Annotated in this window: 431 protein-coding genes, 7 tRNA genes, 1 rRNA gene, 3 other RNA genes and 3 pseudogenes (1 of these 445 only partly in view); 276 read left to right on the top strand and 169 right to left on the bottom strand. The window is 54.2% G+C overall.

Annotation, left to right across the window (positions count from 1 at the left end; all coding sequences use genetic code 11):
• The first annotated feature begins 164 nt into the window (after window positions 1–164).
• Window positions 165–280 (top strand): 5S ribosomal RNA (gene rrf, locus EL29_RS13480).
• Window positions 281–863: 583 nt separating this feature from the next.
• Here the strand turns inward: rrf and EL29_RS13475 are convergent.
• Window positions 864–1,325: an Lrp/AsnC family transcriptional regulator gene (locus EL29_RS13475; protein WP_235193320.1), complete on the bottom strand. Its 462-nt coding sequence runs from the start codon at window positions 1,323–1,325 to the stop codon at window positions 864–866.
• 106 nt (window positions 1,326–1,431) lie between these two features.
• On the opposite strand from EL29_RS13475, the gene EL29_RS13470 reads away from it, so the two are divergent.
• Both EL29_RS13470 and EL29_RS13465 read left to right on the top strand, forming a co-directional pair.
• Complete coding sequence (locus tag EL29_RS13470; protein ID WP_200870532.1) at window positions 1,432–2,499, top strand: zinc-dependent alcohol dehydrogenase family protein; 1,068 nt, start codon at window positions 1,432–1,434, stop codon at window positions 2,497–2,499.
• A 236-nt stretch (window positions 2,500–2,735) separates the two neighbouring features.
• The gene (locus tag EL29_RS13465) at window positions 2,736–4,031 is read left to right on the top strand and encodes an MFS family transporter (protein WP_015699646.1); all 1,296 of its coding nucleotides are present in this window, start codon (window positions 2,736–2,738) and stop codon (window positions 4,029–4,031) included.
• A gap of 44 nt (window positions 4,032–4,075) precedes the next feature.
• On the opposite strand, the gene pssA is transcribed toward EL29_RS13465, so the two are convergent.
• The 4 genes from pssA to trxC form a co-directional block, all read right to left on the bottom strand.
• Window positions 4,076–5,431: a CDP-diacylglycerol--serine O-phosphatidyltransferase gene (gene pssA / locus EL29_RS13460; protein ID WP_028715561.1), complete on the bottom strand. Its 1,356-nt coding sequence runs from the start codon at window positions 5,429–5,431 to the stop codon at window positions 4,076–4,078.
• Window positions 5,432–5,530: 99 nt separating this feature from the next.
• Entirely contained in the window at window positions 5,531–8,206 is a 2,676-nt protein-coding gene (locus tag EL29_RS13455) for a bifunctional acetate--CoA ligase family protein/GNAT family N-acetyltransferase (RefSeq protein ID WP_028715560.1), read from the bottom strand.
• Window positions 8,207–8,314: 108 nt separating this feature from the next.
• Window positions 8,315–8,995, bottom strand: a complete 681-nt coding sequence (locus EL29_RS13450; RefSeq protein ID WP_028715559.1) for a tRNA-uridine aminocarboxypropyltransferase — start codon at window positions 8,993–8,995, stop codon at window positions 8,315–8,317.
• An 82-nt stretch (window positions 8,996–9,077) separates the two neighbouring features.
• Window positions 9,078–9,497: a thioredoxin TrxC gene (gene trxC / locus EL29_RS13445; protein ID WP_013026875.1), complete on the bottom strand. Its 420-nt coding sequence runs from the start codon at window positions 9,495–9,497 to the stop codon at window positions 9,078–9,080.
• Window positions 9,498–9,656: 159 nt separating this feature from the next.
• Here trxC and EL29_RS13440 point away from each other — a divergent pair, with 159 nt between their 5' ends.
• Window positions 9,657–10,775 (top strand): tRNA/rRNA methyltransferase, encoded by a 1,119-nt coding sequence (locus EL29_RS13440; RefSeq protein WP_014605191.1) that lies wholly within the window; start codon window positions 9,657–9,659, stop codon window positions 10,773–10,775.
• Between the two features lie 83 nt (window positions 10,776–10,858).
• Here EL29_RS13440 and EL29_RS13435 read toward each other — a convergent pair whose 3' ends face one another.
• Window positions 10,859–11,266, bottom strand: coding sequence for a winged helix-turn-helix transcriptional regulator (locus EL29_RS13435; protein ID WP_014605192.1), 408 nt, complete (start codon window positions 11,264–11,266; stop codon window positions 10,859–10,861).
• Window positions 11,267–11,378: 112 nt separating this feature from the next.
• On the opposite strand from EL29_RS13435, the gene EL29_RS13430 reads away from it, so the two are divergent.
• Entirely contained in the window at window positions 11,379–12,431 is a 1,053-nt protein-coding gene (locus tag EL29_RS13430; RefSeq protein ID WP_015699651.1) for an NAD(P)-dependent alcohol dehydrogenase, read from the top strand.
• A 51-nt stretch (window positions 12,432–12,482) separates the two neighbouring features.
• On the opposite strand, the gene emrB is transcribed toward EL29_RS13430, so the two are convergent.
• The 12 genes from emrB to EL29_RS13370 all read right to left on the bottom strand — a co-directional run bounded on the left by emrB (window position 12,483) and on the right by EL29_RS13370 (window position 25,620).
• On the bottom strand, window positions 12,483–14,018 hold the full coding sequence (emrB, locus tag EL29_RS13425) for a multidrug efflux MFS transporter permease subunit EmrB (protein ID WP_013026871.1): 1,536 nt from the start codon (window positions 14,016–14,018) through the stop codon (window positions 12,483–12,485).
• A gap of 16 nt (window positions 14,019–14,034) precedes the next feature.
• A complete protein-coding gene (gene emrA, locus EL29_RS13420; protein ID WP_013026870.1) occupies window positions 14,035–15,207 on the bottom strand; it encodes a multidrug efflux MFS transporter periplasmic adaptor subunit EmrA in 1,173 nt (390 codons plus the stop codon).
• A gap of 148 nt (window positions 15,208–15,355) precedes the next feature.
• Window positions 15,356–15,886: a transcriptional repressor MprA gene (mprA, locus tag EL29_RS13415; protein ID WP_014594402.1), complete on the bottom strand. Its 531-nt coding sequence runs from the start codon at window positions 15,884–15,886 to the stop codon at window positions 15,356–15,358.
• A gap of 270 nt (window positions 15,887–16,156) precedes the next feature.
• Window positions 16,157–17,356, bottom strand: a complete 1,200-nt coding sequence (locus EL29_RS13410; RefSeq protein ID WP_028715558.1) for an MFS transporter — start codon at window positions 17,354–17,356, stop codon at window positions 16,157–16,159.
• A gap of 146 nt (window positions 17,357–17,502) precedes the next feature.
• Window positions 17,503–18,501, bottom strand: a complete 999-nt coding sequence (gene proX, locus EL29_RS13405) for a glycine betaine/L-proline ABC transporter substrate-binding protein ProX (protein ID WP_019106306.1) — start codon at window positions 18,499–18,501, stop codon at window positions 17,503–17,505.
• Between the two features lie 59 nt (window positions 18,502–18,560).
• Window positions 18,561–19,712 carry a glycine betaine/L-proline ABC transporter permease ProW gene (proW, locus tag EL29_RS13400; RefSeq protein WP_019106307.1) on the bottom strand — a complete coding sequence of 384 codons (1,152 nt, stop codon included), beginning with the start codon at window positions 19,710–19,712 and terminating at the stop codon, window positions 18,561–18,563.
• Window positions 19,705–20,904 (bottom strand): glycine betaine/L-proline ABC transporter ATP-binding protein ProV, encoded by a 1,200-nt coding sequence (gene proV / locus EL29_RS13395; protein WP_019106308.1) that lies wholly within the window; start codon window positions 20,902–20,904, stop codon window positions 19,705–19,707. The genes proW and proV overlap by 8 nt, the downstream gene beginning before the upstream one ends.
• Before the next feature lie 368 nt (window positions 20,905–21,272).
• On the bottom strand, window positions 21,273–22,232 hold the full coding sequence (nrdF, locus tag EL29_RS13390) for a class 1b ribonucleoside-diphosphate reductase subunit beta (protein ID WP_013026864.1): 960 nt from the start codon (window positions 22,230–22,232) through the stop codon (window positions 21,273–21,275).
• Between the two features lie 9 nt (window positions 22,233–22,241).
• Entirely contained in the window at window positions 22,242–24,380 is a 2,139-nt protein-coding gene (nrdE, locus tag EL29_RS13385; RefSeq protein WP_028715557.1) for a class 1b ribonucleoside-diphosphate reductase subunit alpha, read from the bottom strand.
• Entirely contained in the window at window positions 24,350–24,763 is a 414-nt protein-coding gene (gene nrdI, locus EL29_RS13380; protein ID WP_013026862.1) for a class Ib ribonucleoside-diphosphate reductase assembly flavoprotein NrdI, read from the bottom strand. The genes nrdE and nrdI overlap by 31 nt, the downstream gene beginning before the upstream one ends.
• 4 nt (window positions 24,764–24,767) lie before the next feature.
• Window positions 24,768–25,010 (bottom strand): redoxin NrdH, encoded by a 243-nt coding sequence (locus EL29_RS13375; protein WP_014605200.1) that lies wholly within the window; start codon window positions 25,008–25,010, stop codon window positions 24,768–24,770.
• 292 nt (window positions 25,011–25,302) lie between these two features.
• Entirely contained in the window at window positions 25,303–25,620 is a 318-nt protein-coding gene (locus tag EL29_RS13370; RefSeq protein ID WP_014605201.1) for a DUF883 family protein, read from the bottom strand.
• Between the two features lie 151 nt (window positions 25,621–25,771).
• On the opposite strand from EL29_RS13370, the gene EL29_RS13365 reads away from it, so the two are divergent.
• The 4 genes from EL29_RS13365 to EL29_RS13350 all read left to right on the top strand — a co-directional run bounded on the left by EL29_RS13365 (window position 25,772) and on the right by EL29_RS13350 (window position 29,091).
• The gene (locus tag EL29_RS13365) at window positions 25,772–26,107 is read left to right on the top strand and encodes a DUF2002 family protein (protein WP_014605202.1); all 336 of its coding nucleotides are present in this window, start codon (window positions 25,772–25,774) and stop codon (window positions 26,105–26,107) included.
• A 136-nt stretch (window positions 26,108–26,243) separates the two neighbouring features.
• Window positions 26,244–27,650, top strand: a complete 1,407-nt coding sequence (mmuP, locus tag EL29_RS13360) for an S-methylmethionine permease (protein WP_028715556.1) — start codon at window positions 26,244–26,246, stop codon at window positions 27,648–27,650.
• Complete coding sequence (mmuM, locus tag EL29_RS13355; protein WP_015699657.1) at window positions 27,640–28,575, top strand: homocysteine S-methyltransferase; 936 nt, start codon at window positions 27,640–27,642, stop codon at window positions 28,573–28,575. The genes mmuP and mmuM overlap by 11 nt, the downstream gene beginning before the upstream one ends.
• Before the next feature lie 96 nt (window positions 28,576–28,671).
• Window positions 28,672–29,091: a hypothetical protein gene (locus EL29_RS13350; protein ID WP_019106310.1), complete on the top strand. Its 420-nt coding sequence runs from the start codon at window positions 28,672–28,674 to the stop codon at window positions 29,089–29,091.
• Here EL29_RS13350 and speG read toward each other — a convergent pair whose 3' ends face one another.
• Genes speG through EL29_RS13320 form a run of 6 tightly spaced genes read right to left on the bottom strand, consistent with a single transcriptional unit; the run spans window position 29,092 to window position 34,627 of the window.
• Window positions 29,092–29,637, bottom strand: a complete 546-nt coding sequence (gene speG / locus EL29_RS13345; RefSeq protein ID WP_013026855.1) for a spermidine N1-acetyltransferase — start codon at window positions 29,635–29,637, stop codon at window positions 29,092–29,094.
• A gap of 13 nt (window positions 29,638–29,650) precedes the next feature.
• Window positions 29,651–30,334, bottom strand: a complete 684-nt coding sequence (locus EL29_RS13340; RefSeq protein WP_015699659.1) for an ABC transporter ATP-binding protein — start codon at window positions 30,332–30,334, stop codon at window positions 29,651–29,653.
• Complete coding sequence (locus EL29_RS13335; protein ID WP_022623562.1) at window positions 30,327–31,157, bottom strand: ABC transporter ATP-binding protein; 831 nt, start codon at window positions 31,155–31,157, stop codon at window positions 30,327–30,329. The genes EL29_RS13340 and EL29_RS13335 overlap by 8 nt, the downstream gene beginning before the upstream one ends.
• Window positions 31,147–32,004, bottom strand: coding sequence for an ABC transporter permease (locus EL29_RS13330; protein ID WP_013026852.1), 858 nt, complete (start codon window positions 32,002–32,004; stop codon window positions 31,147–31,149). Before EL29_RS13330 ends, EL29_RS13335 begins: the two co-directional genes overlap by 11 nt.
• Entirely contained in the window at window positions 32,001–33,053 is a 1,053-nt protein-coding gene (locus tag EL29_RS13325) for an ABC transporter permease (RefSeq protein WP_013026851.1), read from the bottom strand. The genes EL29_RS13330 and EL29_RS13325 overlap by 4 nt, the downstream gene beginning before the upstream one ends.
• Window positions 33,053–34,627 (bottom strand): ABC transporter substrate-binding protein, encoded by a 1,575-nt coding sequence (locus EL29_RS13320; protein WP_028715555.1) that lies wholly within the window; start codon window positions 34,625–34,627, stop codon window positions 33,053–33,055. Before EL29_RS13320 ends, EL29_RS13325 begins: the two co-directional genes overlap by 1 nt.
• A 648-nt stretch (window positions 34,628–35,275) precedes the next feature.
• Here EL29_RS13320 and mgtA point away from each other — a divergent pair.
• The 4 genes from mgtA (at window position 35,276) to EL29_RS13300 (ending at window position 40,242) form a co-directional block, all read left to right on the top strand.
• Entirely contained in the window at window positions 35,276–37,978 is a 2,703-nt protein-coding gene (gene mgtA, locus EL29_RS13315; RefSeq protein WP_014605209.1) for a magnesium-translocating P-type ATPase, read from the top strand.
• 471 nt (window positions 37,979–38,449) lie between these two features.
• Window positions 38,450–39,235, top strand: coding sequence for a winged helix-turn-helix domain-containing protein (locus tag EL29_RS13310; RefSeq protein ID WP_028715554.1), 786 nt, complete (start codon window positions 38,450–38,452; stop codon window positions 39,233–39,235).
• Window positions 39,222–39,695, top strand: coding sequence for a FidL-like protein (locus tag EL29_RS13305; RefSeq protein ID WP_028715553.1), 474 nt, complete (start codon window positions 39,222–39,224; stop codon window positions 39,693–39,695). The genes EL29_RS13310 and EL29_RS13305 overlap by 14 nt, the downstream gene beginning before the upstream one ends.
• 292 nt (window positions 39,696–39,987) lie before the next feature.
• Window positions 39,988–40,242 (top strand): FaeA/PapI family transcriptional regulator, encoded by a 255-nt coding sequence (locus EL29_RS13300; protein WP_019106315.1) that lies wholly within the window; start codon window positions 39,988–39,990, stop codon window positions 40,240–40,242.
• A gap of 406 nt (window positions 40,243–40,648) precedes the next feature.
• Here the strand turns inward: EL29_RS13300 and eitC are convergent, their stop codons facing one another.
• Genes eitC through eitA form a run of 3 tightly spaced genes read right to left on the bottom strand, consistent with a single transcriptional unit; the run spans window position 40,649 to window position 43,445 of the window.
• On the bottom strand, window positions 40,649–41,410 hold the full coding sequence (eitC, locus tag EL29_RS13295; protein WP_014605212.1) for a siderophore ABC transporter ATP-binding protein EitC: 762 nt from the start codon (window positions 41,408–41,410) through the stop codon (window positions 40,649–40,651).
• Window positions 41,410–42,447, bottom strand: a complete 1,038-nt coding sequence (locus tag EL29_RS13290) for a FecCD family ABC transporter permease (RefSeq protein ID WP_013026844.1) — start codon at window positions 42,445–42,447, stop codon at window positions 41,410–41,412. Before EL29_RS13290 ends, eitC begins: the two co-directional genes overlap by 1 nt.
• A complete protein-coding gene (eitA, locus tag EL29_RS13285) occupies window positions 42,447–43,445 on the bottom strand; it encodes a siderophore ABC transporter substrate-binding protein EitA (RefSeq protein ID WP_013026843.1) in 999 nt (332 codons plus the stop codon). The genes EL29_RS13290 and eitA overlap by 1 nt, the downstream gene beginning before the upstream one ends.
• Window positions 43,446–43,950: 505 nt before the next feature.
• Between eitA and EL29_RS13280 the strand changes: the two genes are divergently transcribed.
• Window positions 43,951–44,895, top strand: coding sequence for an ATP-grasp fold amidoligase family protein (locus tag EL29_RS13280; RefSeq protein WP_028715552.1), 945 nt, complete (start codon window positions 43,951–43,953; stop codon window positions 44,893–44,895).
• Here EL29_RS13280 and EL29_RS13275 read toward each other — a convergent pair.
• From EL29_RS13275 to EL29_RS13265, 3 genes are all read right to left on the bottom strand, one after another.
• Window positions 44,892–45,959 carry an ATP-binding protein gene (locus EL29_RS13275; protein WP_028715551.1) on the bottom strand — a complete coding sequence of 356 codons (1,068 nt, stop codon included), beginning with the start codon at window positions 45,957–45,959 and terminating at the stop codon, window positions 44,892–44,894. The genes EL29_RS13280 and EL29_RS13275 overlap by 4 nt on opposite strands.
• Window positions 45,956–46,654 (bottom strand): response regulator, encoded by a 699-nt coding sequence (locus EL29_RS13270; RefSeq protein WP_014594389.1) that lies wholly within the window; start codon window positions 46,652–46,654, stop codon window positions 45,956–45,958. The genes EL29_RS13275 and EL29_RS13270 overlap by 4 nt, the downstream gene beginning before the upstream one ends.
• A 200-nt stretch (window positions 46,655–46,854) precedes the next feature.
• A complete protein-coding gene (locus tag EL29_RS13265; RefSeq protein ID WP_028715550.1) occupies window positions 46,855–47,394 on the bottom strand; it encodes a GNAT family N-acetyltransferase in 540 nt (179 codons plus the stop codon).
• A gap of 248 nt (window positions 47,395–47,642) precedes the next feature.
• On the opposite strand from EL29_RS13265, the gene EL29_RS13260 reads away from it, so the two are divergent.
• Both EL29_RS13260 and EL29_RS13255 read left to right on the top strand, forming a co-directional pair.
• Window positions 47,643–47,930 (top strand): hypothetical protein, encoded by a 288-nt coding sequence (locus tag EL29_RS13260; RefSeq protein ID WP_019106128.1) that lies wholly within the window; start codon window positions 47,643–47,645, stop codon window positions 47,928–47,930.
• Window positions 47,931–48,077: 147 nt separating this feature from the next.
• Complete coding sequence (locus EL29_RS13255) at window positions 48,078–51,179, top strand: multidrug efflux RND transporter permease subunit (protein ID WP_028715549.1); 3,102 nt, start codon at window positions 48,078–48,080, stop codon at window positions 51,177–51,179.
• A 162-nt stretch (window positions 51,180–51,341) separates the two neighbouring features.
• On the opposite strand, the gene EL29_RS13250 is transcribed toward EL29_RS13255, so the two are convergent.
• The gene (locus EL29_RS13250; RefSeq protein WP_026021031.1) at window positions 51,342–51,770 is read right to left on the bottom strand and encodes a GFA family protein; all 429 of its coding nucleotides are present in this window, start codon (window positions 51,768–51,770) and stop codon (window positions 51,342–51,344) included.
• An 85-nt stretch (window positions 51,771–51,855) separates the two neighbouring features.
• Entirely contained in the window at window positions 51,856–52,959 is a 1,104-nt protein-coding gene (locus tag EL29_RS13245) for a porin OmpC (RefSeq protein WP_013026835.1), read from the bottom strand.
• Window positions 52,960–53,626: 667 nt separating this feature from the next.
• Between EL29_RS13245 and EL29_RS13240 the strand changes: the two genes are divergently transcribed.
• Window positions 53,627–53,749, top strand: coding sequence for a helix-turn-helix domain-containing protein (locus tag EL29_RS13240; RefSeq protein ID WP_228225577.1), 123 nt, complete (start codon window positions 53,627–53,629; stop codon window positions 53,747–53,749).
• Here the strand turns inward: EL29_RS13240 and EL29_RS13235 are convergent.
• Window positions 53,739–54,644 (bottom strand): LysR family transcriptional regulator, encoded by a 906-nt coding sequence (locus tag EL29_RS13235; protein WP_014594379.1) that lies wholly within the window; start codon window positions 54,642–54,644, stop codon window positions 53,739–53,741. The two genes, EL29_RS13240 and EL29_RS13235, sit on opposite strands and share 11 nt — an antisense overlap.
• Window positions 54,645–54,741: 97 nt before the next feature.
• Here EL29_RS13235 and EL29_RS13230 point away from each other — a divergent pair, with 97 nt between their 5' ends.
• Window positions 54,742–55,341: an NAD(P)H oxidoreductase gene (locus EL29_RS13230; protein WP_028715548.1), complete on the top strand. Its 600-nt coding sequence runs from the start codon at window positions 54,742–54,744 to the stop codon at window positions 55,339–55,341.
• Window positions 55,342–55,424: 83 nt separating this feature from the next.
• On the top strand, window positions 55,425–56,531 hold the full coding sequence (locus tag EL29_RS13225) for a right-handed parallel beta-helix repeat-containing protein (protein ID WP_235193319.1): 1,107 nt from the start codon (window positions 55,425–55,427) through the stop codon (window positions 56,529–56,531).
• 187 nt (window positions 56,532–56,718) lie between these two features.
• Here EL29_RS13225 and EL29_RS13220 read toward each other — a convergent pair whose 3' ends face one another.
• Window positions 56,719–57,117: a winged helix-turn-helix transcriptional regulator gene (locus tag EL29_RS13220; RefSeq protein ID WP_028715546.1), complete on the bottom strand. Its 399-nt coding sequence runs from the start codon at window positions 57,115–57,117 to the stop codon at window positions 56,719–56,721.
• Window positions 57,118–57,219: 102 nt separating this feature from the next.
• Here EL29_RS13220 and EL29_RS13215 point away from each other — a divergent pair, with 102 nt between their 5' ends.
• On the top strand, window positions 57,220–58,233 hold the full coding sequence (locus EL29_RS13215) for a zinc-dependent alcohol dehydrogenase family protein (RefSeq protein ID WP_028715545.1): 1,014 nt from the start codon (window positions 57,220–57,222) through the stop codon (window positions 58,231–58,233).
• A 192-nt stretch (window positions 58,234–58,425) separates the two neighbouring features.
• On the opposite strand, the gene EL29_RS13210 is transcribed toward EL29_RS13215, so the two are convergent.
• On the bottom strand, window positions 58,426–59,094 hold the full coding sequence (locus tag EL29_RS13210) for an ATP-dependent Clp protease proteolytic subunit (RefSeq protein ID WP_028715544.1): 669 nt from the start codon (window positions 59,092–59,094) through the stop codon (window positions 58,426–58,428).
• Between the two features lie 627 nt (window positions 59,095–59,721).
• Here EL29_RS13210 and licT point away from each other — a divergent pair.
• The 3 genes and pseudogenes from licT to EL29_RS13195 all read left to right on the top strand — a co-directional run bounded on the left by licT (window position 59,722) and on the right by EL29_RS13195 (window position 62,618).
• On the top strand, window positions 59,722–60,555 hold the full coding sequence (licT, locus tag EL29_RS13205) for a BglG family transcription antiterminator LicT (protein WP_028715543.1): 834 nt from the start codon (window positions 59,722–59,724) through the stop codon (window positions 60,553–60,555).
• 132 nt (window positions 60,556–60,687) lie between these two features.
• Window positions 60,688–60,786: pseudogene (locus tag EL29_RS13200) on the top strand (PTS transporter subunit EIIB); the annotation flags it as partial.
• A 491-nt stretch (window positions 60,787–61,277) separates the two neighbouring features.
• Window positions 61,278–62,618 (top strand): MFS transporter, encoded by a 1,341-nt coding sequence (locus EL29_RS13195; RefSeq protein WP_013026827.1) that lies wholly within the window; start codon window positions 61,278–61,280, stop codon window positions 62,616–62,618.
• Window positions 62,619–62,740: 122 nt separating this feature from the next.
• On the opposite strand, the gene EL29_RS13190 is transcribed toward EL29_RS13195, so the two are convergent.
• The 4 genes from EL29_RS13190 to EL29_RS13175 are packed head-to-tail and all read right to left on the bottom strand — an operon-like array spanning window position 62,741 to window position 66,691.
• Entirely contained in the window at window positions 62,741–64,093 is a 1,353-nt protein-coding gene (locus EL29_RS13190) for an MFS transporter (protein WP_022623545.1), read from the bottom strand.
• A 38-nt stretch (window positions 64,094–64,131) separates the two neighbouring features.
• Entirely contained in the window at window positions 64,132–65,064 is a 933-nt protein-coding gene (locus EL29_RS13185) for an SMP-30/gluconolactonase/LRE family protein (RefSeq protein ID WP_028715542.1), read from the bottom strand.
• Complete coding sequence (locus EL29_RS13180) at window positions 65,061–65,999, bottom strand: hydroxyacid dehydrogenase (RefSeq protein WP_015699684.1); 939 nt, start codon at window positions 65,997–65,999, stop codon at window positions 65,061–65,063. The genes EL29_RS13185 and EL29_RS13180 overlap by 4 nt, the downstream gene beginning before the upstream one ends.
• The gene (locus tag EL29_RS13175) at window positions 65,999–66,691 is read right to left on the bottom strand and encodes an RraA family protein (RefSeq protein WP_014605231.1); all 693 of its coding nucleotides are present in this window, start codon (window positions 66,689–66,691) and stop codon (window positions 65,999–66,001) included. Before EL29_RS13175 ends, EL29_RS13180 begins: the two co-directional genes overlap by 1 nt.
• Window positions 66,692–66,866: 175 nt before the next feature.
• Between EL29_RS13175 and EL29_RS13170 the strand changes: the two genes are divergently transcribed.
• The gene (locus tag EL29_RS13170; protein WP_014605232.1) at window positions 66,867–67,583 is read left to right on the top strand and encodes an IclR family transcriptional regulator; all 717 of its coding nucleotides are present in this window, start codon (window positions 66,867–66,869) and stop codon (window positions 67,581–67,583) included.
• 120 nt (window positions 67,584–67,703) lie between these two features.
• Here EL29_RS13170 and EL29_RS13165 read toward each other — a convergent pair whose 3' ends face one another.
• The 7 genes from EL29_RS13165 to EL29_RS13135 all read right to left on the bottom strand — a co-directional run bounded on the left by EL29_RS13165 (window position 67,704) and on the right by EL29_RS13135 (window position 76,131).
• Entirely contained in the window at window positions 67,704–68,462 is a 759-nt protein-coding gene (locus EL29_RS13165) for an iron ABC transporter ATP-binding protein (protein WP_014605233.1), read from the bottom strand.
• Complete coding sequence (locus EL29_RS13160) at window positions 68,459–69,451, bottom strand: iron chelate uptake ABC transporter family permease subunit (RefSeq protein WP_033766103.1); 993 nt, start codon at window positions 69,449–69,451, stop codon at window positions 68,459–68,461. The genes EL29_RS13165 and EL29_RS13160 overlap by 4 nt, the downstream gene beginning before the upstream one ends.
• Complete coding sequence (locus tag EL29_RS13155; protein ID WP_028715540.1) at window positions 69,441–70,400, bottom strand: ABC transporter permease; 960 nt, start codon at window positions 70,398–70,400, stop codon at window positions 69,441–69,443. The genes EL29_RS13160 and EL29_RS13155 overlap by 11 nt, the downstream gene beginning before the upstream one ends.
• The gene (locus EL29_RS13150; RefSeq protein WP_014594364.1) at window positions 70,397–71,341 is read right to left on the bottom strand and encodes a siderophore ABC transporter substrate-binding protein; all 945 of its coding nucleotides are present in this window, start codon (window positions 71,339–71,341) and stop codon (window positions 70,397–70,399) included. The genes EL29_RS13155 and EL29_RS13150 overlap by 4 nt, the downstream gene beginning before the upstream one ends.
• Before the next feature lie 230 nt (window positions 71,342–71,571).
• The gene (locus tag EL29_RS13145) at window positions 71,572–73,719 is read right to left on the bottom strand and encodes a TonB-dependent receptor domain-containing protein (RefSeq protein WP_242640088.1); all 2,148 of its coding nucleotides are present in this window, start codon (window positions 73,717–73,719) and stop codon (window positions 71,572–71,574) included.
• Between the two features lie 733 nt (window positions 73,720–74,452).
• The gene (locus tag EL29_RS13140) at window positions 74,453–75,349 is read right to left on the bottom strand and encodes an alpha/beta fold hydrolase (RefSeq protein WP_028715538.1); all 897 of its coding nucleotides are present in this window, start codon (window positions 75,347–75,349) and stop codon (window positions 74,453–74,455) included.
• 164 nt (window positions 75,350–75,513) lie between these two features.
• Window positions 75,514–76,131, bottom strand: coding sequence for a TetR/AcrR family transcriptional regulator (locus tag EL29_RS13135; protein WP_028715537.1), 618 nt, complete (start codon window positions 76,129–76,131; stop codon window positions 75,514–75,516).
• Between the two features lie 500 nt (window positions 76,132–76,631).
• Here EL29_RS13135 and EL29_RS13130 point away from each other — a divergent pair, with 500 nt between their 5' ends.
• The 7 genes and pseudogenes from EL29_RS13130 (at window position 76,632) to EL29_RS13100 (ending at window position 84,829) form a co-directional block, all read left to right on the top strand.
• Window positions 76,632–77,201 (top strand): HD domain-containing protein, encoded by a 570-nt coding sequence (locus EL29_RS13130; RefSeq protein ID WP_028715536.1) that lies wholly within the window; start codon window positions 76,632–76,634, stop codon window positions 77,199–77,201.
• A gap of 34 nt (window positions 77,202–77,235) precedes the next feature.
• On the top strand, window positions 77,236–77,934 hold the full coding sequence (locus EL29_RS13125) for an RraA family protein (RefSeq protein WP_028715535.1): 699 nt from the start codon (window positions 77,236–77,238) through the stop codon (window positions 77,932–77,934).
• 26 nt (window positions 77,935–77,960) lie between these two features.
• On the top strand, window positions 77,961–79,379 hold the full coding sequence (locus tag EL29_RS13120; RefSeq protein ID WP_019106110.1) for a DASS family sodium-coupled anion symporter: 1,419 nt from the start codon (window positions 77,961–77,963) through the stop codon (window positions 79,377–79,379).
• Between the two features lie 24 nt (window positions 79,380–79,403).
• Window positions 79,404–80,435, top strand: coding sequence for a hydroxyacid dehydrogenase (locus EL29_RS13115; RefSeq protein WP_028715534.1), 1,032 nt, complete (start codon window positions 79,404–79,406; stop codon window positions 80,433–80,435).
• 327 nt (window positions 80,436–80,762) lie between these two features.
• Entirely contained in the window at window positions 80,763–81,710 is a 948-nt protein-coding gene (locus EL29_RS13110; RefSeq protein WP_028715533.1) for a LysR family transcriptional regulator, read from the top strand.
• Between the two features lie 142 nt (window positions 81,711–81,852).
• A pseudogene (locus EL29_RS13105) lies at window positions 81,853–82,992 on the top strand (IS3 family transposase).
• A 94-nt stretch (window positions 82,993–83,086) separates the two neighbouring features.
• A complete protein-coding gene (locus EL29_RS13100) occupies window positions 83,087–84,829 on the top strand; it encodes an AIPR family protein (RefSeq protein ID WP_028715531.1) in 1,743 nt (580 codons plus the stop codon).
• Between the two features lie 79 nt (window positions 84,830–84,908).
• Here the strand turns inward: EL29_RS13100 and EL29_RS13095 are convergent.
• The 18 genes and pseudogenes from EL29_RS13095 to EL29_RS13015 all read right to left on the bottom strand — a co-directional run bounded on the left by EL29_RS13095 (window position 84,909) and on the right by EL29_RS13015 (window position 98,543).
• Window positions 84,909–86,085: pseudogene (locus tag EL29_RS13095) on the bottom strand (tyrosine-type recombinase/integrase).
• Between the two features lie 337 nt (window positions 86,086–86,422).
• Entirely contained in the window at window positions 86,423–87,625 is a 1,203-nt protein-coding gene (locus tag EL29_RS13090) for an Arm DNA-binding domain-containing protein (protein WP_033766100.1), read from the bottom strand.
• The gene (locus EL29_RS23115) at window positions 87,583–87,789 is read right to left on the bottom strand and encodes a hypothetical protein (protein ID WP_024471313.1); all 207 of its coding nucleotides are present in this window, start codon (window positions 87,787–87,789) and stop codon (window positions 87,583–87,585) included. The genes EL29_RS13090 and EL29_RS23115 overlap by 43 nt, the downstream gene beginning before the upstream one ends.
• The gene (locus EL29_RS13085; protein WP_028715530.1) at window positions 87,786–89,642 is read right to left on the bottom strand and encodes a DNA cytosine methyltransferase; all 1,857 of its coding nucleotides are present in this window, start codon (window positions 89,640–89,642) and stop codon (window positions 87,786–87,788) included. The genes EL29_RS23115 and EL29_RS13085 overlap by 4 nt, the downstream gene beginning before the upstream one ends.
• Window positions 89,639–90,496, bottom strand: a complete 858-nt coding sequence (locus tag EL29_RS13080; RefSeq protein WP_028715529.1) for a phage N-6-adenine-methyltransferase — start codon at window positions 90,494–90,496, stop codon at window positions 89,639–89,641. The genes EL29_RS13085 and EL29_RS13080 overlap by 4 nt, the downstream gene beginning before the upstream one ends.
• A 1,342-nt stretch (window positions 90,497–91,838) precedes the next feature.
• Entirely contained in the window at window positions 91,839–92,120 is a 282-nt protein-coding gene (locus tag EL29_RS13070; protein ID WP_028715528.1) for a hypothetical protein, read from the bottom strand.
• A 220-nt stretch (window positions 92,121–92,340) separates the two neighbouring features.
• On the bottom strand, window positions 92,341–92,760 hold the full coding sequence (locus EL29_RS13065) for a hypothetical protein (protein ID WP_050442538.1): 420 nt from the start codon (window positions 92,758–92,760) through the stop codon (window positions 92,341–92,343).
• Window positions 92,757–92,972: a hypothetical protein gene (locus EL29_RS13060; protein WP_028715527.1), complete on the bottom strand. Its 216-nt coding sequence runs from the start codon at window positions 92,970–92,972 to the stop codon at window positions 92,757–92,759. The genes EL29_RS13065 and EL29_RS13060 overlap by 4 nt, the downstream gene beginning before the upstream one ends.
• Window position 92,973: 1 nt before the next feature.
• On the bottom strand, window positions 92,974–93,492 hold the full coding sequence (locus EL29_RS13055; protein ID WP_033766094.1) for a YfdS family phage-associated protein: 519 nt from the start codon (window positions 93,490–93,492) through the stop codon (window positions 92,974–92,976).
• A complete protein-coding gene (locus tag EL29_RS13050; RefSeq protein ID WP_029571457.1) occupies window positions 93,492–93,782 on the bottom strand; it encodes a hypothetical protein in 291 nt (96 codons plus the stop codon). The genes EL29_RS13055 and EL29_RS13050 overlap by 1 nt, the downstream gene beginning before the upstream one ends.
• Window positions 93,775–94,308, bottom strand: coding sequence for a hypothetical protein (locus tag EL29_RS13045; protein ID WP_028715525.1), 534 nt, complete (start codon window positions 94,306–94,308; stop codon window positions 93,775–93,777). Before EL29_RS13045 ends, EL29_RS13050 begins: the two co-directional genes overlap by 8 nt.
• A gap of 84 nt (window positions 94,309–94,392) precedes the next feature.
• Complete coding sequence (locus tag EL29_RS13040; protein ID WP_028715524.1) at window positions 94,393–95,082, bottom strand: hypothetical protein; 690 nt, start codon at window positions 95,080–95,082, stop codon at window positions 94,393–94,395.
• Window positions 95,082–95,747 (bottom strand): ATP-binding protein, encoded by a 666-nt coding sequence (locus EL29_RS13035; RefSeq protein WP_015700102.1) that lies wholly within the window; start codon window positions 95,745–95,747, stop codon window positions 95,082–95,084. The genes EL29_RS13040 and EL29_RS13035 overlap by 1 nt, the downstream gene beginning before the upstream one ends.
• A gap of 1 nt (window position 95,748) precedes the next feature.
• Window positions 95,749–96,417 (bottom strand): exodeoxyribonuclease X, encoded by a 669-nt coding sequence (gene exoX / locus EL29_RS13030; protein ID WP_029571456.1) that lies wholly within the window; start codon window positions 96,415–96,417, stop codon window positions 95,749–95,751.
• Window positions 96,386–96,595 carry a hypothetical protein gene (locus EL29_RS13025; protein ID WP_028715522.1) on the bottom strand — a complete coding sequence of 70 codons (210 nt, stop codon included), beginning with the start codon at window positions 96,593–96,595 and terminating at the stop codon, window positions 96,386–96,388. Before EL29_RS13025 ends, exoX begins: the two co-directional genes overlap by 32 nt.
• Window positions 96,592–96,720 (bottom strand): hypothetical protein, encoded by a 129-nt coding sequence (locus EL29_RS23330; RefSeq protein WP_268748755.1) that lies wholly within the window; start codon window positions 96,718–96,720, stop codon window positions 96,592–96,594. Before EL29_RS23330 ends, EL29_RS13025 begins: the two co-directional genes overlap by 4 nt.
• Window positions 96,717–97,151: a hypothetical protein gene (locus tag EL29_RS13020; RefSeq protein ID WP_235193318.1), complete on the bottom strand. Its 435-nt coding sequence runs from the start codon at window positions 97,149–97,151 to the stop codon at window positions 96,717–96,719. The genes EL29_RS23330 and EL29_RS13020 overlap by 4 nt, the downstream gene beginning before the upstream one ends.
• Before the next feature lie 705 nt (window positions 97,152–97,856).
• Window positions 97,857–98,543: a LexA family protein gene (locus tag EL29_RS13015; protein WP_028715520.1), complete on the bottom strand. Its 687-nt coding sequence runs from the start codon at window positions 98,541–98,543 to the stop codon at window positions 97,857–97,859.
• A gap of 97 nt (window positions 98,544–98,640) precedes the next feature.
• Between EL29_RS13015 and EL29_RS13010 the strand changes: the two genes are divergently transcribed.
• From EL29_RS13010 to EL29_RS12775, 48 genes are all read left to right on the top strand, one after another.
• A complete protein-coding gene (locus tag EL29_RS13010; RefSeq protein ID WP_028715519.1) occupies window positions 98,641–98,871 on the top strand; it encodes a transcriptional regulator in 231 nt (76 codons plus the stop codon).
• 28 nt (window positions 98,872–98,899) lie between these two features.
• Window positions 98,900–99,223, top strand: a complete 324-nt coding sequence (locus tag EL29_RS13005; RefSeq protein ID WP_028715518.1) for a hypothetical protein — start codon at window positions 98,900–98,902, stop codon at window positions 99,221–99,223.
• Window positions 99,216–99,401 (top strand): DUF4222 domain-containing protein, encoded by a 186-nt coding sequence (locus tag EL29_RS13000; RefSeq protein WP_015700107.1) that lies wholly within the window; start codon window positions 99,216–99,218, stop codon window positions 99,399–99,401. Before EL29_RS13005 ends, EL29_RS13000 begins: the two co-directional genes overlap by 8 nt.
• 55 nt (window positions 99,402–99,456) lie before the next feature.
• Window positions 99,457–99,609, top strand: coding sequence for a hypothetical protein (locus tag EL29_RS12995; RefSeq protein ID WP_155270046.1), 153 nt, complete (start codon window positions 99,457–99,459; stop codon window positions 99,607–99,609).
• The gene (locus EL29_RS12990) at window positions 99,602–100,666 is read left to right on the top strand and encodes a replication protein (protein WP_033766090.1); all 1,065 of its coding nucleotides are present in this window, start codon (window positions 99,602–99,604) and stop codon (window positions 100,664–100,666) included. Before EL29_RS12995 ends, EL29_RS12990 begins: the two co-directional genes overlap by 8 nt.
• On the top strand, window positions 100,659–102,071 hold the full coding sequence (locus tag EL29_RS12985) for a replicative DNA helicase (protein ID WP_028715517.1): 1,413 nt from the start codon (window positions 100,659–100,661) through the stop codon (window positions 102,069–102,071). Before EL29_RS12990 ends, EL29_RS12985 begins: the two co-directional genes overlap by 8 nt.
• On the top strand, window positions 102,071–102,427 hold the full coding sequence (locus EL29_RS12980; RefSeq protein WP_028715516.1) for a RusA family crossover junction endodeoxyribonuclease: 357 nt from the start codon (window positions 102,071–102,073) through the stop codon (window positions 102,425–102,427). The genes EL29_RS12985 and EL29_RS12980 overlap by 1 nt, the downstream gene beginning before the upstream one ends.
• A gap of 38 nt (window positions 102,428–102,465) precedes the next feature.
• A complete protein-coding gene (locus EL29_RS12975) occupies window positions 102,466–103,317 on the top strand; it encodes an antitermination protein Q (protein ID WP_028715515.1) in 852 nt (283 codons plus the stop codon).
• Window positions 103,318–103,496: 179 nt separating this feature from the next.
• A complete protein-coding gene (locus EL29_RS12970; RefSeq protein WP_028715514.1) occupies window positions 103,497–104,057 on the top strand; it encodes a motility associated factor glycosyltransferase family protein in 561 nt (186 codons plus the stop codon).
• A complete protein-coding gene (locus EL29_RS12965) occupies window positions 104,038–104,904 on the top strand; it encodes a hypothetical protein (RefSeq protein ID WP_152548271.1) in 867 nt (288 codons plus the stop codon). Before EL29_RS12970 ends, EL29_RS12965 begins: the two co-directional genes overlap by 20 nt.
• Entirely contained in the window at window positions 104,879–105,496 is a 618-nt protein-coding gene (locus tag EL29_RS12960) for a methyltransferase domain-containing protein (RefSeq protein ID WP_028715512.1), read from the top strand. The genes EL29_RS12965 and EL29_RS12960 overlap by 26 nt, the downstream gene beginning before the upstream one ends.
• Before the next feature lie 141 nt (window positions 105,497–105,637).
• Window positions 105,638–105,991: a class II holin family protein gene (locus EL29_RS23445; RefSeq protein ID WP_014605618.1), complete on the top strand. Its 354-nt coding sequence runs from the start codon at window positions 105,638–105,640 to the stop codon at window positions 105,989–105,991.
• Window positions 105,991–106,479, top strand: coding sequence for a lysozyme (locus tag EL29_RS12950; RefSeq protein ID WP_028715511.1), 489 nt, complete (start codon window positions 105,991–105,993; stop codon window positions 106,477–106,479). The genes EL29_RS23445 and EL29_RS12950 overlap by 1 nt, the downstream gene beginning before the upstream one ends.
• A complete protein-coding gene (locus EL29_RS12945; RefSeq protein WP_028715510.1) occupies window positions 106,476–106,976 on the top strand; it encodes a lysis protein in 501 nt (166 codons plus the stop codon). The genes EL29_RS12950 and EL29_RS12945 overlap by 4 nt, the downstream gene beginning before the upstream one ends.
• Window positions 106,977–106,980: 4 nt before the next feature.
• The gene (locus EL29_RS12940) at window positions 106,981–107,238 is read left to right on the top strand and encodes a hypothetical protein (protein WP_028715509.1); all 258 of its coding nucleotides are present in this window, start codon (window positions 106,981–106,983) and stop codon (window positions 107,236–107,238) included.
• Window positions 107,239–107,273: 35 nt separating this feature from the next.
• Window positions 107,274–107,471, top strand: coding sequence for a hypothetical protein (locus tag EL29_RS12935; protein WP_235193316.1), 198 nt, complete (start codon window positions 107,274–107,276; stop codon window positions 107,469–107,471).
• Between the two features lie 122 nt (window positions 107,472–107,593).
• Window positions 107,594–107,782, top strand: coding sequence for a hypothetical protein (locus EL29_RS12930; protein ID WP_028715507.1), 189 nt, complete (start codon window positions 107,594–107,596; stop codon window positions 107,780–107,782).
• Between the two features lie 50 nt (window positions 107,783–107,832).
• Window positions 107,833–108,450, top strand: coding sequence for a putative metallopeptidase (locus EL29_RS12925; protein ID WP_028715506.1), 618 nt, complete (start codon window positions 107,833–107,835; stop codon window positions 108,448–108,450).
• Window positions 108,451–108,480: 30 nt separating this feature from the next.
• Window positions 108,481–108,954 (top strand): DUF2280 domain-containing protein, encoded by a 474-nt coding sequence (locus EL29_RS12920; RefSeq protein WP_028715505.1) that lies wholly within the window; start codon window positions 108,481–108,483, stop codon window positions 108,952–108,954.
• Window positions 108,955–109,158: 204 nt separating this feature from the next.
• Window positions 109,159–110,769 (top strand): bacteriophage TerL protein, encoded by a 1,611-nt coding sequence (locus tag EL29_RS12915; protein ID WP_028715504.1) that lies wholly within the window; start codon window positions 109,159–109,161, stop codon window positions 110,767–110,769.
• A gap of 10 nt (window positions 110,770–110,779) precedes the next feature.
• Window positions 110,780–112,249: a phage portal protein gene (locus EL29_RS12910; protein ID WP_028715503.1), complete on the top strand. Its 1,470-nt coding sequence runs from the start codon at window positions 110,780–110,782 to the stop codon at window positions 112,247–112,249.
• On the top strand, window positions 112,209–112,982 hold the full coding sequence (locus EL29_RS12905; protein ID WP_052656104.1) for a phage head morphogenesis protein: 774 nt from the start codon (window positions 112,209–112,211) through the stop codon (window positions 112,980–112,982). The genes EL29_RS12910 and EL29_RS12905 overlap by 41 nt, the downstream gene beginning before the upstream one ends.
• Before the next feature lie 29 nt (window positions 112,983–113,011).
• On the top strand, window positions 113,012–114,241 hold the full coding sequence (locus tag EL29_RS12900) for a DUF2213 domain-containing protein (protein ID WP_028715502.1): 1,230 nt from the start codon (window positions 113,012–113,014) through the stop codon (window positions 114,239–114,241).
• A gap of 9 nt (window positions 114,242–114,250) precedes the next feature.
• Window positions 114,251–114,748 carry a structural cement protein Gp24 gene (locus tag EL29_RS12895; protein ID WP_028715501.1) on the top strand — a complete coding sequence of 166 codons (498 nt, stop codon included), beginning with the start codon at window positions 114,251–114,253 and terminating at the stop codon, window positions 114,746–114,748.
• A 9-nt stretch (window positions 114,749–114,757) separates the two neighbouring features.
• Entirely contained in the window at window positions 114,758–115,705 is a 948-nt protein-coding gene (locus tag EL29_RS12890; protein ID WP_028715500.1) for a DUF2184 domain-containing protein, read from the top strand.
• 44 nt (window positions 115,706–115,749) lie between these two features.
• Window positions 115,750–116,076, top strand: coding sequence for an STY1053 family phage-associated protein (locus EL29_RS12885; protein ID WP_028715499.1), 327 nt, complete (start codon window positions 115,750–115,752; stop codon window positions 116,074–116,076).
• Between the two features lies 1 nt (window position 116,077).
• Window positions 116,078–116,485 carry a DUF4054 domain-containing protein gene (locus tag EL29_RS12880; protein ID WP_028715498.1) on the top strand — a complete coding sequence of 136 codons (408 nt, stop codon included), beginning with the start codon at window positions 116,078–116,080 and terminating at the stop codon, window positions 116,483–116,485.
• Window positions 116,482–117,030: a hypothetical protein gene (locus EL29_RS12875; RefSeq protein ID WP_028715497.1), complete on the top strand. Its 549-nt coding sequence runs from the start codon at window positions 116,482–116,484 to the stop codon at window positions 117,028–117,030. Before EL29_RS12880 ends, EL29_RS12875 begins: the two co-directional genes overlap by 4 nt.
• Entirely contained in the window at window positions 117,017–117,403 is a 387-nt protein-coding gene (locus EL29_RS12870; RefSeq protein WP_028715496.1) for a hypothetical protein, read from the top strand. The genes EL29_RS12875 and EL29_RS12870 overlap by 14 nt, the downstream gene beginning before the upstream one ends.
• Window positions 117,393–117,938, top strand: a complete 546-nt coding sequence (locus EL29_RS12865; protein WP_029571451.1) for a phage neck terminator protein — start codon at window positions 117,393–117,395, stop codon at window positions 117,936–117,938. The genes EL29_RS12870 and EL29_RS12865 overlap by 11 nt, the downstream gene beginning before the upstream one ends.
• 3 nt (window positions 117,939–117,941) lie before the next feature.
• On the top strand, window positions 117,942–119,087 hold the full coding sequence (locus EL29_RS12860) for a DUF3383 family protein (RefSeq protein WP_029571450.1): 1,146 nt from the start codon (window positions 117,942–117,944) through the stop codon (window positions 119,085–119,087).
• 10 nt (window positions 119,088–119,097) lie between these two features.
• Window positions 119,098–119,538 (top strand): DUF3277 family protein, encoded by a 441-nt coding sequence (locus EL29_RS12855; protein ID WP_028715493.1) that lies wholly within the window; start codon window positions 119,098–119,100, stop codon window positions 119,536–119,538.
• 3 nt (window positions 119,539–119,541) lie between these two features.
• Window positions 119,542–119,994, top strand: coding sequence for a phage tail assembly chaperone (locus EL29_RS12850; protein WP_028715492.1), 453 nt, complete (start codon window positions 119,542–119,544; stop codon window positions 119,992–119,994).
• 35 nt (window positions 119,995–120,029) lie between these two features.
• Window positions 120,030–120,179, top strand: a complete 150-nt coding sequence (locus EL29_RS12845; protein WP_028715491.1) for a DUF6889 family protein — start codon at window positions 120,030–120,032, stop codon at window positions 120,177–120,179.
• Window positions 120,176–122,197, top strand: coding sequence for a lytic transglycosylase domain-containing protein (locus EL29_RS12840; RefSeq protein ID WP_028715490.1), 2,022 nt, complete (start codon window positions 120,176–120,178; stop codon window positions 122,195–122,197). The genes EL29_RS12845 and EL29_RS12840 overlap by 4 nt, the downstream gene beginning before the upstream one ends.
• On the top strand, window positions 122,197–122,763 hold the full coding sequence (locus EL29_RS12835; RefSeq protein WP_028715489.1) for a phage baseplate protein: 567 nt from the start codon (window positions 122,197–122,199) through the stop codon (window positions 122,761–122,763). The genes EL29_RS12840 and EL29_RS12835 overlap by 1 nt, the downstream gene beginning before the upstream one ends.
• Before the next feature lie 8 nt (window positions 122,764–122,771).
• Window positions 122,772–123,077 (top strand): phage baseplate plug family protein, encoded by a 306-nt coding sequence (locus EL29_RS12830; RefSeq protein WP_028715488.1) that lies wholly within the window; start codon window positions 122,772–122,774, stop codon window positions 123,075–123,077.
• 2 nt (window positions 123,078–123,079) lie between these two features.
• The gene (locus EL29_RS12825) at window positions 123,080–124,147 is read left to right on the top strand and encodes a hypothetical protein (protein ID WP_028715487.1); all 1,068 of its coding nucleotides are present in this window, start codon (window positions 123,080–123,082) and stop codon (window positions 124,145–124,147) included.
• A complete protein-coding gene (locus EL29_RS12820) occupies window positions 124,144–124,506 on the top strand; it encodes an STY1065/STY2022 family phage-derived protein (RefSeq protein WP_028715486.1) in 363 nt (120 codons plus the stop codon). Before EL29_RS12825 ends, EL29_RS12820 begins: the two co-directional genes overlap by 4 nt.
• A 75-nt stretch (window positions 124,507–124,581) precedes the next feature.
• Entirely contained in the window at window positions 124,582–125,451 is an 870-nt protein-coding gene (locus EL29_RS12815) for an LAPAL motif-containing putative phage structural protein (protein ID WP_029571448.1), read from the top strand.
• Window positions 125,452–125,475: 24 nt separating this feature from the next.
• Window positions 125,476–125,718, top strand: a complete 243-nt coding sequence (locus EL29_RS12810) for a hypothetical protein (RefSeq protein WP_028715484.1) — start codon at window positions 125,476–125,478, stop codon at window positions 125,716–125,718.
• Window positions 125,715–126,230 carry a hypothetical protein gene (locus EL29_RS12805; RefSeq protein ID WP_028715483.1) on the top strand — a complete coding sequence of 172 codons (516 nt, stop codon included), beginning with the start codon at window positions 125,715–125,717 and terminating at the stop codon, window positions 126,228–126,230. The genes EL29_RS12810 and EL29_RS12805 overlap by 4 nt, the downstream gene beginning before the upstream one ends.
• 65 nt (window positions 126,231–126,295) lie before the next feature.
• Window positions 126,296–126,952: a Gp138 family membrane-puncturing spike protein gene (locus EL29_RS12800; protein ID WP_028715482.1), complete on the top strand. Its 657-nt coding sequence runs from the start codon at window positions 126,296–126,298 to the stop codon at window positions 126,950–126,952.
• On the top strand, window positions 126,949–127,302 hold the full coding sequence (locus EL29_RS12795; RefSeq protein WP_028715481.1) for a contractile injection system sheath initiator: 354 nt from the start codon (window positions 126,949–126,951) through the stop codon (window positions 127,300–127,302). The genes EL29_RS12800 and EL29_RS12795 overlap by 4 nt, the downstream gene beginning before the upstream one ends.
• Complete coding sequence (locus EL29_RS12790) at window positions 127,302–128,501, top strand: baseplate J/gp47 family protein (protein ID WP_028715480.1); 1,200 nt, start codon at window positions 127,302–127,304, stop codon at window positions 128,499–128,501. Before EL29_RS12795 ends, EL29_RS12790 begins: the two co-directional genes overlap by 1 nt.
• Entirely contained in the window at window positions 128,498–129,178 is a 681-nt protein-coding gene (locus EL29_RS12785; RefSeq protein ID WP_028715479.1) for a DUF2612 domain-containing protein, read from the top strand. The genes EL29_RS12790 and EL29_RS12785 overlap by 4 nt, the downstream gene beginning before the upstream one ends.
• Window positions 129,178–130,197 (top strand): hypothetical protein, encoded by a 1,020-nt coding sequence (locus EL29_RS12780; protein ID WP_024471267.1) that lies wholly within the window; start codon window positions 129,178–129,180, stop codon window positions 130,195–130,197. Before EL29_RS12785 ends, EL29_RS12780 begins: the two co-directional genes overlap by 1 nt.
• Window positions 130,194–130,367 carry a hypothetical protein gene (locus EL29_RS12775; protein ID WP_155270045.1) on the top strand — a complete coding sequence of 58 codons (174 nt, stop codon included), beginning with the start codon at window positions 130,194–130,196 and terminating at the stop codon, window positions 130,365–130,367. Before EL29_RS12780 ends, EL29_RS12775 begins: the two co-directional genes overlap by 4 nt.
• Window positions 130,368–130,606: 239 nt before the next feature.
• On the opposite strand, the gene ssrA is transcribed toward EL29_RS12775, so the two are convergent.
• Both ssrA and smpB read right to left on the bottom strand, forming a co-directional pair.
• Window positions 130,607–130,969, bottom strand: a transfer-messenger RNA (tmRNA) gene (ssrA, locus tag EL29_RS12770).
• A gap of 43 nt (window positions 130,970–131,012) precedes the next feature.
• Window positions 131,013–131,495, bottom strand: a complete 483-nt coding sequence (gene smpB, locus EL29_RS12765; protein ID WP_013026784.1) for an SsrA-binding protein SmpB — start codon at window positions 131,493–131,495, stop codon at window positions 131,013–131,015.
• 158 nt (window positions 131,496–131,653) lie between these two features.
• Between smpB and EL29_RS12760 the strand changes: the two genes are divergently transcribed.
• On the top strand, window positions 131,654–132,088 hold the full coding sequence (locus EL29_RS12760) for a type II toxin-antitoxin system RatA family toxin (RefSeq protein ID WP_013026783.1): 435 nt from the start codon (window positions 131,654–131,656) through the stop codon (window positions 132,086–132,088).
• A complete protein-coding gene (locus EL29_RS12755) occupies window positions 132,081–132,374 on the top strand; it encodes an RnfH family protein (protein ID WP_013026782.1) in 294 nt (97 codons plus the stop codon). Before EL29_RS12760 ends, EL29_RS12755 begins: the two co-directional genes overlap by 8 nt.
• Before the next feature lie 131 nt (window positions 132,375–132,505).
• On the opposite strand, the gene bamE is transcribed toward EL29_RS12755, so the two are convergent.
• The 3 genes from bamE to nadK all read right to left on the bottom strand — a co-directional run bounded on the left by bamE (window position 132,506) and on the right by nadK (window position 135,667).
• The gene (gene bamE / locus EL29_RS12750; RefSeq protein WP_014605250.1) at window positions 132,506–132,856 is read right to left on the bottom strand and encodes an outer membrane protein assembly factor BamE; all 351 of its coding nucleotides are present in this window, start codon (window positions 132,854–132,856) and stop codon (window positions 132,506–132,508) included.
• Between the two features lie 186 nt (window positions 132,857–133,042).
• Window positions 133,043–134,704 carry a DNA repair protein RecN gene (gene recN / locus EL29_RS12745; RefSeq protein WP_014605251.1) on the bottom strand — a complete coding sequence of 554 codons (1,662 nt, stop codon included), beginning with the start codon at window positions 134,702–134,704 and terminating at the stop codon, window positions 133,043–133,045.
• Window positions 134,705–134,788: 84 nt separating this feature from the next.
• A complete protein-coding gene (nadK, locus tag EL29_RS12740; protein WP_028715478.1) occupies window positions 134,789–135,667 on the bottom strand; it encodes an NAD(+) kinase in 879 nt (292 codons plus the stop codon).
• A gap of 122 nt (window positions 135,668–135,789) precedes the next feature.
• Here nadK and grpE point away from each other — a divergent pair, with 122 nt between their 5' ends.
• On the top strand, window positions 135,790–136,371 hold the full coding sequence (grpE, locus tag EL29_RS12735; protein WP_015699722.1) for a nucleotide exchange factor GrpE: 582 nt from the start codon (window positions 135,790–135,792) through the stop codon (window positions 136,369–136,371).
• A gap of 58 nt (window positions 136,372–136,429) precedes the next feature.
• Here the strand turns inward: grpE and ung are convergent, their stop codons facing one another.
• Window positions 136,430–137,110 (bottom strand): uracil-DNA glycosylase, encoded by a 681-nt coding sequence (gene ung / locus EL29_RS12730; protein ID WP_014594344.1) that lies wholly within the window; start codon window positions 137,108–137,110, stop codon window positions 136,430–136,432.
• Between the two features lie 256 nt (window positions 137,111–137,366).
• Here ung and grcA point away from each other — a divergent pair, with 256 nt between their 5' ends.
• On the top strand, window positions 137,367–137,750 hold the full coding sequence (gene grcA / locus EL29_RS12725) for an autonomous glycyl radical cofactor GrcA (RefSeq protein WP_014605253.1): 384 nt from the start codon (window positions 137,367–137,369) through the stop codon (window positions 137,748–137,750).
• A 208-nt stretch (window positions 137,751–137,958) separates the two neighbouring features.
• Here grcA and srmB read toward each other — a convergent pair whose 3' ends face one another.
• On the bottom strand, window positions 137,959–139,287 hold the full coding sequence (gene srmB, locus EL29_RS12720; RefSeq protein WP_014594342.1) for an ATP-dependent RNA helicase SrmB: 1,329 nt from the start codon (window positions 139,285–139,287) through the stop codon (window positions 137,959–137,961).
• Between the two features lie 167 nt (window positions 139,288–139,454).
• Here srmB and trmN point away from each other — a divergent pair, with 167 nt between their 5' ends.
• Window positions 139,455–140,207: a tRNA(1)(Val) (adenine(37)-N(6))-methyltransferase TrmN gene (gene trmN, locus EL29_RS12715; RefSeq protein WP_014605254.1), complete on the top strand. Its 753-nt coding sequence runs from the start codon at window positions 139,455–139,457 to the stop codon at window positions 140,205–140,207.
• On the opposite strand, the gene nadB is transcribed toward trmN, so the two are convergent.
• Window positions 140,189–141,850: an L-aspartate oxidase gene (gene nadB / locus EL29_RS12710; protein ID WP_033766121.1), complete on the bottom strand. Its 1,662-nt coding sequence runs from the start codon at window positions 141,848–141,850 to the stop codon at window positions 140,189–140,191. The two genes, trmN and nadB, sit on opposite strands and share 19 nt — an antisense overlap.
• A 371-nt stretch (window positions 141,851–142,221) precedes the next feature.
• On the opposite strand from nadB, the gene rpoE reads away from it, so the two are divergent.
• The 11 genes from rpoE to acpS all read left to right on the top strand — a co-directional run bounded on the left by rpoE (window position 142,222) and on the right by acpS (window position 151,569).
• Entirely contained in the window at window positions 142,222–142,800 is a 579-nt protein-coding gene (gene rpoE / locus EL29_RS12705) for an RNA polymerase sigma factor RpoE (protein ID WP_006120509.1), read from the top strand.
• Window positions 142,801–142,826: 26 nt separating this feature from the next.
• Window positions 142,827–143,480 (top strand): anti-sigma-E factor RseA, encoded by a 654-nt coding sequence (rseA, locus tag EL29_RS12700; RefSeq protein ID WP_014594339.1) that lies wholly within the window; start codon window positions 142,827–142,829, stop codon window positions 143,478–143,480.
• Window positions 143,480–144,436: a sigma-E factor regulatory protein RseB gene (gene rseB, locus EL29_RS12695; protein WP_028715476.1), complete on the top strand. Its 957-nt coding sequence runs from the start codon at window positions 143,480–143,482 to the stop codon at window positions 144,434–144,436. Before rseA ends, rseB begins: the two co-directional genes overlap by 1 nt.
• Window positions 144,433–144,897 (top strand): SoxR-reducing system protein RseC, encoded by a 465-nt coding sequence (gene rseC, locus EL29_RS12690; RefSeq protein ID WP_013026770.1) that lies wholly within the window; start codon window positions 144,433–144,435, stop codon window positions 144,895–144,897. The genes rseB and rseC overlap by 4 nt, the downstream gene beginning before the upstream one ends.
• A 219-nt stretch (window positions 144,898–145,116) precedes the next feature.
• Entirely contained in the window at window positions 145,117–146,916 is a 1,800-nt protein-coding gene (lepA, locus tag EL29_RS12685; protein WP_013026769.1) for a translation elongation factor 4, read from the top strand.
• 9 nt (window positions 146,917–146,925) lie between these two features.
• Window positions 146,926–147,900 carry a signal peptidase I gene (gene lepB, locus EL29_RS12680; RefSeq protein WP_014594337.1) on the top strand — a complete coding sequence of 325 codons (975 nt, stop codon included), beginning with the start codon at window positions 146,926–146,928 and terminating at the stop codon, window positions 147,898–147,900.
• A gap of 130 nt (window positions 147,901–148,030) precedes the next feature.
• Window positions 148,031–148,711, top strand: a complete 681-nt coding sequence (rnc, locus tag EL29_RS12675; RefSeq protein ID WP_014594336.1) for a ribonuclease III — start codon at window positions 148,031–148,033, stop codon at window positions 148,709–148,711.
• Between the two features lie 32 nt (window positions 148,712–148,743).
• Complete coding sequence (gene era, locus EL29_RS12670) at window positions 148,744–149,649, top strand: GTPase Era (protein WP_013026766.1); 906 nt, start codon at window positions 148,744–148,746, stop codon at window positions 149,647–149,649.
• 4 nt (window positions 149,650–149,653) lie between these two features.
• Window positions 149,654–150,391, top strand: coding sequence for a DNA repair protein RecO (gene recO / locus EL29_RS12665; protein WP_013026765.1), 738 nt, complete (start codon window positions 149,654–149,656; stop codon window positions 150,389–150,391).
• A gap of 66 nt (window positions 150,392–150,457) precedes the next feature.
• Window positions 150,458–151,189 carry a pyridoxine 5'-phosphate synthase gene (gene pdxJ / locus EL29_RS12660; RefSeq protein ID WP_014605257.1) on the top strand — a complete coding sequence of 244 codons (732 nt, stop codon included), beginning with the start codon at window positions 150,458–150,460 and terminating at the stop codon, window positions 151,187–151,189.
• Window positions 151,189–151,569, top strand: coding sequence for a holo-ACP synthase (gene acpS, locus EL29_RS12655; RefSeq protein ID WP_006120525.1), 381 nt, complete (start codon window positions 151,189–151,191; stop codon window positions 151,567–151,569). Before pdxJ ends, acpS begins: the two co-directional genes overlap by 1 nt.
• On the opposite strand, the gene EL29_RS12650 is transcribed toward acpS, so the two are convergent.
• Together EL29_RS12650 and EL29_RS12645 are read right to left on the bottom strand one after the other, a co-directional pair.
• Entirely contained in the window at window positions 151,566–151,814 is a 249-nt protein-coding gene (locus tag EL29_RS12650; protein WP_013026763.1) for a YfhL family 4Fe-4S dicluster ferredoxin, read from the bottom strand. The two genes, acpS and EL29_RS12650, sit on opposite strands and share 4 nt — an antisense overlap.
• A 330-nt stretch (window positions 151,815–152,144) precedes the next feature.
• Window positions 152,145–152,984 (bottom strand): MurR/RpiR family transcriptional regulator, encoded by an 840-nt coding sequence (locus EL29_RS12645; RefSeq protein WP_014594334.1) that lies wholly within the window; start codon window positions 152,982–152,984, stop codon window positions 152,145–152,147.
• Window positions 152,985–153,139: 155 nt separating this feature from the next.
• Here EL29_RS12645 and yfhb point away from each other — a divergent pair, with 155 nt between their 5' ends.
• Both yfhb and tadA read left to right on the top strand, forming a co-directional pair.
• Window positions 153,140–153,778, top strand: coding sequence for a phosphatidylglycerophosphatase C (gene yfhb, locus EL29_RS12640; protein ID WP_013026761.1), 639 nt, complete (start codon window positions 153,140–153,142; stop codon window positions 153,776–153,778).
• Between the two features lie 73 nt (window positions 153,779–153,851).
• Window positions 153,852–154,346, top strand: coding sequence for a tRNA adenosine(34) deaminase TadA (gene tadA, locus EL29_RS12635; RefSeq protein WP_014605260.1), 495 nt, complete (start codon window positions 153,852–153,854; stop codon window positions 154,344–154,346).
• Here the strand turns inward: tadA and mltF are convergent.
• Window positions 154,343–155,800, bottom strand: coding sequence for a membrane-bound lytic murein transglycosylase MltF (gene mltF / locus EL29_RS12630; protein WP_014605261.1), 1,458 nt, complete (start codon window positions 155,798–155,800; stop codon window positions 154,343–154,345). The genes tadA and mltF overlap by 4 nt on opposite strands.
• Window positions 155,801–156,067: 267 nt before the next feature.
• On the opposite strand from mltF, the gene purL reads away from it, so the two are divergent.
• From purL to glnB, 5 genes are all read left to right on the top strand, one after another.
• Window positions 156,068–159,958: a phosphoribosylformylglycinamidine synthase gene (gene purL / locus EL29_RS12625; protein WP_028715475.1), complete on the top strand. Its 3,891-nt coding sequence runs from the start codon at window positions 156,068–156,070 to the stop codon at window positions 159,956–159,958.
• Between the two features lie 566 nt (window positions 159,959–160,524).
• Complete coding sequence (locus EL29_RS12620) at window positions 160,525–161,952, top strand: sensor histidine kinase (RefSeq protein WP_014605263.1); 1,428 nt, start codon at window positions 160,525–160,527, stop codon at window positions 161,950–161,952.
• 3 nt (window positions 161,953–161,955) lie between these two features.
• Window positions 161,956–162,627, top strand: coding sequence for a two-component system QseEF-associated lipoprotein QseG (gene qseG, locus EL29_RS12615; RefSeq protein ID WP_014605264.1), 672 nt, complete (start codon window positions 161,956–161,958; stop codon window positions 162,625–162,627).
• On the top strand, window positions 162,627–163,961 hold the full coding sequence (glrR, locus tag EL29_RS12610; protein ID WP_028715474.1) for a two-component system response regulator GlrR: 1,335 nt from the start codon (window positions 162,627–162,629) through the stop codon (window positions 163,959–163,961). Before qseG ends, glrR begins: the two co-directional genes overlap by 1 nt.
• A gap of 89 nt (window positions 163,962–164,050) precedes the next feature.
• Complete coding sequence (gene glnB / locus EL29_RS12605; protein WP_003848647.1) at window positions 164,051–164,389, top strand: nitrogen regulatory protein P-II; 339 nt, start codon at window positions 164,051–164,053, stop codon at window positions 164,387–164,389.
• A 206-nt stretch (window positions 164,390–164,595) separates the two neighbouring features.
• On the opposite strand, the gene hmpA is transcribed toward glnB, so the two are convergent.
• Complete coding sequence (gene hmpA / locus EL29_RS12600; RefSeq protein WP_028715473.1) at window positions 164,596–165,780, bottom strand: NO-inducible flavohemoprotein; 1,185 nt, start codon at window positions 165,778–165,780, stop codon at window positions 164,596–164,598.
• A gap of 324 nt (window positions 165,781–166,104) precedes the next feature.
• Between hmpA and glyA the strand changes: the two genes are divergently transcribed.
• Entirely contained in the window at window positions 166,105–167,358 is a 1,254-nt protein-coding gene (glyA, locus tag EL29_RS12595) for a serine hydroxymethyltransferase (RefSeq protein WP_015699732.1), read from the top strand.
• Window positions 167,359–167,488: 130 nt separating this feature from the next.
• Window positions 167,489–168,637, top strand: a complete 1,149-nt coding sequence (locus EL29_RS12590; protein WP_019106084.1) for a 3-phenylpropionate MFS transporter — start codon at window positions 167,489–167,491, stop codon at window positions 168,635–168,637.
• Here the strand turns inward: EL29_RS12590 and csiE are convergent.
• Window positions 168,619–169,887: a stationary phase inducible protein CsiE gene (gene csiE, locus EL29_RS12585; protein ID WP_028715472.1), complete on the bottom strand. Its 1,269-nt coding sequence runs from the start codon at window positions 169,885–169,887 to the stop codon at window positions 168,619–168,621. The two genes, EL29_RS12590 and csiE, sit on opposite strands and share 19 nt — an antisense overlap.
• Window positions 169,888–170,042: 155 nt before the next feature.
• Between csiE and EL29_RS12580 the strand changes: the two genes are divergently transcribed.
• The 3 genes from EL29_RS12580 to EL29_RS12570 all read left to right on the top strand — a co-directional run bounded on the left by EL29_RS12580 (window position 170,043) and on the right by EL29_RS12570 (window position 172,849).
• The gene (locus EL29_RS12580; protein WP_013026749.1) at window positions 170,043–170,669 is read left to right on the top strand and encodes a DUF1007 family protein; all 627 of its coding nucleotides are present in this window, start codon (window positions 170,043–170,045) and stop codon (window positions 170,667–170,669) included.
• Window positions 170,660–171,640: a nickel/cobalt transporter gene (locus tag EL29_RS12575; RefSeq protein WP_013026748.1), complete on the top strand. Its 981-nt coding sequence runs from the start codon at window positions 170,660–170,662 to the stop codon at window positions 171,638–171,640. Before EL29_RS12580 ends, EL29_RS12575 begins: the two co-directional genes overlap by 10 nt.
• A 195-nt stretch (window positions 171,641–171,835) precedes the next feature.
• Window positions 171,836–172,849, top strand: coding sequence for a YrzE family protein (locus EL29_RS12570; protein WP_014605268.1), 1,014 nt, complete (start codon window positions 171,836–171,838; stop codon window positions 172,847–172,849).
• Between the two features lie 47 nt (window positions 172,850–172,896).
• Here the strand turns inward: EL29_RS12570 and suhB are convergent, their stop codons facing one another.
• Window positions 172,897–173,700, bottom strand: coding sequence for an inositol-1-monophosphatase (gene suhB / locus EL29_RS12565; RefSeq protein ID WP_013026746.1), 804 nt, complete (start codon window positions 173,698–173,700; stop codon window positions 172,897–172,899).
• A gap of 122 nt (window positions 173,701–173,822) precedes the next feature.
• On the opposite strand from suhB, the gene trmJ reads away from it, so the two are divergent.
• The 5 genes from trmJ to sseB all read left to right on the top strand — a co-directional run bounded on the left by trmJ (window position 173,823) and on the right by sseB (window position 178,683).
• Window positions 173,823–174,569, top strand: a complete 747-nt coding sequence (trmJ, locus tag EL29_RS12560; protein WP_013026745.1) for a tRNA (cytosine(32)/uridine(32)-2'-O)-methyltransferase TrmJ — start codon at window positions 173,823–173,825, stop codon at window positions 174,567–174,569.
• A 136-nt stretch (window positions 174,570–174,705) separates the two neighbouring features.
• Complete coding sequence (gene iscR, locus EL29_RS12555; protein WP_014594322.1) at window positions 174,706–175,203, top strand: Fe-S cluster assembly transcriptional regulator IscR; 498 nt, start codon at window positions 174,706–174,708, stop codon at window positions 175,201–175,203.
• Window positions 175,204–175,292: 89 nt separating this feature from the next.
• A complete protein-coding gene (locus tag EL29_RS12550) occupies window positions 175,293–176,453 on the top strand; it encodes an IscS subfamily cysteine desulfurase (RefSeq protein WP_015699735.1) in 1,161 nt (386 codons plus the stop codon).
• Window positions 176,454–176,580: 127 nt separating this feature from the next.
• Window positions 176,581–177,867 carry an aminopeptidase PepB gene (gene pepB / locus EL29_RS12545; protein WP_013026742.1) on the top strand — a complete coding sequence of 429 codons (1,287 nt, stop codon included), beginning with the start codon at window positions 176,581–176,583 and terminating at the stop codon, window positions 177,865–177,867.
• A gap of 51 nt (window positions 177,868–177,918) precedes the next feature.
• Window positions 177,919–178,683 carry an enhanced serine sensitivity protein SseB gene (sseB, locus tag EL29_RS12540; protein ID WP_013026741.1) on the top strand — a complete coding sequence of 255 codons (765 nt, stop codon included), beginning with the start codon at window positions 177,919–177,921 and terminating at the stop codon, window positions 178,681–178,683.
• Window positions 178,684–178,716: 33 nt separating this feature from the next.
• Here sseB and sseA read toward each other — a convergent pair whose 3' ends face one another.
• On the bottom strand, window positions 178,717–179,559 hold the full coding sequence (gene sseA, locus EL29_RS12535; RefSeq protein ID WP_028715471.1) for a 3-mercaptopyruvate sulfurtransferase: 843 nt from the start codon (window positions 179,557–179,559) through the stop codon (window positions 178,717–178,719).
• 143 nt (window positions 179,560–179,702) lie between these two features.
• Here sseA and EL29_RS12530 point away from each other — a divergent pair, with 143 nt between their 5' ends.
• The 13 genes from EL29_RS12530 (at window position 179,703) to EL29_RS12470 (ending at window position 199,822) form a co-directional block, all read left to right on the top strand.
• Window positions 179,703–184,601 carry an alpha-2-macroglobulin family protein gene (locus EL29_RS12530; protein ID WP_028715470.1) on the top strand — a complete coding sequence of 1,633 codons (4,899 nt, stop codon included), beginning with the start codon at window positions 179,703–179,705 and terminating at the stop codon, window positions 184,599–184,601.
• A gap of 12 nt (window positions 184,602–184,613) precedes the next feature.
• Window positions 184,614–186,941 (top strand): peptidoglycan glycosyltransferase PbpC, encoded by a 2,328-nt coding sequence (gene pbpC, locus EL29_RS12525; RefSeq protein ID WP_028715469.1) that lies wholly within the window; start codon window positions 184,614–184,616, stop codon window positions 186,939–186,941.
• Between the two features lie 176 nt (window positions 186,942–187,117).
• Entirely contained in the window at window positions 187,118–187,549 is a 432-nt protein-coding gene (gene ndk / locus EL29_RS12520; RefSeq protein ID WP_003848684.1) for a nucleoside-diphosphate kinase, read from the top strand.
• 183 nt (window positions 187,550–187,732) lie between these two features.
• Window positions 187,733–188,902, top strand: a complete 1,170-nt coding sequence (gene rlmN, locus EL29_RS12515) for a dual-specificity RNA methyltransferase RlmN (protein WP_013026737.1) — start codon at window positions 187,733–187,735, stop codon at window positions 188,900–188,902.
• An 81-nt stretch (window positions 188,903–188,983) separates the two neighbouring features.
• Window positions 188,984–189,715, top strand: a complete 732-nt coding sequence (gene pilW / locus EL29_RS12510) for a type IV pilus biogenesis/stability protein PilW (RefSeq protein ID WP_028715468.1) — start codon at window positions 188,984–188,986, stop codon at window positions 189,713–189,715.
• Window positions 189,705–190,706, top strand: coding sequence for a cytoskeleton protein RodZ (gene rodZ, locus EL29_RS12505; RefSeq protein ID WP_029571446.1), 1,002 nt, complete (start codon window positions 189,705–189,707; stop codon window positions 190,704–190,706). Before pilW ends, rodZ begins: the two co-directional genes overlap by 11 nt.
• Window positions 190,707–190,745: 39 nt before the next feature.
• A complete protein-coding gene (gene ispG / locus EL29_RS12500) occupies window positions 190,746–191,867 on the top strand; it encodes a flavodoxin-dependent (E)-4-hydroxy-3-methylbut-2-enyl-diphosphate synthase (RefSeq protein WP_014594315.1) in 1,122 nt (373 codons plus the stop codon).
• Window positions 191,868–191,972: 105 nt separating this feature from the next.
• Window positions 191,973–193,247, top strand: coding sequence for a histidine--tRNA ligase (hisS, locus tag EL29_RS12495; RefSeq protein WP_013026733.1), 1,275 nt, complete (start codon window positions 191,973–191,975; stop codon window positions 193,245–193,247).
• Window positions 193,248–193,285: 38 nt separating this feature from the next.
• A complete protein-coding gene (locus EL29_RS12490; protein ID WP_028715466.1) occupies window positions 193,286–193,903 on the top strand; it encodes a YfgM family protein in 618 nt (205 codons plus the stop codon).
• A 19-nt stretch (window positions 193,904–193,922) separates the two neighbouring features.
• Window positions 193,923–195,104 (top strand): outer membrane protein assembly factor BamB, encoded by a 1,182-nt coding sequence (gene bamB, locus EL29_RS12485; protein ID WP_028715465.1) that lies wholly within the window; start codon window positions 193,923–193,925, stop codon window positions 195,102–195,104.
• A 173-nt stretch (window positions 195,105–195,277) separates the two neighbouring features.
• Window positions 195,278–196,762: a ribosome biogenesis GTPase Der gene (gene der / locus EL29_RS12480; RefSeq protein ID WP_013026730.1), complete on the top strand. Its 1,485-nt coding sequence runs from the start codon at window positions 195,278–195,280 to the stop codon at window positions 196,760–196,762.
• 71 nt (window positions 196,763–196,833) lie between these two features.
• Window positions 196,834–197,055 (top strand): zinc ribbon domain-containing protein, encoded by a 222-nt coding sequence (locus EL29_RS12475; RefSeq protein ID WP_071999626.1) that lies wholly within the window; start codon window positions 196,834–196,836, stop codon window positions 197,053–197,055.
• Between the two features lie 325 nt (window positions 197,056–197,380).
• Window positions 197,381–199,822 carry a glucose/quinate/shikimate family membrane-bound PQQ-dependent dehydrogenase gene (locus tag EL29_RS12470; protein WP_028715463.1) on the top strand — a complete coding sequence of 814 codons (2,442 nt, stop codon included), beginning with the start codon at window positions 197,381–197,383 and terminating at the stop codon, window positions 199,820–199,822.
• A gap of 50 nt (window positions 199,823–199,872) precedes the next feature.
• Here the strand turns inward: EL29_RS12470 and EL29_RS12465 are convergent, their stop codons facing one another.
• Genes EL29_RS12465 through xseA form a run of 3 tightly spaced genes read right to left on the bottom strand, consistent with a single transcriptional unit; the run spans window position 199,873 to window position 202,629 of the window.
• Complete coding sequence (locus EL29_RS12465; protein WP_015699744.1) at window positions 199,873–200,205, bottom strand: protealysin inhibitor emfourin; 333 nt, start codon at window positions 200,203–200,205, stop codon at window positions 199,873–199,875.
• A complete protein-coding gene (locus EL29_RS12460; RefSeq protein ID WP_013026727.1) occupies window positions 200,202–201,215 on the bottom strand; it encodes a M4 family metallopeptidase in 1,014 nt (337 codons plus the stop codon). Before EL29_RS12460 ends, EL29_RS12465 begins: the two co-directional genes overlap by 4 nt.
• Before the next feature lie 40 nt (window positions 201,216–201,255).
• On the bottom strand, window positions 201,256–202,629 hold the full coding sequence (gene xseA, locus EL29_RS12455) for an exodeoxyribonuclease VII large subunit (protein ID WP_028715462.1): 1,374 nt from the start codon (window positions 202,627–202,629) through the stop codon (window positions 201,256–201,258).
• A 168-nt stretch (window positions 202,630–202,797) separates the two neighbouring features.
• Here xseA and guaB point away from each other — a divergent pair, with 168 nt between their 5' ends.
• Window positions 202,798–204,264 carry an IMP dehydrogenase gene (gene guaB / locus EL29_RS12450; RefSeq protein WP_013026725.1) on the top strand — a complete coding sequence of 489 codons (1,467 nt, stop codon included), beginning with the start codon at window positions 202,798–202,800 and terminating at the stop codon, window positions 204,262–204,264.
• Window positions 204,265–204,333: 69 nt separating this feature from the next.
• Window positions 204,334–205,914: a glutamine-hydrolyzing GMP synthase gene (gene guaA / locus EL29_RS12445; RefSeq protein ID WP_013026724.1), complete on the top strand. Its 1,581-nt coding sequence runs from the start codon at window positions 204,334–204,336 to the stop codon at window positions 205,912–205,914.
• Window positions 205,915–206,097: 183 nt separating this feature from the next.
• Here guaA and EL29_RS12440 read toward each other — a convergent pair whose 3' ends face one another.
• The gene (locus EL29_RS12440) at window positions 206,098–206,976 is read right to left on the bottom strand and encodes a DMT family transporter (RefSeq protein ID WP_014594304.1); all 879 of its coding nucleotides are present in this window, start codon (window positions 206,974–206,976) and stop codon (window positions 206,098–206,100) included.
• Window positions 206,977–207,472: 496 nt separating this feature from the next.
• The gene (locus EL29_RS12435; protein WP_015699747.1) at window positions 207,473–208,492 is read right to left on the bottom strand and encodes an alpha/beta hydrolase; all 1,020 of its coding nucleotides are present in this window, start codon (window positions 208,490–208,492) and stop codon (window positions 207,473–207,475) included.
• Between the two features lie 358 nt (window positions 208,493–208,850).
• Here EL29_RS12435 and EL29_RS12430 point away from each other — a divergent pair, with 358 nt between their 5' ends.
• Both EL29_RS12430 and EL29_RS12425 read left to right on the top strand, forming a co-directional pair.
• Window positions 208,851–210,821, top strand: a complete 1,971-nt coding sequence (locus tag EL29_RS12430) for a tetratricopeptide repeat protein (protein WP_028715461.1) — start codon at window positions 208,851–208,853, stop codon at window positions 210,819–210,821.
• 452 nt (window positions 210,822–211,273) lie between these two features.
• On the top strand, window positions 211,274–212,047 hold the full coding sequence (locus EL29_RS12425; RefSeq protein WP_028715460.1) for a DUF3750 domain-containing protein: 774 nt from the start codon (window positions 211,274–211,276) through the stop codon (window positions 212,045–212,047).
• 117 nt (window positions 212,048–212,164) lie between these two features.
• Here the strand turns inward: EL29_RS12425 and EL29_RS12420 are convergent, their stop codons facing one another.
• On the bottom strand, window positions 212,165–212,344 hold the full coding sequence (locus EL29_RS12420) for a GDFGVC terminal motif YodC-like protein (protein ID WP_013026715.1): 180 nt from the start codon (window positions 212,342–212,344) through the stop codon (window positions 212,165–212,167).
• A 189-nt stretch (window positions 212,345–212,533) separates the two neighbouring features.
• Here EL29_RS12420 and EL29_RS12415 point away from each other — a divergent pair, with 189 nt between their 5' ends.
• Both EL29_RS12415 and EL29_RS12410 read left to right on the top strand, forming a co-directional pair.
• Window positions 212,534–212,803: a hypothetical protein gene (locus tag EL29_RS12415; protein ID WP_028715459.1), complete on the top strand. Its 270-nt coding sequence runs from the start codon at window positions 212,534–212,536 to the stop codon at window positions 212,801–212,803.
• Window positions 212,800–213,303 carry a helix-turn-helix transcriptional regulator gene (locus EL29_RS12410; RefSeq protein WP_028715458.1) on the top strand — a complete coding sequence of 168 codons (504 nt, stop codon included), beginning with the start codon at window positions 212,800–212,802 and terminating at the stop codon, window positions 213,301–213,303. Before EL29_RS12415 ends, EL29_RS12410 begins: the two co-directional genes overlap by 4 nt.
• Here EL29_RS12410 and mgtE read toward each other — a convergent pair whose 3' ends face one another.
• The 5 genes from mgtE to ppk1 form a co-directional block, all read right to left on the bottom strand.
• Window positions 213,304–214,737: a magnesium transporter gene (mgtE, locus tag EL29_RS12405; protein ID WP_028715457.1), complete on the bottom strand. Its 1,434-nt coding sequence runs from the start codon at window positions 214,735–214,737 to the stop codon at window positions 213,304–213,306.
• Between the two features lie 124 nt (window positions 214,738–214,861).
• A complete protein-coding gene (locus EL29_RS12400) occupies window positions 214,862–215,047 on the bottom strand; it encodes a YfgG family protein (protein WP_028715456.1) in 186 nt (61 codons plus the stop codon).
• Window positions 215,048–215,145: 98 nt separating this feature from the next.
• A complete protein-coding gene (tehB, locus tag EL29_RS12395; protein WP_013026710.1) occupies window positions 215,146–215,784 on the bottom strand; it encodes a tellurite resistance methyltransferase TehB in 639 nt (212 codons plus the stop codon).
• A gap of 2 nt (window positions 215,785–215,786) precedes the next feature.
• Window positions 215,787–217,310, bottom strand: a complete 1,524-nt coding sequence (ppx, locus tag EL29_RS12390; protein WP_014594297.1) for an exopolyphosphatase — start codon at window positions 217,308–217,310, stop codon at window positions 215,787–215,789.
• A gap of 5 nt (window positions 217,311–217,315) precedes the next feature.
• Window positions 217,316–219,376: a polyphosphate kinase 1 gene (ppk1, locus tag EL29_RS12385; protein WP_014605285.1), complete on the bottom strand. Its 2,061-nt coding sequence runs from the start codon at window positions 219,374–219,376 to the stop codon at window positions 217,316–217,318.
• 154 nt (window positions 219,377–219,530) lie between these two features.
• Here ppk1 and EL29_RS12380 point away from each other — a divergent pair, with 154 nt between their 5' ends.
• Genes EL29_RS12380 through pstB form a run of 3 tightly spaced genes read left to right on the top strand, consistent with a single transcriptional unit; the run spans window position 219,531 to window position 224,038 of the window.
• On the top strand, window positions 219,531–221,627 hold the full coding sequence (locus tag EL29_RS12380) for an ABC transporter permease subunit (RefSeq protein ID WP_028715455.1): 2,097 nt from the start codon (window positions 219,531–219,533) through the stop codon (window positions 221,625–221,627).
• A complete protein-coding gene (pstA, locus tag EL29_RS12375) occupies window positions 221,624–223,258 on the top strand; it encodes a phosphate ABC transporter permease PstA (RefSeq protein ID WP_028715454.1) in 1,635 nt (544 codons plus the stop codon). The genes EL29_RS12380 and pstA overlap by 4 nt, the downstream gene beginning before the upstream one ends.
• A 6-nt stretch (window positions 223,259–223,264) precedes the next feature.
• On the top strand, window positions 223,265–224,038 hold the full coding sequence (gene pstB / locus EL29_RS12370) for a phosphate ABC transporter ATP-binding protein PstB (RefSeq protein WP_028715453.1): 774 nt from the start codon (window positions 223,265–223,267) through the stop codon (window positions 224,036–224,038).
• A 29-nt stretch (window positions 224,039–224,067) separates the two neighbouring features.
• Here the strand turns inward: pstB and purN are convergent, their stop codons facing one another.
• The gene (purN, locus tag EL29_RS12365) at window positions 224,068–224,706 is read right to left on the bottom strand and encodes a phosphoribosylglycinamide formyltransferase (RefSeq protein ID WP_013026704.1); all 639 of its coding nucleotides are present in this window, start codon (window positions 224,704–224,706) and stop codon (window positions 224,068–224,070) included.
• Window positions 224,703–225,743: a phosphoribosylformylglycinamidine cyclo-ligase gene (purM, locus tag EL29_RS12360; RefSeq protein WP_013026703.1), complete on the bottom strand. Its 1,041-nt coding sequence runs from the start codon at window positions 225,741–225,743 to the stop codon at window positions 224,703–224,705. Before purM ends, purN begins: the two co-directional genes overlap by 4 nt.
• A 230-nt stretch (window positions 225,744–225,973) precedes the next feature.
• Between purM and upp the strand changes: the two genes are divergently transcribed.
• Genes upp through hda form a run of 4 tightly spaced genes read left to right on the top strand, consistent with a single transcriptional unit; the run spans window position 225,974 to window position 228,852 of the window.
• Window positions 225,974–226,600: a uracil phosphoribosyltransferase gene (gene upp, locus EL29_RS12355; protein WP_013026702.1), complete on the top strand. Its 627-nt coding sequence runs from the start codon at window positions 225,974–225,976 to the stop codon at window positions 226,598–226,600.
• Entirely contained in the window at window positions 226,600–226,785 is a 186-nt protein-coding gene (locus EL29_RS12350; protein ID WP_019106067.1) for a hypothetical protein, read from the top strand. Before upp ends, EL29_RS12350 begins: the two co-directional genes overlap by 1 nt.
• Window positions 226,760–228,043, top strand: a complete 1,284-nt coding sequence (uraA, locus tag EL29_RS12345; RefSeq protein WP_013026701.1) for a uracil permease — start codon at window positions 226,760–226,762, stop codon at window positions 228,041–228,043. Before EL29_RS12350 ends, uraA begins: the two co-directional genes overlap by 26 nt.
• Window positions 228,044–228,075: 32 nt before the next feature.
• Window positions 228,076–228,852, top strand: coding sequence for a DnaA inactivator Hda (gene hda, locus EL29_RS12340; RefSeq protein WP_014594292.1), 777 nt, complete (start codon window positions 228,076–228,078; stop codon window positions 228,850–228,852).
• Here the strand turns inward: hda and arsC are convergent.
• On the bottom strand, window positions 228,849–229,196 hold the full coding sequence (arsC, locus tag EL29_RS12335; RefSeq protein WP_028715452.1) for an arsenate reductase (glutaredoxin): 348 nt from the start codon (window positions 229,194–229,196) through the stop codon (window positions 228,849–228,851). The two genes, hda and arsC, sit on opposite strands and share 4 nt — an antisense overlap.
• Window positions 229,197–229,201: 5 nt before the next feature.
• Complete coding sequence (bepA, locus tag EL29_RS12330) at window positions 229,202–230,665, bottom strand: beta-barrel assembly-enhancing protease (RefSeq protein ID WP_014594290.1); 1,464 nt, start codon at window positions 230,663–230,665, stop codon at window positions 229,202–229,204.
• Between the two features lie 109 nt (window positions 230,666–230,774).
• Here bepA and EL29_RS12325 point away from each other — a divergent pair, with 109 nt between their 5' ends.
• The 8 genes from EL29_RS12325 (at window position 230,775) to EL29_RS12290 (ending at window position 238,303) form a co-directional block, all read left to right on the top strand.
• Window positions 230,775–230,912: a hypothetical protein gene (locus tag EL29_RS12325; protein ID WP_155270044.1), complete on the top strand. Its 138-nt coding sequence runs from the start codon at window positions 230,775–230,777 to the stop codon at window positions 230,910–230,912.
• A 105-nt stretch (window positions 230,913–231,017) separates the two neighbouring features.
• A complete protein-coding gene (locus EL29_RS12320; RefSeq protein WP_028715451.1) occupies window positions 231,018–232,043 on the top strand; it encodes a substrate-binding domain-containing protein in 1,026 nt (341 codons plus the stop codon).
• Window positions 232,027–233,049, top strand: a complete 1,023-nt coding sequence (locus tag EL29_RS12315) for an ABC transporter substrate-binding protein (protein ID WP_014605289.1) — start codon at window positions 232,027–232,029, stop codon at window positions 233,047–233,049. The genes EL29_RS12320 and EL29_RS12315 overlap by 17 nt, the downstream gene beginning before the upstream one ends.
• Window positions 233,049–233,930: an ABC transporter permease gene (locus EL29_RS12310; protein ID WP_013026695.1), complete on the top strand. Its 882-nt coding sequence runs from the start codon at window positions 233,049–233,051 to the stop codon at window positions 233,928–233,930. The genes EL29_RS12315 and EL29_RS12310 overlap by 1 nt, the downstream gene beginning before the upstream one ends.
• Entirely contained in the window at window positions 233,927–234,742 is an 816-nt protein-coding gene (locus EL29_RS12305) for an ABC transporter permease (RefSeq protein ID WP_028715450.1), read from the top strand. Before EL29_RS12310 ends, EL29_RS12305 begins: the two co-directional genes overlap by 4 nt.
• A complete protein-coding gene (locus EL29_RS12300) occupies window positions 234,739–235,725 on the top strand; it encodes an ABC transporter ATP-binding protein (protein WP_019106065.1) in 987 nt (328 codons plus the stop codon). The genes EL29_RS12305 and EL29_RS12300 overlap by 4 nt, the downstream gene beginning before the upstream one ends.
• 11 nt (window positions 235,726–235,736) lie before the next feature.
• Entirely contained in the window at window positions 235,737–236,567 is an 831-nt protein-coding gene (locus EL29_RS12295; RefSeq protein ID WP_028715449.1) for a phosphodiesterase, read from the top strand.
• Between the two features lie 155 nt (window positions 236,568–236,722).
• Window positions 236,723–238,303, top strand: coding sequence for a sensor domain-containing diguanylate cyclase (locus tag EL29_RS12290; protein WP_014594286.1), 1,581 nt, complete (start codon window positions 236,723–236,725; stop codon window positions 238,301–238,303).
• Window positions 238,304–238,355: 52 nt separating this feature from the next.
• Here the strand turns inward: EL29_RS12290 and EL29_RS12285 are convergent, their stop codons facing one another.
• Window positions 238,356–239,174, bottom strand: coding sequence for a helix-turn-helix domain-containing protein (locus EL29_RS12285; protein ID WP_013026690.1), 819 nt, complete (start codon window positions 239,172–239,174; stop codon window positions 238,356–238,358).
• A gap of 248 nt (window positions 239,175–239,422) precedes the next feature.
• On the opposite strand from EL29_RS12285, the gene EL29_RS12280 reads away from it, so the two are divergent.
• The 3 genes from EL29_RS12280 (at window position 239,423) to EL29_RS12270 (ending at window position 244,102) form a co-directional block, all read left to right on the top strand.
• On the top strand, window positions 239,423–240,823 hold the full coding sequence (locus EL29_RS12280) for an MFS transporter (protein WP_028715448.1): 1,401 nt from the start codon (window positions 239,423–239,425) through the stop codon (window positions 240,821–240,823).
• A gap of 10 nt (window positions 240,824–240,833) precedes the next feature.
• A complete protein-coding gene (locus EL29_RS12275; protein WP_028715447.1) occupies window positions 240,834–242,789 on the top strand; it encodes a glycoside hydrolase family 127 protein in 1,956 nt (651 codons plus the stop codon).
• Between the two features lie 242 nt (window positions 242,790–243,031).
• Window positions 243,032–244,102 (top strand): AI-2E family transporter, encoded by a 1,071-nt coding sequence (locus EL29_RS12270; protein WP_013026686.1) that lies wholly within the window; start codon window positions 243,032–243,034, stop codon window positions 244,100–244,102.
• 37 nt (window positions 244,103–244,139) lie between these two features.
• On the opposite strand, the gene bcp is transcribed toward EL29_RS12270, so the two are convergent.
• Together bcp and EL29_RS12260 are read right to left on the bottom strand one after the other, a co-directional pair.
• A complete protein-coding gene (bcp, locus tag EL29_RS12265) occupies window positions 244,140–244,607 on the bottom strand; it encodes a thioredoxin-dependent thiol peroxidase (protein WP_014605294.1) in 468 nt (155 codons plus the stop codon).
• 142 nt (window positions 244,608–244,749) lie between these two features.
• Entirely contained in the window at window positions 244,750–245,331 is a 582-nt protein-coding gene (locus tag EL29_RS12260) for a glycine cleavage system transcriptional repressor (protein ID WP_089517136.1), read from the bottom strand.
• Window positions 245,332–245,474: 143 nt separating this feature from the next.
• Here EL29_RS12260 and dapA point away from each other — a divergent pair, with 143 nt between their 5' ends.
• The 6 genes from dapA to ypfH all read left to right on the top strand — a co-directional run bounded on the left by dapA (window position 245,475) and on the right by ypfH (window position 251,975).
• Window positions 245,475–246,353 (top strand): 4-hydroxy-tetrahydrodipicolinate synthase, encoded by an 879-nt coding sequence (gene dapA, locus EL29_RS12255; RefSeq protein WP_014594282.1) that lies wholly within the window; start codon window positions 245,475–245,477, stop codon window positions 246,351–246,353.
• A gap of 14 nt (window positions 246,354–246,367) precedes the next feature.
• Window positions 246,368–247,399: an outer membrane protein assembly factor BamC gene (gene bamC, locus EL29_RS12250; RefSeq protein ID WP_015699760.1), complete on the top strand. Its 1,032-nt coding sequence runs from the start codon at window positions 246,368–246,370 to the stop codon at window positions 247,397–247,399.
• Window positions 247,400–247,545: 146 nt separating this feature from the next.
• Window positions 247,546–248,259, top strand: coding sequence for a phosphoribosylaminoimidazolesuccinocarboxamide synthase (gene purC / locus EL29_RS12245; protein WP_014605296.1), 714 nt, complete (start codon window positions 247,546–247,548; stop codon window positions 248,257–248,259).
• Between the two features lie 131 nt (window positions 248,260–248,390).
• Window positions 248,391–249,257 (top strand): KPN_02809 family neutral zinc metallopeptidase, encoded by an 867-nt coding sequence (gene ypfJ / locus EL29_RS12240; RefSeq protein ID WP_013026680.1) that lies wholly within the window; start codon window positions 248,391–248,393, stop codon window positions 249,255–249,257.
• Entirely contained in the window at window positions 249,254–251,221 is a 1,968-nt protein-coding gene (locus tag EL29_RS12235; RefSeq protein WP_029571445.1) for a tRNA(Met) cytidine acetyltransferase TmcA, read from the top strand. The genes ypfJ and EL29_RS12235 overlap by 4 nt, the downstream gene beginning before the upstream one ends.
• A 73-nt stretch (window positions 251,222–251,294) precedes the next feature.
• The gene (ypfH, locus tag EL29_RS12230) at window positions 251,295–251,975 is read left to right on the top strand and encodes an esterase (RefSeq protein ID WP_014605298.1); all 681 of its coding nucleotides are present in this window, start codon (window positions 251,295–251,297) and stop codon (window positions 251,973–251,975) included.
• 35 nt (window positions 251,976–252,010) lie between these two features.
• Here ypfH and EL29_RS12225 read toward each other — a convergent pair whose 3' ends face one another.
• From EL29_RS12225 to EL29_RS12215, 3 genes are read right to left on the bottom strand one after another with little or no spacing between them, the layout of a single operon-like run.
• Window positions 252,011–252,199 (bottom strand): YpfN family protein, encoded by a 189-nt coding sequence (locus EL29_RS12225; RefSeq protein ID WP_013026677.1) that lies wholly within the window; start codon window positions 252,197–252,199, stop codon window positions 252,011–252,013.
• Between the two features lie 22 nt (window positions 252,200–252,221).
• Window positions 252,222–253,349, bottom strand: coding sequence for a succinyl-diaminopimelate desuccinylase (gene dapE / locus EL29_RS12220; RefSeq protein WP_013026676.1), 1,128 nt, complete (start codon window positions 253,347–253,349; stop codon window positions 252,222–252,224).
• Between the two features lies 1 nt (window position 253,350).
• Window positions 253,351–253,719, bottom strand: coding sequence for an ArsC family reductase (locus tag EL29_RS12215; protein ID WP_014594275.1), 369 nt, complete (start codon window positions 253,717–253,719; stop codon window positions 253,351–253,353).
• A gap of 312 nt (window positions 253,720–254,031) precedes the next feature.
• On the opposite strand from EL29_RS12215, the gene ypfM reads away from it, so the two are divergent.
• Window positions 254,032–254,166 carry a protein YpfM gene (gene ypfM / locus EL29_RS23440; RefSeq protein WP_022623485.1) on the top strand — a complete coding sequence of 45 codons (135 nt, stop codon included), beginning with the start codon at window positions 254,032–254,034 and terminating at the stop codon, window positions 254,164–254,166.
• 129 nt (window positions 254,167–254,295) lie between these two features.
• Here ypfM and acrD read toward each other — a convergent pair whose 3' ends face one another.
• From acrD to narQ, 3 genes are all read right to left on the bottom strand, one after another.
• Entirely contained in the window at window positions 254,296–257,412 is a 3,117-nt protein-coding gene (gene acrD, locus EL29_RS12205; RefSeq protein WP_014594274.1) for a multidrug efflux RND transporter permease AcrD, read from the bottom strand.
• Between the two features lie 165 nt (window positions 257,413–257,577).
• Entirely contained in the window at window positions 257,578–258,210 is a 633-nt protein-coding gene (locus tag EL29_RS12200; RefSeq protein ID WP_013026673.1) for a response regulator, read from the bottom strand.
• 189 nt (window positions 258,211–258,399) lie between these two features.
• Entirely contained in the window at window positions 258,400–260,088 is a 1,689-nt protein-coding gene (gene narQ, locus EL29_RS12195; RefSeq protein WP_029571444.1) for a nitrate/nitrite two-component system sensor histidine kinase NarQ, read from the bottom strand.
• A 253-nt stretch (window positions 260,089–260,341) separates the two neighbouring features.
• Between narQ and EL29_RS12190 the strand changes: the two genes are divergently transcribed.
• From EL29_RS12190 to nudK, 3 genes are all read left to right on the top strand, one after another.
• A complete protein-coding gene (locus tag EL29_RS12190) occupies window positions 260,342–260,614 on the top strand; it encodes a YdgH/BhsA/McbA family protein (protein ID WP_013026671.1) in 273 nt (90 codons plus the stop codon).
• A gap of 272 nt (window positions 260,615–260,886) precedes the next feature.
• Complete coding sequence (ansP, locus tag EL29_RS12185; RefSeq protein ID WP_014605303.1) at window positions 260,887–262,359, top strand: L-asparagine permease; 1,473 nt, start codon at window positions 260,887–260,889, stop codon at window positions 262,357–262,359.
• 155 nt (window positions 262,360–262,514) lie between these two features.
• Window positions 262,515–263,093 carry a GDP-mannose pyrophosphatase NudK gene (gene nudK / locus EL29_RS12180; protein WP_013026669.1) on the top strand — a complete coding sequence of 193 codons (579 nt, stop codon included), beginning with the start codon at window positions 262,515–262,517 and terminating at the stop codon, window positions 263,091–263,093.
• Between the two features lie 44 nt (window positions 263,094–263,137).
• Here nudK and EL29_RS12175 read toward each other — a convergent pair whose 3' ends face one another.
• The 8 genes from EL29_RS12175 to EL29_RS12140 are packed head-to-tail and all read right to left on the bottom strand — an operon-like array spanning window position 263,138 to window position 271,058.
• Window positions 263,138–264,097, bottom strand: coding sequence for a ribokinase (locus EL29_RS12175; RefSeq protein WP_013026668.1), 960 nt, complete (start codon window positions 264,095–264,097; stop codon window positions 263,138–263,140).
• Window positions 264,094–264,990: an allose kinase gene (gene alsK, locus EL29_RS12170; protein WP_013026667.1), complete on the bottom strand. Its 897-nt coding sequence runs from the start codon at window positions 264,988–264,990 to the stop codon at window positions 264,094–264,096. The genes EL29_RS12175 and alsK overlap by 4 nt, the downstream gene beginning before the upstream one ends.
• Complete coding sequence (alsE, locus tag EL29_RS12165) at window positions 264,987–265,679, bottom strand: D-allulose 6-phosphate 3-epimerase (protein ID WP_014605304.1); 693 nt, start codon at window positions 265,677–265,679, stop codon at window positions 264,987–264,989. Before alsE ends, alsK begins: the two co-directional genes overlap by 4 nt.
• Window positions 265,679–266,731, bottom strand: a complete 1,053-nt coding sequence (locus EL29_RS12160) for an ABC transporter permease (protein ID WP_014605305.1) — start codon at window positions 266,729–266,731, stop codon at window positions 265,679–265,681. Before EL29_RS12160 ends, alsE begins: the two co-directional genes overlap by 1 nt.
• Window positions 266,732–266,745: 14 nt before the next feature.
• Complete coding sequence (locus EL29_RS12155) at window positions 266,746–267,735, bottom strand: ABC transporter permease (RefSeq protein WP_014605306.1); 990 nt, start codon at window positions 267,733–267,735, stop codon at window positions 266,746–266,748.
• Window positions 267,728–269,233: a sugar ABC transporter ATP-binding protein gene (locus EL29_RS12150; RefSeq protein ID WP_013026664.1), complete on the bottom strand. Its 1,506-nt coding sequence runs from the start codon at window positions 269,231–269,233 to the stop codon at window positions 267,728–267,730. Before EL29_RS12150 ends, EL29_RS12155 begins: the two co-directional genes overlap by 8 nt.
• A gap of 2 nt (window positions 269,234–269,235) precedes the next feature.
• A complete protein-coding gene (locus EL29_RS12145; protein WP_013026663.1) occupies window positions 269,236–270,216 on the bottom strand; it encodes a substrate-binding domain-containing protein in 981 nt (326 codons plus the stop codon).
• 11 nt (window positions 270,217–270,227) lie between these two features.
• The gene (locus EL29_RS12140) at window positions 270,228–271,058 is read right to left on the bottom strand and encodes a DeoR/GlpR family DNA-binding transcription regulator (RefSeq protein ID WP_013026662.1); all 831 of its coding nucleotides are present in this window, start codon (window positions 271,056–271,058) and stop codon (window positions 270,228–270,230) included.
• Window positions 271,059–271,548: 490 nt separating this feature from the next.
• Between EL29_RS12140 and EL29_RS12135 the strand changes: the two genes are divergently transcribed.
• Entirely contained in the window at window positions 271,549–272,616 is a 1,068-nt protein-coding gene (locus EL29_RS12135; protein ID WP_014605307.1) for a DUF1176 domain-containing protein, read from the top strand.
• Here the strand turns inward: EL29_RS12135 and ampH are convergent.
• The 4 genes from ampH to EL29_RS12115 form a co-directional block, all read right to left on the bottom strand.
• Window positions 272,613–273,776 (bottom strand): D-alanyl-D-alanine-carboxypeptidase/endopeptidase AmpH, encoded by a 1,164-nt coding sequence (gene ampH / locus EL29_RS12130; protein ID WP_014594262.1) that lies wholly within the window; start codon window positions 273,774–273,776, stop codon window positions 272,613–272,615. The genes EL29_RS12135 and ampH overlap by 4 nt on opposite strands.
• Before the next feature lie 212 nt (window positions 273,777–273,988).
• Window positions 273,989–274,675 (bottom strand): response regulator, encoded by a 687-nt coding sequence (locus EL29_RS12125; RefSeq protein ID WP_013026659.1) that lies wholly within the window; start codon window positions 274,673–274,675, stop codon window positions 273,989–273,991.
• On the bottom strand, window positions 274,665–276,302 hold the full coding sequence (locus tag EL29_RS12120; RefSeq protein WP_014605308.1) for an ATP-binding protein: 1,638 nt from the start codon (window positions 276,300–276,302) through the stop codon (window positions 274,665–274,667). The genes EL29_RS12125 and EL29_RS12120 overlap by 11 nt, the downstream gene beginning before the upstream one ends.
• Window positions 276,303–276,396: 94 nt before the next feature.
• A complete protein-coding gene (locus tag EL29_RS12115) occupies window positions 276,397–276,618 on the bottom strand; it encodes a hypothetical protein (RefSeq protein ID WP_133345033.1) in 222 nt (73 codons plus the stop codon).
• Between EL29_RS12115 and EL29_RS12110 the strand changes: the two genes are divergently transcribed.
• Entirely contained in the window at window positions 276,609–277,970 is a 1,362-nt protein-coding gene (locus EL29_RS12110) for a 2-hydroxycarboxylate transporter family protein (RefSeq protein ID WP_014594259.1), read from the top strand. The two genes, EL29_RS12115 and EL29_RS12110, sit on opposite strands and share 10 nt — an antisense overlap.
• A 222-nt stretch (window positions 277,971–278,192) precedes the next feature.
• Here EL29_RS12110 and tkt read toward each other — a convergent pair whose 3' ends face one another.
• Both tkt and tal read right to left on the bottom strand, forming a co-directional pair.
• Window positions 278,193–280,193, bottom strand: coding sequence for a transketolase (gene tkt, locus EL29_RS12105; protein ID WP_019106053.1), 2,001 nt, complete (start codon window positions 280,191–280,193; stop codon window positions 278,193–278,195).
• A gap of 63 nt (window positions 280,194–280,256) precedes the next feature.
• The gene (tal, locus tag EL29_RS12100; RefSeq protein ID WP_014594257.1) at window positions 280,257–281,207 is read right to left on the bottom strand and encodes a transaldolase; all 951 of its coding nucleotides are present in this window, start codon (window positions 281,205–281,207) and stop codon (window positions 280,257–280,259) included.
• 360 nt (window positions 281,208–281,567) lie between these two features.
• Here tal and maeB point away from each other — a divergent pair, with 360 nt between their 5' ends.
• Window positions 281,568–283,847, top strand: a complete 2,280-nt coding sequence (maeB, locus tag EL29_RS12095; protein WP_013026654.1) for an NADP-dependent oxaloacetate-decarboxylating malate dehydrogenase — start codon at window positions 281,568–281,570, stop codon at window positions 283,845–283,847.
• Window positions 283,848–283,945: 98 nt separating this feature from the next.
• Here the strand turns inward: maeB and hemF are convergent, their stop codons facing one another.
• Both hemF and amiA read right to left on the bottom strand, forming a co-directional pair.
• A complete protein-coding gene (gene hemF, locus EL29_RS12090; RefSeq protein WP_013026653.1) occupies window positions 283,946–284,860 on the bottom strand; it encodes an oxygen-dependent coproporphyrinogen oxidase in 915 nt (304 codons plus the stop codon).
• 48 nt (window positions 284,861–284,908) lie between these two features.
• On the bottom strand, window positions 284,909–285,754 hold the full coding sequence (gene amiA / locus EL29_RS12085; protein ID WP_028715444.1) for an N-acetylmuramoyl-L-alanine amidase AmiA: 846 nt from the start codon (window positions 285,752–285,754) through the stop codon (window positions 284,909–284,911).
• A 209-nt stretch (window positions 285,755–285,963) separates the two neighbouring features.
• On the opposite strand from amiA, the gene EL29_RS12080 reads away from it, so the two are divergent.
• From EL29_RS12080 to EL29_RS12035, 10 genes are all read left to right on the top strand, one after another.
• Window positions 285,964–286,389 carry a GNAT family acetyltransferase gene (locus tag EL29_RS12080; RefSeq protein WP_006117810.1) on the top strand — a complete coding sequence of 142 codons (426 nt, stop codon included), beginning with the start codon at window positions 285,964–285,966 and terminating at the stop codon, window positions 286,387–286,389.
• Window positions 286,379–286,840 (top strand): DUF2919 family protein, encoded by a 462-nt coding sequence (locus tag EL29_RS12075; protein WP_013026651.1) that lies wholly within the window; start codon window positions 286,379–286,381, stop codon window positions 286,838–286,840. Before EL29_RS12080 ends, EL29_RS12075 begins: the two co-directional genes overlap by 11 nt.
• A gap of 65 nt (window positions 286,841–286,905) precedes the next feature.
• Window positions 286,906–287,526 (top strand): RpoE-regulated lipoprotein, encoded by a 621-nt coding sequence (locus EL29_RS12070; RefSeq protein WP_014594254.1) that lies wholly within the window; start codon window positions 286,906–286,908, stop codon window positions 287,524–287,526.
• A 207-nt stretch (window positions 287,527–287,733) separates the two neighbouring features.
• A complete protein-coding gene (gene cysP / locus EL29_RS12065) occupies window positions 287,734–288,747 on the top strand; it encodes a sulfate ABC transporter substrate-binding protein (protein ID WP_015699780.1) in 1,014 nt (337 codons plus the stop codon).
• A 2-nt stretch (window positions 288,748–288,749) separates the two neighbouring features.
• Window positions 288,750–289,583, top strand: coding sequence for a sulfate/thiosulfate ABC transporter permease CysT (cysT, locus tag EL29_RS12060; RefSeq protein WP_014594252.1), 834 nt, complete (start codon window positions 288,750–288,752; stop codon window positions 289,581–289,583).
• The gene (gene cysW / locus EL29_RS12055) at window positions 289,583–290,458 is read left to right on the top strand and encodes a sulfate/thiosulfate ABC transporter permease CysW (protein WP_013026647.1); all 876 of its coding nucleotides are present in this window, start codon (window positions 289,583–289,585) and stop codon (window positions 290,456–290,458) included. Before cysT ends, cysW begins: the two co-directional genes overlap by 1 nt.
• Window positions 290,448–291,536: a sulfate/thiosulfate ABC transporter ATP-binding protein CysA gene (gene cysA / locus EL29_RS12050; protein ID WP_013026646.1), complete on the top strand. Its 1,089-nt coding sequence runs from the start codon at window positions 290,448–290,450 to the stop codon at window positions 291,534–291,536. Before cysW ends, cysA begins: the two co-directional genes overlap by 11 nt.
• Window positions 291,537–291,654: 118 nt before the next feature.
• Entirely contained in the window at window positions 291,655–292,536 is an 882-nt protein-coding gene (gene cysM / locus EL29_RS12045) for a cysteine synthase CysM (protein WP_013026645.1), read from the top strand.
• Between the two features lie 179 nt (window positions 292,537–292,715).
• On the top strand, window positions 292,716–293,396 hold the full coding sequence (locus EL29_RS12040; RefSeq protein WP_013026644.1) for a response regulator transcription factor: 681 nt from the start codon (window positions 292,716–292,718) through the stop codon (window positions 293,394–293,396).
• Complete coding sequence (locus EL29_RS12035) at window positions 293,393–294,745, top strand: ATP-binding protein (RefSeq protein ID WP_013026643.1); 1,353 nt, start codon at window positions 293,393–293,395, stop codon at window positions 294,743–294,745. Before EL29_RS12040 ends, EL29_RS12035 begins: the two co-directional genes overlap by 4 nt.
• Before the next feature lie 49 nt (window positions 294,746–294,794).
• Here the strand turns inward: EL29_RS12035 and crr are convergent, their stop codons facing one another.
• The 5 genes from crr to cysZ form a co-directional block, all read right to left on the bottom strand.
• A complete protein-coding gene (crr, locus tag EL29_RS12030; RefSeq protein ID WP_013026642.1) occupies window positions 294,795–295,295 on the bottom strand; it encodes a PTS glucose transporter subunit IIA in 501 nt (166 codons plus the stop codon).
• 42 nt (window positions 295,296–295,337) lie between these two features.
• A complete protein-coding gene (ptsI, locus tag EL29_RS12025; RefSeq protein ID WP_013026641.1) occupies window positions 295,338–297,065 on the bottom strand; it encodes a phosphoenolpyruvate-protein phosphotransferase PtsI in 1,728 nt (575 codons plus the stop codon).
• 160 nt (window positions 297,066–297,225) lie between these two features.
• The gene (ptsH, locus tag EL29_RS12020) at window positions 297,226–297,483 is read right to left on the bottom strand and encodes a phosphocarrier protein Hpr (RefSeq protein WP_003848868.1); all 258 of its coding nucleotides are present in this window, start codon (window positions 297,481–297,483) and stop codon (window positions 297,226–297,228) included.
• Window positions 297,484–297,871: 388 nt separating this feature from the next.
• Entirely contained in the window at window positions 297,872–298,840 is a 969-nt protein-coding gene (cysK, locus tag EL29_RS12015; RefSeq protein ID WP_028715443.1) for a cysteine synthase A, read from the bottom strand.
• A 145-nt stretch (window positions 298,841–298,985) separates the two neighbouring features.
• Window positions 298,986–299,747, bottom strand: a complete 762-nt coding sequence (gene cysZ, locus EL29_RS12010; RefSeq protein ID WP_013026639.1) for a sulfate transporter CysZ — start codon at window positions 299,745–299,747, stop codon at window positions 298,986–298,988.
• Between the two features lie 218 nt (window positions 299,748–299,965).
• Here cysZ and zipA point away from each other — a divergent pair, with 218 nt between their 5' ends.
• From zipA to EL29_RS11995, 3 genes are all read left to right on the top strand, one after another.
• Window positions 299,966–300,964 (top strand): cell division protein ZipA, encoded by a 999-nt coding sequence (gene zipA / locus EL29_RS12005; RefSeq protein WP_014594250.1) that lies wholly within the window; start codon window positions 299,966–299,968, stop codon window positions 300,962–300,964.
• Between the two features lie 67 nt (window positions 300,965–301,031).
• Window positions 301,032–303,050, top strand: a complete 2,019-nt coding sequence (gene ligA, locus EL29_RS12000; protein ID WP_014594249.1) for an NAD-dependent DNA ligase LigA — start codon at window positions 301,032–301,034, stop codon at window positions 303,048–303,050.
• Between the two features lies 1 nt (window position 303,051).
• Window positions 303,052–303,270: a DUF3820 family protein gene (locus EL29_RS11995; RefSeq protein ID WP_013026636.1), complete on the top strand. Its 219-nt coding sequence runs from the start codon at window positions 303,052–303,054 to the stop codon at window positions 303,268–303,270.
• A gap of 55 nt (window positions 303,271–303,325) precedes the next feature.
• Here the strand turns inward: EL29_RS11995 and EL29_RS11990 are convergent, their stop codons facing one another.
• The gene (locus tag EL29_RS11990; RefSeq protein WP_013026635.1) at window positions 303,326–304,333 is read right to left on the bottom strand and encodes a bile acid:sodium symporter family protein; all 1,008 of its coding nucleotides are present in this window, start codon (window positions 304,331–304,333) and stop codon (window positions 303,326–303,328) included.
• A 95-nt stretch (window positions 304,334–304,428) separates the two neighbouring features.
• Between EL29_RS11990 and EL29_RS11985 the strand changes: the two genes are divergently transcribed.
• Window positions 304,429–305,349: a LysR family transcriptional regulator gene (locus EL29_RS11985; RefSeq protein WP_019106048.1), complete on the top strand. Its 921-nt coding sequence runs from the start codon at window positions 304,429–304,431 to the stop codon at window positions 305,347–305,349.
• On the opposite strand, the gene EL29_RS11980 is transcribed toward EL29_RS11985, so the two are convergent.
• From EL29_RS11980 to EL29_RS11950, 7 genes are all read right to left on the bottom strand, one after another.
• The gene (locus EL29_RS11980) at window positions 305,346–305,696 is read right to left on the bottom strand and encodes a FlxA-like family protein (protein ID WP_013026633.1); all 351 of its coding nucleotides are present in this window, start codon (window positions 305,694–305,696) and stop codon (window positions 305,346–305,348) included. The two genes, EL29_RS11985 and EL29_RS11980, sit on opposite strands and share 4 nt — an antisense overlap.
• A gap of 119 nt (window positions 305,697–305,815) precedes the next feature.
• A non-coding RNA gene (locus EL29_RS11975) (RtT sRNA) lies at window positions 305,816–305,947 on the bottom strand.
• A gap of 31 nt (window positions 305,948–305,978) precedes the next feature.
• Window positions 305,979–306,110, bottom strand: a non-coding RNA gene (locus EL29_RS11970) — RtT sRNA.
• Between the two features lie 43 nt (window positions 306,111–306,153).
• Window positions 306,154–306,229: transfer RNA gene (locus tag EL29_RS11965), tRNA-Lys, on the bottom strand.
• A gap of 4 nt (window positions 306,230–306,233) precedes the next feature.
• A tRNA-Val gene (locus EL29_RS11960) sits at window positions 306,234–306,309 on the bottom strand.
• 41 nt (window positions 306,310–306,350) lie between these two features.
• Window positions 306,351–306,426, bottom strand: a tRNA-Val gene (locus EL29_RS11955).
• 47 nt (window positions 306,427–306,473) lie between these two features.
• Window positions 306,474–306,549 (bottom strand) — tRNA-Val (locus EL29_RS11950).
• Between the two features lie 270 nt (window positions 306,550–306,819).
• Here EL29_RS11950 and gltX point away from each other — a divergent pair.
• Window positions 306,820–308,238 carry a glutamate--tRNA ligase gene (gene gltX / locus EL29_RS11945; protein WP_013026632.1) on the top strand — a complete coding sequence of 473 codons (1,419 nt, stop codon included), beginning with the start codon at window positions 306,820–306,822 and terminating at the stop codon, window positions 308,236–308,238.
• A gap of 121 nt (window positions 308,239–308,359) precedes the next feature.
• Here the strand turns inward: gltX and EL29_RS11940 are convergent, their stop codons facing one another.
• Complete coding sequence (locus EL29_RS11940; protein ID WP_024471562.1) at window positions 308,360–308,713, bottom strand: YfeC-like transcriptional regulator; 354 nt, start codon at window positions 308,711–308,713, stop codon at window positions 308,360–308,362.
• Between the two features lie 112 nt (window positions 308,714–308,825).
• Complete coding sequence (locus tag EL29_RS11935) at window positions 308,826–309,614, bottom strand: formate/nitrite transporter family protein (RefSeq protein WP_013026630.1); 789 nt, start codon at window positions 309,612–309,614, stop codon at window positions 308,826–308,828.
• 360 nt (window positions 309,615–309,974) lie between these two features.
• On the opposite strand from EL29_RS11935, the gene EL29_RS11930 reads away from it, so the two are divergent.
• Window positions 309,975–310,050: transfer RNA gene (locus EL29_RS11930), tRNA-Ala, on the top strand.
• 46 nt (window positions 310,051–310,096) lie between these two features.
• Window positions 310,097–310,172 (top strand) — tRNA-Ala (locus EL29_RS11925).
• A gap of 143 nt (window positions 310,173–310,315) precedes the next feature.
• On the opposite strand, the gene EL29_RS11920 is transcribed toward EL29_RS11925, so the two are convergent.
• Complete coding sequence (locus EL29_RS11920) at window positions 310,316–311,077, bottom strand: nucleotidyltransferase domain-containing protein (RefSeq protein WP_028715442.1); 762 nt, start codon at window positions 311,075–311,077, stop codon at window positions 310,316–310,318.
• 225 nt (window positions 311,078–311,302) lie between these two features.
• Window positions 311,303–312,493, bottom strand: a complete 1,191-nt coding sequence (locus tag EL29_RS11915; RefSeq protein WP_014594244.1) for a NupC/NupG family nucleoside CNT transporter — start codon at window positions 312,491–312,493, stop codon at window positions 311,303–311,305.
• A gap of 361 nt (window positions 312,494–312,854) precedes the next feature.
• On the opposite strand from EL29_RS11915, the gene EL29_RS11910 reads away from it, so the two are divergent.
• Window positions 312,855–314,096, top strand: coding sequence for an Nramp family divalent metal transporter (locus EL29_RS11910; RefSeq protein ID WP_013026627.1), 1,242 nt, complete (start codon window positions 312,855–312,857; stop codon window positions 314,094–314,096).
• A gap of 117 nt (window positions 314,097–314,213) precedes the next feature.
• Window positions 314,214–314,891, top strand: a complete 678-nt coding sequence (locus EL29_RS11905) for an O-methyltransferase (protein ID WP_028715441.1) — start codon at window positions 314,214–314,216, stop codon at window positions 314,889–314,891.
• Between the two features lie 55 nt (window positions 314,892–314,946).
• Here the strand turns inward: EL29_RS11905 and EL29_RS11900 are convergent, their stop codons facing one another.
• Together EL29_RS11900 and mgrA are read right to left on the bottom strand one after the other, a co-directional pair.
• Window positions 314,947–315,309, bottom strand: a complete 363-nt coding sequence (locus EL29_RS11900; RefSeq protein WP_013026625.1) for a DUF2502 domain-containing protein — start codon at window positions 315,307–315,309, stop codon at window positions 314,947–314,949.
• 152 nt (window positions 315,310–315,461) lie between these two features.
• Window positions 315,462–316,451, bottom strand: a complete 990-nt coding sequence (gene mgrA / locus EL29_RS11895) for an L-glyceraldehyde 3-phosphate reductase (protein ID WP_014594242.1) — start codon at window positions 316,449–316,451, stop codon at window positions 315,462–315,464.
• A gap of 220 nt (window positions 316,452–316,671) precedes the next feature.
• On the opposite strand from mgrA, the gene EL29_RS11890 reads away from it, so the two are divergent.
• Both EL29_RS11890 and glk read left to right on the top strand, forming a co-directional pair.
• Complete coding sequence (locus EL29_RS11890) at window positions 316,672–318,324, top strand: thiamine pyrophosphate-binding protein (protein WP_028715440.1); 1,653 nt, start codon at window positions 316,672–316,674, stop codon at window positions 318,322–318,324.
• Between the two features lie 162 nt (window positions 318,325–318,486).
• Complete coding sequence (glk, locus tag EL29_RS11885) at window positions 318,487–319,452, top strand: glucokinase (RefSeq protein ID WP_015699787.1); 966 nt, start codon at window positions 318,487–318,489, stop codon at window positions 319,450–319,452.
• 53 nt (window positions 319,453–319,505) lie between these two features.
• Here glk and EL29_RS11880 read toward each other — a convergent pair whose 3' ends face one another.
• Both EL29_RS11880 and EL29_RS11875 read right to left on the bottom strand, forming a co-directional pair.
• Window positions 319,506–320,234 (bottom strand): LytR/AlgR family response regulator transcription factor, encoded by a 729-nt coding sequence (locus EL29_RS11880; protein ID WP_013026621.1) that lies wholly within the window; start codon window positions 320,232–320,234, stop codon window positions 319,506–319,508.
• Entirely contained in the window at window positions 320,231–321,901 is a 1,671-nt protein-coding gene (locus EL29_RS11875; protein WP_028715439.1) for a sensor histidine kinase, read from the bottom strand. Before EL29_RS11875 ends, EL29_RS11880 begins: the two co-directional genes overlap by 4 nt.
• A 265-nt stretch (window positions 321,902–322,166) precedes the next feature.
• Between EL29_RS11875 and EL29_RS11870 the strand changes: the two genes are divergently transcribed.
• Both EL29_RS11870 and alaC read left to right on the top strand, forming a co-directional pair.
• Window positions 322,167–322,691, top strand: a complete 525-nt coding sequence (locus EL29_RS11870) for a GNAT family N-acetyltransferase (protein WP_013026619.1) — start codon at window positions 322,167–322,169, stop codon at window positions 322,689–322,691.
• 117 nt (window positions 322,692–322,808) lie between these two features.
• The gene (alaC, locus tag EL29_RS11865) at window positions 322,809–324,044 is read left to right on the top strand and encodes an alanine transaminase (protein WP_013026618.1); all 1,236 of its coding nucleotides are present in this window, start codon (window positions 322,809–322,811) and stop codon (window positions 324,042–324,044) included.
• Window positions 324,045–324,094: 50 nt separating this feature from the next.
• Here the strand turns inward: alaC and ypdK are convergent, their stop codons facing one another.
• The 3 genes from ypdK to EL29_RS11850 all read right to left on the bottom strand — a co-directional run bounded on the left by ypdK (window position 324,095) and on the right by EL29_RS11850 (window position 327,001).
• Entirely contained in the window at window positions 324,095–324,166 is a 72-nt protein-coding gene (gene ypdK / locus EL29_RS23110) for a membrane protein YpdK (RefSeq protein WP_006120362.1), read from the bottom strand.
• A gap of 198 nt (window positions 324,167–324,364) precedes the next feature.
• A complete protein-coding gene (locus tag EL29_RS11855) occupies window positions 324,365–325,393 on the bottom strand; it encodes an HlyD family secretion protein (protein WP_014605319.1) in 1,029 nt (342 codons plus the stop codon).
• Window positions 325,394–325,399: 6 nt separating this feature from the next.
• A complete protein-coding gene (locus tag EL29_RS11850) occupies window positions 325,400–327,001 on the bottom strand; it encodes an MFS transporter (RefSeq protein WP_028715438.1) in 1,602 nt (533 codons plus the stop codon).
• 150 nt (window positions 327,002–327,151) lie between these two features.
• Here EL29_RS11850 and EL29_RS11845 point away from each other — a divergent pair, with 150 nt between their 5' ends.
• The 5 genes from EL29_RS11845 (at window position 327,152) to EL29_RS11825 (ending at window position 331,098) form a co-directional block, all read left to right on the top strand.
• On the top strand, window positions 327,152–327,937 hold the full coding sequence (locus EL29_RS11845; protein WP_013026614.1) for an IclR family transcriptional regulator: 786 nt from the start codon (window positions 327,152–327,154) through the stop codon (window positions 327,935–327,937).
• Window positions 327,938–327,944: 7 nt separating this feature from the next.
• Window positions 327,945–328,397 carry a universal stress protein gene (locus EL29_RS11840; RefSeq protein ID WP_014605321.1) on the top strand — a complete coding sequence of 151 codons (453 nt, stop codon included), beginning with the start codon at window positions 327,945–327,947 and terminating at the stop codon, window positions 328,395–328,397.
• Between the two features lie 9 nt (window positions 328,398–328,406).
• Complete coding sequence (locus tag EL29_RS11835; protein ID WP_028715437.1) at window positions 328,407–329,216, top strand: G protein-coupled receptor family protein; 810 nt, start codon at window positions 328,407–328,409, stop codon at window positions 329,214–329,216.
• 257 nt (window positions 329,217–329,473) lie between these two features.
• Window positions 329,474–329,755 (top strand): lipoprotein, encoded by a 282-nt coding sequence (locus tag EL29_RS11830; protein ID WP_014605322.1) that lies wholly within the window; start codon window positions 329,474–329,476, stop codon window positions 329,753–329,755.
• Window positions 329,756–330,222: 467 nt separating this feature from the next.
• Window positions 330,223–331,098: an SMP-30/gluconolactonase/LRE family protein gene (locus EL29_RS11825; protein WP_028715436.1), complete on the top strand. Its 876-nt coding sequence runs from the start codon at window positions 330,223–330,225 to the stop codon at window positions 331,096–331,098.
• Between the two features lie 32 nt (window positions 331,099–331,130).
• On the opposite strand, the gene EL29_RS11820 is transcribed toward EL29_RS11825, so the two are convergent.
• Window positions 331,131–332,351, bottom strand: a complete 1,221-nt coding sequence (locus tag EL29_RS11820; protein ID WP_028715435.1) for an L-lactate MFS transporter — start codon at window positions 332,349–332,351, stop codon at window positions 331,131–331,133.
• A gap of 265 nt (window positions 332,352–332,616) precedes the next feature.
• Here EL29_RS11820 and EL29_RS11815 point away from each other — a divergent pair, with 265 nt between their 5' ends.
• From EL29_RS11815 to EL29_RS11735, 17 genes are all read left to right on the top strand, one after another.
• Window positions 332,617–332,856 carry a hypothetical protein gene (locus EL29_RS11815; RefSeq protein WP_013026608.1) on the top strand — a complete coding sequence of 80 codons (240 nt, stop codon included), beginning with the start codon at window positions 332,617–332,619 and terminating at the stop codon, window positions 332,854–332,856.
• Window positions 332,857–333,238: 382 nt separating this feature from the next.
• Window positions 333,239–333,568 carry an STN domain-containing protein gene (locus EL29_RS11810; RefSeq protein WP_015699794.1) on the top strand — a complete coding sequence of 110 codons (330 nt, stop codon included), beginning with the start codon at window positions 333,239–333,241 and terminating at the stop codon, window positions 333,566–333,568.
• Window positions 333,569–333,889: 321 nt separating this feature from the next.
• Window positions 333,890–334,423, top strand: a complete 534-nt coding sequence (locus EL29_RS11805; protein ID WP_029571443.1) for an RES family NAD+ phosphorylase — start codon at window positions 333,890–333,892, stop codon at window positions 334,421–334,423.
• Between the two features lie 56 nt (window positions 334,424–334,479).
• The gene (locus EL29_RS11800) at window positions 334,480–334,848 is read left to right on the top strand and encodes a hypothetical protein (protein ID WP_235193315.1); all 369 of its coding nucleotides are present in this window, start codon (window positions 334,480–334,482) and stop codon (window positions 334,846–334,848) included.
• 1,023 nt (window positions 334,849–335,871) lie between these two features.
• A complete protein-coding gene (locus EL29_RS11795; RefSeq protein WP_013026604.1) occupies window positions 335,872–336,447 on the top strand; it encodes a fimbrial protein in 576 nt (191 codons plus the stop codon).
• A 75-nt stretch (window positions 336,448–336,522) separates the two neighbouring features.
• On the top strand, window positions 336,523–337,059 hold the full coding sequence (locus EL29_RS11790; RefSeq protein ID WP_013026603.1) for a fimbrial protein: 537 nt from the start codon (window positions 336,523–336,525) through the stop codon (window positions 337,057–337,059).
• 42 nt (window positions 337,060–337,101) lie between these two features.
• Window positions 337,102–339,576, top strand: coding sequence for a fimbria/pilus outer membrane usher protein (locus EL29_RS11785; RefSeq protein WP_152548270.1), 2,475 nt, complete (start codon window positions 337,102–337,104; stop codon window positions 339,574–339,576).
• 57 nt (window positions 339,577–339,633) lie between these two features.
• Window positions 339,634–340,383 (top strand): fimbrial biogenesis chaperone, encoded by a 750-nt coding sequence (locus EL29_RS11780; RefSeq protein ID WP_013026601.1) that lies wholly within the window; start codon window positions 339,634–339,636, stop codon window positions 340,381–340,383.
• A 58-nt stretch (window positions 340,384–340,441) separates the two neighbouring features.
• Complete coding sequence (locus EL29_RS11775) at window positions 340,442–341,020, top strand: fimbrial protein (RefSeq protein WP_217268014.1); 579 nt, start codon at window positions 340,442–340,444, stop codon at window positions 341,018–341,020.
• Window positions 341,020–341,574, top strand: a complete 555-nt coding sequence (locus EL29_RS11770; protein WP_028715431.1) for a fimbrial protein — start codon at window positions 341,020–341,022, stop codon at window positions 341,572–341,574. Before EL29_RS11775 ends, EL29_RS11770 begins: the two co-directional genes overlap by 1 nt.
• A gap of 161 nt (window positions 341,575–341,735) precedes the next feature.
• Window positions 341,736–341,954: a FaeA/PapI family transcriptional regulator gene (locus tag EL29_RS11765; RefSeq protein ID WP_014605330.1), complete on the top strand. Its 219-nt coding sequence runs from the start codon at window positions 341,736–341,738 to the stop codon at window positions 341,952–341,954.
• Window positions 341,954–342,628, top strand: coding sequence for a hypothetical protein (locus EL29_RS11760; protein WP_014605331.1), 675 nt, complete (start codon window positions 341,954–341,956; stop codon window positions 342,626–342,628). The genes EL29_RS11765 and EL29_RS11760 overlap by 1 nt, the downstream gene beginning before the upstream one ends.
• The gene (locus EL29_RS11755) at window positions 342,607–343,401 is read left to right on the top strand and encodes a fimbria/pilus periplasmic chaperone (RefSeq protein ID WP_014594226.1); all 795 of its coding nucleotides are present in this window, start codon (window positions 342,607–342,609) and stop codon (window positions 343,399–343,401) included. Before EL29_RS11760 ends, EL29_RS11755 begins: the two co-directional genes overlap by 22 nt.
• Entirely contained in the window at window positions 343,391–343,903 is a 513-nt protein-coding gene (locus EL29_RS11750) for a fimbrial protein (protein WP_014605332.1), read from the top strand. The genes EL29_RS11755 and EL29_RS11750 overlap by 11 nt, the downstream gene beginning before the upstream one ends.
• A gap of 9 nt (window positions 343,904–343,912) precedes the next feature.
• The gene (locus EL29_RS11745) at window positions 343,913–344,416 is read left to right on the top strand and encodes a fimbrial protein (RefSeq protein ID WP_028715430.1); all 504 of its coding nucleotides are present in this window, start codon (window positions 343,913–343,915) and stop codon (window positions 344,414–344,416) included.
• A gap of 33 nt (window positions 344,417–344,449) precedes the next feature.
• The gene (locus EL29_RS11740) at window positions 344,450–344,983 is read left to right on the top strand and encodes a fimbrial protein (protein ID WP_015699804.1); all 534 of its coding nucleotides are present in this window, start codon (window positions 344,450–344,452) and stop codon (window positions 344,981–344,983) included.
• Between the two features lie 136 nt (window positions 344,984–345,119).
• On the top strand, window positions 345,120–345,977 hold the full coding sequence (locus EL29_RS11735; RefSeq protein WP_015699805.1) for an MrpH family fimbial adhesin: 858 nt from the start codon (window positions 345,120–345,122) through the stop codon (window positions 345,975–345,977).
• 201 nt (window positions 345,978–346,178) lie between these two features.
• Here EL29_RS11735 and EL29_RS11730 read toward each other — a convergent pair whose 3' ends face one another.
• Entirely contained in the window at window positions 346,179–347,369 is a 1,191-nt protein-coding gene (locus tag EL29_RS11730; protein ID WP_042676770.1) for an ROK family transcriptional regulator, read from the bottom strand.
• Window positions 347,370–347,429: 60 nt separating this feature from the next.
• Here EL29_RS11730 and EL29_RS11725 point away from each other — a divergent pair, with 60 nt between their 5' ends.
• The 6 genes from EL29_RS11725 (at window position 347,430) to EL29_RS11700 (ending at window position 353,754) form a co-directional block, all read left to right on the top strand.
• Window positions 347,430–348,806 (top strand): ABC transporter substrate-binding protein, encoded by a 1,377-nt coding sequence (locus EL29_RS11725; RefSeq protein ID WP_014594220.1) that lies wholly within the window; start codon window positions 347,430–347,432, stop codon window positions 348,804–348,806.
• Between the two features lie 44 nt (window positions 348,807–348,850).
• On the top strand, window positions 348,851–349,765 hold the full coding sequence (locus EL29_RS11720; RefSeq protein WP_200870531.1) for a carbohydrate ABC transporter permease: 915 nt from the start codon (window positions 348,851–348,853) through the stop codon (window positions 349,763–349,765).
• A complete protein-coding gene (locus EL29_RS11715; protein WP_022623454.1) occupies window positions 349,765–350,829 on the top strand; it encodes a carbohydrate ABC transporter permease in 1,065 nt (354 codons plus the stop codon). Before EL29_RS11720 ends, EL29_RS11715 begins: the two co-directional genes overlap by 1 nt.
• 5 nt (window positions 350,830–350,834) lie before the next feature.
• Window positions 350,835–351,944 (top strand): ABC transporter ATP-binding protein, encoded by a 1,110-nt coding sequence (locus EL29_RS11710; RefSeq protein ID WP_022623453.1) that lies wholly within the window; start codon window positions 350,835–350,837, stop codon window positions 351,942–351,944.
• A 15-nt stretch (window positions 351,945–351,959) separates the two neighbouring features.
• Entirely contained in the window at window positions 351,960–352,673 is a 714-nt protein-coding gene (locus tag EL29_RS11705; RefSeq protein WP_014594217.1) for a glycerophosphodiester phosphodiesterase family protein, read from the top strand.
• A gap of 757 nt (window positions 352,674–353,430) precedes the next feature.
• A complete protein-coding gene (locus EL29_RS11700; protein WP_028715427.1) occupies window positions 353,431–353,754 on the top strand; it encodes a hypothetical protein in 324 nt (107 codons plus the stop codon).
• Here EL29_RS11700 and EL29_RS11695 read toward each other — a convergent pair.
• From EL29_RS11695 to EL29_RS11685, 3 genes are all read right to left on the bottom strand, one after another.
• On the bottom strand, window positions 353,751–354,569 hold the full coding sequence (locus tag EL29_RS11695) for a DUF4225 domain-containing protein (protein ID WP_013026585.1): 819 nt from the start codon (window positions 354,567–354,569) through the stop codon (window positions 353,751–353,753). The genes EL29_RS11700 and EL29_RS11695 overlap by 4 nt on opposite strands.
• 283 nt (window positions 354,570–354,852) lie before the next feature.
• Window positions 354,853–354,927 (bottom strand) — tRNA-Arg (locus EL29_RS11690).
• Between the two features lie 73 nt (window positions 354,928–355,000).
• Window positions 355,001–355,933, bottom strand: a complete 933-nt coding sequence (locus EL29_RS11685) for a formate/nitrite transporter family protein (RefSeq protein ID WP_013026584.1) — start codon at window positions 355,931–355,933, stop codon at window positions 355,001–355,003.
• Window positions 355,934–356,175: 242 nt separating this feature from the next.
• Between EL29_RS11685 and ccmA the strand changes: the two genes are divergently transcribed.
• The 10 genes from ccmA (at window position 356,176) to mlaA (ending at window position 364,024) form a co-directional block, all read left to right on the top strand.
• On the top strand, window positions 356,176–356,793 hold the full coding sequence (gene ccmA, locus EL29_RS11680) for a cytochrome c biogenesis heme-transporting ATPase CcmA (RefSeq protein WP_015699812.1): 618 nt from the start codon (window positions 356,176–356,178) through the stop codon (window positions 356,791–356,793).
• Complete coding sequence (gene ccmB / locus EL29_RS11675; RefSeq protein ID WP_014594214.1) at window positions 356,793–357,452, top strand: heme exporter protein CcmB; 660 nt, start codon at window positions 356,793–356,795, stop codon at window positions 357,450–357,452. Before ccmA ends, ccmB begins: the two co-directional genes overlap by 1 nt.
• Window positions 357,453–357,506: 54 nt before the next feature.
• Window positions 357,507–358,247, top strand: a complete 741-nt coding sequence (locus EL29_RS11670; RefSeq protein ID WP_014605341.1) for a heme ABC transporter permease — start codon at window positions 357,507–357,509, stop codon at window positions 358,245–358,247.
• Complete coding sequence (gene ccmD, locus EL29_RS11665; protein WP_028715426.1) at window positions 358,244–358,477, top strand: heme exporter protein CcmD; 234 nt, start codon at window positions 358,244–358,246, stop codon at window positions 358,475–358,477. Before EL29_RS11670 ends, ccmD begins: the two co-directional genes overlap by 4 nt.
• Complete coding sequence (gene ccmE, locus EL29_RS11660; RefSeq protein ID WP_028715425.1) at window positions 358,474–358,959, top strand: cytochrome c maturation protein CcmE; 486 nt, start codon at window positions 358,474–358,476, stop codon at window positions 358,957–358,959. Before ccmD ends, ccmE begins: the two co-directional genes overlap by 4 nt.
• Window positions 358,956–360,914 carry a heme lyase CcmF/NrfE family subunit gene (locus EL29_RS11655; RefSeq protein WP_028715424.1) on the top strand — a complete coding sequence of 653 codons (1,959 nt, stop codon included), beginning with the start codon at window positions 358,956–358,958 and terminating at the stop codon, window positions 360,912–360,914. Before ccmE ends, EL29_RS11655 begins: the two co-directional genes overlap by 4 nt.
• Window positions 360,911–361,465 (top strand): DsbE family thiol:disulfide interchange protein, encoded by a 555-nt coding sequence (locus tag EL29_RS11650; RefSeq protein ID WP_013026577.1) that lies wholly within the window; start codon window positions 360,911–360,913, stop codon window positions 361,463–361,465. The genes EL29_RS11655 and EL29_RS11650 overlap by 4 nt, the downstream gene beginning before the upstream one ends.
• Window positions 361,462–361,917: a cytochrome c-type biogenesis protein gene (locus EL29_RS11645; RefSeq protein ID WP_028715423.1), complete on the top strand. Its 456-nt coding sequence runs from the start codon at window positions 361,462–361,464 to the stop codon at window positions 361,915–361,917. The genes EL29_RS11650 and EL29_RS11645 overlap by 4 nt, the downstream gene beginning before the upstream one ends.
• The gene (ccmI, locus tag EL29_RS11640) at window positions 361,917–363,128 is read left to right on the top strand and encodes a c-type cytochrome biogenesis protein CcmI (protein WP_028715422.1); all 1,212 of its coding nucleotides are present in this window, start codon (window positions 361,917–361,919) and stop codon (window positions 363,126–363,128) included. Before EL29_RS11645 ends, ccmI begins: the two co-directional genes overlap by 1 nt.
• A 131-nt stretch (window positions 363,129–363,259) precedes the next feature.
• The gene (gene mlaA / locus EL29_RS11635) at window positions 363,260–364,024 is read left to right on the top strand and encodes a phospholipid-binding lipoprotein MlaA (protein WP_014605347.1); all 765 of its coding nucleotides are present in this window, start codon (window positions 363,260–363,262) and stop codon (window positions 364,022–364,024) included.
• Window positions 364,025–364,189: 165 nt separating this feature from the next.
• On the opposite strand, the gene fadL is transcribed toward mlaA, so the two are convergent.
• Entirely contained in the window at window positions 364,190–365,467 is a 1,278-nt protein-coding gene (gene fadL, locus EL29_RS11630; protein ID WP_014594206.1) for a long-chain fatty acid transporter FadL, read from the bottom strand.
• 358 nt (window positions 365,468–365,825) lie between these two features.
• On the opposite strand from fadL, the gene EL29_RS11625 reads away from it, so the two are divergent.
• The 4 genes from EL29_RS11625 to sixA all read left to right on the top strand — a co-directional run bounded on the left by EL29_RS11625 (window position 365,826) and on the right by sixA (window position 370,399).
• Window positions 365,826–366,122 carry a YfcZ/YiiS family protein gene (locus EL29_RS11625; protein WP_013026573.1) on the top strand — a complete coding sequence of 99 codons (297 nt, stop codon included), beginning with the start codon at window positions 365,826–365,828 and terminating at the stop codon, window positions 366,120–366,122.
• Window positions 366,123–366,284: 162 nt separating this feature from the next.
• On the top strand, window positions 366,285–367,595 hold the full coding sequence (gene fadI, locus EL29_RS11620) for an acetyl-CoA C-acyltransferase FadI (RefSeq protein ID WP_014605349.1): 1,311 nt from the start codon (window positions 366,285–366,287) through the stop codon (window positions 367,593–367,595).
• A complete protein-coding gene (fadJ, locus tag EL29_RS11615) occupies window positions 367,595–369,715 on the top strand; it encodes a fatty acid oxidation complex subunit alpha FadJ (protein ID WP_028715420.1) in 2,121 nt (706 codons plus the stop codon). Before fadI ends, fadJ begins: the two co-directional genes overlap by 1 nt.
• A 201-nt stretch (window positions 369,716–369,916) precedes the next feature.
• Window positions 369,917–370,399, top strand: a complete 483-nt coding sequence (gene sixA / locus EL29_RS11610) for a phosphohistidine phosphatase SixA (RefSeq protein WP_013026570.1) — start codon at window positions 369,917–369,919, stop codon at window positions 370,397–370,399.
• 77 nt (window positions 370,400–370,476) lie between these two features.
• Here sixA and EL29_RS11605 read toward each other — a convergent pair whose 3' ends face one another.
• Together EL29_RS11605 and smrB are read right to left on the bottom strand one after the other, a co-directional pair.
• Window positions 370,477–372,297 carry a methyl-accepting chemotaxis protein gene (locus EL29_RS11605; protein WP_028715419.1) on the bottom strand — a complete coding sequence of 607 codons (1,821 nt, stop codon included), beginning with the start codon at window positions 372,295–372,297 and terminating at the stop codon, window positions 370,477–370,479.
• 274 nt (window positions 372,298–372,571) lie between these two features.
• Window positions 372,572–373,120 carry an endonuclease SmrB gene (gene smrB, locus EL29_RS11600; protein ID WP_013026568.1) on the bottom strand — a complete coding sequence of 183 codons (549 nt, stop codon included), beginning with the start codon at window positions 373,118–373,120 and terminating at the stop codon, window positions 372,572–372,574.
• A gap of 160 nt (window positions 373,121–373,280) precedes the next feature.
• On the opposite strand from smrB, the gene prmB reads away from it, so the two are divergent.
• Genes prmB through EL29_RS11570 form a run of 6 tightly spaced genes read left to right on the top strand, consistent with a single transcriptional unit; the run spans window position 373,281 to window position 377,862 of the window.
• The gene (gene prmB, locus EL29_RS11595) at window positions 373,281–374,213 is read left to right on the top strand and encodes a 50S ribosomal protein L3 N(5)-glutamine methyltransferase (RefSeq protein ID WP_014605352.1); all 933 of its coding nucleotides are present in this window, start codon (window positions 373,281–373,283) and stop codon (window positions 374,211–374,213) included.
• 46 nt (window positions 374,214–374,259) lie between these two features.
• Window positions 374,260–375,345, top strand: a complete 1,086-nt coding sequence (aroC, locus tag EL29_RS11590; RefSeq protein WP_028715418.1) for a chorismate synthase — start codon at window positions 374,260–374,262, stop codon at window positions 375,343–375,345.
• Between the two features lie 4 nt (window positions 375,346–375,349).
• Entirely contained in the window at window positions 375,350–376,168 is an 819-nt protein-coding gene (mepA, locus tag EL29_RS11585; RefSeq protein ID WP_022623444.1) for a penicillin-insensitive murein endopeptidase, read from the top strand.
• Between the two features lie 8 nt (window positions 376,169–376,176).
• Window positions 376,177–376,980 (top strand): sulfite exporter TauE/SafE family protein, encoded by an 804-nt coding sequence (locus EL29_RS11580; RefSeq protein WP_014594199.1) that lies wholly within the window; start codon window positions 376,177–376,179, stop codon window positions 376,978–376,980.
• Between the two features lie 20 nt (window positions 376,981–377,000).
• A complete protein-coding gene (locus tag EL29_RS11575) occupies window positions 377,001–377,546 on the top strand; it encodes an elongation factor P hydroxylase (RefSeq protein ID WP_019106020.1) in 546 nt (181 codons plus the stop codon).
• Window positions 377,547–377,580: 34 nt separating this feature from the next.
• Window positions 377,581–377,862, top strand: coding sequence for a YfcL family protein (locus EL29_RS11570; RefSeq protein WP_013026562.1), 282 nt, complete (start codon window positions 377,581–377,583; stop codon window positions 377,860–377,862).
• Window positions 377,863–377,889: 27 nt separating this feature from the next.
• Here EL29_RS11570 and mnmC read toward each other — a convergent pair whose 3' ends face one another.
• Entirely contained in the window at window positions 377,890–379,902 is a 2,013-nt protein-coding gene (gene mnmC, locus EL29_RS11565) for a bifunctional tRNA (5-methylaminomethyl-2-thiouridine)(34)-methyltransferase MnmC2/FAD-dependent 5-carboxymethylaminomethyl-2-thiouridine(34) oxidoreductase MnmC1 (RefSeq protein ID WP_028715417.1), read from the bottom strand.
• Between the two features lie 152 nt (window positions 379,903–380,054).
• On the opposite strand from mnmC, the gene fabB reads away from it, so the two are divergent.
• The gene (gene fabB, locus EL29_RS11560) at window positions 380,055–381,275 is read left to right on the top strand and encodes a beta-ketoacyl-ACP synthase I (protein WP_013026560.1); all 1,221 of its coding nucleotides are present in this window, start codon (window positions 380,055–380,057) and stop codon (window positions 381,273–381,275) included.
• A 92-nt stretch (window positions 381,276–381,367) separates the two neighbouring features.
• Here fabB and pdxR (EL29_RS11555) read toward each other — a convergent pair whose 3' ends face one another.
• Complete coding sequence (gene pdxR, locus EL29_RS11555; RefSeq protein ID WP_028715416.1) at window positions 381,368–382,807, bottom strand: MocR-like pyridoxine biosynthesis transcription factor PdxR; 1,440 nt, start codon at window positions 382,805–382,807, stop codon at window positions 381,368–381,370.
• Window positions 382,808–382,895: 88 nt separating this feature from the next.
• Between pdxR (EL29_RS11555) and EL29_RS11550 the strand changes: the two genes are divergently transcribed.
• On the top strand, window positions 382,896–383,339 hold the full coding sequence (locus tag EL29_RS11550) for a rhodanese-like domain-containing protein (protein ID WP_014605357.1): 444 nt from the start codon (window positions 382,896–382,898) through the stop codon (window positions 383,337–383,339).
• Window position 383,340: 1 nt separating this feature from the next.
• On the opposite strand, the gene flk is transcribed toward EL29_RS11550, so the two are convergent.
• The 4 genes from flk to EL29_RS11530 form a co-directional block, all read right to left on the bottom strand.
• Complete coding sequence (gene flk, locus EL29_RS11545) at window positions 383,341–384,381, bottom strand: flagella biosynthesis regulator Flk (RefSeq protein WP_028715415.1); 1,041 nt, start codon at window positions 384,379–384,381, stop codon at window positions 383,341–383,343.
• 114 nt (window positions 384,382–384,495) lie between these two features.
• Window positions 384,496–385,998, bottom strand: a complete 1,503-nt coding sequence (locus tag EL29_RS11540; protein WP_028715414.1) for a tripartite tricarboxylate transporter permease — start codon at window positions 385,996–385,998, stop codon at window positions 384,496–384,498.
• Between the two features lie 11 nt (window positions 385,999–386,009).
• Complete coding sequence (locus tag EL29_RS11535; RefSeq protein WP_013026555.1) at window positions 386,010–386,441, bottom strand: tripartite tricarboxylate transporter TctB family protein; 432 nt, start codon at window positions 386,439–386,441, stop codon at window positions 386,010–386,012.
• A 12-nt stretch (window positions 386,442–386,453) separates the two neighbouring features.
• Entirely contained in the window at window positions 386,454–387,434 is a 981-nt protein-coding gene (locus tag EL29_RS11530; protein ID WP_080695281.1) for a Bug family tripartite tricarboxylate transporter substrate binding protein, read from the bottom strand.
• 119 nt (window positions 387,435–387,553) lie between these two features.
• Between EL29_RS11530 and tctD the strand changes: the two genes are divergently transcribed.
• Window positions 387,554–388,225, top strand: coding sequence for a transcriptional regulator TctD (tctD, locus tag EL29_RS11525; protein ID WP_014605360.1), 672 nt, complete (start codon window positions 387,554–387,556; stop codon window positions 388,223–388,225).
• Window positions 388,216–389,604, top strand: a complete 1,389-nt coding sequence (locus EL29_RS11520) for a sensor histidine kinase (RefSeq protein WP_019106015.1) — start codon at window positions 388,216–388,218, stop codon at window positions 389,602–389,604. Before tctD ends, EL29_RS11520 begins: the two co-directional genes overlap by 10 nt.
• Here the strand turns inward: EL29_RS11520 and EL29_RS11515 are convergent.
• A complete protein-coding gene (locus EL29_RS11515) occupies window positions 389,585–390,484 on the bottom strand; it encodes a DMT family transporter (RefSeq protein WP_013026551.1) in 900 nt (299 codons plus the stop codon). The two genes, EL29_RS11520 and EL29_RS11515, sit on opposite strands and share 20 nt — an antisense overlap.
• Window positions 390,485–390,633: 149 nt before the next feature.
• Between EL29_RS11515 and pdxB the strand changes: the two genes are divergently transcribed.
• The 14 genes from pdxB (at window position 390,634) to hisP (ending at window position 403,958) form a co-directional block, all read left to right on the top strand.
• Window positions 390,634–391,767: a 4-phosphoerythronate dehydrogenase PdxB gene (gene pdxB, locus EL29_RS11510; RefSeq protein WP_033766063.1), complete on the top strand. Its 1,134-nt coding sequence runs from the start codon at window positions 390,634–390,636 to the stop codon at window positions 391,765–391,767.
• Between the two features lie 106 nt (window positions 391,768–391,873).
• Window positions 391,874–392,884, top strand: a complete 1,011-nt coding sequence (locus tag EL29_RS11505; protein WP_014594188.1) for an aspartate-semialdehyde dehydrogenase — start codon at window positions 391,874–391,876, stop codon at window positions 392,882–392,884.
• On the top strand, window positions 392,884–393,687 hold the full coding sequence (gene truA, locus EL29_RS11500; protein ID WP_013026548.1) for a tRNA pseudouridine(38-40) synthase TruA: 804 nt from the start codon (window positions 392,884–392,886) through the stop codon (window positions 393,685–393,687). The genes EL29_RS11505 and truA overlap by 1 nt, the downstream gene beginning before the upstream one ends.
• A 25-nt stretch (window positions 393,688–393,712) precedes the next feature.
• A complete protein-coding gene (locus tag EL29_RS11495) occupies window positions 393,713–394,363 on the top strand; it encodes a DedA family protein (protein ID WP_013026547.1) in 651 nt (216 codons plus the stop codon).
• Window positions 394,364–394,524: 161 nt separating this feature from the next.
• The gene (accD, locus tag EL29_RS11490) at window positions 394,525–395,439 is read left to right on the top strand and encodes an acetyl-CoA carboxylase, carboxyltransferase subunit beta (RefSeq protein ID WP_013026546.1); all 915 of its coding nucleotides are present in this window, start codon (window positions 394,525–394,527) and stop codon (window positions 395,437–395,439) included.
• Window positions 395,440–395,530: 91 nt separating this feature from the next.
• Window positions 395,531–396,799, top strand: a complete 1,269-nt coding sequence (gene folC / locus EL29_RS11485) for a bifunctional tetrahydrofolate synthase/dihydrofolate synthase (protein ID WP_028715411.1) — start codon at window positions 395,531–395,533, stop codon at window positions 396,797–396,799.
• A complete protein-coding gene (dedD, locus tag EL29_RS11480; RefSeq protein ID WP_015699833.1) occupies window positions 396,789–397,580 on the top strand; it encodes a cell division protein DedD in 792 nt (263 codons plus the stop codon). The genes folC and dedD overlap by 11 nt, the downstream gene beginning before the upstream one ends.
• 265 nt (window positions 397,581–397,845) lie before the next feature.
• Window positions 397,846–398,331, top strand: coding sequence for a colicin V production protein (gene cvpA / locus EL29_RS11475; protein ID WP_026021019.1), 486 nt, complete (start codon window positions 397,846–397,848; stop codon window positions 398,329–398,331).
• 37 nt (window positions 398,332–398,368) lie between these two features.
• On the top strand, window positions 398,369–399,886 hold the full coding sequence (gene purF / locus EL29_RS11470; RefSeq protein ID WP_013026542.1) for an amidophosphoribosyltransferase: 1,518 nt from the start codon (window positions 398,369–398,371) through the stop codon (window positions 399,884–399,886).
• Window positions 399,887–399,987: 101 nt separating this feature from the next.
• Window positions 399,988–400,557, top strand: a complete 570-nt coding sequence (locus EL29_RS11465) for a UbiX family flavin prenyltransferase (protein ID WP_013026541.1) — start codon at window positions 399,988–399,990, stop codon at window positions 400,555–400,557.
• A 270-nt stretch (window positions 400,558–400,827) separates the two neighbouring features.
• Entirely contained in the window at window positions 400,828–401,610 is a 783-nt protein-coding gene (gene argT / locus EL29_RS11460; protein WP_014594186.1) for a lysine/arginine/ornithine ABC transporter substrate-binding protein ArgT, read from the top strand.
• Between the two features lie 166 nt (window positions 401,611–401,776).
• Window positions 401,777–402,463: a histidine ABC transporter permease HisQ gene (locus EL29_RS11455; RefSeq protein WP_014594185.1), complete on the top strand. Its 687-nt coding sequence runs from the start codon at window positions 401,777–401,779 to the stop codon at window positions 402,461–402,463.
• Complete coding sequence (locus EL29_RS11450; protein ID WP_014594184.1) at window positions 402,460–403,176, top strand: ABC transporter permease; 717 nt, start codon at window positions 402,460–402,462, stop codon at window positions 403,174–403,176. Before EL29_RS11455 ends, EL29_RS11450 begins: the two co-directional genes overlap by 4 nt.
• Window positions 403,177–403,184: 8 nt before the next feature.
• The gene (gene hisP, locus EL29_RS11445; RefSeq protein ID WP_019106010.1) at window positions 403,185–403,958 is read left to right on the top strand and encodes a histidine ABC transporter ATP-binding protein HisP; all 774 of its coding nucleotides are present in this window, start codon (window positions 403,185–403,187) and stop codon (window positions 403,956–403,958) included.
• Between the two features lie 5 nt (window positions 403,959–403,963).
• Here hisP and EL29_RS11440 read toward each other — a convergent pair whose 3' ends face one another.
• Window positions 403,964–404,914, bottom strand: a complete 951-nt coding sequence (locus EL29_RS11440; protein WP_022623441.1) for a sugar-binding transcriptional regulator — start codon at window positions 404,912–404,914, stop codon at window positions 403,964–403,966.
• A 192-nt stretch (window positions 404,915–405,106) separates the two neighbouring features.
• On the opposite strand from EL29_RS11440, the gene dalD reads away from it, so the two are divergent.
• Genes dalD through EL29_RS11425 form a run of 3 tightly spaced genes read left to right on the top strand, consistent with a single transcriptional unit; the run spans window position 405,107 to window position 409,286 of the window.
• Window positions 405,107–406,498: a D-arabinitol 4-dehydrogenase gene (gene dalD / locus EL29_RS11435; protein ID WP_028715410.1), complete on the top strand. Its 1,392-nt coding sequence runs from the start codon at window positions 405,107–405,109 to the stop codon at window positions 406,496–406,498.
• 9 nt (window positions 406,499–406,507) lie between these two features.
• Window positions 406,508–407,971 carry a xylulokinase gene (gene xylB / locus EL29_RS11430; RefSeq protein WP_028715409.1) on the top strand — a complete coding sequence of 488 codons (1,464 nt, stop codon included), beginning with the start codon at window positions 406,508–406,510 and terminating at the stop codon, window positions 407,969–407,971.
• Window positions 407,972–408,005: 34 nt separating this feature from the next.
• Entirely contained in the window at window positions 408,006–409,286 is a 1,281-nt protein-coding gene (locus EL29_RS11425; RefSeq protein WP_013026533.1) for an MFS transporter, read from the top strand.
• A gap of 33 nt (window positions 409,287–409,319) precedes the next feature.
• Here EL29_RS11425 and EL29_RS11420 read toward each other — a convergent pair whose 3' ends face one another.
• Complete coding sequence (locus tag EL29_RS11420) at window positions 409,320–410,219, bottom strand: TIGR01777 family oxidoreductase (protein WP_028715408.1); 900 nt, start codon at window positions 410,217–410,219, stop codon at window positions 409,320–409,322.
• A gap of 182 nt (window positions 410,220–410,401) precedes the next feature.
• On the opposite strand from EL29_RS11420, the gene yfcF reads away from it, so the two are divergent.
• Window positions 410,402–411,043, top strand: coding sequence for a glutathione transferase (gene yfcF / locus EL29_RS11415; protein WP_015699839.1), 642 nt, complete (start codon window positions 410,402–410,404; stop codon window positions 411,041–411,043).
• Window positions 411,044–411,153: 110 nt separating this feature from the next.
• The gene (yfcD, locus tag EL29_RS11410) at window positions 411,154–411,678 is read left to right on the top strand and encodes an NUDIX hydrolase YfcD (protein WP_014594178.1); all 525 of its coding nucleotides are present in this window, start codon (window positions 411,154–411,156) and stop codon (window positions 411,676–411,678) included.
• Window positions 411,679–411,875: 197 nt separating this feature from the next.
• Here the strand turns inward: yfcD and EL29_RS11405 are convergent, their stop codons facing one another.
• Window positions 411,876–412,676 (bottom strand): helix-turn-helix transcriptional regulator, encoded by an 801-nt coding sequence (locus tag EL29_RS11405; RefSeq protein ID WP_014594177.1) that lies wholly within the window; start codon window positions 412,674–412,676, stop codon window positions 411,876–411,878.
• Between the two features lie 107 nt (window positions 412,677–412,783).
• Between EL29_RS11405 and EL29_RS11400 the strand changes: the two genes are divergently transcribed.
• Window positions 412,784–413,878, top strand: a complete 1,095-nt coding sequence (locus EL29_RS11400; RefSeq protein WP_028715407.1) for a quinone oxidoreductase family protein — start codon at window positions 412,784–412,786, stop codon at window positions 413,876–413,878.
• Window positions 413,879–413,993: 115 nt separating this feature from the next.
• On the opposite strand, the gene EL29_RS11395 is transcribed toward EL29_RS11400, so the two are convergent.
• From EL29_RS11395 to EL29_RS11380, 4 genes are all read right to left on the bottom strand, one after another.
• Window positions 413,994–414,818, bottom strand: a complete 825-nt coding sequence (locus EL29_RS11395) for an ABC transporter permease (RefSeq protein ID WP_014605373.1) — start codon at window positions 414,816–414,818, stop codon at window positions 413,994–413,996.
• A 10-nt stretch (window positions 414,819–414,828) separates the two neighbouring features.
• Entirely contained in the window at window positions 414,829–416,094 is a 1,266-nt protein-coding gene (locus EL29_RS11390) for an ABC transporter permease (protein WP_014594175.1), read from the bottom strand.
• Between the two features lie 45 nt (window positions 416,095–416,139).
• Entirely contained in the window at window positions 416,140–417,165 is a 1,026-nt protein-coding gene (locus EL29_RS11385) for an ABC transporter substrate-binding protein (RefSeq protein ID WP_014594174.1), read from the bottom strand.
• A 116-nt stretch (window positions 417,166–417,281) separates the two neighbouring features.
• The gene (locus EL29_RS11380; protein ID WP_013026526.1) at window positions 417,282–418,544 is read right to left on the bottom strand and encodes a 4-aminobutyrate--2-oxoglutarate transaminase; all 1,263 of its coding nucleotides are present in this window, start codon (window positions 418,542–418,544) and stop codon (window positions 417,282–417,284) included.
• 118 nt (window positions 418,545–418,662) lie between these two features.
• Between EL29_RS11380 and pdxR (EL29_RS11375) the strand changes: the two genes are divergently transcribed.
• Together pdxR (EL29_RS11375) and EL29_RS11370 are read left to right on the top strand one after the other, a co-directional pair.
• The gene (gene pdxR / locus EL29_RS11375) at window positions 418,663–420,156 is read left to right on the top strand and encodes a MocR-like pyridoxine biosynthesis transcription factor PdxR (protein WP_028715406.1); all 1,494 of its coding nucleotides are present in this window, start codon (window positions 418,663–418,665) and stop codon (window positions 420,154–420,156) included.
• A 265-nt stretch (window positions 420,157–420,421) separates the two neighbouring features.
• Window positions 420,422–421,507, top strand: a complete 1,086-nt coding sequence (locus tag EL29_RS11370; RefSeq protein WP_022623437.1) for an ABC transporter ATP-binding protein — start codon at window positions 420,422–420,424, stop codon at window positions 421,505–421,507.
• Window positions 421,508–421,556: 49 nt separating this feature from the next.
• Here the strand turns inward: EL29_RS11370 and pta are convergent, their stop codons facing one another.
• Both pta and ackA read right to left on the bottom strand, forming a co-directional pair.
• Window positions 421,557–423,686 (bottom strand): phosphate acetyltransferase, encoded by a 2,130-nt coding sequence (gene pta, locus EL29_RS11365; protein WP_014594171.1) that lies wholly within the window; start codon window positions 423,684–423,686, stop codon window positions 421,557–421,559.
• An 84-nt stretch (window positions 423,687–423,770) separates the two neighbouring features.
• Complete coding sequence (gene ackA / locus EL29_RS11360) at window positions 423,771–424,973, bottom strand: acetate kinase (RefSeq protein ID WP_028715405.1); 1,203 nt, start codon at window positions 424,971–424,973, stop codon at window positions 423,771–423,773.
• 333 nt (window positions 424,974–425,306) lie between these two features.
• Between ackA and yfbV the strand changes: the two genes are divergently transcribed.
• The 3 genes from yfbV to EL29_RS11345 all read left to right on the top strand — a co-directional run bounded on the left by yfbV (window position 425,307) and on the right by EL29_RS11345 (window position 427,067).
• Window positions 425,307–425,756 (top strand): terminus macrodomain insulation protein YfbV, encoded by a 450-nt coding sequence (gene yfbV / locus EL29_RS11355; protein ID WP_014605378.1) that lies wholly within the window; start codon window positions 425,307–425,309, stop codon window positions 425,754–425,756.
• 143 nt (window positions 425,757–425,899) lie between these two features.
• Window positions 425,900–426,394: a YfbU family protein gene (locus EL29_RS11350; RefSeq protein WP_026021018.1), complete on the top strand. Its 495-nt coding sequence runs from the start codon at window positions 425,900–425,902 to the stop codon at window positions 426,392–426,394.
• A 13-nt stretch (window positions 426,395–426,407) separates the two neighbouring features.
• Entirely contained in the window at window positions 426,408–427,067 is a 660-nt protein-coding gene (locus EL29_RS11345; RefSeq protein WP_028715404.1) for a sugar phosphatase, read from the top strand.
• A gap of 28 nt (window positions 427,068–427,095) precedes the next feature.
• On the opposite strand, the gene yfbR is transcribed toward EL29_RS11345, so the two are convergent.
• Together yfbR and EL29_RS11335 are read right to left on the bottom strand one after the other, a co-directional pair.
• Window positions 427,096–427,695: a 5'-deoxynucleotidase gene (yfbR, locus tag EL29_RS11340; RefSeq protein WP_013026517.1), complete on the bottom strand. Its 600-nt coding sequence runs from the start codon at window positions 427,693–427,695 to the stop codon at window positions 427,096–427,098.
• A 70-nt stretch (window positions 427,696–427,765) separates the two neighbouring features.
• Window positions 427,766–428,983 (bottom strand): pyridoxal phosphate-dependent aminotransferase, encoded by a 1,218-nt coding sequence (locus tag EL29_RS11335; RefSeq protein ID WP_014594167.1) that lies wholly within the window; start codon window positions 428,981–428,983, stop codon window positions 427,766–427,768.
• Between the two features lie 959 nt (window positions 428,984–429,942).
• On the opposite strand from EL29_RS11335, the gene lrhA reads away from it, so the two are divergent.
• From lrhA to nuoN, 14 genes are all read left to right on the top strand, one after another.
• The gene (gene lrhA / locus EL29_RS11330) at window positions 429,943–430,866 is read left to right on the top strand and encodes a transcriptional regulator LrhA (protein ID WP_013026515.1); all 924 of its coding nucleotides are present in this window, start codon (window positions 429,943–429,945) and stop codon (window positions 430,864–430,866) included.
• Window positions 430,867–431,504: 638 nt separating this feature from the next.
• Window positions 431,505–431,948 carry an NADH-quinone oxidoreductase subunit A gene (locus EL29_RS11325; protein ID WP_013026514.1) on the top strand — a complete coding sequence of 148 codons (444 nt, stop codon included), beginning with the start codon at window positions 431,505–431,507 and terminating at the stop codon, window positions 431,946–431,948.
• A gap of 15 nt (window positions 431,949–431,963) precedes the next feature.
• Window positions 431,964–432,641: a NuoB/complex I 20 kDa subunit family protein gene (locus EL29_RS11320; protein ID WP_006120026.1), complete on the top strand. Its 678-nt coding sequence runs from the start codon at window positions 431,964–431,966 to the stop codon at window positions 432,639–432,641.
• Between the two features lie 117 nt (window positions 432,642–432,758).
• Complete coding sequence (gene nuoC / locus EL29_RS11315) at window positions 432,759–434,558, top strand: NADH-quinone oxidoreductase subunit C/D (RefSeq protein WP_013026513.1); 1,800 nt, start codon at window positions 432,759–432,761, stop codon at window positions 434,556–434,558.
• Between the two features lie 2 nt (window positions 434,559–434,560).
• Window positions 434,561–435,076 (top strand): NADH-quinone oxidoreductase subunit NuoE, encoded by a 516-nt coding sequence (gene nuoE / locus EL29_RS11310; protein ID WP_013026512.1) that lies wholly within the window; start codon window positions 434,561–434,563, stop codon window positions 435,074–435,076.
• 2 nt (window positions 435,077–435,078) lie between these two features.
• Complete coding sequence (gene nuoF, locus EL29_RS11305) at window positions 435,079–436,419, top strand: NADH-quinone oxidoreductase subunit NuoF (protein ID WP_026021016.1); 1,341 nt, start codon at window positions 435,079–435,081, stop codon at window positions 436,417–436,419.
• A 111-nt stretch (window positions 436,420–436,530) separates the two neighbouring features.
• A complete protein-coding gene (gene nuoG / locus EL29_RS11300) occupies window positions 436,531–439,254 on the top strand; it encodes an NADH-quinone oxidoreductase subunit NuoG (protein WP_028715403.1) in 2,724 nt (907 codons plus the stop codon).
• Complete coding sequence (gene nuoH, locus EL29_RS11295; RefSeq protein WP_013026509.1) at window positions 439,251–440,228, top strand: NADH-quinone oxidoreductase subunit NuoH; 978 nt, start codon at window positions 439,251–439,253, stop codon at window positions 440,226–440,228. The genes nuoG and nuoH overlap by 4 nt, the downstream gene beginning before the upstream one ends.
• 11 nt (window positions 440,229–440,239) lie before the next feature.
• Entirely contained in the window at window positions 440,240–440,782 is a 543-nt protein-coding gene (nuoI, locus tag EL29_RS11290) for an NADH-quinone oxidoreductase subunit NuoI (protein WP_013026508.1), read from the top strand.
• A gap of 10 nt (window positions 440,783–440,792) precedes the next feature.
• Window positions 440,793–441,344 carry an NADH-quinone oxidoreductase subunit J gene (gene nuoJ / locus EL29_RS11285; protein WP_014605380.1) on the top strand — a complete coding sequence of 184 codons (552 nt, stop codon included), beginning with the start codon at window positions 440,793–440,795 and terminating at the stop codon, window positions 441,342–441,344.
• On the top strand, window positions 441,341–441,643 hold the full coding sequence (gene nuoK, locus EL29_RS11280) for an NADH-quinone oxidoreductase subunit NuoK (protein ID WP_013026506.1): 303 nt from the start codon (window positions 441,341–441,343) through the stop codon (window positions 441,641–441,643). Before nuoJ ends, nuoK begins: the two co-directional genes overlap by 4 nt.
• Window positions 441,640–443,475: an NADH-quinone oxidoreductase subunit L gene (gene nuoL, locus EL29_RS11275; protein WP_013026505.1), complete on the top strand. Its 1,836-nt coding sequence runs from the start codon at window positions 441,640–441,642 to the stop codon at window positions 443,473–443,475. Before nuoK ends, nuoL begins: the two co-directional genes overlap by 4 nt.
• A gap of 204 nt (window positions 443,476–443,679) precedes the next feature.
• Window positions 443,680–445,200 carry an NADH-quinone oxidoreductase subunit M gene (nuoM, locus tag EL29_RS11270; RefSeq protein WP_013026504.1) on the top strand — a complete coding sequence of 507 codons (1,521 nt, stop codon included), beginning with the start codon at window positions 443,680–443,682 and terminating at the stop codon, window positions 445,198–445,200.
• Between the two features lie 6 nt (window positions 445,201–445,206).
• Window positions 445,207–445,479, top strand: the start of a protein-coding gene (gene nuoN / locus EL29_RS11265) for an NADH-quinone oxidoreductase subunit NuoN (RefSeq protein ID WP_013026503.1). It continues 1,185 nt past the right edge of the window; 273 of the gene's 1,458 nt are visible here — the first part of the coding sequence; it begins with the start codon at window positions 445,207–445,209; its stop codon lies beyond the right edge, outside the window.

Raw genomic sequence — 445,479 nt, 5'->3', positions numbered from 1 at the left:
CATTGTTTACCGGATAAAGAATCTGCGGAAACGAAAGATTTTGCGGCGTGACAGGGCGCAGCGCGAAGGCATCAGCGGGAGCATACTGAAGTATGTGACCGGTGTGGCTGAGCGATGGCAACGCGGTCACGATGTAAAAGATTCGTTTCGGCACAAAGAATTTGCCTGGCGGCTGTAGCGCGGTGGTCCCACCTGACCCCATGCCGAACTCAGAAGTGAAACGCCGTAGCGCCGATGGTAGTGTGGGGTCTCCCCATGCGAGAGTAGGGAACTGCCAGGCATCAAATTGAAGGACCTGCACGTAATCTCGGGCAGTTCACTACTCAGTAGAGTAGGACAAAAGCGAACGCTTTTGAACGCTGCGAAGCAGCGGCCCGAAGGGTGAATCACAGCGTGATTCATAAACTGCCAGGCATCAAACAAGTAAAAAAGCCCTGAACTTTCGTTCAGGGCTTTTTTACGTGCGTAACCGGTGAAAAGCGGGTCGTCAGGCCGGCTGTCCTGCACGGCCGGGACCGCGCGAGCGCCTTCCGCGTCATTAAAACCGCCGGATCGGGATAAAATGGCGCGTGAGAAAGCCGAATGGCATGCCGCGCCCGGCGTCATATACCTGCACCCCCTGCCAAAAGACGACGAACCGCCTGATCATCGTGATACAACAAACGCCATCGCTACAAAAGCCGCGAGTACCTGACCGCAATCCACCGCATTCCTTCTCTGTTTGAGATCCAGCACAATGCAATAGCTGTTTTTTTAACCGACATCATTAATCAGGCAACAAGGAATTTACCGACTACCCAGCTATGAAGGGTAGAACGAGTGAAAAGCAACTTTGCATTGCATCCTGCAAAATCGCGACACCGTTAAACCGGTAGCGGATGCGTTTTCTTTACTTCTCTGAGTGAAATCGAAGAATTAATACTCAGTATCCCCGGTAATTTACGCAGTTCCTTTTCGATAAAAAGACTGTAATGGTCTAAGTCGCGCGCCACGACCTGTAAAAGGAAATCAGCTTCACCGGTAATGTTGTGGCAGGAAAGCACATAGGGATTGGCATTAATCCTGTCTTCAAAATCCCGCGTTGCCGCTTCACTGTGCTGGCTACAGACCAGACGGACAAATGCCATCACGCCAAAGCCCACTTTTCTGCGGTTAACCACCGCCTGATAACCCTCAATAAACGCCTCATCCTCAAGCCGTTTCAGACGTCGCCATGCAGAAGCCGGGCTAACATCCAAATCCTGTGAAAGTTTAAGACTCGATACCCTGCCGTCCTGCTGCAGATAACGCAGCAGCACCAGATCTTTCTTATCAAGAAGACTCACTGAAATATCCACTCAACCATTGCATGTTTGATGAAGGATAATTTCATAAATAATTATCCGCCTGCAACAGATGAAAAGTAATTTCCGAATCGAAAGGTATAATTTTATGAACGCCTACGATGAGGGTTTACTGATGAAAGCAGTGATATACGAGTCATTTCTGTCGCCGCCGATGCTGCAAACGGTCCCGGACCCTACTCCCGATCCGCATGGCGTGGTGATTCGGGTCAAAGCCACCGGTGTTTGCCGAAGTGACTGGCACGGCTGGGTCGGGCACGATCCCGATATTCCTCTGCCTCATGTGCCGGGACACGAATTCGCAGGCACAATTGAAGCCGTTGGCAACGCGGTGACTAAATGGCGGCCGGGCGATAATGTCACGGTACCTTTTGTATCGGGGTGCGGCTTTTGTCACGAATGTCATACCGGTAATCAGCAGGTCTGTGACCATCAGTTCCAGCCTGGCTTCACGCACTGGGGATCGTTCGCCGAATACGTAGCGATACAGCAGGCCGACTTAAATCTTATCGCACTGCCGGACACGCTGAACTTCACTACCGCAGCCAGTCTCGGGTGCCGTTTTATTACCTCGTTCAGGGCAGTGGTCGATCAGGGAAGAACGTCGGCAGGTCAGTGGCTTGCCGTGCACGGCTGTGGCGGTGTGGGACTTTCCGCCATCATGATCGCGAATGCGCTCGGAGCAAACGTGGTGGCGGTGGATATTTCGGATGAAAAGCTGCAGCTGGCCCGTGATTTGGGTGCAGTTGCCGTAGTAAATGGCGCTCGCGTGCACAATGTGGCGGAAGCCATCAGAGAAATCACCCAAGGCGGAGCACATGTGTCACTGGATGCGCTGGGTCATACTGTGACCTGCGTGAACTCCATTCATTCCTTAAGAAAAAGAGGCAGGCACATCCAGATAGGCCTGATGGCGGGCGAACACAGTGCACCGCCCATTCCAATGGCCAGCGTTATTGCTAACGAACTGGAGATTATTGGCAGTCACGGCATGCAGGCTCATCGTTACGGCGACATGATGAACATGATTGCCACCGGTGAACTCTGTCCTGAAAAGCTCATTGGCCGCACCATCAGCCTCAAGCAATCCATAGAAGCGTTAATCAATATGGATAAGTTTGAATCACCGGGCGTCACGGTAGTCACGACGTTCTGATGCACTAAAACACCGGCCTGTCTGCACTGCTCGTACACATGTTGTAGAGAAAGGTCGGTCGTTTTTGATATCCGTAGCGGGCTGGCGCGGTGGTCTGACACTTTCAGTTGTTACAGCAAATTAACAACATAAGTCACATTTTGTCATCCAGAACCAACACCTCTTTCCGTTTTATTCCCGTCCATGCTTTACTCAACGCTTTAACGCTGCTTATCAGCATGGAGCCGAGGCATAGCATGTCAGATGTGATCAAAAATCCACAATCGCAGTTGCTCGACAGAAAAAAACGTATCTGGGCCATAGTAGGTGCATCCTCAGGTAATCTCGTCGAATGGTTCGACTTTTATGTGTACTCGTTTTTCTCACTCTACTTTGCCCATATCTTCTTTCCGCAAGGGGATACGACAACCCAGTTACTCCAGACGGCAGGCGTGTTTGCCGCAGGCTTTTTAATGAGGCCGATTGGCGGATGGTTATTTGGCTATATTGGTGACCGCCACGGGCGAAAAAAATCCATGCTGATTTCTGTCTGTATGATGTGTTTCGGATCGCTGGTCATCGCCTGTCTGCCGGGTTACAACAGCATTGGGATAGCCGCGCCAGCCCTGCTGTTACTGGCTCGTATGTTCCAGGGGCTGTCGGTGGGCGGGGAGTACGGCACAAGTGCAACCTATATGAGTGAAGTGGCCCTGGAAGGGCGCAAAGGCTTTTATGCCTCCTTTCAATACGTCACCTTAATTGGTGGGCAGTTAGCCGCTGTGCTGACGGTGGTGGTGCTGCAGTTCATCTTAACCGATCAGGAGCTACGCACATGGGGCTGGCGCATCCCGTTCTTTTTAGGCGCTGCGCTGGCCGTGGTGGCGTTATGGCTGCGCCGCTCTCTGGATGAAACGTCCGATAAACAGAGCCGTGAGCATCGGGATGCCGGTAGCGTCATTGGCCTGTTACGTAATCACACCAAACCCTTCCTGATGGTGCTGGGCTTTACGGCGGGCGGTTCGTTGAGCTTTTACACCTTTACAACCTACATGCAAAAGTATCTGGTAAATACCTCTGGTATGGATGCGAAAACCGCCAGTGCATTGATGACCGGTGTGCTCTTCGTCTATATGCTGCTGCAGCCCGTTATTGGCGGTTTGTCGGATAAAATAGGCCGACGCACGTCCATGATGATTTTCGGTGCCGGTGCAGCAATCTGTACCGTACCCATCCTTACCCTGCTGCAAAACGTACAGAGTCCGGGCATGGCATTTGTTCTGATTATGCTGGCACTGCTTATTACCAGCTTTTACACCTCGATCAGTGGGATTCTGAAAGCTGAGATGTTTCCGCCGCAGGTGCGAGCCTTGGGCGTCGGGCTGTCTTATGCGGTGGCGAATGCGATCTTCGGTGGGTCTGCAGAGTACGTGGCGTTACTGATGAAGCACAAAGGGATGGAGACCACCTTCTTCTGGTACGTGTCTGCGATGGGCGCGCTGGCGTTTCTGGTTTCGCTGCTGCTCCACCGGCATGGGAAAGGAATTAAGCTGTAGCAGAGGAAAGGAGTGCCGCAGGCAGGCTGCGGCATTCTGAGGGTTTACAGTATGCGGCTGATGAGGCGGTCAATACGAATACGGCGTAGACGGCGAATCAGCTTACGCACTTTCGCCGGGTAGTCAGCGATGCTCTCCAGCTCGCGAAAGTGTCCAACGACCGTGGTATGTTGACGGATCAGCATCAGCTCATGCTGTCGCTGATCGGCCAACTGCTGATGCGGGTCGTGGATCAGTACCGCATTCTCGAGATCCAGCCGCCAGGCGCGGGGATTAAGATTGTTGCCTGTAATGAGCTGCCACTCATCGTCAACCCACATTCCTTTCAGGTGATAGCTGTTTTCACCGTCTTTCCATAAACGTACGGTCAGCTGCCCGTTGCTAACGTAGTACTGCAGCCGGCTTAAAAAGCGACGCAGGTTAATTTCGTAGAGGTAGGGCAGTGCACCGATGATCTTAAATGGCTGATCGGGTGCGATATAGAAGTCATTCGCTGTTTTATCACCCACGATGATCTCAACGTCACGACCCTGACGTAGCAGGCCAATGATATTGCGCACCAGCAGCGCAGGCAGGTTGAAATAGGGCGTGCAGATGGTGAGCTTCTTTTCAGCGCAGGGCATCAAATGGAAAATGGTCTTGTTCAGCAGGCTACGCTTGCCCAGGCCGACCAGTGGCGTCACGGTGAGTTCATCGTTGCCGGCGTTGCCTTCAAACTGATAGTTGAACCCGCGCAGGTCCTGACGAAACTGACGCGTTTCATTTTTAATTTCCGGACTGGAAGGACGCTCAGCATAGTCCAGGCGATTGACTGCCTCGGCGTCTTTTAAATGCTTGTTGATCCATTCGAACATGGTGTCGGCCAGCGCGGGATTACGAATGAGCTGGTAGCGATCGTAGCGATATTTATCGTGCTGATGCAGGTAAACGTCATTCAGGCTGGCCCCGCTGTAGAGCAGCGTATCATCAATGATGAAGCCTTTCAGATGCAGTACTCCGAGTGCCTCGCGAGTATTAACCGGAATGCCGTAGACAGGAATGACGTGGTCGGGATGCTGTTGGGCCATCTCACAATACCAGTCGGCATTGGTCACGCCTCGTGCAGCACCAATACGGCCACGTTGGGCACGGTGCCAGTCGACTAAAATACTGATGTCGAGCTGTGGGCGAGCGAGTTTCGCAGCATACAGTGCATTCATGACGGCGCGGCCCGCATCGTCATTTTCCAGATAGAGTGCGACGATACAAATGCGCGATTGCGCTGACGCAATCTTTTCCAAAAGCGTCTCACGAAATTCGGCGGGCGAATAAAGCGTCGACACATCCGCAACAGATTGTGACAGTTTAGGCAGCTGTGCGAGGTGTTGTTGGTGTTTATTGCGTTTAAATTTAGACAACATCACAGTGCACTTCTTCTCGGTTCATTGTATGGCCTTTTGCCACCAAATCAGGGTCATAACGCTAAATAATAACATCAACCACGACGAACTGGGCGATTTTTACTTTTCTCTACACGGCAAACTGACATTATCCTGTAACAAAAGCTTAAGACTGACGATGCCATCGTCCATTTGGACATCCACGTCAAAGTTGAGTTTTTTCGCCAGCGTCACCATGCCGCGGTTGCCGGGCATGGTAATGCCGTTCAGTTGTTGCAGGCCATGCGCGCGGGTGTAACGGATCATTTTTTCCAGTAAACGTCTTCCCATCCCCAGCCCTTTAAGATCGGAGCGCACCAGTACCGAAAACTCGGCATCAACGTTGTCGGCATCCGAAATCGCGCGGGTCACACCGATGATTTCCGGCTGCCCCTGATGCTGCCGAACGGCGACAATCGCCATCTCCCGGTCGTAGTCAATCTGCGTCATATTGGCCAAATCGTCATGGGTGAATTCATTAATTTCGCTAAAGTAGCGGTAGTAGAGATCTTCTTTCGTCACCTGGCTGATAAAGTCACGCAGCAGCGGTTCATCTTCCGGCAGGATAGGGCGGAATAAGCAGTGCTGACCGTCCTTCAACTCGACCTGTTCTTCCAGGTGCTGAGGATAGGGTCGGATGGCCAGACGCGTTTCGTTATCACCGTCAAAAGGCGCAAGCGTCAGCGTAACGTCCAGTAAGGTGAAATCGCTACCTGCCGCCAGCAGCGGATGAATATCCAGCCGTTGTATTTCCGGGCAATCTACCACCAGGTTAGAGACCTGAACCAGCAGTTGGCTCAGGCCAGCTACATCAAGCGGAATCAAGGCACTTCGGCTGCGGACCTTGCCGCTTTTTATTGCCTGGATCACCAGATAGCGCGCCAGGGTCATATTCAGCGGCGGCAAAGCAACCGCCGCCTGTTTCTCTGCCTGCCACTCTACGCCGCCTTCACCCAGCATGATGATGGGGCCAAACAGCGCATCCTGCTCCACCACAATCCGCAGCTCCTGGGCACCAGCCCGGTTCGCCATGCTCTGCACCACCAGTCCTTCAATACGCGCGTGCGGCAGCGTCTGCCTGACCCGGTCAATAATCGCGTCCGCCGCGCGTTTAACTTCGGCGGCGTTACGCAGGTAGAGCATGACGCCCTGCACTTCGGACTTATGCGCCACATCGGGCGAACGGAGCTTCAGCGCGACCGGATAGCCGGTTTGTTCAGCAATCGTGACGGCGTCCTCACTGTCTTTTGCTATCCAGGTGGGTAACGTCGCGAGGCCGTAAGCTTTAAGAACGGGCTGCACTTCGTGCGTATCCAGCGACAGGATGCCCTTATCCAGCGCCTGAGACAGCAACTGGTGGGCCTGAGCGCTGTCCTGGGTCAGGTTTACTGGCAGGGCGGGGGTTTCCCGCAACAATTTCTGGTTACGCCGGTATTCAACCTGATGCATAAAGGCGGTGACGGTGCCCTCCGGCGTTCGCCAGGTGGGAATGCCGGCCTGAGTAAAAGCACGGCGCGCCGCCTGAGAGGAGAATTCGCCGCACCAGTTGGTCAACAGCGTGAGCTGTTTTCCGCGTGGATGCTGATGAATAAGCTGAATGATTTTCTCTGCGGTTTCGGTCGCCGGGGCAACAGCGCTGGGGGCATGAATAATCATCAGGGCATCTAAATCATGGCTGTCGAGCAGGACGGCCAGGCAGGCCAGATAGCGTTCCGGCGTTGCATCGTCCTTTAAATCGACCGGATTGCCGTGCCCGACGCCCTCCGGCAGAACGGCACTAAGCTGCTCTATCGTTTGCTCGCCCAGCGTGGCGAGCTTACCGTTGCGGGCATAGAGTTCATCTAACGCCAGCGCGGCGGGAGCCACGCCATTGCTGATAATCATCAGCCGGTGCCCGCGTGGTGGACGCATATGGCTCAGGGACTCAACTGCGGTGAACAGCTCGTGCGTATCCTGCACCCGTAACAAGCCTGCACGCTGGATCGCCGCATCCCAGGCGGCATCGAGACCGCTGTGCGTACCAAGCAGCGCCTGTGCCTGGCGACTGCGGCCGCTTTTGATAATCAAAATAGGTTTGTTACGGGATGCGCTACGGGAGGCCGAGACAAACCGGCGGGCATCGCTAAGGTGTTCAAGATAAAGCAGAATCGCGCTGGTTTTGCCGTCACGGGCCAGAAAATCCAGCAGATCGTCCACGTCGGTATCCAGGCTGTCGCCTAAGGCGATAAACCATGAAAACCCCAGGTTACGTTGCTGCGCCCAGTCAAGAATGGTGTTGGAGACGGCTGATGACTGCGATATGAACGCAATACGGCCTTTGGCGATGGGAACAGGAGAAAAGCTGGCGTTAAGCCCCTGCCACGGGGCCAGCAATCCCAGACTGTTTGGGCCTAACAATCGGATCTGCCAGCGGCTGGCGCAGGCTTTTAACTCGGCGAGCTGACTGGCGGGGGCGGAGAGGATGATGCAGGCTTTACAGCCTTTCTCGCCAAGCTGTTGTAACAGCGTCAGATTTCTTTTGTGATGGGTACAGATCACCGCCAGGTCGGGGGCGAAGGGCAAACTGTGAATATCAGGCCAGGCCAGCACGCCGCTAACGGCTTTATATTTTGGCGTCACCGGCAACACCGGGCCGCTAAAGCCGCCCGCCAGCAGATTACGCATCATAAAATAGCCTGCCCGTCCCGGCTTGACCGAGGCGCCGATTACCGCAATTGATTTTGGTCTTAACAGCGCTTCCAGTCCACGTTGACTCATCACCTTCTCCATTCGTCGGCATTTAGGGGAGTGTAAACGCTTTTGGGCTTTTTTACCGTCGGGCAGATCCCAGCCTGAATAATGACAATCGGCCTGCCAGGGCGAGTGTTACTTCTCCTGGCCGGGATGATGCGGCTTACCGGCAAGATAGGCCTGACGGAACTGCTCAAAGTGCAGGGTTAATGCCTCGCCAGCCTCACGGTCGCCGGCCTGGTGCAGCAGCGCCGCGGCAATCTCTGCGGTGCAATGCTGACCTTCGCCATGCGCTTCGCGCAGCCTGTAGCGGGACGGTGCCGTGACATTAAGCGAGATCACCGGAAAGCGATCAAGCCAGGGGCTTTTACGAAACATCTTGCGGGCTTCATTCCAGGTACCATCCAGCATGATAAACAGCGGCGGTTTACCTGACAGCGGCGGCGAATGCACAATCTTGCGACCTTCATCGGCGTAAGATGCAGGGAAAACCACCAGGGGCTGATAAGCCTCACTGGCCACGGCCTGCAGCAGTAAAGGATCGGGCTCGGTGCGTGACCAGCCAAAGGCCTGGGTAGCTGGCAAGACGTCGGCGATCAACCGGCCCGTATTACTTGGCTTCATCGGTTCGGTATCAAACATCACCAGACAAAAGCGACTGCGGGCAGACTGCACACGAATGCTGGCGCACAGACAGTGTTTTTCCGGCAACAGACATCCCTGGCAACGAAGCACACGGTTCCCACGCGCCAGAAAGGGACGTGTGGCGCGGGCCAGACGTTGGGCACGTAAACGCAAAACGGCATTTTCAGACATGATTATTCAGGACAGGAAAAAGCGTAGTGTAATCGAAGCGTCGGACAAAGGGAAAAGGCCAGCACGGGCTGGCCTTTTGCGCTTACAGGGATTCGTCGAGCCACTCGTTGAAGGGCGCTTTCGGCATGGCACCGTTTAGCATGTCCACCATCTCACCTTTCTTAAAGACCATAATAGTAGGAATGCTGCGAATGCGGAAGCGACTGCTCAGCGCCGGTTCGGCCTCCGTATTCACTTTAATGAAGCGCACCTTGCCGCTGCGCTCCTGTGCGACGTCTTTAAACACCGGGGCAAAATTAACGCAGGGGCCGCACCATGGCGCCCAAAAGTCCACCACGACCGGCAGATCGTCCTGCAGATAGCTGTCCAGCGTGGCGGCGGTGGCGTTGATGACCTCGCCAGAGAACAGGCTTTCGCCGCAACGACCACATTTGGCACCATCGGCAAGCCGTTCTTCGGGAACGCGATTGGTTGCCTGACAAGACGTGCATACCGTATTCATATAAACCTCTGATAATGAACTAGAGCACTTTGCTCAATATTGTCCATTATGAAAGGGTGGTAAGATCGTCTCAATGTGGATTGCTCTATAGGTACAATAGTTGATAGCTAAGCGCAGTCACATCAGGTAATCTTCGCGCTCTCAATGCAGGAGGAAGAAATGAACGACGAATTTAAAGGCAAAAGTGGTAAGGTCAAAGTCATGTATGTGCGTGGCGAAGATGAGCAAAGCGCGCGCGCGCCGAATCCTCGTACAGGCAAAGGTGGCCGTCCTGCTGCTCGCCGTGAAGACAATCGTCGTTCATCCGGCCCGCGCACTGAGCGTAGTGAAGAAGGCGGTCGCGGTACAGGCCGTCGCAGCGATAGCGTGCCACGCCGCAGTGACAGCGCACCGCGCCGCAACGATCGCGGCAGCGACAATCGTGATGCTTACGGTAGCAGTGATTCCCCATGGCGTACCGTCTCCCGCGCGCCGGTCGTGGAAGACAACAAACCGGAAAACCCAGGGATCAGCGGTAAAGGCGTGGTTGACGTTGAGCAGATTCGTCGCCAGCGTCTGGAAGAAACCCGCGTTTACGGTGAAAACGCCTGTCAGGCGCTGTTCCAGAGCCGTCCTGAATGCATCGTTCGCGCCTGGTTTGTGCAAAGCGTGACGCCACGTTTCCGCGATGCGCTGCGCTGGCTGGCGGCTAACCGCAAAGCCTACCACGTGGTCGATGACGCAGAGATCACCAAAGCTTCCGGTACTGAACACCACGGCGGCGTCTGCTTCCTGATCAAGAAACGCATGGGCATGGACGTAGCAGAATGGCTTAACAAGGCCGAAAGCAAAGACTGTGTACTGGCGCTTGAAGATGTCAGCAATCCCCATAACCTTGGCGCGATCATGCGCAGCTGCGCGCACTTTGGTGTGAAAGGTCTGCTGGTTAACGATGCCTCGCTGCTGGAATCCGGTGCAGCGGTTCGCACGGCGGAAGGCGGCGCTGAACACGTTCAGGCTATCAGCGGCGCAACCTTTAATGAAGGCCTCGAAGCCTTCCGCAAAGCGGGTTACACCATCGTGACGACCTCGAGCCATCAGGGCACATCCCTGTCTGACGCGGTGCTACCGGCCAAAATGGTACTGGTGCTGGGTCAGGAGCGTGAAGGCTTGTCTGACAGCACGTTCCAGCAGGGCGATATGAGCGTGTCGATTGGCGGCACCGGCAACGTGGAAAGTCTGAACGTCTCCGTCGCTACCGGCGTTCTGCTGGCCGAATGGTGGCGTCAGAACGCCTGATGTTAGCTGATGTATGGTGCCGTGAAACGTGCCATACAGGTTCAGTGTTCCCGGCGGGGCGTGAAAGATACTCCGCCAGCCCGTTACCCCGCCTTACCATCCCCGGAGTCGGACGTAGCCTGATCAACATGTTCGTCCATCTCATCAAGCGCCCGTTGATTATCCAGCCCCCATTGATACAGCTGCTCTACCGGTTCCGCGAAGGTCTGGCCCAGCGCCGTTAACGCATAGTCGACTTTGGGTGGGATCACGTCGTAAACATGGCGGGTGATCAATCCGCGCTGCTCCAGCTCCTTCAGCGTCTGAAACAACATCTTTTTTGATATCCCCTGCAAACTTCGCTGCAACTCGCCCGTGCGTGCGCGGCCTCCCGGCCAGTGATACAGCGCATGCAGCACCATCGGATTCCACTTGGCAGAAAAAAGATCCATGAGTCGGCGCGGCGGTGAATCCACATAAAAAACCAGTTTACCCTCTACCCAGGCAGGCATCGTCTTCTCCCTCCTTTATGGTCACCAAATGGTAACTACTATCAATAATGGCACTATTTAAGTAGAGTTTGCCGCCCTCCGTTATCAAAAGCCAGTCACTATGAGAGGCACCATGAAAATTAATGCACTGATCGCGCACGATGCGACCCAGCCCCTTACCGCCGGCCAGATCGCGCTGCGTCCGCTTCAACCGCAGGATGTCCGGATAGAAATCCTTTACTGTGGCGTTTGCCACTCAGATTTGCATATGGCACGCAACGAATGGGCGGTAAGCCATTATCCCCTGGTGCCAGGACACGAAATCGTTGGACGGGTGAGCGAAACCGGTAGCGCTGCCACCCGATTTACGCCGGGTGATATTGTTGGCGTGGGCGTGATGGTTGATTCCTGCCGCACCTGTCATTTCTGTCAGCAGCAGGAAGAACAATATTGTGAAGCCGGTTTCACTGCGACCTATAACGGTACGGATAAATACACCGGTGAATCTACCCGAGGCGGCTATGCTGAGCACGTGGTGGTCGATCAGGACTTCGTGGTTTCGGTGCCACAGCACCTGCCGTTGGCCGGTGTTGCGCCGTTGCTGTGCGCGGGCGTCACTGTCTGGTCACCGCTGCGCCATTTTAACGTGAAAACGGGCGATAAGGTTGGCGTGATTGGCCTGGGTGGGTTAGGCCACATGGCGGTGAAGCTGGCGAGTGCGCTGGGAGCTGAGGTGACGCTTTTCACCACGTCGGCTGACAAAGCCGCGGATGCCCGCCGTCTCGGTGCCCGTCATGTGGTGGTATCACGCGATGCTCAGGCTATGCAGGCCAGCCAGAACGCGCTGGATCTTATCGTTGACTGCGTGGCGGCCCCGCACGATCTTGACCCTTATCTGGCGACGCTCAAAACCAATGGCCGCCTGGTGCTGGTGGGCATTCCCGACAGTCCGCACGCTTCACCGAACGTGACGCCAATGGTGTTCCGTCGTTTAAGCATCAGCGGCTCGTCCATCGGCAGCATTAAAGAAACCCAGGAGATGCTGGATTTCTGCGGCGACAACAACATCACCGCAGACATTGAGATGATTCGTGGAGAGCAGGTCGAAGAAGCCTTTACGCGAATGCTAAAAGGTGACGTGAAATACCGGTTCGTGATGGATATGAAAGCGACGCGCTGGGCGTAAAAACGGGTTCTGGCGGGCGTGACTTCCACGCCAGAACCCCATCGCGTTCGTCTAGTGCGCGCCACCACCACCGCCACCGGCGGTAAAGGGCGGACGGGCAAACCAGATCAGCACCAACAGCACCAGAAAGACGCCCGCCGACGCCCAAAAAATCTCGTTGGCGGAAATGATCAATCCCTGATTGGTGATCTGCTGAGCGATGTACGCTGAGGCCTGCTGATGCGTCATGCCCATCCCCTCAAGCTGACTGTACATCTGCTGCGCATTAACGTTATAAGGCGTCACCGATTCGCTGAGATTACTGTGGTGCATTGCCTCACGATCCGTCCACATCGTGGTGGTGATCGACGTCCCTATCGAACCCGCCAGCGTACGCACGAAGTTCGACAAACTGGATGCCGCCGCCATCCGGTCGGGTGTCAAACCCGACAGCGTAATTGTGGTAAGTGGCATAAAGAAGCAGGCGACCGCGAAGCCCTGAATAAACTGTGGCCAGGCCGACGCGCCAAAGTCCATGCCCGGTTCAAACGTGTAAGCGCGCCAGTAGAAACAAATGGCATACATGATGAAACTGAAGGTGACCAGTTTCCGCATATCAAGCTTATGGGAGAACCGACCAATGATGGGCGACAGGATAACCGGGATAATCCCGACCGGCGCTGAGGCCAGCCCTGCCCAGGTCGCGGTATAACCGTAGACCTCCTGCAGCAACTGCGGCAAGAGAACGATCGACCCAAAATAGAGCATGTAGGCAAGGCTAATGGATAAGCAGCCTATGGTGAAGTTGCGCGATTTAAACAGCGACAGATCGACTATCGGGTGATCGTCTGTCAGCTCCCAAATCAACAGCATCACCAGCGCCAGCACCGCGACAATCGTCAGCACAATAATTTCTGTTGAGCTAAACCAGTCCAGCTCTTTACCGCGATCCAGCATCACCTGCAACGAGCCAACCCCGACCACCAGCAGCACCAGGCCAACGGTATCAATGGGGCGGATCTGGGTAGCGGTTTCACGACCACGCAGGGTTTGCAGCGTGAGCATGATGACCACAACACCAATCGGCACGTTGATAAAGAAGATCCAGCCCCAGTGATAGTTATCACTGATCCAGCCGCCGAGAATGGGGCCACATATGGGGGCCACAATCACCGTCATCGCCCAGAGTGACAGGGCGATACTGCGTTTTGCAGGCGGATAATTATTCAGCAGCAGGCTTTGCGACAGCGGGATCAACGGACCTGCAACGATCCCCTGAATTATCCTGAAGAAAATCAGCATTTCCAGGCTTTCGGACATGCCGCAGGCCCAGGAAGCCAGCGCAAACAGGATGGTCGACCAGGTAAAGAGTTTGACTTCACCGATGCGTTTGGCCAGCCAACCCGTTATCGGAATCGAGATGGCGTTTGCCACCCCGAAAGACGTGATGACCCAGGTCCCCTGGGAGTTTGAGGCCCCCAGGTTACCCGCAATGGTCGGTATAGCAACGTTCGCAATGGTGGAATCCAGAACCTGCATGAACGTCGCCAGGGAGAGCGCAATGGTCATTAAGACCAGCGGCATCCCTTTAAGCGGTGCTTGTGCCATTACAGCCTCCGGGTGATCATCCGGCGTTCGCGTGGACGATATCGGTAATCAGCTTATCAACCGGTGCAAGGTCAATGGCCAGGGCGTTGCTGCTGTAGGCAGCCTGCTGACGAACGCTGGTAGCCAGTGCGCTGCCGTCTTTATTATCGGTATCAATTTCTACCAATGTTGACAGCCCGATACGCAGAGGATGTTTAGCCACTTCGTCCTGATTCAACTCAATACGGACCGGCAGACGTTGAACCACTTTGATCCAGTTACCGGTGGCGTTTTGCGCCGGCAGCAGGGAGAACGCGCTTCCGGTTCCCATGTCCAGACCGACAACTTTACCGTGGTAAACCACATCGTCACCGTAGATGTCCGCCACAACGGTTGCCGGTTGGCCGATACGCACGCCAGCCAGTTGGGTCTCTTTGAAGTTAGCGTCTACCCACAAGTCGGTTGCAGGCACCACCGCCATCAGCGGCGTACTGGTATTGATTTGCGAGCCAACCTGCACGCTGCGGCGCGAGACATAGCCATCCATTGGGCTGCGAATGTCAGTACGTTGCAGTGCCAGCCAGGCATCACGCAGCTGTGCCGCACTCTGCTTCACGGCAGGCTGGTTTTCCAGAGAGGTATTCAGGATCATCGCCTGGTTCGCGTTATACTGCTGAACCGCCACATCCAGCTCCGCTTTCGCTGAAGCCACGGCATCGCGTGCATGTTGCAGCTCTTCACGCCCAATCAGATTAGAGGCGCCCAGCGGCTCGCGGCGTTTCAGGTCGGCCTGCGCCTGATCTAACGCGGTCTGACGAAGCGCAATGGTGGCCTGATACTGTTTCGCGTTGATCATCTCCTGATGTACCTGGCGCACGCTGGTCGCCAGCCCGGTCTGGGCTTTTTCAAACGCCTGCTGTGCGTCGGTTTTATCCAGCGATACCAGCACATCCCCTTTTTTGACAAAATCGGTATCATCAAACCAGACTTTATTGACGCTGCCTGAGACCTGGGCCATCACCTGCACCTGGTTACCGGCAACGTAAGCATCGTCCGTTTCCTGATAGTGGCGTAGCACCAGGTACCAGTAAACGCCCCACGCAATGCCAAGCAGTACGACGACCAGCGCCAGTAATAGCAGCGCGCCTTTGCGCTTTTTCTTCTTGTTATTTACTGGCTGATGCGGGCTTTGCGCCTCTGATGCACTCATTTATTTCTCCACGTTTTCCACTTAATCGGCGGGTTAAACTCCGTTTTCACCATCGCCCGAGCCAAAAAAGCCAGCGACTAAGCGCTGGCCGGATAAAAGAGGGTTAAAATAACGATTTCGTCAGGTGATTGTGTCGCAGATCTTGCTATTACCGCGACAGGGAAGCAGTTAGTTTATCTTCTTCCATCTTATCCAGACGGGTAAGCAGCTTGCGGGTGATGTTTTCCAACTGTGACTTCTCATCACCGGTCAGTGAAGACCACAGGTATTGCAGGCTCTGATGTTGAGGCGGCAGCACCTGCTGCAGAAATGCATTGCCTTTGTCGGTCAGATGCAGATGCAGACAACGGCGATCCTGCGCGCTTTCACGACGTTCAATCCAGCCCCGTTTTTCCAGCTCATCGGCAATGCGCGTGGCATTAGTCCGTGAGGAACCCAGGGCGGTGCTCAGCTCAGAAGGCTGAATGCTCTGGTCTTCCTGCGCATCCAGCGTCAGTAACGCCATAAACAGGGTTTCATTAATACCCTGTTCTTTAAGCATTTTGTTGCGATTGTCCAGCAATTTACCCTGCATATGCATGCAAAGGCGCGTCAGGAGAATTTCCTGGAAGGGGAAATCCGTGTGACGATTGGCACGGATATTTAACATTTGCTCAATGGGCGTAAACGAACTTTCCATTAGAAAAAACCTCACTAATTTCAACTTTTATAATCACCACGGTGGCAGCGTCATTGCTGAGTATTCTGGCCTTAACAGGTCATCCTCAGGCTGTCGCACTGTGGTAGTTCAAGATCTGTCCTTGACCCCAGGGTAAAGGTTTTGCGCATCGATTTCATACGCGTTGGTCGTACAGTGAAACGGTACGACATCAAATGATTGCAAAAGAAAAAATAACTGGCGTGAATAACTTTGAGCCAACGATAGCAAACTCACACTCCGCTGAACAGGCTAAATCACACTATTCTGGCTATTCGTTTGTTCCTGGCGATGATTCCGCCACCAGATTAGTAAATTCAGGCAAGTCAGTGTCGCACCGGCCGCGCAGACGCCATACCAGCCCGCGAAATGGTAGGCATTGGCCGACAGCAATGAGCCTAGCGCACCGCCAATAAAGTAGCTGGTCATATAACCGGCATTCAGTCGATTTCGTGCCTCAGGCTGGCGTGCGTATATCACGCTTTGATTGGTGATGTGCACGGCCTGAACCGCCAGATCCAGCACTAAGATGCCGACAATCAGCGCCACAAGCTGCTGCGCGCCCCAGGCAATGGCCGCCCAGGACAGCAACATCAGCAGCAAGCCTGCGCTGGTAGTGAGTTTGGCATGACCTCTGTCCGCCAGCGAGCCGGCTTTCCTTGCTGCCAGCGCCCCGGCGGCGCCGACCAGTCCCAGTAACCCGATTTCTCCTTCCGAGAAACCGTAAGGCGTGGCAGAGAGCAGAAATGCCATTGATGTCCACAGGATGCTGAAATTCGCAAAGGTAAGACAGCCGGTAACGGAACGGGTGCGCAGCACAGGATCGGCCGCATACAGCCGAAACAGGGAAATCAGCAATTGCGGATAATTCAATGAAACAGAAGGTGTGATGCGCGGCAGCGTGCGCCATAGCGCAATCGCCATCAGCAGCATAAATACGCTGGCGACCCAGTATACGGTTTGCCAGCCACCTAACTGCGCCAGCCCGCCCGCAACGGTTCGCGCCAGCAGGATGCCCAGCAGCAAGCCGCTCATGACCGTGCCGGTAACTTTGCCCCGCTTTTCCGGCTCTGCCAGCGTCGCGGCCAGCGGTACCAGAATCTGGGCCGCCACCGAAAAGAGTCCGGTGATCACCGTGCCCAACAGCAGAAAGGGAAATGAGGAGGAGAGAGCAATGATCACCATGCCCGCCGCCGCCAGCACCATCATGCCCACTATCAGGCCGCGCCGTTCCAGCATATCGCCAAGCGGGACCAGCAACAGCAGCCCACAGGCATAGCCAAGCTGTGCGCTGGTCACAATGAACCCCGCGAGCGCCACCGACAGGTCAAAGTGTTGGGCAATGGTATGAAGCAGTGGCTGAATATAATAATTGCTGGCAACACAGAGGCCAGTGGCAACGGACATCAGTCCCACCAGTGCAGACGTTAAACCAGGGCGAGATGTTGTCATAGGGAGGCAGAGGTAAATATTAATAAAGTGGCGTTAATAATAACCTAAAAAATTATTTGAGAGCTATGTTTATGTCATGCGCCTGTTAATCAGTCATAACGGAAAAAGGGCAGACAGGTGTCCGCCCTTCGTCTGCCTGCCGAGCCTTATTGAGTCGCGGCGCGCGCGTCGTTAATCCACTTATCAAACTGGGCCTGATGGCCCTTGATCCAACCGTCTACGTGGCGATTGATATCCTCTTCAGAATTTTGCCCTGCGTGCATGGCGGCATTTTCCGCATTGATATCACCAATCGGCAGTGTCATCTCAGCAAACAGTTTCGCGGCGGCGGGATTTTTTTCCGCCCAGGCTTTGTTGGCCACTATGTGCATCGTGTTGACCGGGAAGCCATAGTTCGCGCCGTTAGCCAGTTTGGTATCCACGCCTTTCTGTTCGCCCGGCAATGAAGAGAATGGCACCTGCAGCCAGACCACGTCGCGGCCCGGTTTAAGCACATCACTCAGCCAGTAAGGCGTCCAGGTGTAGTAAAGGACAGGTTTTCCCTGTTTAAAGCGCGCCAGAGTATCCGCGATCATCGCCGAATAGTTGCCCATGTTGGCGGTGACGGTGTTGCTCAGGCCATAAGCTGTGTTTTGGTGGTTAATGACCGCCTCGCAGCCCCAGCCAGGCGTACAGCCGGTCATATCCGCTTTGCCATCGCCATTGCTGTCGAAAAGCCTGGCAATCTTGGGATCTTTCAACTGGGCGATATTGGTGATGTGATACTTTTCAGCCGTTTTTTTATCGATGAGATAGCCCTGAGCCGCGCCGGAAACATAGTTTCCCGCGCGATAAAACACCTGGCTCCCGCCTGCGGCTTTATACATATCGTCATGCAGTGGCCGCCAGTTGGTTGCCAGGAAGGTCGCATCACCCGAGGCGATGGTGGTATAGGCGACGTTGTAATCCACTTCGCTCGGTTTCTCAACGGTATAGCCCAGCTTCTCCAGGCCCCGGCTCACGAGCAGCGTCTGAAAAGTCTCTTCGGCAATCGTACTTTGTACCGGTTTCACCGTGATGCCTTTACCCGGCAGATCGGCCGCGAAAGCGTGAGAAGCAGAGAAAGTGGCCAGAATGGCAACGGCAGCAGGGAGCGTCTTGCGCATGATTATTCCTCGTTTTTATTGTCGCGATAACGGCGGCAGTTGACTGCCGCACTCAAGATTCAGGATTGACGGAAAGGACGTGTCAGCAGGCCAATAGGGCCGGTGTGATACCAGTGGCGACGGCCACGGCTGCGTTTGTCACGCGCCACCGACTGCGTCAGGCGGTCAAGGATAATGGCCAGAATCACGATGCCGACGCCGCCCACGGAGGCCAGGCCCATGTCCAGACGACCAATGCCGCGCAGCACCATCTGGCCCAGTCCACCCACGGCAATCATGGAGGCAATCACCACCATCGACAGGGCGAGCATCAGCGTCTGATTCACACCCGCCATGATGGTGGGCATGGCCAGCGGCAGCTGAACCTTAAACAGCAGCTGGCGCGGACTGGCGCCAAAGGACTCACTGGCTTCGATCAGGTCGGCAGGAACCTGTTTAATTCCCAGGATGGTCAGCCTGACAATGGGCGGCAGGGCAAAAATGATGGTGACGACGACGCCCGGGACATTCCCGATACCAAACAGCATAACAATCGGCACCAGGTAAACGAAGGCCGGTGTGGTCTGCATGGCGTCCAGCAGCGGACGCACAATACGTGCCGCACGTTCACTGCGCGCCAGCCAGATGCCCATAGGCAGGCCAATGATGATGCAAAACAGCAGGGCGGTGAGCACCAGCGCCAGCGTAATCATCGCCTGCGACCAGGCACCAATGGCGCCAATGGCGATCAGCGAAATCAGCGTGGCAATGCCCATCGCCGGGCTGGCGATTTGCCAGGCGATTAACGCAAACAGCGCGATAGCCACCGGCGCGGGCATGCCCAGCAGCAGCTGTTGAAACGCGCTGAGGATATAATCCACCGGTACGCGAATGCTTTGAAAGACCGGACGGAAATGATTCACGACCCAGTCGATCCCTTCGGTGACCCAGTGATCCAGCGGAATCCAGGTTTTATGGAACGGATCCATAATAGTGAAATGGTCCGCCTGGGGTGCAGGCGCGTTGTTCAACCAGTCTGTGCTGCTGCTGGAGCCTGTCGCGGCACCGCCATCTGGCGTGCCCCACGCATCTGCACCGCCGGTGGCGGCATGATGGCCGCTGTCGGCGGCACTGCTTTGGTCTGCAGCACCTGACCAGGGATCGCTACTTTGGCTGCTCTGGGTATCCGTCGGTGCCGGGTTATCCCATGGGGTTGCTGTGTCTTTACTCATTGCTGGCTCCTTCACGATCTAAAGCACGTAGCAGCGTGCTTTTCGATATCACACCGACGTATTGATTTTCTTCTCCCACCACCGGAACGGCACAGGGAGCCTGCGCCACGTGTGAGAGCAGTTCGTTTAACGAGGTCGTGGCAGGAACCGCCGCTGGCGCGTCGAGCAGGGCGCTTTCCAGCCCTTGCCCTGCCGCCAGGGCCGCCTTGAGAGAGTCGGTTGACACTACGCCGATGAATTTCTGTTTCTCCAGCACGTAGCCGTAATCACGATCTTCTTCCTGCAGCAGTTGTATGGCCGAGCGCGGGCCTAATCCGGTCGCTTTGCGAATGAGCGCGCCAGCATTTCGGCGCGCAATATCGTTAGCGCTAAAGACGTGACTGATATCGACGCCGCGGAAGAACGTGCGGACATAATCATTGGCGGGATTATTCAGGATTTCATCGGGTGAGCCGACCTGAATGACTTCGCCATTTTGCATAATGGCAATACGATCGCCAATGCGCATGGCTTCGTCCAGGTCGTGTGAAATAAATACGATAGTGCGCTGATGTCTGGCCTGTAATTTCACCAGCTCATCCTGCATTTCGGTACGAATTAAGGGATCGAGTGCAGAAAAGGCTTCATCCATTAATAAAATATCGGGATTAATGGCTAAAGCGCGTGCCAGACCTACACGCTGACGCATGCCGCCTGATAGCTCATCAGGATAGGCGTGGGCGTAATTTTCCAGCCCAACCTGACGTAATGCCTCAAGGGCTTTTTCCTGACGTTCTGCTAAGGGGATGCCGGCTAATTCCATGCCAAAAGCGGCATTATTTACAACGTCAAGATGCGGCATTAAGGCGAATGACTGAAATACCATGCTGATCTTATTTCGGCGAACCTCACGCAGTTCGCTGTCCGATATTTTTGCAATATCGACACCGTCAATAATCACCTGGCCGCGCGTCGGCTCTATCAGACGATTGAGAAGGCGAACCATGGTGGATTTCCCTGAACCGGATAACCCCATGATGACGAAGATCTCGCCTTCTTCAATGGCCAGACTGGCATTTTTGACACCGAGCGATAAGCCTGTTTTTTCGAGGATTTCCTCTTTACCACAGCCCTTATCAATATATTTAAATGCCCTCTGTGGATTATCACCAAATACCTTATAAAGATTTTTTACTTCTAATTTTATTGTCATCCGTAATTAATGCCCTGATTAAATTATTTTAATGTAAAATGACGTACCCTGGTTCAATTTAAGCAGGCTATAACCTGACATGCTCAGATTATCTGTCAACCCTGGTGTAAAATATTCATGGCTGGAAATCACGCCTTATCGCGATAATTTCCAGTCATCACAAGGGATGCGGGGAGATGAATTTTTTATGATTTATTTTGAAAAACGACAGTAATTAGACCGTGCAGTGCTGAGATATTGGCAGAATGACGAGCGGAAGGGAGGGCATGAATAAGAAATAATGACGCTGATTTAAGGGAAATAACAGCTTATTAATCAGCGCCAGTAATCATGACCGCCTGTGACCTGTTATGACGGCACAGACAACCTTAGAAACTCCAGTCTTCGTCTTCCGTTTCGACCGCTTTGCCCATTACGTATGAGGAGCCCGAACCCGAAAAGAAGTCGTGATTTTCATCCGCGTTTGGGGATAACGCCGACAGAATTGCCGGGTTAACCTGAGTTAATTCTGCCGGGAACAGCGCTTCATAGCCAAGATTCATTAAGGCCTTGTTGGCGTTGTAGTGCAGGAAGGTTTTCACTTCTTCCGCCCAGCCGACATCGCCATAGAGCGCTTCTGTATAAACAACCTCGTTTTCATACAGCGCCAGCAGCAGATCGATGGCGAACTGCTGCAATGCTTCGCGGCGGCCTTCATCAACCTGCTCAAGGGCTTTCTGGTACTTGTAGCCAATATAGTAGCCGTGAACGGCCTCATCGCGGATGATGAGCCGAATCAGATCGGCGGTATTGGTCAGTTTGCCACGGCTTGACCAGTACATCGGCAGCCAGAATCCTGAATAGAACAGGAACGACTCCAGAAAGACGCTGGCGATTTTTTTCTTTAACGGATCGTCAGCGCGGTAATGAGTAAGAATGATCTCGGCTTTATTTTGCAGCGCCTGATTCTCTTCGCTCCACTGATAAGCGGCATCCACATCGCTGGTATGACACAACGTCGAAAAAATCGAGCTGTATGAGCGGGCATGTACCGCCTCCATAAAGCTGATATTCGACAAGACGGCCTCCTCATGCGGCGTCAGCGCATCGGGCATTAAGCCCGGCGCACCCAGCACGTTCTGGATGGTGTCCAGCAGCGTCAGGCCGGTGAATACGCGGATGGTCAACTGCTGATGCTGTTTATCCAGCGTCTGCCAGGCCGGCAGATCGTTGGACAAGGGGACTTTTTCCGGCAACCAGAAGTTGCTGGTCAGACGGTTCCAGACTTCAAGATCTTTCTCATCCTGAATACGGTTCCAGTTAATGGCATGAATTTGTCTGAGTTGCATAATGGGTTCTCACAGTGCGCAGGAGACGCAGCCCTGAATTTCAGTGCCTTGCAGGGCCATCTGGCGCAGTCGAATGTAGTAAAGCGTTTTAATCCCTTTCTTCCAGGCGTAAATCTGCGCTTTATTAATGTCGCGCGTGGTCACGTCATCCCGGAAAAACAGGGTTAATGACAGGCCCTGATCCACATGTCGGGTCGCCTCTGCGTAGGTATCAATAATGGCTTCCGGCCCAATCTGGTAAGCGTCCTGATAGAGTTCCAGATTGTCGTTGGTCATGAAGGGAGCCGGATAGTAAACGCGACCGGTTTTGCCCTCTTTGCGGATCTCTATTCGCGACACAATCGGATGAATACTGGACGTGGCGTGGTTGATATAGGAGATCGATCCGGTAGGCGGTATCGCCTGCAGGTTTTGATTATACAGCCCCGAGGCCATCACCGATTCACGCAGTGCCAGCCAGTCGTTGTGACAGGGCAAGCTGATGCCCGCATCGGCAAACAGGGCGGCGATGCGGGCGGTTCGCGGCTGCCAGTCGCTTTGCAGATATTTGTCAAAATACGCGCCGGTGGCATAGGTTGAGGCGCTAAAACCGTCGAAAGTCTGCTGGCGCTCTTTTGCCAGCTGATTCGAGGCACGCAGGGCATAATAAGTCACACAGTAAAAATAGAGATTGGTGAAATCCAGCGCCTCGGGTGATCCGTAAGCAATGCCTTCACGGGCCAGGTAACCATGCAGGTTCATCTGACCCAGACCGATAGCATGCGAGCGGCGATTGCCTTCCGCAACGGAGGGAACCGAGCCAATGTCACTCATATCTGACACCGCAGTCAGCGCCCGAATTGCCGTTTCTACCGTGTGGGCCAGATCGCCAGAATCCATCGCATGGGCAATATTCAGCGAGCCAAGGTTACAGGAGATATCTTTGCCCATGCGGCGGTAGCTGAGATCCTCGTTGAATTCGCTGGCGCTGTTCACCTGCAAAATCTCTGAGCAGAGGTTGCTCATATTGATGCGACCGGCAATCGGGTTATCCCGGTTTACGCTGTCCTCATACATGATGTAGGGATAGCCTGATTCGAACTGGATTTCCGCCAGCGTCTGAAAGAAATCACGCGGCTGAATATAGGTTTTACGGATTCTGTCGTCCGCAAGCATCTCCGCGTATTTCTCGCTGATGCTGATATCGCCAAACGCCTGACCGTAGATTCTTTCAACATCGTAGGGCGAGAACAGCGCCATCGGCTGATTCTCTTTGGCAAGCTGGAAGGTGATATCCGGAATGACCACGCCCAGCGACAGCGTTTTAATGCGGATTTTTTCATCTGCGTTTTCGCGCTTGGTATCCAGGAAGCGCAAAATATCCGGATGGTGAGCATTCAGCCAGACTGCGCCGGCTCCCTGACGCGCGCCGAGCTGGTTAGCATAAGAAAACGCATCCTCCAGCATTTTCATCACCGGAATAACGCCGGAAGACTGGTTTTCAATGCGCTTGATCGGCGCGCCGGACTCACGCAGGTTCGACAGCAGAAACGCCACGCCGCCGCCGCGTTTAGACAGCTGGAGCGCAGAGTTCACGGCCCGGCCAATCGACTCCATGTTGTCTTCAATACGCAGCAGGAAGCAGGAAACCAGTTCGCCGCGCTGTTGCTTGCCGCTGTTCAGAAACGTCGGCGTGGCGGGCTGAAAACGCCCACTCAGGATGGCTTCCAGCACCGAGCGCGCCAGGGTTTCATCGCCCTGCGCCAGCGTCAGCGCCACCATACAGGCACGCTGCTCGAAGGTTTCCAGGTAACGCTTGCCATCAAAACTTTTCAGGGTGTAGCTGGTGTAGTACTTCCACGCACCCAAAAAGGTCTTGAACGCAAAGCCCCATGCATCGGCTTCGTCGTGCAGCCCGCAGACAAAGTTAAAATCATACTGATTAAGTACGGAAGCTTCGTAGTAGCCTTCGGCGACCAGATAGCGCAGGCGCTCTGCGATGCTGGCAAAGTGCTGGGTGTTGGGCTGCACGTGCTGAATAACAAACTGACGTGCGGCCTGCTGATCCTTATCAAACTGGATACGGCCGTCAGCGTCATACAGGTTCAGCATGGCGTTCAGCGCATGGTAATCCAGCGCTACGTCGTTGAGGGTATCTGTCGTTGCCAAAATTGGGTTACTCCCGCTTTCACATTGGCGATATCGTCGGGGGTTCCCATCAGTTCAAACCGATACAGGTAGGGAACCTGACATTTCTTAGCAATGATGTCGCCAGCCAGGCAGTAACCTTCGCCAAAATTACGGTTACCGGCGGCGATAACGCCGCGTAAGCCGTTGCGGTTGGCGTCATCATTGAGAAACTGAATAACCTGTCTGGGCACCGCACCGCGGTGGCTGCCGCCGCCATAGCTGGGCACGACCAGAATATAGGGCTGGTCAATGTGCAGCTGTTGCTTTGCGTCAATCGGTATGCGGCACGCGGGCAGGCCCAGACGGAGAATGAACCGATGGGTGTTTTCCGACTGGCTGGAAAAATAGACCAGTGGAAACATGCGGCTATCCGCCCATCGCCACGGATTGAGACAGGCCAGCTATCTTGTCAGGGCGAAACCCACTCCAGTGATCGTCACGCGTCATGACGACCGGTACCTGGCGGTAACCCAAGGCCTTGAGGTTATCGATGGCCTCCGGTTGCGTATCCAGGTTGATGAGGTGGTAGTCGATGCCCTGACGATCCAGTGCATTTTTCGTGGCATTACACTGGACACAGTTGTTTTTAGTGTAAATAATAATGCGCATGATTCGTATTCCTCTTTCATTGCGGTGCCGCTGCGGATAACGAAGTTTTTTTCCATGAATCAGGCTTCGTCCTTGCAAACATTTTGTGGTGTGACAATGAAATGAATACTAGATGTAGCGTTAATTGCGGTCAAGCGTACTATATATGGGGTTAATGGCCCCGGATGCGGCAAGCCAGTGGCGACGCGCCCTGCCACGCGAAAAAATATTTTGTAAAGCCAGTTGCGCAAAAAACAGGCATAAAAAAAGCCCCGCTCATTGAGCGAGGCTGATGATAACGGCAGGGCGGGGACTAGCGGCGGGACACTAACAGCGCGCCCAGCACAATCCCGACCGCAGCGCCGATGCCGACACCGTACCAGGGTTTATCATGCACATAGGCATCAACCTGATAGCCGGCGTCGCGGGCGGCCTGCGAAACACGATTGCCGCCACCATTTAATTTCGCACGGGTTTGCTTCAGCAGGGCTTCCGCCTGGCTGCGGGCAGAATTAACCTCATCCTTCGCTTCGCTGCCGTAAGATTTCAGCAACGCTTCAAGTGAATCAGCCAGCTCGTTTACATCCTGATTGATATCAATGTCATCGTTTTTTTGCGTTCGATTAAACATTTTTGGCTCCCTTGTCATTAACACGTAATACTCAGTGTAGACCACGTTTGACTTAACGAGGCGCGGGATGGCCCTTTAGGGAAAATTCCGAATGCCCGTGCAGCCACGCTGATGTAAGGTTGCGTGGCTTTTGAAGAGGAGAGGATCAAGCATGTATTTACGACCAGATGAGGTAGCGCGCGTACTGGAAAAAGTAGGCTTTGAAGTCGATGAGATTACACCACGCGCTTATGGCTACCGTCGTGGCGACAACTATGTTTATGTTAACCGCGAAGCGCGTATGGGGCGCACGGCGCTGATCATTCACCCAACGTTGAAAGAAAAAAGTCAGCCTTTTGCCGAACCGGCGTCAGAAATGAAAACCTGTGATCACTACACGCAGTTCCCTCTCTACCTGGCGGGTGATTCGCAGGAACATTATGGTATTCCACACGGTTTCAGTTCCCGCATGGCGCTTGAACGCTATATACAGAGCGTGTTCGGCTAGCGCATCCCGCCCCGTTAACGCGGGGCAACGATCCCTTCCCGTCGATGCCTGACCGTTTCGCCCGTTGCATTTCGGCGCCGTAATGCGTATAAATCTGCTGCATATAGATGTTTAGACGTCCATACGGATGGGATATATGAGCGAGCAGACGACTTCTTCGCAGGATCAATTTAAGCGAACCATGAAAGTTCGCCACCTGGTGATGCTATCGCTGGGCGGCGTCATCGGGACCGGCCTGTTTTTTAATACCGGCTACATTATTTCCACCACCGGGGCCGCAGGCACGCTGCTGGCTTATCTGATTGGTGCGCTGGTGGTATGGCTTGTGATGGCCTGCCTGGGTGAGCTGTCGGTCGCCATGCCTGAAACGGGGGCATTTCACGTCTATGCCGCTCGCTATCTGAGCCCGGCCACGGGCTATACCGTCGCCTGGCTGTACTGGCTGACCTGGACCGTCGCGTTGGGCTCCAGCCTGACGGCGGCAGGGTTCTGCATGCAGTACTGGTTTCCACATGTGCCGGTCTGGCTATGGTGCCTGGTCTTCTGCATCGCCATCTATCTGCTCAACGTGATTTCCACCCGTTTCTTTGCCGAAGGGGAATTCTGGTTTTCCATCATCAAGGTCATCACGATTGTCGCCTTTATCGTCCTGGGCGGCGCGGCCATGTTTGGCTTTATCCCGATGAAAGACGGCACGACCGCGCCGGGTTTGAGCAATATCACCGCACACGGCTGGCTGCCTAATGGTGTATTACCGATTCTGATGACGATGGTCGCGGTGAACTTTGCCTTTTCCGGCACCGAGCTAATTGGCATTGCCGCAGGCGAAACCGAAAACCCGCAAAAAGTCGTGCCGCTGGCCATTCGCACTACCGTCGCGCGCCTGATCCTGTTCTTTGTCGGCACCGTTTTCGTGCTGGCCGCCTTAATTCCAATGGACCAGGCCGGCATCGTTAAAAGTCCCTTTGTGCTGGTATTTGAGAAGATCGGCATTCCCTGGGCGGCAGATATCATTAACTTTGTGATACTCACGGCCATCCTGTCTGCGGCGAACTCGGGTCTGTATGCCTCAGGCCGCATGCTGTGGTCGCTGGCCAATGAGAACACGCTGCCGCGCGCCTTCGCCCGGGTCAACAAACGCGGGGTACCGCTGCTGGCGATAACGGTCAGTATGATCGGCGGCCTGTTGGCGCTGTTCTCCAGCGTGGTCGCGCCGGATACCGTATTTGTGGCGCTGTCTGCTATCTCTGGCTTTGCCGTGGTGGCCGTGTGGTTGAGCATCTGCGCGTCGCACTACGTTTTTCGTCGTCGTCATGTGCAACAGGGTAAATCGCTGCAGGAACTGGTTTATCGCGCGCCGCTGTATCCGCTCACTCCCATCCTGGGCTTCCTGCTTTGCCTGCTGGCCTGTGTGGGGCTGGCTTTCGATCCCTCGCAGCGTATTGCCCTGTGGTGCGGAATTCCGTTTGTGCTGTTTTGCTATGGCGCTTACCATGTCACGCACAAAAAAACACAGGCTAAGGAGGCCAGGGATGTCGCATAATCCTGTTTCGCGCGCATTACAACAGTCTGCCCCGCTGATTCTTGACGGCGCGCTGGCGACCGAGCTTGAGGCACGTGGTTGCGATCTGGCGGATGCGTTATGGTCCGCTAAAGTGCTGGTGGAGAACCCTGAGCTGATTTACCAGGTGCACTACGACTATTTTGCTGCCGGCGCGCGCTGCGCCATTACTGCCAGCTATCAGGCAACGCCGCAGGGCTTTGCGGCGCGGGGCCTCAACGAAACGCAGTCTCTGGCGCTGATCGCGCAAAGCGTCGAACTGGCTAAACGTGCCCGCGCAGATTATCTGGCGACGCAGGCCGAAGCAAAGATCCTGCTGGTGGCGGGATCGGTCGGACCTTACGGCGCGTTTCTGGCCGATGGATCGGAATACCGGGGGGATTATGCGCTGCCAGAGACTGAAATGATGGCGTTCCATCGCCCACGGATCAACGCATTACTGACGGCGGGCGTGGATGTACTGGCCTGCGAAACGCTGCCCTCCTTTGCAGAAGCCCAGGCGCTGGTTGCCCTGTTAGGCGAATTCCCTGACAGCCGCGCCTGGTTCTCGTTCACGCTGCGTGATGCCGAACACATCAGCGACGGTACGCCGCTGCGTGAGGTGGCGGCTTACCTCAATGCGCAACCGCAGGTGGTGGCATTAGGAATCAACTGTATTGCGCTGGAAAGCGTTACGCCGGCCCTGCAGCAGCTCCAGCGCCTGACGGACAAACCGCTGGTGGTCTATCCCAACTCGGGCGAGCAGTACGACGCCAGCAGCAAAACCTGGCACTCTGCGCCCTCTGGCTGCACCTTGCATGACAAGTTTAGCGAGTGGCAGCAGGCCGGTGCCCGGCTGATTGGCGGCTGCTGCCGCACCTCCCCCAAAGACATCGCGGCTATTGCCCGGCATTGTCAACCGCAATAAAGCGGCAGAATCGGGCGATGATAGCCCGATTGAGACAGATGAAAAGGTGGGAAGGGCGGTTTACACTGTGCTTCCTGACTTTTATCGGATCCTTCCATGAAACAGCACATTCTGGCGCTTGCCGCCGCGATGCTTCTGAGCGGCTGCGCCACCATTGTTGGCACTGAAACTCAATCGGTTCTGATCGATTCACAGCCGCCGGGCGCGCGTTTTACCGTGCAGGATGAAAACGGCCGTCCGGTTGCGGAAGGATACACGCCGAAAACCGTCATCCTGGAGAAATCCAACCACCGCTACTTTGGCAAAAAACACTATCTGCTGATGCTGGAAAGTCCGGGCTATGTGCCAGTAACGGTGCCAATTGAGGCCCGCGCCAACCTCTGGTATTTGCTGGGAAATATTCCCCTGCTGGGTTTACCCGGTTGGTTACTGGTGGATCCTTTCTATGGCGGCATGTACAACCTCGAGCCAGAGCATCCCAGCCCTTACATGAATCCGGTCGGCGCGCGCGGCTGATTACTGGGCAGTGGGTTTGACCATGCTGCCCTGGGTTTTATGCCGTTCCAGATACTGATGCTGGAAAATGCACATACGGATCGTATTGCGGTACTCGCCATTGATAAAGAATTCGTGTTTTAGCACGCCTTCGATCTCAAAACCGAGTTTGCTGTAGATATGGATCGCTTTCTCATTTTCCTGATCGACAATCAGGTACAGCTTGTACAGGTTGAGGACTGAGAAACCGTAATCCATCGCCAGGCGGGCGGCCTGGGTTGCCAGGCCTTTGCCCTGATGGGTCGGATCGATGATGATCTGAAACTCAGCACGGCGATGGACATGGTTAATTTCGACCAGTTCCACCATTCCCGCTTTTTGCCCCTCATGTTCCACCACGAAACGTCGCTCGGTCTGATCGTGAATGTGTTTGTCGTAGAGATCGGACAGCTCAACAAAAGCCTCATACGGCTCTTCGAACCAGTAGCGCATGACGCTGGCATTGTTATCAAGCTGGTGCACAAAGTGCAGATCTTCTCTTTCCAGCGGGCGGAGTCTGATGGTCATTATCTTTCCTTACTTAGGCTGGAGCGGCAATGTGCTCAACGATCCGCCCCTGCGCCATGCGTACGGCACGGTCACACATATGGTCAATCACGTCAGGATCGTGACTCACCAGAACCATGGTCAGGCCATCCTGACGCTTGAGATCGTTAAGCAGATTGAGGATTTCAGCCTGTATTGACATATCCAGTGCTGATGTCGGCTCATCCAGCAGCAGTATTTTTGGCTGCAGCAACAGAGCGCGAACAATCGCCACGCGCTGACGCTGGCCGCCGGACAGCTGATGAGGATAACGATCGGCTAACGACGGGTCCAGCCCGACATGGCGAAATCTGTCATCAATACGATCGTCAATGTTATCCTGCTTAAGCAGCCTGAGCGGCTCAGCCAGCGTGCGGCGCAAACGGTGGCGCGGATGCAGGGAAGCATAAGGGTCTTGAAACACCATTTGCACGTCCTGGCGCAGCGCACCGGTAAAGGTTTTGCCTGGCTGCACCGGATGCCCGGCCAGCTGCATCTCGCCCTGCCAGTGGGGATTCAGTCCAGCCATAACCCACAGCAGCGACGATTTACCACAGCCGGACGGGCCGACCAGGCCAAAGCACTCACTGGCGTTCACCTGTAGATTCACGTCGTGCACCACCGTGCGGAGATCGTAACCCTGTTTGTGTGACACACTGAGGTTATGCAAATTAATCATTGTGGTTGGCCTCCAGCGCCGCGCGGTCCAGAACCGGCAGCGGTTGTCCATGTGTTGCTTTACTGGGACGGCATGACCACAGCGTGCGGGTGTAGGGATGCGTGGCCTGAGGCAGATCGGCGGCCGGCAGCGTATCCAGCACCCGGCCTTTGTACATAACCATAACCCGCTCGCAGTGTTCCGAAACCTGTTGCAGGTCGTGGCTAATCAGCAGCAGGCCCATGTTGCGTGACTCAACCAGTTGGCGGATCAGCGACAGCACCTGATCGCGCATGGCGTGATCCAGCGCGGAGGTCGGCTCATCCGCAATTAAAAAAGCCGGATCGGTAATCAGGGCGATCGCCAGCATCACGCGCTGGCCCATACCGCCCGAAAGCTGATGCGGATAGAACTGCATCAGGGCTCGCGGATCGGGCAGGCCCACCGCGTCCAGCATATCGCAGACTTTTTCTTTTCGTTCCGCCCGACTCAGGCGGCGATGCAGAATCAGCGGTTCTTCAACCTGCCAGCCGATCGTCCGCGCCGGGTTCAGCGCATACTTGGGATCCTGCATCACCATGGCCACGCGATCGCCACGAAGCTTACTCCAGCTGCGTTCGTTCAGGGTCAGGGCATTTTCACCGGCGACCTGGAGCTGGGTAGCCTGCAGATGCAGTGACGGAGACAGCAGTCCCATCAGGGTTCGTGCAGTAAGGGATTTGCCGGAGCCGGATTCGCCGACCAGCGCCACGCGCTCACGCCCGATAGAAAAGCTAATGTTATCGACCAGCGTCGCGTCGTCGCTGCGGATGCTGAGCGACTCTACCAGAATGTTATTTTGCATGTCGGGTATCCAGTCGGTCACGCAGGCCATCGCCTGTCAGGTTAAAGGCCAGGCTGGCAAACAGAATGGCCGCGCCGGGTGCAGCAGCGACCCACCACTGGTCAAATATGACCTTACTGCCTTCTGCCACCATTGAACCCCACTCGGCGGTCGGCGGTTGCACGCCCATGCCAAGGAAGCCCAGTCCGGCGGCCGCCAGAATAATCCCACCCAGGCTGAGTGCGGCGCGCACCACCGCGGTGGGCAGGCACAGCGGCAGAATATGGCCGAACATCAGGCGAAAACCGGTAATCCCCTGCATTCGGGCCGCCGCCAGATAGTCGCTGCGGCGCAGCGCCAGGGTTTCGGCTCGTGCCTGGCGGGCAAACGGAGGCCAACTGGTCAGCGCCAGAGCCAACGCGCCGTTCATCAGTCCCGGTCCCATCATTGCGACCAGCGCCAGCGCAATCACCAGGTTGGGCAGCGACAGAAAAATATCCGTAATGCGCATTAATACGCGCTCGGTCCAGCCGCCTGCGTAACCCGCGGTGATCCCCACCAACAGGCCAACCGGAATGGTCAGAACCAGGATCAGCGAGACCAGCAGCAGCGTAGGGCGCGCGCCATAAATCACTCGGGAGAGTAAATCGCGACCAAATCCATCGGTGCCGAACCAGTGTGCAGCCGAAGGGGGCAGCAACCGGCTGGCGATGGTTTGCAGATTCGGATCGTAGGGGGCAATAAGCGGGGCCAGCACTGCCATCAGAATCACAATCGTCACCAGCGTCAATCCAATGGTTAACGAGGTGATGCGGCGACGGCGGCGACGGGGTCGCACCGTTTCAAGTTCAGTGAGTTGTTGCGTCATCGTGTTCTCGGGTCGGTTAACCAGGTGAGGGCATCCGCCAGCGCGTTAATCAGGATAAAGCAGCCGCCGATCAGTAAGGTGGCGCCTAAAATCGCCGGCACATCGCCAGAGAAAAGCGCATTGGTCATGTAGCGCCCCACGCCGGGCCAGGCAAATACGGTTTCCGTCAGGACCGAGCCTTCCAGCAAGGTCGCGTAAGAGAGCGCAATCACGGTAATCAGGGTGCCGAGCACGTTAGGGAAAATATGGCGCAACAGAATGCGCCCCCGTCCCGCGCCTTTGGCTCGTGCCAGCACCACATACTCTTTGCTGCTCTCTTCCAGCAGCGCCGCACGCAGCAGGCGGGTGATGCCTGCCATCGCCAGCAGGCCCAGGATCACCACAGGTAACCATAAGTGCGCTACCGCATTCCAGAATATTTCCCGGTCACCCGACAGCCAGCTGTCAATCAGCACGAAGCCGGTTTTCGGCTCCAGCGTATAGGCCCAGATATCATCCAGCCGCCCCGGTCCGGCAGACCAGTGCAGAACCGCATAAAACAGCAACAGGCCCAGCAGGCCCAGCCAGAAAACCGGCACAGAGTAGCCCAACAGGGAGATAAAGCGGGCGACGTTATCAATCCAGCTGCCGGGTTTCCACGCGGCAATCAGTGCCAGTGAAACGCCAAAGATGACGGCAAAAATCATCGCGCAGGTCGCCAGCTCAATGGTGGCCGGAAACGTCTGAAGCAGGTCGCTGCTCACCGGCTGGTTGGTCAGGCGGGATACGCCGAGATCGCCGCGCAGCAGGTGTTCAATGTAGTGCCAGAACTGCATCAGTACCGGCTGATCTAATCCCAGATCGTGACGCACCTGCGCATAGGTCGCTTCGCTGGCATGATCGCCAGCGATTTGCTGTACCGGATCGATAGGGGACAGATGCGACAGCATAAAGGTGAACGCCAGCAAACCCAGCAGGGTGATCGCCAGCGACAGCAAGCCTGATGAAAGGCGGCCAACGCGCCGCCAGACATGCCGGGCGGGCCCGGCAGAAGAGGCAGACTGTGCCATTACTTCGTTACCTGCGAGTAGTAAACCATGTCCGGGTTAATGCCCTGAACATAGCCCTTGAGGTTATCGCGCAGGGCGATAAGGTTTTTCGCCTGCAGGCCAATCACATAAGGCGAGCTTTTCAGCACTTCACGCTGCATGGCCTGATACAGCTCAACGCGTTTTTTCGGATCGCTTTCAGCCGTTGCCGCCAGCACCTGTTTGTTCAGCTCCGGAATGTGCCAGTCGGAACGGTAAGCAATCGTCTTGCTGCCATCTTCCGGGTTATAGGCAAATGACGCGGCGTTGGTGTTCGGATCAAAGTAGTCTGCGCCCCAGGCGTTGATCGTGCCTTCGTAATTATGCGCTTTGACGCGGGTCGAGACTTCAGAGCTCAGTCCCGGTAACACTTCCACTTTCACGCCGCCCTTGGCAAAGCTGCCCTGCAGGGCCTGAGCGATATCCAGGTAGGGAGGCTGATTGCTGGTAGACAGGGTGAAGCTGACGTTAGTCAGGCCGGCCTTTTTCAGAATCGTTTTGGCTTTTTCAGGATCGTAACTGTAGGGGTTGTCGTTTAATGCACCCAGAAAACCTTTCGGCAGAAACGTCTGGTGCACATCGAACTGGCCTTTCAGCAGCTGTCCGGAAATGCCCTTGTAGTCAAACAGGTAGCGCGCGGCTTCCCAGAAGGCCGGATTTTTTAAGGCGGCGTTGTTTTTGTTGCCGATGTTGAACTGAATGTAATACAGCGAGGCCATCGGAATGGCTTCGGTTTTCACACCGCTTTTGCCCTGCAGCGAGGCGATCTGATCGGCCCCCAGGTTACGGGCGATGTCTGCATCACCTTGCTCAAGCAGCAGACGGCGGGCCGCGGGTTCCGGCACGTTCTTGATCAGAATATTTTTGATCTTTGGCGCCCCGGCTGGAGAGGTCGGATTGGCGGTCAGGATCACGGCCTGGTGCATCACGACCTTGCGAATCTGATACGGGCCGCTACCGGCGGAGTGCGTAGCCAGCCAGCCGTTCCCCAAATCGCCTTTTTCGGCGTGCGCGCTAACGGTTTTTTCATCGACGATGGAGGACACTGGTGCTGACAGCAGGCTCAGCACATAGGCCGGGCTGACGTCGGCCGTCCAACTGATTTGCACATGGTCGTCATCGACCTTTTTCAGGAAGCTATCCACATTATCTTTATTCCAGCCGAGCTGGGTAAGAATAAAGGAGGGATCCAGATTCAGTTTCACGACGCGACCCAGCGAGAAGATCACATCTTCCGGACGCAGTGGATTGCCGCTGGAGAATTTAGCGTCTTTACGCAGCGCAAATGTCAGGCTGCGATTGTCACTGCCTGGCTGCCAGGACGTTGCCAGCGTGGGTTTTAAATCAATTGGGTTCTGCGGGTCGGACTGGACCAGCCGCTGATAAATATTGGTGAACGCCTGTACGCTGGTGAGTTCAAATCCCTTCGCCGGATCGAAGCTGTCGGCATCATCGGTCGACTGCACCACGACTAACGTATCTTTTGGTGTGGCAGCATTGACGCTAAAGGCGGTGGCCAGTGACAAGGCCAGTAGTGATGGAATTATTTTTTTCATGGAAAATCCTTGCCTGAGAAAGTAACGCGAGTGTACGAAAGGGCTCATGCAAAGAATAGTCCATTATCGGCTAATGATATGCAAAAAAGTTATAACAAATGCAGCCCGGTTATAAGACGCAAACAAAATGGCTGTGCGAAACAGAAACGGTTAATAAACGAGATGGCGATTGAACGGTTATTTTCCTTTACCCGAAGGGCCCGGCGTTTATACTACGTGAAAATATTTGCAGGAGTCATACATTGGACAGTCACCCTAAACGCGATTTAACTCCGGCAAGCTAACTGCATTTCGCTGCTTGCCACACGGCGGGCAGCAATCCCTTCTTTAGATCACGATTGCTCTCCTTGAAATTAACGCTGTAGTCACCGCGAGAGCACGCTATGTTGATGTATATTCTGGCACTTTTTCCTCCGCCTCGACAGGCGTAGCTGCGGGCTGCGCACCCTTTCACTTTCAGCTTTCTTTTGCTTTGCGTTTATTTCGCAAGGCCCGACATCTGTCGGCCTGATATTACGGCCGCAGGGTGGGGAAAATAACTTTTTCTAAGAGACGGGCTGATTCAATAAACCGGTAATCACCGGAAAACCAGGCATGCATTATTTGGCATGCAGGATATCTGTTGCTTTAAATCAGGGAGATGTCGACATGAGCGACATGAAACTCGAACAAGCCGCGATGGCTTACCATGCGCATCGTGCAGCAAAAAAATCAAACACCCCTTATGCCATTGAACGTGAAGCACGTTATCGCACCGATGTGACGCTGACGAATCTGCACAGCAGCTTTGAGGGGCTGACCCATGCGGAAGCCAGCGCGCGGCTCAATGACTATGGTCGTAATGAAGTCATGCATGAGAAGGCGCCCTCTGCGTTTATCCAGCTGATTACGGCATTCAATAATCCGTTTATTTATGTGCTGATGGTTCTGGCACTGGTGAGCTTTATAACGGATTACTGGCTGCCGTTGCGGGCTGGTCAGGAAACCGATCTCTCGGGCGTGACGATTATTCTTACCATGGTGACGCTGAGCGGGCTGCTGCGTTTCTGGCAGGAGTTTCGCACCAATCGTGCCGCTCAGGCGCTGAAATCTCTGGTGCGCACTCAGGTGACCGTGCTGCGTCGGGAAGAGGGCTGTGCAATCTCCCGGCGCTACGATATTGATATGCGCGAACTGGTGCCGGGGGATGTCATTTTACTGAGCGCGGGCGATCTGGTGCCTGCCGATGTGCGCCTGCTGACCTCACGCGATCTGTTCATCAGTCAGGCGATCCTGACCGGGGAATCCCTGCCGGTAGAAAAAAACGATCTCAGTGCAGGCGTGGAGATTGAAGAGCAACCCGGTCGCAGCGTGCTTGAGCTGAAAAACAGCTGCCTGATGGGGACCAATGTTGCCAGCGGCACGGCCAGAGCGTTAGTGGTCGCCACCGGCAGCGAGACCTGGTTTGGTTCGCTAGCGGCCTCTCTGTCCGGCCGCCGTCCACAGACATCGTTTGACCGCGGCGTGAACAGCGTTTCCAGACTCCTCATCCGTTTTATGTTGGTGATGGTGCCGATTGTCTTACTGCTAAATGGCTTTACCAAGGGCGACTGGATGGATGCCATGCTGTTCGCGCTGGCCGTTGCGGTGGGCCTGACACCGGAAATGCTGCCCATGATTGTCAGCGCCAATCTGGCAAAAGGCGCCATTGCGATGTCGCGCCGCAAAGTGATTGTTAAACGCCTGAACGCCATTCAGAACCTCGGAGCAATGGATGTGCTCTGTACTGATAAAACCGGCACGCTGACACAGGACAATATTTTGCTGTCGGCGCATCTCAACGCTAACGATGAAGAGGATGCCCGCGTCCTGCTGCTGGCATGGCTTAACAGCAGCAGCCAGAGCGGTGCGAAAAATTTAATGGATCGCGCCGTGCTGAAGTTTGGTGAGCAAACGCTGTCTAAAGCGCAGTGTAGCCAGTTTCAGAAAGTGGATGAGCTTCCTTTCGACTTCGTTCGTCGTCGTGTCTCGGTCATCGTGGAGGATTTGCAAAGCCACCGCCCGTTGCTCATCTGCAAAGGCGCTGTAGAAGAAATGCTGGCGGCGGCGACCACGCTACGTCAGGGCGATACCACCCTTCCACTGTGCGAGCAAAAGCGCGCAGAGTTGCTCGCGCTGACCCGGCATTATAACCAGCAGGGTTTTCGTGTGCTGCTGGTGGCCACGCGTGAGCACGGGATATCGGTGCCGCTCAGCCGTGAAGATGAGTGCGAATTAACGATTGAAGGCCTGCTGACATTCCTTGATCCGCCCAAAGAGAGCGCGGGCAAGGCGATACAGGCACTGAAAGACAGCGGAATTCGCGTTAAAGTGCTGACCGGCGATAATCCCCTTGTGACGATGCGCGTCTGTCAGGAAATCGGGCTGGCTTCAGAAGCCATGCTGACCGGTAATGAAATCGAGGCCATGAGTGACGACGAGCTGCGCCGCGACGTCGAGCGCTGCATGATCTTCACCAAACTTACGCCTCAGCAGAAGTCACGCGTGCTTAAATTACTGCAACAGAATGGACATACCGTTGGCTTTCTTGGCGATGGCATTAATGATGCGCCCGCGCTGCGCGAGGCGGATGTCGGCATTTCGGTCGACAGCGCGACAGATATCGCCAAAGAGTCGTCCGACATTATTTTGCTGGAAAAAGACTTAGCGGTACTGGGCGAAGGCGTACTGAAAGGGCGTGAGACCTTTGGCAATATCATCAAGTACCTGAACATGACGGCCAGTTCGAATTTCGGCAACGTGTTTTCCGTGCTGATAGCGAGTGCGTTTATTCCTTTTCTGCCCATGCTCTCTGTACAGCTACTGATTCAGAACCTGATGTATGACGTCTCTCAGTTGGCGTTGCCCTGGGATAAAATGGATCGCGAGTTTCTGCGCAAACCGCGTAAATGGGATGCGGGTAACATCAAACGTTTTATGCTGTGGATGGGGCCAACCTCTTCCATTTTCGATGTCACAACCTTTGCGCTGATGTGGTATGTGTTTGGCGCCAATCACGCCGGTGCGCAGTCGCTGTTCCAGTCCGGCTGGTTTGTTGAAGGTTTGCTGTCCCAGACGCTGGTGGTGCACATGTTACGGACGCAGAAAATCCCCTTTGTTCAGAGCTGTGCCCGGTTACCGGTGCTGCTGACCACGCTGGGTATTTCCGCCGCCGGTATTCTGCTGCCGTTCTCGTCGCTTGGCGCAATGGTCGGGTTAGTGCCCCTGCCATGGCACTATTTCCCCTGGCTGGTGCTGACGCTATTCAGCTACTGCCTGGTCGCGCAGGGAATGAAAATGTTTTATATCAAACGTTTCGGCCGCTGGTATTAATCCGGCTGCAGGAATAAACCGATAACGTCATAAACGACAGGTGGATGCCGAAACCGCGTTGGCAAGGCATCCACCGCCCGCCGTACTCTCCCCGCATTGCTGCCGATCGCACACTTTGTTTTGGATCAATCCGTCGAAAGTGATGCCATAAATGTAAGCAAGCTATTGGTCATTCCCTCTCTCCCGCCAGATTTCTCTGATACAATTTGCACATTATTCACCGCGCCAGCGTCGGGGGATCTTGAGGTGAGCCGGTATGGGGCAGGCGCGTTCACTGCCGCGGGTGCAGGTTGTTAACCACCTGAACCTGCGATCGCCTCGACGAGGGTTAGGTCCTGCCGTAGCGAATTCCGCATTCACCGTTAGTGTGCCTTCGCGAGCCATTGCGCTTTTGTCCCATGCCGATAAGGGTTTATTGCCACGCATGTGTTGCTTATTGATTAAACACGCAGTTTGTTGCCGGAGAACGGGATGCAACAAACGGAGTACGTGATTGACGATTTGGTGCGGTTTATACCGGCTCAGGGCCTGCTATGCCTGGTGGATTCCAGCGAGACCAGCGTGCCGCTATCGCCTGCCTGCAACCATTTACTGGAAATGTTCCTGAAAAGCGCCGGCGTCGTGCTGGCCCGCGAGCAGATCCTGGATAACTTCTGGCAAGAGACGGGCGCAACGCCTTCTTCCAACAGCCTCAATGCCTACGTTTCCGCCATTCGACGCGGGCTGTCTTCACTGGGCATAGAGCAGGAGGCGATTACCACGGTGTACAAGGTGGGCTTCGTTTTCAATCCCGCCATTCGCATCCAAAAATCGGCCCTCCAGCCCCCAAATCCCGGGGGCGAACCGGCGTCCACTTCCACTTCCACATCCGTTACGCGACGCAGCCCGCGCGCCTACTGGCTGTCTGGCGGTTTTATCTTGCTGTTACTCGGCGTGCTTCTTCTTCCGCTGCTTCTGAAAGAGAAAAGCATCACGCCCGTCAGCGTCGCCCGGCTTGATGGCTGTGACGTCTTTTATCTTCCCGTTCACCCCGGTGAATCGACCTTTCCTGCTGAACGCGTGTGGCACAAGCTGATTACAGACAGCGGAATGGCGTGTCAGAAGGGCGGTCGGTATATGTTTTATGTGGACAGAAATGTCACGGCAGGCCACAGCGGCAACGTCTATGTCTCGTACTGCGTGAGAACGAAAGACGAAAAAATAGCGTGCTCAAATTATACCGAGCTGGGATGGAGGCCAGATAATGATAAACCCTAAACGACGCCTCGCCTTATTGCTGTGCCTCATCATTGCCCTGGCGGGCGTGGTCATTTATGCCAGCTATTATTACGTGCGATCGCACAGTGACATGTTTGAATTTACCTGCGCGGCTAATTTAAAGCAGCGCGATGCCGCCACAGACTTTCATCTGGACGCCAGTTTTGTGCTGACGCTGCGTTATTCTGGCGACGCAATGGTCTCCGTTGATGGCATCGTACATAAAAATGGCAAGGATTACGTATTAAGGCGTAATGCCGAATTCCACTATTCACCTTATATTCAGTCTCTGTATAAACTCAATCATTTCACCCTTCATTCGGGTCTGCGGGATAATGTTCCTGACAGCGTATTGAATACCAACTTCTCCTATCTTTATATCAGCAAAATAACCGGTATGAACGATGCCGTACTTATCGGTAGCCGTGTATTGCCATTGATTGTCTGTCATACCCGCTAACGGATTGACCGGGCGGGCACGAGCTTGCCTGCCGCTCGCCTGTCCTCATTCTTCTTGCCTCACCGCTGCCTTTGTCTGGTTTATTATTTTGTATTTATTTATAAATTCAGAATATTAAATCTAAAAACAAGCGTGGGTAAGTGTTTATGGTTGCATGAGGGCGGTAATTGTTAAATTGCATCCTCGGTTAAGATTGCGGTCGGTTGTGGCAGAGAGCCGTCGCCGATACGCGCTTATACAAGCGTTTGATTTCGAAAATGAAGTCGGATTTTTACCTTACGGGGAGCCAGCGATGAAAAATTTAGCTTATAAAATTCAGTGTGAGGCGAAATGGAATCAGCTTCAGGAAACGGAAAAAAAACCAAAAATGAAAGATGTGATGATGTGCCTGATAAAGCGCCAGGCGGAAGGAATCATGACTCGTGATGTCGCGGATGAATGCGATATGTCTATTTATGCTGCGCGAAACTGGTTATTGAAACTGGAAAACAGTGGTTTATTAAAAAAAGAACCCGGGCGTAAATCCTGCAAGTGGTTCATCCTCTGAGTTTTAATTATCTTATTTCTGTCGTGATAACAGGCCCAGCCCTGAACGCTACGCTTTTTTTAAGGGACAACACATTATCAGCATGGCAACGGCGTGCATGAAAGGAAAAAGCGCCAGCTTAGTATGGCCTGGGGAAAGGGGAGCAGCGCAGCAGCAAGCTGGCTGCCCATGATGAGATTTCGGCCAGCACGGCAAAAACGCCCTCGTCTCAAGCGCGCCGTAGCACGCGACAAGTCTGGCAGCCCGACAAGCAGCCCGTCCTTGCACAGAAAGCGGCCTGAAGGGGCACGACCGAATAAAAGCTGAGAGTAAACACAAACCGGCAGGCAGAACAGGCGATCACAAACGGCTGGCCGGGCGCAGCGGAAACGGTGACATCGCGTTAAACATTTAACGCAGCACTGAATCAGGCATAGTAATGAATATGCTTCTTGCCATGGACGGGCGACGTCTCGATTTTCGTCCTGACCTTGAACACGTCCCACAGAAGCGACTCTGTGAGTATCTCATCAGGCGTTCCCTGCGCAATCAGTTCGCCCTCCAGCATCACAATCAGCCGGTCACAAAACAGCGCCGCATGATTCAGATCGTGAATGGCGACAATGCTGGTGACCGGAAGCTCGCTAATGAGTTTCATCAGCTGGATCTGATGGTGAATATCCAGGTGGTTAGTGGGCTCATCAAGCAGAATTTCATTGGGCGCCTGGGCTAATGCTCTGGCGATGTGTACGCGCTGGCGTTCACCGCCGGACAGGCTCTGCCAGCCCTGATCGCAGCGTGAGCACATATCCACTCGCGTCAGCGCGGCTTCCACTATCTCATCATCGTGATGTGTCCAGCTGGAAAAAGGGGAGTGATGCGGAATCCTTCCAAGCTTTACGACATCACGTACGGTCATATTGGCGCTGGTTAACGCATGTTGCTCAACAAAAGCCACACGGCGGGCAAGCTGCTTTCTGGCAATCAGGGACAGATCCTTGCCATCCAGCATCACTTTGCCCGTGTGTTGCTTACGCAGACCGGCCAGCAGGCGCAGCAGCGACGATTTACCGGATCCGTTGGGCCCCAGTAAGCCTACGGTTTCGCCCGACGAGACCGCCAGGGACACATCGTTAACGATGACTTTTTTTCCTACCCGCCAGGTAAGGTTTTCCGCGCTGATGCTCATTATTGCGTCCTGGAGCGATAAATAATAATTGCAAAGAAAGGCACGCCAACCAGCGCGGTCACGACGCCAACCGGCAGGCTCTGCGGCGCAATCAACATACGTGAAGCAATATCCGCCAGGACCATCAGAATCGCGCCGGCGATGGCACAGGCAATCAGTAAGCGGCTGTGTAGCGGGCCGAAAAAGAAGCGCATCACGTGGGGAACGACCAGGCCGACAAAACCGATCGAGCCAGCCATACTGACAATCGTGGCGGTCATCAGGGCGGTTGCCGTGAACAGCACCAGACGCACCACGCCGACCGGAATCCCCAGCGAGGCGGCGGCGTCGTCACCAAAGGTAAATGCGTCCAGCGCGCGGGAATAGTACAGGCAGACCGCTAAACCGATGACCACTATCACCAAAACCAGCTGAAACTCAGGCCAGCGCACGCCGCTAAAGCTACCCAACAACCAGAACATCACGTCACGCGCCTGTTGGGCATTGGCTGAAGTACTGATGGTATAGGCGGTAATCGCATTGAAAAGCTGCGACGCTGCCACGCCCGCCAGAATGGTACGCTCTGTGCCACCGCGTGCGCCATTGGTGAGTAGTGCAACAAAGGCAAAGGCGGCAAAGGCGCCGGTAAAGGCGCCCAGCGACAGGGAAATCGCACCGGCCCCGACGCCCGAGACCACGATCAATACCGCACCCGTCGATGCGCCGGCAGAAACGCCCAGTACGTAAGGTTCGGCAAGGGCATTTTTCAACAGGCTTTGCAGTACAGCACCGCAAATGGCCAGACCGGCACCGCTCAGCGCCGCAACCAGCGCACGGCTTAAACGAAAGTCCCAGATAACGCTTTCGTGAATACGGTTCACGGGCACATCCGTCATACCCAGTTTATTGGTCACGGTGTACACCACGGATTTCAACGGTATCGATAATTCGCCTACGCTGACGCCGAGCGCGATAACCATAAACAGCACGACGATGGCGATGATTGCGACAGCAATAAAACCCATGCCACGTCGTGCCTGAACAACCCCTTCACGCATTAATTCAGGCCCATCTTACGTAACTGTTCGCCAACCTGTTCTGCCCCGTAAAGGGTACGAATCGTCGGGTTCATTGCCTGACCGTCCATCACCACGATATGGCCTTTCTTCACCGCATCCAGCTGGCTGACCGCCGGATCGCTTTTCAGAAACTTAATCTTTTCTTCGGCGTTATCCAGTTTCCAGCGATTACGGTCAAGGCTGGTCACAACGATCACATCCGGATTGGTGGCAATAATGCTTTCCCAGCTCACGGTGGGCCATTCAGTTTCAGTGGTGATCGCATTATGGCCGCCTAACACATTGGCAATAAAACCGGATGCGCCGTTCTTACCGCCGACGTAAGCGTCGGCAGAGGGCGAGGAGCTGGAGAACCAAAACAGGAAGGAGAGATCTTTCTTACCTTTCGGGAAGGCTTTTCTCAGGGCGCTTTCGCGTGCTTTAAAGTCGTTGATCACCTGCTGGCCGCGATCTTCTACGTTAAAGATTTTGGCAAAATCGGCGATCTCTTGATAAACGTAGGACATATTCCACAGCGTGGCACGGCTACCGTAGATATCGCCGGTGTTCTGTTTTGTGGCACACATGCCCGGAGACAGATAGGTGTTGATGCCCACTGACTCAAAGTCTTCACGTTTGGCGACCTTGCTGTTCGGCCCCATCAGCAGCTGGATCTGTGCCGCAACAAAATCGGGGTTCTTCGCCAGAATGGATTCCAGCGTTGGGATCTCGACGGTCAGTACCGGCACTTTGGCATTTTGTTCCGCTAACTGCGGTAAGACTTTGGTCGGCCAGAATGCGCTGGCCACCATTTTGTCCTGCAGTCCCAGCAGCAGCAGAATTTCAGCGGTATTCTGCCCAAGCGCCACCACGCGTTCAGGTGCCTTGGTGAATGTTTCTTTCTGACCACAGTTTTCAATCGTCAGAGGATAGGTGGTTGCCCAGGCGGAACTCGTTGTCAGGAAAATAAAACTTAACAAGCTAAGCATTTTTTTCATTAGTATCTGTCCATTAATAAATGAGACTGCGTGCTTTTAACATTCTGGCGCGGCGGATTTTATCAGACCTAAAATGTAAATAGAAATCATTATTATATGAGTTGGCTTTTAGCTGAAATATATAAAAATTACTTGAGTGAAAGAAATCAACGTGCCAGCCTGGTCATTATTAAAATAAATAACACTGAGCTAAAACAGATGAGTAAACCCTTCATTACAATTAGAGGAGTAATAGTTAATGTAATGATAGATGAAATAATATTAACCATGAGAAGAGGGTGAAGTACGGCAATGCGCGGTTTAGCGTTCCTGACTGACTGACTGACTGACTGACTAGGTTGCGAGCGCGTTACGCGGGAAGGCGTCTGCGTTGCCCCGGCGCGGCGCGTCTGCAGCGCCAGCGACGTTTTCGGCAAGGGCTGGCGGCTCCATCTCTGCTCCATCATTCACACAAACTCCAGCAATCTATTCTGCTTATCATCCTGCCACTTTCGGGGAGGATAAGATGAAGACGCTGAACTATATCGCTAAATATGTTGAATATAACCTCAAAATCGTCAGGTGTTTTTTAATTAGCGACGTACTTTTCCATACGCAACGACTGCGCCCGTTGTTAAACAGAGAGCCGGATCTGATTCATCCTGTCACGTTGAATGAAAAAATGTGCTACAGGCTGCTCTATGACAGGAAGCCGCTTTATACGCTGCTGGCAGATAAGCTCGCTGTCCGTCACTACGTTTCCAGCCGCACGGATGAAGTCACGGTCGCGCCCTTAATTAAGACCTATAAAAGCACCAAAGAGATTGATTTTGCCGCGTTGCCCGATACCTTCGTTTTAAAGTGCAATCACGACAGTGGCAGCACGATAATCTGCAAAGACAAAACGGCGTTCGATATTCAGTCTGCTTTATTAACGCTGGATTTAGCCCTGAAAAAGAACATGTATTACTGCACGCGAGAGTGGCAATACAAAGACATTACGCCCACCATTCTGTGTGAAGAATATATTGAACTGTTTGAGGGAAGGGACAGAAGCACTACGCCCGAAATGTTGCGTATTCACTGCTTCGATGGCAATGCGAGCATTATCGAAGCCGACTTTACTGATGAACAGGGCAGGGAGTACGTGAATGTGTACAACAGAAAATGGGAACTGCAGCCCTTCCAGATAGCCTATCCCCATCATCCTGTTTTTATACCGGAACCGGCGCTGTTTTATCGCGCCCTCTCTGCTGCGCAGGCGCTGGCAAAAGATATCGACTATTGCCGGGTCGATTTAATGCTAAAGGACGACAGCCTGTACTTCAGCGAGATCACGCTTACGCCACAGCGCGGTAAGCTCAAAATCATTCCCCAGGAATGGGACGCGATACTTGGCGCGATGTGGCAACAGCAGGCGTACCATAAAACCTTCCGCCTGCCTTCAAGCCCAGAGGTAGACTTGCGCTAGTCAGCGTCAGGCCAGCGCAGTAAAAAAAGGGAGCCGCCCTGGGATGATGTGCGGTAACGAATATCGCCCCCATGAGCCTGCATAATCGCCTTCGCAACGGATAAACCCAGCCCGCATCCCGCCGGGTTTATCGCACGACCTGCGGCGCCGCGTTGAAACGGCTCAAACATATGACGCTGGAAATCGTCGGGCACGCCCGGCCCCGTATCTTCCACCTCAATAAAAAACAGGTTGTCCCGATATCCGCTTCGGACCCTGACGATGCCCGGTGTGGCGTAATTAAGCGCGTTATCAAATAAAATGGTCAGGCACTGAATAATGCGCAGCGGATCACACCGCGTAACGGCATTATTTTGCTCAATGATGAGGTTAAATCCCTGCTCCCGAAACGGGTGACAAAACGATGCGCCAACGTTTTCCAGCACGTCGCTCATTGCCACGGCTTTCACATCCAGCGTAAAGGATCCGCCTTCTGCCGCTCCCACGACGCGCAAATCGTCGATAAGCCGTGATAATCCTTCTGTCTGCCGCAGCAGGCTTTTGAACAACGGCGGATCGGGTTCAAACACCTCTTCAACCAGCCCCTGCAGCCTGCCGCGTAAAATCGTCACCGGCGTTCTGAGTTCATGGGCGATCGCCGCATTCCAGGACTTTCTTTGGTTGTCCAGCGTCTGCAGCTTTTCCGCCATTTCGTTAAAGTCCCTGACTAACGTATTCACCTCCCCCAGGCTGCTCTGACTGTTTGCGGCGCGGGCGCTCAAATCGCCCTGAGAAATCCGGCGCAAACTGGTGGCAACGGAACTCAGGGGATTCAGTATCTTGGCGGAGAGTTTGAAAGCAAACAGTAAGGCAATCAGGAAGCTGATTATCGAGCTGATAGCGATCCAGACCCAGTCAAAAACCGTCATGCTTTCACTGTTGCTGGCGGACAAACCGCCGGGGAAGTTTTCAATAATGAAGCTGTAAAACAGATAGGAACCGACCACGGCCACAATAATGATGGTGAACGTCAGGGACAGCATAAACAGAAGAATTTGCCGACTGAGCGCTTTATCTTTATTCACTTCTGTTCACCCAGCCGATAGCCTATCCCACGAATGCTTTCCGGTACGCCGTTTAAGCCACAGCCTTCAAATTTTTTACGCAACTTACTCATGTGGCTGTCTACGGTTCTGTCGAGCGTGTCGCTTTCGGGCAGGCAGGCATTGAGCAGCTCTTCACGGCTGAAGACCTTACGGGGATATTTTGCCATGTGCGTCAGAAGCTTGAATTCTGTGGTGGTCAGCACCGGCGTAAACGTCTGCCCACCGCTGTGGATCTCCACACAGAACTCATCGGTGTAGATGGTCATAAAGCGGGTTCTGATCAGGGATTGAGGGACAGCCTGATTTTTTGCTCTGCGCAGCACGGCCTCAATACGGGCGACCACTTCCGAAGGATTAAAGGGTTTAACGATATAGTCATCGGCACCCAGGCGAAGCCCCATCAGCTTATCAATATCCTGATCCAGCGCGGTCACCATGATCACCGGCGTGTTGCTTTCTTTACGCAACGTTGAAAGCACATTCCAGCCATCGATTAGCGGCAACTGGATATCCAGCAGCACCAGGTCAGGCTGTAAGGTTTTAATTAAGGCCAGAGCGCTTTCCCCCTCTGCCGCATGTACCGCTTTCATTCCGGCGCGTTTGATATAACTCATTAATATATCAGAGATTTCAAAGTCATCCTCTGCCACAAGGATTAGATTGTCGTTGCTCATAACGCCCTCAAAATTAAAAACACCTGTTGCGGATGATGGGGCAGCACAGCCGGAAGAGAAGCGCGTCCTTTCATCAGGAACATTACGCCTGTCATGACAGGCAGACCAGCAAAAGCAATGCGCACAGCATGAAACCCACAATCAGACCTTAGCCAAAAGAAAAGCAACATCACGCGGCGACAGAAAGCATGGAACGCCTGTTAGCTGATGCACCACTCTCTTTGCAGGATGGCGTAAACCTGCGTATTTTCATAAATGGCGATGCCATTGTGATCCGTGAATGACACATGCTCTTTAAAGCATCCTTCCAGCCGCATCCCCAAACGCTGACATAATCGCTGCGAACCCGCGTTGTCATCGGCGACATAGGCATAAATCCGCCTGACATTTTTTATCCGAAATAAATAATTAAACAGGCAGATTGCGGCTTCCTGAGCATAGCCATGGCCTTGATAGGCAGGATTCAGATACCATCCCACGTTCCGGGTACGGGCATCCGGTTCTTCGTCATCACAGGCAAAAAGATGACCGATTAAGTCGCCTGTCTGTTGCAGACACAGGGCAAACTGCGTGGCGTCAATGCTCCTTTTCCGCGCCTCCTTGACGGCGGCCTCAAGATCGGCCAGTTTCTCATCGAAAAAGCAGGCCGGATAAGGCGCGGATAAATAATTTAACAGGCCCTGAGCATCCTGTTGCAAAAAACGCCTGATGAAGACGCGTTCACTTTCAGCTATTTTCATCTCAAACCCTTTCCCGGGATAAAATAAAGGAGAATACCTTGTAATTTTGTGTCCTGATAATCTCTGTCCCTGTCAAAGTTCAGCATATATTATGTCCTGCGCTTTTAAATTGTCTATCGAATATATTGCGCTGTGTGCGATGTTTTTTTATTTTTACCTATCCATACTCTCTCCATAAACTTTACATAATAGGTCATTGTCAGGCGGGTACACTCCGGAATAATGCGCATTATTTGAGAGTATTCGTGATGACGCCGCGTAATTTAGTGAGGTCCGGTTTTTGCTTTTTATTTTTGCTGCTGTTCACCACCGGTTTGCATCCTTCCGGCGTCACACCGCTACAGCAAGCGTTAAGCGTTAAGGGGAGAAGCGTGATCGCGACGATGTATCGGCCTGTGAAAAAGATTAATCGCCATGAGCGAACCGCCCAGACGCCGTTCTGGGAGGCGGTCACCACCAATGCGCTGGCCTGCCGGGGCGGGCGCGTGACCCGGCTCCTGTATAAGGCCGCGCTGCGCCGACTAAAGGAGGCGTAAATGCACACAGCAAACAAGCCAGTTACCACCACGATGAATTGACAGACTGGCGTCTCACTCTAAAAAGCACGCACACGTGTGTGGCTTACAGCGTAACAGGTGACGGTTTTCTGCCCTCATCTTTTTTATATTCAGTCAGGGTAAATCATGCCTCAGTTTTTTATTAATCGACCGGTATTTGCCTGGGTTATTGCCGTTTTTATTATTTTGTTTGGCCTGCTCTCCATTCCAAAATTACCCGTAGCGCTTTATCCCTCGGTGGCACCGCCGACGATCAGCATCACCGCCTCATATCCGGGATCAACGCCGGAAACCATGAACAACAGCGTGGTGGCGCTGATTGAGCGTGAGCTTTCATCGGCAAAGCACGTGCTGTATTACGAATCGTCCAGCGATACCAGCGGTATGGCATCCATTACGGTGACTTTTGCGCCCGGCACCGATCCTGAGCTGGCTCAGGTTGATGTGCAAAACCGTATCAAAGTGATTGAGCCGCGCCTGCCCCAGGCCGTGCGGCAGAATGGCCTGAGCGTTGAGGCCTCGGGCGCTAACTTTTTGATGATCGTCGGGCTGACGTCTAAAGATGGCAAACTCACTGAAGCCGATCTGAGCGACTACTTTTCACGCAATATCACGGAAGAGCTTCGTCGTATTGAAGGCGTGGGCCGCGTGCAGCTGTTTGGCGCAGAGAAAGCGATGCGGGTCTGGGTCGATCCGGTCAAGCTTAGCCAGTATCGCCTGACCGTCAGCGATATCAGTCGGGCAATCAACACGGAAAATACCCAGATCGCGCCCGGACGGACCGGTGACGCACCGGCGGTTGCTGGCCAGCAGGTCAGCTATCCGCTACTGGTCAAAGGCCAGCTTGGTTCACCCCAGGAATTCGCTAGTATTACCCTGCGCGCCAATCCGGATGGATCTCGCGTGGTGCTGAGCGACGTGGCGCGGGTTGAGCTCGGATCGCAAACCTACAGTTTTGCCACCCGTGAAAACGGACGCGTCTCTACCGCGGCAGCGATTCAGCTTTCGCCAGGCGCCAATGCGGTTAAAACCGCAGAGCGGATCAAACTCCGTCTGAACGAGCTGCGTCAGGCTATGCCAGAGGGAATGGCTTACAGCATTCCGTTTGATACGACGCCCTTCGTGAAGATCTCGATTGAGAAGGTCATTCATACCTTTATCGAAGCCATGATACTGGTCTTCCTTGTGATGTATCTGTTCTTACAGAATGTTCGCTATACCTTTATCCCGGCGATTGTTGCGCCGATTGCGCTGCTGGGCACCTTTACCGTGATGCTGCTGGCGGGATTCTCGGTCAACGTATTAACCATGTTCGGTATGGTGCTGGCGATTGGAATCATCGTTGACGATGCGATAGTGGTGGTGGAAAACGTCGAACGAATCATGACGGAAGAGGGGCTGGGCCCGAAAGCGGCAACGCAAAAGGCGATGAAGGAGATTACCGGTGCGGTCATCGGGATTACGCTGGTCCTGAGCGCGGTCTTTATCCCGATGGCGATGGCCAGTGGTTCCGTTGGGGCGATATACCGGCAGTTTACGCTCTCAATGGCGGTTTCTATCCTGATCTCCGCCTTCCTGGCGCTCAGCCTGACGCCGGCGCTATGTGCCACGCTATTAAAACCTGTTGATCGGCATGCTCATCAGAAAAAAGGCTTCTTTGGCTGGTTCAACCATAAGTTTGCAGCAATGACTTACCTTTACGGCCAGGGCGTAAGCCGTTTATTAAAACGGGTAGGCGGTGCGTTAGCGGTTTATGCGGCGCTGTGCCTGCTGTTCTTTCTGGCGATAAAAAACCTGCCGTCTTCGTTTCTGCCGGAGGAGGATCAGGGCTACTTTATGACCTCCATTCAGCTCCCCTCGGACGCGACCAGCGAACGCACGCTGAACGTGGTAAAAGCTTTTGAACAGCAGGTGCTTTCAAGCCCGGCGACGCAGTCAACTATCGCGATAATGGGGTTCAGCTTTGCAGGTTCCGGGCCTAACTCCGCCATGGCTTTCACCACCTTAAAAGGATGGGAAGATCGTCAGGGGGCCACCGCCTTTTCTGAAGCCGCGCGCGCGCAGAAAGTGATGTCAGCGAATCCTGAAGCGGAAACCTTTAATCTGATCCCCCCGGCTATTGACGAGCTGGGGAACTCATCGGGCTTTACGTTGCGCCTGCAGGATCGCGGCGGCAAAGGCTATGCGGCGCTGAAAAAGGCGGAAGAGCAGTTGCTGGCGCTTGCGGCGAAAAGTTCTGTCGTCCGGGATGTGTACGTTGACGGCTTACCCGATGGGCAGATGATCCGGCTTAATATCGATCGACAAAAAGCCTTTGCGATGGGCGTGGCTTTTGATGAGATCAGCCAGACGCTTTCCGGCGCGATAGGTTCGCTTTACGTCAATGATTTTCCCAACAGCGATCGTATGCAGCAGGTCATCATTCAGGCCGATGCGAAATATCGTATGCAACCCGAGGATATTCTCAGGTTATACGTGCGCAATGCGTCCGGCGGAATGGCACCGCTCGCTGAGTTTGTTCATGCGGAGTGGGAAACCTCCCCGTTGCAGCTGGTTCGTTATCAGGGTTATCAGTCAATCAAGATAACCGGCAATCCCGCACACGGCTATTCAAGTGGCGATGCGCTGAACGAGATGAGCCGGCTGGCGAAACAGCTGCCTGAAGGTTTTGCAATAGAGTGGACCGGTGGCTCGTTACAGGAGCAGCAATCGGCCTCTGAAGCGCCTATGCTGATGGTGCTGTCCATGCTGGTGGTGTTCCTGGTGCTGGCGGCGCTTTATGAAAGCTGGTCAGTGCCGGTCTCCGTTATGCTGGTCGTGCCGCTTGGCCTGCTGGGCGCGGTCATTGCCGTCAGCCTGATGGATATGCAGAACGACGTATTCTTCAAAGTTGGCATGATTACGATTATTGGACTGTCGGCAAAAAATGCCATTCTGATTGTCGAATTTGCTAAACAGATGCACGAAGGCGGCAAAGGGCTGGTTGAGGCAACGCTGGAAGCCTCGCGGATGCGTTTACGCCCGATCCTGATGACGTCGCTGGCCTTTACCCTGGGCGTGGTACCTTTGATACTGGCTAGCGGAGCAAGTGCCAGAACGCAGCAGGCGATCGGCAGTGGCGTATTTGGTGGGATGATCAGCGGCACGCTGCTGGCCATATTCTTTGTACCCCTGTTCTATTTTTCAGTGATGAAGGCGGTCGAAAAACTAAAACCGAAGCAGCGCTAAGCGCCTCTGAATCAGGCCAGGCGAGGGCAACATAGCCATTCGTCCGCTTGTCGGGTCAGATAGCGTATTAGGTCGTTAAGATGGCGTGATGATCTTTACTGCTGTGACGTGACGTGACTGCGCCGCTGGCGTCAGTGCATGAGGGATGGCTGAGGAAACCGATTAGCGGTGCGGCATTCTGGCTTCGAACGCTTTGCCACTAAAGCGGGCATATTGCCCTGTAAGGCGCCAGAAGGCAGGCTGAGTCTCGGTGTAGATTTCAGCGGCCAGCACCAGACGGCGCTGCACATCTTCAGTCAGGTCAAGCTGTGTCCAGGGAATAAAGTAGCGTTGGCTGTCAGTCAACAACAACCACATTGGAGAACCACAGCCGGGGCAAAAATAGCGTTTACCCTGTAAAGACGAGGTGAAACATGAGGGCGAGGCTGACTGCCTGAGTAATGCTGGCGCACTGGCCGCTTCCATGTACATGGCAATCCCGCCTGACCATTTTTGACACAACGTGCAATGACAGGCATGCACGTTCAGTTCATCGATCTCGACGGCGAACTGACACTCACCACAAAGGCAACGCCCGGTAAATGTTGTCAAAACCATCCTTGTACCCCAGAGCGGTAAATATGCGGGTGATAAAAAAGCCAGCTCTGAGAGCTGGCTTAACACGAGTGCGTCGGAATTAGAATTGATAAACCAGGCCGACGGCCAGAATATTGTCAGTTGAAATGCCCGCTGCCTGAGTGAAGTCGGTTTCATCCAGCAGGTTGATTTTATAATCGATGATGGCTGACATATTTTTGTTGAAGTAATAGGCCGCACCTAAATCAACATATTTCACTAAATCCCGGTCGCCAAAGCCTTCAAGATCTTTCCCTTTTGATTGCAGATACGCGATGCTGGGGCGCAGACCAAAGTCGAACTGATACTGCGCAACGACTTCGAAATTCTGTGCTTTGTTGGCGAAACCTGGGTTGCCATTACCAACGCGTGTGGCATTGTAGGTTTGGGTATATTGTGCCGCCAGATAAACGGCATTGGCATCGTATTTCAGCGCGGCTGAATACGTTTCGGCATTATCACCCTCACCCAATGCCAGACCGTTCTGGTCCAGTGTGCGTTTGGAATGAGAATAGGCCACACCGGCATTTATGCCCAGAGGAGAGGCATAGGTCACTGCTGCACCGTAGCCGTCGCCGTTTTGCTTCGCAGCATTACGGTTATTATTCGTCACACTGTTGCCTTCACCATCAGCACCGCCGTTTCTGCCTTGATACTGTAAGGCAAAGTTAAGTCCGGATACCAGGCCAAAGAAGTCGGTATTACGGTAGGTCGCCAGGCCATTGGCACGTTGTTGCATAAAATTATCGGAGCCATAGGTGTCGCCGCCAAACTCCGGCAACACGTCGGTCCAGGAGGTAACATCGTAAACCACGCCGTAGTTACGGCCGTAGTTAAACGAACCATAGTCACCGTATTTGAGCCCCGCGAAGCCTAAGCGCGTCCATGACTGGCTCTCAGATTTTTCATCGCGGTTCGCCTGCATGTTGTATTCCCACTGACCGAACCCGGTCAGTTGGTCGGTGATCTGCGTTTCCCCTTTTACACCGAGGCGAGCATATGAATTATCACCACGCTCACCTTTATCACTGCTGAAATAGTGCAATCCCTGCATTTTACCGTAAAGATCTAATTTATTACCGTCTTTGTTATAGATTTCTGCAGCATTTGTTACACCTGCTGCTAACAATGTAGTTACTGCCACTGCAACTAATTTAAGTTTCATGAGAGAAATCCTGTAGTTTTATTTTATATTAACCAGAGCCACTGATGGATGAGGCGCGCTTAAATGGCTCACTATTTTTAAATGACAATCCGGTATGAATTCAATGATAAGTTTCCTGCCATTTCGATTTATTTGTGTTTGTATGATCTGCGTCTAAATAGAAGGTCTGATGTGTTTTTTGTTTGTCTTGATATTATTGTTTTTATATTGTCGTTGTTGCTATTTTTTTAATATTCCGTTGTTTTTTATGGGTTATTTGTTTTGTTCTTATTATGACTTTTTTGTTAATTGTTTTTCTGGCATTCTCTGGTTTTTATAACTTCATTAATAAAAGAATAAAGATGAGGGAAGTGTTTTTACGTAATTAAAGGTTTTGCATTTATTGACACTGAAGGTGAGATCTTACCCTGAGAGACGGATTAATAATGTACAGCGTTTATTTGCGCTTTGTTAAAATAGTGTTTAATAAGAACGAGGTGTTTGAAAAAGTGGATATGTTTATCACAAGTATTTGTTAACCGTGTTTATCTTCCCGGATCTACGTCCTCAGCAAAACTGTTGAGTTTCTCAACATCCATTCACCGTTAACTGCCTCACATCTTCACTTTCAGAATGAAATGGTTAATCAATCTCTCTTTTCTTTTTGAAAAGCTCCCGTTTTTTATTCGTGATAATTATCACGCGTATCATCACCCAAACTCAAGGGGATAAGGTCAGGGCGGCAGCCATCCTTGGCATCAGCCCGACCACCCTGTGGCGTAAGTTGAAAGAGTACGATCTTAACAGCTAACCGCGGCTGGCGAAGCGGCTTTGATGTGGTCAATAAATGCCCTTAACGCCGATGACATATAGTGGCGATTAGGATAGTAAAACTGCAGGCTGGGCTGCTCTGGTAACCACGCTTCCAGTACCGGAACCAGACGGCCAGCTGCCAGTTCATCTTTTACCTGTTCGTGATAGAGGTAGCCTAGTCCGGCACCGCACAGCACGGCATCACGTTGAGCGTCCATATCGTCCAGCAGGATATTACCGGTCGGAAGTATCTCAAGCCTGCCTTCCGGGCCGCTGAATTCCCATTGATAAATGCGACCGCTGCCGTGACGGAACATCACGCACTGATGATTCATGATGTCACGTGGGTGTTCAGGCGGTGCATGGCGGGCGAAATAGTCCGGGGTTGCCACCACAACCAACCTGATTTTGGGCCCAACGGGAAGCGCGATCATATCTTTTTCAAGCCTGCTGCTGAGGCGAATACCCGCGTCAAATCCCTCTTTCACGATATCGACCAGCCGGTCTTCCGTTGTGATTTCCACACGGATATCCGGATAAAGCCGACTGAATGTTGCCACCAGTGGGATTAACACCATGCGCGAGGCAAGACGCGATGAGTTAATTTTTAGCGAGCCCATGGGCGTCTGACGAAAACAGTTAGCCTCATCGAGTATCACATTGATTTCATCAAAGGCCGGGCGCAAACGCTCATACAGATTTGCTCCGGCTTCTGTCAGGGCAACGCTACGCGTTGTGCGATTGAACAGCCGGATTTTCAGCCGCTGCTCAAGTTGCTTTATTGCGTGGCTGACCGCCGAGGGCGACAGGCCAAGCTCGTCACCGGCCGCGCGAAAACTTTTGTGGCGTGAAACCGCGATAAAGGTCGCAAAGTCATAGACGTTCAGTTTCATTGGTGAAAATCTCTCATTAACCCATCTCAAATCATACGTTTCACACACTAATGTGGCGAGCGTAATGTGAATGCCTCAACACAAGATGAGGTGAAAGATGAAATCAACAAACCTGTATATCGTCTGGTCACATCCCCGTGCCGATTCACTCACCGCACAGATGGTGGAAAGCCTGCGCCACCGGGCAGAGCAGCGGGGCGCACATGTTAAGACGCTGGATCTCTACCGTAGTGGCTTTGATCCGGCGATGCGGGAAGAGGACGAACCCGAGTGGCAAAATCCGGCTAAGCGCTACTCACCGGAGGTGCATCGTCTGTTCAGTGAGCTTGACGATCGTGATGCGATCATTTTTGTCTTTCCACTGTGGTGGTACAGCTATCCCGCCATGCTCAAAGGCTATCTGGAACGCGTATGGAACTACGGTCTGGCCTACGGTGAAAACAGCGCGTTAAAAAATAAAAAAGTACGCTGGCTGGCACTGGTCGGCGGTTCTCAGCAAACCTTTATTAAATATGGCTGGGAGAAAAACATCACGGATTACACAATGGGCGTGGCGGGTTACCTGGAGAACGCTGACGTGGAGGTTCATTTCCTCTATAACACCTTGGGTGTTGAGGAGACGATTGATGACAGCCTCTCGCATTATGAGCAACTGTTTGCACAAGCGCAGGCGGTCGTAGACAGCACCATTGAATAAAGCATGGCAGGGCGATCGCTGCCCTGCAAAACGGCGTACATGACAGCCTGGCCTGTATCGGGCGTCGACAGGAGATGACCAAAATGAAAATAGCCATAGCGGGCCTGTTACTGATATCCGGCTCTGCCATTAGCGCGGTGGGCAGTTGCGATGTCATTGGAGGTGGGGCGCAGTATCAGGATCGTCTTACGCCGGATAACGTCGCCCACTATGTTACTGTCCGCACTTTCGATGCGTTGAAACAGGCTGTCGACAGCAATCATCCCTTCATCTATGTTCCGGGTGATGTCACCATCACGGTGCCGAATCAGCCACAGGCATTGCGCATTAAAGCCGGGCAGACGCTTTTTAGCAATCGTGGTGAAAAAGGCAGTCGGGGCGCTTTATTACAAACGCCATGGCTCAATGACGGACTTAATCAATATCCTGTGTATGTTGTTGAGGCTAAAGCAAGGATAACCGGGCTGCGTATTGAAGGCCCCTCTGGACAACCGGACACGCCGAATAAAACGATTGGCATCCAGTTTTTACCTGGCACCGATCATATTGATATCGACAACAATGAGATTTATCACTGGCCGTGGGCCGGGATTAGCGTAAAAACGTCCGTCGACAATAAAATTCATCACAACGTTATCCACGATAATATCCGTACCCAACTGGGCTACGGTGTGGTGGTACAAAATGGCCATGCTCAGGCCGATATCTACTGCAATACCTTTAACGCTAATCGTCATGCTATTGCCGGAAAAGGCGATGACGGTGAGGGCTATCACGCTTATAACAACCTTGTGCTCAATGGCGGAGCACGGGGCGCTTACCATCAGTTTGATATGCACAAGGGCGCGCAGGGCCACGGCGGGAAAAACATCATCATAAACAATAATCTGTTTGATTATGGCCGCTACGGGACGTCAAACCGAGGCAGTGTTTATATTCGAGGTGTACCGACCGACGGGCCGGTTAGCGTTAACGACAATCTGTTTACCCAGCCCTGGACAGTAGGCTTGCAAACCGCAGTGGGTGGTGTGCCTGGCTCAATCCCGCCGGTTGAGGAGATTAAACGCCACAATCGTTTCAGTGTGGCGGCACATTATAGCAAAGATGCGGCCGGATTTTGTGTTGTCTCCGTGGCAGAGCACAGGATGCCGGTGAACTGTGAGTCGGTTGCTTCTGTGCTTGAGAAATAAGCAATGGCGAGACAGCACAGAAAACCGGTCATCGGTTGCTGCGGGCCACCTTGTGATGTGGCAGATGGAAACGTACTGAACGACTGAACCTCACCACCGGCGTTTCAGGTTCCTCCCCATGATATCCTGCGGAGGAACCTGTCCAGGATCAGTCATAACAGGTTTTGGGGGCACCGCGCACGGCCATTCATTGTGCTTCAGCCTCGGACGTTTCCGGCACAACGGCGGGTTTTTTTTTGCCTAATAAGGCCAGCGCGTGTTGCTCTCCCCACTGCTTTAACAGCCCAAGCAAGGGCGCAAGCGAAGCGCCTTCTTCGGTCATGCTGTACTCCACCTTCGGCGGAACTTCAGCATACACTTCGCGATGAATTAACCCGACGTTTTCCAGTTCCCGAAGTTGCCGCGTGAGTACCCGCGGCGTGATATCACCCAGCCGTCTTCTTAGCGCATTAAACCGCAGCGTTTCGTTTTGCAGGTGGTAAAGAATCATCCCTTTACCCTTGCCGCCAATCAGTTCCAGCGTGGCTTCAACCGGGCAGGCCACCGCATCGTAATTTTCATATCTTGGGTTTTTTACAGTATCCAAAATGTACCTATATCACCTAAATGACCGTATTTAATAAAATGCACATATGGTCTATGTTTAGCAACTGCTGATTAAGACATCCCTCTTTTAACGGAGAAAAGCATGAAAGCACTTACCCTTAAAGCACCAGGCGGACTCAACAATATCCATGTGTCGGACATCGCCGATCCGGGCCAACCGGGCAAAGGTGAGATTCGGGTCGCTATCAAAGCCGGCTCCCTGAATTTTCACGATCTGATTGTGGCGACCGGACAGTTTCCAACCGAAGACGGCCGCATCCTGCTGTCTGATGGCGCAGGCGTGGTAGAAGCCGTCGGCGAAGGCGTTAAGGATTTCCGCGTGGGCGACAGCGTTGTGTCAACCTTCTTCCCCGTCTGGCTGTCTGGCAAACCTTCCGCAGAAGTGGGGGGCTTTGCCCATACGCCGGGCGACGGCATTGATGGCATGGCCAGTGAGTATGTCGTGCGTTCGGAGAATGCCTTTACCCATGCACCGAAAGGCTGGACGCACACCGAGTCGGCCACGATCACCACATCTGGCCTGACAGCCTGGCGCGCCCTGATCACTGAAGGCAAACTGCAGGCCAACGACACGGTGCTGGTGCAGGGCACGGGCGGCGTGTCCATTGCCGCCCTACAGATCGCCAAAGCGATGGGTGCCAGGGTGATCGCCACCTCCTCATCAGATGAAAAGCTTAAGCACGTTAAAGCGCTGGGGGCCGATGAAACCATCAACTACCGCACCACTCCGAACTGGGGCGATAGCGTCCTCGCACTGACCAACGGCGTGGGCGTGGATCATGTTGTTGAGGTGGGCGGCCCGGCGACGCTGGGCGAGTCACTGAAAGCGGTCAAAATCGGTGGGCACATCACCCAAATCGGTATCATTTCCGGCGATGAAGCAACGCTGTCCATTCTGTCTGTTCTGGCGAAGCAGGTCACCATTAAAGGCGTGATCGTTGCCAGTCGTCAGGACCAGATTGACTACGTGAAGGCGCTGGAAAGCATGAACCAGAAGCCGGTTATTGACCGGACGTTTAAATATGACGATATTGCCGAGGCCTTCGCCTGGCAGCAGAGCGGCTCGCATCTGGGCAAAATCTGTGTTGAGTGGTGACAGATAGATAAAGTGGGCATGTAAGCCTTGTCATAAGAGGCGAAAACCTGCTTGTCGTCGGTCAAAAAAGGGTGCATACGCTATGCGCCCTTTTCAACAAAACCCCAGCACAGCACGGGTAAGTGAGCGGTGTTATCATCCAACGGCTCGAACCTTGTCTGACTTGCAGGCTCTGCCCCTCTTCATCATCCTTTAGTCATTATCATGAATATAATACGCGGCATCAGCAGGCTGAAAATCGGTCATTTCGCCTGTGGCGATGCCCGTGGCTAATGCCTGCTTGTTGTCCAGCAGCTTATGGTTATCTTCACTGTAGGTGATCTTTTCAATCTGCTCGTCAGTGAGGTGGGTGCAGGACTGATAAATCGTTTTTATCACGTTCCGGTATCTGCTGGTAAATTCGGTTTTCTCGTCCAGCATATTTTCACTGACATTGCTACGCGGCGCGTTTCCAACGGTTGGCGCATGCAATAAGAAAATGCTGTCACCCATAACCTGCCTCTTTTGTGCGCCGCAGTAGATCATCGTGGCCGAGGACTCGACGGAGGAGGCGTTCACGGTCGTAACGGGAATGGGGGAGTTTTTAACGACCTGATAACCAATTTTTCCGGCATCAATGTCACCACCGGGGCTGCTGATATAGAGCAGCACCTGCGTGGCTGATTTATAATTCTGGCCGATCTCGTCGAGCACGGATGATAGCGACATCACTTTATTGAGCGTAACCGCGCCGGTAAAAAACACCTTTACGGATTTAACCGTATTTGGCGGGCGTTTGACGTCAACGACTCTGTTGATAGCAGCCAAAGAGGGTGCACTGATCGTAATAAACAGGGCCGCTATCAAAGCGTTATATTTCATTGTTGAATCATCACTCCGTTTTTTTCATTTCTTATCAGCCACAGGGATTTTATGCAATGCCGATTGGTTATTTGCAGGGCTTTGTTACCCTTTAATATATTTCACATTATTATTTATCAGGCATTTTTAATCGTTAGGGTGCGAATTTTTTTTCCTCGCGATAGTAATAGCGTGAATCTCGGAATGCCTGATGCTTAACACTGTTTTGGATATCGCGAAACCTGTTATCAGTGAACACCTGCGCCTCTGAACGGAGTGCTGTCACCTGAAAGCAAATGGCGGCGCATGGAGGATAATCCAGCTGTCGGGTGATTACCGGATGACCGTGAATGCGTTGACCAGGCACGTTCGACGCGTGCACTGAAGGCGCTCTCAACACAAAACGCTGTCAGTGTCGGTCAGGTCATCGATTCGCGCCTTATCCTGGGTGTATTTTCGCCTGTCTGCGCTCGCGTGCAGTGAAAACATGAAGAGACCTTCGCGCGACATAACGTTTTTAGTGGCGGTGTATTGAGGCGCAAAATGAAACTGATAAGATGCCTTTTTTAAATTGTTACTGCTGCGGCAGGCAAAACCTGATTTCCTGGCCTGTGCCGGAAGTCGGGTTTTTTTGTTTCTGGGGTTCTGATGAAAATCGCCAAAATACTTAATAACAATGTGGTGGTTGTTCTGGATGAGCACGGACGTGAGCAGGTTGTTATGGGCCGGGGGCTGGCCTTTCAGAAACGGGTCGGTGAAGAACTGGATAAACAGCGCGTCGAAAAGGTGTTTGCGTTGCAAAACGATGAGCTGGTTCACCGCCTGGGGGAACTGCTCAACCAGATCCCGCTGGAGGTCATGACGACCTGCGATCGCATTATCGAACGGGCAACAGAATGTCTGGGAAAATTGCAGGAAAGTTTGTACATCACCCTGACCGATCACTGCTACTTTGCGATTGAGCGGCAGAAGAAAGGGCTGGCGATAAAAAATGTGCTGCTGTGGGATATCAAACGTCTTTATCCCAAAGAGTTTGCGCTAGGGCAGGAGGCCAGGCAAATCATTGCCCGTCGTCTTCAAACCGAGTTGGACGAGGACGAGGCGGGTTTTATCGCGTTGCACCTGGTCACGGCGCAACTTAACAGTGAAATGCCTGAAGTGATGCACGTCACCCGGGTTATGCAGGAAATCCTGCAGTTGGTGAAATATCAACTGAGGCTGGAGTATCAGGAGGAATCGCTCAGCTATCAGCGTTTTGTTACGCATCTGAAGTTTTTTGCGCAGCGCATGTTAACGCGCACCGTGGTGGAAGATGATGATGTTTCACTGCATTCAGCCGTAAAAGACAACTATGCGAAAGCCTGGAAATGCGCTGAAAAGGTTTCACAGTATCTACAGCAAAACTATCAGCGTGAGCTGACAACAGAAGAGATTGTGTTTCTTGCCATTCATATCGAACGGGTAAGAAAAGAGGCGCATTAAGCCTGATTAACACAGGATTGTAACTGCATTGCGCAGGCAAAACCTGAGCGCGGCCCATGACACACAAGGGGGCCGTTCTCAGGTTTTTTTATTTTTAACGGATGCCAGCGGCATCGCTCTGAGGACATCAACATGAAATATCAACCGTTGGCCAGGGATATTCTCAGCCACGTCGGCGGCAAAGAGAACATCGTCAGTCTGGTGCATTGTGCCACGCGTCTTCGCTTCCGGGGCAGGCACCCTGGCACGCAGTCGCAAGAAAAGCTTCTTCTGGTATCAGGACGTGATCGCATCCAAAGGCGCATCGTTAACAGCCCGTCCTTAACAGCATAACGTCCCTCAGGCGGCTTGAGGCTGCGCGATTCTGTTGCCTCAGCTTGCCTGCCATTTTGCGGCTGGCCTCTGTCTCGTCGGCAGCCGACGCTGCCACATCATCCATCAGGCGACTCTGCCTAACGCCAGCCTTGCCGGTCTCTGCTGATATTTTGACTGTCGCATTTCCCCAACATCGCTCCCGTTTAAAAGCGTAAAAACTCCTCCAGCGTCACATATCGCCGCTTATGCTGATACCTTTTTGTGACAAATAACACAACCTCATAACATTTACCTGCGGCGGAAAAAGTTTGACTAGATAATGAGTGTACTTTGTACACCACGGTTTTACAGAGTAAAACAAGAGATATATCCAGGCGTAAAACCATGACAATTCTGCGAGGAACACCATGTCTGACAAGATGCCGAATGGCGCATTAACCTCCGATATCGAACAGCAGACCGTAAAACGCGTGATAAGACGGATTCTCCCCTTCCTGATCGTCTGCTATCTGATCGCTATCATTGACCGCGGCAACATCGGAATGGCGGCGTTGCAAATGAACGAGGATCTCGGCCTGTCCAAAGCGGTATTTGGTCTGGCAAGCAGTCTATTTTTCGTCGGCTATTTTCTGTTCGAAGTGCCCAGCAACTTAGCGATGCAAAAGATTGGCGCAAAGATTTGGATATCTCGCATTATGGTGACGTGGGGCATCGTGTCCGTCTGCACCGCCTTTGTTTCAAGCGCTGAAATGCTCTATTTCCTGCGCTTCTTGCTGGGTGCTGCCGAGGCGGGGTTTTTTCCCGGCGTTATCCTGTATTTGACCTACTGGATCCCCGGTAAGTACCGCGCCCGCGTCATCGCGACGTTTATGGTGGCCATTCCGGCGGCAAACTTCATTGGTTCACCGATCTCGGGCGCAATACTCTCGCTGGATGGCTGGTTCGGGTTACGCGGCTGGCACTGGCTGTTTATTTTAGAAGGCATTCCAGCCGTGCTTTTAGGCGTCGCCGCCTTTTTCCTGTTAAGCAATCGCCCTGAAAATGCGACCTGGTTAACCGAAGATCAGCGCAACTGGCTCAGCACCACGCTGGCTGAAGAGAACGCAAAACGTAAAGTGATTGGGCATATTTCGTTGTGGCAGCTCCTGCGTCACAAACATATCTGGGTGATGGCGCTGATTTACGCAGGGGCTTCGGCTGCCGGTTCTACATTGAGCGTCTGGTCGCCGCAGTTGCTTAAGTCGTTTGGACTCGACAACTTCACCACCGGGCTGGTCAACGCGATTCCTTATGGCCTGGCGTCGGTGTTGATGATTGTCTGGGGACGTAGCTCTGACCGCACGGGCGAACGCCGCTGGCATACCGCGTTAACGCTTTTCCTGATCGCGGGTGGGCTGCTCTCTGCCTTCCTTACGCAGTCGCTGGCGGGAAGCGTGGTGATTCTGTCGCTGGTTCTGATTGGTGCTTATTCCATGAAAGGCCCGTTCTGGGCGCTGGCGTCCGGCTGGATGTCTTCTACCACCGCAGCGGCGGGCTTAGCGGCTATCGGCGCAATGGCGAATCTGATTGGTGGTGGTCTGATGGTCAACGTCTACGGCATTATCAATGAGCAAACCGGCAGCCATGCGCTGGCGATGGTGCCACTGGCGGTACTCTGCGCGGCGGGCGGTATCGCGGTGCTGATCATGGGCCGCAAAAGCGCCGCAAAAATCGAGGTTGATCAGAGCCTATCACCGGCAAGCAAATAGTGGGTTCAACCTGAAAAACCAGTAAAGCGCCTGCGGGCGCTTTTTTTGTAGCCGATGAAATGGCGGAATAAGGCTTAACAGGAAAAGGTAAAGGCGCCGGAGCGCCTCAGGGGAGGGGATGACTATGCTTTGCGGTAAGGATCTTTGATTAACGCTACGGTAAACGCGCCAATCAGCAACACGGCGGAAACTGCCAGCAGCGCCCACATAAAACCCCCGCTTGTCTGACGCACATAGCCAATAAGCGAAGGCCCGACAAATCCCCCCAGATTGCCGACAGAAACAATCATGGCTAATCCGCCTGCGGCCGCGCTTCCTGTGAGAAAACCCGAAGGCAGTGCCCAGAATGACGCCTGAAAAGCCAGAATGCCGCTGACGGTAAAACAGAGCGCAAGCATCTTCACCACCGGCTCATTCACGACGGCGCTGCAGGCCAGCGCGATGGCGGCGATAACCAGCGCAGCGCTGATCCAGCGAATGCGGTGGCCGGAGGCATTGGCCCGCTGCGCCCAGAACAGCATGCTGAAGGCACCACAAATATAAGGTAGCGCGGTCAGAAAACCCGTGGCGGTATGGCTCACGCCAATCTGCTTGATGATCTGCGGCATCCACAGGCCCACGCCGATAGAACCGACAATGCCGCAAAAATTAATGAAAGCCAGCAGGTAAAGCAGGGGATTGCGCAGCGCGTCACGCAGGCTGGCACCGTGCGCCCTTTCAATTTGCTGCTGCTCGTTTGCCAGTCGTCGGCTCAGCAACGTTTTTTCCGCCTCGCTCAGCCAGTTGGCCTTTGCCGGGCGATCGTTGAGGAAGAACAGGCACAGGACGCCGAGGATAACGGCCGGAAACCCTTCCAGCAGCAGCAACCATTGCCAGTTACGAATGTGCTCATGCCCGGTGATTTGCATCAACATGCCGGATAAGGGCGCGCCGATGATATTGGCCACGGGGATGCCGACTAAAAATGCCGCCGTGATTTTTGCGCGCCAGCTTCCGGGAAACCAGTAGGTGAAGAACAGATAAATACCCGGTGTAAAGCCTGCTTCAGCCACGCCCAGGCAAAAACGGGCAAAGGCAAAGCTGACCGGCCCGGTAACGAAGGCGGTCGCCATGGAGATGATGCCCCATGAGATCATGATGCGGGCGATCCAGATACGAGCCCCCACTTTTTGCATAATCAGGTTACTGGGCACCTCAAACAGAAAATAGCCGATGAAAAACATCCCGGCACCAAACCCGAACTGCTCAGCCGTAATGCCCAGATCGGCGTTCATGCCCAGTGCGGCGAAGCTGACATTGGTGCGATCCAGATAACTGACCACGTAGCAGATGAAAATAAAAGGCAGGATACGGCGGAACGCTTTAGCCGCCGCCCGTTCGCTTTGTTCAAAATCAGTTTGATTCATGTCTTCATGGGATGCAGACACGGCTGCTGGCTCAACAGGTGAGCCAGTGCTTACAGAATGCAGATTCATGGTTGCCTCCGCTGCGTTCAGAAAACGCAGTGTTGTTCTCAGAGAAAATCGGTGGACAGGAAGGGCAGTGGATGGCCTGGTGTTTTCATTGAACAGGTAAGAATGCTGCCGCTGACCGATTCGGTAATAAACAGCTGCTGTAAATTTTCGCCACCAAAACAGAGATTGGTGGTGGAGCGTCCGGCGGGACTGGTGAGAATTTCTGCGGGCTCAGCCAGATCGTTCAGCAGCCAGACGCGGCCCAGGCCAGGGTTGGCAATCAGCAGCTCGCCGTGCGCGTTCATGGCTAATCCATCGGGACCGCTGGGACCGTGCGAGGTAAAATACTGACCGACCTTGCTGACTGAACCATCGCGCTGAAGCGGCACGCGCCAGATCGCATTGCCGCGCGTCATTGCGACATACAGCACTTTTTCGTCTGGCGACAGCACCAGCCCGTTTGGGCTTGGGCAGTTATCCAGCAGGATATCCAGCCTTCCGTCCTCGCTGAGCCGATAAACCCGTCCTGTGGGATCGTGCAGCCCGGTTTGCCCCTGATCGGTGAAATAGAGGTTCCCCCGGCTGTCGGGCGTTAAATCGTTCACGCCGCGAAAACTCTCGCTGTTACGGCGCGACAGCCACGGTGTGATTTTTTGCGTTTTGAGACAGAGCTTCATTAACCCGTGACGATAATCCGTAATCAGAAGCGTCTCCGGACCGACAAGTTTCATGCCGTTGGGTTCGCCATCGTATTGCACGATGATGTCCCAGTTGCCTGCCATATCAACGCGGAATATCCGGCCATAGGGAATGTCGGTCAGGTAAAGACAGCCCGAGGGATGCCAGACCGGCCCTTCAAGAAAAGAGTCGGTAAGCTGGCCGCCGCGATTCGCGGTGGCCCAGGCATTGTGACGGTCAGGTGCGCGGAAGCGGTCGGGCAACCGGGTAAAAACCGATGTCTGCCTGACCTCCGGTGTGGTCAGGCACATCATACGGTGGCTTCCTTTTGCGCTAATACTTTAAGCAGATTGGTTACGGAGGCCGTGCCCATTTTCACGTAAGAATTATCACTCACACCGCCGATATGCGGCGTAATGATGACGTTTTCCACCTTCTGCCAGATGTGCGGCGCAGTCAGCGGCTCAACGGTAAAGCTGTCCAGCGCCGCGCCGCTGAGTCTGCCGCTGTTAAGGGCACGAATCAGGGCATCATCATCAATCAGTCCACCGCGCGCGGTATTCACCAGCACGGCGCCGGGTTTGAACTGTGCCAGGGCCTGGTCATTGATCATCTTGCTGTTTTGCGCGGTCAGCGGACAGTGCAGTGACACAATATCTGCGCGCGCATACAGCGTGGCTAAATCGTCCACCTGCTCACAGCCTGCGGGCAGCGTTTTCGCCCAGGGATCGTAAGCTATCACCTGCATGCCAAACACCCGACCAATGTCCGCCACCCGGCCGCCTATCGCCCCCAGCCCAACCAGCCCAAGCGTCCGGCCTTCAAGTTCAAGCGACTTGTGGGTGGATTTATCCCAGTAGCCGTCACGCATCCGGCGATCCAGCGGGATCAGGGATTTGGTGCAGGCCAGAATCATGGCCCAGGTATGTTCTGCCACCGCTGCCGCATTGGCACCGGGCGCAGACTGGACGCTGATGTTTCGTTCGGCCGCCGCCGTTTGATCGATAACGTCAATGCCGCTGCCATGCTTGGAGATCACGCGCAGGGCAGGCGCTGCATCCATGATGCGGGCGTTAATTTTTCCATAGCGCACCACAATCCCGACCGGATTGTGCTGCTCACAAAGCGCAACAAGATCGTCTTCTGACGGCTTAGTGCCCGCAAAGACCACCTCATAATCCTCCAGCATCGCGAGCGCGGCGGGAGCGATGTCTGCGCCGGTAATGATGACTGTGTCCTTTTTACGCATCACAGTTCCTCCCCTTCCGCTAACATGCCCGCTGCACGCAGGGCACCGTTCAACCAGCCCGGCCTTTTGTCACCGGCTTTGATCGCCGCAATACGGCGGGTTTCCATATCCAGTTTTTTCGCCGCGAGCTCCAATACCACTTCTACTTCATCGCGTGGCACCACCACCACGCCATCGATATCACCCACCACCAGATCGCCCGCGTTAATCGTGGCGCCGGCAACAGAAACCGGGTAATTCACGCGACCGGGAATGAACTTCGTCGGGCCACAGGGATTGAGCCCGGCCGAGAAAACGGGATAGGTATGCGTGCTCAGTGCGTCCGCATCCCTGACCGCACCATCGATGATAATCCCGGCAATGCCGGATGCTTCGGCCTGGGTTGCCATGATCTCGCCTAACAGCGCGCAGCTGATATCGCCCTTGCCATCCACGACGATGACATCGCCGGGTTTGGCCACCGCCAGCGCAGCATGGATCGCCAGGTTATCACCCGGGCGCACTTCCACTGTCACCGCCGGCCCGGCCACTTTCATATGTGTGCCCAGTGGTTTGATACGGCCATGCAGCGTGCCGCGTCTGCCCGCGACATCCGCAATAATCGCGGCCTGAAATTCAGCGGCACGTCTGACATAATCACTGCTGACTCGCGTAACGTCTCGGTTGATCATCGGTTTTTCGTTCGCGGACATGGGTCACCTCACAGGTTGCGTGTTTTACAGGGTAAAACTGTGTTGTACATAATGAAATAACTATATCGGTGACACTGACCACGGCGCCAGTGTTGCGAGCTTGTTTGTGATGTAAACAAGATGTGACTCACAGTTTCGGGTACACTCGGTGCCAGCAAAAATCAGGAGAAGCGAAATGGGAAACGAAGGCGTTAATGCGGTAGAGAAGGCGCTGGCCTTGCTGGATTGTTTTAAGCCAGGCGAAGAAAGCCTGTCCCTGACGACGCTGTCGCAGCTTTCGGGCTACCACAAAACCACCGTTTATCGACTGATGAATTCGCTGGAACGCATGAGTTACGTGGTCAGAAGGGATAACGGCATTTACACCCTGGGGCCAAGGCTGCTTTATCTGGGCAAGCTCTATGAACAGTCGTTTCATCTGGCCAGCGTGGTTCAGCCCGAACTGCAAACGCTGGCCTCAGCCACAAAGGAAAGTGCCAGCTGGTATGTGATTGATAGCGGCCAGCGTCTTTGTGTCTTTCGTGCCGAATCCTCAGATGGCTTACGGCATACGCGACTGCCGGGCTCGCTGTATCCGCTGGACAACTCCGCCATTGGTCAGGTGCTGCGTCACTGGGGGATGGGCGAAACCTTGTTTGATGACGCAGCGGATTTACCGCTCTATACCTCGGGTGCGCGCGATCCCCATACTGCCGCCTTTGCCATCCCGGTGTTTGGCGAAGGGGATAAGTTAGCCGCAGCCCTGGCGTTAACCGGCCCATCGTCACGGTTAACGCTGGATCGCAAAGAGGCGGGATTGGGGGAACTGATGCGAGAGTCCGCAGCCAGACTTTCCGCTCAACTCGGCGCGAGAAAAGCGTTCTGTGATGTTGTTTACGCACACAACGCGTAAAAAACCTGTTGCTGAACGCGTGCATAAATACAGCCACAGGCTCTATATGCGCGCGTTGGCCCGCAGGTTGACTGAAAGCGCCGATGGCATAACCATCGGCGTTTTGCCCGGGGCGCAAGGTTAACGGTAGTAGACCGCAATGTGCTGTCCCGCCACGGTTTCAACCACGACAGGTATTTCAAAAAGGCGCTCAATAAGATCGGGTTTCATCATATCAGCCGGCGAGCCGCAGAAAAAAACCGCACCGTTCTTCATAGCGATAATATGGTCTGAATACGTCGAGGCGAAGTTAATATCATGGATAACCAGGATGATGGATTTTCCCAGCTCGTCAGCGGCGCGCCGTAGCTGCTTCATCATGGTCACGCTGTGTTTCATATCCAGATTATTCAGCGGCTCATCCAGCAGCACGTATTTTGTATTTTGACACAGCACCATCGCGACAAAAGCGCGCTGTCGCTGGCCTCCCGAGAGTTCATCAAGATAACGTTCAGCAAGCGGGAGCAAATCCAGAAAATACAGTGCCTGATGGATATGATGCTTATCGTTTTCCGTGATGCGCCCTTTGGAATAGGGATAGCGACCGAAACTCACCAGATCGTACACCGAGAGCCGGCTGGTGACCTGATTTTCCTGCCGCAGTACCGACATAATTCGCGCCAGCTTCTCGCTGTGCGCTTCATTGACGATGAGCGAATCGATTCTGACCTCACCGCTGTCGGGCTTCAACAGTCGGCTAATCACCGACAGCAAGGTTGATTTGCCTGCCCCATTGGGCCCGATGATTGAGGTAATGCCCGATGAGGGCAGGGTTTCGTTGATGTTTTTAAGGACAGATAACGGGCCGTATGCCTTATTCACATTCACAACTTCAATCACGTCGCCACCTTTTTCAGAATCAGGTAAATAAACAGTCCACCGCCTAAAAATTCAATAATGACGGACAGCGTTCCCGCCATGTTAAACACCTGCTCCAGGATTAACTGTCCGCCCGTCAGCATGATGATGCCAATCAGCACCGTACCCGGTAGCAGGTAGCGATGACGCCACGATCCCACCACGGGCCAGGCAAGGTTGACCACCAATAGCCCCAGAAATGTCATCGGCCCGACCAGCGCAGTTGAAATTGCCACCAGGAGCGAAACCAACAGCAACAGGCCGGTGACATAACGCTGAAAAGGGACACCAAGCGCTGTCGCGCTATTGCGCCCTAACGCAATAACGTCCAGGCGGTGCCGTATGCGCCAGACGATAATCGTGATTGCAGCAATCAGCACGGCCGAAAGGGCCAGCACTGCCGGGTCAGCATGGGTAAAGGTGGCAAACATCCGGCTTTGCAGCACGGCGAATTCGCCAGGGGAGAGTAAACGCTGCATCAGACCCGAAAGGCTGCGAAAGAGGGTGCCAAACACCAGGCCCGTTAACAGTACCCGGTGAAGATCCAGCCCACTGCGGTTAAATAGCCAGCGATAGAGCAGCGTGGCAAAGATCATCAACAGTGCCGTTTCGCCAAGAAACGGCACTATACTTCCCACCTGGCTCAGTTGCGAAAGCTGAACAAAAAACACCAGCAGGGTTTGGATAAACACAAAAAGCGACTCAAGGCCCATGACCGAGGGCGACAAAATGCGATTTTGCGTGATGGTTTGAAAAAGCAACGTACTGATGCCGGATGCAAAGGCGACCAGCACGATGGTGAATAAAATCTGCCCCCGATGTTTTAATACGTAGCTGATGTTTCCCTGCAGATGCAAGGTCATAAAGACAAGGGAAACAATGACCGCAAGCAGGGCTAACAGGCTGATTCGCCAGACGGGCGAGGAGACGTTTTTCAGGGAGCGGGACAGCGGTGACAGATCAGTTGCCATAGCGCCTTCCTTTGATAATCAGCACCAGAAAAACCGCCGCGCCCAGTACGCCGAGTAAAGCACTGACCGGGACTTCAAAGGGATAAATAATCAGCCGCCCCAGGATATCGCAGCTCAAAACCAGTATGGCACCTGTCATCGCGACCCAGGGCACGGTGCGGCGCAGGTTATCGCCGAAAATCATGCTGACAATATTCGGCACAACCAACCCCAGGAAAGGCAGGACACCGACGACAACGATCACCACGCCGCTGACAATGGCGATCATCGCCATCCCCGTTAACTGGATCTGGCGATAGTTCAGCCCGACGTTAACCGAGAAGTCCTGGCCCAGACCGGCCACCGTGAAGCGATCGGCAATCAAGGCCGCCAGCAGGGTAATCAGTCCGACAATCCAGATCAGCTCATAGCGGCCCTGCATTACACTGGAAAAGTCACCGGATTCCCAACTGCCCAGCGACTGCAGGATATCAAACTGCATACCCAAAAATGTCGTTACCGAGCTGAAAACTGCGCCCAGCATGATGCCAGCCAGCGGCACAATAAACGCGCTTTTCTGCCGGATGCGCTGAATGAGCAGCATAAACAGCACCGTACCGGCCAGCGCAAACAGGGAAGCGATGCACATTTTGACGATAACGGACGCCGCCGGATACCAGACCATCACCAGCAGAAGCCCCAGGCTTGCGGACTGGGTTGTACCCACCACAGAGGGCTCAACAAAGCGGTTCTGCGTCAGCATCTGCATGATCTGGCCCGCCACGCTCATCGCGCTACCGGCAAGCACCAGCGCGACGGTACGTGGAAAGCGGCTGACAAACAGAATTTCCCGCATCTCGGCATCATGCCACAGGTCGATTAATGACACACGGCTCACGCCCGTGACTAAGCTCAGCATAACCAGCACAGACAGCAGCCCCAGGCCGATGAGATAAGCCCCGTATTTCATTCAGGCTGCTCTCTGGCAGCGAGCAGTTGCTGTTTGATCTGGCTCATCATGAGGCTGTAGCTCTGGATCCCGCCGGCAATATACAGCGAGGCGGAATCCAGCCAGATAATCTGCTGCTTTTTCCATGCGGTGGTGCGGCGCACCAGCGGATTATCCAGAACCTGACGGGCCGAGAGGCCTTCTTTACTGCCGATGGCGCTGTCACGGTCCAGAACGAACAGCCAGTCGGGATTCGCCTGCATGATCAACTCGGGCGAAATAGCATTGCCATGTTTGCTGGCATTGGGCAGAGAGAGTGCAGGCTTGAACTGCAGCACATCAAAAATAAAACCAAAGCGGGAGTGCGGCGTATAGGCGCTGAGTTTGCCGCCGTTAACCATTAACATCATGGCACTTCCCGACCGGGCGGCGAGGGGGCGAAGGTCTGCAATCTGCGCGTTAAATGCGGTTAAAACGGCTGTTGCCTGCGCCTGTTTGCCAAAGATTTCCCCCAGTTGCGTCGTGCGCTGCGTCAGGCTTTGCATGAAATCATGCGGGTCAATATCCAGAGAAACGGTGGGCGCGATACCGCTGAGTTTGTTGTAGGCCGCCAGGGCTCTGCCACCGGCAAAGATCGCCTCCGGTGCGGCGGCGCTTAAGGCTTCATAGGCAGGCTCAAACAGCGTTCCGGCATTGAAATAGCCCTGACCATTATATTTAGCCAGATGCGCCGGATAGGTGAAACCGGCTTGCGGGACGCCCGCCGGTGTAATGCCTAATGCATCGGCAATATCCAGCGTGGACGGATTGAGGATCACCACGCGTTGAGGATGCTGCGGCAACGTCGTGGTTCCCTGCAGATGCGCGACCCTGACCGTTGGTGCTTCACCAGCAGATGCCGGAGGCAAAACCGTCAGTACCCAGGCCAGGGGCAATAAAATCGACAGAAACGGGAAACGCATGTGTTCTCCTTGCGCGTGGTTAGTGTCCGTATAAGGTCATGGGTTTTGGGTTATATGCAGTTCTGAATACCAGCTCTACGCGCCTGTATCACGCCGCGGCCGCAATGCATAAAACGTGATGCCGGGCCAGTTACTGTTCAGGCTGCTCTCTGTCCATCCCACGCTCGCTCAGATAAATCATCCTGTGACGGCACCATTGACGGGGCGGCGTGAGAGCATCAGTGAGGCGATCAGAATGACGCCGTTATTGAGGCATACATTGTGCGGCCGGGAACCGCGTAGTTGTTGCCTGAAACCCCGCTTGAGGATGGATGGTCAGAGACAGGGTTTTTATCAAAAAGATTGTCCAGCCCGACATTCACCTTAAGGTTTTTCGTTGCCCTGTATTGCCCTGACAGACCATAAATCATGTAGGCATTGCGGATGCGTGCCGTCGCGGTATTGCCTCTCGCCGCCTGGTCTGCGCTGCTGTTCAGCCCCAGCATCTTTCCGTAGTATTTTGCGGTAAATGAAAGGCTGATGTCGTCATTGACCTGCCAGTCAAGGGAGGACCACGTGGCGAGCGTTGGCGTTGTCACGAGCATCACGCCCAGAGAATCTTCGGCTTTGAGCATTCGCGTGAACGTATTACTCAGCGACAGGCGCTTCATCCAGGGGCCCATTTCTTCTGAAATCAGGGGAAGGGTCACATTGCCTTCCAGGCCCTGGGTTCGCGCCCTATCGAGATTGACGCGTTCAAGCCAGTAGTGGCCTGAGGTATCACCGGGTAAATAGCCAACAGGCGCAGAGGCGATTTTGTCTTTGAAGCGGCTGTCGAAGAACGTCAGCCCCGCGCTCCATCCTTCATAATCGAAGATCGCGCCCACTTCCCAGTTTTGTGACGTTTCAGGCTTGAGTTTATCGCTGCCCATCGTGTAACAGCCGCCGCCGTGGTAATCGGCATAGCCGTTACATCCAGCGCCTTTGGAGGATTCAATAAAGCCTTTGCTTGCCTGGCGCACGCTGGGTGCTTTAAAACCTTCTGAATATCCCCCTTTTAACGTCAGCGTATCCGTGGCCTGCCAAACCAGATAGGCGCGTGGCGTTGTCCTGTTACCGTAATCGGTATTATCTTTGCGCAGGCCCAGCGTCAGTGAAACAGTATCCAGCAGGTCGATTTGATCTTCGACAAACAGGCCGGTACTTTTGGCCTGAGCGTGATGTTTGCCATAGCTGCTGGAGGCGTCCGCCACCACGCCAACAGAGCGAGGGTTGTTCAGCTCTTCTTTTTTCCACTGTGCGCCGACAGTCAGGTTATGTGGTAAACCGAATTCAAATGGCAGGTTAATATCGCCTTCAACAATGCGTTCTTGATTCCACAGCGCCACATCCTGACTGCCCGTCACCGTACCGCCAGAAATCACCGGAATATCGGTTACCCAGTTTTTAAATTTATTTTGATAAACGTTCAGCTTTGCTGTGCCGAAATCAAAAATACCGCGATAATCGAGCGCATAATTTTCACGTTCAAGTTTATCCACACCGCGCAGCGCAATTTCACTGCCGTCCATGGATTCACCGGGAATACCTCGCTCGGTTCCCTGCTGAGTGGAAACGGCGATGCGCTGATGAGGGGTGATATCCCAGCCGAGTTCTACGCCGTAATTTTCATTTTTGCGGCCTTCCTGGCCGCTTCCCCAACGCAACGCGTCGGTTTCGCTTTTATCCGCTTCGCGCTTGTTCCACGAACCGTTAACACGCAAATCAAATCCCTGGCCCAGCGGACCACCGATGCTGCCTGTCCAGGTCTGGGTATTGCCCCGGTTGCCATCCTGCGGCCGTCGGGTGCCTGCCGTTAATGCGCCGTGCCAGGTATCGCTATTTTTCTTTGTGATAATATTCACGACTCCGCCCATTGCATCCGAACCATAGAGCGCGGACATGGGCCCTCTGACCACTTCAATGCGTTCAATCGCATCAACGGGGATCCAGTTAATATCGTCGAAATAGTTTTGCTGGGTGCTTTTAATACCGTTACTTGAGCCGATGCGTTTGCCGTCAACCAATAACAGCGTATAAGCCGCGGGCATACCGCGCAGTTGAATACCGGAACTGACGTCTGTGCCAATGGCTTTGGTCACGCCTGCGACACGTTCAAGAATATCGGCCAGGTCCGTGGCGGATTTACCAATGTCTCTTTCCAGCTGTTCTGCCGTGATAACAGAGATTGATGCAGGGGCATCTTTCAGTCGCTGTTGAATCGCCGATGCCGTTACCACCATGACATCTTCACTGTCTTCATTCCTGTCAGACTCAGCCAGAGCGGGGGAGATCATGCCAACAGCGGGAACCAATAAACTCGTGGTAATATGGCGAGTGATTTTTTTCAACGGCATCATAACGATTAATCCTTTAACGATTGTCATCCAGTTGATATATCCCTGAGCGAAAGAAATCATAATTCCATATGCAAATGGGAATCAACTCAATAATCATTATCAATTGCCGGAAAAATAAATCCGTCATGAAACTGAGTGGTTTTTTTAAAGAGTTAAATTGCCAGCAAGCGTCGTAAGAATACCAGGGTGCCACAAATGCGCCTGAGCTAACTGATTAAGATTGCAAGGTTTTGGGATTGTCTTTGGCTAAATTTAAATTTTCATTAACGCTGGTTTGAATAATGAGTTGTCTATAAATAACGCTTAAATATTAGATATTCTCTTCTTTATCTCAGAAGACATATACAGGCAATTAACAATTTCGGGCTTGGTTATTAACTTTCAATAAGCGTTTTATTTATATTTTAACGATGATCAGGCCGGAGTTGCGGTGCAGGTAACGCGTAATCTGCGGGAAACTGGAAAATCAGGCGAATCTTTTATTCAGAATAATGATGAATATCGTATTCAGAGGCGGCGGGGATATTGCAGTGGATAGCGGGCGCATCCGCTAAACGTGTTCCGGGGATGCTCCATCCTCAGACACGTTTTTGACGTCAACGCGCCTTTGATACTCCGCGGCTCTCAGAGGAAAGGGACGCGGCGTTCGGATGGCGCATTCACCTTTATTGTCCACACCGAACGGCCAGCAAAACTGTACCAATGGTTTTGTTATCCATGGACAGAGACTGGTCTAATGCCTGTACTGGTCAAAAAATGCGGCCAGGGCGTTGGCAGTGGCTTCGGGCTGTTCCTCCGGCTGGAAGTGCCCACAATTAGCGATGTGCTGGCCGTGTATATCATCGCCGTAGGCTTTCAGCGTCGCCGCCATATCTGCAATCGAGCCTTGATCGGCGGACAGCCCCAGTACCGGCATGACCAGTCGCCCCTGCCTGACCAGCTCCGCATTTTGCGCGGCCGACTGAGACAGCGCTCTGTAAAACGCCAGCCCCGCGCGTAAGCCCCCCGGCGTTTTAAGCAAGCGCTCATATTCGCTCAGTTCAGTCTCGCCATAACAGCTGTGGTTAGCGGCTTTCTCGCGAAAAAACCATTCCAGATAAATACGCTCACGGCCTGCCAGCAAGGCTTCAGGAAGATCCGCTACGGCATGGAAGGCAAAGTGCCATGTTTTCCAGGATTTGTCAGAAGCCGACGGCAGTTTATCCGGTAACGATATGCCCGGAATACCGGCATCCATCAACGTCAGCGCCCGTATTTCCTCGCCATATAACATCGCATAGGTAAAGGCTACCCAGGCACCGACGTCGTGTGCGGCAAGAAAGTACGATCCTAAACCGAGTGAATCGATAAAGGCATGCAGCCGCGTGGCAACCGTTTGAGTGTCGTAGCCGGAAAGCGGCTTATCGGTGTCGCCCTGGCCCGGCAAATCAACGGCGATAATTCGGTATTGATCAGCCAGAGGCAGCATGACATGTCGCCATGCAAACCAGCTTTCAGGAAAGCCGGCCAGCAACACCAGCGGAAAGCCATCCTCACGACCGCCCGTGACATAATGAAAGCGCAGACCTTCTATCCGGGAAAAATGGTGACTAAAACCATCGGGTGCAGCAGGGAGCATGAGAGCAGACATAGGGTTTTCCTAAAGTAAAAGTACACTACCGGCTTACAGCCGCCATGGCGCGTTGTAATCATCCGCCGCTTAAAATGGTGAACCAAGTGCATGGCCCAGATGAGTCATGAAGACCGCTGCAACGGCAATATCGCCCCGGCGAGCGCGGCCTCAACAATCATGCGTTACGCCAGAACCTTCAATGCCTGAGCCACAAAACGCTCAGCATCGTCGGTGAGGGTTGAGGCTTTACCGATGACGCGCATTCCCTGAAGCAACGCCAGAATCACCTCGGCAGCGGCGGCTTCGTTGGTGGTCGCGGCAATGGAACTATCTTGCTTTCCGCTTTTGATCAATTCCGCAATGTCGCTGCGCCGCGTTGCCAGCTGCTTTTCGAGGCTGGTGGCTGCAGCGCCAAGCTGGTCGACGTTAGTAATACCAGCCACCACCATGCAGCCCAGCTTGCCCTCTTTTCCCTGACTGAGCTCAACGTAATCCCGCAGCAGTTCAGCAAGCTTGTCTTTGCTGGTCGTGGCCTTTTCCAGCCGGGTTTTTATGTGCTCTTCACGAAGAAACACATACCGTTCAAGCGCCATAGCAAAAACGCCCTGTTTGTCTTTATAAGCCTTGTAAACGCTACCGGTACTGAGGTTGGTCGCTGCGGTGATGTCGCTGATGCTGACGTCACTAAAACCACGATCTCTAAATAGCCTGATGGCCCCATCCAGAAATTGCGCTTCGTTAAAAGCACGCGGTCGGCCCGCAGAGGATTGCGCACTGCCGGTATGGGAAGGGGATTTCATAGCTAATCTCCAATTAGGAAATGATCGTTTCCTTTTTAGAGCATGGAGGGGGAGGCTGTCAAGGGGAGGAAGAGGGAGGGGGTGACACTGTAGATTCTGATCTCGGGTTCAGGCACAAAGCAGAAGAGACTTGATGAGTGTTAAGACTTAATCAGGCATGCAGCAGATCTATAGTGTCAATCTAGAGCCATCACCAAATTTCACGTATCAAATGTTATTCACGCCAACTTTATTAAAATTACTTTATTTACAATTATATTGATGAATGCTTTTTTTGTGATGTGACGCTCATATGCGAAGTGTTTTAATTGACTATTTATGTATATCCACTTCATGCCTCAAGATATTATAAGGAAATGCGTTGATATTTTAGTGGTGCACCAACAACATTTTGTTGTCAATAATAAATAAATTGTTGTTTCCATTTTTTGGTTTCAAACAATATAGTACATATGAACACGATATGGCTTATTAAATAACGTTGACTCGTGAGGGGTAAAATGAGCGAGATATACATTGAAAAAATTAAAGAATACTTCCCGCAACTCTCAGAAGTAAAAGATAAAACACTTGTAGATGCTACATGCAAAATATGGATCGAGGCATTAAATAAGAGTGCCTGGAAAAACATTGAGGAAGCTCAATTTGCGACCAGAGCACCAAACGTTGGATTGATTAAGCATACAGAGAGTGTTACGGAAAATGTTCTGGTCATAGCCAGGAACATGATAAGAAAATTTGGATATGACATAAATACAGATACTTTAATTATTTCAGCAGTTTTACATGATGTATGTAAATTGGAAGAAATGGAAATGGATGTTGGTGGACCTGGAACTAGTAAAAAAAGTCTAACAGGTAAACTCTATCAACATGGTTTTTTAAGTGGATATTATTGCCATAAATACGGACTACCTGAAGAGATTACTGCATTAGTTGTTGCACATTCAGGGCAGTCGAGAGTTATCCCACAAGGTAAAGAGGGGATGATTTTATTCTATGCAGACATGATGGATGCAGATGTCCACTTTGTTCATGTTGGAACAGAACTTTGTCTCCATGGGAAATAATACCTAAATTAATAGAATTAATAAGGAACATACTATGTCAGTAGGTAATAGAGTTTTTACAAAAAGAACACTGCCAGATCCAGAAGTGGTTAAAGCATTCAGTAAAATAGCAGCGGCAAATGTGGCGGATTGCATGGGGCGATTGTGTGGAATGAACCCACAAATAAAACTTATGTCGAATCCGTCCGGTAGAATTATGTGTGGTGTTGCATTAACAGTTAAAGCCAGAGCCGGTGATAATATGATGCTTCATAAAGCCATGAATATTTCACAACCAGGCGATGTAATTGTTATCTCTAACGAGGAGGAACGAAGTAGGGCTGTTATGGGTGAAATAATGTTTAATTATTTACAAGGCTTCAAAAAAATAGAAGGGATTGTAATTGATGGCCCGGTCAGAGATATCGATGTCCTTTCAAAAGGAACATTACCTCTTTATGCAACTGGAACAACTCCATCTGGCCCATATAAAGAAGGACCTGGGGAAGTTAATGTTCCTGTTTCATGTGGTGGTATTATTGTAAATCCAGGAGATATCATTCTTGGAGACAGAGATGGCGTAATTGTAATACCCAAAGGTGACGCTCATTCTATTCTGGAAAAAGCGATAGTATTATCTGAAAAAGATAAAAATAAAGCAGAAAACTCTGCAGCGGGTACTGTCAATCGACAATGGGTAGACGATTTATTGGAAAAAAAAGATGTAGAGATAATTGAAAAGCCATATGAATAATAATATTAAAGCAGGAAAGGCGAAATATGAAGTACAAAATAGCAAAGCTTATTCCAGTTGTAATTTTCCCTGTACTAATCTGGATACTTCCGTCCCCTAGTGGACTGGATATTGAGACATGGCATATGGTTGGTTTGTGCCTTTCTCTAATGTGTGGATTAATCATAAAACCTTTTTCCGAACCAATTATTAGCCTGATTATCGTAGGTATTGGATCATTTTTTTTAAAAGATCCCAATTTGCTTTTTCAAGGTTGGGGGAATCAGAGCGTTTGGTTTTTGCTGGCCGTGCTACTAGCTTGTAGTTCATTCAGAAAAAATGGTCTGGGTAAACGTATGGCATACATTTTACTATCCAAGTTTGGGAATACCTCCTTTGGACGTTCCTCACTTGGTTTAGGATATGTTATGCTGCTCTGTGATTTGATATTAAGTCCAGCAACGGGCTCTAATACATCCCGATCCGCAATTGTTTTCCCGATATTTCGAGGGATAGCGGAATCTCTCGGTTCTCATCCAGACAAGGACCCCAGAAAGTTAGGTGCTTACCTTGAGTTATTAGAGCATGTAATTGCAATGTCAACAGCGGCACTTTTTTTAACCGGGATGGCATCCAATGCAGTGATCGCATCGACTGTAAATCAACTGGTAGGTATAGAGTTATCGTGGGGTTTATGGTTTAAAGCAGCGCTAGTCCCGGGGTTACTTATTCTTTTTTTAAGCCCTCTTGTTGTCTATAAGTTATTTCCACCAGAAATACGTGATTTAGGCAATATAAAACCAATCGTTACGCAAAAGCTTGCTGAAATGGGTCCCATGAAACGAGACGAAAAGATCATGTTAGTTCTTTTTATCTTAGCTATTTTGGGATGGAGCATAGGCTATAAAATTGGAATGGGTTTATATATCGTTGCCTTTATCTGGTTAGCCCTGCAGTTGATTTTTGGGTTATTAGATTGGAATGACCTAATGGCTGAAAAAGGGGCCTGGAACATGTTCCTCTGGTATGGTGCATTTTTCAGTATAACCGTTGCTCTGAATCAAGGTGGGTTCTATACATGGCTTGCGTCACAATTTCAGTACTACATTGATCTATCTGTGATAAGCGGCTCCCTTGTTTTAGTCATACTGGTATTACTTAGTTTAGTAGTTAAGTATTTTTTCGTTTCGAACGCTGCTTATATTGTATCAATTTACCCGGTTATTCTTACCTTAGCAAAAGCAACTCAGGTAGATATGATGGCTTTGTCATTGATGCTAGCCCTCTTGGGTGCATACGGCGCTTTGCTTTGTAACTACGGAAACGGTGCAAGTATTTATTTATTTGGAAACGGCTATGTTAGCCAAAAAGATTGGTATACAAAAGGGACGATAGTACTTGCCCTTATTGTTGCAGTGCTCTTTGCTGTCGGTCTACCATATTGGAATTTGATTGGTATATTGTAATATATTAATAATGAGGTTTTTAACATGGGTTGGAAAATTCTGTTACCACAAGAGTTGAAACAAGATGGCCGTCATCTGCTTGAAAGTCAAGGGCATACGTTAATTGATGGTCGAGGCTTTGAAACAGAGGACGTAATTGCAGATATGAAGTTACATCGGCCTGATGCGATTATTGTTCGTGTGACAAAAATGTCTCGTGAAGTATTTGAGGCAGCAGCGCCAAATTTAAAGGTTCTTGTCCGACATGGCGCTGGATTTGATGCTGTGGATCTAGATGCTGCTAGCGACTTTGGGGTCAAATGTTTGTATGCGCCAGTAGCTAATAGTACATCAGTTGCTGAAACAGCGTTGATGCTAATGCTATACATGAGCCGTAATGTGACCACTCTTCGTACAATGTTGCCAATAGATTACTATGCGGCAAAATTAAAAACTCATATGACAACATTAAACGGAAAAACAGTAGGGATCATTGGATGTGGGAATATTGGAAGCCGCACGGCCAAACGGTGTCTTGCTATGGAAATGAACGTTCTGTGCTATGATCCATATAAGCCTGCTAAAGATTTCCCTGATGGTGTCGAGGTTGTAAGAGATCTCGACAGAATTTTTACAGAAAGTGACTATATATCACTTCATGCACCGAATACATCTGTGACTCATAAGATGATTAACAAAGAAAAGTTAGCCATGATGAAATCGAGCGCTTTTCTGATCAATACAGCTCGAGGTGGATTGGTAAATGAAGATGATCTCTTAGAAGCATGTAAAAATGGCGTGATCGCTGGAGCTGGACTGGATGTAATTGCTCATGAGCCAATGCTGCCGAATAACCCATTGTATAAACTGAATAATATTTTAATCACTCCTCATATTGGTGGAAATACTGTTGAAGCTGCAATTCGTGCTTCTTACATGGCTGCTATGGGCGTTGCCGAGATTTATGAGGGTAAGGTTCCAACATGGCCAATACCATTAATTGATTATAATAACGCTGTGACTTACATAGATACAAAAGAAAGTAATAAAACTCCTGTTGGAATGTTTGATTATTAGTTGTATTTATATCTGATGTGATCGACCACAGTGCATTATCAGTGGTCGATTTTTATACTTCAGAGATTATGCCTTAATTAAGGTAAACAGCGCTATTTTAGAAATGGAAAATAGTTGTAACACCTATTTCTATAAGTTATTATTGAATCATATGTCCATGAGTTGGTTAATTCAACGAATCTAATTTTCTTATTATTATACAATCGCTGTCTATTTTTATCAAAAAAATAACAATTCATTGCATATCTTAACGATTTAACATGCAGTGATTACGATAAACAAGCGAGTAATTATTGGTGGTTATTATATAGTTATATTGAGGTTGTTATGAATTTCATTAGTTTGAGCTATTTTGTCGAGTTGGCAAAAAATTTAAACTTTACCAAAACTGCCCAAAAACTCTCCACCTCACAGCAAAATCTCAGCATACATATTAAAAAATTAGAAGATTATTACGGCACAGATCTATTTCATAGAAAACCGCAGCTTAAATTAACTCAGGCGGGAATAGTGCTTTATGACTCTTCAATAAAAATACTCATGGAAAGTAATAATGTATCATCTCGAATAAATGATATAAAACAGAATAATATAGGTACATTAAATATTGGCGTAACTCCGTATAGAGGTAGTTATTGGCTCCCCATGCTTTTACCGGGATTTTTTATAAAATGGCCTAATGTTACAATAAATATTACAACTGAAACCTCAGCCAGAATGGAGCAAATGGTTATCTCCGGAGAGCTTGACTTTTTTGTAGGCATAAAAAAAGAAAGTGATTCATTATTAGAGGCAATTCCATTGATGAACGACAGGCTATATCTGGCAGTCACCAGAAAACTGCTTGTTGAATATTTTGGAAGGGATGCGGACAATGTTATTTTAGAATGTAAAAATGGTACTACGCTTGATAAATTCAAAAATTTCCCATTTATTTTACTTAAATCAAACTATCGTCTTCATGAAATTGTAAATGTATGCTTTCAAGAGGCTGGGTTTAAACCAAGAAAAATATTAGAGGTTGATTCTATAGAACTTATGCTTTCTTTATTTGATTATGATCTTGGCGTTTTTTTTCTGACTGAAATAAGAGTGCCAACCTTACAAGAGAGATATCCAGATAATGTTTTTTTACCTGTCCTTTTACGAGATGGTTATGTTTTTAGCCCATTGAATATCATCTATCATAAAAAAAGTTTTTTATCAAAGTATGCACATGACTTTATCTCCCGGACAACAGCATTGTTTGGGGCTTCCCAATCTATTTCACAATAAATCGTTGGCCTGCTTTCTGATTGAGCAATACTCATAATTTCAGGAATACCTTTGCCATAGTTATCGGTCCCCCCTCAGTATCCCCAAATATAACTTGATGCAGATTGAAGTTGATTGACTTCAGGACACAAAAAAGCTTGCGATCATCAGTATTCTTCGCGAAGCGGAAGGCGGGGTTTCTGCCCGTGAGCTCTGCCGTAAGCACGCCATTTCCGATGCCACTTTCTACACCTTGCGCAAGAAGTTTGGTGGCATGGAAGTTCCTGAGGTGAAGCGGCTTAAATCTCCCGCCTGAAGTCACTTGAGGAAGAGAACGCCAGACTCAGGAAGCTGCTCGCCGAGGCCATGCCGGATAAGGAGGCACTTCAGGTGGCTCTGGGTCGAAAGTACTGACGACAGGCCAGAAGCGGGAAGCCGTGTTGTTGATGTGTGATGCCACCGGTCTGTCGCAACGTCGTGCCTGCAGACTCACAGGTTTGTCCCTTTCGACCTGCCGCTATGACGCTCAGCGTCCGGCGTCGACCTGCCGCTATGAGGCTCAGCGTCCTGCGGCTGATGCGCATTTATCTGGGCGCATCACTGAGCTGGCAATGGAGCGCAGGCGTTTTGGCTACCGACGCATCTGGCAGTTACTGCGCCGTGAAGGCTTTCAGGTTAATCACAAGCGCGTGTACCGCCTTTATCATCTGAGCGGGCTGAGCGTAAAACGCAGACGACGTCGTAAAGGGCTGGCAACAGAACGTCTGCCGCTGCTCCGCCCGGCGGCACCCAACCTGACCTGGTCGATGGATTTCGTTATGGACGCGCTGGCCACCGGTCGCAGGATCAAGTGCCTGACCTGTGTGGACGACTTCACGAAGGAGTGACTGACAATTACCATCGCATTCGGGATTTCAGGCGTTCAGGTCACGCGTATTCTGGACAGCATTGTACTGTTTAGAGGTTATCCGGCGTCGATAAGAACTGACTTGGGGCAGGAGCTCACTTACCGCGCACTGGATCAATGGCCGATGAGCATGGTGTTGAGTTACGCTTAATCCAGCCCGGCAAACAAACACAGAACGGATCTATTGAGAGCTTTAACGGACGATTTCGCGATGAATGACTGAATGAGCACGGGTTCAGCGATATTCTTCATGCCCGGAAAATCATTAATGACTGGCGGCAGGACTATAACGAGTCCAGACCTCATTCATCGCTGAATTATCAGACGCCATCTGAATTTGCAGCAGGCTGGCGAAACGGGAAACATGAAGAAAAACCCACCGACATTACTAACTGAAGGTTGTATCTAATACTGGGGGCTGGTCAAAAATGCAGTTGATTGCTTAAGTAGCAAACGATAATCTTAAGTTTTTCTTAACTAAGGATTAAGCATGAGTACATGGACACAGGCCTATGAAAGCAGAGAGGATCTGAAATCATATGGGGATAATGGTTTAGCCTTATTTGCATTAGCACTGCATTTTCGAATCGATGACATTGATGGAGTTGCTGCAGAGTCTATCACTGACGGGCATGATGATAAAAAATGCGATCTTGTTTATATAAATGAAGAAGAAGAATTTGCCGTTCTCGCCCAATGCTACTTTTCAGGAAAAGATAGGCAAGAAGCTCCGGCAAATAAAGCCAGCGACCTCAATATCGCTTTAGCATGGCTTCTGCAAAGAGATTTAAGGGAGGTTCCTGAAAGAATAAATTCCTCAGCAAAACAGATTAGAGATTTAATAAGGCAGTCTAAAGTAAAAACTTTATATGTTTGGTATGTCCATAATTTGCCAGTTTCTAAAAATGTGAGTCAGGAGTTAGTAACGGTTCAGCAAACAGCAGATACTATTTTGAAGCATGACTTCAGTCATTCAAAAGTTCAGGTGCATGCGGTTGAAGTTGGTGCGGAAAAAATTACTGAGTGGTACAGTGAATCCCTATCTCCAATCTTAGTTGATGAAACTTTTAACATAAAAGTAAGTGATGGCGGTTATGAAATAAATGGAGGAGAGTGGTCTTCTTTTTGCACTACGATTCAAGGTAAGGATTTAGCGAGGGCATATAAAAAGCATAAGTTGAATATTTTCTCTGCAAATGTGAGAGATTATCTTGGATCAAGATCTACTGATTCCAATATTAATAATGGTATTAAAACTAGCGCAGAAAATTCAGCATCTGATTTTTGGGTTTTTAACAATGGAGTTACAATACTAGTACATGACTATAACTATATTGAAAAAAAACGCAACCTTGAGGTCAGAGGTATGTCTATCGTTAATGGCGCTCAAACAACAGGTGCTCTTGGATCTCTTGCTCGTTTACCAACAGAAGATGTTCGAGTTCAGGCCAGATTTATAAAAGTAAGAGATGGAGATGCTGATTTAATTCAAAATATTATTCAATATAATAACAGCCAGAATAAAGTTGAAGCATCTGATTTTAGAAGCACAGATAAAATACAAAAGCGCTTGAAGGTTGAGTTTTCTTCTATTCCAGATGCTGAGTATGAAGGCGGTCGCAGAGGCAGTGCCGAAAGTGTCATACGTAGGAAGCCAAATCTCTTACCATCATACACAGTTGGACAGGCTCTAATGAGTTTTCATGGAGAACCGACTATAGCATATAACCAAAGATCTGCTATTTGGACAAATGATTCCTATTACTCAAGAATATTTAATGACAGCACAAAAGCATCTCATATTGTTTGTGCATTTTCATTAATGAAATGTATAGTCAATAAAAAAATTCATTTAGGGAAAAAAGAAGTATTATCCAAAAACGATGCAGCTCAGTTAGAATATTTGAGATACAGGGGAGCGATCCCGTTGCTATGTTCTGCTATAACTGAATGTCTAGAGAGTTTTCTGGGGCGGCCCATACCTGACCTATTTAGAATTTCATTTGGAAATAATGAGTCGCCATCCAGTGCTGAGGTGATTTGGGAACCAATAGTAGATATTTGCTTGGCTTTAAGTAATCAACTTTTGCCAGCATTAATTGATGGCGGTTTAAAAAGCCCAACTAAAGTTAGGGAGTGTACTTCTAACTTCTCACAACTAATTGCTGCTACTGCACAGATGAATCGTCCAGTATATGAATTGTTTGAGAATAAGGTTAAACCAGCCTTCTAATGAGGCTTTTTTGTTAACTACAAGTAATAATGAGTATATGTGATAATCATAGCTTATTTCGTAAATCCGGCTTTATTTGTTAGCCCCACCAATCCATCATTTCTATTCTTTTATTTAAATATGTTGAACGATTGTATGCTCTACGAACTTCATTTTTATCGATATGTGCAAGTGCTGCTTCAATAACGTCAGGATTAAAACTCGCTTCATTTAGCGCTGTACTTGCTATAAAGCGCAGCCCATGAGCGACAAGTTTTCCGCCGTATCCAATGCGCTTCAGTGCGGCATTAGCAGTCTGGCTATTCATTGCTACTTTTGGATTATTGCGGCTGGGGAATACATGTTCACGATGAGCACTGATAGGCTTCATCACCTCCAAAATCTCAACTGCCTGAGATGATAGAGGAACAATGTGTTCACGTTTAGCCTTCATCCTCTCGGCAGGAATCGTCCAAAGTTTTGCATTGAGATCGATCTCTGCCCATTGAGCACCAGAAGCTTCAGAAGGGCGCGCAAGCGTCAAAAGCTGCCATTCAATCAGGCAGCGAGTGGGGACGGATAGATTCAACATCATTAGCGAACGCATAAGCTTCGGCAATTCTTCCGGTCGCAACGTTGGCACATTTTGCTTCTTAGGCTTTTCAAACGCCATTCCCACGCCCGAGGCAAGGTTAGCATCAATCAGTCCAGTATTGACCGCGTAAATCATAATCTCATTGATACGCTGTACTAAGCGACGAACGGTTTCAAGAGCACCACGGGCCTTAATGGGTTCTAACGCCTCAACCAGTTTACGTGCTTTGATTTCCTGCACAGGGATCTCACTAATGGCAGGGAAAACATCTTTCTCAAGAGAACGCCAGATATCTTTAGCGTAATCCGGTGTAATGCTGGCCTGCTTTAAAGCTAGCCAGTTAGCGGCCACGGTCGAGAAAATACTATCTAAAGCAATTTGCTGCTGTTCTGTGACCTGTTCGGCCTGAGTTTGTGGGTCAGTCAATGCCACTAGCTAACAACGAGAGGTATTCAGCGCGTAGGCGTCGGGCATCAGCCAGCGACAGAGCAGGGAAGGCACCGAGGCCCATCATGGTACGCCGTTTTGTCGCTGGCCTTTGATAGCGGAAACGCCAAAGCTTCTTTCCGGTAGTTTTCACAACCATAAAAAGTCCGTCTCCATCATGTAGCGTCAAATCTTTATCAATGGCTTTGGAGCGAATAACTTCTGTGTTTGTGAGTGGGCGCGTAGTCCTTGCCATGAGGGGCTTTCCTGCCTGAATTGGTATACGTTATTGGCATACATCTTCACGTATACCAATAATCACTGGATTTCCCGGATTTGCTCGGTCGATTACAAACACAAAAAAGCCCGCAAGGCTTTCACCTTGCGGGCTTTCAGGACTTCAGCGGACAATTCTGGTATCGCCGCGAAAGAATTTTGGTGGAGCTGGCGGGAGTTGAACCCGCGTCCCAAAACTCTATCCAGCATTGATTTAATTGGATATTTTTAAAAATCAAATTTTCGCGTGCATTGTACGTGCATTTTCATGTCCTCGCAGTGTCCTTTCTCTGTCGTAATCATCCCGCTCCCCTTAACTATTTCCCCGGCTGTTTCCCTCCAACAACTGCAAGCTGTGTTGGCTGCTTTGAAGTGTTGCCGTCATAGTCTTTCAGATACGAACCGTAGTGCCTGAAAAGCATTTCCGGGCCTTTATGCCCCATCTGGCCAGACAGCCAGTAAAGGTTAACGCCGATACTGATATGTCTGGTCGCATAGGTGTGTCGTGTCTGGTATGGATTTCGGTACCGGACTTGCGCTCGGCGTAATGCAGGCATCCAGGCCTTTTTACGAATTGCGGCGGAACCGCTCCACGGCTCCATTGTTTTCGGATCCTCAAACACATATTCACTTCGCATAAAGGTGTAAGGCCGCATCCCGGTCAGCGCCGCCAGCGCCATTTCATCCAATTCAACTTTACGGGTACCGGCTGCGGTTTTCGTGCCTTTGATGACACCCACTACACTCGCCTTCTGAACGTGTACCGTGTTATGCACCAGGTCTATATCCTGCCAGCGGAGTGCGCAAAGTTCAGAACTGCGGAGGCCGGTATGCATGGCGAACTGGAAGAGGTAACGCCATTGATCATGGGTACAGGCTGCAAATATGGCTTTGGCCTCCTGTGGTGTGAACGGGTCAACGATATAATCGTCTTTGTCGTCGGACGTCTGTTTGGGCCGGTAGCGTGATGCAGTAACGAGCGACACCGGATTCAGTTCGATAAGCCCATCAGTAACGGCCTCGTCCAGCGCACTGCGCAGAAATGACAGCAGATTCCTGATGGTTTTTAATTTGGCATTTTTATTGCTGATCCACGTCTTCATAGCTCCGGCTGTCAGTTCGGTGACAGGCAGAGCATGAAGCGCGGACAATGACGTGATGCACTTCTGATAGCCATCAATGGTGGAGGGGGATAATTTGCGGTTTGTGCAGATCGTAATGTACTCGTCCAGGTATTCCCTGACCGTTTTCGTTTTCTTCACTTCACCGAACGTGGCCAGCTTCCTTGATTTTGGGAAGTAATCGCCATACAGAAAAGTGCCCAGAGATATTTTGTTTTGTATTTCGCCCAGAAGGCGATCGGCATATTTAATATTGCGTGGGTTTACCTCTAAACCGGAAAGGGGTTCCCGACAGAGAACCCCTTTAAAGGTGAAGGTAAGCTGAAGAGTGTCGCCGGTTTGGTGGCGGCGAACTGTCACGCCCCGCGGTAAAGCGGATCCCTGCTCTTTCTTGCCCATCTGTTTACCTCATCAAGATCAATCCAGCGCTCTTTAACGCCGTCCACTTTTAATACGTGAACACCCTCCTGCCAGATCTTCCTTTGTATCCGTTTGTTAATGGCTTCGACCGATTCGCCAGTGTTTTTGCAGTAGGTGGAAAGGGGTACACAATCAAGACTCATGCGATTTTCTCCTGTGAAAGAGGCGAACACATTTCTGGCAAATTGGCCCTCACAAGAGCCTCGGCAAACGGTGGCGGGACGGCATTGCCGCAGCGGGCAACCTGTTTATCTTTGGCATATTTGTTGCCGCGATAATCCCGATCAATAACGTACCAGGACGGGAAACCCTGCGCAGCATAGAGTTCATGGGGCTGTAGCATGCGCATGCCGATATCGACAATCTGGTAATCGGTGCCATCAACCGTGACCAGGCCAAAGCGGTCATTTGTGGTCACAGTTCCCAGCGGTTCGTCCAGACCTACGCCGCCTTTTTCATTCCCGTAATACTTCATCAGGAACGCCCGGACCTCGCCCAGGTGGTTACCGTTTGCCGTGATGGTGTGTGCCGGGCTGTCAGTTGTCTGGCCCGTATTGGTGCCGCGAAATTTAATCAGGTTGGACGTGACGACAGCATGGTGATTTCCCGTCGTCACTGTGTGAGCGGGTTCCTCAACGGAGCCGCCCGGGTGGCTCGTGTTGTTAACCATGATGTTAGCGGTAACCAGAGCATGATGATCCGTGGTGGTGACTGTATGCGCTGGCCCATCAAGCGCGGCACCGGGGCCAGTGTAATTACCGCCGAAGTGCTTCGCCATGAACGCGGTAACCAGCGCACTGTGCCCGCCACCGCCAGCGGTGACCGTTGCTGCAGGTTCATTTACAGGGTGACCAACGCTATTGCCGAACTGACGTGAAACCAGCGGGGCTAGTTGAGCCTCAACCATTCCCAGCGCATGACCGTTGCCGCCCGGACGTTTAGAGGTACCCGCCGTAATGGTAGGGACCGGATCGGTAATATCCTGCCCGGTTGCCCCGGTACGGAATTTTGTCAGATGTGGCGTGACTACTGCATAGCCCTGTTTGCGCGTGATTGTCTGTAGCGGGTCGTGCAGCGACTGTCCGCGAAAGCAGTCATAACCACCTTTGCTGGTGGTATGATTGCACTTCACGATAAATGGCGTTGGATTGTCGAGCACGAATCGCTGGATGCCGCGCGCAATCCGTTTCATCGTGTTTTCTGCCAGCGGCTTACTGCGTCCAAATATGCTCGGGCAGGGGATGGACCAGTCGATGCATTCTGCAGCTGTGCGCCATGGTTTGAGGTGTCCGGACTGGACGGCCAGGCTTTTCGGATCGCCGTGTGACGGCTCCGGCCAAATAACTGGCTCACCGTCACAGCGCATGACCATAAAGAAGCGTTTGCGGATGGTTGGCGCACCAAAATCACAGGCGCGTAACTCGCGATATTCAACCGCATAGCCCAGGCCTTTAACCAGTTTTTTCGCATCAGCACTGTGCCGGCCGATTTGCAGGAAGTCGCACACCTCATCCAGCGCAGGGTGATCAACAGGAACGCCGTTACTCAGCATGCCAACGAAGGCGGCAAAGGTTTCACCCGCGCGGGCCGGATCTGGTCGTTCCTCCGTGGGTAACAGTGGCCCCCAGGTTTTAAACTCTTCAACGTTCTCAAGCATGATGACGCGAGGACGCTTTGCCAGCGCCCATCGAACAACAATCCATGCCAGACCGCGTATTTCTTTTTTAACCGGCTTACTGCCTTTGGCTTTGCTGAAATGGCGGCAATCAGGTGAGAACCACGCCAGGCCGACTGGTGCGCCTCCGGTAGCTGCCACCGGGTCAATGTCGAACACAGACTCACAGTAATGTAGCGTGTCAGGGTGGTTGGTTGTGTGCATGGCGATCGCGTTGGGATCATGGTTAATAGCGATATCGACACTGCGGCCGGTTGCCATTTCGATGCCGGTGCTGGCTCCGCCGCCCCCGGCAAAATTATCGACAATGATTTCTCTCACAGGGTTTGTTCTCCGAAAGTGGCCGTCAGCGACTGCGCTGAAGCAATGATTTCTGTTGAGGGCTGGCGCTCCAGCAGCATGCGGTTCATGTGATGCATGACCTTGCGCTGGTGCTCGGTAGCGAGTGATTTAAGGTCTGGCAACTGATCGGCTAACAGCTGTACTTCTGCTGGCCAGACATCATTCGCTGACTCTGGGATGGTGACCGGAATATTTCGAGGCGTCAGACGTTGCGCGGCTCGCTCAATTTGAGCCATAAACGTGGCGCCACGGGATTCAAGTTGATCACGACTGATGTAATCGAACTTTGGACCACGCCAGGACTTATCAAAAACAGCGACAGCAGCGCCAAACCCGGCAGACGATTCACTCGGCTGGCCTTCCTCTGGCCGATACCATGCTGGCAGGTCAAAACTGATTCGGCCCCGAATGAATGCGATGTGGTCGGCATCCTCTGGCCACCAGACTTCGCCAGTTGCCGCTTTAATCAGAAAGACGTAGCGACCGCCAGCCTCACGCATTGCAAGCGTATGGGCTATTATCTGGCGCATGCCGGTAATGTACTGCCCGTCGTACTGCGAGGCGCGGGAATAGGGTGGGTTAGCGTATGCTGCGCCGTTTAGCTCCGCCAGGCGTTCCGACCAGTTCTGCGAAAGTGCGTTATCTTCGGCGCTGTAATACGCCTCGCATTTGGCATTACTTTCATCTGCAAAAAGGTCCAGCACGAACGGACCGAACATCGAATTTATTCCCCACCAGAGACTATCGGGCGTACGCCACTGATCGCCAATCTGTTTTAACTGGTGGGTAGGCTGGGCGCGCAATGATTCAAGCGCCAGGCAATAGGGGTTCATGACATGCTCAGTCATTTGAGGTATATCTCCACAGGGTTGATGCACTTGATTTGACTGAATCGAAGGTATGATTAAATTTTGTTTGGGTTTATTCTCTGATTGAATGTTTATCCACGCGCTAATAGACGGTGGAAAAACCTGTTCAATAGCCGCACGCATGACAGCTGTTCGGGTTAGCTTGTCTTTAATCGCTGGGAATCTTTTCTCTGTGAGAGGGACATTTATCGCAACGTTTGTAGAATCAGCGCTGGCAAATGGATATTTGCTTAGGACTCTAACATCCAGCATGCGCAGACCATGTATTTTTACCTTGGATTTTCTATTTATATAAAGCTCCGTAAAAACCTCATCCATTCGGTTTTCCCACGCTTTAGTGCGGATAACTCTGTGTGGACCACAACAGCCAACAGCAACTGTTTTAAATTTGTCAGCCAGCCGTATTAGACGCTCCATGCTTTCATCTGTATGCCAGACTGGTACAGATTTTTCACGTAGCCAGGCTGGCACACGTTTAATAAGTTCATCATTTTCCGATTCGCTACCCTCAATAACATCGGGTATTAGAAAATGATTTATTCTGCTATACCAGCTGGCTACAAAGTCGTAATACTGATTCCACACATCATTCCAATCTACTATTTGTTGTGCCTTTTTCGCTTTGTTCCAGCGCGAAAACGCTCCGTTGTCTAACCATATTTGGCACGGTATGTTTGCTATTTTTTTAATTTGTTCTGGCCGTGCGAACGAAACCAGAGAACATCCATCGCGATATAAAGCTTTAATTAACCAGTCAGTGGGTGTTTCCCTATCCCCCCAGATTGGGCCGCCGTGCCAGTGCACTGACATTCTGACCTCGCTCATAAATTAAATTTGAATGTTTTTGGACCGAATAAATTTTTTTGCCAAATCGACTTGATAGTAATTACAAAAGTCCTGGACATAGGGGCATTCGGCTGGAGTCTCAGTTTCGTTCACTACGTCGCAGCCACCTTCATGAAGGCAAATGCAGTTCATGCAACTGAGACGATTTTCAAAGCAGTTTTTTGCCATCTGGTAGCCATTGCACCGACCACCGCTAAAGCGATGCGGGAAATCATAGGCGGAACAGCAGCAGGTAACCTGACGGCCGTTCCAGTAGGCTTTCCCTGGGATAACTGAGTATCCATGAACTCACCTCACTGGAGATAAAGCTCAAGACAAAGCATTGCCATGAGCAGCAGGATCCAGACGCACCCAGAAACGGACACGTCATACAGGGGTTTGTGCCGCGCGTAGTGCGCGAGGAATTTTGTTTTCATTGGGATAGGGACGTAAAAAAACCGCTTTCGCGGTTTAGGGTTAATCACACACTTTTCCATCCAGGGAGAAGCCGCTCTGTTTTACTCTGCTCAACAGAAAAATGCTCATACGCGAAGTTAAACGCTTCGTTCTCTGAAACAAACAAGCGGTCGCTGATTTGTTGCCAGTCTCGTTCGTTAGTGTGCAGGATTAAAGCACGCCATCCATTATCGACAGGCTTGATAAGGTATCGTGGGATATAGAGATATTCCTTTGCTAAATTTGGCTCAGCGTCACCCGGATCCAGAAGATAGAAAGTTAAACCTCCGCTGACAAACCTGCGCATACATACCACCAAATAACTGTTTATTTATACAGTAATTTAGCGCCTGACTTCCGCACATTCAAGCTGAGAAATTGGCTCTCGCTTAAGCAGCTGTTCTTTAACGTGTTCGCATGCGTTCAGGGTTGGATAGATGTCTTCGCTTACAGGCACTGGCAGTATAGAGGAAATGATAAGGACGAAGCCGATCAGCATGGCGCCACCTCGTTTAGACAGGGCTTAATCATGATTTCACCTCGCTAGCCTGTTGGAATAATTCATCCAAACAATCCTGCCAAACATCGTGTGCAACTGATGTGCCAGTGCTTTTTTGGTCGTACATCTGCTGGCAAAGCGCGACCAAAGCGTTGGGTGCCTCGTCTGGCAACTCCACTGGACGCAAAAGCTGGGCTGGTGGGGTGGTGTAAAAGTCAGTTCCGCGATGATAGTCGCTACCACACTCTACCCATGTTCTACTGCTTTCGCCGTTAGCCTGGCGCATTCTTTTTGGCACAGCCGTCAGCGATGCGTGAGCAATTTTCGCCAGCTTATAAGCGATTTGATTAATGGCACCCGCAGACTCGAATAACTCAATGATTGCTTCTGCATCAGAAATTAATTCCTGCACATCACCATCAACTGGATTTGGGGAATTAGTTGTCATGGTGTCCACTCCGTTAATTCTTCATATACGGCTTCGTTGGCTTCTTCCTGGTTTCTGAATGGTTCGCACTGACAATCAACAGTAACTTCGGCATTCGAACGACAGAAAGATTTCCACGCTTTGCGGCCAAACTTCCAGCCCTTATCCCATCCGAGCGCCTTTGTTTCAGTGCGCCACGCACGATTAGCGAGGCGCATTTGAGATTTAGCCATATCAGTCCGCCTTATCCGCAGTGTCATGGGTGCCGGAGCGAAGGTTTGCAGCTATTTGAGCGCCTTCATAAACCGCACCAGCCGCTACGCCGATTTCTTTCGCGTCAAATACGCCTTCATCAATCAACTGCTGCAGCCTTGTTGTCAGAATTTCCACGCCTTCCGCCCGCACCGAGTTCAGGTAAGCGTCGGTGGCTGGGGTTTCTGGCAAGCTCATCGCTGCTAACACTGCCCTGATAACTTCGGTTTCATTATCAACCCACGTCCAGCTATTGCCTTCTTTAAAGTCGTGGTCAAATTCAACTGTATTCTCAAAAGCTGTGATTGCTTCTTCAGGGATTTCTGAGGGAGTTAATATCTTTTTCAGCGCCGCATTCTCCGCCGCCATCGCATCCAGCTTCTGCTGCAATTCATCGAATTTGCGCACCAGATATTCAGGAAGGTACTCGCCGGTTCGGATATCTGCAGGAAGGCAAAGGCCTTTCAGCAAACCGCGCATTTCGGGAACGGTAATTTTCATTATTCACTGTCCTCCATCTTTATCCCGCACAGAGGGCAATGGCTCATTTTTAAGGAGCATTCTCTGCGGGTGAAATTTTTTGATAGCTCTCCATTTTTCTTCGGGACACGATACGCCACCTTGTACTTGAGCATGACGTGAATGCCCCCCTTTTCACCCAGAGACAGGATTTGATTGTCCCATCCGCAACCGTCCCAGATATCGCCTAACTCGCTGCCTTCAGGCATGTCTTTAACTAAGTGGGCGTGAAGCATGTCTTTGGCTTGATCGAGACAATTACATTTAGCCATGATGATCACCTTTCAAATTGTTGTAACGTTGAAGGAAAAGCACACGTGCCTGGCGTGGGTTTAGCGGGGCGATCATGAATGTGGTGTCTGCCTCAATACCATCCAGCATGGGCCAACGCTTACCATCGTCTAAATCAAGGTCGCGGCGTTCGGTCGCGAGCAAGACCAGATCCGCATTCTTAACCGGGGCGCTCATTGCGTGGGGTAAGCCGAATTTATCCGCTATGGCTTCCTCAACCGACTTGATCATGAGGCGGTAATCAGGCAGCAATTGCTTAAGCTGCGAATTAATGTCGCTGCAGTAAGCATCGGCGGCATCGTGCAACAGGGCTTCGAGCGCGAACTCTGGTTCTACCAGGTAGCTGACGTGAACGGAGTGCTGCGCCACGCTGTAAAAGTCCTGCACATGGCAGGTGAAGCGGCAGATGTTGGAAAGGGCGCAGGCGATGTCTTCAATGCAGATAGCATCCGCTGTCACATTGGTGTAATCGAAGTGTTTGCCCGACTGAGTGGTTATCCATGACATAGTAAAATCTCATAAAAAAACCGCCTCAGATGCAGGCGGTTATGGTGAACAGTAATCAAAATTACGAGTGTTTTTTGTACTTCGTCAGAATGGAATATCGTCGTCGAAGTCAGGCGGCGGATTATTGTTTCGTCCACCTCCAGTGGCCTGGGCAAGACGTGAATTGTTGTTTCCTGTTGCAGATTGCTGATGTCCACCTAACATTGAGCGCTGATTATTAGCAGGCAAACCACTCATCGTGGGCTGAGCCATCCGTTCGTCGCGATCAGTAAGAACTGACAGCAATTTCTCTATGGCTTCGGCTGGAAGATTCTCCATTGCTTCTTTGTACGTCTTACGTGTCTTGGTGCCAAACGCCTGGCGGATTTCGAACTTATACCCGTCACCACCATCGGTTTTGGTGTACAGGACTTTCTGTAGAACAAAGCCGATAGGCTTTCCCTCCAGATCCTTACAGTGATACTCCGGTCCGTTTTCGCCCTGAACCTCTGTTGAAAAAAGCTGCTTGGTCTGGGTCAGGCCCATAATGGCGTTAATCATCGCGGTACCGCCTTTAAGCGGATTTCCATCGCGGCCAATGTATGAAACGCGAAGGTAGTTGATCGAGCCCACATCCGAATCGAGGGAGAACTCCATGGATTGGGACTGAGAATCACGCCCGCTGGTAAACACAGCGCTGCGAATAGTGCCTGTATAGGCACCTGTTTCAGATGCGCCGCCCGGGCCTGATGCCTTGGCTGATTCTGGATCAAAGGTGAAAATTGGCTGCTGCATTATGCGGTTACTCCGTCATTAAGTTCGTAATAGCCCCGTATAGCCGTATCAACGGCGTTCAGGTCGTTATCAATCTGGAATTGGTCGAACAGGCCGATCGGGGATTTAACCGGGTCCGTTCCGTCCGACTGGGTGGTGAAGTAATAGCGCCCGTCAGTCACGCCGGTACGCAGGGCAATACTGAACATCCCCTCAACCGTGATTTTTTCGTCCAGCATTTTGCCAATCGTCTTCATCTTGATTCGGCCGGCTGGTGTCTCTTCCGTGTGAGCAAGGAAATACACAATCAAATCGTCTTCCGCTGCCTGCGCTGCCCGGATCACGTCCCATGCGCCGCCCCCGATCTCGGTGAACTTCTCGAATGACTTTTCACTGCGGCGCCGCATGAACTGGTTACCCATCACATACTGAAAATCGTCAACCACAACGAATTTCTTACCGGCGCGGCGGGCGTGGGTGATGATCAACACAATGTCGCCTGGCACATCAGTAAAAAACACGTTGCCGGTTTTAGCTGTGAAGTCGCGAGGCTTCCAGCCACTGGATTTAAATGGGAGACGTTTGTTTTCCGGGTTAACCAGAAAACCATCGTCGGGGTTCAGGTGCATCAGGCTGGCTGATTTGCCAGAACCTGAATCACCCAGAATAAGAACCGGAATGCCCATATCAGCCCTCCAGATAATGTTGCATGGTAAATTTCTGGTCTTCATCCAGATCCATATTTGCCAGCGCCCAGCGGAGATAACCCTGGTCCTGTCCGGCAATCTCTTCGAAGGTTTTGCCCTTATGCTTGCCAAAGCGCATCGTGTGAAGCAGGGAAGGCCGCGCGGAAATGTCACGCATCTGCGCTATCGTCAGGCGCGCGTCGCGGTTCAGGCGTAGCAGAAGCGCCGCTGTAACGTAACAGTCATACAGCGCCCGGTGCGCGTGCAGGTTTTCAGGCACATCGACATCAAGCATGAAGTGATAACGCAAATACTGGTTGGAGTGGCTTTCCAGTTCCGGATAAAGCTTTCGGGCCAGCTTGAGTGTGCAGATCCACGGCGCGGTTATCTGGGGTAGCTTTGGCCGGTCAAACGCAGCGTTGTGCGCCACGTAAACGTCGGCACCCAGATAACGGTCAATTACATCGCTGAGCGGCGGGGCATCGGCAACCATCTCATCAGTGATGTGATGCACTGCCATGGCGCCAACGGTAATCGGCTCTGGCGGCTTAACAAAATCGCTCATCGGGTTACGCAGTTTGCCGCCAACGATGTCGATGCTGGCCAGCTCACACACGCCACCTTCAAAGCTGGTGGTTTCAGTGTCGATCACGCGAATGATGGTGGACATTCACAGCTCCTGATTTAGCGTCCGCGTTTGCTTCACGCTGGGCCAGCTGGTGGGCCAGCATTTCCAGATCTGCCGGACTGATTTGATTTTGCTCGCACAGCGCCAGGATGGTACTCAGCGCAAGCGAACGCACTGCCTCATTAAGGGCAAATTCAGTGGGGATGGTTGTCACTGTCATAACAGGTACATTCCCGCCACCACACACAGTGCGATAAGCAGCGGCGTCAGCCAGTGGCGTGGCTTCGGGTGGAAATCAGCGCCCGTCAGGCGATGTTTGAACTGCAGGCGATCTACAGGGCTCATGAGATACGTCTCCTTGTTTTGCCCTGGCGCGCAGCCGGGACGCGGATTGTTTGCTGGTAAAGGTTTGCGCAGCCTTTGTCGCTGCAAAAGGACCGGACCTCGCTGCGGTTCCAGAACCGGATTACCGCCTGCTTTATGTCCGTGGGATGCCGGAACCGGGCGCAGTATTCGCACAGTTCTGAATCAATGAATTCGGTGCCTGAATCGAGTAACAGCCATTCGAAATGTCGATGCCGCTTGCCGTCCGCATCGATGTAATAAACAAAGGTTTCATCCTCGCCCTTGTAATTGGGCTCAATGCTGCAGCCATCGAAAACGACGACGCTGTTACCGATGCGGATCGGCGTGCCCTCGGGCAGTTTGCTAATGCGCTGCCGGGTCAGTTTTGGTATGAAATTCATGGATACCTCGGAGCGCTGATAAGCAGTCAAAAAATGCCCCCGAGGCGGGGGCCAAAGACTACACAGCAATTTGGGGTTGTGGCGCCAGGTGCTGATCTTCTGGTTGTCTCGATGGACTGCAATTCACCACAACGGATAGAGCACTCTTCGCCGGCTTAATGATGCGCCTCCAAATGCTCTACCCTGTTGCGTGCCGTCTCTTCCGGCTGTCATCTGGATTGAACTCGCCCAGAACGAGATTGAAGGATTGACCGCTCCATACAGCGTTCCGGACTTCCACCGGCACCCCGCCTTTACTTTTAAGTCCAACTAAACTGCTGCGGTATTCCGGACTTTGCCCTGGTGAGGCGAAAAACATACTGATCAGCTCGCTTTGATGCTGCGCCTGCTATCTCACGCAGCTCAAAAAATACTGAATCACCACACTGTCCGCCGCATGCCTGGGATGCCTTTACCCCGTGAGGTTAGGGGATGCCAGGGTGCTGAGTTCGGGCCTCTCAGCCACCAGCGCGGTGATTACATGTTCACTTGTTAAAGAGCAGAACAGCTGTCTGCGGTAGGCTGCGTCTTGCTGTGTAACAAACGTTACCCCAAGGTAATTCATCTGTCTATACCCAAAGGTAAACAATTTGGGCGTAAAAGTTTACCTGATTGAAATTTCAGGTAATTTAATTTTTTGACTTGAGAAAATTCAGATATAAAAAAACCCGCTTGAAGCGGGTTAGATTTGATGGCTTACGGTATTTTTTGCCACTTCACATCGATCACAGTGCCGATAATGGTGCAATTTCCGTCAATTTCAGTGATGGGGTATTGGGGATTAAGGGGCTTAAGGAACTTACGACCGGCATCCTCGATGTACATTTTGAAGGTTGCCTCATTGTCATTCGTTAGCTTGGCGACGACCAGTTTACCGCTTTTGGCTTCTTTGCTGGGATCCACCAAAATAATCATGCCTTCTGGCACGGTGAATCCAACGGGGGAAGTCATTGAATCACCTCGAACCGTGAGCCAGAAAGATTGAGGACCAGCATTGATAGTTGTTTCTGGCCACTCGTCAATTTCATGTAATTTGTAGGGCTCTATAGCTTCTAGCCATTGCCCTGCGCTTACCCAGCTGATCAACGGGAATCCTTTCGTTTCTTTGTGTTTCTGTGCGAACTGGACATTTCCATGGCCATCATCAGAAATGCCATCCATCCAGCCACGCGGTAAAGAAAAAGCTTTTTCGATGACTTCAACCATATCATCCGCGATCCGCTTTTTACCTTTTTTACCATCTTCATAAAGCATGCGCGAGACGTAAGAAGGTTCTCTTTCGATTTTGCGAGCAACTTCCACAGCTTTTCCGCCGCAGAACTCATCTCGAATCTGTATTAGGCGCTGACGCCTTTTCTCGTATTTGTCCATGTCCGACATCATAAATTTATTTACCCTGTGGTAAATGGCCTGCGGGTATTGCTTAAAGCGTTACCTGTGGGTAAACTCCATCAAATTAAAGGTAAACAGGAACCATGAGATGGAAGAGTTACGGATCTACCTAAACGCCCTATCTCTCAGTGAGCAACGCACTTTTGCGGATACGTGCGGAACAACCATTGGTTATTTGCGTAAAGCGTTGAGCAAAAACCATGAGCTTGGACCGGCGCTGTGCGTGCTCATTGAAAAAGCCAGTGATGGAAAAGTTACACGTAAAAACCTCCATCCTACTGACTGGGAAAGCATCTGGCCTGAATTAAAAGCGGCTTAATTTCAACAATTACGAGGGAAGAAAGTAAATGGAATCAACTGCAATTTCGAGCAATTCGGTACGTGTTAACTGTAAGCCGGAAACGCTGGAGAGCTTTTTTCACCGTGAGGCAATCACTCAAGGTAATAAGGCCCTGGCGCTCGATATGGGGATTCATCCTTCTGGTCTCAGTCGTCAGAAGATCCGCATCTGCCAACTGGCATGCCGAATGATTCACCAGCTGGGTTTGCCAGAGGGATGCATCGCGGCGCCGGGGTGTGAGCAAAACGTGATTTTGACAGGTGAAGAGGCCCGAACGCTCTTATCAATGCTTGAGCACATTCGTGTGAAAGAGGGGGGCGCTGGTGGATGAAAGGTTTGTTGAAACCGACAAGCGCTTTCGGGACAAGCGCGGCATTGTCGTGCGCATCATCAGTTACGACAGGCAGGAACGTAGGATCATCTTCATGCGTCCTGATTACGAACATCTGTGCTGTGTACCGAAATGGTACTTCGAGAAGTATTTCATTGAGGTGGGAAAGAGCGACTGAACAGCGCCAACTGTCCAGTCGTGTACAGCGTTGCTTTTGGGAAGCGAGGTTAATTATGCGACAAAAACGCCGTAAGCCGCAACAGGAAACTACTGTACATAAAGACATGGCGCGGGATGAACTCGCACGCCAGTATTCACCTGATGCCTGTCGGCTGCTACGTCAGGCACTGGAGCAGGCGAAGCGGGAGAAGTCCGGCCATGAGTAATACCGCAGAAATAATCCAATTTAGCGCCCGTCCGGGGCGTGAGGAGCAGCGCGTGGCCGATACCGATGATGGCTTCATGCGTGTCGCTAATGAGCTTACCGATCAGCTACTACAGGCTGATCTTACTGCTCGTCAGTTAAAAATCATGCTGGCCGTGATGCGTAAAACCTATGGTTTCAACAAGTCCATGGACCGGATTACCAATACCCAGATTGCCGCAATGACGGGCATTCACCATACACACGTTTGCTCTTCTAAGCGTCAGCTTATCGAGCGAGGTTTTTTAGTTCAGGGTGGCTCGAAGGTGGGTATTAACAAGTATGTATCAATGTGGGATATGAAGAAAATTAGCCAGATCAGCGAATGTTTAGCTGAGTCAGCTAATAAAAGTTTAGCCGAAACAGCTAATACCCATTCGCCAAAACAGCTAAACACAAAAGACAATATTCAAAAGACAATAAATACAGATCCCCCTAAAGCCCCCAAGGGGGAATTTTCGGAGGAAGTTTTTTCACAGGCAAAACAGGTCCTGGAGTATTACAACGAGGTCACAGGCACCACCTGCCGCTCTGCAGAAGCTTTTGCCGTTTTACTTACTGAACGTCCATCCCGCGAAGCCTACACCGTTAATGACCTCAAGCTGGTGGTGCGCTGGGTCGCGGAGACGTGGAAACGCCGTAACGGTACGGTAGCCAAGCCCGCTAACATCTGCCGTGTGAACCGGTTCGACGGCTATCTGGCTGACGCCACCCAGTGGGATGAAAATCAGGTTGAAGTTGACTGCGATGCTGTGATTGATGCTTACAACGATTTAGCGGCCGGCCGTCTGATGTATGCCGAAATTGACGAAGACAGAGTGAAGGCTATCCGCCGTCTGGCGACACATTTCCCCCGTGAAAAATCGGCAAACGAGTGTTTCCGCAATTACTTCAGAGCTTTTTTCAATGAGGCCCGCGCATCCTATTTCGGCCAAAGCAACAGCGGCTGGCATGCGAACTTCGACTGGCTGATGAAGCCTGACACGCTGCTGTTGGTACGGAGGGGCAACCATGTCTGATCTGTATCTCGAAGCCAGCGTGCTGGGTTGCCTGCTTCATTCCGGTTTGACGCCTGATGCCTACGACGTCCTGGCTACCGTCGAGCCAGCAGCATTCACGAACCCGTTTTACTCAAAGCTGTATACCGAGATTAAGCGCCAGGCGACGCAGAAGAAAATGATTGATGCGCTGCTGGTGGCAGAGGCCATGGGCAATGAAAACGGTATTTTTGCTGACGTCATGGAAACCATGAAGATGGTGCCGAGCGCGGCGAACATGAAAGGCTATGCAAAAAGCCTCAATGAAAAATACATGGTTCGTGGCTTTGTCAGCCTTATGGAGAGCCATTACGAGAAGATCACCAGCGCCTACAACCATGACACCGCGATGGAAGGTATTCAGGACTTCACGCGCCAGCTGATGAACATCAGTCGGCCAGATGAAGAAGTGCTGCCGATACGCGCGAGTGAACTGCTTAACGGGTATATGGACACGCTGGAAAAACGTGTGGCCGGTGATGAAGAGTCGAACACCATCAAAACGGGCATTGATGATCTGGATGAAATCACAGGTGGATTAAACGACACCGACCTGATCGTTATCGCTGCCCGCCCGGGAATGGGTAAGACCGAGCTGGCACTGAAAATCGCCGAGGGCATAGCCCAGCGCACTGTTTCGCTCGGTACTGAGCGGGTGCAGCGCGGTGTTCTGATTTTCAGCATGGAAATGCAGGCAGGCCAGATCATCGAGCGCCAGCTGGCGAATGCATCCAACGTATCCGTTTCCAAACTGCGCAAAGCCAGCCACCTCGATGACGAGGACTGGGGCCGGATCTCCATGGGGCTGGCTGAGCTTGCAAATCTCGATGTCTGGGTTGTCGATGCAACAAACCTCAGCATTGAACAAATCCGGGCGGTGGCCACACGTCATAAAAACCGTTATCCGGGCCTGTCGCTTATCCTGGCTGACTATCTGGGGCTCATCAAAAAGCCATCGGCAGAACGTAATGACCTGGCAATCGGCGAGATTACACGCGGCCTTAAAACCATGGCGATGGAGCTTAATACTCCCGTCATCTGCCTTAGTCAGCTGTCGCGCGAAGTGGAAAAACGCCCGAACAAGCGCCCGTTAAATGCCGATCTGCGTGACAGTGGCAGCATTGAGCAGGACGCGGACGGCATCTGGTTCATTTATCGCGATGGTGCCTATAACCCGGACAGTCCGGCCGCGCACCTGGCTGAAATCATTATCGGTAAAAACCGTCATGGCCCACAGGGCGGCGTGGTTTATCAGGAATTCCGCAACGGGCATTTCCGTGGAACAGATCAGGCAATAGCGGCGCAGCTTGCCCGCGAAAGACCGGCGCAGGCTGGCCGGGACAAATCATCACGCAACGGTAGTGAAAAAACGGGGAGACTATTTTGATCAAAATCTATGACATCACGCCGCTGGGCAAGCCCCGCCAGACTCAACGTGACCGCTGGGCAAAACGGCCGGCTGTTCTCCGGTACCGGGCATTTTGCGATGAGGTGCGCTTAAACCAAATAAAGTTGCCTGACAGCGGTTGTCACATCACGTTTGTATTGCCCATGCCCGACAGCTGGAGCAAAAAGAAGCGTGCGCAGTTCAGCGGCCAGCCCCACCAGCAAAGGCCCGATGTCGATAATCTGCACAAAGCGTTGATGGATGCCGTGTTTGAAGACGACTGCGCCGTATGGGATGCACGTATTACAAAAATCTGGGGAGAAAAAGGGCAGATAAGGATCGAGAGCATTGCCTGAGACTATAAACGCAGCAAAATTCAGTAAGGAGAATCACCTTGAACCTTGAAAGCACGATAAAGTTTTTCGCACCTAAATCACCTATGTTCAGCGATTCTCCACGGGCAACGGCCAGTGACAGCCTGGATATTTCGGATGTGATGGCATCCTTCGGGCTGACTGGCGCGCAGGCTCGTTTCGGCTTTGAATTATTCCTGTCCAAGCATGGCATTACGTCCAGTGATCGCGCTGTAGAAATGTTAACTGAATTCGGTATGAGTAAGGCGGGGCTTTTCCGGGCAGTCGCCGAACTCGATGAGAATATTAAACGCGAATTTGTGCAATTGCTCGCAACGTTTGCCTACATGGACTATTCGCGCAGCGCCGCAAGCCAGCGCCCCTGTACCTGCTGTGGTGGTACCGGGTTTATCGACGCGGAGGTATTCACCACTAAATCACACATGCCTTTTCCGGCGCGGGAGTTGGTGAAAGCCTCTGTCCGTATGGGGGTCGAAGGCTTCGTACCGTCCAGTTATGAGAAAGTCAGAGAGGTAAGAGAGATTCAGCGTGTCCGTTGCGGCACCTGTGAAGGGAAGGGCGTGATCAGCAATGCGTGTCGCTGTCATGGTAAAGGCAAAGTTCTGGACCTTGAGCAGAGTGAGATTCAGGGAGTCCCCGTGATGAAAACCTGCACCAAATGCACCGGCCGCGGTTATGCGCGTCTGCCTGCTGAAACTGTGCGGCGTGCTGTTGGTTATGCCGCTATGGCAGTAAGCCAGCCAACCTGGTCACGCAATTTTAAACCGTTCTATGAAGCGCTGATAACCCAGTGCCACAAGGAAGAGTCCATAGCGGGCGATATGCTACAGCGTGTGACCGGAAACAGCGAAATCAGGAATATGAAGCAATAAGATTTATCTCATGTATTGACGGCGTGAATAAAATGGACCATTATCACGCCAATGATGGGATTTCTCCGCGCTGTTCATCAGCGGGAAAAACCGAACAGTTGCAAGTTGTGGATTAACTGAAAGCGCCCGCGGCCTTACCAGCCAGCGGGCGTTTTTGCTTTAAAGGCTTGTGAGGTGGCATGAAACAGATTGCTGTTTGTGCCTCCGGGCCATCGCTCACCAAAGAAGACTGCGCACTAATCAGTGACGCAGGAATTCCCCTGATTACAGTGAACTCCAGCTGGAGTGCCGCGCCTCAGTGCCGGTACATCTACGCCGGGGATCTGGACTGGTGGGATAAATATCACGCACAGATTTCATCTGCCGCAGAGCGCTGGACCTGTAACGAGAGGGCTGCTTCGCGTTATGGTTTGCGGCTTTTCGATACAGACACGTCCGGTACATTCAATTCCGGCCAGCGCGCCATTTTGTTCGCCATGCACCTCGGCGCTGAAAAAATCATTTTGCTCGGCTATGACTGCTCGGTGACAAACGGGCTGCACTGGCACGGGGCGCACGACGGTATAAGCAATCCGACACCAGATAATGTCCGGCGCTGGCATGGCGAGTTTGCGCGCATTGCTGATTCACAGCCCGGCGCGCGGATAGTGAACTGCAGCAGACAAACCAGCCTCACCTGTTTCACCAGGGCGTCGCTTGAGGACGTAATCAGGGAAATTCATGAAACCGATATTCATTGATGGCATGCAGGGGCTGGGAGATTCGATTTATCAGCGTGCTTTTGTGAAGCAGTTGCCGCCCGGATCGTTCATCAAAACCGCGTGGCCGGAAATTTATCAGGATTTATCAGTATTCACTGTGCGCAGTGAGACAACACTTCGCACACAGCGTAAGAACGAAGACAGTTCACGGGCTGACTGGCAGACGTTGCCCGACAGATACGACACGCACCGCATATTCTACGGGCCCGCTGAGCTTGAGCGCGGTTCTATCATCGATGCCATGCGCGAGCGTTTTCATACTGAGCCAGGTCACTTCGATTTGCCATCGTTCCACGCTGGTCAGCATTACAGCGATAAGCCGGTTGCAGTCATCCGGCCCGCTACAGTGCGCAGTGAATGGCGTAGCGATTCCCGTAATCCGGATCCTGATTACCTTGTCCAGGCTTCTCGCATCCTGCGTCGTCACTTTTTCGTTATCAGTGTTGCGGATCTGGAAGAGGGAAAAGAGTGGCTGGTGGGTGAGAAACCCGAAGCAGATTTGTATCTGCACAGCGGCGAACTGAATCTGTGCAGCCTGCTTTCACTGGTGGAAAGCGCCGCGGTCGTCGTCACGCCAGTTGGCTGGGCGCTGCCCGCTGCTATCTGTTATCAGACGCCTGTTTTTGTTGTGGCCGGTGGGCGGGGAGCGCATAACGCGCCTGACGTCGTGACCGACCACACAATGAATCTTCAAAACGTTGGCTGGGCGATCCCTGACAATTACTGCCGCTGCCATCAGTGGGACCATCAATGCGATAAGCGCATTACCGGATTCAGCAACAAATTTGAGGCCTGGCTGAATGAGAGAGTTTTATCAGAGAGTTGATAGCGAACTGGTGTTCTTTCCCGAGCTTGGGATTGGTCGCTATCCGGTACCGCGCGAACGTCCTTATAACGTGGATTACTTCGAGCGCTATAAGAGAATGGCAGACACCGAAACCGGGCGCCTGCTCACACTGTCACGCATCGAGCTGATTGCGCGCCATTACCATGGACCTGTCCTTGATGTAGGGATTGGCGCTGGCCAGTTTGTTGCCTCGCGTGCATTGACGTTCGGCTATGACGTCAACCCCGCTGGCGTAGAGTGGCTGAAAGAGAAAGGTCTCTACCGGGATTTATATAAAACGTCCTGTGCCGCGATCAGTATGTGGGATGTGCTCGAACACATTGACGATCCGGAAGCAGCAGTAGCCAGAGCCGGTGAATTCGTATTTGTGTCTATCCCGATTTTCCGTGACAGCGCGGACATCCTCCGCTCACATCACTTCCGTAAAGATGAACATATCTGGTACTTCACTGACGAAGGTCTACGCAACTGGTTCAGTAAGCAGGGCTTTGAATGCGTGGAACACAATCAGATGGAATGTGACCTGGGCCGCAAGGGCATTGGGACTTACGCATTTAAGCGCATCAACTAAATCCGCATTGCGGATCCTCACCATTGGCTACCCAACGGCGGCAGGAAGCTTTTTCACTCGACATGTAAAAAGCTAACCGGGCTTGTCCAGTTCAGAAAGTAGACAATTCCTAATTGGATAAGTCCCCGTCTGGGGGTGGATATGAAAATTATGCCTGACAAAATAGCATCAGGGGTTACCTACTGCGCGTCGGGTGGCCTGGTCTGTAACGGCCTATTCAACTGGTATGACTGGGTTTATCACCTGGACTGGAATTTCATCGGTCTGGTCAGTGGTGTGATGCTCGGTATAGCGACCTTCGTCGTGAACGCGTATTACAAACGCAAAGAGAGCAATCGGGAAGAACTGGCCAGAAAGTTTGAGGCAGAGCAGGAGAGTTTGCGCACTGCGGCGATCCAGAGTTATTTAAACCGCTCACCCTCGCATGACGAGGACAAAGCGCCCGAAGTAGTCGATACAGTCAACAAGGCTTTGAAGCTGGCGGAGAAAGCATAATGGCTATTTCACCTGCTTTACGTAAAAGCCTCATCACAGCAGCTGGTGGCGGTGCGTTGGCCATCGCGGCTGTTCTGGTTCCAAGCCTCGAAGGCAATTCTTACACGCCATACCGTGACGTCGGCGGCGTCTGGACTGTATGCAACGGGATAACTGGCCCGGACGTTATTCAGGGTAAAACCTATACCCAAAAAGAGTGCGACGCGCTTCTGCAAAAGCACCTGCAGCCCTATGCCCGGTCTGTGGAAAGGTCCGTAAAGGTACCGTCGAATGCATATCAGAAAGCCGCTCTTATCAGTTTTAGCTATAACGTCGGCATTAATGCATTCGAGCATTCATCGGTACTGCGCAACCTTAATGCCGGCCGCTATCAGCAAGCCTGCGATGGCCTTCGCAGTTGGGTATACGTTGACCGCGTGAGGATTCAGGGGCTTGCCAATCGTCGCGACGTAGAGCGGGAGATATGCAACTGGAGCCTGAACCCATGACCTGGTTAATTATTAACTGGCGCGTTGTGCTGGCGTTTCTGCTGGTGGTGATCATAGCCGGGTTATTACTGGCGGTAGGTCACTACCGCGACAACGCCGTCTATTTCCGCGATCAGCGTGATAAACAGAAGGCGGTTACCGACAGCCTCCAGGCAACCATCAATGACATGCAGAAACGCCAGCAGTCTGTTGCGGCAATCGATGCCAGATACACGAAGGATTTAGCCGATGCGCAAAAAACCATTAGCGATCTGCGTAGGGATGTCGATTCTGGGGCTAAGCGCCTGCGCGTCTCAGCCAAATGTGATCGGCCAGTGTCCGGTAAATCCTCCGCCACCCGCGTGGATGATGATGGCAGCCCCCGACTTACAGACGCCGCTCAGCGGGATTATTTCACCCTCAGAGAGCGAATCGAAATCGTTACAAAGCAACTGACCGGCCTACAGGATTATGTGCGTCAGGTCTGCTTAACTCCCGCCCCTTCAAAAGGTAAATAAGCCCATGTACACCACTACCGCACTAATTACGTGGGCGCTGATTGCGCTCGTCACTGGTTTTGCCGCTGGCTGGCTGGTGGGCCTTTTCCGCTGGAAAAACAGCCCTGTCAAAGCTGAGGCCGAATCAACAGCCATTCGTGACGGCTGGCAGGAAGTAGAGCAACGTTTTCAGGCTCAGATTGACGAACTGAAAAACAAACTTGATGAGCAGGCTATCGCTCAGCCGCAGGAGGCGCAGAGTGAAGCGCCAAAAAAGATTTAACCGATGCCCTGTTGCAGATGAACAGGGAACCACCCATGAGAGAGGAAGTAAAGATGCCCGATGAAGAGATTGAAAATAGCACGCTGACAACTGCTGTACCGGCTCCGGCCACTGTATCGACCGATAACACCGATGCAATTCTGGCAAAGGTGAAAGAGCTGCTTAAGGTGGCTGGACATGACGTCGAAGCGCTATTCGACGATGTGGTGGCACTGGCTAAAAAGCTGGCGTAATCATCACAAGGCGCATTTACGAGTGCGCCTGATGATAATCATTACAGCGGGAATGATAAATTTTTCTTCATTAAGAATTGTCTTAGGGATAATATCTAGCTCCATTTCAAAAGGAGTTTTTTATGCAAAGTTGGTTTTTCTCTTGGAAATATCAAGATGATACAGGCAGGAATGTATCTGGTTGGGATACAGTAGACATTCCTAGTGACACCAAATCTACAGAAATACCTGCCGCATATATTCGAAATCTTTCTCGTCAGACAGGTCTTATTGAAAAAAACATAATCCTTGTAGCTTTCAATAAAATTTAATGAAACCGCCTTCGGGCGGTTTTTTTTGGATTAGTTTTATGGGGGCTAAAATGAACGGCCGACCCTTCCCACCGGGTGATTTTGTGGAAGAATTTAAGCCTTATATATCTATCGCTCCGGCAAATGAAATTGGCTATTGGGTTCAGGATCAGATAATCAGCCCGGACGGACTGCTGCACAACCCAGACCACGCGCATCTTGCAGAAGCTGACATTGGGTTTCTGTGGGCGGCATCAGCTTTCACCAAAAAAGGCCGCACGGTGCTAGGACAGGCCGAAGAAGTGATGATGCGTGCGGGCGGCTGGCAAAAAGCCCGTATGGAACAGCAGTTGTATGAATGGTTTGGCCGAAAGCCTGATTTCATTATCACACTTGCTGCTGATTTCTGCATGAACTGTAGCGATCTGGAGTTCTGCGCGCTGGTAGAGCATGAGCTTTATCACATTGCGCAAAAAACAGACGAATTTGGCGCGCCTGAGTTTACGCGCGACGGCCAGCCCAAGCTTTGCATGCGCGGCCATGACGTCGAAGAGTTCACGGGCGTTGTTCGCCGCTACGGCGCCAGCGAAGAAGTTAAGCAGCTTATCGACGCTGCCAGCCAACCAGCAGAGGTGGCAAACATAGACATAGCCAGAGCGTGCGGCACGTGCATGCTGAGGCTCGCATAAACCAGGACAGAGCAGGACGGATGGTAAACTATGGCGGCGCTTAAACCGGAAATTAAAGCCTTTATAGTTCAATCCGTTGCTTGCTTTGATACGCCATCGCAGGTGGCCGAGTCCGTCCTGAAAGAATTTGGCGTGAAGATCAACCGCCAGCAGGTTGAGCAGCACGACCCCACGAAGGCCAGCGGCAAGAAGCTGGCAAAGAAATGGGTGGACATGTTCAACGACACGCGCAACAGGTTTCAGACGCAAATAGCTGATATCCCGATCGCCAATAAGGCATACCGACTACGGACGCTTGACCGCATGGCGACGCGCACCGAAACCATGAAAAACTTTGCACTTACTGCCCAGTTGATTGAGCAGGCGGCGAAAGAGGTGGGCGACGCGTACACCAACAAGTTGAAGGTGGAAAGCACCGGGGCAAACGGTGGGCCTATCAAAACTGAGAGCGTTTCGCTGACCTCTGACGAGGCTGCGGAGCTGTATAAGAAAATGATGGGATAACTACTGGAAATAGCGGTTTCGTCACCTTTTCGGGCTATGCATTTTCGAGCCTCTTTTATGCATCGTTTATGCAGTTCGTTTTCAGCTTTTCCCTAATGAATTCATCATGAAATACGCCTTTGGCAGCTAACTTCGCCTGAGTGCTGTTTCGCCAGTGCGGGTAACATCCCTTATGTTAAATAGCGTTCAAACTGGAACAATTTAATGCCTATCCCATTCCCGTTCGATTTTAAGAACCCTGACTATACGCAGGTGTTCGAATGGCGGATGGAGCGGCTACAGCGGATCCGCGCTAATCCTGAATTGCTACCAGCGCTGAAAGCGTTCTACCGCGATAATCCTGCCCAGTTCATTATAGACTGGGGTATCACGACAGACCCGCGAAATCTTGATTACGGCCTGCCCGTGTCCATCCCGTTCCTGCTGTTCCCCAAACAGGAAGAGTGGATTCAGTGGATAATGGACCGTCGCGGCAAGCACGAAAACGGCATCACCGAGAAAAGCCGCGAAATGGGGCTGAGCTGGACCTCAATCGGCCTGGCCTGCTCAATGTGCCTCTTCAATAAAGAAATGGTGATCGGCTTCGGTTCGCGCAAAGAGGAATACGTGGACAGTACCGGCGACCCGAAGGCGCTTTTCTGGAAGGCGCGTAAGTTCGTCGAAATGCTGCCCGTTGAGTTTCGCGGCGACTGGAGCGCGAAGAAGCACGCGCCCTACATGCGTGTTGAATTCCCGACTACCGGCGCAGTGCTCAAGGGCGAAGCGGGCGACAATATCGGCCGTGGTGACCGTACCACGCTTTATTTCGTGGATGAGGCCGCGTTCCTGATGCGTCCCATGTTGATTGAAGCCTCGCTGTCACAAACCACGCGTTGCCGTATCGACCTCTCATCGGTTAACGGCATGGCTAACCCGTTCGCGCAAAAGCGTCACGGCGGGCGCATTCCGGTATTCACATTTCACTGGCGCAGCGACCCGCGCAAGGATGACGAGTGGTACCGCAAGGAGTGCGAGAAGATTGATAACCCGGTTGTCGTTGCTCAGGAACTTGACCTCAACTATGCCGCATCGGCTGAGGGCGTACTAATCCCGAGCGATTGGGTACAGGCTGCTATCGATGCGCATATCAAACTGGGTATCCAGCCCACGGGTAAACGTCTGGGCGCCATGGACGTGGCCGACGAGGGCCGGGATAAAAACGCCTTCTCTTCGCGTCATGGCTTCCTGCTTGAGAACATTCGCGAGTGGTCAGGCGTAGGCAGCGACATTTACGGATCGGTCGAGAAAGTCTTTGGCTACTGCGAAGAGGACCGGATCGAAGAGTTTCGCTTCGACGAGGACGGCTTAGGCGCGGGCGTGCGCGGTGATGCGCGTGCCATCAACGAACTACGCAAAGTGGCTCGTCGGCCGATGATACTGGCCACGCCGTTTCGTGGCAGCGGTGGTGTGTTCGATCCGGATGATGAAGCGGTACGGGGCGACAACGGCCAACAGGCCCGACTGAATAAGGATTTCTTTGCCAACGCCAAAGCCCAGAGCTGGTGGTATCTGCGCAAACTCTTCCAGAACACCTATCGCGCTGTAGTCGAGGGGATGGCCTACAACCCCGATGAACTCATATCGATCAGCAGCGCCATGCCGAACAAAGACAAACTTGTAATCGAATTGTCTCAGCCGACCTACTCAATAAACGGCGTGGGAAAAATCGTCGTGGACAAACAGCCTGATGGCACCAAATCGCCCAATCTGGCTGACTCAGCGATGATCAACTATGCGCCAATGAACAGCGATCTGGACATCTGGATGCGGCTGTAACGAGGAAACGATGGCACGTAAACAAAACAACAGCGCCGCGCGTACTCCCCAGGCTACGGCGGACAGTTACGACAATTTCATGGCCCGCGTTGGCATGCAGCAGCAGAACCAGCATGCTGCATCGTCATACCGTGCAAACTTTACCAGCCGCAACCGGCTACAGATTGAATGGGCATACCGCTCATCGGCTATCATTGGCTCTGCCGTGGATGCCGTGGCTGACGATATGACCCGCAAGGGCATTCGCATCACCTCAGAGATTGACCCGAAAGAGCGCGGCGTAATCGAGTCACTGTTTGATGAGCTGGAACTGTGGGACCGCCTCAACGACACCATCAAATGGTCGCGCCTCTATGGCGGTGCGGTCGGTTTCATCATGATCGAGGGCCAGGCTCCGTTTACGCCTCTGCGTCTGGAGACTATCGGCGAGGGCAAGTTTAAAGGGATTTTGCCGCTCGATCGCTGGATGATTAACCCTAATCTACAGCGTCGTATCAGGGATATGGGCCCGAACCTCGGGAAGCCTGAGCGATACGACGTGGTGACGACTGCAACGGGCATACCCGCCTGGAGCATTCATCACAGCCGCCTGATCCGTTTCGATGGCGTAACGCTGCCTTACCAGCAGGCGCAGACCGAAAACGAGTGGGGTATGTCCATCATCGAACGCATCTGGGACCGCCTGACCGCGTTTGACAGTGCAACTATGGGCGCGGCACAGCTTGTATATAAAGCCCACTTAAGAACATACAAGGTTGATAAACTCAGAGAAATTATCGGGTTGGGTGGGAAGGCATACGAAAATCTGCTGAAAAATTTGGATCTCATACGCATGTACCAGAGCAATGAGGGCATGACCCTCATGGATGGTAAAGATGTCTTCGAGACCCACCAGTATTCCTTTGCTGGCCTCGACGACGTGATCAGCCAGTTCGCTGAGCAGATAAGCGGCGCGACGGGGATCCCGCTGGTGCGCCTCTTTGGTCAGTCGCCCAAAGGTTTCTCTACCGGCGATGCTGACCTGTCGAACTATTACGACACCATCGGTACCCAGCAGGAACGCCGGTTGCGTCAGCCGCTGCGTAAGCTGTTCGACGTCATGTATCGCTCTGAGCTTGGCAAGCCTTTACCTGATGACTTCACGTTTGAGTTTAACCCGCTCTGGCAGATGTCGGACGTTGACCGCTCAACGGTGGCGGTAAATACCGTGAATGCTATCAGTACGGCATTCAACGATGGCCTGATGACCAAAAAGGCGGCAATGACCGACCTGCGCGAAGCATCTGATGTCACGGGCATCGGTGCATCAATTACCGACGAGGATATTGCTGATGCCGAAGAAGAAGACCCGCCAGGCATCGGAGAGATTGACGACCCGAAACCGCTCAAAGGCGGCGGAGACCCGGTATCAAACGAGCCTACGCAAGATAGCGCGAGCCGTGGGCGACATAGTAAATGGCCGCTACGATGGTTCAAATGACAGCGTTCTGGAAATCATCGATGCGCTGGAAAAATACAGCGACATCATCGACGGCTGGGCGAACCGCGTAGCCAAAGACTTTGCGCTGGATCTGGAACGCCACAGCGAAAGGGAGTGGCGGCGTAACAGCCTGCTAATCGGGAATGAGCACAGCCAGTACATCAGCGCTGAGTTGCGCCATATCGTCCAGAACACGCCGATCGGACAGGTGATGCAAAGCATCGTCGCCGAGCAGGTGAAGTACATCAAATCTCTGCCACTCGAAGCAGCCGACCGCATCTATGACATCCAGAACAAGGCGATCGAGGCGGTTGTAGCTGGTGGGCGTGCTGAGCCCTTTGCGAAGGAAATAGCAGCATCAGGAGATGTTGCTGCATCACGCGCGCGTCTGATTGCGCGTACTGAGATTGGCCGGGCATCCACTGCGCTGACACAGGCCCGCTCTCTTTCCCTTGGCTCAACAGGCTACATCTGGCGCACCGCCGAAGATGGTGATGTGCGTCACTCGCATGCGGAGATGGAAGGCAAGTTTGTCAGCTGGGATAGACCGCCAACGCTTGACGGCTTAACTGGCCATGCCGGCGCGCTACCTAACTGTCGTTGTTACTGTGAGGTTGTTCTTCCTCATGCAAATGTCGTCAGCCTGCCAACGGGCGACAGGATCCGCCGCGTCATAACGGTTGATGGCAAACCAGTCAGGGTTGCCGCTATCAAAATCAAACGAGCTGCTTAGGCAGCTTTTTTTACGCCTGCAGGTAACCGATGAAATATCTCTTTAATACCCGCCTGGGTGAAACCCGTTACCGGCTGGCTGACGGTTCGTTGCTGTGTAAAGACGTCCCGATTGGCCGCACAGGTTCACAGCTTTACAGTGCGCTGGACCTTCCAAAGCTTGAGCCAGATTCAGACGGGGAAATTGTCGTCGAGCGCACCGCTGATGAGGTTTTCAGTCCGGAAACGCTCGCATCCTTCGAGGGTATGACTGTCACCATCCTTCACCCGGAGGATGAAGAAGGAAATATCAAATTTGTCGATCCGGAGAACTGGCGGGAATTAGCCGTTGGACATCTTCAAAACGTGCGCCGTGGTACCGGCTCACAGTCAGACCTGATGATTGCAGACCTCATCATCAAGGATGAAGAGGCAATCGACTACATCGAAAACGGGCTGCGCGAAGTTTCGTGCGGTTACGACGCCGAGTATCAGCAAACTGCCATCGGCAAGGCAAAGCAGTACCAAATCACCGGAAACCATGTGGCTCTCGTCCCAAATGGCAGGGCCGGATCACGTTGCGCAATTGGAGACAGAAACACGATGGCAACTAAACAAAACTGGTTCACTCGCTTAAAACGCGCTGTGAAAACAGGCGATGCAGACACCATGAATGAGCTTCTGGAGTCGCCGCCGTCGAACATGACGGGCGATGAAGGTGGCGATTTACCGCAGGGCGTCAATCTCAATATCTTCACCAGCCCTCAGAAACCGCTACCGGACAAAGATCCGGAAATGGGCGGCTTGCGTACTGGTGACAATGAAGAACAGGTGCCTGCGTGGGCAGCTGCGTTGATTGCGCGTCTCGATAAGCTGGAGGGTAAGACCACCGACAGCAGCGATGATGACGATGCGAAGAAAAAATTTGGCGACTCTGACGATGAAGATAAAGAGAAGCCAGGAACAGCAACAGGCGATTCTGCCTATCGGGCAGAACTCATCATGCCGGGCATCGACCTGACGCAATCAATGAAGCCTACAGAGTTTAAGCGTCATGTGCTGGCCTCAGCCGATCAGGGCTTGGTGCGCCAGATTGTGGGTGATGCCGCAATTAAACAGCTACCAAAAGCACAGGTTGAAATGGCATTCAATGCCGTTTCAGAGCTGGCGAAAAATCGTAACACCCAGTCCTCACGAACTGCGGACCACTCACGCCAGCAGGCGTCTACTTCTCCTGCTGATTTGAACAAAATCAACCAGGCATTCTGGTCTAATCGCTAAGGAAACCCAATGGATACGTCTTACCTGTACCGGATGCCCGTTGGCATTGCCGGTTCAATCTCACGTCCGCAGGACTTAACGGTCGAGCCTGTAATTTTGAATTCGGCCAATCCTTTCAGCGCTTATGGGCTGGTGGGCAAGTTTGTCAACGGCCTGTTTGTACCACTCAGTGACGGCGATACGGCCACTGTGTTTCAGGGCATTTATGTCCGTCCATACCCCACAACGTCTACGCCTGACATGGTTCGCCAGGTTGGCGCAGATAAAAACTTTCCCGGCGATGCGCTCAAGCGCGGCTATATGACCGTGAATGTCGGCGCAGATGCCACGTCCATCACCAAAGGTGGAACGGTTTACGTGGTAGTCAGCCTCGACTCATCAATCAACGTGCCGCTGGGTGGTTTCTCAGCCACATCTATCAACGGCAAGACGGTAGCACTGCCTAACGCGCAGTTTACTGGTGCGGGCGATGCCGATGGCAACGCTGAAATTTCCTACAAGATTTAAGGAACGAAAATGCAGACTTTTGACCAACGCACCATTGATGGTACGGGTGTCTTTCTGGTTGGTGAGCTTGAGCGTCTTGATCAGACTCTTAATCTCCCGCTGGTTGGTTACACCTGGACCCGTGACATTCAATTGCGTGAAGACGTGTCTATTGCTGATGATATCTCGAGCTGGACGAACACCAGTTTTGGGGCAGCTGGTACCGGCGCAAACCCTAACGGGAAAAACTGGGTAGGCAAAGATTCCACTGCGATCTCTGGCGTCAACGTTGATATCAACAAAGAAGGCAATCCGCTTTCTTTGTGGGGTATGGAACTTGGCTGGACCGTCATTGAGCTTCAGGCAGCTGAACAGGTTGGGCGTCCGATTGATACCCAGAAATACGAAGGCATGCAGCTGAAATGGAACATGGATGCTGATGAACAGGTCTACATCGGTGACCAGAGCCTGAATGTGAAAGGCCTGGCTAACCTGAATGGCGTGAGTGTCAGCAATGCTGTTGAACCCTGGAATGCGTCAACTTCTTCACCGGACAAAATCCGTGATTCAATCAACACGCTCTTGACCAACGCCTGGCGTAACTCGGGTTACTCGGTAGTACCGACCGACCTGCTTTTGCCACCAGAGCAATATGCCTACCTTTCAACAATCATCGTATCGTCTGCAGGTAATCAGTCATTACTCACCTACCTGACCACGAACACAATCGCCTATCACCAGAATGGCGTGCCGCTGAACATCCGCGCGGTGAAATGGCTGAAAGGTCGTGGCGTCGGTGGAACTGACCGCATGGTGGCTTACACCAACGACAAGAAATATGTTCGTTTCCCGATGGTGCCATTGCGCAGCATTCCAATTCAGTATCGTGGCCTTTACCAGATGACCACCTATTACGGAAAACTGGGCGCAGTCGAGCCGGTTTACCGCAAAACACTTGCCTATATGGACGGCATCTGATCCCCACTCAATGAGCCCCGAAAGGGGCTTTACAGGAGCCGATCATGGCTAAAGAAAAAGTTGAAATTCTGGTAAATACGCCCTTTACCCTGAACACTGCCAAAGGCGAAATCCCTTTTTTGAAAGGGCGCCACAAGGTGGATCCGGATATTGCCAAACACTGGTTTGTAGTGGCTCATTCAGACCAGACCGGAGGCGTTGAATCTGGCGGTGACACAGAACTTCAGGCGGAGATCGACAGCCTGAAATCACAGTTGGAAGAGAAGGTAAAAAACATCGGCGAACTCAATGAGCAGATTGCAGCGAAAGATAAAGCTCTGGAAGTTTTGACGAAAGAGCTGGAAACACTGAAAGCCGCTAAGGAAAAATAATATGGCGAAGAATGAAACGTTACCCACAGTAGAACAGTTTCGCGTCGCTTTTCCTCAGTTCGCCGATCCGGACAAATTTCCCGACATTCCTATCACTTTCCGCCTCAACCTTGCCGACATCATGCTGAGCGAAAACACCACGGGTAAACAGATGTTTCCTTACCTGGCGGGCCTGTTTGTCGCTCATTACATGACACTCTGGCTGGCTGACTCTAAGGCGGCATTGATGGGCGGTGCGGGTGGTTCAACCAATGGCGTGCAGGCGTCGAAATCGGTCGATAAGGTCAGCGTGAGCTATGACACCGGCGCGACACTGAACCCTGACGCGGGATTCTGGAATAACACGCGCTATGGCGCTGAGTTCTGGCAACTGATCATCATGTTCGGGGCCGGAGGTCGTCAGCTATGAAATCAGGGCTCACCATTCGCAGCGATAATGCTGCTGCCATTCTTGCCGCGCTTAAGTCCATCGCAGATAAAGATGTGCTGGTGGGCATCCCAGAAGAAAAAAACGAGCGTGATGATGTGCCGTTCGGCAATGCCGGTATCGGCTATATCAATGAAAACGGTTCGCCGAAGCAAAACATACCGGCGCGCCCTCATCTTGTTCCGGGCGTGCGTTCTGTTCAGGACCAGACCTTACCGGAACTGCGCGCGGCGGCACAGGCTGCGCTCAGCGGTAACGCGACGGCTGCGGATCTGGCCCTTAACCGTGCCGGGGTTTTAGCTGCAAACGGTGTGAAGCGCTACATCACAATCACCAACTTCACGCCGCTGGCGGAATCCACGCTTGCCGCCCGGGCGAGTCGCGGGCGTAAAGGTGCTGCGCTCGAACTGGAACGGCGTGCTGCCGGGGCTGCGCCGGACAATGCCAATGCCCGACCGCTTATTGATACTGGCCAGTACCGGCGCGCCATTACCTCTGTCGTGAGGTCTAAAAATGCCAACTCTTGATGTTTCCGATGTGCTGATGTCGCCGGAGTTTTGCGACACAGAATTATGGTACCGCCGTAACGCCCAGACGGTCGATGCGGATGGGATGGCGTCTAATGAGGTCACACGACAGCAGTTTGCTGGTGTGGTGACTGTTGACCGTTCCCTGGAGGCCCGGCGTATGGAAGCCGGCCAGGTAATTGGCGGTGCAATACTGGTCATCACCCAGACCCGGTTAATCAGCGGTAAAACCGCGCTGGATGCGGATATCGTTGAATATGCTGGCGCGGATTACCGTGTCACCTTCGTGGATCCGTATCCCCGCTATGGTGCCGGTTTTGTTCAGGCTCACTGTGAGCTACAGCCGTTTGACGGTGGCGCAAATGAGCAATGACAGCACGCAGGCGGGGTATCTGACGCCTGTCAGCGCGCCACAGGCTTACGATGAAACGCTGGAACGTCTGCTCAGCCGATGGGTTAAAGCGCTTTGTAGCCTTCCTGACGGGATGGTGCGCCCGCGCTGGACGCCGGTTCAGGCGGCAATGCCTGCGCAGGAGGTTAACTGGTGCGGATTCGGGATCACCGGCTTTACCGGGGATGATTCCCCGGCGTTTGTGCAGCAGTCGGAAGACGATGCCCAGATGTGGCGCCATGAAATAGTCGAATGCATGGCTTCTTTTTATGGTCCGTCGAGCCAGCAAATTGCCACGCTGTTTCGCGATGGCATGCAGATCCCCCAGAACAACGCAGAGCTAAACAGCATCGGATTGTCATTTTTTGATGCCAGTCCCGTTTCATCATTCCCCGAACTCATCAACAACCAGTGGGTGCGTCGCTACGACGTCACCGTGCGCATGCGCCGTAAAGTGATCCGCGATTATGGGGTTAAAAGCCTTATCGACGGACAAATTTCAATCTTCGGAGAGTAACCTATGTCACAGGGATTACCTGTATCCAACGTGGTCAACGTTGATGTGCTGCTGTCGCCAACGGCGGCAACGGGGCGCAACTTTGGATCGCTGCTCATTCTCGGCACATCAACGGTTATCCCTGTGTCCGAGCGAATTCGCCTTTATACCTCATCCTCAGATATCGGCAGCGATTTCGGTACTGACAGCCCGGAGTATCAGGCAGCGCTGGTCTATTTCTCACAGTCGCCCGCGCCAACGCAGGTTTATATCGGTCGCTGGGCTAAAACGCTCAAATCTTCCGAGGCGGGACCAGCCGAAACCATGCTGCAGGCCGTAAACGCCGCCCTGCAGTTTAACAACTGGTATGGCCTGGCAATTGCTGACAGCGCAAACCTGCAGGATGCTGATTTGCTGGCTGTGGCGGCAGCGGTTCAGGGTGCCAGCGTCAGCCGCATCCTGGCAGTATCCACGTCCGATCCGAAAGTGCTCACTACGGGCGATACATCGAATATCGGCTACAAACTGAAAGCGGGAAGCTTTGGCCGCACGTTCTGGCAGTACAGTTCCACCAGCAAATACGCGGCGATTTCGGCGTTTGGTCGTGGCTTTACGGTGGATTTCAACGGGTTCGGTACCGCCATTACGCTCAAATTCAAACAGGAGCCGGGCATCACTTACGAGGTGCTGACCAGCCCGCAAGCCGCCGCCATCGATGCCAGCAACGGTAACGTGTTTGTGTACTACGCCAACGACACCGCAATCCTGCAGCAGGGTGTTATGGCAAACGGCGATTTCTTCGACGAGCGCCACGGCCTGGACTGGCTGCAGAACTATGTTCAGACCAATTATTTTAATCTGCTCTACACCTCCCTGACCAAAATCCCACAGACCGACGCTGGCGGTACGCGCCTGCTTGCGAACGTGGAAGATTCAATGGACCAGGCGGTAACAAATGGCCTGATTGCGCCCGGCGTCTGGACAGGTGGCCCGCTGGGCGAACTGTCGTCCGGCGATACGCTGACTAAAGGCTATTACGCCTACATTCAGCCAATGGCCCAGCAGGCACAGGCAGACCGACAGAAGCGAAAAGCGCCACCTGTTCAGGTGGCCTGCAAGCTGGCCGGAGCCATTCATTATGGCGACGTCATGATCAACGTAGTGCGCTAAGGGGAAACTGATGGCTACTTATTCATTTATGGACGTTACGGCGTCCCTTACCGGGCCATCCGGCGCGCTTGACCTGGGTTATGGCTCAGCGAACTCCGATGAGGGGATCGTGGTTGCGATGTCAGAGGCAAAAAACACGATGACAACAGGTGCTGACGGCGAAGGCATGCACAGCCTGCATGCAGGCAAAGCCGGTACCGTCACCGTTAACCTGTTGAAAACATCCCCGCTCAATAAAAAGCTGTCAATCATGTACAACGCCCAAAGCCTTTCATCAACGCTCTGGGGTAACAACGTTATCGTGGTGCGTAACACAGCATCGGGTGACCTGGTTACTGCGCGCGGATGTGCGTTCCAGAAACAGCCGGATTTCAGCAATCCGAAAGTAGCGGGTATTGTCGCCTGGGTATTTGACTGCATCAAAATTGATGAACTGCTCGGGGAGTATTAACAGATGGAATTTCAGATCAAAGGCATCGACTATCGCACCTCGAAACTCAGCGTTTTCGATCAGCTTAAAGTGTCGCGCAAACTGCTTCCTGTGCTGGCTGGGCTTCTGGCTGAATATGGCAGCATTCGCGACATGATTCCAAAGAAGGGAGGTACCGATGCCGATCCTGAGTCTTACAGCGCGATTTTTGAAAAAGTCTTGCCCAAAGTAGCCGACCAACTGGCAGCACTCAGCGAAGAAGACACCAACGCGATTATTTTTCCGTGTCTGGCCGTCGTCTCCCGCCGTCAGGACAAATCATCATGGGTGCCGGTTGCGCGCCAGAATGAACTGATGTTCGACGACATCGATTTGCTGAGCATGCTGCAGATGGTTGGTCGCGTGGTGGGCGACAGCCTGGGAAATTTTTTGCCCGCACTCCCCGACAAAGAGACGCCGCCCCCGCCAGCGGCCTGATGCTCGACACGCTTCCGGATGGTGAAGATTACCTGATGCGCCCGGTTGATGCCGGGTACATCAGTTATTCTGACCTGAAAAACGGCGCTTTAGATCTGGCCGACATTGCCCGCATGAATGACTGGCTGGATTTAAAAGCCGATAACAACGCGCGGATTCGCCGCTGGGAGCAACAAAACCAATGAATGCCGAAACCATTAAGGATTTTCTGGTCAGCCTGGGCTTTCAGGTTGATGAGGCCGGTTCACGTAAATTTAATGCCGTTGTGGCCGGTACCACGCTGCAGGTTGTAAAAATGGGCGCGGCGGTAGAAGGGGCGGCGCTCTCCATTCTCGCCTATACAGCGAAGATTGCCAGCGGCCTCGATCAGCTTTACTGGTCATCCCAGCGCACGGGCGCGACGGTCGCAGGGATACAGCAGATTGGCTATGCCGTTTCACAGCTGGGCGGTACCGCAGAGGGGGCCCGGTCATCGCTGGAGAGCCTGGCGCGTTTCATGCGTAACAGCCCCGGCGCTGAGGGGTTTCTCAATCGTCTCGGCGTGCAGACCCGCGATGCCAGCGGCAATATGCGCGACATGGCCAGCATTTTCACGGGTGTGGGCGACAAGCTACGCAACATGCCTTATTACCGGGCGAACCAGTATGCCCAGATGCTGGGCATTGATGAAAACACGTTGCTGGCCATGCGCCGTGGCGTGGGCCAGTTCAGTGCGCAGTATGCGCAGATGGCGAAGGCGATCGGCTTCAACGCCGATCAGGCTGCTGTCAGTTCTAACCGCTTTATGACATCCCTGCGTTCATTCGGCCAGATGGCATCGATGGCACGGGATAAAATCGGTTCCAGCCTCAGTGAAGGCCTGGCGGGTTCCATTGATAACCTGCGCAAACAGGTCATCGATAACTTCCCGAAAATAGAGCAGGCCATCACCAGTGGCGTTAAAGGCATACTGTGGCTAGCTGACGTGATAGGGCGTGTTGTTTTCAGGCTCATTCAGGCTGCTGGTGACATTAAAGAGTGGTGGGGCTCGCTCGACAGAGCAACAAAGGGATTAATAGCCACGCTGGGTGGATTGATCATGGCCTGGCGGATCCTTAACAGCGCTTTCATGAGGTCACCAATCGGAATGGTGACCATGCTTATTGGTACGCTGGCGCTGCTTTATGACGATTACCGGACATGGAAAGAGGGCGGTAAAAGCCTGATTGACTGGAGCCAGTGGGAGCCATCGATTAATAAAGCCATTTCAGCAATGAAGTGGATAAAAGACACTCTGCTGGATATGACGGGCGGCGTGGGTGGTCTGCAAAATGCATTCGAGGTGCTGGCGGTATTTGTTGCCGGTAGCTGGGCTTTGCGGATGCTCACCGGAATTGCGCGTGTCAGTAAAGGATTTTCACCCTTACTTGCAGCCATTGCGGCAGTCAGCGCCTGGGACAAAATCGGGAAAACGCAGGAAGAAGCAAAAAGCCAGGGTAAAAGCGTCGGGCAATATCTGATTGACCGAATGAACCAGAATCAGGGTAGCAGCACTGGCGGTCTGCTTGGGCAGGCTGACGGGCTTCTGAATCAGGCTTATTCCTGGTGGGCCGGAATTTCCGGTACCAATGGTGCGACGAACGCTTATGACGCCTACGGGACCGTAAAGCGACCGCAGCCGACAAAGGCGGGAGCGGCTTTGCTTGGCTGGATGCAACCGGCCTTACAGCGCCTGGAACAGCTATACCGACTGCCCGAAGGTTTGCTGCGCAGCGTGGCAATCGCGGAATCGTCTGGTGACCCTATGGCGATGTCTGGTGCGGGTGCAGAGGGGCTTTTCCAGTTAATGCCCGGAACTTCCAGAGATTTGGGTTTGCGGAACGGTGAAGCGTTCGACCCGATGAAGTCAGCACAGGCCGCGGCTAAATACCTTTCGCAGTTGCTCAAATCCAACGGCGGCGACCTCAGCAAAGCGCTGGCGTCGTATAACTGGGGGATCGGCAATGTGCAGAAGCACGGCATGGCGCTTTTACCCGAGGAAACCCGTAATTACATTCCACGTGTGATGAGCAATATGCCGTCTGGTGGCGCCCAGGTCAGCCAGGAAACAAACATTTATATTCATGGTGTGACCGATCCGGCGCTGGCAGGTAAAGCCGTTGCTGATCAGCAGACGTCCGTCAATTCTCGTTTAAGCCAGACATTATCAACGGGGCCGCGTTAATGGATATTTTATCAACGCTGTTTTCTCTGCAGAGTCGAAAAATAGGGATGATGATCCCCGATGTGGTAGTGAGCGAAAAGCACAGCGACACGCTGGAAATTACGGAACACCCCGTCGAGGATAAAGCCCCGGTAGCCGATCATGCTTTTCGCCGGCCTTCTGAGGTTGTCATGGAGGTGGGGTTTGCCGGGGGCGGTTCTCTGCTGGATTTGGTCAACCTGTCGCCCGTTGGCCTCAGCATTGGCCTTAGCCCCAAAGAGGTTTACGCCGAGTTGCTGACGCTGCAGCGCAGCCGGGTGCCGTTCAGCGTCACAACGGGCAAGCGCATTTATAACAACATGCTGATCAAGGTGCTGGAGGTCATCACTGATAAACAGACCGAAAACGTCTTATCAGCGACGCTGACGTTGCGCGAGGTGTTGATCACGTCCACTAAAACCATTTCAGTGGCGGACAAAGCTGATATGAGTCAGGGCGTTAGCACGTCCGCTGTCCAGAACTCTGGTGTTAAATCGTCAAAGCCGGTTAATCAGTCGCTTCTTTCTTCTATAGCCGGTCTCTTTTAGGGGGAGCAATGCAGGCTAACGAAATCCCGCTTTCCCCGGATAATCAGCAGTTTAGCACTGACATTAATGGTGTGAGCTATCAAATCCGCTCTCTATGGCGCGACAGCGCTGGATGGGTTGTCGATTTGATGGACGGCAGCGGTGCGCCAGTCGTTTCGGACATTCCACTGGTGACCGGGACCAACCTTCTTTCGCAATACGCTTATCTTAATCTCGGCTTTGGCCTGGTTGTGGTCTGTGATGACCCCGGTCAGGACTATCCAACTAAAACCGACCTGGGCATTAAAAGCCATTTACTTGTCGTCACGGGGTAACCATGTCACAAAACTGGATGCGTCATTTCGAGTTGCAGATCCTGTCTGAAAACGGGCAGGGCATAAGCCTCAGTGATTTCAAGGTCGTATTTAACATCACCTGGACAGACACGCGCTGGCCACGTGTGGCAATGGTGCGGATCTACAACCTGTCAAAAGACACCAGCTCGCGAATACTGGGTAAAGAGTTTGCGAAAATTAAAATCATCGCGGGCTATGATGGTCTTGCTCAGACGGCAGACGAAAGCCAGGTCGGAAATGTCAGCCAGATTTCTGCCGATCAGGTTGGCCAGACGGGCGGTACCAATTTCGGTGAAATATTCAGTGGCGACATCCGCTTTACGATTACCGGCCGCGACAACCCGACAGATACGTGGGTGCTGATTCAGGCCATCGACGGACATCAGGCATTTATGAATGCCACTGTGTCTAAAACCCTTGCAGCCGGTTATACAGTTGCGGATGTGCATGCTGCTGCCATGGACAGCTTTAGTCCGTTCGGCGTCAGTCAGGGGATTACCGGAGATATGCCGCCAACCGTATTCCCACGCGGGCGTGTAATTTATCAGTCCACACGTGATGTCATGGACAACGTGGCCGCGCAGAGCGGCGCTACCTGGCAGCTGGTGGACGGACAGGCGCAGATGGTGCCTACCGACAAATACATTCATGAAGCGGTTGTGTTAAACAGCAATACGGGCCTGATCGGGATGCCACAGCAGACCATGGGCGCTGGCGTCAACGTTCGCTGTCTCATCAATCCAAATATCCGGCTAAACGGGTTGGTGGAAATTTATCAGGCGTCAGTTTACCGGGCGAGTCTGTCGGCGGACGAGGTTAAAGCACTGCCCAGCCGTGCCGATGAAGTGAATACGAACGGCAACCTGTCGGTGAACGGGACACTGCAACAGCCTGCAAGTATTGCGGCTGATGGCGTGTATATCGTTAAGGCTATCGATTATACTGGTGATACCAGAGGCCAGCCGTGGTACATGGATTTGATGTGCTTTGCACGCGGTGCGGCTGATTTGCAAACTTCGAGCTCGATCGCTAAGGGTATTTCAACGTGAAGAAATTCAGAGGTCTGATTCTTGCTGTCCTCATGGTTTCATCTTATGCAAACGCCGAGGCAAGGCCTTTAATGCAATGCGGGCCTTTCACCATTTCATCGAGTGATGATGGTTTTGCGCACATAAATAACGTCAGGCCAGAAAGCCAAAAGGTTACGTTCTTAGGTAAGAAAGAAGACTATTCGAACATCCAATATCAATGGATGGTGCAGCGCGGCGACGCGCCCGGCTGGTACGGTATGGACTACATTAAGAGAAATGGCAAAGCCATCCTGAACGTCGAGGCGATCCGCAGCAACATTGACCAGCCACGTGTGTTCGGGACTTATGATTGCGTAAAATTACTTAAAGAAAAATGATAAATTTAGCTTGCAACTTTTTGTGGTTTCATGATTATTAGCTGGACACAGTAATCATGTATCTATGGATCGGAAATGGACCAAAAACAAACTATATCAGAAAATTACTCTGAAGAACTGGTAATAAAATACGATGGACCTGCATTATTAGATCATCGAATTGATTTAGATGTTTTAGCGGAATCACTTCAGGGGTTAAATAGTCTTCTGCAAGAGGTCAACTTAGTTGTTAATGGCACGAGTGAAGAGTTCAGTGTAGATGTCATGCCTTTTCAGGAAGGCTCATTTGAATATGTAATTGACGTTATCCAAAATCCTGTTGAACACTTAAACATCTTGGCAGTCATTGGTTTAACAGGTACGGCAGTGGCTGCGGCAGGGCGAACATTACTAGATATATTGAACCAAATTGAAGGTCGCCAAATTAGAAGGATGATTCTTACACCGGAAGGTGATTGTAGAATTATTCTAGATGATGGAGAAGAAATGATTGCTCCATCATATTTTCGGTTTTTACTTTCTTCTACATCAATCAGGAAGTCATTATCTAAGCTGATTTATAAACCTTTGCAAAAGGCAGGGTATACCTCGTTTAAAATTCAAAATAAAACTGGTCATTCTTTAATAACTATAGATGAAAGTGAAAAGGATAATTTCCGATACAAAAGCCTGCCAGTTGAAAAAATTTTGGTTGAGAGAGTTAACAGAGAGGTTCCAATAACTTTTCTTACCGTTCATAGCGACAAAGGCTGGAGTTGGCGCATTGATTTCAATGGCGAAGCAGTATTGGCTTCAATTGAAGACATAGAATTCCTAGAACGAGTCCGCACAGGTAGGGAACCGGGCATCTTTAGTAATGCCTATATAGTTGACCTCATTATTAGAGAGAACTTGAATTCTCTAGACAAAAGTTACATAGTTGATAAAGTACATACCGATTTTTAAGTGTTTTGAGCGGGGGGGGGTGCTATGTTGACTGTTGCAATCTGGTTAGCTTTTTTTTCACTTCTCCCTGTTTTTTATTGGGTTTTTTGCATTATCTTCGACAGACTACGCTTCATGCTCATGCCTAGGCATCGCGTTGAGATAGAGTTTCAAGATGAAGAAGGTGTTTCAAGAGTCGAAATCGTTGATGTTTCCTCTGACAATCAGTTTTACCTTGTAGCGATGGACGCGATCCGTGCAGGGCGAAAAGTTCGGGAAGCAAAATGACCAGTGATGCTGCTAAAAACAGTTCCGGGAACGTTCCTTTACTATCTAACGTAGCCGCTGGAGCGATTACGGGTGCAATCACAATATATTTAACAGGTTGGGATGGGCACCTTCCCTTTGTTTCTGCTGATTTTTCTGGGTTAAAAATATTTTTATTTGGCATTCTTCCTAGTGCTGGAATGTTAATTTCTCATAAGATTAAATCAATAGGTTTTAAATGGAGTCTTGGTTCGGCTAATAGGGAACTTATCCGAATTAACAAAAACCATCAAGAAGCCTTAAAGAAGCAAATTAAAGAATATGATGGTGTAATATCGCAAGTAAAAATTGACGACCTCAAGAAACAGTTAGAGCAAGCTATACAAGATTATATTGATATTATATCAACAGATTTTGGTAATGCAAAAGACGTGAAAAGATCAGCTCAGTCAAAATATCAAGAGCACATCCAAAAAAGTGCAAATGATAATCCAGAACTTGCTGAGATTCTAAAGTCAGAAAATAAGCCTTAACTGGAATAAATATATAAACTCTAAAACTCGCTTCGGCGGGTTTTTTTATGCCCGGAGAAAAGCAAATGGCGGTAACCCCTCAGTCTCTGGCCGGTGGTGAAGAGCAGGCGATGAAAGTCCTGTCGGACACTATCTTTTCAATGCTTCGCGTCTCCATGCCTGGAATCATCGAATCATTCGACCCGATTGCATGCACGTGCAGCGTACAGCCCGCGCTGAAAGGTCAGGTGGCAGACGATCTAGGCAAATTTAAATCGGCACCGTTGCCGGTGCTGGTGGACATTCCTGTAATTTTCCCACGCGGCGGCGGATGCACTATCACGTTTCCGGTGAAAGCCGGCGACGAATGCTTGGTGGTGTTTTCCGATCGCTGTATCGATTTCTGGTGGCAGAACGGTGGTGTTCAGGATCCTGTCGATCCGCGTCAGCATGATTTATCCGATGCCTTTGCTTTTGTTGGCCCACAGTCACAGGCGCAGAAAATATCGGGTATCAGCACTACGTCTGTTCAGGTTCGCACCGACGATGGCAGCAGTTTTATCGAACTGATGCAGGGCGGAAACGTGAACATCACCACACCACTGCTTACAGTGAACGGCAACGTTCAGGTTAACGGTACCGTGACATCAACCGGTGACCAGGTGGCGAAGGGCATCAGCCAGACCGGACACGTTCACAGTGGCGTGCAGTCAGGAAGCAGTCAGACAGGCGGCCCGCAATGAGATACCGGCGCGAAGATAATGACGGTGATTATACGTTCGGCCAGGGTGATGATACCTGGCTGATAAACTCGCCCGAAACGGTCGCTCAGGCGATTAAAACGCGGTTTTTACTCTGGTACGGTCAGTGGTTTCTCGATACAACATCGGGAACGCCATGGATTCAGTCTGTGCTCGGAAAGCAGAAGCCAGAAACCTACAACCTTGCTATACGCCAGCGCATCCTTGAGACGCAGGGCGTTAAATCAATTATCTCCTTCAACACTGACCTCAACACCAAAACGCGCCGGGTGACGTTCACGGCGACGATCGACACCATCTACGGGACAACGACCGTTAACAGCGAGGCGTAATGGCTCTCAACTTAGACACGCTGGGTTTATCGGCAACGGTAAACGCCCAGGGGATCAGCGCGCCTGATTACCAGACAATCCTGTCGTCAATTACCGGCTATTTTCTGCAGATATATGGTGCGGATTCTTATCTTGATCCAGACAGTAAGGATGGGCAAATGGTTGCGCTGGTGGCGCTGGCCATCCATGACGCCAACAATACAGCGATTCAGGTTTACAACTCGTTTTCCCCGTCAACAGCCATGAGCGACGCACTTACACGTAATGTCAAAATAAACGGTATTGGCCGCAATGGTGAGACGCGTTCTGTGGTGGATTTGGTCTGTATCGGCACTGCCGGCCAGACCATCACCAATGGCTCAGTAAGGGATTCGAATAACATCATCTGGAATTTGCCAGCCTCGGTCACAATACAGCCGGGAGGTCAGGTTACAGTTACTGCTACTTGCTCGACGCCTGGTGCAGTTGCGGCGATGCCGGGAACAGTGAACCAGATAAACACGCCAACTCGCGGCTGGACATCTGTTACCAACCCGTCAGCGGCTACAGTAGGCACAGCTATGGAGCAGGATTCAGCACTGCGGATCCGCCAGAGTCAGAGCGTAGCGCTGCCATCTCTCACCCCTTTCGCCGCGCTGGACGGGGCAATAGCAAACGTGGCGGGTGTGACACGTCACAAGCTCTATGAAAATGACACAGGAAGTCAGGATGCAAACGGCCTTCCGCCGCATTCGGTCGCAGCCATTGTCGATGGTGGAGACGTCACCGCAATCGCCCAGACTATCGTCGGAAAGAAAGGACAGGGGGTTTCTACGTTCGGTAGCACATCCGTTCTGGTACCGGACTTTTGGGGGAATCCACACACGATTTATTTTTCCAGACCTTCGCCGGTGCCTGTATTCGTGGCAATCACGCTCAAGGTTTTCACTGGGTACACAACTCAGGTAGGGAACGACATAAAAACGGCGATAGCGGCTTACATTAACTCGCTTTCCATTGGTGATGATGTACTGCTTTCCCGTGTGTATTCCCCTGCTAACCTGGGTGTGATGAGCGGCGGTGAAAGCCGGTATTATGACATTAACAGTCTCCAGATCGGGCGGACTGCTGGTGGCGTGACTGCCGCCAACATCATCACTGCCTATAACGAGGCCGTAACGTGCTCAGTGGACAACATCGCGATTACGGTGACGTCATGAGCAAGTACACCGATCTGATTACCAACTATCACGCCGGAAAGCCTAAGTTTGTTGCCCATGTAGACCTTTCGACACGTCCATTCACCGATGTATCTACAGCCCTGAACGGATTGCTTACAGCCTTCGATATCGAAACAGCTGTTGGAAAGCAGCTGGATATCCTCGGGGAATGGATTGGCCGGTCTCGCATTGTCAGTCAGCCTATTTCCGGTATTTACTTTTCATTCGACACGGACGGGCTTGGGTGGGATCAGGGTGTCTGGCAGGGACCGTTTGACCCGGATGCAGGTTTTACAAGCCTCAGTGATGATGTGTACCGCGTCATTCTGAAAGCCAAAATCGCTATCAATAACTGGAATGGCCAGAACGAAACACTGCCTCCCATCCTTAATACGGCGCTGTCCGGTTCCGGGCTGAAAATGCAAATCGTCGATAATCAGGACATGACGATATCCGTCTGGGTATTCCCGGAAACCGATATCAGTAATGTCTCGCTGGAACTCATATCTGCAATTAAACAAGGCTACTTGACGGTTAAAGCCGCTGGCGTCTGGGCTGGCGATATTCAAACCCCTTCAATACTTACTCCATCGGCTGGAAATCAGTTCTTTGGTTTTGATCTCGAAAATGAATACATAGCCGGATTTGATGAAGGCGCATGGGAGAAAAAACTGTAATGGCAACTAATAATTTTAAAGCGTTCGCGACAGCCAATGGCGCCAACGTTACAGCACAATCAGATTATGAAGCGTTGACTGCCTTGTTAACTGGTTTTCAGAGCGGAAAGGCATCTTCGGCGCAAATAAATAAAGCTATCCGTCAAAGCAGTACAATTGCAGCTGTTGTAGCTCAGTACATTGCAAACAATTCCGGCAATGATGTGCTGGATAACGGTGATACAGCAGGCATCCTGGCTAATCTGATTTTAGCCATTCAGTCATCTGTTAAAGGTACCGCAATACCTCTGCTCACCGGCGTTACTGGTGAAGCACGTAACGTCAGAATGAGCATTACCGCAGCCTCAGCCACGGCTACGATTACAGCTGATGAAGTGATTGTGAGTACAGGACTGGGTGGAAATCAGTACCGCGTAGCCAACGTAAACAAAACCATCAACATCGGCACTGCCGGGTTAGGGGGAATGAACACTGGATCTGCGCCAAATCCGGGGTTTGTAGCCATTTACCTCGTTTATAATCCCACAACGGGCGACTCTGCGTTGGTGGCGGTGAACGCAACATCCTCAAAGGCTCCTGAAAGCTTTGGTGTATTCAGTCAATTTCCGGCCTATACGGCAAGTGCTCTGCTGAGTGTATGGCGCTGCTACTCCGGAACACTTGCAGTTGGAGAACAGTTCGGAAGATCAATTTACACAGCCGATCTTACTCTCGTTGCTCTGTCAGGGAACGTTAGTTCGTTAACCGTCTTGAACATTTCACCCTACATCCCCATGAATGCGAAAGTATGGAATGGATATGGTTTGATCAACGGAACTTCATCGGCAGTGAATAATAACTTCACAATCTCCGGCACGCCAGGTTCGGTAGGTATAGTCGCTATCGGTACGGGAAACTCAGGAAATTTGTCCTCATTTGCTGATGTGCCTATTCCCGTTCCGCAAACGACCTACTATCTGATGCAAACGAGTGGCACTTTTTCAAATGGTTCAATCCACACTACAGGGTACAAAATATGACATCGGTTTATGTTGTTTTTAAGGACGACACTCAAAAAGAAGTGGCTACTGCATTTCCGGGCCCGCAGGATGAAAGCGTTTACCCTGGAATTACTGAGCTTGATGATAAAGATGAGCGGTACACAAGTTTTATGCAAAAAGCTAACAGCTTCTTCGGAGCGACGGCCTGAACGGCTTTTTAATACTGATACAGTTAGAGAAGGGAATGGGCTGAAAGTAACGAAGATTTTTTTACAATTAGACACAAACAGAAAAGCCTCGGACCGAAGTCTGAGGCTTTTTCTTTGGATCCAACTGCGCGTGCATTTCACGTGCACTTGTTTTTCTTATCAAGGTCCACTTACTGTCTGGTCAGCGTCCGTAAATGGTTGTTCTGACTGCCATTGTCCGGGTGTGGTCCTGTCAAAAATGGTGGAGCTGGCGGGAGTTGAACCCGCGTCCGAAATTACTACACCGTCGGCACTACATGCTTAGTACAGTCTTTACATTCGCCGGTCAGCTGCGGACAGACACGCCACTAACAGACTAGCCTGATTCAGTTTAACGCTTCAACCCCAGGCAAGGCATCCACGCGATCTCTTTTGGGTTTGACCTCTCTTGATCCCCGTCCTAAGAGCGGAGGCTAGGGAGAGAGGGCTCTAAGCAGGTTATTAAGCTGCTAGTGCGTAGTTTTCGTCGTTTGCGACTATTTTTTTGCGGCTTTTTACGAGGCCAACCGCCCCTCGGCATGCTCCTAAGGCTTCACAATCCCGTCGAATCCAGAATCAGCCCCAGAACTTCAAATACTAGCAAAAAAGCGTATCGAAATCCAGTGTTTAACGATTGGCGTTCTTCATGATACGCGCTTTATCCATTTGCCATTCGCGATCTTTGATGTCATTGCGCTTGTCGTGCTCTTTCTTACCGCGAGCAACGCCAATCTTTAGCTTACACCAGGCGTTTTTCCAGTAGAGCGACAGCGCCACAACGGTATAGCCTTCGCGGTTCACACGGCCGTAAAGTGAGTCCAGCTCACGCTGCTTCAACAGCAGTTTACGGCTGCGGGTAGGATCGCAGACCACATGCGATGAAGCCACCGCAAGTGGTTGAAAAGTGGAACCGAACAGATAAGCTTCACCATCACGCAGCAGAATGTAGCTGTCACTGATGTTGGCTTTACCTGCACGGAGTGATTTAACTTCCCATCCCTGTAGCGACAGGCCGGCTTCGAACTCTTCTTCAATGAAGTATTCGTGGCGGGCGCGCTTGTTCATGGCAATGGTGGCAGAACCGGGTTTGTGTGCTTTTTTCTTTGTCATAATGCCGCGTATTTTACATCACTTGGTCGGTTATCGCATCCCCAGTTCAGCGGGGCAGCAGGAAACAGGGTATTCTAGCACACCATGGCAATGAGGAATTTTTGTTTAATCGCTGAAAATGCTATTATTTAGCGGTTTTGTGACGAACAGGAACCATTATGGCTCAGATTAGTCGTTCGGCGCTTGTCCCCTTTAGCGCCGGACAAATGTACCAACTTGTAAATGATGTGGATGCGTACCCGCAATTCCTGCCGGGCTGCACCGGAAGCCGCGTACTGGATGCCTCAGAGAATCAAATGACGGCTTCAGTCGATGTGTCGAAAGCGGGCATCAGCAAAACATTTACCACCCGAAATACGCTGACCGACAACCAGAGCATTCATATGCAACTGGTCGATGGGCCGTTCCGTAAGCTCACCGGCGGCTGGCGCTTTGTCGATCTCGGGGATGATGCTTGTAAGGTCGAGCTGAGCCTGGAGTTTGAGTTCACCAACATGCTGGTCGAAATGGCATTTGGTCGAATCTTCAAAGAGCTGGCCAACAGCATGGTGCAGGCCTTTACCCAGCGCGCCAAAGAGGTTTACAGTGCCTGATATCTCTGTCGAGGTGGTGTACGCCCTGCCTGAAAAACAGTATCAGCATTACGTAAAACTGGAAGAGGGCAGCACGGTTGAGCAGGCTATCCGCAAATCAGGCTTGCTGGAACTGCGGCCTGAAATCGATCTCGCCAGCAACAAGGTGGGGATTTACAGCCATCCGGTAAAACTGAGCGATACCGTGCAGGAAGGCGACCGGGTTGAGATCTATCGCCCGCTGATTGCCGACCCGAAAGAGCTTCGTCGTCAACGAGCAGAGCGCGCGGCAAGCAGTAAAAAATAATCTCTCGGTTCGATTTCCGAGCATGAAAAAGGCGCTGATTAGCGCCTTTTTTACGTTCTGTCTTTTACGTTCGCTCTTTCTGCGTTCGATGATGCTAAGTCGCTTGTCGGTAACGACCCTGGCGTCCTGGATTAATTATCCTGTGAAGAAGACAGCGCGGGCTTGTTATCGATGTTGGTCAGTACGCCGCTACGGTCAAAGGTCAGGGTCAGCGTTTGCTGTTTCACCTTCTCGTGGCCTGGCTCCTCACGGAAGACGTAGTACCAGACATTGCTGCCAAAGGGATCTTTCATCATTGGCGTACCCAGCGTATAGGCAACCTGCTGCTGAGTCATACCGGTGTGAATCTTGGCAACATCGTTAGCAACCAGATAGTTGCCCTGATTGATATCGGGGCGATAAACAACGCGCTCTAAAGTGGAACATCCGGCGGTCATCATTAACATTACCACTGCCGCGGCAGTCAGCGTTTTACAGCGCATCTATACATTCCTTTTCCGGGGCGAAACGCCTTTTACAGGCTGTTCTTCTGCCATCAAATTCTGAACTCTGCCTGCGGCAGGCTTTATTATTCAGGCGACATTAGCTGTCGATGATAATAAACCTTTTCGCTATTGGAAACCTCTACAGAGCATGCATATGACCACGCTGTGGTAAAAAAGTGCATATCAGGCCGCTAAAAGTTCTTTCGCGTTAGCCAGTGTGTTGCGGGTGACCTCGCTGCCGCCCAGTAACCTCGCCAGTTCCTGCAGGCGTGCGCGCTTATCCAGAGGCTGCATATGCGTTTCTGTCATTTCGCCATCGGTTTCCTTGCTGACAAAGAAATGCTGATGCCCACAGCCCGCAACCTGCGGCAGGTGGGTTACGCACATCACCTGGGTAGATTCGCCCAACTGACGCAACATTTTACCCACTACCGCAGCCGTCGGACCGCTAATCCCCACGTCAACTTCGTCGAAAATCATCGCCGGCGTTTCCATTTTCTTCGCGGTGATAACCTGAATCGCCAGCGCGATACGCGACAGCTCACCACCCGAGGCGACTTTCCCCAGCGGCTGCAACGGCTGTCCGGGGTTGGTTGTTACCTGAAAATCAATGCGGCTGGCGCCGTCGGCGGTCAGTTGCTCCGGGTTAAAAATCAGCTCAATGGCAAAGCGGCCGTGCGGCATCGAAAGCAGATGCATGCTTTGGGTAATCAGCTGCTGTAGCTCGTTGGCATAACGGGTGCGTTGCGCATGCAGTTGCTCCGCGCACGCCAGGGCAGCCTTGTAGTGTTCGGTTACCAACGTCTGCAGGCTTTCCTGATCGCTTTCCTGCTGTGACAGCAGTTCCGCTTCATCGAGTAGTTGCTGGTGCACGGCGGGCAGGCCCTCTGGTGCCACATGGTGCTTGCGGGCCAGGGCGATTTGCCGGGAAATGCGCTGTTCCAGCTCATAGAGGCGGTTCGGATCCAGATCCAGACTGTCGCAGTAGTGACGCAGTTCGTCACTGGCTTCGCTCAGCTGAATGGCGGCTTCTTCCAGCAGGTTATAAACGCCGCTGACCTTGTCATCCATCGCAGTGAGTTCAGAGAGCATCTGACGCGCGCTGTACAGCATGCTGTTCAGATTGGTGTCATCACTGTCGGCTAACAGCTGCAGCGCCTGCTGGCTGGTCGACAGCAACTGGCCGCTGTTGGCCAGGCGTTTGTACTCTTCGTCAATCTGCTCAAATTCCCCCGCTACCGGCGCAAACTCGTTCAGCTCTTTAAGCTGGTACTGCAACAGCTCACGGCGGGATTCCCGCTCCTGCGCCTGTTGCTGATGCTGCGCCAGCGTACGGCAGCTCTGGTGCCATGTCTGATAGGATGCCCGCATCTGAACGAGCAGGTCGTCATGACCGGCGTAGGCATCCAGCAGGTGCTTTTGATGATCGGGTTTGAGCAGCAGCTGATGGGCATGCTGGCCGTGGATTTGGATCAGCAACTGGCCCAGATCGCGTAACTGCGAGAGAGGAACGGCCGTACCATTGATAAAGCCGCGTGAACGACCATCGGCGCTGATGACGCGGCGCAACAGGCACTCGTTGCCGTCGTCGAGATGATTATCGCTCAGCCAGCGCTGGGCAGAAGGCGACGCTTTAATTTGAAAGCGCGCACACAGGTCAGCACGGCTGGCCCCCTGACGCACCATGTCCGCATCGGCGCGACCGCCGAGGCACAACCCAAGCGCATCGATAGCAATAGACTTACCTGCACCGGTCTCACCGGTGATGGCGGTCATACCGCGTTGGAAATCAATGTCGAGCTCACGAACGATAGCGAAATTGCTGATGGTCAGTTGTGCCAGCATAGCGTCACCTGTATGAATAAACACATATGGTTTTTCATACAGTATAAACTGGTTTTTTATCCAGTAAAGAGGGCGCGCTCATTTTCAGAACAATTTTTTTGACCAGCCCAGTTTTGAACTCAGCGTATTGAAATAACTGTAATTTTTAGGATGGATAAGGTTGAGATGATTTTCGCTACGGCGAATCAGCACATCTTCTCCTTCCTGGATAGGCAGCGCAATCTGGCTGTCACAGCTGATCTCAAGGTCGTTACGCCGTGCCGAGAAACGCAGCCGAATCGTACTGCTGCTGTTGATCACCAGCGGGCGCGCCGACAAGGTGTGCGGGAACATGGGCACAATGGTAATGGCGTCGAGCGACGGTGTTAAAATCGGGCCGCCCGCTGAAAGCGAATAGGCGGTGGAACCGGTAGGCGTGGAAATAATCAGGCCATCGGAACGCTGCGAGAAGGCAAAGACTTCGTCGATGTACACTTCAAACTCAATCATGTGCGCGACTTTGCCCGGATGCAGCACCACTTCATTGATGGCGCTGCCAATACGCGGGGAGCAATCCGTCTTGCAGACCTGTGCTTCCAGCAGAAAGCGGCTTTCGACAAAATAGTTGCCGTTCAGCACTTCATCGAGCTGGTGATGGGCGTTATCGGGGTCAAGATCGGTTAAAAACCCTAAATTACCGCGGTTAATGCCAATCACTTTTATGTCATAACGCGCCAGTACTCTGGCGGCACCTAACATATTGCCGTCGCCGCCCACCACGACGGCCAGATCGGCCTGTTGGCCAATCTCAGCCAGCGTACCGGTCTGAACATTCCCCAGCGACAGTTCCTGTGCAATCTGCTGTTCAACGATAACGGGATAGCCTTTGGCAGTCAGCCAGCGACACAGTATCTCATGTGTGGTGAGCGCGGTAGGATGGCGTGGATGGCCCACAATACCAATGCAGTTAAAGTGTTTGTTCATCGAGTGGGTGTTCCTCATAAGCCAAATCGGCACGATGATGTGACGTGTTCCCTTGAATCCGTCAAACCAATCCCCATAATAAGCCAACCAGCGACGTGAATGTGCAAAACGCGGAGAAATTCATGAGTAGTAAAGAACAGAACACCCCAAACGAGCAAGTCTCAGACGAAATTCAACAGGATCAACACCAACCTCAGGACGCGGAGACAGCAGTAGAGGTGGATCCGCGTGATGAGCGCATCGCTCAGCTTGAAGCTGAGTTAGCCCAGTTGCAGACGGGCGTGCGTGATGCGCAGCTGCGTGCGCAGGCAGAAATTGAAAACGTTCGCCGCCGCACCGAGATGGATATTGAAAAAGCGCACAAGTTTGCGCTGGAGAAGTTTGCCAATGAGCTGCTTCCGGTGATCGATAGCCTGGAACGTGCACTGGAACTGGCCAACAAAGAAGACGAGAAGTCTGCCTCTATGGTTGAAGGCATTGAGCTTACGCTGAAATCCCTGCTGGGCGCGGTGCGTAAATTCGGTGTTGAAGTGGTCGGCGAAACCGGTGTGCCCTTTAATCCTGAAGTGCACCAGGCGATGTCGATGATGGAGTCTGAGGATGTCGAGCCTAACCACGTCATGATGGTCATGCAACGCGGTTATACGCTTAACGGCCGCCTGCTGCGTCCGGCCATGGTTGCCGTGGCGAAAGCGAAAGCCTGATTACTGTCTTACCCTGCAAACGGCCGCGCACTGACGCGGCCGTTTGTGTTTATGGCGTTTACTCAGGTAATACCGGCGTCCAGTTAATCGGCGTTTTACCGGCATCGCGTAGCAGCGCATTGGTTTGGGAAAAATGCTGGCAGCCAAAGAAGCCACGATGCGCGGAAAGCGGGGAAGGGTGCGGCGCCTGCAGCACGTGATGGCGCTGGCGATCGATAATGCTGCCTTTCTTCTGGGCGTGCGAGCCCCACAGCAGAAAGATCACGCCTTCACGCTGTTCGTTGATAGCTTTAATCACCGTATCGGTAAAGGTTTCCCATCCCAGTCGGGCGTGAGAGTGCGCTTTACCGGCTTCAACGGTCAGTACGGTGTTCAGTAACATCACGCCCTGTTCCGCCCAGCTTGCCAGATAACCATGGCTGGGCCGCTCAAACCCCGGAATGTCCTGCTGCAGCTCTTTGTACATGTTCTGCAGTGACGGCGGCGTCTGCACGCCCGGTAGCACAGAGAAAGCCAGCCCGTGTGCCTGGTTCGGGCCGTGATAAGGGTCCTGCCCCAGAATCACGACGTTAACGTCACCTAATTCGGTTAAGCGAAACGCGTTAAACACATCTTTCTGAGGCGGATAAACCGTTACGCCTGCGGCCCGCTGATTCGCGACATGCTTCAGGGTTTCGATGAAGTAGGGTTTTTCTTTCTCTTCGGCCAGCACGTCGTGCCAGGTCAGCTTTTCAGCCATGATCAACTCCCTTGTATTTCGAACCCTAAGCTTAGCGGTTCAGTCTTCAGACATGAAGCCCAAAAATTTTTGAAGAATTAAACAAAATTTTCCTAAGGCGGGTTTTTAAAATCAAAAGCTTATCAGGGTGGCGATAAAACGCCCGGCGGTAATTGATGCAGGTCAAAACTATGGCAGACATCGGGTGGTATACCAACAGCTCAAATTGACTGAGTCACGGTGTAGACGAAGGTCGCACCTTGCAGGAGAGATTGAAATGATCACAGGTATTCAGATTACCCAATCGAGTAATCCGGCGTTAATTAACTCTTTCTGGCTGCTGGACGAAGAAAAAGCCGAAGCGCGCTGCCTCTGTGCCGTTGCAGGCTATCAGGAGGATCAGATTGTGAAGATTGGGGAGTTAGGCGACGTGGCTTACCGCGACGTGCCGGTTGAGGTGAAACCTCAGGTTCGCGTAGAGGGCGGTCAGCATCTCAACGTCAATGTATTGCGCCGCGAAACGCTGGAAGATGCCGTGAAACATCCCGAAAAGTATCCCCAACTGACAATCCGTGTTTCGGGCTATGCCGTGCGCTTTAACTCACTGACCGCGGAGCAGCAGCGCGATGTGATTGCCCGTACCTTTACTGAAAGTTTGTAACGGATCGGGCGCTTAAATAAAACGCAGCGCCTGTCTGCAAAATTTATCAATTTTAACAATATGATAAATTTGATTGGGTAAGCGCGCGTTTGGGCTGGCAGGCCAGCGTGGGCTGTTCGATGCTAAAATCACGCTAAACGCGTATTTACAGGCCTTTCAAAAACAAAAATCGCCTCAATGGAGGCGATTTTTTTAAGTCCGTGCTGATTTATTCCGCACTCTCGCTGCCCGGCGTACTGCCGCTCGGCTTGCGACGCTTGCCCACGTTTTTGAGGTCACGGTGACGCTTTTTAACCCGCGGTTTCTCTTCTTCTTTCGCTTTTTTCTCTGCACGCTTGGCAAGCGCCTTTTTCGACGGTTTTCCCGTCGTTTTCGCCGAAGGCGCGCGCGTAACAGGACGCAGCTCGTCAATCACCCGGGCTTTAATCGGTTCATCAACGTAGCGGCTGACTTTACCGAGCAGCAGATGGTCGTGTGCTTCAACCAGCGAAATCGCGATACCTTTACGACCGGCCCGGCCAGTACGGCCAATGCGGTGCAAATAGGTGTCAGCGGTGCGCGGCATATCGAAGTTGATGACGTGGCTGACATCGTCGACGTCAATACCACGTGCGGCAATATCGGTCGCCACCAGCACATTGACGCGCCCCTCGACCAGGCGTTTAATCGCCTCATTGCGCTTAGCCTGCACCATTTCACCTTCAAGGTAGCTGGTGCGGATACCGGCATCATGCAGCCAGCTGACCAGCTCGTGCAGACGTTCACGCTTGCGCACAAACACAATTGAACGGGTCACTTCCGGCTGCTTTAACAGATGAACCAGCAGCTTTGTCTTGTGCTCAAGATCGTCGGCGCGGTGATACCACTGCTGGATCTTCTTACGCTCGCGACGGCTCGGATCGGCTTCCAGTTCAACCGGTTCATTCAGCAGGCGCTCGGCAAAATCCTTGATATGCTCGCCTTCCAGCGTGGCAGAAAACAGCATCGTCTGTTTGCGCCAGCGCGTTTCGCCCGCGATGGTTTCAATATCCTGAGCAAAGCCCATGTCCAGCATGCGGTCGGCTTCATCCAGGATCAGCGTTTCTACGGCGCGGCAGTCAAAGTTTTCTTCTTTAATGTATTGCAGCAGACGACCGGTGGTGGCAACCACGACATCCTGATTTTCGCTAAACACTTCAGCGTGGTTCATGAAGGCCACGCCGCCAGTGATGGTGGCGATATCCAGATGCGTGTGTTTCGCCAGTTCCCGTGCCTGGTCGGCAACCTGCATGGCCAGCTCACGGGTTGGCGTTAAAATTAAAATACGCGGCGGGCCAGACTTCTTGCGCGGAAAATCGAGCAGGTGCTGCAACACCGGTAATAAATACGCGGCGGTTTTCCCGGTCCCGGTAGGTGCCGAACCCAGAACGTCGCGGCCCTCCAGCGCGGGGGGAATGGCAGCAGCCTGAATTGCTGTCGGGCGCGTATAGCCTTTCTCCTGCAGCGCTTCAAGCAGGCTTTCGTCGAGTTCAAGTTCGGAAAATGTGGTTACGGTCATGTTCTACCTCAGTTTGGGGCGCTGATTATAGACAGATCGAACATAATCTTCATCTGTTTATCGGTATTGACTGCGCCAGATTACGTCAACGGCGTGAATTCCCCAACCCACCACGTTACACTTACGCCTTGCCGTACGGCAGGATAAAAGGTGAATGGTCGCTGAGTATGATGCAGGACAAGCCGCAGGCGCGGCCACAATTAAAAAAGAACGGTTTTACCTTCAAGCAGTTTTTTGTTGCACATGACCGCTGTGCGATGAAGGTCGGCACAGATGGTATTTTGCTGGGCGCATGGGCACCGGTCGCCGGGGTGAAGCGGATTCTCGATATCGGCACCGGTTCGGGCCTGATAGCCCTGATGCTGGCCCAGCGTACTCCGTCGAATGTCGACGTGGATGCCGTAGAGTTAGATCCGGACGCCGCACAGCAGGCGCATGAAAACATCCAGCAGTCGCCGTGGGCAGCGCGAATGCAGGTTCATCAACAGGATATCGCCCAGTGGGCTGAAAACTGCGAAGCGCGTTACTCGCTTATCGTCAGTAATCCTCCTTACTTTGATCCCGGTGTGGCCTGCGCAACCCCGGCTAGAGACAGCGCACGTGCCACCGGTTCATTAGATCATCAGACGTTATTGCGCTGTGCGGCCGCGCTGATCGAAGAAGAGGGATTTTTCTGTGTGGTCTTACCCGAAGCGACAGGGCAGCAGGTTATCGCGCTGGCACAGGCTGACGGCTGGCACTTACGCTTTCGTTTTGATGTCGCAGAGTACGCACATCGTCCCCCGCATCGGGTTCTGCTGGGCTTTTCTCCCAGCCCCGGCGAAACCCTGTTTGAGCGGTTGGCTATTCGCGATGCAGACAGACAGTACTCAGACGCCTGGCAAAGCCTGACGCGTGACTTCTATTTGTTTATGTCCTGACCCGGTTGCAGCACGGTAGGCTGGGCCTCAGGGAGCAAACCCGGATAGTCGCGGATAAAATGCAGCCCGCGGCTCTCTTTTCTCTGTAGTGCACAGCGCACCATCAGCTCAGCCACCTGCACCAGGTTACGCAGCTCCAGCAGGTTATTGGACAGGCGGAAATGGTGGTAATACTCGTCTATCTCCTGTTGCAGCAAGGTAATGCGGCGCAGTGCCCGCTCCAGCCGCTTGGTGGTGCGGACAATGCCCACGTAATCCCACATAAACAGCCGCAGCTCATGCCAGTTATGCTGAATCACCACCCGTTCATCGGCATCATCCACCTGGCTGTCGTCCCAGGCCGGCAGGTTATCAACGGCTTCGACCTCCGGTAAAATACGCAGCAGATCCTCTGCTGCCGACCAGCCATATACAAGGCATTCGAGCAGCGAGTTGGAGGCCATGCGATTGGCACCGTGCAGGCCGGTGTAGCTGACTTCACCGATGGCATACAGGCCGTTGATATCCGTACGGCCCTGCGCGTTGACCATGACGCCACCGCAGGTGTAGTGCGCGGCAGGCACCACCGGGATCCTGTCTTTGGTCAGATCGAAACCAAAGGTCAGCAGTTTTTCGTAGATCATCGGGAAGTGTGAACGCACAAAGGCTTCAGGCTGATGGCTGATATCCAGATACATACAGTCAACGCCAAGGCGTTTCATCTCGTGATCGATGGCGCGGGCGACAATATCGCGCGGCGCCAGTTCAGCACGTGCATCGAAGTCGGGCATAAAACGCGAGCCGTCGGGCCGCACCAGCCAGGCTCCTTCGCCGCGCAGCGCTTCAGTGAGCAGAAAGTTTTGTGCCTGGGGATGAAACAGGCAGGTCGGATGAAACTGGTTAAACTCCAGATTAGCCACGCGACATCCTGCCCGCCAGGCCATCGCAATGCCATCACCAGAGGCGATATCGGGGTTGGTCGTGTACTGATACACTTTGGCCGCGCCGCCCGTCGCCAGCACCACGCCACGTGCGCGGCAGGTCTCAACCCGTTCACGATTACGGTTCCAAATCCAGGCGCCGGTCACCCGGCGCGGGCCCGGCAGGCCGAGCTTATCCGAAAGAATCAGATCCACCGCGTTGGTGCGCTCGAGAATGCGGATATTGGGATGATGCAACGCTTTGCCTACCAGCGTGGTTTCCACTTCGCGACCCGTCGCATCCGCGCTGTGCAGGATACGGCGGTGGCTGTGGCCGCCTTCACGCGTCAGGTGATAGCGCATCTCGCCTGCAGCCTGCGGATCGGTATCAAATGCTACGCCGTTATCAATCAGCCATTGCACGCAGTGCCGCGCATTGCTGGCCACAAAGGAGACGGCGGCCCGATCGCATAAACCTGCACCCGCGATCAGCGTGTCTTCCACATGTGAATCAATGCTGTCGGTTTCGTCAAAAACCGCCGCAATCCCGCCTTGCGCATACAGCGTCGAGCCTTCATTGACCTGCGCTTTGCTTAATACGGTGACCTGATAATGCTCTGCCAGACGCAATGCCAGCGACAATCCTGCTGCACCGCTGCCGACGATAAGGACATCACACTGATAATCAGAGGAAGAGAAAGTTGTCATAGTGTTTAATTTACTAAACAAGAATGGACCGAGCATAAGCGTTTGGACATTTTTTGTGAAGTATTTTGAACACGAGCGCGGCAATATGCGTGTCTGAAAATTAATTCATTAGTGATATCAAGAGGTTAATGTTTTGCAGGTTTAAATCGGGTTTTTTATACCAAACTTAATCGATTACAAGGATTTAAAGATGAAAAAGCTGTTGTCATAGGTTACTCTGCCTGCGATTTGCGCGCGTTACACTGAACGAAAATGAACAAACTGTGTGATTTTGCCGCAAAGTGGCTTAAAAGAGGCCGAGAGTGAACTTTTTGCCACGCAAAGACTCAAAGCGCATGCTTGCTCAATAGCGGTGTGCTGGCAGTTCCTTAACGCATAAGAAAGTATTTGGGGAGACATTACCTCGGATGAGCGAGCAGTTAGCGGACCAGGTTCTTGTTGAACGGGTTCAGAAGGGGGATCAAAAGGCGTTTAACTTACTGGTAATTCGTTACCAGCATAAAGTGGCGAGCCTGGTCTCACGATATGTCCCTTCAGGCGATGTGCCTGATGTCGTTCAGGAATCATTTATTAAGGCTTATCGTGCGCTGGACTCATTCCGGGGCGATAGCGCGTTTTACACCTGGCTGTATCGTATAGCAGTGAATACAGCAAAAAATTATTTGGTCGCTCAGGGGCGTCGCCCGCCTTCCAGTGATGTTGATGCAATTGATGCTGAAAACTTCGAAAGTGCGGGCGCATTGAAAGAAATTTCGAACCCTGAGAACTTAATGTTGTCAGATGAACTGAAACAAATCGTCTTTCGTACCATTGAGGCGCTTCCTGAGGACTTGCGAATGGCAATTACCCTCAGGGAACTTGACGGTCTGAGCTATGAAGAGATCGCCGTCATTATGGATTGCCCGGTGGGCACGGTCAGGTCCCGTATCTTCCGTGCACGTGAGGCCATTGATAATAAAGTTCAACCGCTTATCCAACGTCAGTGATAACGGCTACTGGAAGGGTATTAGGCATGCAGAAAGAAAAACTTTCCGCTTTAATGGATGGTGAGGCTTTAGACAGTGAGCTGTTTTCAGCGCTGTCTAAAGACGCAGAATTACAAAAAAGCTGGGAACGCTACCATCTTATCCGCGATACCATGCGCGGTGACGTGGGCGAGCACCTGCATTTTGACATTGCTGCACGCGTCGCTGCTGCGATTGAAAAAGAGCCTCAGCGCAACGTCACAACCTTGATCCCCGAAGCACAGCCCGAACCTTCTCGCTGGGAAAAAATGCCGTTCTGGCATAAAGCTCGCCCGTGGGCGGCACAGATTACCCAGGTTGGTGTCGCCGCCTGTGTTTCCCTGGCTGTTATCGTTGGCGTTCAGCACTATAACCAACCGGGTAGCGGCAGCGTCGAAAGTTCTGATTCGCCGGTCTTCAACACCTTACCTGTCATGGGTAAAGCCTCTCCCGTGAGCCTTGGCGTGCCATCTGATGCCTTTGGCAACGGTAATGCGACTCAGCAGGTGCAGGATCAACGTCGTCGCGTGAATGCCATGCTGCAGGACTATGAACTCCAGCGTCGCCTGCATGCAGATCAGCTGCAGTTCGAAACCAATGCGCCTAAACAAGCGCAGGCCAATGTCCCTGGTAATCAGTCATTAGGAATGCAGCAGCAGTAATGAAGCCGCTATGGTATGCCGTCAGCCTTTTGGCAGGCAGCCTGTTGTGGTCATCTGCCTCCCCAGCGCAGGTTTCTGCGTCTGGGGCGTTATTGCAGCAGATGGAGCAGGCAAGCCAGACCCTCAACTACGAATTCGCCTACATTAACGTTTCCCGCCTTGGCATGGAATCTCTGCGCTATCGTCATGCGGTTATCGACGATCGCGTTTATGCGCAGGTGCTGCAGATGGACGGTCCGCGTCGTGAAGTGATTCAACGCGGCAACGACATCAGCTATTTTGAACCTGGCATTGAGCCTTTCTCGCTACCGGGCAACCACATTGTGGATGCGCTACCGTCCATTATTTACGCCGATTTTAGCAAGCTGGATACCGCCTACGATTTTATCACCGTGGGCCGTTCACGCATTGCCGACCAGATGTGCGACGTAGTGCGCATCGTTTCACGCGATGGCACGCGCTACAGCTACGTTGTCTGGCTGGACGTGGATACCAAGCTGCCGCTCCGGGTCGATTTGCTTGACCGGGATGGTGAAACGATGGAGCAGTTTCGCGTTATCAGCTTCGCGGTGGACGATGGCGTTCGCAATCTGATGCAGGGGCTGGAGAAAGCGAATTTGCCGCCGTCGCTGTCGTTAACTAAAACCGATAACGTTTCGTTAGACTGGCAGCCCGCCTGGCTCCCCGCCGGCATGACGCTGGTCTCGCAAAGCCGTCGCACCATTCCCGCGTTAAATAAATCGGTTGAATCACGGCTCTACAGCGATGGCCTGTTTAGCTTTGCGGTCAATGTCACTCCGGCAGATAAAAACAGCACCGCACAGACATTGCGCACGGGACGTCGTACGGTGCAAACCGTAATACGCGATAATAACGAAATTACGGTCGTCGGCGAACTACCGCCCGTGACGGCCAAACGTATCGCAGACAGCGTCGAATTCGGGGCAAAAAAATGATGAGAGAATGGGCCACTGTGGTGGCATGGCAGGATGGCATCGCCACGCTGCACACTGAAGCTAAAACGTCCTGCAACAGCTGTCAGGCACGTAAAGGCTGCGGTAGCCATATGCTGAATAAGCTGGGGCCAAAGAACGCGCACGTGATGCAGATCGCCAGCAGCAAGCCGTTGACGCCGGGCCAGCGTGTTGAACTCGGTATCAAAGAGAGCAGCCTGCTGGGTTCCGCGCTGCTGGTTTATATGACGCCTCTGTTTGGCCTGTTCCTGTTTGCCGGCCTGTTTCAGGCGCTGTTTGGTAGCGACCTCGCTGCGGCCTGCGGCGCGCTGTTAGGCGGCGTGGGGGGCTTCATCGTGGCCAAAGGTATTTCGATGAAATTTGGCGATCGCGAGGCATTCCAGCCCGTTATTTTGAACATCGCTTTGCCGCCGGATGCACTGCGCGTTGAAAGCGAAGCCTGATCCTCACTCAAGCCGCACTTGCTGCGGCTTCTGTCATTATGGCGCCTCGCCAAAAACTGTTTCGCTTCCACAACGTTCCATTCTTTTATGCGCGGCCTTAACAGTGTAATATGCGTCGTCATTAATGAGGCTGACAGGATTGTGGGTTAAGAGCGATCTTCCTGAATGTGTCTGTGCTCAGGTTTCTAACTGATTCTCTACGTGAAGATATTCCTATAAATGAAGCACATAAGAAATTTCTCCATCATCGCCCATATTGACCACGGTAAATCCACGCTCTCTGACCGCTTAATTCAGATTTGCGGGGGATTAACCGATCGCGAGATGGCCGCGCAGGTTCTTGACTCAATGGACCTGGAGCGTGAACGTGGCATTACTATTAAGGCGCAGAGCGTAACGCTCGATTACAAAGCAAAAGACGGCGAAACTTACCAGCTCAATTTCATCGACACGCCGGGACACGTTGACTTCTCGTATGAGGTTTCCCGCTCACTGGCCGCCTGTGAAGGCGCACTGCTGGTGGTTGATGCCGGACAGGGCGTTGAAGCACAAACCCTGGCCAACTGCTACACCGCGATTGAGATGGATCTGGAAGTAGTGCCGGTGCTGAATAAGATCGATTTGCCAGCCGCCGATCCCGATCGTGCCGCGCAGGAAATCGAAGACATCGTAGGCATTGACGCGACCGACGCCGTGCGTTGCTCAGCCAAAACTGGCGTGGGCGTACCTGAAGTGCTGGAGCGTTTAGTTCGCGACATCCCGGCACCAGAGGGCGATCCGGACGCCCCTTTGCAGGCGCTGATTATTGACTCCTGGTTTGATAACTACCTCGGCGTTGTATCGCTGGTGCGCGTGAAAAACGGCACTATGCGCAAAGGCGACAAAATCAAGGTGCTGAGCACCGGGCAGGTCTACAATGCTGACCGTCTGGGTATCTTCACGCCGAAGCAGGTTGACCGTACCGAGCTGAACTGCGGTGAAGTCGGCTGGCTGGTGTGCGCCATCAAAGACATTCTTGGCGCACCCGTGGGCGATACGCTGACCACGGCACGCAACCCTGCGGATAAAGCCTTACCCGGCTTTAAAAAAGTGAAGCCGCAGGTTTATGCCGGTCTGTTCCCCATCAGTTCTGATGATTACGAAGCGTTCCGTGATGCGTTGGGCAAGCTGAGCCTGAACGATGCCTCGCTGTTCTACGAGCCAGAAAGCTCAACGGCGCTGGGCTTTGGTTTCCGCTGTGGCTTCCTTGGGCTGCTGCACATGGAGATCATTCAGGAACGTCTGGAACGCGAATACGATCTGGATCTGATTACGACCGCGCCGACGGTGGTGTACGAAGTGGAAACCACAAGCGGTGAAGTCGTCTACGTGGACAGCCCTTCGAAGCTGCCACCGCTTAATAATATTGAAGAGCTGCGCGAACCCATTGCCGAGTGTCATATGCTGCTGCCGCAGGAATACCTGGGCAACGTCATCACGCTGTGCATCGAGAAACGTGGCGTTCAGACCAACATGGTTTACCACGGCAACCAGGTGGCGCTGACCTATGAGATTCCGATGGCGGAAGTGGTTCTCGACTTCTTTGACCGTCTGAAATCAACGTCTCGGGGTTATGCCTCACTGGACTACAATTTTAAACGTTTTCAGGCCTCTGACATGGTGCGCGTTGACGTTCTGATTAACTCAGAACGTGTTGATGCGCTGGCGCTGATTACCCACCGTGAAAACGCACCTTACCGTGGACGTGATCTGGTTGAGAAAATGAAAGAGCTCATCCCACGTCAGCAGTTTGATATTGCGATTCAGGCGGCAATTGGCAACCACATTATCGCTCGCTCAACCGTTAAACAGCTACGTAAGAACGTACTCGCCAAGTGTTACGGCGGTGACGTCAGTCGTAAGAAAAAGCTGTTGCAGAAGCAGAAAGATGGTAAGAAGCGAATGAAGCAGGTCGGTAACGTTGAGCTGCCGCAGGAAGCATTCCTCGCCATTCTGCATGTCGGAAAAGACAGCAAATAAGGATCTCAAATGGCTAATATGTTCGCCCTGATACTGGCGATAGCGACGTTGATTACCGGCATTCTTTGGGTGATCGATCGTATTAAGTGGGCACCAAAGCGCCGTGCGTTGCAGGCGGCGGCGCAGGCTCAGGCGGGCGGAACACTCGACAGCAAAGCGCTGGCGAAGATGGCCCCTAAACCGGGCTGGATTGAAACCGCCGCATCGGTGTTTCCGGTGCTGGCCGTGGTGTTCTTTGTGCGCTCGTTTGTGTATGAGCCATTCCAGATCCCGTCCGGCTCTATGATGCCAACCCTGCTAATTGGTGACTTTATTCTGGTCGAAAAGTTTGCGTATGGCATTAAAGATCCCATTACGCAAACGACGCTGATCCCTACCGGGCATCCAAAACGGGGCGATATCGCGGTGTTTAAATACCCGAAGGATCCCAGCCTGGATTACATCAAGCGCGTGATCGGTCTGCCTGGCGATCGGGTGACCTACGATCCGTACAGTAAAACGCTGACCATTAATCCGGCCTGCGATAACGGCAAGCCCTGTAGCAAAGCGCTGCCCGTCACCTATAGCAATATTGAACCCAGCAAATTTGTTCAAACGTTTAGCGGGTTTGATGGTAACGAAGCGGGTAACGGTTTCTATCAGCTACCGCTGAATGACACCATGCGGGGGGGATTACGTCTGGCCACGCGCAAAGAAACCCTGGGCGATGTAACGCATGACATCCTGTTGGTGACAGAAGCACAAAGCCAGGCGAGCATGTACTATCAGCAGCCCGGCCAGCCGCAGGCCAGCTGGGTCGTGCCGCAGGGGCAATATTTCATGATGGGTGATAACCGCGATAACAGCGCCGACAGCCGCTACTGGGGCTTTGTTCCCGAGCGTAACCTGGTGGGTAAAGCGGTCGCCATCTGGATGAGTTTCGAAAAACAAGAAGGTCAGTGGCCAACCGGCGTACGACTCAGTCGTATCGGTGGTATCCACTAACCATAGCCTGACAGTCAGGTGAAAAGGGTGGCCCTCCAGGTGGGGGCCACTGCACACCAAACAGAATGAGTTGGTTCTCCAGCCCTGTTTGGTATGCAGAGTGACAGACGCAAAACAGAACTGGAATCGCATGAACCCCATCTTGATTAACAAGCTTCAGCGCAAACTGGGCTACACTTTTACACATTCTGAACTTTTACAGCAGGCCCTGACCCATCGAAGCGCCAGCAGTAAACATAACGAACGTCTTGAGTTTTTAGGCGATTCCATTCTCAGCTATGTGATTGCTAACGCGCTCTATCACCGTTTTCCACGCGTGGATGAAGGGGATATGAGCCGTATGCGTGCAACCCTGGTCAGGGGAAATACGCTGGCAGAGATGGCGCGCGAGTTCGATTTGGGAGAATGCCTGCGCTTAGGCCCCGGTGAATTAAAAAGCGGGGGCTTTCGCCGTGAGTCCATTCTGGCGGACACCGTCGAAGCGCTGATTGGCGGCGTTTTCCTCGACAGTGATATTCAGACGGTGGAAAAACTGATCCTCGACTGGTATCAGACGCGCCTGGACGAAATCAGTCCGGGTGACAAACAAAAAGATCCCAAAACGCGCCTGCAGGAGTATCTGCAAGGCCGGCATCTGCCACTACCCAGTTACTTAGTCGTGCAGGTACGTGGCGAAGCCCACGATCAGGAATTCACCATTCACTGTCAGGTGAGTGGCATGGCAGAACCGGTGGTGGGCGTAGGCTCCAGCCGCCGTAAAGCCGAACAAGCAGCCGCCGAACAGGCGCTGATTAAACTTGGTCTGGAATAGTATTATCCCGGCGCTAAAACCTCAGGATTCGAATGAGCGAAAACGTTACATACAGCGGCTTTGTCGCGATAGTTGGCCGACCCAACGTCGGTAAATCCACCTTACTCAACCAGTTGCTGGGGCAGAAGGTTTCGATTACGTCGCGTAAGCCGCAAACCACTCGTCACCGCATTATGGGTATCCATACGGAAGGCGCCTACCAGGCGATCTATGTGGATACGCCAGGCCTGCACATGGAAGAGAAACGGGCGATTAACCGCCTGATGAACCGTGCTGCCAGCAGTTCTATCGGTGACGTTGAACTCATCATCTTTGTGGTGGACGGCACGCGCTGGACGCCGGATGACGAAATGGTATTAAATAAGCTGCGCGATGGCAAAGTGCCCGTGCTGCTGGCGATCAATAAAGTCGACAATATTCAGGACAAAAGTATTCTGCTGCCGCACCTGCAGTTCCTGAGCCAGCAGATGAACTTTATCGATATCGTGCCGATTTCAGCAGAAACCGGTAAAAATGTGGATACCATCGCCGCCATTGCCCGTAAGCATCTGCCGGAATCTGACCATCACTTCCCGGAAGATTACATTACCGATCGCTCTCAGCGCTTTATGGCCTCAGAAATCATCCGTGAAAAGCTGATGCGTTTTCTGGGCGCTGAACTGCCTTACTCGGTCACGGTTGAAATCGAACAGTTCGTGTCGAATGCGCGCGGCGGTTATGACATCAACGGTCTGATCTTGGTCGAGCGTGAAGGGCAGAAGAAAATGGTGATTGGCAACAAAGGCGCCAAAATCAAAACCATCGGTATTGAAGCCCGTAAAGACATGGAAGAGATGTTCGATGCGAAAGTGCATCTCGAACTGTGGGTCAAAGTTAAATCCGGCTGGGCGGACGACGAACGTGCGCTGCGCAGCCTGGGTTACACAGACGATCTCTGATTAAATGGAAGGCTGGCAACGCGCCTTTGTGCTGCATAGTCGTCCTTTCAGCGAGACCAGCCTGCTGCTTGATCTGTTTAGTGAAAGTGAAGGCCGCGTACGTGTTCTGGCAAAAGGGGCACGTTCACGGCGTTCCCAACTGAAAGGCACCTTACAACCTTTCACGCCTTTACTGGTGCGCTGGAGCGGGCGTGGGGAAGTCAAAACCCTGCGCAACGCTGAAGCGGTCTCCCTGGCATTACCTCTCAGTGGCATCACGCTATACTGCGGCCTGTACGTTAACGAGCTGTTATCTCGGGTACTGGAACAGCACATTCCCTTCTCTGAACTGTTTTTCGACTACCTGCAATGCATTCAGATGCTGGCGGCAGGCGAAGGATCACCAGAGCCTGCGCTGCGCCGTTTTGAGCTGGCGCTGCTGGGGCATTTGGGTTACGGCGTAGACTTCCTGCACTGTGCGGGCAGCGGTGAACCGGTCAGCGAAGCCATGACCTACAGCTACCGTGAAGAGAAAGGCTTTATTGCCAGCCTGGTGCTGAACCAGCGTAGCTTCACCGGGCGTGAACTGCAGGCGCTGTTTACCCGTGAATTCCCGGATGCAGAAACCTTGCGCGCAGCCAAACGTTTCACGCGTATGGCCCTCAAACCCTACCTGGGCGGTAAGCCGCTAAAAAGCCAGGAGCTTTTTCGCCAGTTTACCCCGAAAAAAAAGCCCACTATTTCTGACGAGACAGAGCACTGACCGTAGCCTGGCCTTATCTCTGCGCGGTACACTCAACGCAATGACCATAATGAACCGAGGATTGTCATGGCTGAGTTACTGTTAGGCGTGAATATCGACCATATCGCTACCGTTCGCAATGCGCGTGGAACCCATTATCCCGATCCGGTACAGGCGGCGTTTATCGCCGAACAGGCGGGTGCAGACGGCATTACCGTGCACCTGCGCGAAGATCGTCGCCACATTACCGACAGGGATGTGCGCATCCTGCGCGATACCATTGAAACGCGCATGAATCTCGAAATGGCCGTGACCGAGGAGATGCTGGCTATCGCCTGTGAAATCAAACCGCATTTCTGCTGCCTGGTGCCGGAAAAGCGCGAGGAAGTCACCACCGAAGGCGGACTGGACGTCGCGGGCCAGCAGGAGAAGCTGAACGCCGCGGTGAAACAGCTCAGCGAAGCGGGCATTCTGGTGTCCCTGTTTATCGATCCCGATCACCGCCAAATCGAGGCGGCGGTGACCAGCGGCGCGCCCTATATTGAAATTCATACCGGTGCCTATGCTGAAGCGCCTGAAGGCCCAGCGCGCGACGCTGAGCTGGCACGTATCCGTCAGGCCGCCACCTTTGCTGCCAGCCGTGGGTTAAAAGTTAACGCCGGTCATGGGCTGACTTACCACAACGTACTGCCAATCGCCGCCCTGCCGGAAATGCATGAGCTGAATATCGGTCATGCGATTATTGGACGTGCCGTGATGAGTGGTCTGCCTGAGGCGGTGAAAGCCATGAAAGCACTGCTGCGAGAAGCGCGTCGCTAATGGCTATCCTGGGACTGGGCAGCGATATCGTCGAAATAGAACGCATTGCCGATGTGATTTCACGTTCAGGCGATCGTCTGGCGCGGCGTGTCCTGAGCGAGGCCGAGTGGCAGCAATATCAACAGCACCGTCAGCCGGTTCGTTTCCTGGCCAAACGTTTTGCGGTTAAAGAGGCGGCGGCAAAAGCCTTTGGTACCGGCATTCGGGGCGGGCTGGCTTTTAACCAGTTCGAAGTTTATAACGACGCGCTGGGTAAACCGCTGCTGCGTTTCTTCGATCATGCCGCCGAGGTGGCGCAACGTCTTGGCGTGCAGCATGTGCATGTCACGCTGGCAGATGAGCGTCACTATGCTTGCGCAACGGTGATCATCGAAAGTTAACCGTGCAGCTGCACAAACTTATCCCACAGCGCATCGCGTGATTCGATGTGCTGTGGATCAATGACGATCGTGTTATCAATCGGGCAAACGCGCTGACAGGTTGGAAGATCGTAATGACCCACGCACTCCGTGCAGCGACTCACATCAATTTCATAGATTGCCTCACCCATCGCAATCGCCTGGTTCGGGCATTCAGGTTCGCACATATCGCAGTTAATGCATCGTTCGGTAATCAGTAGAGACATCGCGGCTTCTTAATCAAGGCATCGTTGTGGTCGTGCTGCTGTATCGGGCAACGTTCATCGCAGAGAACGGGCCAGCACCTTACTTCAGACGTTCGGTCCCAAACAGGGCAGCGAGACGTCCTTACTCTGGCTGTTTTTCACCTGCTGACAGCCGGCAGGACAGTAGCATATTTTGTTTATCACAAAAATGATGCAGGTAAACGAAGTGTTGTTGCCGCCGTGTTTATCTCGCCGCTCAGCGCGTTATTGCAACCGCAATGCGCCATTCAGCACTTGAGCATTGAGGCCAGCCTGGCTGGCCTCTTGTCCGGTTATGTCGATTCGCCCTGCCTAGATCAGTTTCTTAACCAGAGCTTCGCTGTGACGAATATGGCTGGATGCTCGCTCAGGATCGTTCTGCACCAGGGCCATAAACAGCAGGTCGGTCAACGCCAGCTGCGCGGTGGTAGATGAGATGGCGGCGCTGCGCGTGCTCTGCTCTTCTGCCACGGTGTACAGGCAATGGGTGGCGCACTGCTGCAATGTGTTAGGCGTAAAACCGGTAAAGGCCAGCACATCCGCCCCTACGCGAACGGCTTCCTGAGCGGCAAGGTTGATTTCACGTCGTTCGCCGGTGTAGGAGATCGCCAGCAGCACATCGCCAGATGACATGGCCTGAACACTGGCCAGCAGCGCGTGCATATCCTGTTCCGCCACCGCATTGATACCAATTTTCATCAGCTTCCATGAAAAATCCTTTGCCACCAGGCCGGACGCGCCAATGCCGACCAGCAAAATGCGGCGTGCGCGCTTGAGCAACTGCAGGACGGCGTTTAATTTCTCTTCACTGTTGATATCCAGCGTGGCGCGAATCGCAGAGAGCTTCTCCGTGAGTAATTTTTCACCCACGGCTTTGAGCGGATCGTCGCTCAGGATCTGGTTGTGCACGGTGATGGCATCTTTATCCGCCAGCGATTCACTCAGCGCCAGCTTAAGAGCCGGAAAGCCTTTGTATCCCAGTTTTTGTGCGAATTTAACCACGCTCGACTGGCTGACCCCGGATTCTTCCGCCAGCTTTTGTGAACTCAGATGCCGTGCCCGATCCGGTTGTGACAGTAAAAAATCCGCCAGCCGACGCTCGTTCAGCGCCAGAGAGGGATAAAGCTGGCGAATGCGCAGCAATGAACTCATGCTCAATCCTTATGATTTAGCGGATGTTCCGCATGGAATAAATGATTCTATGCGCATTGTAGTCACTGGAATAAAAAATGACAGCCATCGCCTCGTTGGACGAAGATGACTACAATAGAGGCTGTTGATGCCAATTAGGTAAAAAGGAGTGTTGTTTGACCAACGATATACAACGTCGCGTGGTGTTTTTCGACCTTGATGGCACATTGCACCAACAGGACATGTTTGGCACCTTCATGCGCTATCTGCTGCGCCGCAAGCCGCTTAATCTGCTGCTGGTGGTGCCGTTGCTGCCGGTTGTGGGCGCGGGTTTATTGTTTAAGGGACGCGCCGCGCGCTGGCCGATGAGTTTGCTGCTGTGGTCGATCACCTTTGGCCGCTCTGAAGCCACACTGCTGCGGCTGGAAGCCGAATTCGCGCAGTGGTTTCGACAACGCGTTAAAGCATTTCCCGTGGTGCAGAAACGACTCAGTGAATACCTTAGTAGCGATGATGCCGATGTATGGCTGATTACGGGCTCACCGCAGTCGCTGGTGGAGCAGGTCTATTACGACTCCGCATTTCTACCAAGGGTGAAGCTCATCGCCAGCCAGATGCAGCCCGGTTTAGGCGGACGCATATTGAAAATGCGCTGTCTCGGCCATGAAAAAGTGGTGCAGCTTGAAGAGCAAATCGGCACGCCCTTACAGCTGTATAGCGGTTACAGCGACAGCAAACAGGATAACCCGCTGCTGTTCTTCTGCCAGCATCGCTGGCGCGTCACCCCGGGTGGCGAATTACAACAGCTGGAATAACCGCTGTCACGCTTCGGTTTTACGGATTCGATGGTTATAATGCGCCGCTTTTTTGCTGCCGGGAGTGGTCTGCGTGACTCAAGAACAAGATGAATACTGGATGCGCCGGGCGCTTACGCTGGCGCAGCGCGCATGGGAGCAGGGCGAGGTGCCGGTCGGTGCGGTGCTGGTTCAGGGCGATCGGGTGATAGGCGAGGGCTGGAACCGGCCTATCGGGCAGCACGATCCCACCGCCCATGCGGAGATCATGGCCTTACGTCAGGGCGGGAAAGTGCTGGAGAATTATCGCCTGCTCAATACCACGCTTTACGTCACGCTGGAACCCTGCATTATGTGTGCGGGCGCGATGGTGCACAGTCGCATTGGCCGTCTGGTTTATGGCGCGCACGATGTAAAAACCGGCGCAGCCGGCTCACTGATTGATATTCTGGGACATCCGGGAATGAATCATCAGGTGGCGCTGCATCAGGGAGTGCTGGAAGAGGAGTGCGCGGCAATGCTGAGCGACTTTTTCCGCATGCGCCGCCAGCAACAAAAAGCGTTGCGTCAGGCGCAGCGCGAAAGTTAATTCATTGCCACCTCAGGCGTGACGGCAGGATAACCTTTGCCCAGCTCTGCCTCCAGGGCCGCCTGTTGGGCAATGCGTTTTTCCTGCTCCTGCAAATAGCCCACCAGGCTAATTTCATATTTGCGGATATTCTCCACGTAATTATAGGCTTCCTGCCCGCGTGCATAGCCATAGGTGGTTTGTGAGTAGTAGCGCTTCTGGCTCAACATGGGTAGCCGCAGTTTAACATCTGCCCAGCTGTCGGGATTTCCACCCTGTTTAGCCGTGAGCTTACGCACATCCAGCATATGCGCATAGCCCATGTTATAGGCCGCCAGGGCAAACCAGATACGCTCATCTTCCGGAATCGTTTGTGGCACCTTTTCCATCATGTTTTGCAGATACTCGCTGCCGCCACGGATGCTCTGCTCAGGATCGGTACGGTCACCTACGTCAACGCTGTCAGCGGTATTCCGCGTTAACATCATCATGCCGCGGACGCCGGTAGGCGACGTCGCCTGCGGATTCCAGTGCGACTCCTGATAGGAGATCGCCGCCAGCAGCCGCCAGTCGATATTTTTGGCGTACTTTTCAAACAGGGGTTTTATATCGGGCAGCACGTTATCAATGGAGCGCAGGAAGGTGCGGGTATCCACGTAGTCGAAGGTGCCGACGTGACCGAGATATTTCTCTTCAAGTCTTGCCATCGCCCCTTCTTCTCCCATGCTGTTAAAGAAATCCAGCATGGCGGCGTTCAGGCTGTCATCGCTTTCGTGCGGTAAATACCACGTTACCGGTTCTTCATCGGTGACGTCGAAAGCCACAGCCAGTTGGGGATGAATGCGCTGAAGCAGGGCAATCGTCACGGAATCGCCAATCGTATAATCCAGCTTGCCCTCAGCCACGGCTTCCAGCAGGGCTTTCGGACTTTGATCGGTCGAAATGGCCCAGTCGAGATCGGGATAGTGATTCGCCCGGGCGTTTTTAAGCGTCGACAGATAAGCCGATCCAGAGGCAACAACCAGCCGCCCCTTTAAGTCACCCAGGTTTTTTGGCCGCGGTTTGTCCACGCGATAGACCAGCTGCTGCGAAACGCTGTAGTAGCCCGGACCGATCTGATAACGCGACAAACGCTCATCGTTATAAATCAGACCTGCCGCCAGCAGATCCGCTTTGCCGTCGTCGAGCGCATCGAACAGATCGCTGAGGTTGGCGCGCACCGTTATATCAAGCTTAACGCCCAGATAATCGGCAAAACGCTTCGCCAGCTCGTAGTCCATCCCGGCCGGTGCTTTATTCACGGTGTAGTAAGTCAACGGCGAGTTTACGGTACTGACGCGTAGCACTCCCCGTGATTTAATCTGTGAAATCGTATCTTGTCCTCCCCCGTACCAGGGAATAGACGGCCACAGTGCCAGAGCCAGCAGCACGGTAAGCAGACCGATAACCAGATAATTAAATTTTAGGCGTTTCAAATAGTTATCTCTCGATGGCTCCAAGGCCTCTGTCTTTTAAGGCAGTATTGATCTTGTTTTAACTCCCAGAGCGAGGGGCATTTTGCGCAACAAACACCGGCAGAGCAACTTATAAAGCAATTTTTGCGCAAATTTCAGGCAAATCTTGATGGCCATAAATTTTGCGCAAACGGTTTCGTCGCGGAGTGGGTTTCTTTATAATACGCCCCGTTTTCCCCTGTTGCGCCCAATGAAGCGTCGCCCGGCGCTTCGAAGACGAGAGATCTTATGATGGAAATTCTGCGTGGTTCGCCCGCCCTGTCGGCATTTCGTGTAAACAAATTGCTGGCCCGCTTTCAGGACGCTCATCTGCCGGTGAGTGATATTTACGCTGAGTACGTCCATTTTGCCGATGTCAGCGCGCCGCTGAGTGAGGATGAAAAATCCCGTCTGCAGCGCCTGCTCAAGTACGGTCCTTCTCTCGCTGAACATGCGCCACAAGGGCGTTTAATTCTGGTCACGCCACGTCCTGGTACGATATCGCCGTGGTCATCAAAAGCCACAGACATTGCTCATAACTGCGATCTGTCGCAGGTGCGTCGTCTGGAACGAGGCATGGCCTTTTATGTCCAGGCACCTCAGCTTTCTGAAAGCCAATGGCAAACGCTCTCCGCACTGCTGCACGACCGCATGATGGAAACGGTTTACAGCGATTTCAGCGAGGCTGAGCAGCTGTTTGCTCACCATGAACCTCAGCCGGTCAAAAGCGTTGATGTGCTGGGTGAGGGCCGTCAGGCGCTGGTTCAGGCCAATATGACGCTCGGCCTGGCGCTGGCCGACGATGAAATTGACTACCTGCTGGCGGCCTTTACCCGGCTGGGACGCAATCCGAACGACATTGAACTTTATATGTTTGCCCAGGCGAACTCTGAGCACTGTCGCCACAAAATCTTTAATGCTGACTGGATCATCGACGGCGAAAAACAGCCTAAATCACTGTTTAAAATGATTAAGAACACCTTCGAGCAAACGCCGGATTATGTTCTGTCAGCCTATAAAGATAACGCGGCGGTAATGGAAGGCTCGGAGGTCGGTCGCTTCTTCGCGGACGCAGAAAAGGGTGAGTACGCCTATCACCAGGAAGCCGCGCACATTCTGATGAAGGTTGAAACGCACAACCACCCAACCGCGATTTCGCCCTGGCCTGGCGCGGCAACCGGCTCCGGCGGTGAAATTCGTGATGAAGGTGCCACGGGGCGCGGTGCCAAGCCGAAAGCGGGCCTGGTCGGGTTCTCGGTGTCGAACCTGCGCATCCCCGGCTTCGAACAGCCCTGGGAGGAGGATTTTGGCAAGCCAGCGCGCATCGTCAGCGCGCTGGATATTATGACCGAAGGCCCACTGGGCGGCGCAGCCTTTAACAACGAATTTGGTCGTCCGGCCTTAAACGGCTACTTCCGGACCTATGAAGAGCAGGTTAACAGCCACAACGGGACTGAACTGCGCGGCTACCACAAGCCCATTATGCTGGCTGGCGGCATCGGAAACATTCGTGCGGACCACGTTCAGAAAGGTGAAATCACCGTCGGGGCCAAACTGGTCGTGCTGGGCGGGCCGGCGATGAATATCGGCCTGGGCGGCGGTGCGGCATCATCCATGGCATCAGGCCAGTCCGATGCGGATCTCGACTTTGCATCGGTGCAGCGTGACAACCCTGAAATGGAGCGTCGCTGCCAGGAAGTGATCGACCGTTGCTGGCAACGGGGCGATGACAACCCGATTCTGTTTATCCACGATGTGGGCGCGGGCGGCCTGTCCAACGCCATGCCGGAACTGGTCAGCGACGGTGGACGCGGCGGTCGCTTCAACCTGCGCGACATCCTGAGTGATGAACCGGGAATGAGCCCGCTTGAAGTCTGGTGTAACGAATCACAAGAGCGCTATGTGATGGCCGTTGCCCCTGAAAAGCTGGCCGAGTTTGCTGCCATTTGTCAGCGCGAACGTGCGCCGTATGCGGTGATTGGTGAAGCCACTGAAGAGCAGCACCTGACCCTGAACGACAGCCACTTTGATAACAGCCCGATTGATATGCCGCTGGACGTCCTGCTGGGCAAAACCCCGAAAATGACGCGCGATGTGGTGAAACTGCAGGCGAAGGGCGATGCCCTGCAGCGCGAGGGCATTACGCTGACGGACGCGGTAAATCGTGTGCTGCACTTGCCAACCGTAGCGGAAAAAACCTTCCTGATCACCATCGGCGATCGCAGCGTAACCGGCATGGTGGCGCGCGATCAGATGGTGGGCCCCTGGCAGATCCCGGTTGCTAACTGCGCCGTTACGACGGCCAGCCTCGACAGCTATCATGGTGAGGCTTTTGCGCTGGGCGAGCGTGCGCCTGTCGCACTGCTGGACTTCGCCGCCTCGGCCCGCCTGGCGGTTGGTGAAGCGCTGACGAACCTGGCCGCGACGCCGGTCGGTTCGCTGAAGCGCGTGAAACTCTCGGCTAACTGGATGTCTGCAGCAGGCCATCCGGGGGAAGATGCGGGCCTGTATGACGCTGTAAAAGCCGTCGGTGAGGAACTGTGTCCGGCGCTCGGCATCACTATCCCGGTGGGTAAAGACTCCATGTCGATGAAAACCCGCTGGCAGGAAGGCACCGAACAGCGCGAAATGACCTCGCCGCTGTCGCTGGTGATCACGGCTTTTGCAAGGGTAGAAGACGTACGTCGCAATGTGACGCCACAGCTGGTCGCCGATCGGGACAACCTGCTGCTGTTAATCGACCTTGGCAACGGCGCTAACACCTTAGGCGCGACGGCGCTGGCTCAGGTTTATCGTCAACTGGGCGACAAGCCTGCTGATGTCCGTGATGCAACGCAGCTGGCTGGCTTCTTTAATGCCATTCAGGCCCTGGTCAGCCAGCAAAAACTGCTGGCTTACCATGACCGCTCAGACGGCGGCCTGCTGGTTACCCTGGCGGAAATGGCTTTCACCGGTCACTGTGGTATTGAGGTCGATATCGCGACGCTGGGCAGCGATGCACTGGCTGCGCTGTTCACCGAAGAGCTGGGAGCGGTAATTCAAATCAACGCGGCGGATCGCGAAGCCGTGGAACAGATTCTTGCTGAACATGGCCTGGCGCACTGCAGCCATGTGCTGGGCAGCGCACAGTCGGGCGATCGCTTTGTGATTCGCTCAGGCGACAGCGCGGTTTACAGCGAAAGCCGCACCACCTTGCGGACCTGGTGGGCAGAAACCACCTGGCAGATGCAGCGTCTGCGTGATAACCCGGCCTGTGCCGATCAGGAACATCAGGCAAAGCAGGATGACACCGATCCCGGACTGAACGTTAACCTGACCTTTAAGCCAGACGAAGACGTTGCAGCACCGATGATTGCGACGGGCGCGCGTCCACGCGTTGCCGTGCTGCGCGAGCAGGGCGTTAACTCGCATGTGGAAATGGCGGCCGCCTTTGATCGGGCAGGTTTTACGGCGGTTGACGTGCATATGAGTGACCTGCTGGCGGGCCGGATCGATCTGGAACCTTTCCAGGCGCTGGTGGCCTGTGGCGGTTTCTCCTACGGTGACGTATTGGGCGCGGGTGAAGGCTGGGCGAAATCCATTCTGTTTAACACGCGCGTACGCGATCAGTTCGAGTCGTTCTTCCATCGCCCACAAACGCTGGCGCTGGGCGTGTGTAACGGCTGCCAGATGATGTCTAACCTGCGTGAATTGATTCCGGGTAGTGAGCTGTGGCCGCGCTTTGTCCGTAACCAGTCTGAACGTTTTGAAGCACGCTTCAGCCTGGTTGAAGTGGCTGCCAGCCCGTCGTTACTGTTGGATGGCATGGCCGGTTCCCGTATGCCGATCGCCGTATCGCACGGCGAGGGCTTCGTGGAGGTGCGTGATGGCGCGCACCTTGCCGCACTGGAATCGAAAGGGCTGGTGGCGCTGCGTTATGTCGATAACACAGGCAAGGTGACGGAAGCCTATCCGGCAAACCCGAATGGCTCACCAAACGGTATTACTGCGGTGACCAATGAAAGTGGACGCGTCACAATTATGATGCCGCATCCAGAGCGTGTGTTCCGCACGGTCAGCAACTCATGGCACCCGGCTGAATGGGGTGAAGACAGCCCCTGGATGCGCATTTTCCGCAATGCACGGAAACAATTGGGTTAAGAACGGTGAAAAAAGACCGGGAGGCCTGAGTGCCTCCCTTTTTTATTCCCCACTTGTTGGCAAAAGGAGACATACGTCACCTTTTGTTGTCGCCGATTGGTGACATCTATCTTTATGATTTTTATAGATTGAAAGGGAAGGGCAAAATTGTGTTGGTATCTGGCGACACTTTTAGCGGACCAGACAGTCTGAAATAAGCAAAGTCAGCTAAATGGTTTTTCAAGATATTGATTATAAATGAATTTTAAAAACTGGCATGAACCTTGCTTTACTATGCCTGTTGCTCATTCATCTGTTTATGATTGCCACCCCACAGCGGGCAGAGCTCATAAAATCCGAATGACGCACCAAACGGAGCCTGTCGTCCACCCAACCGATAATCGTATGTTCTGCATCGTTATCAAGCATCGGACGCAACGTTGAGTTAGGCTCCACCCATTCTCGCGTACTGCTATGGCGGTGCGTCAACGGCAGGCCATCGCGCCTGCCGTTTTCTTTTCTGCCTCTTCCTTCTCTGGGCTGACTCCGCTAGCATCCGGTAAGCGTATCTTTAAGGAAGCCGTCGCGTGAAAAAATGGCGTTTATTTCCCGGGTCCCTGCGCCAGTTGGTGCTGATGGCCTTTTTGCTGGTGCTCCTGCCGCTGTTGGTGCTGGCCTGGCAGGCCTGGGAAAGTCTCTCAGCGTTAAGTAATCAGGCTGCCGACACTAACCGAAATACCTTTACTGACGTCAGGCGCAGCGAGGCGATGGCACGCACCGCTATCGAGTTGGAACGGAGTTATCGCCAGTACTGTGTGCTGGGCGATACGTCTCTGGCAAAGCTCTATCAGACGCAGCGTATCCGCTATGGTCAGATGCTCAGTTCCCATGCCGACAGCCTGCCCGATTTACCGGCGTTTAAAACGTTGCAGGCCATTTTGCCGCAGCTGGAAACCATGCAGTGCGATAATGGTAATCCTGTGACCGGTGCGTCACAGGCGCTGGAAAAATTTTCAGCGACAAACGTGCAACTGGTGCAGGATACGCGAGAAGTGGTGTTTGCACGTGGTCTGCAACTGCAACGTGAAATAGCCGATCGCGGTCAGTTTTTTGGCTGGCAGGCGCTTATCCTGTTTATTATCAGCCTGACGTTAACCCTGCTGTTTACCCGCATGATCATCGGCCCGGTAAAAAGCGTAGAGCGGATGATTAACCGACTTGGCGAAGGACGCGAACTGGGCAGCAGCATGGTGTTTCGCGGTCCGCGCGAGTTACGCTCTTTGGGGCAGCGTATTATCTGGTTAAGTGAACGCCTGGCCTGGCTGGAAACCCAGCGACATGAATTTTTACGTCATCTTTCACACGAACTTAAAACGCCGCTTGCCAGCCTGCGTGAAGGTACAGAGCTGCTGGCTGATGAGGTTGCGGGCATACTGAATCCTGAACAGAAAGAAATCGTCTCAATACTGGATAACAGCAGTCGCCACCTGCAACGCCTTATCGAACAGCTACTTGATTACAACCGCAAACTGGCTGATGGCCCGATTACCCTGGAAACGGTGGATCTGAATGACATCGTGTATGACGTTGTTAATGCGCATGCACTCTCAGCCCGAACCAAGCTTATGCATGTCAATATCGATCTTAAAGCCACAGATTGCCTGGCAGAACCTATGCTATTGATGAGCGTGATTGACAACCTCTACTCTAACGCCGTGAACTATGGCAATGAATCCGGTAACATTTGGCTGCACAGCCAGCGGCAGGGCGATCGGATAATCATCGATGTTGCTAACAGCGGTACGCCCATTCCCGAAAATGAGCAGGAGATGATTTTTGAACCTTTTTTCCAGGGCAGTCATCAGCGTAAAGGGCCGGTCAAAGGCAGCGGACTGGGGTTAAGCATCGCAAAGGATTGTCTGCGCCGCATGCACGGTAGCCTGCAACTGGTTACCCGTGACGACGCTGATGTTTGTTTTCGCATCGAACTGAACACCACAGCCGGGAAAGTCTGAAGCATGAAATTTTTCGCCGCCCTCATGATAAGCGCACTGAGCAGCATGATGCTCAGTGGGTGTGCCTCATCCCCGGTCACCACAACAGCCCAGCCCGCTTCGGGCAGCGTTGTGGTGCCCGAAGCACGGCTGGTCGACTATCTCACTATGCGCTGCGTCGATATCTGGCGTATTGAGAATAGCGCCGCCATGATGAATCCCCTTTACTGGATGCGCAGTATAGACTGTGCCGAACGACTTTCTCCCGCTGAAGCACGAGCGGAGGCCCACCGCTGGCCGGTGGACAGCTGGTCGCGCGCCTTTAAGCAGGGGGTATTAATGGCAAACGGCAATGTGACGCCACTGGAACGCCGCGACTACATCAACGTGCTTGATGGCTACAGCGAGCAGTTCCCCCCCAATATGCGTGCGTTAATTCAGCTCTGGCGCAGCAATCAGGTCGCCCAGCTTGAACTCAGCGCCATGCGGTCACGCTACGCCCATTTGCAACAGAGCAGCGATGCCCAGTCAGATTCGCTGCGTCAACAACAGATAAAACTACGTCAGCAGCTCAGTGATACCCAGCGCAAACTGGAGCGGTTAACCGATATTGAGCGCCAGCTTTCGTCGCGCAAAACCTCTGATATGCCTGACGGCAGTCACGGAACGGCACTGCCACAAGAGGAAGATCAGTAATGGTGAAACAAGCGGCCCACCTGCTTTTAGTGGATGATGATCCCAGCCTGCTCAAACTGTTAGGTATGCGCCTGACCAGTGAGGGATATCAGGTGACGACCGCGGCCAGTGGGCCCGATGCGCTTCGGCTGTTGCAGAAAGAGAAGATCGAGCTGGTCATCAGCGATCTGCGCATGGATGAAATGGACGGCCTGGCATTATTTGCTGAAATTCAAAAGCGTCACGCGGGTTTACCGGTCATCATTTTAACGGCGCATGGTTCAATCCCGGAAGCCGTAGCGGCAACGCAGCAGGGCGTGTTCAGCTTCCTGACCAAGCCCGTTGATCGCGATGCACTGTATAAGGCGATAGACGAAGCCCTGGCGCAGCGAGCGCCAGTCAGCGACGACCGCTGGCGTGAAGCAATAGTGACCCGTAGCCCGCAGATGCTGCGCTTACTTGAACAGGCACACATGGTTGCCCAGTCAGACGTCAGCGTGCTGATTAACGGGCAAAGCGGCACGGGTAAAGAAGTCCTGGCACAGGCTATCCATGCCGCCAGCCCGCGCGCGCAAAAGCCGTTTGTGGCCATTAACTGCGGTGCCTTACCAGAGCAGCTTCTGGAATCAGAGTTGTTCGGTCACGCCAAAGGCGCCTTTACCGGCGCGGTCAGCGCGCGTGACGGCCTGTTTAAAGCCGCGGAAGGTGGCACGCTGTTTCTGGACGAAATTGGCGATATGCCGCCTGCACTGCAGGTGAAGTTACTGCGCGTGCTGCAGGAGCGTAAAGTCCGGCCGCTGGGCAGCAATAATGATATCGATATTGATGTCCGGATTATCTCGGCCACGCACCAGGATCTGCCGAAAGCGATGGAAAAGAATGCGTTTCGCGAAGATCTCTTTTACCGCCTGAACGTGGTGAACCTGAAAATCCCCGCGCTGCATCAACGTACCGAAGATATCCCACTGCTGGCTAACCATTTGCTGCGTCAAACGGCAGAACGACATAAGCCGCAGATCCGCAGCTTCTCCGTCGATGCGATGAAGCGCCTGATGTCTGCCAGTTGGCCAGGTAACGTGCGTCAGTTGGTTAACGTTATTGAGCAGTGTGTCGCACTCAGCTCCTCGCCCGTTATCAGCGATGCGCTGGTAGAGCAGGCGCTGAGTGGCGAAAACAGCGCGCTACCGACCTTTGTTGAAGCACGGAATCAGTTCGAACTTAACTATCTGCGTAAGCTGTTACAGATGACCAAAGGGAATGTCACCAACGCCGCGCGTCTGGCTGGACGTAACCGTACCGAATTCTATAAGCTGCTGTCACGGCATGAACTGGACGCCAGCGACTTTAAAGAGTAATTTTTTGCCCCCATAGTCTGCGGCGCTGCCAGCGACATTTATACTTTAATAACCCTCTAACCATGGAGGGCTCGAGGAAAGGATCTGACATGAAAAAGATCGATGCAATTATTAAACCCTTCAAGCTCGATGACGTGCGTGAGGCACTTGCTGAAGTCGGCATTACCGGCATGACCGTGAGCGAAGTAAAAGGATTTGGTCGCCAGAAAGGCCATACGGAACTCTACCGTGGCGCAGAGTACATGGTGGACTTCCTGCCCAAGGTGAAAATCGAAATGGTTGTCGGAGATGATATCGTTGATACCTGCGTCGAAACCATCATGCGCACCGCACAAACCGGAAAAATCGGCGACGGTAAAATCTTTGTTTTCGATGTTGCCCGCGTAGTGCGCATCCGTACTGGCGAAGAAGACGAAGAAGCGATTTAATTCACTTTAGATGCAAAATCTTTAGCTGAAATCCCGGCGATGTTGGAAAAGTTTCATTCGTCGAGATCTCGCCCCGTCCTGATATGAGGGAGGGGCGAAAAGCTGTCTGTTTCACCACAAAGTGTTACCCCCGCCCGCGTTAACGCAGCACTGCACACCGAACGGCTGGCACCACTGCTTCAAGGGCGTCGTTCGCAGTCGCCGATTCATATCTCTTTATGTGGACCGAACCGCTCATAGTGAATTCTGTCCGCCGTAATGCCGACCGCATGCAACTGCTTAACGATAAATTGCATAAAGCCAAGTGGCCCGCAGAGATAAAAGTGGGTATTCACATCCCGCAGCCGCGCTGACAGGGTCGCCAAATCCATCATACCTTGCGCATCGTAGCGGCCTGCATCGGGTTCGTCCGGCTCGCGATACCAGATGTGCTGTGCAAAATCAGGAAGCAGGGCACCGGTGGTGGTCACTTCGTCTGCGAAGGCATGCTGTTTGCCATTTTCGGCGGCGTGAAGCCAGTTGACGGGCGCCAGATGCCGCTGTGCAGCCAGCGCGTGGAGCATTGCCAGCATTGGGGTTTGTCCAACGCCGGCGGAAATGAGCGTGACCGGCGTTGTCGGGCTCACCTGCAGGAAAAAATCGCCGTGCGGGGCGGCCAACTGCACTTCACTGCCGACTTCTGCATACTGATGTAGCCAGCCGGACAGGATTCCCTGCGGCGCCTGTTTCACCGCAATACGGTACATTTTCTCGTTGCTCCCTGTGGTTAGTGAGTACTGACGAATTTGATGATATTCACAACCTGCGGGCTGCAAGTGAAGCGTCAGATACTGACCGGGTTTAAAGGGGGCAACCGGACCCCCGTCCACAGGCGTAAAAGTAAAGCTTTTGATCACGGCACTCTGCTGCTCAATCGCGCTGATGCGAAACGGCCGCGTTCCGCGCCATCCGCCTTTTTGCTGCTCCGATGCCTGATAAATCGCTTCTTCGCGCTGGATAAACACATCCGCCAGTACGCCGTAAGCACGTCCCCATGCTGCCAGCACGTCATCACCGGGATTCAACAGTGTTTTGATGGTAGCAAGTAAATGCTCACCCACAATTGCATACTGCGCGGGCTGAATATTCAGGCTGGTATGTTTTTGCGCAATTTTTTCAACAGCCGGCAGTATTGCCGTCAGGTTTTCGAGGTTTGCGCCGTAGGCACATATCGCATTGAACAGGGCTTCACGCTGCCCGCCGTTACGTTGATTATTCATGTTAAAGACATTTTTTAGTTCAGGATGCTGAGCAAGCATGCGGTCATAGAAATGAGCAGTCAGATCGGGACCGCAGACGGCAAGGGCGGGAAGGGATGATTTCACGGTAGCAATAGTCTGAGCATCAAGCATGGCAACACCTCATTTAAAGTTGCATTTTAAATGCATCTTATGATCGTTTCTTTCATGCTGTAAATCTCATGCTGGGTTTTACTGGCAACAACTGGCCGGTTTTCGCGACAAAAGTGCAAAAAATATTTTACAGAGCGAAAAAATGATATTGGCAGGCAATCGTTGCAAAAAATCGATAAAAAGGCATGGCGTCTCGGTAGCCAAACGTTTGCGTAAAAAGAGGGAATTCACCCTACCTTACCCCGATAAAACGGTTTACACTGTCTGCCTTCGCCCTCAGGGGCGTAAATTGCCGATTTAAAGATAGCCAGTCAGGAGATGCGGATGTTAAAGCGTGAAATGAACATTGCCGATTATGATGCCGAGTTGTGGCAGGCGATGGAGCAAGAGAAAGTGCGTCAGGAAGAGCACATTGAACTGATTGCTTCTGAAAACTACACCAGCCCGCGTGTTATGCAGGCGCAAGGTTCTCAGCTCACTAACAAATATGCCGAAGGCTATCCGGGCAAGCGCTACTACGGTGGCTGCGAATACGTAGACATTGTTGAACAACTGGCTATCGACCGTGCTAAAGCCCTGTTTGGCGCTGACTATGCGAACGTGCAGCCTCATTCTGGTTCTCAGGCTAACTTTGCCGTTTTCACCGCGCTGCTGCAGCCCGGCGATACCATTCTGGGCATGAACCTGGCACACGGCGGTCACCTGACACACGGTTCACCGGTTAACCTGTCGGGCAAACTGTACAACGTTGTGCCTTACGGCATCGACGAAACCGGTAAAATTGACTATACCGAACTGGCCGAGCTGGCACAGACTCATAAGCCTAAAATGATCATCGGCGGTTTCTCGGCGTATTCCGGGATTTGCGACTGGGCTAAAATGCGTGAAATAGCTGACAGCGTTGGCGCATGGCTGTTTGTGGATATGGCGCACGTTGCCGGTCTGATTGCTGCGGATGTTTACCCTAACCCGGTTCCACATGCACATATCGTGACCTCCACGACGCACAAAACCCTGGCTGGTCCGCGCGGCGGTATCATCCTGGCGCAGGGCGGCGATGAAGAGCTGTACAAAAAGCTTAACTCAGCCGTCTTCCCTGGTGGACAGGGCGGCCCGCTGATGCACGTGATCGCCGGTAAAGCCGTGGCCTTCAAAGAAGCCATGGAGCCTGAGTTTAAAGCCTACCAGCAGCAGGTCGCCAAAAACGCTAAGGCAATGGTAGAAGTGCTGATCGCGCGTGGCTATAACATCGTATCAGGCGGCACCTATAACCACCTGTTCCTGATCGATCTCGTCAGCAAAAACATGACCGGTAAAGAAGCCGATGCCGCACTGGGCCGCGCGAATATCACCGTAAACAAAAACAGCGTGCCAAACGATCCGAAAAGCCCGTTTGTCACCTCTGGTGTTCGAATTGGTACGCCTGCCGTTACGCGCCGTGGCTTTAAAGAAGCAGACGTACGCGAACTGGCCGGTTGGATCGCGGATGTGTTAGACAACATCAACGATGAAGCCACCATTGAGCGTACCAAGCAGAAAGTACTGGATATCTGTGCGCGCCTGCCGGTTTACGCGTAATCCTTTCTGTTGAAAACACAGTCTGACAAGAGGATGGCCATGGCCATCCTTTTTTATTGCCTGCATAACCCGGCTCTGACAAAGTAACGACCACATATCATTGCCTGGACGCATCATTGCTGGAGGGAACATGGCAATCGGCTCCGCCAAGTGGCTTGGACTAAGCTACTTCACCTACTTTTTCTGCTACGGCATTTATCTTCCTTTCTGGGGCGTCTGGCTCAAAGGTGTGGGCCTGAATGCTGAACAAATTGGCCTGCTATTGGGGTGCGGCATGGTGGCGCGCTTTGTGGGCAGTTTATTCATCGCCTCTCAGGTTAAAAATCCCGGACAATTGATTACGGCATTACGCCTGCTGGCCCTGCTGACCTGCTTTATTGCGGCGGGCTATTGGGTTGGGCAGCAGTGGATGTGGCTGCTGTTAGTCATGACCGGTTTTAACCTGTTTTTCTCGCCGCTGGTTCCTTTAAGCGATGCACTGGCCGCCACCTGGACGCAGCAAATTGGCCTTGCCTACGGGCCCGTTCGCTTGTGGGGTTCGCTGGCGTTTGTGATCAGCTCAGCCCTGACCGGTATGCTGGTGAGCGCTTTCTCTTCTCAGGCGATCTTAATGCTGCTGTCGGTTGGGTTGGTCAGTATGCTGGCAGGAATGCTGCTTACCCCGCGTACCCATCCCCAGGGCAGCGAAAGGCAGGGCAGAGTGGGTGGAGGCTGGCAGGCCTGGCGCGATCTAATAAAGGAAAATGCGGTCTGGCGCTTTATGGTGTGCGTGACGTTATTACAGGGCGCACATGCGGCTTATTATGGCTTCAGCGCCATCTGGTGGCAGGAGAGCGGTTATTCTGCATCGGTGGTGGGTTATCTGTGGTCGCTGGGCGTGGTAGCGGAAATCGTGGTGTTTGCCTTAAGCCATCGACTGTTTCACCGCTGGCGCGCACGGGATCTGCTGTTGCTGTCAGGCATCTGTGCGCTGCTTCGCTGGGGACTGCTCGGTGCCAGCACCGCGTTGCCGCTTCTGATTGTGGGGCAACTACTCCACTGCGGTAGCTTTACGGTATGTCATCTGGCCGCAATGCGCTTTATCGCTTCACGGCAGGGGGCGGATGTGATCCGTTTGCAGTCGCTCTATTCGGCGCTGGCAATGGGCGGCGGAATTGCCGTCATGACCATGATTTGCGGCGTACTCTTTACTCACCTGCACGGTCATCTCTTCTGGGTGATGGCGCTGGTGGCACTGCCCGCACTGTTCCTGCGGCCGCGTCAGGATTCCAGCAAATAGCGAATGCGTTGCTGATGGTATTCAGTCAGCGGCAGTTCGGCGTGGATAAGTGGGGGAGAGAAAAGGGGCAGCGAGGTGACATAAGGCGAAATAATGACATCGACTTCGCGCGGTGCGCCGTCGCGCTGGAAATCTTCAACGCGCTGATAGGTGATGTTAACAGGCAGCAAGGTGATCTCGCGGATTTGCTGCTCGACATCCTGTTCCAGTTCGGGATCGTCACCGGTAAGCAGCAGCACCTGTTTTTCCTGCAATGCGCTGCTTTGCATCAGCCACGCACCGAAAATCACCGTCACCAGGCTGACCTCTTCCGACGCGAACTGAACCTGAAATGTCTGCTCGAAAGCGTCCAGTGCCTGCTGTGTGGTGCGCAGCAGGCGCGGATAAAGCCTGGTTACGTCTTGTGCCACACTGTCATCAATAGCCATTGTAAAGTAGGTGCGATCCAGCGCCTGTGCCAGGTGGGTATATAACTGCTGCTGGAGTTCGGTGCGGTCATGAAAAGTGGTGCCGGCGACGTGCTCAAAATCATCAATGAGCCGCTGTGTGGCGCGCATCAGTCGCTGCTCGCTGGGATGGTCGACAAGGCTGGCGTCCGGAAAATGGATCAGGCTAAATAACAGCGTCCAGAAATCCGTTTCGCTGGCGTCCGGCGTCAGATGACAGCGCTTTTGCCAGTGATGAATAACATCTTTTGCGGCCTGACGTTCTGCTTTCGCTGACAGCCATGCCTGTTGCTGCGCCGTAAAGATCGCAGGCTGGCGCTGGCACAGGCCGTATTTCATAAATATTTGTAAAAAGAGTTGATCGCGCGTGCTGAACGGGCGATTAAGGCACAGGCTGCAGTGCTGGATCAGCGCCTGTAAATTGGTTTCATCGTACAGCGCTTTTTCAATTTTCATCTGCTTCAGACGCAGGCGTAAGGGCGCGGCAAAATGCTCGCAGACAAAGGCCTGCGACAGTCGCAGGCTGCGTCGCAAATTATGGATTAAGCAAATGCGTCGATCCAGCTCTGTACCATGAATGCGCAGGCTGCCATCCACCATCTGATGGAGTTCCAGTCGATGATAGCGCTGTATCTCATCACCCACTTCCGCGATGTCCTGTCTCGCGGTGGCGATGTCCACTCCGTTTAGCAGGCTTAATCTTTTAAGCGTCAGTGCGGGAGCGGGCAGAAACAGCAGTAACAACAGATGACAGCGACGCTGTGAACCGGTGAAGAGTGGTGCTGAAGATGTAGCAGAACTCATCAATCATTATTCCAGCAGGCTATTTTTAGCTAAGAATAGTCAACCTCCTGAACCCTTGAACGGTTTACCCGTTTTTTTGTTCAGAGGTTTAAGGCGGGTCACAAAATTTTGTTACTTAAGAAACCTTTTCATCAGGAACGTTACTTTATAACATTATGAGACGCATGTTTTTTGCACTATTTACCCTGGTCAGTTCGTCAGCGCTGGCACATCCACACAGCTTTATCGATATGAAAACCGAGCTGGTCACGAAGGACGATCGTTTTACCGGCCTGAAAATGACGTGGACCATGGATGAGATTACCTCCGCCGACCTGCTGTATGACGCTAGCGATGCCAAACCGGGAACGGTGGTATGGAAGAAACTGGCGGCGGGTGTGATGGCGAACGTGCTCGGGCAACATTACTTTTCCGAAATCTGGCATAACAAGCAGCGGGTGAAGTTCTTGAATTTACCAACGGAATACAATCTGTCGCGCAGCGGCAACAAGGCGGTACTGGAATTTGTTCTGCCGCTGGCCGAGCCGCCTTTACTCAAAAATGAACGCTTTGAGATTTTAACCTTCGATCCGACCTACTTCGTGGATATGTTCTACGACAAACCTGAGGCGTTAACTGTACCGCAAGCTTTACAGTCACGCTGTGCATTCACCTTACATACGCCCAAACCGGATGACTCTTTGAAACAGTATGCGCTCTCGCTCGACAAGGCAGATGCGCCGCCTGAGGATATGGATCTGGGAAGGCAGTTTGCACAAACGGTGATACTGACATGTCACTGACGCTCACGACCCAAGCCAAAAAACGGCTGTGGCCGCTGGCACTGTTTACGGCAGGGTTGGTTACTCTGGGCGCGGCCATCTGGCTGCACTGGCCCCAGATACTTCTGCAAAGCGTGCTCTGGCAAAAAGTGCTGCATCGCCAGATGACTCAGCTCCTGCAGCAGGTTGCCGAGCAGCCTCACCATGCCGGACTGTCGTTACTGGCATTCAGCCTGATCTATGGTGTCCTGCATGCCTTAGGGCCAGGTCACGGTAAAGTCGTGATCACGACCTTTCTGGCAACGCATCCGGCAAAACTGAAAACCAGCATGAAACTCACGCTACTGGCCTCGTTGCTACAGGGCTCAGTGGCTATCATCCTGGTCACGCTGATGCTGGTGGTGCTGAAAACCTCATCGCGGCAGCTGCACCTCAGCAGTTTCTGGCTGGAGAAGAGCAGTTATGTGTTGGTTATTGCCTTAGGTATCTGGATAGGCTACCGGGCGATAAAGGCGCTTTGGCTGCTGTTGCGTCCTCAGCCGACAATGAGGATTCATGCGCTGCGCCCTCATCATCAGCATGATGAACACTGTGGCTGTGGCCATGCGCATTTGCCCAGCGCACAGCAAATGGCGGGCGCCGTTAATGGCAAAACGCAGCTGTTGGTGGTGATCTCCATGGGGCTGCGTCCCTGTTCAGGCGCGATCATGATGCTGCTGTTTTCTAAAGTGATTGGCGTGTATCTGTGGGGCGTCCTTTCTGCCGCCGTTATGGCGGTGGGGACCGCCCTGACCATTTCTGCCATTGGCTTACTGGTGCAGCGTTCCCGCGCGCTGGCGCAACGTCTTGGCGCGGACAGCCAGGTGGGTAAAGGTGCGCGCAGCCTGTTGCCTGTGCTGGCGTTAGTGGGCAGCCTGACGTTGATTGTTGTGGGCTGTGCGCTCTGGCAGTCTGCTCAGCCTGGTTTTACCGGCGGTATCCGACCCTTTTAATTTCTGCGGCGGCGGAAGATATTCCCCGCTGCCGGGATCCTCGCATTTTCGCTTCGCAACTATTTTTATTTTCTCTTGCACGTTGAGTGGTGAAAATAGTTTTCACTGACTACGCTGTTTATAGTTATTGCGAACCCCTGTCTGGGAATGAAAAAAACGACACTCACCTGCTATGTGTTGCGAGGGAAATATCTCATGGCTGATACCCGTATTAATAATGGCTACAACGATCCGCTCGTCACCGGAGCGGCAGGCTTACCCCTTAAACGCATTTCCTGGAGTGCCGTTTTTGCCGGTGTAATTTGTGCTTTGATTATTCACATATTATTAACCTTGCTGGGTACGGCAATTGGTGCTACCACCATTGACCCTTTGCAGGAAGATAATCCATTTAAACATCTTGGAACGGGTGCCCTGGTCTGGACGGCCATTGAAATGCTGATCGCTATTGCCGCCGGTAGCTACGTCGCCGGTCGCCTGGCGCAGCGTGAAGGCGCACTGCACGGCTTGCTGATGTTTGGTATTAGTACCGTCTTAACTATTTACCTGGCCGTGAGCCTTGCCAGTAGCGTATTAGGCGGCGCCATGAATATTCTTGGTACGGGTTTCCAGGCAGTAGGAAGTGGTATTTCAGCCGCTGCGCCATCGGTTACCCAAATGGCTAAAGAAAAACTGCAGCAAAATAATATTAATTTAGACAATATGCAGCAAGAACTGGAAACGACGCTGCGTCAAACGGGTAAGCCTGAATTACAACCGGAAAATCTGAAGCAGGATGCGAATAATGAAGCGCAGAATGCCGAAAATCAGGCAAATAACACGGCTAATCATCCACAAACGGCAGACACAGATTTAGCAAACTGGTTTAAAGGCGTTATTGCTCGTCATTCAGATACTTTACAGGCCGCCGATCGTGATGCTTTAAAAAATATTATTAAAGCGCGGACCGGAAAAAGCGATCAGGAAGCTGAACAGATCGTCAATCAGGCAGAACAAAGCTATCAACAGGCTATGCAGAAATATCAGGAACTGAAAAAACAGGCAGAGCAGAAAGCGCGTGAAGCCGGCGAGCAGGCGGCGAAAGCAACCGCGAAAGCCAGCTGGTATGCTTTCTTTATCCTGATTATTGAAGCGGTACTGGCAGGCGTGATGGGAATGGTAGGACGTCGTACTCAGCCACGTCAGGTGTTAACGCACGAACGTCGTTAATCCCAAGGCAATAAGAAAGGCGGCACGTTATCGTGCCGCCTTTTCTTTTAGCGCTTCAGCGCTTCGCTCAGCTCTTCGCGCATCGCCGATAACAGCGATTTCACCACGCGAGGGTTACCGGCAACGATGTTGCCTGAATGCAGGTAGCCGTGGTTGCCGGTGAAGTCAGTGACCAGTCCGCCCGCTTCGCGCACCAGCAGTTCACCCGCCGCGAAATCCCACGGTTTCAAACCAATTTCAAAGTAGCCATCAACGCGGCCTGCGGCGACGTACGCCAGATCCAGCGCAGCGGAGCCGGTGCGACGGAAATCGGCACACTGCGTAAACAGCTTGGTCATGATGTTCATATAAGCTGGGGCGTGCTGTTTGAGCTTGAAGGGGAAACCGGTGGCAAGAATGGTGCCATCCAGATCGCGAGCGATACTGCCGCGCAGGCGGTAACCATTCAGCTGCGTGCCCTGTCCGCGTACGGCGCTGAACAGTTCATTACGCATAGGATCGTAAACGACAGCCACTTCTGTACGGCCTTTAATACGAACGGCAATAGAAACAGAGAAGTGGGGCAGGCGTTTAATAAAGTTGGTGGTGCCATCCAGCGGATCGATTACCCATTGAATATCCTGATCTTCGCCCTCAAGCTCACCGCTTTCTTCAGTGATGATGGTATGTTTTGGGTAAGATTTACGAATGACTTCGATAATCAGGCGTTCTGCGTCGCGGTCAACATTCGTTACGAAGTCGTTGCTGCCTTTCTGGCTGGCCTCGACAGCGTCCGGGGTTTCATAATTCTTGGCAATTAAATTTCCGGCCTTGCGCGCTGCGCGCACGGCAATGTTGAGCATTGGATGCATCGGTATCTCTCGCTGGATGTTAAAGAACGGGGAAAACGGCGCGGAGTATAGCAGGGTGTTCGGTAAATGTCCTGCTTTATGTTAGAGTACGCGTCATCATTTTCTGACCGATCCCAACTCTTATGCTGCAAAATATTCGTATCGTGCTGGTGGAAACTTCTCATACCGGCAACATGGGCTCCGTAGCGCGCGCCATGAAAACCATGGGGTTAACTAACCTCTATCTGGTGAATCCACTGGTGAAGCCAGATTCCCAGGCTATCTCTCTGGCAGCGGGTGCCAGTGATGTTATCGGTGAGGCAAAGATTGTTGACTCTCTGGATGAAGCCATTGCCGGGTGCAGCCTGGTGGTCGGCACCAGCGCCCGCTCGCGATCTCTGCCGTGGCCGATGCTGGACGCCCGGGAATGCGGCGTGAAAAGTATTGAAGAAGGGCAGCAGGCGCCTGTCGCGCTGGTGTTTGGCCGTGAACGCGTCGGACTGACAAACGACGAATTGCAAAAGTGTCACTACCACGTGGCCATTCAGGCGAATCCGGAATACAGCTCGCTGAATCTCGCGATGGCCGTGCAGATCATTGCTTATGAAGTGCGTATGGCCTGGCTTCAGGCGCAAGAGAACCAAACCCCAAAACCGCAGTACGACGCTTCCCCTTATCCGCTGGTGGACGATCTGGAACGCTTCTATCAGCACATGGAAAACATGATGCTGGAAAGCGGGTTTATCCGTGAAGCCAACCCGGGCCAGGTCATGAGCAAACTGCGTCGTCTGTATACGCGCGCCCGTCCTGAACGCGATGAGCTCAATATTTTGCGCGGTATGCTCTCGTCTTTCGAGAAGCGAAAAGGAACCAGAACGGACGGCGAATAATAGTTGAGTAAATTACCAGGTTAAATACTTGAGTAATTTACTTGGTTAAATAGTTGACCAAATTACTCAGGAATGTCAGACTTGCTGCCATCTTCGCTAATCCTCCGATAACCGGACGCTATTGAGGTTGTATGCTATGAGACTGACATCCAAAGGACGTTATGCTGTTACCGCCATGCTGGACGTTGCCCTTCACTCTCACCAGGGCCCGGTTCCACTGGCAGATATCTCTGAACGCCAGGGCATTTCGCTCTCCTATCTGGAGCAGTTATTCTCGCGTTTACGCAAGCATGGCCTGGTAGCAAGCGTCCGCGGGCCGGGCGGCGGTTATCTGCTAGGTAAAGAAGCCAATGCGATTGCGGTGGGAGAAGTGATCACGGCGGTAGATGAGTCCGTGGACGCCACCAAGTGTCAGGGCAAAGAAGGCTGCCAGGGCGGCGAACGCTGCCTGACTCACGTCCTGTGGCGCGATCTGAGTGTGCGCATTAGTGAGTTCCTGAACAACATTACGCTGGCTGAGCTGGTGAATAATCAGGAAATCCTGGACGTGGCCGACCGTCAGAACGCCAATGACAACCGCCGTTTCCAGAACTCCCGTTCTCAGGAAATCAACGTGAACCTTCGCGCCTCGTAATCCTCCTCTTCTCCGGCCCTTACTGCTAACGCGGTAGGGGCTGAATCTGCTATAAATACGTATGATTTTCTATACGGAGCTGTAGCGCAATGAAATTACCGATTTACCTGGATTACGCCGCTACCACGCCGGCCGATCCGCGTGTGGCCAGCAAAATGATGCAATTCCTGACGCTGGATGGCACGTTTGGTAACCCGGCCTCTCGTTCACATCGTTTTGGCTGGCAGGCCGAAGAAGCGGTAGACGTTGCGCGTAATCAGGTGGCAGAGCTGGTGAATGCTGACCCGCGTGAAATCGTGTTTACCTCCGGTGCCACCGAATCCGACAACCTCGCCATTAAAGGCGCAGCCCAGTTTAATCAGGCGCGCGGCAAGCACATCGTTACCAGCGTAACCGAACATAAAGCGGTGATTGATACCTGCCTGCAACTTGAACGTGAAGGCTTCGACATTACCTGGCTGACGCCCGCCGCCAATGGTCTGATCGCGATTGAGGATTTGCGTGCTGCACTGCGCGATGACACCGTTCTGGTGTCGATCATGCACGTGAACAATGAAATTGGCGTGATTCAGGATATCGCCGCGATGGGCGCGCTCTGCCGCGAACGTGGCATCCTGTTCCATGTTGATGCCACACAGAGCGTAGGTAAGCTCGCTGTCGATCTTAGTGAACTCCCTGTCGATCTGATGTCCTTTTCCGCCCATAAAGTGTATGGCCCCAAAGGGATCGGCGCGCTGTATGTGCGCCGTAAGCCGCGCGTTCAGATCGATGCACAAATCCATGGTGGCGGCCATGAACGCAATATGCGCTCGGGCACCTTACCTGTGCACCAGATCGTGGGGATGGGTGAAGCCTATCGCATTGCCCGTGAAGTCCGCGAAGAAGAGATGGCCCGCTTGTCTGCCCTTCGGGATCGGCTGTGGCAGGGGCTGCGCCAGACCGGCGGCGTCAGCGTAAATGGCGATTTGCAGCACAGCTGTCCCAACATTCTCAACGTAAGTTTCACTGACGTTGAAGGTGAGTCATTGATCATGGCGTTAAAAGATCTTGCGCTGTCGTCTGGATCGGCCTGTACTTCTGCCAGTCTTGAACCCTCCTATGTCCTGCGTGCGCTTGGCCTGAACGAAGAGCTGGCACACAGCTCGCTTCGCTTCTCGCTGGGCCGTTTTACCACGGAAGACGAGATCGATTATGCCATCGCGCTGGTGCAGAAGTCCGTTACGCGCCTGCGTGAACTCATGAAGTCATGATGCATTTGCCAGCCGAGGCTGACAAACTGTGCGCCGACAACATCTGCGGCGTGCAGCGTAACATCTGAATGAAAAAGCCGTCTTAAAACAGGCTGGATGAAACGAATAACGAATACGGAGCCCTACAATGAATACACAACCGATGAATATTACGCTCAGCAGCCAGCCCGCCGATGCGCGCTGGGGCGAAAAAGCGCTGTTAAGCAGCAATGATAACGGCATGACCCTGCACCTGCGTGAAGCGGATGCCTTGATGACCATTCAACGGGCCGCCCGTAAACTGGATGGCCAGGGCATTCGTCATGTTTCACTGGCTGGCGAAGGCTGGCACCTTGAGCAGTGCTGGGCATTCTGGCAGGGTTATCGCGGGCCTAAGGGCAAAAACCAGGTGGACTGGCCGCAACTGGGTGAACACGAGCAGGCGGAGTTCGATCGCCGCCGCAAAATTGTTGGCTGGGTGCGCGACACCATTAATTTACCAGCCGACGATCTGGGCCCGGAAACGCTGGCGCACAGCGCCATTGACTTACTCAGTGAGCTGGGTGGTGAGGCCGTCAGCTATCGCATCACCAAAGGCGACGACTTACGCGAACAAGGCTACATGGGCCTGCACACCGTGGGTCGCGGCTCTAACCGCCCGCCGGTCTTTCTGGCGCTGGATTTCAACCCAACCGGAGACAGCGAGGCGCCTGTTTACGCCTGTCTGGTGGGCAAAGGCATTACCTTTGATACCGGCGGCTACAGCCTGAAACCGAGCGCTGGCATGGACTCAATGAAGTCGGACATGGGCGGTGCGGCCACCGTCACCGGTGCGCTGGCGCTGGCGATCGCGCGCGGGCTGAATAAGCGGGTTAAACTTTACCTCTGCTGCGCGGATAACATGGTCAGCAGCAATGCCTTCAAACTGGGCGACATCATTCGCTACCGTAACGGCAAGTCGGTAGAGGTGATGAACACCGACGCTGAAGGCCGCCTGGTACTGGCTGATGGCCTGATTGATGCCAGCGAGCAGAACCCGACGCTTCTGATCGATGCGGCAACCCTGACCGGTGCCGCGAAGACGGCGGTCGGCAATGATTATCACGCGCTGTTTACCTTTGACGATGGCCTGGCGCAGTCAGTGATGGGCAGCGCAGTCAGCGAAAACGAACCTTTCTGGCGTTTGCCGCTGGCGGAATTCCATCGCAACCATCTGCCCTCGAACTTTGCCGATCTTAATAACATTGCCAGTCCGGCGCATTCGGCAGGTGCCAGCAGCGCTGCCGCGTTCCTGTCGTACTTCGTCAGCCACTATCAGCAGGGCTGGTTACATATTGACTGCTCAGCGACCTATCGCAAAAGCGCGGTCGATCAGTGGGCTGCCGGTGCAACCGGTCTGGGTGTCCGTACCCTCGCCAACCTGTTACTGAAATAAGCGCAATCCAGCGGTGACCTGGTCACCGCTTTCTCAAGGTAGAAGTAAACTATGAACCGTCTTGAAGAGGTGCTGAAGCTGGCCGCGACCGAGCCTGCGCACCGGCCTGAATTTTTCCAGCTGTTGCTGGAAGCTGACGTCTGGGTGCCCGGCGAAAGCACCAGCCAGCAACTGGATGCCAGTACGCCGGTGGATCTCCAGCACTGGGAAAAAGAGGATGGCAGCAGCGTCATACCGTTTTTTACCTCCGAACAGGCGATGAGCGAAGCCGTTGAGAGCGAACAGGCGTATTTACGTTTACCCGTGCGCACCCTGTTTGACATGACGCGTGGCGAAACCCTGTTTTTGAACCCAAAACTGCCGACGGGAAAAGAGTTCTCCGCGGCGGAAATCAGCCATCTGCTGGGCGAAGAGGGCAGTGCACTCACTCAGCAAAGCGTGCTGGAAGGTGGGCAGTCACTGCTGCTGTCGGAAGTGGCAGAACCGCCTGCCCAGATGATTGACTCTCTGACCCAGCTGCTCAGCAAATATAAGCAGGTGAAACGCGCCTTTGTTGCCAGCATTCGTGAACGCGCGGATGAGGAACCTAACCTGCTGATTGGGATTGAAGCGGACAGCGATATTGAGGCCATTATTCAGGCCGCTGGCAGCGTCGCCAGCGACACGTTACTGGATGATGCACCCATTGATATCTGCGAGGTCACGGCAGACGATCGCGGCATCAGCCACTTCTTTACCGCCCACATCACGCCCTTTTATGAACGTCGCTGGGGGAGTTTCCTGCGCGAGTTCAAAGGCGGTCAGCGTATTATCTGACAACGCGCGCGGCCTCACCGGCCGCGCGTCTTCTTATTTCGCAATCGGCAAATCGTCCCGGCTTCCCCATTCGCCCCAGGAACCGTCATAGAGCGTAGCCTCCCGAACGCCCAGCGACGTCAGCGCCAGAATCAACACGACCGCCGTAACGCCTGAGCCACAGGTGGCGACAACGGGTTGCGTCAGGTCCACGCCCGCCTGGGCAAACAGGGCGCGCAGTTCGGACTCTGGCTTCAGTTGTCCCTGTTCAACCAACAGGTTCCACGGCAGATTCAGACTGTTGGGAATGTGCCCGCGATGTAAACCAGGACGCGGTTCATCTACCTCGGCATTGAAGCGGTTAGCCGCACGGGCATCCACAATCTGTGCGCCACCTTCATGGCTAATCAACAGCACGTCAGTCAGGCGTTTCACCAACCCGTCATCGAACTCAGCCTCGAATTCGCCCTCAGGCAGGCTCACTTCCCCCTCCGCCAGCGCAAAGCCTGCGGCTTTCCAGCCCTGCAAACCACCAGCCAGAATGGAAACCTGGGCGACGCCGAAAGCGCGCAGCATCCACCAGGCGCGCGGGGCAGAAAACAGGTTGCCCTCATCATAAACAATCAGATGTTTATCACTGTTGACGCCAAGCTCGCGCATGGCCACGGCAAAGCTTTCAGCGCGCGGGAGCATATGCGGATAGGGGCTGGTGTGATCGGAAAGTGCTTCAATATTAAAGAAAGGTGCCTGGGGCAAATGACCCGCCAGGTATTCAGCCTGGATATTGCGAACCGCATCCATGCCTGGCGGCAGCATACGTGCGTCCAGTACCTGCAGCGTTTCATCGTTGTAGTGTTCTTGTAACCAGTCGGCGGACACAAACAGTGGCGTCGTCATAACAACCTCATCTCAGCAATCTGTCATGCCAGTGTCGGGTAATGTGCACACCATCTCAAGAGAAGCGTTGATTAAATGCGAGCGTTGATGTGAAATTGCCCAGCGTTATAACAATTCCCCTGGGGCCCGGTGAAGGATTTACCATGAAAAAACGCATTAACCGGCTGCTGTTCAGCATGCTGATCGGTGGTTCGCTGCTGTCTGTCGCCACCTTACCTGTTTTTCCTGTCAGTGCAGAAACCCCTGCAGCCAGCGCGCAGGCCAGCAAACCACTCACCATTATCGATCTCTCTGAATTACAGCTTGATGGCGCGGCGGCGCTGGTTTTAACCTTTAATCAGCCGCTGGATGACAAGCAGGATCTGGCGCAAAAGGTCAGGTTGATCGACGATAAACACGGCAAAGTCGATGGTGGTTGGGAGCTTTCCAGCAATCGTAAAGCCCTGCGTTTTCGCCATCCTGAACCCTCTCGTCAGTTCACCGTGACCGTCGATTCGGGCTTGCGCGCCGCCAGCGGTGAGACGCTGACAACGGCCTACAGCAAAAAAATCACTACCCGCGACATTGAGCCGATGGTGGGCTTTGCCAGCCGAGGCTCCCTGTTGCCGTTGCGTATCGCGCAGGGGCTGCCGGTACTGGCGTTGAACGTAGACCAGGTGGATGTGGATTTTTTCCGAATCAAAAATGCGGGCCTGGCGGAATTCCTTTCCCAGTGGAATTACGGTAACAACCTCTCTACCTGGCAATCTCAGGAACTGCTGAAAACCAGCCAACTGGTGTATACCGGCCGCTTTGAACTCAACCCGGCCCGTAACACGCGGGAAAAACTGCAGTTGCCGCTGAAAGACATTAAGCCGCTTCAGCAGCCAGGGGTTTATCTGGCGGTCATGAAGCAGGCGGGCACTTATCACTACAGCATGCCTGCGACGCTGTTTACCCTGAGCGATATCGGCCTGTCGCTGCACCGCTTTCCCACCCAGTTTGAACTCTTCGCACAGAGTCTGGAAAACGGCGCACCGCTTTCCGGCGTCAGTATCAGGCTGTTGAATGATAAAGGCCTGGTGCTGCAAAACGGCACCAGCGACAGCAGCGGTCATTTGCGCCTTAATGCAGACGAAAAAGGCAAGTTCCTGCTGGCCATGAAGGGCGAACAAACTTCGCTGATCGACCTGGCGCGCCCTGCTCTGGATTTAGCCGAATTCCCCGTAGCGGGGCCCGAAGGCTATGACAAACAGCTCTTCGTCTTCGGCCCACGAGATATTTATCGGCCTGGCGAAACAGTGATCGTCAATGCGCTGCTGCGCGATGCGGACGGCAAGCCTTTACCTGCCCAACCGGTTAAGGCTGAGCTGGTACAGCCCGACGGCGAGGTAGTGCGCACGGTGGTCTGGCAGCCGCAGGACGGTTTCTATCAGCAGCGGTTTGCTTTACCGGCTTCGGCGATGACCGGCGGCTGGATGCTGCGGCTGAATACCGGTGATAACCAGCTGCGGCAGTGGCATTTCCGCGTTGAGGATTTTCTGCCTGAGCGCATGGCATTAACGCTGAAAAACGATGAACAACCCCAGCCTGCGGATGCCGATATTACGTTCGACATTGAGGGGCGCTATCTGTATGGCGCGCCTGCGGCAGGGAATCAGCTGCAGGGACAGCTCTATCTGCGTCCGGCCCGTGAGGCGGTTGCTGCGCTGCCGGGCTACCAGTTTGGTGACATCACCGAACAGGGCCTGAAGCGCAGTCTGGACGATGTCGATCTTAAGCTTGACGCCAACGGCAAGGCGCAACTGACCGTGGATAATCAGTGGGATCAGCTTCACTCACCGCTGAACCTGATACTGCAGGCCAGCCTGCTGGAAACCGGCGGTCGTCCGGTCACCCGACGTGCTACTCAGGCCATCTGGCCGGCGGACGCGTTGCCCGGTATCCGTCCGCTGTTTGGCAATAAGGCGATCTACGATTACCGCAGTGACAGCTATCACGATGAGCCGACCGTGCCGGAAAACAGCCTGGCAGAATTCGATATTGTTTATGCCAACAGTCAGGGCGCTAAGCTGGCGGCAGATAAGCTTGACGTACGCTTAATTCGTGAACGGCGTGACTACTACTGGAGCTTCTCGGACAGTGAAGGCTGGCAGTCACGTTACGATGCCAAAGACCTGCAGGAAGATGAGCAATCTGTCAGCATTCCCGCTGACGGCAGCACCAAGGTCAGCTTCCCGGTTGAGTGGGGCAGCTACCGGCTAGAGGTCCAGTCGGGTGAAAAAATCATCAGCAGCGTGCGTTTTCAGGCGGGCTATGACTGGCAGGATAATACCAATGGTACAGGCGCACTGCGTCCGGACCAGGTCAAACTAAAGCTGGATAAAGCGGCATACCAACCGGGTGAAACCGTCCATTTGCAGGTCGAATCGCCCACGGCCGGAAAAGGCTATCTGATGGTGGAATCCAGCAGCGGGACGCTCTGGTGGCAACCCTTAACGGTGCCGCAGGGTGGAACCCAGGTAGACGTGCCGATCGCGGCCAATTGGCAGCGCCACGATCTCTATTTCAGTGCCATTGTGGTGCGGGAAGGGGACAAAACCAGTGGTGCCACGCCGAAACGGGCGGTCGGACTGTTACATCTGCCGATGGCGACCGAGGCGCGACGTTTAACGCTGACGCTGGACGCACCCGATAAGGTTCGTCCTGAGCAGAACCTGACGGTGAACGTTCAGGCCAGCCGTGAAGGCGGCCCGCTGCCTGACAAGGTGCACGTCCTGCTGTCAGCGGTAGACAGCGGTGTGTTAAGCGTGACGGATTATAAAACGCCCGATCCCTGGACGGCTTTTTTCGGTCGCAAGCGTTATAACGTCGATCAGTACGATGTGTTTGGTCAACTGATTGAAAGCGGTGGACGGCTGGCTGCTCTGCGCTTTGGCGGAGACGGTGAAGACGAATCCATGACGCGCGGCGGTAAAAAACCGGTCACCCACGTCAATATCGTGGCGCAGCAGTTGCAGGCCGTTACGCTGGATAAAAACGGCAAGGGTGCCATTACGCTGCCCATTCCGGCCTTTAACGGCGAGTTGCGCTTAATGACGCAGGTCTGGAGCGATGACAGCTTTGGCGCTGCCGAACGTAAGCTGGTGGTGGCTGCCCCGCTGGTCAGCGAACTGGCCACGCCGCGTTTTCTGGCCAGCGGCGACAGCGCTTCACTGGCGCTGGATATCACCAATCTGACGGACCTGCCGCAAACGCTGAAGGTCGATTTGACTGCCCAAGGTCTGATAGGACTGTCGGGCGCGGCCACACAAAATGTGACGCTGGCAAAAGGCGAAAGGACCACCCTGCAGGTGCCCGTGACGGCGAAAACCGGGTTTGGTGACGGCGAAGTGCAGGTGCAGATTTCAGGGCTGAACCTGCCCGGTGAGACGGTGCGGCCCAGCCAGCAGACGTGGAAGATTGGCGTCAGGCCGCCTTATCCTGCGCAAACCCTCAATTTTGCCGCTGTGATTGACCACGATCGCCCCTGGCAGGTCACGGCGGCGGCATTTGCGGGTCTGGATGCAGAAACCCTGAGTGGACAACTGACCCTGAGTAATCGTCCGCCTTTAAATATCGCCAGCTACATCAGTGCGCTTTATGCCTATCCCTATGGCTGTCTGGAGCAGACCACCAGCGGTCTCTGGCCGTCGCTCTATACCAGTCAGGCGCAGCTCAGCGCTATGGGGATAAAAACCAGCAGTGATGACGTTCGTCGGGCCGCCGTTGACACCGGCATCGCCCGTCTGGCCGGGATGCAGCGTGCTGACGGCAGCTTTGGGTTGTGGAGTAAGCAGAGTGAAGAGGAGTTCTGGCTCACACCTTACGTTACTGACTTTTTACTGCGCGCCAGCGAAGCGGGCTATGCCTTGCCCCCTGACGTGATTGATCGGGCTAATGCACGGCTGCTGCGTTATTTACAGGACCCTTCACAAATTACCGCTAGTGGCAGTGCCGACACCGATGCATTGCGTTTCAGCGTTCAGGCTTATGCCGGCCTGGTGCTGGCGCGTCAGCAGCGTGCGCCACTGGGCGCGTTGCGTGCGCTTTACGAAAAGCGTGACAAGGCCAAATCGGGGCTGGCGCTGATGCAGTTGGGTGTCGCGCTGAAGCTGATGGGGGATGGACAGCGTTCGCCGCTGGCTGTGATGCAGGGCGCCACGCTGTCACGACCTGAAAGCAGCTGGTTTGGCGACTACGGCAGTACGGTGCGCGATGAGGGGATGATGATCGCCCTGTTAGCGGAATATCAGCTGCAGCCGGAACTGCAAAACAGCCTGCTGCTCTCTTTGTCGAAAGAGCTGAACGGCAAGCGCTGGCTCTCTACCCAAGAGAACAATGCGCTTTACCTGGCGGCGCGCACGCTGCAAACCGCACAGGGTAAGGATTGGCAGGCGATATTACAGGGTGATCAACCGCCCGTAAGCAGCAGTGGGCCTGTGAATAAAGGGCTGGATAGTCAACAGCTGGCGCAAGGCGTTGACGTGAGCAATCCCGGCACGGCACCGCTGTATGGCAGCCTGAACGTGGTGGGTTATCCGCTGACGCCGCCGAATCCGGTCAGCCATATGCTGTCTGTTAAGCGAGAGTACTTCACCCTGGACGGTAAACCGGCGGATCTCAATAATCTTCGCAGCGGTGAATTGCTGGTGGTCCGTCTTACCGTGGCCGCGAAACGCCGCATCAGCGATGCGCTGGTCGTGGATCTGTTACCGGCCGGACTGGAGCTGGAAAACCAGAATCTGGCAGACAGCAGTGCCAGCCTGGGTGACAGTGCGGATGCGTTAAAAGAGAGCATGATGGATATGCAGCAGGCCAACATCCGGCATATTGAGTTCCGTGACGATCGCTTCGTTGCCGCGCTGGCAGTGGATACGTATCGTCCTGCAACCCTGATGTATCTGGCGCGCGCAGTGACGCCGGGCAGCTACCATATGCCGCCACCGCAGGTGGAATCGATGTACGTACCTGAGTGGCGGGCGATTGGTGCGACGCCGCAACAGCTGCATGTACAACAGTAGCCGGGCCGGGTTGTGATCAAAAACAGGCACATCAAAAAGCGGTGGGTAGCCCTGCCGCTTTTTATTCTGGCCTTGCTGCTTGTCCCGCTGATTCTGGATCGGTTATTCCCCTTGCCCCTTAAAGAGGTTCAGCCCGCACGTGTGGTGGTCGCCGAGGACGGCACACCCCTGTGGCGCTTCGCTGACGACCAGGGCATCTGGCGCTATCCGGTCACTCCCGCTGACGTGTCGCCGACGTACATACAGGCGTTGCTGACCTATGAAGATCGCTGGTTCTGGTACCATCCCGGGATTAATCCGCTCGCCCTGCTTCGCGCGGCCTGGCAGGACCTGCGTCATGGCAGCGTCATTTCGGGTGGCAGCACTTTAACCATGCAGGTGGCCAGAATCATCGACCCACAGCCGCGAACGCTGCGGGGCAAGCTGATTCAGGCATGGCGCGCTCTGCAACTGGAGTGGCATCTCTCTAAATACGATATCTTAACGCTTTATCTTAATCGTGCGCCCTTTGGCGGCACGCTGGAAGGGATTGGAGCGGCAAGCTGGAGCTGGCTGGGTAAAGCGCCGTCACAGATGACAAGGGGCGAGGCGGCGCTAATGGCCGTATTGCCACAGGCACCCAGTCGTTTGCGGCCCGATCGCTGGCCAGAGCGGGCTGAAGCGGCACGTAATAAGGTGCTGGATCGGCTGGCGCAGTATCATGTCTGGTCGCCCCGACGGGTCGCTGAAATCCGCCAGGAACCGGTCTGGCTCCCGCCGCGCCAGATGCCGCAGATGGCGCCGTTACTGGCGCGGCGACTGTTATCGATGACTACGCACGATAAAATCGTCTCTACGCTGGATCCGTCGCTGCAGCGCGAGCTGGAAAGCATGGCGCTGAATGTGAAAAACCAGCTTCCTCCGCGCACCTCACTGGCGATACTGGTGGTGGATCACACTACTATGGCGGTGCGTGGCTACGTCGGTTCCGCCGATTTCGGCGACGACAGCCGTTTTGGTCATGTGGATATGATTGCCAGCGTTCGCTCGCCGGGATCGGTCCTGAAACCCTTTGTCTATGGCATGGCGCTGGACGAGGGGCTCATCCATGCCGAGTCTTTACTGCAGGATGTTCCACGTCGTTTTGGCGATTACCGTCCGGGTAACTTCGATACCGGTTTTCATGGCCCGGTCAGCGCCAGCGAAGCGCTGGTGCGATCACTCAATCTGCCCGCCGTGCAGCTGCTGGAGGCGCTGGGCCCAAAAAATGTGGCCGCACGCCTGCGCAATGTGGGGCTAAATCTACGTTTCCCACCGGGGGCAGAGCCTAACCTGTCGTTGATTCTCGGCGGCACCGGAGCGCGCATGGATGATATCGTGGCGGCCTATAGCGCCTTTGCCCGACATGGCAACGCCGGTCAGCTGCGCTGGATGGCAGACCAGCCCTTACAGGAACGCCCACTGCTTTCGCCCGGTGCGGCCTGGATTATCCGCCGTATTCTGGGCGGTGAGGCTCAGCCTGCGGGTAATGGCAGCGCGCCTGCGGTGGTACCGCTGGCATGGAAGACCGGCACCAGCTACGGCTACCGTGACGCCTGGGCCGTGGGAATCAATCCGCGTTATCTGATTGGCGTTTGGGTCGGACGACCCGATGCAACGCCGGTTGCGGGGCAGTTTGGTTTCGCGTCTGCGGTTCCCGTCATGAATCAGGTTAACAACGTACTGATGAACCGCCTGGCCGGGCGGGCAATCCCCACCGATCCGCGACCGGCGTCGGTCAGCGTGGCAGGCATCTGCTGGCCCGGCGGGCAGCCGCTGCCCGAGGGAGACGAAAACTGCCGACAACGGCGGCAGAGTTGGGTGCTGAACGACACGCTGCCGCCGACCTTGCTGGCGCCGGGGCAGGAAAGCCTGAGTGGATTGCACCTGCGTTACTGGCAGAACGAACAGGGCTTACGGGTTGCGGCGGATTGCCCGCGAGCCATCAGCCATGAACGTCTGGTGTGGCCTTTGCCGCTGGAAGCCTGGCTGCCGCCGCAGGAGCGTCGGGCGCAGCGCTTACCGGCGGTTGATCCCCGGTGTCCGCCCTTGCAGCAGGGCAGTAGCGCGCCGCTGATTGTGACTGGCGTTATTGACGGGCAGCGCGTTCAGCCGCTGCCGGGCAATACTACGCTGGTGATACCGGTTGCGGTGCAGGGCGGTCAGGGCGTTCAGCGCTGGTGGTTTTTAAACGGCGAGCCGCTCGAAACGCAAAGTCAGAACGGCACCCTGTCGCTACCTCTTGATCGGGCAGGGGACTATCAGCTGGTGGTCATGGATGAGGCCGGTCAGCTGGCCTCTGTCGCTTTTACCCGTGGGTGAGTGTTTTTTGCGCTAAATCAGAGTTGAAAAGTATTAGCCCCGACTCAGATCAAGATTTTTCAATAAATTATGGGTTCGGTGATAGGCAACGTCACACTCAACCCCTATAATCGGCGCCGTTTCTTAGCCGGGGCGCGCGCCCTCGGTTTCTTCAGAACGTCAAGACAGAGGTCATCATGGCAATCGAACGTACTTTTTCTATCATCAAGCCAAACGCCGTCGCTAAAAACGTGATCGGTGCCATCTACAACCGTTTTGAAAGCGCAGGCTTCAAAATCGTTGGCGCAAAAATGCTGCAGCTGAGCAAAGAGCAGGCTGAAGGTTTTTACGCAGAGCACCAAGGCAAGCCGTTCTTCGACGGTCTGGTTGAATTCATGACGTCTGGTCCGGTTGTGGTTTCTGTACTGGAAGGTGAAAATGCCGTTCAGCGTCACCGTGACCTGATGGGTGCAACTAACCCTGCTAACGCGCTGGCTGGCACACTGCGTGCAGACTACGCTGACAGCTTCACCGAGAACGCAACCCACGGTTCAGATTCTGCCGAATCAGCCGCCCGTGAAATTGCCTATTTCTTCGGCGAAAACGAAATTTGCCCGCGCACCCGTTAATTGCTTAACGACTGACGCGTACAGGGCTTTACAAAAATCTGCTGAACACGGGCAACTCTAGCCTGTTATCAGGCAGCAGATGTTGTACAATATTGCGCCTTCATTGAGCCAGCTTAGTGAAGGCGCAATTTTTTTCTTTTCCCAACAGCGCCATAACGTGTAACAACGAGGCCAGAGAACATTATGTCCGAACAGATTGTGACGTCCGCGTCCACCTCGCCTATTTCCGTCTCACCCAAAAGCCAAAAAATCAACCTGCTGGATCTCAACCGTCAGCAAATGCGTGAGTTTTTTGTCTCGCTCGGTGAAAAACCCTTCCGTGCCGATCAGGTGATGAAGTGGATTTACCACTACTGCTGCGATGATTTCGAGCAGATGACCGACATTAACAAGAAGCTGCGTAACCGGTTAATGGAACTCACCGAAATTCGCGCCCCGGAAGTGGCTGAAGAGATGCGCTCAACGGATGGCACCATTAAATGGGCTATTCGCGTCGGCGATCAGCTGGTTGAAACGGTGTATATCCCGGAAGGGGATCGCGCCACCTTATGTGTCTCCTCTCAGGTGGGTTGCGCGCTGGAGTGTAAATTCTGCTCGACGGCGCAGCAGGGCTTTAACCGCAATCTGCGCGTGTCAGAAATTATTGGTCAGGTCTGGCGTGCCGCAAAAATCGTTGGTGCGGCCAAAGTGACCGGTCAGCGTCCTATCACCAACGTGGTGATGATGGGCATGGGTGAGCCGTTGCTCAACCTGAATAATGTTGTTCCGGCCATGGAAATCATGCTGGATGACTTCGGTTTTGGTTTGTCGAAACGCCGTGTCACCCTGTCGACCTCGGGCGTTGTGCCTGCCCTGGACAAGCTGGGCGACATGATCGACGTTGCGTTGGCGATTTCGCTGCATGCGCCAAACGACAAACTGCGTGACGACATCGTACCCATTAACAAGAAATACAATATTGAAACCTTCCTGGCGGCGGTTAAACGCTATATTGGTAAGTCCAATGCGAACCAGGGACGCGTCACGATCGAATACGTGTTGCTGGATCATGTCAACGACAGCACCGATGACGCGCATGAACTGGCGGCATTGCTGAAAGAAACGCCGTGTAAGATCAACCTGATTCCATGGAACCCCTTCCCCGGGGCACCTTATGGTCGCAGCTCGAACAGCCGCATTGACCGCTTCTCCAAGGTGTTAATGGATTACGGCTTTACCACTATCGTGCGTAAAACCCGTGGTGATGATATTGATGCCGCCTGCGGCCAGTTGGCCGGGGAAGTGATTGACCGTACGAAACGCACCCTGCGTAAGAAAATGGCGGGCGAAGCCATATCTGTGAAGGCGCTCTGAAAGGCTGACTAACAGGGTTTTCCATTCCGTCTCTGCGTGGCAGGCTGCTGCCAGCCACAGCGATAACAGGATGGAAAGGCGATGGGCAAAGGGATATGCACGGCATTACTGGCCGTTTTTGTTGTAAGCGGTTGTGTCCGTTCGCCGACCCAATCGGGGGCAGCGGAGCTTCGTTTGCAACTGGGTATGCACTACCTCGCGGTAGAGGATTATCCTGCTGCGCGCCGTAATCTCTTACGGGCGCAGGCGGCCGCTCCCCAGGATTACCGCGTGCCCCTGGCATTGGCCCGGCTGGCTCAGCGGCAAGGGCACACTGCCGCAGCGCATTATCATTTTCAGCACGCGCAGCGAATTGCGCCACATAATGGTTACATCCCTAACAATTACGGTGCGTTTCTTTGCGCTTTAGGGCAGTATGATGAAGCGCATCAACAGTTTATCCGGGCGAAGGGTGCGCAGGAAGGAGACGCCCGTATCGATGCGTATGAACTGTCGGGGTATTGTTATCTGCGGGCAGGAAACAGAGAAGCAGCGCGTGCTGCTTTGTCGTATGCGCTCGATGCGGACCAGAGTAAAGGAGCGCCGCTACTAGCCGAAGCTGAAAGCGCGGTCGAAAATGACCAGTGGGCTAACGTAGCGCTATTATTAGAGCTTTACCAGCCGCTGCCGGAGACGGCACGCAGCCTGGCGTTACACATACGTTTCGCCGCGCAACAGGGAAATGCCGCAGACGTTTCACGTTATGGCGACCAGTTAGCGCGACGTTTTCCGCAATCGATACAGTACCAGCGTTATTTAGCTAATGAATACTGAAGCCACTCAAGAAAATTCTGCAGTTCATTCCACAGGTACACGCCTGCGTCTGGCCCGTGAACAAATGGGACTCACGCAGCAACATGTTGCTGAACGCCTGTGCCTGAAACTTACTACCGTACGTGATATTGAAGAAGACAAATCACCTGCGGATTTAGCCTCTACCTTCCTGCGCGGTTACATCCGTTCTTATGCGCGTCTGGTGCACATTCCTGAAGAGGAACTGCTGCCGATGATGGAAAAGCAGACGCCGGTTCGTGCCGCAAAAATTGAGCCGATGCAAAGCTTCTCCCTGGGCAAACGGCGTAAGAAACGCGACGGCTGGCTGATGATTTTTACCTGGCTGGTGGTCTTTGTCGTGATCGGCCTGACAGGCGCCTGGTGGTGGCAGAACCATAAAGCCTCACAGGATGAGCTGGTGTCGATGGCCGATCAAAACGGCAGTAACAGCGACAGCAGCCAGTCTATCCCCCTGGGACAGACGAACGGCGCATCAACCGATAACAGCACCAGCGTGCCGTTGGGCAATAATGCCGCCAGCACACCAGCGAACGCCGATGAATCCACCGGCACGGCGCCTGCTGAAAACAGTAACAGCACTGCCGCGGCTGCCCAGCAGGAAGAGAATAACACCGTTGTTTCGCCTTCTCAGGCACCGACTTCGACCAGCCCCGCACCGGCCAGCACCAATACGGCGCAGCAGATGCCAGTGGGCGCGGCGGCGGTTAGCGAACCGGCGGCGGATCCGAATGCCGTGGTGATGACCTTTACCGGCGACTGCTGGCTGGAAGTCAGCGATGCAACGGGTAAGAAACTGTTTAGCGGTATCCAGCGCAGCGGTGGCAAGCTGAGCCTGTCTGGCACGGCTCCCTATCGTCTGAAAATTGGCGCGCCATCCGTGGTTCAGGTGCAATATCAGAATAAACCCGTTGATTTAAGTCGCTTTATCCGTAATAACCAGGTTGCTCGCCTGACGTTGGGTGCGCAATAACAGCGTATCGCGTGTACCGGGCAATTGTGGAGAAGAAATATGCATAACCAAGCACCCATTATCCGTCGTAAGTCTAAACGTATTTACGTCGGCCAGGTGCCCATTGGCGACGGTGCGCCAATCGCCGTTCAGTCGATGACCAACACCCGCACGACTGACGTAGCCGCGACGGTCAATCAGATCAAAGCCCTTGAGCGCGTAGGCGTCGATATCGTCCGCGTCTCGGTGCCCACCATGGATGCCGCCGAAGCGTTTAAGCTGATTAAGCAGCAGGTGAACGTCCCCCTGGTGGCAGATATCCACTTTGACTACCGTATTGCGCTAAAAGTCGCGGAGTATGGAGTGGACTGCCTGCGTATCAATCCGGGTAATATCGGTAATAACGAGCGTATTCGTGCGGTGGTTGACTGCGCCCGCGATAACAATATCCCCATTCGTATCGGTGTTAACGCCGGATCGCTGGAAAAAGATCTGCAGGAAAAATACGGTGAGCCTACACCGCAGGCCCTGCTGGAATCGGCGATGCGCCATGTCGATCATCTGGATCGTCTTAACTTCGATCAGTTTAAAGTCAGCGTGAAAGCCTCTGATGTTTTTCTGGCGGTTGAATCCTACCGTCTGTTGGCAAAGCAGATCGAGCAGCCGCTGCATCTTGGTATTACCGAAGCGGGCGGTGCACGTGCCGGTGCGGTGAAGTCGGCGATTGGTCTGGGGCTGTTACTGGCCGAAGGCATTGGCGACACGCTGCGTATTTCTCTGGCAGCCGATCCGGTTGAAGAGGTAAAGGTTGGCTTTGATATCCTGAAGTCGCTGCGCATCCGCTCTCGCGGGATCAACTTCATCGCCTGTCCGACCTGTTCACGTCAGGAGTTTGACGTCATTGGCACGGTAAACGCGCTGGAGCAGCGACTGGAAGACATTATCACGCCGATGGATGTCTCCATCATCGGTTGCGTGGTGAATGGGCCTGGCGAAGCCACCGTTTCTACGCTTGGCGTGACCGGCAGTAATAAGAAAAGCGGCTTCTATGAAGATGGCGTGCGCCAGCGCGAACGTCTGGACAATGACGATATGATCGATCAACTGGAAGCGCGCATTCGTGCCAAAGCGGCCATGCTGGATGAAACCCGTCGTATTGACGTGCAGCAACTGGAAAAATAATCCGTTGCGTGTACGGCGTGCATGACTTTTTTAGCTGAACCTGTGCGGTTTCATCCTCATGAGGTATGATGCCGGACAGGTTTTTTTGCATTAAGAGATTTTAACGTGGCGAAGAATATTCAAGCGATTCGCGGGATGAACGATTTCCTGCCTGCGGATACGGCCATCTGGCAACGGGTTGAAGATGTACTGAAGTCAGTGCTGGCGAGTTATGGTTACAGCGAAATTCGCTTACCCATCGTAGAGCAGACTCCTCTTTTCAAACGCGCAATTGGTGAAGTCACCGATGTGGTTGAAAAAGAGATGTATACCTTTGACGATCGCAATGGCGAAAGCCTGACGCTTCGTCCGGAAGGCACGGCGGGCTGCGTGCGCGCAGGTATCGAACACGGTCTGCTTTATAACCAGGAACAGCGCCTGTGGTACATGGGGCCGATGTTCCGCTACGAGCGTCCTCAGAAAGGGCGTTACCGCCAGTTTCATCAGATAGGCGTTGAAGTCTTTGGTCTGCAGGGGCCGGACATTGATGCCGAACTGATCATGCTGAACGCACGCTGGTGGAAAGCGTTGGGCATCGCCGACCATGTTCGTCTGGAACTGAACTCCATTGGTTCGCCTGAAGCCCGTGCCAACTATCGCGATGCGCTGGTGGCGTTTCTGGAACAGCATAAAGAGGCGCTGGATGAAGACTGTAAGCGCCGTATGTACAGTAACCCGATGCGCGTGCTCGACAGTAAAAATCCTGATATTCAGACGCTGCTGAACGATGCGCCTCAGTTGGGCGATTATCTGGATGTGGAATCACGCGAGCATTTTGACGGGCTGCGCGCGCTGTTAGACGACGCGGGTATTGCTTACACGGTGAATCAGCGGCTGGTGCGTGGGCTGGATTATTACAACCGCACGGTGATTGAATGGGTTACCGACAGCCTGGGCTCCCAGGGTACCGTTTGCGGTGGCGGTCGTTATGATGGGCTGGTAGAACAGTTGGGTGGCCGTGCCACACCGGGTGTCGGTTTCGCAATGGGAATGGAACGCCTGGTGTTGTTAGTGCAGGCGGTGAATCCGGAATTTGAACCCGCGCGCAATGTCGATGTCTATGTTATCGCTTCAGGTCAGGGCGTTCAGTCAGCGGCGATGCAGCTGGCAGAAAAACTGCGCGATCACCTGCCTGAAATGAAACTGATGACCAACTTTGGCGGCGGTAACTTCAAGAAGCAGTTCGCCCGTGCGGATAAATGGGGCGCCCGCGTTGCCCTGGTGCTGGGCGAAGATGAACAGAAGGCCGGTCAGGTCGTGATTAAAGACCTGCGCAATGGCGAACAGCAAACGCTGGCGCAGGCGGACGCGGCTGCTGCACTGCGCACGCTGTTGCAGTAAGCGTGTCAAAGCACAACCATTGAAAGGAGAAGGATTGCGTGGAAGTTTATAGCAATGAGAACGAACAGGTTGATGCGCTGCGTCGCTTTTTCGCCAACAACGGTAAAGCCTTAGCCGTAGGCGTGGTTATCGGGATTGCTGCACTGGGCGGCTGGCGCTACTGGTCCAGCCATCAGCAGGATTCCGCGAAAACTGTATCGGCAGAATACCAAAAAGTCACCCGTGCGATGCAGGCCGGTAAGCCAGAAACCCTGGAAGCCGTCAACACGTTCGCCAGCGAAAACAGCAATACTTACGGTGCCCTGGCGGCCCTGGATCTGGCTAAGCAGTATGTCGACAGCGATCAGCTGGACAAAGCCGCTACCTTGCTGCAAAACGGATTGAAAGATACTAAAGATGCCAACCTGCAGGCGGTTATCAACCTGCGCCTGGCACGCATTCAACTGCAACAGAATCAGGCTGATGCGGCACTTAAAACCCTTGACAGTGTGAAGGGTGATGGCTGGACAGCCATTGTCGCTGATATCCGAGGCGAAGCGCTGCTCAGCAAGGGCGATAAGCAGGGCGCGCGCGATGCATGGAGCAAAGGCGTAGAATCTGACGCGTCTCCTGCACTGAAGCAAATGATGCAGATGAAGATGAATAACTTAAGCTAAGCCAGTCAAGAGAGAGCGCATGGAATTACGTAAATACCTGCTGCCGGGGCTGATCTCAGTCACCTTGCTCAGCGGTTGCTCGCTGTTCAGCGGCGAAGAAGATGTAGTGAAAATGGCCCCATTGCCGAAGGTGGAAAACCAGTTTACGCCTCAGACGGTATGGAGTACCGGCGTGGGTGATGGTATCGGTGATTTTTACTCCAACCTGCACCCCACCTGGCAAGACGGCACCGTTTATGCTGCTGACCGCTTTGGTATCGTAAAAGCGCTCGACGCGGCCGATGGTAAAGAAAAATGGAAAGTCGATCTCTCTGAGAAAACCGGCTTCTTCTCGAAAAACCATTCTGCCATGCTGTCCGGCGGCATCACCGTGAGCGGCGATCGCCTCTATATTGGCAGCGAACGCGGGCAGGTCTATGCACTGAACACCAGCGATGGTGCCATTGCCTGGCAGGCGAAAGCGGCGGGTGAAGCCCTGTCGCGTCCTGTGGTCAGCGATGGTCTGGTATTGATTCATACCAGTAACGGCATGTTGCAGGGCCTGGATCAGGCCACGGGAGCGGTGAAGTGGACCGTCAACCTGGATATGCCTGCGCTGTCACTGCGCGGAGAATCTGCGCCGTCTGTGGCCTTTGGTGGCGCCATTGTGGGCGGCGATAACGGCCGTGTCAGTGCCGTTATCCTAAACCAGGGCCAGCTGATTTGGCAGCAGCGTATTTCACAGCCCAGCGGCGCAACGGAAATTGATCGCCTGAGCGATGTGGATACCACGCCGGTCATTGTCAACGGCGTGGTCTATGCGCTGGCTTACAATGGCAACCTGACCGCACTGGATTTACGCTCAGGTCAGATTTTATGGAAACGTGAAATCGGCGGCGTTAAAGATCTGATTGTCGATGCGGGTCGCATCTACCTGGTCGATCAGGACGATCGTGTGATTGCGCTGAATGCGGATGGCGGTGTCGCTATCTGGCGTCAAAGCGAGCTGCTGCATCGTAATCTGACTTCACCGGTTCTCTATAACGGCTACCTTGTGGTCGGCGACAGCGAAGGTTACCTGCACTGGATGAACACCACCGATGGTCGTTTTGTTGCCCAGCAAAAGCTGGACAGCTCAGGCTTCCAGACTGAGCCAGTGGTCGCCAGCGACAAACTGCTGATTCAGTCGAAAGACGGTGAAGTTTACGCCATTACTCGCTAACGGGTAAGTTGTCAGGCAGGGTGGTTCCCTGGCACAACGGCTCCTGATTTCATCAGGGGCCGTTTCGTTTTTAGTCAGGCATGGTATCCTTAGCGCCTTAAGCCTGAACTGAGCGGCTAAAGCCGTTATAATCACGCCATTCGGGCGATTTAATACATTATTGAGGCATTGTTATGGTACCTGTGGTCGCGCTGGTTGGGCGTCCCAATGTGGGAAAATCTACGCTATTTAACCGTTTAACCCGCACACGAGATGCGCTGGTAGCGGATTTTCCTGGACTGACTCGCGATCGCAAATATGGTCGCGCCGAAGTGGAAGGGCGCGAATTTATTGTTATCGATACCGGCGGTATTGATGGCACCGAAGACGGTGTTGAAACGCGCATGGCGGAGCAGTCGCTGCTGGCGATCGAAGAAGCCGACGTTGTGCTGTTTATGGTCGACGCTCGCGCAGGCATGATGGCCGCCGATCAGCAAATTGCAAAGCATCTCCGCTCTCGTCAAAAAGCAACGTTTCTGGTGGCGAATAAAACCGACGGACTGGATCCGGATCAGGCGGTGGTGGATTTCTATTCTCTGGGCCTGGGTGAAATTCACGCTATCGCGGCCTCGCACGGTCGTGGCGTAACCAGCCTGCTGGAAACGGCGCTGCTGCCGTGGATGGAAAAGGTCGATCCGGTTGAGGTCACCGAAGAAGATGAAAACGAAGCTTACTGGGCAGCCTTAGCGGCAGAAGAAAACGGTGAGGAAGAGGAAGAAGAAGACGATTTCGATCCCACAACCTTACCGATTAAGCTGGCGATTGTTGGCCGTCCTAACGTAGGTAAGTCTACGTTGACTAACCGCATCCTCGGTGAAGATCGCGTGGTCGTTTATGACATGCCGGGCACCACCCGTGACAGTATCTACATTCCGATGGAACGTGACGGTCGCGAGTATGTGCTGATCGATACGGCGGGCGTACGTAAGCGCGGTAAAATTACGGATACGGTAGAGAAATTCTCAGTCATTAAAACGTTGCAGGCGATCGAAGATGCCAACGTCGTCATGCTGGTGATTGACGCCCGCGCCGGCATTTCCGATCAGGATCTGTCGCTGCTGGGCTTTATTCTCAACAGTGGACGCTCCCTGGTTATCGTCGTGAATAAATGGGATGGCCTGTCGCAGGAAGTGCGTGACGAAGTCAAAGAGACGCTGGATTTCCGCCTGGGCTTTATCGATTTCGCACGCGTGCACTTTATTTCTGCGTTGCACGGCAGCGGCGTAGGCAACCTGTTTGAGTCCGTTACGGAAGCCTACGACTGCTCTACAAAACGTGTCAATACCTCCCTCCTGACGCGCATCATGAATATGGCGGCGGAAGACCATCAGCCACCGCTGGTTCGCGGTCGTCGCGTTAAACTGAAATATGCCCATGCGGGCGGTTACAACCCACCGATTGTGGTGATCCACGGTAATCAGGTTAAAGACCTGCCGGATTCCTACAAACGTTATTTGATGAACTATTTCCGCCGTTCACTTAACGTGATGGGAACGCCCATCCGCATTCAGTTTAAAGAGGGTGAAAACCCTTACGAAGGCAAACGCAATCTGCTGACGCCGACGCAACAGCGCAAGCGTAAGCGTCTGATGGCGCATATGAAAAAGAATAAGCGTTAATTGATCGAGGGCCAGGTGGCCCTCTTTTTTTTGCCCTAAGATTGCGTTTATTTGCATAGTCGGATGAAAATATGCGCGCAATGTGTGAAAAATGTTATCAACCCCTGGCCCCTGACGAGATCGATCTTATCTGCACCGGGTGCGGTGTTCGTTATCGCTACCAGCCTGTCTGCCCCGACTGCCATCAGCCCCTTGAGCAACTCAAAAGTTGCGGCGCGACCGACTATTTTTGTCATCATAGTCACGGCTTAATTTCCAGACGTCGTCTCACTTACAGGATTTTTCCCGTCTGACGCCTGGCCACTTCAACCTGCAACACATGAAGATCCCAACGCTGCGAACCGTAACGGCGTAAAAATTTGTAGCGAAAATGCTATTGTTTCGTAACAAACCCGTTTAAACCTTCACGGGATAACGTACCAGGTGGTACAATTTTGCCGCGTCATGACGGGGGCGCCCCGTGCGGGCTGTCTCCGGAACACATCATTCATTTCATGAACGCGGGTCCGCTTTAATTGGAATAAAACAACGCTGCTTCTTTTACCTGCAACGTGACCGGCGATGAGCCGGGTCGCGCACAGGGCTGGAGCGGTTTTGTTTATCAGGAGAGTAAGTGTTATGGCTGAAACATCATCTCGATCCGGTAAAGGGTTGAGAATATGGTCCGTGCTGCTCGGGCTGGTGCTACTGGCAACCGGCCTGTTCTTTGCGGTTGGCGGGGGACAACTCGCGACGCTTGGCGGCAGTTGGTATTTTCTGGTTGCAGGCATCGTTACGGTGCTGTCAGCCATTCAGTTTTTCCGTGCGAAATCCTCCGCGGTTGTCCTGTTCCTGCTGGTGTTTGTAGGAACGTTAATCTGGGCCGTCATTGACGCCGGACTGCAATTCTGGCCTCTGGTTTCCCGCCTGATGGTGCCTGCAGGTCTGATGATTCTGGCGTTCATCACCTGGCCTGCGCTGCGCAAGCGCGAAAACAAGCCTTCGCTGGCAAAAGTGTCGTATGCCTTTTCTGCCGTGATTGCCGTAGGCATGGTCGCTACCTTAGTTCAGATGTTTCAGCCCCATCCTACCGTTGCCTCAACCGGTCAGGAACTGCCGCTGATTCCGGTAGATAAGTCAAAGCAACAGCAAAACTGGGATCACTACGGGAATACCGCAGGGGGAAGCCGCTTTGTTGCGCTGGACCAGATTACTCGCGATAACGTGAAAGATCTGCAGGTCGCCTGGACTTATCACACCGGTGATATCCCTGAAAGCCCAACCGGCAATGGCGCTGAAGATCAGCAAACGCCGCTGCAGGTGGGAAATACCGTTTATCTTTGCACCCCGCACAACAACGTGATCGCGGTGGAAGCCGACAGCGGTAAGCAGATTTGGAAGCGTGAGATCAATGCTCAGGCAGAAGTCTGGCCGCGCTGCCGTGGTCTGGCCTATTTTGATGCGACGAAACCGCTTACCCAGCCGACCCAACCGGGTTCTACGCCGGTTCCTGGCGTTACGCTGGCGGCCGGAGACAGCTGCCAGCGCCGTATTCTGATGAATACCATCGATGCGCGCCTGATTGCCATTAATGCTGATAACGGCGAGTTCTGTGAGGATTTTGGTAACCACGGTATCGTGGATCTCAAAAAGGGCCTGGGCGATGCGCCCGATCCGCTTTATCAGCTCACCTCTGCACCCACGATTGCCGGTACCACTGTTGTCGTAGGCGGGCGCGTGGCTGACAACGTTAAAACAGATATGCCTGGCGGCGTGTTACGCGGTTTTGACGTGATCACCGGCCAGATGCGTTGGGCCTTTGACCCGGGCAATACCGATCCGAATGCTATTCTGATGCCGGGCAAGGACTATACGCGGAGTACGCCAAACTCATGGGCGCCGATGTCCTACGATCCGGCCATGAACACCGTGTTTATTCCGATGGGAAGCTCATCGGTTGACCTGTGGGGCGCAAACCGCAACGCACTCGATCATAAATACGGTGCCTCCGTACTGGCACTCGATGCAACAACCGGTAAAGAGAAGTGGGTTTATCAGACCGTGCATAACGATCTGTGGGACTTCGATCTGCCGATGCAGCCGAGCCTGATCGACTTCCCGATGAAAGACGGCAGCACCAAGCCTGCGGTCGTGATCGGCGGCAAAACCGGCATGATCTTTGTGCTGGACCGGATGACCGGCAAGCCACTGACCAAAGTGGAAGAGCTGCCAATGCCGCAGGGACATATCCCTAACGAGCAGTACACTAAAACCCAGCCGCATTCGACCGGTATGCCGATGATTGGTAATCAGACGCTGAAAGAGTCCGATATGTGGGGGGCCACGCCGTTCGATCAGCTTGCCTGCCGTATCGCCTTTAAATCTATGCGCTATGACGGCCTGTTTACCGTGCCGGGCACGGATAAGTCGCTGAGTTTCCCGGGTTCGCTGGGCGGAATGAACTGGGGCAGTATGTCCACCGATCCGAATAACAACCTGTTGTTTGTTAACGACATGCGTTTAGGATTGTGGGTACAGATGATTCCGGTTGATACCAGCAAGGTTTCCCGTGGCAGCAACGGCGGTGAGGCGATCAATACCGGCATGGGCGCCGTTCCACTGAAAGGTACGCCTTATGCGGTGAATAAGAACCGCTTTATGTCACCACTGGGCATTCCTTGCCAGGCACCCCCGTTCGGTACCTTGTCTGCTATCGATATGAAAACGCAGAAAATCGTCTGGCAGGTTCCGGTGGGTACCGTGCAGGATACCGGTCCGTTCGGGATCAAAATGCGCGCGAAAATGCCAATCGGCATGCCAACGCTGGGCGGCACGCTGGCAACCCAGGGCGGCCTGGTGTTTATCGCCGGTACGCAGGATTACTATCTGCGTGCGTTTGATAGCGCAACGGGTAAAGAGGTGTGGAAAGCGCGTCTGCCCGTTGGCAGTCAGGGCGGCCCGATGAGCTACGTCTCGCCGAAAACCGGCAAGCAGTACATTCTGATCTCAGCAGGCGGCGCGCGTCAGTCACCGGATCGCGGTGACTACGTGATTGCTTATGCGCTGCCAGACAGCAAGTAACAGCGATAACGGGTAAAATAAAAGGGCCGCTCGCGGCCCTTTTTTTGTGCTTATTTTCCGTCGCGGAAGAGCGATACCAGCTCCGGCGGGGCCGACTGTTCCGGTATCAGGATCACCACCGTACCGGCCTCACGGCGCGTGGCGTACTGGATCTGAATACGAAAATAGCGCTGATCCCCGCATCCTACCTTAGTGGCTTTATCCTCTGACTCGCCCAGCGGCATCGCCTGCTCCAGCACTTTGCAGACGCGCTGTTTCTCTGGCGCAGGAAGTTCACCTAAGGGAAAACGACGCTCGCTGCGTAAGCCGGGGATAAAAGCAAAGCCACCTTCGCGCGTCACCACAATGGTGGCGTCGTCGGTAAGTTCGGGGAGTTGACTCATAATACGCCTACCTCTTTCCACGCCTGTTCAATTTTGCTGCCGACGGAACGATCAAAGCGCTTTTCACCGTGCTGCACGGTCAACTGTGCAAAGGTTTTGAAGTCAGCATCCTGATGCAAATTATCATCACACAAGGTGTCATACCACGCTTGCCCTGCCTGTTCCCAGGCAAAACCACCTAGTGCTTGTGCTGCCAGATAAAAGGCACGGTTAGGAATGCCAGAGTTCAGGTGCACGCCGCCGTTGTCTTCTCGCGTTTTAATATAGTCGTCCATATGGCCCGGTTGCGGATCTTTACCCAACATTGGGTCGTCATAAGCGGTGCCGGGGTGCGACATCGATCGCAAGCCTTTGCCATTGATGCCTTTCGCCAGCAGGCCTTCACCAATAATCCAGTCGGCCTTATCGGCAGTCTGTTTTTTACTGAACTGCTTCACCAGGGAGCCAAAGACATCGGACATGGATTCATTTAGCGCGCCAGCCTGTTCAAAATAGATCAAACCGGCTTCGGTTTCTGTGACACCGTGCGATAACTCATGCGCAACAACATCGATAGCGATAGTAAAACGGTTAAAGATCTCACCATCGCCGTCGCCGAACACCATCTGCTGTCCGTTCCAGAAAGCGTTCTGATATTTTTCACCATAGTGAACGGTTCCCGCTAATTTCAAACCGTTATTGTCCAGAGAATTGCGTTTATATATCTGCCAGAAGAAATCGTGTGTGACGCCAAGATAGTTCCAGGCCTCGTCGGCGGCAACGTCACCATTTGAAGACTGGCCTTCTTTACGCACCAGGGTTCCCGGCAACGTTTCTTTGTTTTTGGCATCATAGATTTCACGCTCAATCTTCCCGGCCTGCGTGGTTTTCGGCGCAGCCGTCTTTTGCCAGTGCTCCGCCATCAGGTGCTGAACGTGGGTGAGGGTACGGCGCGCCTGCTCCTGCTGATGACCGGAACCGTGGGCGATAATCTTACGGAGAATATAGGGAGGGATAACGCTGAAAGCCATTGTAGACTCCTTGGCACGAGGGATGTACCAGGAAGTATAGTTAAGAAATGCTTTTCTTTCGTTTCGGTTTTTCGGGAATAAGCTGCGTGACCTGACTTTCTACCCAACCATCATCGAGACGGGTACGCAGTAAATCGCCTGTGCTCACCTGACGCGTTTTCTTCACCACCTGGCCAGCGTTGTCGGTCGTGACGCTAAATCCACGCGCCAGCGTGGCTAACGGACTGACGCCTTCCAGCTGGGCCGCAAGCTGACCGAAGCGGTTTTTGTCACGGTTAAGCAATTTTTCCATGCTTTGTTGCAGGCGATATTGCCAGCTTTGTAGGCTTTTTTGCGCCAGATACAGGCGCTGCTGTGGCTGCTGCTGCGCCAGGCGCTGTGACAGGCGGTCCTGCTGGCGAGTGACATTGCGAAGCCGCTGTTCCATCGCCTCGCCCAACCGCTGCTGCAGGCGAAACAGTGCGGTTTGCTGGCGGGCCAGACGCAGTTGAGGATGCTGCTGCTGCAGGCGATGATCCAGGCGACTGAATACCCGCTGCTGGCGCGCCAGATAATAATCCATTGCCATCTCCAGCCGCTGCTGCTGTGACTGCAGCTGGCGCAGGAGTTCAAGTTGATTACGGCTGACAATCTCTGCCGCAGCGGAAGGCGTTGGCGCGCGCAGGTCAGCAACAAAATCGGCAATGGTGACGTCGGTTTCATGGCCAACCGCGCTGACCACGGGAATGCGACTGGCAAAAATCGCACGCGCAACGCGCTCGTCATTAAAACTCCACAGATCTTCCAGCGAACCGCCGCCGCGACCCACGATCAGCACGTCGCATTCGGCACGTTGGTTCGCAAGCTCAATGGCGCGCACGATAGCGGCAGGCGCATCTACACCCTGAACGGCAGTGGGATAAATCACAACGGGCAGTGAGGGATCGCGACGATGCAGCACGCGCAGAACATCGTGCAGGGCTGCACCCGTCGCAGAGGTGACCACGCCAACCTGCTTAGCCGGCTGTGGTAAGGGCTTCTTGTGTTCGGCTTCGAACAAGCCTTCCTGCGCCAGCCTGGCTTTCAGTTGCTCAAACTGCTGCTGTAGCAGGCCTTCACCGGCGGGATGCATACTTTCAATAATCAGCTGATAATCGCCGCGCGGTTCATAGAGTGTGATATTTGCGCGAACCAGGACCTGCTGGCCGTGCTGGGGACGGAACGTCACACGACGATTACCGTTACGGAACATGGCGCAGCGGACCTGGGCGCCATCATCTTTCAGGGTAAAGTACCAGTGGCCAGAAGCGGGCTGGGTGAAATTGGAGATCTCGGCGCTGAGCCAAACCAGGCCCATCTCATTCTCCAGCAGCTGACGCACTGTCGTATTGAGACGGCTGACGGTAAAAATATTGGCGTTTGGCGGCAGCGACATGTGACGAAGATCAAATTCCAAATCAGTAGGTTAATCAGTCGATACTACATTGCTGATTGCGCGGATCAAGACTTTTTCTCAAATAATAGTGGAGGCAATCGATTACGGCCTGTATAATGCCGCGGCAATATTTTATCTATTCTCACGCACCCGAGGTGGAGTATTGCCATGTTAAGAATCGCTAAAGAAGCACTCACTTTTGACGACGTCCTGCTCGTTCCTGCACACTCCACCGTCCTGCCGAATACGGCCGATCTCAGCACTCAGCTGACCAAAAACATTCGTCTGAATATTCCCATGCTTTCTGCTGCAATGGATACCGTGACCGAAGCGGGTCTGGCTATTGCGCTGGCGCAAGAGGGCGGTCTGGGCTTCATTCACAAAAATATGTCGATTGATCGCCAGGCAGATGAAGTGCGTAAGGTTAAAAAGCATGAAAGCGGCGTCGTCACCGAACCGCAGACCGTGTTGCCCACCACTACGCTGGCGGAAGTGAAAGAACTGACCGAACGCAACGGCTTTGCCGGTTACCCGGTCGTGAACGCGGATAACGAGCTGGTGGGCATTATCACCGGTCGCGATGTGCGCTTCGTCACCGATCTTACCCAGCCCGTGACGGCCGTGATGACGCCAAAAGAGCGCCTGGTGACGGTGAAAGAGGGTGAAGCCCGTGATGTCGTCCTGCACAGAATGCATGAAAAGCGCGTAGAAAAAGCGCTGGTCGTGGATGACAGCTTCCACCTGCTGGGTATGATCACCGTTAAAGACTTCCAGAAAGCCGAACGTAAACCTAACGCCTGTAAAGATGCGCAGGGTCGTCTGCGCGTCGGTGCGGCTGTAGGCGCCGGTGCGGGCAACGAAGAGCGCGTAGATGCGCTGGTTGCTGCCGGTGTGGACGTACTGCTGATTGACTCGTCGCATGGCCATTCAGAAGGCGTACTGCAGCGTATCCGTGAAACCCGCGCTAAGTATCCTGACCTTGAAATCGTCGGCGGCAACGTTGCAACAGGTGCGGGCGCGCTGGCCCTGGTTGAAGCTGGCGTGAGCGCAGTTAAAGTCGGTATCGGCCCGGGCTCCATCTGTACTACGCGTATCGTTACCGGTGTGGGTGTCCCTCAGATCACCGCCGTTTCAGATGCCGTGGCTGCGCTGGAAGGCACCGGCATTCCGGTTATCGCGGACGGCGGTATTCGTTTCTCTGGTGATATCGCGAAGGCGATTGCCGCAGGCGCATCCTGCGTCATGGTGGGATCGATGCTGGCAGGGACCGAAGAATCACCGGGTGAAATCGAACTTTATCAGGGCCGCTCTTTTAAATCCTACCGTGGAATGGGCTCGCTGGGCGCCATGTCTAAAGGTTCGTCGGATCGTTACTTCCAGACCGACAACGCTGCTGACAAGCTGGTGCCAGAAGGTATTGAAGGCCGCGTGGCTTATAAAGGCCGCCTGAAAGAAATCGTGCATCAGCAAATGGGTGGCCTGCGTTCCTGCATGGGCCTGACCGGCTGCCAGACCATTGATGATCTGCGTACCAAAGCCGAATTCGTGCGCATCAGCGGCGCGGGCATCAATGAAAGCCACGTGCACGACGTGACCATCACCAAAGAGTCACCGAACTACCGCATGGGTTCATAACCCCGTAAGATTTCCCGCCCGGCAACAGCCGGGCGCTTTACTTTAAGTCACCGTTCTGGAAACCCCTCAATGACGACGGAAAATATCCATAAGCACCGCATTCTGATTCTCGATTTTGGTTCTCAATATACGCAGCTGGTTGCGCGCCGCGTACGTGAGCTTGGCGTGTACTGTGAACTCTGGGCCTGGGATGTCACCGAAGAGCAGATTCGCCAGTTCAATCCAAGCGGCATCATTCTGTCTGGCGGCCCGGAAAGCACAACCGAGCATGGCAGCCCGCGCGCGCCTGACTATGTGTTCACGGCTGGCGTGCCGGTTCTGGGTGTTTGTTATGGCATGCAGACCATGGCGATGCAGTTGGGCGGCAAGGTGGAAGGATCCAACGAGCGTGAGTTTGGCTATGCGCAGGTTGAAGTCAACACGGCAAGCGCCCTGATTCGCGATATTGAAGACGCCATCAGCGCAGCCGGTAAACCGTTGCTGGATGTCTGGATGAGTCACGGTGACAAAGTGACCGCTATCCCTGCTGACTTTGTTACCGTTGCCAGTACAGAGACCTGTCCATTTGCCATCATGGCGAACGAAGAGAAACGCTTCTACGGCGTGCAGTTCCATCCGGAAGTGACGCATACGCGTCAGGGGCTGCGCATGCTGGAACGTTTTGTTATCGATATTTGTGAATGTGAAGCGCTCTGGACACCGGCAAAAATCATCGAAGATGCCGTCGAGCGTCTGCGCGTGCAGGTCGGCAACGACAAAGTGATTCTGGGCTTATCTGGCGGTGTGGATTCGTCAGTGACCGCCATGCTACTGCATCGCGCCATCGGTAAAAACCTGACCTGCGTATTCGTCGATAACGGCCTGCTGCGTCTGAACGAGGCCGAGCAGGTGCTGGACATGTTTGGCGACCATTTTGGTCTGAACATTGTTCACGTTGATGGCGAAGCGCGTTTCCTGGACGCCCTGGCCGGGGAAAACGATCCGGAAGCGAAGCGTAAAATCATCGGCCGCGTCTTTGTTGAAGTCTTTGACGAGCAGGCACTGCGCCTGGAAGACGTGAAGTGGCTGGCGCAGGGTACCATCTACCCTGATGTGATCGAATCGGCTGCCTCTGCTACCGGTAAAGCGCACGTGATCAAGTCGCACCACAACGTCGGCGGCCTGCCGAAAGAGATGAAGATGGGCCTGGTCGAGCCGCTGCGCGAGCTGTTTAAAGACGAAGTGCGCAAGATCGGTCTGGAGCTGGGCCTGCCTTACGATATGCTCTATCGTCATCCATTCCCGGGGCCAGGCCTTGGCGTGCGCGTACTGGGTGAAGTGAAGAAAGAGTACTGTGACCTGTTGCGTCGTGCGGATGCCATCTTTATTGAAGAGCTGCATAAAGCCGATCTCTACAACAAAGTCAGCCAGGCCTTTACCGTGTTCCTGCCTGTACGTTCTGTTGGCGTTATGGGCGATGGCCGCAAGTATGACTGGGTCGTTTCACTGCGCGCGGTAGAAACCATCGACTTCATGACCGCCCACTGGGCGCACCTGCCGTACGACTTCCTGGGCCGCGTGTCCAACCGCATCATCAACGAAGTTAACGGTATTTCCCGGGTGGTTTATGATATTTCCGGCAAGCCACCGGCGACGATTGAGTGGGAATGATTTAGCGTCCGGCTCAGACCGACAGTAAGCAGTGTAAAACGAAGCCCGCGTTATGCGGGCTTTTTGCATTTTAGCTCCCGCATTGTCTGGCCGATAGTCGCTTCGCCGGAACGGCGAGGGATATCACTGAATTTCGCCTGCAAAATGAGTTCGCGTTGAACAGCGCACGGCGCTGAAGCGAACTTAGGATCTACGCCAGGCGGCAGGCAGGAGACGTACGACGCGAAGCTCGGTGACGACAATCCCCACCAGGATTAGCGCCGCTCCTGCAAGTCTTTCCGGCGGCAAACGATCGCCCGCGAGAAAATAACCAAAAATCCCACTAAACACAGGTTCGCAAATCAGTATCAGGGCGACCTTTTCCGGGGCCAGCACAGCCTGAGCACGATTCTGAATGGCGTACGCCAGGGCTGTTGCGAACAGGGCCAGTGACAGGATTGTTAATGCTGTCGGCAGCGAGTGAGGTAAAGAAAACTGGTCACGGGCGACGCTCCATAACAAAGAAAGCACGCCAACGATGCCGAGTTGTATCGATGTTGATGCCAGGGAAATATCAGGCGTTGTGAAAGTCGACACGATGACGATGTGTACGGCGAAGCACACCGCACAACCCAGAATAAGTAAGTCACCATAGTGCACCCTGAACCCGTCAAGGCTGAGTAAGCCAAGCCCAAACACGGCAATGGCGGTTCCTGCTGCCTGTTTAGCACTGGGGCGTCCTCTGCCGATGAGATAGATACACAACGGCGTGAAAACGGTGCACAAGCCTGTGATGAAGCCGGCATTGGAGGGCGTTGTGTAAGCTGTGCCGGATGTCTGTAGGGAAAATGCAGCGAAGAGCACGATGCCCGCCAATACCGCACTCACCCAGTCACGTGGCTTCAGGTGGCGAAAAGAACGGATCGAAAAGGGGAGAAGCGCGAAAGCCGCCAGGGTAAACATCCACGCGTTCAGGGTGGATGCGGCCATGAAGCCCAGCGTGTCGTGCTTCGCAACGAAGCTCCAGCCCCACACAGCCGTGACGGCTAAAAGCGCGATTGACCAAAGGATGCGATATGACATAGTTGTCCCTTAGGCAGGCATTTATACCGAATGCCTGGCCCAGAATTGTATGTCAGCGGTACCCAAAGCGGCTTACGATAATTCAGTAAAAAGATCCTGGCAATCCTTAACGCTGTTCCTGCGGCGGCTATCCGAAATTTCAACTGTTGATGACGCGAAGTAGCGAGTTAGAAGGGGGCAGTACAAGGTGCCAGCAACCGGGAATTTGATAAGGTCAGGGTTCTGTGGCTGGTGGTGGTCGGGATGAGCAATGAGCAGACGTTGATAACATTACTGCCGCGCTACAAGCCTGCTTAACGGCGGGTTTTTCCTTTTACTTGTCGAAGGCCGTTTTTGGGTGAAGGCATAAATACTTGCGCGGAGTGGAGAAGGGTGATCGCGCCCTGATGCCTGTCAGCCTTTAAGCCAGAAAAAAATCAGCCGGTGCTATCCGGCTGATTTTATTTACCGCATGTCTGCATGAACAAAAAAATATGAATCCGCTGTCGGGCGATGTTTACTTAAGGTGTTCCTTCAATTCCGCTGACGCCTGGCCAATCGCCGTACGCACGGTAGGCTCTTTACTCAACGCATTCAGCAAACCAAAGTCGTGGATCATGCCGTTATAGCGGGTCACCGTCACCGGTACACCGGCGGCATCCAGCTTACGTCCAAAGGCTTCACCTTCATCGCGCAGCACGTCGAGTTCGGCAGTCTGAATCAGCGTTGGCGGTAAACCGGCCAGTTGCGCCTCAGTGGCACGCAGCGGAGAAGCCAGAATGTTATTCCGATCTTTATCTGACGTGGTGTAGTTATCCCAGAACCACTTCATCATGTTCCGGGTCAGGAAATAGCCATTGGCGAATTGCTGATAAGACGCATCATCAAAATGGGCATCGGTAACGGGCCACAGCATCACATCGTAACGAATCGCCGGGGTTTTATGTTGTTTGGCCTGCAGCGCGACGGCGGCCACCATGTTGCCTCCCACGCTGTTACCGACCAACGCCAGGCGCTTACCGTCAACGCCAATTTCCGCACCGTGCTCGGCTACCCATTTAGTCGCTTCATAAGCCTGAGTAATCGCGACCGGATAATGGGCTTCTGGTGATGGCTCGTAATTCACAAATACCGCCGCAGCGCCGGATTCGTTCACAAGGTCTCGCACCAGACGTTCGTGCGTCGGGAAGTCACCCAGCACCCAGCCGCCACCGTGGAAGAACATGAATACCGGGAGCACGCCAGTTGCGTGTTCGGGTTTAACAATCGTCAGTTTGAGCGGCTTGCCCAATGCTGTGATGGTTTTTTCAGAAACCTGTGCGGGTGGCAGTGTGGCACCTTGCTGCGCGCCGGTGAGTACCGCGCGTGCTTCTTTAGGCGTTAAGGTCTCGATGGGCTTACCGCCGCCACTGTTGAGAGCTTTAAGAAAGGCGGCGACGCCAACGGTAGGTTCAGGCGCATTCTCCACAGGGCTGGCCCATGCTGATGTGATCTGGCTGGCTAACAATAAAGCACCTGCGGTGAGTTTCACGTTCATTTTGATTTCCTTGTGTTTGCGATTAAGTAGTGCGCTATTTAGTTTGGCTAAGATGGCAGGTATTTCTTAAGTTGTAAACTACTAAATAGTGCGCTATTTAAATTTCATGGCTGACGCGAGAATAATGCTGATGGCGAAAAAGCGCGGGAAGAGGCGTGGCGTCTGTATTGGATGGCATTTTTTACGATTTACCCGTGGGTTAATCAATTTCGTGCCAGTTGTTTTTTTGAGCGCTACACTCATCTCTGAACCGCAACGCTGTCAGCTTGTAAAACAGCCTGTGTGTGTCCATTTCACGGCATGATAGCGACGGGCAATCAGGCTTTTTGATGACTCAAACTCAAGGACTGAATTAACCATGTTTAAGCGTCTTCTCTCTTCTCTGCGCAATAAAAACCAACCCGCCGATACCGCACCAGACGAGCCCGCTCAAGAACGGGAGATGATTGTTGCTTACGATGCTCATGGACAGGAAATGCACATTGCACGCAATGAATGGCGTGAGAAGGTCTTTCTGCCGGATCTGGAAAAGAAGTGGGATGATGCGGACGCCTTGTACACCGCGATTCTGATGGGGTTGAAAGACGCCTTTGCTTCCGATCTGGCTGCGGCAGCGGAGCGCCTGGTGGACATTGACCGTAATCCTGAACGAAGTCATACCCTCCACGGCATTGTACTGATGGAAACAGGCCACCTGGATGCGGCAGAACAAACCCTGCGAGAGGGAATGGATAAATCAGGCGCGACAGGAACCTTACTCACCAATCTGGCGAAAGTCTTTGCCGAGCGCGGTGAGGACAAACGGGCAGATGACACGCTCTGGCAGGCTATTCAAACCGATCCGAACCTGGATAACGGCTTACTCTGGTGGGTGAGCATTCAGCGCGAGCGCGGAGGCGAGGGCGCTTACATTGAGGGATTGCGCAGCGTTGCCGCGATGCCGGGAAGCTGGCGAGCACAGCTCTGGATGGCCCGTTTTTATCTGGAGCATAACGAAACCGACAAGGCTCGTGGACTTTATGAAGAGGTGCTGTCGGGTGGACGGTACGATGCTGAGGCGCTGTATATGATCTCTGGCGACCTGGGGAAAAATGGCGAGATTCCGCTTCTGATTTCGCTGGTTGCGCCCCATTACGATGTTCAAAAGCACGATCCTATGGCCGGTATAAATTTATTGCAGGCTTATCTTGAGTTGGGGCAGACGGATCAGGGGCTCACGCTTCTTAACCAGCTGTATGCACTCAATTTTGCCCCGATCAAGCAGCATCTTGATTATTACAGACAAGCGTTTGAAGAGAAACGCCGCCAAACGGAACCCGTTCAGCAGGTGGCGCCTGATGATGTGAAAATCACAACGTTATCCGTTACGCAGCCCATTTGGCATTACGGCTTATGCAAAGCCGACTGGCTGTTTAACCAAAAACCTGAAGAGACAGCGAAGATCGGTTTCTTTGCGTTATCAAAAATACCGGATGGCACCGCAGCCCAGGGCATACAGCGCGAAGATGAGCTTGGCCGACTGTCGCGTGCAATTCCGCTCTATCTCGCTGAAGCCGTACATTACTGGAGTGATTATGCGGCGTGCACCTATTTTCTGATGGCGGAGGGCCACGGTCCTGTTCTCACTGGCCAACCGATGGTGGGTGAGGATATTTATGAGATCCTGCCGCCTGACATGAAGTATGTGGTGACGGGGGAAATTGGCTGCACTGGCGAGGGCGAACAGCGTCGTTGGCAGATTGCGTTGTCGCTGTGGAACTGTACCACGCGCAGTAAACAGTCGACTGAAACTGAAGAGGTAACGGATGCCGGGTTAGGCAACGTGATGCAGGCGTTGGAGCAAAAATTACTGATGCAGGCCGGCCTGAAGCGTGAACAACCACTGGATGCCTTTTATCAACGTCCTCCGGCTGACGCGTTGCCTGTCTATCTGACCGGGCTGGGGCAATCGTTAATGCTGACGTTGCTGGCTAACCAACAGGTTCCGTATTCGGAGGTCTGGAATGAGCGCGCCATGTTGGACTGGCCGCTGAATATTCTCCGTCACTGGCCATCTCTGACTGCCGCTAAAATCATTTATCTTTCCGGGTTGGGCAAAGCTTTCGATTATCACTCGGAGGCACTGCCGGGCTACCAAACATCCAGCCTGGAATTGCTGAGAATGGAGAGCAGTCAAAGCAGCGTGATTGCAGGACTCGCGCCGCTGATGTGGAAAATATTTGGCATCGAAGGTGAGATAAACTCACGCAGCCAACCTGTCGCGCCGGAGGCGCAGCAGCGCTATGAAGCGTGGTTGCAACGTGTAGCGGAAAAGGCGATAACAGGCTAGTTTTCAGACGGCGGGTTCAAGATAACCTATGCTGTTGTTGAAATAGCCAGGCATGAAATGCATCTGGGATCTGTTATCTGCTTCGAGCATGGGTGAAGTGCAGGCTTCGCGTGCCTTCGGGATTGGCTCTGACGCCTTCTGTACTGACCGCAAAGCAGAGGGCAGCCCAGACCGGTCGCGCGCTGAATGCGCGCGGCGAGTATCCCTGCTTGCTTCCTGAGCCTGAGTCGAGGCGGGTTTCAGGCTGGCTGATTCTGCGTATAGCCCGCCTCTTAGCATACTGGTGGTGACAGCCATCACGGCCCCTTGACGTTGCGTGATGGCGGGCGTTGCGTCTGCAGCCACTCACCAGCGTGAGCAAATATTGCGATGACATCGCAGCATAGTTAGTGAATACAAACCTTCTATTTCATTGCAAAATCATCCCTTATCTTTTACCTGCAGGAACCGCGATGCTGCCTCTGAAAATCTTCAGTCTCTGTTTTCTCACCGTGATTTTGCTGTCGCTTGCGGCCAGCCTGGCACAAGCCACTCATGGCAACAACGCTACCGGCCAGGGTGGCTGGGCAACGGCCCGAAGGGATTCGGCTGGTGTCGCGCCCGATCCACAGGCCAACGCCAGTCAGGCCATCGTTCAGGTCTATGCCGCACCGACATACGGCTGGAAAGGCGCTATCGCGGTGCACCCGTGGATTATCTTTAAACGTGCAGGTGAAAGCCGCTATACACGTTACGAAGTCATTAGCTGGGGGAGCGGCGATAAGGTAAGACGTAATTCATCGTTGCCTGACGGCTACTGGTACGGGGCAAAACCGCGGCTGTTGGTCGAGCATCGTGGCCCGGATGCGCAAAAGCTGATCCCGCAGATTGAAGCCGCCATAAAATCCTACCCCTGGCCCACCACCTATCGCGCCTGGCCCGGGCCGAACAGTAATACCTTTATGGCGCACATTGGTCGCAATGTGCCGGATCTCAAGCTTGATCTGCCTGCCAACGCCCTGGGAAAAGACTACCGGCCATTATGGCGCCCCGTGGGCTTGCCGCCGTCAGGTCGTGGGGTTCAGGTATCAATACTTGGCGTCGCGGGCATTACGCTGGGGGTGGAAGAAGGGGTTGAAGTGAATCTTTTGGGACTGAGCGCGGGGATAGGCTTTGCGCCGTTTCGGCTAAGACTGCCTTTTATTGGCGGTTTAGGAAAAAATAATCTGCAGGAAAATAAAATCTGACAGCCGTTTGGTGGATGACGCGGCAGGCGAAACAGGTTACCCGAGTGTTGGGTTGCCGCGTAACCCCACTTCGGGTTGTCTTAACCGTTACGGTCTGCCTGAGTCACATCATCCGTTTTAACAGACGCCAAAATCGCCATCTTCATGGTAGAGATTTACGCTGTCCGCGTTAACTTCGATTTCTTTTTGAGTGGCATCGTCCACGCGAGCGCACCACAGCGTTTCTCCTTCGGCACGTAGCACCACCATTTTGGGGCCGCCCGTTTTCGATTGTACCAGGTCATCAGTTTTAAACATATTTCCTCCGTTGTGAGTATTGATTTTAGTCCATCACGCCAGACTGACACTTTTTTGCGTAACCTTTTCCATTTTAGCCGCAACCTGTTTTACCTGCTGCCCGACAACCCCCATGCTGCTCATCTACCGCATTAAGCATAAATGAGTTGTCAGTTGACAACCTATTAAAAACAAGGAATGATATGCACCATGGTGGACAGAAAGCGACATCCCAGCAAAGAGATTGAAGCCGCATTATGTTACGCAGAGTTCCATGGGGGGCTGGTGGTTGCTAAGGGCCATCACGCATGGGGCAAAATGTACTGCCCGGCAAATCTGTCGGCGTGCCGCTGTGGTGAATACTGTCTGACCTGTATCTGGCGCACCCCGAAAAGCGCGCAAAACCATGCCAAAGCGCTGCGGCGCGTGGTAGACAACTGTATCGCCACCCGTGAGTGGAAAAAGAGGGAAGGATTATGACGGACTATCATTTCACCCTGCGGTTTGAACTGCCTGAATCAGCCAAATCCATCGACGCACTACTGGAAAAGCTGGCAGAGGCAGGATGCGACGATGCGCTGGTCGGTGCCGGTGTGGCAGGCAAGCTGGCACTGGAGTTTACGCGCAAAGCAGATTCGGCGAGCCACGCACTCGGCAGTGCGATAAAGGATGTGCAGTCTGCCATTCCGGGCGCAGTCATGGTTGAAGCCGCACCTGACTTTGTCGGCTTAACCGATGTCGCCGATCTTATCGGCGTATCCCGTCAGAACATGCGTAAACTGATGGTCACGCACAGCAAACAGTTCCCGCTACCGGTTCACGATGGCAAAACGGCCATCTGGCATTTAGCCGATGTGCTGGAGTGGCTGGCGCAGCGTAATCACTACCAACTGCCTGCGGTCACCTGCGAGCTGGCACAGGTGACGCGTCGGCTTAACGTGATGGGATCCCTGCAGCGCTACGGTTATCAACATTCGTGATCAGTGCGGTATCAGAAAGATTGTCGCCAGGCCCAGAAAAATAAAGAAACCACCAGTATCGGTGATGGCGGTAATCAAGACGCTTGAGCCCACGGCGGGATCGCGTTTCATTTTCGTCATGACCAGCGGCACCATGACACCCATAACCGCAGCCAGCAGGAGATTCAGCACCATCGCCAGCATCATGACGCCGCCCAGCGCCATGTTATCGTACATGAGCCAGGTCACTCCGCCCATAATGGCGCCCCAGAACAGGCCGTTAATCAAAGCGACGCCGAGTTCACGCATAAACAGGAACGAAAAGTTCCCCGGCTCAACCTGATGCAGGGCCAGGGCGCGAACAATCATGGTGATGGTCTGATTACCGGTGTTCCCACCTATCCCGGCAATAATCGGCATGAGCGTAGCAAGGGCGACAATCTGCGAGATAGTGCCTTCAAACAGACCAATGACGCGCGAGGCAATAAATGCCGTACATAAATTGATTGCCAGCCATGCCCAGCGGTTGCGCACGGATTTGCGCACTGGCGCGAAAACATCTTCTTCCTGACTGATCCCACCCATTTTTCGGATATTGCTTTCGTTCTCTTTGTTAACCAGATCAACAACATCTTCAATGGTGATGCGGCCGATGAGTTTACCCTGCGCGTCAGTGACCGCCGCTGAGATCAGGTTGTAACGTTCAAAGGCACTGGCTGCATCTTCGGCTTTATCATCAAGCTGAAACGTGGTGGGATGCGAATTCATCACGTCGCTCACCATGGTCTTGGGTTTGTTCAGCAGAATAGCGGTTAACAGCAATTCGCCCAGTAGTTGGTTGTTTTCATTGGTGATAAAGATTTTGTCTGTACCGTCTGGCATGCTTTTGCCTTTCCGCAAAAAGCGCTGCACTGTGGCTAAGGTCACATCCTCGCGCACCGTGAGGATATTGAAGTCCATAATCCGGCCCACGCGATCCCAGTCGAACTGCATCACGCTCAGGATGCGGGCGCGCAGGTTAGGCTCAAGCGAGGTCAGCAGGCGTCCGGTGAGGTCGCGTGGCAGGTAACGTACCAGCCAGGCCTGATCGTCAATGTCCAGGGGTTCCATAGCCTGCAGGATGGCGCGATCGCTCATCTCTTCGGTCAGGCTGTCCCAGACGGTTTCAGAGGCTTCAACCAGCACATGACCGCGTTTCTCACCCGGTACCAGGCTCCAGAGTGCCAGACGCGCTTCTTCAGGCAAGGCTTCAAGAATATCGGCAAGGTCAGCGGCATGAAGCTGGCTGATGTCTTGCTGCAGAATTTCACGATTTATCGCATTTTCACGTTGCTGCTCAGCGGTGAGATGGCTGGCTTTATCCAGCAATTCATCCACCAGATCGTGCTCATTGAGCAGCAGCGTCAGAATACGATGACGAATTTCACTTAAACGTTGAGTGTGTGAGGCAGACACATTGCATCCCTATAGTCTGAAAGCACTTGCACGAAGTGTAGCGTTTTGACCGAAAAAGGGATGTAAAAAATGGCGCTGATGCAGGGGATCGCGCGTCGATTAATCAGGTTATGACATCTTATGATTAACGGCTGTCAGAAAGCGTGGTGATCGCCGGAGGCGAGTCGGTTTGTTTTTGCTGATGATGCTCGAAAGCCGCGGGCAGGATAAAGATGAGGCGACTAAGCAGAATGATAAAACTGATGAGTAAAACAATCCGCGTCATGCTGACGCTTTTTTTACGTCTTCGTGGAGAAAGGGCGCTGTTCACGCAGTGTAATTCCTGTAAAAACCCAAGGCGGGCGACAGCAATATTTAGTCACAGTCGCCCGCTGAAATCAACCGCTGTTTAAAAAAAATACAACAATGTTAATAACTGGCTTTCTGCGCCAGGAGCGTCGCAAACCGGCAGTTTATCCGGTTGCCATTTTCATCTTTGCGGTGTAACTGACCCCAGTTTTCGTTGTACTTCACAATGTGCCAGTTGCGATAATAATGACTTAACTCGCCGGATTTAAAGGCAAAAGGGAAGTCCGACGGACAGGGGGCATCCTCGGTATTCATGGCGGCAACAATCAGGTTGAAGCCATTTTTCACGGTGCAGGCCTGCATATCGGCAATCAGCTGGGGGATAGTTTCCGGCTGTAAAAACATCATCACCACCGTAGAGATCGCCAGCTGGTACGCCCCGTTGAAACGCACCTGGTTTAAATCCTGCTGCGCCGTATGAATGCCGGTCAGCCCTTCAGCGGTAATAATCTGATTCAGGCGTGCCAGGCTTGCCGGATTATGGTCCCAGGCAGTCACTTCGAATCCATGTTGATTCAGAAACAGCGTGTTGCGCCCGCTTCCGCATCCCAGGTCAAGCGCTTTGCCGGGCGTCAGCTTAGGCAAGGCGTCAACCACTTCAGAATGGGTGGGCGTTAAGCCGTAGGTATCGGCAAAATAATGTTCAGTTCGTAATGTCATCGTCATCGGTTCGGTGATGCGGGCAGTCAGTGCCCGCACGATCAGGCTTCTGCGAGAATCAGTTTCCAGCCGGTTACTTCATCCCAGTAGGTTTGCTCACGCTCAAGGTCGAGTTGCACCAGGTTATTCTGACTGAAATAGCCTGCCGGAAAAGTGAGCGTCCAGTGGCCGTCATCGCAGGTGAGTTTTAACGCGTCCGGACGAGTCGTGGCCTGGCGCTGGTTATTCAGCAAGGTCCCCAGACGAAGCAGAAAGATAAGGGGCAAAAACTGCTTCTTCTTAAACAGCGTCACGCGCGGCAGTTCATCTACCTTCACCGCTTTACGGTGAAATCTGACCAGCGCCGCCAGTAGCATTTGCTGATCCTGATTAAAGCCTGGCAGATTGGTGTTCTGCAGGATATAGGCTGAATGGCGCTGTAAACCACTGTGATTGATGGTCAGCCCCACCTCATGCAACATGGCTGCCCATTTCAGTAGCGCAGCCAACTGCGGATTCGCCAGTTTGGGATTTTGATCGCGCCACTGCAGATAGAGCTGTTCCGTCGTCTCCAGTACGCGTCGAGCCTGATCGCTGTCGATGGCGTAGTGATTCGCCAGGCTCTGAGCCGTACGGCTGCGAATATCCCGATGGCGGAAACGGCCTTCCATTTCGTACAGCACACCTTCACGAAGTGCGCCATCACTCAGCGTCAGTTCACGGATAGCCAGCGCGTCAAAGACGCCGCAGAGAATGGCCAGGCCCGGAACGAACACGCTTTTACGCTCCTCAGACAGGCCCGGCAGGCTCAGCGCAGCAAAGGACTTGTGCTTAATGACTTCGTCATACAGTTTCGTCAGGCGCTCAGGGGTAATCAGCTTCTCTTTCTCACCCATCGCCAGCAGCACCTCACAGGCGGCTTTGATGGTGCCAGACGCGCCCAGCGCATATTGCCAGCCGTGCAGACGGTACTGCCAGGCCAGCGTTTCCAGCTTCTGCGTGGCGGCCAGGCGGGCGCGACGAAAGTTCTCAACGCTGATTTCACCGCCGGGAAAATAAAGCTGGGCAAAACTCACGCAGCCCATGCGACGGCTTTCTACCAGCTGCGGCTCAAAATCTTCACCGATCACTAATTCCGTTGAACCGCCACCGATGTCGATGACCAGCTTGCGGCCTTTTTCCGGCTGCGTATGTTCAACGCCCATAAAAATCAGGCGCGCTTCTTCGTGACCGGAAATCACCTCAATCGGGTAAGGAATAACGTCAGCCGCGCGCTGCAAAAAGGTTTCGGCATTCACCGCCTGCCGTAACGTATGTGTGCCCACGATCGTCACGTTGCTGGCGTTAAAGCCCTGCAGACGTTCAGCAAACAGCGCCAGGCAGTTCAGCCCGCGTTCCATCGCCTCTTCGCTCAGGTAATTTTTGGCATCCAGCCCATCGGCCAGATGTACCCGTTGCTTCAGACGCCCCAGAACCTGCAAAGCGCCATCCACCACGCGGGCAATTACCATGTGGAAACTGTTGGAGCCAAGGTCAATTGCCGCAAACTCTTGAGGTTTCGGCGTACTTTTTTGGGAGATAGGCATAGGCGTTATTCAGGTTGTTCCAGCTTCTTAATGTAATCGTAAATGGCCATCTGCGACCGTACTTTACGACGATTACCGCGCTGAACGTACTGGTTAGTCAGCTCTTTATCCACAACACGTGCTTTAACGGTGTCGCTAAGCTGAATAGCAATAATGTCCAGGATGCGCTGCTTTATCTGTGGATCAAGGATCGCCACGGCCACTTCGATGCGATAATCAATGTTACGCGTCATCCAGTCCGCGGACGAAAGAAACACTTTCTTATCACCACCGTTTTCAAAAATGTATACGCGGTCGTGTTCCAGGAAGCGGTCAACAATACTGATCACACGAATGTTTTCACTGATCCCGGGCAAGTCTGGAATCAATGAGCACATTCCGCGCACCAGTAAATTAACATTTACGCCAACGCTGGATGCGGTATAAAGCCTGTCTACCAGCCCTTTGTCCACCAGGTTGTTAATTTTCAGCGTAATCCCACTAGGGCGTTTTTGCTGCGCGTTGGCGATTTCGTTATCGATCAAATCATACAACATGCGACGCGAGTTTTGCGGAGAAACCATTAAATGGTCAAAGGTCACCGGGCGATAGGGATTTTCAATAAAGTTGAAGACCCGACGCACTTCATTGGTGATACGCGCATCGGCAGTTAACAGGGAATAGTCCGTGTAAAGGCGTGCCGTTTTTTCATTGAAGTTACCCGTACCAATGTGGGCGTAGCGCACGATCTCCTCGCCTTCCCGGCGGGAAATCAAAAACAGCTTGGCGTGAATCTTCAGCCCGGGCGCGGAGAAAATAACGTGTACACCGGCTTCCGTCAGGCGTTTTGCCCAGTAAATATTGGCTTCTTCGTCGAAACGGGCCTGCAGCTCGACTACAACGGTCACCTTTTTCCCGTTATAGGCGGCATGAATCATCGCATCCATAATGCGCGAATGCTTGGCAACGCGGTAAATATTGATTTTGATCGCCAGCACGCTCGGGTCGAATGACGCCTGACGTAACAGTTCAAGAACATGCTCGAAGGTGTGGTACGGATAGTAAAGCAGCACGTCGCGATTACGAATGGCATCGAAACCGTTGCGGAAACCGTCAAAGCCAATATGGCGGATTTGCGGCATCGGCCGGTTAATCAGGTTGTTCTTCCCGACGTTAGGGAAGCCGATAAAATCTTTAAAGTTGTGGTAGCGCCCCCCCGCCAACACGGAGTCGTAATTTGAAATCGACAGCTTGTCGCACAGCAGCGCCACCATCGAATCCGGCATGTCGCGCTGATAAACAAAACGCACTGGTTCAGCGGTCAGACGCTGTTTCAGGCTGGATGACATCAGTTCCAGCAGGCTGGATTCCATTTCTGTCACCAGGTCGTACTCCGCATCACGCGTCATTTTCATCGAATAGGCGTTGAGCGTGTCGTAGTCATAGAAACCTTTAAAAATATCATCCAGACAATACCGCAGGATGTTATCAAGCAGGATCATAGGTTTACGGCGACGGGGAGGTTCGGCTGGCAGATTGATGAAGCGTGGCACTTTATCCGATGGAATTTCCAGCAGGGCGTACTGAATATCCTGACCGCGAATAATTTCAACCGCCAGGTAGGTGTAATCGTCTTTCAGAAACTCGGTTAAATCGGTTTCATGAGTAATCAAAATCGGCGTGATGTGCTGACGCAGCTCATGCTTAAAGTAGTGGCGCAGCCAGCTTTGCTGGTTAGGTGACAGCTGACGTTCGTTTATCAGGAATATTTGATTACGCGCCATCTCCAGCAGCAGGTCGTTATACAGGGCGTCAAATTCCTGATCTGACTTCAGGACGCGCTGTTGGATCTTTTTTAACAAATGGCGTGGCGTGCTGGCGGAGCCTTGCTCTTCGCCAATCAGGATACGGCGTTTCAGATCGGCAAAACGTACCTTGTAAAATTCGTCGAGGTTGTTCGAGTAAATACCTAAAAAACGCATACGTTCAATCAGCGGATTACCTTTATCTGCCGCTTCCTGCAAAACACGTTCGTTGAAGCACAACCAGCTCATTTCTTTTTCGATATAAAGCTTTACCTGACCCATTCTCACTCCGTATGACGGTTGCAGGACTGACGACGATACAGTATCCAATAGCATTATGGCGAGAGTATGGCAGGGTTGTCCAACAGCAAAAGTTGTCTTATCAACCAGCTACGGGCAACATAGCGACTCATTTCCGCCGCATAACCAGGGCCGCATGAGCGTAAACCATATTCCTGTGCAGTTTAGCGATCGCCGACGTCGTGCTATTGACCGTTTCACGCGGCGCCTCGTCACGTGTTGCGGAGCGGCCATTCTGCTACTGATGATGCTGTTGTTCTTTTGGTTGCTTTGGGTGGTCCTGCCGTTATTCAGCGCGCCGGGCGTGCAAAGCGTCAGCAGCCAACGTCTGTGGGATTCGGCACCGGCTCTGGCGATAGGCAATCTGGGCGACGTAGGCTGGCGCATCAGCCGCGATGGAAAGGCGCGCTTTATTCCGCTAAACGGACAACCGGCAGCCCCGGCATTAGGGCTTTCGCCCGTGCCGGAGCAGATCGTAACCAGCGCAGACGACAAGACGTTGCTGCTTAATGCCCAGGGCAGTTTAACCCTGCTGCAACCGGTGATAAGCCAGGGCGAAGGCGAATGGCATTTCCCATTGGGCGATAAGGTGTTTCGCCTGCCACAGGGTGGAATAAAAAAGATGGCGCTGGCCACGATTACCCCTGACCAGTGGCGCATCGCCGCCTCTGGTGAGTCCGGAGTAAACCTACTGACGCTGGGCACCAACCAGCAGGCGTCGCTGATTACGCTGCCGGCCCAGCAACCTCAGCATCTGTTACTGTCGCCCAAAGGCGACCTGCTGTATACCACCGAAGGTAACCTGCTGCAGGTCTGGCAAATTGATGACGGGCGAGCCTGGCTGCGCGAAACGCAGACGCTGGCTCAGCCGCCCCGGCAGTTGCTGTTACTGGCTGGCGGGCAAAGCCTGCTGATCCAGGATGACAGCGGCATTTCTCAGTGGTTCTCCATAGCGGGTCAACACGGCCTGCGCTTACACCGCATCCGGACCTTTGAGCACAGCGCCGGACAGGCCACGATGATCGGTGAGCCACAGCGACGGGTGTTTGCCACGGTTGATCAGACCGGCATGCTGAAGGTGTTTGCCAGCAAACAGAACGGGCCTATCCTGCAACGGCAGCTGGCCGCTGGTATTCTTCAGGCCCAATTCTCCCCCCGTGGTGACAGCCTGCTGCTGGAGCGGCAGTCAGGCTGGGAAACGCTGAAGCTGACGAATCCCTGGCCGGATGTGACCTGGCGTAATTTCTGGCAAAAAATCTGGTATGAAAACTATCCCAAGGCCGACTGGGTCTGGCAATCCACCAATGCCGGAGACAGCTACCAGGCGAAATTCAGCCTGATCCCAATGGTCGTGGGCACGCTTAAAGCGGCCAGTATGGCTCTGCTGTTTGCCACGCCGCTGGCGCTGGCCGCCGCGATGTATACCGCGTGGTTTATGGCACCGGGCCTGCGTCGTTGGGTTAAGCCCGCCATTGAGATGATGGGGGCGCTGCCCAGCGTGGTGATCGGACTGATCGCCGGATTATGGTTAGCGCCGCACGTAGGCCAGGCGTTAGTGGGCGTGCTGCTGCTGCCCGTGACGCTTGCCGGCAGCCTGCTCGGCTGTGGCGTAGTGAGCCGTCGCCTGCCTGAGCGCTGGCGCCAGCCAGGACGAGAGGTGTTGTTGCTTCTGCCTGTGCTGCTGAGTGTCACTCTGCTGACGTTAGGGTTGCCGACCCTGATCGTACCCGATGCCGGCGACTGGCTACCGCATTACGCGCAACGTAACCTGTTGGTGGCGGCGCTGGCGATGGGGTTTGCGCTGGTACCGTTAATTTTTACCCTGGCTGAGGATGCCCTGTTTAGCGTGCCCGCTTCGCTGGGACAAGGATCGCTGGCGCTGGGTGCCACGCCCTGGCAAACCCTGACGCGAGTTGTGCTGCCGGGCGCGTCGGCGGGGATTTTTGCCGCCTTGATGATTGGCTTTGGCAGGGCGGTCGGCGAAACCATGATTTTATTAATGGCGACGGGTAATACGCCGCAAAGTGAAGGCGGCTTGTTCAGCGGCCTGCGTACGCTTTCCGCCAACATCGCGATCGAGATGCCTGAAGCGGCCGTGGGCAGCGCCCATTACCGAATTTTGTTCCTGAGTGCGTTTTTATTGCTGATATTTACGTTAATGATTAATACCCTGGCAGAACTCATCCGGCAGCGCCTGCGTCATCGCTTTAGTCAGTACAAGGAGCAGGCATGACGGTGATGCGACAAAACGACCGCTGGCGCTGGTTAACGGCCGGGGCCGTGACGGTGTGCCTGTTGGCGTTTACCTTATTGATAGGATTGCTGGGATGGCAGGGGCTGCGTACCTTTTGGCCTCATAAGGTTGAGCTCTATACCTTTACGCAGCCTGACGGCAGTCACACCCGGCTGCTGGGTGAAACCCTTGAGCGGCAGTCACAGTATCCGGCCCCGGCTGGCAATGCAGATGACCCGCACGCGACGCTGCATCGCTATTTGATTAAAACCGGCAACCGTGACTGGGCCGCACCGGATTTTCGTATTGCGCTCAGCAAGAATACACCGGCAGTCAGCCAGCCTGAGGCCATCATGGTGTTACAGCGCCGCAGTCACGGCAATGCTTACGGCTGGCTTGTGGGCCTGCGCGAAGACAATGAAGCGCTGACGGCCAAAAACATCAATGCACTTTTACAGCAGCGCCTTGAACAGGTGCAGATCCTGGTACGACAGTCCAACGAAATCCGTCGTGTTGATATGGCCCGGCTGAATCAGCAACTGGATCAGCTAGACGATCAGGCTGAACAGCAGCGTGAGGCAAAGCAGTTTGATTTGCAGGCGCAGTCAGAATATGACGCCAATCAGGCTGCACTTGAGCGTCGGCTTATTCAGCTCAATGACAGGCTGAACAATCTGCAAGAGGAAAGTCAGCGTGACGCCTTAATTCTGCGTGACGTTAACGGTATCGAGCACAGTATCCCGCTGTCGCAGATCGTGGCGGCCTGGCAACCCAATGCCATGACGTTGACAGAAAAAACAGGGCACTTTTTCCACCAACTGTGGCGCTTCGTCAGTGATTCGCCTGCCGAGGGCGAAAGCGATTTTGGCGTTTTCCCCGCCATCTTCGGCACGGTTCTGATGGTGCTGCTGATGTCCGTGGTTGTCATGCCGTTGGGGGTGATTGCAGCCGTCTGGCTGCATGAATATGCCGGACGCAATGCCTTGACCCGACTGGTACGCATCGCGGTGGTGAACCTGGCGGGCGTACCATCCATTGTCTATGGTGTGTTCGGACTGGGCTTCTTTGTCTGGCTGGTGGGCGGTTCGGTCGATCGGCTGTTCTACAGCAGCGCGCTGCCGAATCCCACCTTCGGCACGCCGGGCTTGCTCTGGGCATCGCTCACGTTGGCCCTGCTGACCCTGCCGGTGGTGATCGTGGCAACGGAAGAGGGCTTATCCCGCATACCGAACAGCCTGAGACAGGGATCGCTGGCGCTCGGGGCGACGCAGGCCGAAACCTTATGGAACGTGGTGCTGCCGATGGCGGTTCCGGCGATGTTAACCGGGCTGATTCTGGCGGTAGCGCGCGCCGCGGGCGAAACCGCGCCATTGATGCTGGTCGGCGTGGTAAAAATGGTACCGGAATTGCCGGTTGATGCGGTGTTTCCCTATCTGCACCTCGACAGAAAATTTATGCATCTGGGCTTTCAGATTTATGATTTAGCCTTTCAAAGCCCCAATACCGAAGCCGACCGGCCGCTGGTGTTTGCCACGGCGCTGCTGCTGGTGCTCATTATTCTGTTGCTGAACCTGCTAGCCATGGGCCTGCGTCACCGTCTGCGTGAACGCTATCGCCTGATGACTCAATAACTGACGATGACTACAATGCCCGAAACTGATATTGCGCTAACCGTTGATCACCTTTCGCTCTGGTATGGTGAGCGCCAGGTGCTTCAGGATGTCTCGCTGCAGCTACCCAAAAACCGTATTACCGCCCTGATTGGGCCGTCCGGCTGCGGCAAATCAACGTTGCTGCGCTGCTTTAATCGTATGAATGACGTGATCGATAACTGCCGCATCGACGGCGAGATTCTTCTGGAGCAGCAGTCGATCATGCGGCCTGCCCAGGATGTCTCTGCGCTGCGTCGCCGGGTCGGTATGGTTTTCCAGCGGCCCAATCCTTTTCCGAAGTCGGTCTACGAAAACGTGGTGTACGGATTGCGCTTGCAGGGCGTGCGCGACAAGCGGGTACTGAATGAGGCCTGTGAACGCGCACTCCGTGCGGCGGCGTTATGGGGAGAAGTGAAAGATCAGCTGGCACAGAATGCCCTGACGCTCTCCACGGGGCAGCAGCAGAGGCTGGTTATCGCCCGCGCCATTGCGATTGAGCCGGACGTGCTGTTACTGGATGAGCCGACGTCGGCGCTGGACCCGATTTCAACGCTGGTGATCGAAGAACTGATGAGCACCCTGAAACAGCACTTCACGCTGGTGCTGGTCACCCATAACATGCAGCAGGCCTCACGTGTGTCGGATTACACGGCCTTTATGCATCAGGGATCGCTGGTGGAGTTCGACACAACAGACAGGATTTTCACGACGCCGAAGGTGCGCCGGACGGAAGATTACATCACCGGGCGCTATGGCTGAAAAGGGCAGGGAGCCAGGCTCCCTGCCTGTTACTCGTGGGCGTAGCCCTGAAGCGGTAACGGCTTACCATCCAGCCAGGCCTTTCCCTCACGCATGGCCAGGCGGCCTTCAACAAACCAGTTAATTACCAGCGGATAGATGGCATGTTCCTGATGTTGTACGCGCTCGGTAATGTCCGCTTCGCTGTCTTCGGCAAAAACGGGCACCTTGGCCTGCAGAATCACCGGACCACCGTCCAGTTCATCCGTTACGAAATGCACTGACGTGCCATGCTCCGCATCGCCATTTTCCAGGGCCTGGCGGTGAGTATGCAGTCCGGGATATTTGGGCAGAAGCGACGGGTGAATATTCAGCAGTCGGTCGTGATAATGCGCCACAAAACCCGGGCTTAAAATGCGCATATATCCTGCCAGCACCACAACATCCGGCGCACAGGCGTCGATCTCACGCATAAGCTGGCGATCAAAACTTTCACGGTCGCTAAAGTCACGGGCGTCCAGGGCAATAGCCGGAATGCCTGCCCGCTCTGCGCGGACTAAGCCATAGGCGGAGGCTTTATTACTGAACACGGCAGCGACGCTGCCGTGAATACGCCCGTTTGCACAGGCGTCAAGGATGGACTGAAGATTACTTCCGTTGCCGGAGATCAGCACAACCAGCTTTTTCATGACGTGATGACCACACGCTCTTCCGCTTCTGATGCCTTAATCACGCCGATTTTCCAGGCATTTTCACCGGCGGCGCGCATTAGTTCAACGGCTTTATCCGCGTCGGCAGGGCTCAGGGCAATCAGCATACCCACGCCACAGTTGAACGTACGGTACATTTCGTGACGGCTGACGTTACCGGCCTGCTGCATCCAGCTAAACACAGCCGGCCATTCCCAGCTTTTTTCGTCAATCACGGCCTGGGTGTTATCGGGCAGCACGCGTGGAATGTTTTCCCAGAAGCCGCCGCCGGTGAGATGCGCGATAGCGTGCACATCGACCTGTTCGATCAGGCTCAGAATGTTTTTGACATAAATGCGGGTAGGTTCCAGCAAATGATCGGCCAGCGGTTTGCCTTCGAGCTGCTCAACCTGCGGATCGGTCCCACTGACTTCCAGAATTTTGCGCACCAGAGAATAACCATTGGAGTGCGGGCCGCTGGAGCCTAATGCGATCAGGACATCGCCGTCCTGCACTTTGCTGCCGTCAATGATTTCTGATTTCTCAACGACGCCAACGCAGAAGCCGGCCACGTCGTAGTCTTCGCCATGATACATGCCCGGCATTTCGGCCGTTTCGCCGCCCACCAGTGCACAGCCTGACTGCAGGCAACCCTCGGCGATACCGGTGATGACCGCCGACGCGGTATCCACATCCAGTTTGCCAGTGGCGTAGTAATCCAGGAAGAAGAGCGGTTCAGCGCCTTGTACCACCAGATCGTTGACACACATCGCGACCAGATCAATGCCGATGGCATCGTGGCGCTTAAGATCCATCGCCAGACGCAGTTTAGTACCTACGCCGTCGGTGCCGGAGACCAGCACGGGTTCACGGTATTTTTGCGGCAGCGCACAAAGCGCACCGAAGCCGCCTAGTCCACCCATGACTTCCGGGCGACGCGTCTTTTTCACTACGCCTTTAATACGGTCAACCAGAGCGTTACCAGCATCAATATCAACACCGGCGTCTTTGTAACTGAGAGAGGTCTTGTCGGTCACTGCGAGGTCCCCACGCGAGTTGCGGTTGGTGGTTTAATATAAAGCGCGGCAATTCTACCAGCGCAGGCAAACGTTTGCGAGTCTCAGATTGCGTCCCCGGCGATTTTCATCAATCCTTACTTTGCCATGACAAAATGCCTCTGATTGCGCAAGCACATGTGGCACTGCGGCGAAAAGGCGGTATAATCCCGCGATTTTTTTTTAGCTCAACTCACTCCGGGAGAACAACAATGAAGATCGTGGAAGTCAAACACCCGCTGGTCAAACATAAACTGGGACTGATGCGTGAGCATGATATCAGTACAAAGCGTTTCCGCGAGCTGGCCTCTGAAGTCGGCAGTCTGCTGACGTATGAAGCGACCGCCGATCTGGAAACCGAAAAGGTCACCATTGAGGGCTGGAATGGCCCGGTTCAGGTTGATCAAATCAAAGGTAAAAAAATCACCGTCGTGCCTATTCTGCGTGCCGGTCTGGGCATGATGGAAGGCGTACTGGAGCACGTACCCAGCGCGCGCATCAGCGTTGTTGGCGTCTACCGTGATGAAGAAACGCTGGAGCCGGTGCCTTACTTCCAGAAACTGGTTTCGAATATCGAAGAGCGCCTGGCACTGGTGGTTGACCCCATGCTGGCCACGGGCGGCTCAATGATTGCCACGATAGACCTGTTAAAGAAAGCGGGCTGCAGCAGTATCAAAGTGCTGGTGCTGGTTGCGGCACCTGAAGGGATTGCCGCGCTGGAAAAAGCGCATCCGGATGTGGAGCTTTACACCGCTTCTGTGGATCAGGGGCTTAACGACAAGGGTTATATCATCCCAGGCCTGGGTGATGCCGGTGATAAAATCTTCGGCACCAAGTAATGATGAAAATCCGCGGCGCCATGCATCACGCTGTTTTCAGCCTGCAGCAGCAGGCCGAGCCGCTTTTTTCTGTTGTAACACATAAAGAAATGAACCAGCCGACCAGAGAGTCGGCTTTTTTTTGCCTGAAAACAGACCACTCACTCAAGGGGACTTTTAATGACTCGTCGCGCTATCGGCGTTAGCGAACGGCCGCCATTACTGCAAACGATTCCGCTCAGCCTGCAGCATCTGTTCGCCATGTTTGGCGCCACCGTGTTAGTGCCAATTCTGTTCCACATCAATCCGGCGACGGTATTGCTGTTTAACGGTATCGGCACGCTGCTGTACCTGTTTATTTGTAAGGGAAAAATCCCCGCCTATCTGGGTTCCAGCTTTGCCTTTATTTCACCCGTGTTGCTCCTGCTGCCGCTGGGTTATGAAGTGGCGCTGGGCGGTTTTATTCTGTGTGGCGTGTTGTTCTGCCTTGTCGCGCTGATCGTTAAAAAAGCCGGAACAGGCTGGCTGGACGTGATGTTTCCGCCAGCAGCAATGGGGGCCATCGTTGCCGTCATTGGTCTGGAACTGGCTGGCGTGGCCGCGAATATGGCGGGGCTGCTTCCAGCCGAAGGCCAGTCGCCAAACGGCACAACCGTGTTGATTTCGCTGGTGACCCTGGCGGTTACCGTTTTTGGATCGGTTTTGTTCCGTGGATTTATGGCGATCATTCCTATCCTGATCGGTGTGCTGGCCGGTTACGCGCTTTCCGCCTTCATGGGCATCGTTGACTGGAGCGGCGTTGAACAGGCGCACTGGTTTGCCTTACCGACGTTTTATACGCCGCGCTTTGAATGGATTGCCATGTTGACCATTCTGCCCGCCGCTCTGGTGGTCATTGCCGAGCATGTGGGCCACCTGGTCGTGACGGCGAATATCGTTAAAAGAGATCTGGTGCGCGATCCCGGACTGCATCGTTCCATGTTCGCCAATGGCTTATCGACGGTCATTTCCGGGTTTTTTGGATCAACCCCGAACACGACATACGGCGAAAACATTGGCGTCATGGCGATTACCCGCGTTTACAGTACCTGGGTGATTGGCGGCGCGGCCATTTTCGCGATTTTACTCTCCTGCGTCGGCAAACTGGCGGCCGCTATTCAGGCGATTCCGGTGCCGGTGATGGGCGGCGTATCCCTGCTGCTGTATGGCGTTATCGGCGCGTCAGGTATCCGTGTCCTGATTGAGTCCAAAGTGGATTACAACAAAGCGCAAAACCTGATTCTGACCTCCGTTATCCTGATTATTGGCGTCAGCGGGGCGAAAGTGCATATCGGGGCTGCCGAGCTGAAAGGTATGGCGCTGGCCACGCTGGTCGGCGTTGCGCTGGCCTTAATTTTTCGCGTCATTTCCCTCCTGCGTCCTGAAGAAGTGATTCTGGATGCGGAAGACAACCGCGAGTCGTAATCCCACCGTCAGCGGTCAAAAGTCGGGCAGGGATGCCCGATTCATCTCTGGCCGAAAACTATGATAGACTTGCCCCGATTTTTGCTTGTTCTCTTGCTGAGGTGCTTCTGAACACGCCGGCACAATTGTCATTGCCACTCTATTTACCTGACGACGAAACCTTCGCCAGCTTCTGGCCGGGTGAAAACCCCTCGCTTATTGCCGCGATTAAGGGTGCGCTTAGCCAGCAACATGGCAGCTATCTTTATTTCTGGTCTCGTGAAGGGGGCGGTCGCAGCCATCTGCTGCATGCCGCCTGCGCTGAAATGTCTGCACGCGGCGAAGCCGTGGGCTATGTGCCGCTCGATAAACGCACCTGGTTTGTCCCGGACGTGCTGGAAGGGATGGAGCAACTGCCGCTGGTTTGCATCGATAATATTCAGTGCATTGCGGGAGAAGAGGCCTGGGAAATGGCGATTTTCGATCTTTATAATCGCATTCTGGAAACCGGCAATACCCGGTTGTTTATTACCGGCGATCGTCCTCCTCGTCAGCTCAATCTGCATCTGCCCGATCTGGCATCGCGCCTCGACTGGGGGCAGATTTATCGTCTACAGCCGCTCTCCGATGAGGATAAACTGCAGGCTTTACAGCTGCGCGCCGGACTGCGGGGATTTGAACTGCCTGAAGACGTCGGGCGCTTTTTGCTAAAGCGCCTTGACCGAGAAATGCGCACGCTGTTTGATACGTTGGATCGTCTCGACAGCGCATCCATTAGCGCCCAGCGTAAGCTGACGATTCCTTTCGTAAAAGAAACCCTTGGCCTCTAAAGGATTTCCAGTACCGCTTCTGGCGGACGTCCCAGGCGGGCGCGGGCGCCGTTGATCACAATCGGTCGCTCAATCAGTTTGGGATTTTCCAGCAGCGCGTCCAGCAACGCGCTTTCCCCGATGTCAGGCCGATCCAGCCCCAGCGCCGCATAAAGCGGATCCTTACGACGCATTAACTCACGGGCACTTTGCATACCCAGCTTTTGCAGCAGGATCTGTAACGTCTGGCGATCCGGCGGCGTGTCCAGATAGTGCACGATCTCCGGGGCGATGCCGCGCTCTGCTAGCAGCGCCAGGGTTTCCCGGCTCTTGCTGCAGCGCGGATTATGATAAAAGGTCACCATACTGTTTATCCTCGTTGATACTGCTTAAAGCGTTGCTGGAGCTGGCGTAGCTGGTCGATGCGGGCATCGTAACGGGCCTGTTTCAGGCTGCCGAGCGGCACCAGTGAACTGGCCCGGCTTAGGGCGCTAATGGCCTGATCCAGCTGGCCACTCAGCGCCAGACTTTCGGCGCGGGCAAAGAGCTCCTCATCTGTCAGCCCCTGCTGCGCGGAAGCCTGGGCCAGCAGATCCCATCCGTTGGTATCGTCTTTATGGGTCCAGGTATAGCGGTTGAGAATGCGGCTGGCGTTCGCCGGCTGTTTCGCTTCCACATAGGCATTAGCGAGGTTCAACTGGACGACCGGGCTGGTTTTTGAGGCCTGGGTCGCGGTCAGCATCGCTATCGCCTGCTGCGGCTGATTCAGGCCGATATCAATGTCAGTCATCAGGTCCAGCAGCCAGACATTTTCAGGTTGTTTCGCCAGTAACGGTGCCACGATCCTTTTCGCCTCACCAAAGCTTTTAGCCTGCAGGAACTGCACAGCTTTACCGTACTGCGAGGCCAGCTGTTCGCGGGAATTACCGTTAGCATATTGCGTAAGCAGTTCGTCCGTTAACTGGTTACGGCCAGTCGAATACATGCCTAAGGACCGCACTTTGGCCAGATAAAAGTCTTGAGACGACTGCACCACCACCGGACGCATCTGGTTCGCACGGTTGCGCGCATCGGCAAGACGGCTGTCAGGCAGGGGATGGGTTAACAGGATTTCCGGAGGCTTCGAAGAAAAGCGGCTCTGATCGGCCAGTTTTTGCAGGAAGTTGGGCATGGCTTGCGGGTCAAAACCGGCGCGCTGTAACACCTGAATACCGATGCGATCGGCTTCCTGTTCATTATTTTGGGTAAAGCTGATAATCCCCTGTTGGGTGCCGGCCAGCGTACCGGTCAATGCGGCCATGCCCATTTGTGGGCTGGCCATCGCCAGTAAAATTGAACCCAGCGCGCCCACCCAGGTGAGCGGTGCATTACGTTTTTGATCTTCCATTGCCCGCGCCAGATGGCGCTGCGTGACGTGGGAGATTTCATGGGCCATGACTGAGGCCAGCTGGCTTTCGTTATCCGTAAAACGGAACAGGGCCGCATGCAACACCACGTTGCCACCAAAGAAGGCGAAGGCGTTGAGCTCATCGTTCTGAATCAGGAAAAAGTGGAAGGGCGTTTTAACGGCGTCCGCATGCGAAACCAGCCGCTGCCCAAGTTGGTTGATGTACTGATTCAGCAAAGGATCGTTAATCAGCGGAGCACTGGCGCGGAGCTGGCGGACGTAGAAGTCGCCCATCTGGAGCTCCTGATTAATCGACAGGGTCGATCCTGCCGTGGTCCCCATATCCGGCAGCGAATCACTGATATCCGCACGGGCGGTCAACGGGCCGGATAACATCAGTGCAGGGAGTAGCGCAGCAAGCAGCGTCTTTTTAAACCGGTTCAACATGCCTTAATCCTGTAATGAATCCCTGATTTTGACAGGTAAGCAGCGGAAATGTTCTGTTTTTTCATCAACAGCGCTACGGTCTTCGTATCTTAACCACAGCCAGGGAAGAATGAAATGGCGTTATGGCAGCCGGGATCGACGCATTGCCCCTTCCGGGCTTATCGGGTGCTTGCTAAACCCAACCGCCCTGTATCAGCAGTCAGAAAAAGGCATTCGTCGTGCTGCCAGCGCATTGACGACGTGGTGAACCGCTGTCACCGCAATGTCATCTTCCCGTGATGTTGATGTCACACAACCCCGTTAGGTTAAGCGCCAATGAGATCGATCTCATTATCGATTAACCGGGGGGGAAATGAGTGATTTAATCAGCGTGGCGGTTCTGGCCGGCGTTTCGCGAGCAACCGCGGCGCGTGCCTTTTCCGATCCCCATCTGCTTAAGCCCGGCACGCTGAAAAAAGTGCTGGAGGCCTCGGAGCTGCTGGGGTTCAGACCTAACCACATTGCGCGCCAGCTCCGTACGCAAAGCTCAACGACGCTGGGCGTTTTGCTGCCTTCGCTCAGTAACCCGGTGTTTGCCTTGCAGCTTCAGGCTATGGAGCAACAGGCGCGTCTGGCGGGCTATGGCCTGCTGGTGGCCACGACCGATTATCAGCCAGAGCGTGAAGCCGCCATGATTGAACATATGCTGCGCCAGCGCGTCGCGGGTATGGTGCTGACCGTCTCCGACGCGGACAGCAGCACCGTATTAGCCCCGCTGGCAGAGGCGCGAATGCCCTTTGTTCTGGCGCATAACGTGCCGCAACAGCAAAACTGGCGCTGTGTCTATGTCGATAACCGCCGCGCAATGGCCGAAGCCACGGCGCACCTTATTGCGCTGGGTCATCAGCATATCGTGATGGCGGCGGGACCGATGCTGCAGTCGGATCGTGCCCGTCAGCGTTATCTTGGCTATTGCGATGCGATGCAGCAGGCAGGATTTGTCCCGAGGGCGCTAATTGATATGCCCAGCCATACCCAATCCAGATTCGAGCCCCTTTTACCGCTGATCAACAGCCCGGACCCACTGACCGCCGTCATCTGCAGTAACGATCTCCTGGCGATCAGCCTGCTGGGCGCGGCCGCCCGTGCCGGCATTCAGGTCCCGCACCAGCTGTCGGTCATGGGGTTTGACGGCATTGCTATAGGCGAACAGCTTTCACCCTCGCTGGCCAGCGTGGTACAGCCCAGCGATCGGTTAGGTGCCTGTGCCATCGATATGCTTCTTCAACCCTCTCATGATGACTCGTGCCTGCTGGACCACTGGTTGCGTTCAGGCGAGAGCATCGCTGCAGTCTTTCATTCGTCAACATCAGGGAACCATCATGTCTACACACAATAAAATCACAGTGCTTGCCAGGGCGGCGCTCTTCACCGCCTGTGCATTTTCCAGCCAGCTGGTGCAGGCTGCTGAGAATGCTATCTGCTACAACTGTCCACCTGAATGGGCAGACTGGGCGACCGAGCTTCAGGCCATCAAAAAAGATACCGGCATTGTGGTGCCGCAGGACAACAAGAACTCCGGGCAGGCGCTGGCTCAACTGGTCGCCGAGAAAGATAATCCCGTTGCCGACGTGGTGTATTACGGCGTCAGCTTTGGTATCCAGGCGGCTCAGGCAGGCGTGATTGCTGACTATAAGCCGGCCAACTGGGATCAGGTGCCGGCAGGCATGAAAGATCCGGAAGGGAAATGGGTTGCGCTGCATTCCGGCACGATGGGCTTTATGGTCAACGTAGATGCGCTGGGCGGTGCACCCATTCCAACATCCTGGGACGATCTGCTGAAGCCAGAATACAAAGGGATGGTGGGCTATCTCGATCCGGCCAGTGCGTTTGTGGGTTACGTGGCCGCCGTGGCGGTGAATCAGGCCAAAGGCGGCAGTATGCAGGACTTCACTCCCGCGCTGACCTGGTTTAAAAAGTTGCAGGCGAACAAGCCTGTCGTGCCGAAACAGACGGCCTATGCCCGGGTGATCTCCGGCGAGATCCCCATTCTGCTGGATTACGACTTCAACGCTTATCGCGCCAAATATAAAGATCATGCCAATGTGGTGTTCGTGATCCCGCAGGAAGGGACGGTCACGGTGCCTTATGTCATCAGCCTGGTGAAAAACGCCCCGCACGCCGCTAACGGCAAAAAAGTCATGGACTACGTGCTGTCGGATAAAGGCCAGGCCATCTGGGCCAATGCCTATCTGCGCCCGGTACGGCCTTCAGCCATGTCTGCCGAGGCCAAAAAGCGCTTCCTGCCAGACAGTGATTACGCGCGCGCGCATACCGTGGACTATCAGCAGATGGCCGATGCACAGAAAGCCTTCTCTGCCCGCTATCTGAGTGAGATTCGGTAATGGCAGCGTCTGACGCCCGCAGCGATTTACCGGTGGCAACGCGCCACCGGTCACGCCGACGCGAGCAGGGGGCAAACTGGCCATGGATGCTGCTGCCAGCCTTACTGTTTTTTGCCGCGTTCTGGCTGTTACCTTTTGCCCGATTATTACAGATGGGCATGACGCCGGATCGCAGCACACATCACAGTGGCTACTGGACGGTAATTACCCAGCCGCAGTATCTGCAAAGCCTGGTGAATACCGTGCTGCTGTCGCTGACGGTAACGCTACTGACGTTGGTCATCGCCACCGTCGTAGGGTGCTTCCTCGCTCGCCAGCGTTTCACCGGACGCGGCACTCTGCTGGCACTGCTGACCTTTCCTCTGGCGTTTCCCGGCGTGGTGGTGGGGTTTTTAGTGGTGATGCTGGCAGGACGACAGGGCGTGCTGGCGCAGATCAGCCTGCGCCTGTTTGATGAGCGCTGGACGCTGGCCTACTCACTCACCGGGCTGTTTATTGGTTATCTCTACTTTTCGCTGCCGCGCGCCATTGTGACATTGGTGGCCGCGAGTGAAAAACTGGATCGCTCGCTGGAAGAAGCCGCCCGTTCGTTAGGCGCCAGCCAGTGGCGCATTATCTGGGATGTGATTGTGCCGGGACTTAAACCGGCACTGCTCTCCAGCGGTGCGCTGTGTTTTGCCACCAGTATGGGCGCATTTGGCACCGCGTTTACCCTCGGAACTGACCTGAGTGTGCTGCCGCTGACCATTTATGGCGAATTCACCAACTACGCTAACTTCGCCACGGCGGCGGCGTTATCGGTGGTCATGGGCGCTGTCGCCTGGGCTGGCTTAATGCTGGCGCGCGTACTCACCCAGTCAAAACAGGAGCCGTCATCATGAAGCGCCGTGGGCTGTTTTACCTGCAGGTCGCGATCACCACACTGACTGTACTGTTCATGATTGTGCCGGTGATCCTGTCTATGCTGGCGGGCGTGACGCAGAACTATTTTGTTGGCCTGCGCAGCGGACTGACGCTGAAATGGGTGGCGCAGGTTTGGGAGATGTACAGCGACACCTTTTGGCTGTCGTTGCTCATTGCCGTCAGCTGCTTGATCGTCAACGTGGCGATCGGCGTACCGGCCGCCTGGGGCTTACTGAAATCGCCCTCTCGCTGGGCATCGCGCATTGAAGAGTGCCTGATGTTGCCGGTGGCGCTTCCGGGCCTGGCCACCGCACTGGGCATTATCCTGCTGTATGGCCAGTTCAGCAGCCTGCGTGACAGCTGGGTGTTTATCCTGATTGGTCACGTCCTTTTTACGCTGCCGTTTATGATCCGCCCGGTACTGGCGGTGATGCAGGCGATACAGCTGCCCCGACTGGAGGAGGCTGCCGCCAGCCTCGGGGCCGGCTTCTGGCGTCGCTTTTTCACCGTGGTGGTTCCCAACTGCCGCAACGGCATTCTCGCCGGGGCCTTTATGGTAATTACGTTATCGGTAGGCGAATTTAATATCACCTGGATGTTGCATACGCCACTGACCAAAACCCTGCCAGTGGGCCTGGCCGATAGCTACGCCTCGATGCGGCTGGAAGTCGGTTCTGCTTATACCCTGATCTTTATTTTAATGATTCTACCGCTGCTGTTGATGCTCAACGCCTGTAATCACTGGCTTGAACGCCAGTCTCGCCAACAACCAAGGGAGGAAAAAGCATGATTGTTGATGCGGTTAACGTCACGCTACGCGGCTGTGCGCGTCGCTTTCATCACCATCAGGCGCTGCACCCACTGGATCTTAGCGTACGCGCAGGGGAAACCCTGGTTCTGCTGGGCCCGTCCGGCTGTGGCAAAACGACAACGTTGCGCATTATCAGCGGGCTGGAGAGCACTGACGCGCCGGGTGAAGTCTGGTTTGACGATCGCAACGTGACCGACCTGCCTATTGAGAAGCGTAACGTAGGAATGGTGTTTCAAAACTACGCCCTGTTTCCCACGCTTAACGTGGCGCAGAACGTAGCCTATGGGCTGAAAGTGCAGGGCATTCCGCGCCACGAGCGTGAGGCCCGGGTCAACGAGATGCTGGAACTGGTCGATCTCACGTCACTGGCACATCGTCATATCGACAAGCTCTCCGGCGGGCAGAAACAGCGCGTGGCGCTGGCAAGAGCGCTGGCGGCACGGCCTAAAGTGCTGCTGTTTGACGAACCGCTGGCGGCGCTGGATGCCAAACTGCGTGAGCGTCTGCGTCTGGAAATCGGGGGCCTGTTAAAAAAGCTGGCTATCACCGCTGTGTATGTCACTCACGATCAGCAGGAAGCTATGGCGCTTGGCGATCGTATCGCCGTCATGGAGCAGGGGCGCCTGGTGCAGATCGATACGCCGCAGGCCATCTATCAGCGTCCGGCCTCGCGTTTTGTGGCGGATTTCGTTGGCGCGATTAACTGCATCGCACGTGACGATCAAGGCCATCCGGTGCGTTTTTGTCGACCAGAGGATGTGCTGCTGGCAGACGAAGGCCGCTATGCGCAGCACGGCTGCATTGTTGCCAGCACCTTTCTCGGCGCGTCTCAACGCCTGATGATTGATATCGGGCTGGACAAGCCGATTCAGGTTGAACGTCACGCACGGGAAACCTGGCACGCCGGGCAGCGAGTGAGCTGGTCGCTGGCTGAGCAGGCCGCACTCGAATTTACCCTTTAAGGAGTCAACGTTTGTCCGTTAAACCTGTGCTGATTGCTCAAATCAGCGACTTGCATATTAAAGCGCACGGTCGTCTGTCGTATAAAAAAGTCGATACGTATAATGCCCTGTTACGGGCGATCGCAACCCTGAATGGCCTGACGCCCCGGCCCGATGCGGTGGTCATAACCGGCGACCTGGTGGATTTTGGTACGGCAGAAGAGTATCAGACGCTGCGGCAGGCGCTGGCCACCCTGGCGTTGCCGTTTTACCTGATGGCGGGAAATCATGACGATCGCCAGGCGCTACGGGCGGCGTTTCCCGATCATCCCTATTTGCAACAGGGCCCGACGCTCAACTGGCAACGGGAGGTTAAGGGGGTTCAGCTACTGGCGCTCGATTCCAGCGTGCCGCAGCAGCCGTGGGGCGAGCTTGATGAACAGCAGCTTGACTGGCTGGATGCCGCACTGACCGCGTCACCGGACAGCCCCGCGCTGGTGATGCTGCATCACCCGCCCTTTGTCTGCGGTATCGATCATATGGATCGCCAGCGTTTACGCGCCCCTGATGCGCTGGCGGCGATCGTCAGTCGTCATCCGCAGGTCGAACGTGTGCTGTGTGGCCATGTACACCGCGCGATTCAGACCCGCTTTGCCGGTACGCTGGCCTGCATTGCCCCCGGCGTATCTCATCAGGTTGCGCTGGATCTGCAACCGGATGGCCCGGCAAACTTCATGCTGGAACCGGCAGGATTTTTACTGCATCGCTGGCATCCGCAGCAGGGAATGACCACGCATCAGTGTGCGATTGGAGACTATGATGGCCCCTGGCCCTTTTATGATCAAAACGGGTTAATCGATTAAAAGCCATACGGGCTGACTTTTTGGTTAATGCCGCGCTTAAACCTGCTCAAATTGTCCTACAGCGTGTAAACTTACACGCTGTAGGACCGCAATCACGATAAAAACAACAGAGTCAGGCACAGCAAAATGAATCTTTGCACTGTGGCGTTCCCGCCATGCTCATAAATTTCCGTCCCCGGGCGGACTTACGCACGCTTATTGCGCTGCTGGTTATTGCCAGCATAGTCATCACGCTTGCCAATAATTTATATGCAACCTGGCGTGTGCAACGCATGGTGCTGATCGACAGCACCCTGGAAGCCAACCGCGCTTACGCTGCCAAACTGGCCTCCACCAGCGAAGTCTTTTTCCGGCTGGCGCAGTCCCAGTTGCACTTCAGTGCTAATTTACTGGGAAAAGATTTCAATAATGAGGCACTGCTCAAAGCGGAAGTGAACCGTCTACGTGAGCAGACCGACAGTTTTAACTCGGTCGCCGTGGTGGATGAAACGGGTACGGTGCGCGCAATATCTCCCGAATCGCTGACCTTAACCGGGATGCATCTGACCAGCGATGCGGCCCGCGAAGCGCTGCAGACCCGGCAACCGCTGATTAGCAGACCGACACTCTCTGCCGCCAATAACCTGCTGATTTTTGTCTCATGGCCCATCTGGAATAACCAGGGACGCTATCTGGGCTATATTGGCGGGACGATTTACCTGAAAAAGAAAAGTATTCTGAATGCGCTGCTGGGTGAACAGTTTTATCGCGACGGCACCAGCGTATTTGTTCTCGACGGCGATAATCAGGTGCTGTATCACCAGAACCGCCAGATGGTGGGCAAAACCATGTCGCCACTGATGAGCGATCGGGAACGTCAGGAAAAAGATAACGGCTCGCTGGTCTTAACTGAGCCCGACAAACCGACCCGGCTGGCCGGCTACGCCATCGTCCCCACGACGGGCTGGATGGTGGTGGCGTTGAAACCTGTTGACGTCACGCTGCAACCGCTGTCGGGGTTGCTCCTGAAAGTCCTGAAGCATTCAGTGCCCTTTGCCTTACTGACCTTGCTGGTGGCGGTCATTCTGGCACGGATGATTGCCATGCCGCTCTGGCAACTGGCCCGCAAGGCCAGCAAGATTGATGCCTCAAGCGCCACCTACGAAATTGGCGGCATTCGGGCATGGTACTTTGAGGCCGCCCAGGTTAAACGGGCGCTGTTAACCGGTATTGGGCTGGTACAGGACAAAATTGGTCGGCTGAGTTCGGAAGCGCAGACCGATTCGCTAACGCTGTTACTCAACCGCCGCGGGCTTAACGCGGTACTCGATTACTACCAGACGATGCGCCAGCCTTTTGCCGTGCTCGCCCTGGATATCGATCATTTCAAAAGCGTCAATGACAACTGGGGACACGACGTCGGCGATCGGGTGATTCGGCAGGTGGCGCAGACGCTACGACAGAGCGCCCGGCAGTCGGATGTGGTCTGCCGTAACGGTGGTGAAGAGTTTTTAATGCTGTTGCCTAACACGCCTCTGAAAGAGGCTGAGGCGACGGCCGAGCGCATTCGCATCAGCATCGCGGATAACGCTATCGAGGCGGTCGGCCATATCACGATTTCCATCGGCGTAGCTGAGTGGGATGCCCGGCGGCCGCCGCTGGAAAGCAGCCTGAAGCGGGCTGACGATGCCCTGTATCAGGCTAAGAACAGCGGTCGCAACTGCACCGTGGTTGCCAAACGCGTAAAAGCCTCTTGATCAAGACTGTGCGCTAACGGTTTCTGGCCCGCCCGGCAATCCGGGCGAGCCATCAGGAATTGATATGCTCGCGGCAGTAGCGTCGCTTCCAGCTGGCAGGTGTTAAGCCTGTATGCTTACGGAATATCTGACGGAAATAGCCCACATCATTGAACCCACACTGACGCGCTACCTCGGTTAAGGGCAGCTTATCGCCGATCAGCAGCTTTTCTGCCATTAATACGCGCTGCCGGTGAAGGGCTTCCGTCAGCGTCAGGCGAAACACGCGCCGGTAAACACGTCCCAGATAATCGGCATTGCAATGCAGCGTTTTCGCCAGCGTGGAGGTTGAAAGCGCCAGGTGATACTGCGTGCGAATAAGCTGATTGGCTTTCCAGGCCAGGTCAACGCCGGGGCTGTCGACAACATCCTCGTGCAGCGCCGGAGCCGCGAGCTGCTGCAGTATAAGCAGTAAAATACATTCCAGCGCGACGCTGCGGTGAATGTTTTCCTGCTCGCTGAGGAACTGCCGGAACAGGGCGATGATATAGGCCGGATCGCCAACGCGCGTATGCTGGGGAAGGTGGAGCAGTGCCTGGTGTAAGCCATGCTGCTCAGGCTGTTTCTGCCAGTCAAAATGCAGCCAGTAAAATTTCAGATCGGCCGGAAAAATCCCTTCTCCCACATGCAAATGCCCTGGCCTCAGCAGCAGGCTTTCGCCCGCCTGCACGCTGAACAGCTCGCCATCCTCCCGAATCGTTAACTGCCCGCGTTCAACGAAAATGATCTCCCAGGAGGTCAGCCTGCGTGCAGGATGGGTTCCCACGCCGCGCGAAATAAACAGCCCGCCATTTTGCACCTGTATCGGAAACGTTATGGATAATTCGAACATCGTTATTCATTTTCCCGCTGCTACAGAGGTAATTGATGTCTTTCTCTCTGATTATTAACTAAAAAAAAGACATGTACCTGATCCAGTTCACACTTTGCTTCACAGGTCGGAATTACCCCGTTTTTATACTTTTTTGTGCTCTTGTTGGTGAACGGATTCCTGACAAAATAAATCGGGTTAAGCGCTAAAACACCAATAAGCCCGGCATAAAGCGGGCAATCCTCTCTGTCCTGCATGAGGCATTTTAAATGACTTCTACGACTATCGCTCAGGCCGATCTTAGCCCGTCGGCTACGCAGAGTGCGCTGTCCCTGCGAGAGAAAATAGGTTACGGCTTGGGTGACGCCGGCGGCACGGTGATCACCTGCCTGATCACCAACTTCCTGACGTTTTTCTACACCGATGTGTTTGGCTTAACGCCCGCGCTGGTCGGCACCCTGTTTATGGTGCTGCGCGTGTTTGACGCGGTCTCCGATCCGGTGATGGGCGTCATTGCCGACAGAACCCATAGCCGTTGGGGGCGCTTCCGCCCGTGGCAGCTCTGGGTGGCAGTTCCCCTTGGCCTCATTGGTGCGCTGACGTTCACCGTGCCCGCCGTCAGCATGGACATGAAAATTGTTTGGGCGTTTGCCACCTATCTGCTGCTCTCTGTCAGCTATACCGCCATCAACGTGCCCTATTGCGCGCTGATCAACACCATGACCACCCGCCACACAGAAGTGCTGGCCTGCCAGTCATGGCGCTTTGTATTGTGCGGGGTGGCCGGGTTTCTGGTTTCGGTAGGGCTGCCGTGGCTGGTCGCGGTGTTGGGTAAGGGGAATGCGGCCCTGGGCTATCAGTCTGGCGTCGGTATCCTGTGCGCTCTGGCGGTCGTGATGTTCCTGTGTTGCTTCTTTTGGGTCCGCGAGCGCGTACCGCTGGACAGCCTGGGCAAATTTACCCTGCGTGAGCATCTGGCCGGGCTACGCAAAAACGATCAGCTGTTGCTGATGCTGGTGATGTCTTTTTTGCTGATTAACGTGTTTAACATTCGCGGCGGCGGCTACATGTACTTCATTACCTATGTGTTACAGGGCAGCACGGCTTTCACGTCGCTGTTTTTTACCATGGTGACGTTAGCCTCCATTGTGGGATCGGTGATCGTGAACCCGCTTTCCAGGCGCATTGACACCGTCCGGCTGTATTACTGGACCAACCTTGTGCTGGCCGCACTTGCAGTCATGATGTGGTTCCTGCCGGTCGGGCCGTCATGGCAGATATTGTGGCTGGTGGTGATCCTCAGTAATGGCATCATCCTTGGGTTCACTTTGCCGCTGCATTTTGCCCTGATGGCCTTTGCTGATGACTACGGCGAATGGAAAAACGGTGTCCGCTCGTCGGGCATGAATTTCGCGTTTAACCTGTTCTTTATCAAGCTTGCCTGGGCCTCCAGCGCCGTCATTATCAGCCTGCTGTTTGTCATCGTGGCTTATAAGCCGGGGATCGGCAATCAGACGGCTGCCTCCCTGCACGGTATTACCGCCACGGAAACCCTGTTACCGGCGCTGTTCCACCTGTTGCTGGCATTCACCATCCGCGCCTGCAAGCTCACTAACCCGATGATGGCGCAGATCGCCCACGACCTGCGTATTCGCCATGTTCCGTCTTGAGGAGAGTAAGATGTCTGTCAATGAAGTCGATCTGCATAAGCTGACTATCCACGATCCGTTTCTCGGTAAGTATCAACAACTGGTGCGGGAGGTGGTGATTCCTTATCAGTGGGAGGCGCTTAACGATCGGATCGAAGAAGCCGATCCCAGCCATGCCATCGAAAACTTTCGCATCGCGGCTGGCCAGCAGGACGGGGAATTCTATGGCATGGTGTTTCAGGACAGCGATGTAGCGAAATGGCTGGAGGCGGTGGCCTGGTCGCTTTGCCAGAAGCCTGACGCGGAACTGGAGAAAACGGCCGATGAGGTGATTGAGCTGATCGCGGCGGCGCAGTGCGAGGATGGCTATCTCAACACTTACTTCACCGTGAAAGCGCCGCAAGATCGTTGGACCAACCTTGCCGAGTGCCACGAGCTTTACTGCGCCGGGCACATGATTGAGGCGGGCGTGGCATTTTACCAGGCGACCGGCAAACGCCGTTTACTGGAGGTGGTGTGCAGGCTCGCCGACCATATCGACAGCGTGTTTGGCCCTGAGGAGCATCAGCTGCACGGTTATCCTGGCCATCCCGAGATCGAGCTGGCGCTGATGCGGTTGTATGAAGTGACTCAGCAACCACGCTATCTGGCGCTGGTGAATACGTTTGTCACGCAGCGCGGCACCCAGCCTCACTTCTATGATATTGAGTACGAGAAACGCGGTCAGACTTCCTACTGGCATACCTATGGCCCGGCATGGATGGTGAAGGACAAGGTTTACAGCCAGGCGCATCAGCCTCTTGCCGAACAGCAGCACGCAGTGGGCCACGCGGTGCGGTTTGTTTATCTGATGACCGGCGTAGCGCACCTCGCGCGTCTGAGTCAGGACGAAGGAAAGCGTCAGGACTGCCTGCGGCTGTGGCACAACATGGCTCAGCGGCAGCTTTATATTACCGGCGGAATCGGCTCCCAAAGCAGCGGTGAGGCGTTCAGCAGCGATTATGATTTACCCAATGACACGGTATATGCCGAAAGCTGCGCGTCCATTGGCCTGATGATGTTTGCCAGACGTATGCTGGAAATGGAAGCCGACAGCCAGTACGCCGACGTAATGGAGCGCGCGCTGTATAATACGGTACTGGGCGGTATGGCGCTGGACGGGAAACATTTCTTCTACGTCAATCCACTGGAGGTGCAGCCGAAAACCCTGCATTTCAACCATCTTTACGATCATGTGAAACCAGTGCGCCAGCGCTGGTTTGGCTGTGCCTGTTGCCCACCAAACATCGCGCGTTTACTGACCTCGCTCGGTCACTATATCTATACGCCGCACGAGAATGCGCTCTTTATCAATCTCTACGTCGGCAACCGGGTTGATGTGCCCGTCGGCGATCGCACGTTGGGTATCCGTATCAGCGGTAACTTTCCCTGGGAGGAAACGGTCACGATTTCTGTGGATGTCACCCAGCCCGTAAAACATACGCTGGCGTTACGACTGCCTGACTGGTGCGAGGCGCCGCAGGTGAGCTGTAACGGTGAGGTGGTGACGGATCGCGCCCGCAAAGGCTACCTGTACATTGAACGGATTTGGCAGGAGGGCGACACGCTCACGCTAACGCTTCCGATGCCGGTGCGCCGGGTGTACGGTAATCCGCTCGTGCGTCATGTGGCGGGTAAGGTGGCTGTCCAGCGCGGGCCGATAGTCTACTGCCTGGAGCAGGCCGATAACGGCGAGCAGTTACACAATGTATGGCTGCCCGCGTCTGCGGCGTTCAACACCTTTGAAGGGAAGGGCGTCTTTGCGCACAAGGTAGTAATCCAGGCTGAAGGGGTGAAAAAGACCGCCCACGAGCCAGCGCAACAGCCGCTGTGGAACTACGACCGCGCACCGGCTGCACCGCAGAGCCAGACGTTAACGTTTATCCCCTGGTTCTGCTGGGCGAACCGGGGAGAAGGGGAGATGCGTATTTGGGTAAACGAAGCCTGACCCCAGAACATTGACCGACAGCGGGCCGGAAAGGCGTTCGGCCCGCTGTGAATAGAATCGGTGGCGATTCGCCTGCCAGTGGACAGCCTCAGCCAGGTTCAAACTCCCGTTAACAGGGCCGTGCAGGCCCGCCATCGCCCGGTCAACGAAAGCTGTCAGGCCACAGACTGCTTTTCACATCTTTCCCGCACCAGAATATCCGGTACAATCATGGCCCTTTTTGACGTTATGGACCCAACGGCATGCTGGCTTTATTGATTCAATGGTACAAACGCCGTTTTAGCGATCCGCAGGCGATTGGCCTGCTGGTAATTCTGCTGGCGGGATTCTGCATTCTTTTCTTTCTGAGTGGGTTGCTGGCGCCCTTGCTGGTGGCGCTGGTTCTCGCTTACCTGCTTGAATGGCCGACGGTACGGCTGCAACGCATTGGCTGTACGCGGAGCTGGGCGACCAGCATCGTGTTGGTGCTGTTTGCCGGGATTCTGCTGGTTCTGGTCTTGATTGTCGCCCCCGTCGCCTGGCAGCAGGGCATCAACCTGACGCGGGATCTGCCCAACATGCTGAACAAGCTCTATCTGTATGCGGCGGGTTTACCCCGACGTTTTCCCGCGTTGGTCGATGCGGGCATCATTGACGTTATCGTTGAAAACCTGCGCGGTCGTCTTAGCGGGGTAGGCGATTCGCTGGTGAAATATTCCCTGGCCTCGCTGGTAGGCTTGATGACCCTGATGATTTATCTCGTGCTGGTGCCGCTCATGGTGTTCTTCCTGCTGAAGGACAAAGAGCAGATGCTGAACGCCGTTCGGCGCGTGCTGCCGCGCAATCGCGGGCTGGCAGGGGAAGTGTGGCAGGAGATGAATCAGCAAATTACTAATTACATTCGCGGCAAGGTGCTGGAAATGGTGGTGGTCGGGATCGCCAGCTGGCTGGCTTTCATGTTCCTCGGCCTTAACTACTCGCTTTTGCTGGCCGTATTAGTGGGGGTTTCGGTTCTGATCCCCTATATCGGCGCGATGCTGGTCACCATTCCGGTTATTGGCGTAGGGTTGTTTCAGTGGGGGCTTGATAGCGAGTTCTGGACGCTGTTAACCGTCTATCTGGTGATTCAGGCACTTGACGGCAATGTGCTGGTGCCGATTTTGTTCTCAGAAGCGGTCAATCTGCATCCGCTGGTGATCATCTTGTCAGTGGTGATCTTTGGCGGAATGTGGGGATTCTGGGGCGTGTTTTTTGCGATTCCGCTCGCCACCCTGGTCAAGGCGGTGGTGCACGCGTGGCCTGAAGCCCCGCTGGATGAAACGCTGAGTCGCTAAACGTTCAGGGCGCGGACGATGCCGCGCCCTGAAGACATCAGGCTGACTTGAGATAGTCCATCACGATGTCGTGGTGGTTTGACGTTTTGAAATCGTCGAACACCTTTTCGATTTTGCCATTCGCATCCACCAGGAAACTGATGCGATGAATGCCGTCGTAGGTTTTCCCCATAAAGGTTTTTTCACCCCAGACGCCAAACTGCTCGCAAACCTGATGCTCCTGGTCCGACAGCAGCGTGAAGTTAAGCAGCTCTTTTTCTGCAAAACGTGACAGCTTTTCGGGTTTATCCGTGCTGATCCCCAGCACCTCGACGCCAGCTTTTTTCAGCTCATCCATGTTGTCACGCAGACCGCATGCCTGCACGGTACAACCCGGCGTCATGGCTTTTGGATAGAAATAGACCAGAACACGCTGCCCCTGGAAGTCGGCTAAATTTACTTGTTCGCCATCCTGATCGGGCAAGCTAAATTTCGGTGCGGTATCACCGGCTTTCAGTGGATTCATCACATCTCTCCATTTTGAGTTCATGCTGTGGTTAATACACCAAGAGGCGAGAAACTGCCAAATGGAAAATTATCTGTTTCAGACGTATTCCTCACCTGACTGCACTTTTAACGTAGCAGAACAGTCACGGGGGCGCTCGTCTTTACCTGCCAGGTGCGGCCAGTTCACGATTATCGGCATCGCTCAGGCTGTAGAGACGCAACGAACCCTGCGCGTTAAGCTCCTGGCATAATTCATTAAAGGCCTGTTCAAAGGCCGGACCATCGCTCCGCGTCGGGCTGTGCGCCGTCATCTGAATATAGAGCGTAGCGGGCCTGTCGTGCTGGGCTGGCTGAATGCGTGACACCAGTTCAGCGATGTTCATCAGGTGCTTGTCCGTTAAATCCGTAAAGCGCTCAATAATATGCGGTGAGTCAGCGACTTCGACCTGAATAAACGCCGTATCCGGCATCGGAGGGCGGGCGGTCGCATGGGTGCGTTTCATCACGATGAGCAGCTCCAGCTCTGCGCCTTTAAGCGGCAGCGTTGACTCAATCAGCGTAATGGCGTTCCAGCTACCGGACAGCAGCATAATGAACGTGAATTCATCCCCAAGCATGGCAAGGCGACTGTCTTCAATGTTGCAACCGCAACTGCTGACGTGACGGGTAATCGTATTGACGATACCCGGGCGGTCAACACCCAGTGCGGTGATCACCAAGTGGTGGGGTTGAGATTGCTGCAAAATAGGATTCCCTGTGCATTTGCTAATAACCATAAGGTAAACATAAAAAAAACTGCTGACAAGCGCGGGAATAGCGGAGCTTGCTTGCTTTTCCCTAAGTGTAAAACGTACCATGAAGCACTTGTTTGTCGAGGGGATCGCCAATGTTTACGGGAAGTATTGTTGCACTCGTTACGCCGATGGATGACAAAGGTAATGTCTGCCGTGCGAGTTTGAGAAAACTGATTGATTACCATGTCGCCAGCGGTACGGCGGCGATCGTTTCCGTCGGCACCACCGGCGAGTCTGCCACGCTGAGCCATGACGAACATGGTGATGTCGTGCTGCAAACCCTGGAACTGGCGGATGGGCGTATTCCCGTGATTGCCGGAACCGGTGCGAATGCCACCGCTGAAGGCATCTCTCTAACCAAACGCTTTGAAAATTCTGGCGTTATTGGCTGCCTCACCGTCACACCTTACTATAACCGCCCCACGCAGGAAGGTCTGTTTCAGCACTTTAAAGCGATTGCCGACAGTACCAGCCTGCCACAAATGCTGTATAACGTACCTTCGCGCACCGGCTGTGATATGTTGCCGGAAACCGTTGCCCGCCTCGCCGAAATCAAAAATATTATCGGAATCAAAGAGGCAACGGGGAACTTATCCCGTGTCAGCCAGATCCAAGAGCTTGTTAATGATGAGTTCATCCTGGTGAGCGGCGACGATGCCAGCGCACTGGACTTTATGCAACTGGGCGGCAAAGGCGTCATTTCGGTGACGGCTAACATAGCAGCACGCGAAATGGCCGAGCTGTGCAGGCTCGCACAGCAGGGTAATTTCGTTGAAGCTCGCCGTCTCAATCAGCGTCTGATGCACCTGCACCAGACGCTTTTCTGTGAACCTAATCCAATCCCGGTTAAATGGGCGGCAAAACAGCTAGGATTAATCGCTAATGACACGCTGCGTCTGCCAATGACACCACTGACTGCGGTTGCACAGCCGAAAGTGGAGCAGGCGCTGGTGAAAGCGGGTTTGCGATAATTTAGGGAGTTTGAATGAATTACTCAGTAAAGCGGTCAACGATTGCAACAGTGGTGGGGCTTTCCACCCTGATGCTATTGTCGGCCTGTTCGAACGATCAGCGTTACAAACGCCAGGTCAGCGGTGATGAGTCCTACCTGCAGGCCAGTGGTCTGCGGGAGCTGAAGGCACCGTCGGGCATGATTCTGCCTGTCCAGAACGGGGAATACGATATTCCGCCTTCAACCAGCAAAGCACCGGTTGGCAAGCAGCTGGATATTCGTCCACCGGCCCAGCCTCTGGCTCTGATGAACGGCTCACGCGCCCAGTTCAGTAATAACACTGGTGTGCTGATGTTTGATAACAGCCGGGGATCGATTTGGTCGCAGGTTGTGGGTGTCGTCCAGTCTAATAACTTCCCGATCGCTTCACGTAATGACGCCGGACAACAGCTGACCACCGACTGGGTACAGTGGAACCGTGCAGACGAAGATAAGCAGTACCGTGGTCGTTACCAAATCAGCGTTCAGTCGCAGAGTTATCAGCAGGTCCTGACCGTCCGTCTGCTGGAGCTGCAGCAGGAAGGCAACAGCGTGACCTCGCCAGTGCAGATTCAGCGTTATACCGCGCAGATGCTGAACGACATCGCCGCAGGGATGGACAAGATCGCCACCGCGAATGAAAACGCTGCCGCCGGCCGCGTCAGTGGTGCGATTGATGTGCAAAGCGGTGCCGACGACACCGGCCTGCCTATGTTGGTGTTACGCACGCCGTTCAATGTTGCCTGGCAGCGTCTGCCTGCGGCCATGAGCCGTGTAGGAATGGACGTCACCGACAGCACGCGCTCAACCGGCAGCATGAAAGTGACCTACAAAGCGCCGGGCAGCAGCACCTGGGACAGCGTGGGCGCCAAAGATCCTGAGTTGCCAAACGGCGATTACAAGGTTCAGGTTGGCGACCTCGACAATCGTACGAGCCTGCAATTTATTGATCCTAAAGGCCATGTGCTGACGCAGGCGCAAAACGACGCGCTCGTGGCAGTGTTCCAGGCCGCAATGAACAAATAAAAAATTACCCCAGGCCGGAGATTCTCCGGCCTTTTTATTTCGTTTTTTGGCATAATAGCGCGAGACGAGGTAATCGATTGCGTCACGGCAATCAACGCAAAATGCCTGCCTCAGAACCGGATCTTTCATGTTTGGAGTTAAATAAGATGCAAAAGCGAGCTGAGTTGTATCGCGGTAAAGCGAAAACCGTATACAGCACCGATAACCCGGATCTGCTGATACTTGAATTCCGCAACGATACATCAGCAGGCGACGGCGCCCGCATTGAGCAGTTTGATCGCAAGGGCATGGTGAATAACAAGTTCAACCATTTCATCATGACGAAGCTGCAGGAAGCGGGCATCCCGACACAGATGGAAGCCCTGCTGTCAGATAACGAAGCGCTGGTGAAAAAGCTGGACATGGTCCCGGTCGAGTGCGTAATCCGTAACCGTGCGGCCGGTTCGCTGGTGAAGCGTCTTGGCGTCGAAGAAGGGATTGTGCTGAACCCGCCGCTGTTCGACCTGTTCCTGAAGGACGATGCTAAACACGATCCGATGGTTAACGAATCTTACTGCGAAACCTTTGGTTGGGTCAGCAAAGAGAATCTGGCCCGTATGCGTGAGCTGACCTATAAAGCCAACGACGTACTGAGCAACCTGTTTGATAAGGCAGGTTTGATTCTGGTGGACTTCAAGCTGGAGTTTGGCCTGTTCAACGGCGAAGTGGTACTGGGGGACGAATTCTCACCCGATGGTGCGCGCCTGTGGGACAAAGAAACCCTGGATAAAATGGACAAAGACCGTTTCCGTCAGAGCCTGGGTGGCCTGATTGAAGCCTATGAAGCGGTAGCCCGTCGCCTGGGCGTCAAACTTGACTGAGTAACGCTCAGCAGGTCACGAAAAGGAGAGCGCAGGCTCTCCTTTTTCATTTTGGTGTAAAGCTGGTGATTGCGCCGTCACGCATCTAAAATCATGCCATCTGAGTTAATACGCCACAGGGAGCAAAAACCATGCGCTGGCAAGGACGTCGCGAAAGCGACAATGTCGAAGATCGCCGTAATCAGTCATCCGGTAACCGGGGAGGACGCATTCCTCTGCCACGCGGCAAGGCGGGCATTATCATGCTGATTCTGGTCGCGGTGGCGGGTTATTACGGTTATGACCTGACCCCGTTGCTGACCGGGGGCGAGGTGACATCGGGCAACCAACAGCAGCAGCAGCGCACCGCCAACCCGAATCAGGATGAGGCGGCAAAGTTTACGTCGGTCATGCTGGCGACAACCGAAGACACCTGGGACAAGTTGTTCAAACAGATGAACAAACAGTATACGCCGCCGAAGCTGGTGATGTATCGCGGCGCTACGCGCACCGGCTGCGGCACCGGACAGTCTGTTATGGGGCCCTTTTACTGCCCGGCAGACCAGACTGTTTATATCGATCTGTCATTCTATGACGAAATGAAAAACAAGCTTGGGGCAGGTGGCGATTTTGCCCAGGGCTATGTCATTGCGCATGAAGTCGGCCACCATGTGCAGAAGTTGCTGGGCATTGAACCCCGGGTACGTCAGATGCAGCAGGGGGCCAGCCAGACTCAGATTAATCAACTGTCCGTGAAAATGGAGCTTCAGGCCGACTGCTTTGCGGGCGTCTGGGGCCACTATATGGAACAGGAAAAAATCCTCGAAGTGGGGGATTTACAGGAAGCGTTAAACGCAGCCGAAGCCATTGGTGACGATCGTCTGCAGCAGAAAACCCAGGGCCGGGTTGTGCCGGACAGCTTTACGCATGGTACGTCCGCGCAGCGGTATACCTGGTTCAAACGCGGATTCGACAGCGGTAACCCTGGCCAGTGCGACACCTTTGCTCTTAAAGGATGAACCTGAAAGCAGCGACCTGCGCCATGCAGGCCGCCGGTATACGGCGGCTGGCCGTGATCGGCGGCGAAGCCGACTGGTGCCGGGACACCGCGCTCTCATGGAGCCAGACGCTGGAAGGCGACTGGCTGTGGCTGAGCGATAACCCGCCGGAAACCGGCACGCACTGCGCCCCGACCGCATTTCGTACGCTGCTGGGGCGTGAATTCCATCATGCCGTGTTTGATGCCCGTCAGGGGTTCCATGCCGAGGCGCTGGCGGCGCTGGCCGGAACGCTGACGGCCGGTAGCTGGCTGCTTCTGTTAGTGCCCCCCTGGGCGCGCTGGGCGCAGCAGCCCGATGCGGACAGCCTGCGCTGGGCTGATGTCAGCGAGCCGATTGCCACGCGCCATTTTGTCCATCACCTGCAACGCCTGACGGAAGACGATCAGCAGGCGCTGTTGCATCAGCAGCCGCAGCCGCTCGCGCTGCCCAACTGGTCGTCACGGCCGGCCTGGCACTGTCAGGCCGCGAGTCAGCAGCAAAGCATTCTGCAAGAGCTGACGCATTTTTCCGCTGGCGTGGCGGTCATCACCGCCGCGCGCGGCAGAGGCAAATCGGCGCTCGCAGGCATGCTGGCGCGACAGAATACGCGCTGCCTGGTAACCGCGCCGGCAAAAATTACCACCACAGTGTTAGCCTCTTTCGCCGGAGAACATTATCGGTTTATGGCACCGGATGCGATTCTGGCGCTGCCCGACCAGCCCGAGTTTGACTGGCTCATCGTGGATGAAGCCGCGGCCATTCCCGCTCCGCTGCTCCATGCGCTGGTAGCACGTTTCCCGCGCGTATTGCTGGTAACGACCATTCAGGGTTACGAAGGCAGCGGCCGTGGCTTTATGCTCAAGTTCTGCGCTGAGCTGCAGCAGGTGCGCTACTTTACGCTGGACGAACCGTTACGCTGGGCTCGCCACGATCCCCTGGAACACTGGCTCAACCAGGCTCTGCTGTTTGGGGATGCCGCTGAAACCCCGTCTCTGGAGGAGCGTGCGCCCCGGCGAGCAGAGGCGTCTGATTTCGCCTCCCAGCAGGCGGCTTACCAACTGCTGACCAGTGCGCATTACCGCACCTCACCGCTGGATCTGCGTCGCCTGTTGGATGCGCCAGGCATGCATCTTTGGCTGGCGGGCGAGGTTCCGGCGCTACAGGGCGCGCTATGGCTGGTAGAAGAGGGCGGGCTGACGGATGAACTGGCGCAAGCGGTATGGGCGGGCCACAGGCGGCCTCGCGGTAATCTGGTGGCGCAGTCGCTGGCCGCGCACGCCGGGCTGACGGAAGCCGCCACGCTGCGCGCCTTGCGAATTAGCCGGATTGCCATTGCCGCACCTGCGCGCCGCCGGGGAATCGGTAAGCAGCTGGTGGCCGCCGCCTGCGCGGATGCTGCCGGATATGATTACCTCTCGGTCAGCTTTGGCTACACTGAACCTCTCTGGGCTTTCTGGCAAGCCTGTGGCTTTACGCTGGCGCGAATTGGCAGTCAGCGAGAAGCCAGCAGCGGTTGTTATGCGGCGATGGCCGTGCTGGGGCTGACGACGGCCGGCAAAGCGCTGCAGCAGAAGGCGGAGGGAAGCCTGGCCCGTGACTGGCCGCTGCTCAGACCGCACATTCCGCTGGACCTGCCGCTACCGGCAGCCTGTGACCACGCGTTTACCCGGCGCGATGCCTGGCTGGCCGCCGGTTTTGCCTGGGCGCAACGCCCGCTGGAAGCAAGCCTGGCGGTACTTCAGCGGCTGGTTGGCATCAGCCAGCAGCCTTTGCCGCTCCTGCGACAGGCGGTGAACGCCGACACCAGCCTGGCTGAACTGGCTCAGTCTGCCCGGCTCAACGGACGCAAGATGCTGATTACGGCCTTACGCGCTGAAGCCGCCGCTGCGCTACTGGCGTTACCCGGCAGAGAAGGCGAAGCGTTGCGTGAGCAATTGCAATAAATCCACCAAGACATTCAAATATTCCCACTATCATCCTGCGCCCGGGGGCGTAGAGTAGTCGCAGGAGGTCGATATGACACTGAAATATGTAATTGTTCAGCAGCCCACTCAGGCTGCCCAGCTCTTTCTGCTTTATCATGCCGTGGGGGACAATCCCGACGCGATGGGTCAAATTGGCAGCTGGTTTGCTAAAACGTTTCCGGCGGCGCTGGTGGTGTCGGTGGGATCGCCGGGGCCGGGCGGTCAATGGTTTAACGAAGCCGGCCTGCATGATAAAAGCGAGCAGGCCTGTGTAGACAGCAGCATGCCGCAGTTTGTCGAGTCGGTGCGTCACTGGCAGCAGAAAAGCGGGGTGCGTCCCGAAGCCACGGCACTGGTGGGGTTTTCACAGGGGGCCAGCATGGTGCTGGAAGGCATCAAAGCCCACGACGATCTGGCTGGCCGGGCGGTTGCCTTTAGCGGTCGCTTTGTGACGCTACCGGAAAAGGCCAGCACGCGGACTACCGTGCATCTGATCCATGGTGATTATGATGACCATATCCCGCTGATGCAGGCGCAACAGGCGGAACAGCGTTTAACCGCGCTGGGCGGTGATGTCACGCTGAATATCGTAGAGGATTTGGCGCATGCCATCGATCAGCGCAGCATGGATTTTGCGCTGCATCATTTGCAGTATACCGTGCCGAAACGTTACTTCGATGAAGCCTCAGGCGGGGCAAAACCTGGCGATGACGATGTCATTATGATGATGTAACCGCGCGCCCTCGCGATGGCGGGGGCGCATGACCGTTATTTTTTCTTCGGCCAGTTGTCGTCCTCGTCCCACTTGTCGTTGAAATCACGATGAGGCGGGAGATCGGGTTTGTTATCCATAAATTTTTTATGATCGATGCGTTTCAGATCTTTATAGACGTTCATTAACACGCCCACCATCAGCAGGATCACCAGGATCCACCAGTAATCTTTAATAAACTCCATAGGCCCGCTCCTTCCCTCGCTGTCAGGCGATCAATTGTTCCATGATGCGTTGATACATCCGACTCAGCATTTGTAAGTCTGATGCTTTCACGCATTCGTTAATTTTGTGAATCGTGGCATTCACCGGACCCAGTTCCACCACCTGCGAGCCCATACGAGCGATAAAACGTCCGTCAGAGGTTCCACCAGAAGTCTGCAACTGCGGCTTAATTTCATTATAGTGCGTAACGGCGTTGACCACGGCATCAACCAGCTTGCCGCGTGAGGTCAGGAATGGCTGGCCGGAAAGCTTCCACTCAATGGTGTAACGCAACTGATGGCGGTCCAGCAGTTCTGCGACACGCTGCTGAATCAGGGTATCGGTGAGTTCCGTACTGAAACGGAAGTTGAACTGCACAAACAGCTCGCCGGGGATGACGTTGTTACTGCCGGTTCCCGCCTGAATGTTGGCGATCTGCATGCTGGTGGCCGGGAAAAAGGCGTTACCCTGATCCCATTCCGTGGCGACCAGCTCGTTAAGCGCCGGCAGAGCACGGTGCACGGGATTATCCGCCAGTTGGGGATAGGCTACATGGCCCTGTACGCCATGCACGGTCAGGTTCGCGGTGATGGAGCCACGACGACCATTTTTCACGACGTCACCCACGACTTCGTTGCTGGAAGGTTCTCCGACCAGGCAATAATCCAGACGCTCGTTACGCGCCATGAGGCGCTCAACCACTTTTACCGTTCCGTTCGCGCCGCTGGCTTCTTCGTCAGACGTAATTAAAAAGGCCAGACGCCCCTTGTGATGAGGATGAACGGCGACAAACCGCTCGGCGGCAACAACCATGGCGGCCAGCGATCCTTTCATATCTGCTGCACCGCGCCCAAACAGCATGCCGTCGCGGATGGTGGGTTCAAACGGGGGATTAATCCAGCGGCTGGCATCGCCCGGGGGAACAATATCGGTGTGGCCGGCAAACGCCAGGGTTTCGCCTTCGCCGCGCGTGGCCCAGAAATTCAGCGTGTCGTTGATGTTCATGGTTTCGATGTGGAAACCTATCGCTTCCAGGCGTGCGATCAGCAGCGCCTGACATCCGGCGTCATCGGGGCTGAGAGAAGGGCGACGAATAAGCTGCTGCGTCAGCTCAATGACCGGACAAAACATATTATGACTTCTCCTGAAGACGATTCTGGTAAAGAGATTCGCTGAAGCCCAGCAGCAGCGAGCCGTCGGGTGCGCGCAGGACAGGGCGCTTGATGATAGCAGGCTGGGCCAGCATCAGCGCTTTTGCACTGGCGGCATCGGTGATGGCCTCGCGCTCTGCCTCGGGTAGCTTACGCCAGGTCGTGCCGCGCGTGTTGAGCAGATCCTGATAGCCCAGTACGTCGATAAACTGCTGCAGCTGGTCACCGGTCAGGCCGTCAGCACGATAATCATGGAAGCGATAGTCCACGCCCGCCGCCTCTAAACAGCGACGTGCTTTTTTAATCGTGTCGCAATTTTTAATCCCAAACATGACCCACTGCGCGCTCATCGCCTGCTCCTGTCATTAAAATTAGCTCTGGAGTTTACCATAGTGTGATCTGATGCAGCATCCGCCCGATCGCGCCTGTATCGAAAAATACCCTGCACAGAGGCGTTTCCCGTCGGGGGTAAACGGTTTCAGTTTTGCCTCTAATGATTTCGCGGTTTATCATTTCGGAATTAAGAATTTCCTTAATTGTGATTTTTAGGCTACGTCCTGGTCAAAACCGCATTAAAACCTGTCAGCTTAGGCCCTTGCTGAAGTGTGCGTCAGCCAGCAAATCAGAAAATACTCAGCTTTTTGTCGCCTTTGCCGATAGTAATGACAGGTGTAAACGTATTCACCAGGCGAAAAAAAAGGCGTAATATTGCCACTACAATAAGAGAGGGTTCTATGATTGACACCGAAATGGGGAACTGGAAAGAATTCATCGAAGCGATGTTACGCAACAAGTAACACGTGAGGAGAAAAGCAGGGCACTTTCCCCTCTGCTGTAATTCTGACCACACACACGAATAAAACGGCCGCTGCGAACAGAGGCCGTTTTTTTTGCCTGATTGAGGCACCGTCAGGCAAGCGGGTTAATCAGTCCCGATGCTTCTCTTTCAGGGGAAAGCGGCGACGCACCAGCACAAAGAACAGCGGCACAAACAGAATGGCCAGAATCGTGGCAGAAATCATCCCGCCCATCACGCCCGTTCCCACAGAATGCTGACTGCCGGAGCCTGCGCCGCTGCTGATCGCCATCGGCAGCACACCGAAGATAAAGGCCAGCGACGTCATCAGGATCGGCCGCAGGCGCTGGCGTGACGCCGCCAGCGTCGATTCAATCAGTTCGCCTCCCTTACTGTTAAGCTCGTTAGCAAACTCGACAATCAGGATGGCGTTCTTGGCCGAAAGCCCGACCACGGTCAGCAAGCCCACCTGGAAATAGACGTCGTTCTCCAGCCCGCGCGTCCAGGTGGCAATCAGCGCACCGATCACGCCAAGCGGGACGACCAGCATGACAGAGAACGGGATCGACCAGCTTTCATACAGGGCTGCCAGGCAGAGGAAGACAACCAGCAGCGAAACCACATACAGCGCGGGTGCCTGAGAGCCCGATAACCGCTCCTGATAGGATGCTCCCGTCCACTGGAAACCCACGCCAAGCGGCAGGGATTCGACCAGTTTCTCCATTTCATTCATCGCTGTACCGCTACTCACGCCCTCTGCGGCTTCCCCCACGATTTCCAGGGAGGAGTAGCCGTTATAGCGTTCCAGACGCGGTGAACCGGTTTGCCAGCGGCTGGTGGCAAATGCCGAGAAGGGCACCATGGTGCCACTGCTGTTACGCACGTACCATTTATCGACATCGCCGGGCAGCATGCGATAGGGCGCATCAGCCTGTACATACACTTTTTTTACCCGTCCACGATCCAGAAAGTCGTTCACGTAGCTTGAGCCCCAGGCAGTGGCTAGCGTGTCGTTAATGGTATCCAGTGATACGCCCAGCGCCTGGGCTTTGCGCTCATCAATATCAATTTGCAACTGCGGGCTGTCATCAAGGCCGTTATGACGGACACGGGACAGGAGCTTATCTTTGCTGGCCTTGTCGAGCAGCATGTCGCGCATCGCCATGAGCTTGTCATGCCCGATGCCGCCATGATCCTGTATTTCCAGGTCAAAGCCTGATGAGCTGCCCAGACCGGTAATCGCCGGCGGACTGCTCGCAATGACCGTGGCCTCATTGATGTGTTTGAACGCTTTTCCGGCGCGCTTAATGATGGCGAACGACGTGCGATCGGCCCCGGGTCTGTCACCCCAGTCTTTCAAACGAATAAACAGACGCGCGACGTTCTGCCCGTTCCCGCCGGGGCCGGAACCGATCGTTGAGAAGACCGACAGCACGTTATCTTTTTCTTTCGTCAGGTAGTACTTTTCCACTTTAGCCACTACCGCCGAGGTCTGATTCATGCTGGAACCGGCGGGAAGCTGGACTTGGGTCAAAATCATGCCCCGATCTTCCTGGGGCAGAAAAGACGAAGGCAGATGAAGAAACAGGAACGCCATGATGCCAATAATCCCCACATACAACAGCAGCCAGCGGCCCCCCGTGCGCAGAATGTGGGCGACACCACGCTGATAGCGGTCGGCGTTGCGGTTGAAATGGTGGTTAAACCAGCGAAAGAAGCCGCGCTCGCCGTGATGTTCCCCTTTGGCGATGGGCTTAAGCAGCGTGGCACACAGGGCGGGTGTCAGGATCATCGCGACCAACACCGACAGGATCATGGCGGAGACAATAGTCACCGAAAACTGGCGGTAGATTGCCCCTACGGTGCCACCAAAAAAGGCCATAGGAATAAATACGGCGGAGAGTACCAGCGCAATTCCGACCAGTGCCCCCTGGATTTGCCCCATCGATTTGCGGGTGGCAGCGCGCGGCGAGATCCCTTCCTCGCTCATGATACGTTCAACGTTCTCCACGACCACAATCGCATCGTCTACGAGCAGGCCTATCGCCAGCACCATAGCGAACATGGTCAGGGTGTTGATGCTGTAGCCGAAGGCAAAGATCACACAAAAGGTGCCAAGCAGCACGACGGGCACCGCGATGGTAGGGATTAACGTGGCCCGGAAGTTCTGCATAAACAGATACATCACGCCAAATACCAGCAGAATAGCTTCCAGCAGGGTTTTGACCACGTCGGTGATAGAGGCTTTAACAAAGGGCGTGGTTTCATACGCGATTTTCGCTTCCAGCCCGTGCGGAAAATAGTGTGATAATTCATCCAGCCGCGCCCGCACCAGTTTATCGGTGTTCATCTCGTTGGCACCGGAGGCCAGTTTTATGCCCAGGCCGGAGGCGGACTGGCCATTGTAGCGGCTGAGGGAATCGTATTTTTCAGCGCCGAGCGCCACCGTTGCGACATCACCTAGCGTCACCACGGAGCCATCGGGATTATTCTTCAGGGTAATCGCTTTAAACTGGTCGGGGGTTTGCAGCATCGCCTGCGCGTTCACCGTGGCGTTCAGCGCCTGATTATTGACGGCCGGTAGCCCACCCACCTGGCCCACTGCAACCTGGGTATTCTGGGATTTGATGGCATTGACCACATCATCGGTGGTCAGGGCATAGGCGGTCAGCTTGTAGGGATCGAGCCAGATGCGCATAGCATATTGCGTACCGTAGGCATCCACTTCACCCACCCCATCAATACGGCTTAAGGGCTCCTGAATATTACTGGCGACATAATCAGCAATATCTTGTTTGTTCATGCTGCCGTCAGTTGAGACAAACGCCACCATCAAAATGTTACTGTCGCCGGTTTTATTGACGGTCACCCCTTGTGACTGCACCGGTTGAGGTAACTGGCGCAGGGCCGACTGCAACTGATTCTGAACCTGCTGACGGGCTTCATCAGGATTGGTACCCGCGGTAAAGGTGAGGGTGATTTGCGCCTGGCCGGTATTACTGCTGTTGGAGGACATATACATCAGGTTATCGATACCGGTCATGTTCTGTTCGATAACCTGGGTGACGGTATTTTCCAGCGTTTGCGCTGAGGCGCCGGGATAAGTGGCGGTAATACGCACGTTGGGCGGGGCGAGATCGGGATATTGCTCAACAGGAAGTGAAATAATGGCGAGCGTGCCGCAAAGACACAATAAAATAGCCAAAACCCAGGCGAAAATTGGGCGGTCGATAAAGAAATTCGACATTGAACCGACACTCCTCACTGCTTTTATTATTAATATGAGCGATGCAGCGCGTGACGCACAGGAAAATCCACGCAAACCACGCACGGGTAGGACTCTACTTTACGTGCGAGGCGGGTTTGAAAAGTGGAGAAATTGTAGAGAATGTGTAAGTTTGCGCGTTTTTTATCAACTGTTTCGGCGCTCAATCCACATAATTGTTGCAGCAACGCGTGAACGTACATCAAGTTTGCGCAGGACATTACGAATGTGGACCTTCACCGTTTCTTCCGAGATATGAAGTGCATGAGCCACGTCTTTATTAGACAAGCCCCGCGCCACTTCCTGCATCACGCCGCGTTCGCGTTCGGTCAGCAAGCGGAAGGGATCGTCACTGTTATGTCGCATGGACAGAGCGTGCCTTACCGCATCGCTAAACACCGTCTCACCCTGTAGGGCCTGCATGATCTGGCGCAACAAGATTTCGGGTTCGCTGTCTTTGAGTAAATAGCCGTCCGCTCCTGCATCCACCAGGGCGTAAATGTCGCTGCGCGCGTCAGAGACCGTCAGCACCAGAATACGTGAGCTGATGCCTTCATGACGAAGCGCTTTTAACGTATCCAGCCCTGACATCCCTTTCATGTTGAGATCGAGCAGGATGATATCCGGTGTCAGACGGCGGGCTTCCGCCAGCGCTTCAGTCCCGTTACTGGCTTCAGCGATGACCTGCAACTGCGGCTCCAGCGCCAGTAGCTGGCGGATGCCCCGGCGCATAAGGGGATGATCGTCCACGATCATAATGGTTAAAGCAGGTTGTGCCATGTTAGCTCCCTGTGCACTGGATGTCAGACGGCGGTACGGGCAATGCGAACGATCGGCTTTCCAGACCGTTCAAGAATGGTGATGCGCAGAATGTTGATTGTAATGGTTAATTCTGCCTTCAGGTGTTGATCTGCCACATCTTGTATGATCTCAGGATGTTATTAAAATACACAATGGCGGGCAACAGCACTACTCACGCGGCAGCGCCGGACGCGATGGAAAACGCAGTGTGACACGTGTTCCGCGTGGTTGTGCCGTAATCTGTAAGGATCCGGCTAGCCGTTCAGCCCGCTCCGTCATGGTCGTCAGCCCGTAATGCCCCTGCGGTTCCTCTGTCGTGCCGATCCCAATACCATCATCCGTCACGCTCAGTATATGTTCGCCTTCATCTGTGTGCTGATAGTCGAGGGTAATCATCTGTGCATTTGCATGGCGAATGGCGTTAAGCAGCGCCTCGCGGGCAATCTGGAGTACGTGTACCTGCTGTTGAGCATCCAGCGCCTCAAGCCCTGGCTGGCAGGTGAAATGGATGTCGGCCTCAGACTGCTTCTGCAAGGGGGCGATCATTGCGTGCAGTGCGGCCATCAGATCGGATTTTTCAATCGTTAAACGGAAGGTGGCAAGCAACTCACGGAGCTGACGGTAAGCTTCAGCCAGCGCAAGATCGAATTCGGCAATAATGTCATGTGCTGCCCGATCGCGCGCATCGACAGTGCGCCGCAGCAGCGTCAGTTGAATACGCAGGTAGGTCAGTGCCTGAGCCAGCGAATCATGCAGCTCGCGTGCAATGGTGGCGCGCTCTTCAATCAATAGCATCTGCTGCTGCTGTTTTTGGGTCTGCCAGATCCAGACTGACCGGGCCAGCATTGCCGCCAGGCTCTGCATTAATGCTGCAGGCGGCGTCGTAACGGTCGTTTGCCAGTGCAGGGTGCCAATAGGGTGATCGCCCTGCTGCAAGGGTAACTGATGCCAGGCCTGAGAAGGGGCGATTTGCCCGGACTCAAAGGTAAACTGCTCGCCTTCCAGGCGGATAAACGCAAGCTTTTCTCTGGCAAGCACGCTGGCCAACACGCTGTTGAACAGGGCCGGATGCAGGGGGCCGCGCGCTAAAATCTGAGAGCTCTGATAGAGCAGCGAAAGCGTGCGGTTTGCCTGGGTCAGATCCCGGGTTTTATCGCGGACCCGCTGCTCCAGGAGCTGATAGTGCGCGTGCAACTGGGCGGCCATGCTGCTGAAGGTGTGTGACAGCACCTTAAGTTCATTCTGCTGCTGGACGTGCAGAGGCGGGAACGCAAAATTGCCCTTTTCCACATAACGACTGGCGGTGACCAGCGCGTTCAGCGGCTTAACGACCTGCTGACGGGTAAAGCGTATCGTCATCAACGCCAGCGCCACGATCGCCACCAGGCCCGTCAGGCTACTGATCGCCACCACCCGCATTTTCAGTTCAGCATAACGCTGCAGTTCCAGGACAAAGCGATCGATTTCCCCCACGTAGACGGGCATTTGAAGCTGCCAGGCTTCTGCTGCATCGGCATCAAGATGCTGAGCTAACTCCGGCCAGCCCGCGCGCAAACGTTGATAGTGGTTAATAACTTTATGTGGCACCCAGGGGCGGTCGAGGCCTTGTAAAACGGGGGCATCAAGCGTGTGCTGGAACTGCGCAAGATGCGCTACCAGCAGGCGAGGCTCCAGCCTGGCATCCCAGGCCAGCCGGTAACTCTGCATCCGTAGCGAACCGGCCAGATTAATGGCTTTCGCGTCACGCAGGCTGCTGGAAAGGGTGAGCAGAGCCAGACCGGTTGTCAGCAAAGCCAGCAACACAATCAGCGTTAAAGACTGCGCAATACTTCGGGTAACAGAGCGTTTAACAATCACAACAAATAACCCCTTCAGTAACAGGGAAGGATAAAAGAGGTGGCAGAGGACGCCAGGTGACCTGTCATGAAATAGCCCGAAATGAGACCGTTCAGCAGCTTTACTCACCCGGATTGACGTTTCCCAGGAATCCCGACGTCAGACCGACCATTACTCGCACAGCTTTACAACTCACAAAGGTTGGCTTGCATTGTCTCGCCAATAATCAATAACGTGTTTAACCACAGCGACCAACGCGAGTACAGGAGTATTTATGAAACGATTACCTGCTTACCTCACCGCCGCCCTGTTGGCCACTGCGTCATTTTCTACCTTGGCCGCCACGGCGGTGGACCAACGCGAGGCACAGGATCTGCAAAAAATCGGCAGCGTCTCTGTTTCCAGCGTAAATGGTTCACTTGACGATGTGACTCGCCAGCTTTCACAACAGGCGAAAGCCGAAGGCGCCAGCCACTTCCGGGTCATCGGTGTGAACACGCCGGGTGATTCCAGCCTCTGGACCGGCACCGCAGAGATTTACCGCTAAACCCTCTCTATTCCATCCCTGTAGTGTTTACCGGCCAGCCAATGGCCGGTTTTTTTGTGATCTCAGAAAAATTTTTTACAAATCGTCCCGCATATCCCCTCGGTATATTTTGCTTCGATGTTACATAACGGTTAGGATTCATCGCCGTAAATTCCCGCGCCGCTTTCCGTAAACTCACAGGCGGACGCACAGAGGAAGACAACCCATTTCGCAGTGCTGAACGCAATCGTTTGGATGCGCTATGACTTATGGTCAGGACAAACAGGAAGGCTATGAAATCTACAAAGAAATCCGCAGCGGACATGCGCGCTGCGAAACGACGCTGGCTCAATTCCCACGACTCCGGCTATAAGAAGGCCATGGGCAATCGTCACGTGCAGATGATTGCCATCGGGGGAGCCATCGGTACGGGGCTGTTTCTGGGCGCAGGCGCCCGTTTACAGGCGGCAGGTCCGGCCCTCGCCATCATCTATCTGGTCTGCGGTATCTTCTCATTCTTCATCCTGCGCGCACTGGGCGAACTGGTTTTACACCGTCCCAGCAGCGGAAGCTTTGTCTCCTATGCTCGTGAGTTCATGGGCGAGAAAGCCTCTTATGTGGCAGGCTGGATGTACTTTGTTAACTGGGCTATGACCGGGATTGTGGATATCACTGCCGTTGCGCTTTATATGCATTACTGGGGCGCGTTTGGTGATGTGCCGCAGTGGGTATTTGCGTTAGGGGCGCTGGCGATTGTCGGTACCATGAACATGATCGGCGTAAAGTGGTTCGCCGAAATGGAGTTTTGGTTCGCGCTGGTCAAAGTGCTGGCGATTGTCATTTTCCTGGTTGTCGGTGTCGTGTTCCTCGGCACGGGCAAACCGCTCGATGGAAATGCAACCGGCTTCCACCTGATCACGGATAACGGCGGCTTGTTCCCGCACGGCCTGTTGCCGGCGCTGGTGCTGGTGCAGGGCGTCGTATTTGCCTTCGCCTCGATTGAACTGGTCGGTACGGCAGCAGGCGAGTGTAAAGATCCGGAAACCATGTTGCCGAAGGCGATCAACAGCGTTATCTGGCGTATTGGTTTGTTCTATGTCGGTTCCGTGGTGCTGTTAGTGATGTTGTTGCCGTGGAATGCCTACCAGGCTGGGCAAAGTCCGTTTGTGACCTTCTTCTCTAAGCTGGGCGTGCCTTACATTGGCAGCATTATGAATATTGTGGTGCTGAGTGCGGCGTTATCCAGCCTGAACTCCGGTCTCTACTCGACCGGCCGTATTCTGCGCTCAATGTCGATGGGCGGTTCCGCACCGAAGTTCATGTCTAAAATGAGCAGCCAGCAGGTGCCCTATGCCGGGATTCTGGTGACCGTCGGCGTCTATATCATCGGCGTGGTGCTTAACTACTATGTGCCGTCTCAGGTATTTGAGATCGTATTAAACGTGGCGTCACTCGGCATTATCTCTTCCTGGGGCTTTATCGTGCTTTGCCAGCTACGCCTGCGTAAAGCGATCAAAGAAGGCAAGGCAGACGACGTCAGCTTCAAGCTGCCAGGCGCGCCTTTTACCTCATGGCTGACGCTGCTGTTCCTGTTCAGCGTGCTGGTATTGATGGCGTTCGACTATCCAAACGGCACCTATACTATCGCCTCCATTCCGTTGATTGCGGTGATTCTGGTACTGGGCTGGTTTGGCGTGCGTAAGCGTGTGAACGCCATTGCAGCGACCGAACACGATCATCACGAGCACGACGGTAAATCGTCGTAACCGAGACGTTTCGCATAGAATGCCAGCCAGCGTGCTGGCATTTTTTTTGCCTGTGAGGATGGACGATGACGTGCGCAAGGCCCGTAATTCAGATAGTTTTCTTTTAACGTACGTCCTATTATCTCAGGCTCCCTTTCTGTCGCTGCGGAGCGTCCATGTCCTTCAAGATCAACATCATCAAAGATAAGCTGCTGTCAGAGAACTGGTTTGTCCTGCGTAATATCACTTATGAGATTACCGACAACCGGGGCGAACTCGTGCGTCACAAGCGTGAAGTTTACGACCGCGGCAACGGTGCCACCATTCTGCTGTATAACCGTGACAAGAACAGCGTGGTACTGACGCGCCAGTTCCGCATTGCCACCTACGTTAACGGTAATGAAGACGGTATGTTGATTGAAGCCTGTGCAGGCTTGCTGGATGATGACTCGCCTGAAGACTGCATTCGCAAAGAGGCCATTGAAGAAACCGGCTATGCGGTGGGCGAGGTGGAAACCCTCTATTCGGTTTACATGTCGCCGGGCGGCGTGACCGAGCTGGTGCATTTCTTTGCGGCTGAATATCACGACGCGCTGCGGGAAAATGCGGGCGGCGGTGTAGAGGATGAAGCCATCGACGTGCTGGAAATCACGTTTCCTGAGGCCATGCAGTGGGTGAAAGCGGGGCGCATCCGCGATGGCAAAACCATTATGTTATTGCAGCATGCGCTTATTGCAGGCTGGCTCACGCTCTGATGGAGTACAGAGCAGACGCGCCACCAGGCGCCTCTGCCTGAATGTTACGCGCAGGCCAGCACGCTCTCGGCCACGCATTCCGGGTGCGACTGCAGGCGTGCCAGTGCATCGGCATAAGCGGGCATAGCATGAGCGGCTCCCTGTCGTTCAACGCACAGGGAGGCAAACGCTGCGGCGAACAGTGCAGCCTGTTCCAGAGAAACGCCGGCGGCCAGCCGGGCAGCCAGCGCACCGTTAAAGGCATCGCCCGCGCCGGTTGTATCAAGCGGCGTGGCGGGAAACACCGGAATATGCAGCAGCTGTTGCCCGTCAGACAGTAAGGCGCCCGCCGTACCCAGGGTAATAATTACCTGACGTGCGCCCTTGCGGTGCAGCACAAGGGCGGCCTGCCGGGCGCTGGCGAGGTCCGTGACCTTCACGCCGGTCAGCAGCATGGCTTCGGTGCTGTTGGGCGTCAGCAGATCGACCTTTGCCAGCAGAGCGTCACTGATTTTTTGAAACGGTGCCGGATTAAGGATGACAAAGGTATTTGCCGCCCGGGCATGATCGATCATGCGCTGAATCGCGCTCAGATTATTTTCCAGCTGTACCAGCAAAATATCCGCCGCGGCAACGGTCGGCCTGCAGCGCGTCACTTCCGCTGCGCTGACGGTGAGATTCGCCCCAGGATAAACAGAAATCATATTCTCAGCGTCATTACCGGCCACGTAAATCAACGCATTGCCGGTGGGTTTCTCTTTGCAGGTGAACAGCGTAATGGCATCAAAGCCGGTTTTTTCCAGATGCCGGCGGGCAAATATGCCGAAGTCGTCGTTGCCCACTTTGCCGATGTAGTGCACCCGGGCGCCCGCACGAAGCGCGGCGGTGGCCTGATTCGCGCCTTTGCCGCCGGGCCCCATCATGCTGTGCTGGGCAATTAACGATTCACCCGGTAGCGGAAAGCGGGCCATGCCTGCCACGATATCCAGGTTGAAGGAACCGAACACGCACACTTTGCCTTTCATTTTTCCCCTCCAAAACAGCGCTCGGCGGCCAGACAGGCACCGCGACAGCCCGTGTGATCGGTCGCATGGCTGAAAACGATTTTTAAACCCTGGCGCGTAACGGGCGGTCGCAGATATTGCTGAATGGCGCTGCGCAACTGCACCAAGGGAAAATCCGCCATCGACAGTACGCCCCCGCCCAGAATCAGGTACTCGGGATCCAGAATGTTCATTTCGCTGGCGATCAGCTGTGCCAGCCGCTGCACAAACGCCCGCAGATCAGGGTGATCGCCATGCCGGGTAAAGAGTTGCGAAATCCCCGTATCCGGCTGTTGTGCTGCCGCCCAGGTGCTGAGCCAGTGACCGGATATCAAGGTTTCGGCACAGCCCCGGTTGCCGCACGGGCAGGGCAGGTCGTTGTTCGCCAGCGGAATATGGCCCAGCTCGCCTGAGCCGCCATGATGACCATGATAAAAGCGGCCTTCCAGCCACAGGCTGTTACCCAGACCGGTGCCGGGATATAACCCCACGGCATTATTGGGTAACGTCTCCAGCTGCAGCAGATCCCACAGCATCAGGTGGTTCACATCTTTATCCATGGCAACCGGAACGCCAAGGCGCGCGCTGAGCCGTGCCACGACGGGTTGTTGATCCAGCGCCTGAATAAAGGGCAGCGAGATCACCTGCTGGCGGTCACGGCTGAGAATGCCGGGCAGGCCAAGCATCACCCCGCTTACCGGCTGCGCCTCCAGCGTTTCGCAAATCAGATCGCCAAGCGCGACCAGCGCATCCGCCTGTTGCGACCAACAGGCGGTCGGCACTTTACGGAAGCCGCACCAGTTCCGGCCTTCTTCCATCAGCTGCAAACGGGTACTGGTGCCGCCAATATCAATGCCAAGCCAGCGTGATTTCATGCAGACTCCTGCGCCAGTCCCTGCGCGGCATCAATACTGTCGCGCATCATTGTCCAGGCGGTGGAGAGATCGTCATGCAGGTTGAACAGGCCCGAGGTGCCGACAATCAGCACTTCCGCTCCGGCTTCCAGCAGGGTGCGATAAGTGCGTTGATTACAGGAGCCATCGATCTCAATCAAATAGTGGTAGCCGTGGGCGCGTTTTAACGCACTGAGTGCCCGAATCTTCTCCACCATTTCCGGTATGAAGGGTTGCCCGGCATAACCCGGATCCACCGTCATCACCGTGATCTTATCCAGCAGATGCAGGTAATGATGAATAAAGGACACCGGCGTGGCGGGGTTCAATACCACGCCCGGTTTTTTCCCCAAACTGCGAATCAGGTTGATCACCCGGAAGGCATCCCGATTGATCGTCTCTGCGTGCGGGCAAATATAGTCCGCTCCGGCGTTGGCGACTGCCTCAATAAAATCGGTGGGCTGCTCAACCATCAAATGCACATCGATAGCCACTGGCGTGTGCGGGCGAATTTGCTCAATAAAGAACGGTGAGAGCGTGATATTTTTGACGTAGTGACCATCCATGATATCAACATGCAGGAAGTCAGCGCGGGTGTTCAGCACAGCCAACTGCTGCTTGATCTCCATCAGGTTCATACACATCAACGACGGGGAGATTTGAATTCGCATCATACTTCCTTTTTCTCAGTCAGAGGATTCAGTACCGCACTCAGGCGCTTGCTGCGCTTCATGGCACGGCGTTCATTGAGTCGGGCTTTACCCTGTTTCACGGCCAGCACCACAATCAGCACTGCGCCCCACATCGCCAGGCTGACGTGCTGGCTGATATTCATCAGGTTGAAGCCAGTTGAGAGGATCTGCAGGGCAATCAGCGCCAGCACGACGCCGGTCACACGGCCAAAACCGCCGTTGGGATCGGTGCCGCCAAGAATAATGGCCAGCACGGTCAGCAGCAGGTACGCATCGCCATAGCCCATACGCGCAGAGTTAAATCGCGCCATCATCACGAGCCCCGCCAGCACGCATAGCAGGCTGGAAATCACATACACCAGCACGATCATGCGATGCGTATTAATTCCGCTAAACCAGGTGGCATTAATGTTGCTACCGCCCATATAGATGCACTTACCTGCACGGGTTTTCCCCAGGAACACCGCCAGCAGCGCTGCGGCCACGAAAAAGACCCACAGCGGCAGAGGAATGCCCAGCAGCGTGTCGGCGCCCAGTGCGCGCACCACCGGCGGCATGCCGCTCACCGCGGCGCCTTTTGTCAGCCAGATGCCGATGCCGTTGAGGGTAATCATGGTGGCCAGGGTCACCAGAATGGGATGGGCACCGATGCGGGTTACCATCACGCCGGTGATCAGGCCAATCAGTGCAGCAATCAACATGGCACCGAGCACCGCCAGCAGCAGCCAGGCCAGCTGCTGACCGGTTCCCGCCCCGTCTGGCAACATGCCGAGTAGCACCCAGGCGATGAACAGGCTGGTCAGGTTGGCGGTGGTAATAATCGCCAGGTTTAATCCGCCACTCAGAATGGCAATAAACATCGCCAGGGTGAGCAAGCCCAGTTCAGGCAGTTGAAAGGCCATGCTGAGAAAGGTGGAATCGGTAAAAAAACGGCCGGGCAGCAGGATGCTGAACAGCGCCATCGCAAACGCGATGAGCAGCAGCAGGCCGGTATTGGTACCGTCAGGTTTCAACGCAGATAAAAGTTTCATGTGTGCTTCTCCCATCAGACAAAGCTGACGTCAGTCTCTTTGCGCTTTTTATAGTGCGTGACGGCGATGGCGACCATAATCACGCCACCGACCACGATGTTCATGAAATAGTTGGATACGCCAATCAGGTTGAGGCCGTTCTTTAAAATGGCGATCAGGAAAACCCCCATTAAGGTGCCGCTGACCGTGCCTTTTCCGCCCATCAGGCTGGCACCACCCAGCACGGTGGCAGCCAGCACATCCAGTTCACCGCCGACCAACGCGTTTGGCACCACTTCACCCATGCGATAAACCTGCACCAGTCCGCCAATGGCCGCCATCGCCCCCAGCCAGCCGTAGGCAAAGAGGTGAATCAAACCAACGCGAATCCCGATGCGCCGCGCGGACTCCGCATCACCGCCCACGGCATAAAGCTGGCGGCCCAGATGCGTTTTGTTGAGTAACACGGCCGTCAGGGTGGCGATGACCAGCAGGACGAGCAGGGGCAGGCCAAGCTGAAACGTCTGGCCCTGCCACTCAAACGGCAGCACGCTGCGAAGGGTGATCCACCATTCAGGCAACTGATAGAGGCTGCGTCCGCCGGTTGACCACATCAGCAGCCCAAACAGCAGCGACTGCATGCTGATCGTGATGATGATGGAGACCACCCGCAGCCAGGTAATGAGCCAGGCGTTGATCATGCCGAACAGCGTGCCGCAGGCCACCGCCAGGCCAATACTCAGCAGGGCATGATCAAACTGATAGCGTACAAACAGGGTGGCGATGAAGTACTGCACCACCGAGGCCACGGCAGCAAAGGAGATATCGATGCCGCCGGTGACCAGCACCACAAAGAGCCCAAGTGCGAAGATGCCGGTGACCGCATAGCTTTCGGCTAAATCCAGCAGGTTTTGTACGCTGAGGAACTGGTCGCTGGACAGCGAAAACACCCCAATAAACAGCAGTAAAACCCAGGTCAGCCAGCCCTGGCTGGAATGAGGACGTAAACGGGATAAGTCAGGCATTGATGACCTCCGCCAGTTGCTGTTCTTGCACTCGGTCTGGCTGGTATTCGGCATGGATCGTCCCCTCACGGAAATGCAAAATGCGGTCGCAGTTGTGCCAGACCTCCGGGACTTCATCGGAAATCAACATAATCGATAAGCCTTCTCGCGCCAGTTCGTGGATCAGCTGGTAGATACTGGCCTTCGCGCCGACATCGACGCCGACGGTGGGCGAGTCAAGAATTAACAGGCGAGGTTGAGTGAGTACCCACTTGGCTAAAACAATCTTTTGCTGGTTGCCGCCGGAAAGCGTGGAAATTGCCTGCTCGGGATCGGCTACCCGGACGCCAAGCTGCTGAATCCACTGCAGGATCAGCCTGTTCTTACGGTATTCATCAATCAGGTGAAAGCGGTTTTGCAGCTTATCGAGAATCGGCAACACCATGTTATCGGCCACCGACTGTTGCTGAACCAGCCCCAGCGTCAGACGGTCTTCTGAGACATAGCCAATACCGGCTTTGATGGCGTCTTCATGGCTACGGAAGCGTACCGGTTTCGTGTCCAGCCAAATCTTGCCGCTGTCGGGCTGGGTCATACCAAATAGCGACAGAGCCAGCTCGGTACGACCCGAACCCAGCAGGCCACAGAGCCCCAGCACCTCGCCTTCGTACAAACGAAAATTCACGTCGTGGTACTGCCCGCTCCGGCTGAGGTGTTCGACTTCCAGCAACACGCGATCGCGCCTGCGCGTGACGTTTTTCAACGGATATTCCAGCTTCTGTCCGGTCATCAGTTCTGTCAGACGGTGCGGCGTCATGTCCTGTGCTGGCCAGCTGCCAACCCTGCGGCCATCGCGAATAACCGTCACCCGATCGGAGATTTCCAGTACTTCATCCAGTCGATGGCTGACAAACACCACACAGATGTTTTTCTGTTTGAGATAGCGCACCGTGCGCAGCAGCTGATTCACTTCTGTTCGGGTTAGCGAGGCTGTGGGTTCGTCCATGATCACCAGCCTGGCATCGGCAACGAGTGCCCGGCAAATCGCGACCTGTTGCCGCTGGGCAATGGAGAGGTGCGCCACTTTCTCGTTGAGATCGAGTTCAAACTGAAGCTCGTCAACGATACGTCGGGCGCTGGCATGCAGCCTTTTACGCTGATGCCAGCCGAACAGGCCACGCAGGTTGTGTTCAAACGCAATGTTTTCGGCCACGCTCAGGTTAGGGAACAGAGACAGATCCTGATAGATCACCTGTATACCAAAGTCTCTGGCCTGCTGGGTTGAGAGGCGGGGCAAAATTTCCCCTTCGCCCAGACGGATCTCGCTGCCCTCATCCGGCGCATGAACGCCTGAAATCACCTTAATGAGCGTGCTTTTGCCACAACCATTCGTCCCGGCAAGGCAGTGCACTTCTCCGGCCAGCAGCGTCAGCGAAATATCGCTCAGCGCACGATGACCACCAAACGTTTTCGACAACGCATCTAACGTCACGAGCGTCTGCGGTGCGACAGGTCTCATCTCTACAGCCCCAGCTTAATCAGTTTCGGCAGGTTGGCTTTATCCAGGCTTTCGGTGTTATTGCCCAGAAGGGTATGCGTCGTGTCATCGACCCGGACCTTGCCTAATCCCTCAATGGTCATGCCATCTTTAATGGGCGTGTTTTTCTCCATCATCTCGGCAAGACGGACAAACACTTCACCGGCCGTATGGGGATTCCAGATATAGCCGCCTTTGATCGCGCCCCGGTTGACGAGCTGCGCGCCCTGGCCCGGACTGAAGGCTCCGATGACGCACACCTGGTTAATCTTATTGCGGTTCATTACGGCCCGTCCTGCGCCGATAGGGCCCTGTGAGCCAAAGGCTAAAATCCCTTTCAGATTGGGATATTTAGACATCAGCTCGTTGGTGGTACGGATTGAATCATCCAGCGATTCGCCTACGCCAAATTTGTCGGTGACCAACTGCATTTTGGGATAATGCTGTTTTTGATACGCCAGCGCGGCGTCGGTCCACTGCTGGTGGAGCGGCACCGTCAGGCTGCCAACGTACATGGCGTATTGCCCTTCATCGTGCATACAGGCTGCCAGCGCTTTCATATGGTTGATGCCGTGGGTGGCTGCATCCACTAACTCAAAGTCCCAGTTGGCGAATTTCTGACTCGGTGATTCATGGGTAATCACTTTGATGCCCGCATCGCGCGCCCGCTGTAAGACGGGCTCCAGGACTTTAGGATCGTTGGGGACCACGCCAATGATATCGACTTTCTGCGCAATCAAATCCTCAATAGCGCGTACCTGCAAGGCGGGATCGGCTGCGGTGGGTCCGACCATCCATGCATCTATGCCGCTTTTCGCCGCTTCACTTTTAATCCCGGCTTCCATCGCGTTGAACCATGGAATACCGCCAATTTTCACCACGATGCCCATACGTATTTTTTCTGCTGCCTGAGCCTGGAATGCGAATAATGCGATCAGGGAGCAGGCGATAAGCTGTTTTTTCATAGTGACTCCATTTATTGATTAATAAGCTGCACGGACTGAGGCCGTTGTGAACAGTCGATAATATTTACCCCGTTCCACGCCAGTTCCTGTTCCAGCTCTTTATCTTTTAACTGGTCGGTAATAAGAAAATCCACATCGCGATAATGACAAACACGCGCGAATGAGGGCCGAAGAAACTTAGAGCTATCCATTAATAAATGTTTGCGTTCAGCTGCCAGAATGAGTTGTTGTTTTAAATGTGCATTATGTTCATTCCCCTCGCGTAAATAACCGTCGTTGCCCAAACTGCTACAGGAAAAAAAGATTTTATTTATTTGAAACTCTTTTAACGGTTGTTCAGTCACGATGCCGTGAAAATCTTCATAGCGATCGGAATATTCGCCACCCAGGCAGATCGTGCGAATACTGCTGCGCGCCGCCAGGGTCTGCACAATGCGTAAAGAATTAGTTAATACAGTTAATTCAATATCCGGTAACTGTCGGGCCAGATAAAAACACGTGGTACTACTATCGAGTAATAAACAATCGCCTGGGCTAATAAACCCCAGCGCCCGCTTAGCAATGGTCATTTTGGCATCGACATGTTCATTAATTCGCTGCCGGAAAGATAATTCATACTCATTAATGGCCCGGTTATTTATCTGAATGGCTGCATTATATTGTTTAACCGGAACAGCGCCGCCATGGCTTCGCTGGAGTATGCCTTTCTTTTCCAGTTGGGCTAAATCCCGACGAATCGTTTCCTGCGAAACCTGACATAAGGCGGTCAGTTCAGCGACAATCACGCGTCCATTACGCATTAATTCATCAATAATTCTCTGCTGGCGTTCAATCGGCAACATGCTGGCCTCCGAGGGTTATAAAGTACTGGAAGGCACGCGGCAAAAATGTGGCCTGAGCGTGGCTACGCAGGTCACTCTTCTCACAGCGTGCGTAAAGAGATATTTGTTGGGTTTTTTATGAAAAACTATGTAATAGGTATATTAAAGACGTGACTGATATCACTAAATTAGGGTTAATTAACCGTAAGAAACAGGGCTGACAGGCTTTTATGCCTGCACCTGTGGCGACTATAACATGCCTGTTTTTGACCGTTTATGTGTATTTGACCGATTCGACTGGCGGGAATGTCCGACGAATCCGATTGAGCGCAACAGAGTGAAACAGCATGATGACTATTCTGCAGAGATCACCGCCTTTCTTTTGTTGTAAAGCGGATGTTTTTTAGTCGGTTAGCTGCGCTTGCTGAGCACTTCACAGAATGCGGCCCTCGTGACGTGCGCTATTGCGCTATCATCTTCCACTCAAAGAAGTTGGGGTTCGATTTTCTTAATGTGGTATGGGATGAAATCGCTGTTTGCGTTGTCTGTTTTTATGGTTGCCGCTGCTCAGGCTGATCCGGTACAGAAGCTGTTTTCTGACTGGCAACTCACCTGCAATAATGCGGCGCATTGCGTTGCGCGCAGCATACCTGGCGACCAGGGCCTGGTTATGACGCTTTCCCGCAGTGCGGGATCCGATGACAAACCGTTACTGCGCATCGATTACGGCAGTGCATACAGCGGCGCGCTGCCCGGCCCGGCGCTGCAAGATAATCTTTTAGTCGATCAACGTCGGCTGCGGCCTGACTTCAAGCACTGGACGGTTGAGCCACACCATCTTGCTACCAGCAATCCTATCGCCATTAACGAATTTCTTGAACTGACCATGGATGCGAAAAGCCTGCAGCTGACGTTCAATGCCGGTCCGCAGATTTCGTTGCGCGGTATGAAAGCCGCGTTGTTATTTATGGACGATGTGCAGGGCCGGGTGAATAGCATGAGTGCCTGGGTCAGGCGCGGAGGAAGAACCGGCGTCCCGGCCGCACCGGCCGTACCGCAACTGCCGCCGGCGATGGCTGCGCCTGCGCCACTGACGCGTGACGAGACCAGCGGGCTGATCGACTACGGAACGTGGCGGGTAAATTCGGATACCTGTTCCCTTGATCCCCTGCGCCGCGAAGTCAGCGTCTCGCCGCTGACAGACAAAAAAGCGCTGCTGCTGGTCAGCTGTGAAATGGGCGCATATAACGTGATCGATCTGGCTTTTGAAGTAACGCGTGCGCCGCCCTATGTGGCGCGTGGGATTACGCTGACCTTGCCTTTTACCCCGCCGGGCGCATCAGAGCGCCAGCTGGAGCTGATTAACGCAGATTATGATGCGGCAAGCGGGCAGCTCTATACCTTTGGCAAAGGACGCGGACTTGGCGACTGTGGTACCGCGACCCGCTGGCAGTTTGACGGCGAGCATTTTGTTTTAGCCGAGTATGCCGAGGAGTCAACCTGCGATGCCTGGCACAGCAGTGACGACTGGCCCACGCTTTGGGTGAGCCAGTCAGCCTCATCAGCGGTGAGCGGTTAAGGAATCGCCTGGACCATCATCGGCGAGCCGTTCTGATTGCCCACCAGCTCAGCGAGCAGGTTGTTTACGCCGTCACTCATCGGCGTAAAGCGCGTCAGAGGCGAGCGGGTAACGACCACAAAAACCCCGACGTTTTGCTGGGGAACCATCGCCATATAGGTGATGAAGCCGCCGCCGCCGCCGGTTTTCTGGATAATGCCAGGGCGACCGTTGGCCGGCCCCATATAAACCCACCCCATTCCCAGCGCGTCGGCTTTGCCCGGCACGTCCATGCCGTCAACTTTATGCAACTGGTCGCGACGGTAGATCAGCGTCTGCAGGCGGTCGATCTGTGGCGTACGGTGATTTACCGAGGAGTTGAGGAACTGCTGCATCCAGCGGCCCATATCATCAGGCGTCGAATATACGCCACCGCTGCCGATGGCCGCCAGCGTGTTATTACAGGGGCTGGCGCCTTTTTCCGCCACCATCAGGCGTGCGCACTGCTCAGGTGACGGCGTAAAGGTGGTGTCTTTCATCCCCAGCGGACGGGTAATTAACTGCTGCAGCAGGGCAGGATAAGGCTTACCGGCCGCGCGCGACAGCGCATCGCCCAGCAGGTCATAACCGAGATTGGAATAGGCCGCATTGGTGCCGGGGGCGGCTTTAAGGCTGGCCGTGTTTAACCAACGCCAGCGTTCACTCTGTGTCGGCCAGACAAACACCGGACGATGGGGTTTGCCGCCGGGCTGCTCTCGCGGCAGACCGCTGGTATGGGTAGACAGGTTAATCAGCCGAATGGGCTGACCATCAAAACTGGGCACCCGCTTTCCGGGCGGTGCATATTTACTGAGCGGATCGTCAAGGCGAATCTCCCCGCGCTCGGCCATCTTCACCATGACTTCACTGGTCATCAGCTTGCTCAGTGAGGCAATACGAATTAACGAATCCTTTTGGGGGCGAATATTGTTTCCTGGCCGCGTGTCACCAAAGCTGGCGAAAACCCGCTGATTACCATCTATTGCGACCAGCGCCATGCCTGTCGCACCGCTGGCATAGAAGATATGCTCCGCATAGCGGTCAACAATTTGGGATGCCAGCAACGGATCGGGCGCAACCTGCGCCATGCTTTTAAGGGGAAGCAAAGAAACCAGTAGAGCCAGTACGTAAGGAGTGCGCATTTTCAACGGAGAGGGCTTCGCTATAGGAATCGGGTGAAAACCTATAGTAATCAGTTTGCGGATGACGGGAAGAGCAAAGGACAGTTTTTTTTGTTTCGGATTACAGCATGCGGGCCAGACGGGCCGGTGACGTCACGGGATTGGCGCCGCATTTTGCCCCTGAAAGCCACCTGACTGAACCGGCGCAGGGCGAGCACGGGACACCCGTTCGGTCAGGTGCGTTTGTACATGCGCCGGGGATGGCCCACCTTGCCATACAGCATTTCGACCGTCAGAAAGCCGGTTTCCACGCAGTGCTCCAGGTAGCGGCGGGCGGTCGTTTTACTGAGCCCGGTTTCTGTCATCACCTCATCGACCGAAAAAAGGCGCGTTGTGGCGGGCGTAAACAGTGTCTGAACCCGGGCCAGGGTATTTTCCTCAATGCCTTTGCTGCCGTTATCGTGCGGGTAGTTCTTCGCCTGCAACTGATACAGTACATCGACATTTTTCTGATCGACAATTTTCCATGTGCGCTGCTGGTCTGCGAAGGCGATGAAGTTGGCAAGCGAGCGGTTAAGGCGTTTCCAGGATACCGGTTTAAGCACGTAATCAAAGGCACCGTTGCGAATGGCCTGGCTGCAGGTATCCATATCACTGGCCGCCGTAATAAAAATAATGGAGCAGTTCGCGTTGGCCAGCAACGGATCGCCAATCAGGGTGATGCCTTTGCCATCAGGCAGGTAGTTATCCAGCAGCACCAACTGTGGCGCGGTCAGTTCAAGCTGCTGTCTGGCTTCTGCCAGGGAGCTGGCTATGCCGACCAGCCTGAGCTCAGGGTGCTTACCAATCAGTTCTGCATGAAGCTGAGCCAGTTCAGGCTCATCTTCAACAATCAGGACAGTAACAGGATCATGTTGCATCGCGGACGTTCTCCGTTTCCGTTACGGGACAGCTGTTGGTTTGCGCACAGGGGATAAACAGCGAAAACACCGCGCCACGGGGCACGTTGTCGCTGACCTCAATGGTTCCCCCTGCACGGGTAATATAGCTTTCGGTTAAATACAACCCGATGCCGTGATCGCCTCGGGTTTTGGTCGTCATGCCACGTTCAAACATGCGCTCGCGGATCGCCGGCGTAATGCCCACGCCGCGATCCGCCACTTCAATGAGCAGCTCACGGGTACTGAGTTTAATCAGTACTTCAACAGGTTCATGAGGCAACGGGGCGCGCTGCGTGGCTTCAATGGCGTTGTCCAGCAGGTTGCCAATGACCGAAATCAGTTCGGCATCGGAAAGCGCGGGAAACGGCTTATCCATCAGGCACGCGGGATCAAAATGGAGAATGACGCCTTTTTCTCTGGCGCGCGCGGCTTTGCCCAGTAATAAGCCGCACAGCAGAGGCGAAGTGAATCGAGCCGAGACAAAGTCCAGCAACTCCTGCTCGTGCTCGGACTGCGCTTCAATGTAACCAATCGCTTCGTCAAAACGCCCCATGTGCAACAGCCCGGAAAGCGTGTTCATGCGGTTAAGCTGTTCATGACGCATGATGCGCAGGTTATCGACATAACGTTTCACCTGGCTGAGTTGGGCGCTGAGGGAATCGATGTCGTTAAAATCGCGAAAGGTGATCACCCATCCCATTAGCGCGTCCTCCAGCATGATGCGCACCCGGCTGGCGATGACGGTCAGCGAGTTAAATTGGCAAATTTCATCGTGGGTATCTTTTTCCAGCATTACGGGCTGCGATAAAAAGGGCACGGGGGAGACGATCTGGCTGACAGACTCGCCGCGCAGCGCCTCGGCGGACTGTGACAGTCCCAGCAGCTTGCGGGCAGCCTGATTAATCACTTCGATCCGCAGTTGTTCATTGATAACAATGACGCCTTCATAGATCGATTCCATCATGGCTTTTTGCTGGCGGACCATCAGGCCGATCTCGCGCGGTTCCAGCGAGAAAATCTGTTTTTTAATATTACAGGTAAAAAACCAGGAGAAAATAAACAGGGCAATCAGCACCAGCGCCGCCACGATCAACAGGTTGATCATGTTGCTGAAGGTGATGGCATCCAGATAGCGGGCGAGGTAGCCAACAGAAACAATACCGACGACCTGGCCGCGATCGTTGAGAATAGGCGCCTTACTTCGCAGTGACATTCCCAGGCCGCCTGTCCGAATGGTGGTGATACTTTTCCCTGCCAGCACCGCTGCGTTATCGCCGCCCACCAGCGGTTTGCCAATCCTGTCCGCCGTCACCGAGTGAAAAAGATGCAGGGCCTGGTTATCGCCAATCACAATAAAACTGGCATCGCTTTTCCGGGCGATAGCCTTCATCAGCACATTGATGGTCGTGATGTCACGATCCGCCACCGCTTTTTTCAGTTCCGGAATCAGCGCGATCTCGTCTGCCTGAACCTTCGCGCGCATGCTCATCGCCTGATAAAGCTGCCGGGTGATGCTGACGTAATAATAGCTTCCCAGTAACACGAACAGGACAGACGAAAAAACCACGAGCGAAAGAAACAGCTTCGTTTGAAATGACAACTTCATGACTGTCACACGTATTTTGGAATAATAACTTCAATGTATCATCTTTTTAACAATAGGAACTACATCGGTTTAATTATTTGATAAATAGTGATTTTTATCGATTATATAGGCTAAAAAATCCCCTTGAAAGGCTGAATAACGGCAGCGGGGAATAAAAACCATAAACACCACGGCGATTATCACGATGCGGATCACGCTCTGGAAATAACACCATTAAAACTTTATGCCAGATACCTTCTTCTTCACGTAATTCCGCCTTTTTTCCCGGCATCCTGAAAAAAAAACGATGACGCAAAGAGGATAATAATGAGCTCACCTGATAATTCTTTTCTGTCTGACACGCTGACCCGTTCACCGCGCAGGAAAACCCTGAAAGAGCAGTGGTGGCATATTATGGATAACTGGAAAGTCGGGATTATTCCTCTGCCGCTGTTTGTGCTGGCCGGTGCGCTCATTGCGGTAGACTGCCTGAGTGGAACGCTAAAAAGCGATATCGTGGTCATGGTCGCCACGCTGGCCTTTTTTGGCTTTGCCTGCGGAGAGTTTGGCAAACGCCTGCCCGTGGTGGGCCGTTTAGGGGCAGCGGCTATCTGCGCCACCTTTATTCCTTCTGCGCTGGTGTACTACGGTTTGCTTCCCGACATCGTGGTAACGTCCACGACGCAATTCTACAAATCGACCAATATTCTCTATCTTTACATTTGCTGCATCATTGTTGGCAGCATCATGAGCATGAACCGCACGGTGCTGATCCAGGGCTTTCTGCGCATCTTTTTCCCCATGCTCTGTGGTGAAATCGTGGGGATGATTGTCGGCATGGGCGTGGGTTTAGCGCTGGGGCTGGAACCCTTCCAGATTTTCTTTTTCATCATTCTGCCCATTATGGCGGGAGGCGTCGGTGAAGGTGCCATTCCGCTCTCCATCGGCTATGCGGCATTGCTCCATATGGATCAGGGCGTGGCGCTGGGCCGCATCCTGCCCATGGTTATGCTGGGTGGCGTGACCGCCATTATTATCTCCGGCTGTCTGAACCAACTGGGTAAACGTTATCCGCACCTCACCGGGGAAGGCCAGCTGATGCCAAACGTGACCAATGTTGAACCCGAGCCGCTGCAGTCCGTTTTCTCCGGTAAAGTTGACGTGACGGCGATTGCGTCCGGGGCGCTGCTGGCGGTGCTGCTCTATATGGTAGGGATGTTAGGGCAGAAGCTGACAGGACTGCCTGCGCCGGTAGGGATGCTGTTTCTGGCCGTGCTGGTAAAACTGGTGAATGGGGTTTCTCCGCGTATTCTGGCCGGTTCTCAGGTGGTCTATCGCTTCTTCCGCACGGCGGTAACCTATCCGGTTCTGTTTGCCGTCGGCGTCGCCATCACGCCCTGGCATATTCTGGTTACCGCGTTTACGCTCACCAACCTGCTGGTGATTATCAGCACGGTCAGTGCGCTGGTCGCAACGGGCTTCTTTGTCGGGAAAAAGATTGGCATGCATCCCATCGATGTTGCCATTGTTTCCTGCTGCCAGAGTGGGCAGGGCGGTACGGGCGATGTGGCGATTCTTACCGCCGGTAACCGCATGGGCCTGATGCCGTTTGCGCAGATCGCCACGCGCATCGGCGGGGCCATTAACGTTTCGCTCTCGTTGTTATTACTGAGCCATTTTCTCAAGTAAACCTGTTACGCCGACTGAAGCGCTCGCAAAGCAGCATGGCTCCCGAACGGTGCAGGCGTGAGATAGCCTGCATCCCTTGCCGGGAGTAGGGCTGAGAAAGTGGGAGAGGCTGAGAGAGACGAAAACAGGCGTTCAGAAAAGCGACGTGCCAGCGCAGGGCTGGCACGTCGTGTTGGCCAGGCGACCTGACGCAAAGCAGCAGGTCGCTCAGCAGCAAGTGGATTATGCGGGTTTCAGCAGTGCTTCTGCATGGCTGACGATGTTTTCCACCGTAAAGCCAAATTCAGCAAACAGCTTCTCGGCCGGCGCCGACTCGCCGAAGGTCGTCATGCCCACAATGGCACCGTCCAGGCCAACATATTTATACCAGTAGTCGGCGATGCCTGCTTCTACCGCCACGCGCGCTTTGACCGCAGAAGGCAGCACCGACTCACGGTAAGCGGCATCCTGTGCGTCAAACAGGTCAGTGGAGGGCAGTGAAACCACGCGCACCTTGTGACCGCCAGTTGTCAACTTCGTCGCGGCACCCAGGGTTATTTCTACCTCGGAGCCGGTCGCAATCAGGATGATGTCTGGCGTGCCGTCGCACTCCTTCAGCACATAACCGCCGCGCTTGATGTTAGCCACCTGCTCTGCGGTACGCTCAGGCTGAGCCAGGTTCTGACGCGACAGGATCAGCGCTGTCGGGCCATGGTGGCGCTCAATCGCTGCCTGCCAGGCTATTGCCGTCTCCACCTGGTCACAGGGGCGCCATACGCTCATGTTTGGCGTCACGCGCAGGCTGGCAATTTGCTCAACCGGCTGGTGGGTCGGGCCGTCCTCGCCCAGGCCAATGGAGTCATGGGTATACACCATAATCTGCCGGGCCTTCATGAGTGCCGCCATGCGCGCCGCGTTACGGGCGTACTCAACGAACATCAGGAAGGTGGCGGTATAGGGCACGAAGCCGCCGTGGTGGGCAATGCCGTTACCGATCGCCGTCATGCCAAATTCACGCACGCCGTAATGGATGTAGTTTCCGGCCGGATCGTCTTTGATGGATTTTGAGCCAGACCAGATGGTGAGGTTGCTCGGTGCCAGGTCGGCAGAACCGCCCAGAAACTCTGGCAGCAGTTTGCCATAGGCTTCCAGGGCATTCTGCGAGGCCTTGCGGCTGGCAATTTTTTGCGGATTGGCCTGCAGCTCGGCAATAAACTTCGCGGTTTCCGCTTCCCAGTTTGCCGGCATGCCGCCGTTCATGCGGCGCTCGTACTCGGCCGCCAGCTCTGGATAAGCCTGCTTATAGGCCGCCAGTTTGTTGTTCCAGGCTTTTTCGCGCTCAGCGCCGGCCTGTTTGGCATCCCACTGCTGGTAAATCTCTTTGGGGATCTCAAACGCCGGATAGTTCCAGCCCAGTTGCTTACGGGTCAGCGCCACTTCTTCTTCGCCTAACGCCGCGCCGTGGGCTTCTTCTTTACCGGCTTTATTCGGTGAGCCGAAGCCAATGACCGTACGGCAGATGATCAGTGACGGCTTGTCGGTGACGCTCTGCGCTTCCTGAATCGCGGCTTTAACCGCATCGGCGTCATGACCGTCGATTTCACCCACAACGTGCCAGTTATAGGCTTCAAAGCGTTTGTGCGTATCGTCGGTAAACCAGCCTTCGGTTTCACCATCAATAGAAATACCGTTGTGATCGTAGAAGCCAATCAGTTTGCCCAGTCCGAGCGTACCGGCCAGCGAGCAGACTTCATGAGAAATGCCTTCCATCAGACAACCGTCGCCCATGAAAACATAGGTGAAGTGATCGACGATATCGTGATCGGGACGGTTAAACTGGGCCGCCAGCGTGCGCTCAGCAATCGCCAGACCAACGGCGTTCGCCAGGCCCTGGCCCAGCGGACCTGTGGTCGTTTCCACGCCTGGCGTATAGCCAATTTCCGGGTGGCCCGGCGTTTTAGAGTGGAGCTGGCGGAAGTTTTTCAGTTCTTCAATCGGCAGATCGTATCCGGTCAGGTGCAACAGGCTGTACAGCAGCATGGAACCGTGGCCATTTGAAAGGATAAAGCGGTCACGATCCAGCCAGGCGGGGTTGGTTGGGTTGTGCTGGAGGAAATCGCGCCACAGGACTTCGGCGATATCAGCCATGCCCATTGGCGCACCAGGATGACCTGATTTTGCTTTTTGTACCGCATCCATACTTAATGCGCGAATCGCATTAGCCAACTCTCTGCGTGAGGACATAAAGGGTCTCCCTTGTTAAGCATCAGGGCGGGAGTGCTCCCGCCCGGTAAAAGAGGGGGAAAACTACAGGCGCGCTGCCAGCACATCTTCCAGTTTTTGCTGGTCAACGGCGAACTGACGAATACCGTCTGCCAGTTTCTCTACCGCCATCGGGTCCTGATTATGTTCCCAACGGAATTCGGCTTCGGACAGCGGGGAAGGCTGGTGGAAACATTCGGTTGAGGGTTCGAGCTTGCGCTCTACGGGCTCCTCACTGTTTTGCAACTCTTCCAGCAGGTTAGGCGAAAGCGTCAGGCGGTCACAACCGGCCAGGGCAAGCACCTGCTCAACTTTACGGAAGCTGGCGCCCATGATGATGGTGTCATAGCGGTGCTTCTTGTAGTAATCGTAAATGCGGCGTACGGATTTCACGCCGGGATCTTCATCCACGTGATACGGGTCCATCGGTTTGCGGGTGTTGTACCAGTCGTAAATACGGCCCACAAAAGGTGAAATCAGGTAAACACCGGCTTCGGCACAGGCACGGGCCTGCGCGAAGGAGAACAGCAAGGTCAGGTTGCACTGGATACCATTTTTTTCCAGTTCTTCAGCCGCCTTAATGCCTTCCCAGGTGGAAGCCAGTTTGATCAGGATGCGTGAGCGGTCAATGCCGTGTTCTTCATACATGCGAACCAGCTTTTCCGCTTTCGTGACGCACATGCCACGATCGAAGGAGAGGCGCGCATCCACTTCGGTCGAAACACGGCCCGGTATGCTTTTCAGGATTTCCATACCGAGATTGATTGCCACTTTGTCGCTGGCGTTGATGATCTGCGTCTCTTTGCTGCCGCCCTGCTTTTTCGCATAGTCGATGGCGTCATCAATCAGGTGTTTGTAAGGCTGGAGAGCAGATGCTTTCAGAATAAGCGAGGGGTTGGTGGTCGCATCTTGTGGGTGATAATTTCGAATCGATTCGATATCGCCACTGTCAGCCACCACGGTAGTGAACTGTTTAAGGGCTTCAAGCTGGTTCATTTCTACACTCCTTGAAAAAAACGTTGTAACGAAAGGGAACACCTCTGGCCTCGTGCCCTAATCAGTGCAGACATTACCGGTCGCAGTAACGCCGACTCACCACCTTGCAACAGACAGGGTGCAGTGAAAATGCGTTTTCTCTGAATGTTGTGCGATGGGGGTAGCGCGCAATCATCCGAGATGACATTTCTGCGGATAACGACTGCCCGGTTATTAAGAATAGCAGCCATGACAAATGACGCAGACCAGACTGTAACAATCTGTGCCTTAAGAAATGAGGTTCTTTGAAGCGCCTCACCGCTTTGTGGTTGTCTGCTTTCTATACTGGGCGTTCACTTACCTGGCGAAGAAGGATGTCAAATGGATGACCAACTGAAGCAAAGTGCGCTCGATTTTCACCAGTATCCCACTCCCGGCAAGATTCAGGTCTCGCCCACTAAACCGCTGGCCACTCAGCGCGATCTGGCCCTGGCCTATTCACCCGGCGTCGCCGCACCCTGCTTAGAAATTGCCGCCGATCCCCTGGCCGCCCATAAATACACCGCACGCGGTAATCTGGTGGCGGTCATTTCTAACGGCACGGCGGTGCTGGGCCTGGGCAACATTGGTGCGCTGGCCGGTAAGCCGGTGATGGAAGGCAAGGGCGTTTTATTCAAGAAGTTTGCCGGTATTGACGTCTTTGATATTGAGGTCGATGAGCACGATCCCGATAAGCTGATTGAGATCGTCGCGGCGCTGGAACCCACCTTCGGCGGCATCAACCTGGAAGATATCAAAGCGCCAGAGTGTTTCTATATTGAGCAGCAGCTACGGCAACGCATGAAAATCCCGGTGTTCCACGACGATCAGCACGGCACGGCGATTATCTGCACGGCGGCGGTGTTAAACGGATTGCGTATTATCAAGAAGGCGATTTCCGACGTGCGGCTGGTGGTCTCCGGCGCGGGCGCCTCGGCGATTGCCTGCATGAATCTGCTGGTCGCGTTGGGTTTGCAGAAGCACAATATTCAGGTGTGCGATTCAAAAGGGCTGATCTACCGAGGGCGCGAGCCCAATATGGCGGAGACCAAGGCCGACTATGCGGTTGAGGATCAGGGAAAACGTACGCTGGCCGAGGTTATTGAGGGCGCCGACATTTTTCTGGGCTGCTCTGGCCCGGATGTCCTGACGCCTGACATGGTCAAAACCATGGCCAGCGATCCGCTGATTCTGGCGCTGGCGAATCCGCAGCCAGAAATTCTGCCGCCGCTCGCTAAGGCCGTGCGGCCTGACGCCATTATCTGCACCGGCCGTTCTGACTATCCTAATCAGGTGAATAACGTCCTGTGCTTTCCGTTTATCTTTCGGGGAGCGCTGGATGTTGGCGCAACGGCCATCAATGAAGAGATGAAGCTGGCGGCGGTGCACGCGATAGCCGAGCTGGCGCAGGCGGAGCAGAGCGATGTGGTGGCTTCGGCCTATAGCGATCAGGACCTGAGCTTTGGCCCGGAATATCTGATCCCCAAACCCTTCGATCCCCGGTTAATTGTGCAGATCGCCCCGGCGGTGGCGAAGGCGGCGATGGATTCCGGTGTGGCGACCCGGCCCATTAGCGACTTCGACGCCTATCGCGAACAGCTCACGGAATTCGTCTATAAAACCAATCTGTTTATGAAACCGATTTTCTCTCAGGCGCGCAAAGCGCCGAAGCGCGTGGTGCTGGCAGAGGGGGAAGAGGTTCGGGTGCTGCATGCGACGCAGGAATTAGTGTCGTTGGGGCTGGCAAAACCTGTTTTGATAGGCCGCCCGAACGTTATCGCGATGCGCCTTGAAAAGCAGGGGCTGAAGATCGAAGCCGGAAAGGATTTCGAAATCGTCAACAACGAATCCGATCCCCGTTTTAAAGCATACTGGAACGAGTATTACCAGATGATGAAGCGGCGCGGCGTAACGCCCGAGCAGGCACAGCGCGCGGTGATCGGTAATCCGACGCTCATTGGGGCCATCATGGTCTATCGCGGTGAAGCGGATGCGCTCATCTGCGGCACCATCGGGGATTACAACGAGCACTACGAGATTGTGGAGAAAGTGCTGGGCCTGCGTTCCGATGTGAAAGTGGCAGGGGCCATGAATGCCTTGCTGCTGCCGCACGGCAACACCTTTATTGCGGATACCTACGTAAATGAAGATCCCACACCCGAACAGTTAGCGGACATCACGTTAATGGCGGCCGAAACCGTGCGGCGATTTGGTATTGAACCGCGGGTTGCCCTGCTGTCGCACTCCAGCTTTGGCACCTCAAATTCTCCTGGCGCTCGAAAAATGCGTGACGTACTGGCGCTGGTGCAGCAGCGCGCACCTGAGCTGGAAATTGACGGCGAGATGCACGGCGATGCGGCACTGGTAGAGAGCATTCGTCGGGAGATCATGCCCGACAGCCCGCTGAAAGGCAGCGCCAACCTGTTGATTATGCCCAACGTGGAGGCGGCACGAATCAGCTACAACCTGCTGCGCGTCTCGCACGCTGACGGCGTGACGGTGGGGCCGGTGCTGATGGGGATGACCAAACCCGTGCACGTACTCACCCGCATCGCCTCCGTGCGGCGCATCGTTAATATGGTGGCGCTGGCGGTGGTAGAAGCACAAACCCAGCCGCTGTAACACAACGGGGCCGCATGCAGCCCCGATTTTCACCTTCGCGCATGAAAGCGCTGTTAACTTTGTCTTCCTGCCCGTTACGCGGGGCAGGAAGACGAACGTCACTCGGGCAGGTTAAGCCAGTTCTTCACCGGCAGAAAATCGCGGTAGAGCGCGGCCTCTGGCGAATCCGGCTCAGGATGATAATCATATTCCCAGCGTACCAGAGGCGGCAGAGACATCAGAATCGATTCCGTTCTGCCTCCGGTTTGCAGGCCAAACAGCGTGCCGCGATCCCACACCAGATTAAATTCCACGTAGCGACCACGACGATAGAGCTGAAACTGACGTTCACGCTCGCCAAACGGCAACGACTTGCGGCGCGCCACGATGGGCTGATAGGCGTCCAGGAATCCCCGGCCCACCGCCTGAATCAGCGCGAAGCTTTTTTCAAAGCCAGGCAGATGAACATCATCGAAGAACAGGCCACCAATGCCGCGCTGCTCGTCACGATGTTTCAGGTAGAAATAGTCGTCGCACCATTTTTTAAAGCGCGGGTACACGTCCTCGCCAAAAGGCTGGCAGAGATCAAATGCCGTCTGATGCCAGTGCAGCGCATCCTCTTCGAAACCGTAAAACGGTGTCATATCGAAGCCGCCGCCAAACCACCAGATAGGCTCGGCACCTGGTTTTTCGGCAATAAAGAAACGCACGTTGGCATGGCTGGTCGGCACATAGGGATTGTGCGGATGAATCACCAGCGACACGCCCATGGCTTCAAAACTGCACCCGGCCAGTTCAGGCCGATGCGCGGTAGCGGACGCGGGCATCTGATCGCCATGAACGTGCGAAAAGTTGACGCCGGCCTGTTCAAAGACGGCGCCATCACGCAGCACGCGGCTTCGTCCGCCGCCGCCGCCGGGGCGCTGCCAGCTGTCTTCAATAAAATGGGCACCGCCGTCTTCGGCGGTCAGCTTGCGACAAATCTCATCCTGCAAATCCAACAGGAACGTTTTTACACGGGAGATATCTGGCATGTGATGAGCTTCTCTTGGTAAAAATTGGACGTGATTATAGCTGATTCATTATGACATTCGGCGATCGTACTCATCAAAGTAGTTGATTATTCCCGTGGCGATAGCCGACGCGATTTTTTGACGAAACGCGCTGGTGCCCAATAGCTGCTCTTCCCGTGGGTTGGTGATAAACGAGGTTTCCACCAGTACCGAGGGAATCGACGGGGATTTTAATACGGCAAAAGCGGCCTGTTCCGTGTGCTGACTGTGAAGGTGGTGCACCGGACGGATCTGATCCAGCACATGTTTACCCAGCGTCAGGCTGTTCTTAATGGTATCCGTTTGCACCAGGTCAAAGAGGATCTGCTGCAGATAGTGATCCTGCGCTTCCACCTTTGCGCCACCGACCTTGTCGGCATCGTTCTCTCTGTTTGACAGATAGCGCGCCATGCTACTGCTGGCACCGCGGTTGGACAGGGCGAAGACTGAGGCGCCGTTGGCATCGGGGCTGGTGTAGCCATCGGCATGGATGGACATAAACAGATTCGCGCCATGCTGATGGGCAATTTCCACGCGCTGATAAAGCGGAATAAAGTGATCGCTGTCGCGCGTCAGCCGCACCTCAATGCGCGGATGGGACTGCAGTTCACGGCGCACGTTATTGGCAATTTCCAGGACGATATGTTTCTCTTCCGCGCCTTCTTCGCCTACCGCACCCGAATCAATCCCGCCGTGCCCCGGATCGATCATCACAATGCGTTTACCGTTACTGGTGGGTGGCTTGGGTGAGGAGTGACGAGAAGAGAGCGAAGCCTGCTGTTCTTTCGCCTGAACGGCGCGCGGGGACAAAACAGCCAGCGCCAGTCCTGACAGCAGAAGCTGGCGGCGGTGAATCAAACGTTTAAGCAAATGCATGTGCAGGTCCATAAGCAACAATCATGCAAAGTGTTATAGCGTAACGTTAGCGCCAGGGCGATCTTTCAAGCATTTCAGGTTATTACTTTGTATTTCAGCCCACTAACAGCCAAATCCCTTTTTTTTAACGTTGCCGCCAGTGGGGAGGGTTGCGCCCGACGAAGAAAGCGTGATAATCAGCAAATTGTGGTAAATAGCAGGAAAAGAAGATGGAAATCCGCACCTTCCGCCAGGAAGACTTTGAAGAAGTAATCACGCTCTGGGAACGCTGTGATTTGTTACGCCCGTGGAACGATCCGGAACTGGATATCGAACGTAAAATGCATCACGACGCCGATCTTTTTCTGGTGGCTGAAGTGGGCGGTGAAGTTGTCGGAACGGTCATGGGCGGCTACGACGGGCATCGCGGGGCGGCCTACTATCTGGCCGTGCATCCTGATTATCAGGGGCGTGGTTTTGCCAATGCCTTGATGAACCGGCTTGAAAAAAAACTCATTGCGCGCGGCTGCCCAAAAATCCATTTGATGGTACGTGAAGAAAACGATCAGGTCGTCGCCTTCTATGAAAAACTCGACTATGAAACGGTCGATGTGGTGTTGCTGGGTAAACGTTTAATCGAAGATCGTGAATATTAATTCCGTCTGGCCGCCTGAAGAGTACGACGATAAAGGTCAGCTGCGTCTGCCGTTTCTTTTTTGGCTGATTCTGCTGCTGCAGTCGCGTACCTGGCTGTTGCTGATCATGGCTGGCGCCTCACGCCAGCAGGGAAACGATCTTCTGGCGCTCTTTTATCCCGATCGCCAGGCCTTCTGGGTAGGGCTGGCGCTTGGCTTACCGGCGCTGGCGGGCCTGCTGCTGACCGGCTATCGTTCGCGTTTGCCCCGAGTGTGGCGCAGCTGGCGTCAGGTGTTGATGCTTTCCGTAGCAATTAACCTGATTTGGCAAGGCGCACAGCTGTATCTGGCGGACTTCCTCAGTTCACCGCTTCCCCTGTTACTGACGCTATTCGATCTGCTCGCGCTGCTCTGGTTATTCAGCAGCGTTCGGCTTCGCGCCTGCTTTTTACCCCAACCGCATGCTGAATAAACTTTTTGCCGCTTTGCGACTCCAATCAGTTCTGCCTTAATGTTCTTTTATTAACAGGAGTTTTCATGAAAGCTGTTCGTTACACGTTACTGACTGTGGCCATGCTGGTCAGTGGGTGTGCCAGTTCCTCCGGTACTGATGCTAACAGCAGCCAGCAGGTAAGCTGGTGGAATCCACTGAGCTATCACTGGTCTGCCGCGCTGCCGTGGAACTGGTTTGGTTCCTCGCTTACGGCCACAGAGCAGGGCGTGGGCGGCATCAATGGCTCAACGACCATGACCGAAGCCGCCATAAAAGAGGGGTTGAAAGGCAAGTACGATCTGCGTCAGGGCATGCGCGGCCATAACGGCCAGGTGGTGTCGTTCTGGCAGGCTATGGATGACGGCAAAGTGATGCTGGTGATTTATGGTCAGACGCAGGTCGATCGCATTGAGGTGCTGGACAGCCGTATCGCCAGCGCCGATGGCAGCAAAATCGGTGACGCGTTCAGCGCCAAATTCGACAAAGCCTTCAACAACTGCGTGCTGGCGAGCGGACTGGACACCCGTGACGTGGAGTGCCGCGCGCCCAACAGTCAGCATCTTCGCTATGTCTACAGCGGAACCTGGCACGGGCCAGAAGGGTTGATGCCGTCGGATGACACACTCAAGAGCTGGACGCTCAGCAAAATTGTCTGGCAGCGCTAAGTCTTTTTTCACACCGCTCAACCGCAGGGCATAACCGGCCCTGCGCGTCCAATTCTGTTTTTCGTCTGTCTTTTCCCGCCGCCTTATGCCTTTTTCGACTTTGAAATCAGCAAACGATATATAAAACCGTTACGGGTTTACGCTGAGTTATAAATAAACTGCTGTATCTGCAGATGAGATCTGCATCAAATTTCCTCAGGGTGAACCATGACCTTACCAGCGATGAAAAAAATCGTGAGCGGACTCGCACTGTCGCTGAGTCTGGCCGGTGCCGCAAACGCGACCGAGCTGTTGAACAGCTCTTACGATGTCGCACGTGAATTGTTTGTCGCCCTGAATGCGCCTTTTGTCAGCCAGTGGGATGCCAGCCATCCTGACGACAAGCTGACCATTAAGATGTCCCATGCCGGGTCATCCAAACAGGCGCTGGCGATCCTGCAAGGCCTGCGTGCCGATGTGGTGACCTATAACCAGGTCACCGATGTGCAGGTGCTGCACGATAAAGGCAAACTGATCCCTGCCGACTGGCAAACCCGCCTGCCGAATAACAGTTCGCCGTTTTACTCCACCATGGCGTTCCTGGTGCGCAAGGGAAACCCAAAGCAGATTCACGACTGGTCCGATTTAACCCGTGACGATGTGAAGCTGATTTTTCCTAATCCCAAAACCTCCGGCAACGGACGTTATACCTATCTTGCTGCCTGGGGCGCCGCCAGCAACGCTGACGGGGGCGATCAGGCTAAAACCCGCGCTTTTATGACAAAATTTCTGAAAAATGTTGAAGTCTTCGATACCGGTGGCCGAGGTGCTACGACCACCTTTGCTGAACGCGGTCTGGGCGATGTGTTGATCAGTTTTGAGTCTGAAGTGAATAACATCCGCAACCAGTACGGCAAAGACGACTACGAAGTCGTGGTGCCTAAAACCGATATTCTCGCGGAGTTTCCCGTTGCCTGGGTAGATAAAAACGTCGAGCAGAATAAAACAGCCGATGCAGCGAAAGCCTATCTGACCTGGCTGTATTCTCCTGCGGCGCAGAAAATTATTACGGATTTCTATTACCGCGTGAACAATCCGCAGTTAATGGCGCAGCAAAAAGCCCGTTTTCCTGCCACGAACCTGTTTCGTGTTGAAGACATTTTTGGCGGCTGGGATAACGTGATGAAAACCCATTTCGCCAGCGGTGGCGAGCTAGACCAGTTATTAGCGGCGGGGCGGTGATCATGTTTGCAGCCAGCCAAAAACGCGTCCTGCCCGGTTTCGGTCTCAGCCTGGGCACCAGCCTGCTCTTTACCTGTCTGGTGCTGCTGCTGCCAATCAGCGCACTGATTATGCAGCTGTCGCAGATGACGTTGCAGCAATACTGGGACGTGGTCACCAATCCGCAGCTCATCGCAGCCTATAAGGTCACGCTGCTGTCGGCCGGTGTGGCCTCACTGTTTAATGCCGTATTCGGCATGTTAATGGCGTGGATCTTAACGCGTTACCGTTTTCCGGGCCGCACGCTGCTCGATGGTCTGATGGATCTGCCGTTTGCGCTGCCGACCGCGGTTGCTGGCCTGACGCTGGCCGGTCTGTTTTCCGTGAACGGCTGGTATGGACAGTGGTTCGCGCATTTTGATATCAAGATCTCCTATACCTGGATCGGTATCGCGCTCGCGATGGCCTTCACCAGTATTCCGTTTGTGGTGCGTACCGTGCAGCCGGTGCTGGAAGAGCTGGGGCCTGAATATGAGGAAGCGGCTCAAACGCTGGGCGCCACGCCCTGGCAGAGCTTCCGCCGGGTCGTTCTGCCTGAAGTGGCACCGGCCTTACTCGCGGGCACCGCGCTGTCGTTTACCCGCAGCCTGGGCGAGTTTGGTGCGGTAATCTTTATTGCCGGCAACATCGCCTGGAAAACCGAAGTGACCTCGCTGATGATCTTCGTGCGCCTGCAGGAGTTTGACTATCCGGCAGCCAGCGCCATTGCCTCGGTCATTCTGGCGGCATCGCTGCTGTTACTTTTCGCTATCAACACCTTACAAAGCCGCTTTGGTCGTCGTCTGGGAGGCCATTAATGGCAGAGATTTCGCAACTCAATCATGCCGACCGCCAGCCTGTTAACTGGGCCAAGTGGCTGCTTATTGGTATCGGTGCGCTGATATCCTTGCTGCTGCTGGTCGTGCCGATGGTGTCCATCTTCTGGGAGGCCCTGCATAAAGGACTGGGCGTCACCTTAAGCAATCTGACCGACAGCGACATGCTCCATGCCATATGGCTCACGGTGCTGGTCGCATTGATTACCGTGCCGGTGAATTTAGTGTTCGGCACGCTGCTGGCCTGGCTGGTGACACGCTTTACCTTTCCGGGACGTCAGCTGCTTTTGACGCTGTTCGATATTCCCTTTGCGGTATCGCCTGTCGTGGCGGGCCTGATGTATCTCCTGTTCTGGGGCATTAACGGCCCGGCGGGCGGCTGGCTGGATGCCCATAATATTCAGGTGATGTTCTCCTGGCCTGGCATGGTGCTGGTCACCGTCTTCGTTACCTGTCCGTTTGTGGTGCGCGAACTGGTGCCGGTGATGCTGAGCCAGGGCAGTCATGAAGATGAAGCCGCGGTGCTGTTAGGTGCCTCGGGCTGGCAGATGTTCCGTCGCGTGACGCTGCCGAATATTCGCTGGGCCATGCTGTATGGCGTCGTGCTGACCAACGCCCGCGCGATTGGTGAGTTTGGCGCGGTTTCCGTGGTTTCGGGTTCTATTCGCGGTGAAACCTACACCTTACCGCTTCAGGTTGAATTACTGCATCAGGATTACAACACGGTGGGCGCCTTTACTGCCGCAGCCTTACTGACCGTGATGGCAATCGTGACGCTGTTTCTGAAAAGCATTGTGCAATGGCGTTTAGAGCAACAGCACAAACGCCTGCAACTGGAGGACAATCATGAGCATTGAGATTAACCAGATCAACAAATCCTTTGGTCGCACAGCGGTGCTGAACGATATCTCACTGGATATTCCGTCTGGCCAGATGGTGGCCTTACTGGGGCCGTCCGGTTCCGGTAAAACCACGCTGCTGCGCATCATTGCTGGACTGGAACATCAGAACAGCGGTCAGATTCGTTTTCACGACCACGATGTCAGCCGCCTGCACGCCCGCGATCGCCAGGTCGGATTTGTCTTCCAGCACTATGCGCTGTTCCGTCATATGACGGTCTTCGACAATATTGCCTTTGGCCTGACCGTGCTGCCGCGCCGTGAGCGTCCGTCCAGTGCGGAAATTAAAAAACGCGTCACGCGCCTGCTGGAGATGGTGCAGCTTTCCCATCTGGCGAACCGTTTCCCGGCCCAGCTTTCGGGAGGGCAGAAGCAGCGCGTCGCGCTGGCAAGAGCCCTGGCCGTGGAACCGCAAATCCTGTTGCTGGATGAGCCCTTTGGTGCGCTGGACGCTCAGGTGCGTAAAGAGCTGCGCCGTTGGTTACGTCAGCTGCACGAAGAATTGAAGTTCACCAGCGTGTTCGTCACCCACGATCAGGAAGAGGCGATGGAAGTGGCCGATCGCGTGGTGGTGATGAGCCAGGGCAGCATCGAACAGGTGGGGACGCCGGATGAAGTCTGGCGCGATCCCGCCACGCGCTTCGTGCTGGAATTCCTGGGTGAGGTTAACCGCTTCGACGGTGAAGTGCATGGTTCTCAGTTCCATGTCGGGGCGCACCACTGGCCGTTAGGCTATACCTCTGCACATCAGGGCGCGGTCGATCTGTTCCTGCGCCCGTGGGAAATCGACGTTTCGCGCAGAAGTAGCCTGGAAACGCCGCTGCCCGTTCAGGTCTTAGAAGTGAGTCCTCGTGGTCACTTCTGGCAGCTGGTGGTGCAGCCAACGGGATGGCAGAGCGAGCCCTTCTCGCTGGTCTTTGACGGTGAACAGACCGCGCCGTTGCGCGGCGAGCGCCTGTTCGTGGGGCTGCAGCAGGCCAGACTGTACCAGGGCGCGACACCGTTACGGGCGGTTGCCTTTGCACACAGCGCCTGATATTTTCTTTTTTCACGCAGGGCGGGACAGTGTCCCGCCTTTTTAATGACCTGAATACCGCGATAACCCGGGCTGTGGCCTGGATCAGGGCGGAGAGGGTTTTGCCAGGAAATGCATCGTGACCACTCTGGAAGACACCATCGGCAATACGCCGCTCATCAGATTACAGCGCCTGGCGCCTGACAACGGCAGTGAAGTCTGGCTTAAGCTGGAAGGCAATAACCCTGCCGGTTCAGTGAAAGATCGGGCCGCCTGGTCGATGATCCACCAGGCCGAGTTGCGCGGCGACATTACGCCGGGCGACCAGTTGATCGAAGCCACCAGTGGCAATACCGGCATTGCGCTGGCGATGATTGCCGCGTTGAAGGGGTATCGGCTGCGGCTGCTGATGCCCGACAACATGAGTCAGGAGCGGCAGGATGCGATGCGCGCCTACGGCGCAGAACTGGTGCTGATTAGCCGCGAGCAGGGGATGGAAGGCGCACGCGATCGGGCTCAGGAGATGGCGGCACGGGGCGAAGGAAGGGTACTGGACCAGTTCAATAACCCGGATAACCCGCTCGGCCATTACCAAACCACCGGGCCTGAGCTGTGGCAGCAGTCGAAACAGCGAATGACCCACTTTGTTTCCAGCATGGGTACCACGGGAACCATTACTGGCGTAGGCCGGTTTTTAAAGGATCACCAGACCGGCGTTAAAGTGATTGGCCTGCAGCCTACCGAAGGCAGCAGCATTCCCGGCATCCGCCGCTGGCCCCAGGCTTACATGCCGGGCATTTATCGCCCTGAGTTGGTGGATGACATCATTGATATGGGACAGCAGGAAGCCGAAGAAACCATGCGCGCGTTAGCGCGACGTGAAGGCATCTTCTGCGGCGTCAGTTCCGGCGGTTCGGTTGCTGGCGCACTGCGCATCGCCCGGGCGAATCCGGGGAGCGTGGTGGTGGCTATCGTCTGCGACCGGGGCGATCGCTATCTCTCAACCGGAATTTATCAGTAGCGTCCTCCTCAATACCGATGCGTTAAAAAAGGCGTGTGTTGCCCACCAGGGCGCATAAGCCTTTTTTATTTACCGGTGTTGGCACTATGCTTAGTCGCATCTGTAAGGATCGCGTAAAACCGGCTGCGCATTACGTTGGCTCGGTTCAAAATAGCGCCAGTTACGCATGAGAGATAACAATGAAAATCTTGCTGGTAGATGACGACGTAGAGTTAGGCACCATGTTAAGCCAATACCTGATAACAGAAGGTTTTGACGCTCAGCTGGTGTTAACCGGCAGTGCCGGGGTTCAGGGAGCGCTGTCGGGGGAGTTTAGCGCCATGATACTGGACATTATGTTGCCCGATATGAGCGGCACCGACGTGCTGCGCCAGGTACGTCAGCAAAGCCGCCTGCCGGTAATTATGCTGACCGCCAAAGGCGATAATATTGATCGGGTCATCGGGCTGGAAATGGGCGCGGATGACTATATGCCCAAACCCTGTTATCCCCGTGAACTGGTTGCGCGTTTGCGCGCGGTCCTGCGCCGGGTTGAGGAGCTTGCACCGCAGCAGGACAAAAAAGAGATACTGCAGTGGGGCGAGCTCACCCTTAATTCTGCCAGGCGGATTACGGAGTGGAAGGGCAAAACGTTTGACCTGACCGCCTCAGAATTTAACCTGCTCGATTTGCTGCTGCGTTCACCCGACCGGGTAGTGACGAAAGACGAACTGTCAGAAAAAGGTCTGGGCCGACCGCGCGAAGCTTACGATCGCAGCGTGGATGTTCACATCAGTAATATTCGTCAGAAGCTCAGTGCGCTCACGGCGGAGAGCATTACGATTGAAACCGTTCGCAGCATTGGCTATCGCATTCGATGAGTCACAGCTATCGCGGACGCATGTTCTGGAAAATCCTGCTGGGCTTTTGGCTGGTATTTTTCATCATCAGCCAGCTTATCTGGCTGGGGTTTTCACTTTCCGGAACCCGCCACCATCCGCCTGAACTTCAGGTAACACAGCGTCTGGCGGATGTGTTAATGGCATCAGCCACGTCCGTGCTGGAACGTGAAGGGCCAGCCGCACTCAAGGTGATGACAGCAGAGTGGACGCCTGAGGAACGCCAGTTCCTGAGCATAAGTCCTGTTGATGACCTTCAGCCCGCCGTCAGCGCGCCGCCGCCGGTTTCCGATACCACTGATAAATCGTTTTTCCCCAATCGGTTGGTGCGTCAGGTAAAGGGTGCAGACGGCAACGATTATGAACTGATGTACGACCTCAGAGGAATGCGTGAGCTGAGTCGGGAAGGGCGACCACACAACTTTCTGAACATACCTGAACCCATGTTTATTTTTGCTGGCTCTGTAGGGCTGCTGTTCAGTTTGCTATTGGCCTGGAACCTGACCCGGCCAATGCGACAGCTACGCGAAGGGTTTTCGCGCGTGGCTAATGGGGATTTACGCGTCCGGCTTTATCCGGCACTGCGTAAACGCCACGATGAGCTGTCGAGCGTGGCTCAGGCATTCGATGCCATGGTAGAACGGCTGGATACGCTGGTGAAGGCGCGTGAGGCGCTGCTTCATGATATCTCTCACGAACTGCGCTCACCGCTTGCTCGCCTGCAGTTGGCCACCGGGCTGGCACGTCAAAGGCCAGAGAATGTCAGTACCTCACTGGATCGCATTGACGAAGAAGCGCAACGACTTGATAAGATGATCGGCGAGCTGTTGACTCTGGCGCGTGCAGAACACGAAAGCATGCCGGGAGAACACTATTTTGACCTTGCGGGATTGCTGGAGGCGGTGGTGACAGACTTACGTTATGAAGCGCAGATCCCCGGTGTGGATGTCGTGTATGACGTTGATGAGCGCGCCGATCATACGGTGCGTGGTAATGCGGAACTGTGCCGCCGTGGCATTGAAAACGTATTACGTAATGCCCTGCGCTTCTCGCTGCCGGGACAACGTATTCATGTGAGCCTGAAGGTGGAATCGCAGTGGCTGGCTATTCACGTACGTGACCAGGGGCCGGGTGTGGAAGAAACCAAACTTTCCAGTATCTTTGACCCGTTTGTACGCGTGAATTCTCCGCTGATGGGCAAAGGTTACGGGCTGGGGTTGGCTATCGTACGTAAAGTGGTGTTGGCGCATCATGGGGAAGTGCACGCCGTTAACCGACCGGAAGGCGGGCTGGAGCTCACGCTGCGTTTGCCGCGCTGGCAGCCGGATTAACGCGGAAAACGAACATAAAAAAACGGCACCCTCAGGTGCCGTTTTTCGTTTACTTCCTGATGCGAATCACAGGGGTTTCACCCACAATGACCTGACCAGAAAGCTTCGTCAGATCTTTGATTTCATCCATGTTGGAGATGACAACAGGCGTCAAGGTTGATTTCGCTTTCTCTTCCAGCAGCGCCAGATCGAACTCAATAACCACGTCGCCTTTTTTAACCTTCTGACCTTCTTCAGCGATACGTTTGAAGCCTTCACCTTTCAGTTCAACGGTATCAATACCGAAGTGAACAAAAAGCTCAATGCCGTTATCTGATTCGATTGAAAAGGCGTGGTTGGTTTCGAAAATCTTGCCGATAGTCCCGTCAACCGGAGCAACCATTTTGTTGCCGCTTGGTTTGATCGCAATACCGTCACCCACGATTTTTTCTGCAAACACCACATCTGGTACGTCTTCAATGTTCACGATTTCGCCTGACAGAGGCGCTACGATATCAATTGTCCCAGCGCTATCTGTTTTTTCGCCAAAAAGTTTAGAAAACAAACCCATGATCTTCTCCTAAGCAGTAATTTGGGGCCAGCATCTCGTGGATCAGCAGAGCGTTTTTTCTTTAATGAACTTGTTAACCAGGTTCATTAAGTCTTCCGCAGTAGGTTGAGCCAGTGCCTGCTCTGCCAACGCCTTCGCATCTTCGAAATGTGTATTACGAATAATTTTCTTGATGCCAGGGATAGAAATGGCACTCATGCTGAATTCGTCCAGCCCCATTCCCAGTAACAGTAGTGTAGCACGTTCGTCACCTGCCAGCTCACCACACATGCCAGTCCATTTACCTTCAGCATGAGACGCATCAATAACTTGCTTGATGAGGTTCAGCACTGACGGTGTCATTGGGTTATACAGGTGCGAAATCAAATCATTACCACGATCTACTGCGAGAGTATACTGCGTCAAATCGTTTGTCCCAATGCTAAAGAAGTCGACTTCTTTAGCCAGGTGACGGGCAATCACGGCTGAGGCAGGCGTTTCGACCATAATGCCGACTTCGATTGACTCATCAAACGCTTTGCCTTCTTCGCGTAACTGCGCTTTAAGCATGTCCAGCTCGGCTTTCAGACTGCGGACTTCTTCGACCGAAATAATCATCGGGAACATGATACGCAGCTTGCCGAACGAGGAGGCACGCAGAATGGCGCGCAGCTGAGCATGCAGGATCTCTTTACGATCCATCGCGATACGAATAGCACGCCAGCCGAGGAAGGGGTTCTCTTCTTTTGGCAGATTCATGTAAGGCAGGTCTTTATCACCGCCAATGTCCATGGTACGCACGATAACGGCCTGCGAGCCCATCGCTTCAGCAACGGCTTTGTACGCCTGGAACTGCTCTTCTTCGGTCGGCAGCGAATCGCGATCCATAAACAGGAACTCGGTGCGATACAATCCGACACCTTCAGCGCCGTTACGCTCTGCGCCGGCGATATCACGCACGGTGCCGATGTTGGCGCAGACTTCAACCTGATGACCATCCAGAGTTACCGCGGGCAGATCTTTCAGCTTAGCCAGTTCATGTTTTTCGGACAGGTACTGGTTCTGAACCGCTTTCAGCTCTTCCTGAACGGCGTCAGACGGATTGACGTGAATCGCATTGTTCACGCCATCCAGAATGATGAAGTCACCGTTTTTAATGGAGGTGGTCACGTTACCGGTGCCGACGATCGCAGGGATTTCTAACGAACGCGCCATGATAGACGTGTGCGACGTGCGACCACCCAGGTCGGTAATAAAGCCCAGCACCTTTTTCAGGTTTAGCTGTGCGGTCTCTGACGGCGTTAAATCTTTCGCCACCAGAATAGATTCGTCCTGGATTGCGCTCAGATCGACAATGTGCAGACCTAAAATATTTTGCAGCAGGCGTTTACCGATGTCGCGCACGTCCGCCGCACGCTCTTTCAGGTATTCATCATCCAGCTCTTCCAGCGCTTTAGCCTGAGCGTCAATCACGGAATTCACCGCGGCATCGGCAGTTGCGTGATCTTTTTTGATCAGGTCGGTGATTTCCTGCTCCAGCTCTTCATCTTCCAGCAACATGATGTGGCCTTCGAAGATCGCTGCTTTTTCTTCACCCAGGGATTCGCTGGCTTTGATGCGAATGGCTTCCAGCTGTTCAGCCGCTTTGCCGCGGCCCTGAAGAAAGCGCTGGATCTCCTGCTCAACCTGATCATCTGAAATCTTTTTACGGTTGATGACGATCTCGTCTTCTTTCAGCAGCAGAGCTTTGCCGAAAGCGATACCTGGTGATGCTAAAATGCCTGAAATCATAACCCTACCTTTTAATCACGATGGCTGACTGGACTCGTTGCATTGCCATAGTCGTGGGACACGTACTCTACGAAAGCAATAACGCGGACAGTTTGTCCGCGATCAAGATGTTGCACGCAATGGCGCAGAAGAGTCGTTTTAAAGCGGTGCAGAAAGGAGATTACTCCAGTTCCGCCATCAGCTTAACTAAATGCTCTACGGCTTTTTGCTCATCTTCACCTTCCGCAGAAAGGGTCACAACGGTGCCCTGGGTCAGACCCAGCGTCTGCAGCTTGAACAGGCTTTTAGCGCTGGCAGATTTACCATTGGAGGTGACAGTGATTTCTGACTGGAAGGCTTTAGCTTCTTTGACAAATTGCGCAGCAGGGCGAGTATGCAGTCCGTTTGGTGCGGTAATGGTAACTTCTTGCTGGAACATTCTATTTCCCCAACTTTTTCAGGATTAGTGTTATGGATCTAAAGTCTAGCCTGGAGCCCTAACTTTAGCCTGTGAAGGTGCGCGGGTATACATCTTACTGTCTAACAATGCGCTTGAATGAGTCTTTCATTCCCGCTGAGTGTCAAAAAGCGATTTGAGCACGTCACCGGTTAATTATGCCGTGATTTGCCCTTTCACTAAATCTGAATCTTGACTCAGCTTGATCCACTTCAAAGGAGGATTAATTTCAGGCTTCGAAATAATTGGCAGTCTAAATACCAGAGCCACGTGAGTGAAATCAATCTGCGACATGGTGAAAGTGAGATCTGGGCCACAAAAAAGCACCCATCCGGGTGCTTTTTAGGCATTTATCCGCACCCGTTTCGGGCTATTGCAGCTCTTTTTCGGTAAAGAGATCGGCAAACAGGGTAGTACTGAGATAGCGTTCGCCGGAAGAGGGGAGAATCACGACGATATTTTTATTGGCGTAAGCTTCATCTTCCTGCAGCTTCAGCGCGGCGGCAACGGCGGCGCCAGATGAAATACCGGCCAGGATGCCTTCTTCTTCCATCAGACGACGTGCAGTGGAGATGGCTTCTTCGTTGGTGATAGCCACTGCCAGGTCAATCAGCGACAGCTCCAGGTTGCCTGGAATAAAGCCAGCACCGATCCCCTGAATCTTGTGGGGGCCGGGTTTCAACTCTTCGCCCGCCATTGCCTGGGCAATGACCGGTGAGTCGGTTGGCTCAACCGCGACCGTGATCAATTCTTTTTTGCCTTTGGTGTTTTTTATGTAACGACTTACCCCGGTCAGGGTACCGCCGGTACCCACACCGGCGATGAACACGTCCACTTCGCCATCCGTATCTTCCCAGATTTCCGGGCCGGTGGTCTTTTCATGAATTTCCGGGTTAGCCGGGTTGCTGAACTGCTGCAGCAGCAGGAATTTGTCTGGATCGCTGGCAACAATCTCTTCAGCTCTTGAGATGGCACCTTTCATGCCTTTTGCGCCTTCGGTCAGCACCAGATTTGCGCCTAACGCTTTCAGCAGCTTGCGCCGCTCAACAGACATGGTATCCGGCATGGTGAGCGTCAGTTTATAGCCGCGTGCCGCCGCCACATAGGCCAGCGCGATGCCGGTGTTGCCGCTCGTCGGCTCAACCAGTTCAATGCCAGGCTTAAGAATACCGCGTTTTTCCGCGTCCCAAATCATATTGGCACCGATACGGCATTTCACACTGAAGCTCGGGTTACGGGACTCCACCTTCGCCAGGATGCGGCCGTTACCGATGCGGTTCAGTCGAACCAGCGGCGTATGACCAATTGTTAAAGAGTTGTCTTCATAAATCTTGCTCATAGCCTGTCCTTAACTGTATGAATTATTGGGAACCCTCAGAGCATACCTGTTCTTCTTTCTGGCGGAAGGAAAGAAATCATATATCTATATGTCTCATGGCAATAAGACCTGCCAAAAATTGCATAAGGATAGTTGATGATTTAGCTCAGGTGCCGCGAGCAAGCTTCGCACGATAACGATCGACCCACATTGCCGTTGCGCCACAAACAGCTACCGGCATAATGGCCAGATTAACGACCGGAATCATCGTAAACAGGCTGACCAGTGCACCAAACTGCATGTTTGCCGTCTTGTGCTGACGCAGCGCCTGGCGCATCTGCTGAAAACCCACCTTGTGGTTATCGAAAGGATAGTCACAGTACTGAATCGATAACATCCACGCGCTGAACATAAACCATAAAACGGGCGCGACGGTCTGCCCAAAGCCCGGAATAAAGTAGAGCAGCAGTAAGCCCAGCGCGCGTGGCAGGTAGTAGCCCAGCTTCTGCAATTCGCGTTTCATAATGCGGGGAACATCTTTGAGCAGGCCTACCCAGCCGCTGTCAGGTAGCGGTTTCCCGGTCAGGCGCGCTTCCAGTTGTTCGGCCAGTAGCCCACAAAAGGGGGCGGCAATCAGGTTGGCAAGGGTGGAAAAGAAGTAACTGAACACCAGTACCACGGAAATCACCGACAGCGGCCACAGCAAATAGCTCAGCCACTGTAGCCAGTCGGGAACGTGGGACATTAACTGCGGGATCCAGCTATCAAGCTGGTAAAAAAGCCACACGAAAGCTCCTCCCAGCAGAAGGATGTTGACCAGTAAAGGGATAATCACAAAGCGTCGAATACCGGGCAATCTGACCAGCTTCCAGCCCTCGCTGAAGTAATGCAAACCGTTAAAAGCGGAAACCGAATTGTTGACAACCATAAAGCCCGTTCTCCTGAAGATGGTAAGGCGCGTCTACTATAACCTGGCTTTTTCACCTCTCCAGGTGCCGTTTGGGTAAAAAAACAGCGAAAAAGCGTGGGTGGTCTATCTTATTTGTGAGAAAATACTGCACAGACTTGCACTTATCTGGCAGGGCAAATACAGTTAGAGAATAAAGTTTGCCGCGGTGGCAAGGTATTGGAACAACAGAGAATACAATGATGCAGGATTTGCGTCTGATATTAATCGTTGTTGGCGCGATCGCCATTATAGCGCTTCTTATTCACGGACTGTGGACCAGCCGTAAAGAGCGCTCTTCAGTGTTCCGCGATCGCCCGCACAAACGTTTGAAACAACGTGATGAACATGATGATGAGACGCTTACCGACGACGTTGATGACGGCGTGGGTGAAGTGCGTGTGCGCCATGCCCGCGACCATCAGGAACCTCACTTCGATGATATTCGCGATACGCAACCAGACGAGCAGCACGCGCCTGTAACGCCACAGCGTGCACGTCAGCCTGCCACATCAGCGCCGGAAAGCGATCCCCTGTTTGCGCCAGCACCTAAGCCTGAATCCGCACAGCCGCGGCCAGCGCCTGCACGCCAACAGCCCGCGCCTCAGCCAACCTTTGTTGCGCCACCGGTACAGGCAGATCCTCTGCTGGATTCTGACCCGCTGGATAGCGTTCAGCCCAATCCCGTTTATCAGGCTGAGCCTGAACCCGCGCCTGAGGTCGTCAGCCCGCCGCCGCCTAAGCAACCTGAAGCGCGCCCTGCAACCAGCAGCAAGCCGAAAGAAGCGGTGCTGGTTCTGCATGTCGCCGCCCATTCCGGTGGTCAGCTAAATGGTGAAGCCCTGTTACAGGGGATTTTGCAGGCCGGTTTTCAGTTTGGTGAAATGAATATTTTCCATCGTCACCTCAGCCCGGCGGGCAGCGGCCCTGTGCTGTTTAGCCTGGCCAATATGGTGAAACCTGGCTCGTTCAATCCGGATGAAATGACTGATTTCACCACGCCCGGCGTGTCTATTTTTATGATGGTGCCGTCGTATGGCGATGCGAATCAAAACTTTAAGCTGATGCTACAGTCCGCACAGCGTATTGCGGACGATGTGGGCGGTGTGGTTCTCGATGACGAGCGCCGTATGATGACGCCACAAAAACTGGAAACCTACAAAGCGCGTATCCGCGATGTGGTTGAATCCCGGGACTAATCCACACTTTTTCAATTTGTTATGATAAACCCCCGCCTGTCGGGGGTTTTTTATCTGATGGGGTTATATGAAATCCGTCCAGGAACACATCACCGAACTGCGCACGACGCTGCGCCATCATGAATACCTTTATCACGTTATGGACGCACCGGAAGTACCGGATGCGGAATATGACCGCCTGATGCGCGAGCTACGCGAGCTTGAAGAACAGCATCCTGACCTGATTACGCCTGACTCACCTACGCAGCGCGTCGGGGCGGCTCCCTTAATGGTGTTTGAGCAGGTCCGCCATGAAGTGCCCATGCTGTCACTGGATAATGCCTTTGACGAAGCCAGCTTCAGAGCATTTAACAAGCGCGTGCAGGATCGGCTAAAAAGCAGTGACGATCTGGTCTACTGCTGTGAACTCAAACTGGATGGCCTGGCCGTGAGCCTGTTGTATGAAGACGGACTGTTAACCCGTGCGGCAACCCGCGGTGACGGTACGACTGGCGAGAATATTACAAGCAACGTGCGGACAATCCGCGCGATCCCACTGCGGCTCAAAGGCGAGAACATTCCTGCCCGCGTCGAAGTGCGGGGCGAGGTGTTTATGACGCAAAACGGCTTTGAAAAGCTGAATGCGGAAGCGCGCCGCACCGAAGGTAAAGTCTTTGCCAATCCGCGCAACGCCGCGGCGGGTTCACTGCGCCAGCTCGATCCCCGTATTACGGCAAAACGACCACTCACGTTTTTCTGTTATGGCATTGGCCTGCTGGAAGGTGGCGAGATGCCGCGCAGCCATATGGCGCGTCTGCAACAGTTTAAAGCGTGGGGCTTGCCGGTCAGCGATCGTATTCGTCTGGTTCATAACGTGGATGAAGCGCTGGCCTTTTACCACGAGGTTGACGCGCAGCGTGCAGAACTGGGGTTTGACATCGACGGCGTCGTGATCAAAGTCGATTCTCAGGATCTGCAGGAGAAGCTGGGCTTTGTCGCCCGTGCGCCGCGTTGGGCGGTAGCCTTTAAGTTTGCCGCTCAGGAGCAGATGACCGTCGTGCGCGACGTTGAATTCCAGGTGGGCCGCACTGGCGCGATTACGCCTGTGGCGCGCCTGGAGCCGGTGCAGGTCGCTGGCGTAATGGTCAGCAATGCGACCTTGCATAACGCCGATGAGATAGAACGTCTTGGTTTGCGTATTGGCGATAAAGTTGTGATTCGCCGTGCTGGTGACGTGATTCCTCAGGTGGTGAATGTCGTTGTCAGCGAACGCCCTGAAGACGCGCGTGAAATCCTGTTCCCTTCCCACTGTCCGGTATGCGGATCCGATGTTGAACGCGTCGAAGGCGAAGCTGTCACACGCTGTACCGGCGGGTTGATCTGTGGTGCTCAACGTAAAGAAGCGCTGAAACATTTTGTCTCGCGCCGCGCCATGGACGTCGAGGGGATGGGCGATAAGATTATCGATCAACTGGTAGAGAAAGAGTACGTCAAGACGCCGGCAGATCTGTTTCGATTAACCCGTGAAACCTTAACCGGCCTGGATCGGATGGGGGCGAAATCGGCGCAGAATGTGGTCGACGCTCTGGAAAAAGCCAAATCCACTACGCTGGCGCGTTTCCTGTATGCGCTCGGTATTCGCGAGGTTGGCGAAGCGACCGCGGCTAACCTGGCTAACCACTTTGGCGAGCTACAAAAGGTAATGGATGCCGATCTGGACGCGCTGATCGCAGTGCAGGATGTGGGCACCGTGGTGGCGAAGCACGTACGTCACTTTATGGAAGAAGAGAGCAATCGCGACGTGATTCGCCAGCTGGTCGAAGACATTGGTATCAACTGGCCCCAGGTGATGGTGGTTAAAGCGGAAGAGATTGACAGTCCGTTTGCAGGCAAAACCGTGGTGCTCACCGGCTCGCTGTCACAGATGAACCGTGACGACGCGAAAGCGCGCCTTACCGAACTCGGCGCGAAAGTCAGTGGAAGCGTATCGAAGAAAACCGATCTGCTTATCGCGGGCGAAGCGGCCGGTTCAAAACTGGCGAAGGCGCAGGAACTGGGCATCGAAGTGATCGATGAAGCTGAAATGATTCGTCTGCTGGGAGCCTGACATGGACAAACAGTATCTGGTTGAAATAGCTAACACGGTCATGCCGTTTGGCAAATACAAAGGCCGGGTGCTGATTGATTTGCCTGAACCTTACCTGCTGTGGTTCGCCCGCAGTGGCGACTTTCCTTCAGGACGTTTAGGTGAGCTGATGCAACTGACGTTGACGATTAAAATTGAGGGGCTGGAAGGCCTGGTGAAGCCCCTGAAGCGCGGTGAGTAATTACGCTGCCTCGTTATATTGAGCAAACGAGGCAGCGATTTTCTACGCGTTTCGGTTATTTCTGCGATTCCACCACGGCGGCTTTATCTTTTTTAGCCTGCAATGCATTGGTTTTCTTATAACGCCCGGCAATAAACGAACACACCATCAGCTGCACCTGATGAAAGATCATCAGTGGCAAGACGATAATGCCCACGGCGCTGGCGGGGAACAGAATGTTCGCCATCGGCACACCGTTTGCCAGACTCTTTTTGGAACCACAGAACAGGACAACGATCTCATCCTGACGGCTGAAGCCAAACAGGCGAGAGGCAAAGTAGTTAATCAACAGAACGATAGTCAGCAGCAGTAGACATCCCGCCAGAATCCACAGCAGCGTATCAACGCCAACCCGTTTCCAGATGCCGTTTACCACCGCTTCACTGAAGGCGGAATAGACCACCAACAGAATAGAGGTTTGATCCGTAATACCAATCAGACTCCGGTTTCTTTCCACCCAGCCGCTGATCCAGCGACGTGACAGATGGCCTAAAACAAAAGGCACCAACAGCTGCAGCATGATTTTACCCACCTGCTCAAGGCCATCACCCGGTCCGCTGTTGTTAACGTCCATAACCAGATTCACCAGCAGGGGAGAGATAAATACGCCCAGCAGGGAAGATGCCGAGGCGCTACAGACCGCGGCAGCAACGTTTCCGCCCGCCATTGAGGTAAAGGCGATAGCTGACTGTACCGTGGCCGGTAAAATACACAGATAGAGGAAGCCGGTATAAATCTCGGCACCAACTTTTACCGGATGCCACCAGACAATTAACATACCGATAGCCGGGAACAGCACAAAGGTACTGCACATAATCCAGAGATGGAGCCGCCAGTGGCTGCTACCGGCAATGATTTTTTCCCGCGACAATTTGGCGCCATGCATAAAGAAAAGCAGCGCAATCGCGGCGGTGGTCAGGTACTGAAAAAAGTCAACAAAATGACCTCTGGCAGGAATAAAAGAGGCCAATAATACGGTGATGATAAGCTTTATCATCATTGGGTCTATACGTAAAAATCCCATCGTTAAAATCCGGTTAAATTTAGGCTGAGGTGATTGTGCGCGATGTGGGTTTAGAAATAAAATTGATTTATTAGATTAATCTATGTGAGAAATCGATGAATTACTCTTTGCGTCAGCTACGCACCTTTGTTGCTGTAGCGCATTACGGCGGTTTTAGTCAGGCAGGGCAGGCTATTGGTCTGAGCCAGTCGGCCGTAAGCCACAGCATAAAAGAGCTGGAAAATGAAATTGGCGTTCGCCTGCTGGACAGGACGACGCGCGAAGTCGTGCTGACCGAGGCGGGCCAACAGCTGGCCTCCCGCATGGAAAGGCTGCTCGAAGAGATAAACACGACGCTGCTTGATATTCGCAGCTACGGTGAACAGCGCAGTGGCACGGTGCGAATCGCGGCCAGTCAGACCATCTCTGCGCACCTGATGCCGCAGTGCCTTGCTGCCAGCCAGCATAGCTATCCGGACATAAAAATCATTTTGCACGACCGCGTACAGCAGTGGGTGTTAGAAAGCGTCCGCAATGCTGAAGTGGATTTTGGCATCGTCATCGGACCGCTTAACGACACCGATTTTGACGGCTGCGCTATTCTGGATGAACCTTTTTTGCTGTTGTGTCGTGAGGACGATCCGCTTGGCGAGGTAGCACAGGCGCAGTGGTCTATGTTGGACGGCAAGACGATGGTGCTGCAGGATTACGCGTCAGGCAGCCGGGTATTAATTGATGCGGCTTTACGCCAGCAAAATATCAACGTTAATGTCGTTCAGGAGATCGGACACCCCGCAACGCTGTTTCCTATGGTCGATGCCGGCATTGGGATTAGCATTTTACCGGCGCTAGCGTTACCGCTTCCGGCAGGACGGGCGCTGACGGTGCGCCGTCTTTATCCGGAGATCAATCGCACCCTGACTTTAATTAAGCGTAAAAATCGCTCATTAACGCCAGCGGCCGAAGCGATCTGGCAGGAGGTGCGTCAGCAGGCAAGATTGCTGACGCAACAACGCGAGTCAAGACCGGCGTTTTAGATATAGACATCGAGTTGATTGGTCTGCGTCGGGCGGTTAACGCCATCTGCAGATGCAGTATTACCTTCTTTTTGCGCCTGCTTTGCTTCAGCTTTCTGTTGCTCTTTGCGTTGTAACTGCTGGATTTGCGCTTCTAAAACCTGGATTTGTGCCTTAATCGTATCTTGCTGCTTCTTTTTCTGCTCTGTGGTCATCGTCTTATCGTCACCCAAACTTTTCAGTTGGTCGTTGAGACGAGAAATCTGCTTATTCAGGCTGGCGATTTGTGATGCGGTATCACTTGAGTTGGTTGTGTCTGATGAACTGCTGCTTCCGATACTCGGCGTGCTGGTTAATATCGTTGTCATTATGATCTCCTTGCAAATAGACGTTTTAGGTTATCGGACGCTTGCCGCAAAAGCTTAATGCCCCAAAATGTTAATTTTACGAAAAGATTCTTACAGTCTGGCGTCAGGACGGATAAATTTGGTGGCTCGTGCAGGATTGCCTCGGCCCGGTGGGCCTCGCCCTTCGGGTGATGCTGACGCATCAGCCTGAACCGCTTTGCGATTCAGTCGAACCTGCGGCAGGTTCTCATCCCGCACGTTTTACGCACAGCAAAAAGGCGCCTTTAGGGCGCCTTTCAACATTGGTGGGTCGTGCAGGATTGCCTCGGCCTGGTGGGCCTCGCCCTTCGGGTGATGCTGACGCATCAGCCTGAATCGCTTTGCGATTCAGTCGAACCTGCAGCAGGTTCTCATCCCGCACTATAGACACTGGCGCACAGAAACGAAAAAAGCGCCTGAAGGCGCTTTTTTCTAAATTTGGTGGGTCGTGCAGGATTCGAACCTGCGACCAATTGATTAAAAGTCAACTGCTCTACCAACTGAGCTAACGACCCGAAGTGGTGGGTGATGACGGGTTCGAACCGCCGACCCCCTCCTTGTAAGGGAGATGCTCTACCAACTGAGCTAATCACCCACTTCGGTACTGCTTCACAAGAGTGTCATCTGGCTAAGATATGGTGGGTGATGACGGGTTCGAACCGCCGACCCCCTCCTTGTAAGGGAGATGCTCTACCAACTGAGCTAATCACCCATATCTTATCTCTTGTCACTGCGGGCCACCTTAAACCTTCTTAAGAGTGGTGGGTGATGACGGGTTCGAACCGCCGACCCCCTCCTTGTAAGGGAGATGCTCTACCAACTGAGCTAATCACCCCCGCTGTGTGGAGTCGCATTATAGGGATAGTTGATTTTGAGTCAACGCTTTTTAAAACATAATTGTGCGTTCGGTTTAATTTTAAACATCCCGTAGGGATTTTATCCAATGTGCTGGTTTTCTTAGCAGAAATACAGGCTTTGCTGCCGCTCTGCTGTCTTGCATGCATTGAGGATTCATCATCAGATGCTAGAATATGCGCACTGTTTTCGCGTCTAACCCGTTTTTTGTCATCCAGACAACGAACCTGCGCATTTAAGGCAATACTGAATGAAAATCAAAACTCGCTTCGCGCCAAGCCCTACCGGCTTCTTACACGTAGGTGGCGCTCGTACCGCACTCTACTCATGGCTCTTTGCCCGTCATCATCAGGGCGAGTTTGTACTGCGCATTGAAGATACCGATCTTGAGCGTTCTACACCGGAAGCCATCGAAGCTATTATGGATGGGATGAACTGGCTGAGCCTGGACTGGGATGAAGGCCCTTATTACCAGACCAAACGCTTCGACCGCTACAACGCCGTCATTGATGAAATGCAGGAAGCGGGTACTGCCTATAAATGTTACTGCTCGAAAGAACGTCTTGAAGCGCTGCGTGAAACGCAGATGGCCAACGGCGAAAAACCCCGCTATGACGGCCGCTGCCGTGACAGCCATGAGCATCATGCCGCTGATGAGCCGCATGTAGTGCGCTTCCGTAATCCACAGGAAGGCTCTGTTATTTTTGACGATCAGATTCGCGGTCCGATTGAGTTCAGTAACCAGGAGCTGGACGATCTGATCATCCGCCGTACCGATGGCTCACCGACTTACAACTTCTGCGTCGTGGTCGATGACTGGGACATGGGCATCACCCACGTTGTGCGCGGTGAAGACCACATCAACAACACACCGCGTCAGATCAATATCCTGAAGGCGATAGGCGCACAGGTACCGGTTTATGCCCACGTTTCGATGATTCTGGGTGACGACGGTAAGAAACTGTCTAAACGTCATGGTGCAGTAGGCGTGATGCAATACCGTGATGACGGCTATCTGCCAGAGGCGTTGCTTAACTATCTGGTACGTCTGGGCTGGTCACATGGCGATCAGGAAATTTTCTCTGTCAAAGAGATGACGGCGCTGTTTAGCCTGGACGCGGTCAGTAAATCGGCCAGCGCCTTTAATACCGAAAAACTGCAGTGGCTAAATCACCACTATATTAATGCGCTGCCGCCCGAGTACGTGGCAACCCATCTGCAGTGGCATATTGAACAGCAGAACATTGATACCCGCACTGGCCCGGAACTGGCAAAGTTGGTGACCTTGCTGGGCGAGCGCTGCAAGACGCTGAAAGAGATGGCCGCATCGTGTCACTATTTCTATCAGGATTTTTCAGAATTCGATGCCGATGCCGCGAAAAAGCATTTACGTCCAGTCGCGCGTCAGCCGCTGGAAGTGGTTCGCGACAAGCTGGCCGCATTGACTGACTGGAATGCAGAAACGGTGCATCAGGCTATTCAGCAGAGCGCGGATGAGCTGGGTGTGGGCATGGGCAAAGTCGGCATGCCGCTGCGCGTCGCCGTCACCGGCGCCGGTCAGTCTCCCGGACTGGATGTGACGGTGGAAGCCATTGGCCGTAGCCGCAGCGTTGAGCGTATTGAAAAAGCACTGGCCTTTATTGCTGAGCGTGAAGCACAGAGCCAGTAACCGTTCTCTTACACGGCGGCTTGCGGCCGAGCGCTTTCTGGCATTAACCGATGAAGGCCAGGCCGCGGGACGTGATTGTCTGAGACGAAAAAAAACCGGAAGCATCGCGCTTCCGGTTTTTTTATTGTTCGTGAATGCCCAGTCGGTCAAGCACACCTTTTATCCCTTCCCGCAAAATCAACGCCGTGAGCTGATCTTGCTCGTTCTGACTCATTTGCTGGACAGAACTTATCAATAACGCAGGTAATGAATTCGGTGGGGGAGTATAATTTGCCGTGGGTTCATTAAGGTTGCGCGTCGACTGAATGAAACTTTTCACGCGTTCATCAATATGAATCAATCTGGCTTTTCCGCCCTGAACGCCGGGTTTTGGCGTGGTCGTCCAGTTCTCGCGTTTGATCCATTTGTTCACCGTCTGCCGACTGTAGCCCGTTTCGATTGCCAGTTCTTCCGGAGTTAGCCATTCCTTTTTCACGATGCTGTCCCTGTTCAATACATTAGCCATACATATTACAGCAAATCGTAACGCGTGAAAGTAACAGGAAACGAAATTGCCTTTTGTCTCTCAACAAAAGGCAGGGGATTGTTTATTGCGCAGTGCTTGGCTGCTCAGCTGCGGGGCGGAAAGCGAGGAAGTAAGCCAGACCAACGAAAACGGCACCGCCGACGGCATTACCTAAGAATACCGCCACGAAGTTAGGCAAATATTCAGCCCAGCTCATCTGTCCGGCAAAGATCGCAGCAGGAATAATGAACATATTCGCCACAACGTGCTGGAAACCAATGGCCACAAACGCCATGACCGGGAACCACATCGCGAAAATTTTGCCGACCACATCTTTACTGGCGAAGGCCAGCCACACGGCAAGACATACCAGCCAGTTACAACCGATGCCAGAAATGAACGCATGCAGGAAATCGGCATGGACTTTGGCATTCGCAATCGCCAGCGTCTTTTTCAGGTAATCACCCTCGGTCATGGCCAGCATGTGGCCAAAGAACCAGGCGATAGCGATGCTGCCAAGGAAGTTGGCAATCGTTACCCAGAACCAGTTGCGTAATACGCTGTAGCCACTAATACGGCGTGCAAACCAGGCAACAGGCAACGTCATCATATTACCGGTTAACAGTTCGCCACCGGCCAGAATGGTCAGGATCAATCCCACCGGGAACACCGCAGCCCCTAAGAAGCCGCCAAATGAGCCCCAGTCAGCAGGGAGAGAGTTAATGACATGAACATCCAGCAAGAAACCTGTAGCAATAAAGGCACCTGCCATGAAGCCAAGAATGATTAAGGAGCTAATGGAAGCATGGCTTTTTGCCACGCCAGCCTGAATCGCCAGCTGGGCGATCTCTTTGGGTGTATGCAGCGACATATATTCTCTATTGATTTTAGTATTGGAGCGAAAACGCCTGGTTGAAGAACGGTGCGCTGGAGAAAACCATGCAGCCGTATTAGATAGCGGGCTAAGTTTTACACGACATTACCGGGAAGACAAGATAATTCCCATAACATATTTAACCGTGAATTAACTTAACTGCCGATAAAAAGTTACTCTTCAACCAGGCTCCTTTCACGATGTTAACAAGGGCAGGAGAGAAACAAACGCACGTCATCACGCTGAGTTTGCCGTCTTTTTCAGCGATCAAACACAGAATGTGATTTTGCCGTTGACACTCCATGGGGGGTTGCATATTATGCCGTCCGTCGCTTAACACGACGGTTTTTTCGGTTCGGGGCTATAGCTCAGCTGGGAGAGCGCCTGCCTTGCACGCAGGAGGTCAGCGGTTCGATCCCGCTTAGCTCCACCAAACTTCTTCCCAAAAGTTTGGCACTGAAAAAATGATTTCCAGATGTGGGGGTATAGCTCAGCTGGGAGAGCGCTTGCATGGCATGCAAGAGGTCAGCGGTTCGATCCCGCTTATCTCCACCAAATCTCTGGCTTCTCAGCCTTTCTGATATTTCTCTTCGTCAATCCACACACAAGCGTATATAGCGTGCCTGTGCGATTTATCCTCTTTGACGTTATCTTTCTGCAACACAGCAGGCGTTTATCACCTGGCGTTGTGCCTGAATTCAGCCTAATTGTTGCGCCAGCCATCGACGGAAGTCATTAAGCTGTAGAATAAACGCCTCAGCCGTCGCCCGTGGTGCCTGACTTTCTGCGAAAAAGAAGGCCATTGCCGCTTCACGCCCCGGATAACGCGCAACGAACCGCTCAACGTGCTCCTCAAGGCTGCGCGGCCAGTCCGTGTCGCTATCTTTACGTAACATATTGGTGGCGCGAATCAGTTTTCTGGCAGCCGCGCGCTGAAGTGGTCGCTGCTGCCAGGGCTGGCTGGCGCGGGACAGGCGCGTTGCATACTCGCTCAGCACCTCTGTGACATCGCGGTTTATCGCCCAGGCCAGCGCGCGGGATGGCCTGTAAAGCCCAAAAAGCACAGAGAGATCCTGGCCATAGAGACAGCGGCAATGGTGCTTCAGCCAGAATCCCCAGGAAAGGCTGTTCTCCGGCGCGCGGGCCTCATCGAGCGTGCCGATATCAAAATCGACTTTACTCACTACCGGATGCTTCACGGCCAGCGCCTTTTTCAGATCGGCCAGGCTGTTTTGCTGCGCCTGATCAGGTGAATGGCGGAATATCAGGCACAGGTCCAAATCAGATTCTCCCTCAACGGCGTTTCCTGACGCTACGCTGCCGTAAAGATAAACGCTGTGCAGGCTATCCCGATAGTCAGCGCTCAGGTGGGCCAGGGCATCGTCAATGACAGCCTGAAACGCGGGCTGAACGTCTGCAAAGGGCAGGGTAACAATAAAACCCTGTGGATCCAGACTCATAATGGCTCCTGTATGGCAAACACAGTCGATAACTGAACGATGCGGAGGTGCGTGGTAAACCGCGAGATCTTCCGCTTAGCAGACAAGGGCAGTATTTATCAGGGCGACAGATGGGGTCAACTTTCTTGCCCGGCACTCAGGTTCCGGCGGACAAGGGGTTATGGATGGGAGGGTGACAAAAAAGGCGAGTCGTTTGACTCGCCTTAATGTGGGCAGAACGCGAACTCAGAATGCCAGTACCAGGCCTGCAATCGCCGCAGACAGCACGCTGACCAGCGTTGAGCCGTACAGCAGTTTCAGACCGAAGCGTGAAACCACGTTACCTTGCTCTTCGTTCAGTCCCTTGATGGCGCCAGCGACGATGCCGATAGACGAGAAGTTGGCGAATGAGACTAAGAATACTGACAGGATGCCTTCCGCGTTCGGTGACAGCTGACCGGCAATTTTCTGCAGATCCATCATGGCCACAAACTCGTTGGAAACCAGTTTGGTTGCCATGATGCTGCCGACCTGCAGGGCTTCGCCTGATGGCACGCCCATCACCCACGCAAAGGGGTAGAAGACATAACCCAGCACGCCCTGGAAGGTCACGCCGAAGATGAAGTCAAACAGTGCGTTCAGGCCCGAAATCAGTGCGATAAAACCGATCAGCATGGCTGCAACGATGATGGCGACGCGGAAACCGGCAAGAATGTACTCGCCCAGCATTTCAAAGAAGCTCTGACCCTGATGCAGATCCTGCAGTTGCAGATCTTCTTCGCTGTCAACGCGGTAAGGGTTGATGAGCGACAGCACGATAAAGGTACTGAACATATTCAGCACCAGCGCGGCGACAACATACTTAGGTTGCAGCATGGTCATGTAAGCGCCCACGATAGACATGGAAACCGTCGACATCGCAGTGGCCGCCATGGTGTACATACGGCGTTGTGACATTTTGCCCAGAATATCTTTGTACGCGATAAAGTTCTCAGACTGTCCCAAAATCAGAGAGCTTACGGCGTTGAAAGATTCCAGTTTGCCCATGCCGTTGATCTTAGACAGCACGGTACCAATTCCACGGATGACCCATGGCAGGATGCGGAAGTGCTGAAGAATACCAATCAGGGCTGAGATGAACACGATGGGGCACAATACGTTCAGGAAGAAGAACGCCAGGCCTTTATCATTCATGTTACCGAACACGAAGTTGGTACCCTGAGCGGCATATTTCAGAAGATGATCGAAGAAACCGGCAAATCCCTTGACGAATCCCAGACCGGCTTCCGAGTTCAGGAAGAACCATGCCAGAACGATCTCAATAACCAGAAGCTGTACGATGTAGCGAACCCGAATACTTTTTCTGTCGTGGCTGACCAGCAGGGCCAGCACGCCAACGACCACTAGTGCTAAAAGAAACTGCAAAATATGGGACATGATTGCTCCAAATTTGAGGAGGATTGTATTTTGCTGCGTATTCTATGTAACGGCTTACCGAAAAACGAGATCTCCACCACAATATAAGTATTCAATATCGCCAATTTTCTCAGAATACTCTCACCGATCACGCCCTGTAACCAAATTGTTCACATCATATTCACTTAAACCTATTGTCTGTAATTTAAACAACACGTAGAGTAGGGGAATTGCGCCTGACCTTGAGGCTTTCTGCACCTCCAATTTATAGCAATGGCTATACTTTATAGCACTATCTATTACACTGATTACTAAAACCGCATTTCACTTGCACCTGTGTCGCTTTAAGCTGCACAGGTAAACCAACGACAGGGTAGCCAATATGTTTGAAAGCCGTGCCGCCGAGCGCGCCGCTCGCGGAGCAAGAAAAGTGAAACTCGCCCTGTTGGGGCCCGCGTTTATCGCCGCTATCGGCTATATCGATCCGGGCAACTTTGCGACCAATATCCAGGCGGGTGCTGCTTACGGTTACCAGCTCCTTTGGGTCGTGGTATGGGCCAATATCATGGCGATGCTTATCCAGTTGATGTCAGCCAAATTGGGCATTGCGACGGGCAAAAACCTCGCGGAACACATCCGCGATCGTTTTCCCCGTCCGGCGGTGTGGTTCTATTGGGTACAGGCGGAGATCATCGCGATGGCGACCGATCTCGCAGAATTTATCGGTGCCGCTCTGGGCTTTAAACTGCTGCTGGGTGTGTCCCTGATGCAGGGCGCTGTGCTTACCGGCGTGGCCACCGTGCTTATTTTGATGCTGCAAAACCGTGGGCAAAAGCCGCTGGAGCTGGTGATAGGTGGCCTGCTGCTGTTTGTGGCGGCAGCGTACATTGTGGAGCTGTTTTTCTCCCAGCCCAAGGTCAGTGAACTGGTGACAGGCATGGCGCTGCCGTCTCTGCCCAACGCGGATGCGGTCTTTCTTGCTGCGGGTGTGCTGGGCGCCACCATTATGCCGCACGTGATTTATCTGCATTCTGCATTGACCCAGGGAAAAAGCAGTGACAGTCAGGCCCGGCGCTATTCATCCACCAAGCTTGATGTCGCCATTGCCATGACCATTGCGGGATTTGTCAATCTGGCGATGATGGCCACGGCCGCTGCCGCCTTCCATTTTAGCGGCCACAGCGGGATTGCCGAGCTCGATCAGGCTTACACCACGTTGCAGCCGTTACTGGGCCACGCTGCCGCCACGGTGTTTGGCTTAAGCCTGGTCGCGGCGGGGCTGTCTTCTACCGTGGTGGGCACCCTGGCCGGACAGGTGGTCATGCAGGGATTTATAAAATTCTATATTCCGCTGTGGGTGCGACGCGCAGTAACCATGGTGCCTTCGTTTATTGTGATCTGGGCCGGCTGGGATCCTACGCGCGTGTTAGTCATGAGTCAGGTGTTGCTGAGCTTTGGTATCGCGCTGGCTCTCATTCCGCTGCTGGCCTTCACCGGCAACCGTGAGCTGATGGGCGAGGCATTGGTCAATTCACGACTGATGCAAAACACCGGCCGCGTCATCGTGGTGCTGGTGGTGAGTCTTAACGCCTATCTGCTGATCGGCCAGATGATGGGAATGTAATGCCGCTGCCTGGCAACCCGTCAGGCAGCCCATCTTTAGCTTTTAAAGCCTGTTGCCTTGAGCTTTATCCGCATCCGTTTATATTTTCTTCTGTCTTGTTGATTAAGGAGCGGAACGATGCGGACACCGGATTATCCTTCAGAAGACCAGCCAAAATGGGCTGCGGTCGACGACTACTTTTCTCAGCAACTTATTCCTGCCGATAGCCATTTTCAAGCCGCGCTTGTCGCCAACCGTCAGGCGGGGCTGCCTGCTCACGATGTTTCTGCCCTGCAAGGCAAGATGCTCGGGCTGTTTATCAAAATGATTAATGCCTCACGCGTGCTGGAAATTGGCACGCTGGGAGGTTACAGCACCCTCTGGATGGCTCAGGCGCTGGGTGCGGAAGGGAAAATTACCACTCTCGAAGCTGACAGCCATCATGCGCAGGTTGCCAGGCAGAACATCCACCGTGCAGGGCTGGCCGAACGTGTCGATCTGCGTCTCGGTGCAGCACTGGACGTGCTGCCTCAACTGCAGGGGCCGTTCGACCTGATCTTTATCGATGCGGATAAGCGAAACAATCCGCACTACCTGCGTTGGGCAGTCACTCTGGCGCGCCCCGGCACGGTCATTATTGCCGACAACGTTGTACGAGGCGGGGCGGTAACAGAGGCGGCTTCCACAGACTGCAACGTGCAGGGCGTGCGTGAATTTTTCCAACTGCTTGCCAGCGATCCCCGGCTGGACGCGACGGCGATTCAAACCGTAGGCGAAAAGGGCTGGGATGGCTTTGTCATGGCCAGAGTGAAGTAGAGCTGGACTATCAGCTCAGGTGGCCTGCCAACCCGTACGGGCTAACAGGCGCGCTTTAGCGATAGCGTTCAGGATAGCGATGGTGTTCGCGGCGTTCAGCGTGCCAGTGGCGATGCTCATGCTCCCAGCGACGTTGTCTGTCGCGTGCGTGCCAGCGGCGTTCGCGTTCCCACTGTTGATGACGTCGCCACGCTTCGTGTCGCCACCAGCGACGCTCTTTATAAGCATAGCGATCGTTAAACCAGCGCGGCTCACGCCAGTGGTGACCGTCCCAGTAATAACCTCGGCGGTCGCGATCGCCCAGATGAAGCGTTACGCCGGGCGCGAGACGCACGGATGTATCTGAGGCCTGAGCGGTGTGCATTGCCAGCGGCATTAACATGGCTACAACGGCAGCCAGTAAGATTCCACGTATCATGATTTTCTCCTGACGGCAGCGTGTCTCCGCTGCTGATACGCTATTTTGTCGGTATCAGGCCGGAGAAACCTGTGGAAGCCGTCTGAAAAACCGTTAAAGCTCAAGGTTTGAGAGTTTTCTGGCGCAGCCGCCTGGCGAACCAGGGGGTGCGGTTACAGCAGCGCGGACTCAATTGCGGCCAGTTCATCATCCCTGAGGGGCGCCTGACTCAGCATCTGTAGGGCATCATCGATTTGCGCCGTTTTACTCGCGCCTATCAGTACCGAGGTAATGCGGGGATCGCGCAGTACCCACGTCAGCGCCATCTGTGCCAGCTTCTGGCCGCGCTGTTGCGCAATAGCATTAAGCCTGCGAACTTTTTCCATCTTTTCGTCGGTAAGCTGGCTTTCGTTCAGGAATTTGCTGCCGCTGGCAACGCGAGAATCCTGCGGGATGCCCTGCAAATAGCGATCGGTCAGCACGCCACCCGCCAGCGGCGAGAACGCAATACAGCCTGCTCCATGCGCATCCAGCGTCTGAAGTAATCCCTGCTCCGGTGTACGTTCAAAGAGCGAATAACGAGGCTGATGGATCAGGCACGGCGTGCCCAGATCGCGCAGAATCGCCATCGCGTCGGCCGCCCGTTCCGCGGGATAGTTTGAAATCGCCGCATACAGCGCTTTACCCTGCCTGACCACATGATCCAGCGCCCGCATGGTTTCTTCTAGCGGCGTGTCCGGATCCGGACGGTGGTGATAGAAGATATCGACATATTCCAGCCCCATCCGACGCAGGCTCTGGTCCAGGCTAGCGACCAGATATTTTCGGGAGCCCCAGTCGCCATAAGGACCTTCCCACATGGTATAACCGGCTTTGGTCGAAATAATCAGTTCATCGCGATGAGCCTGAAAATCTTCACGCATGATGCGGCCAAAATTCACTTCGGCGGAGCCGGGAGGCGGGCCGTAGTTATTCGCCAGGTCGAAATGCGTAATGCCGTGGTCAAACGCGTGGCGCAGCAGTTGGCGGCTCACGTCCAGTTGCGTGTTGTCGCCAAAGTTATGCCACAGGCCCAGTGAAATCGCGGGAAGTTTCAGGCCGCTGCGCCCACTGCGACGCCACTGCATATGCTGATATCGGTCCGGATGAGGGAAAGCTGTCATAGTAAGGTCCTGAGTAAAAAACAATTAAATGTGCCAAAACCGCCTCAGTGTATACGCTTACACTCAGTATTAATTCGTGTGAAGTCGCATATTCACGGAATAATGCACGGTCGTAACGCGGGCTTGCCATGCAATGCATCGGCTAAATTTGCTGCCATTCTCGCCAAATTTTCGCCATGTCAGATACTTATCAGAACAATCCCCCTCAAAGGAATTCGCTATGTCCGATTTTACGGTTGGTGATTATCTGTTGGCTCGCTTACAGGAGTGCGGCGTCAGGCATTTGTTCGGCGTACCGGGTGACTACAATCTGCAGTTTCTGGACCGCGTTATTGCGCACCCGGATATTGGCTGGGTGGGATGCGCCAATGAGCTGAACGCCGCTTACGCCGCAGACGGCTACGCGCGTTGCACGGGCGCAGCCGCCTTGCTGACCACCTTTGGCGTGGGAGAACTCAGCGCCATTAATGGTCTGGCAGGCAGCTTTGCCGAATACCTGCCGGTCATCCACATCGTGGGCGCGCCATCAAGCCAGGCGATGCAGCAGGGGGATTGTGTGCATCATACGCTGGGAGATGGGGACTTCGGCCACTTCATCCGAATGGCGAAGGAGGTCAGCGCCGCAACGGCAGCGTTGACGGCTGACAATGCCACGGCTGAAATCGACAGGGTTATACTGACTGCGCTTCAGCAGCATCGTCCGGGCTATTTAATGCTGCCGGTTGACGTTGCACAGCGGCAAACCTCTGCGCCTGATCAGCCGCTAATGCCCGCTACCGCGTCGTCTGATGAGGTGCGCATCGCATTTCAGCAGGCGGCAGAGCGGTTGCTGGCAACTGCGAAGCGGGTTTCGCTGCTCGCCGATTTTCTTGCCCAGCGCTGGCAACAGCAGCCGGCGCTGGCGGCCTTACGGGCAGGACGTGCGTTTCCCTGTGCCACGTTGTTAATGGGTAAAGGTGTACTGGATGAACAGCAGCCGGGCTTTGTCGGAACCTATGCCGGCGAAGGCAGTGAAGGTGACGTGCGGCAGCAAATTGAAGAGGTGGACGTGACGATTTGTGCTGGCGTGCGGTTTACCGACACCATTACGGCGGGTTTTACGCAGCAGTTCAGTCAGGCACGACTTATCGATATTCAGCCGCACAGCGCGAGCGTAGCGGGACAGACGTTTGCCCCGTTGTCGATGGCAGAGGCATTGCAGGCGCTGCTGCCTGTCTTCGAACGCCTGGGGGCAGGCTGGCAGGCCGCCTGTGCGCCACGGGCGGCAGAGCCGGTTTCCGACGCCGCCCTTATCAGCCAGTCTGCTTTTTGGCAGGCGATGCAGGAGTTTCTGCAGCCTGGCGATATTATTCTGGCGGATCAGGGAACGGCGGCATTTGGTGCCGCATCTCTGCGGTTGCCCGTTGGGGCACAGCTTTTAGTGCAGCCGCTCTGGGGCTCTATCGGCTATACGTTACCCGCCGCGTTTGGTGCGCAAACGGCCTGTCCCGGGCAGCGCGTTATCCTGATTATTGGCGACGGTTCGGCCCAGTTGACCATCCAGGAGTTAGGATCCATGCTGCGAGATCAACAGCATCCCCTCATTTTTCTGCTAAACAATGAAGGCTATACTGTGGAGCGGGCGATTCACGGCGCCGCGCAACGTTATAATGATATTGCCCAATGGAACTGGACAGCGCTGCCGCAGGCGATGAGCCTGGAATGCCAGGCGCAGAGTTGGCGCATCAGTGAAACCGTGCAGCTCCAGGCGCTGATGGCGCAGCTCACACAGCAGCGCAGGCTGTCGTTTATTGAAGTGGTGATGCAAAAAGATGACCTGCCGCCGTTATTGCGCAAAGTCTCAGCCTGCCTGAGCCAGCGCAACGGCGGTTGAGATTCGGAAAGTTGCCTCTGTGCAGGCCAGCCTAACGCGGTTAGGCTGTTGCACACACGAGTCAGACGCTCACCAATAACTTCGGTGAGCGTTGTTGTTTTATCGGCAGGATTTTATAGTGTCCTCCAACTCTTTAAGACCCCCAAGCGGAGCACCAGAAGAATGACAACTTATGCCTTGGTCGGCGATGTCGGCGGCACCAATGCCCGTCTCGCTTTGTGTGAGGTGGAAAACGGCAGCATCTCCCAGGCCAAAACATTCGCAACATCAGACTACGACAGCCTCGAAGCCGTCATCCGCCACTATCTTGATGAACAAAAGCAGGATATCAAAGACGGTTGTATCGCCATTGCCTGCCCGATTACCGATGACTGGGTTGAGATGACCAACCACGACTGGGCATTTTCGACCAAAAAGCTGAAAGAAAACATCGGTTTTGAACACCTGGAAATTATTAACGACTTCACAGCGGTTTCCATGGCCATCCCTATGCTGGGTGCGGAACATGTCATTCAGTTTGGTGGCAAAGAGCCGGTCAAGGATAAGCCTGTGGCCATTTACGGTGCGGGTACCGGGCTGGGCGTGAGTCATCTGGTCCATGTTGATAAGCGTTGGGTCAGTCTGCCCGGCGAAGGCGGCCACGTTGACTTTGCGGCCAACAGCGAAGAAGAAGATCAAATCCTCGAAGTGTTGCGGGAAGAGCTAGGCCATGTGTCGGCCGAGCGCGTTCTGTCCGGCGCGGGGCTGGTCAATCTCTATCGGGCGATTGTGAAAGTCGATCATCGTGTACCCGAAAATCTCAAGCCCAAAGAAGTGAGTGAGCGTGCGCTTGCTGACAGCTGCACCGACTGCCGTCGTGCACTGTCGCTGTTCTGCGTGATTATGGGACGTTTCGGCGGTAACCTGGCCCTGAACCTTGGCACCTTCGGTGGAGTGTACATCGCGGGCGGTATCGTGCCGCGCTTCCTGGAGTTCTTCAAATCGTCGGGCTTCCGGGCGGCCTTCGAAGACAAAGGGCGCTTTCGCGATTATGTCGCCACGATTCCGGTCTATATGATCACCCACGATCAACCCGGATTATTAGGCGCTGGCGCGCACCTGCGCCAAACGCTGGGCCGCATTATCTAATTCCTGCCGTTGCCCTTCCCGGTGGGAAGGGCTGTGTCCATTCCGCCATTCCCCTACAAACGCATGAGCAGCCGGAAGGTTTTGACCTTGCTACGACTGACCGGCACCTGAAAATCCTTGTCCCTTAGCTTCAGCAGATAAGTATTATTGAACCAGGGTTCAATCTCTCTGATCTTATTCAGGTTGACGCAGTACGAGCGGTGACAGCGAAAGAATTGCTGTTCAGGCAGGCGTGCGCAAAATTCGCTGATGTTCATCGACATCACGTAATCTTCGCGGCGCGTATACACGAAGGTTAATTTTTCGTGGGCTTCAACGTAGTAAATATCGTTTACGTCGGTCACGATGATGCGCTCATCTTTGATCAGGTTAACCGTGAGAGCATGTTGCGCACTCGGTGCCTGGGTAATCGTATGCTGCTGTTGCCAGCTGGCTTCCAGCTTGTTGAGCATCGTGATAATACGTGACTCATGATAGGGCTTGAGAATATAGTCAAATGCTTCCAGCTCAAAGGCCTCGACCGCATGCTCTTTCCAGGCGGTAATAAAGACAATGAGCGGCTTGTGAACGAACTGATGGATATTCTGCGCCAGTAACATGCCATCCAGAGACGGGATATTAATGTCGAGAAATATCACATCAACCCGGTGCTGTTGCAGATATTTCAGCACGTCGAGTCCGTCATCAAAGCAGGCTTCAATGTCAATTTTACTGTGCTGCTGAATCATCCAGCTCAGCTCTTGCTGGGCAAGGAATTCATCCTCTACGATGATGGCTTTCATGCAAGATTCCCCACCAGTGGCTGTCCGTTTTTGCCCAGCGTAAAGGCAATCTCTGTGCCGGGTTGATGACGCACGATATGCAGCCCCTGGCCCGAAAGCAATTTGACCCGGTGATGCACGTTTAACAGACCGATTTTATTGCCCGGCATGTCGTTGCGCGCGACCTTGTCGATCACCTCATCGCTAATGCCTTGCCCTGTATCCCGCACGGCAATGCGGACCTTGTCGCCCAAATCGCGCACGCTCAGTGTGACCACGCCTTTGCCTTTACAGGGTTGAATGCCATGCACGATGGCGTTTTCGACCAACGGCTGAATCAGCAGGCTGGGCAGCGAGAAATGCAAATCCTCATCCACGTCATAAATCATCGTCAGCTTGTCGCCGAAGCGAGCCTGTTCAATGGCGATGTAATCCTTTACCTGCCACAGCTCTTTTTTAATATCGATCAGCTCATCGTCATTCAGTTCGAGGTTGTAACGCAGATAACGCGATAAGTTAATGACCAGCTGACGCGCCGTATCCGGATTAAGGCGGATAGAAGATGAAATCGCATTGAGCGCATTAAACAGGAAATGCGGATTTATTTTACTCTGGAGCGCCCGGAGTTCCGCTTTATTGGCCATCTCTCGCAGCTGCTCGGTGCGGGAAACTTCAAGCTGGGTGGAGATAATCTGCGACAGACCCACGGCCATCTCTTTTAGTGAACCCGTGATACGGTACGCACGGCGATAGTAGATTTTTAAGGTGCCGGTAACCTGTCCTTTTTCCCGCAGTGGAATGACGATCATTGAATGAATGTCTTTTGTCCGATGGGCTTCATCATTGTTTTTAATGATGATTTTTCCGCTGTGAATCGCCTGAGCCGTGGTGGGGCTGATACCGTCATCGCCGTGCTGATAGTTGTGCTCGCCATAGCCAACATAGGCCAAAATCTTCTGTTTATTGGTCATGGCGACGGCATCCGCTTTGATTTCCCGCCGGATAATATCGCAAATGTTGCGAAGTGAATCGCTGTTCACCTGCCTGAACAGCGGCAGCGTCTGGTTAGCAATATCCAGCGCCAGCTTGGCCTGACGCGCTGCAATGGCCTCTTTCTCGCCCTCTACGCTCTGCACCAGCAACACGATTAAGCCAATGCTGGAGGCGCCGAGAATCATCGGCAGGGCGATTTCAGACACAATCGCCAGCCCCAGCGCGACAGGTTTGGCCCATAGCACAATCAGCAGCATCGTCAGACTTTCACAAAACATACCGCCCAGAATCCCTACCAACCAGCGCCGTTCGCGCTGCACCCGACGGTTGATTCCCCCCGCGACGATCCCGGCTATGATGCTGGTGACCAGGCAAGGCACAGAGGTAACGCCATGAACATCAATCAGAAAGCGGTGCAGGCCGGCAATCACGCCCGTGGCAATCCCCACCCAGGGGCCAAAGAGAATGCCGCCCGCCATCACCGCAATCACCCGCACGTTAAGCAGTGATCCCTCCACGTTAACGCCTGACCAGGTACTGAATAGGGCGAACAGGGAAAAAATCGCAATGACGGCGGCTTTTTCCAGCGAGGTATGCTCATCCTTTTGTAACAGCTGACGAAAAGGCCGGGTTCGCGTCAAAAAAAACAGGCAGATCAGCATCAGCGCGGCGCGATCAAAGACGGCGAGGAGCATGTTAAAGTGTGAAGTCACAGGCGACTCTTCAGCTATGTTAAAGAACGCTATGATAAAAAATGTGATGATGATGCGCCAGCATGCCTGACGGTCAGCGCGGCTGTTCATGTTTTAGATCAATTTATCTAAAACAGGGAAAAGCGGAAATGTTGAGTGCATTAAAGGGGAACAAGTTAGTCCTCGCTGAATTTGGGGCAGGACGCGGAAGCCTGACAAGGTGATTCGCGCCGTTATCCTCGTTTAAGCCCTCGCTCGGGAGTAGAGTATGCAGGTAATGACTTCACGTTTGACGCTAACGACATTACGCCCTGAAGACTGGCAACTGTTCAGGGCTGTGCATGAAGATCGCGATACGATGAAGTGGGTGAGTGACATTCCCGACGAAGATGATATCCGTGAACGTTTCACCCAACGTCTGGCACCCTGGCAGGTGGGCAGCTTTCACATGTTGTGTCTGGTCGTCAGGCGGCGCGATAGCGGAGAGGCCATTGGCTTACTGGGCTGCACGCCGGAGTGGCAGCCTGCCCGCCAGGCCGAGATCGGCTACATGCTGCTGCATCGCCACTGCGGCCAGGGCTTTGGCAGTGAAGCCCTGGAGGCACTTTGTGAGTGTTTGTTTGATGCTGATTTCCTCAAACTCAAGGCGATGGTGGTGGAGGGGAACTGGGCATCACGTCGGATTCTGGAAAAAAATGGCTTCACGCTACAGCGCACACTACAACATAATTATCTGTTAAATGACCGCTGGGTGAATGACTGGCTGCTTGAGCGGCTCCATCCGCAAATATAAAAAATTTTCTGCTCCTATCGACAAAGTTGTTATTGGCACGTTATGTTCTTGTTGTGGTCACCGCAGTGACCAGCGTCGCTCGGACGGTCCGGGCGCTAACGTTTTCCAGAGGATATCATGGCTGATAACAGCACAACCCGTCGTTTCTCACGCATTGAACGCCTGCCGCCTTACGTATTTAACATCACCGCTGAACTGAAGATGGCTGCGCGTCGGCGCGGTGAAGACATCATTGATCTTTCAATGGGCAATCCTGATGGGGCGACGCCGCCTCATATCGTAGAAAAACTGTGCCAGGTGGCACAACGCGAAGATACGCACGGTTACTCAACGTCGCGGGGAATTCCTCGTCTGCGCCGCGCGATTTCACGCTGGTATGAAGAGCGTTATCAGGTTGATATCGATCCGGAATCTGAAGCTATCGTCACGATTGGCTCCAAAGAAGGCCTGGCCCACCTGATGCTGGCAACGCTCGATCACGGCGACACGGTGCTGGTGCCTAACCCCAGTTATCCTATTCATATCTACGGCGCAGTGATCGCCGGTGCCCAGGTGCGTTCTGTACCGCTGGTGGAAGGCATTGATTTTTTCAATGAGCTGGAGCGTGCCATCCGGGAAAGCTATCCCAAACCCAAGATGATGGTACTGGGCTTTCCCTCGAATCCGACGTCTCAATGCGTTGAACTGGACTTTTTCGAACGCGTGATTGCGCTGGCGAAGCAGTATAACGTCCTGGTGATCCACGATCTGGCTTATGCCGATATCGTTTATGACGGCTGGAAAGCGCCTTCTATCATGCAGGTGCCGGGTGCACGCGATGTGGCAGTCGAATTCTTTACCCTGTCTAAAAGCTACAACATGGCAGGCTGGCGCATTGGCTTTATGGTCGGCAACAAAGAACTGGTCGCTGCGCTGGCACGTATCAAGAGCTATCACGATTACGGGACTTTTACGCCCTTGCAGGTGGCGGCGATTGCGGCGCTGGAAGGCGATCAGCAATGTGTGCGTGATATTGCCGAGCAATATAAACGCCGTCGCGATGTGCTGGTAAAAGGGCTCCACGAAGCGGGCTGGATGGTTGATATTCCAAAAGCCTCTATGTACGTGTGGGCAAAAATACCTGACCACTACGCTCATCTCGGTTCACTGGAATTTGCCAAGCATATGCTGCAGGAGGCGAAAGTCTGCGTCTCGCCAGGCGTGGGATTTGGTGATTACGGTGACACGCATGTCCGCTTTGCGCTGATTGAAAACAGCGATCGTATTCGTCAGGCAGTAAGAGGGATTAAAGCGATGTTTCGTGCTGACGGCATTCTGCCAGGCAGCGTGAAAAGCATGGAAGAACAAATATAGTACGCCACTGGGGCGACCGTCTGTCGCCCCCTACGGACTGCTTGCAGAAACTACAGCATCAGCACAAAGGTGCCGACCCAAAGCAGTACGAAGAAAGAAATTCCCATCAATGCATATTTCACACACGAACTCCTCTGAGCGGTTACGATATTGGCGATCCCGATCCAGCGCAACGCGGACAGAAGGGATAAGGCCGCCGTTCAGGTCAACGGTCAACGGTTTCCCGGACGAACTGAATAACTCAGTACAGGATCGGGGCTAATCTACGCGTATTCAGACCGAAAAGAAATAGTTTGGTTCTGAGAGTTTGTTCACATTTTTTACTGAGTGTTAATTTCCGGAACGGCGGACATCCCGACACGTAACTGGGCCAGATTCGGCTGCCCTTTATCCAGCACAATTTTCACCGGCAAGCGCTGAACGATCTTAGTGTAGTTGCCGGTCGCATTGTCGGGAGAAATCGCCGAGAATGTCGCGCCCGTCGCGGGTGCAATGCTGTCAACATGGCCGGTAAAGACCTGATCGGGTAACGCATCCACTTTGATGCGCACGGGTTGCCCGGGGCGAACATCTTTCAACTGCGTTTCCAGATAGTTGGCTGTGATATAGGTTTGCTGCAGCGGTACAACCGCCAGCAGACGCGTGCCAGCGGAAACCCAGGCCCCCAGCCGCACCGTACGCTGTCCCACCATGCCTGCCACCGGCGCCACAATACGGGTGTAGGAAAGATTCAGACGTGCCTGATCGACGTTGGCTTTCGCCGCGGCGACATCGGCCTGTGACGACCTGACGGCCGCCTGCAATACGCCAACCTGCTTAATGGCGGCAGCCAGCGCCGCTTCGCTCTGGCGCACCGTGGCCGTGGCCGAACGCTGTGCAGAACTGGCTTTTTGCTGCTCGTCTGCGGCCACCGTACCGCTTTTATAAAGGCGGTTATAACGTTCAGCACTCTGACCGGCATACTGAGCCGTGGCCTGGCTGGCCGCGACGCTGGCCTTTTGCTGCGCAATAACTGACTGCTGTTGCTCCAGCTGTGCCTGGCTGCTCAACAGTTTGGCTTCACTGACCTGCAAATCAGCTTCGGCGCTTTCAAGCGCCACGCGATAATCGCGATCGTCCAGCGTGGCTAAGCGTTCGCCCGCCGCCACCTGCTGGTTATCCTTCACGTCGATATGGGCGACATAGCCGGACACTTTTGGCGCGACGATGGTGTAATCAGCATTCACCCAGGCATCATTGGTACGATGATCGTTACGGGTCATGACCGCCCAGACAGCCAGCGCCATCGCCAGTAAAACCAGCAGCAGCAGTGAAAGCAGCAGGGTTTTTCTCATTACTAAAGCACGCATATTCAGTTATCCCGACGTGGAGGTTGCAGAGTGGATCAAGGTTTGTGGCGGCCAGACCCGCTTGGGTAGCAGAGCAGTGATCAGCAGCAGCAGTAGCGCAAAACCGATCAGCAGCAGCCAGGTATCACTCAGGCCGAGCACCAGCGCCTGGTGCTTGACCTGGGTGGCGAAAGCACGCAGGTTTTCAACAGAGCTTGCGCTGCCGTCTGGCAGAAGCGGATAGCGGCCACTGGCCTGGCCGCTGTCGGGGGCCGTCATCAGCCAGGGTCTGCTGGCCGCCTGATTAATCAGGATGCTGGAGTGAAACTGCTCACGATGGCTGACGAACCATGACACCAGGGTTGAGGCGGCGATGCTGGAGAATCCCCGCACGGTATTAAACATCGCCGAGGCGAACGGGCCTTCCGGCGGGGCAACGACGCTGGTGGCGCTCATCAGGACCGGCAAAATGACCATCGGTTGGCCCGCGGCCTGTAAGGCCTGAATCAACCAAAAGTTGTCTCTCGCCCAGCCGGAGGTGATCTGCATGCCGAGCAGGCAAGCGGCGATAAGCAACCCCAGGCCGAGCGACAGCACCCAGCGACAGTCGATCCAGCGAATATTCAGCAGGGCGGCGATAAAGGGCGCGATAATCAGCTGCGGTAAGCCGATGGTTAAGGCCAGCGGCGCAAACTGGGCAATACGGAACCCCTCAACCTGAGCAAAATAGGTTGAGGGCAGCGCCGAGCCGGACAGTGACACAATGAGTACGCCCGCCAGTACCAGCAAGCCGTGCATCAAATTACGCCGCCTCAGCATCTGCAACTTAAACAGCGGCAGCGGATGAAACCACTCGTTAATCAAAAACACAATCAGTAGCGGCAACGCCGCAAGAAGCATGGCCGCAATGAGCTGCGAATCAAGCCAGTCGAGCCGTTCGCCTTGCGTGAGCACCAGAACGACCAGCGCCATGCCGCTACAGCCGGTAAGCATGCCAAACAGGTCGATCTGCTGAAACCGTTCGGTGCGCAGGGGATCCTGAGGTAATCCCCAGGCCATCAATACGAGGGCAATCAGCATGCCGGGCACGACCTGCCAGAACACAAACATCCAGCTGACTTCATCTGTCCAAAAGGCCGCCAGCGAGGCGGCCATGTTCGGGCCAAACGTGGCGGTAAGCGCATAGGCGCCCAGGCCATAAAGCTTAACCGGAGGGGGCAAAAATCGCAGCGCGACGGTCATCAGCATTGGGGGAAGCGCGCCGCCAAACAGGCCCTGCACGACGCGCAAGGCAATAAACAGAGCAGGGTTCGTCATCAGCGGCAGCAGCACGCCGGATAATAAAAAACCGGCGGACATGATCAGCGAAAAACGGCGCAGGGAAAACGTCACGGCAAACCACGGCGCAATCATCATGGCGGCGACTTCGGCGGCCTGATAAACAGAAACAATCCAGCTACCCTGGTCGTAGCCGATGCCCAGCGCGGCACGAATATCGGCCAGGGCGATATCACTGACCCGATCGTTAAGGCCTGACGTCAGTGCGGCGATCCAGACGCCAAGCAGGCCTAATGCCAGTCGCAGGGTAAAGGGATGCAGCGTCGGCGCATTGCCGGGCCGGGTTGTCATAGCAGGTGCTCTCATTATTATGGTTCGATGTATTGCAATGCGATACAGCGCGGCGATATTACATGGCAATATGCTGTATTGCAATGCGGTACATGCTGTAAAACGTGCGCTTTTCGGGTTACAGTAAGTCAGCTCAAAAAGGACGACGCTATGACTCATCAATCATCCAGCCGCGAGGATGAAAAAACGGGCGGCATTCAGGTGATTGCCCGGGCGGCAAAAATTCTTAATGCCTTAGGCGAACATCCCGGTGGCATGAGCCTGGGCGAGATTGCGCAGGTGGTCGATCTGCCGCGTTCCACCGTACAACGTATCGTGGCAGCGCTGGATAGCGCAGAGCTGGTGCGAAGCAGCGGGGCGGGCGGGCTGCGCCTGGGGCCGGCTTTGCTGAAACTGCTGTCCAGCGTCAACACGGATGTGGTGGATTTAGTGAAACCCCTGCTGGAAAAACTCTCTGCCGATACCAATGAAACCGTATCGCTGGCCCGCGCAAGCGGCTCACAGCTGGCGGTTGTGCATTATGTTGTGGCGTCACGCGAGCTGCGTGTGGTGCCGCGCATCGGACTGGATCTGCCGCTTTACAGCACCTCAGGCGGCAGAGCATTGCTGGCGCTGGAAAGCGATGCCGACGTGCAGGCGAGGGTAGGCGATGACTGGCGCGAACTGACCGATAAAACGGTTAAAACGCTGGCGGCGCTTTTGCAGATGATTCACGAGGTGCGTAAAACCAGTATTTCCTACGATCGCGGTGAAACGCTTGAAGGCGTTTCAACCATGGCTTTCGCGTTGGATACGATCTTCGGCCGCTTTGCGGTGTCATTACTGGTGCCTACGGCACGTTTTAAGAAACACGAGGCACGTTATCGTGAGGAAATGCTGCAATGTAAACAGGCGCTGATTCGCGAAATTGGAAAAATCGCCGCTGTTGAAGGATAACGTCCCGATGAAAACAGTCTTAATGGCTATTGATAACACCCCCGTTGCGAAGAAAGTGATTTCCCTGACGATTGAAGAAGCGCTGGCACATCGTGCAGAAGTGATGGTGTTATGCTGCATCGATCCCGCTTATTCATCCTGCAGCCAGCCTATCGATATTGATGCAGGTGAAGATCCGGCGGATTTTGTCGCGGCTCAGGATGAACAGAATACCGCTGAAATGGTGGTGCGCCATGCGCTGGCTCCCTTATTGCAGGCTGGAATCAAGGCGCGGGGCATGATACTGGCCGGCGAAGCGGCGGACACGATTGTGGCGCAGTCGCAACAGTTAAACGCCAGCATGATTATTATGGGGCGACGCCATTTGTCTCCCTTTAACCGTTTATTGAAAGGATCTGTGAGTGCGGCCGTTGTTGAACGCGCGCATTGCCCGGTACTGATTGATGTGCGTAAGGATTAACAACGTAGTATGACTTCCCTGCTTTTAATTACGCTGGTGGCCTTTGTGCTGCTGGCGATTATCATTTTTATGTTGGTCAGAACGACCCGGTTGCGCGTCTGGCAGGGCATCGTCCTGTTTATCCTGCCGCTTATCCTGTCGAATATTTTATTGTTCAAGTGGATTTTGCCTCAGCAACAGCAGGAAAAACGCTACGAACGGGCTGCGGACTATATGGCGCAGGCAATGGTCTATCGGGTATTGCGTACTCAGGAACCGGCCCTGTGGCAATTACTGACACGCGAACTCGCCCACAAACTGCGTGAAGGGGAACCCATGATTCAGGCCGTTGGCGAGCTGAGAGGCTGGCTGACGGATGTGATTAATCAGCGTCTGATGCGCGCGTCAAACCATGCCATCGTTAATTACATTGGCGTTTCTGTCGAAGAAATGCAGGCGCTAAATAAACGCGATCCCGGCCTCTGTTTTCAGTTTCTCTACCCGCAGGTGAAGGGCGGCGTGAATCTGGCAAAAACGCTGCCGGCCGCGCTGAACCAAAAAGAGGCGGAAGCCACTGAATATTTGCTGCTTAACAGCCTGGCGGAAGAACAGCCGATGGATCGCGATCAGGCTCAGGATGATTTGAAGAATATTGTTGATCGCCTATACCAGAAATGGGGCGATAAGCTGCAGCAGCTCAATATGCCAGCAGACACGGCAGTGGACCGTTCTTCAATGTGTGCCATGTCCATCGATCTCTACAGTGCAATTCTCGCACTCCCGGACAAGCAGGCCGCGAATCTGCTTCGTAGAATGATTGCGCTTTCCGGTGAGGGATAAGCAAAAAAAGCCCGCTTAACGCGGGCTAAATTGAGAGGCTTTTTTTAGTGAGGCTTTTTATTAGTAGAGTCATACCTGGTGTTGTGCTTTGACTGTTTCTCGTTAGATGCAGTTTCGCAGTTTAATGGCACATTATGCCAACTGTTTACCCGTATTGAATCAATTGGTAAAACTTCGTAAATACGCGACAGTCGCGTACTATTCCTATAGATACGCATTTTGCAGCACCTTACACTGCGTCAAAATGTGAGGGAAAAATGAAAAAAACACTTATTGGTGCACTGGCACTTATTTTGCTGAGCGGCTGTACCGCCAGCAAACCCGGGGCGTTTGAGCGGGTCGATGAAGACACCTCCTCAAATACGGTACAGTACCGTTTCGATCCGTCAAAAGTTAATCGCGATGCCATGGAAATTGATGTGGCGAAATACTGCATGGATAAGGGTTTTGATAAGGTAGAAAATCTGCCTGCTCAGGACAGCACAATACCAGGCCTGAAGAAAACCTGGTATCAGTGTAATTACGCGGTGAAGAGTTAACGAATAAAACGAGGTGGGATTGAATCCCACCTTCTTTTTTATATTATGCTGTGTGAAATCTTTGCCCTTCAGTTTTTCTCATATCTGGCGGACATCCTTTCCTGTCGCCGCCTGTCGCTATCCTGCCCTGATATCATTTTTGACCCGCTGATAAAATAACCCGCTGATACTGTGGACAGAACCGTGGTACTTAATGCTTTCATACGACATCTCCACTTTTTCGATGCTTAAAATATTACGCTGAAATAGTGGAGTAAACATGTAGCCAGTGTAGAGTTACTTCGATAGTTATTTCTTTATATTTCAAAACGGGCGGGGGTGGATAAAGAATCTGACTATTCCAATCAGAACAGGATGAATAAGCGCTAATATGCGTAAGACCTGTCTTAAAAGCAAGTAAGAAAAGCGTTGTCCCGGTTGGGGAAATCGGAGCTACATTATTAGCAGGTCTATAAAGGGAGGCAAACATGGCTCACAAGGTAAAAAATATTCTGCCACTTCAGGCGGAGTTAGCGGAATGCCCGCTTTGGTCGGTAAAGGAGCAGGTATTGTGGTGCGTTGATATCCTGGCACCGGCGATTCATCGTTTTGATCCCCTTAGTGGCGAACTGACGACCTTTCCTCAGCAGGAGGAGGTAGGGTGCATAGGCTTGCGTGAACAGGGCGGTATCATCGCCGCGCTGCGCGGTGGCGTGTGGCTGCTGGATGAGCAGGGCAAACCACAGAAAAAAGTGGCTGATAATCCCGGTATCGCGGAGAAAAGCCGGTTCAATGACGGACGTGTCGATCCCTGGGGCAATTTCTGGTGCGGCAGCTTGTGGGAGCCACAGGATAAAAACGGCGGTTTGCTGTGCCGTGTGACGCCAGACCTGAAACTAGAGGTGAAAGCGCGTGATATCAAGATCTCAAACGGCGTGGCATTCTCCCCCGATCGCCAATGGATGTATCACACGGATACGCCCAATGCAGTGCTTTACCGCTATCCGTTGGATGCGCAGGGCGAACCGGGCGAGCGGGAGGTTTTTCGACGTTTTGACGCCAGCGGCGGTTTACCCGATGGTGCAGCGGTAGACAGCGAAGGTTTTTACTGGTCGGCACTCTTCGATGGCGGCCGGGTTGTGCGCATCCATCCTCAGAGTGGTGAAATCGTCGATGAGATCAGGCTGCCGGTTAAATGGCCAACGATGGTGGCCTTTGGCGGCAGCGAGTTAAAGACGTTGTATATCACCAGTTCACGAGAAAATCTCAGTAAAGAAGATCGGGAACGTTACCCGGAATCGGGAGATATTTTCGCGGTTGAGCTGGACGTGGCCGGCATAGAGGAACCGCTGTTTCGCGGCTAAAAAGGGAGGCCAGGCTGTCCTGGCCTCTGAAATTACTGGCGTTGCAGCTGCGGCGCGCTCCCGGACTGACTCTGCGGCATCCGGATAGTGAGCGACAGCAGTAAGGACATGACCAATAGCGTCATGATAAGGCTGAACGTCACGGTAAAACCGCCAAACAGTGAGGCAACCAGCGATCCCAACACGCTGCCAATGCCAAACCCCAAATAAATCAGACCATAGTTTTTCGTCAGGTTATTCAGGCCGAAAAAGTCACTGACCAGGGAAGGGAACACGGTAATCGTGCCGCCGAAGCTGAAGGCGACACAGGCCAGCGACAGGAAAAAGGTGGTCTGGTTCATGTGCGTAAACAGTAATACGCTCATGCCTGTCAGAGCGATCAACTGGGCCAGGGAAATAACCCGGATACGAACCATTTTGTCCGACAGGACGCCCAGCACCAACCGACCACTCAGGTTAGCGACGGCAATGACGGTGACCGCGTTAGCCGCTGTCTGAGTGCTGAGGTGCACCAGGCCTTCCCCGATATCTTTGGCGACGCCAATGACGTAAAGCCCGCTCATGCACGCCGTCAGGAACATCAGCGCCAGCATCCAGTACTGCGGAAGGCGCACTGACTCAGCGAGCGTATAATTGCGGGTTGCCTGATGTTGCGCCGTTGACGAACGTTGCAATGGCGCATCGCGCATCATCAGCGCACCGATAACTATCATCGTCATGGCTAATAACCCCCAGAGAATAAAGGTTTTTTCAAGCCCAAACTCAGCCAGTAGCGCTCCACAGATAAATTTGAAACCCAGGCTGCCCAGGCCGTAGGCACCAATCGCGCAGGCGGATATCATCCCTTTACGTTCAGGAAACCATTTCACGCAGTTAGACAATGTCATCAGGTAACCTGCGCCGTCAGCCAGCCCCAGTAGAATGCCTGCGCTCAGGTACAGCATGACCAGGTTATCGGCATGTGAAGTCAGCCATAAGCCCAGCGCCATCATTAATCCCGCGCCAATCGTCACCTTACGGACACCAAAACGTTCCTGCAGCTTACCGGCAAGCGAAGAGGCTACCGCCAGGCCCAGACTCAGTAATCCAAATGAAAAGGCCACCTGGCTCACCGATGCCGCCAGCTTTTGCGACAGCTGACCGTTAAACAAACTCCAGGTATAAACCGATCCCAACGCAAACTGGGTAATCACTGTGCCGAAAAGGGTTAACCAGCGTGTACGCTGACCAACAGCCTGTTGTCGCTCATTCATTATTTTTACTCCCACAGGAAAACTGGAAACTGCGGCCAGATTAAACAAATGCCTGACGCGCGGGAGGGAAAAGAGCATGAACGGAATGCAGAATGGAATGAAATGCCGTGAGAGCGGCATGAATGGCAGGCGCGATAAACGTAACCAGACTAACCATGTGATGAGTTCAGGTAAACAGACGTAAGGGAATGTTACAGGTAGCGGTTTTTACCGGCAGGTTGCGTGTTTTTTTGCCAGGCTTAAAGTCCATTCAACAGGAGGAAATATGAAAGACCGGACATATGAATCCATCACCAGTGAGGATGAAGTTTGCTGCATTATCGGTCAGGCAGTGATCGAATTGAGCACAGAGCAGCAGCCTGTCACGAAATCTACGCTGGCGCTAAAATTATTGTCAATGGCGGATCGTGACAGCGACGATGAGCGAGTTCTGCTCTACTGGATTGCGCGCAAGGCGATCAATCAACCACAATATCTTGTCAATCAGCAGCAACAATGGGCATGAGGCTCTGACAGGAAAGGGTTCCACGCCCGGTACGGTTCAGCGTAACGCACAGCGCGTAATCGTAACGCGTACAGCACACCTGAAAACTGACCGTAAAATCGTGGTAAAGCCAGGGATGGCATCGACCTCCTCATCTCCCCCAGTGATCTCTCTTCCCTGACCCGGCTGCCGTTTCACTTTACATTCTGATCTGTCTCGCGCTGTGGCGCTTCCCGATGCTGCGGCCCGCGCTCTGGTGAGTCTGACGCAGGACGGGGCGGTTCAAAGAATCGGATGGAAGACGCCCGCGGACCTGTGATCACACTCAGACATATTCCCCCTGCTGACAGGCTCCACCCGTTGTGGGAATAATGAATGCCTGTTTTCCCTGCCGGAGAGGTTTATGAATTCAGTCCCCCTCAAGTGCCTTGGCGTAATGATACTCGCTATCCTCGCTACGGCATGCAGCCCTTCATCCAATGGTCACATTCCTCTGGGTAAATGTGACGTCAAAGGGACTTACAGTATAAATTTCCCACGCTTTGACGAAACGGCACAGCAGTTAGCCCATGCATCTGGCTGTTTTATTGAGACGGACTTGTCACGAACCGGCGCTGTCCACGTCAATCCTGTGCAGGGAACCATGACGATTCGGGAAGCGGTCAGTCAGGCGATTAAAGGCACCTCACTTACCATCGTGGCGCAAAAACCGGACACCATCACCGTTGAATAATCAGGGCGAAGAATATGCGTAACTTAGCGGCGCTAACAGGAATGGTGTGGCTCTTATCCGTGTCAGCCTGCTACGCCGGTCATGGCGGAGCGGACAGCAATGGCGGAAGTGGCCTTCCAGGAAAGAACGGGCAACGCGGGATGGCGGGCTGTCCCGGTGGCACGCCACGCTCAACAGACGGTCACTTTTATTTGCCGGGTACACAGGAGCGGTGCAATCCGCCCTCTGCCAAAAAACACCACTGGGGCCCGCAGCGGAGCGTTGAGAGCATTTAGGCTAACCCGCCTGAATGCCTCACGGGCACGTTAAAAGGTGAGAACGATGAACCCTGACGCTTTTTTGCCCCTTGCGGGCCAGTTTTATCGCGCGGTGTTATCTGAGAATGCCCGGGCTGTCCTCGCTGCGCCCGGGCTGCAAAGTGCTGGTCGTTATCATCGGCAGGGGCAATCAGCGTTATATATGAGCCCCAGGCCTGAATGGTCTGTAATCGCGGTTTCAGGTTACATGCGGGAAGATGGCTTACCGCGCGTGCTCATTCCGCTACGCGTGATGGGGGCCAGGGTTGTCGATCAGCGGGATAAAGCGCGTTGTCTGCAAATGGGAATTATCCCTGAGCTATCGAATCGCCCCTGGCGTCCCGCGCTGCAGCAGGGACAAACGCCGGACGCCTGGGAAAATGCGGACAGAGCAAGAGCATTAGGCGCCGATGGGATAATTGACTGTTCCCGTATGATTCCCGGCGGTTGGCACCTCTGTCTGTTCCGCTGGAATACAGATAATGCGCCATGCGTTGCGGTATGCGGCAAACCTATTACGATCACGCTTTCACAGAATGGCCCCAAATGGGGATTATAACGGGTGCAGTGCAGCCGAAAACCTCCCCTCTGAAACCCTTCAGACAGGTGAATAACATGAGAACCGCTTCTCTGCTGCTGTGCTCGTTCCTCCCATTAATGGCCCTGGCGACAGCGCCAGATTATCCGGGATGCGACCTCAATGTGCAGCATCAGCTGATGGCGGCGCCAGTTGGCAGCATGACAGACGTGCGTGAGGCGCACATTGTTATGCGTGCCGATGTCCTACAGGCCGATATCGGCAATGCCCGGAAAGCGCGCCAGCTCACGCAGCCAGAAGCCCGCGCGCTGTGGCAGGACATTGCACAGGTGCGCAAAGACAGTGCCCGGTGGGTGAAAGTCCAGGGGTTTTTAAGTGCGGCGGAGCGGGCCAGTTATGACCGCGCGCTGGATCGCGTGGCGGTGCAACTCTGTAAACGCGGATGAACCCTGACAAATTAATGTTTTGATCAAAATGGATAATCTGATTTCACTGTCAGTAGCCTTAAAAACAACTAAAAAAGCAATGCTTTTCTATTTTCATAATTCATATTTATAACGCCGTTCACAATTATACGCTTTTCCACTCTTTAACCGAAAATACCCTACTTTAGCTTTACTAAAGCCTGTGTCCGGAAATCACAGAAAGGATGGACGTTATGCTCGCTATCCCTGCCGATATTTGCGCCCGGCACGTCACGCGCTTTAACCGGCATTTCCCTGCCAGACTGTAAACATGCCCCTCAGAAACTATTTTTTTATTTATGAATGTTTTTAACGAATCAATGTGGTTTGGGGGCTTTACTATGTCGTCATAAAACCGGCCTTTCGCCAACCGCGGCATCATGCAATGCGACCGGCGCAGGGTACGCCTTAAAATCACATCCGCAGGTAAAATGCCGCTGGCGGAGCTGGAAACGATCGGATTTTTCACAAGCGGAGGTCAGGTGCAATGAAATAATTTCGAAAAAGGATAATATTATCCGGAATAATTATTAACCGTGTGGTTTGTATCAAGTCATAATTTTTAGACATGGGCGTCATCATAACGAACGCGTGCTGTGCGCGCACGAATCTATATTGGGAATGTTATCACTTTGAGAAGAAAGCAGATGCCCTTAAGAATATTCGTCTCAATTAATATGTAACTCTGATGTATTTTACTTTTCGATCTTTAATTCTACATTTTTACACTTTAATGAGATAATAAACTATAGTTTAAATTTATCTGGTTTTATCTACTTTGCGGCAAGATTAAATTAGTATTAAAGATCGTATATACATTTAATTTCTTTATTTTGTTTGTAAATCAAAAACTCCAATGCATAATTGGCTTTGCCAGTTTTAAGGTGTGTTATTAATTAATTTCTATGCTTTTGTTAAATGTATAAATATTTGTTAAATAGATATTGATCTGTTTGATGATATTTATTTGTTATTGCATTAATCAATTAACGGGATTAAATAGGTATGAAAATTAATAAAGTTGCAGTGGTTTTGATGCTTGCTCTGGGAATGGGCGCAACAGGTGCGCATGCGGCCAATCAGGGACAGGGAAAAATCACTTTCCATGGTCATATCATTGATGCTGCATGTTCCATCGGGAGTGACAGCGAAAAACAAACTGTTGAACTGGGCCAGATTTCAGCTCGACAGCTAGAAGATCAAGGAACATCCAGCCCAAAAGTTTTCACTATTGATCTGGAAAACTGCCGCATGAACAGCACCGACGATGGCAATGGTAACACTGTTATCACCTCGCCAACGGTGAAAGTGACCTTCGGTGGAACGGCTGCAGTAAAATCCGATGGCTCCACAGATAATAATAAGTTCGGCATTATGGGCACCGCATCCGGTGCGGGCGTGGTGATCACCGACGCGTCCAGCGCAATTATTCCCGTTGGCGGTTCCAGTGAAGCCCGTACCTTAATTGAAGGCAATAATACGTTGGCATTCTCTGCCTATCTGCAGGGACTGGACGACAATAATGCGATTAAATCCGGTGAGTTTACCTCGATTGCTGACTTTACGTTGGCGTATGACTAAGAGCTGATCACAAACGTTTCCCCTACCCGGTCAGCTCATGACCGGGTAGGGGAGTTATCTACAGGCATAAACAGGATGCATATTGTTTATTTGCGTTTGACGCTATTCATCTTTTTTATTTGCCATTTCACTGTCCAGGCGTCCCCGATTAAAGATGAGGGGCAGGGCCGTGTTTACGTTAATGGTCAGATTCTGACATCGGCGTGCAATATTCATACTGAAGATGTCTGGCAAGAATTTGTGTTCGATTCACTTACGCCGCATATCGTAGAGAATAATAATGGGCTCAATGAAAAACGATTTTCCATTCGCTTAGTGAATTGTGATCTTAGAGACGAAGATAAATGGCGAAGCATAGCGTTCACCTTTTCAGGTGAGGCGGTTTCTCACGCGCCCTCTTTATTTTCGCTAAGGGGCGAGGCCAAAGGGATTGCACTCAAAGTGACTGACAGTGACGGCGAGCAGGCATTGCCGGGCATACCTATGCACAGCGTTGTCCTGAGTCAGAATGAACATCAGTTTGATTATGTTATGCAGGTGGTTCCGGATGGAAAAGTCTATATAGAAGGCGACTGGGCGGGTGCAATACGTTTTATGCTGAGTTATCAGTAAATCCCTTTCTTGCACGATTCGCTATAACAAAAGATAACGTAAATGGGTAAACCACAACTATTACATCGATATTGTCTTTTTTTTAGCGTTTTAATAACGATGTCGGGTTATTGCGGCGATACACGCGCTGTTGAATTTAATACTGACATTCTTGATGCCGAAGATCGAAATAATATTGATTTATCCCGTTTCGCCCGTGCGGGTTACATCATGCCGGGTACCTATAGTCTCACACTTCGGTTGAATGAGCGGAATATCATTGAACAGGAGGTGGTGTTTAAAGAGAAGAAAGGTGCCGAAGAAGTGCAGGCCTGTCTGACGCCTCAGCAGGTTGAGTTACTCGGTCTTAAGCACGATGCGCTGGCAAAGATAAGCTTTGACCATGATGACGACTGCGCTGATTTTTCCGCGCTGGACGGTGTCAGGCTGCGCGGCGATCTTTCAACCTCGTCGCTCTATATTTCGGTACCCCAGGCCTGGCTCGAATATCAGGATGCCACCTGGCTGCCGCCTTCACGCTGGGAGAATGGCGTACCGGGGGTAATGCTGGATTATAACATCAATACCAGCTTCACCCGTCCGGTACACGGCAGTCAGTCACAGCGAGCCAGTGCCACCGGTACGCTCGGTGCAAACAGCGGCCCCTGGCGTTTGCGAGGCGACTGGCAGGCTAACTACAACAAGACAGGCGGCTCCAGCGGTGGCACGACCCAACGTATCGACTGGAGTCGCTTTTACCTTTATCGCGCGCTGCCGTCGCTTATGGCGAAACTCACTCTGGGTGAGGATTATCTTCGATCGGATATTTTTGATACATGGCGCTTCACCGGCGCGTCATTGGTCAGCGATGAAAGCCAGCTGCCCCCCAGGCTGCGCGGCTATGCGCCGGAGGTGAGTGGCATTGCACGCACCAATGCCAAAGTCATCATCAGCCAGCAGGGACGGATCATTTACGAAACCATGGTGGCGGCAGGACCGTTCCGCGTGCAGGAACTCAGCAGTGCGGTGAGTGGGCAACTGGACGTAAAGGTGGAAGAGCAGGACGGTAGCGTACAACACTTTCAGGTCACCACCGCCACCGTGCCCTATCTGACCCGGCCGGGCCAGGTGCGTTACAAGCTGGCCACCGGGCGACCCTCCGATTTCCACCACCATGTGCAAGGGCCGACATTTGGCACCGCCGAAATATCATGGGGCGTGGCTAACAGTTGGTCACTGTATGGCGGGAGTATTTTCTCTGCGGACTATCACAGTCTGGCCATTGGTGTGGCGCGTGATCTTTACCGGTTTGGTGCGCTCTCAGCGGATATCACCCAGTCTGCAACATCGTTACCGGACAGGGGACATTTACAGGGCCGTTCCTACCGTTTGAGTTATTCAAAGCGCTTTGACGACTTCAACAGCGATTTGACCTTTGCGGGCTACCGTTTTTCCGAACGCAATTACATGACCATGACGGAGTACCTTGACGCGCGCTATCGCAATGGCGTAACGGGCAGCAGTAAAGAACTTTATACCGTTACGGCGAGCAAAAGTTTTACGGATCTCAACCTTTCTGCCTACCTGAGCTGGTCTCACCAGACGTACTGGGATCGCCCGCGTGCCGACCGTTACAGCCTTTCTGCCAGTCGTTATTTCGATCTGAACCGTTGGCGCAATCTGTCCGCCACCGTTTCCGCCGTGCGAACGCGCGATTACGGCCGTAAGGATGATGCGCTCTGGCTAACGATAAGTGTTCCTTTTGGTCAGGGGACGGCCAGCTACAACGGCAACTGGAGTCAACAGACTTACAGCCAAACCGCAGGATGGTATGAACGCCTGGAAAACGGTGACAGTTATCGCCTGTCGGCCGGAACGCGAAGCGGAAAAAGCGAGAGCATCACGACCCAGGCGAGCGGGCTGTACAGCCACACAGGAACGGCTGCAGACATCACCGCCAATCTGGGCTGGCAGCAGAACGGCTATACCTCAGCGGGCTTGTCGATTAGCGGCGGCCTGACAGCGACCAGCGAAGGGGGCGCGCTCCATGGCAGCAGCGTCAGAGGAGGCACCCGAGTGTTGGTCAGCACTGATGGCGTGGCGAATGTGCCGGTGGGCCGTAATGGCATGACCAACCGATTTGGCCTGGCCGTGGAACCCTCCGTACCCGGCTACTATCGCGCCACGGTCAAGGTAGATGTGAATCGGTTGCCGGATGACATCGAAATCAGTAGCGCGCCCGTTGCGGAAGTTTCACTGACCGAAGGGGCGATTGGTTTCCGCCGTTTTGACGTGCTCAAGGGCGCGAAAGTCGTGGCGACTGTCGCGATGGCTGACGGCACTTTTCCTCCTTTCGGGGCCAGCGTGCGCAATGCAAAAGATCAGGAGTTAGGCATGGTGAGTGAAGCGGGCTTAGCCTGGATTTCAGGGGTTAAACCCGACGAGGTGCTGACGCTGTTCTGGAGCGACAAGGCACAGTGCCGGGCAACGCTTCCGTCACTCATCCCCGACAGTCAACTGCTGCTGCCCTGCGAGTAACCTTCCCATGCAGCCTGTCTGGGATCTGAAAGCAAACGTATACAAGGTGCAAACGAGATGATGAAAAGACGCAAGGATAGGTGGGCATTACTGTTGATAACGAGTGTGCTGGCGACGTTGGCAGGGCAAACAGCGCAGGCCGCCATTGCCCTTGACCGCACGCGCGCCATTTTTAACGGAGGCGAAAAAAATCTCATCCTGAATATCAGCAACGACAATCAGAAAGAGCCCTATCTGGCTCAGGCCTGGCTGGAAGATGCACAGGGCAATAAGCTCACCAACTATCTCAGGGTCACGCCGCCCGTGCAGCGCGTGGAGCCGGGCGCAAAGAGCGTCATTCGCATTACCGCGTTGCCCTCTTCCGCCTCGCTGCCGCAGGACAGGGAAAGTGTGTTTTATTTCAGCGTCCGGGAAATTCCGCCGCGCAGCGACCGCGCTAACGTGTTGCAACTGGCCCTGCAGACCCGAATCAAACTGTTCTATCGACCAGCCAGCATCACCCCTGAGCGCTTCAGCCGCCATGATGATCAGTTAGTCCTGCACAAAGTGAAAGGCGGTTTCCGCGTGGAGAACCCAACACCTTATTACATGACGTTGCTGGGGATTATCAGTAAAGGCAACCGTGCTGTTGAGAAAAGCTTTGTGCCCGTCATGATCGCCCCGATGTCGAGCGAGACGGTGAAGTCCTCGGTTTCCCGCGATCCGCAAATTATCACCATTAATGATTTTGGTGGAAAACCTGTTCTGCCCTTTCTCTGCCAGGGCTCGGTATGTCGGGCCGATCCCGTGGCCGTCACTCAGCACTGAATAAGGAGACAGAATAGTGATAGTGCGAGCGTCTGAACTCTATGTCGGATGGAAACACATGATGGCAATAACCCTGATCGCAGTGCCGCTGATATCCACGTTCCCGCGAGCTCACGGACGGGAAGCCCGGTGGGAAAATACGCTAAGAGGAATGTTGCAGGCCTCAGGCTCATTGATCACCTCGCCCTGTGTATTAATGCCGGAATCTCAGGTTCAGCATATTACGCTCAGCCCTGTTGCGTTAGCGGCGTTAAACAAGACAGGCGATGTCACTGTGCCCGTGGATATTCATCTCGTACTGGATCACTGTCCCAGCGGCGCCCGGCATTCTGGCACCCCACAGGACCTGCGCCACAGGTTATGGCTCGCCGATCAGCGCTCAGTCAGACTGCGTCTCCTCGGCGACAGGGCCAATGATGATGCGCGATTTTTCAGCATAAAAGGCGCATCCGGTCTTTCTCTGCGCATGGAGGATCCTTTAGGTAACCTCCTGATTCCCGGCCTGTTAAGCCAACCCGTTCCGCTTGCCGAGGGGCGCAATGACCTGGTACTCAAAGCACAGCTCTGGCGTAACCGCGATCCGCTGGAAGCGGGCGAGTGGCAGGCCGTTATCAACATTGGCATGGAGTACGAGTGATGGAGAACCTAATCCGTTTTCGTCGCGCGGGCAGTGGTTTGCTGATAGCGATTGGCCTCACGATGTTCACCGCGCTGCTGCTGGTCAGGGCGAAAGCGGATGCGGGATCAACGGACGTTGTGTTCCGCGGAACGCTGCTTGCCGTGCCCTGTCTGGTCGACATGGATTCGGTGGATCAGACGGTAGCCTTCTCGCCCATCGTCGCCCGGCACTTTACCACCAATCATCAGTCCTATCCGGTCGACTTTTCCATTGCGCTAAAAGAGTGTGACCTGTCTGTCGGCTCGCAGGTAAGCGTCACGTTTTTTGGCGATAAAAACGCCGTAAATCCTGCACTTTTTGCGCTGAATGGCACGGTGGAAGGGTTGGGGCTGGCGGTCAACGATGCTCAGGGTAACGCGGTACTTCCCGGTGTGCTTCAGCCGCCTGTTGAACTCACCGACACGGAAAATCGGCTGGAGTGGCTGGCCCGATTGCAGCGTACGGCCGCAAATGGCGAGGTCACGTTAGGGGAATACAGTGCAATGATCACCTTTCAGTTGCAATACGAATAAAACAGCACCGTTACTGCCGCCTTGTAGTCAAGGCCGCAAAGCGCACAGCATCAGGAGGTACAGCCGTTGAATATCTTCAGCTTGTTAGATCAAGGCCATCAAGCCGGTACTCAAACTCATCCGGCCAGCGTGCGCGGCCGGGTACTGATCAGGGAGGTGATATGCGTAACGAACGCCTGAAACAACAGTGCCTTGCCGTGCTGGGCACCGCCAGGGACGTGGACAAGGGACTGTCCACCCGAGACATCGCTGACGCGCTGGATATTAGCGTGTACAAAACCCGATTGCTGTTGCTGGATCTTGAGAAAGAAGGGCGGGTCAAGGCGCTGCCGCGTGAAAAGCCCTGGCGGGGGGCGGCCCGGCGCTGGGCGGGTCGTTGATGACTGGCACAAGTGTGTGTTCAAACGCCTTCTTCCAGCTTGGGCTTGAGGCGATACAGCAGGCGCTGTCAGACCATTTGGGCAAGCAGATTCGCCTTCAGGGATTCTACTTTCCGACGATGCAAGCGCTGCTCGCCTGGAGCATGAATCCACGGCTCGCAAAGGGATGCATGATTGTGATTGCCGGCAGTAACCCGGTGCTGTCGGTGTTAAGCGGCCTGGTGGATCCGAAGCGCATCCTGCTGTCAGACGCGGGCGAATCCCGGCAGGCACTGATGGAGAAACTTTACATCAAGGCGCGATGCGCGCACCTGAAGGTGCCGGTAAAAAAAGAGGCCATTTACCTGACCCGGCGTGAAGTGATCTATATGCGCGCCTTTATACAGGGCAAACCACACCAGTCACACAGTAAACGTGACAGCGGTATTCGACTGGCTGTGATGAAGAAAATTGGGGCAACAGGGCCGGTTTCTCTGCTGATTCGTTTTCGCCTGTTGCGCGGCCTTAAAAGCGATTACCTGCTGAAACCTGCCCGGTTAGCGCACGGGCAGGCGGTGGAACAGCGCGGCGGCATCCCGCAGAACATCACGCCGACTGCGCAAAGAGACAGGCGTTGCCTCGGGCAGCCGGAAACACAACAGGACATTTTGCTATGTGGACAAAAGCGATATTGATAAAGCTCTGGGCCATTCTGGCGCTGGCAGGCAGTGTGAATGCCCATGGCGCGCTGACGGTTGATCGATCGCGCCTGATCCTTAATCAGGGGGAAAAGTCGATCAGCCTGAACGTAACCAACCGCAATGAAAAAGATCCCTACCTGGCGCAGGGCTGGATGGAAGATGTAGACGGAAAAAAAATCAGCGGTCCGCTGATGGTATTGCCGCCGGTGCAGCGTGTTGAAGCGGGCGGCAAGACGCTGGTGCGTATTCAGGTTCTCCCGGCCATCTCGTCGCTGCCGACAGACAGGGAAAGCGTTTTCTACCTTAATCTGCGGGAAATACCGCCAAAATCGGCTAAAGCCAACGTCCTGACGCTGGCGATGCAGATCCGGCTCAAAGTCTTCTATCGCCCTAAAGGACTGAACGTGGATCCGATGTCAGATACGGTCCCCGGCACGGAAACCCTGACGCTGATTAAGCAGGGAAACCAGTATGAAGTGCACAACCCAACGCCCTACCATTTTTCCTTCGTCGAAGTCAGACGAAGCCTGACCGGAAGCGGACTGGCACGTTTTGAACCCGTCATGGTGGCACCGAAAAGCCGCCAACTGCTCAGTCCGACCGTCAGTGAGTTAGGCAGCACGCCGGTTCTGATGTTCGTCAGCGATTACGGCAGCCAACGGTTGTTGCCGTTTATTTGCAACGGCAACACCTGCCAGGCAGAGAAATCGCGCATACCGAATGAGATTTCCTTTAGGCAACAGCAGGCGGAGCGCAATGAAAGCTAAATTCAGGCTGTGCAGCCTTCTGCTGCTGACTGCATTCATGGCGAGCAGCGTACAGGCAGAGGTTAACAATGGGGATATGACCACGCTGACCATCCGCGGCATTCTGGTGGAGACGCCGGAATGCGTGGTCAACAACCAGGAACCCATCGAGGTGGACTTTGGTGAGGATGTGGTGATTAGCCGAATAAACGGCGTTGATTATAAAAAGACACGAATCATGTACAGCCTGCTGTGTACATCCCTGGCTAAACAGGGGCTAAAAGTCACGATTATCGGCGAACCGGCTGCGTTTAATACTTCGCTGCTTGCAACCAGCAAATCGGCACTGGGTATTCAGTTAATGCATGAGAATGCCGCGCTGTCGCCGGGCAGCAGCGTTGCATTCAATTATAACGACGGCACGTTGCCCGAATTATGGGCCGTGCTGGCAGTACAGAACAACGCTCTGCCCACGGCCGGTACCTTTACAGGTAATGGAACGATGGTGTTTGAGTATCAGTAAGGAGCCAGCATGCACCCTGTTTATCTTCCGCTCGTGTTTAGCGCCGTATTCTGCTTGCCGGTTAACGCAGCCAGTGAGAACCCGAAGGCGGATGTGACGTTTCGCGGCACGCTAATCGAACGTATTCCCTGCACCGTTAATAACGGTGACACCATCACGGTGAATTTTGGTGATGATGTGATGACAACCCGGCTGGACGATGACAACAGCAATGTTTACAGCCGGGAGGTTGTGGTTCCGCTGGACTGCAGCTCACGCGATGTGCGGTTGCGCATTGATGGCATCACCTCGGCGTTCAACCCTGAACTGCTTGCCGGTCATCAGGCGGGATTCGGTTTTCGCCTGATCTATGGTGACAGAACGATGCCACTCAACGACTGGATCCAAACGAACGTCAGCGCGCAGGGCATGCCCGATCTCACCTTTACCGTTCGGCCCGTCAGGCAGGAGGGCGTAACGCTCAACGGCGGAGAGTTCAGCGTCGTCGCGTCTTTGATAGCGAATTACCTGTAAACATGGAACATCATGACAAATCAAGGAGTCAGGATGCCTGGTTATGAAGGATATGCGAAAGGTCGACATCGGTGGCCCGGAATACGGGTGGGCAGTCTGCTGTTGGGGGGATTAGCCCTGATTGCACCCGATGTCTACGCGAACAATCTTGCGCTCAAAGGAACGCTTATCACCCCGCCGTCCTGCATCCTTAACGGAGACAGCACGCTGGAAATCAGCTTTGGGGAAAGCATCAGAATTAAAAGCGTTCCCGATGGTCTGTATCGCCAGGCCGTTAACCCGGGGCTGGAGTGCGATAGCAGTAATCTGGCATGGAACCTGGTGTTAACCGTCGCCGGTACAGCGGCAGGATTTGATAACGAGAGCGCAACGGTCGTGACCGCAGAGCAGGCGGATCTGGGCGTGAAACTGTATATCGACGATGCGGCGTTTGAACTCAACAAAGCGTACAAGGTGAATGGCCAGACGCTACCGAAGATAGAAGCCGTGCTGGTTCAGCGTGAAGGTGCGGAGCTGGATGAAGGCGATTTCACGGCCAGGGTAACGTTACGCGCTGAGTTTCAGTGAAAACGGCGGGTGCCTTAACTTGAAAGGTGACGCCCACGCGGCGCGGTTTTCACTCAAGGCGCCTCTCTGTCGCGAATCCTGTGGCGAAAGGCGGAGCTTAAGGCCTTTTGTAATGAATAGTCTGTGAGGAAACCTCATGCGTTTTTTTTATTTCCTAACCAGCGTGTTTTTTCTGCTGTTTTCGTCATGCCCGGTGAAAGCCTTATTGCATGAGAATGCACCTTTCCCGATTTTTGTGGGTAACACGCAAAAAGTGCCCGGCACACAGGTCGAATTTCATGTCGGACGCGCCACGAGTTACATCGATCCCCATCAACCTCACTACGTTACGGCAAACTCAGGGATTGCGATTTATTTTTACTGGTGCACACAAAGTGGTGGCAGTTGTGCAGGCCCCGGGAATACCAGTGTGCCACCCGAAAATATCATTGCTCGCGGGGAAGGCTGCCCCACCGATGACATACATCAATTTATCGATTGTCTGCATGAGAAAATAGATCCAGGCGGGCAATATATGGCGACCGTCCCTGACAATGTGGGGTCAGATTCGCGGCTGACGCGCGGCCGGGTTTGTTTACGCTATCTCAATGATGTTAATTCGGTGCTCGGCACAACGTTTACCTCCAGTTATAACTCTTGCAAGTTATCGCCGCCGACCCAAACCTGGTGCGCGATGGAAACTCCTAATGTGGATATCGATTTTGGCATAGTCCATGTGGGAGAGGCTGAAGGACAGTCGCGGGAAAAGGATATCAGCGTGTATTGCTCGGGACCGGCCAACTATATTATCGATCTGACAAGTGAAGATTCCTCTGTCCCTTTAAGTAACGGCATGAAAGCCGAATTAACTATCGATGGGCAGTTGATACAATCCCAAAGGCTGGTTTCAACGGAGCAAGGCTCAACGACTTATAAGCTGCAAGCGGAATTGAAGGGGCAACCTGTGGCAGGGGCTTTTAACAGTACAGCAATACTGTTTATTTCCTACCCGTAATCGTGCTGGCAGGATTGATATTTACCGGGCCTGACAGGGCACAATGTTGAACGGGCCATTCTGGTCGGATCTAAACGCCTGTGGGAAGCCAGGCCTGTTAATCATCGCCCTCTGAGTCAGGGTAACAGGGAGCAACTGTTTTCACGCTGAATGCGCCCACTCATGGGCGCTGCATTTTAACCACTCAATGAGGCTGAGATGTCAGCTAAATCCCTGGCGATCCCCGCCATCCTGCTGGGCAACGTTATGCAGAACCATGGCGGCGGCCCCAAATGCGACGGTATCCGTGGCGGAGATATCCGGCAGGCAGATCTCGGGTTGCACGACACGGCTGCCCTTTAAGCTATCCAGCCTGGAGAAGTCGAGCCAGACCGCGAGCCGTTCACGAACGCTTTGAGGCAGTGTTCCCCCCACATAGATCGCCGCAGGGGCAAGAACAGCGTTCAGCATAAAGCCCAGACGGGCGATTTCCGGGCCTGTTCGTTCGATCCATTCGTCGAGAACGCTGACGTTTTCAGTAAGGAATCGCTGCCAGATGTCTTGTGAGCGCCCATCCGGTATCTGGCCGAGGCGATGCTGACACCATGCCGCAAGGTCAGTAAAGGAGGGGCGGGGCCTGTCGAGTGGCAGTAACAGACCAATTTCGCCCGCGTTGCCAAGATGACCGCGATAACGCTGTCTACCCAGAATAATGCCGCTGCCGACGCCTTCTGACAGATAGAGATAGAGAAAGTCTTCATGATTAGCCGCATTACCCAGTGCCATTTCACCCATCGCTGCAGCATTGGCATCATTCTCAATTAACACCGGACAGCCCAGCGCCTGCTGAATGGACTCGAACAGTCCGGGTTCATCCCAGGAAAGCACCTCGGGAGCCAGATGAAGGGGAGCAACGCCCCGCTGGAATCGCGTGGGCATGGCAATGCCTGCACCAATCACTAAAGTATCCGGAATGTGGTTTCTCTCAAGCAGGGCTCTGTGCCCCTTCTGAATCGCTGATCGGGCCGTGGCGAAGGTATCGTAAAGGCCGCGCAGCTCAATTTCGTCAACCCGCTTCCCTGTGAAATCAAGCAGCATCAGCGTAATGGAGAAGCGGCTGGCATGAACTCCAACGGCATAACCAATGGCGGAATTCAGCGTGAGATCAATGTGCGGAGCGCCCCGGCCAGACGGGCGACGCGCCCCTTCGACGATGATCCCTCGCCTGATGAGATCGCGGGTCATCATGCTGACGGCCGCCGCTGTTACGCCACAGCCCTCGGCGAGCTCGGCACGCGATGCGGCGTGGTTGCGACGCAGATAACGCAGCACCGCAGACTGCGTTGTTCCGATTCCTTCCCAATGCTTCGATGAAGTCAATGCCGCTTCTCCCTGTCGTTGTCGCGTGGTCATGAACCTGTCATTTAAATAAATTAACTTACTTAAATAATAGGTACAACGGGAATAAAAACCATGTCGAAAAAACGCACTCTCCTGGCAAGCGTAATGATTTCCGCGCTCTGTGTCGGCATTGCCCATGCCGAAGAGATCACCATCAAACTCTCCACGCTTGCTGAGCGCAGCGCACCCAACCGCATCACCAATATTGAAGATGCCGCCGACATCATGAACAAGCAATTCAAGGCTGCGGGTGTCGATAAACATATTGTGATTCAGGCCAACAGCAGTGCGGTCAAAGGCTGGGACGACTTCGCGATGGACATGCTGAAGGCGATGTCCGTCGGGCAGGGGCCGGATATCTATGTACTGCCTCATGAGTGGATTGGCCAGTTTGCTAAGGACGGTTATGCCTTGCAAATGAACGATAAGATCGCTGCTGCGCCGTGGGTCTACAGCGATATCCTGCCTGTGCTGTGGGATGCAGCAAAAGCAAACGATGGCAAGATTTATGGCATACCGCAGGATGCCGAAATACGCATGTTTTTCTACAACAAAGATATGTTGAGAAAAATCGGCAAGGATGAAGCTTTTATTAACGCTATCCCTGCCAGGGTGGAATCCGGTGATTTTACGCTTGACGATCTGACTGCGCTGGCCAAAGAGGTCGTGGACGGTAAAGCGGCCCAGTATGGCATGCTGCACCGCCCGAACGTGGGTATTGATTATCTTATGGTTTTTCAGTCATACGGCGTGAAATTTATGGATGAGAAGACCGGCAAACTCATCTTCCCCAAAGCGGAAATGGCCGACGCCCTTGGCTGGTATGCGCGTAATGCTAAGCAGGGCGTTACGCCTGTCGATAATACGGCGATGAGCTGGGATGCCATTCAGGGTGCGTTCAAGCAGGAGAAGGCGTTTATTTTCCACCAGGGCGTTTGGGCGGTAGCCTGGCAACTGGGTGACAAAAATGGGGCCGTCTGGCCGTCGGACAAAGACGGTTATTTTCATAAGATAGGCTGGATTCCTGCTCCCGCGGCCAAAAAGGGCGGCCAGCCCTCAAACCTGTCGCATCCGCTTCTCTATACGGTGAATGCCAAAAGTAAAAATGCCGACATCGCTGCCGAACTCGTGGCACTGGCAACGTTGCCCTATTTTAACAACGAACATGCCGTAACCTCCTATCACACCGCCATCAGCAACGCGCAAACGGCGATGCCGAAATACCGGGATAACTGGGTGTTGTCTGCTGCCTCGCCCATGATGGCGCATGCGAAGTTCGTGCCCAATCAGACGCAGTTTGGCAGCTACAACAAGGTACTGTTCAGCGGCCTTCAGGCCGTGGAAACAGGGAAAATGACCGCAAAACAGGCCGTGGATTTTATCGCTGAAGAGTTAGAACTGCAGTTCGGCGACGATATAGAAATCCGTTCGTCCGTTGCCAGCAAATAGGGTTTAGCCCGCCCAATGCGATCGTTAATATTGAGGGAGGTGAGATGATGTCGCAGTTCCAGCCACGGGCGCACCGACCCGCCCGGCCCGTCTTCTATCTCGCGCCCGCTATCGCGCTGTTGGTCGTTTTTTTCCTGGCGCCCATCATCGTCAATACCGTTATCGCCTTTACCGATATGGGCGCGAATCTTCGGGTCGGTCAATTTACACTGCATAACTTTGAGCGGATTGTGTCGCGTGATGCGCGTATTCCTGGCGTGCTACTAACAACGCTGATTTATGTAACGGCGACGCTGTTTCTTTTCAATGTCGGGCTGGGTGCGCTGCTGGCTATCACATCAACGACAATCCCTGACCGACTCGGGAATCTGTTTCGCGGTCTCTGGCTTTTGCCGCGCATGTCACCGGCCGTGCTCTACAGCATTCTGTGGATATGGGTGGCCGATCCCACGCCGTCCGGTTTGCTTAATCAGATAACGGGTTCCTTCGGGCTGCAGCCGATGAATCTGCGCAATGATTTCCCCTTGTTTCTGATCGTGGTGGCAAATGGCCTGGTCGGCGCATCCTTTGCCATGGTCATTCTGACGTCAGCGATTCGTTCCATCCCTTCACATCTTGCCAATGCGGCACGGATAGATGGGGCGAGCGAGTGGGGCGTGCTGCGTTATGTTGTGGCCCCCGCGCTGTCTCAGCCCATTCGATTTATTACGATCTATCAGGGGCTCTCCCTGATGACGACCTACGAATACATTCTGCTCATCACCGGGGGCGGTCCCGTTTACGACTCCACACCTTATGCGCTCTACATCTACCGTCGTGCCTTTGAAAATGGTGCTTATGCCTATGGTGCGGCCCTGGCGCTGGGGTTGATGGTGATCGGCGTCGCCGCGACCTTAATACAGTGGCGTGTCAGCAATATGCGCGCGACATTCGCCGCGCCGAAAATCGAGGTATTGTGATGTCACTCGTCCAAACCACATCGGTTGCCACATCGAAATGGGCCCGTCTTGAACGCAGAGGTACCGTCAATCGTGTCGGCTTCCTTTCTGTGGTCATTCTCTTCCTGACGCTGATTTCGGTTCCGATCCTGCTGCCTTACCTCTGGCTTCTTGCGAAATCCCTGACCACCTCTGATGCATCTATCAGTCGGCTTGTTCTTTGGCGCACCAGCGCCATTGCGGGCGTGGCTTATCTCGGCGCGATCGTGCTTGCTTTTATGGCAGAGCGCTTGCGCAGGCCGGTATTGTCCTGGAGTGCGCTCGGCATCACCGTGCTGCTCCTCGTGATGATCTTTCTGATGCCCTATCTGACGTTGCACAACTACCGGTTTCTCTGGCTGCGGGATATCGCGAATACCGGCACAACGCGTGTGGATCTGATGCCGTCGGTCTGGACGGCACTGGGCAGCTCCCTGATCTTTGCCGTCTCTCAGACGCTGATTGTGACGATCGTCGCCACGCCAGCAGCCTACGCGCTATCCCGCTTTGCCTTTGCCGGCCGGGAAAATTTTCTTCGCGGTTTGCTGCTGTTACATGCTTTCCCCGCGCTGGCACTCACCATCGCCATCTTTATCCAGCTCCACTATATGGGCCTGCTCAACCATCTCTCCGGCGTGGTGATGGTCATGAGTGCGCTGGAACTGCCCTATGCGATCTTTATTCTTAAAGGCTTTTTTGACGGCGTGCCCTGGGATATTGAGATGAGTGCGGTGACTGATGGTGCCACCCGTTTTCAGGCCTTCCGCATGGTGGTGTTGCCCCAGGTGCGCAGCGGACTGATTGCGATCGCCACCTTTACCTTTCTGCGCGGTTGGGAGGAGTACGTCTTTGTTCAGACATTACTCATCGACAAAAGCCAGATGACGATGAGCCTCTACCTCTTCTTTGTTGCACAGGACAATACCGGCGCGGATTACGGCATGATCGCCGCCGTCGGCATTATTTACCTGCTCCCCGTGCTCGTTCTCTACACCTTCACGCAGAAATACATCACCCAAATGAGTTTTGGCGGTATTAAGGGATAATTGTCATGGCCTCGATCACTCTCAACAATGTCACCAAAAACTGGGGCGAGACCCAGGTCCTGAAACCGATCAATCTTACCATTGAGAACGGCGAATTCGTCGCCATCCTCGGGCCATCTGGATGTGGTAAATCAACGACGCTGTTTCTGCTGGCGGGGCTTTATGCGCCGAGCAGTGGTGAGATCGCGTTTGACGGTCACAATGTGAATCGCATTGATGCCCGCGATCGTAATGTCGGTATCGTCTTTCAGTCTTATGCGCTTTACCCGAATTTGACGGTGCGTGAGAACATCGCGTTTCCGTTGCGCTTTAAAAAATTAGATAGAGATCAAATCGCCAGGCGCGTGGAAGAAGCGGCCAGTCTTGTACAAATCAGCGCACTACTCGATCGACGTCCGTCGCAGCTTTCAGGTGGGCAGCAGCAGCGCGTGGCGCTGGCTCGCGCCCTGGTCAAGGAACCGAATATCCTGTTACTTGACGAACCCCTTTCTAACCTTGATGCAACACTCCGTATCACCATGCGGACAGAGCTTAAGAACCTTCAGAAACGTCTTGGCTTCACCACCTTGATCGTCACTCATGACCAGATGGAAGCCATCACCATGGCCGATCGGATTATCTGTATGAATCAGGGCGAAATCGTCCAGATCGGTACGCCCGAGGATCTTTACCGACGTCCTGACGATCTCTTTGTGGCAGGATTTATCGGCTCGCCGCCCATGAATCTGGTGAAGGGGCAAGCCCTGGGGCGCTTCCTGCAACTGGGACAAATGTCACTCGAACTGAATCACGGATACGATGGCCCCGTCTGTTTTGGTCTGCGTCCAGAGGATATCAGCCTGGTTGCCCCTGATGATGCGCCGCTATGTGGAGAGGTGATGACCGTTGAGCCGATGGGACGCGAAGTGTTTTACACGATCGACACGCCAGCCGGCAGGCTCCATGCACTGGAATACGGTGAAGCAGTGCGTCATGCGCCCGGTTCCCGAATCGGTATCGCATGCCAATCCGCGCTGACCCTGATTTTTAATTTGTCCGGTAAACGCATCGTCGATCTTCATGCCAACCTCTCCGTATTCTGCCATCCCGGCAAACATGTCCATGCTGCCAGCTAACAGGAAATTACCCTAATGACCCGAATCGTCTCACACCGTGGCGCCAACCATTTCGCGCCAGAGAACACCTTCTTTTCCGCAGACCTGGCGCTGGAACAGGGGGCTGATTACATTGAGCTGGATGTGCGAGAAAGTGCCGATGGCGTGCTCTACGTTATCCATGATGAAACGCTGGATCGTACCACTAACGGCACCGGCCCTGTGGGTCATGCTTTATCGCGCGATATCGATGCGCTGGATGCAGGAAGCGGGTTCGACGAGCGCTTTAAAGGTGCCATGGTGCCGCGGCTTGATGCTTATCTTGAGCATTTGCGCGGTCGTGCGGGCGTTTATATCGAGCTGAAATACTGCGATCCGGCTAAAGTAGCTGCATTGGTACGGGATCTCGGTATGGTCCGTGACACATTCTTCTTTTCGTTTTCCGAGGAAATGCGCCGCGGTCTTCAGGCCGCCGCGCCGGACTTTCGTAAAATGATCACCCTTGATATCGCGATGTCGCCCTCTCTTGTGAGAACCGTCCATCATGCATCGCTCATTGAGTTGAGCGTAGAACAGATGCGTAATCGAGCCATCCTTGAAGCGAGCCGTCAGGCCGAGCTTGAAATCATGGTTTATTACGGTGGTGACGACATAGCAATTCATCAGGAAATCGCGGCGGCGGGCGTCGATTATATTAACCTTAATCGGCCGGATATTTTTAGTACAATACGTAATCAAACAGCCATGTAATATGATCGAATAGCGCACCTGAAGGTGTTTTTCATTGGGAAGCACCTTTAGAACGTCGAAGCAAAATACTGCTTTGAAATCAAAATAATCTCGATGTTTGAATTGGACGAAGGTAGTGCAAGGTTTTTACAATGAAGAGAATATTTGGATAGTGAATTCTGATTTGATAAAAGTGTATTTCCAAAGGATGTAATTTGTACGCATAAGCGAAAAGATGTTTAACGTAAATGATTTTTTAAATGGTGCTATTTTTTATTATTACATTTAAGTTTTATATATGCATGCCGAAAAATATTTTCTTTTTTATATGCTAATTTCAATTTGAAACTCATTAAGGGTGAAAAAGGAAAAGCGAAAAATATTCTGACATTCTCTATCTTTAGATATTTTTGAGAAGGTTTTAGCTTGGTGGCTATATCTTAATTGTGTGATGAGTGTCATGGTTTTTTTGTTCAGGCAAGGTTTTCATTCTGTCTGAAACGATCTGAAAAGTTGCCCTGGATGTGCTGAATTTTTATAAAGCAACCAGGTTATATCTATTTTTTAATTTTCAATCTTTATTAAAAGCAATGATTTGACGTAAAGAAAAGAGCTTGGGAGTGATATGTTTCTTTAAATACATTGATATATGATTGCTGTGCTGGATTACTCCTATAAAAGAATTCGATGATAATTCTCCGTCAACAGAACATGTGGCATCTTAACTTTAAGCTATGATATGATAAATTTAATACCATATCGACTCAGGGCGCACTGAATGAACGATTTTGAGCAAAAACTTCTCGATAACGGTTTTTCTGCCAAGAATATCGGTAAACTCAAAAGCATCATTAACAAAGATGAATCTAAAAAAGAAACACTTCAGAGTCTCGTGATTGATCTTAGCAAACGCTTTTGGGGAGGGGTCATTGCTCTGGTTATTTTGGCTCTAATTGGATTGAACGGCATTTTTAATGCAGACTCTTCAAATGCCATCCCATACATCATCGTCCTGACTTTCGCTTTCTTCGTGGTGTATTTCGTCACGCCTCTTAACTTAGCCTGGAAATCATACAAATTTATCAGGAAGAATAAACATTAGTTCTGTGCAGGATTGTTTTTCATTTGGTAAAGGTTCATACCTATTCCAGTTCCCTTGTGTATAGCACCCAAACCTTTGAGAGCGAGTGCTGGTTTACTCAGAAGCTGGACTTTGCGATAGTGATCGGTTGGTAGATATTTGTATAACCTCCATGCTTCAGGTTTTAGGGTAAGCTTGAAAAGGCCATAGTATGATGTTGTCAGGTCCACGACCTGGTAGGTTAACAATCCTAAGCGCTTATCAAAACCGAGAAAATCGGCTGCGTCTTCATATTTATCTCTTACTGGGTTAGATGGGTGAGGCACACCACTTAGCTTACCTATACTCTCAATCCCAGAACCCACACCATTCATCACCAGGGCTGAGCCTGCCACTACTCCGATAACATTGCCTGTTGTTACAGAGCCTACGATTAGACCAACCCCTGCAACAATTTGCATGCCACTCAGCACGACGCCGATACCGTCAATGACATACCCAATGACTTTTTCATGGTCATGGTAAAACTGCACAGAAGACGATACGACAGCTTCTCCTGTTCTGAGCATCCTGTCTTGAATCTTCAAGTTTTGGGTTTCCTGCTTGAGATTTTGGATGCACTCCTGACATTTGTCATCCGAGGTAGCAGTGCGGATGGTTTGAAGCTGCGAGCGGCTAAACTCTCGCACTTCATCCTGAAACTTCAGGCGAACAAGGGCATCCTTGAGATGGAACTGTGAGAGGGATGTTGCCACATTGACTAAGTGGTTGGCCTCCAGGCTTGCCATAGTCAGAAAGTAGCTTGATTGCCTGTTTCTGTCCCAGTAGTTGTCCATAACGATACCTTTGTTTAGCAGGATTTATCGAATATTAAAGTAGCGTGGGTTAAGAAACAAAACAAATACATCCAAAGCAAGGTTTGAAGAAGAGGGGGCAATGAACCCGGGATTTGACGTAGCGAAGGACAGGAGAGATTGATTCGTCTTTAACGCTTCGTCATGTAAGTGGCCTGATGTTGTTTATGAAGACACATCTAAGTTTTTAGTAGCTTAACTGAAGGAAGAAGGGTTCAGATGAATGTCTAAAATGAGGTTAAGTAGACTTGAAGAAAGGCATACATGGTGTCCCCTGCAGGAATCGAACCTGCAACTAGCCCTTAGGAGGGGCTCGTTATATCCATTTAACTAAGGAGACGCCAGCGCAGTATACCGCAGTTAGGCGGCAGGATTCACTACACCGCCGCGCGTTTGCTCATTCTGTCAGCAATTTAGCGTTCTTCTTGTTGTTGCTGACGTTTTTTCTCCGCTTTACGTCGTTCCGCTTTCGCCTTTGCCTGGGCAGCTTCGCCCATATCATTGCGAATCTGCGCATGGCTGATCAGGGCGAAAATCAACGTACCGCCCGTCAGATTGCCCAACAGCGTCGGGATAGCAAAGGGCCAGAGAAACTCGGTCCAGGGAATGCTGCCGTTAAATACCAGGTAAAGTACTTCGACGGAACCCACCACGATATGCGCCAGATCGCCCAGCGCGACCAGCCAGGTCATCATCACAATGACAAACAGCTTGGCGGCACCGGCATAGGGGAACATCCAGACCATGGTGGCAATGATCCAACCTGAAATCACCGCATTCGCAAACATCTCCCCCGGCGTATGTTCCATTACCTTCATGCTGATGTCGGTAAAGGCCTGTCGGGTGGCTTCATCAAAAATCGGCATTTCAGTAAACGCCAGGGCCGCGAACGCTGTCCCGATAAGATTACCCAGCAGCACAATGCCCCACAGGCGAAGCAATAAGCCAAGATTGCTCATGGTGGGTTTGTGCATAAAGGGCAGGACGGCGGTCACGGTGTTTTCAGTGAAAAGTTGCTGCCGTGCCATAATCACAATCACAAAGCCAAAGGTGTAGCCAAGATTTTCCAGTAAAAACGCGCCGGGCACGCCATCCAGATGCACCTGAAAAATGCCCTTAGCCATCAGCGAGGCGCCCATCGACAGCCCGGCAGCGATAGCTGACCACAGCAGCGCCATGCCGTCACGTTCCAGCTCTTTTTCCCCGTCCTGACGAATCTCCTCATGGATAGCGGCGGCGCGAGAGGGCAGGGCGTCTTCATCCACTTCAATATCCTCTTTGCCCTGTTCTTTCTCTTCGCTGTCTACGTCGTTAGGTCCCTGACTGGTGCTTGATGAAGGCTTCATGTTTTCTCCTGGTAACAGTGCAAATGCGTTATAAGCGTAGTCGTTTTTTGGCTCGCGAAATTGTTTCTACAACAGCTAACAAAAGTTACAACATTTTGCTGTGGTGCGCTTTTTGTCCGCTTAACGTCGTGAAAAGCACGAATATCTAACCTCAGTGGGAAAGGGGCTGCGCACGGTCTTCGGCACACTGCAACATTGTGCTATCATTTGCGCCTTATTTGGCTGGCGCGATTTACCCCTCCATGTTGGAAATCATGAATCTGCTTTGTGTGCGTGATGAACGTGCGCTCTTTGAGGCGCTCACGTTTCGCGTGTCGGCAGGTGATATCGTACAAATTGAAGGGCCAAACGGGGCCGGTAAAACGTCGCTGCTACGGATTCTGGCCGGGTTGAGCACGCCTGAACACGGCGAGGTGCGTTGGCAGTCGCAGCAAATTCATCAGCAACGCGATGTCTGGCATCAGGCCATGCTTTATCTTGGGCATCTGCCGGGGATCACCTCGGCGTTGTCGGCGCTGGAAAATCTACGCTTTTATCATCCGAACTGCCGCGATGAGCATATTTTTACTGCACTGGCCAGCGTCGGACTGGCGGGCTATGAAGACGTGCCAGCCGCGCAGCTCTCTGCAGGGCAACAGCGGCGAATCGCGCTGGCCCGGCTGTGGCTGACCCAGGCAACCCTGTGGATTCTGGATGAACCTTTAACCGCTCTTGATCCTGTCGGCGTCGAGACCTTAATGGCGCGCTTTGCGGAACACGCGCAACAGGGCGGTTCTGTTATTGTGACGAGTCATCAGGCGCTGCCGGGGCTGAACGGCCAGATAAAAACCGTTCGCCTGCATGCCATGGAGTGGCAGTAATGTTATGTCGTCTTATTCAACGTGAATTACGCATCGCCTGTCGTCGCGGTGCGGAGGTGGTTAATCCACTGTGGTTTTTCCTGATCGTGATTACGCTTTTCCCCTTGGGTATCGGTCCCGATCCTCAGCAACTGGCCCGGATCGCGCCTGGTATTGTCTGGGTTGCCGCGTTGCTCTCCTCGCTGCTGGCGCTGGAAAGGCTGTTTCGCGATGACTTCAATGACGGCACGCTGGAGCAACTTTTATTGTCTCCCACGCCGCTGCCGGTCATGGTGCTGGGCAAAGTGATTGCCCACTGGCTGGTCACCGGCTTGCCGTTAATCCTGCTTTCGCCGCTGGCGGCTCTGTTGCTGTCCCTAGATATCCCGAGCTGGCGAGCGGTGGCACTGACGCTGCTGCTGGGAACACCGACGCTGAGTTTTCTTGGCGCAATTGGGGTGGGGCTGACTGTGGGATTACGTCGTGGTGGCGTGCTGCTCAGCCTGTTGGTCCTGCCGTTGGCGATTCCTGTCTTGATTTTTGCCAGTGCGGCCATTGATGCCGCAGGACAGGGCGTCGCCATTGGCGGTTATCTGGCGTTGCTGGGGGCAATGCTGGTCGCGAGTGCAACGCTGGCACCTTTTGCCACCGCCGCGGCGTTGCGGATTACGCTGCACTAAATCAGCACGCCTCAGACGTGTTATTAGCGTTTATTTTAATGTGAGCAATTGAACATGTGGAAAGGATTACATCAGCTGGCTAAGCCCGAACGGCTCTATCAGTTGTGCGGTCGCCTGCTGCCGTGGTTTGCTCTGGCCAGTGCGGCGGTACTGCTGCTGGCCTGGGTATGGGGATTTGGCTATGCACCGGCAGACTACCAGCAGGGTAACAGCTTTCGCATTATGTATATCCACGTTCCGGCGGCCATGTGGTCGATGGGGATATACAGCGCGATGGCCGTTGCGGCGTTCACGGGGCTGGTCTGGCAGATGAAAATGGCCGATTTAGTGTCAGCGGCGATGGCGCCAATCGGTGCCGTGTTTACCTTTATCGCGCTGGTCACCGGTTCTGCCTGGGGCAAGCCGATGTGGGGAACCTGGTGGATATGGGATGCCAGACTGACGTCAGAACTGGTGCTGCTGTTTTTATATCTGGGCGTGATTGCGCTGTATCAGGCCTTCGACGATCGTCGCATGGCCGGGCGGGCCGCAGGCGTGCTCATTTTGGTCGGGGTGATCAATCTGCCCATCATTCATTTCTCTGTGCAGTGGTGGAATACCTTACATCAGGGATCGTCCGGGTTGCTGCAACAGGCGATCGCGCCGCCGATGCGCACGCCGCTGCGCTGGGCCATCCTGGGTGACCTGCTGTTGTTTATCACCTTAACGCTGATGCGCTTACGTAACCTGATTCTGCTTACGGAACGTAAACGTCCCTGGGCAATTGCCCTGGCGAAGACAAGGAGCAAAGTATGACGCCCGCTTTTGCCTCATGGCATGACTTCGTTGCCATGGGCGGCTACGCCTTTTATGTGTGGCTGGCGGTGGCAGGCACGCTGGTGCCGCTTTTCGCCCTGATCTTGCATAGTAGGTGGTCACACCGACGTTTGCTGGCGGACATTCGCCAGCGTGATGCACGGGAGCGCCGCCTGCGAACGGCCAACGTTCAACGTACCGCCAACCCTACGGCAGGAGAAGAGAAGTGAATACCCGCCGTCGTAATCGCCTGTATGTCGTGGTGGCGATACTTACCGGACTTGGGCTGGCGACCGCACTGGTGATGTATGCGCTGCGGTCCAATATCGATCTGTTTTATACGCCGGGTGAAATCCTGGAGGGAAAAGGCGATGCGCACATCAAGCCTGAGCCCGGACAGCGCCTGCGCGTGGGCGGCGTCGTGATGCCTGGCAGCGTAACGCGGGATCCCCACACGCTGGCGGTTTCCTTCCAGCTTTATGATGGTCGCGGTGTGGTCAACGTGAGCTTTGTCGGCATTTTACCGGATCTGTTCCGCGAAGGTCAGGGCGTTGTCGCGCAGGGCGTACTTGAGCCCGGCAACCTGATCAAAGCCAACGAAGTGCTGGCAAAACATGATGAAAACTACACGCCTCCCGAAATCAGCACCGCGATGAAACCCGCACCCTCTGCGCAACAGGCCGCGAATAACCCGGCAGGACGTACACCATGATGCCAGAACTGGGCAGTTTCTTACTCTGTCTTGGATTAGCGTTGGCGCTGCTGCTCAGCGTCTATCCGCTGTGGGGCGCCTGGCGCCAGGATGCCCGCCTGATGGGCATGGCGCGTCCGCTTGCCGTTGGCCTGTTTGCCTGCGTCGCGGGGGCTTTTATGCTGCTGGTCTGGGCGTTTATCGTTAACGATTTTACCGTGAGCTATGTCGTCAACAACTCAAACTCACTGCTGCCGGTTTACTACCGCATTGCGGCCACCTGGGGCGCGCATGAAGGATCGTTGCTGCTGTGGGTGCTGCTGCTGAGTGGCTGGACGCTGGCCGTGGCAATCTTCAGCCGCGGTATGCCGCAGGACGCGCTGGCCCGGGTGTTGTCAGTGATGGGGATGATCAATCTGGGCTTTTTGCTGTTTATCATCCTCACCTCCAATCCCTTCAGCCGAACGCTGCCCGATTTTCCCGTAGACGGTCGCGATCTTAATCCAATGTTGCAGGATATCGGCCTGATCTTTCATCCGCCACTGCTGTATATGGGCTATGTCGGCTTCTCCGTGGCTTTTGCTTTTGCCATCGCCTCATTAATGGCGGGACGGCTGGATACCGCCTGGGCGCGCTGGTCGCGTCCCTGGACTACCGCCGCCTGGTTATTCCTGACCATTGGCATTGTGCTGGGTTCCGCTTGGGCTTATTACGAACTGGGCTGGGGCGGCTGGTGGTTCTGGGACCCGGTGGAAAACGCCTCCTTTATGCCGTGGCTGGCGGGCACCGCCTTAATGCACTCGCTGGCGGTCACGGAAAAACGCGGCACCTTCAAGGCCTGGACGGTGCTTCTGGCTATTACCGCGTTCTCCCTGAGCCTGCTCGGCACCTTCCTGGTCCGTTCCGGCGTGCTGGTCTCGGTACATGCTTTCGCCTCCGATCCGGCGCGCGGCATGTTTATTCTCGCATTTTTGGTCATCGTGATTGGCAGCTCGCTGCTGCTGTATGCCATTAAAGGCGGCCAGGTGCGCAGTCGGGTGCAAAATGAGCTCTGGTCGCGAGAATCTTTTCTGCTGGGGAATAACGTTCTGCTAATCGCGGCCATGCTGGTGGTCCTGCTCGGCACGCTGTTACCGCTGGTGCATAAACAGTTAGGGCTGGGCAGCATTTCCGTTGGCGAACCCTTCTTTAATACCATGTTCAGTTGGCTGATGGCTCCGCTGGCGTTAATGCTCGGTATTGGGCCGTTAGTGCGCTGGCGACGCGATGAGCCACAAAAGCTGGTTCGTCGTCTGCTGATAGCGCTGCTCGTGACGCTGCTGGCCTCCGTGCTGCTGCCCTGGTGGTTGCAGGATCGTGTTGAAGCCATGACGGTGGTGGGATTACTGATGGCGGTATGGATCATCCTGTTGACCCTGATGGAGCTGCATGAGCGCGCCACTCATCGTCATCGTTTTTTTACCGGATTACGTCACCTTTCGCGCAGTCACTGGGGCATGGTGCTTGGACATCTCGGCGTGGGCGTCACCGTTATTGGCATTGCGTTCAGTACCCAATACAGCGTTGAGCGCGACGTGCGCATGAAAGCGGGCGACAGCGTCGATATCCATCACTACCATTTTGTTTTTCGTGATGTTCAGGACTTACAAGGCCCTAATTACAGCGGCGGCGTGGCGGTAATTGACGTTTCCCACAAGGGCAAGCCGGAAGACGTGTTGTATGCGGAGAAACGCTTTTACTCTGCCGCGCGCACCATGATGACCGAGGCGGCGATCGACGGCGGCTTTACCCGCGATCTTTACGCCGCGCTGGGTGAAGAGCTCAGTGACGGTAGCTGGGCGGTGCGTATCTACTACAAACCCTTCGTCCGCTGGATCTGGTTTGGCGGCTTGTTTATGGCCGTCGGAGGGCTGTTCTGTTTGCTCGACCCGCGCTATCGCTCGCGCAGGAAAGCCGATCGCGAGGTGCGGACATGAAAAAAATTCTGTTTATTCCGCTGGGATTATTTTTACTGCTGGCTGCCGCGCTGCTGTGGCAGCTGTCACGTAATGCGGAAGGGGACGATCCTTCACGGCTGGAATCGGCCTTAATCGGTAAGCCCTTGCCCGTGTTCAGGCTGGAGGCGCTGGATAAGCCAGGCAAAACCTATGATCAGCAAACGTTGATCACCGGTAAACCACTGTTGCTGAACGTCTGGGCAACCTGGTGTCCGACCTGCCGCGCCGAGCATCGCTATCTTAATGAGCTGGCAGAGCAGGGCGTTCGGGTTGTAGGGTTGAACTACAAAGACGATCGCCAGAAGGCAGTAACCTGGCTGAACACGCTGGGTAATCCTTATGCGCTCAGCCTGTATGACGGTAACGGGATGTTGGGCCTCGATCTCGGCGTCTATGGCGCACCTGAAACCTTTTTGATTGATGGCAAAGGCATTATTCGCTATCGCCATGCTGGCGATCTGAACCCGCGCGTCTGGCAACAGGAAGTCAAACCCTTGTGGGATAAATACACGAAGGAGAGCGGCGCATGAGATCCCTGATGATGATGCTCTGTGGGCTGCTGTTTAGTGCCAGCCTGTGGGCCGCGATTGATACCTATGCGTTTGACTCCGTGGCGCAGGAGGAGCAGTACCGTGAAATCACGGCCTCGCTGCGTTGTCCCAAATGCCAGAACAACAGCATCGCCGACTCTAATGCGATGATTGCGTCAGATATGCGGTTGAAAGTTTATCAACTGATGAAGCAGGGCCAGAGCCGTCAGCAAATCATCGACTATATGGTGGCGCGTTATGGCAATTTCGTCAGTTACCAGCCGCCTGTCACGCCCTCAACACTGATCCTGTGGGCCGGCCCGGCGCTGTTTGTGATTGTGGGCGGTGCCGTGATCGTGTGGCGTAGTCGTCAGCGTAAAACCCGAAGCGAGCTTGATGACCAGGAACAACAGCGTCTGGCGGCGATTCTGAAGTCGGACAGGAAACGATAATGGCTGTCTTTTTACTCACGATTTTTCTGCTGCTGCTGGCGGCCAGCGTACTGTTTTTAGCCGCAGGCTGGCGTCAACGTGAAACCCACGCGGCGGCGCGCGACAACCTTAATACGCATTTTTATCGGCAGCGGCTGGCTGAGATAACCCTGGACGAAGAGCAGGGCGTGATTGCCGATCGCGCCGTGATGGAGCAGGAGTTACAGCAAACCCTGCTTAGCGATATTCCGCCCGCTTCGGATGCCCACTCGCACCGCAGCCGTCGCTGGGTGCTGTTACCCGGCCTGATCGTTTTAGTTATCGTGTCACTGGCAAGCTATCTTAAAACCGGTGGCTTAACACAGTTAAGTGGCTGGCTCCAGGTGCAGGAAGCGTATCCGGCGCTGCGCGCCCAGCTCATGGATCCCCATGCCCGGCCACTTACCCAAGAGCAGCTCTCTCGCCTGCAGCTCGGTTTGCGCAGCCAGCTGCAAACCGAACCTGATAACCTCAGCGGCTGGGCGATGCTGGGCCGCCTCGGTATGGTACTCAACAATGCCACGGGTGCGCGTCAGGCTTTCGAGCATGCGTTGCAGCTGGCACCGAATAATTTTGCCCTGCAGCAGGATTATGCCGAGGTGCTGACGCGATCGGGCGATCCTCAGGATAACCGCCTGGCCGGGCTGCTGCTCACGGATCTGCTTAAACAGCATCCGCAGGATATCCGCACCCTAAGTCTGCTGGCCTATAATGCGTTTGAACAACAGCAGTATTCGCAGGCGATAGACAGCTGGCAAACCCTGTTGCAGGTGTTACCGGCCGACGATCCTCGTCGTGAGGGCATTGCGCGCAGCATTGAGCAAGCCAAAACCGATGCAGGGCAGCAAAGCAGTCAACTAACGGTCGAGGTGACGCTTTCTCCCCAGGCAGAAAAAATGTTACCGCCGGGCGGAGTCATGTATATTTCGGTGACTGACGGCGTCTCGCCGGTGCCGGTGGCGGTGAAACGCGTCTCGCCCGGACATTTTCCCGTGTCGCTGACGCTGGATGACAGCAATGCCATGTTACAGGACCGACGCCTTTCAACGCAGAAACAGATTCAGGTTCGCGTCAGGATTGCACGAAATGGCCGTGCAAATCCTGAGCCGGGTGACTGGTTTGGCGTCAGCGCGGTAGTCCCTTGGGATGGCCATCAGCACATTGACGTCGCGATTGATAAACAGCAGCCTTAACCGGCTGGCGTCTGGCAATGTCTGAATCTGCCAACCGCACGGGAGATATCAGCTATGCTTGCTGGACTGCGCTGATCTACCCGCTGAAACTCAGCAGGGTATAAATAACTTATATGCACAGGGAGAAAAAAATGGATCACCGCCTGACCAGCCTGGCTTTGACCAGTGTGCTTCTGGTTGGTTGTGCCAGTTCAAAGCCTGCTGACGATGCGCCTGCAGGGCGTAGCGATCCGCTTGAAGGTTTTAACCGCACAATGTTTAACTTCAACTATAACGTGCTGGACCCTTACGTGCTGCGCCCTGTGGCAGTGGCCTGGCGCGACTATGTTCCCGTGCCTGCGCGCGCGGGCCTCAGCAACTTCCTGGGCAACCTCAGCGAACCTGCCAGTATGGTAAATGCGATTCTGGTCGGCGAGCCGCGCAATGCAGGTATCCACTTTACACGTTTCTTCCTGAATACGGTGCTGGGGCTGGGCGGTTTCATTGATGTCGCCGGTAAAGCCAATCCGGAACTGGCGCGCCAGGGACCGCAGCGTTTTGGTACCACGCTGGGTCACTATGGCGTGGGCTATGGGCCTTATGTGCAGTTACCGGCCTATGGCAGCTTCACGATACGTCAGGACGGCGGCGATTATGTCGATACGCTTTATCCTGTGCTTGGCTGGTTGACCTGGCCCATGTCCATCGGTAAATGGACGCTGGAAGGCATCGAATCGCGCGCACAGTTGCTGGACTCGGATGCTATCCTGAAACAGCAACGCGATCCTTACGCCTTTATCCGTAGCGCCTACTTCCAGCGCTACGACTTCCTGGCGCGCGGCGGCAAGCTGAAGCCAGAAGAAAATCCGAATGCGGCGGCGATCCAGGACGATCTGAAAGACATTGATTCGCAGTAAATCATGACCCGTCAGAAGCCGCCTGTCGCAAGGGCGGCCTGATAAGCGGCCGGGGTGATGACGTGAAGCTGTTACAGGGTTGTCACCAGGCTGCATGACGTGTGACGTTCCCATGAGCAATAAAAAAGCGACACTCAGTGTCGCTTTTTTTATGCATTTCGCGCATCAGAACTTGTAGTTGAAGCTTGCGCCATACAGCCAGGCTTTACCACTAGAGTTAAAGGTATAGGTGCCTTCCTGCACGGTCACTTTCTGACCGTGCATGTAAGACACGCCGACGTCTACCGATGCATCGTCGTTAAACGCATAAGAGGCACCGGCGCTCAGCCACAAGCGGTCCTGATCCGGGATAGAGATAGAACGCTTGTCAGCCGGAACCGGGCTGTCATCAAAGGCGATACCGCTGCGGAAGGTCCAGTTTTTGTCGTACTGGTAGGTGGTACCCAGTGCGATGCGGTAGGCATCGTGGAAACCTTCATCTTTATAGAACAGCGTCTGGCCGTTTGAGCCCGTTGCTTTCAGCTCCTGAAACTGACTCCAGCTGGTGTAGGCCAGGCTATAGTGCACGGCCCACTGTGGTGCCACTTTATGCCAGCCTGAAACTTCCCACATTTCCGGCAGGTTTAAGGTTAACGCGCCGGGAACTGTAGAGCCGTTTGTACCTGTCGGGAGATTAGTAACTTCTGGGTTATTACGAGGATTGAATGGCAGGCTACTTTTATAGTCTCCATCAAAGTCAATTTTCACTTCGGAGCGGTAGGTAAAACCAAAACGGTTATTGTCATCGACTTCGTAGAGTACGCCAGCGTTCCAGCCGTAGCCCCATTTGTCCCCCTTAAGATAGGCAACTTGCGTATCTGCGGGTATACCGAGCCGTGCGCCCGCTTCACCAGCATAGCGCTCAATTTTAGCTTTGGCATATACAGCATCAAAACCTACCCCGAAGCTGAAATGCTCATTCAAACGATAAGTCGTGCTGAGGTTCAGGTTACCCGTCATCAGGTCAGTTTTGCCGCCCAGCCCGCCCGCGGTATAACCGTTGTTAAACTCTGTCGCCAGGCCGTAGTTAGACGTCGCTGACGCGCCTACCCACCACTTGTCATTGATCGGCTGGACGTAATGCAGGTTAGGGATCCATTGGTTCGGTGCGATGTTTTTCGCGTCCAGGCTGCGGCCCGTCGGGCTTTGGCCACTGATATCCACTTCAGGATCGATGTAAACCGCACCGATTGAAAATTCAGGGCGATCCATGAGTGCCATGGTTGCCGGGTTACGACTGGCTGAGGCCGCCGTATCACCCATTGCGCCTTCGCCAGAATAAGCGCGACCTAAACCAATGGAAGAAAATTCATTTAACTGAAATCCGGCTGCATATACGTTAGAGGAAATAAGCGCTACTGCAGCTGCCACGGCTGACTTTGCGAACAGGTTTTTATGGTTCATGACCACAACCTCATGTGAATTATTATTTAACGTTGTGACGTCGCGTAACAAGGAACGGCGGATTGTATGGACTGATGTCAAATGCACATATCAGACCAGTGCGGAGAGTATAGGTCCGACCTGTACACATGTTGCAATATTGTTTTTAAAATATTTCCAATTTGATAGGTGAAAATTCGATCTGCTTAACACTTCTCGGGAATAAATGGGCAGAGCGGCAGGAGCAAAACTGATCCACATCAAATTTTATTGTGATATTCGTCACTTAGCGCGGTGTGTGTAGCGGGTTGATAAGCCAGAGCGTAAAATTTTCAGCAGAAAACTCACCCACCTTATGATGTGATGTCAGGAGAAAATCATGACAAATGCTTTAAAAAAATGTAGCGCGACGGAAACGGCTGCCTGCTGTTGCGTTGATGTTGGTACGGTGATGGATAATTCAGACTGTACGGCCAGCTGGTCAGCATGGTGTAAAGATCGCGCAGATGCCGAAACGAAACTGGCGCAGCTGACGGATAGGGCGCGCCAGGTCGAGTCAGAACCCTGCGTTATCGATTCCAGCATGGTGGAAGAGGCCGGTGGCGTGCAGCTTAATATCGACTTTACCTTTAGCTGTCAGGCCGAAACTCTGATTTTCCAACTGGGTTTACGTTAAACATTTCGGCGCCGCTGCTCTGCGGCGTTTTTCATTTTCGTGTTTCTCATCTCACTTTTCTCCTCCTGATGTTGGCGGCGCACCCGCTTGTGGTTAACACTGTGGATCAGGTCAGACCTCTTTCGGCAATGATGCCTCGGTCACGATGTACAGGTGGATACAATGAGCAAAGCGCAGTCACTGCTGACGCGTAATGGCGAGCGCATCGCCATCACCCACGGATTACGTACGCCTTTTCTTCGCCAGGCCACGGGTTTTCACGGCATCCCTGCGGTTGAACTGGGTCGCATGGTGATCAGCGAAATCATGGCCCGAAGTGAACTCCCGGTTGAGGTGATTGAGCAACTGGTCTTCGGTCAGGTGGTGCAAATGCCGGAAGCGCCAAACATTGCACGTGAGATCGTCTTAAGCAGTGGCCTGAGCGTCAATACCGATGCTTATAGCGTCAGCCGCGCCTGCGCCACCAGCTTTCAGGCGGTGGCAAACGTCACCGAAAGCTTACTGGCAGGTACGATTTCTGCCGGCATCGCAGGCGGGGCGGACTCCTCCTCTGTGCTGCCCATTGGGGTCAGTAAAACGCTGGCGCGCGCGCTGGTGGATATGAATAAAGCGCGTGGCTTTTCACAGAAGCTGCACATTCTCCGGCGGCTGCGCCCTAAAGATCTGTTACCGGTTCCGCCTGCCGTTGCGGAGTACTCCACGGGATTACGTATGGGGGATACCGCAGAGCAGATGGCCAAAACGCATGGCATCAGCCGGGAAGAGCAGGATGCATTGGCCCTGCGCTCGCATCAGCGCGCGGCCCAGGCCTGGCAGTCAGGCGTACTGAGTCAGGAGGTGATGGCCGCCTTTGTGCCGCCGTGGAAAGCGCCCATCGAGCAAGATAATAATGTGCGTATGGATGCAAAAGCCGCCGATTATGCCCGGCTGCGTCCGGCATTTGACCGTCAGCACGGTACCGTTACTGCGGCAAACAGTACGCCGCTTACCGATGGGGCTGCTGCGGTCATTTTAATGCGTGAAGGCCGGGCAAAAGAGCTTGGAATACAGCCGCTGGGCTATTTACGCAGCTATGCGTTTACCGCTATCGACGTCTGGCAGGACATGCTGTTAGGGCCGGCCTACGCCTCGCCGCTGGCGCTGGATCGTGCCGGGATAGCCTTAAAGGATTTGACGCTGATTGATATGCACGAAGCCTTTGCCGCTCAGACGTTAAGCAACCTGAAAATGTTTCGTGATGAACGTTTTGCCCGGGACGTGTTAAACCGCGCCCATGCGCTGGGCGAAGTTGACGAGGCACGTTTTAATGTCTCGGGCGGATCGATCGCCTTTGGGCATCCGTTTGCCGCAACCGGCGCACGCATGATTACCCAGACGTTAAATGAATTACGCCGCCGGGGCGGCGGGCTGGGTTTAGTCACAGCCTGCGCCGCCGGGGGTTTAGGGGCAGCAATGGTTCTGGAGGCCGAATAATGGAACAGAGCGCGTTCACATTACAGATGCGGGACGATCATGTAGGCGTGATCACCATTGATGTACCCAATGAAAAGATGAATACGCTTAAAGCGGCATTCGCGGCACAGATTGCGGCAATCATTGCGGAAGCACGCAAGCATCCGCAACTGCTGGGGCTGGTGCTGATTTCAGGCAAACCTGACAACTTTGTTGCAGGGGCCGATATCAGCATGATCGATCGCTGCCAGAGCGCCCACGAGGCAGAAGCGCTGGCCAGACAAGGGCAGGACGTGATGGCGGCGATTGCGGCATTGCCATTTCCTGTGGTGGCGGCAATCCATGGTGCTTGTCTGGGCGGCGGGCTTGAGCTGGCGCTGGCCTGCAACGCGCGCATCTGTTCGCTGGACGATAAAACCCGTATTGGCCTGCCTGAAGTGCAGTTGGGGCTGCTGCCGGGGTCGGGCGGCACGCAGCGCCTGCCTCGCTTAATCGGCGTACAGAAAGCCTTACCGCTTATCCTTACCGGTAAGAACCTGCGGGCCAGGCAGGCGAAAAAGCTGGGCATTGTTGATGATGCCGTGCCGCAGGCCATCCTGCTTGACGCCGCCGTTGAACTGGTGAAGAAAGGGAAATACCGCAGAGCGCCGCTGCCCCTGCGCGATCGTCTGCTGCAGGGCCCGATGGCTCGTCAGGCGCTGTTCGCACTGGCCAGACGCGAAACCGATCGTAAAACCCAGGGTAACTACCCAGCGGCACGACGCATTATCGAGGTGGTTCGCATCGGCCTGGAGCAGAGCAGTCAGGCCGGTTACGCCGCGGAAGCGCGGGCGTTTGGCGAACTGGCGATGACGCCAGAGTCGGCCGCGCTGCGCAGCCTGTTTTTTGCTTCCACCGCCATCAAGAAAGAGAACGGCACCCAGGCTGAACCACGACCACTCCAACGGGTCGGTGTGTTGGGCGGCGGGCTGATGGGCGGCGGGATCGCCAGCGTCAGCGCCGTTAATGCGGGGCTACCGGTGCGCATCAAGGATATCAGCCTTAAAGGCATCAACCATGCCCTGCAAACCAGTTGGGATCTGCTGAGTAAAAAAGTGAAACGCCGGCAAATCAGTCCGGCACAGCGTCAGCAGCAGATTGCGCGCATCAGCGGCAGCACCGACTATCAGGGATTCACCCAGCGCGATATCGTGATTGAGGCGGTCTTTGAGGACCTGGATCTGAAAAGACAGATGGTGGCGGACGTTGAGGCGAACTGTCAGCCTCAGACGATCTTTGCTTCCAATACCTCATCGATTCCCATTGCCGAGATTGCGGCGACGGCACGGCGCCCAGAGAACATCATCGGCCTGCACTATTTTAGCCCGGTGGAAAAAATGCCGCTGGTCGAGGTGATCCCGCATGCCACGACCTCGCCTGAAACGCTTGCCAGTACGGTAATGCTGGCACGGAAACAGGGTAAAACGCCGATAGTGGTGGCCGATAAACCTGGTTTTTACGTCAACCGTATCCTCACACCTTACATCAACGAGGCCATGCGCTGCGTGGTGGAGGGGGAACCGATCGATCACATTGATCGGGCGCTGGTGAAGGCAGGATTCCCGGTGGGGCCGGTTCAGCTACTGGATGAAGTTGGCATTGATGTCGGCAGTAAGATTTCACCGGGCCTGCAGCAGGCTTATGGCGAGCGGTTTGCCGCGCCTTCCGCGCTGGATGCCGTGATCAAAGACGGTCGCAAAGGACGCAAAAACGGTAGGGGATTCTACCTGTACGGATCGTCGCGTCTGGCGCGTAAGAAGGTCGATCCGGCGGTGTACGGCTTAGTGAAGACCCGGCCGGTGGCAAAGCAAAGCGGCGCGCAGATTGCCGAACGGTGCATGATGATGATGTTAAACGAAGCGGTGCGTTGCCTGGATGAGCAGGTTATCCGCTCGCCGCGGGACGGCGATATCGGTGCGGTGTTTGGCATTGGTTTCCCCCCCTTTTTGGGCGGGCCGTTCCATTACATCGACAGGCTGGGCGCGGCAGAAATCGTCAACAGATTAACGCGGCTTCAGCAACAGTATGGGGACCGTTTTGCGCCCTGTGACGCGTTGCTGCGCGCAGCTGAGCAGCAGACAAAGTTTTACACTTCTTCATAAATTCGAATACCCACTCCGATTCAGGGGGTTAGAAACGCGCCGCACAAGCGTGAGGCGCTGCACGAATCTGACAGGTGCTTATTTAATAAACAACCGGTTGACTATACTGAAGTCATTAGGGTACAACACGACGTTCATTCGCAGAATGAAGCGCCTGATGCGGATGCATCAGGCGATGTCGACAAACAACAGCGGTGCTTTATGCAAGTTTTTATCATGCGTCACGGCGATGCGGCTCTTGAGGCTGCCAGTGATTCAGTCAGGCCTTTAACGCTTTGTGGATGTGACGAATCACGTCAAATGGCGAACTGGTTAAAAGGTCAGTCTGTTGACATTGAACGTGTACTGGTCAGCCCCTATCTCCGTGCGCAGCAGACGCTTGCCACATTTCGTGAGGCGTTCCCTTTGCCAGAAGGGGAGGATATTTTGCCGGAACTGACGCCCGGCGGCGATCCCGGTCTGGTCGGATGCTATTTGCAGGCACTGGCGAATGAAGGGGTTAAATCGGCGCTGGTTATCTCCCACTTGCCACTGGTGGGCTATCTGGTGTCGGAGCTTTGCCCCCAGGAAACCCCACCGATGTTTGCCACCTCGGCCATTGCCTGCATTGACTTCGATCCGGCTGAAAGTCAGGGCAAACTGTTATGGCAGGTCAGCCCCAAAAAACTCGCGAAAGCGATGTAATAATGTCGGGCCATTTACTGGCCCGAACATGAAAACGACCCCCGAACGTCATTCCCGTCTGCTTCTTTCCCTGCAGGTCAGGCAATCACAAAACGTGATACTGAGCCCGCCAGCGTTTGCGCCTGGTCATGGAGCGCGCTTGCCGCCGCAGAGGACTGTTCCACCAGGGCCGCGTTTTGCTGCGTCACGTTATCCATTTCAACGATAGCCACGCCGACCTGCGCAATGCCGCGGTTCTGCTCTTCAGACGCGTGAGAAATTTCGTTTAACAGATCTGTTACGTTACTCACCGAGTTGACGATTTCCCCCATGGTATTGCCCGTCTGGCTAACCAGTTGTGAACCCGCATTGATGCGCGCTACGGAATCGTGAATCAATGCTTCAATCTCCTTCGCTGCCTGCGCGCTGCGCTGAGCCAGATTGCGCACTTCGCTTGCTACCACGGCAAAGCCACGACCTTGTTCACCGGCCCGTGCGGCTTCTACGGCGGCATTCAGGGCCAGAATGTTGGTCTGGAAGGCGATGCTGTTGATGACAGAGGTGATTTCTGAGATTTTACCGGAGCTGGTGGTGATCTCATTCATGGTCGTCACCACATCCGTAACTAGCTGTCCGCCGCGACTGGCTGTGTCGAAGGTTTGCTGCGCCAGACGGCTCGAATGATGGATGTTGTCTGCGTTCTGCTTAACCGTCGCCGTAAGTTGCTCCATGCTCGCGGCTGTCTGCGCAAGGGCCGCAGCCTGACTTTCCGTGCGGGCTGACAGGTCATTATTGCCCGAGGCAATTTCGGCTGAAGCCTGACTGACGCTGGTTACGCCGCTGCGGATGCCGCTGATAATGCGACGCAGTTCATCGCTCATTTCAGCGACCGCATGCATTAATTCGCCCAGTTCATCCCGACGGGATGATTTCAGCTTAATGCTCAGGTTGCCACGCGCCATCTCATTAGCCACGTTCAGCAGCTCAGAGAGAGGACGCGTCAGTTGACGGGTAATAAACAAGGCAATAAGAATGCCTGCGACGACAGCGGCGATAATGATCACCGTCATCAGCCAGACAGCCTGGTTCGCATCGTGATTGGTCGCATCGAGTTGCTGCGTAAACAGTGCGTTGCTCATGTCGGTCAGGGTTTTGCCCGCCACAGCCAGTTGCGCGGTGGCCTCATCGCCCGAGGCCACTGATGCCATCAGCGCAGAGATTTCACCCTGTTTCGCCTCAAGCTGTGCACTGACTTTTTCAAGGGCGGCACCGTCTGCAGGATTGAGACGCGGTTTAACCTGCGCGATCAGCTGCACTGTTTCCGACAGGAAGCTGCTCAAGGCATTGCGGTCATCGTCTTTGTGCTCAAGGCCGAAGAGTTTCACGCGCACCGCCACGCCGCCCAGATGCTTATTAATTTCCTGTAACGCCGGGCCCGTCTGTGGGTCGCCGCTGTTGCTGGTGGCAAGCTGGCTGATTTCGCGCATCTCATCTGCTACGGACAGATTCTGCAGCGCCTGCGTACCGTTACGGACGGCCTGCACGGTTTCGGCCCGTTTCTGCCGGTAAGTGGCAATGGCGGACGGCATCGCCGTAATCATGGCCTGCTGACTGGCATCCCAGCGGAAAGCGCCCAGGTTTTTCAGATTCTGATCCACCTCTTTCAGCATGGTTTCGTTTATGTCGATGAATTTCTCATCATGCGTTTTAACGAACTGCAGTCGGGCATCTTTGGCCTGAGAAAACCGGTCATTAACGCTTTTCAGCTCCCTGAGCTTTTCGGCCCGGACGCTAATATCGTTGAGGTTTTTAATACCACATATCGCGACGGCCAGACTTAAAAGCAAAATCAGTCCAAACCCGAGCATGAGCTTTTTGCCCACGTTTAAATTCTCAAAAAAACGACTTAATGCGCTCATTCAAAATGTTCCCTTGGTTAATACGCCAAAATGTTGAAGCCTAATGTGCCTAAATGCCTAGACGTTATCGGCAAGGGAAAACTTGTATTGAATATAAATAGTTTCTTAAGCAAATAGTCTGCGTCAGCCTGAACAGAAAGCAGCAGAACGCCTGGCCAAACAGGGTCGGGATCGGGCGTTTAAGGGGAGCGACGTGTGAGTCCGTTTAACGGGCTCCCCCGTCAAAGGGGGAGGCAGCGGGGCAAGGTGCTTAAGCCGTTTTGCTGCCTGAATGTCAGGGCAGCTCTGGCGGTTGCCACTCTTCTACTTCAATCAGCACCAGCAAGGCAGCGTCGCCACCAAACATTTTAGGTGCCTGGTGAAAGGCCATTACCCAGGGATGTTGAGCCAGCCAAAGCGGCGTTTGCTGCTTTAGAATATGTTTACCATGTCCGGTCATCACGCTGGCGCAAAAAAGGTGTTCGCGACGACAGGCGGCAATTAGCGCGCCTAACTCCTGCTTGGCCTGCATCTGTGTTAACCCATGCAGATCGAGAAAAATCTCTGGCGTGTAATCGCCCCGACGCAGCTTTTTCAGCTCAAAATGGCTCACGTCCGCGCGCACATAGCGCGTCGCCCCTTCAGTGGAAAGCAGCGGCTGGAACTCATCGGAAAAGTAGTGGCTGTTATCCGCCTGTTCAGACAGCAGCCTTTTTATCGGCACTTCCCGGGTTTTAACCGCCGGTTTGTGTACGATAGTGTCTTGTTTTAACTGACGCGTTCCTGTCATCAACTGGCGAAACAGCGCTTGATCATCCTGGCTCAGGGGGTTTTTTTTACTCATGGGTGGTGAATCATGTCTGAGGTGGCTGATTAACAGCAGAAGCCGATACCTTACCGTTAACCGTCATTAATTGTCAGCTTTTTCACCTTGCTGCGCTGAATTCTCCTCGGCTTCGTGGCAAACTATCGGCCGAATTAGTAAAAGGCCTGCGGAGGGCTACGTGGACAAAATTTTCGTCGATGAGGCAGTGAACGAACTGCACACCATTCAGGATATGCTGCGCTGGTCAGTGAGCCGCTTTACGGCTGCCGGAATCTGGTACGGACACGGCACAGATAACCCCTGGGACGAAGCTGTCCAGCTGGTCCTGCCCACGCTGTGGTTGCCCCTGGATATCCCTGAAGACATGCGTAACGCGCGCCTTACGGCCAGCGAACGCCATCGCATTGTTGAGCGCGTCATTCGCCGCGTGAACGAGCGCATCCCGGTCGCCTATCTCACGAATAAAGCCTGGTTCTGCGGCCATGAGTTTTACGTTGATGAACGGGTTCTGGTTCCCCGTTCGCCCATTGGGGAACTGATTGAAAACCGCTTTGCCGGTCTGATCACGGACAAACCGCGACATATTCTGGACATGTGCACCGGCAGCGGCTGTATTGCGATTGCCTGCGCCTATGCCTTTCCGGACGCAGAAGTGGATGCAGTGGATATTTCCCACGATGCGCTGGCGGTCGCCGAGCAAAATATTGAAGAGCACGGCCTGATTCATCACGTCACGCCGATCCGCGCCGATCTGTTCCGCGAACTCCCGCCGGTGCAGTACGACCTGATCGTGACGAATCCGCCCTATGTCGATGCGGAAGATATGGACGATCTGCCGAGCGAGTATCAGCATGAACCCGAACTGGGGCTGGCGGCGGGCAGCGATGGCCTTAAACTGGTGCGCCGCATTCTTGCCTGCGCGCCGGGCTACCTGAGCGAGCAGGGCGTGCTGATTTGCGAAGTGGGCAACAGCATGGTGCACATGATGGAACAGTATCCCGATGTGCCCTTTACCTGGCTGGAGTTCGACAATGGCGGCGACGGCGTCTTTATGCTCACCCGCCAGCAGATCGTGGATGCACAGCACCATTTCTCATTTTATAAAGACTAAAAGGATGGGCGAACTTTCGCCCGTCAAACCGTAACAAGGAATCTCAATGGCCGGAAACAGCATCGGACAGTTCTTTCGCGTCACCACCTTTGGTGAATCTCACGGTATTGCCCTGGGCTGTATTGTTGATGGCGTGCCGCCGGGCATCCCGTTAACCGAAGCCGATATTCAGCACGATCTCGACCGTCGTCGTCCAGGCACGTCGCGCTATACCACCCAGCGCCGTGAGCCGGATCAGGTGAAAATTTTGTCTGGCGTGTTTGACGGTGTGACCACCGGTACCTCGATCGGCCTGCTGATTGAGAACACCGATCAGCGCTCGCAGGATTACGGTGCCATTAAAGATCTGTTCCGTCCTGGCCATGCGGATTACACCTATGAGCAGAAGTACGGTACGCGTGACTACCGTGGTGGCGGCCGTTCATCAGCACGCGAAACCGCGATGCGCGTGGCTGCTGGGGCGATTGCCAAAAAATATCTGCAGATGAAGCACGATATTGTGGTTCGCGGCTATCTGGCGCAGATCGGCGACGTGGCCTGTGAACTGAAAGACTGGAGCATTGTTGAAGAGAACCCTTTCTTTTGCCCGGATGCGGACAAGCTGGACGCGCTGGACGAGCTGATGCGCGGCCTGAAGAAGGAAGGCGATTCGATTGGGGCCAAGGTCACGGTCATGGCGGAAAACGTACCACCAGGCCTGGGCGAGCCGGTTTTTGATCGCCTGGATGCCGACCTGGCGCATGCGCTCATGAGCATTAATGCGGTGAAAGGGGTAGAAATCGGCGACGGTTTTGCCGTGGTTAATCAGCGTGGCAGTCAGCATCGCGATGAAATTCGCGCCAGTGGTTTCCAGAGCAACCATGCGGGCGGTATTCTGGGCGGCATCAGCAGCGGTCAGACCATCAGCGCCAATCTGGCCATGAAGCCCACCTCCAGTATTACCGTGCCGGGGAAAACCATCACCCGCGACGGCGAGGAAGTGGAGATGATCACGAAAGGTCGCCACGATCCCTGCGTGGGCATCCGTGCCGTGCCGATTGCCGAAGCCATGATGGCCATCGTGCTGATGGATCATCTGCTGCGCCAGCGCGCGCAGTGTGGCGATGTGAACTCCACCGTGCCACGTTGGTAAGCCAATGAAAATTTTGCTGATGGTGAGCGCGCTGTTGTTGAGCGCGGCCAGCCTGGCGGCGACGCCGTGGCAGCGCATCCAGCACCCGATTGCGGGTCAACCGACGGCTATTGGTGGCTTTGCCAATGGCTGTATTGTGGGTGCGCAGGCTTTACCGCTTAATTCGCCTGATTATCAGGTGATGCGTCAGGATCAGCGCCGCTATTTCGGGCATCCCGATCTGATCCTGTTTATCCAGCGCCTGGCCACCCAGGCCCATAGCCTCCAGCTAGGAAACGTGTTGATTGGCGATATGGGCATGGCGGCGGGCGGGCGCTTCAGCAGTGGACATGCCAGCCATCAAACCGGGCTGGACGTGGACATCTGGCTGCAACTGCCTAAAACCCGCTGGAGCGCGCAGCAGCTGCTTAAGCCCCAGCCGCTGGACCTCGTCACCGCCGACGACAAGAACGTGGTAGCGCGCCACTGGCAGCCTGAGATTGACAGCCTGATTAAGCTGGCGGCGAAAGATGAAGATGTCACGCGTATTTTCGTCAATCCGGCGATTAAAAAGCAGCTGTGTGCCGATGCAGGCACAGACCGGGCCTGGCTGCGTAAGGTGCGTCCTTGGTTTGCGCATCGCGCCCACATGCACGTCCGTTTACGCTGTCCGCAGGGCAGCCCCGACTGTGAAGAGCAGGCACCGCCGCCTGCCGGTGACGGCTGCGGCGCAGAACTGCAAAGCTGGTTTTTGCCCAGGCAGCCTGGCTCTGCACCGGTGAAACGTGAACCGCCGCCGCTGCCTGCGGCCTGTCAGGCACTGCTGGATAAACATCTACTGTAAGGGTTCCCATGGAATGGTTCGTTGTCAGCCCGTTGTTGGTCGCGCTGCTGTTTTTCATTGCGCTGCTGGCAGGTTTTATTGACTCCATTGCGGGCGGCGGCGGACTGTTAACCGTTCCCGCGTTGCTGGCGGCCGGGCTGTCACCGGCTCAGGCGCTGGCAACCAACAAGCTGCAGTCGGTCGGCGGATCGTTCTCGGCCAGCCTCTATTTTGTCCGGCGCGGGGCGATTAAGCTGAGCGAGCAGCGGCTGAATATCGCCATGACCTTTTTGGGGGCGGTTGGCGGTGCCATTCTGATCCAGCACCTTCAGGCTGATTTTTTGCGTCAGGTGCTGCCGCTGTTGTTGATTGCTATTGGCATGTGGTTTCTGCTGATGCCGCGCATCGGTGAAGACGATCGCGTTCACCGCCTGCAGGGGCTGCCTTTTGCCCTGGTCGGCGGTGGCTGTATCGGCTTTTATGATGGCTTCTTTGGACCCGGTGCGGGCTCTTTCTACGCGCTGGGCTTCGTGACGCTATGCGGCTACAACCTGGCGAAAGCCACCGCCCACGCCAAACTGCTCAATTTCACCTCAAACTTGGGCAGCCTGCTGTTTTTTATGTTTGGTGGCAAAGTGGTCTGGGGCACGGGACTTATCATGATGCTGGGGGCTTTTTGCGGGGCTCGTTTGGGCGCCAGGCTGGTGCTGGCACGCGGACAAAGGCTGATTCGCCCGATGGTGGTCATCGTTTCGGCGGTGATGAGCATCAAGCTGCTCTGGGACAGCCACGGCAGCGAATTGATGGCCTGGCTGAGCACGCTGAATCTGTAATACTTTTACGTGATGACTTAATGACAACAACACATAATTACGCGCAGCTTATTACGCTGTTTGATGACTGCTTTAGCCACGATTTTCAGACCCGTCTAATTAAAGGCGATGACGAACCGATCTATCTTCCAGCGGATGATGAATCACCATGGAACCGGGTGGTTTTTGCTCATGGGTTTTATGCCAGCGCGCTGCATGAAATTTCACACTGGTGCATTGCTGGCGAAGCCCGGCGTAAGTTAGTGGATTTTGGCTACTGGTATTGTCCGGACGGACGCGACGCGCAAACGCAGAGCCAGTTTGAAGCGGTTGAGGTGAAGCCGCAGGCGCTGGAGTGGATGTTTTGTGTAGCCGCAGGCTTTCCCTTCAACGTCAGTTGTGACAATCTCGAAGGCGATTGTGAGCCAGATCGCATTGGCTTTCAGCGTAAAGTTCATGCCCAGGTCATGAGCTATCTGGCGTCGGGTATTCCTGAGCGCCCCGCACGCTTTATTTCAGCCCTGGCTGACTATTATGGCAGGCCTTCTCTGACCGCATCGCAGTTTCCCTGGCCGGACGATCTGTGATGCATAAGGGACTTAATAACAGAGGAATGATGAGATGATCGCAGAATTTGAGGCACGTATTCTGGCCCTGATTGACGATATGGTTGAGCACGCCAGTGACGATGAGCTATTTGCCAGCGGTTATCTGCGCGGCCACCTCACTCTGGCAGTCGCTGAAGTGGAACTGCTGGACGACCACACGCCGCAGGCGCTACAGATTCAGGTGACACGTAGCCTGCAAAATGCCATTGCTGCCGGGGAGTTATCGCCACGGGACCAGGCGCTGGTGATTGGCATGTGGGATAACCTGTTTTTACAGGCCCGTCAGACGGCTTGAGTAGTCAGGGCGGCAGACCGCCCTGTGCTATTTCCCCGCTTTTTTACCCTTCAGTAGTTTTCTTACCCAGTAACGATTGGGATGAAGCGCCGCGAGCGTGTTGAGGTCCAGCGGCTGGGGTTCACCGCTAAGCTGAGCCGCCAGCACTTCCGCCGCCAGGGGGGCGCTGCACAGCCCGCGTGAGCCAAGCGCACCAAACAGATAAAGGCCAGGGAAACAGGGTGCCATTTCGCTCTCGGCCTCGCGGGCGCGCTGCTGAGCAAGATCGGCATAAACGTCAAGCGTTGCCACGTAATCCGGCACGCTGCCGACCATGGGCAAATGATCGCGTGTGGCGCAGCGCACGCCATTGCGCGCCTCGCCCTCACTGACGTCCACGTCATTCACCCAGTCGCTGTGTGGCAGGCAGTGCTGCAGACGGCTGCGGTTTTGCTGCTGATCGTCTTCGCGATAGGCGGTAGAGGTGTCGCCACGATGATAGCTGGCCCCGATACAGTGCGTACCAAACTGCGGGCTGGCTGGCGTGAGGTAGCCGTCATAGCAAAGTACCGTTTTCAGTGCCGACAGGGCCGGTGAAGCCGGGATATGGCTGACCTGACCGGCGACCGGGTAAACCGGCAGGGCATCGGTCTGAGGCAGATCGGTCATGGCATGACCATTAGCCAGCACCACAGCCTGATGCTGGGTTGCGGGCTTTTCGTCAAAGGTTAACTGCCAGCCTTGCTGAACCTGCGTCAGTGCGGTGACGCGGTGCAGCCAGTGAATGCGTAATCCAAGCTGCTCGCAGTGGGACAGCAGGGCTGTGGTTAATTCGGCCGGGGCCAGCCAGCCGCCCAGTGGATAAAATATACCGCCGCAATCCAGCGCCACATTTGCCAACGCGGCTGCCTCGTCCTGGTTGACGCCAAAGGCGACCTCAGCCGGTAGGGCCATATCCAGCATCTGCGCAATCTTACTGGCACTTTTCTCGTCCCAGCCCAACTGCAATACGCCGCTCCAGTCATGTTCATAAGGCAGATCGAGTTGATCATACAGGCGACGGGCAAAACTGAATGCGGCAGGAAAGAAAGCCGCCAGGGCAGGATCGTGCTGGTTAAGGAGCGGATAGAGCGCGCCCTGACGATTACTGGACGCCCCCAGCGCGGGCGCCTCGTCAGCGCAGTAGAGCGTCACGCGAAAGCCCCGGCGAAGTAAGGCAAGGGCCAGCGTCGCGCTGGCAACGCCGCCGCCGACCAGGGCGATCTCCTTACCGGACAGGGCAGGGCGCGCATACCAAGGCTGGCGATGAGTCAGCGCAGGCGCGGCCTCAAGCGAACCGCACAGCATTTCCCGTTTCGGCCCAAAGCCTTTACGCCGGGTCACCGCAAAGCCCGCCTGTTGCAACCCGCGCCGCACAAAACCCGCTGCCGTAAAGGTCGCAAATGTGCCCCCTGGCCGGGCCAGTTTCGCCATCGACGCAAACAGTTCCGGGGTCCACATATCGGGATTTTTCGACGGCGCAAAGCCATCCAGAAACCAGGCATCCACCTGGCGATGCAGACTGTCATCAAAATTATCAATTAGCGCATTAATATCGCCTAACCACAGGTCCAGTGTGACGCGGCCCGAATCAAATAACACCCGCTGGCAGCCTGGCAGTGCCAGCGGCCACTGGTGCTGGAGCTGTTCAGCCCAGGGGGCCAGTTCGGGCCAGTGCTGGTGGGCCGCCGTTAAATCGGCCTGCGTCAGGGGGAATTTTTCAAAACTGATGAAGTGCAGACGTTTTAGGGGCGCGTCAGGATAATGTTGCTGGAAGGAATCAAAGGCCTGCCAGAGCGTGAGAAAGTTCAGGCCTGTGCCAAACCCGCTTTCGGCAACAATGAGCAGATCGCGCGGGTGCTGATGAAAGCGTTGTGGGAAATCATTGCCACCCAGAAAGACATAACGTGTCTCTTCCAGACCGTTGTCATTGGAAAAATAGACGTCGTCAAACGCTCGGGAAACAGGTGTACCCTGTTCGTTCCAGCTCAGTCTGGCGTGTTCAACCTGGGGTGTTTTCACAGTAAAGGCTCATTTTTCAGGGAGTGTCAGGATCTTATCGGTCGGAGTGACATGACGCAAATTTACAAAAGGAAATGGCTGATCGGACTTGTTCGGCGTACAAGTGTAAGCTAGAGTGCTCGTCAAATAACAGAAGTGGTGAGGAAGATTGAATGAAACGTGCTGTGATTACTGGCTTAGGGATCGTTTCCAGTATTGGTAATAACCAGCAAGAGGTGCTGGCATCTCTGCGTGAGGGCCGCTCAGGCATCACTTTTTCCCAGGAGATGAAAGATTCCGGCATGCGTAGTCACGTCTGGGGTAACGTTAAACTCGATACTACCGGCCTCATCGATCGCAAAGTTGTGCGTTTTATGAGTGATGCGTCCATCTATGCTTACCTGTCTATGGAAGAAGCCATCAAAGATTCTGGCCTGAGCAACGAAGCTTACCAGAATAACCCTCGCGTAGGTCTGATTGCAGGATCTGGCGGTGGTTCCCCACGTTTTCAGGTTTTTGGTGCGGATGCCATGCGCAGCCCACGCGGTCTGAAAGCCGTAGGGCCTTATGTGGTGACTAAGGCAATGGCGTCAGGCGTTTCAGCCTGTCTGGCTACGCCGTTTAAAATCCACGGCGTGAACTATTCAATCAGCTCTGCCTGTGCGACCTCCGCGCACTGTATCGGTAACGCGGTTGAACAGATTCAACTGGGCAAACAGGATATCGTTTTTGCGGGCGGCGGCGAAGAGCTGTGCTGGGAAATGGCCTGTGAGTTTGATGCAATGGGCGCACTTTCTACGCGTTATAACGACACGCCAGAAAAAGCCTCACGGACCTATGACAACGAACGTGATGGCTTCGTCATTGCGGGCGGCGGCGGTATGGTCGTGGTTGAAGAACTGGAACATGCGCTGGCGCGTGGCGCGCACATCTACGCTGAAATCGTGGGCTATGGCGCAACGTCGGACGGGGCAGACATGGTTGCGCCATCCGGTGAAGGCGCAGTGCGCTGCATGAAGATGGCGATGCACGGTGTGGATACGCCAATCGACTACCTGAACAGCCACGGAACCTCTACGCCAGTCGGTGATGTGAAAGAGCTGGGTGCCATTCGCGAAGTGTTCGGCGACAACACGCCGTATATTTCTGCAACCAAAGCGATGACCGGCCACTCCTTAGGGGCGGCAGGCGTGCAGGAAGCTATCTACTCGCTGCTGATGCTGGAGCACGGTTTTATTGCCCCAAGCATCAATATCAGCTCGCTGGACGCGGCGGCAGAAGGGATGAATATTGTGACTCAGCCAACTGAAAAAGCGCTGACCACGGTAATGTCAAACAGCTTTGGCTTTGGTGGCACCAACGCCACGCTGACAATGCGTAAATACCAGGCTTAATGCCCGGTTAAAAACGTGACGTCGCGCTGCGCGGCACGACGTGAACCCTGTGAAAAGGTCGGCTTGCCGGCCTTTTTTGTTTTGATTATCCCTCAGCGACGGTTGGGTGATGAGCCCGATGAAAACAGCCTCACCAGCTTATCGCACCCGGCCACTATCTCATCCGGCGTCAGCGCCGCAAAACCCAGAATCCAGCCTTGCTGACGCGCGCCATCGCCGTAGAGCGGACTCAGGCGAGGCAGCAATAACCCCATCTTCTCGGCCTGTAAACTCAGCCTCGCTTCGTCGCCCTGCCGCAGAGCAACGGTTGTCTGCAGTCCACCCGGGCAGGGAAAGGGCCTGAGCCAGGGCTTCAGGCGTTGCGCTATCTGCTCGAGTAAGCGATCGCGGCGGCTATGGTAAAGCTGGCGCATCAAACGCAGGTGGCTGGCAAAATGCCCCTGCTGCATAAATTCCGCCGTTACCGCCTGGGGCAGCAGGGCGCTATGCCCGTCAAGCAGGCTGCGCGCGCGACCTAAGGGCGCGACCAGCGGGCCGGGCACCACCATCCATGCCAGACGTAGCGACGGAAACAGCGATTTTGAAAATGTGCCGAGGGTAATGACCCGGTTATCGTTGTCGAGCCCGTGCAGCGCAGACGCAGGGCGATCGTCATAGTGAAACTCGCTGTCGTAATCGTCTTCAATCAGCCAACTGCCGTTGCGCCGTGCCCAGTCCAGCCAGGCCAGACGGCGCGGCAGGCTTAATGACACGCCGGTGGGATACTGATGCGAAGGTGTCAGATACATCAGCTTTGCTGTTCCGGCTTGAGGAATCGCCCCCTCGGCATCCACCTGAATGCCGCGCACCCGTGCGCCTGCAGCAAGAAAGGCATTGCGCGCGCCCGCATAGCCCGGCTCTTCCATCCAGATCTCATCACCGGGATCAATCAGCATTAACGACAGCAGCTGCAGCGCCTGCTGTGAACTGGTCAAAATAATCACCTGCTCAGCCTCGCAGTGAACCCCACGAGACAGGGCAAGGTAGTCTGCAAGCGCGTGGCGAAGTGGCAGGTACCCCAACGGATCGCCATAGCCCATGACGGTAGGGCCTGCGGTGCGCTGCACGCGGGCGGTTAAGCGCCGCCAGAGAGGATGAGGAAAGGCGCGCAAATCTGGCGAACCTGCCGAAAAGGCATACGGAAAGGGCACATCCTGACAATCGCCTGTCGCCAGCATCTGATGGCCGCGCTGCGAGAAATGCGCCATGCGGTCAGCGCGGGGGCGCGGCGCGCTGACCGGCAGCGTGATGGCAACGAAGCTACCGCGACCGGACTCCCGCCGCAGGTAGCCTTCACTTTCAAGCTGAGCGTAAGCCGCTTCAACCGTGACGCGTGACAGATTCAAATCGGCAGCCAACTGACGGCTGGAGGGCAGTTTCTGACCCGCCTGAAGGTGCGCGGTCTCTATCCACTGGCGAAGCGTGGCGCACAGGCGGTCGCGTAGACCGCCGGTTGCCTGATGATGAAACAGTTGCAGCAGCGGGGAAATCATCGTGGTCTTATGGGCTCATTGAAAGCGGTATTATCCAGCAGTCCACTTTGCCGTAAACTGCCTGTCTGCCACAACAGGAGAAAAAACGATGTCATCTGTTTTAGGTTTTCCCCCCGCGTCACCGCAGCAGAGCCTTGCATATCTGCAGGCCAAACTGGCTTATTACACCGATGCCTGGGATCTGGCTGACGATCTGGCCCATCAGCGACCGGGCGTTGTCGTCATTGATGCCCGTCAGATCGAGGCTTACCGCGCTGGTCATCTCTGCGGAGCAATAAATTTTCCGCATCGGGAAATGAATGAAGCCAGCACGGCCGGACTGGATCGCAACCTGCTGTATGTGACGTACTGTGATGGCATTGGCTGCAATGGTTCGACCAAAGCGGCTTATCAGCTGGCGTTGCTGGGATTTAAGGTCAAAGAACTGATTGGCGGGCTGGATTTCTGGAAGCGCGATGGCCATCCCATGGCATGGGGCGACGAGCCGGGAGAATGGCCGCAGACGGCTTCTGCGGCATCCTGTGGGTGTTAACTTACAGCACCAGCCAGAGTAAAAAGGCCAGAACGATTAACCCGACGATCGCGCTCAGCACCGGGCGCGCTGCCAGCGGCTGCAGCACAGGCGGCAGCGAGCCGGAGATGGGCGCCCAGATGGGATGCGGATTCAGTTGGTTATCGGCCAGGGCTTGCTCGTGTGCTCTTTCTGCGCGACGTGCAAACAGGAAGTTAAGCAGATCCTGGGTTTGCGTCGGGGTCAGCACCATCTGAGGCGTGGCCTGAAAGCGTTGCAGGCTGTAGTCTTCCAGCATCTGCTGTTCACGCTGATCCAGAGGGTGTTTAAGCGAGGTTTCAATCAGCTGCAACGTTGGCGCACTGTGCTGGCTTAACGTCTGACGGACCTGTAAATACTGAGTGAGCAGCGGATAGTGGCGTGACGGGATCGGATCGCCACTGGTCAGGTTTACCAGCTTTAGTGCGGCGGTCCATATTTTGCCACTGGATTCGCCCGTTGCGGCAGCCAGGCGAACAATTTGCTGATTCAGCGCCTGATGCTCGGCAGGCAGCAGCGTGCGATCGCTGCTGCGGCTCTGCTGAGGTTGCGGAATGGCCATCTGACCATTTTGCAGCATGGTCAGCACCTGACGAAGCTGATCCTGGGTTAATGCGCTCAGCACCGTCTGACCAAACTGCTGGCGGATAAAATCACTTACCGCCTGGCGGTTATTGCCCTTGGGCAACAGGTCGGTGAGTTGCGTCATTAACTGACGCGTACCGTGACCGGTCTGCACCTGCGCCAGGCGGTTGTTAAGAAACTGCTCTGCAGCCGGAAAATGGCGTGACTGGAGTTCTGCTTCGCTTTTAACACCGACTTCATGACGCAGGCCGGCCCAGAGCTCAGGCGCTTTAAGCGTGCTGAGCGACATGATGCGCACAATCAGGCGCTCAAGCATCGTGCGCTGGGCAGGAGAAAGGGGTTGTTCACCGGCAACACTTCCCGTACGCGGGGCATCAGTTTGCGGATTAACAGATGAACGATCGCCGACCGGCACACCGGGGCCGCTGACAGGTTGCATGGCGGATTCCTTGGGAAACAGAACAGCGTGGGGTGCGCCGGAAACAGAATACACTATGATAACAAAAGCCCCTGGGAAATCCACGGGGCTTGTGTGTTTCGAACAAAGATTTACTTACTGATGCGCGGGAGCGGGCTTACGGCGCAGCCGTTTCCATAGCAGCGGCACGATTAATACGGCAACGGCGAGGATCAACAGGACTTTCGCAATCGGACTTTCCCACAGAATGCCCATCTCACCGTTGCTGATCGACAAGGCACGCCGCAGGTTTTGCTCCAGCATTTCACCCAGCACGAAACCCAAAATCAGCGGTGACATGGGGAAATCCATTTTCCGCAGGATATAGCCGAAAATCCCCAGTCCGACCATCAGCAGCAGGTCAAAGGTGGTGCTGTGCACCGCATAAACGCCCACGGCCGAGATGGCGGCGATAGCCGGAACTAAAAACCACAGCGGAATCGTCAGCATCCGCGCAAACACGTTGATCATCGGGATGTTCATGATCAGCAGCATCAGGTTACCAATCAGCAGCGCGGCAATCAGTCCCCAGACGATATCCGGCTGTTCGGTAAACATCGCAGGTCCAGGCGTGATGTTGTACAGCGTCAGCGCACCGACCATGACCGCGGTGGTGCCGGAACCGGGAATGCCCAGAGTCAGCATCGGAATAAACGAGCCGCAGGCGGAGGCATTGTTCGCCGCTTCCGGCGCAGCCACACCGCGAATATCGCCCTTACCAAACTGATCGCTGCCAGTGATTTTTTTCTCGGCCATGTAGGCGATAGCACTGGCGATAGTAGCGCCCGCGCCGGGCAGCACGCCCACAAAGAAGCCGATAAATGAGGCACGCAGTGTGGCACCCGCAGACATAGCGGCCTCTTTCATATTGAACATCATGCGGCCACTGGCACGCACCACCTTTTGCCCGCTATGGGTGGATTCCAGCATCAGCAAAATTTCGCTCACTGAGAACAGGCCAATGACGACCACGACAAACTGGATGCCGTCAGAAAGGTGAACGCTGTCAAAGGTGAAGCGATAGACGCCGGTATTCGCATCCACGCCCACGGTCGCCATGCTCAGCCCGATCAACGCCGACAGGAATGATTTAAGCGGGTTCTGACTCATCATGCTGCCCAGACAGGCAATGGCGAAGACCATAAGCGCAAAATATTCGGCTGGGCCAAACGCCAGCGACCAGCGGGCCAGCAGCGGTGCGAATAAGATGATGCCGATGATAGCGATGGTGGAACCGACAAAGGAGCTGACGGCAGAAATTGACAGCGCCACGCCCGCTTTACCTTGCTGCGCCATCGGATAGCCATCCAGTGCGGTCATAATGGCGCCGGCATCGCCCGGAACGTTGAGCAGTATCGACGAAATACGTCCGCCGTATTCACAGCCCAGATAAACGGTGGCCAGGAGAATCAACGCGGATTCTGCAGGCAGGTGCAGGGCGAACGCCAGCGGCATCAAAATCGCTACGCCGTTAATCGGCCCGAGTCCCGGCAGTAAGCCTACGATCGTGCCGATAAAGCAGCCGATAAGGGCGATCAGCAGATTTTCCGGCGTCATGGCAACGGCAAAGCCGTGCATCAGGAAAGACCAGGTTTCCATCATTTCTCTCCTTAATTAAACAGGCTGCCAGCAGGCAAGGTAACGTCCAGTAGATGGTCGAAGGCGTAAAACAGTGACCATCCCATTACACCGCCGGACAGCACAGCGGCCCACCAGCGCGCGCCAAACAGCAGGCCGATACCAAACGTCAGCAGCGAGGTCGCTAACGGGAAGCCCAGGGTTTCAAACATCCCGCCGTACACCAGCATCATCGCCGCCAGCGCCACCAGGCGTTTCAGTGTGGCGGGCGTGGGCCACTGGATGGCATCCGGTTTTCTCAGCAGCAGCATCACGGCACAGAAAGCCATCAAGCTGAGAAGCACCAGCGGAAAAGGACGTGGGCCGACAGGCTCATAGCTGTATTCACTCTGAATCTGCCAGGCGATAACCAGTCCCGCCAGGCACAGTACCAGCCACAAGGTGGCAAAAATACGATCGCTCATGTTCTCTCCCGGTTACTTAGCCAGACCAAAGGATTTCGCCTGCTCGCGATAGGCGGCAACCTGGTCTTTCACGTATTTATCCAGTTCAGCGCCAAACATATTGAATTCGAACAGGCCTCGCAGTTCGCGCTGCTTCTTGAATTCCGGGGTTTGCACCATTTTCTCAAAGGCGCTCTGCCACCACTGATAATCGGCATCGCTGACTTTAGGGCCAAGATAGAAGCCGCGAATAATCGGCCATTCCACGTTAAAGCCCTGCTCTTTGGCGGTAGGAATCGAGGCCAGCTGATCGGGCAGGCGTTTGTCTGCCATTACCGCCAGCACGCGCAGTTTGCCCCCTTGTAAATGCGGCACCATCTCGCTGAGATCGCCCGACATCACCTGAATATGATTACCCAGCAGGGCGGTGACGACTTCACCACCGCCTTCAAACGCGACATAGCGCATTTTGCGCGGATCAATACCGGCTTCTTTTGCGACCAGCGCCGTTTTCATCCAGTCCTGGCTGCCGATAGAGGCACCCGCACCCACCACCACTTTGGTGGGATTTTTTTTCATATCCGCCATGAGTTCGCCCAGGTTTTTCCACGGCGCGTCTTCACGCACGGCAATCATGCCGTAATCGGTACCGATCGCCGCCAGCCACTTCACGTCATCAACCGAGTAGCGACCAAATTTTCCCTGAGACAGGTTCAGCAGCGATCCCCCCGAAAAGGCCACGACCGTACCGGCTTCGGCAGGACGCTGCGCAACGATCGCGTTATAGGCCACCGCGCCTACGCCACCTGGCATGTAGGTAATGCGCATCGGCTTCTCGATCTGCTTCGTTTCCATCAGCGAAACCTGAATCAGCTTACAGGTCAGGTCAAAACCGCCGCCGGGTTTAGCCGGTGCGATGCATTCTGTTCTGTCGGGTGCAGCAGCATAACCTGATGAGGGCAACATAAGAGCCAGTAGGGCAGAGGCGAGGGCGGTGTGGATTATTTTTTTCATCGTGCGCTCCATCTTTGTTTCAGAGTGTGATTACTACCGACTATTCGGTGTTATTGAATTGTTAAAACAGCAACCTTTCATTTACCTTTCATTCATGAGGTTTAGTGAAAGGATGTGATATGCGTCTCTTACTGGTGGAAGACACGGCCGAGCTGGCTCGATGGTTACAGAAGGCGTTAACACAAAAAGGCTTTGCTGTGGACTGGGTGGCGGACGGCCTGGCGGCCGATCACAGCCTGCAAAGCGAAGATTATGCGCTGGTCGTACTGGATGTCTCTCTGCCGCGCCTGGACGGCATTGAAGTATTAACCCGGCTGCGCCGCCGGGGACAAACTGTGCCGGTACTGATGCTGACCGCGCGCACTACGCTGGATGACCGCGTGCGCGGTCTGAACACGGGGGCGGATGACTATCTGACCAAACCCTTTGAGCTGGATGAGCTGGACGCGCGCCTGCGAGCGCTACTGCGGCGTTCTCAGGGGCAATCGCCACAAAACCAAACGCTGGGCCAGTTGGTGCTGAACGGCGAGGGTTACTTTTTGCTGGCCGAAAAACCGCTGGCGCTGACGCCGCGAGAATCCAGCGTGCTGACCACGCTGATGCAGCGTCAGGGTCGCCCGGTCTCGCGGCAACATTTGTATGAACAAACCTTTACGCTGGCGGATGAAGCCAGCCCGGAAAGTATTGAACTCTATGTGCATCGGGTGCGCAAAAAACTGGCCGGAAGTGATGTCGGTATTGTGACGCTACGCGGTCTGGGTTACAGCCTGGAAACCCTGGCATGCGATTAATCACCTCGCTACGGGGAGAGCTGCTCGCCTGGCTGGGACTGCCATTGCTCCTGCTGTGGATTCTGTCGGTTTATACGCATTACCAGAGCGGCCTGGCGGCGGCGAATCAGGCCTACGATCGTTCGCTGCTGGCCTCTGCGCGCACCGTTGCCGAGCGGCTGGTGGTACGTCATCAGCATCTGGAGGTCGATGTGCCCTGGGTCGTGCTCGACAGCTTTGAGCGCAATATGAACGATCGCCTGTTTTACCAAGTGATTTCGCCCCAGGGTAAAACGCTGTCGGGTTATGACGGGCTGCCGCCGATTCCGGCCACCAGCGAGATGTCTGAAGCCTATCCTGCGTTAGTCCATTTTTATGACGGGTTTTACCAGAAACAGCGCATTCGGGTCGCGGCCTTATGGCAGCCGGTCAGCGAGGCGGGCGTGGAAGGTATGGCACTGGTGCTGGTGGCGGAAACTATCCATTCCCGTGAGGCGTTTGCCCAGGGGCTGATGCGGACAGCCTTACTTAGCCAGAGCGCGCTGGTGCTCATCGCCTTGTTGCTGGCGAGCATGATGCTGCGCCGGGTATTACGGCCTTTACGTCGGCTGTCAAAGATTGTCCTGCGCCGCGACGGTGCTGAACTGACCCCGCTGCCTTCGCTGCCCTGGTCGGAACTTCAGCCGCTCATTGTGGCCTTTAACCGCTATCTGGAACGGCTGAGAAAATTGCTGGCACGGCAGGATCGGTTCAGCGCCGATGCCGCGCATCAGCTGCGCACACCGCTCACCATTCTGAAAACGCAGATTAGCACGGCGCTGGATAGCGATCGGCCCGAACAGTGGCGGGAAAGTCTACAGAGCATGCACTACACGCTGGATGACACCATTCTGCTCACCGACCGTTTGTTACAACTGGCGCGCATCAAAGCCCGCCACGGGGAAGATAAACCCATGACGAGAGTGGATTTGGCGGCAGTGGTGCGTGAAGCGTGCCTGAGTCGTTATGCAGCGGCGCGCGCGAAACAGATTGACCTGGGTTACGAAGGGGATGAGCACTGTGAGGTGAAAGGCGATGCGCTATTGCTGGGCGAGCTGTGCGCCAACCTGCTGGATAACGCGATTAAGTACACGCCAGCGCAGGGCATCATTACGGCCCGCGTAGAGAACGGCAGGCTGCAAATTGAAGACTCAGGACCGGGGATTAGCCGGGAAGAGCAACAAAAAGCACTGCGGCCTTTTATCCGGCTGGATAATGCCGCGATGCAGGCCGGAGCGGGCATTGGGCTGGCGCTGGTGCAGGATATTTGTGCCTGGCACGGGGCGGCCGTCACGCTGGAGAGCAGTCCGTTACTGGGCGGACTGCGTGTTTCCGTCAATTTTAGCGCGGATCGGCCTTGATCGATTTGCGCGCGCTAAGCGGCCTGCGCAGCCGCTGTGCCAGCAAAACGCCCGTCAGCGTCAGACCGCCGCCGATCCAGTGATAGCTGTGCAGATGCTCATGCAGAAACAGCACCGCAATCAGGGCGGTAAAAACTGGCGTCAAATTCATAAAGATGCTGGTGATGCTGGCACCTAATTTTTGCACGCCATGGATCCACAGCCAGGGGGCAAGAATCGAGGCAAACAGCCCGGCAAAGGCCACCAGCGGAAGGTTATGCGGCGTAAGCGCCACGTCCGGCGTCATCAGAAAGCCGGGTAACAGCAACAGAACGCCAAAGGCAATTTGCACATACAGGCTCTGCCAGACCGGCAGCGGAATTGACCAGCGTTTGGTCATCACGCCATAAAGCGCATAGCTGGCTGAGGCCGCCAGCATCATGGCTTCACCTGCTCCGATGCCGTGATGCAGCAACTGATCAAGATTGCCTGCGCTGACCAACCAGATTAAGCCACAAAAGGAGATCAGGCTGCCCGCCAGAATCCCCACGGTCGGGGCAATGCGCAGTATGACCACACTGAGCAATACCGTTAACAGTGGGATTAGCGCGGCGATAATACCCATAAACAGGGCGCTCACGCTGTGCGCGGCATAGTAGGCCAGACTTTGGTACAGCGCCATGCCCAGCAGACCCAGAACCATCAAGCGCATGAGGTGCGGCCGGATCGTCTGCCATTGCCGTATCACACCCGGTAACACAAACGGGGTCAGGACCAGCAACGCCAGTAACCAGCGATAAAAAGAAATCGCCGCAGGCTCGATGGCACTCGCCGATAATTTATTAACGATAGCATTAACCGACCAAATCAAGACCGCAAACAGCGGGAACAAAAAGAACATAATATGACTCCAGCCTCAGACCCGCCGCAGTGTACGCCTGTGTTGCCCCTTTCTGCCAGCCTTAGCACTCACTGTACAGCGTGGTTAGGCTAACGCGGAGCTTTTGTGCCAAAATAGCGCCCTTAAATGCAACACACAGGAAAGCCGTGGTGAAAATTCTCATCGATGAAAACATGCCCTATGCCCGTGAACTCTTTAGCCGCACGGGCGAGGTGGTCGCTGTCCCTGGCAGGCCGCTTCCTGAAGCCCAACTGGCCGATGCCGATGGCCTGATGGTGCGTTCCGTGACCCAGGTTAACGCTGCGCTACTGCAGGACAAGCCCGTAAAGTTTGTCGGCACGGCAACCGCGGGCACAGATCATATTGACGAAGACTGGCTTGAGCAGGCGGGCATTGCCTTCTCTGCCGCGCCGGGCTGTAACGCGATCGCCGTCGTAGAGTATGTTTTTTCTGCCTTGCTGCTGCTGGCGGAGCGCGACGGTTTTCAGTTGCGCGATCGCACGGTGGGCATTGTGGGCGTCGGTAACGTGGGCGGGCGATTGCAGAAACGCCTTGAAGCCTGGGGCGTGAAAACCCTGCTGTGCGATCCGCCGCGCGCTGACCGGGGTGACAAAGAGGATTTTCACTCGCTCGATGCGCTGGTGGAACAGGCCGATATTTTAACGTTTCATACGCCGCTGTTTAAATCTGGCCCCTACAAGAGCTGGCATCTGGCCGATGCCGCGCGGCTGATGGCCCTGAAGCCCAACGCCATTCTGATTAACGCCTGCCGCGGCCCGGTGGTGGATAACGCCGCGCTGCTGGAAGTCCTGAACATGCGTCACGATCTCAGCGTGGTGCTGGACGTCTGGGAACCTGAACCGGATCTCTCCCTGGCGCTGCTGGATAAGGTGGATATCGCGACGGCCCACATTGCCGGTTACACCCTGGAGGGCAAGGCGCGCGGCACGACTCAGGTGTTTGAGGCCTGGTGCGACTTTATTGGCCAACCGCAGCAGGTGCCGCTGAGTAGCCTGCTACCGACGCCGGAATTCAGCCAGATCAGCCTGAACGGGCCGCTCGATCAGCCAACGCTGAAACGGTTAGTGCATCTGGTGTATGATGTGCGCCGCGATGATGCGCCCCTGCGAAAAGTGGCGGCAAAACCGGGCGAGTTTGACCGCCTGCGCAAACAGTATGAAGAGCGTCGCGAATGGTCATCATTACAGGTGAACTGTGATAATGAAGCCACCGCTGAGCAGCTTATTCAGCTGGGCTTTAACGCCATATTATCCTCAACCTGATGGGTTCAGCCGGGTAACGCGCGGCTGAAGGTAGGGATAATTCTGAATCCCCGGGCGGTGACATCACCGCCTTCTGTTTTTATGTCATTGTCTGAGGTAAACCAACATGTCTGACGGCTGGAATATTGCGCTACTGGGCGCAACAGGCGCAGTAGGGAACGCTGTACTGGAACTACTGGCTCAACGCCAGTTCCCGGTTGGTGAATTGTATTTGCTGGCGAGCGACAACGGTGCCGGTGAAATCAAACGTTTTGAAGGACGTTCTGTGCGCGTTGAAGACGCGGCCGGGTTTGACTGGTCACAGGCGCAGCTGGCCTTTTTTGTTGCCGGTCGCGATGCATCAGAACGCTATGCCGAAGAGGCGGCGGGCGCGGGCTGTCTGGTGATCGACAGCAGCGAGCTGTTTGCCCTGTCACCGGACGTGCCGCTGGTGGTGCCGGATGTGAATCCACAGGTGCTGGCCGATTACCGTAATCGCAACATCATCAGCGTGGCGGATAATCTGGTGAGTCAACTGCTGACGGCAATCAAACCGCTGGTGGATGCGGCAGGTTTGGGCCGTTTACAGGTCACCAATCTGATCTCTGTCTCCACCCACGGCAAAGTGGCCGTGGATGCGCTGGCCGGTGAGAGTGCGCGTCTGCTGAACGGCGTGCCCGCTGACGAACACCATTTTGGCCGCCAGCTGGCCTTTAACCTTCTGCCGCAGCTGGCAGATAGCGAAGGCAGCGTAGAAAGCGAGCGCCGCCTGGTCGATCAGGTACGTAAAGTCCTGCAGGACGAGGGTTTGCCCGTGGCGGTCAGCAGCATTCAGGCGCCGGTATTTTATGGCAATGCGCAGATCGTACATATTGAAAACCTGCGCCCGCTGTCGGCGGAAGAGGCAAGGGCAGAGCTGGCGCTGGCTGCGGATATTCATCTGAGCGAAGAGGATGCGGTGCCGACGCCGGTTACCGATGCCTCGGGCAGCGATGAACTGAGCATTGGCTGTGTGCGTAACGACTACGGCATTCCTGAGCTGTTGCAGTTCTGGTCGGTGGCCGACAACGTCCGTTTCGGCGGTGCGCTGATGGCGGTGAAGACCGCTGAGAAGCTGGTTCAGGAGTACATGTACTGATGTCAGAAGGTCAGACACAAAAACTGGCACTGGGCATCGAGTACGACGGCAGCCGCTACTATGGCTGGCAACGTCAGCAGGAAGTGCGCAGCGTGCAGGAAAAGCTGGAACGGGCGCTGTCGAAAGTGGCCGACCATCCGGTCAGCGTGTTCTGTGCCGGCCGCACCGATGCTGGCGTACACGGCACAGGCCAGGTAGTACATTTTGAAACCGTTGCGCAGCGCGCCGATGCCGCCTGGACGCTGGGCGTGAACGCCAATCTGCCAGACGATATCGCTGTACGTTGGGTCAAGGCGGTGCCGGACGACTTTCACGCGCGTTTTAGCGCAACCGCCAGGCGTTATCGCTATTTGATCTACAATCAGCGGCTCCGTCCGGCGATTCTGGGTAATGGCGTGACGCATTTTTACTATCCTCTGGATGTAGAAAAGATGCAGCGCGCCGGACAGTGCCTGCTGGGCGAGAATGATTTTACCTCTTTCCGCGCCGTGCAGTGTCAGTCGCGAACGCCGTGGCGCAACGTGATGCACCTGAACGTCACGCGCCACGGGCCTTATGTGATTGTCGATATTAAAGCCAATGCGTTTGTGCACCATATGGTGCGCAATATTGTCGGTAGTCTGATGGAAATTGGCTGCGGCAATCAGTCAGAATCCTGGATGGCGGAACTGCTGGCGGCTAAAGATCGCACGCTGGCGGCGGCAACGGCGAAAGCCGAAGGGCTTTATCTGGTGGCGGTGGATTATCCCGTGCATTTTGCTTTACCTCAGCCGGCGATGGGGCCATTGTTCCTCGCGGATTAATTAACCTTACGTACAAGGGATCGTTATGGAGTTTATCCATTTTGTGGTCGATTTTATTCTGCACATTGATGTGCATCTGGCCGAATTAGTCGCGCAGTATGGCATCTGGATCTACGCCATCCTGTTTCTGATTTTGTTCTGCGAAACGGGCTTAGTCGTCACGCCGTTTTTGCCGGGTGATTCACTGCTGTTCGTGGCAGGGGCGCTGGCCGCGTTGCCGGGTAACGATCTCAACGTGCATCTCATGGTGGCGCTATTGGTCATTGCCGCTATTCTGGGGGACGCCGTGAACTACACCATCGGCAAACTCTTTGGCGAACGGCTGTTCAGCAACCCGAACTCGAAAATTTTCCGCCGCAGCTATCTGGATAAAACCCATGCCTTTTATGCCCGGCACGGTGGGAAAACCATTATCCTGGCGCGCTTCGTGCCCATCGTGCGGACCTTTGCGCCTTTCGTCGCCGGAATGGGGCACATGTCCTACCGCCACTTCGCCCTGTTTAACGTCGCGGGCGCGCTGGCCTGGGTGCTGCTGTTTTCCTATGCGGGGTATCTGTTTGGCGATTTGCCCGTGGTACAGGAAAACCTTAAGCTGCTTATCCTCGGGATCATCGTGGTGTCGATTCTGCCAGGTGTGATTGAAATCTGGCGCCATCGCCGCCAGGCTAAGCAGTAAAATTATCCCTGAGTAGCCGCGTTGCTCAGGGGTAAGACCAGATTTTTATCCACAGTCTTAATTGGTTGTGGTTTAATGAGCGACATTTACCGTCTGCTGAAGCGGTTTTCAGCAGTATCAAGACGACTGGACCAGGTCAGTTTTAAACAGAAAGGTCATCAATGAGCTGGATTGAACGCATTCTTAATAAAAGCAACATTACGCCCACAAGTCGCGCCAGTATTCCGGAAGGGGTGTGGACGAAATGCGACAGCTGTGGCCAGGTACTTTATCGTGCCGAGCTGGAGCGTAATCTTGAGGTCTGCCCTAAGTGCGACCACCACATGCGCATGCATGCCCGTGAGCGCCTGGCGAGCCTGCTCGATCAGGGCACGCTGGTTGAGCTGGGCAGCGAGCTGGAACCCAAGGATCTGTTGAAGTTCCGGGATTCCAAAAAGTATAAAGATCGTCTGGTTGCTGCACAGAAAGCCACGAATGAGAAAGATGCGCTTATCGTGATGAAAGGTCAGCTGCACGGTATGCCGGTTGTGGCGGCCGCCTTTGAATTCGCCTTTATGGGCGGCTCAATGGGATCGGTGGTTGGCGCACGTTTCGTCCGGGCTGTTGAGCAGGCGCTGGAAGATAACTGCCCGCTGATCTGCTTCTCCGCCAGTGGCGGTGCGCGTATGCAGGAAGCGTTAATGTCGCTGATGCAGATGGCCAAAACCAGTGCCGCGCTGGCGAAAATGCAGGAACGCGGTCTGCCGTATATTTCGGTTTTGACCGACCCGACCATGGGCGGCGTGTCTGCCAGCTTTGCGATGCTGGGCGATCTGAATATTGCCGAACCTAAAGCCCTGATCGGCTTTGCGGGTCCACGTGTGATTGAGCAGACCGTTCGTGAAAAACTGCCGCCGGGCTTCCAGCGGAGTGAGTTTTTAATCGAGAAAGGGGCGATTGATATGATCATTCGTCGTCCGGAAATGCGCTATAAACTGGCGAGTCTGCTGGCAAAAATGATGAATCTGCCCGCACCGCTGCACGACGGTGAAGCGTTCGCACCTGCGACGAGCCATCCGGAGAGCAACGAGGCCTGACAGGAGACAGAAGGCGCGCAGGTCGCGCCTTCCACCAATGCACCGTATACCTTGCGGCTTTCATCGGGTATAAATTTGCAAAACGGGACATATGGACAATCTTCACCTTCCTCAAGCCACGTCGCCTTTGGCCACGTGGCTTTATTATCTTGAGCACCTCCACTCTCAGACGATTGAACTGGGCCTGGATCGTATTCGCCAGGTGGCGCAAGGTCTGGACCTGCTCAAGCCTGCACCCTTCGTTTTTACCGTTGCGGGCACCAATGGCAAAGGTACCACCTGTCGCACCCTGGAAACCTTACTGATGGCAGCCGGCTATCGGGTTGGGGTTTACAGCTCGCCGCACCTTGTGCGCTACACCGAGCGCGTCCGGATTCAGGGGCAGGAACTCAGTGAAGCCCAACACAGCGCCAGTTTTGCCGACATTGAGGCCGGACGGGGGACGGTTTCTCTGACCTACTTTGAATTTGGCACGCTGTCGGCGCTTAACCTGTTTAAGCAGGCGGGGCTGGATGTCGTCATTCTGGAAGTCGGGTTGGGCGGTCGGCTGGACGCGACCAATATTGTCGATGCGGATGTCGCGGTGATTACCAGTATCGCGCTGGATCATACCGACTGGCTTGGCCCGGACCGTGAAAGTATTGGCCGGGAAAAAGCCGGTGTCTTCCGCCAGGCGAAACCCGCCGTGGTCGGTGAACCTGATATGCCTGCCACAATTGCTCAGGTTGCCCATGAAAAAGGTGCGCGGTTAATGCAGCACGGGCGCGACTGGCACTATGATCAGCAGGCAGAGAGCTGGTCGCTGCGCGATGCGCAAGGCGAGCTGCATGATTTACCGCTGCCTCAGGTGCCATTGCCGAATGCGGCTACCGCACTGGTGGCGCTGCGCGCCTCCGGGCTGAACGTGAGCGATGCAATCATTCGTGCGCATCTGCCGCTGGCGATTTTACCGGGACGCTTTCAGACCATCAGCGAATCCCCACGGGTGATTCTGGATGTTGCCCACAATCCGCATGCGGCGACCTATCTGGCCTCGCGACTGGCTGCATTGCCGCAAAGCGGACGCGTCCATGCGGTTGTGGGGATGCTGCACGATAAAGACATTGCGGGCACTCTGGCGGCCCTGGCACCTCAGGTGGACTGCTGGTATTGCGCACCCTTGGCCGGTCCGCGCGGTGCCAGCGCGGAGCAGCTCATGGCGCACGTAACGTCCGCTCAGGCATTTGCGGATGTTGAACAGGCCTGGCACCAGGCGCGCCAGCAGGCGGAAGCGCAGGATATTATTCTGGTCTGCGGCTCTTTCCTGACGGTGGCGCAGGTTATGGAATCGATTGAAACGGAGAAAGGACGTGGCGAGTAAGTTTCAAAACCGTTTAGTCGGTACCGTTATTCTGGTGGCCGTCGGCGTGATCGTATTGCCGGGGCTGCTGGATGGTAAGAAAAAACATTATAAAGAAGAATTTGCCGCGATCCCGCTGGTGCCCAAACCCGATGACCAGCAGGACAGCGAAATGGTGCCGCCGGTGACGCAGTCGCTGCCTGCGCATCCGCCAGCAGGCGCAGGCAGTGCGGTCAGCCATTCTGATACGGATGATGATGCCGCCGCCGAGGGCAGCAGTCAGCCCGAGCAAAGTAGCGAACCGAGCGTGGTCTCACCGCCACCGGTCCATTCGTCTCCGGCCACGACAGCGCCGAAAGCCAGGCCGGTTGAGCCAACCCGACCCAAACAGGTTGAGCAGGCTAAACCGAAGTCGGTCGAGCAGACGCAGAGCAAACCGGTAGAAAAAACCAAACCGGTTGAGCAGGCTAAGCCTGTTGAAAAAACCAAACCGGCCGAGCAGTCGCAGCCTGCGGAAAAAACCGCGCCTGCGGAGCAGCCCAAAGAAACGCAGCCTGCCGGTCAGGCTTACGTTGTTCAGTTAGGCGCACTCAAGAACGCCAGCAAGGTTAACGAGATTGTGGCGAAACTGCGCCTGTCGGGTTACCGGGCCTATACCGTGCCGTCTACGCCCGTGCAGGGGCAAATCACCCGCATTTATGTGGGGCCGGATGCGTCAAAAGCGAAGATGCAGGCGGCCGTCGGCGAGCTGAAGAACGTTTCAGGCTTGAGCGGCGTGGTTAAGTCTTACAGCGCCCGCTAAAGCGCCGATTGGCGCTGCCGATAGAAATAACAGGCAGCGCCAATCGGGATGAGAACGGCAGTGCCTGACCCGGCTTAACGCTAAATTTCTGACCACTTTTCAGCCTGTTAGCGGGGTGAAAATGACACAGGCGAAGACGGATTTTTTCATCGCCTTTTTTATGGATGCAGAACCTGAAAACCTCTACGCAAACGTTTTCTTTTTCTGTTAGAATGCGCCCCGAACTGGAAGCAGGGGTGCAATGGCACTGGCGCTGGAAGAGTTCATGATCTGGATTGATTACGTCATTATTGCGGTAGTTGGTTTTTCGGCTTTGGTCAGCCTGGTTCGAGGGTTTGTCCGCGAAGCCTTATCTCTTGTTACCTGGGGATGCGCGTTTTTTGTCGCCAGTCATTACTATGCCTACCTTGCAGTCTGGTTCACAGGTTTTGACGACGAACTGGTTCGTAACGGAATCGCGATTGCGGTGCTGTTCATCGCGACCCTGATTGTGGGCGCAATCGTGAACTACGTTATCGGCTCGCTGGTTGAGAAAACTGGCCTGTCGGGAACCGATCGGGTATTAGGCGTTTGTTTCGGGGCATTGCGTGGTGTGCTCATCGTGGCCGCTCTGCTGTTCTTCCTGGATACATTCACGGGCTTTTCAAAGAGCCCGGACTGGCAGCAGTCTCAACTTATTCCCGAGTTCAGTTCTATAATCAGGTGGTTTTTTGACTACCTGAAAAGCACGTCGAGTTTTTTGCCCCGGTGAGACCACCGGGCGTACGGCTTAATGAGGAAATGACAACATGTGCGGTATTGTCGGTATCACCGGTTTCATGCCGGTCAACCAGTCGATCTATGACGCGTTAACGGTGCTCCAGCACCGTGGGCAGGATGCCGCAGGCATTTGTACCATCGATGCGCTGAACTGCTTCCGCCTGCGTAAGGCTAATGGTCTGGTCAGCGATGTTTTCGAAGCGCGTCATATGCAACGTTTACAAGGCAACATGGGGATTGGTCACGCACGCTATCCTACCGCGGGCAGCTCCAGCGCTTCTGAAGCCCAGCCATTCTACGTTAACTCGCCGTACGGTATTTCCCTTGCCCATAACGGTAACCTGACCAATGCCCACGAGCTGCGTAAGCAGCTGTTCGAAAAAGGCCGCCGTCACGTTAATACCACCTCCGATTCTGAAATCCTGTTGAATATCTTTGCGCAGGAACTGGATCGTTTTCAGCACTATCCGCTGGAAGCCGATAACGTGTTTGCCGCCATCGCTGCCGTCCACCAGCAGGTGCGTGGCGCCTATGCCGTGGTGGCGATGATCATCGGTCACGGCATGGTCGCCTTCCGCGATCCTAACGGCATTCGGCCACTGGTGCTGGGCAAACGCGTCATTGCCGATGGCCGTACCGAGTACATGGTCGCCTCCGAAAGCGTCGCGCTGGATACCCTGGGTTTTGAATTTATCCGTGACGTGGCACCGGGTGAAGCGGTTTACATCACTGAGCAGGGGCAGCTTTCAACCCGTCAGTGTGCCGAAAACCCAAAAAACAATCCTTGCCTGTTCGAATACGTCTATTTTGCGCGTCCGGACTCCTTCCTGGATAAGATTTCGGTCTACAGCGCCCGCGTGCGCATGGGCACCAAGCTGGGTCAGAAGATCGCCCGCGAGTGGGAAGATCTGGATATCGACGTGGTGATTCCCATTCCGGAAACCTCGATGGATACCGCGCTGGAAATCGCCCGCATCCTTGATAAGCCTTACCGTCAGGGGTTTGTGAAAAACCGCTACGTGGGCCGCACCTTTATCATGCCGGGACAGCAACTGCGCCGCAGCGCCGTTCGCCGCAAGCTCAACGCTAACCGCGCTGAGTTTCGCGATAAGAACGTGCTGCTGATTGATGACTCAATTGTTCGTGGCACCACCTCCGAGCAGATTATCGAGATGGCGCGAGAGGCGGGCGCGAAAAAGGTCTATCTTGCGTCTGCCGCGCCGGAAGTGCGCTTTCCTAACGTCTACGGCATTGATATGCCCAGCGCGACCGAGCTGATTGCCCACGGCCGTGAAGTGGAAGAGATTCGCCAGATTATCAAAGCAGATGCGCTGATTTTCCAGGATCTCGATGACCTTATCGAAGCCGTACGGGAAGAGAACCCGGATATCGTGCAGTTTGAGTGCTCCGTCTTTAACGGCATCTACGTGACGAAAGACGTCGATCAGGGCTATCTTGAATATCTGGAATCCCTGCGTAACGACGATGCGAAAGCCATCGCCCGTCAAAACGAAGTCGAAAACCTCGAGCTGCATAACGAAGGGTAAGCGAACCTGAATGCAAAAAGGAGGGCGGGATTTATCCCGCCCTCTGTGTTTTCTGCCGGTCTGCGCTATTATGGTGCACTTTGCCACTGCAAGGTTGAACGATGAAACGACTCATTATTGGTATTTCGGGCGCAAGCGGCGTGATCTATGGCGTCCGGCTATTGCAGGTCTTGCAGCAGATCAGCGACGTGGAAACCCATCTGATCATCAGCCATGCGGCACGTCAGACGCTGAGCCTGGAAAGCGACTACAGCCTGCGGGACGTCCAGGCGCTGGCAGACGTGGTTCATGACGTGCGGGACATTGCCGCCAGTATCTCCTCCGGGTCGTTCAAAACGTTGGGCATGGTGATCCTGCCGTGCTCAATGAAAACCCTGTCCGGTATTGTTCACAGCTACAGCGACTCGCTGCTGACGCGCGCAGCAGACGTGGTGCTGAAAGAGCAGCGTAAACTGGTCCTGTGCGTACGTGAAACCCCGCTGCATATTGGTCATCTGCGCATGATGACGACCGCGGCCGAACTGGGGGCCATCATCATGCCGCCGGTGCCGGCGTTTTACCACCGTCCAACCACTATCGAGCAGCTTGTCGATCAGACCGTTAATCGGGTCATTGATCAGTTTGATATTGAACTACCGCAGGACTTGTTTGTGCGCTGGCAAGGTGCATAAGCGTGTTCTTTCGCCCTTATTTGGTGCAGAAACGCGGGAGCGATCACTGTTCCTGCATTTCTTGAACTAAAAGTTCACAACATCGCTTTTTCTCTGCGACATCACTGATATATTCCTTTCACAAACCCAGTCTTTTCGTCACCAAACGGGCGGCTGGGCAGACGGCAAAACTGTAGAACTGGCATGAAACATGCACAGGAAAAGGCAGTGTTCGTCGCAAACACACATCATGCATCACATAACAATAAGCAATTTACTTGAGGGTAATCTATGAAGAAGCGTGTTCTGGCTCTTTCTTTAATGTTGGGCCTGTCCAGTGCGGCCAGCGTATTTGCAGCAGTACCGACCTCGATTCGTGTCGGCACTGACCCAACATATCCGCCGTTTGAGTCGAAAAACGCGCAAGGACAGCTGGTTGGTTTTGATATCGACCTGGCTAACGAAATCTGTAAACGTATCCAGACCAAGTGTACCTATGTAGAAAGCGATTTTGATGCGCTGATTCCGTCGCTGAAAGCGAAGAAAATCGATGCCATCATCTCCTCGCTATCCATCACCGCTAAACGTCAGGAAGAGATTGCGTTCTCAGACAAACTGTATGCCGCTAACGCACGCTTAGTCGCGCCGAAAGGATCAAAAATCGAGCCGACGCCTGAGGCGCTGAAAGGCAAAAACATCGGCGTGCTGCAGGGCACTACTCAGGAAACCTACGCGAATGAGTACTGGCGTCCAAAAGGCGTAACCGTAACGCCTTATGCCAACCAGGATCTGGTCTATCAGGATCTGACCGCCGGCCGCATTGACGCCGCCTTCCAGGACGAAGTTCAGGCCGCCGAAGGCTTCCTGAAACAGCCTGTCGGTAAAAGCTATGCGTTCGCAGGTCCGGCCGTGAAAGACGATAAAATCTTCGGTGTCGGAACCGGTATGGGATTACGTAAAGACGATACCGAGTTGAAAGCGGCCATCGACAAAGCATTTGAATCAATGCGTAAAGACGGTACCTACGACAAAATTGCGAAGAAATACTTTAATTTCAACGTGTACGGTGACTGATCTGTCGTCCTCGCCTCTGTTGTTCGCATAACAGAATAAGCCCTGGGTTGTCCCGATCTCTCTGGTCGGAGCAACCCTGTGTCATCGGCTATGCGAGAACAGAAGCTGCGCTGCCCGTCTGCACGACGGCGCAGCGTCGTTTCCACCCCACGACAGGACCTTTTCCATGTTGTATGGCTACTCTGATGTCATTTTAAAAGGCACGCTGGTCACGCTTGAGCTCGCCCTGAGCTCGGTGCTGCTGGCGGTGATCCTGGGTCTGATTGGCGCAGGCGCGAAGCTGTCGCGCAATCGCCTGCTGTCACTGATTTTTGAGGGCTACACGACGCTGATTCGTGGCGTGCCCGACCTCGTTCTAATGCTGCTGATTTTCTACGGCCTGCAGATCGCTCTCAACCATCTCACCGATGCGCTTGGCCTGGCCCAGTTCGATATCGATCCCATGGTGGCCGGCATCATCACCCTGGGCTTTATCTATGGCGCCTATTTTACCGAAACCTTCCGTGGCGCCTTTATGGCGGTGCCAAAAGGGCAGATTGAAGCCGCCACGGCGTTTGGTTTTACCGGTTCGCAGGTTTTCCGCCGTATCCTGTTCCCGGCGATGATGCGCTACGCGCTGCCCGGCATCGGTAATAACTGGCAGGTGATCCTGAAAGCCACGGCGCTGGTTTCCCTGTTGGGGCTGGAGGATGTGGTAAAAGCCACGCAGCTGGCAGGTAAAAGCACCTGGCAGCCGTTTTATTTTGCTATCGTGGCGGGCGTGATTTATCTGGTCTTTACCACCTTGTCTAACGGCATTCTCTGGTGGCTCAATCGCCGCTACACGGTCGGCGTGAAGAGGGCGGAGCTATGATCGAGATTATTCACGAATACTGGAAGTCGCTGCTCTGGACAGACGGTTATCGCTTCACAGGCGTGGCGATTACGCTATGGCTGCTGATTGTCTCGGTCGTACTGGGCGGCTGCATGGCCGTGTTGCTGGCGATTGCGCGTGTATCACCCAATCGTTTTATTAGCCTGCCGGTGTGGCTCTTTACCTATGTGTTTCGCGGTACGCCACTCTATGTGCAACTGCTGGTGTTCTATTCCGGCATGTATACGCTGGAAATCGTGAAAGGCACAGAGCTACTGAATGCGTTTTTCCGCAGCGGCCTGAACTGTACGCTACTGGCATTTACCCTTAATACCTGCGCTTACACCACGGAAATTTTTGCCGGGGCGATTCGTGCCGTGCCACACGGTGAAATCGAAGCGGCGCGAGCCTATGGCTTCTCGACCTTTAAACTGTATCGCTGCATTATTTTGCCTTCTGCACTGCGCACGGCCTTACCGGTTTACAGCAACGAAGTCATACTGATGCTGCACTCTACCGCACTGGCCTTTACCGCAACCGTGCCTGATTTGCTGAAAATCGCCAGGGACATTAACGCGGCAACCTATCAGCCCTTTACCGCGTTCGGCATTGCGGCCGTGTTATACCTGATTATTTCTTACGTGCTGATTAGCCTGTTTCGTCTTGCGGAACGTCGTTGGCTGGCGCACGTGAAACCTTCTTCATCGCATTGAGTAAGACTATGGCTGATAACAAATTAAGCGTCACCGACCTGCATAAACGTTACGGTGAACATGAAGTATTAAAAGGTGTGTCATTGAACGCCAATGCGGGCGATGTCATCAGTATTATTGGCTCGTCGGGTTCCGGGAAAAGTACCTTTCTGCGCTGTATTAACTTCCTCGAAAAGCCGAGTGAAGGCACCATTGTGGTCAACAACACCGCTATTACCCTGGTACGCGATACGGACGGCCAACTGAAGGTGGCAGACAAGGAGCAGCTGCGCCTGCTTCGTACCCGTCTGACCATGGTCTTTCAGCATTTCAACCTGTGGAGCCACATGACGGTGCTGGAAAACGTTATGGAAGCGCCGATTCAGGTGCTAGGCCTGAGTAAAGCGCAGGCACGTGAGCGCGCGATTACCTATTTGAACAAGGTCGGCATCGACGAGCGGGCGCAGGGAAAATATCCCGTCCATCTCTCGGGAGGGCAGCAGCAGCGCGTCTCCATTGCCCGCGCGCTGGCGATGGAGCCGGAGGTGCTGTTATTTGATGAGCCCACCTCAGCCCTGGATCCTGAGCTGGTCGGTGAGGTGCTGCGTATTATGCAGAAGCTGGCCGAAGAGGGGAAAACCATGGTGGTGGTCACGCACGAAATGGAATTTGCCCGTCACGTCTCCAGCCACGTCATTTTCCTGCATCAGGGGAAAATTGAGGAGCAGGGGCCACCGGCTGAATTATTTGGTCAGCCCAAGAGCCCGCGCTTACAGCAGTTCCTGAAGGGATCGCTTAAGTAGGCAAGCTATCGGTTATTCAGCAGGCGCACGGCGGTGGCTTCATCGGTCACCAGGCCCGATATCCAGCCGCCGTTCAACGCCGCCTGAATAGCGGCATATTTTCGCTCCCCGCCGGCAAAGCCGATGATATTGCGCGTCGTCTGGCTTTCCAGCGCCACGCTGGTTAACAGCGCATCGGTTTCCCCTAACACGCGTTCGCCCTGCTGATTGAAGAAATGACCGAGCATTTCACCGACCACGCCGCGCGCATTCAGCGCCTGCACCTGGCTGTCTGTGATAAAGCCTTCGGCATGGAGCGGGCAGCCGGGATTGACCTCCCCAATTCCCAAAAAGGTGACGTGGGCCTGTCGTGCACGGTTGACCACGCGCTGATAGACCTGATGCTGGCACCACATCTGCTTATCGTCTGGGCTGTCGGCGAACAGCGGGGCGGGAATGAAGAAATACTTGCCCTGCATTTTTTCAGACAGCTTAAGCGGCACGTCGTAGCGGGTGCCTGAATCGTCGCGGGCGATGGCCCCAATCATGGAAACACAGTGATGCTGCGGTCGTTCAACCCAGGGAAGCGCATCAATAATGGCACGCAGGGTTTTTCCCGAACCGATGCCAAACACCTGCGGCTCGTCGTTATTGATAAACTGCGACATCACCTCTGCGCCTTCTACCGCCAGCATTTGCTGTATGGCATTGTCGTCCAGATCGCCGGAAGGCACCACGCGGCAGTGCTGCAGGCCAAATTTCTCCTGCACGTCGTGCGCCAGACGCAGGCAGTGCGTCACGGGGTGGGCGATCTTTACGCTGACCATGCCCATTTCACGCGCCCCGGAAATCAAACGCTGGGCCACCTGGCGCGACAATCCCAGTGCCCGGGCGATCTCCTGCTGTGTTAACCCAGCGACGTAATACATCCAGGCGGCACGCGCCGCCAACTCCTGTTTCTTCTCTTCTTTGTTCATTGCGCCATTCCCTTCTCTGCGGATCGCCATTTTATCGCGCAATCTGTTTAAAAGCCTATCAGGGCAAAAGCTCAATTAACGGGCCAATGTCTTAAATGTGAAATTAATCACAGAACCTCGACGTTACCTCTGATTAACATATGTGCATCGGGCAAATGCCCTTAATTTAAACAAATGCCTAAAGAGGTCATGATGACACCATCAGTTTGGATGCATATCGGCGCAGGCTCTTTCCATCGTGCCCATCAGGCATGGTATCTGCACCGCCTGATGCAGCAGGGCGACAGCCGCTGGCATATCGCGCTGGGCAATATCCGCGATGACGCAACGCCGTTACTGACGCAGCTAACCGCCCAGCAAGGGGAATATGTGCTGGAGACGGTCACGCCTGAGGGCGAGCGTCACTACGAGACCATTACCTCCATTCGGCAAATTCTGCCGTGGGACAAAGAGATCAGCGCGCTGGTGCAGCAGGGTGCCGATCCATGCACCCGGGTGATCGCCTTCACCGTGACCGAAGCGGGTTACTATTTAACACCGGAACATGAGCTTGACCTGCAGCAGCCCGATATCCAGGCGGATCTGAATGGCGAGGCGCGAACCTTGTATGGCGCGCTGGCGCGCATCCTGACGGCACGCGTCGTCAACGGTGGGGCGCCCGTGACCCTGTTGAACTGCGACAATCTGCGCCATAACGGTGAGCGTTTCCGTCAGGGTTTTTTGGCCTTCCTTGCGGCAAAAGGGGCAGATGAGCTGGCCGCCTGGGTGCGTGATAACACCACCTCGCCGAATACCATGGTGGATCGAATCACCCCGCGTCCCACGCCTGACGTCGCGGAGCGCGTTCAGGCGGCAACCGGTAAAGATGATGCGGTGCCGGTGATGGCGGAGTCCTTTATCCAGTGGGTGATCGAAGACGATTTTATTGCCGGGCGTCCGGCGCTGGAGCAGGTGGGCGTCGAGCTGGTCGAGTCGGTGTTGCCCTGGGAAGAAGCCAAGATTCGTATTCTCAACGCCACCCACAGCGCCATTGCCTGGGCGGGCACGCTTATCGGTTTGCTTTACATTGATGAAAGCACCCGGCAGAAAGCCATCCACCAGATGGCATGGGAATATGTCTCACAGGATGTCATACCTTCACTTTCACCCAGCCCGCTCAACCTGGCGGAGTATCGGGATGTTGTTCTGTCCCGCTTTAGCAATCCGTGGATAAAAGATACCAACCAACGGGTGGCGGCTGACGGTCTGTCAAAAATCCCCGCCATGGTGACGCCGACGCTGCGGGAATGCTATCAGCGCGGCACGCCGCCTGCGGCCAGCCTGGTGCTCCCGGCGCTGTTCTATCTGTTTTTGCAACGCTGGGCCAGTGGCGAGCTGCCTTATGACTATCAGGATGGCGTGCTGCAACCTGAAGTGGTACAGCAGTGGTTTGCCCATGCCGATCCGTTACAGGCTTATATGACCCAGACGTCCCTGTTTGCTGAGCTGGCCACATCACAGGATTTTCATGCGCGGCTTAGCACCACCGTCGCCGGGCTGGAAACGTGGCAAGTCCAGCCAGAACAACCGCTGGCCGTGGTTTAGGGGGCGAATATGTATCTGGGTATCGATATCGGCACCTCTGAGCTTAAAGCGCTGATCGTGAATGCGCAGGGCGAGATCGTGGCATCGGAACATGCCGCCCTGGCCGTGCAGCGCCCCCATCCGCACTGGGCAGAGCAGGACCCGCATGACTGGTGGCGCGCCTGCCATCAGGTCATCACGCGTCTGCGTCAGCAGGCACCTCTGGCCTGGTCTGCGATAGAGGCGATTGGGCTGTCAGGACAAATGCACGGAGCGGTGCTGCTGGATGAGCAGGGTGAGGTTTTACGGCCCTGCATTCTGTGGAATGACACACGCAGCGCGGCAGAATGCCACTGGCTGGGTCAGCATCATCCCGAAATCATGCACCTTAGCAGCAATATGATCATGCCGGGCTTCACGGCCCCAAAGCTGTGCTGGGTGGCCCGGCACGAGCCTGACTGCTTTCGTCGCATTAGCAAAGTGTTATTGCCAAAAGATTACCTGCGCTGGCGCCTGACCGGGCGCTTTGTCACCGATCCCTCGGATGCCGCGGGCACCTTATGGCTGGACGTCGCCAAACGCGACTGGTCAGCGGCACTGCTGGCCGCAACGGGAATGCGTCGTGACCAGATGCCTGCACTCGTCGAAGGGAATGCCGTCAGCGGCACGTTACGGCCGGCGATTGCCGACGAATGGGGGCTCTCCTCGTCGGTCATCATTGCAGGCGGCGGCGGGGATAATGCCACCTCGGCGGTTGGCGTGGGCGCCGTGAATCCTGGCGATGCGTTTATTTCACTTGGCACCTCTGGCGTCATCTTTGTGGTTAATGACCGGCTGCAGGCCGATCCGCAGTCAGGCGTGCACGCTTTCTGCCATGCGCTGCCTGACCGCTGGCACCAGATGAGCGTCATGCTCAGCGCCGCAAGCTGCCTGCGCTGGCTGTGCCAGTTGCTCTCGGTCAGTGAAAACCAACTGCTGGAAGAGATTGCTGCGTTGGGTCCGGCACAAAAACAGCAGGCCCCGCTTTTCTTGCCTTACCTCTCTGGAGAACGTACTCCGCACAACGATCCTGATGCGACGGGCGCGTTTTTTTATCTGCGGCACGAAACCCAGCGTGCCTTACTGGGCTATGCGGTGCTCGAAGGCGTAGCCTTTGGCCTGGCCGACGGCCTGACCGTCTTAGGGGAAGGACGGCGTGCCATTACCCAGTTCAGCCTGACCGGCGGCGGCGCGCGCAGCAGCCTGTGGGCGCAACTGATCGCCGATGTGCTGACGCTGCCTGTCGTGACGCATCCCGCCAGCGCATCCGGTGCACTGGGCGCGGCGCGCCTGGCCTGGCTGGCTGCGGGCGGTGATGAAGCGCAGGTGTGTCTTAAACCCCCGATACAGGCGCGCTTCCTGCCAAATCCTGAGGTTCGTCAGGGGCTGCAGCAACGGCTGGCTCAGTTCCGTGAGCTTTACCGTCAACACTCTCAGTCCCGTTCGCTGGCCTGATTAACCTGTAACCAAACAGAGAAGGACGATCGTCATGCACTCTACTGCGTACTGGTTTGGCTTGCCCAAACATCTGATCTGGGGATTTGTCGCCATCGCTGTTTTTATGGCAGGTGACGGTTTCGAGATGGCGTTCCTGTCACGCCATATTACCGATATGGGATTCACGCCGGGGCAGTCGGCGCTGGTGTTTACCTTTTACGGTTTAGCGGTGGCGCTGGCCGCCTGGGCATCCGGTGTGGTGGCGGAGCTGATTACGCCGCAGCGCGCTATGCTGATCGGTTTTATCTTGTGGGTTGTCATGCATGCCCTGTTTATGAGCCTGGGGCTGGGGATGCGCAATTATCCTCTTATGCTGCTGTTTTACGGTATCCGTGGCCTGGCCTATCCGCTGTTTATCTACTCATTTATGTTGCTGCTGGTGCAGGTGCTGCCACGGGAACGGCTGGCGGCTGCCACGGGCTGGTTCTGGGCGATGTATTCGGTAGGCATCGGCGTGGTCGGGAGCTATCTGCCCAGCCTGATCATTCCTTCCATTGGTGAAACCGGCACGCTCTGGCTGGCGATTGGCTGGGTAACCTGCGGCGGCTTGCTGGCCTATTTTAGCCTGCGCAACGTGCCGGTCGATCGTTCTCGCGTCAACTTACCCCTGCGGGAAAAAATGACGGAAATGTCGCGTGCGGTGACTATCCTGTTCACCAACCAGCATGTGTTTTACGCCTGTCTGATCCGCATTATTAATACGCTGTCGCTGTTTGGCTTTGCCATCATTATGCCGCTGCTGTTTGTGGATCGGCTTGGGTTTACGCTCTCAGAGTGGCTGCAGATTTGGGCGGTGTTCTTTTTCGTCACCATTTTTACCAATATCTTCTGGGGCATCATGGGTGAACGTATTGGCTGGATTCGCCAGGTGCGCTGGTTTGGCTGCCTCGGCATGGCGATCTCCAGCCTGGCGTTCTATTACCTGCCTGTCTATGCCGGTCACAATTTCCTGGTCGCCCTGATTCCTGCCGTGATGCTGGGCATTTTCGTGGCGGCCTTTGTGCCCATGACGGCGGTTTTCCCTACGCTGGAGCCCCATCATCAGGGCGCGGCCGTCTCGGTGTATAACCTGTCCGCAGGCATGAGCAATTTTGTTGCGCCCGCTATCGCCTCCATGATGCTGCCGTTCTTTGATATCGTCGGCGTGGTCTGGGCTTACACCTGCCTGTATGTGTTTGCCGGTGTGCTGACGTTTATCATCCGCGTACCGCAACCGAATCACGGCGCGCTGCGTTCCACGGTGAAGTCGAAAACCGCGGTCACCTCTCAGTAAAAAAGCGAAGGGGAGCGAGTGCTCCCCTGATCCTCAGCTTTTCACCACATCCTGTAATGCATTCTGCAGCTCATACCAGCGGAAGCGAAAACCCGACGCCTCCAGCCGTTTTGGCAGCACATGTTGCCCACCCAGCACCAGTACAGACGATTCTCCCATCATCAGCTTGATGGCACTGGCGGGCGTGCGCATGAAAGCCGGGCGGTGCATCACCTCACCCAGGGTAGCGGCAAACTGCTCATTGCGCACGGCATAGGGCGCAACCATGTTAAAAGGGCCGCTACAGGCATCATCGTCGAGCAGCCACAGAATGCCGCTGACCATGTCATCAATGTGGATCCACGGCATATACTGTTTGCCGCTGCCAATCGGGCCACCAATTCCCAGCTTAAACGGCAGCTTCATTTTACTCAACGCGCCGCCTTCTCGCGTCAGCACGACGCCGGTACGCAGCAGGCAGACGCGGGTGCGCTCACTCTGCGCGGTTAGCGCCAGCTGTTCCCAGCGCGCGCAAAGTTCGTGGGTGAACTCGTTCTGTCCGGGATCGTCCTCGGTTAATACCACGTCGCCCGTGTTGCCATAAAAGCCCGTTGCCGATCCCGAAATCAAGACGCGCGGTGGCGTGGTACTGGCGTTAATCAGGGAGGCAATGCGCTCCGTTATCTGCCAGCGGCTCTCGCACAGTTGCCGTTTGTGGGCCTCTGTCCAGCGTTTATCCGCGATGGGTTCACCGGCCAGGTTGATAACGGCATCCACGCCATTCAGCGAGTGCTGTTGCGCCAGGCCTGACCAGAGCGCGATATCTTCCCCCAGCATGTCTCGTGCAGCGGCAACGTCGCGCGTGACCACGCTGACCGTGTCGCCACGCTGTTGCAGACGTGGAATAAGATGGCGGCCAATAAGCCCGGTTCCACCGGTAATTAAGATATGCATAGTGCGGCTCCGTCTGAATTTTTATTTTTTGCTTACTTCATCATAGAAGAGTCGTACCCGTGTGGCGTGAGCCGCTTCGTAATTTAGTCAGTTGAGCGCAAACATCGGACCAGCGCCTGGTTGTTTTCAGAAATAAAAATCGGTAAAGATGATGCACCCCTGTCAGCTATTTGAGGTAGCAGATGAATTACCCCTCCATCACCCTGTGGTCAGATTCATCTTTCTTTAGTCCTTATGTCATGTCGGCTTATGTTGCGCTCAGCGAAAAAGGGGTGCCTTTTAGCGTAAAGCGTATCGATTTATCGCAAAACCAGCAGCGTGCTGAGGCCTATCGCGATCTGTCCTTAACCTGCCGCGTCCCGACCTTACAGGTCGATGACTTTATGCTGAGTGAATCATCGGCCATCTGCGAATACCTCGAAGAGCGTTTTGCTGCCCCTGAATTTGAACGCCTCTATCCCAAAGATCGCGAGAAACGCGCCCGCGCCCGGCAAATTCAGGCCTGGCTGCGCAGCGATCTGATGCCCATTCGCCAGGAGCGCCCTACCGAGGTGTTATTTGCCGGTGAGCGCTTTGCGCCCTTGTCGCCTGCAGCCGTTGAGGCCGCCGAAAAACTGATTGCCGCTGTTCAGCGCCTGTTGCCAGAACGTCAGCAAAATTTATTTGGTGAGTGGTGCATTGCAGATACCGATTTGGCTGTCATGCTTAATCGACTGGCGCTGCATGGCGATACCTTGCCTGCACGTTTGCAGCACTATGCTGAGTTTCAATGGCAGCGGGCATCAGTACAGTTATGGCTAACGGAAAGCGGCAAAAATCGCTAGCGATCGGCGCTTGCTCAAGTTGTCATAAGTGATTACCTTACGACACACTATGATATAGGTGTGGCAAACAGCGCGTGCATAAAGACACGCTAAACAGGAAAGGGTTACGGATGGTGGATCAAACTGCTGGTGGCGAAATCGAATGGGTCGATATCGTAAGCGAAGAGAATGAAGTCGTTGCACAGGCCACGCGTGCGCAGATGCGCGCGCAATGCTTACGTCACCGCGCGACCTATATCGTGGTTCATGACGGTATGGGGAAAATACTGGTTCAGCGCCGTACTGAAATCAAAGATTTTATGCCAGGCAAACTGGATGCGACGGCTGGCGGCGTAGTGCAGAGTGGCGAAGACATGCTTGAATCGGCGCGGCGTGAAGCCGAAGAGGAGCTGGGCATTGCGGATGTGCCTTTTGCAGAACATGGCAAATTCTATTTTGAAGATGAGCATTGCCGCGTCTGGGGGGGATTATTCAGCTGTGTGTCGCACGGCCCCTTTGCTATGCAGGAAGAAGAAGTGGATGAAATTTTCTGGATGACCCCGGATGAAATCACCGCCCGCTGTGATGAGTTTACCGATGATTCACTCAAAGCCTTATCCCTTTGGCTGAGCCGCAACAACGAAAACAGTCACTGATACCTTCTGTTAGCTTTGCGGGCGGTCGTGGCCGTTCGCAAAGCGGGCACGCGGCGTTGATCGCCGCCTCATTCGCCTGATGATCAACTTCCCGCCTTTTGTCGATCGCTCGCCGTGCCAGGGCACACCTTGCGCAGCCGCGTCGGACAGGGCGCATGTAACTATTCGACCTGCCAGAATGAGAAAGCGGCTATGAGTCAACGTCGCGCGTCATCTTCAGCGCCAGGTGAAGAGGCGCAGGGCACATAGGTCACCATTCTCAGCCCCGGAAAGTCGTGCAGATAAAAACTGTGATAACGCCAGGTTTTCAGCGCGCCCCCTTCAGCTGAGAACTGCTTGATGCCTTCATTGCCGCTGATGACCCGATACTGGTCCCACAGCGCTTTGAAATCGCTGTTCTGCAGCAGTTGGCTGATCCTGGCCTGGAACCGGGGATGGCCGTTTTCCAGATCGACACGGACGCGAAAACGCGCAACCAGCTTTTCTGCTTCATCGTGCCAGCGTTCGCCAAAGTTTATGCGCGCTGCGGGATGATTAAACATAAACCATAAGATATTGCGGTATTCGGGCATCAGGTCGTCAAAATCGGTCAGCAGCGTCGCAAGCGGCGCATTCCAGCACAAAACATCCAGCAGCGTATTGGTGATGTAGGTAGGAAGCGGCTGCTGCTGAACGATAAGCTGAAGCGAAGAAGGCAGGTTGCTGGTGATGTCAGTCGTCGCTATCTCTGCTGCCAGCCTGTGCAGGTGTTGCGCCTGGTCGTCGCTCATTGACAGCGCATCTGCCAGCCTTTCCAGCGTCTCGTGGGTCACGGCATTGGCCCGGCCCTGTTCAATGCGCGTGTACCAGTCAACGCTGATGCCCGCGCGTTCAGCCACTTCTTCCCGACGTAACCCCGGCGTGCGCCTCGGTTTACTGGACTGAATTTTGGCTTTCTCAGGCGAGGTCGTTTCTCTGACCGTTCGAAGAAACAGACCCACATTCTTATTAAGTGACATGTTTTCTCTCTGACTGGGCGTGGCGGGTCCTGGGATAAGGCAGACACTGAATAACCCCTTTTAGGCGCTCTAGACTACAACCTCCTGTGATAGGTGAGGAGAGAAAAATGAAAGCTGTCGTTCTGAAAGCGTGGGGCGAACCCCTGGTTTATTCGGATGTGCCCGAACCGGTTTGCGGTTCAGGTGAGGTCCTTGTCGAGGTTGTCGCTGCCCCAGTGCTGAGTTACACCAATGAGGTATTTTCCGGCCAGCGCCATTATTTACTGGATCTGCCCGCCATACCGGGCTGCGGTGCCGTGGGAAAAGTGCTGGAAACCGGCCCGGACGCGACCCAACTGAAAAAAGGGATGTGGGTTTTTTGCGATCCTACCGTCAGATCGCGCGACAGTGCGTTAATGCCTGACATCGTTCTGCAGGGCTGGAGTGCACGCGGTGGAGGCGGCCTGGCACTGCAGCAATATCATCGTAACGGATCCTTTGCCGAAAAAATCCGCATTCCCACCGAGAATGCCTTACCGCTGGGCGAGATGGCCCTAGATGATGCCAGGGCCTGGTGCGTGGTTAATACACTGCTTATCGCCTATGGCGGATTGCAGGCTGGTCGGTTTGAGCCGGGGGAAACCTTGCTGGTGAGCGGCGCAACTGGCAATTTTGGCAGTAGTGCCGTGGCTATTGCGTTGGCCATGGGTGCAGGCAAGGTCATTGCGACGGGGCGCAATACGGCGATACTGCAGGATCTGGTTGCGCGCTTTGGTCCACGGGTTATTCCGGTGCGCCTGACAGGGGATGAGCAGACGGATCTCGCAGCCTGTCAGGCGGCGGGCGGCTTTATCGATATGGTGCTGGATTTTCTTCCGCCCGCCGCGCCAGCCTCTGCGGTGCGTACGGCGGTCATGAGCGTTCGGCCTTACGGACGGGCGGTGTTAATGGGCGGCGTCGGGATGTTGGGCGGAGAACCGCTGTCTCTGCCTTATCCCTGGATCATGCGTAACCTGGTGACGATCAAAGGGCAGTGGATGTACGAACGTGCCGACAGCCATAAATTAATTCAGTTGATTCAGCAGGGGCAGTTCGATCTTCACCACTGGACGATAACGCCGTTTACGCTCAACGACGTGGCGCGTGCCGTAGAACATGCGGCACAGCATGCTGGCCCGTTTCAACAAACTGTGGTGGTACCGCCCGTTCAGCCCCTGACGTGATTTTGCCCATGACCAGGCTGACAGGGGCTGGGTGCGCACTGTCCAGATCAGACAACCGCCCACACGTTAACCCTGTGGGCGGTTTAACAACCTGAACCGGTTTGCTGACTGTTATCTAAACCGGCTGTGGCTGGCGCATCTTTTCCCCGCGCCGCCGCAGGACTTCCATGACGATCAGTAACAGGAGCGAAGCCGCAATCATGATTGTGGCGGCGGCCGCGATAGTGGGATCGAGGTTTTCACGAATACCGGCAAACATTTGAATCGGCAGCGTCCGCTGCGTTGGGCTGGCAAGAAACAGCGTCACGACAACTTCATCAAATGAGGTGGCAAACGCGAACAGTGCCCCGGAAAAAACGCCCGGTGCAATCAGCGGCAGGGTGACTTTTCGAAACGCCAGCAGCGGAGAGGCACCGAGGCTGGCAGCGGCCCGCGTCAGATTGGTGTCGTAGCTTTTCAGTACGGCGACCACTGTGATCACCACAAAAGGAACGCCCAACAGGGCATGGGCTAACACCAGCCCGAGGTAGCTGTTCAGCAGTGACAGTTTGGCAAAGAAGAAAAACATGCCAACGGCGATGATCACGACGGGCGCCACCATGGGAGAGATAATGATTGCCATCACCAGACCTTTGCCGCGAAACTCGCCGCGCACCAGGCCCATGGCGGCCAGCACGCCCAGTACGCTAGCCAGTAGCGTGGCTAGCGGCGCAACCAGCAGGCTGTTCATTAACGCACCTATCCACTCCTTCGAGTGAAAAAAGGCCTCGTACCAGCGCAGCGAAAAGCCACTTAGCGGATAGCTCAGAAACGAACTTTCGTTAAACGACAGCGGCACAATGACCAGAACAGGCACAATCAAAAACAGCAGTGCCGCTGCGCCGTAAAAATTAAACAGGTAACGCCAGACCCGCAGCAACGTCGAACCTTGTTGTTTCATCATTTGCTCCTTAACGTACTGCCGCCTCGGATGACGTCCGGGTGACACGTGAATACACCACATACAGCAACGTCACGATAATCAGCAACTGGCTCCCCAGGGCGGCGGCCATGCCCCAGTTCATGGTGCTGTTGGTAAAAAAGGCGACAAAGTAGCTGACCATTTGATCGTCCGGCCCGCCCAACAGCGCTGGCGTAACGTAATAGCCAATCGCCATCATGAACACCAGCAGCGCGCCTGCGGTCATCCCGGCATAGGTCTGCGGGACATAGACGCGCCAGAAGGCCACAAAGGGATGGGCACCCAGCGACACGGCCGCCCGGACATAGCTGGGAGAAATCCCTTTCATGACGGCATACAAGGGCAGCACGATGAAGGGCAGCAGGATATGTGTCATAGAGATGTACACGCCGACCCGGTTGAACACCAGCGTGAGCGGACTGTCGATGAGCCCTGTCGCCATCAGCGTCCGGTTAATTAATCCTCCTGACTGCAGCAGGACAATCCAGCTGGCGGTACGCACGATCAATGAGGTCCAGAAGGGCAACAGCACCATAATCATTAGCAGGTTGGCGCGGTTGGACGGCTGCTTCGCCAGCCAGTAGGCCAGCGGATAGCCCAGGCCCACGCACAGCAAGGTGACCACGGTCGCCATCCACAGCGTACGTAGCAGAACGTTCACATAAAGCGCCTGATCGGGGGACTGCGCGACGATGTCGCCGGTCTTTGCATCAACCTTGTGGTCAAACACTGACAGCAGGTAATAACTGGTATAGGGTTTGGCTACGCGCTTGAGGGTTTGCCAGGTAGACAGCTCGCCCCACAGGGGCTGCTTATCAATGAGGGTGGCTTTGACGTTAACCCCATCCTCGGGGGCCTGGCGGGGCACGGCCAGGATCAGGCGACGAAACGCATTGTCTTCATAACTCAATCGCTTCGCAATGCCAGAGATCTGGCCCTGCTCGCGCGCCGCGCTGACTTCCTTCGCCAGCGTGGCAAACAGGCTTTCATCCGGCAGCGCCTTGCCGTTCCATTTAGCCAGGGCCTGGCTGGTTTGCGGAAGTGCGTCGTGAAGCTCAGGGTTATTGACGCTCATACTGAGAATAGAGCCGATGGGGAACAAAAAGCACACCACGACGAAAATCAGTAACGGAGCAACTAAAAACAGGGAGCGTTGTGTTTTTAACCAACCAGCCCGGTTAAATTGCTGGCGCAGACTGAACGCGCCTTCCGTACGTCTGACGGGCGCTGAATTCATCACGGGGTTTTGACTCATGCCGATCTCCTGAAAGGGGGCTGCCGGAGCGGGTCCGGCAGTGGGTTATTTCGCGGCCCAGGCGTTAAAACGCTGTTCCAGCTCTTCGCCATGTTCCAGCCAGAATGTGGCGTTAACCTGAACGGCTTTGGCCATGTTTTCCGGCGCCGTTGGCAACTGAGCCAGACGATCGGCCGTCAGCAGTTTGCCTGCCTTGATATTGGCGGGGCCATAAGGAATATTTTCGGCATACACTTTTTGGTTCTCGGGCTGCAGCGAGAAGGCGATAAATTTCTCTGCCAGCGCTTGGTGCTTTGAGCCTTTCACAATCGCCCAGTTATCGAAGTCGTACAGGTTACCGTCCCAGACGATTTTGAAATTATGACCTTCTGCCTGAGCGGTGCCGATGCGGCCGTTATAGGCCGATGCCAGCGTCACGTCGCCTGAAACCAGCCACTGCAGGGGCTGCGCTCCCGATTCCCACCACTGAATATTCGGCTTTAGCTCATCCAGTTTCCTGAAGGCACGATCGACGCCCGCCGGGGTTGCCAGCACCTTGTAAACGTCTTCTCGCTTCACGCCGTCCGCCATCAGCGCGATTTCCAGCGTGTATTTCGCGCTCTTACGCAGGGCGCGTTTGCCGGGGAATTTTTTCACATCCCAAAAATCTGCCCAACTGGTGGGGGCGGTTTTGAGCTTGTTGCCATCGTAGGTCAGTACGGTAGACCAGACGAAGAAGCCCGCACCACATTCGCTCACGCTCCCCTTTGCAAAGTCGGCTTTGTTGCCTAACTTGCTCCAGTCCAGGGTTTCAAACAGCCCTTCTTCACAGCCCCGCTCCAGTTCCGGGGTTTCAAGTTCTACAACATCCCAGCCGACCTGTTTGGTTTCAACCATTGCGCGGATGCGTGCCATTTCGCCGTTATATTCACCGGCTTCAATGCTGTCCTTCCCCGAGGCCATGAAAGGCTTATAAAACGCTTTATCCTGTGCGTCCTTGTTGGTGCCCCCAAAGGACACCACCGTAAGATTTTCGGCCTGTGCCTGGATGGCCACCGCTGCCAGAACCAGTGCCGCTATGTTTTTCATCATCCCCGAACTCCTGAATTATTATGTTCAGGCAGATTCCTCTGCCCGGTGTTTGCCTTGCAATCATGATGCCAGGGGCTGACCCGCAGCGGAACGTGCGGTGCGTCAGCCCGCGAAACCTAATACTTGCCCAGGATACGGTTCAGCAGATTCAGTGCCGTGCGGAACTGCGCATCCGGAATGGTGAGAGGGTAGAGGAAACGAATAACGTTGCCGTGTACGCCGCAGGTGAGCAGCAGCAACCCTTCGTCCAGCGCCTCTTGCTGAATAGCTTTGGCGATGTCTGCGCTGGGTTGGCCTTCGCTGTTGGTGAATTCAGCCGCGATCATAGAACCGCGACCGCGCACCTCTGCCAGCGCACTACAGCCTGCGCCCTGCAGCGTTTCCGTCAGTTGCCCGCCTAACAGCAGGGCGCGCTCGCACAGGTTTTCATCGCGAATGACCTCCAGCACGGCCAGCGCAGCGGCAATGGCCGGTGGGCTTCCTGCATAGGTGCCACCCAGGCCGCCGGGCAGGGGCGCATCCATTACGTCAGCCCGCCCTGAAACCGCCGATAGCGGCATACCGCCCGCCAGGCTTTTTGCCATGGTGATCAGGTCTGGCTGCACGTCAGGATAGTATTCACTGGCAAACAGCTTGCCGGTGCGGGCAAAACCACTTTGGATTTCATCGGCGATCAGCAGAATGCCATGTTGATCGCACAGCGTGCGCAGGGCGGTCACAAACGCTGGCGGCGCGACATTGAAGCCGCCTTCACCTTGAATGGGTTCATAGATAATGGCCGCAACCTGTTGCGGGCTGATATCGCAGCGGAAAATGGTTTGTAAACTCTCCAGCGCGTCATCGACGCTACAGCCATGCAGTGCATTCGGGTAGCGGGCGTGAAATACTGAGCTGGCAAAGGGGCCGAAACCGGTTTTGTAGGGGACCACTTTGCCCGTCAGCGACATCGTCATGTTGGTGCGGCCGTGAAAGGCCCCCGTAAAGGCGATGACGCCGGGACGGCCGGTTGCCGCGCGGGCAATTTTGACCGCGTTCTCAACGGCTTCTGCGCCGGTGGAGAAAAAAGTGGTCTTGGCGGGGCCGCTTACCGGCACCAGCGCATTCAGTTTTTCCGCCAGGGCAATATAATTTTCGTAAGGCACAACCTGAAACGCGGTGTGGGTAAAATGATCGAGCTGTTCTTTGATGGCGGCGATCACTTTGGGATGACGATGTCCGGTATTCAGCACGGCAATGCCTGCGCTGAAATCGATAATTTCACGGCCCTGGTGATCCCATAACGTAGCGTTTTCTGCTTTCACCGCATAGAAATCGCACATCACGCCCACGCCGCGCGGCGTAGCATTGAGACGACGGACCTGCACTTCACTGTTACTCATAACGCGACCTCATGGTGTTTGTTGCCATATTGTTACAGTGGAATCTGCCTCCTTGCTTTTTAGCGTTTTCAGGGTTTTATAATCCAGAGCCAGTTTTTTTTATTTTGAGGTACCAATTTTGCGAAGCTTACTCGGTGACCTGCTTGCACAACGTCTGGCCTCGCTTTCCGGCGGTACGCTGAATAAGCGATTGTATGATGTCTTGCAGGCAGCGATTCAGGACGGATCCATTGCCACCGCGACGCGACTGCCCGCCAGCCGCGACCTTGCTCGCGAACTTTCTGTCTCACGTAATACCGTGCTGGCAGTCTATGAACAGCTTCAGTCTGAGGGCTATGTACAAACCCGCACCGGAAGCGGCACCTTCGTCAGTACCGTGCTGCCGGAACAGGTGCCGGGTGAGCCGCTGAACAGGCCCGTCACGCCGCCGATGAAACCCGTCAGACTGTCGCGACGGGGTTCACGCCTGCTGGCGAGCAGCGGTGCCGGGAGCCATCAGTGGGGGGCATTTATGCCCGGTGTGCCGGACGTCAGCCATATGCCGCACGACATCTGGCGCAAAATTCAGCTCCGCCTGAGCCGACGGCTGCCGGTTGAGAACCTGAGCTATGCCAGCCACGGCGGCTGTGTTGAGTTACAACAGGCGCTGGCGGATTACCTGCGGGTGATCCGTTCGGTGAATTGCACCCCCGAACAGGTACTGATCACCGCCGGAACCCATCAGTCGCTGGATCTGCTGGCGAAAATGCTTTGCGATCCGGGAGACAGGGCTATCGTCGAAGAGCCGGGATACTGGGGGATCCGCAATGTGCTGGCGGTGAACGGCGTCACGCTGATCCCCACGCAGGTTGACGATCAGGGGCTGGTTTTGCCGCCCGAGCAGCCAGACAGCCCGGTGCCTCGCCTGATCTGTGTGACGCCTTCTCACCAGTATCCTCTCGGGGCGGTCATGAGCCTGCAGCGGCGCCATGAATTACTGGAGCGCGCAAAAAGCAGCGGCAGTTGGGTGGTGGAAGATGACTACGATGGCGAGTTCCGCTTTACCGGAAGTCCCATTCCTGCGCTACAGGGCCTGGCGGCGGATGCCCCAGTGATTTATCTGGGCACCTTCAGTAAAACCTTGTATCCCGGCATCCGGCTCAGCTACATGGTGGTGCCTAAATCCCTGGCGGCACGGATGAAAATGGCGCACTCCGAGCTGTATCGCGGCGGCTACGGGTTAGTACAACTCACGCTGGCGGAGTTTATTCGGGAAGGGCACTATGCGGCCCACGTACGACGCATGCGGCAGATTTACAGCCGCCGCCGTGCTGCGCTGGTGGAGGTGATTAGCACATCGCTGGGCGCCGACTGGATAGTGCATCACAGCAATGCGGGGTTGCATCTGGTTCTCAGGCTGCCGGACAGCATTGACGATGTGGCCTTTAGCGCAGAGCTGGAACAGTGCGGTGTATTAACACGTCCCCTGTCGTCCTATTATCTTCGGGGCACGCCGCAGCGCGGATTGCTGCTGGGTTATGCCTGTGTTGACGAAGCCGCCATTCCCGCCGCGTTCGCGCCTATCCTGACCCGGTTGCAACATCACCTGCAGGTGGCGTCTGTCTCGCCCTGATGCACCATCAGTGCGCATCCCTGGTATTGCCTGATTCTGTGATAACTGTCACGTTAATTTAATGTTAAATTTAAAAAGACAATAAAATACAATGGCCTGCAAAGTAAATTTGTAAGCCATTTCTTTTTAGATTGTCAAATTCTGCTTGTGCAAATCAAATGCGTTGTGGTAGTGCTAAAAAAAGGCCCGACAGGATTCGCACGTCAAAAGGATGATGCATGAATCGTGCCGAAACCCTTTTTTATCCTGTTTACGAGATTACGCCATGAGAAATTTTGTCAGTTTTCGGAATATCAAAAAGAGCTACGACGGCGACAAGCTGGTGGTGCGCAACCTCAATCTGGATGTGGCAGAAGGCGAGTTTTTGACCCTGTTAGGGCCGTCAGGCTCCGGGAAAACGACCAGCCTCATGATGCTGGCAGGATTTGAAACGCCCACCGATGGCGAGATACTGCTGCGTGATAAACCTTTGCACACGTTGCCGCCGCATCAGCGTGATATCGGTATGGTATTCCAGAACTACGCGCTTTTTCCCCACATGACGGTGGCCGAAAATCTGGCGTTTCCTTTGTCGATTCGCCGTTTGAGCAAGGCCGATATTGCCCAGCGAGTTAAACGGGTGCTGGATATGATTAAACTCACTTCGCTGGCAGACCGTTATCCCGCACAGATGTCTGGCGGCCAGCAGCAGCGGGTGGCCCTGGCGCGGGCGCTGGTATTTGAACCTAAACTGATCCTGATGGACGAACCGCTGGGAGCGCTGGATAAACAGCTGCGTGAACACATGCAGATGGAAATTAAGCAGCTGCATAACATGCTCGGGCTGACCATTGTTTACGTCACTCACGATCAGAGCGAAGCCATGACCATGTCTGACCGGGTGGCGGTCTTTAACGACGGCATGATTCAGCAAATGGACAGCCCGAATAAGCTTTATGAACAGCCCGACAACGCCTTCGTGGCGCAGTTTATTGGCGAGAATAACAGCCTGCTGGCAACCCAGTCAGGGCAGCAGGGTGATTACTATCAGGTGACGCTGGATAACGGTATCCAGCTGGATGCGCTGAAGGTGCGGCCCAGTTCCCCGGGCAAGAAAATACAGCTCAGTATCCGCCCTGAACGCATCAACGTAAATGCAGCCAAACCGGGCGATCAGTCGGTCCAGGCCCGAATCCAGCAGTTTATCTATCTGGGTGACCACGTGAGAATGCTGACGGAAGTTGCCGGTCAGGGAAACTTTATGGTGAAAATGGCCTCATCGGAGGTCTCACCCGACTGGACGGCGGGCAGTGAAGTGACGTTGTCCTGGCAACCTCAGCACCTGCGCGCGCTCGACGTTACGCTGCAATAGGCATAAAAAAGAGCATGCAGTCTGCATGCTCTTGTTCAACGGGAAGGGATTAACCTTCAGCCTGCTGCGACTGAATCGCCGTCAGGGCGATGGTGTAGACGATATCGTCTACCAGTGCGCCGCGTGACAGGTCGTTGACCGGCTTACGCATGCCCTGCAGCATTGGCCCGATTGAAATCAGGTCAGCGGAACGCTGCACCGCTTTGTAGGTGGTGTTACCGGTGTTGAGATCCGGGAAAATAAAGACCGTTGCGCGTCCGGCAACCTGCGAGTTGGGCGCCTTGGATTTTGCCACGTCTTCCATAATCGCCGCGTCGTACTGCAACGGCCCATCAATCACCAGATCCGGGCGTTTTTCCTGCGCAAGGCGCGTGGCTTCACGCACTTTCTCCACGTCGCTACCGGCACCTGAATTACCGGTTGAGTAGGAAATCATGGCGACGCGTGGATCGATGCCGAAGGCTTTCGCTGAATCGGCAGACTGAATGGCAATTTCTGCCAGCTGTTCAGCCGTTGGATCGGGGTTGATCGCGCAGTCGCCGTAGACCAGCACCTGCTCCGGCAGCAGCATAAAGAACACGGATGACACCAGTGAGCTGTTGGGCGCGGTTTTGATCAGCTGTAACGGCGGACGAATGGTGTTGGCCGTGGTATGTACCGCGCCCGAGACCAACCCGTCAACTTCCCCGCTTTCCAGCATCATGGTGCCCAGCACCACGTTATCTTCCAGCTGTTCCTGCGCAACCACCTCGGTCATGCCTTTGCTTTTGCGCAGCTCGACCAGACGCGGAACATAGTTCTGACGCACCACTTCAGGATCGACTATCTCAATGCCTTTACCCAGCTCAACGCCCTGGGCTGCCGCAACGCGCTGGATTTCATCCGGATTGCCCAGCAGGACACAGGTCGCAATGCCGCGGTCGGCACAGATTGCTGCGGCTTTAACGGTACGGGGTTCATCCCCTTCCGGCAGAACAATGCGCTTGCCAGCCTTGCGAGCCAGTTCGGTTAACTGATAGCGGAAAGCCGGCGGCGACAGGCGGCGACTGCGCTCAGACGTGGCGGTCAGCGACTCGATCCAGTCCGCGTTAATGTAACTTGCGACGTATTCCTGGACTTTTTCAATGCGCTGCGTGTCATCAACTGGTACTTCGAGGTTAAAGCTTTGCAGGCTGAGCGAGGTCTGCCAGGTATTGGTTTTGACCATGAAGACCGGCAGGCCAGTCTGGAAGGCGCGATCGCACAGTTTGGCGATGCGCTCGTCAATTTCATAGTTACCGGTTAAAAGAATGGCACCGATCTCAATACCGTTCATCGCGGCCAGACAGGCGGCAACCAGCACGTCAGGGCGGTCAGCCGAGGTGACCAGCAGCGAGCCCGGGCGGAAATGCTCAAGCATGTGCGGGATGCTGCGTGCGCAGAAGGTCACTGATTTGACACGGCGGGTCTGAATTTCACCTTCGTTAATAATCCGGGCGTTCAGGTGGCGACACATATCAATGGCGCGGGTTGCAATCAGGTCGAAGCTCCACGGCACACAACCCAAAATGGGCAAGGGACTGTTGGCAAACAGCTGGTCAGGATTGATATTCGCGATGCTGGCCTTCGATGAGTCATCGAAAATTTCAGACAGGTCAGGGCGCGTACGGCCCTGCTCATCAACGGGCGCGTTCAGCTTGTTGATGATCACACCGGTGATGCTTTTATTCTTCGAACCGCCAAAGCTGCTTTGTGTCAGTTCAATACGCTCTTTGAGCTGTGCGGGAGAATCGTTACCCAGCGCGGTCACGAAGACGATTTCAGCGTTTAACGTTTTGGCGATTTCATAGTTCAGCGCGCTGGCAAACTGGTGCTTACGCGTAGGCACCAGGCCTTCAACCAGAACCACTTCAGCATCCTGCGCATTGGCGTGGTAGCGGGCAATAATTTCTTCCATCAGCACGTCTTGCTGATTAGAGCCCAGCAGCGATTCCACACGGGACATCGGCAGCGGCTCTGCGGCCGGGATGCCTGAACTCTTGCGCACAATGCTGGTGGTCTGGTCAGGTGCATTGCCGCCCGCACGCGGTTGTGCAATGGGTTTGAAAACGCTCAGTCGAACGCCTTTACGTTCCATGGCGCGAATAACGCCAAGGCTAACGCTGGTCAGACCGACGCTGGTGCCGGTCGGAATGAGCATAATTGTACGTGACACGATTGAACCTCTCAGATTTCACTGGGTGTCAAAACAACGCCGTCAGCCGGAGCTGACGACGAAAGGAGATCAGGCGGTAAGGCGAGCGGCATCTCGGGCAATCACTAACTCTTCGTTAGTGGGGATCACCACTGCCGGGCGAGTGCCTTCTTTGTTGATAAAACCTGACTTGCCAAAGCGAGCCGCCAGGTTGCGCTCGTGGTCAATGTCAAAGCCCAGCAGCGCCAGCTTGTCCAGGGTCAGCTCACGCACCATCGCCGCATTCTCACCGATACCGCCGGTGAAGACCACGCCATCGAGACGACCGTCCATCAGCGCGGTATAGCTGCCAATGTATTTGGCCAGACGGTGGCAGAAGACATTCATTGCGCGTTTAGCATCGTCTTTGGTGGCGTAGTTGTCTTCAACATAACGGCAGTCGCTGGTGACTTCGGTCAGCCCTAACAGCCCCGACTCTTTGGTCAGCATCTTGTTAATGGCATCGACGCTCATGCCCAGAGTGTCGTGCAGGAAGAAGATAATGGCCGGATCGATATCGCCGCTGCGGGTGCCCATGACCAGGCCTTCCAGCGGGGTCAGGCCCATAGACGTATCCACACACTCACCGTTACGGATAGCAGAAACAGACCCGCCGTTACCGAGATGACAGGTAATGATGTTCAGCGTTTCTAGCGGCTTATTCAGCATTTTTGCCGCTTCGTGGGTGACATAGTAGTGGCTGGTACCGTGTGCACCGTAGCGGCGCACGCCGTGCTCTTTATACAGGGCATACGGCAGCGCATAAAGGTAGGACTCTTCCGGCATTGTCTGATGGAAAGCCGTGTCAAAAACCGCCACATTCTTGTCAGATAAGTGCGGGAAGTTTTTCATGGCTTCATCAATGCCAATCAGGCCCGCTGGGTTATGCAGTGGTGCAAAAGATGATGCATCTTTGATACCCTGCACAACAGACTGAGAAATGACCACTGACTGCGTAAGTTTTTCGCCGCCATGAACAATACGGTGACCTATTGCAGCGATTTGTGCTGAAAGCTCTGGTTTTTGTGCCAGAATTGTTTTAACAATGAAATTCAGCGCTTCGCTGTGGGCTGCGCCAGCACCTAAAGGTGCTTCCTGCTTCTGACCATCAAGTTTCCATTTGATCCGTGCTTCGGGCAGGTGGAAGCATTCAGCCAGACCCGAGAGGAATTCTTCACCGCTGGTGGGATTAAGGATGGCAAACTTGAGAGAAGAGCTGCCGCAATTCAGAACCAGTACTAACTTACTCGACATGGAAGTACCTATTTGTTAAAAGTGGCTAAAAATAACGCAATCAGACTTACAGCGTAGCCCATCGATGCAGCCAGATTAATGACAGAAGTCATACCCAGGTCAAAATAGTGCGTTTTATGCAAAAAAAATTGAGTCTTTACGCATAAATTTGAAATTTCGCTTAAAACGGGCCTTGTCGTCTCTGTTACAAGGGAAGTTGCGGCAGTGACGCTGTTAAAACGGCGTCAGAATAGCCGGAGTCACCTTTAAAGACAAAAATATTTGAAGGATGTTACGTAAAGTTGTGTGGTTATAATTATTTTTCAAAAAATACAGTATTAGTTGAGGCGAGCCATGGCGAATGAATCTCACACCGGCTGGTTCCGGATGTTTCAACGCGGACAGCATTATATGAAGACCTGGCCCAACGATAAACGCCTGGCACCGGTCTTTCCTGAGAACCGTGTATCGACGGCTACGCGCTTTGCGATTCGCTTTATGCCGCCGCTGGCGGTCTTTACGCTCACATGGCAGATAGCGATGGGTGGGCAATTGGGCCCGGCAGTAGCAACGGCTCTCTTTGCCTGTAGTTTGCCTATGCAGGGATTATGGTGGCTGGGTAAGCGATCCGTCACCCCATTGCCGCCCACGCTGCTGCGCTGGTTCCATGAAGTGCGCACGAAGCTGGAAGCCGCAGGCCAGGCGATCGCACCGGTTGAAGGCAAACCAACTTACCAGGCACTGGCCGATCTGCTTAAGCGCGCCTTCAAACAGTTGGACCGCACCTTTCTGGACGATCTTTAATCCGCACCACGCAGAAATTATTGCACGCAAACCTGCGGTTAAATCAATGAAAAGCGATGTGGCTACGCCCGCATCGCTTTCCCTGTGTAATTATCTTTCCATCGTATAAAACCTGAACAGCCCGCGGGCTGGAGGACAAGATGATGGAAATGACCCACGCGCAACGTTTGATCCTGACTAACCAGTACAAAATCATGGCAATGCTGGAACCGGAGAGCGCCGAACGTTTTCGTCGCTACCAGACTATCATTGAGCGTGGCTATGGCCTGCAAATGCGGGAGCTGGACAAAGAGTTTGGCAAGCTTCCCGAAGAGACCTGCCGGACGCTTATCGACATTATGGAAATGCACCACGCGCTGCAGGTCTCCTGGGCTAATCTCAAGACCCAAGGCGATATCGACCCACGACGTCTGGCGTTTCTGGGGTTTGATGCCGCCACCGAATCCCGCTATCTCGGTTATGTGCGGTTTATGGTGAACATCGAAGGGCGCTATACCCATTTTGATGCGGGAACGCATGGCTTTAATGCGCAAACGCCGATGTGGGAAAAGTATCAACGTATGCTGGCTTTGTGGCAGACTTGTCCTCGCCAATACCATTTAAGCGTAAACGAGATTGCGCAAATCATTAACGCCTGATGAGGAGTGACGCGTGGAGTACAGTGGTTTTTTATTTGATTTAGATGGCACCTTAGTGGATTCGCTACCCGCGGTTGAACGCGCCTGGAGCAACTGGGGTGCACGTCATGGCATTGCGGCTGATGAGATTCTGGACTTCATTCACGGAAAGCAGGCGATTACTTCACTGCGCCACTTTATGGCGGGCCAGTCAGAAGCGGTAATCCAGGCCGAGTTTCTGGCGCTGGAAAAAACGGAAGCAGAAGACACGGACGGCGTGCGGGCGCTGCCAGGCGCAAAAGCGTTGCTCACGCAGCTGAATGCGTTGCAAATCCCCTGGGCGATTGTCACCTCCGGCTCCGTGCCGGTGGCGCATGCGCGTCACAAAGCAGCAGGTTTACCTCAGCCTGCCGTGTTTATTACGGCCGAACAGGTGGCGAAGGGCAAGCCAGAACCCGATCCTTACTTACTGGGTGCAGAAAGGTTAAAGCTGTCGCCAGCCGACTGCGTAGTGGTAGAAGATGCGCCGGCCGGCGTGATCGCCGGGTTAGCTGCGGGCTGTGCCGTGATCGCCGCGAATGCGCCTGATGATACGCCACGCATTGACGAAGTGGCGCTGCGCCTGACTTCACTGGAATCGCTGGTGGTCACCAAACGATCGACGGGCAAGTTTGCGTTTCACCATCAAGGCTAGGTAAAAGGGCGGCGTGAAGCCGCCATTGTCAGAGCGGCGTGTCCTGCGAGATTTCGTCCAGAGACAGGCTAAAGCTGGGAATGAATACCTCCACGAAATAGCTCATTTCGGGCGAACGACGCTGATTCAGGGTTTTTTCCAGCCGCGCTTTTGCTAACAAAAACTCATTATTCCCGGCCGACAGCTCTTCCAGGCATTTTACGTAGGCACAGATCGCATCGGCTTGTTTCACGACGGCTTTTTCTTCCTCACTGTGCAGATGCTCATCAATCAGCGGACGGTAAACATCCTGCAACTCGTCCGGCAGCATCTCAATCAACTTCTGCTGCGCGATTTTCTCAATCTTTTTGTATTCGTGGGCGATCTGCGCGTTGTAGTACTTCACCGGCGTGGGTAAGTCTCCGGTCAGCACTTCACTGGCGTCGTGATACAGCGCCATCATGGCGATGCGCTCGGCATTAAGGTTGCCGTTAAACTTCTTATTTTTAATGATGGCCAGCGCGTGGGCAACCATCGCGACCTGCAAACTGTGTTCAGAGACGTTCTCGGTGCGCACGTTGCGCATCAGCGGCCAGCGGTTGATGAGTTTGAGACGGGAAAGGTGGGCGAAGAAATGGCTCTGAGTCATGGTAATTCCTGTTTGCGACAGGGGAGAGGCGTGCTCTCCCCGAAATCACATCAGTATAGGCGCATCCGGACTACTGGCGGTAGCCTTGCAGAAAACGGCCAAACTTATTGATCGCCATTTCCAGGTCGTCGACGCGCGGCAGCGTCACGATGCGCAGATGATCGGGCCACGGCCAGTTAAACGCCGTTCCCTGAACCAGTAGCACTTTCTCCTGTAGCAGGAAATCCAGCACCATTTTCTGATCGTCGTGGATATTGAATTTTTTGGCATCAATACGCGGGAACATATAAAGCGCGCCCTGCGGCTTCACACAACTCACGCCGGGAATATCGTTGATCAGTTCCCATGCGCGCTGACGCTGTTCATAGAGCCGCCCGCCAGGCACAATAAATTCACTAATGCTCTGATAGCCGCCCAACGCAGTCTGAATGGCATGCTGCGCGGGGACGTTGGCACACAGACGCATGGAGGCCAGCATCTCCAGCCCTTCGATATAACCTTTAGCATGCTTTTTGGGGCCGTTTAGCACCATCCAGCCCTGGCGGAAACCCGCTACGCGATAGGTTTTAGACAGGCCGTTAAAGGTTACGGTCAGCAAGTCCGGCGCCAGTGCAGCAATAGAGTGATGCTGTGCGTCGTCGTACAGAATTTTATCGTAGATCTCGTCAGCGAAAATAATCAGGTTATGCTGGCGGGCAATCTCAACGACTTCCATCAACAGTGCTTTGCTGTAAACCGCACCGGTTGGATTATTGGGATTGATAATCACGATGCCGCGCGTGCGTGGCGTAATTTTACTGCGGATATCATCCAGATCCGGGAACCAGCCTGCGGACTCATCACACAGGTAGTGCACGGCTTTGCCGCTTGATAGCGACACGGCCGCGGTCCATAGCGGGTAGTCAGGTGCCGGCACCAGCATTTCATCACCGCTGTTCAGCAGCGCCTGCATGGCCTGGACGATGAGTTCAGAAACACCGTTGCCGATATAGATGTCTTCCACCGTGACGTCGCGCATGTCACGCGCCTGGTAGTGCTGCATGATGGCTTTACGAGCAGAATACAATCCTTTGGAGTCACAGTATCCCTGTGCGCTGGGAAGGTTACGGATGACATCAACCAGAATCTCGTCCGGCGCTTCGAAGCCAAAGGGGGCCGGATTGCCGATGTTCAACTTAAGAACTTTATTACCTTCTTCTTCAAGGCGTTTAGCCTCTTTTAAAACCGGTCCACGAATGTCGTAACAGACATTGTCCAGTTTGCCGGATTTATCAATTTGAAAAGTCATTGTGGCCGCCTTAATGTGCAGAATCCTTGTGCCTGCCGCTGAAAACAAACCTGCACAATGTACTCTCCTCAGGCCGACAAAAGAAGGGCAGGGCGCGGTTTTGGCGTGTTCAGCATCTTTGTCTCCAGCCAGACGATGGAATGCGTATTGGTTATCAAGCAGGCCGGTTGTAACGTTTGTTTTTTTGAGTTTTATTAGTTTATTATGCTGCGATTAAAAATTGAGCGCTGGGTAATGTCTGCTTTTATTTTGCCGATAATGAACCTGAAGGCCGTAAAACAATCTGAGAATCTGTGATGCGTCATGAGTGAAATAGTTTAATTATGCTTTATTGATGCATAAAATTTGCACGCAAAAAGCGGCCTCAACTCAGAGTAACCTGAAAAAAAACGATGGTGCATAATGTTAACTATCTTATATCAAAGGTTTTTTATAAGATTTTCAGGGCCGGGAGAGACAACCGGGAGCATCATCAATGCATGTTTCATCGCTGAAAAGTCGTATTTCCTGTTTTCAGGCAGGTTACGTCCGCTCAGGACATTCTCGAAGGGATGTAAGATGCTATTTGATCAAAATATGCAATGCTTTTCACAAAAACATTTCCATTTTGCGGTCAAAAATGATTAAGTATAATTTACTATTTGATGAGATTAAACGCTGCGTACCGTTAGCGTATTACAGACCCGTTTACCCCTGCCTGAGGGCACTTTGGGGGTAGGAAAAGACAACTACACAGCTTCCCGCATTTTTGCATCCAGTGCCTTCGGTACAGAAGTTGTCTCTGTCTTCAGGACCCGGTTTCCCTGTTTTGCAGGGAAGTACCGTCTTCCTCCGTAAGTAAATTTTATGTCGGCCCTTTGCCGGGACGCCATGAAGCATCATTACCGCTTATCGCTTTGATAAGCTTGTAATAACACCAGGATAGTAGTTCTTAAAAATCTAATAAGTGAAGAAAAAACATGACTAATGCAAATCGTCCGATACTCAATCTCGATCTCGATCTGCTCCGGACTTTTGTTGCTGTAGCTGACCTGAACACCTTTGCAGCCGCTGCTGCTGCGGTGTGCAGAACGCAATCGGCAGTGAGTCAGCAGATGCAACGTCTGGAACAACTGGTCGGTAAAGAGTTGTTTGCCAGACATGGCCGCAACAAGTTGTTAACTGAACACGGCATTCAGCTTCTGGGCTATGCCAGGAAAATCCTGCGTTTTAACGATGAAGCCTGTACTTCACTGATGTACAGCAACATCCAGGGTGTACTGACGATTGGCGCTTCTGACGATACCTCAGATACCATTCTGCCGTTCCTGTTAAACCGCGTGACCTCTGTCTATCCAAAACTGGCGATTGATGTTCGCGTGAAACGCAATCCGTTCATGATGGAAATGCTGAATCAGGGCGAAGTTGACTTAGTCGTCACGACGTCAAGCCCGGGTAACTTTACCCATCAGGTTCTGCGTACCTCTCCGACCCTGTGGTATTGCGCGGCGGATTATGTGTTCCAGCGTGGAGAAGCTATTCCACTGGTACTGCTTGATGAACCCAGTCCGTATCGTGATATGGCGATTGATCATCTCAACGAAGCCGGTATCCCGTGGCGTATCTCTTACGTTGCATCAACCCTGGCGGCCGTTCGTGCGGCAGTCAAAGCAGGATTGGGTGTAACGGCGCGTCCGGTAGAAATGATGAGCCCGGAACTGCGCGTGATGGGCGCAGCAGAAGGCTTGCCGGTTTTACCGGATACACAGTATCTGCTGTGCCGTAATGCCGACAGCGACAACGAGCTGGCGCTGGCCATCTTTAATGCTATGCAGTCCACGCACGATCCGTACAACATGGTGGCCAACGCTGACGGCACGCTGTTGCTGGATGACGAAGAGTAACATTTTCACGCTGTCGCAAAAAAAACGTCATTCACCGGTAAGATAATGGCTGTAAACAGGCCTCTTGTTCTGTAAAAAGAACAGGAGGCTTTTTTTTGACCTTTTTCCTGCGAAATAAAAACCCGCACGGAGACGCTGAGTTTATCGCCTGCCCGCAAGCATTTCAGGGCGATGTAAATGGCGGGCGAGAGGCAAAATGTAAAATATTTGATTCGAATCAGTCTGATAACTGCTGAAATTTAACACAAAAAAGATAATTCTGTGTTCTGGATCAACAAAATAGCCATTCCCAAGGGAAGGAAAACCCCCGAAATCCTGTCAAAATATGAGGGTTAATTGCACGATCCATGCGCGCAAATACCCGCTACACTAAAATTACCCTTACAGACTGAAGCGATTTAGCTGGAAACACGCGCATCATATGTTAATAATATGATGCAGGTGTAAAATAAAGTTTGGATACTTTTGTCAAAGTTGACAAAAGGTTATAGAAAGGAGTAAAAAACCCCATAAAATTGCTGCTTATTGCAGAGTAACAGCAAAATTTGTAAGGTTTTTATCCTTCCCTTTGAATCGATGTGGTGAGTTTGCTGCCAGAACCCGAGCAGGATGCCCGCGCCACTTTTGATGAGTAAGCAATGAGTATGTCAACTACCACCGAAATCATCGCTCAGCATTGGGCATTCGTCGTATTTATCGTCATCGCTTTTGGCCTCTGTGCGTTCATGTTAACCGGAGGCTGGCTGCTTGGCGGCAGAGCGCGTGCCCGTTACAAAGACACACCTTTTGAGTCCGGCATTGAATCCGTCGGTGACACTCACCTCCGCTTATCAGCAAAATTCTACCTGGTAGCGATGTTCTTCGTTATCTTCGACGTAGAAGCTCTCTTTTTATACGCATGGGCGACCTCTATTCGTGAAAGCGGCTGGGTCGGCTTTGTGGAAGCCGCAATTTTCATTTTGGTGCTCCTGGCGGGCCTGGTTTATCTGGTGCGCATTGGCGCGTTGGACTGGACGCCTGCACGCCGGCGAATCGTGGTTAAAACGCCCACGGTAAGTCACACCAATCCTCATAAGCAGTAAAAGAGAGGCAATAAGATGGACTATACGCTCACCCGCATAGACCCAAACGGTGGTGAGAACGACCGTTACCCTCTGCAAAAGCAGGAAATCGTCAGCGATCCGCTGGAGCAGCACGTTCATCGCAGCGTCTACATGGGCAAGCTCGAACACGCCCTGCACGACATGGTGAACTGGGGACGTAAAAACTCCCTGTGGCCTTACAACTTTGGTCTTTCATGCTGCTACGTTGAGATGACCACCTCCTTCACCGCCGTGCACGACGTCGCGCGTTTCGGTGCAGAGGTTATGCGTGCATCGCCACGTCAGGCCGACTTCATGGTCATTGCCGGTACGCCGTTTACCAAAATGGCCCCGGTGATTCAGCGTTTGTACGATCAGATGCTGGAGCCGAAATGGGTGATTTCCATGGGTGCCTGTGCCAACTCAGGCGGCATGTACGATATCTATTCTGTCGTGCAGGGCGTTGATAAGTTTCTGCCGGTTGACGTGTATATCCCGGGTTGCCCGCCGCGCCCTGAAGCTTACATGCAGGCACTTCTGCTGCTGCAGGAATCCATTGGCAAAGAGCGCCGTCCCCTTTCGTGGGTGGTCGGAGACCAGGGCGTTTACCGTGCCAATATGCAGTCTGAGCGTGAACGTAAGCGTGGCGAACGTATTGCAGTAACCAACCTGCGTACACCAGACGAAGTTTAAGTTAACCGTATGGATGGAATCAGTGCCTGCAGCAGACAACACCACAAATTAATGCATGGCACCATCCTGACGCCTTCATTTGAGCGCCTGTTATCAGGCCGGAATGGTGAGTAACGTATGACAGATTTGACCACGCAAGATCTCGCTCAGCCGCTATGGCAAACCCGGGATCACCTGGATGACCCGGTGATCGGCGAGCTGCGTAATCGTTTTGGGCCGGATGCCTTTACCGTTCAGGCGACCCGCACCGGTATTCCGGTTGTTTGGGTAAAGCGTGAACAGCTGCTGGAAATCATTACATTCCTGCGAAAACTTCCTAAGCCGTACGTCATGCTGTATGACCTGCATGGCATGGACGAACGCTTACGTACCCACCGCGCCGGTTTACCTGCCGCGGATTTTTCCGTTTTCTACCACCTGCTCTCGATTGAACGCAATCGCGACATCATGCTCAAGGTGGCTTTATCTGAAAACGATATGCATGTGCCGACCATCACCAATATTTTCGCCAATGCCAACTGGTATGAGCGCGAAACCTGGGAGATGTTTGGTATCACCTTTGATGGTCACCCGCATCTGACGCGCATTATGATGCCGCAGACCTGGGAAGGGCATCCGCTGCGCAAGGACTATCCTGCGCGTGCGACCGAATTCGATCCTTTCACGCTGACGAAGCAGAAAGAAGATCTGGAAATGGAAGCGCTGACATTCAAGCCGGAAGACTGGGGCATGAAACGCAGCACCGCCAACGAAGATTTCATGTTCCTCAACCTCGGTCCAAACCACCCGTCAGCGCACGGTGCTTTCCGCATCATTTTGCAGCTGGATGGGGAAGAGATCGTCGATTGCGTCCCGGATATTGGTTATCACCACCGTGGCGCAGAGAAAATGGGCGAACGTCAGTCCTGGCACAGCTACATTCCTTACACCGACCGTATTGAGTACCTTGGTGGCTGCGTTAACGAAATGCCTTACGTACTGGCCGTTGAGAAACTGGCTGGTATCGTGGTGCCTGACCGCGTGAATGTTATTCGCGTCATGCTCTCTGAGCTTTTCCGCATCAACAGTCACCTGCTGTACATCTCGACCTTTATTCAGGACGTTGGCGCAATGACGCCGGTGTTCTTTGCCTTTACCGACCGTCAGAAAATTTATGATGTGGTTGAGGCGATTACCGGTTTCCGTATGCACCCGGCCTGGTTCCGTATTGGCGGTGTGGCACACGACCTGCCGAAAGGCTGGGAGCGCCTGCTGCGTGACTTCCTGGACTGGATGCCAAAGCGCCTGAAAGAGTACGACAAAGCGGCGCTGCGCAACACCGTTCTGATGGGCCGTTCGCAAGGTGTGGCAGCCTACAATATGGAAGAAGCGCTGGCCTGGGGCACAACCGGTGCTGCCCTGCGCGCCACCGGTCTCGATTTTGACGTGCGTAAATGGCGTCCCTATTCAGGCTATGAAAACTTCGACTTCGAAGTGCCCGTGGGTGCCGGTATCAGCGATGCCTACACGCGCGTACAGCTGAAAATGGAAGAGATGTGGCAGTCGCTGCGTATTCTGGAACAGTGCCTGAACAACATGCCGGAAGGGCCGTTTAAAGCCGATCATCCGCTGACAACCCCGCCGCCAAAAGAGCGCACGCTGCAGCACATTGAAACCCTGATCACTCACTTCCTGCAGGTGTCATGGGGCCCGGTTATGCCGGCCAATGAATCCTTCCAGATGATTGAGGCGACTAAAGGGATTAACAGTTACTACCTGACCAGCGATGGCAGCACGATGAGTTATCGCACACGTGTGCGTACGCCGAGCTTCCCGCACCTGCAGCAGATTCCTTCGGTAATCCGTGGCAGCCTGGTATCCGATTTAATCGTGTACCTCGGTAGTATCGACTTTGTTATGTCAGACGTGGACCGCTAATTATGCACGATCAACACATTGCTATTAAAACGATCGACCCTAACGAGGTCTTCGTGCTGAGTGCGGAAGAGCACCATGCGATTGAGCACGAAAAACACCATTACGAAGATGCACGCGCGGCGTCAATTGAAGCGCTGAAAATCGTACAGAAACAACGTGGCTGGGTTCCAGACGGCGCGATTCATGCGATTGCCGACGTTCTGGGCATTCCCGCCAGTGACGTAGAAGGTGTGGCAACGTTCTACAGCCAGATTTTCCGCCAGCCGGTTGGCCGCCACGTGATCCGCTACTGCGACAGCGTGGTCTGTCACATTACCGGTTTTCAGGGCATTCAGGCTGCGCTGGAAGAAAACCTCAATATCAAGCCCGGCCAGACCACGACCGACGGCCGCTTTACGTTGCTGCCGACCTGTTGTCTGGGTAACTGCGATAAAGGCCCAACCATGATGGTGGATGAAGATACGCACGTTCATCTGACGCCGGAAGGCATCGCCTCTTTGCTGGAGCAGTATCAATGACAATTAAACAGATCATTCGTACTGCCGAAACCCATCCACTGACGTGGCGCATGCGCGACGATCAGCAGCCGGTATGGCTGGATGAGTACCGCAGCAAAAACGGCTACGCCGGTGCGGAAAAAGCACTGAAGGGCATGGCACCCGACGAGATCGTGGCGCTGGTGAAAGATTCCGGCCTGAAGGGACGCGGTGGTGCAGGCTTCTCTACCGGTTTGAAGTGGAGCCTGATGCCGAAAGACGAATCCATGAACATCCGTTACCTGCTGTGTAACGCCGATGAAATGGAGCCGGGCACCTATAAAGACCGCCTGTTGATGGAGCAGATGCCGCATCAGTTGGTTGAAGGCATGCTGATCAGTGCGTTTGCCCTGAAAGCCTACCGTGGCTACATCTTCCTGCGTGGCGAATACATTGAAGCGGCGGTGCATCTGCGCCGTGCCATCGCTGAAGCGACCGAAGCCGGGTTACTGGGTAAAAATATCCTGGGCTCAGGGTTCGATTTCGAACTCATCGTCCACACCGGCGCAGGCCGCTATATTTGCGGTGAAGAAACCGCACTGATTAACTCGCTGGAAGGACGCCGTGCTAACCCACGTTCTAAGCCGCCTTTCCCGGCGAGCGCGGGCGTTTGGGGTAAGCCGACCTGCGTGAACAACGTTGAAACGCTGTCAAACGTGCCGGCTATTTTGGCAAACGGCGTTGAGTGGTATCAGGGTCTGTCTAAGAGCGACGATGCGGGTACCAAGCTGATGGGCTTCTCGGGTCGGGTGAAAAACCCTGGCGTCTGGGAACTGCCGTTCGGTATCACGGCCCGTGAAATCCTGGAAGACTATGCCGGCGGCATGCGCGATGGTCTGCGCTTTAAAGCGTGGCAGCCGGGCGGGGCGGGAACGGACTTCCTGACGGAACAGCATCTGGATCTGCCGATGGAGTTCGCCAGCATCGGTAAAGCGGGCAGCCGTCTGGGTACGGCGCTGGCCATGGCCGTGGACCATGAAATCAATATGGTTTCACTGGTACGCAATCTCGAAGAGTTCTTTGCCCGTGAATCCTGCGGCTGGTGTACGCCATGCCGCGATGGTTTGCCGTGGAGCGTGAAGATCCTGCGCGCGCTGGAGCAGAAAAAAGGCCAGCCGGGGGATATCGAAACCCTGGAGCAGCTTTGCCGCCAGCTCGGCCCGGGCAAGACGTTCTGCGCCCACGCACCCGGTGCAGTCGAACCGCTGCAAAGCGCCATTAAATATTTCCGTGAAGAGTTTGAAGCCGGTATCGCGCCGCAGGTGTTTGGTAATACCCGATCGATCGGTGGTATTCAGCCAAACCTGCTGAAAGCGCGCTGGTAATTCGCCGTTATCCACGGGAGCTGGCCCTGTGCCGCCGTTCCTGCTGCAGTGTGCAGGAACAAGAATTTGATTAACGCTCGTCTATGACGAGCCTTACGGAAGCATGTCACTATGGCTACAATCCATGTAGACGGTAAAGAATATGATGTGAACGGAGCGGACAACCTGCTACAGGCATGTCTGTCTCTGGGCCTTGATATTCCTTATTTTTGCTGGCATCCGGCGCTGGGAAGCGTGGGTGCCTGCCGCCAATGTGCGGTAAAGCAATTCCAGAACGCTGAAGATACCCGCGGCCGCCTTGTCATGTCCTGTATGACGCCGGCGTCTGACGGCACCTTCATCTCTATTGATGATGGCGAAGCGAAAGAGTTCCGTGAAAGCGTGGTTGAGTGGTTAATGACCAACCACCCGCACGACTGTCCGGTATGCGAAGAGGGCGGTAACTGTCATCTGCAAGATATGACGGTAATGACCGGCCACAGCTTCCGCCGCTATCGCTTCACCAAACGCACCCACCGTAATCAGGACCTTGGCCCGTTCATTTCGCATGAGATGAACCGCTGTATCGCCTGCTACCGCTGTGTGCGGTATTACAAAGATTATGCTGACGGTACCGATCTGGGCGTTTATGGCGCGCATGACAACGTTTACTTCGGCCGCCCGGAAGACGGCACGCTGGAAAGCGAGTTTTCCGGCAACCTGGTTGAAGTCTGCCCAACCGGCGTATTTACCGATAAAACCCACTCTGAACGCTATAACCGTAAATGGGATATGCAGTTCGCGCCCAGCATCTGTCAGCAGTGCAGCGTGGGCTGTAACACCAGTCCGGGTGAGCGCTATGGCGAGCTGCGCCGCATCGAAAACCGTTACAATGGCAGCGTTAACCACTACTTCCTGTGTGACCGTGGTCGCTTTGGTTACGGTTACGTCAACCTGAAGGACCGCCCTCACCATCCGGTACAGCTGCGCGGCAGCGATCGCGTGACGCTGAATGCGGAGCAGGCGGTGAACGTCGGGGCAGACGTGCTGCGCCAGGCGAAACGCGTGATTGGTATCGGCTCGCCACGTGCCAGCGTCGAGAGCAACTTTGCGCTGCGTGAACTGGTCGGGGCCGAAAACTTCTCTACCGGTATGCCTGCCGGTGAGCAGGAACGCCTTGAACTGTTGTTAAAAGTGCTGCGTGACGGCGGAATTTATACGCCATCGCTGCGTGAAATTGAAAGCTACGATGCAGTGCTGGTGCTGGGGGAAGATTTGACCCAGGTTGGCGCGCGCGTGGCCCTGTCTGTGCGCCAGGCTGTGAAAGGTAAGGCCCGTGAAATGGCCGCTGCGCAGAAAGTCGCAGACTGGCAAATCGCGGCCATCATGAATATCGGTCAGCACGCTAAGCATCCGCTCTTTGTCACCAACGTCGATGAAACGCGTCTCGATGATATTGCCGCGTGGAGCTATCGTGCCCCAGTGGAAGATCAGGCGCGTCTTGGATTTGCCATCGCCAATGCGCTGGACGAAACCGCCCCGGCCGTAAGCGATTTCGACGCTGCGCTGAACGGCAAGCTGGATGTCGTCGTGCAAGCGCTGGCCGGCGCTAAAAAACCGCTGATCGTTTCCGGTGTTCACTCAGGCAGCACTGCCATGATTGAAGCGGCCGCGAACGTGGCGAAAGCGCTGAAAGCGCGCGGCGCAGACGTCGGTATCACCTTACTGGCAGGCCATGCGAACAGCATGGGGCTGGGCCTGATGGGCGGAAACACCCTGGACCAGGCGCTAGAACAACTGCAAAGCGGCGAAGCCGATGCGGTCGTGGTACTGGAAAACGATCTCTATCGCCATGCGCCAAAAGCGCAGGTGGATGCGGCGCTGAATCAAGCCGCTAACGTGATCGTCGTTGATCATCAACGCACCGCCACGCTGGAGAAAGCCGGACTGGTTTTGTCCGCGGCCAGCTTCGCGGAAAGCGACGGCACCTCAATCAACCACGAAGGGCGCGCACAGCGTTTCTTCCAGGTGTACGATCCTGCCTATTATGACAACAGCATCGTGATGCTGGAAAGCTGGCGCTGGTTGCATTCGCTGCACAGCGCGCTGGAAAGCCGCCACGTTGACTGGACGCAGCTGGATCACGTCATTGATGCCGTGGTTGCCAGTCTGCCACAGCTGAAGGGAATTAAAGAGGCGGCACCGGATGCCAGCTTCCGTATCCGTGGTCAGAAACTGGCGCGTTCACCGCATCGTGCCAGTGGCCGTACCGCCGCGCGCGCCAACATCAGCGTGCACGAGCCGCGTCAGCCGCAGGATCAGGACACGATGTTTGCCTTCTCAATGGAAGGGAACAACCAGCCGAACGCACCGCGTTCGCAGATCCCCTTTGCCTGGGCGCCAGGCTGGAACTCACCTCAGGCATGGAACAAATTCCAGGATGAAGTGGGCGGTAAACTGCGTCACGGCGATCCCGGCGTGCGTCTGTTCGAAGCCAGCGACGCACAGTTAGCCTGGTTCAGCAGCGTACCTGGCGCGTATACCACTAACGGTCAGTTCCGCGTCGCGCCTTACTATCAGCTATTCGGTAGTGAAGAGATGACGCAGCGCGCGCCGGTGATCCAACAGCGTATGTCGGCACCCACTCTGGTCCTGAACCCGGAGGATGCGGCTAAGCTGGGCGTGAACAGTGGCGCGTCTGTGGAATTAACCTGTGCCGGTGAAACCGTACGCTTGCCTGTGCGTTTCTCCGCGTCGCTGCAGGCAGGGCAGGTGGGGCTTCCACTCGGTCTGCCGGGCGTACCGCCATTCCTGGCGAATGCAAAAATTGATTCTCTGCAGGAGGCGGCGCAATGAGCTGGTTAACTCCAGGTGTTATCGACATTCTGATCGCCGTGGGTAAAGCGCTGGTGATTCTGCTGGTCGTGGTGGGCTGCGGTGCGTTTATGAGCTTCGCCGAGCGTCGTCTGCTCGGCCTGTTCCAGAACCGCTATGGACCGAACCGCGTGGGCTGGGGCGGATCCTTGCAGCTGGTTGCTGACATGATCAAGATGTTCTTTAAAGAGGACTGGGTTCCCCCGTTCACCGACCGCTTTATCTTTACCCTGGCGCCGGTCATCGCCTTCGTGTCACTGCTGCTGGCATTTGCCATCGTGCCGGTTTCGCCGACCTGGGTCGTCACCGACCTGAACATCGGGCTGCTGTTCTTCCTGATGATGGCGGGCCTGGCGGTCTATGCCGTACTGTTTGCCGGCTGGGCGAGTAATAACAAATACTCGCTGTTAGGTGCCATGCGCGCCTCTGCGCAGACGCTGAGTTACGAAGTGTTTCTGGGACTGTCGCTGATGGGCGTAGTGGCGCAGGCGGGATCGTTCAACATGACCGATATCGTCAACAGCCAGACGCACCTGTGGAACATCATCCCGCAGTTCTTTGGTTTTCTGACCTTCTGTATTGCGGGCGTCGCGGTCTGTCACCGTCATCCTTTTGACCAGCCAGAAGCTGAGCAAGAGCTGGCCGACGGTTACCACATTGAATATGCCGGGATGAAATTCGGCCTGTTCTTTGTGGGTGAATACGTCGCGATTACCACCGTCTCAGCACTGATTGTGACGCTGTTCTTCGGGGGCTGGCATGGGCCTTTCCTGCCGCCTTTCATCTGGTTCGCCCTGAAAACGGCGTTCTTTATGATGATGTTCATCCTGATTCGTGCTGCGCTTCCGCGTCCACGCTATGACCAGGTGCTGTCGTTCGGCTGGAAAGTGTGTCTGCCGTTGACGCTGTTGAACCTGCTGGCGACCGCCGCAGTGATTCTGTACACAGCGCAGTAAGGGGTAAACAAATGACATTAAAAGATATTGTCGTAGGCTTCGGCACGACAGTTCGCAGTATCTGGATGATAGGCATGCACGCCTTCGCGAAACGCGAAACCCAGATGTATCCGGAAGAGCCGGTCTACCTGCCACCGCGCTATCGTGGTCGCATCGTTTTGACGCGCGATCCCGATGGGGCAGAGCGTTGCGTTGCCTGTAACCTGTGTGCAGTAGCCTGTCCGGTAGGCTGTATTTCACTGCAAAAGGCCGAAACCAAAGACGGTCGCTGGTATCCAGAGTTCTTCCGTATTAACTTCTCACGCTGCATTTTCTGCGGCCTGTGCGAAGAGGCCTGCCCAACCACCGCTATCCAGCTGACGCCGGATTTCGAGCTGGGCGAGTTCAAGCGTCAGGATCTGGTGTATGAAAAAGACGATCTGTTGATCTCGGGGCCGGGTAAATATCCGGAGTACAACTTCTACCGCATGGCAGGTATGGCGATTGACGGTAAAGATAAAGGTGACGCTGAAAATGAAGCGAAACCCATCGACGTCAAAGGCTTATTACCTTAAGGAGCAAGGCATGGAATTTGCGTTTTATCTTTGCGGACTGGTGGCGGTGGTGACGACGTTACGCGTCATTACCCACACTAATCCGGTACATGCGTTGCTGTACCTGATCGTTTCGCTGTTATCGGTGGCGGGTGTCTTTTTCTCCCTGGGTGCCTACTTTGCCGGTGCGCTGGAAATCATCGTGTATGCCGGTGCCATCATGGTGCTGTTCGTGTTCGTCGTGATGATGCTCAACCTGGGCAAGGCCACGGAGAAACAGGAACGCGAATGGCTCAGCCCGTCCCTGTGGATCGGTCCCGGTCTGGTGTCCTTTCTGCTACTGGCGGTCATGATTTACGCCATCATGACGGCACAGGATCAGGGCATTGACGGTAAAATCATCGACGCGAAAGCGGTCGGTATTAGCCTGTTTGGCCCGTATGTCCTGGCGGTTGAACTGGCATCAATGCTGCTGTTGGCCGGTCTGGTTGTTGCCTTCCATCTGGGACGTGAAGAGCGCCAGGGTGAAGTCCTGAGCAACCGTTCAAACGATGCCGCGCAGGCGAATAAGGAGCAAGCATGATCCCGTTACAACATGGATTGATTTTGGCCGCGGTGCTGTTCGTTCTTGGCCTGACCTCGCTGGTACTGCGCCGCAACCTGCTGTTTATGCTGATCAGCCTTGAAATTATGATCAACGCCGCGGCGCTGGCGCTGGTCGTTGCGGGTAGCTACTGGGGACAGGCCGATGGTCAGGTGATGTATATTCTGGCAATCAGCCTCGCCGCAGCGGAAGCCAGTATCGGTCTGGCCCTGCTGCTTCAGCTCTATCGTCGTCGTCAGACGCTGAACATTGATATTGTGAGCGAGATGCGCGGATGAACCTTCTCTATTTAACTGTCTTGTTTCCGCTGATCGGCTTTTTGCTGTTAGCGTTTTCCCGTGGTCGCTGGTCAGAGAATCTGTCGGCGACGGTCGGAATGGGTTCGGTGGGGTTAGCCGCACTAACCACCCTGTATGTTGGCGTTGACTTCTTTGCTAACGGGCAGCAGGTATTCACCCAGGCGCTGTGGACCTGGATTCACGTGGGCAATTTTAACATTCAGGTCAATCTGACTCTGGATGGCCTCTCGCTTACCATGCTGTCGGTGGTTACCGGCGTCGGTTTCCTGATCCATATGTTCGCCTCCTGGTATATGCGCGGAGAAGAGGGCTATTCACGCTTCTTCGCTTATACCAACCTGTTTATCGCCAGCATGGTGGTTCTGGTGCTGGCGGATAACCTGATGCTGATGTATCTGGGCTGGGAAGGGGTAGGGCTGTGTTCTTACCTCCTGATCGGCTTCTACTACAGCAATCCGGAAAACGGCAAAGCGGCGATGAAAGCCTTTATCATCACCCGCGTCGGCGATGTGTTTCTGGCCTTTGCGCTGTTCATCCTTTACAACGAACTGGGTACGCTCAACTTCCGCGAGATGGTTGAGCTGGCACCGGCACACTTTGCGGCGGACAATCACATGCTGCAGTGGGCTACCCTGATGCTGTTAGGCGGTGCGGTCGGTAAATCGGCCCAGTTGCCCTTACAGACCTGGCTGGCCGATGCAATGGCAGGCCCGACACCGGTATCGGCACTGATTCACGCCGCGACCATGGTAACGGCAGGGGTTTACCTGATTGCCCGCACGCATGGCCTGTTCCTGCTGACGCCTGAGGTGCTGCATCTGGTCGGCATTATCGGTGCCATTACCCTGGTGCTGGCAGGCTTTGCTGCCCTGGTTCAGACGGACATCAAACGCGTTCTCGCTTACTCCACCATGAGCCAGATTGGCTACATGTTCCTGGCGCTGGGCGTACAGGCGTGGGATGCCGCGATTTTCCACCTGATGACTCACGCCTTCTTTAAAGCCTTGCTGTTCCTGTCTTCAGGTTCGGTTATTCTGGCCTGCCACCACGAGCAGAACATCTTTAAGATGGGCGGACTGCGTAAGAGCATCCCGCTGGTTTACACCTGCTTCCTGGTGGGCGGCGCCGCGCTGGCGGCACTGCCACTGATTACCGCCGGTTTCTACAGTAAAGATGAAATCCTGTTTGGTGCGCTGGCGAACGGTCATCTTAACCTGATGGTAGCGGGCCTGGTGGGTGCGTTCCTGACCTCAATTTATACCTTCCGCATGATCTTCATCGTGTTCCACGGTGAAGAGAAGATTCATGCTCATGCGGGTAAAGGCATTACCCATCATCTGCCGCTGCTGGTGCTGCTGGTGCTTTCTACCTTCGTTGGCGCACTGATTACCCCACCACTGGCGGGCGTTTTGCCGGCGAATGAGTTTGGCGAAAACGGTAAAGTGACGCTGGAGATTGCATCGGGTCTGGTCGCGGTTTCCGGCATCGTGATTGCAGCCGCACTTTGGCTGGGCAAACGTCAGCTGGTGACCCGTATTGCCAACAGCGCACCGGGCCGCTTCTTCGGCACCTGGTGGTTCGCTGCCTGGGGCTTCGACTGGCTCTACGACAAGGTGTTTGTCAAACCGTACCTGGGCATTGCGTGGCTGTTAAAACGCGATCCGCTCAACGGCCTGATGAACCTCCCTGCGTTGCTTTCACGTATCGCCAATAAAGGTCTGGTGGTCAGTGAAAACGGTTATCTGCGCTGGTACGTGGCGTCGATGAGCGTGGGTGCCGTCGTGGTTCTGGCCCTGTTGCTGGTAATTTAAAGATTGATGAGCGGGGTGAGTTCGCTTACCCCAGTTAAGAATGTCCAAATAACCGAGTAATGAGCGCAATCGTCGCAGCCAGTTTCATTACCGCCAGCGCACAGCAACCGGAGCGTACTGAAGTACGTGAGGATTGCGAGCACTGCCGGGAATGAAAATGGTAAGTAAGATAGCTCATAAAAGGCCATAAAAGGGAAGTATGCCGTGTTATTACCTTGGCTAATTTTCATACCCTTCTTCGGTGGTTTTATCTGCTGGCTCGCCGAGCGCTTCGGCGCGAAAGTGCCACGCTGGATTGCACTGATCACCATGGGGCTGACGTTGGCGCTTTCACTGCAGCTGTGGTTGCAGGGAGGCTATTCACTGACGCAGGCAGCGGGTATTCCGCAGTGGCAATCGAGCTTCTCAGTACCCTGGATCCCCCGTTTCGGCATTAATTTCCATTTAGCGCTTGATGGCCTTTCGCTATTAATGGTGGTGCTGACCGGGCTGCTCGGTTTGATGGCCGTGCTGTGTTCGTGGAACGAGATCGAGAAGTATCAGGGATTCTTCCATCTTAACCTGATGTGGATTCTGGGCGGCGTTATCGGTGTGTTCCTTGCCATCGACATGTTCCTGTTCTTCTTCTTCTGGGAAATGATGCTGGTGCCGATGTACTTCCTCATCGCACTGTGGGGACATAAAGCCTCGGACGGGAAAACCCGTATCACCGCGGCCACCAAATTCTTTATCTATACCCAGGCATCAGGTCTGGTGATGTTAATTGCGATTCTGGCGCTGGTGTTTGTCCACTACAACGCGACTGGCGTCTGGACGTTCAACTACGAGCAGTTGTTGAAAACGCCCATGTCGCACACCGTCGAATATCTGCTGATGCTGGGCTTCTTTATCGCGTTTGCGGTGAAAATGCCGGTGGTGCCGCTTCACGGTTGGTTACCCGATGCGCACAGTCAGGCGCCGACGGCCGGTTCAGTGGACCTGGCGGGTATTTTGCTGAAAACTGCGGCCTATGGTTTGCTGCGTTTCAGCCTGCCGCTGTTCCCCAATGCATCCGCTGAGTTTGCCCCTATCGCGATGTGGTTAGGTATCATCGGTATCTTCTACGGCGCCTGGATGGCGTTCTCGCAAACGGATATTAAACGCCTGATTGCCTACACCTCGATTTCCCACATGGGCTTTGTGCTGATTGCGATTTACACCGGCAGCCAACTGGCCATTCAGGGCGCGGTGATACAGATGATTGCGCACGGCCTGTCTGCGGCGGCCCTGTTTATCCTGTGTGGTCAGCTGTATGAGCGCCTGCACACGCGTGATATGCGTCAGATGGGCGGTCTGTGGTCGCGCATCAAATGGATTCCGGGTTTATCACTGTTCTTTGCTGTCGCCAACCTGGGGATGCCGGGCACCGGTAACTTCGTGGGTGAGTTTATGATCCTCACCGGCAGCTTCCAGGTCGTTCCTGTCATTATTGTGATTGCGACCTTTGGTCTGGTTTTCGCTTCGGTTTATTCGCTGGTCATGATGCAGCGTGCCTACTACGGCGAAGCGAAATCTAAAGATCCACTGCCAGGAATGTCGGCACGTGAATTCCTGACCATTGGCGTGCTCGTGGTTCTGCTGGTGCTGTTGGGTATTTATCCCCAGCCGATTCTGGATACCTCACATGCTGCAATGAGCAATATTCAGCAGTGGTTTACCGCTTCAATTTCAACTACAAGGCCGTAATTCGCCATGACAATAACTCCTCAACAATTGATCGCGTTGCTGCCGCTGTTAATCGTCGGATTGACGGTGGTGGTTGTGATGCTGTCCATTGCCTGGCGACGCAACCACTTTGTTAACGCCACGCTAACAGTGGTTGGCCTGAACCTGGCTCTGCTGTCGCTATATTTTGTGGGCCAGGTCGGGGCGATGGACGTCACGCCGCTGCTGCGCGTTGATGCTTACTCGATGTTCTATACCGCACTGGTGATGCTGGCCAGCCTGGCAACCTGTACGTTTGCC

Source organism: Pantoea ananatis LMG 2665 (assembly GCF_000710035.2).
Classification (GTDB): domain Bacteria; phylum Pseudomonadota; class Gammaproteobacteria; order Enterobacterales; family Enterobacteriaceae; genus Pantoea; species Pantoea ananatis.
Note: the sequence above shows the minus strand (reverse complement) of the source record. Positions and strands in the feature narration are given on the sequence as shown.

What these genes read in the sequence shown, in the direction of transcription:
- EL29_RS13470 (WP_200870532.1), top strand. Translation starts at nt 1,432, where the DNA reads ATGAACGCCTACGATGAGGGTTTACTGATGAAAGCAGTGATATACGAG.
- EL29_RS13465 (WP_015699646.1), top strand. Translation starts at nt 2,736, where the DNA reads ATGTCAGATGTGATCAAAAATCCACAATCGCAGTTGCTCGACAGAAAA.
- pssA (WP_028715561.1), bottom strand. Translation starts at nt 5,431, where the DNA reads ATGTTGTCTAAATTTAAACGCAATAAACACCAACAACACCTCGCACAG.
- EL29_RS13455 (WP_028715560.1), bottom strand. Translation starts at nt 8,206, where the DNA reads ATGAGTCAACGTGGACTGGAAGCGCTGTTAAGACCAAAATCAATTGCG.
- EL29_RS13450 (WP_028715559.1), bottom strand. Translation starts at nt 8,995, where the DNA reads ATGTCTGAAAATGCCGTTTTGCGTTTACGTGCCCAACGTCTGGCCCGC.
- trxC (WP_013026875.1), bottom strand. Translation starts at nt 9,497, where the DNA reads ATGAATACGGTATGCACGTCTTGTCAGGCAACCAATCGCGTTCCCGAA.
- EL29_RS13440 (WP_014605191.1), top strand. Translation starts at nt 9,657, where the DNA reads ATGAACGACGAATTTAAAGGCAAAAGTGGTAAGGTCAAAGTCATGTAT.
- EL29_RS13435 (WP_014605192.1), bottom strand. Translation starts at nt 11,266, where the DNA reads ATGCCTGCCTGGGTAGAGGGTAAACTGGTTTTTTATGTGGATTCACCG.
- EL29_RS13430 (WP_015699651.1), top strand. Translation starts at nt 11,379, where the DNA reads ATGAAAATTAATGCACTGATCGCGCACGATGCGACCCAGCCCCTTACC.
- emrB (WP_013026871.1), bottom strand. Translation starts at nt 14,018, where the DNA reads ATGGCACAAGCACCGCTTAAAGGGATGCCGCTGGTCTTAATGACCATT.
- emrA (WP_013026870.1), bottom strand. Translation starts at nt 15,207, where the DNA reads ATGAGTGCATCAGAGGCGCAAAGCCCGCATCAGCCAGTAAATAACAAG.
- mprA (WP_014594402.1), bottom strand. Translation starts at nt 15,886, where the DNA reads ATGGAAAGTTCGTTTACGCCCATTGAGCAAATGTTAAATATCCGTGCC.
- EL29_RS13410 (WP_028715558.1), bottom strand. Translation starts at nt 17,356, where the DNA reads ATGACAACATCTCGCCCTGGTTTAACGTCTGCACTGGTGGGACTGATG.
- proX (WP_019106306.1), bottom strand. Translation starts at nt 18,501, where the DNA reads ATGCGCAAGACGCTCCCTGCTGCCGTTGCCATTCTGGCCACTTTCTCT.
- proW (WP_019106307.1), bottom strand. Translation starts at nt 19,712, where the DNA reads ATGAGTAAAGACACAGCAACCCCATGGGATAACCCGGCACCGACGGAT.
- proV (WP_019106308.1), bottom strand. Translation starts at nt 20,904, where the DNA reads ATGACAATAAAATTAGAAGTAAAAAATCTTTATAAGGTATTTGGTGAT.
- nrdF (WP_013026864.1), bottom strand. Translation starts at nt 22,232, where the DNA reads ATGCAACTCAGACAAATTCATGCCATTAACTGGAACCGTATTCAGGAT.
- nrdI (WP_013026862.1), bottom strand. Translation starts at nt 24,763, where the DNA reads ATGTTTCCACTGGTCTATTTTTCCAGCCAGTCGGAAAACACCCATCGG.
- EL29_RS13375 (WP_014605200.1), bottom strand. Translation starts at nt 25,010, where the DNA reads ATGCGCATTATTATTTACACTAAAAACAACTGTGTCCAGTGTAATGCC.
- EL29_RS13370 (WP_014605201.1), bottom strand. Translation starts at nt 25,620, where the DNA reads ATGTTTAATCGAACGCAAAAAAACGATGACATTGATATCAATCAGGAT.
- EL29_RS13365 (WP_014605202.1), top strand. Translation starts at nt 25,772, where the DNA reads ATGTATTTACGACCAGATGAGGTAGCGCGCGTACTGGAAAAAGTAGGC.
- mmuP (WP_028715556.1), top strand. Translation starts at nt 26,244, where the DNA reads ATGAGCGAGCAGACGACTTCTTCGCAGGATCAATTTAAGCGAACCATG.
- mmuM (WP_015699657.1), top strand. Translation starts at nt 27,640, where the DNA reads ATGTCGCATAATCCTGTTTCGCGCGCATTACAACAGTCTGCCCCGCTG.
- EL29_RS13350 (WP_019106310.1), top strand. Translation starts at nt 28,672, where the DNA reads ATGAAACAGCACATTCTGGCGCTTGCCGCCGCGATGCTTCTGAGCGGC.
- speG (WP_013026855.1), bottom strand. Translation starts at nt 29,637, where the DNA reads ATGACCATCAGACTCCGCCCGCTGGAAAGAGAAGATCTGCACTTTGTG.
- EL29_RS13340 (WP_015699659.1), bottom strand. Translation starts at nt 30,334, where the DNA reads ATGATTAATTTGCATAACCTCAGTGTGTCACACAAACAGGGTTACGAT.
- EL29_RS13335 (WP_022623562.1), bottom strand. Translation starts at nt 31,157, where the DNA reads ATGCAAAATAACATTCTGGTAGAGTCGCTCAGCATCCGCAGCGACGAC.
- EL29_RS13330 (WP_013026852.1), bottom strand. Translation starts at nt 32,004, where the DNA reads ATGACGCAACAACTCACTGAACTTGAAACGGTGCGACCCCGTCGCCGC.
- EL29_RS13325 (WP_013026851.1), bottom strand. Translation starts at nt 33,053, where the DNA reads ATGGCACAGTCTGCCTCTTCTGCCGGGCCCGCCCGGCATGTCTGGCGG.
- EL29_RS13320 (WP_028715555.1), bottom strand. Translation starts at nt 34,627, where the DNA reads ATGAAAAAAATAATTCCATCACTACTGGCCTTGTCACTGGCCACCGCC.
- mgtA (WP_014605209.1), top strand. Translation starts at nt 35,276, where the DNA reads ATGAGCGACATGAAACTCGAACAAGCCGCGATGGCTTACCATGCGCAT.
- EL29_RS13310 (WP_028715554.1), top strand. Translation starts at nt 38,450, where the DNA reads ATGCAACAAACGGAGTACGTGATTGACGATTTGGTGCGGTTTATACCG.
- EL29_RS13305 (WP_028715553.1), top strand. Translation starts at nt 39,222, where the DNA reads ATGATAAACCCTAAACGACGCCTCGCCTTATTGCTGTGCCTCATCATT.
- EL29_RS13300 (WP_019106315.1), top strand. Translation starts at nt 39,988, where the DNA reads ATGAAAAATTTAGCTTATAAAATTCAGTGTGAGGCGAAATGGAATCAG.
- eitC (WP_014605212.1), bottom strand. Translation starts at nt 41,410, where the DNA reads ATGAGCATCAGCGCGGAAAACCTTACCTGGCGGGTAGGAAAAAAAGTC.
- EL29_RS13290 (WP_013026844.1), bottom strand. Translation starts at nt 42,447, where the DNA reads ATGCGTGAAGGGGTTGTTCAGGCACGACGTGGCATGGGTTTTATTGCT.
- eitA (WP_013026843.1), bottom strand. Translation starts at nt 43,445, where the DNA reads ATGAAAAAAATGCTTAGCTTGTTAAGTTTTATTTTCCTGACAACGAGT.
- EL29_RS13280 (WP_028715552.1), top strand. Translation starts at nt 43,951, where the DNA reads ATGAAGACGCTGAACTATATCGCTAAATATGTTGAATATAACCTCAAA.
- EL29_RS13270 (WP_014594389.1), bottom strand. Translation starts at nt 46,654, where the DNA reads ATGAGCAACGACAATCTAATCCTTGTGGCAGAGGATGACTTTGAAATC.
- EL29_RS13265 (WP_028715550.1), bottom strand. Translation starts at nt 47,394, where the DNA reads ATGAAAATAGCTGAAAGTGAACGCGTCTTCATCAGGCGTTTTTTGCAA.
- EL29_RS13260 (WP_019106128.1), top strand. Translation starts at nt 47,643, where the DNA reads ATGACGCCGCGTAATTTAGTGAGGTCCGGTTTTTGCTTTTTATTTTTG.
- EL29_RS13255 (WP_028715549.1), top strand. Translation starts at nt 48,078, where the DNA reads ATGCCTCAGTTTTTTATTAATCGACCGGTATTTGCCTGGGTTATTGCC.
- EL29_RS13245 (WP_013026835.1), bottom strand. Translation starts at nt 52,959, where the DNA reads ATGAAACTTAAATTAGTTGCAGTGGCAGTAACTACATTGTTAGCAGCA.
- EL29_RS13235 (WP_014594379.1), bottom strand. Translation starts at nt 54,644, where the DNA reads ATGAAACTGAACGTCTATGACTTTGCGACCTTTATCGCGGTTTCACGC.
- EL29_RS13230 (WP_028715548.1), top strand. Translation starts at nt 54,742, where the DNA reads ATGAAATCAACAAACCTGTATATCGTCTGGTCACATCCCCGTGCCGAT.
- EL29_RS13225 (WP_235193319.1), top strand. Translation starts at nt 55,425, where the DNA reads ATGAAAATAGCCATAGCGGGCCTGTTACTGATATCCGGCTCTGCCATT.
- EL29_RS13215 (WP_028715545.1), top strand. Translation starts at nt 57,220, where the DNA reads ATGAAAGCACTTACCCTTAAAGCACCAGGCGGACTCAACAATATCCAT.
- EL29_RS13210 (WP_028715544.1), bottom strand. Translation starts at nt 59,094, where the DNA reads ATGAAATATAACGCTTTGATAGCGGCCCTGTTTATTACGATCAGTGCA.
- licT (WP_028715543.1), top strand. Translation starts at nt 59,722, where the DNA reads ATGAAAATCGCCAAAATACTTAATAACAATGTGGTGGTTGTTCTGGAT.
- EL29_RS13195 (WP_013026827.1), top strand. Translation starts at nt 61,278, where the DNA reads ATGTCTGACAAGATGCCGAATGGCGCATTAACCTCCGATATCGAACAG.
- EL29_RS13190 (WP_022623545.1), bottom strand. Translation starts at nt 64,093, where the DNA reads ATGAATCTGCATTCTGTAAGCACTGGCTCACCTGTTGAGCCAGCAGCC.
- EL29_RS13185 (WP_028715542.1), bottom strand. Translation starts at nt 65,064, where the DNA reads ATGATGTGCCTGACCACACCGGAGGTCAGGCAGACATCGGTTTTTACC.
- EL29_RS13180 (WP_015699684.1), bottom strand. Translation starts at nt 65,999, where the DNA reads ATGCGTAAAAAGGACACAGTCATCATTACCGGCGCAGACATCGCTCCC.
- EL29_RS13175 (WP_014605231.1), bottom strand. Translation starts at nt 66,691, where the DNA reads ATGTCCGCGAACGAAAAACCGATGATCAACCGAGACGTTACGCGAGTC.
- EL29_RS13170 (WP_014605232.1), top strand. Translation starts at nt 66,867, where the DNA reads ATGGGAAACGAAGGCGTTAATGCGGTAGAGAAGGCGCTGGCCTTGCTG.
- EL29_RS13160 (WP_033766103.1), bottom strand. Translation starts at nt 69,451, where the DNA reads ATGGCAACTGATCTGTCACCGCTGTCCCGCTCCCTGAAAAACGTCTCC.
- EL29_RS13155 (WP_028715540.1), bottom strand. Translation starts at nt 70,400, where the DNA reads ATGAAATACGGGGCTTATCTCATCGGCCTGGGGCTGCTGTCTGTGCTG.
- EL29_RS13150 (WP_014594364.1), bottom strand. Translation starts at nt 71,341, where the DNA reads ATGCGTTTCCCGTTTCTGTCGATTTTATTGCCCCTGGCCTGGGTACTG.
- EL29_RS13145 (WP_242640088.1), bottom strand. Translation starts at nt 73,719, where the DNA reads ATGATGCCGTTGAAAAAAATCACTCGCCATATTACCACGAGTTTATTG.
- EL29_RS13140 (WP_028715538.1), bottom strand. Translation starts at nt 75,349, where the DNA reads ATGTCTGCTCTCATGCTCCCTGCTGCACCCGATGGTTTTAGTCACCAT.
- EL29_RS13135 (WP_028715537.1), bottom strand. Translation starts at nt 76,131, where the DNA reads ATGAAATCCCCTTCCCATACCGGCAGTGCGCAATCCTCTGCGGGCCGA.
- EL29_RS13130 (WP_028715536.1), top strand. Translation starts at nt 76,632, where the DNA reads ATGAGCGAGATATACATTGAAAAAATTAAAGAATACTTCCCGCAACTC.
- EL29_RS13125 (WP_028715535.1), top strand. Translation starts at nt 77,236, where the DNA reads ATGTCAGTAGGTAATAGAGTTTTTACAAAAAGAACACTGCCAGATCCA.
- EL29_RS13120 (WP_019106110.1), top strand. Translation starts at nt 77,961, where the DNA reads ATGAAGTACAAAATAGCAAAGCTTATTCCAGTTGTAATTTTCCCTGTA.
- EL29_RS13115 (WP_028715534.1), top strand. Translation starts at nt 79,404, where the DNA reads ATGGGTTGGAAAATTCTGTTACCACAAGAGTTGAAACAAGATGGCCGT.
- EL29_RS13110 (WP_028715533.1), top strand. Translation starts at nt 80,763, where the DNA reads ATGAATTTCATTAGTTTGAGCTATTTTGTCGAGTTGGCAAAAAATTTA.
- EL29_RS13100 (WP_028715531.1), top strand. Translation starts at nt 83,087, where the DNA reads ATGAGTACATGGACACAGGCCTATGAAAGCAGAGAGGATCTGAAATCA.
- EL29_RS13090 (WP_033766100.1), bottom strand. Translation starts at nt 87,625, where the DNA reads ATGGGCAAGAAAGAGCAGGGATCCGCTTTACCGCGGGGCGTGACAGTT.
- EL29_RS23115 (WP_024471313.1), bottom strand. Translation starts at nt 87,789, where the DNA reads ATGAGTCTTGATTGTGTACCCCTTTCCACCTACTGCAAAAACACTGGC.
- EL29_RS13080 (WP_028715529.1), bottom strand. Translation starts at nt 90,496, where the DNA reads ATGAACCCCTATTGCCTGGCGCTTGAATCATTGCGCGCCCAGCCTACC.
- EL29_RS13070 (WP_028715528.1), bottom strand. Translation starts at nt 92,120, where the DNA reads ATGCGCAGGTTTGTCAGCGGAGGTTTAACTTTCTATCTTCTGGATCCG.
- EL29_RS13065 (WP_050442538.1), bottom strand. Translation starts at nt 92,760, where the DNA reads ATGACAACTAATTCCCCAAATCCAGTTGATGGTGATGTGCAGGAATTA.
- EL29_RS13060 (WP_028715527.1), bottom strand. Translation starts at nt 92,972, where the DNA reads ATGGCTAAATCTCAAATGCGCCTCGCTAATCGTGCGTGGCGCACTGAA.
- EL29_RS13055 (WP_033766094.1), bottom strand. Translation starts at nt 93,492, where the DNA reads ATGAAAATTACCGTTCCCGAAATGCGCGGTTTGCTGAAAGGCCTTTGC.
- EL29_RS13050 (WP_029571457.1), bottom strand. Translation starts at nt 93,782, where the DNA reads ATGGCTAAATGTAATTGTCTCGATCAAGCCAAAGACATGCTTCACGCC.
- EL29_RS13045 (WP_028715525.1), bottom strand. Translation starts at nt 94,308, where the DNA reads ATGTCATGGATAACCACTCAGTCGGGCAAACACTTCGATTACACCAAT.
- EL29_RS13040 (WP_028715524.1), bottom strand. Translation starts at nt 95,082, where the DNA reads ATGCAGCAGCCAATTTTCACCTTTGATCCAGAATCAGCCAAGGCATCA.
- EL29_RS13035 (WP_015700102.1), bottom strand. Translation starts at nt 95,747, where the DNA reads ATGGGCATTCCGGTTCTTATTCTGGGTGATTCAGGTTCTGGCAAATCA.
- exoX (WP_029571456.1), bottom strand. Translation starts at nt 96,417, where the DNA reads ATGTCCACCATCATTCGCGTGATCGACACTGAAACCACCAGCTTTGAA.
- EL29_RS13025 (WP_028715522.1), bottom strand. Translation starts at nt 96,595, where the DNA reads ATGACAGTGACAACCATCCCCACTGAATTTGCCCTTAATGAGGCAGTG.
- EL29_RS23330 (WP_268748755.1), bottom strand. Translation starts at nt 96,720, where the DNA reads ATGAGCCCTGTAGATCGCCTGCAGTTCAAACATCGCCTGACGGGCGCT.
- EL29_RS13015 (WP_028715520.1), bottom strand. Translation starts at nt 98,543, where the DNA reads ATGATGTCGGACATGGACAAATACGAGAAAAGGCGTCAGCGCCTAATA.
- EL29_RS13010 (WP_028715519.1), top strand. Translation starts at nt 98,641, where the DNA reads ATGGAAGAGTTACGGATCTACCTAAACGCCCTATCTCTCAGTGAGCAA.
- EL29_RS13005 (WP_028715518.1), top strand. Translation starts at nt 98,900, where the DNA reads ATGGAATCAACTGCAATTTCGAGCAATTCGGTACGTGTTAACTGTAAG.
- EL29_RS12995 (WP_155270046.1), top strand. Translation starts at nt 99,457, where the DNA reads ATGCGACAAAAACGCCGTAAGCCGCAACAGGAAACTACTGTACATAAA.
- EL29_RS12990 (WP_033766090.1), top strand. Translation starts at nt 99,602, where the DNA reads ATGAGTAATACCGCAGAAATAATCCAATTTAGCGCCCGTCCGGGGCGT.
- EL29_RS12985 (WP_028715517.1), top strand. Translation starts at nt 100,659, where the DNA reads ATGTCTGATCTGTATCTCGAAGCCAGCGTGCTGGGTTGCCTGCTTCAT.
- EL29_RS12970 (WP_028715514.1), top strand. Translation starts at nt 103,497, where the DNA reads ATGAAACAGATTGCTGTTTGTGCCTCCGGGCCATCGCTCACCAAAGAA.
- EL29_RS12965 (WP_152548271.1), top strand. Translation starts at nt 104,038, where the DNA reads ATGAAACCGATATTCATTGATGGCATGCAGGGGCTGGGAGATTCGATT.
- EL29_RS12960 (WP_028715512.1), top strand. Translation starts at nt 104,879, where the DNA reads ATGAGAGAGTTTTATCAGAGAGTTGATAGCGAACTGGTGTTCTTTCCC.
- EL29_RS23445 (WP_014605618.1), top strand. Translation starts at nt 105,638, where the DNA reads ATGAAAATTATGCCTGACAAAATAGCATCAGGGGTTACCTACTGCGCG.
- EL29_RS12950 (WP_028715511.1), top strand. Translation starts at nt 105,991, where the DNA reads ATGGCTATTTCACCTGCTTTACGTAAAAGCCTCATCACAGCAGCTGGT.
- EL29_RS12945 (WP_028715510.1), top strand. Translation starts at nt 106,476, where the DNA reads ATGACCTGGTTAATTATTAACTGGCGCGTTGTGCTGGCGTTTCTGCTG.
- EL29_RS12940 (WP_028715509.1), top strand. Translation starts at nt 106,981, where the DNA reads ATGTACACCACTACCGCACTAATTACGTGGGCGCTGATTGCGCTCGTC.
- EL29_RS12935 (WP_235193316.1), top strand. Translation starts at nt 107,274, where the DNA reads ATGAGAGAGGAAGTAAAGATGCCCGATGAAGAGATTGAAAATAGCACG.
- EL29_RS12930 (WP_028715507.1), top strand. Translation starts at nt 107,594, where the DNA reads ATGCAAAGTTGGTTTTTCTCTTGGAAATATCAAGATGATACAGGCAGG.
- EL29_RS12925 (WP_028715506.1), top strand. Translation starts at nt 107,833, where the DNA reads ATGAACGGCCGACCCTTCCCACCGGGTGATTTTGTGGAAGAATTTAAG.
- EL29_RS12920 (WP_028715505.1), top strand. Translation starts at nt 108,481, where the DNA reads ATGGCGGCGCTTAAACCGGAAATTAAAGCCTTTATAGTTCAATCCGTT.
- EL29_RS12915 (WP_028715504.1), top strand. Translation starts at nt 109,159, where the DNA reads ATGCCTATCCCATTCCCGTTCGATTTTAAGAACCCTGACTATACGCAG.
- EL29_RS12910 (WP_028715503.1), top strand. Translation starts at nt 110,780, where the DNA reads ATGGCACGTAAACAAAACAACAGCGCCGCGCGTACTCCCCAGGCTACG.
- EL29_RS12900 (WP_028715502.1), top strand. Translation starts at nt 113,012, where the DNA reads ATGAAATATCTCTTTAATACCCGCCTGGGTGAAACCCGTTACCGGCTG.
- EL29_RS12895 (WP_028715501.1), top strand. Translation starts at nt 114,251, where the DNA reads ATGGATACGTCTTACCTGTACCGGATGCCCGTTGGCATTGCCGGTTCA.
- EL29_RS12890 (WP_028715500.1), top strand. Translation starts at nt 114,758, where the DNA reads ATGCAGACTTTTGACCAACGCACCATTGATGGTACGGGTGTCTTTCTG.
- EL29_RS12885 (WP_028715499.1), top strand. Translation starts at nt 115,750, where the DNA reads ATGGCTAAAGAAAAAGTTGAAATTCTGGTAAATACGCCCTTTACCCTG.
- EL29_RS12880 (WP_028715498.1), top strand. Translation starts at nt 116,078, where the DNA reads ATGGCGAAGAATGAAACGTTACCCACAGTAGAACAGTTTCGCGTCGCT.
- EL29_RS12875 (WP_028715497.1), top strand. Translation starts at nt 116,482, where the DNA reads ATGAAATCAGGGCTCACCATTCGCAGCGATAATGCTGCTGCCATTCTT.
- EL29_RS12870 (WP_028715496.1), top strand. Translation starts at nt 117,017, where the DNA reads ATGCCAACTCTTGATGTTTCCGATGTGCTGATGTCGCCGGAGTTTTGC.
- EL29_RS12865 (WP_029571451.1), top strand. Translation starts at nt 117,393, where the DNA reads ATGAGCAATGACAGCACGCAGGCGGGGTATCTGACGCCTGTCAGCGCG.
- EL29_RS12860 (WP_029571450.1), top strand. Translation starts at nt 117,942, where the DNA reads ATGTCACAGGGATTACCTGTATCCAACGTGGTCAACGTTGATGTGCTG.
- EL29_RS12855 (WP_028715493.1), top strand. Translation starts at nt 119,098, where the DNA reads ATGGCTACTTATTCATTTATGGACGTTACGGCGTCCCTTACCGGGCCA.
- EL29_RS12850 (WP_028715492.1), top strand. Translation starts at nt 119,542, where the DNA reads ATGGAATTTCAGATCAAAGGCATCGACTATCGCACCTCGAAACTCAGC.
- EL29_RS12845 (WP_028715491.1), top strand. Translation starts at nt 120,030, where the DNA reads ATGCGCCCGGTTGATGCCGGGTACATCAGTTATTCTGACCTGAAAAAC.
- EL29_RS12840 (WP_028715490.1), top strand. Translation starts at nt 120,176, where the DNA reads ATGAATGCCGAAACCATTAAGGATTTTCTGGTCAGCCTGGGCTTTCAG.
- EL29_RS12835 (WP_028715489.1), top strand. Translation starts at nt 122,197, where the DNA reads ATGGATATTTTATCAACGCTGTTTTCTCTGCAGAGTCGAAAAATAGGG.
- EL29_RS12830 (WP_028715488.1), top strand. Translation starts at nt 122,772, where the DNA reads ATGCAGGCTAACGAAATCCCGCTTTCCCCGGATAATCAGCAGTTTAGC.
- EL29_RS12825 (WP_028715487.1), top strand. Translation starts at nt 123,080, where the DNA reads ATGTCACAAAACTGGATGCGTCATTTCGAGTTGCAGATCCTGTCTGAA.
- EL29_RS12815 (WP_029571448.1), top strand. Translation starts at nt 124,582, where the DNA reads ATGGACCAAAAACAAACTATATCAGAAAATTACTCTGAAGAACTGGTA.
- EL29_RS12810 (WP_028715484.1), top strand. Translation starts at nt 125,476, where the DNA reads ATGTTGACTGTTGCAATCTGGTTAGCTTTTTTTTCACTTCTCCCTGTT.
- EL29_RS12805 (WP_028715483.1), top strand. Translation starts at nt 125,715, where the DNA reads ATGACCAGTGATGCTGCTAAAAACAGTTCCGGGAACGTTCCTTTACTA.
- EL29_RS12800 (WP_028715482.1), top strand. Translation starts at nt 126,296, where the DNA reads ATGGCGGTAACCCCTCAGTCTCTGGCCGGTGGTGAAGAGCAGGCGATG.
- EL29_RS12795 (WP_028715481.1), top strand. Translation starts at nt 126,949, where the DNA reads ATGAGATACCGGCGCGAAGATAATGACGGTGATTATACGTTCGGCCAG.
- EL29_RS12790 (WP_028715480.1), top strand. Translation starts at nt 127,302, where the DNA reads ATGGCTCTCAACTTAGACACGCTGGGTTTATCGGCAACGGTAAACGCC.
- EL29_RS12785 (WP_028715479.1), top strand. Translation starts at nt 128,498, where the DNA reads ATGAGCAAGTACACCGATCTGATTACCAACTATCACGCCGGAAAGCCT.
- EL29_RS12780 (WP_024471267.1), top strand. Translation starts at nt 129,178, where the DNA reads ATGGCAACTAATAATTTTAAAGCGTTCGCGACAGCCAATGGCGCCAAC.
- EL29_RS12775 (WP_155270045.1), top strand. Translation starts at nt 130,194, where the DNA reads ATGACATCGGTTTATGTTGTTTTTAAGGACGACACTCAAAAAGAAGTG.
- smpB (WP_013026784.1), bottom strand. Translation starts at nt 131,495, where the DNA reads ATGACAAAGAAAAAAGCACACAAACCCGGTTCTGCCACCATTGCCATG.
- EL29_RS12760 (WP_013026783.1), top strand. Translation starts at nt 131,654, where the DNA reads ATGGCTCAGATTAGTCGTTCGGCGCTTGTCCCCTTTAGCGCCGGACAA.
- bamE (WP_014605250.1), bottom strand. Translation starts at nt 132,856, where the DNA reads ATGCGCTGTAAAACGCTGACTGCCGCGGCAGTGGTAATGTTAATGATG.
- recN (WP_014605251.1), bottom strand. Translation starts at nt 134,704, where the DNA reads ATGCTGGCACAACTGACCATCAGCAATTTCGCTATCGTTCGTGAGCTC.
- nadK (WP_028715478.1), bottom strand. Translation starts at nt 135,667, where the DNA reads ATGAACAAACACTTTAACTGCATTGGTATTGTGGGCCATCCACGCCAT.
- grpE (WP_015699722.1), top strand. Translation starts at nt 135,790, where the DNA reads ATGAGTAGTAAAGAACAGAACACCCCAAACGAGCAAGTCTCAGACGAA.
- ung (WP_014594344.1), bottom strand. Translation starts at nt 137,110, where the DNA reads ATGGCTGAAAAGCTGACCTGGCACGACGTGCTGGCCGAAGAGAAAGAA.
- grcA (WP_014605253.1), top strand. Translation starts at nt 137,367, where the DNA reads ATGATCACAGGTATTCAGATTACCCAATCGAGTAATCCGGCGTTAATT.
- srmB (WP_014594342.1), bottom strand. Translation starts at nt 139,287, where the DNA reads ATGACCGTAACCACATTTTCCGAACTTGAACTCGACGAAAGCCTGCTT.
- trmN (WP_014605254.1), top strand. Translation starts at nt 139,455, where the DNA reads ATGATGCAGGACAAGCCGCAGGCGCGGCCACAATTAAAAAAGAACGGT.
- nadB (WP_033766121.1), bottom strand. Translation starts at nt 141,850, where the DNA reads ATGCTCGGTCCATTCTTGTTTAGTAAATTAAACACTATGACAACTTTC.
- rpoE (WP_006120509.1), top strand. Translation starts at nt 142,222, where the DNA reads ATGAGCGAGCAGTTAGCGGACCAGGTTCTTGTTGAACGGGTTCAGAAG.
- rseA (WP_014594339.1), top strand. Translation starts at nt 142,827, where the DNA reads ATGCAGAAAGAAAAACTTTCCGCTTTAATGGATGGTGAGGCTTTAGAC.
- rseB (WP_028715476.1), top strand. Translation starts at nt 143,480, where the DNA reads ATGAAGCCGCTATGGTATGCCGTCAGCCTTTTGGCAGGCAGCCTGTTG.
- rseC (WP_013026770.1), top strand. Translation starts at nt 144,433, where the DNA reads ATGATGAGAGAATGGGCCACTGTGGTGGCATGGCAGGATGGCATCGCC.
- lepA (WP_013026769.1), top strand. Translation starts at nt 145,117, where the DNA reads ATGAAGCACATAAGAAATTTCTCCATCATCGCCCATATTGACCACGGT.
- lepB (WP_014594337.1), top strand. Translation starts at nt 146,926, where the DNA reads ATGGCTAATATGTTCGCCCTGATACTGGCGATAGCGACGTTGATTACC.
- rnc (WP_014594336.1), top strand. Translation starts at nt 148,031, where the DNA reads ATGAACCCCATCTTGATTAACAAGCTTCAGCGCAAACTGGGCTACACT.
- era (WP_013026766.1), top strand. Translation starts at nt 148,744, where the DNA reads ATGAGCGAAAACGTTACATACAGCGGCTTTGTCGCGATAGTTGGCCGA.
- recO (WP_013026765.1), top strand. Translation starts at nt 149,654, where the DNA reads ATGGAAGGCTGGCAACGCGCCTTTGTGCTGCATAGTCGTCCTTTCAGC.
- pdxJ (WP_014605257.1), top strand. Translation starts at nt 150,458, where the DNA reads ATGGCTGAGTTACTGTTAGGCGTGAATATCGACCATATCGCTACCGTT.
- acpS (WP_006120525.1), top strand. Translation starts at nt 151,189, where the DNA reads ATGGCTATCCTGGGACTGGGCAGCGATATCGTCGAAATAGAACGCATT.
- EL29_RS12650 (WP_013026763.1), bottom strand. Translation starts at nt 151,814, where the DNA reads ATGTCTCTACTGATTACCGAACGATGCATTAACTGCGATATGTGCGAA.
- EL29_RS12645 (WP_014594334.1), bottom strand. Translation starts at nt 152,984, where the DNA reads ATGAGTTCATTGCTGCGCATTCGCCAGCTTTATCCCTCTCTGGCGCTG.
- purL (WP_028715475.1), top strand. Translation starts at nt 156,068, where the DNA reads ATGATGGAAATTCTGCGTGGTTCGCCCGCCCTGTCGGCATTTCGTGTA.
- qseG (WP_014605264.1), top strand. Translation starts at nt 161,956, where the DNA reads ATGAAATTTTTCGCCGCCCTCATGATAAGCGCACTGAGCAGCATGATG.
- glrR (WP_028715474.1), top strand. Translation starts at nt 162,627, where the DNA reads ATGGTGAAACAAGCGGCCCACCTGCTTTTAGTGGATGATGATCCCAGC.
- glnB (WP_003848647.1), top strand. Translation starts at nt 164,051, where the DNA reads ATGAAAAAGATCGATGCAATTATTAAACCCTTCAAGCTCGATGACGTG.
- hmpA (WP_028715473.1), bottom strand. Translation starts at nt 165,780, where the DNA reads ATGCTTGATGCTCAGACTATTGCTACCGTGAAATCATCCCTTCCCGCC.
- glyA (WP_015699732.1), top strand. Translation starts at nt 166,105, where the DNA reads ATGTTAAAGCGTGAAATGAACATTGCCGATTATGATGCCGAGTTGTGG.
- EL29_RS12590 (WP_019106084.1), top strand. Translation starts at nt 167,489, where the DNA reads ATGGCAATCGGCTCCGCCAAGTGGCTTGGACTAAGCTACTTCACCTAC.
- csiE (WP_028715472.1), bottom strand. Translation starts at nt 169,887, where the DNA reads ATGAGTTCTGCTACATCTTCAGCACCACTCTTCACCGGTTCACAGCGT.
- EL29_RS12580 (WP_013026749.1), top strand. Translation starts at nt 170,043, where the DNA reads ATGAGACGCATGTTTTTTGCACTATTTACCCTGGTCAGTTCGTCAGCG.
- EL29_RS12575 (WP_013026748.1), top strand. Translation starts at nt 170,660, where the DNA reads ATGTCACTGACGCTCACGACCCAAGCCAAAAAACGGCTGTGGCCGCTG.
- EL29_RS12570 (WP_014605268.1), top strand. Translation starts at nt 171,836, where the DNA reads ATGGCTGATACCCGTATTAATAATGGCTACAACGATCCGCTCGTCACC.
- suhB (WP_013026746.1), bottom strand. Translation starts at nt 173,700, where the DNA reads ATGCATCCAATGCTCAACATTGCCGTGCGCGCAGCGCGCAAGGCCGGA.
- trmJ (WP_013026745.1), top strand. Translation starts at nt 173,823, where the DNA reads ATGCTGCAAAATATTCGTATCGTGCTGGTGGAAACTTCTCATACCGGC.
- iscR (WP_014594322.1), top strand. Translation starts at nt 174,706, where the DNA reads ATGAGACTGACATCCAAAGGACGTTATGCTGTTACCGCCATGCTGGAC.
- EL29_RS12550 (WP_015699735.1), top strand. Translation starts at nt 175,293, where the DNA reads ATGAAATTACCGATTTACCTGGATTACGCCGCTACCACGCCGGCCGAT.
- pepB (WP_013026742.1), top strand. Translation starts at nt 176,581, where the DNA reads ATGAATACACAACCGATGAATATTACGCTCAGCAGCCAGCCCGCCGAT.
- sseB (WP_013026741.1), top strand. Translation starts at nt 177,919, where the DNA reads ATGAACCGTCTTGAAGAGGTGCTGAAGCTGGCCGCGACCGAGCCTGCG.
- sseA (WP_028715471.1), bottom strand. Translation starts at nt 179,559, where the DNA reads ATGACGACGCCACTGTTTGTGTCCGCCGACTGGTTACAAGAACACTAC.
- EL29_RS12530 (WP_028715470.1), top strand. Translation starts at nt 179,703, where the DNA reads ATGAAAAAACGCATTAACCGGCTGCTGTTCAGCATGCTGATCGGTGGT.
- ndk (WP_003848684.1), top strand. Translation starts at nt 187,118, where the DNA reads ATGGCAATCGAACGTACTTTTTCTATCATCAAGCCAAACGCCGTCGCT.
- rlmN (WP_013026737.1), top strand. Translation starts at nt 187,733, where the DNA reads ATGTCCGAACAGATTGTGACGTCCGCGTCCACCTCGCCTATTTCCGTC.
- pilW (WP_028715468.1), top strand. Translation starts at nt 188,984, where the DNA reads ATGGGCAAAGGGATATGCACGGCATTACTGGCCGTTTTTGTTGTAAGC.
- rodZ (WP_029571446.1), top strand. Translation starts at nt 189,705, where the DNA reads ATGAATACTGAAGCCACTCAAGAAAATTCTGCAGTTCATTCCACAGGT.
- ispG (WP_014594315.1), top strand. Translation starts at nt 190,746, where the DNA reads ATGCATAACCAAGCACCCATTATCCGTCGTAAGTCTAAACGTATTTAC.
- bamB (WP_028715465.1), top strand. Translation starts at nt 193,923, where the DNA reads ATGGAATTACGTAAATACCTGCTGCCGGGGCTGATCTCAGTCACCTTG.
- der (WP_013026730.1), top strand. Translation starts at nt 195,278, where the DNA reads ATGGTACCTGTGGTCGCGCTGGTTGGGCGTCCCAATGTGGGAAAATCT.
- EL29_RS12475 (WP_071999626.1), top strand. Translation starts at nt 196,834, where the DNA reads ATGCGCGCAATGTGTGAAAAATGTTATCAACCCCTGGCCCCTGACGAG.
- EL29_RS12470 (WP_028715463.1), top strand. Translation starts at nt 197,381, where the DNA reads ATGGCTGAAACATCATCTCGATCCGGTAAAGGGTTGAGAATATGGTCC.
- EL29_RS12465 (WP_015699744.1), bottom strand. Translation starts at nt 200,205, where the DNA reads ATGAGTCAACTCCCCGAACTTACCGACGACGCCACCATTGTGGTGACG.
- EL29_RS12460 (WP_013026727.1), bottom strand. Translation starts at nt 201,215, where the DNA reads ATGGCTTTCAGCGTTATCCCTCCCTATATTCTCCGTAAGATTATCGCC.
- xseA (WP_028715462.1), bottom strand. Translation starts at nt 202,629, where the DNA reads ATGTCGCTGCCGCCAAACGCCAATATTTTTACCGTCAGCCGTCTCAAT.
- guaB (WP_013026725.1), top strand. Translation starts at nt 202,798, where the DNA reads ATGTTAAGAATCGCTAAAGAAGCACTCACTTTTGACGACGTCCTGCTC.
- guaA (WP_013026724.1), top strand. Translation starts at nt 204,334, where the DNA reads ATGACGACGGAAAATATCCATAAGCACCGCATTCTGATTCTCGATTTT.
- EL29_RS12440 (WP_014594304.1), bottom strand. Translation starts at nt 206,976, where the DNA reads ATGTCATATCGCATCCTTTGGTCAATCGCGCTTTTAGCCGTCACGGCT.
- EL29_RS12435 (WP_015699747.1), bottom strand. Translation starts at nt 208,492, where the DNA reads ATGAACGTGAAACTCACCGCAGGTGCTTTATTGTTAGCCAGCCAGATC.
- EL29_RS12430 (WP_028715461.1), top strand. Translation starts at nt 208,851, where the DNA reads ATGTTTAAGCGTCTTCTCTCTTCTCTGCGCAATAAAAACCAACCCGCC.
- EL29_RS12425 (WP_028715460.1), top strand. Translation starts at nt 211,274, where the DNA reads ATGCTGCCTCTGAAAATCTTCAGTCTCTGTTTTCTCACCGTGATTTTG.
- EL29_RS12420 (WP_013026715.1), bottom strand. Translation starts at nt 212,344, where the DNA reads ATGTTTAAAACTGATGACCTGGTACAATCGAAAACGGGCGGCCCCAAA.
- EL29_RS12415 (WP_028715459.1), top strand. Translation starts at nt 212,534, where the DNA reads ATGGTGGACAGAAAGCGACATCCCAGCAAAGAGATTGAAGCCGCATTA.
- EL29_RS12410 (WP_028715458.1), top strand. Translation starts at nt 212,800, where the DNA reads ATGACGGACTATCATTTCACCCTGCGGTTTGAACTGCCTGAATCAGCC.
- ppx (WP_014594297.1), bottom strand. Translation starts at nt 217,310, where the DNA reads ATGCCTATCTCCCAAAAAAGTACGCCGAAACCTCAAGAGTTTGCGGCA.
- ppk1 (WP_014605285.1), bottom strand. Translation starts at nt 219,376, where the DNA reads ATGGGTCAGGTAAAGCTTTATATCGAAAAAGAAATGAGCTGGTTGTGC.
- EL29_RS12380 (WP_028715455.1), top strand. Translation starts at nt 219,531, where the DNA reads ATGAGCGTAAACCATATTCCTGTGCAGTTTAGCGATCGCCGACGTCGT.
- pstA (WP_028715454.1), top strand. Translation starts at nt 221,624, where the DNA reads ATGACGGTGATGCGACAAAACGACCGCTGGCGCTGGTTAACGGCCGGG.
- pstB (WP_028715453.1), top strand. Translation starts at nt 223,265, where the DNA reads ATGACTACAATGCCCGAAACTGATATTGCGCTAACCGTTGATCACCTT.
- purN (WP_013026704.1), bottom strand. Translation starts at nt 224,706, where the DNA reads ATGAAAAAGCTGGTTGTGCTGATCTCCGGCAACGGAAGTAATCTTCAG.
- upp (WP_013026702.1), top strand. Translation starts at nt 225,974, where the DNA reads ATGAAGATCGTGGAAGTCAAACACCCGCTGGTCAAACATAAACTGGGA.
- EL29_RS12350 (WP_019106067.1), top strand. Translation starts at nt 226,600, where the DNA reads ATGATGAAAATCCGCGGCGCCATGCATCACGCTGTTTTCAGCCTGCAG.
- uraA (WP_013026701.1), top strand. Translation starts at nt 226,760, where the DNA reads ATGACTCGTCGCGCTATCGGCGTTAGCGAACGGCCGCCATTACTGCAA.
- hda (WP_014594292.1), top strand. Translation starts at nt 228,076, where the DNA reads ATGCCCGATTCATCTCTGGCCGAAAACTATGATAGACTTGCCCCGATT.
- arsC (WP_028715452.1), bottom strand. Translation starts at nt 229,196, where the DNA reads ATGGTGACCTTTTATCATAATCCGCGCTGCAGCAAGAGCCGGGAAACC.
- bepA (WP_014594290.1), bottom strand. Translation starts at nt 230,665, where the DNA reads ATGTTGAACCGGTTTAAAAAGACGCTGCTTGCTGCGCTACTCCCTGCA.
- EL29_RS12325 (WP_155270044.1), top strand. Translation starts at nt 230,775, where the DNA reads ATGAAATGGCGTTATGGCAGCCGGGATCGACGCATTGCCCCTTCCGGG.
- EL29_RS12320 (WP_028715451.1), top strand. Translation starts at nt 231,018, where the DNA reads ATGAGTGATTTAATCAGCGTGGCGGTTCTGGCCGGCGTTTCGCGAGCA.
- EL29_RS12315 (WP_014605289.1), top strand. Translation starts at nt 232,027, where the DNA reads ATGTCTACACACAATAAAATCACAGTGCTTGCCAGGGCGGCGCTCTTC.
- EL29_RS12310 (WP_013026695.1), top strand. Translation starts at nt 233,049, where the DNA reads ATGGCAGCGTCTGACGCCCGCAGCGATTTACCGGTGGCAACGCGCCAC.
- EL29_RS12305 (WP_028715450.1), top strand. Translation starts at nt 233,927, where the DNA reads ATGAAGCGCCGTGGGCTGTTTTACCTGCAGGTCGCGATCACCACACTG.
- EL29_RS12300 (WP_019106065.1), top strand. Translation starts at nt 234,739, where the DNA reads ATGATTGTTGATGCGGTTAACGTCACGCTACGCGGCTGTGCGCGTCGC.
- EL29_RS12290 (WP_014594286.1), top strand. Translation starts at nt 236,723, where the DNA reads ATGCTCATAAATTTCCGTCCCCGGGCGGACTTACGCACGCTTATTGCG.
- EL29_RS12285 (WP_013026690.1), bottom strand. Translation starts at nt 239,174, where the DNA reads ATGTTCGAATTATCCATAACGTTTCCGATACAGGTGCAAAATGGCGGG.
- EL29_RS12280 (WP_028715448.1), top strand. Translation starts at nt 239,423, where the DNA reads ATGACTTCTACGACTATCGCTCAGGCCGATCTTAGCCCGTCGGCTACG.
- EL29_RS12275 (WP_028715447.1), top strand. Translation starts at nt 240,834, where the DNA reads ATGTCTGTCAATGAAGTCGATCTGCATAAGCTGACTATCCACGATCCG.
- EL29_RS12270 (WP_013026686.1), top strand. Translation starts at nt 243,032, where the DNA reads ATGCTGGCTTTATTGATTCAATGGTACAAACGCCGTTTTAGCGATCCG.
- bcp (WP_014605294.1), bottom strand. Translation starts at nt 244,607, where the DNA reads ATGAATCCACTGAAAGCCGGTGATACCGCACCGAAATTTAGCTTGCCC.
- dapA (WP_014594282.1), top strand. Translation starts at nt 245,475, where the DNA reads ATGTTTACGGGAAGTATTGTTGCACTCGTTACGCCGATGGATGACAAA.
- bamC (WP_015699760.1), top strand. Translation starts at nt 246,368, where the DNA reads ATGAATTACTCAGTAAAGCGGTCAACGATTGCAACAGTGGTGGGGCTT.
- purC (WP_014605296.1), top strand. Translation starts at nt 247,546, where the DNA reads ATGCAAAAGCGAGCTGAGTTGTATCGCGGTAAAGCGAAAACCGTATAC.
- ypfJ (WP_013026680.1), top strand. Translation starts at nt 248,391, where the DNA reads ATGCGCTGGCAAGGACGTCGCGAAAGCGACAATGTCGAAGATCGCCGT.
- EL29_RS12235 (WP_029571445.1), top strand. Translation starts at nt 249,254, where the DNA reads ATGAACCTGAAAGCAGCGACCTGCGCCATGCAGGCCGCCGGTATACGG.
- ypfH (WP_014605298.1), top strand. Translation starts at nt 251,295, where the DNA reads ATGACACTGAAATATGTAATTGTTCAGCAGCCCACTCAGGCTGCCCAG.
- EL29_RS12225 (WP_013026677.1), bottom strand. Translation starts at nt 252,199, where the DNA reads ATGGAGTTTATTAAAGATTACTGGTGGATCCTGGTGATCCTGCTGATG.
- dapE (WP_013026676.1), bottom strand. Translation starts at nt 253,349, where the DNA reads ATGTTTTGTCCGGTCATTGAGCTGACGCAGCAGCTTATTCGTCGCCCT.
- EL29_RS12215 (WP_014594275.1), bottom strand. Translation starts at nt 253,719, where the DNA reads ATGAGCGCGCAGTGGGTCATGTTTGGGATTAAAAATTGCGACACGATT.
- ypfM (WP_022623485.1), top strand. Translation starts at nt 254,032, where the DNA reads ATGACAGGTGTAAACGTATTCACCAGGCGAAAAAAAAGGCGTAATATT.
- acrD (WP_014594274.1), bottom strand. Translation starts at nt 257,412, where the DNA reads ATGTCGAATTTCTTTATCGACCGCCCAATTTTCGCCTGGGTTTTGGCT.
- EL29_RS12200 (WP_013026673.1), bottom strand. Translation starts at nt 258,210, where the DNA reads ATGGCACAACCTGCTTTAACCATTATGATCGTGGACGATCATCCCCTT.
- EL29_RS12190 (WP_013026671.1), top strand. Translation starts at nt 260,342, where the DNA reads ATGAAACGATTACCTGCTTACCTCACCGCCGCCCTGTTGGCCACTGCG.
- ansP (WP_014605303.1), top strand. Translation starts at nt 260,887, where the DNA reads ATGAAATCTACAAAGAAATCCGCAGCGGACATGCGCGCTGCGAAACGA.
- nudK (WP_013026669.1), top strand. Translation starts at nt 262,515, where the DNA reads ATGTCCTTCAAGATCAACATCATCAAAGATAAGCTGCTGTCAGAGAAC.
- EL29_RS12175 (WP_013026668.1), bottom strand. Translation starts at nt 264,097, where the DNA reads ATGAAAGGCAAAGTGTGCGTGTTCGGTTCCTTCAACCTGGATATCGTG.
- alsK (WP_013026667.1), bottom strand. Translation starts at nt 264,990, where the DNA reads ATGAAATCACGCTGGCTTGGCATTGATATTGGCGGCACCAGTACCCGT.
- alsE (WP_014605304.1), bottom strand. Translation starts at nt 265,679, where the DNA reads ATGCGAATTCAAATCTCCCCGTCGTTGATGTGTATGAACCTGATGGAG.
- EL29_RS12160 (WP_014605305.1), bottom strand. Translation starts at nt 266,731, where the DNA reads ATGAAACTTTTATCTGCGTTGAAACCTGACGGTACCAATACCGGCCTG.
- EL29_RS12155 (WP_014605306.1), bottom strand. Translation starts at nt 267,735, where the DNA reads ATGCCTGACTTATCCCGTTTACGTCCTCATTCCAGCCAGGGCTGGCTG.
- EL29_RS12150 (WP_013026664.1), bottom strand. Translation starts at nt 269,233, where the DNA reads ATGAGACCTGTCGCACCGCAGACGCTCGTGACGTTAGATGCGTTGTCG.
- EL29_RS12145 (WP_013026663.1), bottom strand. Translation starts at nt 270,216, where the DNA reads ATGAAAAAACAGCTTATCGCCTGCTCCCTGATCGCATTATTCGCATTC.
- EL29_RS12140 (WP_013026662.1), bottom strand. Translation starts at nt 271,058, where the DNA reads ATGTTGCCGATTGAACGCCAGCAGAGAATTATTGATGAATTAATGCGT.
- EL29_RS12135 (WP_014605307.1), top strand. Translation starts at nt 271,549, where the DNA reads ATGTGGTATGGGATGAAATCGCTGTTTGCGTTGTCTGTTTTTATGGTT.
- ampH (WP_014594262.1), bottom strand. Translation starts at nt 273,776, where the DNA reads ATGCGCACTCCTTACGTACTGGCTCTACTGGTTTCTTTGCTTCCCCTT.
- EL29_RS12125 (WP_013026659.1), bottom strand. Translation starts at nt 274,675, where the DNA reads ATGCAACATGATCCTGTTACTGTCCTGATTGTTGAAGATGAGCCTGAA.
- EL29_RS12120 (WP_014605308.1), bottom strand. Translation starts at nt 276,302, where the DNA reads ATGAAGTTGTCATTTCAAACGAAGCTGTTTCTTTCGCTCGTGGTTTTT.
- EL29_RS12110 (WP_014594259.1), top strand. Translation starts at nt 276,609, where the DNA reads ATGAGCTCACCTGATAATTCTTTTCTGTCTGACACGCTGACCCGTTCA.
- tkt (WP_019106053.1), bottom strand. Translation starts at nt 280,193, where the DNA reads ATGTCCTCACGCAGAGAGTTGGCTAATGCGATTCGCGCATTAAGTATG.
- tal (WP_014594257.1), bottom strand. Translation starts at nt 281,207, where the DNA reads ATGAACCAGCTTGAAGCCCTTAAACAGTTCACTACCGTGGTGGCTGAC.
- maeB (WP_013026654.1), top strand. Translation starts at nt 281,568, where the DNA reads ATGGATGACCAACTGAAGCAAAGTGCGCTCGATTTTCACCAGTATCCC.
- hemF (WP_013026653.1), bottom strand. Translation starts at nt 284,860, where the DNA reads ATGCCAGATATCTCCCGTGTAAAAACGTTCCTGTTGGATTTGCAGGAT.
- amiA (WP_028715444.1), bottom strand. Translation starts at nt 285,754, where the DNA reads ATGCATTTGCTTAAACGTTTGATTCACCGCCGCCAGCTTCTGCTGTCA.
- EL29_RS12080 (WP_006117810.1), top strand. Translation starts at nt 285,964, where the DNA reads ATGGAAATCCGCACCTTCCGCCAGGAAGACTTTGAAGAAGTAATCACG.
- EL29_RS12070 (WP_014594254.1), top strand. Translation starts at nt 286,906, where the DNA reads ATGAAAGCTGTTCGTTACACGTTACTGACTGTGGCCATGCTGGTCAGT.
- cysP (WP_015699780.1), top strand. Translation starts at nt 287,734, where the DNA reads ATGACCTTACCAGCGATGAAAAAAATCGTGAGCGGACTCGCACTGTCG.
- cysT (WP_014594252.1), top strand. Translation starts at nt 288,750, where the DNA reads ATGTTTGCAGCCAGCCAAAAACGCGTCCTGCCCGGTTTCGGTCTCAGC.
- cysW (WP_013026647.1), top strand. Translation starts at nt 289,583, where the DNA reads ATGGCAGAGATTTCGCAACTCAATCATGCCGACCGCCAGCCTGTTAAC.
- cysA (WP_013026646.1), top strand. Translation starts at nt 290,448, where the DNA reads ATGAGCATTGAGATTAACCAGATCAACAAATCCTTTGGTCGCACAGCG.
- EL29_RS12040 (WP_013026644.1), top strand. Translation starts at nt 292,716, where the DNA reads ATGAAAATCTTGCTGGTAGATGACGACGTAGAGTTAGGCACCATGTTA.
- EL29_RS12035 (WP_013026643.1), top strand. Translation starts at nt 293,393, where the DNA reads ATGAGTCACAGCTATCGCGGACGCATGTTCTGGAAAATCCTGCTGGGC.
- crr (WP_013026642.1), bottom strand. Translation starts at nt 295,295, where the DNA reads ATGGGTTTGTTTTCTAAACTTTTTGGCGAAAAAACAGATAGCGCTGGG.
- ptsI (WP_013026641.1), bottom strand. Translation starts at nt 297,065, where the DNA reads ATGATTTCAGGCATTTTAGCATCACCAGGTATCGCTTTCGGCAAAGCT.
- ptsH (WP_003848868.1), bottom strand. Translation starts at nt 297,483, where the DNA reads ATGTTCCAGCAAGAAGTTACCATTACCGCACCAAACGGACTGCATACT.
- cysK (WP_028715443.1), bottom strand. Translation starts at nt 298,840, where the DNA reads ATGAGCAAGATTTATGAAGACAACTCTTTAACAATTGGTCATACGCCG.
- cysZ (WP_013026639.1), bottom strand. Translation starts at nt 299,747, where the DNA reads ATGGTTGTCAACAATTCGGTTTCCGCTTTTAACGGTTTGCATTACTTC.
- zipA (WP_014594250.1), top strand. Translation starts at nt 299,966, where the DNA reads ATGATGCAGGATTTGCGTCTGATATTAATCGTTGTTGGCGCGATCGCC.
- ligA (WP_014594249.1), top strand. Translation starts at nt 301,032, where the DNA reads ATGAAATCCGTCCAGGAACACATCACCGAACTGCGCACGACGCTGCGC.
- EL29_RS11995 (WP_013026636.1), top strand. Translation starts at nt 303,052, where the DNA reads ATGGACAAACAGTATCTGGTTGAAATAGCTAACACGGTCATGCCGTTT.
- EL29_RS11990 (WP_013026635.1), bottom strand. Translation starts at nt 304,333, where the DNA reads ATGGGATTTTTACGTATAGACCCAATGATGATAAAGCTTATCATCACC.
- EL29_RS11985 (WP_019106048.1), top strand. Translation starts at nt 304,429, where the DNA reads ATGAATTACTCTTTGCGTCAGCTACGCACCTTTGTTGCTGTAGCGCAT.
- EL29_RS11980 (WP_013026633.1), bottom strand. Translation starts at nt 305,696, where the DNA reads ATGACAACGATATTAACCAGCACGCCGAGTATCGGAAGCAGCAGTTCA.
- gltX (WP_013026632.1), top strand. Translation starts at nt 306,820, where the DNA reads ATGAAAATCAAAACTCGCTTCGCGCCAAGCCCTACCGGCTTCTTACAC.
- EL29_RS11935 (WP_013026630.1), bottom strand. Translation starts at nt 309,614, where the DNA reads ATGTCGCTGCATACACCCAAAGAGATCGCCCAGCTGGCGATTCAGGCT.
- EL29_RS11920 (WP_028715442.1), bottom strand. Translation starts at nt 311,077, where the DNA reads ATGAGTCTGGATCCACAGGGTTTTATTGTTACCCTGCCCTTTGCAGAC.
- EL29_RS11915 (WP_014594244.1), bottom strand. Translation starts at nt 312,493, where the DNA reads ATGTCCCATATTTTGCAGTTTCTTTTAGCACTAGTGGTCGTTGGCGTG.
- EL29_RS11910 (WP_013026627.1), top strand. Translation starts at nt 312,855, where the DNA reads ATGTTTGAAAGCCGTGCCGCCGAGCGCGCCGCTCGCGGAGCAAGAAAA.
- EL29_RS11905 (WP_028715441.1), top strand. Translation starts at nt 314,214, where the DNA reads ATGCGGACACCGGATTATCCTTCAGAAGACCAGCCAAAATGGGCTGCG.
- EL29_RS11900 (WP_013026625.1), bottom strand. Translation starts at nt 315,309, where the DNA reads ATGATACGTGGAATCTTACTGGCTGCCGTTGTAGCCATGTTAATGCCG.
- mgrA (WP_014594242.1), bottom strand. Translation starts at nt 316,451, where the DNA reads ATGACAGCTTTCCCTCATCCGGACCGATATCAGCATATGCAGTGGCGT.
- EL29_RS11890 (WP_028715440.1), top strand. Translation starts at nt 316,672, where the DNA reads ATGTCCGATTTTACGGTTGGTGATTATCTGTTGGCTCGCTTACAGGAG.
- glk (WP_015699787.1), top strand. Translation starts at nt 318,487, where the DNA reads ATGACAACTTATGCCTTGGTCGGCGATGTCGGCGGCACCAATGCCCGT.
- EL29_RS11880 (WP_013026621.1), bottom strand. Translation starts at nt 320,234, where the DNA reads ATGAAAGCCATCATCGTAGAGGATGAATTCCTTGCCCAGCAAGAGCTG.
- EL29_RS11875 (WP_028715439.1), bottom strand. Translation starts at nt 321,901, where the DNA reads ATGCTCCTCGCCGTCTTTGATCGCGCCGCGCTGATGCTGATCTGCCTG.
- EL29_RS11870 (WP_013026619.1), top strand. Translation starts at nt 322,167, where the DNA reads ATGCAGGTAATGACTTCACGTTTGACGCTAACGACATTACGCCCTGAA.
- alaC (WP_013026618.1), top strand. Translation starts at nt 322,809, where the DNA reads ATGGCTGATAACAGCACAACCCGTCGTTTCTCACGCATTGAACGCCTG.
- EL29_RS11855 (WP_014605319.1), bottom strand. Translation starts at nt 325,393, where the DNA reads ATGCGTGCTTTAGTAATGAGAAAAACCCTGCTGCTTTCACTGCTGCTG.
- EL29_RS11850 (WP_028715438.1), bottom strand. Translation starts at nt 327,001, where the DNA reads ATGACAACCCGGCCCGGCAATGCGCCGACGCTGCATCCCTTTACCCTG.
- EL29_RS11845 (WP_013026614.1), top strand. Translation starts at nt 327,152, where the DNA reads ATGACTCATCAATCATCCAGCCGCGAGGATGAAAAAACGGGCGGCATT.
- EL29_RS11840 (WP_014605321.1), top strand. Translation starts at nt 327,945, where the DNA reads ATGAAAACAGTCTTAATGGCTATTGATAACACCCCCGTTGCGAAGAAA.
- EL29_RS11835 (WP_028715437.1), top strand. Translation starts at nt 328,407, where the DNA reads ATGACTTCCCTGCTTTTAATTACGCTGGTGGCCTTTGTGCTGCTGGCG.
- EL29_RS11830 (WP_014605322.1), top strand. Translation starts at nt 329,474, where the DNA reads ATGAAAAAAACACTTATTGGTGCACTGGCACTTATTTTGCTGAGCGGC.
- EL29_RS11825 (WP_028715436.1), top strand. Translation starts at nt 330,223, where the DNA reads ATGGCTCACAAGGTAAAAAATATTCTGCCACTTCAGGCGGAGTTAGCG.
- EL29_RS11820 (WP_028715435.1), bottom strand. Translation starts at nt 332,351, where the DNA reads ATGAATGAGCGACAACAGGCTGTTGGTCAGCGTACACGCTGGTTAACC.
- EL29_RS11815 (WP_013026608.1), top strand. Translation starts at nt 332,617, where the DNA reads ATGAAAGACCGGACATATGAATCCATCACCAGTGAGGATGAAGTTTGC.
- EL29_RS11810 (WP_015699794.1), top strand. Translation starts at nt 333,239, where the DNA reads ATGAATTCAGTCCCCCTCAAGTGCCTTGGCGTAATGATACTCGCTATC.
- EL29_RS11805 (WP_029571443.1), top strand. Translation starts at nt 333,890, where the DNA reads ATGAACCCTGACGCTTTTTTGCCCCTTGCGGGCCAGTTTTATCGCGCG.
- EL29_RS11800 (WP_235193315.1), top strand. Translation starts at nt 334,480, where the DNA reads ATGAGAACCGCTTCTCTGCTGCTGTGCTCGTTCCTCCCATTAATGGCC.
- EL29_RS11795 (WP_013026604.1), top strand. Translation starts at nt 335,872, where the DNA reads ATGAAAATTAATAAAGTTGCAGTGGTTTTGATGCTTGCTCTGGGAATG.
- EL29_RS11790 (WP_013026603.1), top strand. Translation starts at nt 336,523, where the DNA reads ATGCATATTGTTTATTTGCGTTTGACGCTATTCATCTTTTTTATTTGC.
- EL29_RS11785 (WP_152548270.1), top strand. Translation starts at nt 337,102, where the DNA reads ATGGGTAAACCACAACTATTACATCGATATTGTCTTTTTTTTAGCGTT.
- EL29_RS11780 (WP_013026601.1), top strand. Translation starts at nt 339,634, where the DNA reads ATGATGAAAAGACGCAAGGATAGGTGGGCATTACTGTTGATAACGAGT.
- EL29_RS11775 (WP_217268014.1), top strand. Translation starts at nt 340,442, where the DNA reads ATGATGGCAATAACCCTGATCGCAGTGCCGCTGATATCCACGTTCCCG.
- EL29_RS11770 (WP_028715431.1), top strand. Translation starts at nt 341,020, where the DNA reads ATGGAGAACCTAATCCGTTTTCGTCGCGCGGGCAGTGGTTTGCTGATA.
- EL29_RS11765 (WP_014605330.1), top strand. Translation starts at nt 341,736, where the DNA reads ATGCGTAACGAACGCCTGAAACAACAGTGCCTTGCCGTGCTGGGCACC.
- EL29_RS11760 (WP_014605331.1), top strand. Translation starts at nt 341,954, where the DNA reads ATGACTGGCACAAGTGTGTGTTCAAACGCCTTCTTCCAGCTTGGGCTT.
- EL29_RS11755 (WP_014594226.1), top strand. Translation starts at nt 342,607, where the DNA reads ATGTGGACAAAAGCGATATTGATAAAGCTCTGGGCCATTCTGGCGCTG.
- EL29_RS11750 (WP_014605332.1), top strand. Translation starts at nt 343,391, where the DNA reads ATGAAAGCTAAATTCAGGCTGTGCAGCCTTCTGCTGCTGACTGCATTC.
- EL29_RS11745 (WP_028715430.1), top strand. Translation starts at nt 343,913, where the DNA reads ATGCACCCTGTTTATCTTCCGCTCGTGTTTAGCGCCGTATTCTGCTTG.
- EL29_RS11740 (WP_015699804.1), top strand. Translation starts at nt 344,450, where the DNA reads ATGCCTGGTTATGAAGGATATGCGAAAGGTCGACATCGGTGGCCCGGA.
- EL29_RS11735 (WP_015699805.1), top strand. Translation starts at nt 345,120, where the DNA reads ATGCGTTTTTTTTATTTCCTAACCAGCGTGTTTTTTCTGCTGTTTTCG.
- EL29_RS11730 (WP_042676770.1), bottom strand. Translation starts at nt 347,369, where the DNA reads ATGACCACGCGACAACGACAGGGAGAAGCGGCATTGACTTCATCGAAG.
- EL29_RS11725 (WP_014594220.1), top strand. Translation starts at nt 347,430, where the DNA reads ATGTCGAAAAAACGCACTCTCCTGGCAAGCGTAATGATTTCCGCGCTC.
- EL29_RS11720 (WP_200870531.1), top strand. Translation starts at nt 348,851, where the DNA reads ATGATGTCGCAGTTCCAGCCACGGGCGCACCGACCCGCCCGGCCCGTC.
- EL29_RS11715 (WP_022623454.1), top strand. Translation starts at nt 349,765, where the DNA reads ATGTCACTCGTCCAAACCACATCGGTTGCCACATCGAAATGGGCCCGT.
- EL29_RS11710 (WP_022623453.1), top strand. Translation starts at nt 350,835, where the DNA reads ATGGCCTCGATCACTCTCAACAATGTCACCAAAAACTGGGGCGAGACC.
- EL29_RS11705 (WP_014594217.1), top strand. Translation starts at nt 351,960, where the DNA reads ATGACCCGAATCGTCTCACACCGTGGCGCCAACCATTTCGCGCCAGAG.
- EL29_RS11700 (WP_028715427.1), top strand. Translation starts at nt 353,431, where the DNA reads ATGAACGATTTTGAGCAAAAACTTCTCGATAACGGTTTTTCTGCCAAG.
- EL29_RS11695 (WP_013026585.1), bottom strand. Translation starts at nt 354,569, where the DNA reads ATGGACAACTACTGGGACAGAAACAGGCAATCAAGCTACTTTCTGACT.
- EL29_RS11685 (WP_013026584.1), bottom strand. Translation starts at nt 355,933, where the DNA reads ATGAAGCCTTCATCAAGCACCAGTCAGGGACCTAACGACGTAGACAGC.
- ccmA (WP_015699812.1), top strand. Translation starts at nt 356,176, where the DNA reads ATGTTGGAAATCATGAATCTGCTTTGTGTGCGTGATGAACGTGCGCTC.
- ccmB (WP_014594214.1), top strand. Translation starts at nt 356,793, where the DNA reads ATGTTATGTCGTCTTATTCAACGTGAATTACGCATCGCCTGTCGTCGC.
- EL29_RS11670 (WP_014605341.1), top strand. Translation starts at nt 357,507, where the DNA reads ATGTGGAAAGGATTACATCAGCTGGCTAAGCCCGAACGGCTCTATCAG.
- ccmD (WP_028715426.1), top strand. Translation starts at nt 358,244, where the DNA reads ATGACGCCCGCTTTTGCCTCATGGCATGACTTCGTTGCCATGGGCGGC.
- EL29_RS11655 (WP_028715424.1), top strand. Translation starts at nt 358,956, where the DNA reads ATGATGCCAGAACTGGGCAGTTTCTTACTCTGTCTTGGATTAGCGTTG.
- EL29_RS11650 (WP_013026577.1), top strand. Translation starts at nt 360,911, where the DNA reads ATGAAAAAAATTCTGTTTATTCCGCTGGGATTATTTTTACTGCTGGCT.
- EL29_RS11645 (WP_028715423.1), top strand. Translation starts at nt 361,462, where the DNA reads ATGAGATCCCTGATGATGATGCTCTGTGGGCTGCTGTTTAGTGCCAGC.
- ccmI (WP_028715422.1), top strand. Translation starts at nt 361,917, where the DNA reads ATGGCTGTCTTTTTACTCACGATTTTTCTGCTGCTGCTGGCGGCCAGC.
- mlaA (WP_014605347.1), top strand. Translation starts at nt 363,260, where the DNA reads ATGGATCACCGCCTGACCAGCCTGGCTTTGACCAGTGTGCTTCTGGTT.
- fadL (WP_014594206.1), bottom strand. Translation starts at nt 365,467, where the DNA reads ATGAACCATAAAAACCTGTTCGCAAAGTCAGCCGTGGCAGCTGCAGTA.
- EL29_RS11625 (WP_013026573.1), top strand. Translation starts at nt 365,826, where the DNA reads ATGACAAATGCTTTAAAAAAATGTAGCGCGACGGAAACGGCTGCCTGC.
- fadI (WP_014605349.1), top strand. Translation starts at nt 366,285, where the DNA reads ATGAGCAAAGCGCAGTCACTGCTGACGCGTAATGGCGAGCGCATCGCC.
- fadJ (WP_028715420.1), top strand. Translation starts at nt 367,595, where the DNA reads ATGGAACAGAGCGCGTTCACATTACAGATGCGGGACGATCATGTAGGC.
- sixA (WP_013026570.1), top strand. Translation starts at nt 369,917, where the DNA reads ATGCAAGTTTTTATCATGCGTCACGGCGATGCGGCTCTTGAGGCTGCC.
- EL29_RS11605 (WP_028715419.1), bottom strand. Translation starts at nt 372,297, where the DNA reads ATGAGCGCATTAAGTCGTTTTTTTGAGAATTTAAACGTGGGCAAAAAG.
- smrB (WP_013026568.1), bottom strand. Translation starts at nt 373,120, where the DNA reads ATGAGTAAAAAAAACCCCCTGAGCCAGGATGATCAAGCGCTGTTTCGC.
- aroC (WP_028715418.1), top strand. Translation starts at nt 374,260, where the DNA reads ATGGCCGGAAACAGCATCGGACAGTTCTTTCGCGTCACCACCTTTGGT.
- mepA (WP_022623444.1), top strand. Translation starts at nt 375,350, where the DNA reads ATGAAAATTTTGCTGATGGTGAGCGCGCTGTTGTTGAGCGCGGCCAGC.
- EL29_RS11580 (WP_014594199.1), top strand. Translation starts at nt 376,177, where the DNA reads ATGGAATGGTTCGTTGTCAGCCCGTTGTTGGTCGCGCTGCTGTTTTTC.
- EL29_RS11575 (WP_019106020.1), top strand. Translation starts at nt 377,001, where the DNA reads ATGACAACAACACATAATTACGCGCAGCTTATTACGCTGTTTGATGAC.
- EL29_RS11570 (WP_013026562.1), top strand. Translation starts at nt 377,581, where the DNA reads ATGATCGCAGAATTTGAGGCACGTATTCTGGCCCTGATTGACGATATG.
- fabB (WP_013026560.1), top strand. Translation starts at nt 380,055, where the DNA reads ATGAAACGTGCTGTGATTACTGGCTTAGGGATCGTTTCCAGTATTGGT.
- pdxR (WP_028715416.1), bottom strand. Translation starts at nt 382,807, where the DNA reads ATGATTTCCCCGCTGCTGCAACTGTTTCATCATCAGGCAACCGGCGGT.
- EL29_RS11550 (WP_014605357.1), top strand. Translation starts at nt 382,896, where the DNA reads ATGTCATCTGTTTTAGGTTTTCCCCCCGCGTCACCGCAGCAGAGCCTT.
- flk (WP_028715415.1), bottom strand. Translation starts at nt 384,381, where the DNA reads ATGCAACCTGTCAGCGGCCCCGGTGTGCCGGTCGGCGATCGTTCATCT.
- EL29_RS11540 (WP_028715414.1), bottom strand. Translation starts at nt 385,998, where the DNA reads ATGGAAACCTGGTCTTTCCTGATGCACGGCTTTGCCGTTGCCATGACG.
- EL29_RS11535 (WP_013026555.1), bottom strand. Translation starts at nt 386,441, where the DNA reads ATGAGCGATCGTATTTTTGCCACCTTGTGGCTGGTACTGTGCCTGGCG.
- EL29_RS11530 (WP_080695281.1), bottom strand. Translation starts at nt 387,434, where the DNA reads ATGAAAAAAATAATCCACACCGCCCTCGCCTCTGCCCTACTGGCTCTT.
- tctD (WP_014605360.1), top strand. Translation starts at nt 387,554, where the DNA reads ATGCGTCTCTTACTGGTGGAAGACACGGCCGAGCTGGCTCGATGGTTA.
- EL29_RS11520 (WP_019106015.1), top strand. Translation starts at nt 388,216, where the DNA reads ATGCGATTAATCACCTCGCTACGGGGAGAGCTGCTCGCCTGGCTGGGA.
- EL29_RS11515 (WP_013026551.1), bottom strand. Translation starts at nt 390,484, where the DNA reads ATGTTCTTTTTGTTCCCGCTGTTTGCGGTCTTGATTTGGTCGGTTAAT.
- EL29_RS11505 (WP_014594188.1), top strand. Translation starts at nt 391,874, where the DNA reads ATGTCTGACGGCTGGAATATTGCGCTACTGGGCGCAACAGGCGCAGTA.
- truA (WP_013026548.1), top strand. Translation starts at nt 392,884, where the DNA reads ATGTCAGAAGGTCAGACACAAAAACTGGCACTGGGCATCGAGTACGAC.
- EL29_RS11495 (WP_013026547.1), top strand. Translation starts at nt 393,713, where the DNA reads ATGGAGTTTATCCATTTTGTGGTCGATTTTATTCTGCACATTGATGTG.
- accD (WP_013026546.1), top strand. Translation starts at nt 394,525, where the DNA reads ATGAGCTGGATTGAACGCATTCTTAATAAAAGCAACATTACGCCCACA.
- folC (WP_028715411.1), top strand. Translation starts at nt 395,531, where the DNA reads ATGGACAATCTTCACCTTCCTCAAGCCACGTCGCCTTTGGCCACGTGG.
- cvpA (WP_026021019.1), top strand. Translation starts at nt 397,846, where the DNA reads ATGATCTGGATTGATTACGTCATTATTGCGGTAGTTGGTTTTTCGGCT.
- purF (WP_013026542.1), top strand. Translation starts at nt 398,369, where the DNA reads ATGTGCGGTATTGTCGGTATCACCGGTTTCATGCCGGTCAACCAGTCG.
- EL29_RS11465 (WP_013026541.1), top strand. Translation starts at nt 399,988, where the DNA reads ATGAAACGACTCATTATTGGTATTTCGGGCGCAAGCGGCGTGATCTAT.
- argT (WP_014594186.1), top strand. Translation starts at nt 400,828, where the DNA reads ATGAAGAAGCGTGTTCTGGCTCTTTCTTTAATGTTGGGCCTGTCCAGT.
- EL29_RS11455 (WP_014594185.1), top strand. Translation starts at nt 401,777, where the DNA reads ATGTTGTATGGCTACTCTGATGTCATTTTAAAAGGCACGCTGGTCACG.
- EL29_RS11450 (WP_014594184.1), top strand. Translation starts at nt 402,460, where the DNA reads ATGATCGAGATTATTCACGAATACTGGAAGTCGCTGCTCTGGACAGAC.
- hisP (WP_019106010.1), top strand. Translation starts at nt 403,185, where the DNA reads ATGGCTGATAACAAATTAAGCGTCACCGACCTGCATAAACGTTACGGT.
- EL29_RS11440 (WP_022623441.1), bottom strand. Translation starts at nt 404,914, where the DNA reads ATGAACAAAGAAGAGAAGAAACAGGAGTTGGCGGCGCGTGCCGCCTGG.
- dalD (WP_028715410.1), top strand. Translation starts at nt 405,107, where the DNA reads ATGACACCATCAGTTTGGATGCATATCGGCGCAGGCTCTTTCCATCGT.
- xylB (WP_028715409.1), top strand. Translation starts at nt 406,508, where the DNA reads ATGTATCTGGGTATCGATATCGGCACCTCTGAGCTTAAAGCGCTGATC.
- EL29_RS11425 (WP_013026533.1), top strand. Translation starts at nt 408,006, where the DNA reads ATGCACTCTACTGCGTACTGGTTTGGCTTGCCCAAACATCTGATCTGG.
- EL29_RS11420 (WP_028715408.1), bottom strand. Translation starts at nt 410,219, where the DNA reads ATGCATATCTTAATTACCGGTGGAACCGGGCTTATTGGCCGCCATCTT.
- yfcF (WP_015699839.1), top strand. Translation starts at nt 410,402, where the DNA reads ATGAATTACCCCTCCATCACCCTGTGGTCAGATTCATCTTTCTTTAGT.
- yfcD (WP_014594178.1), top strand. Translation starts at nt 411,154, where the DNA reads ATGGTGGATCAAACTGCTGGTGGCGAAATCGAATGGGTCGATATCGTA.
- EL29_RS11405 (WP_014594177.1), bottom strand. Translation starts at nt 412,676, where the DNA reads ATGTCACTTAATAAGAATGTGGGTCTGTTTCTTCGAACGGTCAGAGAA.
- EL29_RS11400 (WP_028715407.1), top strand. Translation starts at nt 412,784, where the DNA reads ATGAAAGCTGTCGTTCTGAAAGCGTGGGGCGAACCCCTGGTTTATTCG.
- EL29_RS11395 (WP_014605373.1), bottom strand. Translation starts at nt 414,818, where the DNA reads ATGAAACAACAAGGTTCGACGTTGCTGCGGGTCTGGCGTTACCTGTTT.
- EL29_RS11390 (WP_014594175.1), bottom strand. Translation starts at nt 416,094, where the DNA reads ATGAGTCAAAACCCCGTGATGAATTCAGCGCCCGTCAGACGTACGGAA.
- EL29_RS11385 (WP_014594174.1), bottom strand. Translation starts at nt 417,165, where the DNA reads ATGATGAAAAACATAGCGGCACTGGTTCTGGCAGCGGTGGCCATCCAG.
- EL29_RS11380 (WP_013026526.1), bottom strand. Translation starts at nt 418,544, where the DNA reads ATGAGTAACAGTGAAGTGCAGGTCCGTCGTCTCAATGCTACGCCGCGC.
- EL29_RS11370 (WP_022623437.1), top strand. Translation starts at nt 420,422, where the DNA reads ATGAGAAATTTTGTCAGTTTTCGGAATATCAAAAAGAGCTACGACGGC.
- pta (WP_014594171.1), bottom strand. Translation starts at nt 423,686, where the DNA reads ATGCTCATTCCGACCGGCACCAGCGTCGGTCTGACCAGCGTTAGCCTT.
- ackA (WP_028715405.1), bottom strand. Translation starts at nt 424,973, where the DNA reads ATGTCGAGTAAGTTAGTACTGGTTCTGAATTGCGGCAGCTCTTCTCTC.
- yfbV (WP_014605378.1), top strand. Translation starts at nt 425,307, where the DNA reads ATGGCGAATGAATCTCACACCGGCTGGTTCCGGATGTTTCAACGCGGA.
- EL29_RS11350 (WP_026021018.1), top strand. Translation starts at nt 425,900, where the DNA reads ATGGAAATGACCCACGCGCAACGTTTGATCCTGACTAACCAGTACAAA.
- yfbR (WP_013026517.1), bottom strand. Translation starts at nt 427,695, where the DNA reads ATGACTCAGAGCCATTTCTTCGCCCACCTTTCCCGTCTCAAACTCATC.
- EL29_RS11335 (WP_014594167.1), bottom strand. Translation starts at nt 428,983, where the DNA reads ATGACTTTTCAAATTGATAAATCCGGCAAACTGGACAATGTCTGTTAC.
- lrhA (WP_013026515.1), top strand. Translation starts at nt 429,943, where the DNA reads ATGACTAATGCAAATCGTCCGATACTCAATCTCGATCTCGATCTGCTC.
- EL29_RS11325 (WP_013026514.1), top strand. Translation starts at nt 431,505, where the DNA reads ATGAGTATGTCAACTACCACCGAAATCATCGCTCAGCATTGGGCATTC.
- EL29_RS11320 (WP_006120026.1), top strand. Translation starts at nt 431,964, where the DNA reads ATGGACTATACGCTCACCCGCATAGACCCAAACGGTGGTGAGAACGAC.
- nuoC (WP_013026513.1), top strand. Translation starts at nt 432,759, where the DNA reads ATGACAGATTTGACCACGCAAGATCTCGCTCAGCCGCTATGGCAAACC.
- nuoE (WP_013026512.1), top strand. Translation starts at nt 434,561, where the DNA reads ATGCACGATCAACACATTGCTATTAAAACGATCGACCCTAACGAGGTC.
- nuoG (WP_028715403.1), top strand. Translation starts at nt 436,531, where the DNA reads ATGGCTACAATCCATGTAGACGGTAAAGAATATGATGTGAACGGAGCG.
- nuoH (WP_013026509.1), top strand. Translation starts at nt 439,251, where the DNA reads ATGAGCTGGTTAACTCCAGGTGTTATCGACATTCTGATCGCCGTGGGT.
- nuoI (WP_013026508.1), top strand. Translation starts at nt 440,240, where the DNA reads ATGACATTAAAAGATATTGTCGTAGGCTTCGGCACGACAGTTCGCAGT.
- nuoJ (WP_014605380.1), top strand. Translation starts at nt 440,793, where the DNA reads ATGGAATTTGCGTTTTATCTTTGCGGACTGGTGGCGGTGGTGACGACG.
- nuoK (WP_013026506.1), top strand. Translation starts at nt 441,341, where the DNA reads ATGATCCCGTTACAACATGGATTGATTTTGGCCGCGGTGCTGTTCGTT.
- nuoL (WP_013026505.1), top strand. Translation starts at nt 441,640, where the DNA reads ATGAACCTTCTCTATTTAACTGTCTTGTTTCCGCTGATCGGCTTTTTG.